This is a genomic window from Paenibacillus sp. FSL R5-0887, from assembly GCF_038002305.1.
GTDB classification, from domain to species: domain Bacteria; phylum Bacillota; class Bacilli; order Paenibacillales; family Paenibacillaceae; genus Paenibacillus_AQ; species Paenibacillus_AQ odorifer.
The window spans coordinates 1152326-1613698 of the sequence record NZ_JBBOCE010000002.1 but is presented as its reverse complement, the minus strand read 5'-3'; the positions used below and the strand labels follow the sequence as shown (position 1 = coordinate 1613698).

The following is a 461373-nucleotide window of genomic DNA, read 5'->3' as shown; positions in this document are numbered from 1 at the left end:
AATACGCGTTGTTCCTCGGCATCCAGCATCGGGAATTGTTGCGCATCCTTGGACATTGGAATTTCATCCGCGATCCAGTGATTAAGCAGCAGTACCTTATACAGCTTGTACATATGAGGCATGCGAATATCATTCCAGTTCAGAATACCTGAGCATTCACCGTCGATAATGCGTGTGGATTGGTTAGGTGCTTCAGTATTAAAAATCTTTTGTAATTGCATTTCTTATCCCTCCATTTTTTGCGTGGGTAATCTTTCTTGGTGTCTTGTTCATAGAAAGACGGTGATGGAGTAACGGAGAGGAAGTTTGGAGCTGTAGGAGCGTCAGCGTTCGCCCGAAAGCTTTCCGTAGGAAAGCTCGCATCGAAAGCATATGCTGTCATCGGATGTCATCCGCTAATAGCGGTAAAGATCAAGACCTCTGATGACAACAGCGGCCGGAAGCCCAAACATTCCTCGCAGTTACGAAATTCATCATCGTTTTTCTATTTAGGGCACTAAGATAATTAGCTAGCGCAAGATTCACACTCTTCTATAGTCAAAGCACGGCTACGCACATAATAAGTTGATTTCAAGCCGCCCTTCCAGGCATTCAGATGCAGTTCCAGGAACTCGGTAGCCTTGATGTCAGGACGGACATACAGGTTGAAGCTTTGGCCTTGATCGACGTGACGCTGGCGAGCAGAAGCCATGCGGATCGACCAGTTTTGGTCAATCGTAAATGCTGTCTTATAGTACCAGATCGTTTTGTCGGACAGATCCGGTGCTGGGTTAGCAATCTTATAAGTTGTTTTTTCTTCATAGGAAAGCAGTTCATACAGCGGATCAATGCTGGCGGTGGAGCCGGCAATAATCGATGTAGATCCATTCGGCGCAATGGCGAACATCCAAGCGTTACGTACGCCGTCCTTAGCTACTTCTTCTTGCAGCTCGCGCCATTGCTCAGTCGTTACATATTTACCTTCTTGCTCACCGCTAACATAACCGCGGGAAGTGAAGTATGCGCCAGTCTCCCAATCGGATCCAGCAAATTTCGGATAACGGCCTTTTTCACGGGCAAGCTCCATGCTCGAACGAACCAACAGGTAGTTGATATGTTCATATAAATGATTGTTATATTCTACGGCTTCCTCGGATTCCCAACGAATGCCCTTGAGTGCCAATAGGTGATGCAGGCCGAATGTGCCGAGACCTACTGCGCGGTACTGGCTGTTCGTGTATTGTGCCTGCAGAACTTCAATATTATTAATGTCGATTACGTTATCAAGCATACGAACTTGGATCGGAACAAGTCTTTCTAATACGCCAGCTGGAATCGCCCGTGCTAAGTGAATCGAATTCAGATTGCAGACTACGAAGTCGCCAGGGATTTTGGAAATAACGATCCGGGTCTGGCCATCTTTAGTTACTAATTCTTCTTGCTCAATAACTGTTGCAGACTGATTCTGCATAATTTCTGTACACAGGTTGGAGGAGAAAACCATACCTTGATGACGGTTTGGGTTAGTCCGGTTCACGGTATCGCGGTAGAACATGTACGGTGTACCTGTTTCTAGCTGTGATTTCATAATCCGTTTCATGATGTCGATCGCAGGAACAGTGATCCGGGATAATTCCAGGTTCGCTGTAGCTTCAGCATATTTTTCACGGAAAGTACCTTTGCCAAGCTCTTCATCGTAGAAATCTTCCAATCCTAGTGGACGGCCATTTTTATCTGTCCAGCCCATGACCTTTTTCACCTCATGAGGGCAGAAGAGGTTCCAATGGCTGCGCGATTCTACAGCTTCCATGAACAGGTCAGGCAGGGAGACGCCATGGAACACGTCATGTGCACGCATGCGCTCGTCACCGTTGTTCAGCTTAAGATCGAGGAAAGCGAGAATATCTTTATGGAATACATCAAGATAAACAGCTACAGCACCTTTACGTGTGCCCAACTGGTCTACACTGACTGCTGTATTGTTCAACTGGCGAATCCAAGGGATTACACCGGAGCTTGTGTTCTTGTGGCCACGGATATCCGAACCACGTGCCCGTACTTTTCCGAGGTAAACGCCGATGCCGCCGCCCATTTTGCTAAGACGTGCTACGTCTGTATTGGAGTCAAAGATACCCTCTAGGGAATCGTCTACAGTATCAATAAAACAGCTGGATAGTTGTCCAGCGACCTTTTTGCCGGCATTGGACATTGTAGGTGTAGCAGCAGTCATATAGATGTTGCTCATAGCCCAATAAGCTTCTTTTACAAGCTCAAGACGTTTTTCAGCTGGCTCACGGTGCATCAGGTACATAGCAATAATCATATAACGTTCTTGTGGAAGCTCCATTACACGGCCGTCAAAATCATGCGCCAAATAACGGTCGGATAGCGTAAGCAGACCGATATAGTCAAACAAAAGGTCGCGTGTATAATCGATACACCCGCCTAGTTCGATAATTTGTTCTTTGGTGTAATGACTTAGAAGTTCTTCGCGATAGATTCCTTTTTTCACGAGATCCGTAATTAGTGGATACAATTCACCGTAAGGCTCTTCTGGATAAGCTTTGTAGCGGCGATGAACGGCAGCTTTTTTATAAAGGGTAGTCAGAAGGGCGCGGGCAGCTGCGAACTTCCAGTTAGGCTCTTCTTTTGTTACAAGCTCTAGAGCGCTCATGGTGAAGGCGTTGCTGATTTCTTCTCCGCTTACCGAGTCACGACGCAGTTTGGAATTCACTCCACGCAGCAAAGTTTCTTTATTTAGTTGATCGAGACCTTCCAGAATACGGTCAGCGTAGACGGAGAGACGGTTCTCATCAAAAGCCAGTTGGCGATTATCCGGTTTTACTACGAATTGCGGCATGGTTAGTTCATCCCTTCTTATTTCAAATTAATTTTCAATATCAAAAATTGATATATTATAGCGCAGCAGGCTGCCACAGAAAGACCTCCGAGCCGTTCATGCTGGCCGGAATGTCGATAATGCGTTGGTTGGAGCTTCCCCGGTAGAGAAGCGTAGTATCTTTCAGTTCTTCTACAAATCTTCCATCTATTAACACCTGACACTGTTTAAGTAGATTCCACTCCGGCGTACCGGGAAGGGCTGTAAGTTCTTCGTACGTATAACCACTGTAAATCCAGATTGAGAACCCTGGCAGTACAGTGCGAAGCTCATGAATGAACCCCAGCAACTCTTCTGCTGAGAAAAAAGGATCGCCGCCTGCCAGTGTCAGACCATCCAGCAAAGGGTTAGCGGCGATTTCTGCAATGATTTCATGTTGTCGTTCTAAGGTGAAGACTTCTCCATATTTAAAGTTCCATGTCTCGGGATTAAAACATCCCGGGCAACGATGGCGGCAGCCGCTGAGAAAGAGGACGGCCCGCATGCCCTCTCCCTCGTTAATCGACTCCGGATAGTAACCGCAAATATTCATAGATGCTTAACGCGATCCCGAACTTCAGCTTGTTTGGCGGCATTAAAGCGGGTCTGATAGTCGCCGGTTAAATAACCTGTAACTCTGCGCAAACGGCGGATGTGCACATCATTCTCATTTGCGTTGCAGGAAGGACAGTTTGTCCCAATTACGCCTTCGTATCCACAGCTGGAGCAGCGGTCAATCGGATGGTTAATGCTGAAATAACTGACCTGTTGTTCGAGCGCATATTTAATGATTTTGATAAAAGCCGATGGGTTGTTGCGGGCATTGCCGTTTAATTCGACATAAGAAATAGCCCCGGCATTGCAGTATTCATGGAAAGGAGCTTCCAAGCTGATCTTCTGAGCAGCACCCAGATCGAAGTATACAGGGATGTGAAAAGAGTTCGTATAATATTCACGGTCGGTTACGCCCGGAATGGAACCCAGTACCTTGCGGTCAACTTTGGTGAATTTACCGGACAAACCTTCTGCTGGAGTAGCGAACAGGGTGATGTTAAGATCCAGTTCCTCACTTTTCCGATCGCAATAGTCCCGCATATGACGCACGATAGCCAGCGCCTTGGCATGAACTTCCATATCCTCGCCATGGTGTTTGCCGTACATAGCTTTCATACATTCCGCCATACCGATGAAGCCAAGAGACAGACTGCCATGCTTCAGCAGATCGCCTACAGTGTCATCGGGTGCAAGATGTTCGCCGCCTTCCCAAACGCCTTCTCGCATCATGAAATCGGAAGCTTTAGCTTTTTGTGCGGTTTGGATGTGGAAGCGATGGAGAAGTCCTTCCAGCGCAATATCCATATAATGATTTAGATCTTCATAGAAGCCAGCTTCGTCTGCGACGGTACGTCTGCCTGTTACTGTGCCGTGTGCCAGACCTAGCCGAACCAGATTTAGTGTATTAAAGGAAAGGTTGCCCTTCCCAGAGCAATGATTACGCCCAAAACGGTCACCGAGCACTCGGGTTCGGCAGCCCATTGTAGCGAACTCCGTATCAGGATCACTTGAATCATAATACTGCAAGTTGAGCGGAGCGTCCAGATTAGCGAAGTTTGGATATAGTCTGCGCGCAGAACATTCAGCTGCTTTTAGGAACAGTTCATAGTTAGGATCGCCTTGCTGTTGATTGATTCCTTGCTTGCATTTGAAGATTTGAATCGGGAACACTGGTGTTTCTCCGCTGCCAAGTCCGTTCATAGTTGCGGTTAGCAGAGAACTGATCACAAGCTGACCTTCTGGTGAAGTACAAGTACCGTAGTTGATGCTGGTAAACGGTATTTGTCCACCGGATCGGCTGGACATGGTATTCAGATTATGTACCATACTTTCAGCCGCTTGCAGGGTTTCGATTTCGGTTTCCTTTAGTGCAAAACGGAACGCTCTTGGATATGACTCCGCCAGATCGGTCCGGCTCATCGTAATCTCGCCCAAAGATTCGTCAGCTTGTCCTTCTTCAAAATAATCCAGACCCTTGCGGAACAGCTTGGCGAAGGATTTGGTTACATAAGGTGCCAGATCGTAATCGAGTTTATTGGCGGATACACCACCATATTGAGCATTTTGCTGGGATTGGAAAATAATCGCTACCAGAGACATAGCTGTCATTATTGAGTTCGGAGGACGAACGCTGCCGTTGCCGGTATTGAAACCTTCACGGAGAAGTTTATCAAACGGGATAAAAATACAGTTCGTCGTTCCAATCGCGTATTGATCCAGATCATGCACATAGACGACATTGTCATCAATAGCCTGCACTAGCTGTGGCGGCATCGTAAAATTGCGGGCGTACCATTTTGAATATTCACTGCCGAACTTGCTCATTTTACCGGAGAAACTCTCTCCATTCAAATTGGCATTCTCGCGCAATAGGTCCATATCCCGACTGTCGATAATATCCCGGCCTAAATCAATGAGCTCTTCTAAAAGAACTTCCCGTGCATTTTCTACTCCATTAAATTGTCTCTCCAACAACGTCATTGTACAGCTCTCCTCTCAGTATAAAAGAAAAACATCTATCATCAAATCCATATATCCATAAGAAGTTGGACTGCTATAAGCAGTCGTATATTTGTTCAGATTACATAAAAAAAAGCATCCCCTACCCGAGGATGGCAGAAAATGCCCGATGCGTTATGTAAATATCCACACGGATATTTGCAGAGGTCTCTACGTAGATGACCGCATGCGGACACCATCCCTGTTCCTCGCAGGCATCAATAGTTGGTGTCGTCGAAACAGGTAGGTCTCCTGGCTTCCGTGGGATCTCTCGGCGCCTTCCCAAGGGTGTTCCTAACCCTCAGTGGCATTTGCCGGGAGATGTGGATTCTCAAGCTTCCCAGAAGCTTAAGAAGGCCATCCGGTTACAGTGGCGGGACCGCAGCGGATTCTCACCGCGCTTCCCTATTAAGCTCTAAATCCGGTTAAGGATCAAAGCGCCTGTCTCCACTATATTTTGTTGTCGTTAGATAAAAATAACCCAAGATGTTGTGTTTGTAAACAGTTTTTTAGAAAACCCGCGCGGGGAGCGGGTTCTTCAAAAGTACTCCACAAATGATCCACAGGCTGTCCATAAGTAATCCACAATTGATCCACAGGGAGATGCGAAATGATTCATAAATTGTCCGAAAAGATGCCACAAAGAGTCCATAAATATAGTGCAGATGACCCTAGAATTTGCTCATGAGAAAATACTCTTAGCCCAAAGTCATATTTTGGAGTAATCAGAAGAAATAGAAGAGATAAGGGAGGATAATCTTGCTTAGTTTGTGACAGAGCGGTGGAATTGTTACAATGGAAGGAGACAGCTACTATAAAATTTCGAGGAGGTATTCTCATGCCTATCGCTGAAGTTACAGTTATTCCAATTGGAACAGGCAGTACCAGTCTTAGCAGCTATGTTGCGGATATGCAGCGGGTGCTGAAGACAGTAGAAGGGATTACTTATGAACTTACGTCTATGGGTACGATCATCGAAGGGCCTCTGCAACGCATTTTTGCCGCGGTAGAAGCTTTGCATGAGTCTCCTTTTGCCGCAGGTGCAGAACGTGTCTCTACTTCACTTAAAATAGACGACCGCCGCGATAAACCCTCTACTAGCCGTGGAAAGTTAGAGTCTGTGGAGCGTAAGCTACAGGTGGATTAGCAGTTTAGGAGGGCGGAAAACAGGGAGAAATAGGCTTGCGTTTCTGGCTGAAAGTTGTATAATATTTTTTGTTTGACAGAAAAACAGCGTTAAGCTGGTGTAGCTCAGGGGTAGAGCAACGCACTCGTAATGCGTAGGCCGGGGGTTCAATTCCCTTCACCCGCATATCTAAGAATGGCGCAATGGCGCGGTTTTCCGGGATTCCGGGACCGTGCCATTTTTCGTTAAATCCCCCTGACTTCTTCCATTCTTCTACCCTTTATCCGAGTAAAGTGGGTGTCTCGTCAATTTTCTCCACTTCTTTTCGGGTTCCTAGAATAGAATCTCCGATACATCGGGGCACCGCTTCCTGCAGATTGGGGAGAACATGTGAATAAGTATCCAGAGTGATATTTATTGATGAATGGCCTAATCTTTCCTGAAGTCGAATATGATGGACAGCCCCTGCTGTTCCCTGTTCTTCTGGAGAAACGTATCAAGGAAGATAAGACATTGCGCGAAATCGCTAATGAAAACGGTATGACTAGTGGTCACTGTCGAGCAGATGGAAGGTGTGGCGCAAGCTGACAGCAATCAGAATGAAGAATGGTGGAGGAGGAGCAGCATAAGCTGCTTTTCTCTTGCGGGGGCAGATCGGTTAGATGGTAATTACTATAAAAATAAAAAAGACACCACAAGGTGTCTTAGTACAGATACTTTTCGCTCGAATTTCACGAGCTCGTCAGTGAACTGAGTTCATAAGCAAGACTGGCTACGGCTAACAGATGAAGAGATAAAGTAATATCAATGTTAAAATGTGCTGTAATATTAATTTTCATAGATAACCACGCTCCTAAAGTATAAATACACATAAAGAAAACTTTATAAAGCGCTTGGCCTGCCATCATCAGTGCCAGGTAGCCATCCTGTACAGACGCCTTAGCGTTTCGACAATAACATTATACTTAATATTTTGTGTTTTGCCAAAAAAAGCCCCCCTATTCTTGGTTGGGGTGGCGGTTCTGTGTGGTTTCTCAGCGCTTTGGAATCATGATGGTCATTGAGGCTCCACGCACGCGGCTGCAGAATGATCAAATGGAAGTTACGTTTCGGTATTCATATCTGCTGCATGCTCTGAAATTGATTATCCAAAATAACGGGCAGCAAGTTCAGAAGGTTAACGGATTTTTTATTGATACAGGTTGAATTTAATGTTTGATACTGTTGTTATGCTAACGGGAAAGGATAGTTTAATAAAGGAGTTACTTAAGATTGGAATAATGAGCAATGTGACAATTATGTCATTCTGAATTGAATATTGTTAGGTTAATCGATGGGGAAGTTTACTTGTCTCCCTTATACTGGAAATTAAATGATTTTATTTCCGAAAGGGGACAATGCACTAATGACTGATGTAATTAAAGCAATAATACTTGGCATAATAGAGGGCTTAACTGAATTTTTACCAGTATCATCTACTGGACATCTTATTCTAGCAGGCGATTTGCTTAGCTTTGAGGGAGATGCTGCAATAACTTTTAAAATTGTTATTCAGTTGGGTGCAGTGATGGCAGTTTTAATTCTTTATTGGAAAAGGTATTTGGAGATTGGGGTTAATATGATTAGAATGGATTTTTCCAAAAGCAAAGGATTAAATGTCATTCATATGATTTTGGCTATGTTACCAGCATTAACCCTATATCTTCTCTTCAAGGACACAATAAAAAGCCAATTATTTGGCCCAACCCCTGTTTTGATAGGTCTAGTTGTTGGTGGCGTGTTGATGATCATTGCAGCGCGGAATAGGCGGACTGAAACCGCTGGTACTATCGATGGGATTAATTATAAACAGGCTTTCGGAATTGGTCTGTTTCAATGCTTGGCGTTATGGCCGGGATTTTCGAGATCAGGTTCGACGATTTCAGGTGGCCTGTTGCTTGGCACTAGCCAAAAAGCCGCTGCAGATTTTACATTCCTTATTTCCGTGCCTGTTATGTTTGGTGCAAGCTTGTTAGATTTGTACGATAGTCGTGATTTGCTGAGTTCTGACGATTTGCTTCTAATGTTAATTGGCTTTGCGACATCCTTTCTTGTGGCAATGATTGCAGTAGTGACGTTCATCAAACTGATTAAGAGACTTCGATTGGAGTGGTTTGCTCTATACCGGTTTGTTTTAGCAGCGCTCTTCTATTTAATTGTCATACATTAATTGGATTAGTCAATATGAACATCATGGGAAAGAAGCTTTTAAAAAGGCTATACATCATATCCTGCACAGATTAAACTAGAGGTTAAAACAAGGGGAAATCACCAAACAAGACAAAGCTCAAGTAGTCTATGAACTAAGGAATGAATTTTCGGTGTAAGCACTTCTACAGCTAGCCATTATCCCTCGTTTGTTTCTTCTACCATTAATATCACAAAGTAATTTTACAAGTGTTTGGGAATATGAAAATCCCCACCAGTTTAAGGTGGGTTTTTTGCTTACCAAGTATTATAGTTCGATTGATACTTAACTTGTTTATTCTCATAGCTCTCATTGGGGTAATCACGTCTGACAGACTGCAAGTAGCCTGAAATTGCAAATGCTGCAATAAGCCCTCCTATAACTCCTGTGATTAAGCCGAATGTTGAAAATCCGAATGTGGCAACTACTCCAATGGAAGACAATGCTACAAGCAATAGACTGAATATTTTCATCTTTATACACACCTCCATTTTGTATATGTAGTAATTTGGAAATTAAGATTGATACGTTACCTTGTTTGATCGGTTTCGATAAAAATAATAAAAATTCAGCAAATCTTTAGACGGGCTTCATACTTATTTAAGCTAAGAGGATTATAGTAATTACATAACCCCCTTATAATATAGATCTAGACCCTGCCGGAAGTTGGTGGGGTCACTTTTTTGCACAGAGTAATTTTATAAATATGGTTGCCCAATATAGAAGAGAAACAAGAAATATAAAATGTAGAGAATGGGTAGCTTTATTTTTAATTTCTTGCAGGAATTTTTGAATTTTTCTGAGGTCTTGGACAGATTCTTCATCACATATCCATAAATGAGGAATTGTCCAATAACAAAGAAAATGAGCTTAAGGGGAAAGTTGCCCATTTTTATCTCAGTGAAAATAATAGTGAATGTGACACTCACAAAGGTTAGTGATACAACTTTTAAAAACTGTTCATAACGATCTTGTGGTTCTTTGATAGGATCCTGCTGCCCCCATTTTCTCTCATCAATTTCTGTCATGGTAAACCTCCAATCTACTGAATGTTATTAGTATTTCACCAGATTGAGATGCTTTTTGAACAGGGAGAATTAATTGGGAAACCATTATGAGTATAGTTGTCTGTTGCATCTTGTTGAAGGCTTACTTGTTGTGGAGATAGTACACTTGAATTTGATTGATTTGCTGATGCGAAAGGAGCAATTGCGGTAGTCAATAAAGCGATTGATAAAACTACGATTAGTTTTTTCATACTTTGATAATCCTCACATATGAAGTGTTTACTTACATGGATAATAGTAAATTTAATGGTTAATGATGTATATGAGCTATAAGATCGATTTGAAAAATGAGATGTTTTGTAAGTTTTTATAAATAAACGTCGAATATTATAATAAGAGAGTTTTATTGGTGTAGATGACCTAGGACTAATTAATTGTGATGAATTTTAAAAATACGAAACCCGCCGATGCATGTCTCGCGGGTTTGTGCTGATCCTGTATCTTCAAGTAGATCCTTCGTGTTATTAGGTACATTGCCAACAACTGTAGGGACTTTATAAGCTCCTATAGTTGTTACATGGTAAGGTTTCAGTAATTCCAACAAAGAGTAAATTCCCAAATGCTTGGGATTATGCCCACTGGCTTCGGTAGGTGAGCTTTTTTTGTTTACAGAATGTTCCAGAATTATTATATTCAGATTATGTAAATGTTTCGTCCGGAAGAGATTATTCATAGTATATGTTCGGAAGGGTATTTCTGCTTCAGGAATTCCCGTAACAGAGATGTTGAGAGTATATAATGTTCCATATTATATACTCTGATTTCTCCTTAAATCTACACAAAGAAGCGCCATCCCTTTTGGAGACGCCGCTTCTTTATAGTAGATTCTATTCTTTTTGCTCAATTCTTGATTTTGGTGATCTTTTTGGCGGTAACTTGTGCAGGGAATGAATCATCACTTACTTCAAAAAACACTTTAATCTCATCTCCTTTTTTATATTTAGAAGGTGCAACTTTATTTACCCAAATGGCTTTAGAGTACTCATTAGATTCGAGAACCTCCTTGTATTCCTTGTTCAAGTCTTCTTCTTTTAATTCAGAAATTACTAAAATTCTTTTATTTTCTACATCTATTGTGTGTACAATTCCTTTCAAAACTTCATTATTCTTACTACAGGCGGTGACGAATAACAAAAAAACAAAAATAAGAGTCCATTTAATAGTAGTACGTGGTTTTTGAATCATGGACCTTCCCCTCCAGTGGTTACGACATTAGTTTAAAATCGGTTGCACAGGCATAGCATTTAGTACATTACCAATATAAGAATAAACAGCAGCCTTTCCATTATGACGACCTTTATTGATTCTGGGGAGTTACAGGTGAATGTCTGTAGTATTGATATTTTCATAAGAACTTTTGTTTGTATATAATAAAAATAAATGTTCTTATTTTAGAGGCGATCAATGATGGAAATGAGTATCGACCAAACGGTTGGGATTATTTATCAGGTCAAGGTGAGCAAGATTACACAACGCGAGATCGAGATCCGTGGCATCCGTGACAAATGTCCAACATAAACAAAGGGGATAAATATCATGCGGTGTATAACAATACGGCAGCCTTGGGCGACCTTAATTGCTCTTGGTGAAAAAGAGTTTGAAACTCGTTCATGGAGAACAGCCTACCGCGGCGAGTTAGGCATCCATGCCGGAGTGAGGATTGACAAAAAGATTTGTGAACAGGAACCGTACAAATCAGTATTGGCGAAACATGGCTATACAGCGAATAATTTGCCGACAGGAGCTATTATTGCTACAGGTCAGCTCGCGGGATGTTATGTGGTTACTCCAGAGGTGGATTTAAGGGAATGGATCAATGGGAATGAATATGATTTTGGCGACTATAGTGAAGGACGGTTTGCCTGGAAGCTTGAAGGGGTTCATCCATTAAGCCATCCAATTCCAGCTAAAGGTCGGCTAAGCTTGTGGGAGCACTCTAATCACTTCTGAACGGCGAACAATATTTTTAATGTAATTTTTATGTGCCTATCAGCTTTTTTTCAGGTTCGAGGTATATATTAGAGACACCAAACACCCCCCAGTGTTTTGTGGTATATCTCTCTCAGGTCTTGCCAACTCCCATGGTAAGGCCTATTTTTTTGTTCACTAATTGATCGGGGGGAGAGAGCGCAGCGGCTTCTATACAGCTTTACTTAATCTGGTACTGTTCTTCGTAACTCTTAAAAGATGAAATATCCAGCCCTAGGTATCTGCGCATATGGATGGCAGCCTGAGCCGCAACAATGTCATTCAACAGCAGCATTCGTTCATGATAGCCACGACATATATACTTGGCTTCAATTCCAGTATTAAGTCTGTTTTGCTCATACACCTTGATTCCCCGTCTTCTCATTTCTGCACGAACATCCCTTAGATCTGTTGTAGCTACTGCAGCAGCTGTTCCAAGCACCTCCAGATAAGGGGCGGGTGTTCGTAAGTGTGTAGATAAAATGGCGGAGTCCCGTTCGAAAGCTGATAAAATCATCGGAAGCAATAAATAAGATTTCACCAGCATGTTGTCCCTGCTTTCTGCTCTATGCATGAATCTCATCACCTCTAATAGGAACGTATATTCGTATTCTACCCCGATATTCCAAAAATAATCAATGGTATTTCTAAACAGCTTATCCAATGTGATTAAATTCACAACTTAATAACGAAGAATAAATTATATTAAAAATTGTAATAATAAAAATTAATGTATCGAACGCAAATAAAGGAGAATTATGATGGAAAAAGAGGGCAGCCTCCAGCGTGGATTGTTTTTTGGTTTAATTTTGAGTGTTCCCTTATGGATATCCATATTGGGCTATATACAGTTACTTTAAAATTTAATGAAAAACCTTATGCGAAGCGCCTTTAGGCGCTTTTTTTGTGTGGTACTAATGCGGGGAATTATCGAAAGGAATTGATTGACAATTGTGGGTGTCGGGAGCTAAACTGTTATTAATTCAAAAGTATTAAAAGTCATAGACTGTTATTGGATAGAATGCTTCAGCTACCAGTTCTGGACTTGCAGTGTAATACATATATATAGTCATGATAATAGCAAACCGTCTGAAAGGGCGGGACGCAAAGTCCAGGAGTCTAAAGTGTCTTAAAGGCACAATGACCGTCCGACTGCCATGAGAAGGGAATTTCACTTCTTTTTGGCGGTCTTTTTTGTTGTTAGGTCCTTTAGAGTTTCTGGTAATTATTCTGATTAATATAAATCATAGTTTTAGGAGGTGTGCCATTTGAAAAGAAGAATAAAACCGTTACTCTCGCTTGTATTAGCTGGGATTTTGACGGTAGGTAGTGGGCTTTCCTCATTAGGAGCTGGAGTTGCTGGAGCTAGTAGTTCTTCTACATTGGGAATTGCAGCGGTCTACAACGTGTTTATTCTAGGGGATATAACAACAGTTTCGGATACGGAAGGAAGGTTTGCTGCTGGAGGTAACGTTAACTTAACCAACTATAGTGTTGGAGATAGGTTGACCGCTGCAGAGGTTTCCCTGACTGACACACTTGTTGTTGGAGGGCATCTTACTTTCAACGGAGGTACTGTTTATGGGAATATCGTGCACGGGGGAGATTTTTCAGGGAATGTAACGCTCCTCAAGGGTGGTACAAAAAGACAGGGGAGTACGATTGACTTTTCAGCCGTAGGTCAGTCTTTGAAGGACAAATCAGCAGAACTTGCAGCATTGCCGGCGAATGGAACAACAGTGTACCAATATGGCAGCCTTACCCTGACAGGTACAGATCCTGCGGTCAATGTTTTTAATGTTTCAGGAGATAACGTCTCTAATACCTACGGAATTACAATAAATGTTCCTTCAGGATCTACTGCAATTATTAATATTGATGGTTCTAACGTAAAAATGAAAAACTTCGGATTTCTACCTAATAACGTGTTGAACAGCAAGAAAATTTTGCTTAACTTTAGCCAAGCTGCGTATCTTGATATGGCAGGCATAGGTGTAATGGGAAGCATACTTGCCCCCTATGCTCATGTTGATTTTATTAATGGTCAGATTAACGGTACTTTAGTGGCGGCTTCACTCAAAGGTACTGGTGGTGGTGAATTTCACCACTATCCATACGATGGTGATGAACCTGGACCAACACCAACGCCAACGCCAACGCCGACAGTGACGCCGACACCAACAGTGACACCAACGCCAACGCCGACAGTGACGCCGACACCAACAGTGACACCAACGCCAACGCCGACAGTGACACCAACGCCGACAGTGACACCAACGCCGACACCGACGCCAACACCATGTCCGACGCCGACAGTGACACCAACGCCGACGCCGACAGTGACACCAACACCAACGCCGACGCCGACGCCGACAGTGACGCCGACACCAACGCCGACAGTGACGCCAACACCGACACCAACGCCGACAGTGACGCCAACACCGACACCAACGCCGACAGTGACACCAACACCAACACCAACGCCGACGCCGACACCAATACCGACACCAACGCCGACAGTGACACCAACACCGACGCCAACGCCGACACCAACACCAACACCAACGCCGACGCCGACACCGACACCAACGTCGACGCCGACACCAACACCAACACCAACACCAACGCCGACGCCGACACCAATACCGACACCAACGCCGACAGTGACACCAACACCGACGCCAACGCCGACAGTGACACCAACGCCGACAGTGACGCCAACAGTGACACCAACGCCGACAGTGACACCAACACCGACGCCAACGCCGACACCGACACCAACACCAACACCAACGCCGACGCCGACACCAACGTCGACGCCGACACCAACGCCGACGCCGACGCCGACGCCGACACCAACGCCGACACCAACACCGACACCAACACCGACAGTGACACCAACGCCGACACCGACGCCGACGCCGACAGTGACACCAACGCCGACGCCGACAGTGACACCGACGCCAACACCGACGCCGACAGTGACGCCGACACCGACACCGACACCAACACCAACGCCAACGCCAACAGTGACGCCAACACCGACACCAACGCCGACAGTGACACCAACGCCGACACCAACACCGACGCCGACAGTGACGCCGACACCAACACCAACGCCGACGCCGACAGTGACACCAACGCCGACACCAACGCCGACAGTGACACCAACACCAACGCCGACACCAACACCAACGCCGACAGTGACGCCAACACCAACGCCGACGGTAACGCCTGAGGCAACACCGACACCGACGGTAACACCAGAGGCAACACCGACACCGACGGTAACGCCTGAGGCAACACCAACACCGACGGTAACGCCTGAAGCAACACCAACGTCGACACCAGAGACTTCGGTGTTCCCGACACCAACGCCATCATCCGTAATTGGCACTATAGTTCTTGCAGAAGATCCCGTGCCGCTTGGGCCTGTAGCTTCGCCGACACCAGCGCCAGTACCAACACCGTCGAATAGCACAGAAGTACTTGTTGATGATGATGAGATCCCATTAGGTCCGGTACCGGCAGTGACACCAACGCCAACACCAACACCTGATGAAATCATCGTAGTGGACGATACGATCCCATTAGGAAAGCCACCTGTGAAGGAATTGCCAAAAACGGGTGAATCAAGTCCTGCACCTTACTATGTAGCAGGTTTAGGTTTTGCACTTATCGGATTATTAATGAGAACCAAGTTCTCCAAAAAGAATAAATAATAAAGGTTAGATCAACATAGAGTCGCTTTCGGGAGTGTTCCGATGGCGGCTCTATTTGTATGTCATGATTGCGATAGTTTGGTGCATTCTAAGTAGATGGTATACTCTTGTTGGAAAAGAAATGAAGAGGGGATGGCGAAGGCGAATTGATATGGTTTATTATTAGCGCTGTAATCATCATAGGGATTCTAATCTATGTGGGATTTTTCTTCTATGGTATTGCTATTAAACGAGCGCCAAAGGTATTTCTAAGTAATAATCCTAATCTGAAGGCTGATCCTCCGGTTGCCGGAGCTTCTTGGGGGGAGGGGAAGGATTGGGTCTCTCGCCAGAGCTTCGAGAATATTGAGATCGTATCTGCAGATGGACTTAAACTAAGAGGTTACTTACTCCAATCTAATCGTGCTGCGGGACGCACAGCCATTCTAGCCCACGGTTATTCAGGTAAAGCAAAGGATATGGGGGCGTACGCCAAAATCTACTACGAGAACTTAGGCTTTAACATCCTAATTCCCGATGCAAGAGGGCATGGAGATAGCGCAGGGGATTACATTGGTTTTGGTTGGCCGGAACGAAAAGATTATTTGCAATGGATTGAATACATGATTAAAAAGACTGGTCCCAGTGCTCAAATTGTGCTTCACGGTGTCTCTATGGGTGGTGCTACAGTGCTAATGACCTCAGGGGAAGATCTTCCGCCGCAGGTAAAAGCTATTGTTGCGGACTGCGCTTATACCTCAGTAAAAGCACAATTATCTTACCAACTACGACGAATGTATCGCTTGCCAAGTTTCCCTTTCGTTCAAAGTGCAAGTCTAATCACCCGCTTGAAGGCGGGGTATGGCTTTGGTGAAGCCTCTGCATTAAAACAAGTGCGGAAAGCGAAGGCTCCGATTCTTTTTATTCATGGGGATGCGGATAACTTTGTACCTTTTGCTATGATGAATGAATTGTATGAGGCATGCCAGAGTCCAAAAGAGAGGCTCATAGTACCGCTAGCGGGGCATGGATTGTCTTATGATACGGATAAGGCGGGGTATATAGATGTAGTAACAGCTTTTGTAAGTCGATATGTAAAATAAGTCCTGAACGTAGACAGCGCCCGATATCCGCTAGGTAGCGGTTATCGGGCGCCTATATTTTTCCACACATGACGTAGTCCTTGAATAAGGATCGTACCGTCATGCTTTCTCGTTATATTCATCCCCCGCCGTTCGTGAGTAACGGGTGTCTTAATTCCTTGTTATTTCCAGCAGCCGTGTGGCGAGAATAATCCTTCCAATACGACAAAAGCCCTACCTCTCTTTTGCCCTTGCGGCTCCATTGACCGCGCCAGTGTGAATCGGAATGCTATATTTCGAATTTAATCTCATAAAAAGGAAGAGTACTGCAAGAAAACATAAAGCCTCTTTGTCCAAAATGCCGATGTGTATAATAGTCGGCCTGACATCTTCTTGGTGGGGATATTCAATATATCGAAAAACAAATACCATATAAATATAACACACTATTGTTTAAAAGGCAAATATAATAATGAATTCCAAGATAAGGTTTATTTGATTCTAGAGAGGAACAAACCTCGATAAGGGGCGCTTAGATTTTGAAAGTAACTTAAATTGGGTTAATTGTGAATTATTCCGGAAAAGCTAGTAAACCAGAGGAGATGGGCGATCTCGGTGCAAATGGGCTAAAATGTAAGTTGGATATTTTTGCAAACGCTACAAACTTCAACTGAAAATGCCAGAGACGAATGGGTTGTGTCTGCTGGGGTTATTTTGCGTGCCTATTTTGTGAACAGCTCTCTAAAACTGACAATAAACTCCAACATTGATTGAAGGATTGAGGGTAGACCGTTATAATTAATAAGTCTGGATTTTAATTAAAAAATAAGGGAGATTTTTATGAAACGCGCAGATGTGTGGCTGATTTCCATCGTATTGATTGCTGCGCTCGCTTTTCTCGTACCGAGATGGTTTTCGGACAATGATGACAAAGGTGGGGCCGGTAAAAATCTCATAGCCAATGTAACGGTGGACGGTGAGTTATTTAAAACGGTAAAGCTTACAAAAGAAGAACAAACCATTGAGGTCCGCACGGAACGCGGCTATAACATTTTGAAGGTGCATGATTACGGGATTGAAATGTACGATGCCGATTGCGCTGATAAAGTTTGCCTAGGTTTTGGTTTTATTACCCTGCCCAAACAGACGATTGTCTGTCTACCGCATAGAGTATTAGTCGAAATCACCAGTGCGTCGGGGGAGGATGATATAGATGCCTATGTCCAGTAGTGAATCTGCAACAGCTTTAAAAAGAACAGTGATTATTGCGATTTTCGCCGCAGTGGCAGTAGTGTTAAGTTTAATAGAGGCACAGATTCCGTTATCCGGGATGGGACTGGTGCCGGGTGCTAAGCTCGGACTGGCCAACATTATGATTTTGACTTGTATTTACTTTTTACGTGGACGGGATGCTTTGCTGCTTGTCATCCTCAAAACACTGCTTACTGCATTTCTGCTAGGTACCTTCTCAAGCTTGCTGTTTAGTTTATTTGGTTCACTTTTTAGCTTTGTTGTTATGTTTGTGCTGATGCTGATTAGTGGCAAAGGTAAGAGTATAAGCTTGATCGGAATTAGTATAGCTGGTGGGATTGCGCATAATATCGGTCAGCTGCTGGCAGCTTCTATGGTATTTGCATCACTTAGTATTTTTTATTATCTTCCCATGCTGCTGATCACTGGGGTAGTAACAGGAATTGCCGTGGGCTATGCAGTCCGTTATTTGGTGGCGTCATTGTCAAAAATATCGCTGTTTGAAGAATTTTTGGACTGATTAGTCACATCAGCGGAAGGATGACTAACATGAATGAATCATACGAAGGTCAAGACTTAGAGGGAGAGGGACAAGCAGTCATCTCTCTGGATGGGGTATCGTTTGGCTATGATCCCGAGCATCCGATTCTTCAAAATATAACGTTATCTATCTCTCAAGGACAATGGGTCAGCTTGGTTGGTCCTAATGGCTGCGGGAAGTCTACGTTGGTCAAGCTGCTCAATGCTCTGCTGCCTAAGGGGGCTGGTGAGATTGTGGTTAGTGGCATGCTGCTTAGTGAGGAAACGATCGGAAGCATTCGGCAATGTATCGGAATGGTGTTCCAAAATCCGGATAATCAGTTTATTGGAGCCACTGTAGAGGAAGATATCCTATTCGGCCTGGAAGGGCTTTGTTTGCCGTACGAAGAGATGGCTGAACGTTTGCACTCCTATACGACGAGACTAGGAATAAATCATCTGTTGTCCAAGCATCCGGGTGAGCTGTCGGGAGGTCAAAAGCAGCGTGTTGCTATCGCTTCCATTCTTGCTATGGAACCAGGCATCGTCATTTTTGACGAGGCCTCTTCTATGTTGGATGAAGGAAGCAGAAATGACCTTCTCGGTATTCTGCAGGATATGCGGGCAGAAGGGAAGTACACGATCCTCATGATTACGCATGATGCAGATGAGATTTTGGCATCGGATCGGGTGCTTGCGCTGCATGGAGGTGGTTTGGCTGCAGATGTTACACCGGCGGAGTTGTTCCGGAACGAGGAGCTTCTGGAAAAATGCCATCTGCGTGAACCTTATCCTTGGCGCCTTGCACGTGAGCTGCAGAACCAGGGTATTCATGTGGATGTTCCGACCAGTGAAAAGGAGCTTATAGACACGTTATGGCCATAGAATTACAGCAAGTAAGTTACACCTACGCTGACCGAAGCCTCTGGAAGCTGACGGCGCTCCGGGACATTAACCTCAGTGTACCCATTGGCTCGATGGTTGGTATTGCGGGGGCGACGGGCTCAGGTAAATCGACGCTGCTGCAATTGTTTAACGGGATACTGAAACCAACCGAGGGTACGGTAAAAGTGCTTGATGTAACTATTCAGGCTGGTGAGAAGTCACCTAAGCTAATGCCACTGCGCCGCCGAGTCGGATTGGTATTTCAATTTCCGGAGCAGCAGATGTTCGAAGATACGGTCGAGAAGGATCTCATTTTCGGTCCCCTTAACTTCGGTATGAGTCTCGAAGAGGCAAAGTCACGTGCACGTCAGGCCATGTCAGATATGGGGCTGGATCTCGCGTTGCTAGAGCGGAATCCTTTCCAATTGAGCGGTGGACAAATGCGTAAGGCGGCTATCGCTTCCGTGCTAGCTATGGACCCTGAGGTCATCGTTCTGGATGAGCCCACGGCAACGCTTGATCCCATTAGCCGTGCAGAGCTAATCAGCTTGCTGGAGAGATTATGTCGTGAGCAGGGCAGAACGATCATTATCGTCACGCATCGGATGGATGAGTTATTGCCCTATGCGGACAGCTGGGTTGTACTTAAAGAGGGCAGCACGGCGTTTCAGGGCAGTGTAAAGGCGCTTGCAGATGATCCTTCAATTCTGGAACAGTGTGGTTTGACGGTTCCACAGTCCCTTCGTTACTGGCGTGCAGTTGCTGATCATTTAGGTCTTGTGGATGAAGCCCCCCGCTTGACGGCTGAGAGTCTGGCAGAGCTTATAGCTTCGCTGCCAGCGGAATCAATAAGCACTGGTAAGCCCGATGGAAAGAGGGATGACCATGAATGAGAAACTGATCTTAGGTCGGAGTATTGAGACCGGTTCGTGGGTGCACAAGCTGGATGCTCGTGCCAAAATCACTGGCATGCTATTATACGTAGCTGTTATCCTGCTCTCACGTTCGTGGATGGCCATGGCTGTGCTGGCTATTTTTTCGATAGCCGTTATGGCTTCAACGAAGATTCCGCTTAAATACTTCCTGAAAGCAGCTAAGCCTTTACGTTATTTAATGTTGTTTATCTTTATTGTGCAGGTGGTGTCTGTAAAGACAGGGGAGGTAATGCTGACTCTTGGTTCCTGGTCTATCTATGAGGGAGGGCTAAGATTAGGGGCATTTTCGGTCATCCGCATGTTCTTTCTTATCACCTTTACAGCGCTTCTGACCTTCACAACAACGCCGGGGAAGCTGAATCAAGGGCTGGAGGGGATCTTGACACCCTTCAAAAAGCTTGGCTTATCCCCTGACCGTATCACGCTGATGATCAGCATTTCACTTCGTTTCATTCCTACGATTCTAGATGAATCGCAGATCATAATGAAAGCGCAGGCCTCAAGGGGAGCCGATCTGAAAGAGCTGCCTTTGAAGGAAAAGGGACGGATGTTAGTCTCCCTGCTGGTCCCGATTATCGCCAGTGCTTTTAGGCGTGCTCAGGATCTGGTGTATTCCATGGAGGCCCGCGGTTTTCGCATGGATGCTCCCCGCAGTCGGTATCACCGCCTAAGGTGGGGCAAATTCGATACTGTTTTTATTGGGATGTTTGTGGTCATGGGAATTGCAGTAGCTTTGTTATAATACTCATTCCCTATTAGTAGTATCAACTTGGGAGGGAACTTGAATGGCACGTTATTTTAACGGTAGAGAAGTCGAATTACTCGCACCCGCAGGAACGTTTGAGATTTTCAAGGAAGTGATCCAATCACGGTGTGATGCAGTTTATTTTGGTGGACCTGTATTGAATATGAGAATGATGCGTAAAGGTTATAACCTTACTCATGAAGAGATCGTAGAGGCACTTGATATCGCACACCGTCTAGACAAAAAAGTGTATATCACTGTGAATAATCTTTTTAGTGAGGAAGATGTGGAGGAAGCTAGAGAATACTTGCGTTTCCTTGATGGTGCTCGGCCAGATGCCTTGATTGTTCAGGATATGGCAGTGTTGGAGCTTATTCGGGAGATGGAGCTTAACCTTCCTATTCACTCTTCCGTAATGATGAATGTTCACAACCTGGAGATGATCTATGCGCTGCGTGATCTGGGTGTAACTCGTGTAGTTACCTCGCGGGAAATGGACCTGCAGACAGCTAAGCTGCTTGGTCAGCGGAGTGGTATGGAGCTGGAATATTTTATTCACGGGGATATGTGCTCTGTGCATGGTGCAAATTGTTACTTCAGTTCCCATGTTTTTGGCATGAGCAGCAACCGGGGAAAATGTATGAAGCCTTGCCGCTGGGATTATCGGGTTAAAAAAGACGGATATGTATATCCTGCTGAATATCCACTGGCTGTCAAAGATATGTTTATGTATGAGCATCTTCCGGAATTGATTGAATCAGGCATTACTTCCTTCAAAATAGAAGGCCGTATGCGTGATAAGGATTTTATGGTGATGCTGGCGAATAGCTACGGCGAAGCCATTGACCGATATATCGATGATCCGATTGGCTTTGATCGTACGGTTGATACTAAAGAGCTGTACAACAACCGCAAGCGTGACTTTTCGACAGCTTATGCTTTTGGTAAACCAGGGTTAGCTAACATTAACCGTCGTTATGAAGGTACGGGCAAATTCTATAGCACTGGAAAAGTATTTAGCACACCAACCGCAGAACGTGAGCTATCTGAAAAACGTGTAGAGGAATTGCGGGAACGTTTGGCGCAAGAAAAGAAACCAATGGCAACAAAAGCTAAGCTGGCTGTACGTGTGAATAATATGGAACAGGCGCGCGTAGTATTGGAGCTGGGTGTGGATAGTTTATACTTGCCGGGGGATGTATTTGAACCGGACAGACCTTTTACAAAATGTGATATTAAGGAACTTGGTGAACTAAAAGGCGATAGCAAAATCTATTTAGGGTTGCCACGCATGATGACCGAGCTGCATTTCGATCAATATGATCAATTGCTTGGTGGAGAACGCTTGCCGATCGACGGTCTAATCGTTACTAATTTGGGAGCGATTCGCAGATACAGTTCTACAGGTTATCCGTTAATTGGAGATGGTAGTTTAAATGTCTACAATCATCTTTCAGCCCAATTATATGCAAAATTAGGTTTAACTCAGCTTTCGGTTTCACCGGAAATGACGCTGGAGCACTTTGCTACCTTTGCCTCGCGTTGTGACACGCCTTTGGAAGTTGTTGTACATGGTACACCTGCACTAATGTATATGGAACATGACCTTTATGAGAATACTGAAGTAATGGAGCCTATCGCTGAAGAGGATAATCAATATGTGCACAATAATGTATTGGTTCTAAAAACAGACAAAGGTGAAAATCCGGTATATCGTGATCAGCACGGCCGTTGCCATCTTTTGTTCGCGAAAGAGCTCTGCTATTTACCGTTGCTTGGTGAGATGATTGATCTAGGCATATCTAGTTTCCGTATTGAAGGAGCGACATATAGCGCTAAGCAGTTGCGTGAAATTATAATTTCTTATCAACAAGCTATGAATCGTACTGAAGTAAAAGATGATATGCTAGGTGGTCTTGAGCCCATTTATGCGGGTTATACTCTAGGTTCGCTGCAATTTAACTAATTCTATTTTTTGGGGCAAAATACCGTCTGCTAGTAAGAAGAATGCACAGTACTCTATGAATAAGTTACTATTTTCACAAGAAGAGAGGGAATCAATCATGGAACAACAAGAATTCATCGGAAGAGAAGCCGTAGCGGCAAAGCGTAAGCAATATTTCTATCCGTGTACACAGCATTTTTACCGCGATGCGCCTCAGCTTGTGCGAGGTTCGATGCAGTTTGTGTATGATGAAAATGGCAAACAATATACAGATTTCTTCGCAGGTGTATCTGTAGTTGCCTGTGGGCACTGCAATCCAGCCATAACTGAACGTACGATTGAGCAACTGCAGCAGCTGCAGCATACGTCTACGATCTATTTAACTCAGCCAAATGTGGATTTGGCTGAACGTCTGGAAGAGGTTATGCCAGGCGGTCTACGCCGAACCTTTTTCGTGAACAGCGGCTCAGAGGCTAATGAAGGCGCACTGCTGCTTGCCCGGATGTATACAGGACGCAAAGGGTTCATTGCACTGGAAAGTGGTTTACACGGCCGTACCAATCTAACTATGAGTGTGACAGGTCTGCCGATGTGGCGTACCGATAAATACTTGGATCATGACGTTGAGTTTATTCCTCGCCCATATCATCCAGAACTATCTCTGGAGGAAGCCGCTGCACTATCCCTGGAATCTCTGGAGCGAGTGCTTGAGGAGAAGGGGAATACTATCGCCGCAATGATCGTAGAGCCAATCCAAGGCAATGGTGGTATGATTATGCCAACGCCAACCTATTTCAGTGAGGTCAAAATGTTGCTGGAGAGATACGGCGTACTTCTGATCGCTGATGAAATTCAAACTGGATTTGGTCGTACAGGCAAAATATTTGCTATGGAGCATTTTGACGTAGTGCCCGATATTATTAGTATGGCCAAGGCACTGGGGAATGGAATTCCGGTGGCAGCCTTTGCGACAACAGATGAGATTGCACTTGCGCTGAACCGTCCGTCGGCTTCAACCTTTGGAGGCAATCCGGTATCTGCTGCAACGGCGCTGGCTGTGCTTGATTATATTCGCGATGAACGGCTTCCTGAACGCTCAGTGCTGCTCGGAGAACGATTGAAAGCAGGGCTAAAGACCCTTCAAGACCGTTATCCTTCGCTTATTGTGGATGTACGGGGAATTGGGCTTATGTTGGGAGCGGAGCTTGCTGGTGAGGATGCAGAAGGCTCTGCGGCGCTTACAGATCAAGTACTGGAAGCGATGAAAGACAGAGGATACCTGATCGGCAAAAATGGCATAGGACGCAACGTACTGGCCTTTCAACCGCCGATGATTATTACGGAAGAGGATATCGACGGGCTGCTTAACAACCTGAATGAAGTCTTTGCGGAGCTTAATGACTAATATAATGAATTTCAAGTAGCGAAGAAAGAGGAAAACGAATGGCTATTCTAAACATTTTTAAAACTGCAGGCCTAAAGCTTAAAATGTTCAGTGAACTGGTGATGTTCTCTCATACGCTTTTTTCGCTGCCGTTTGCCATTATCTCGATGGTGTGGGCTGCTGGGGGCTGGCCATCAGGGCATGTGATGATCTGGGGTCTGATTGCATTGATCGGTGCCCGTAATGGCGCTAATGCATTCAATCGGCTGGCAGACCGTACGTTTGATGAACAGAATCCTCGTACGGCACATCGGCATTTGCCACAACGGTTATTGGCAGAAAAAGAAGTGGTTGTCTTTGTTATTGTCAATTATGCCATCTTTATTGTGGCTTCAGGCATGCTGAACTTGCTCTGCCTGCTCTTATCGCCGGTAGCAATCGTGTTAATATCGACTTATTCTTATACAAAACGTTTTACCTTTCTAAGCCATTTATATTTAGGCTTTGTTATTGCTTCCGCACCGATTGGTGCATGGTTTGCCGTAACCGGAAATATCGCATTTACCCCGTTTGTGATCGGGACGGTAGTTATGCTCTGGATTGCCGGATTTGATATTATCTACGGCACTCAGGACATTGAATTTGACCGGCGGCATGGGTTATGGTCTATTCCGAGCTTCTTTGGATTAGAGAATGCGCTGCGTATCGCCAAAGGTCTACATTTCATTATGATTATGCTGCTATTATTTCTATACGTATGGCAGGATCTCGGCTGGGTGTATCTGGTTGGGATTGGCATCGCTACATTGCTCCTGATGACCGAGCATAAGATTATAAAACCTTCGAATCGTAAGCTGATGAAGGTGGCTTCTTATAATCTAAATCAGGTAATCAGCATAGTGATATTATTGTGTACGCTGATTGATTTTTTCTATGTTAGTTAGGGAGCTGGCTTTGGTGAGCCGGCTGGCTGAGCATTGGCGCATTGCCCTCAAACTAACAACAAAAGACAATAGCCTACCCAAAAGGGGTAGGCAAGGGGATCGGAAAGCTGGCTACGCTAGCTTTCCTTTTTTGTGTTGACTCGGTTCCCCGCTCTGCAAGGGGGAAGCTACGAGTTGAATGCAAAGATTAGGGAAAACCTCCCTAATCTTATTGAGTTTTTTATCCTTTGACTCTGTTTTAGGGAATTTGTCCCTGAAATACAGCTGGTTACTTTTAAAAACATGCTAAAGTGGACTTTATTAGGGAGGAATTCCCTAATATCATGGTTTTCGAACGATTATTAGCTAATTTTAGGGAGGTTTTCCCTAATTATATCCGATGGAGTAGAATGACTAAATTAGCTCATGTGCGTAGCATGCGTTTGCGTGTTTAGCTTGTCCTGTTGAAGCGGAAAAATAGCAGTTGAATTGCGACAAGATCAATAAAATGATGTGTCTAAATCAAAAAAACGGATACCCCCAAGTGAATGGAGGTATCCGTTTTTATTTGTATTAGATCGTACGCTTTAGCGATCACGGTCCGCAAAATATTGCAGCAACGTTTCCAGATCAGCATGCGCAGGGTAGGAGGAGAGCTGCTGCACAATAGCTGCAGCTTTATCCAGATAGTTCTGGCTGACCCGTTCAGCGCGAGCGAGGGCATCGCTATTGTTAATTAGGGTGAGCACATGTGCTACTTCAGCGTCGGAAGAATCCGGGCCGATTGCACGGATCACAGGCGAGAGCTTAGGGTCCTGCAAGGCGTACAGCACTGGCAGGGTGACCTGACCATGTCGCAGGTCGCTACCGGCAGGTTTGCCTAGGACATCGGCGGACTGTGTGAAATCTAGCAAGTCATCTTGTATCTGAAAGGACATCCCTAAGGCTTCTCCAAAATTATAAAGGAGATTGGCAACTTCTTCGGTGCTTTCAGTGGACAGTGCACCAACCCGTAAGCAGGTTGCCATAAGAAGAGCGGTTTTGTTTAAGGATTTCTCCAAATACTGATCCATTGTAATTTCATAATCAAAAGCATGTTCCATTTGCTGATATTCACCCAGACACAGCTGAGCGGTGGCTACAGAGGATAAGTCATGAACGTATCTGTTTTTATCTCCTGTATATTTGCTCAACAGCTCGATGACCCGAGCGGACATGTAATTACCAACATGTACTGCTGACAATGTACCCGTCTTAATATGTAAGGCGGGTACGCCCCGCCGTAACTCTGAACGGTCAATGATATCATCATGAATTAATGAGGCGGCATGAATAAATTCAGCAGCAGCAGCTAATTGAAGCGCTCTGCGACCGGTATCCTTACGGCCAAACCGACTGCCAACAATGACCATGAGGGGACGAAGGCGTTTACCACCGGAATTTATAAGCTCTAGAACACTTTGCGCGAGCTGAGATTTCTTAGGTACATCTTTATCACGCGCTACAAGGTTTACGATTTCGCGGTTGATTTCATTTATGTCTATATTTAAGGCCTCATGCAGCTTCATTTATGGATCCCACCTGTCAAATGGCTTTACTTGTGCGACTACGCTGTCTGCACTCTTGAATCAAGAACTCTTCGATTCCAGTAGCTGGATCATGTTCCGCGAAGTCTCCATTTGACCGTCTAATCTGCATTTTTTTGATCGAAGGAGCTAGATAAGCAACTAAGTCGAGCTCACGGCATTTCACCGCAAACTGCAGGTAAAAGCTATACAAATAATCTCCATCCAAAATGTTGCGTGTAAGGTCGGGATGATGTGGGATACATTCCATATGGCGCTCTGCTGCCAAAGTGAGAATAGTGTAAATACCCAGCAAATTGACTTTGCGGCTGTATTCCAGATCATGGCGTTCCAGTACCGAGATTAGCTGTTCACATGCAGCCGGAGAGGGCTGAAGCTCAATTCCGGCAATAGGTGACATTTCAGTATGCAACAACCGGAGGGTATCTTCTATGAGTTGTTTGTTCACAAGATTCTCTCCTTCTTGTCGGTTTTGCCGGAAGAAACCATACCCCGATCATCCCTACAAAACCATTCATTCAAGAAAAAACCACCATTTCCTAGGATTAGGAAGGTTATTTTCTTCTTGTAAATAAGGAGAGTAATGTGTCCTAGGGACACATTACTCTGAAGTATATCCATATTTAACCCTAATAAAATACAATTTGTACATATGTTCTATATGATAAATTACACAAATTCAGGGTTTTATTATCAGTCGGTGTATAGATACCATCGTCTGACGAGCGGAATTCTCTTCCACTGTTTCTTAAGCCAAGGAAGTACATAGTAGTCTAGACCAAGTGTGCTTCCCGATCCGCCGATGCAGGCAATACCAGCAGCAACGTACCATAACATTTCTGTCGAGGCCATTTTGGTTGACCAAATCATGACCGACATGCCTACGGTCGCTATAGAAGCAAGTGCTGTGAAGAGACCAACGATGAGCATAATACCGAAGACGATTTCTGCACATACCATACCGATTTGGAACCATTTCGCGAGGAAAGTATAACTTCCGTCGTTGTTGTAGAACATCAAATCCATGAACCAGTTTGTAATGTTGTATACGAAGTTAGGTACAGGCAACGCTTCAACTGCTTCTTTTGCAGTGGATACTGCTGAAGCTGCAGATTGTGCATCTACGGTGTCTTTAACTGCATCTACTGCAACACTGGCTGCTGATGAAGCATCCGTTGCAAAAGGAGCAGCTGGAATCAAGAAAATCTTATCTGGATCTTTCCAAATCTTTTGGATCTTCTCAATACCTTCGTATAACCACATACCCCCAAGTAGAACACGAAGTGGAACGAGCCAGAAATTAGGTGAACGTTTGGAGAAGTGACCACCCAAGAAGCTCTTGCGGTTCTCAACATGGAAGAATTCATGCATCATATATGTCCATACTTTATTGAATCCGACAACCTGAGACAGGTAGAACATATTAATAAAGTGTTTGGATAGCATTGCCATGAATCCAGTAAGCATAAAGAACTTACCTGGCAGACCAACGTTAGCTACGCCGTAGCGGCTACCAATGGAGACCATTGTACCGTGGAAACCTGGTTTGTAAGCTTTTTTAGCAGTGTTCTGAATGTCGGCGGCAATGTTGCCAGCAACAATCGGAGCGGCTTGTTCAGCGTTCTCAACCATTTGTGGTACAGGACGAGTTTCACCTTCAGGAATGTAGAAAATGTTGTCCCCTACTACGTAGACGTTCTTATGATCTACACTTTCCAGGTTCTCATTCGTAACAATCCGTTTGCGGCCTTGTTGTTGAACTTCAAGTCCACCAACGATTTCGGAGCCTTCAACACCAGCAGTCCAAACAATTGTTTGGGAATCGACGACGTTTTTCTCACCAAGGGCAACACTACCATTGCCTACTTCGGTGATTTTAGCGCCAGTAACGATTTCCACGTTCAGCTTACGAAGGCGAGCTTCAGCTTTTTGAATCAGCTTATCTGGAAGGATAGGCAGAATCTTCGGAGCCATATCAGCCACAATCAGTCTTACTTCGGATGGGTCTATAAAGAACTCCTTGCATAATTCCTCGCGTTGTTCAGCCATTTCACCAACCAGCTCGACACCAGTAAAGCCGGCACCGATAATAACGAAGGTCAGCATAGCACGGCGTACAGCTGGATTTTTCTCCATAGCCGCTTTGGTATACATATCGCGGATTTGGCGTTTCAATGCTACCGCATCATCGTAAGACCAGAAGGAGAAGGTGTTTTCTTCTGCTCCTGGAATACCGAAGAAGGTTGGTTTGCTACCTGTGCCGATTACAAGGTAATCGTAAGCGTAGGTAGCTTTATCGGACTTAAGTTTTCTGCTTTTGAAATCGATATTGCTGATCTCATCAAGAACAACATCTACTTTAAGGCCCGCAAAAATTTTCTTAAGATCGATCTTGATTGAATCCTCTGGAGCACGGTTCGCGGCAACCTCATGCAGCTCAGTCAATAGAGTGTGATATGGATTCCGGTCGATCAGTGTAATTTCAACATCTTTGTTTTTCTTAAATTTCTTTGCCAGTTTCTTAGCCGTGAGTACGCCGCCGTAGCCGCCGCCCAAAATGACTATTTTCTTCAAGAGAAATTCACCTCATTCGTCTGATTAGCTGCAGAAGGTCCTGCGAAATTATTTCGCGCCTTCGAGTGCTTTTTCTGCAAGTGTAAAATATTCACCAACATGAATACTCACGCCGGAAATTGCATCAGTTTTGCCTTCAGCATCAAGCGTTGGAGCAGTACCTTTGTTTTCAAGGAAGTATTTTTCAGCCAAAGCGATTTCTTCATGCCATTCAGCAGAAGCGCCGCCAGCTTTCATACCATATTTACCATCAACGGAGAATTGCTTCTTGTCATCGCCAGCAGCATTCAAACCACTGAATTTAACAGCTACAACATTACCGTTAGCAACAGTCAGGTCAACAGTGGATTTCCAACCGGATTCAGCGTCCATTTCGCCTTCAGCATGGTAGCCTCCGTCTTTATATTGACCAGCTTCTACTGGACCAGCAGCAAGAGCAGCTTGAGCAGCTTTTACAAAGTCAGATACGTGTACGGATACACCAGAGATGGCATCAGTTTTCCCCTCAGCATCAAAAGTTATAGCTGCTGGATCTTGTTTTTCGATCAGGAATTCTTCAGCTTTAGCTGCTTGCTCGTGCCATTCAGAAGAAGCACCGCCAGCTTTCATGCCATATTTACCATCTTCAGAAACCTTTTTCTTCAGGTCGCCTGCAGTGTTAACGTTAAAGGCATCCCAGTCAGCTTTAGTGATCTTTCCACCTTCTACAGTTAAGAGTGCGAAATATTGCCAGCCAGTTTTAGCATCAACGTCAGCAGTACCGTAGTAAACTCCGTCTTTGTACTGTCCAGCTTCAGTTCCAGCGTTACCGGAATTTGTTGCAGGAGCAGTTGTTTCAGCTGGTGCGTTAGTAGGGGCTGCGGCGTTGTCTGTGTTGTTACCACAACCTGCGAGCAATCCAAGGATAAGTGCGCTCGACAAGATAACAGAAGCTTTTTTCATTTCAAATGACCTCCAAAAATATAGTTTAAAATATATATATTAAAATGTAAAACATTTTAATAGTCGAGCGAAGTGATAAAAATCACTTTATAAATGATATTTGTCACTTTAATCTCATACCTTATTACCCGTTTGTAACAGTATCATGACTTATATCGGCATACATTAGGAAAAAATTTAATGATGTTGTTTTATCTCCGATGGCATTCTAGCACATGGACTAGGAAAACATTTGTGAAATAAATCACTTAAAAAATTAAATATTTAATTTATATCTGGATTATATCAAATTTTAAAAGATTTGAATACATAAATTAAAAAATATATGTGACAGAATACGACTTAATTTGCTAATGCCATGAATGGCGGAAAGATTCATAGCGAATGGGGAAGGGTAAGTAAAGGTAACACGGGATAACGATCCTACCCTAATTAATTCAGCTAAGGAGATGAGCTTATAATGGACAACAATGTATTTAAAGGGAAATGGAAACAGCTCAAAGGCGAGGCCAAGAAGCAATGGGGCAAGCTTACAGATGATGATCTTGACGTAATTGATGGTGAAAAGGATAAATTAGTAGGTAAACTACAAGAACGTTATGGACACACGAAAGAAGACGCGGAAAAAGAGTACCAAACTTGGGGACGATCCTACCGCGATTAATTCGTTACTAATGACGTCTATAATAAAATTCCAGAAGAAGAGCGCAAATCGCATCTGATTTGCGCTCTTCTTCTGCGTCCGTGGGCGGTTAGTTATCGAATAGGGCTTTAGTATGGTAGTATTATGAGATGAAAGTTGTAATTTATTTGGCCAAGGTGGGAGTGAATCTATGGGTTATCTTAAAATATTTTTTGGAAACACCGCGATGCTAATAGCTGTAGCCTATTTGGCTAATCTTATATATAAAAGCACCATTTCAAATGCAAGTGTAAGAATAAAGAAAGTAAGCTGGGTATTACTAGCCATCTTTGCCGGGTGGATTAGTACTCTTTTTGGATATAGGCTGGATGAGCATGTGATTTTTGATTTGCGTTTTGTGCCACTTATTATTTCAACGCTGGCTTATCCGCATCCTTTCATTCTTGTTTTGATTGGTATAGGAACAGGTCTTACACGGTTAACTTTTGGAGTAAATGAGGCAGCAATGGCTGGTACAATTAATTTGTCCATTCTAGGATTTATTTGTGCTGCGCTTAGCTACTGGGTCAGACGATCTAGCTTATGCATAGTGAACAAAGGTTTGATCGTGATTCTAGTCGTAAATGTAATGAATGCAATCAACATTATGGTGTTTGGTGTGATTCCCGCCCCAGAGTACATAAGAGAGATTATGCCGATTACTTTCCCTGCGGGGTTGATTCTAAGTGTTCTATTCTCCTTAATTATTCGTGACTTTCAATTAGGACTCTTACGGAATGTGCAGATTCAGCGTGCTAATGAACAACTGTCCGCCCAGACGGAGGAGCTGCATAAGAATAAGATAGCGCTTGAAGAACGTGCCGATCAGTTAATGATGGCTTCGCAATTTAAATCCGAATTTCTGGCCAATATGTCTCATGAGCTTCGAACACCACTGAATAGCATCATTAATTTATCGCAATTAATTGAAGACAATGATAATTCTCTTACGGAAGCAGAAATGAGTGAGTATGCAGCCATTATTCGCCGTTCTGGTGAAGAATTATTGATGATAATTGGCGATATATTAGATCTGTCCAAAGTGGAAGCAGGTCGATTGGATATTATAAATGAAGATTTAAGTGTTATTGAGATCCCAGAGATCCTGGCTATGCAATTCGCTGTCACGGCTAAACAAAAGGAATTAGAATTTACTATTGCTATGGAAGAAAACATCCCGCAAATGATTCATTCCGATCCACAGCGGATTCAGCAGATCCTGCGTAATTTGCTCTCTAATGCTTTTAAATTTACAAAGTCTGGCCATGTCGCACTCCGTATTCGTCAAGAGGAACGTGGGGAAAGAGCTATTGTGAAGCATTGGATTGTATTTGAGGTAGAAGATAGTGGGATAGGTATTGCACCAGAGAAGCATGCCATGATCTTTGAAGCCTTCCAACAGGCGGATAGAACAATTAGTCGAAAATATGGCGGAACAGGATTAGGACTTTCTATTAGTAATGATTTGGCCAGACTGCTCGGAGGGTTCATTACTTTAGAAAGTGAGGAGGGTAAAGGGAGTCGTTTTTCGCTTTATTTACCCCTCGAATTCATAGAAGAGTAAGCTCCAATATTATTTGTTAATTTGGCGTATTGACAGTAGATTGATGCGGAGTAGAATGAAGCAAATGCCGCATCAAAGGAGTGTTACCCCTCTCTATGAACAACATGGAAACTAAGCACACAGTTACTAGTTCAAAGCGTGTCCGTAAAACCTCAGTACATCGCAGAAATTTGCGCATTGCTACCTGGGAAGGTGTGCCATCGACCATTTTCCAGGTCCTGCTGCAAGGGCAGTTTCTAACAGGATTCCTGCTATATTTAGGAGCCACTTCAAGTCAAATTGGATTTGTGCTAGCGCTTACCACTTTGGTTAATGTGATGCAGATCGGGGTAGCTTTTTTGATCCAGAAGCTGCCAAGCCGCAAATGGGCTATGGTTACTTTTATCGGCCTGCATAGGATACTTTGGAGTTCTACGGGGCTAATTCCGTTTATTTTTCCTAAAGAGTATTGGGTCATGGCTTTTATAGCCTTATATACTACTGCATTTATTGCTAATACGGCAGGTGGTGTGCTATGGAGCTCTGTGATCAGCGATCTTGTTCCGGCACGTGTGCGTGGACGCTATTTTGGGATTCGTAATACGTTCCTGAATGCACTCGGTAGTCTGGTAATGTATGGTGGGGGTATCGTTTTGGATCGTTATCCCGGGAGCCATGGCTTTTTGATTCTTTATATTGTTGTGTGGATCTTCGCGATCTCTAACGTCGTTGTATTCTTTTTTTATCCCGACGTGCCTTTCGAGAAATCGGAAGAACATAAATTTTTACCGATGTTTAAGAAACCGCTTAAAGATACTTTATTTATGAAGTCTACTTTGTTTCTGGCCGCCTGGTTGCTGCTGCAGAATTTAACTGTTCCGCTATACTCGTATGTCATGTTGCAGTTACTTCATATAAATTATGAAACGTTATCACTGCTTAATGTGTCCCAGACTCTTTTTATGATGGCTAGTTTCTACGTTTGGGGTAATCTAAATGCAAAATATAGCAATAAACGTCTGTTGTTCTTTACGTTGCCGATTATTGCCTTGTCCTCGTTGATGTGGGGACTCTTGTCTGTGTTGCCGATGCTGTTGGTGTTGTTTGCCGCTCATATTGTTTTTGGTGTAGGTGTAGGCGGTTTCAACCAGCTGGCCTTTAATTTTATTATTGGAGACACGCCGAAAAAAGAACGGCCTATGTATATGGCGACCTATGCGGCGCTTACGGGTTTATCATCCTTTTTTGGTCCGCTTATTGGGGGACAGCTGTATGAAAAAATTGCCCACTGGCCGCAATGGACCCAAGTATACGGTATGCAGTTGGTAGTGGGAACGCTTATGATCGCTCTTGCCTTCCTGCTGGGCCGTCGTATTCTAAAGGACGAATAGAAGTAAAGGGGACTATTCCATGTTAAGGATTGCGTTGGTATTAGGGGCTACTGGATTAGTAGGGAAAGCGGTTACGGAGGAATTGCTGAATCGTGAAGGATGGGGTGAGGTGAGAGTGCTTGTACGGACTCCATTAGCTTTAGAACATCCTAAGCTTAAGCAAATCGTTGTGGATTGGGAGAGCCTGGCGGAGTATAGCGATTCGTTCGAAGGCGTTCATTCCATCTTCTGTTGCCTCGGGACTACGATCAAGAAGGCAGGTTCACAAGAGCAGTTCGAACGTGTCGATCTGGATTATCCGCTTGCAGCTGCTGCTATTGCGAGAGATCACGGTGTTAAACAGTTCTTGGTTGTTTCATCCATGGGGGCAGATGCCAAATCGCGCAATTTCTACAGTCGGACTAAGGGGAGAGCAGAGGAAGCGTTAAGCAAAATCGGTTTTCAAGGGCTGCATTTGTTTCGGCCATCCTTGCTGCTGGGTCATCGTGAGGAATTCAGACTGGGAGAACGCGTCGCGGCTAGATTGATGAAAGCACTGGAGTTTGTGATGGTTGGCAAAGCGGCTAAATATCGTGCCATACCTGGTGTAACTGTGGCGAGAGCTATGGTTAACATTGCCTCTGCTGACACGCATGGTTTGCATATCTACACGAATGAAGTAATACATGTGATTGGAAAACGTTAAGTTTTTCGGGCTGCTAATAAATTTGCATTACGGTGAGAACAGGACTTACAATGGACAATAAATGATCAGCGTTTAATGGAGAGGGGTAACAAGATGAGTAAAAAACAAGTAGCTACTACAAAAGCACCAGGAGCCATTGGTCCTTATAGTCAAGCCATTACCACCGGTAGTTGGGTATACACTTCAGGACAACTGGGCCTTAATCCCGAGACAGGGAATTTGGCTGAAGGCGTTCAGGAACAAGCTCGTCAAGCACTTAGCAATGTACAAGCTATTCTTGAGGAAGCTGGTGCATCACTGGATCATGTAGTGAAGACCACCGTATTCCTAAAAGATATGAATGATTTTGCAGCAGTTAACGAGGTTTACAGCACTTTCTTTAAAGAACCTTATCCTGCCCGCAGTGCCATTGAGGTTGCTCGGCTGCCCAAAGACGGACTTGTTGAGATCGAAGCGGTAGCACGTAAGAAATAAATATGATTTCGCACTTCTAGATTATTCTACAAAAAAAGGCGGGTTAAGGAGGATCACCTTCTTAGCCTGCCTTTTTATATTATCAAGAGGACAATCAGTATCTGCTGTATCTTCTGCGGCGTGGTGTGAGCAATAGCCAAATGCTGTAGAGCAGCAGAAGACCTGCCGTTACTGTGCCCGTTACAAAGACTGCATTAGCTTCTCTATGTTCCAAGGCGATCGCGATGAAAGCCCATACGAAGACCAGAGGATAGATGCTGTCTCGGTTAGGGTAGCTGACTAACACCGCAAGCAGTGTCCCCACGCAGAGCATGATCACGGCCCAGGTTATCCCGCTAAGTCCAAACCCATCCCAATGATTTTTCTCCAGAACAACGCTAACATTCACGATAGTCGCCACAGAGATCCAGCCAAGGTATATACTAAAGGGTAGCTTGATCAGCCATTTCTCACCTGAAGTAGGATTTGCGATCTGGCGCGTTCGGCGATAGATAACAATGATGGAAATTAACATTAACACCATGGCAATCAAAGAAAGCTCGATGTATAGATACTGCCAGAGGAAAAGCCAGCTCATATTAAAAACACAGCTCAGGATAAACCAGAACGAAATAGCTCGTACAGAATCCCTAGAACTTGTATAGGAGCGGAATTGATAAATAACGAAACCGGCTAACAAGAGGTAGATCAGCGACCAAATGGAGAACGCGTAGCCAGCAGGAGTCATGTAAGTCTTATATTTGTCAGAGATTTCTCCTGTACTGTTTCCGCCCAAAGGCAAGGTTACCGCCAGCACATTTACGATAATTACACCCACAAAGAATACGAGGTTCCACCATTTATAAGGATTATAACGTCTCAAATAATTCACTCCCTAGCTTTTTTAATAGGGTGTTGCTTATTTAGAATATACCCCTTTTTGGCCTAATTAAGACTATAAAAAGAAAAGAAGTGACTAGTGAGTCATAACATTCTTGGATAGCAGGGCAGTAGTGCGGGGTATTTTAAATGAATCAAATTACTGGGTGTTTCTATATCCTTCAACTTTATTTCATAAAAATCTACAGAAAATATGCAGAAATGTTTTTAAATCAGCGCTTTTTCGTATAAGATGAAGAGATGAAGATTCAAGAAAATATAAGTTTTGTCCTAGTTCTTTATCCTTATATTTACCGCAGGACCGCATTCCCTCTCTAGAAGAGGAAGAAGCGACTTCTACTTGTATAGCTTCAAAATTTATTTCTCGCGGAAAAGGTTGCAGTTACCCTTCCTGATGGTATGGGGCTGGTTCTTTTTTTGCTTGCTTAAAAGACAGGAGATCACCGATGACTAAGCATCTGTATGCAATATGGTTAGGGGACGTTTTATTTTGCTTCTCTGGCGAAACTTCGGAGCCGAAGGTTGACGCTTGGACTCGCGTAGTGAAGCGGATGGAGCTACAGGGAGGAGTGCGTCCTTTTGCAACTGCTGCTCTGCGTCTGGCAGAAGTGAAATATCCGGCTCCCCCTGTAGAGGGGAAGCCAGCCCGGCGCGGATTGCCCGGACGAACGTTCGAAGGGCTCGCCTTGGTTCCTAGCGATGCATTTCAACTGCTTCTGGCATGGGATGAGACGTTATGCCGAGAACAGGGAGTGGAGCCAGGCGGCGAACTGCGTTACTGGGCAGCAGCGGCACGTTTTGCGCTGGAGCTGATGGGTACTGGCGGGATTACGCCGGGTGCCTTGCCACCACGCCCTGTGGGCTCACGTCGCCGTGGCGGCGAACAGGCGGCGACGGTCTGCTGGTCGCCAGCTTTCCGAAAGCAGGAGGACAAAGAGATCTTTCTGCAGCTGGCAGCATCCATGCCTGTTCTTGCACTAGGAACGCATATCGCAGAGGCAGGGGATTTATCCTCTCGTGATGAGGCTGGAGCATATGTGCTTTACTCCTTTATGCAGGCTGTAATGACTGCTGAAATAAAAAAAGTAATTGCGGGCATTGAAAGTGAGTTAACCCCTTATAAAGCGAATTATCGCCGGGGTTATTCCCCTTTAACTGAACTGTGGTGGAATAGCCTTCTCACGGGAAGCCGAGATATACCCGTGCAAGGAACTCCGGCAGAGGTGACAGACCTTTTGGTCACTGTGAACGAGACCGCTGGCAGCGATGTGCCACATTCAGAACCAGAGGAAGCACGGAGCGGGCAGCTGGGTCTTGGGTTACGGCTGGAGCCGCCAGAAGACAATAATGAAGTGTGGCGGTTAACCTTCTGGGCGGAGAACAAGGAAGAAGGGGAATTCTGGTTTCCCGCCAAATCGATCTGGAGCAGTAAGGAACGAGAGTTTACGTTATGGGGTAAACGCTATCGCAATATCCAGCAGCAGCTGCTTATAGCGCTGGGCCGGGCTGCGAAGATATCGCCGGATATTCAGCGCGCTCTTGCTAAGCCTGCGCCTACGGGGGCGGATTTGGAACCGGAGCGTCTTTATTTCTTTTTGAAGGAGACGGTGCAGCAGCTGCGCGATCGGGGAATAACGGTGCAGATGCCTTCGCGCTGGAGCCGTGAGGGACGCCGCCGCATTGGCATGAAGATGAAAATGCAGCCGGGCGTGAACGGGGGCGATAGTCCGGCGCCCGCAGCTCTGGGTATGGAAGAGCTGATCTCGTTCCGTATTGAGGCCTCGCTTGGAGATAGTACGATTAGTGAGGAAGAATTAAATGCATTAGTAGAGGCCGGTGTACCTTTTGTACGTTTCCGCGGGGAATGGATCGAGATAGATCCTAAAGAAATCCGCCAGGTTCTTAGATATATGAAACGCCATGAAAACGGAGAAATGACTGCCGCGGATTGGATGCGCCTAGAAGCCGAGGATGGTGAGGATCGGCTCTGGAAAGGAATGTCCGTCACTGGGATGGAGACATCCGGGCTGTTGGCATCACTTATGCGCGGAGATGTATTACGTAATCTTCCGGTGCGTCCCGTACCTGAAGGTCTGCATGGAACTTTAAGACCTTATCAGGAGCGGGGTTATCAATGGCTGGCCGAGCTCAGTGGTCTGGGTTTTGGGGTATGTCTCGCCGATGATATGGGTCTAGGTAAAACGGTGCAGGTTATCACCTGCCTGCTGGACCGGGCGTTAAGTGCTCCCCCTGAAGAGAAGCAGGAGCCGGTGCTGATTCTCTGCCCAACTTCGCTTCTTGGCAACTGGCAGCGGGAGCTGCAGCGCTTTGCTCCTTCGCTTAATGTACACATACATCATGGTGGACGCCGTGTTCGGGGAGATAGCTTCTTAGAACTGGCAACCAGTCATGATATCGTACTGACGACCTATCACTTGGCAGGGCGTGACAGCGAGGATTTAGCCAATGTCCAGTGGTCAACAGTAGTGCTGGATGAAGCTCAATATATTAAAAATCACCGGACGAAGCAGGCACAGAGTGTGATGAAATTATCGGCACCGCATCGCATAGCTATGACAGGTACTCCGGTAGAGAACAGACTTGGCGAGTTATGGTCTATTTTCCACTTTTTAAACCCGGGCTATTTAGGAACCTATCATTCCTTCCGGCAGCGTTATGTGTCTGGTGAAGGTGGGGAACGCCTGCGGGAGCTACATCGCTTGGTATCCCCCTTCCTGTTGCGGCGTCTGAAGAGTGACCCGGATATTTCTAAGGATTTACCGGAGAAGCTGGAGCTGAAGTCTTATTGCCCGCTGACCGAGACCCAAGCTGCCCTGTATCAGGGTGTCGTGGATGAAATGCTCGGTGTGATCGGGGAGAGCAGTGGTATGGCTCGCCGTGGACTGGTGTTATCCTCTCTGACGAAGCTGAAGCAGATTTGCGATCATCCTCAGCTATTCCGGAAAGAAGAAGGACGGAGTCCACGCAATGAACATTCCGGTAAAATGGAGGTTATGTTCGAGGTGCTGGACAGTGTCGCTGAAGTTGGCGAATCTGTGTTGATCTTTACGCAATACGTAGCGATGGGTGAGCTGCTGGTGAGCAAGCTTACTAAGCGTTATGGTACATCGCCGCTGTTCCTTCATGGGGGGATTCCAAAACGGGAGCGGGACGAGATGGTGCATGATTTTCAAGAGGGCAAGGGGCCAGCCTTCTTCGTGTTATCTCTTAAAGCGGGCGGAGTAGGTTTGAACCTAACCCGGGCCAATCATGTTATTCATTACGATCGCTGGTGGAATCCGGCAGTGGAGAATCAGGCGACAGACCGGGCTTTCCGAATTGGGCAGGATAAGAACGTACAAGTTCATAAGCTGATTTGCCAAGGAACGCTGGAGGAACGTATTGACGAATTAATTGAGCGGAAGAAAAGCCTTTCGGAGCAGGTTGTTGGTTCTGGTGAAACATGGTTGACCGAGATGTCTAATCATGAACTGAAGGAGCTTATTGAACTGCAGGATCAGGATTGGATGTAAAGAAAGACATGAGCAATACGGAGGGATCGAACAATGAGTGAACTGTTAGAGATGCGGCTGGAAGTTGTGCCTGGATTAGTAAAAGCAGCATGGACGGCTTCGCCCGGGAAAGTGACGGGAGGGTCGCGGGCAAAAGGTGAATGGAATGTCGGTACTTCTGCTGTTCCTCAGGGACAAAGAACGGAGCAACCTCTCTCTCTGAAGGTTCCAGTATGGCATGCTGCCCGTAGAAAAGAAATATTGCGGCGTCTGGCGCTAAGTCCGGATGAGGTATTTGCTTTGCTGCAAGGGAGATTGACGGGTGGGCTGGCGGAACTGGAGCTTCTGCCTACAGATACTGAGCTGGAGCAAGCCCTCTTTGAGGGGGAAGGGTTAGAGAACCAGGCGGAGACTCTGCAGCTTATAAAAGAACGACTTGCTGAAGAGCCGCTGCTGGCGCTTTCTCTGAGAGGATTTACTAAGGGAGAACTCCTGGATGGAATATTTGCCCTTTGGGCTGAAACTGATATAGCTGCCGATGATTCTGAGACAGAGGCAGCCCCAGCTAGTGAGCTTGCAACAGAATTAGCACGGCTAGAGCGCAAGGGCCCCGCAATTTCTTCTGGGGAATGGCTTGCAGAAGCGGCTGCTGAAGGTTCGCTTCACCAGCCGGGACCGCAGTTCCATGAGATTACGGCTAGGCCATTTCCCTCATCGCCGGTAGTAGCAGCGGTAACGGAAGACTGGGGAGCTTTGCTGCCTCAGACACCTAAGGCTCTAGAAGGCCTAACTTTGATTATGAATCGAGTAGCAGAAGCTGCTGCCCGTCGTGCAAGTAAGGCGTAGTTAAACAGCAGTGGAGTTTAGAGAAGCCGCTTCCTATCTGAGGAGGCGGCTTCTTCTTTGTGTAAAGCTTCTGTAACCTTTTACTATTAAACTCTGTCTATGATTATAGAATAGAAGGAAATGGAAAAAGGAGGGTTTCATTTGAGACTATATGCCGTTTTTGCCCCGATAATCATTGCTGGGTTATTTCTGCAATCCTACATGGTAAACGATAATCTTGGTTTAGATTCGAGTATGGGGACAAATACCGCTGAGCTGAAGACGAATATGAATTCTTTGCAGGGGTATCCTGCTAAATTTAGCATGAATGACATAAAGCATGGATGGGGAATAGACGAGACTGGATTATGGACTACGAACGATGGAGGAAGTAGTTGGTACCATCCGGACAGCAATATCGTTCCTATTCCACAAGAAACAGGCATCTTTGCCGCAGCAAGCTTTTTCCTGAATGCCACAAATGGCTGGATTATTAGTAGTCATGGTATGGGTCAACCTATTCAGATCTATCATACCTCTGATCAGGGCCAGACCTGGAAGGAGACAAAACTTCCCGTCACGGAGGATTGGGAGCAAGGATACAGTGGCGGATTTATTCATTTTATCGATGTGAATAACGGGTATGTGCTGCTGGATTCAGAACCTGGTCTCGGGATGATGGAGAAATCCTTGTATCGCACGGCTGATGGCGGGAACAGCTGGAAGCGAATCGGAAATCTAACGGGGAGTATTAAAGCCTATCCAACAGGGATAACCTTTCAGGATTCCCAGAATGGCTGGATCACCTCCAGCAACCATGGGCAAGAATACATTTTAACGTTCAGAACTACGGATGGCGGGAAGAGCTGGAAGCCGGAGCAATTAAAGAAGCCAGCTGCTCTGGCAGCCTTTACTTACAGTAATAGTTATCCGCCTAAATTCTCAGGCAAAGACAATATGAAAGGCATCCTGCCGCTGGAGATTGTTGACGATGGGATTCGAAGTATGGTGTTTTACACAAGTGATAACGGAGGCAGGACATGGAAGCTTGGCCCTCAATTGCTCGGTACTGAGGCAGCGAGAACAACATGGCTGAACGCTCGTGAAGGTTGGGCTTTGCAGGAGGGCGGCAAACTGGTGGCGACTGTCAACGGGGGTGTAAGCTGGAGGTTGATTGCGACATCACAGCTATTCGCGAAGGCAGAAAACATTCAGTTCGTTACGCCGGAAAACGGCTGGTTGGCGGGTCCAGGATTTCTACAGACCACTACAGATGGCGGCGTTACATGGAAGCCTTTGGTTAGTAAGCCTTGAGGCTGAATACAGCGGAACGCCGGGTCATGATTAGCCGTTGGTTGAGGCTTAGGGACTCAGGAGGCGTTATTCACACATTTATCGCCTATCCAGTATGTTTTCGGACTCCAGTGCAGCTATTTCATATAGTAGGGCGCAGATCGGGTGTTTTTTATGCCGTTAGCGACTTTGGGGTCCGTTAGTATGCAAAATGGAGGATTATTTTGCGAATAAGATCGGCTGTGTCCGATAGCACCTTGCTTCGGCGGCGAAGGGTAATGATCAAACGGCCTAATCGATTAAAAAGAAGGGGGTGTCCCAGCAGCCATTGTCATGGCTTATGAGACATCCCCTTAATTTTTGAGAAATGTAGAAATATGAAAGCTTAAACCTGCCCGCCGGCAGGGGATTCCCCTTCTGCAAGTTCCAGAATCTCGCGGCGTAGGCGCAGCATTTTTTGATCCAGTTCATCGGCGGCGCGTGCGGCATCCTTCAATTCTTCCGCAACATGCGAAGGAAGCTGCTTATCGAATTTATAATACAGAATATGTTCCATACTTGCCCAGAAGTCCATGGCTAGGGTTCGCAGCTGTATTTCGGCTTTGACCCAGCGTGTTCCTTCCAGCAGGACGAGCGGAATTGCGACGATAAGATGCAGGCTTTGATACCCATTCGGCTTGGGATGGGCTATATAATCTTTGATCTCCAATACGCGAATGTCTTCGCGTGTGCTGAGGTGATCAACCAGACGGTAAATATCTTTAACAAAAGCACATACAATCCGCATACCTGCAATATCGTGAATGTGCTGCTCCATATTTTCCAAGTTGAACTCGAAACCTTTGCGCTCCATCTTTTGAAGGATACTCTTGGGTTCTTTAATTCGGCATTTAACATGCTCGATGGGACTGAAGCCGTCACGGACCTGCCATTCCGTTTTGATCACATCGATTTTATTCTCAAGATCATTTAGTGCATGGCGATAGAGTGCTGGCAGAGACTTGAACTCATTGATAAGATTTGTGAAATCCTCGTTATCCTGCCAATGTTGCAGATCCTTAACGTGTACCTGCATCTGTTTTAGCGTAAGCTGTGTGCTGTCATGTTCTTCCACTGAAACTCTCCCAATTTCGTTATTTGTGATTAATTCTATTTTAACCGATGTAGAACCCCTGACGCAAAATAACGTCTGAAATCAGGGAAAATAAGAATTTATAGGAACATTCTCCGTTAAATCGCGTATTAAAGCACATTAATGAATCTGTTCGATACATTTGGTATGATAGAAACACGTATCGCTGGAGAGGGAGGAACTGTAATGAGTTTTATGAAACGAATCAAAGATAGTGCGAGCCGGGTTACCGAAAAAGCACAAAGCTCTGTTGAGATCGGCAAGCTGAACGGGCTTATTTCCGATATTGAACGTGAGATGGAAGTGGAATTCACGAAAATGGGCAGGCTTTTTTATGAAGGGTATCGCTCTAAGGATATGTCTGTAGCTGAAGGCAAAATGGTAGAACTGGCACGGACCTGTTCCAAGCTTCAGGAAAAAATTGAAGTCCAACGCGCAAGAATTGCTGAACTGAAAAATGAACGGTTATGTTCTTGTGGCAATGTTGTGGCGCTCGATGCAAACTTTTGTCCAAAGTGTGGAAGTAAGCTGGAGGAGCTAACCACATCAAGAAAGATTCCGTCACCGCCGGTATTCGTCAAAACTGTGGATGAGGACGAAGAGGATGAGGATCAATACTATGGTGCGGATGAGCTAACGGATGAAGAGAAGGAGATTGCAATGAAGCTCCATCCGCAAAGTGTGGTGTATTCTGAGATCCTGCCTTCAGAGGATGATGAGCTGCCATTGGAGGAATATGCGGCGAACGAACATGACATTGAACGGGATCGCAGACATGCTGATCAGCTGGAACGGGAAAGACAAAGACAGCTTGAGCTGGATCGTCGCATCCGCGATTGGAACGCGAATGAACATCAGGAGGAGTCCGCAGTCACCCAGGACAGTGGTGTTCGTGATATGATTAAGTGTCAAATCTGTCGGAATGAATTGCCCAAGGGCTCCTTATGGTGCCCGCGTTGTGGATCGGAGCAAATATAGTACAGATATCAGTCAGCTTAGGGCTTAGGGGGACAACAAGATGGAACAGCTGCTGCTGCATCTGCGCAATCTGGGCTTCACGGAGATGGAGTCCAAAATCATGGTCGAGCTTGCGACTAAAGGTCAGGCTTCTGGCTATGAGGTTGCCAAACAGCTCGGAGTTTCAAGATCAAATGTGTATGCGGCGCTTCAGCGCCTAACACAGCAGGGATATGTACGATGTGGTGAAGGAGAGCCTGCGCGGTATAGTGTTCTCAATCCGGAGGAGCTGGCGACGATGATCTCGGGAAGAGTTCAAGCTTCGCTGGCTTATATGGAAAGTGAGATGCCTCGCGGAGGGCCTGTTAGTCCTTCTTTTTATAATGTAGAGGGCGACCGCAATGTAATGGGGGCGCTGATTCGCCAGCTTAACATGGCAGAGCAGGAAATTGTAGTGGATATGTGGCGCGAGGAAGCGTCGCTTCTGCGGAGCGAACTTGAACAGGCCGAACTGCGTGGCGTTAGGCTTTTATGGGCTTTTGACGGTGGCAATGCTGCTGCTGCCTCTTACCCGGTATGGCCGTCATTCGGAAAAGATTCGCAGCGGGCGGATGGACGGAAGTTCTCATTTGTGATTGACCGGAGCTGGTGTATGCTGGGGATGCGTTATGATGATGGATCCGCGCAAGCAGTGGTAACAGAGCACCCGGTGTTAGTGGAGCTGCTGTTGAATCATTTTACACAGGAAATGGTCTTGTTCGAGCTGGAGCAGGATATGGGCGCAGAATTAGTAGAGCGTTATGGAGAACGTTACAGCAAAATTCATAGCAAATATGTTATGTATGATCAAGGCGATGATGGGGAAGAACAGGCGCAGTAGTTATTATCATAGGGAGGTGAGAAGCATGGAATGTATCGTTCATTTTGAAGTGGTGCACAGTGATGGTCCTAAGAAATTGCGTGGACTGTTGTTTCTGGATAAGGGAGCATCTCCTGGAGAAGCAGAATTAGTCGAAATGTTTAAGGATATGAATTTTAACGTGAGACTGGAAGACCGCGAAAAATTGATTTTTAAACCGGTAAATCCGGGAGATTTCTTGGAGATTCGAATTACGGGTTATGATAACGGTCAGGAAAAGAGCAAGGATGATCATAATTTAAAATCGATCGTTGGAAATTTATTGCCTCAGAAGCCGACAGGTCTGTAATGTGGGGAGAATGGATTCAGTGATGGGAGAAGGAGGAGCACTATGGAGCTGTTGAGACAAAAGGTGTTGAAAGAAGGTATTGTACTCGGGCAAGGAGTGCTCAAGGTGGATTCTTTTCTGAATCATCAGATGGACCCCTTCCTGATGCGTGAGGTTGGCCGTGAGTTTATCCGCCGGTTCGCTGGCGAAGAAATTACGAAGGTGCTGACTATAGAATCCTCGGGGATTGCTCCGGGGATTATGACAGCATTAGAGCTGGAGGTTCCGCTGATTTTTGCCCGTAAGCAGAAATCGCTGACGCTGACAGAAGACATTTACGTGGAGAAGGTCTACTCCTTCACGAAGAAAGAAACGAATGAAATTACCGTTTCGAAGAAATTCATTGCTCCCGGAGAACGGGTGCTGATTGTTGATGATTTCTTGGCGAATGGTGAAGCCGCCTTCGGACTTGCCCGTATTGTTGAGCAGGCGGGGGGAAGTGTGGTTGGAATTGGTATTGTGATCGAAAAAGCGTTCCAGCCAGGAAATCGGCTGCTGCAGGAAGCGGGATATCGCGTAGAGTCACTTGTGCGTATTGCTTCACTGGAGGACGGAAGAGTCACTTTCGTGGAAGACGAGGAAGAGCCTCTTGTTTGAGGCTTTTGGAATGCATTCTCAAACAAAAGCTATAGGATATACAAAACAGCAAGCGACTTGGTAATGAACCAGTCGCTTGCTGTTTTTTGTGTGTATGGTATGCACGGGTCAGGATTACCCGTTGCTGCCGCATGCCGCTGCAGTGTCGGCGGGCAGCTGTACGCTGTCCGCCGCCAGCGGCGATAGCACCCGCAGCGCCCCCGGCTCGCAGCGAACGGCCAGCGGCCCTTTGCCGAGGCTCTCGCCGTCGCCGATCGCAGGCCGGGCCTCGGCAAAGCCCACAGCTACGCTACGTCCGCGCAGCATAGACACGAAGGGCAACGCCACATGCTTGCCCTTCAGTACCGTGGGGAACAACCGCAGCAGCTGCCCGCGGCTGCACCCATGCACGACGCAGACGTCAAGCTGGCCGTCATCGGCCTTTGCCTGCGGGCAGATCAAAAGCCCGCCGCCGTAGCTGGGCAGGTTGCAGATCGAGACCAGCCATGCCTTCTCGAAGGCGTGCTCCGTACCGTCGCAGACTACGCTTACCCGGCAGGGCTTGAACGTCATCAGCGTATGCAATATGCCGATGATATACGCGAGCTGGCCTGCTCCAATGGTATTGCACAGCCGTTTGTAACGGCTGGCATTCACATTCTCGGCCACTTGAGCATCAAAGCCATTGGCAACGGCTGTTACGGTCAGTCCGTTTGCTCCTGAAAGCAGGTCTGCTTCGATATACCGCTCGCTAAGGGCGGCCTCCAGCGCGGCTTCTATTGAAAGTGGAATGCCAAACCCCCGGGCGGTGTCGTTGCCGGAGCCGGCAGGAATCACGCCCATGGGGATATCTTTGCCGCAAAGTGCACCCAAAATGCTATGGAGCGTGCCGTCACCACCGATTACAATCACGGCTTTCCAATCCTCGCGATGCTTTAGTGTATTTAAAACAAGGGCTTCTGCACCCTCTACGCTGTGCGTAAACAAGGACATGAAAGGCAGCGAACGCTCCTTCATGAGCGCCTCTACAGTATGCCAGGTCCGGCCGCCTGCTCCCCCGCCGGAACGCGGGTTTATGATAAATAGATACATATGATTTCCTCCAGCCTGTAGAATTCCATTGATGCCCTTTCTACATTGTAAGGAGTGGATGGGCAAAAGGGAATACTTTTCAGAGATCAGAGGGGCTACTTTTTGGGGGATTACAGATGGCGAATCTGACCTTCTGCGATATCACCTGCCCAAGGGAGTTTATACCACCTGCCACTTAAGGCATGGTAGATCATTAACAGCCACACCCCAAAGCTGCAAAGAGAGACGAGGGCACTCATCAAGGGACCGAGGAATGGGACCAATCCGGTTAGAACGTGGAGGATCATCAGCACCCCGAAGGTAATCAGTGATTGCAGCGAATGGAACAGCACAAAGCGGCTGCGTTTCTCCAATGCGAGAAAGACGACGCCGCCGAGAAAAGGGAAAAAGTAACACAACGCGCCCGCTATATTATCGGGCAATCCGGTGGATGATTTAAAAGGGGACAATGGGCTCACTCTCCTTCTGCTTGGAGAAGAAGGGGCTTGATTGTTCGAATCCTTCTTCCTTACAAGCCTATGACTTGTCAGGAAAAAGTATGTTTATCTCATTGAAGGGAGAACATACTTTTCAAGCAGCCTGCGAGGGTTCTTCCAGTTGTTTGTCTTGCTCTCTGCTGTAAAGACCACTACAGCATCCAGATTGGGAAAGAGCAGAATCTGCTGCCCGCCATGCCCGTGGGCGAGCTTGTAGGGCTGCCCGCTCATCGTACCGATCCAAAACTGATATCCGTAATCACCAAATGCTGGATATCCCTTAGCTTGAGCGGTAAGTGCATCCTGCAACCAATGTTCTGGGATGATTTGCTGCTCTGCAAACACTCCATTATTCAGCAGGCAGATTCCGAATTTAGCCATATCCCGAGACGTTAGGTGCAAACCGATATGACCCATGCTATGTCCCTCGGGGCTAGGTAACCAAGCGGTATTAGCCATTCGGAGTGGAGTGAATAAATGCTGTGCTGCATAGGAAAATGCATCAAGACCTGTAGATTCACTAATCATTATCGAGATTAGATGTGAGTCGATGCTTCGATATTGGAACTGGCCGATTTGTTCTGGAATAATGTTCAAGCTAAGGCCAAAGGAACCCCAGCAGCGGCTGCGATGGAGGTTCCGAACAAGCGGTTCACCAAGCTTCTTCCCTGTGATCCAGCTAAAACCGGAAGTCATGGTAAGAAGATGACGGAGTGTGATTTTTGAGAGATGTGGGGAGTGAAGGTATGGAATATGCTTGCGAAGGACCTCGGACACAGAAATATGGAGATCAGGCATCTCTCCACGGCCGATAGCGATTCCCGTAAGGACACTGACAAAACTTTTGGTGGCAGAACGGAGATCATTTAATGCTCCAGCATGATGGTCGTTATAATAACGTTCGAAGATAAGTTTTCCATGACGCACAATAAGCATGCTATGCATCTTGGGGTATTCTTTTAGGATAGCTTGATGGGCTTGTTCAAGACCCTCCCGGCGTGTATCGGTGTCTTCTGGCGCTGCGGTAGTCATTAGGGGAATTACAGGCTGGGCCATAAAGATCTCCTTCTCATTTGTTGATAAATACAATTTCGCTTGCTGTATAGGTTATTGTATTTTAACCAGTTTGGAGACATCTGACTTACGAAGACAGCTGTAAAAAATAATATTTTCCAAATAGTACATTTTACAAGGAAAGGTGGAAGTTAATCCGGAATATGATACAATATAACGATAAGGCCCGAAAGGAGTGATTCAGTAAGTGGCTCTTCGGGTAATAAAAGTGTCAAGGAGCTATCGTTCATCAGGCGTCCTTACTCTCAGCCCAAATCACGACGAACCTGCTTCACCGGCAAGGCGGTGTCTCAAAGGCTAGATTTAGCTTTAGATTCCACGTTTTGACGGATAGTGCAAGCCACGTATGTGTAATGGATACTTCACTTGCATTCGAGGTTACGGCGTACTTTTCATCATGCATTCTCTACAACGGAGCATTCATTTTCAATGTTTTGGGAGGGAACTGATCATGGCAAGTAAAGGTCATAACGAAGTCAAGGAAAGTCTACGGGAAATGACACGCATTTTCCGACCCAAAGATCCCAAGAAATTCGTAAAGGAGTACGTCCGAAAGTATCGGATTACAGGAGGCTATGAAGAAGAACTGACCATGGTCGTGGAACACGAGTTGGTACGGATGAATTCATCCGTCTCCTAGCTAACAGATACGTTTGTCACTTGCTTAACTTTAGACATCATTTTGAGTAATAACATCCACGAGGATTCTTATAAACCGTGCCCGAGCGACTTTTGTTGCTGGAATCGGTTTTTTTTGTATGTCCATTTACGAATAAGGAAAAGTCTTCGTCATAGAATAGTCAAATGAATTAATAGACACATTTTAAATTGAATGCGCTTTCTTTATTATTTTTTATTTGTTTGCGTTTTCATAAAATGCTATGAAATCCAGATGGGACAAGGGTTTATTGTGTCGAAAATTACAATGTGAACTAGTTGTGAACGATTGACAAAACTTTCCCTTAAACTTATATTAATAGTGATTGTTATAATTGACAGAAAAAAACAGGAATCTACGAAATCGGGAAAAGCGGGGTAGATCAATGATGAAAACGTGGCAGGCTGTAAAGCGACTCCTTCCCATGACCGCTATGTTTGGACTCTTTCTTGCCGGGTGCGGTCGTGAGGACTTGTCAGTACTCAGACCACAGGGACCTGCAGCAGACAGATCTTACGGATTAATGGAGCTGTCGATCAGCATTATGATCGTGGTGTTGCTGATTGTCTTTACGATTGCAGCTTATGTACTGATCCGCTTCCGCAGAAGACCGGGTCAGAATGAAATCCCTGAGCAGGTTGAGGGCAGTATGAAACTTGAGATTCTCTGGACAGTCATTCCGCTCATCCTTGTTGTAGTACTGGCCGTGCCAACGGTTAAAGCTGTGTTTGCCGCTGGAGATGATCATTCCAATGACAAGAATGCGATCAAGGTTAAAGTAACCGGCCACCAATACTGGTGGGAGTTTGAGTATACCGACTATAAGGTAACTACAGCGCAGGACCTGATTATTCCGGTGGGCAAAGATATCGCCTTTGAACTGGAAACTAAAGATGTGCTGCACTCCTTCTGGGTCCCTTCTCTTTCCGGTAAAATCGATACCAACCCAGCTGGAACGATTAACCGCTTTAGCTTTAGTGCGCCTAATGAAGGCGTTTACCGTGGGAAATGTGCGGAGCTATGTGGACCTTCTCATGGATTGATGGAATTTAAGGTGAAATCAGTTAGTGAACAAGAGTTTCAAAAGTGGATTGATTCTATGAAAGCACCTGTAGCTGTGCTGCCAGAGGATCCTGCTTTAGCTGAGAAGTTCAAAGCGGCATGTCTGACTTGCCACGCTGTAGGTGATCAAGGGATTAATAATGCGCCGAACTTGACCGGAATTGGTTCTCGGGAATCGATTGCTGGAATTCTTCTCAACGACGACACGAGGGAAGATGGTGCGCCGATTGAAGAGAATCTCAAAACCTGGCTGCACGACCCGCAATCCGTAAAACCAGGCAATCTGATGCCTAACCCCAAAGATCTGGGCCTGAGTGATGCTGAGATTGATGGCATTGCAGAGTATCTGGCCAACTATAAGCTGGACTAATGCCTTAGCCTAAAGGCGGGCGGAACTTTCGAAAAGGGGGGACGAACTTTGGCTCAAGCAGCGCATACCTTGAATTCATCCAAGCCTCTGGGGCACGGCCACAGTGTGAAGCGCCATACAGGACTTATGGATTGGCTAACAACCGTCGATCACAAAAAAATCGCGATTTTGTACCTATGGGCCGGAGGATTATTTTTTGGCATCGGGGGAATTGAAGCGCTTCTGATTCGTTGGCAGCTCATCAAGCCGATGAATAACTTTTTGGATGCACAAACGTTTAATGAACTCATAACCATGCATGGTACGACGATGATCTTCCTCGGCGTCATGCCAGTCATCTTCGCACTCATGAATGCCGTCATTCCGCTACAGATCGGTGCACGTGACGTAGCCTTTCCTTTTCTAAATGCACTTGGTTTCTGGACCTTCCTGTTCGGCGGGATTCTACTGAATCTTAGCTGGGTTATGGGTGGTGCTCCTGATGCCGGGTGGACCGCCTACACCCCACTATCTACGAGTACATACAGCACTACACACGGTGTAGACTTCTATACGATCGGCTTGCAAATTGCCGGATTAGGGACCCTCATCGGGGGGATTAACTTTCTAGCCACGATCATTACGATGCGTGCGCCGGGAATGACCTATATGCGGATGCCGATGTTCGCCTGGACCACATTTATCACTTCTGCCATTATTTTGTTTGCTTTTCCAGCAATAACAGTAGGGTTAGTACTGCTGACATTCGACCGGATTCTAGGAGCCAATTTCTTCGAAGTCGGAGCCGGAGGAAGTCCAGTGCTATGGCAGCATATCTTCTGGATATTTGGTCACCCGGAAGTGTATATTCTCATTCTGCCTGCCTTCGGGATTATTTCCGAGGTCATCCCAACCTTTTCGCGTAAAAGACTGTTCGGATATAGCTCCATGGTGTTTGCAACCATCTTGATCGCCTTCTTAGGTTTTATGGTTTGGGCTCACCACATGTTCACAACTGGACTTGGACCTGTAGCTAACGCGTTGTTCTCCGTATCAACGATGTTAATTGCGGTTCCGACCGGGATTAAAATTTTTAACTGGTTGTTCACGATGTGGGGCGGGCAAGTACGTTTCACAACCCCTAACCTGTTCGCTGTAGGATTTATTCCTACATTTACTATGGGGGGAGTAACTGGAGTGATGCTGGCGTCCGCACCTGCTGACTTTCAGTTCCATGATACGTATTTTGTTGTAGCGCATTTCCACTATGTTATTGTAGGTGGTTTGGTGCTTGGCCTGTTCGCAGGTCTGCACTACTGGTGGCCAAAAATGTTCGGAAGGATGCTGAGTGAGACGCTGGGCAAGTGGACTTTCTGGACGTTTATCATCGGATTCCATCTGACCTTCTTTGTACAGCATTTCCTTGGGCTTATGGGGATGCAGCGCCGCGTGTTCACTTATTTACCAAATCAGCAATTTGATTTGCTAAATCTAGTCAGTACCATTGGTGCAGGTCTTATGGGTGTCGGTATGATTATTTTCTTGGTGAACATCTTCCTGACTTCCAGAAAACCAGCGGATGCAGGCAATGATCCGTGGGAGGATGGACGTACATTGGAATGGACCATTCCTTCACCGCCGCCAGAATATAACTTCAAGCAAACACCTCTTATTCGGGGGATTGATGCCTTCTGGAAAGAAAAAGTAGCAGGGAATAAAGGCATGACACCAGCAGAGCCGGTGGGCTCAATTCATATGCCGTCAGCAACGATTTTACCGTTTACGATGTCTATCGGAATTTTTATCGCTGGGCTTGGCTTTATGTTTAGCCGTGATGAATTCGGCAATGCTTTTATGAGCTTCCTGTTTAATAATTATATCGTTACAGCCATCGGTCTTATTATTACATTTGGATCCATGCTGATGCGTTCACTGTATGATGATCACGGATGGCATATTGAACCTGAAGAGCTGGAAGGAAGTGAGCGGACATGACAACGGCACATGCAGAAGCTTCTAAGGATACCTTTCCGCACGAGCCGGAAAAAGCTACGCTCGAAGGACGCAACAAGGTTCTTGCCTTTTGGCTGTTTCTAGGCGGCGAAGCGGTATTGTTCGGCACGTTGTTCGCTACTTTCCTCGCACTGCGTAATCAGACGAATGAGGGGCCTTCGGCGAATGAACTGTTTCACCTGCCACTTGTAGCCGCTGCAACATTCATCCTGCTGGTAAGCAGTCTGACGAGTGTATTCGCTATTCAAGCGATGCACAGAAATCGGCCGGCACTGCTACGGAATTGGCTTTTAGTTACTGTAGGTTTAGGTTTAGGTTTCCTTGTTTTGGAGATCTATGAGTTTACTCAATATGTAAGACACGAAGAATTCGGAATGACCACAAGTGCATTCAGCTCGGCATTCTACACACTGGTAGGATTTCATGGTGCGCACGTAGCCTTCGGGATCGCTTGGATCTCCATCTTGATCGGGCAGCTCGCCCGCAAGGGGTTAACGGTTGTTACTGCACCAAAAGTGTATGTGTCAGCCATGTACTGGCATTTTATCGATGTAGTATGGGTCTTCATCTTTACGGTTGTATACCTACTCGGAAAGGTGGGCTAGGCACTATGACGACGGATCAGCATATGCCAGATAGCGGCGGGTATAAGCAACGTCATCGGCATGAAGGACCACAGAAACATATTGTTGTCTTTATTTTCTCCATTGTCTTAACATTGATTGCTTTCGCTGCTGTTGCGGCTGGGGGCGTAAATGCAACCTTTGCGATTATTTTGCTGCTGGTAATGGCTGTTCTTCAGGTTATTGTGCAGATGGGCTTCTGGATGCATCTAAAAGATAAAGGGCATCTTCTGCCGATTCTCTTCATGCTGGGCGGCTTCTTTATCGCTGGGACCTGTATTGTTATGTCGCTGTATTGGGTTTGGTGGAATTAACGGACGATAATGAAAGAGGTGGGCTGCGATGCCCCCTCTTTTTGATGTTTAGATATATGAATTCCTGCGCTAGGAGGTTGGGATTATGCTGGGATTAGAATACTTTAGTTTTGCTGAACTATGGAGTCCGCTTTTTCTAGCGGTAATGCTGCTGCTGACAGCAGGTTATTTTGTGTGGATTGGTCCGATTGCTGGGCGTTATGCCGATTCATTACCGGTGCCATTTTGGCGTAGAGCGTTATTTGTCTGTGGGATGCTTGCCCTTTACCTGGCACAAGGAGGACCCATTAGCCTTTTAGGGCATATGATGTTTTCCTTCCACATGGTCAGTATGGCCTTGTCTTATCTGGTAGCGGTGCCGCTGATTATGCTTGGAATTCCAGATTTTATCTGGCGCAGGATACTAAAGGTGAATCCGCTTCGGCGGTTATCTTTTTTAGCTCATCCGGTAGTAGCTGCACTATTGTTTAACGGACTTTTTTCCTTGTACCATATTCCTGTTATTCATGATTATGTGATGCTGCATTTTACTGTTCATCGTATTTATTACATTGTTTTGTTCCTGACCTCTGCTTTAATGTGGTGGACACTGATTAATCCGCTGCCGGAACATCGTATGGCGAGTGGGCTTGGGAAGATTGGATTTATTTTTCTGAACATGGTATTGCTGACACCGGCTTGCGGGCTGATTATATTTGCCGATCATCCGCTCTACGCCACTTACAGTGATCCAGAGACTTGGGCGCGTGCTATGGGCTATTGTATCTCGGGAGACCCCTCTGTTTTACTTCAGAATTTTGGAGGTCCTGCATTCTTTGAAGTGATGTCGCCGAAGGTAGATCAACAGGTGGGAGGCATCGCGATGAAGTTCATTCAGGAATTTATTTTTGCCTCTATGCTTGCTTATGTGTTCTATCATTGGTATAAAAAAGAGAACGGACAAGACGACGATGAATTGTCGACGCCATCCTCAACACTTCAGGAGAGCAACTTGAACCGTGCATAACTGGTAGACTGCCGAGGGGGAGAATCATGGATATTTTCACAGTGTTTCCGACTATTAGTACGTCATTCATCGTGATCAGCGCGGTGCTGGTGGCTATAGGTTGGTGGCTCATTATCAAGGGCAAACGCGAGGCGCATAAGAAAACGATGATTGCTGCCGCTATCGCTGCGCTGCTGTTTTTTATTGTTTACGTATCGAGAACGTTGTTTGTGGGGAATACCTCATGGGGCGGACCGGATGAACTGAAGACGATTTATCAAGTGTTTTTGATCTTCCATATCGTTCTGGCAACCGTAGCTGCGGTATTCGGACTTACTACGTTAACTCTTGGTTTCAAGGCGAAGTATTCCAAGCACCGTAAGTGGGGCAGAGTGACATCGATAATTTGGTTTATCACAGCGATTACAGGCGTTATGGTGTACGTGCTGTTGTATGTTTTGTATCCAGGTGGACATACCAAGCCGGTGTGGGAAGTTATTTTGGGAGCGTAAAATAAGTGCTTGAATAGAGCACAGAGTTTAGTGCGTTGAGCGAATGAACAGCACTAGAGTAGCAGAACCGTAAATAGTTATGAAATAAGCCTATATATCTGCATGTTCCTGAGTAGGGATTGCGGGTGATGGGCTTATTTTGGTTTGTAGAGCTTCGGGATCTGTCCCGAAACTGAACGAAGTTAGCTCGAAAAAGACGCAATTAGGGAAAACCTCCCTGATAATGCACGAAATTAGCTAAAAAAGGCCATAATTAGGGAAATCCTCCCTGAAAGTGAATGGATTTAGCTCAATAACGGAGTAATAGCTGAATTTTTGGGGAGGATTTCCCTAAAAACTAATAATCTAAGCTCGGTTGGGCAGATTTTAGGGAGTTTTTCCCTAATGTTAATCCGCCCGGCAGTCGCCCATATCCCATACTTGAAACTGCACTAGCAGCCGAAACGGTATCCCACACCCGAAACCTGAACCAGTCAGCAGCCGAATCAGCACCCCGCCCCCGATACCGCACCATCCGCCATACCCGCCTCCCTCAACACACATCACACCAACACGTTGCATAGAAGCAAGAGTGAGCTCTTACTACTTCATTTCCAGAATGAATTATCTAATAAACTCCATTATCCCAGTTACATTCGCCCCGTAGCATTCTGCCTCAATTCCCCTTCATTGTATTTAATCTCAATAAATAAGCGTTACCTAACGTTTGAGAGTGTCTTCATAAGCTTGAAGTATGAGGTTGCCCAAACCTCCTATTTCTTTTGAATAATTTCCAGTTACAGGATTGACAATGAAAAACCAAGGTCATATACTGTGTATATAGATATATACAGTAAGCACAGGGATATGAACACCTGCTTCTGCTAGACGCTGAAGACATTGTAAAGCGAGGTTAGCATTAATGAGAACATTAAAAGATTCATGGTTTATGTTGCGCTCTGATTTTCGCGGAGACAAATTAAAAATATTAGGGACCCTCGTGATAACAGTTGTTTTTATGAGTTATCTTGGTGGACTGACTAGCCTGATAGCAAATGATGTACTAGGTGAGCAGGATCGGACGATGCTAGCGGATTTCTTATTTCTCTCCTTTATCCCCTTATTGGGATTAACATTCTCTCGCCGCTCCATGAAATATTGGAGTGAAGACTCTTACACAAAAATGTTGGTTTACTTACGAACTTTACCGATCCCAGCTGCAGTAATATTATCGCGGAGGAAACTTCAGGGTGTGGGCTCCTTTACTCTAAATGGTACGTTATTCTTCGTTATTATTTACTTGTTAGGAGAGAATTTCCGGGCAGAGCTGACGGTTCCTTCGTACATAGCTTTTGCGATTACTTGGCTCGGCTTCGGATTCATGGTCTCAGGTCTATATATTTTTATTGAATATCTTTTTAGCGGCAAAGCTTATCTATGGCTAACATTGCTTATCGTAGTTTTATCGTGGGCAACATCGTTCTTAGTTACACTGGGCGGAGGCAGTTTGTTCTTATACAGTATCTCCTATTCGAAGGAGTGGGGGCTGTTATCTCCGATCATGTGGGGGTCACTTCTGCTGGGAACAATATCTGTGCAGTTATTCTCTAAATGGACTATACATCGGCTGAAAAGTCGCAATCTCATATAAAAAATCGGAAATGGCAAGGACTGCGCTCTAGCACGCTAGAGTGGAAGGCGAGGTGTAAATAATGTGGATACCGGTACAAATCAACGAAAATAGTGCAGAGCCCCTCTATCATCAAATAGAGACTCAGCTTAGATCATTAATCATTAGCGGAGTCATTACAGAAGGTACGCTGCTGCCCTCGATTCGTGAGTTCGCAGGAGATCTGAAATGCAGTGTAATTACCGTGCGGCGGGTATATCAGGATCTGGAGAACGAAGGTTTGCTGCGAACGCGACAAGGAACGGGTACCTTTGTATCCCATGTAGGTGACGGAGCCATGGAAGAATATAAACGTGAAACGGTTGGCAAAGCACTTGAGAGTGCAGTGGATATCGGCCGATCGGTACATTGCAGCAAGGATGAAATTGAACAGATTTTTATGGAGATTATAGAACGCAAGTATAGAGAAAAGGATTGAGAGGGGGCGCTTACTCATATGGTACAGATGGCTATAGAATTGCGGAATGTACTTAAACGGCGGCGAAACAAGACGATAGGGCCACTGACCCTGAATCTGCCTAAAGGATATATTACAGCTTTGGTAGGTCAGAATGGATCTGGCAAAAGTACGCTGCTGAATCTGCTGATGCAGCTGACTAATCCAGAGGAAGGCGAGATATATTGGTTCGAGAACAGGTATGATAGCGGGTTGTCTCTGGAGCTTCGTCAGACCATTGCCTATGTTCCTGAAACGTCAATTACTGAGGAGAACCACTGGAATGCAGAGGAGGCAGCTCGATTTCGGAAGTATTGGTATCCAAATTGGGACGATCAGTATTTTCACGAGCTGATGGATCGCTTTGAGGTTCCGTATCGTATGAGACTTTCGAAGATGTCTAAAGGGGAGCGCCGGAAATTCGAAATTGCTGTAGCACTTGCGGCACGGCCAAGTCTGCTGCTATTGGATGAACCTTCATCGGGTCTTGATCCTTTTGCCTGGAAGATTATGATCGAGACACTTCGTAAATATATGGATGAGCACAACGCAACGATTATCATCTCCACACACATTGTGGATGAGGTGCGACGGCTGGCGGATTATATCGTCCTTATGCATCGGGGAGAACTGCTGGGTATGGCTGAAAAAGACAGTCTGTTCGGTGCTTGGACCGAGGTTTGGGTGAATGCTGCGGATGAAGAGGAGCTTGCGGAGTTATCGGCTGAGTTGCCAGGAGGCTTGCACTTTACCATGGATACACCGGGTGTAGCTTCTTTTATCATAGAACAATTTTCTGAAAACGAGAAACGCATTCATGACTTGGGCGTAAAGGTTATCAAGAGCCGCAGTTTGGAGCTGGACGAAATATTAAGTTTATGGACACAGGGTCATCGTCCTATTCTAATTGACCACAAGAGAGGGGACTAGAGAAATGGAAGCCTTAAAGCTGGAAAGTGTAGTTAAGCAATATGGAGAAAAAACCGCAGTAAACGGAATTAACCTAACCGTAGGTAAAGGGGAAATTTACGGATTACTGGGGGCGAACGGCGCGGGGAAAACAACCACGATGCGTATGGTGCTCGGCCTAATCTACCCTGATGAGGGCAAGATTTTGTATAACGGAAAACCTTTCAACAGTGAACTGCAGCAACTTATGGGTTATCTGCCCGAAGAACGTGGACTATATCCTAAGGTGAAGATCAGCGATCAAATCGTTTACTTGGCCCGCCTGCGTGGGATGTCAGCTAGTGATGCAGATAAGAGCTTGCGCTATTGGCTGGATCGATTCGAGGTTCCGGATTATTACAATAAAAAAATAGAAGAGCTTTCCAAAGGAAATCAGCAAAAAATGGGCTTTATCGCCGCTGTCGTTCATAAGCCGCAGATTCTGATTCTAGATGAAGCTTTCAGCGGGCTGGATCCAGTAAACGTGGAGCTGCTGAAAGATACGGTCAAAGAATTACGTGATTCGGGAACAAGTATCCTCTTCTCTACGCACCGGATGGAGCATGTGGAAGAGCTATGCCGTAACATTACGATTCTCGATCGATCCAATACGGTCGTTCAAGGGGATATCCGCACGATCAAGAATGGCTACCCGCGGGAAGAAGTATTGCTGCGTACAGCTAATGAGGTAAAAGGTCTGGAGTCCATCGCAGGTGTTACAGCAGTTAAACGGCTGGAGCGTGGGTATCTGTTATCGATCAGTGAGATCGGTGCAGCACAGCGTATTTTACAGCAGGCGATAGCACAGGGTGAAGTGGAGCATTTTGAAATCAAGGAACCTACGTTAAACCAAATCTTTATCAGAGCGGTGGGTGAATCTAATGAATAAGATGGGGACAATTATCGGCTTTACCTTTAAAAATAAAGTTAGAACGAAATCATTTATGATTACTACTTTGATTCTAGTATTATTGCTCAGCATAGGGATGAATCTTCCCTATATCATCGATCAGTTTAAGGGTGATTCGGCCAAAAGTGAAGTTACTCAAATTGCTGTGATTGCTGAAGAGGGAAATCAGGTTGCAGAATTGTTGAAGGCTTATACTGCGCCAGAGGGCATGCCACAGGCTAAGATAGTACAATATGCTTCTGCGGAGGATGCCGAGTTAAAGAAAGCATTAGATGAAGAGACCGTAGAAGGTTATGTTACTTTTGCGGAACCTACTGGTGAAGGGCTTCCACCCGTTACTTATCATAGTAATGATGGGGAACTAAACGGAGATGTGCAAGTTTATCTCCAAAATGCACTTCAGCAAGCAAACACACAATTCATCGTTGGCGACAAGCTGACCTCTGAACAGATTGCTGCAATGTCAACGCCTGTGCAGATTACTACACAACAGCTTAACGCAGGCGGTGGCAGTGAAAGCTCTCAGGAGGACACTCCAGCCATTAACTACATTATCGTATATGCCATGCTTATGTTGTTCTTTATGTCCATTATGATGACAGGCAACATGATTGCCGCAGAGATAACTTCTGAGAAAAGCTCGCGGATTATGGAGATTCTGATTACAAGTGCCTCACCTTTAGCGCAAATGTTCGGTAAAGTTATCGGTGTTTTCCTAGTAGGAATATTGCAAATTGGGATCTTTGTCGCAGCGATCGTCGTCAATTTGACGCTCCCGCATAATGCGACTGTATTGGCTGATTTTGATCTCGATTTAGGCCAGCTCAATATTAACTTGCTGCTCTATGGATTTGTCTTGTACGTATTAGGTTACTTCCTCTATGCCTTGATGTATGCGGCTGTAGGTTCGATTGTCAGCCGTACGGAGGATCTCGGTCAGGCGGTAATGCCAATCATGATGTTAGGCTTCGTAGCGTTCTATGTTCCACTGTTCAGTATCTCCAATGCAGATACTCTAGTGGTTAAGATAGCGAGTTATGTGCCTTTCACCTCACCATTGACGATGCTGCTCCGAATTGGTGTCGGCGAGGTGGCGATCTGGCAAGTCATTGTATCGCTGCTGATCCTGCTTGTGACTACCTTCATCTTCGGATGGCTGGCAGCCAAGATCTATCGTACCGGCGTACTGATGTACGGCAAACGCCCAAGTATTAAAGAAATCAGAAAAGCAATGAAAGCTTACAAGATCTAAGAAGACCTCATATAACTTTTAAGGAGTGCTAATGATGTCTACAAGCGAACAATATACCATTATGCTTTTAATGAGTTCGGTATCGCTGGCTACGGTTAGTAGAATGCTTCCGGATGGCTCCACTTTTATGGATTTCGTTCAAGGCGTATTGACTGGTGTTGCTATAGTGGGGATGTTGGCAGGATTGTGGATGTACGGTAAGGCGCGTAAGAGTAAAGTGTAATAGTAGGAACTGAATTTTCGGGGGTATCCTAACAACCATTTATGGTTGTTGGGATATCCCCGTTTTTGAGTTGGCAATCTCTTTGTATACGAGCTGATATAGCTAACGGACCCAGCAGCACTTAAATGCAACAATCATCGAGATTTAGCAAGATATCGGACACTATAGTCGCTATTGGCATGAAAAATGGTGAATTAGTAGCTCTTTTAACCAAATAGTTGCACTGGAGTCCGATACTATGCTCAAAAGGCGATAAACGTGTAAGTAACGTCATCTGGGTCCGTAAGCCTTGGTGGAAGATGATTAGGGCTTGCTTTAAGACGATCCAAGACGTTCATCGCTCGGGATTTCTACTGGAGTCCGAACGCCGGCCATATTTGTGGAAAAGCTTCAATTAAAGGCTCCTGAGTCCGTTAGATGCTTCATGCGCTTAAAGATTGTCTGAATTCTAGTCAGTGACTAAATTATAGAAAGATTTGCGCTCGTTAGTATATCCGTTTGGGTGGTCATCTGCTCCCGTACAGCTCTAAGCTGTGTTTTCAGTGCGGGAACACTTTTTTGCAGAATAATGCTTATTTGAGAAAGAGGCAGCTTTAGACCGTACCACATGACCTTCACAAGCTGTTCCTCCCAAGGTAATGCCTTAGCCGATAGAAGCGAGCGCCGGGCAAAAGAATCAGCACACTGGCGAATACAAGTGCGGTAAGCGTGGATAGAGAATAACTGAGGATCGAAATCATCCTGACGATATATTTTATGAAGCTCTGTGAAGGTGCGGATAGTAATCTTGTCTGCCTCATTAGATTGTTCTAACAACATGGAACTAAGTACGTAGACTTCATTAGTATACTTTTGAACACACTCTGCAAATTTAGTACTGTAGGTGGACTCGGGAGGTAAGGGGTCAGGCATGGTGAACACGATCCTTTCAGATTGAGAGATTTGCTTGAATCTATAATATAGAAAAGTAAGAGATGGATTTATTGATGAGATCGGCGGTGTCTGGTTCCGGGCAACTGTGTTTCTGCTGGGAGGCACTGGATAAAGCTTTGGAAGGTTTGTAGTAGAGCCGTTCACTTCTGGAATTGCTCCCCCCTGCTGCAACACTGTACAGACGCCCTTGCTGAATATGCCCTGCCAAGGATTTACCCTGGAGCTTGGCCTTTAAATCCTGCAAAGCACCCTGAACTAGCTCAAGCTTAACCTGCTCCCAATCTGAACCTTCGCGACGGACCTTATCCAGCGCTTCCTCAAGACGGCAATGACAGATAGCCCGTAAAAAAGAACTCCATTTAATGAGATCGAAATTTTTGGTGTTGGCAGAGATCAGACAAGCCCCCCAACTGCAGCCTCCCTTACAGGTGAGCTTCAGAATACCATAACGGCAGCCTTCAGCCCCTTCCATTCCATAGTGAATAGGCTCGGGTTCATCCAATACAAATACTTCAATGCGGGATAGTCTGCGCTGGTCCATAGTAGGGTTCCTCCTTAGATTTCCAAAAGCTTTAAGTCTACATGATGAGTGACACTAGCCTTTTCTACACAAGCGAGCATTTCCATTTTATTCTCACAGACTGCGGTATGCTCTAGCCATAGTCGGAACTTCTCTTTTCGTATAACAGATAGATGTAAGGGAAAGGTGCTGCGGGATCTCAAGACATACCAACCGGCGCTTACATCTTTCCAAGGCTCCTTGAAGGCTGTAAACCACGGGAGCTTTTGGTGTGATGACCAATCCTGCTGCTGCTGTTGTTCTCGAATTTTTTTATATATCTCATATACAATCTTAGAGTCTAAACAGTCTTTACAAGAAGAAGGTGTGCTGAACTGGCGAAGGGCTTGGATCTGGTTCTGGCCAAATGCATAGCCTACAATGTACCTGTGATTATGTTCTTCGAACCACAAGGCCCCGAAACAAACGTAATTTAGACTTATCGGCTCAAGCAGCCCTTGATGTATCCCTAAATAATAGTGCTTCAAAACATTCACCCCATCCAGCGTGCTATCACCTAATAAGCTCAGGTAACGCAAAAACCGCAGCAAGAGGAGGACCTCTGCTGCGGTTTTGGATTACAGGCAGATATACCTGGGCCAAAGCGTGGCGGATCAAGGGTCTCTCTCTTTACGCTTACGAGGTTAGCTGTCGGATTCGGACGGTGAGAGTCGCCCTACCTATTGAGACTTATGCAGTCTCCTTTGGATTCACCCCAAGTAGGCCAGGTGGCCTGATGGTTCCCCCGTTCCCTGCAATGCAGGAACTCAGCGTTGATTGTTTTTCATGAATTGGATTCAACCCGAATCATACTCTTTTCAAGATTTTCTGTAAAAAACGGAAAATGTTCTTTTAGAGCAATTTTAACCATATCCTGCCGACTACGACTGAAAAACGAGGTAAATAGGTATTTATGGCGTGTTATCGCGCCTCTTTCTCGTTCAGCCTCAGCTTCTTGCGTTTCTACCTATAATGGGAATTTGCAGTATTTTCGCTCTAAAAAGGTGAATAAAATCACATGGGTTATAGATAGCGATTAAACGCTCCAAACTCGAGTAAACAAGAGATATAGAGAGATTAGATATCAAGTAAGCGCTATCTAATGGGAAAATAGTTTTTAATTTGCATTATTTTGGCATCATTCAGGTTTTACAAGTCTTCGTGCATAAGAGTATGATTACTCCTGTTTCAACGACAATCGAATATTTGATCCGCTTAATTTCCGATAAGGAAAGCGGGGGAACCAACAATCGGCAGCCGATGTGAGAGTCGGAAGCCGATTATGGGGTGAATCCTGTAGAGGGTGTGAGTGAGCTCGCATCTATACAGGTAGGGCGACTCTCACCGCCCGAATCCGACAGCTAACCTCGTAAGCGTATGGAGAGAGGATGAGTGCAATGTGACCGCTAGCGAGCCACAGAGGAGATCCTTTGTGGCTTTTTGCTGTGCTCTTAGAAGCAAAGCATTTATGGAGGCCTCCCCTAAGAGGTCGCTAAATTCATCATTAGCGGTATTTGTAAGGCAGCGTCTAATGACGTGACACAACCGAGCTTTAGGTTGTGCCCGAAAATGACGATAGGTCAACATCCTTTCGGAGATTTTCGTTGCCTCCTTGTTGTAAATGAGCAGGAGGAGAAAAAAAGATGACGGATCAGAATGAATATGTGCTTGTATGTGCGCCTACAAAGGCGGGAGAACATTTCATTAAACTTCTGAAGTTCAGGGGTATTAAGATGGCGGGATTAACCAACAATGTGGCTGAGAAAGCTTTACTTGAGGAGCTCGGGATTGAGCAGGTTATTCTTGTGGATACCCGCCATCAGAGCACTTGGTTTCGCCCATCGTTCCCGGTAGGCAGGGTATATCTGTTTGAGAGCAGCTTTCCGCTTTGCTGCCGCTATATTCAGATGTGCCGTACCTGGACGACACAGCCGATTTTTGTGATTACAAGTTCAATAAATCCTAGATTGGTCTATAAAAGACTTGGTGCGAGCTATGTAATCTATTCCCATAGTGGTGATGCTGATTTTCTAATCGATAGATCACCTCATCAAGGATAATGGAAGGAGTGCGGAAGATATGATGGATCTGTATATGGTGGCTTCGTTAGCTGTAATTTACGGGTTATTTTATGGCTTTATGCGCTGGTGCGCAGGTGTAGTTGAGGATACGGGGAGGGATAAGCTGTGATTCTAGTAATCGCTGTTACCCTACTGTTGTTTATATATCTGGTTTACGCGTTGATTCATCCTGAGAAATTTTAAGGAGGGGCATTCATGGGCATTTTGCAAATAGTCGTCGTAATTGTAATTCTCATCTTGCTGGTCAAGCCGATGGGAACTTATTTATATCATGTATTTTCTAACGAACCGAATCGTACGGATCGCTGGTTTGCAGGCACAGAGAAAGGTATTTATAAGCTGATCGGCCTGAAAAAACGGGACGGAATGTCCTGGAAGAAGTATGCACTCAGCTTTGTTTTAACTAATATCGTACTGGTTGCTTTCAGTTATATTTTTCTGAGATTACAGCGGGGATTGCCGCTGAACCCGAATGGAATTGCCGATATGGAACAGACGCTTTCATTCAATACGGTGATCAGCTTTATGACCAATACGAACCTGCAGCATTATAGCGGGGAGACGGGACTATCGTATTTTTCACAAATGGCAGTCATCACGATGATGATGTTCACGTCTGCAGCGAGCGGATTTTCTGTTGCGGTTGCTTTTGTCAGAGGGATTACAGGACAGAAATCAGTCGGGAACTTTTTCGAGGACTTCGTAAAAGCACATATTCGTGTATTCATTCCATTAGCTCTGCTAGTTTCATTGGTGCTGGTAGGATTGCATGTGCCACAAACGCTCAAGCCATCGCTTGAGGTCACTACACTTGAAGGCCAGACGCAACAAATCGCTATCGGTCCAGTCGCTTCTTTGGAATCAATTAAACACTTAGGTACGAATGGTGGCGGCTTCTTCGGAGCCAATTCAGCACATCCTTTTGAGAACCCTAATCCACTTACGAACGTTCTGGAGATTCTCTCTATGTGGATGCTGCCAGCCTCTTTGCCATATATGTACGGGTTGTTCGCTAAGAACAAACGTCAGGGCTGGGTGATTTTCACAGCAATGATGACCTTGTTCGTACTACTGCTAGGATTGAATTATTATGCGGAAACCAAAGGCAATCCAGCTATCAATGCGCTGGGGATTGAGTCTTCGCAAGGCAGCATGGAAGGTAAAGAGGTACGTTTTGGTATCCCGCAATCTTCGCTGTTCACTTCGGTAACAACGGCAGCTACGACAGGTAGTGTTAACAATATGCATGATACGCTGACACCGCTAGGTGGCATTACCCCTCTGGCCCTAATGATGCTCAACAACGTCTTTGGGGGAAAAGGTGTCGGACTAATCAATATGCTGATGTATGCCATCATGGGTGTCTTCTTATGTGGACTAATGGTTGGCAGAACACCAGAGTTTCTCGGGCGAAAGATAGAAGCCAAGGAGATGAAGCTAATTGCGATTGCTATCCTTGTGCATCCGTTCATTATCCTTGTACCAACAGCAGGTGCGTTCTTAACGGACTTGGGCAACGGTTCCATCACGAATCCCGGATTCCATGGACTTAGCCAAGTGTTATATGAATATGTCTCTTCTGCCGCGAACAATGGTTCAGGATTTGAAGGGCTTGCGGACAACACCACCTTTTGGAATGTTACAACCGGGATCGTAATGCTGCTTGGCCGTTATGTCTCTATAATCGCGATGCTGGCAGTTGCAGGCTCACTGATCCAGAAGAAGCCAGTTCCTGAGACGATTGGCACATTCCGCACAGACAATGGTCTGTTCACCGGAATTCTGATTGGTACCGTTGTAATTATCGGGGCTCTGACGTTTCTGCCGGTCATTGTGCTCGGCCCGATTGCAGAATATTTGACCTTACGGTAGGAAGAGGGAGAACAAGATGAGTACTGTAAAAAGAAAAAAGCTGCTGACGGGACCCATACTCCTAAGCGCTGTAAAGGATAGCTTTATTAAGCTTAACCCGGTGACGTTAATCAAAAATCCGGTCATGTTCGTAGTCGAAATCGGTACGATTATTGTATTGCTTATGGTACTGGCCCCCGGATATTTTAATGCAGAGAAATCGGTAGGCTTCAATATCACAGTGTTGTTCATTCTGCTATTCACAGTGCTGTTTGCCAACTTCGCTGAAGCGCTGGCTGAAGGCCGCGGGAAAGCCCAGGCGGATTCACTCAAGAAAACGAAACAGGATATCACAGCTAACAAACTCGTTGGAGGGTCTGTGAAGACCGTTTCTTCTTCCGAGCTTCGTAAAGGAGATATCGTCATCGTCAGTCAGGGAGAACTTATCCCTGGCGATGGTGAAGTAATTGAAGGGCTGGCCTCCGTAGATGAATCGGCAATTACAGGTGAATCTGCACCTGTTATTAAGGAAGCTGGCGGAGATTTCGGCTCAGTCACAGGCGGCACCCGGGTAGTCAGTGATGAGATTAAAGTCAAAATTACCAGTGATCCCGGTGAGTCATTCCTGGATCGGATGATCTCCCTCGTTGAAGGGGCGAAACGTCAAAAGACACCCAATGAAATTGCACTAAATACACTCTTGATCAGTCTGACGTTGATTTTCCTGATTGTAGTAGTGACCTTGCGGCCTATTGCGACTTATCTGGGCGTTGATCTAGATATTCCTGTTATGATCGCTTTGCTGGTCTGTCTGATCCCGACCACAATCGGGGGACTGCTCTCCGCTATCGGGATAGCAGGGATGGACCGCGTCACACAGTTTAATGTCCTTGCTATGTCAGGGAAGGCCGTTGAAGCTGCCGGCGACATTAATACAATGATTCTAGATAAGACCGGTACGATTACTTTCGGAAACCGGATGGCGAGTGATTTTGTGCCTGTTGGAGATGAAACGGAAGCTGAGCTTACGGCTTGGGCAGCTATTAGTTCGCTAAAGGATGAGACTCCGGAAGGACGTTCGGTTATTGAGCTGGCTAAGAAGCTGGAGCGCAGCTATGACAGCAAACTTGCTGAAGGCGGAGAGTTCGTAGAGTTTAAGGCTGAGACCCGGATGAGTGGTATAGATCTACTTGATGGACGATCTGTTCGTAAAGGGGCAGTCGATTCCGTGAAGAAATGGGTACAGTCGAAGGGCGGAGTCATTCCCGCGAACCTCGACAGTAATTCCGATGCTATCGCTCGGATGGGGGGGACCCCGCTTGCTGTTGCGGTAGACAACCGGATTTATGGACTTATTTACTTAAAGGATACGGTTAAGCCAGGGATGAAAGAGCGGTTTGATGAGCTGCGAAAAATGGGAATCAAGACTATCATGTGTACAGGGGACAATCCGCTGACCGCAGCTACTATTGCCCGTGAAGCAGGGGTAGATGATTTTATTGCAGAGAGTACACCTGAGGATAAAATAGCGGTTATCCGCCGTGAGCAGAACGAAGGCAAGCTGGTGGCAATGACTGGTGATGGTACGAATGACGCACCTGCCCTTGCCCAAGCTGATGTGGGCTTAGCGATGAACAGTGGGACTACAGCCGCTAAGGAAGCAGCAAACATGGTTGATCTGGACTCCGATCCCTCGAAGATCATTGAGGTTGTAGCTATTGGTAAACAGCTACTGATGACGCGGGGCGCGTTGACAACGTTCAGTATTGCGAATGATATCGCTAAATACTTCGCAATTATTCCGGCAATGTTCATGCTCGCCATTCCCGAAATGGAAGCCCTGAATGTCATGGGATTGGGTTCACCTAGCTCGGCAATTATATCTGCATTAATATTTAATGCGATTATTATTCCGCTGCTGATCCCATTGGCTATGAAAGGTGTCTCGTATAAAGCGATGAGTTCTACGAAGCTGCTGGGACGTAATATTTTTATCTATGGTTTAGGTGGAGTAGTCGTTCCTTTTGCGGGCATCAAGCTTATTGATTTGCTCGTAAGTGTATGGATATAACAACGGATTGACTAATCATTGAAAGGGTGAGAGCATCGTGAATAACAGAAAATCGAATGCGGACGCTGAAGAACAGTTGTCATCATCGAAGGGGGCTAATTTCTTTATTATATTACGGCTATGTCTAGTGTTTATTGTTCTTTGCGGAGTGATTTATCCTCTGACTACTACAGCGATTGCTCAAGTTCTGATGCCATCGCAAGCGAACGGCAGTCAGCTGAAGAATGACGCTGGAGTAGTTGTGGGCTCAGAACTCATCGGGCAAAGCTTTACGGACCCGGCATTATTCCATGGCCGTGTATCCAGCATTGATTATAAAGCGGAAGCCTCAGGCTCCAATAACTACGGCCCATCCAACCCGGATATGCTGCAGCGGACGAAGGATTCCATCACACAGTGGCAGCTTGATAATCCGGATGTGCCTGTAAACAAGCTGCCGGTTGATTTAGTAACCAACTCGGGTTCAGGTCTTGATCCGCATATCACTCCTGCGTCGGCAATTGTGCAGATTCCCCGGATCAGTAATTTGACTGGGATTCCAGCCGCGCAGCTGGAAGAGCTAGTGAATAAGCAGACCGAAGGTCGCGATCTAGGGCTGTTTGGTGAAAAGCGGGTAAATGTTCTGAAGCTGAACATGGAGCTGCAGAAATTAACGAACAAATAAATATAGCTAATATCCCTGCCCGATTGTTCAAACTGGGTCAGGGATATCTTGCTTTCTGGCATAGAAGAGTGAATGGGTGAACGGGTTATTAAGGAGTGGTCTTGATGGGAACATATCGGAGGAAGACGCCGGAGGAACTGCTGCTCTCTATTTATGAGCTGCATCGTGGACGTCTGAAGATCTATATAGGTCCGGTCAGTGGATCAGGCAAGACCTATCAGATGCTGCGTGAGGGTCAGGCGCTGAAAGCACAGGGCATCGATGTTGTAATCTGTGCGGTTTCAACCAACCAAAGTCCAGAAACAAGGGATCAGCTGGGTGACTTGGAACGGATTCCAAGTATTCATTGGTTTCAGAAGGAGATCGAGAAGAAGGATCTGGACGTGGAGGCCATTGTGGCGCGTAATCCAGAGGTTGTACTGACCGATGGATTGGCTCATCATAATCGCGAGGGTGCGGAGAGATCGACTAGGCTGGAGGATATCAAATATTTATTGGGCTGTGGAATTAGTGTCATCACAACTGTAAACGTATACGAGCTGGAAGGCGCAGCAGATCTTGCGCGGAAGTGGACGGGGATTGAGGTGGAATATTCCTTGCCTGCGGAAGTGCTCACCCTTGCAGATGATATCGTTCTAATTGATGTGACTCCGGAAAAGATACTTCAACGTTTGTCCGAAGGACATTTGGGCAAGAAGCAGCGGACTTCGCTTTTTAACAAAGGGAATCTAAGCAAGCTGCGGGAGCTGGCGCTGAGAATGGTTGCGGAGGATGTTAATGGTTCGCTGGAGAAGCATCGGGAGGAGCAAGGATTGCTGGGGGCTTCGGGGATTGCCGAAAAAGTGTTGGTGTCCGCACAGTATTATTGGAATGGCTCGATTCATATCCGCCGTGGGCAGCAAATCGCTAAACGGTTAAACGGAGATCTGGCGGTGGTATCCTTCTGGAAGCAGGGCCTGACGCCCTCTAAGGAAGCAGCAACCTTCAAGCGATCCCTATGGAAGCTGACTGAGAAGATTGGGGCCTCGATGGAGGAGATTTCTTTTCGCTCGAAGAGGGAGATTCCGGGACTTCTAGTGAAATACGCCATCCAGCATAATATTACCCGTATCGTTATGGGTCACTCTAAGCAAACGGCGTGGCAGGAGCTGTGGAAGGGTTCGATTGCTAACTCATTGTTAAAGCAAATCCGTGGAGTAGATGTGTTTTTCGTGGCTGATCGTGCTGAGCGTGAGGGAGAACGTGTTCTTCCTACCCGGCAGAGCCGAAATGAGCGGAAAGCTGATGCCTATCACAGATTAAGCACTCAGGAAGTAAAGGATAAAATCGATGCGATTCGTGGGGGCACATTTAAAGTGTACATTGGTGCTGCTCCCGGGGTGGGCAAGACTTATAAGATGCTGCGAGAAGGAAATGATCTCTTAAAGAGAGGGATCGATGTTGTTATTGGACTACTAGAAACGCATGGACGTAAAGAAACCCTTGAACAGATCGGTGATCTGGAGATCCTTCCGCGACTGAGCATTGACTATCGGGGGACTGTCCTTGAGGAAATGGATACGGCAGCTATTATTAAGCGTAATCCGGAGGTCGTACTGGTAGATGAACTGGCACATACCAATATGCCGGGCAGCAAGCATAAGAAGCGGTATATGGATGTTATGGAGTTATTGGATGCGGGGATCTCTGTAATCTCCACAGTGAATGTTCAGCATTTAGAAAGCTTGAATGATGCAGTAGAACAAATTACCGGAGTTAGAGTTAGAGAGACTTTCCCGGACAGCATTCTGCAACGGGCCGACGAAGTTGAACTTATCGATGTATCCCCCAAAACACTGCAAGAGCGGATGAAGGATGGAAAAATATATGCGATGACCAAAGTGGATCAGGCGCTGGGTGCTTTTTTCAAAATCGGCAATCTAATCGCCCTCCGTGAACTGGCGCTGCGGGAAATTGCTGATGATGTGGATGAACGTCTGGAGGCCTGGGAACGTGTCGGGTCGCTGCGGGGACCTTGGCGGCGGCAGGAAGTGATCTATGTGTGCATCACCTTAGGAGATCATGCGGAACGTCTGATTCGGCGCGGTTTTAGGATTGCCTATCGTCTAAAAGCTTGCTGGTATGTTACGTACGTACAGGAATATAAGCAGAGCGGGCCTTCTTACGATAAACGAATTAATGATTTGAAAGAATTGACGGAACGACTGGGTGGAACGTTTAAGATGATTCCTAACGTGCTCCCGGCACGAGTGTCTTCCTTGCTGCTTGAAAGGTCTCAAGCCTTACAGAGCACACAGATTATTATCGGCCAGTCCCAACGCTCATGGGTGCGCAAATGGCTACGCGGGGATGTCACTAAACAGATTTTGCGTTCGGCCAGAAATGTAGATGTACTGGTCGTGGCAAATCTTATGCGTGAGGAACCCTAAGCTTTAGAACAATGAAAAAAAGGGATTCCTTGCCGAGTGGCTGCTGGAATCCCCTTTTTTGTAAGCATATATCAAGTGCTAAATAATTAAACGAATGAATTACTGAGCAGCTTCGAGAAGTGCTTTCAGCTCGGGAAGATTGAATCCTTTGGTGGCGTGATCCCCTGCTACAGTAACAGGAACACCCATGAAACCAAGCTTTTCGACTTCCTCTTGATAGACGGTGCTAGTCATAACATCTCTTACTTCAAAAGGGATACCTTGCTCCGTAAGATATTGTTTGACCAGATTACAGTCGCTGCAGCCTGCTGTTGAATAAACAATCACTTGCTGGCTCATTGGTTCACAGCCTCTTTGATAGCATCTCTTGTGATCTTCCAGTGGGAAGTGTTCCAGCGGACCTCAGTATCCTCAAGCAGGAAGAGCTGTGGAGATTCATGCTTAATCCCGAAATCCTCGGCAATTTGATTGGAAACTGGACGATCCTCGATGACTAGAACTACTGCTGCTGCAGTATCCGCATCCTTTAGATAAGCCTGGAATTCTTCATTAGCTTTGGCGCTAATCGGGCAGGTAGTGCTGTGTTTGAACAGCAGCTTCTTGCCAGGTTTAGCCACATACTGCTCAAGATCTTCCAATGTATGAAGTTGTTGAATAGACATAGATATCACCCTCCTGGGATCGTTATTTTACTAACCATTGTGTTGTTAACAACCTGTAATCATGATTGTAACATATATTAAATTTAAAACAAAAAGGATTCTGGAGCAGCTAATCCAAGGATGACTAAACCCTCATTTTAGCGCGTTGAAAAAAAGGGGATGGCATGCTAAGGTGAAAGGAAGACAACTTGCTTCAATAATCCTTACTAGGTAGGAGTGTTGATAAGAATGAACAGAGTTGCATGTGTGACTGGAGCTGATCGGGGTCTCGGATTGTCTCTTGTGCACTCTCTTTTAGAGAAACAGTTCTCAGTATTTGCTGGACAATACATGAGAGATACAGATGAACTGAAAGCGCTTAAAGAGGAGTATCCGGAACAGCTGGAACTTATTCCACTCGATATTGGTAGTAAGGACAGTGTAAAGCAGGCAGCAAGGGCTATCGCCAGCAGAACGGGGCATGTTGATATTCTTATTAATAATGCCGGAATTATTCATTCCGCAGATGATGCTACGATGCTGGTGGATATGGATGATGAGGGCATGGCGGAGATTTATAATGTGAATACGCTAGGCGCGTTGAGAGTCAGCAATGCACTTATGGGACTTTTATTGCAAAGTAAGGATAAATTGATTGTTAATATTTCTTCGGAAGCGGGCAGCATTGGCAGAAATAAACGTATTAATATGTACGGCTACTGCATGTCTAAGGCGGCTCTCAATATGCAATCCTCCCTGATGCACAATCATCTAAAGACGCTTGGGGGTCAAGTGATGGTGTTTCACCCCGGCTGGATGAAGACTTATATGCATGGCGAAAAAAATGAGCAAGCGGATATTTCACCCGATGTGTCCGCAGACCAGATTATAAGTCAGGTTATGGAGTATAAAAAGCATCTAGGGGATGAGCCGGCCTATCTTGATGTGGATGGAAATACATGGCCTTGGTAGATGGGTTTCCGTAATCAAAAAAACTACACGAAGAAAGGCGATGATAGGATGTCTACACTAAAAGCACTGGCACTCGGAAGTTATTCGGAGGTTAAATATCACCCATTTGCGGGAGTAGACCGGGAGATTGAGCAGATCCTTGCCAATGACCTGCAGGTATTCTCCTCGGAGGATTATGGGCTGCTTAATAAAGAAACATTATCTGACTACAAGCTGGTGATCTCTTATACCGAATTCTCCGATGATAAAATACCGGCGGAACAAAGCAGCGCATTGCTCTCCTATGTGGCTAACGGTGGTGGATTACTAGTGGTACATAACGGAATCTCCTTACAGCGTAATCAGGAGCTAGGCGCTATGCTGGGAGCGCATTTCACTCATCATCCAGAATTCACTTCGCTCCAGATGTCTATACCGGCACGGGAGCATCCCATTATGCAGGGGATCGAAGAATTTGTGATCGATGATGAGCCTTATTATTTTGAGCAGCATCCCTATTTCGAAACAACTGTGCTTATGGAATATCCTCATGATGGGGCAATGAGGCAGGCGGCTTGGTGCCATGAATTTGGTCTAGGCCGGGTTGTTTATTTAATGCCTGGTCATCATTTGCCGTCATTTTCCGTAGAGCCCTTTCGCCAGATGATTCGTAGAGGTGGACTTTGGGCGGCGGGATTATTGTAGGATATAAGCGGATATACCTGTTGTAACATAAAACACGAGTCCAACTGCGGGTTAGCTGCGGTTGGATTTTTTTTGTTGACTCTAACATTGGTGTCAGGGTTTATACTGGTGTAGAACAATTCTCATGAACCCCGGGGAGAATGCTATGAAAATAGGTGAGCTTGCTAAACTGACGGGCGTAAGCGTCCGTTCACTTCGTTACTATGAGAGTCAAGGATTAATCTCGCCGATCCGTCAGGCCAACGGATATCGGGAGTATTCTTCACTTGCTGTAGAGACGGTAGAAACGATTAAACTATATTTGAACCTGGGTCTGTCGACAGAGCAGATCGCGGGCTTTCTACATTGTGTCTTGAAGAACAAAGAAGCTTTCTGCGCAGAAGTGATGCCACTATACCGCAGTAAATTGGAAGATATTGAACGTCAGCTTGTAGAGCTGAATCAGATCAAGAGGAATTTGGAAGAACGAATGGCATCTATTCTGCAGGAGCAGGATGAGAGCAAGCTGGGCACGTGTACACTGGAGAACTTGGAATAGTACTGTTGGTGTTGAAAAATATGAGGAGGAATGGCAAATGTCTATTATAAATGCCGATAGTGCGGATTGGGTGCGGTCAGAAATACGTGGTGGAGGAACGGTACTGGTGGATTATGGTGCGCCATGGTGCCCCCCTTGTAAGGTGCTGCTGCCTGTTCTGGAAGATCTTCACCAGGAATATGGAGACGATGTTTCTATTGTTAAGGTGAATTGTGATGAACTGCCGGATTTGGCTGGAGAAGCGGGTGTTATGGGGATGCCTACAGTCATTGTATATAAAGAGGGGCAGCCCGTGGAAAAGCTGGTCGGTCTGCGTCCGAAAGCAGCTTACCAAGGCATACTGAACAAGGTTCTTCAAGCATAAGGCAATAATTTAAAGATGAAATTAGGGAGACTCCATATTGTGGGGTCTTTTTTGCGTGCATGATTTACCCATCTTCGGTAAAAAATACGAACACAGTTATAAAGGAGGTGAAGAGAGTGTGGAATATTATTCTAGAGATAATTCCTAAATGGAGCGTGATTTTCCAAGCTATTATGATCTTTTTCGTTCCGTTTATTCTAATCCGGATGATGAGTTGGGCTAATGTAAAGGAAGATACGATAAGTACTAGAGCAACAAAAGCTGCCGGCAGCATAGGCGGGGGTATTCCTTACGGAGAAGCATCTCTAGGTTCTAGCAATACGAAAAAGGTTACTAAGGCGGACGATTCCGTTGGAATCAGTGAAGAATCTCCTACAGGAGCAAACTATAGCGGTCAATTTCGGGAGGATTTGCAAAGATTTAAAGAGATGAGCACAGATATGCATGATGTGAGTTTTCGGGAGTTGCGTATCGGAGGTATAAAGCTGCAAGCGGCCCTTATATTTGTAGATGGACTGACAGATAAAGATAAAATGGATCGGAATATTCTGAAGCCTTTAATGGATGCCTATAAGGTTTTTAAAGATCCCCATACGATACCGGAAGCAAAGGATCTAAAAGATATTCTCATTCATGAGATCGTGCTTATTTCGGAAGTTGAGTTTACGGATAATGTGAAGCTCTCCCTTCAAAAGGTATTGTTCGGCTCTGTAGTGCTGTTAGTAGAAGGGATACCGGAGGCTATTGTGCTCAGCACCCCGAAGGGGAACACAAGAGGGATAGAGGAGCCTGAATCAGAAGCTGTCTTGCGGGGATCTCGAAGCGGATTTAATGAGACGTTAAGTGATAACACGGCATTACTGCGCCGACATGGGCAAAGCACAGAGCTAGCCATGATTTCTTTTACTGTAGGAAAGAGGATGAAGAAGGATCTGGTTCTAACTTATATCAAAGATATCGCGAATGATGAACTTGTCGAAGAAGTCAAACGAAGAATTAGGACGATTGATATAGATGATGTGCAAGAATCTGGTTATGTGGAGCAATTAATCGAAGATAATAGCTTCACGCCATTCCAGCAGATTCAGAATACGGAAAGACCTGACCGCGTAATGGCGGCGTTATTGGAAGGGAGAGTAGCTATCCTGCTGGATGGCACACCCTTTGCCTTGATCATGCCCGTGTCCTTCGGGATGCTGTTGCAATCCCCAGAGGATTATTACGATCGGTGGATGGTGGGGTCGTTGGTGCGCTTACTGCGTTTTCTCGCCGCATTGATATCAATGTTTGCACCGGCACTATATATTTCCTTCCTCTCCTTTCAGCCGGGATTGATTCCGACAAAGTTGGCCATTTCAATCATCAGCTCCCGCCAAGGTGTACCTTTTTCGGTATTAATCGAAGCTTTGATCATGGAGACCTCAATCGAAATATTACGGGAGGCCGGACTCCGGCTGCCTAAACCTATCGGTCCTGCGATGGGGATTGTTGGCGGTCTAATCATCGGCCAAGCCGCGGTAGAAGCGGGAATTGTGAGTCCAATTCTAGTCATCGTTGTTTCAGTTACAGCAATCTCCTCCTTCACCATCCCTATGTATAGTGCGGGAATGACGCTGCGTATGCTCCGTTTTGTAGCTATGTTTTTTGCAGCAGTCTTTGGATTATATGGAGTTGTATTATTTTTTCTTTTCCTGAGTGCCCATTTAATCAAGCTAAAAAGCTTTGGCATACCCTATCTTGGCATGTTTATACCGTATAAGACTAAGGATTGGAAAGATTTTATATTCCGTATGCCACTGCAATTTCTAACAGGCCGTCCTACGCTGTTGAAGCCGAAGGACCCCCGACGCAAAGGGTGAGAGATCTAAGTAAAGGAGGAAGAGAATATGAGTGCCGAGGTGAAGGATCGAATTACTGCTGTTCAAGCGACAATCATACTAGCCAATTATACTATTGCGGCAGGGATAATTACACTTCCTCGGACGATTGTAGAGGCTAGTGAAACTCCAGACGTGTGGATCTCCGTTTTTTTAGGGGGAGTAATTACCTTTTTAACAGGTTTAATTATAGTGAAACTTAGTCAACGGTTTCCAGGTCAAACTATCTTTCAATTTAGCGGGAAAATCATTGGCAAGCCACTTGGATTGATGCTCTCTATATTAGTGATTGTTTATTTTCTGTGTATAGCCAGTTTTGAAGCACGTTCCGTACAGGAAGTGACCTCTTTTTTTCTGCTGGAGGGAACGCCTCCTTGGGCTATTGTTGCCATATTTATTTGGATAGCCTTCTATTTATGCAGAGGAGGACTTAATGCCATCACTAGCATGTGTAGGTTGATTGTTCCGATTACTTGGACAGTTTTTGTTGGAGTATGCTTGCTTAGTATTGAAGTTTTCGATATCGATAATTTGCGGCCTTTCCTTGGAGATGGTTTAGGACCGGTATGGAAGGGCATCAGGCCGACCATTCTGACTTTTACTGCTGGTGAAGCGATGCTGTTCGTTGTTGCTTTTATGGATAAGCCACAAAAAGCAGTAAAGGTAATTATTGCTGGATCATGTATATCAACGTTCTTTTATCTTTTAGCCGTTGTAATGACTATTGGTGCGTTTTCTATAGATGGAGTGGTCACAAGAACTTGGCCATTTCTTGATCTAGTGCGAAGTTTTGAGGTGAATTATCTTATTTTTGAGAGGTTTGAATCGCTGCTGCTGGTAATCTGGATTATGCAAATTTTCTGCACCTTCTGCATCACTATTTATGCTGCTGCTTTGGGAGTTTCTCAAATATTTCATAAACGATTTAATAGCTGCTTATTGGCTATACTTCCAGTAGCCTATGTAGTTTCCAGAATGCCACCAAATGTGAATGCTCTATTTGCATTAGGGACAGTCGTAGGTAATTGGATGATCGTTTTATTTGGATTAATTCCATTGCCGCTGTTGATCATCGCACATTTCCGGAGGGCGGCTTCATGAAAAAATGGAGAGTGTCGATTACATTTCTTATAGTATGTATTCTGTTGACCGGTTGCTGGAGCAGTACACCAGTTGAGGAGTTAAGTATGGAGATTGGCGTTGCCCTGGACAGTGCGGAGGAGACAGGGGATGAGGAGGCAACCCAGCAAGGAGGCGGGGGGAATCCTATGCCTGCCCAAATAATGAGTACCTACCAGTTTACGATTCCTCAAGGCTCAGGAGGGTCAGGTATGAAGTCTGGGGCTTCCCCATCCTCAACCAGAAATTACTATAACATGAGTGAAGTAAGTGATTCGATGTTTGAAGCATTACGGGCACTTTCACTGCGTACTAGACGTACTCCAATCGGACATCACCTTAAGGTCATTGTGATCGGTGAGAAGCTTGCACGCTCTACCAAGTTTTCTGAGTTAATTGATTTCTTTAGCAGGGATAACGATATCCGTCCTAGTGTTCTACTATATGTCAGCAAGGGAAAAGCCAAAGATGTATTGGAAAATGCGCTGCCGGGCCAAACCCCTTCATTTGTATTAGAGGGGATTTTTGTGAATAGAAGTCGGAGCACGAGGATATGGGAGCCGGTTTCAATAGCTAAAGTAGCGGGTCCTTTGCATGGTAAAAGAAGTTTCATGTTGCAGAATGTAATTTCTTTAGAAAAAGAGAAGGAGACAAAGCTGGATGGAGCAGGCGTAATTAAAGGGAAAACGGGAAAGCTCGTTGGTTTTTTAGATGCATCGGAGCTGGAAGGAATGGTCTGGCTGACTGGAAAGGGAGAGGGGGGTGCTCTCAAAGCATACGACCCGTCTAACAATAAGCTCATTACCTATGAAATCAAATCCCTGGGTAGCAAGTATAAGGCCAATGTGAAGGATGGGAAGATCTCCTTTCATGTGAAAATAGAATCTACGGGGAGATATGGTGAGGCTTTTGCCAAGAGTGCAAAAAAGTTACATGACGGAATTGTAAAGGAGGATAAAGCAGTGCTGGAGAAGCATGTCTTAGACATGCTTCAGGTCACTGTGAAAAAAATGCAGAAGGAGCTGCATACAGAGGTTGCAGGTTTCGGCAACGCTTTGCGTATTCAACATCCAGCCGTATGGCGGAGCGTAGAGGATAACTGGGATGAAACCTTTAGCGAGATTCCGATTACCTATGAAGTGAAACTGAATATTGAAGAGTATGGTGCATCAGATACAACGGCTGAATAGAAAGGACCATTTGCAATGTTGTATGGAGCTACTTCGTTTGTGTCTGGATAGGAATGACATCATTATGATGCAGTGCATCGAGCACTTCATCCTTTAATTGCGACGTGAAGGCATTCCATGCTTTTTTACCGATGTCCAGCTCTTCACGTCCAATAGCATTCAGTGTTTCCAGCCATAGACGTTTGTCGTTAATCAGCCCAAGTTGATCTTGAATCTCCTTATAGATCTCCTCATGCGCATGAAATTTCTGATTTAACGCAAAATCGGCCGCACTCGCGGTATAACGCAGTTCCTTAGCAGCGATTCTTAGCTGGTGCAAAGCGTCGAAGGCTTCTTTAGATTCGGCATTGTCTTCATGGAAAATAGCTTTACAGGTTTTTTTCTTCTGCTCATAAGCGATCTCAAGCTCACGCATAACAACGTTAACATTCTTTTTGGCGGCTAGGGCTTCAAGCTGCTCGCTTAGGAAGGTCTTCCACTTTTCCTCGAGGTCTTCATTGATTAGTTCAGGCAGCTCCTTAGCGAGCTTCTTGCGGTAAGTTTTGCGCTTGTCCTTTTGGTACGCAATCACTGCCTTTAACAGGTCTGCAGTTTTGGAATCTCCGTTCTCCTTCGCCTGCTTGCGCTTGTTCTTGAAAGATTCTATTAGAACATCTGCATCTCTCACTTTACCTAATCTCTTTTGCGCTTTTTTGAAAATAGGGTACAGGCCTGAAGTGTGCCGCGGATCAAGAATGGATAATAGATTTAGCAGCTTACGGCAGTTCACTCTTGCCTGGTGGATATCTTCATCAGTGAATTTATTTAATGCGTCATGGCTGTAATCCCAAAAGTTGATATAAAGATGGTTAAGGGCTTGTTCCCATTGCTTTGTTTTGGTTAGCTGTCGTTCTTTGGTCAGCTTGTCTCCTGTCATGCAGCATCACTCCTTAACGTTTGGGATAGCATGAATTTAGGGCTTCCCCTATTATGCTCTGGGGCAAGTCCATTTACTATAAGAATAGCGTTATCATAACCTCATTTCAATTCTCTGCTCACAGCATGGAGACAGATCGGTTACAATATTACTATCATTATTTATACGGATAGGCTTGGATCTTTAGCTGGTAGAGAATAGCAGGTCTCGTGGCTCATATTCGGGAAAGAGGGGCTTTGGTGGATACTCGTGAGTATGATTCAATATTTAGTAAACTTCCTTCAGAAATGGGGCTCTTTCAACATCTGAGTGCAAGGGATGAGAGCAAAGGTACAGAAGCAGGGAGCTTAGAGGATATGCTGGTCCCGTTCGCTTTTGAGGAAACCTTATGCCGGGATGTTGGAGCGGGACTTATACCTCCTAGCTTACATCTGTGGAGTCATTCTGGTGGTGTGGCACTTGGACTTCGGGACAGTAAGCTACCGTGTGCAGCTCAGGCGATGCTTACGCTTGAGGCGCAAGGGATTAGAACGGCGGTTAGGCATTCCGGCGGGGCTGCGGTGCCTCTGGATGCAGGGATCATTAATATTTCTCTAGTTCTGCCCAAAGGACGTGGAAAGCTGGACTTTCATGATGACTTTAGGCTCTTGGCTGCTTTGATCACGGAAGCGGTTGCTATAAGTCATCCACAGGTTGCGGCGCAAATTGAGGCTGGTGAGATTGTTGGTTCTTACTGCCCTGGTGATTTCGATCTGGCCATTGGTGGCCGGAAGTTTTGTGGTATTGCTCAGCGTAGGCAGAACAATGCTTATTTTGTACATGCATTTGTTGTAGTTTCTGGCTCGGGACAAGAACGCGGTGAACAAATCCGCGATTTCTATGCGCGAGCCTCCGGAGGAGACTCCTCATTAGCTTATCCACGGGTTCGTCCAGAGACGATTGCTGGACTTGGTGAACTAGGTGGACCTGAAGTGGCAACAGTGTTTGTGGAGGGAATTATTCAGGCTTTAATTCATCGGGGAGTGTCCCTTAGACCATCCGGCATTTTGCAGCAAGAGACAGGATACAGCTTGGACTATGATGATCCACGTGTGCTCGATGCAACGCGGGTGCTTCGCGAGCGGTATTCCTGAGATCTAAGCATGGGTTGGAGTCTGTTAAAAAAGGACGTAACGGAAAGCTGGCTAGAGCCAGCCTACGTAACGTCTTTTTTAATATTCAACAATCACGCTCTTTTAATTATACAACTCAGGACGTCTGTCCGAAAAAATCGGAATTTGTTTCCTAATCTCACGCACCTGATGTAAATCGATCTCTCCGGTTAGAATTTGTTCCTCTTCAGAAGCCTCACACACAATATCTCCCCAAGGATCAATAATCATTGAATGCCCAGCAAAGATATTGGCAGGATCGCTGCCTGCACGGTTGCAGGCTACAACATAACATTGATTCTCGATGGCCCGGCTGATCAATAGCGCCCGCCAGTGGGACACTCTGGACAGTGGCCATTCAGCACAGACGAACAGGATTTCCGCCCCTTGTGCAGTATGGGCGCGAACCCACTCCGGAAAACGAATATCATAACAGATTAGCCCTGCACATAACGTTTCGTCTAATATAAATAGTCCTTTGGCTTCTCCCGGCTGCAGATACAAATGTTCATCCATCAGCTGGAACAAATGCAGCTTGCTGTATTGTCCGACGAGCTCACCTGATCGATTAAATACATACATACGATTAGTTACACCAGTATCATTTCGGCTAGCGACAGAACCAGCGATGATATTGATGCTATATTGTTTAGCTAAGCTGGAGATGAATTCCTTGGTAATTTCTCCTTCCGGATCGCCAATATCTTCTAAGCGAGTTAGATCATAACCAGTGGTCCATAGCTCAGGGAGAATCAGACAATCGGGGGCAGCGACAGCGGCTTCATTTATTTTCTGGGCAACAGCAGCATAATTCATAGTGGGATTGCCAAATGCTATATCCAGCTGAATCAGGGATATTCTCATAGGTATCCTCCTCTTTTGTTCAAGCGTATAGCACCGGATGAGGATAAGCAATGTTGATTTTTTACAAATGATTTGATATATTAGTTGACGGGTCAATGATTATGCGTTAGTATAATTTCATACAAAACAATTGCATGCAATTAAATATAGAAAGGAGGTATATTTTGACGGAGTACTGTCCTGAGGAAGAACATATATTTGAACTGCTGCAGGCCTTAAACAAAGGAATCTCTCCAAAATTCGAACGTTGTGCAGGGATCAGTCCCACACGGCTTCGCCTCCTGCATGAACTGTTTCGGGTAGATGAAGTCAGCCAAATCAGTCTGCAAAAGGAAATGGATATTGATGCGGCAGCCGTCACACGTCATCTGAAGGGATTGGAAGAGAGTGGCATGATCGCTCGCCGCAATAACCCAGCCGATAACAGGGTCACATTGGTCTCATTAACCGATCAAGGTCGGGAAAGAATGGTTAAATATAGCGAAGAGAAAAGGCGGTTTATCGCTACTCTGCTAACAGGTTTTAACGATCAGGAGCGAGCAGTGCTCATTGATATGCTCAATCGTCTGCAATCTAATATCATTCTGTTGTAACTTACAAAACACACTCAAAGGAGAATTAATCATATGAACGCTACACAAACAAATGATTTTCAAGAAATTATTACAGGACGCCGCTCTATCCGCAAATATGATCCATCCGTTAAAATCAGCAAAGAAGAAATGACACAGATCCTTGCCGAAGCTACACTTGCTCCATCTTCAGTGAACATGCAGCCTTGGCGTTTTCTGGTCATTGAAAGTGACGAAGCTAAAGCTACCTTAGCGCCTCTCGCTCGTTTTAATAACGTACAAGTAGAGACTTCTGCGGCTATGATTGCCATCTTTGGTGATTTGAACAACTTCGATTACGCTGAAGAAATTTACGGTACGGCTGTTGAACGTGGACTTATGCCTGCTGAAGTAAAAGAAAATCAATTAACCAGATTATCCGCTCATTTCGCTAACCTGCCACGGGAAATTAACAGAGACACCGTGCTTATCGATGGCGCACTTGTTGCTATGCAGCTGATGCTGGTTGCTCGTGCACATGGTTACGATACAAACCCAATTGGTGGATTTGAAAAAGACCAAATCGCTGAAGCGTTTGGTATGGAAAAAGATCGTTATGTTCCTGTAATGCTGCTCTCCATTGGTAAAGCTGTTGATGCAGGTTACCCCTCTGTTCGTCTGCCTATCGATAAAGTTGCTGAGTGGAAATAATTATTAAAGTTAGTAAAACGCGCTACCATAAACACTAATCTTAGGAGGAATATACAATGATCATTATTCATGCTGTACTTAAAGTTAATCCAGAGCGTCGTGAACAGTTTTTGACGGAGTCTAAAGCATTACTGGCTGCTACTCATGCTGAAGAGGGTAACCTTTCTTATGAGCTATATGAGAATGCTGGAGAAGCCAACTCATTTATTATGATTGAGCAATGGCGTGATGCTGAAGCAGTATCCAGCCACAATACGAGCGCTCATTTCACTGCTTTCTCAGCTAAAGCTGGCGAATTCTTGGCTGCTCCTCTAGATGTTAAAGTATTTAGCGCAGAACAGGTAAAATAAGCTGTCTCCATTCTTAGCGAATTCTATTTAAACCTAAACAGGGATGATCCATAGCCATAAAGGCTGTGGGGCATCCCTATTTTGCATTTCACCCCGTTTATAAAAAGGAGATCTAGGGTATCTATCCTTACCTTGATTCAAAGGCATGCAATATAAACGATGGGGGACTTTACATATGAAGACACAGAGAAATATGATTGATTTCTTGAATTATTATCTATCCGGCGGATCGCTTGCCCGTATTATGGGTGTAGCAGGAGAAGAGGTGGAGCGTAAGCTTGAGGGGATAGACCTAGAGGCTGCCAGAGCCTATCGTCAGACGCTTGGCGGAGTCATTACGACAAGTCAGCAGCTATTCCAGCTTCCTGGATTTAGCCCAAGCTTACTGGAACAACTTACTGAAGTATTGGGCAGACTAGACTCAGGCAAGCTAAAGGTTCTGGCTCCGCAGACTACGTGGAATAATCAAGTAACACCTTACGTGAATGGTCCGGAGTGTCTAGGAATGATATTAGAGGAGATCAGAAAAGCGCAGCATTATATCCACCTGTCTGTCATGCTTTTTTTTAATGATCGCTCGGGCAATCTGGTTGCAGATGAACTGTTTTATGCTCTTAAGCGTGGCGTTAAGGTAAGGGTTATGGTCAATTACACATTGACGGCATTGGGGTACGGAAATAATCTGGAGTACGGCCAGTTCTCCAAGATTGCTGATCAGCTCGAGAATGCAGGCGCCAAGCTGTTGAATACCTTCAATTCGTATTATTCAGCTATTGAATGGCGGGTGAAACGAAAGGCGCTGGAGCAAGAGGGAGTGCCGGAAAGTATCCTGTTTCTGCAGGATAAAGTGCAAGAGGATGTTGAGGTCACAGGACTGAATGTCATCGATCATCGGAAGTTTATGGTCATAGATGGGGTAACCTCGATTATAGGCAGTGTAAATATTGGTGACCAATATACGTATGAGACCCCAGTGCAGGCATCCTCTGCAATGAGTATAGATGGACATCCACAGGGGATTCCTAGTAAAGAGGCTGAGTGGCATGATGGCTGCTTCCGGATTCGCGGCGCTGCAGCGCAGCCTTTGAATGCGATGTTCTATTCTCGCTGGCTGCTTCTAGGCGGAGATCATTTTGATGTGAATGATGTCTTTTATTATCCGGATGTGGATTATCATTTTGGTGAGGAAGAATGTACGCTGTTAGCAAGCTTTCCAGGTAACCCGGTTAACCTGATTCAACAATATTATCTGGATTTAATTACTTACGCGGCTGAAGAGACTATCATCGTGAATCCTTATTTGATTGATCAGGATTTTTGGGATCGGCTCGGGCTGCTTGGTCCAGAATGCTCGTGTAATTTGAACATTTGTAACCCGCTGGAGGTTAATGATCATCCTACAAATCGCGCGGCGGTAAGAGGCAATATGTATATGCCGTTTATTAACGGTGTTTCCTTCTATGACTACAGTGCCACCGGTCGATTTTCCCATTGGAAAATTACCTATGATCATAGATCACAAGCCGTTTTTCATGGTTCATATAATATCAACGAAAGAAGTGCCTGCCACGATTTTGAGCTGGGAATGCTGGTAAAAGGGGAGGCCTTTGCAGAGCAGATAAAGTCTATGATCGATTATGACCTGAGTGTCTCGCGGAAGATTACCAGTAAAAGTGAGTTCTTTAAGCATCCTTGGTTACACCCTAGTACTTATCTGAATAAGGCAACCCAGAATTATACTTGATAAATTGGGCTAATTCTCATGATATAATGATCGTTATAAATCATTAGGGTGGAGTATGGGCTATGCAAATCAAAATTACAAAAAGTGGTTTGAAAAAGGACGAGGTATTTTTTCTCACAGAATTTGGGGAGGGCCGGGGAATCTGGTGTGGTGCTCCTGTGAATCCAGGGGCAGAAATGGATGTGGAATTGGAGCTTTCGGAGCTGCTTATGAGGTGGGTGGATATCCATCCTGTGCCTGCAGGTGAGTTCAACATCAGGCTCGAACAGGATAGGGTTATTTTTACGGGCGTGTTGGAGAATATTGAAGAAGATGGCACAGGATTTTTACGAATAGGTGAAGGGTTAGTGATGTTCGAGTGTCTCGGTGAACCTATGGCACTGGGTGTGTTCGTAGAATTGCAGGTCCGTGATGTGCGAATCTATCCCTTCAGTATTTGACGCTTCTTAGGGACTAAGATAACATACAAAGATAACATTAGATTCAGAAAGTTAAGCATGAGGAGTAGAAAGCTATGAACACCGAAATTCAGCAATTTAAGACCGAATTCTTCAAGGCGCTGGCTCATCCGATGCGTATTCGTATTCTGGAGCTGCTTAGCGAAGGTGAGAAGAATGTGAATGAACTGCAGGCTATTCTCGGCTCGGAAGGTTCTGCTGTATCCCAGCAGCTAGCTGTTTTACGCGCCAAAAATGTAGTAACCAGTGTGAAAGAAGGCACCACAGTCATTTATGCCTTGCGTGATCCTCTGATCAAGGACCTTCTGGTCGTGGCCAAACAAATATTTGATAACCATCTCGTGAATACCATTTCATTGCTGGAAGGCATGCGCGGCGAGTGAAAATGGAATAGATTAACGTTATTTTGGCGTTGACAACAGTCGCGTCCTAGAGTAATGTTCTTCTTATATTCAAATAATCAGATATTTAAAGAAAAGAAGGTTTGAACATGACAGGGCGGGGTCGTTATAAAGGCTACAACATGAACGCTTTTCGCAAGGATTTGATATCAGGGACAATCGTCGGGGTTATTGCCATTCCTTTAGGGATGGCATTTGCTATTGCTTCTGGTGTAAAGCCGGAATATGGCATTTATACGACAATCGTTGCCGGCATATGTATTTCATTGTTCGGGGGATCGAAATTTCAGATTGGTGGACCGACAGGTGCATTTATTCCTATCTTGTTCGCCATTGGGATGCAGTATGGTTATGAGAACCTGCTGTTAGCGGGGATGATGGCGGGGGTTATTTTAGTCCTCATGGGATTGTTAAGGCTGGGTGTACTGATTAAATTTATTCCGAAGCCGGTCACGATTGGTTTCACAGCAGGAATAGCGGTTATTATCTTCACCGGACAGATTGCTAACTTCCTTGGGTTAAGGGATATTGAACGGCACGAGAGCTTTGTAGATAACATGAAAGAAATTGGACTTCATCTATCGACGATCAATGGATATAGTATCCTGACCGCCGCGATTTGTCTGGCCGTTGTTATCCTAGCGATTCGCTTTGCTCCGAAGGTGCCGGGTTCATTGGTCGGTCTTCTTTGTGCAACTGTCATAGCAGCGTTATTTTTTAGCGGTAAGGTGACTACGATTGGTTTGGCCTATGGGAATATCCCTAATACATTGCCAAGCTTCCGTTTTCCGACCATTACCTGGGAGCGGATTATACTGCTGATTCGTCCGGCCTTTATCATCGCGATGTTGGGTGCTATTGAATCCTTATTGTCAGCTGTCGTAGCTGATGGGATGACGGGCAGCCGCCATAACAGCAACCGTGAACTGATTGGTCAGGGAATCGCCAATATTGCAGCTCCATTGTTTGGAGGAATTCCAGCCACGGGTGCCATTGCCAGAACCGCCACAAATATCAAAAGCGGCGCAGTTTCTCCGATCTCAGGGATCGTTCATGGGGTAGTGGTATTCCTAATTCTTCTGTTGTTTGCACCCTATGCTTCTAGTATTCCGTTGGCAGCGATGGCTCCTATCTTGATGGTAGTAGCTTGGAATATGAGTGAGCGTAAACAATTTCTTCATTTGCTTAAAATCAAAACAGGTGATTCTTTGGTGTTATTCATCACCTTCTTGTTGACGATATTTGCAGATTTAACGCTGGCTGTAGAGGTGGGATTGATTCTTGCGGTGATTTTGTTTGTGAAACGGATGGGAGAGGTTCATCTGGTATCCAAAGTATTGCCTGATCCTAATTCCGTCAAGGTAGGAGCACATATGGTAACGGAGAGTCATGATTGTCCGCAGATTGGGATTTATACCGTGGAAGGGCCGCTGTTTTTTGGCGCTGCGTATAGATTTGATGACACCATGCCGGGTTATGGCTCCGATCAGCCGAAAATTATATTAATGCGGATGGGAAAAGTGCCATTCATGGATACTACGGGCGAATCCAATCTGGCGGAGCTGGTGCGGCATCTCCATGCTGTTGGAGGGAAACTGATGATCTCCGGTGTTCAGCCGCAGCCGCTTGAGCTACTTAAGAGAACCGGGCTATATGACAAAATAGGAGAGGCACAGTTCTATCATCATACCGGTGAAGCGATCAATGAAGCTCTTAGCAGTATTAATCACAATAAATGTATCGGATGCAGTCATGCGGCGTTTAGGGAGTGTACGGCATTATCCTGTCAGGAGGATGCAGGTGGACTACGAGGTCTGACAGGACGCAAGAAGCCAGCATTGCCTCTGAACTAATCAGCGGTACTTGAGCTTAATAAATAAAGTCGGCCTGGGCGCTATTCTTGCGTCTGGGCTTTTGTATTAAAATTGGACTTCGGAATTCTGAATTTGTACAATTAGGTATAAGTTTAATGTAATCAATATCGATAAGGAGAATATAAGCTCATGAAGGAATTGAATTATCCGAAGGTGTTTATGCTCTTGGCGGGATTGTCTGTCGCTACATTGGCGGTATATCGTGTAGTGTCACTTCAGACGGATTCGTTTTACGGTTTTTTAATTTGGAATTTGTTCTTAGCATGGATTCCGTTTTTATTCTCCATGGCTGCTTATGAGCTAGACAAAAGGAAGATAGGCGGTCTATTACTTCTTCCTTTGGGTGTCGCGTGGCTGCTGTTCTTTCCCAACGCGCCTTATCTCATGACTGACCTGGTGCATTTAACGGTAAGAAAAAGTAGATATATCGTGGAGGGAGCCATTCAGAATCGCTACTGGTATGACTTGGTCACTCTTTTATTGTTCACCTGGAGTGGATGGTTGACCGGTTTTTTCTCATTGTATCAGTTCCAGACGGTCATTTATCGTAAAAGCAACCTGCTGTGGTCATGGGTATTCGTGCTTGCGGCATGTATGCTCGGGGGATATGGTGTACTGCTTGGCCGAGTCTACAGACTCAATAGCTGGGACGTCCTGACGGACAGGCATCAGTTGTATCAACTTGTTCTGGATAGCCTGAATCTCCAGTCCGTATTTTTCAGCTTGTTCATTGCCTTTGTCCTGCTGGTCATTTACGCGACGATGTATTGTCTACTCAATGCTCTTGGCACCGGAGAAAGACGAAGAGTTACCAGAGGGTACTAATCGGTACACTCCGGCTCAAACTGGAATTGTTTCAGATCTACCACACCTTTTTCATTAAAACTAACTCCCTCTCCCTGTAGATAGAGCCTCTGGAGGGAGTTAGACTCATCCTCAGTTAGTGCGATCATTCCTTTAGCATTAATGACCCGATGCCAGGGCAGCTTATATTTTTTGCTCATGGAATGAAGGATGCGAACGACCTGCCTCGCTCCTCTTGGGCTGCCTGCCGCGCGGGCAACTCCTCCGTAAGTCATCACTTTACCTTCTGGTATAGACTGTATGATATGAATAACTCTCTCAGTAAATGGTGTCATAGCAAGCTCAAGCTCCTATATCTTATTTTTATCCAATGAACAACAGATAAATCAATTCTAAACGAAACGGGGGACGAACAGGAGGATTTTTTGAGAATAGCAAAAAAGGGGTTGCAAAGCAATAAATACGCGTGGTATATTTTAACTGTAAAAATAATCTAAACGTTTAACAACGTGATTAAAAGAGTTCCCATAATAAGATAGGAGAAGGTGTAATGAGGAAAACCAGCATTAAAGACATAGCCGCAAAGGCTAATGTTTCGATTGCTACAGTCTCCTATGTGCTTAATGGTACCCGCAATGTACGTTCCGATACAAGGGAACGAGTTGTTGCAGCCATTGAGGAGTTGAATTATAAGCCGAATGCTATTGCGAAGAGTCTCAAACTCAACCGTACGAATACAATAGGTGTTATTGCAGAAGATGTGACGGTATTTAACACCCCCGATATTATCGATGGAATTAATGATTTTGGAGATCGTAATGATTTGCATATTTTACTGGTGAATCTTCGTTTGGACAAGCGTATCGGCCGTAACTTCTCGAATACGGAAGACTATCGAAAGTATGCCGCTAATGCGGTTGCCGAACTGCTCAGTAATCAAGTGGATGGGATTATTTATATCGGTGTTCATCCCCGTGATTTAACGGGTTTAATCGATACGGAAGGTAAGCCTATTGTGTATACCTACTCTTACACACAGGACGATATCTCTATCCAGTATAATGATGAGCAAGCTGCTTACCAAGCCATGTCCTACTTGGTTAACCAAGGACATAGCAGAATTGCTGTAATCAGTGGTTTGATGGATTCAATCCCTTCCAGATTAAGACTGAACGGTTATTACAAGGCCGTTACTGAATATCAATTACCGTTCGATCCACTGTTAATTAAGATGGGAGACTGGGAGAGGGAATCAGGGTATCGTCTTACCTCCGAGTTGCTCGCTTTGCCGGAGCCTCCAACCGCGATTCTTTCCATGAATGATGTAATGGTTGTAGGTATTTTGCAGGCGGCAGAGGAAAAAGGGTTTAAAATACCGGATGATCTGTCGGTTGTCGGTTTTGATAATCGTGAATTCAGTGATTACTTACGCCCGCGTATAACAACAATGGGACTTCCGCTACATGAGATGGGCTATCAAGCTATTGAGGTTTTGTTCAATTTAATCAAGGGGACGAAGATGGATTCACTGACCATGCCGGAGTGCCGGTTGATCGAACGTGATTCTGTGGCTACGTTAAAAAATGCTGTGAGACAAAAATAAGTTTCACAGCTCCTTTTTCCTCATAAATCTAAACGTTTAACTTAAAATATTGAAGAGGTGCTAGGCAATGACGATTCTAGGCAACGAAAATTTCAGGATGGAGCTAAGCGACCGCGGAGCACTTCAGTCTCTGATATTACAGGGCGACCCTAGTGAAATGAATTGGGTAGTTGATCCGTCTTATTTGAAAGAGGCAGGTTATGCGGATACAGATAAGCTATTCGGAGAATGGACAATAGAGCTAGACGGGAATATCATAAAAAGCACTGATCTGTTGCCCAAAATCACACCAGAAGGAAAAAACCGTGTATTTGTGGATTTTGAAGGTGCGCCGATTGCAATCAGACTTACATATTCTTTGGAAGATGAGCGACTAAGATGGACTATTGAAGCTATGAACCGATCAACACAGTCTGTAAGAATTAATGGACTTCATGTGTGGTTTTCGCTCGCTTATGTCATGTACCGAGATGAAAATGTGCAGCGCAATATGAGTCAGTCCTGTGCAGTATTCCCCCATCTTGGTGGAGATTTCGCTAAAATTGCTGCCATTCGACGGAGCAACGAAGCACCACATCTGGGTGTTTATGGTGTTCAGGGCAGAACAGTAACCGTAGGTACTTATTGTAGTTATAAGAATCGTTTTCTTGAGCAGGTTTCCCCTTCTTTGGATGGTCTGCTGTATCATCGGCTATCGTTGGTGGAGGACGGATCATCTATGACCGAATCTGCAGCTGCCGACTGGATATATGGTGGCGCTTACAGTCCGCTGGATCTTGACGCTGGAGAAACCTCCAGCTGGGAATACATATTCCATCCCTGTCAGAATCGAGATGATTTCTATAGGCAGGGTATGGCCTATGGACATCCGCGCTGGAGCTATACGCCTGTATTAACCCGGGGAGGAAGGTTCGAAGCTGTTGTTGATCTGCCGCAGGGCCAGGCTCTACGTGAGCTGCGTTTGTATAGCACTTCAACGGCAACGGAGCTGATCCGCCAGGAGAATATTACGAACGAAGCTGTACGGTTGGAGTCAGGCAGCAGCTACACTATATCTTTACAGCGTTTGGAGCCGGGAGAACATAAGCTGGAGCTGGGGCTAGAAGATGGACGGACCGATATCCTGGTCTGGAATGTACTGGAGTCGATTGACCTGATTCTGGAAAAGAGAGCCGAGTGGTTGGTAAATAACAACTTTGGAGGGACAGGTGAGGCTGAGAGGCCATATGCCTTCCGTCCGCTATCGAATCAGGGAGAATCGCTGGGTAAGGTTGCTTTTCTTCTGATGAAGAATAGCATGGCCAAGGCTGTCCCCGAACAAGTAGCTAAGGCCGAGATTGCCGCAGTATTGGATGTGAAGGAGCATTGGTTTGAAGGCGGAGATTTCAATCATCCGCGTCCCTTGTATGGAGAATTCTACCGCATTTATGATCTGGATTATATTGGGCATGTCTTTTATCTATTGTCACGAATGGATGGTTCATTACTTAAAATTCATTCTCCTAGAGAATATCTACAATGGACTGCCGAAATCATGTGCCTTCGCCTAGACCCTGATCGGCATAGTGGGCAGCGTGAACAGGATGAGAGCCGTCTAAATGGTATATTTGTGCTCTATATTCTTGATTTATTAGAGGCACTGAAGCAGAGCGGTCTTTCAGAAGAGTATAAACGTCTACTTACCTTATGGGAGCAATTTGGCAGAAATCTGGAGACAGGGATACAGCAGTATGAGGGAGCTATAACGGAGCATTTTTACGATAATGCAGGATTTGGTCCTACCTGTGAAACATTGTGTCACCTTGGAAATAAAGAGGAGGCTCAGCGTTATGGGCAACTAATTCTGGCAAATATCGGATTCAGCAATGATTACAGAGTGCAGAATCCGGATCGCTGGTGGGAAGCTTTGTCGTATATGATTCATTCCCTTTGGGGTGGATTGGTAGCAGGTGCATCCCGGGTTGCCTATGAATTCCTTGAAGACCCTGAATATTTGGAAGCCGCTTACCGTTCTACGATGGCAGTATTCAATTGTTACGATTGGAATGTACGCTCTACTCCACGCCGTTTGTTGCCTGGAGAGGCAGCCTCTACATATAGTGTGGCAGCTCCTAACCTGAACATGCCAGAATTGTCGCGAAACCGTTTTGGGCAATCCGTATTTGTGGGGGCAAGTGATTCCTTGTTTGCTTCGCTGTTCTCGGGTGTGACAGGAGATGATTGGGATATGGGGGAGGAGCTAGTGGCCTATCTAATGGGCTTCGGGACAACCACATATTTGTACAGGGATCCACGCGGAAAGATGCGCTGTATTAACGGTTATATTGAAGAAGACTCGGAGGGCTGGATCGTAACAAGTTACGCTGCATATCCGTCAAGATATGTGCTGCTTGAGGATAAGCTCGAATATCGCACAACTGAGGGGATACTAGAGCCTCGCGTAAGACTGGCAGGCGGAGGAATATTCAGCCCTTGTCTGTAATCGCTAAGAATGACAAACCATGATGATTTTAGGCTAAAGCTTTAAATGCTTGGCTTGAAATAAATAGATATGAAAAAAAGGGAGGCAACAAACATGAAGTTTGGAAAACGTACTCTAGTTCTATCTTTAGCATCAATGATGGTTTTTTCCGCACTGGCAGGCTGTTCGGGCGATTCCAACAACGCGGCTCCAAAGGCATCTGAAGGGTCTGGAGCAGCCAACAAAGAAACTACGCCTGATAAAGATGTAACCTTGGAATTATTGTATTGGGGTGATGATGTACAGAAAAAGCTGGTAGAAGCGGCAGCAGAAAAATATACAGCCGACACCGGAGTGAAAATCAATGCACAAGTACTTCCAGCAGATGGCTCCTTTGATACATTTATTCAGACCCGGCTCGAATCCGGTGAACTTCCAGATATCAGTTATATGGGTGAAGGCGATATCCAAAAGTACAATGAAATGGGAATTATCGAAGATATCAGCGATTTATTAGCGGACGGAAGCATTCCTGAAAAACTATCAGCGATTACAATCCATTCACCTGAGCAAAAAGTGATTGGAGTCGGCCTATCCAACCAGTTGGAGCTGCTTTACTATAGCAAGTCCAAATTTGATGCAGCAGGTCTTGAATATCCACCCTCCAAAGTTGAAAATGCGTGGGATTGGGATACATTCGTGACAAACGCGAAAAAGCTAACGACAGATACTAAAGGAAAAACAGCGGCAGATGAAGGCTTTGATGCTGCTCTGACCGAGAACTACGGGCTTGGTATGACAGCGGGACGGGAGTTCCACCACTTCTGGGCAGCTTATGCCAACGGTGGCGGGATTGTTTCCCCGGATGGAAAGGAGTTTCAATGGGATTCTCCCAAAACGGTTGATGCCATCCAGAAGCTAGCTGACCTCGTTAACAAAGACAAGGTTGCATCCGCTTTCAATTACACTTGGAATTCTGGAATTGGTTCTGCGGTAGACGCTTTGAGTGGTGGTTATGCCATGGCAATCAGCGGATCTTGGGATCTAGCTAATATCAAAGGTAATGAAGATATCGGCGTTGGCGTTCTGCCTAAGATGGAAAAGGCAGTAACGATGAACTGTGGTGCTCCGCTTGTTGTGTACAATACATCGAAGCACATTGAGGAAGCCAAGAAATTCTATGCTTACATGGTCAACCCTGAGAACAGTCTGGAGCTGCTGAAGAGTGGTGCGTGGTTGCCGAACCAGGCAGATTGGTATACCGATCCTACCTTGGTTGAAAAGTGGACCTCCGATCTTCCTGAAAGCGCAAAAGAAACTATCCTTAGTTATTCCACAACGAAAGACGCTATCGCACAATGGCCTGCATATTACGTTCCTGCCTACCTCAAGATGAATACTGAATATGAGAAATCTATTGATCAGGCGTTGGCAGGTAAGAAAAGTGTTAAAGAAGTCTATGACGCGATCATGCCAGCGATCAAGCAGTTGTTCGAGAGCGGCAAGGTTTCCTAATTAGAGCTTATATTTGAAAAGAGGGCTATTGCTTATGAACCCAGAGAGCAAAACCGAAACGGCTGCGGTCTATGTTAAAAAGCATGCCAGAGGTGTCACCAAAGAGGCGGTGGCTGGATATTTGTTTGCAGCACCGGCCATTATTGGATTTTTGGTATTGACGCTTTATCCGATGTTGGCCAGTTTGTTTTACAGCTTTCATAAAATAACGATTATGAGCGGAAGCCAAGTTATGGAGTGGATTGGACTGGATAATTTCCGGTACATATTCACCAATACCAGCTCCGAATTCAAAAAATCCATAACGGTAACCTTGATTTATGCCTTCATTAACGTGGCGCTTGTAATCACCTTTTGTCTGATTGTTGCACTCTTATTGAACCGTAAATTTATCGGCAGAAACTTGATGCGGGCTATATTCTTTCTGCCGTCTGTAGTTCCGATGCTGGCGACAACAATTGTGTGGCAGATGCTTCTACAGAACCAAGCCAAGGGTGGATTGCTTAACTGGATTTTATTGCAGATAGGAATAGCCCCTGTTGATTTCCTGACAGATCCCATCCGTATTTTTGAGACATTGTTTATCATGAGCTTGTGGACCTGTGGTGGGACGATTGTTGTGTTCATCGCTACGCTGCAGGATGTTCCGGGAGAATTGCTGGAAGCTATCGAGATGGACGGGGGAAATGCTTGGCACAAGTTCCTCCAAGTAACCTATCCGACGATCAAGCCTGTCCTCTTTTTCCAATTGATTATGTGCATGATGACCTCTATCCAGATTTATACGCAAAGTGTGGTGTTGTCCAGAAATGGTGCACCCGATCGGATGACTTATTTTATCAACGTTATGATCTATGACCATTCATTTGTTCAGGTAGGGATGCGCGGTTTGGCGTCTGCTGAGGCATGGGTCGTCTTCCTAATCACTATGGCCATTACTGGTGTGCTGTTCTACTTCCAGGGCGCATTTAAAAGGGACGATTCGATGGGCAAAAGAAAGAAGGCGAGATAATGGCGGCTACCGCAATTATGAATTATACAAGTATCCAGAAAAAAAAGAAAAGAGCTAAAGCCATCAATACCGGGCTGATTCTGCTCTCCTGTATACTCGCAGTGGTGTTTGCTTTTCCGCTTTATTGGCTGCTGCGAGGTGCCTTCGTGAGCCATACAGAAATACTGGCGCGGCCGCCTGTGTTTTTCCCCGAGTCACTAAATGTCGATAATTTTCGGCTTGGATTGGAACGTATTCAGTTCCTGCGGCAGCTCTGGAATTCAGTTTCGATTGTAGTTCCTTATGTGATCGGGACGGTGCTGACGACAAGCTTTGCTGGGTATGCCTTTGCTAAGCTGAACTTTCCGCTGCGCGGGATGTGGTTCGTGCTGGTCATCAGTACGATGATGCTGCCTAGTGCCGTAACCCTGCTGCCACAATATTCTCTGTACACTTCTTTGGGACTAGCTGGCAAACCTGCTCTTATTATTCCGGCCTTTTTCTGTGCAGGCGGCAACGCGTATTTTGTCTTTTTGCTCCGGCAATTTTTCATGACGATTCCACTAGAACTCAGTGAAGCTGCCAAGATTGACGGTGCGGGTTATTTCCGTATCTACTCCCGCATCATGCTGCCGCTTATACGTCCCGCAATGATTGTTGTGGCGTTGTTCAGCTTTATCAACTGTTGGAATGAATTTTTCTACACCATGATTTATTTAAAGACTGAAGCAGATTATACGCTGCCTATGGGCTTGTATATTGTGAACGGGATGCGCATTCCGAACTATGAACAGGTCATGGCACTGGCGCTCGTCGTTACAGCTCCTTGTCTAGTATTTTTCTTGATCGGCAACAAATATTTTGTTGAGGGCATTACATTAACAGGAATCAAGGGATAAAAAGGAGGAATTCATCCAAATGTCAAGTCATAAATGGCCCAGAAGAGCTTCTGTAGCGGCATTATGCGCGGCTGTGGTATTAAATGCAGGGATTGTTCCCGTATCGGCTAACTACACGACTGATTTCTATCATGAAGGTGTAGGCACCGATTACGGGCAGGCGAAGTGGAAGGATAATTCTATTGTTAAGGAAGGCGTTAATTTCAGCGATGTCACCGTCGGAGAAATGATGCAGGCAATTGAAGCTTTTGATTTTGAGGCTTTTGCAAAAGATAATTCCGATTTGCCTTGGCTTGACGCCTTGCTAGTTAACGAAGGTGTCATTCCGGATGATGTCAACGACGAAGTTAGCGCCAATACTCTATTCAGCCGGGGAAGCGCTTTGTACATGAAGACTCAGGATAATACCAAGCTGGGTTTTGTGGGAACAGTGCATTACGCGGATACTTTGAACAAGGACACGATGTATAACATCACCCTTTCTACAGGAGACTTGGCAGAACAGAAAAATGTGCGGAAGAACTACCCGAGTCATGAGAATCAGACCTACACAAGCGGAGGCCTGGAGATTAACCAGCGGAAATTTATTTCCAGCTATAACAGTGCTGTAACGCTGCTTCAATTGAAGAATCCTACAGCCAGCGATATAACGTTGACGATGAAGGTTAAATCACCTTTCGTCTCAGCGGCTGAGGGTGATGAGCTGGTGGGTTACAGAGTGGCTGCTCCGCTAATGATAGGCAAAGCCGGGCAAAAGGTAGTTGAAGCAATGTCCTACGTGGATGTTCACCTGAGCGGAAACGGCATGAGTCCTTCCGGAAATGAACTGGTTAAAGAGATTACAGTGCCCGCCGGTGGCTCCGTTGACCAAAAGGTAGTCATGGGTTGGCTCGCGGATGAAATACCAGGCTCAAAGCTGCATTATGAGAGCTTTAAGGCTGCTGACAGCAATGATACAGCCTTCTCCGCACAGGTGCGGGAGTACAACGAGTGGTGGGCAGAGAACATTCCATATATCGATGTTCCCGATGAGAATGTGAAGAAGGTACTTTATTATCGTTGGTGGTGTAACCGCTTTAATTTGCTGGATGCCAACATTCCGGGCAATGACTGGCAGTTCCCGATGAACATGGAGGGCGTTCTCGGCTACAACAACGGGATTACGGTCAGTGTACCTTGGGCGATGCAGGATCTGAAATGGCTGCGTGATCCTTCCTACTTGTATGGAACCTGGCTGGCTCAAGGGGAATATTCCGAGAATAAGAACTATAAAAATAATCCCGGACGTCCTAACATCTGGACTTGGGATATGATGCAGAACACGTCGCAAGTAGGCTGGGATGCTTACAAGATTTACGGTGGTGGTCAGGAAATACTGAAGAAGTTCGCTGATTTTTCCGCCACTGATGTTACCGGCACACTTGAACATTTTAAAGGCACTAATCCAAATCTTGTTTATTATAACCATGGTCCGATTACAGGTAATGACGGAGATACCGTATCCATGCACTGGAATGGCAGTGGTAACTATGCCCGGCTGGATGGTTCTTCTACTACCTACGCCAATGCAGTGGCAACAGCGAAGATGTACGAGCAGCTTGGGGATACTGCGGGTGCAGCTAAAATGAACACTGTGGCGCAGAATATTAAGAATTCAATTCTGAATGAGATGTGGTACGACAAGGCTGACTTTGATGGTGACGGTGTGGCAGATACGAATGGTACAGGCAGCTTTTTGCACAAAAAAGTTGTGGGTGGTACCGATGTATTCAACCCTTGGCGGGATAATAACATGTTTGTCTTTAACTTTGGTGTAGTACCAACTGAAGGTGAAGAAGGATATGAGGCGAAATATTTATCCCAGTTGTCTGATTACGCAGATCCGAATTATTATCCGATCTTTCCCTTCTTTACAGCGGATCAGAACAGCATTATGAAGCGGGTGGAAGATTTCAAGAATGGCAAGACGGATGCCTTCGGTACAGACCAGTTCGCATGGTGTAACTTCGGCAACTATATTAATACCGTTCGTGCCTCTCTGCGCTATTATCCTATAGATAACATCAACAGTGACGTTTACAAAACACTGTTTGATTGGGGCGCTTGGTTGCATACAGTGGAGCCGGGCAATACGGACCACCTGGACTCTAATGAATTTTTCTGGCTGGAGGATTACTTCTTCGGCACGCCATGGACAAAAGACAATCCTCCTAACCCTAGTGGAGATATGGTACGGGCATGGATTCACCACGATACGCTTGGCATGATGAATTACACTGTGGTTGAAGATATGGCGGGTATTCAGCCACGGACAGATGACAAGATCGAGCTATGGCCGATTAATGTTGATTATGACTATTTTGCTGTAGATAACGTGCGTTATCATGATGCTAACTTATCTATCGTATGGCAGGATCCTGCTAAATACAGCGACAATCCTCATTATCAAGGTATTCCAGCAGGTTATTCGCTCTTCATTAATGATGAACTCGTAATGACAACTAACGAAATGTCCCATCTGATTTATGATACAGCTACTGGTAAGGTGGAAAAACCTTCAGGTGATGTAACTGGGGCTGTTGGCGATAACTCGAAGACACAGGTGTTATATGAAAAAGGCAGTGCTACGACACTTGCTGCGGCAGATCAAACATCCCTAGCCAGCAATGAGAAGACTGTCGATATGTTTAATAAAGCAGGCGTAGATATTGTTAATGACGGTACGAATCTGGCTGTTGCTTCAGGCACTACTGTTGAATCGACTTATATCAAGAGCGGTTCGAACATCCGCAACCTGGCGGACAATTCGACAATCGCATCGATTAATCATACGTCAAACACAGCTTTATTCGGAGGTTCGCCGAATTCCGTCGATACGGTTACGTTCAAATTTGATGGAGTCCAGGCTGTGGACAATGTAAAAGTCTATTTCTATAATGACCGGCTTCTGAACGGTTATGGTACACCACAGACATTCGGTGTCGAATATCAGGATGCTGATGGAAGCTGGAAACCAGTGGAGGGGCAATTCCGCTATCCGGAGTATATTGCTTCCAACTATAACAATGTAGAGTTCCAAAAGGTTAACACTGCAGCGATTCGCATTCATGTGACGCATTCGCTGGAACTTGCGACCGCCATAAAGGAGATTCAGATCTACAACAATAATCTGGAGGTTAAGGCGGCTGCCAATCAGGCACCAAAGGTTTATCTAGAAACACCATTGAAGGTTGAGCAAAATGCGCCTCTGACGATTATGCCGCAAATCGTTGATGATGGATTGCCAAGTGGCAAGCTGACTTATACCTGGGAGAAGATTTCAGGTGAAGGAGAAGTAGAGGAGAAAGGGCTTGATAAGGCCATGCTGCAAGCAACCTTTAAGGCGACTGGTGAATATGAATACCGCCTGACTGTCAGCGATGGGGAACTTGAAACTGTCGTGAAGGTTCCAGTCACCGTATTTGTAGCTACTGCAGAACTGACAGAGATGATCGCGAAGTTTGCGGATCGGGATTCCGGCAGACTTGTCCGGAACAAGGATGATTTTACTGCGGCAACATGGCAAGAGCTGCAAGCTGCACTGACTGCTGCCAAGGCATTACTGGCTCAGGGAGAATATACACTGGAAGAGATCAAAGTGGCAACGGATCAAATGCGGATGGCGGTGGATAACCTTAGATACAGAAATGCTGCCCTTTTGGCTACCCCTAGTGCCTCTTACACTTCGGCATGGGAGTCTGTGTATGGCATTAATGATGGTTATATCCCTTATACTTCAGCAAGTATTTACAATAGCGAAGCAGAAACTCAGTATGGGAACTGGGGCGGCCCCGGTGAAAGCCACTGGCTACAACTGACCTGGAAAGAGCCCGTAACTTTGTCAGGCAGCTCCGTGTACTTCTATGATGATGAAGGCGGTGTACAGGTACCGGGAGATTACAGCTTCGAATATTGGGATAAGGATGCCGGAAAATACGTACCGGTAACGGGCTTGAGCGAGAAAGGCAAAGCAAGAAATGCATTTAACGAGGTAACCTTTGACGAGGTGAAGACGGATAAACTCCGTTTGATTCTTAATAAGCAGTCCACTAGTATTTGGACAGGCGTTAAGGAATGGCGGGCAATTTCGTCTAAGCCAGAAGGAGAAGTTCCTGCTCCCGGCGACCATGGTGCGATTGTAAGCATTGAACAGATTGCGGTGAGTACGACAGTTAACGTCGTGCCTAATCTTCCAGCTAAGGTTACGGTAACTTACGCCGATAAAACGACAGGCTTGGCAAGTGTGGTATGGGAGGAAATTCCCCTTAACAAACTCACCATTGCTACAGACTTCACTATATTTGGTAAAGTGGCGGGCACCGATATTGCTGCCAACTGCCGCATCAGTGTGAGGTACGATAAATCTAAACTTAAAGCAGCCATTGATACAGCGGAAGATCCTTCGATAAATGAAGAGAATTATACCGGAACGCCTGAGCAATGGGAGGCACTACGCATTGCACTAGAGGCTGCTAAAGCCACTTATGCAAATGACGGTGCTACCGATGGTGATATTAATGTGGCATATTCCAATTTGAAAAATGCCTTTGAAGCCTTACAGCCTGTCGAAGCTCATGATGCAACGATCAGCGGAATCACAATTCCGGGCGGATCTATTGATCAGGTAGCCAAAGAAATTATTTTACCGGATACGACTACACTTGATGAGCTGAAGGAAGGACTTACTGTGCCGGTAGGGGTTACCTTCGCTGTGTATGAACCCGATAGCATTACTATTGCGGGAGAAATTCAAACGGGTTACAAGGTCATTGTGACGGCACTGGATAAAACAACGACCAGAACGTATACCTTAACATTAGTTTCTGTAAATCCACCTCTCATAACGGCAGCCTTGGAGGAGAAGCTTAGAGCAATAGAGGCTCTGGATAAGAGCCTTTATGTAGAGGAGAGCTGGAATACTCTTGAGAAAGAGGTAGCACGTGCAGTGATGTTGCTGGAGAGTGGAACTGCTACTCAGGCAGACATTGATGAGGCATTAAGTCAGCTTACTGCGGCGGTTGCGGGCCTGAAGTTGCTTTCAGAAGCTACGCCAACACCTACGCCAACATCAACACCTGCACCGACAACGACACCAACGCCAACGGCAACGCCGAAACCAACAGATGCACCGGGTACTTATGTGCCGGTAGCCACGGCAAAACCGTCGCCTAGCGCGTCTGCGACAGCTGCCCCTGCTGTAAGCAATGGTAAAATCGTTGTCCAGACGGTCATCGGAGCAGATGGAAATGCATTGGCTGAACTGGCTGCCGCAGATGTTGAAAAGGCAGCAAAGGATGCAAAGGATGGTATTCTGTCCATTGTCGTGAATCCTACCGGAAACGCGAAACAAATTGTAGTTGAGCTGCCACTGCAGTCACTGGCAGCAGCGGGGAATGTTAAATCCCTCAAGATTGATACAGGAACAGCAAGCATAATGCTGCCGGAAAATTTCCTGAAGACTTACAAAGATGCTAAGAACGGCAAACTTAAGCTTATTGTGGGCACTGGAGATATATCCGGATTGCCACTTTCGGTAAGCAGTCAGTTGAATGCAGGTACAATTAAAGACATCAGTCTTAGCGTAGATGGTGTGATTATTCCAGGCGATGTACTGAAGACATCGGGGATCAAGCTGGCACTTCCTTATACGCTGAAGTCTGGTGAGAAAGCACATAAAGTAGTGGTTTATTACTTGAACAGTAATCAGCAACTAGAGATCGTTAAGAACGGAAGATTTAATACAGGGACACAGATGCTTGAGTTAAATTTGCAACAGCTTGGCAGTTATGTAGTGGTTCACTCGAATGTTTCATTCAAAGATACCGCTACAGCTAATTGGGCGGTAAACAGTATTGAAGCACTCGCAGCACGAGGCGCAATCCAAGGGATGGATGCTGAACACTTTAATCCAAGTGGAAATGTGACCCGTGCAGAATTCATCAAAATATTGATGAACGCTTTTGATTTACTAGATGAGACGGCTGTAAGCACATTTACAGACGTTAAGGATGGGGCATGGTATGCCAGTCCGATTGCGAGCGCTCAAAAGCTCGGTATTGTTAAAGGCAAAGCGGATGGCAACTTTGGTGCAAGCGAGGAGATTACTCGTCAGGAAATGGCGGTCATGATTTATCGTTTGGCTCAGACGATTAATATCCCATTGACCGACGGAACAAAGGCTTCTGGTGAAGCATTCTCTGATGTGAACCAGTTGTCTGCGGATGCAGCCAAAGCTGTAGAAGCGATGCGTATTAGTGGAATTATTAACGGTATGACATCCAACCAATTTGGACCAAACGGCAAGGCTACAAGAGCGCAAGCAGCGACCGTGATCTTCCGCCTGTTTGAGCAGCTTCAATAATCATGCAGCAATACAAGATATAAAAAATCGTGCAGCAATACAAGATATAAAAAAGACGCAGGTGTCCCGTAGTCATGATCATGACTGCTGGGCACCTGTGTCTTTTTGCTGCTGACCGTATGCCCCGAACGCCAGCTTTATTAATTCAAAGCTGCTAGCTTAAAGGTGCCAGTGCCAAGCACCTAGATCAAAGTTGCTATCTCGGAGCTGCCAGTGCCAAGCACCTAGATCAAAGTTGCTATCTCGGAGCTGCCAGTGCCAAGCACCTAGATCAAAGTTGCTATCTCGGAGCTGCCAGTGCCAAGCACCTAGATCAAGTTGCTATCTCGGAGCTGCCAACCCCAAACCTAATCTCATGCTCGTATCCACCACGCTCTTAAAACAAACGTTGCTTCATGGTATGTAATTTGCACGCAAGAGATCGCTAACGGACCCAGTAGCCCCTAAACGCAGCATTTATCGACTTTTGGCGTGCTATCGGACCCCATAGTCACTATTGGCATGAAAAACGCCCGGTTTGAGCCGCTTTTGATGAGATAGCTGCACTGGAGTCCGAAACTGTGCCCAAAAGGCGATAAATGAGAAAATAACGCCTCCTGAGTCCGTATGCGCCTGATGATGTGTTGGGTGTTATTGTGCGAGGTCAGTAAGCCCCAAAGGATGAGTGTGATTCGGCGGCAACGGACCCAGTAGCCCCTAAACGTTGCATTTATCGACTTTTGGCGTGCTATCGGACCCCATAGTCGCTTTTGGTATAAAAAACGCCCGGTTTGAGCCGCTTTTGATGAGATAGCTGCACTGGAGTCCGAAACTGTGCGCAAAAGGCGATAAATGAGAAAATAACGCCTCCTGAGTCCGTATGCGCCTGATGATGTGTTGGGTGTTATCATGGCCGAGTCCGTAAGCGCCTGAGGATGCACTGGGTGTTATCGTGGCTGAGCCGAAAGTGCCTGAGGATGTATTCGATGTTATCGTGCCTAGGTGCGTAAGCCCCAAGGGATGAGTGTGATTCGGCGGTAACGGACCCAGTAGCCCCTAAACGTTGCATTTATCGACTTTTGGCGTGCTATCGGACCCCATAGTCGCTTTTGGTATAAAAAACGCCCGATTTGAGCTACTTTTGATGAAATAGCTGCACTGGAGTCCGAAACTGTGCCCAAAAGGCGATAAATGAGAAAATAACGCCTCCTGAGTCCGTATGCGCCTGATGATGTGTTGGGTGTTGTTGTGCGAGGTCAGTAAGCCCCAAAGGATGAGTGTGATTCGGCGGCAACGGACCCAGTAGCCCCTAAACGTTGCATTTATCGACTTTTGGCGTGCTATCGGACCCTATAGTCACTATTGGCATGAAAACCGCCCAATTTGAACCACTTTTGATGAAATAGCTGCGCTGGAGTCCGAAACTGTGCCCAAAAGGCGATAAATATGCCAATAACGTCTCCTGAGTCCGCAAGCGCCTGAGGATGCATTCGGTGTTATCGTCCTAGATCGCAAGCGCCTGAGGATGCATTCGGTGTTATCGTCCTAGATCCGCAAGCGCTTGAGGATGCATTCGGTGTTATCGTCCTAGATCCGCAAGCGCTTGAGGATGCATTCGGTGTTATCGCGGCCGAGTCCGAAAGCGCCTGATGTGTGTTGGGTGTTATTGTGTTAGGTCCGTAAGTCCCCAGAGATGAGTGGGATGCGGCGGTAAAGGACCCAGTAGCCCCTAAACGTTGCATTTATCGACTTTTGGCGTGCTATCGGACCCCATAGTCGCTATTGGCATGAAAAGCGCCCAATTTGGGCCACTTTGGATGAAATAGCTGCACTGGAGTCCGAAACTGTGCCCAAAAGGCGATAATTGAGCAAATAACGCCTTCTGAGTCCTTAAGCGCCTGAGGATGTACTCGTTGTTATCGCCCTAGATCCGTAAGCGCCTGAGGATGTATGCGGTGTTATCGTGGCTGAGTCCGAAAGCGCCTGATGATGTGTTGGGTGTTTTTGTGCTAGGTCAGTAAGCCCCAAGTGATGAGTGTGATTCAATGCTAACGGACTCAAGAGTCGTTATTTGCATGAGCTCAAGGGATGATTAGGTTTCGGAGACCGAAAAGAATCCAGTATATGGAGTATACCTGCTTCTTTCTTGTTGATCCCTTTTTAGCATAATTTTGGAGGATAAAAGGGGGAGATGCAGGGGATAATTTCTAGGAAACCTATTGTGACAGGAGTGACTACTGTGGAGAAACAATCAGCACAGGGGATCAGTAACAACTCTCAAAATAACGATAAGTCTGAGCAGACTCTAAGTACGTCACTGGATGATATGTTGAGTCTGTTTCGGCAAATCTTTAATAATGATGGAACGCTTAGGATAAGAGTGCTAAATAATATTCATAGTGACGGCATCTGCTGCGGATTAGTTTATGTTGACGGGATGGTTGACAGGGAAATGATTCAGTATGGGGTGATCAAGCCCCTAATGAAATTTGATTTTACGGAAATGGATAGTGGGAATAGAGCTGAACTGATGGAGAAAATCCGGACGATGGTTATTAATATTAGCGATGTAGTCTGCTCTACGAGTTTGGATGAGATGGTTAGCGCGGTCGTAGCTGGAAAAACATTATTTCTGATGGATGGTTTTGCGGGTGCGCTAAACATTAGCGCACAGGGGTGGGAAACGAAGGCTATCGCAGAGCCTGTGACGGAAAAAAGCGTCAAGGGTCCACGAGAAGGTTTTACAGAGTCACTGCTTGTAAACTTGACTCTCATTCGCCGAAGAGTGCAAAGTCCGGACTTAAAGTTGATTTATGGCCAGATCGGGGTCCGCTCCAAAACAGAAACTTGTATTTGTTATATTGAAGGTTTGGCCTCACCGGATGTTGTTAAAGAGCTGCAGAACCGAATTCAGCAGGTAGACATAGATGTTGTTTTGGATACATCTATTCTTTCGGAGCTTATTCGAGATGAACCTTTTTCACCCTTTGAAATGACGGGAAGCACAGAACGTCCTGATTCTGTAGTAAGCAAAATTATGGAGGGGAGAGTTGCCTTATTAATGGAAGGCAGCCCTTATGCAATGACAGTGCCCTATTTGTTTGTGGAGAATTTTCAGGCCAGTGCTGATTATTATATTAACTATTACTTTGGTTCGTTTAACCGAATGATAAGGGTGCTTGGAGCTTTTTTGTCTATTAGTATTCCTGCTTTGTACGTAGCTTTAGTTACCTATAGTCAGGAAATGATTCCTACCATGTTGTTACTTAGTATTTCAACGTCGAGAGTAGCCGTTCCTTTTCCGACTGTGGTCGAGGTTTTGTTCATGCTAACGATTTTTGAAATTCTGCGAGAGGCAGGAGAACGAATACCGACCTACATTGGTCAGGCGATTAGCATCGTAGGTGCGCTTGTGTTGGGTCAGGCGGCTGTGGAAGCAAGAATAGTTAGCGCACCTATGATTATTGTAGTGGGTTTAACAGGAATTATGGCTTTGCTTAACCCTACACTGACGGGTCCTCTAATCGTGGTAAGATCGCTTTTACTATTGGCTACCTTCTTTCTGGGGTTATACGGGTATTTCTTAGGTGTGATCGGTTTAGTTATTCATTTGATGAGTTTACGTTCCTTTGGAGTTCAATACATGCTTGGAGTAGGTTCTATTCGCCCGCAGGATATTAAGGATACAGCTATAAGGGCGCCGTGGTGGCACATGTATTTACGTCCGGCGATGATTGGAGCACGTAACCGAAAGAGAAAAGCGGCAAATAAAGTAAGGAATCGGTCATGAATAAAATTAAAAAAGGGTTGCTAGCTTGTATATCGCTATTACTTCTGGTCAGTATCTTGGGCTGTTGGGATTACGCCGAAATTGAAGATAGGGCGGTTGTAGCAGGCATTGGCATCGATAAAGATTCTGACGGAAAGCTGTTAGCAACGGTTGAAATCGTGGATACGAAAGAGGGGATGAAATCCAGTCAAGCGGGTTATAAGATGGTCAGTCTTTCAGGTAAAACGTTATTTGAAATTGTGCGAGGTATGATTTCAATTACGGGAAAAAAATTATTTTGGAGCCATTCCAAGGCGATCATTATTAGTGAGGAAGTAGCCAAGGAAGGGGTTGTAAAAGTGATTGATTGGTATAACAGAGATACAGAAACTCGATCAGATGTATACGTGTTTGTTTCTAAAGATAAGACGGCTCAGGAAGTAATTAATTTAAATAGCTCAACAGAAACTATTATGTCTTATGGTCTTGCTCAGCAGATGGCAATTGAACAAAATGTAAGTACGGCCCCGGTTGTGGAGATTTGGGACTTCATTGAAAAGCTGGAGACGCCCGGGGATTGTGCTATAGCTCCGCTTATTTATATTCACGAGAAAAATGGCCAGAAAAATCCGCGCGTCAGCGGTACAGCTATCTTCAGAATGGATAAAATGATAGGCAAGCTGAGTGGTGAAGAGACCAAATTCATGTTGTTTATTAAAGATAAGATAAAGGGTGGGGTGTTAACCGTGAATAACGAAAAGGGAGCCCCCGACTTCACACTTGAGATCTTTTCTAATAAAACAAAAGTAAAGCCTGTTTGGATAAACGGTAAACTCCAATTACAGGTAAATATGGTCACGCATACCGGGCTTGATGAGGTAATGACTACTGAAGGATTCACTAGTCTGAATAGTAAAAATGTTATAGAGAAGCGTGCCGCTAAGGAATTACAGGAGAATACTCTCTCTGTAATTAAAAAGGTGCAGCAGGAATATCATTCCGATATTTTTGGATTCGGAGAGATTATCTTTGAGAATATGCCTAAGACCTGGACCAAGCTCGATAAAGATTGGGAACGAGAATTCTCTAGTCTAGATGTGGTTGTAAATTCAACAGTTATTATTGAGAGCAGTGCTCAGAACTCAAGGTCTATACAGATCCATCAAGAATAGGTGATTAAATTGGCTGTTATCGTTGTGATGATATACTTTTTTGTTGTATTGATAGATCCTTACGGACTGTTAAAGCAAGGGATGAAACGGGATTTTTATGTGTGTACTACACTATGTCTGCTTTCTTTCTGTATAGCTTTTGCATTGGCCATGAAATGGCAGCTTCCTAGTCCTTCACCTTTAATTGTGAGTTGGATCAGCAAGTTATTCTAGTTACAAGCCCAAGAGGAGATTTAAGCATGAAAAAAGAGATCATACCCACAGGGCATTCTATAAGTATTGTTGTTCTATTTATTATTGGAACTTCACTATTCATGGGACTGCCGGGAAAATCGGGCAACAGTAGCTGGATTGCTCTACTTTTAGCCATATCATTAACGGTCCCCCTGCTGTTTATGTACGCCAGATTTCATGTGCTTTTTCCGGGTAAGAATCTATTTGATATATTGATCATCGTATTTGGATCTATCTTTGGGAGAGTAGTTTCCTGTCTATATATATGGTATGCACTGCATATGGGGGCACTTGTTCTACGGAATTTTGGGGAGTTTAGTAAAACGGTTGCCTTGACAGAGACGCCTATGATTGCACCTATGTTATGCGTGGGTCTGTTATGTATTTGGGTGGTTAAGGCAGGGATTGAGGTGATTGGGAGATGTGCTAAGCTATTTCTATTGCTTCTTTTAGCGGAGATACTGTTTATTGAAATCTTAGCCATTCCCAAGCTTAAGTATCACTATTTGAAGCCTTTTCTTGACAGTGGATGGTCACCGATATTTGCAGATACAATTGGATCATTTACTTTTCCTTTTGCTGAAATTGTTCTTTTTATGGGCGTATTTAGTCATTTGCCGGCAAAAGACTCAGCCAAAAAGATTCTGCTAAGCGGATTGCTGATTTCTGGTGTGGTGATTTTGCTCGTTTCTCTGCGGAATTTGCTGATTCTCAATCCTGATATTGTTCAAAGCTTATACTTCCCCTCGTATGTTGCGGTTAGTCGGATTAATATAGGGGATTTTTTGACCCGAATGGAGGCATCATCAGCACTTGGATTTGTAATCACGATATTCATAAAGGCCAGCTTATGTTTATATGTGGCTAGTGTTGGAGTCGCTAAGTTGTTCAAACTGAAGAGCTACCGATCCGTTGTGCTTCAGCTGGGATTGATTATGGTTTATTTCTCACAATTTATCTTTAAGGATATTATGGAGATGCAGCATTTTGCCTATACTATTTATCCAATATATGCGCTTCCTTTCCAGGTGATTATTCCGTTGATATTATGGATTTGCGCTGAAATTGTTGTGAGCCGAGGTAAAAATAAACAGATAGCGCCGCAGTCGCAGCAATAGCTCTAAATAGGAGGATACAGGTGTCTCGTGAGCCATAAAAGGTGGCTGTTGGGATGCTTGTGTCCTTTTTGTTATGAGTAATTAGGTGAAATCCCACATTCGGAATCTTAGCGGAGCGCATAGTTGTTATTGATTAGCGTCCTCTGAGTCCGTAAGTTTCAGGAGATGGCGATGATGCTATAATGATAGATACATAGAATAGAGGTTACTTTTTTTGAGAACAGGGGAGCTGATCCATCATTGAATACATATATTCTTATATATGATAGCTTTGTGCAGTTTGAGGTTACATTGGCAGCTTATTTTATGAAAACAAAGGGTGAGGTTTATACCTTAGGTTTGGAAGATAAGGCGTTAATCTCCTGCGAGGGTTTTTCTGTGAATCCATCCGTATTGGTTGAAAATGTGGACGTTAGCACCATAGATTTATTGATTATCCCTGGTGGGGAAACAGATAATTTAATAGGGCAGGAGGCTCTATTAGATTTAATCAGAAGCCTGAATCGAGCAGGCAAAGTCATCGCGGGCATTTGCGGTGGGGTATCCATTCTTAAGGCAGCCGGAGTACTGGATGGTAAGGTTTATGTGGACAATGAATCCGGCGTATCTAACGTCGTTGTCGATGGAACAATCATTACCGCTAAGCCGAATGGATATGTAGATTTTGCGCTTGAAATTGGGCGAGTAATGAGTATCTATAAAGATGAGGCAGATTTGCAAGAAACGATAGATTTCTTTAAATATTTTAAATCCGTTTAAGGAGCAGAAGAGGGGAAACATGTATGAACGTTAGCAATATCATTATGTCCTCTTATTGGGGTAGAGAGGTTAAACATAAGTATATCACCCAAGGTTCCAAAGCGCTGGCTGTTATTTTTCCGGGTAAAAATTATTCAGCTGATCGCTCTCTGCTGGATTATGCGGCTAAAGCTGCCCGGGAGCATAATTGTGATGTTCTGCTTTTAGAATATGGTTACCAGAGTGCTAGGGTGGATTTCAAGCGTGAAGAAATGAGTATTATCATTGAGGAATGTAAAGCCGTGATTGCTTCTCTGCCGGATTATAAGAGGTTTCTTTTTATAAGTAAAAGCATGGGAGCTGTTATTGCAGGTAGAATAGCTGAAGAGCTAGAAATACAGAAGAAGACGTCTCATCTATATATCACCCCGTTGCCTGAGGCGGTGCCGCTGATTCAGCGGAGTCGGGGGACTGTAATTTATGGAGGCAGTGACCCCTTATTTGGTGAAGAGCATTCGGGTGAAATTAGTGGGCTGAATCATTTGAAGGTGTATAGAATCGATGATGCCAATCATTCGCTGGAGGTAGGCAGTGTCAACGAGTCACTAGCAATACTGCTGGTCATCATTAATTTCTATCATGAATTTTTCCGGGATGCTTTAAATTAATAACTTTAGGAGATGATGAGTGTGATTTTGGAAGCTGCGATGCTGCAAGTGAAGCCTGGTTTGACTACTGAATTTGAGCAAAGCTTCAAGGAGGCATCAAGCTTAATCTCCTCGATAGAGGGTTATTTGGGCCATGAATTACAACATTGCTTGGAGGATGAACATAAGTATCTGTTGCTGGTGAAGTGGAGAACGCTTGAAGACCACACTGTTGGGTTTAGAGAATCCAGCCAATATCAGGAATGGAAAGCACTCCTTCACCATTACTACGACCCATTTCCGGTAGTTGAGCATTTTACCCGCATTAATCTGGACTAAATGGAGGATACCGAATGAAGGCCAAGCTTGTTGGGGAAGGCAGAACAGCGGAGATCTGGCAGCATGACGATCAGAGGATTCTTAAATTGTACCGGGAGGATATAGCAGAGCAACACGTCAGCCGGGAATATAAAATCAGCCAGTTTGTACATGCGCGGGGTGTTCGGACCCCCCAGCCTTTTGAGCTTATTTCTGAACAGAATCGACAAGGTATCGTTTTTCAACAAATTCAGGGTCCCTCTTTACTAAAGGTGATGGGTGAGAAGCCTTGGAAAGTTACCCAATATGCCAGGCTGATGGCGGGGCTTCATTGTGATTTACATAAGCTTGAAACTACAGAGGAAATCGGCCAGCAAAAGGATATGCTGAAAAGTCAGATCATGGTTGCCCCTATGCTGAGCGAAGAGGAAAAATCCGTCATTTTGAAGTATCTGGAGAAGCTGCCGGAGGGCACTCGTTTATGTCATGGGGATTTTCATCCCGACAATGTGCTTATGGATGAACAGCTCTGGGTGATCGACTGGATGACGGGTGTAGTGGGAGAACCTGCTGGAGATGCTGCGCGTTCCGTAGTGATGTTCAGTTTGGGAGCTATGCCTCCGGGAGCTTCGGCCTTCTCCAAATTAATGTTAGGTTTTATAAGAAAAAGATTAACTAAGGGATACATTCAAGAGTATCTCAGATTATCAGGACACACTTATGAGGACGTAGACCGCTGGATTTTGCCGATCGCTGCCGCACGTCTGGTGGAGGGGCTTTCGCCTCCAGAGAAGGAGCTGCTGGTAAATGAAGTTCGTAAACGTCTACACACCTTAGCCGCAGAGGTAAGCTGATCATGGCACAAAAACGGAGGCGTATTCTATGACTACCTATATAGCGCTGCTGCGTGGAATTAACGTCGGCGGGAACAAAATTATTAAAATGTTGGACCTGAAGGCGATGTTTCAGTCTCTTGGATTTGCAAATGTACGAACGTATATTCAGAGTGGAAATGTCGTTTTTGAGAGTGATGAAGGTTCGGTAAGCCTGCTTAGAGGAGTCATTGAACGTCAGATTCATGAGGTTTTTGGATTCGAGGTCTCTGTTATTATCCGTACTTTAGCAGAAATGGAGAATGTGATCGCTAACGATCCCTTTCAGCTGTCCGAGCCAGAGGAATTCAAAAGATGGTATGTTACTTTTTTACCAGCCGAGCCTTCAGGGGAAGCATTGGATAAACTGTGCACTTATGAGAATGGACCGGATAAAGTGCGTTTTGTCGGCAGAGAGATGTATATATTATATGAGGTCAGTGTGAGCCAATCATCGCTTTTTAAAGTCCCTTTTGACAAAATACTCGGGATGCCCATTACCGCACGCAACTGGAACACGGTGAATAAGCTTGTTGCCATAGGCAAGATGGAATAACATAGTTTGGATTGAACAGGGTACCGAAAGGCTCCACATTGTGGGGTCTTTTTTGCGTTCCGGCAGCCTCATTTATTCAGCAAACATTCAGCTTGCACTCATTGAGAGTTAAGGTATGGATGAAATAATACACCTACGGAAAGCTTGGGCCGGAGTTACAGAACTGCCGGCATATAGAATGATCAAGGGATAGGAGTGAAATGGAGATGAGTTTTGCTAGAAAAATAAGCTCGGATCTTATACTGTGGCTCATTTTAATACTCGCTGCTTTTTTGTACGGTTATGGAGTTTGGAATGACCACTATGTGAATACATACTACACCACTGCCGTGGGAAGTATGCTGCAAAACTTTCATAATTTCTTCTTCGCTTCACTCGACTCTGCAGGTTCAGTCACGGTGGATAAACCACCGGTCACCTTTTGGATTCAGACTCTTAGCGCACTCATTTTCGGGCTGCATGGCTGGAGTGTAATTTTACCTCAGGCGCTTGGGGGCGTGGGCTCCGTGTTGCTCGTATACCTTCTGGTAAAACCTACCTTTGGTAAAGCAGCAGCTCGTTTAGCAGCGCTGGCCATGGCAACAACTCCAGTAGCGGCGGCTGTTAGCCGGACGAATAACATTGATGCTTTGTTAGTATTCACGTTACTGTTGGCGGTTTGGTTTTTATTTAAAGGAACGAAGAGTAATAAGCTGGGCAGTCTCCTTGCCGCATTCGCTTTAATCGGTGTTGGGTTTAATGAGAAGATGTTGCAGGCTTATATGGTATTGCCGGCTTTTTATCTCTTTTATGTCTTGGCTGCGAAAGTGAACTGGAAGCGAAAAACCGGAGTATTAGCGGCCTCGACAGCTATATTACTCGTGGTCTCGTTATCCTGGGCAGTGATAGTGGATTCGATTCCCGCTAGTAAACGACCTTATATCGGCAGCAGCGGTACTAACTCCGTGCTCAATCTTGCCTTTGGTTATAATGGTGTCGCCCGATTGACGGGTGATCGGGGGACAGGTGGTGGCGGAGGTGGAATGCCTTCAATGAATGGTGGTGAGATGCCGAACATGAATGGCGAGATGCCAGCTATGAACGGTGAAAGACCCGCTATGAACGGGGCAGATGCTGAAAATGGTACGGATAGCGGACGTGGATCATTTTCGGGTCGGCAAGGTATGAATTCAACCTCAGACAGTCAAAATGGCGCCGATGATGGAGGTTCTCCAGGGCAACCACCCGGCGGTGGAACAGATAATCAAAACCGGCAATTTGGTGGTGAAGGTGGGGGTCAAGGACAACGCGGCGGCATGAATGGCGGCGGAGGTGGAATGTTCAATACTGGAACCGCAGGTCCACTGCGCCTGTTCCAATCAGAGCTGTCAGGTCAGGCAAGCTGGATGCTGCCTTTTGTATTGTTTGGTTGTATTGGATTATTCGCTAATCTGCGGAGAAGGAACTTTACGCAAGGGCATAAAGAAGCTCTATTCTGGTTAGCATGGCTGGTGCCGGTGATGGGATTCTTCAGTATTGCGGGATTCTTCCATCAATATTATCTGGTGATGATGGCTCCGCCGATAGCCGCGCTGGTCGGTGCAGGCTGGTCAAAGCTCTGGAGTCTGTATCGTGAGCACTCTGGTTGGCTGTCATGGCTATTGCCAGTTGCGACGCTGGTTACAGCAGTTTTTCAATGGTACATTATTCATCCTTATGACGATACGATTGGCAGGGGCTGGTCGATTGGCATTCTGGCTGCCGGTATAGTTGTTTCTTTGGTGCTGGTCGTTCTTAAAGGCAAGCAGAAGCCATTTGTTTTCTCGGCAAGTATTGTTGCTGTACTAGTATTGTTAATTGGCCCGCTCTACTGGGCAGCTACCCCAATTACTTATGGCCTGAACAGTCAAACCCCTGAAGCAGGACCAGGCAGCAGTGAGGGCAGAGGAGGAATGGGCGGCAATTCTAGCAACTTTGGACGTAATAGCGCCACAAGTGCGAATGAGAGTCTGTTGTCCTATCTGGAGGAAAATAATACCGGGGAGCCTTATCTGTTTGCCGTATTGGATTATGGCACAGCAGCTCCTTATATCGTCGATAAGGGGGCATCGGTTGTTATTCTGAACGGTTTTTCCAATTCGGACACAGTATATACCACAGATACCCTAAAGGCGTTAGTAAAGAGTGGAAAGGTGAAATACTTCCTGCTGAGCAGCGGCGGTATGGGTGGTGGACGTGGAGGGAATTCTACGCTCTCTACCTGGATTACCGACAATGGCACAGAGGTTCCAGCAGCGGATTGGGCAGGAAATGACGCTGGCAACAGCGGAACGTTATACAAAGTTACAGTTAACTAGTTCAGTGTTTTAGAGTACGAAGCGTGCTAATACATTTGCAGGCACGCTTCAGCATTTAAATTAAAGGAGGAGCTGCTCATGAGTATCAACGTGCGCTATTCCATTATTATACCGATGTTTAATGAAGAGGCAGTCATTCAGGAAACGTATCGCCGTATTAAAAAAGTGATGGCAATGACGGAGGAAGTGTATGAGCTGATCTTCGTGAATGACGGCAGCACCGACAACTGTGCCCAGATGATCGAGGAATATAGCTACTGGGATGAGAGTGTGAAGCTGATCGATTTGTCACGTAACTTTGGACATCAGATCGCTATTACTGCCGGAATGGACTATGCCCTTGGGGATGCAGTTGTCATTATTGATGCTGATTTGCAAGACCCGCCTGAGCTGATCTTGGACATGATTGCGGAATGGAAGAAGGGGTATGAAGTTGTATATGCTAAGCGGGTGAAGCGAAACGGTGAATCCCTATTCAAAAAGTGGACGGCCAGCCTCTTTTATAGAATTCTGCGTTATTCAACCGATATTTCTATCCCTGTGGATACGGGTGATTTTCGGCTTATAGATCGTAGGGTCTGCGAAGAGCTCAAACGTCTACCGGAGAAAAACCGTTTCGTGCGCGGACTGGTCAGCTGGGTTGGTTTCCGTCAGAAGGCGATTGAATATGAACGGGATGAACGTCTGGCGGGGGAAACTAAATATCCACTAAAACGTATGATCAAGCTCTCTTTGGACGGAATCACCTCCTTTTCCTATAAGCCGCTGAAGCTGGCAGGATATTTGGGCGCACTGCTGTCGGCTTCTGGTTTTCTGTACCTTATGTATGTTTTGTACCTGGTGATTTTTACAGACTCAGTTGTTAAGGGCTGGGCTTCGATGATTGGAATTACGCTGACCTTCAACGGATTTGTACTCATTATGCTAGGAATACTAGGTGAATATGTCGGCCGGATTTATGACGAAACTAAGGGACGTCCGCTTTATATTGTCCAAGAGTTCTATGAAGGTAAGGGGCAGCAAAAGAACATTCGTGAGCACCCTGTGACCCATCTCCGTAAATAAACTGCAAGGGAGGGATTCATGATGAAGATTAGAAAAGCTGTCATTCCCGCCGCGGGCTTAGGCACTCGTTTCCTGCCTGCCACTAAGGCTCAGCCAAAAGAAATGCTGCCCATTGTGGATAAACCAGCGATTCAATATATCGTAGAAGAAGCCGTCCGCTCTGGTATTGAAAGTATTATCATCGTGACCGGCCGCAATAAGAAGTCGATTGAAGATCATTTTGATAAATCGGTGGAGCTGGAGCAGACGCTTTTGGAAAAAGGGAAAGAGGATCTACTTCGTGAAGTCCAGCTAATCAGTGAGCTAGCGAGCATCCATTACATTAGGCAAAAAGAGCCGCTGGGACTAGGCCATGCCATCCTTTGTGCGGAACAATTTATCGGTGATGAACCTTTTGCTGTTTTGCTTGGTGACGATATTATGGTTTCGGAGGACCCGGCGCTGCTGCAGATGATGAGATTGTATGAGCAAGAGGAGCAGACTATCGTCGGTGTGCAGCAGGTGCCACGGCAGGAGGTTAACAAATATGGGATTATAGCTTCCAGCGGCTCACTAAATGGAGTTCATGAAGTAAAAGGATTGGTAGAGAAGCCCTCGCCTGAAACAGCACCTTCAGAATACGCCATTATGGGGCGATACATTTTGGAGCCTTCGATATTCTCAGTACTGGCTAACCTCGAACGTGGAGCGGGCGGTGAATATCAACTGACGGATGCTTTGCACGAGGTATGCCGGCAAGAAGGATTGCTGGCGCTGGATTTAATCGGCAAACGTTATGATATTGGTGATAAATTTGGTTACATTAAAGCCACGCTGGAGGTAGGTTTGATGCGGGAGGATTTGCGCCCATTATTGGTTCCGTATTTGCAGGAGCTGGCTGCTAGTCTTAAGGGAAGAGAAGAAGAAGTGGATTCCTTGCATTGGAGTATACACAGTTGAGGGAGAGAAACTGTTTCAAACGATCATAACATCGGCTTCGGTGGTGGGATGAGGTTTTGAAGCAGTTTTTTTGCGTGTGGTGTTCAAAGGACGGTGAGGGACGAGCAAATAAGTGTACTTTATACAATTAAAAGTATGGGGGACAGCTGCAAATCGATTTAGTTGCACTTGATACATCTATATCTTTACATTTTAGCTAGAATGCTCAGTTAGCCTGTTTTTAGTTGCATAAAATACACTTAAAACAGCCGTGTGGGTGTTATTGTATGAAATAGCTGCATCAAGTGCAGTTATTTTTAAATTTCGTAACTTGTTTCTCCTGGGTGACGAAAAAATCCGAAAGACCGATTCCTAAGAATCATCCTCCGGATTTATGTTTTGAGTATAGATTAAGCTTTCAGCACATCATGATCAACGTAACGCGCACCATTTAACTCGCTAATTACATTAATAGCTACCTTCGCACCATCGCCTGCGGTAATAATGGCATGTACACTTACTCCAGCAACAGTACCAGCAGCCCAAATACCTGCGATATTCGTTTTGCCTTCAGCATCAACGGCTACTACAGTTTTGATTCTTGGCTCTGTACCATCCTTAGTCTCCACACCAGCTTTGGCAGCTAGATCTGTAAGGGCGCCTGTGGCAAGAATGACATGTTTTGCTTCATAGATAATTCCATCTTCAGTTTCAATGACAAAACCATTGCCGCTGGAGGTGAGGTTGATAGCCTGTTCGGAAACCAGCTCAGCGCCAAATTTAACGGCTTGCTTATGCCCGGTTTCGACCAGCTCAGGACCACCTACTTCGGAAATTCCATAAAAGTTCTCAAACCAACCTCTGCGGGTCATGCCCTTATCGTTGTCGATCAGCAGCGTTTTTTTGCCCGCCTTGGCGGCGAACAGGGCTGCGCTTGCACCGGCAGGACCGGCGCCAATTACGGCGATTTCGTACATGTATTTACCTCCTAAAAGTTTTGTGGAGCGATGCTCCTTAGAATGGACTACATAGCAAAACTGGCAACGAAATCATACGCTTGGTTTTGTGAAGCAAAACTCACTTCGAAAGCATACGCTTAAGTTTTGTGGAGCGACGCTCCAGTTCCTCTTAATTATAACGGTTGTTACTCTTCCTTGGCTAATCCTTCCTCGCAAGGCAGACTAACCGTAAACGTTGTGCCCTCCCCAACGGTGCTATTTACACTAATCTTGCCGTGATGTGCCTCGACAATAGATTTTGTAATGGAGAGGCCTAACCCTGATCCGCCGTATTTACGTGTACGAGAGGAGTCACTGCGGTAGAATCGATCAAAGATATGTGGGATGTGCTCTCCGGGAATTCCGTAGCCATTATCCCGCACGCTTAATAGAGCCTGATTTCCTTCCGCTTGTAAAGAGAGATGAATGCTCCCTGTCGTGGCATTGGTATGCTGAACTGCATTGTGGAACAGATTCAGAATCACCTGCTTGAGCTTATAGGGATCATATTTACCACGGATGCCATAGGAGATATCAAAGGTAACTTTACGTTGATCTGCGAGCAAAAGCAGATGCGGCTTCATTTCGTGAATTACCTCGCTGAGAATCAGATCAGTCATCTGCAGTTGTGGAGCTCCATCCATTCGAGCGAGCAGTAGCAGATCCTCGACCAGCTTGTTGATCCGTTTCGATTCACCATGCATGCTTCGCAACGAGTTATATAACTGTTCTTTATTATCGGCGGCGCCCCGCAGCAAGACCTCAAGAAAACCGTGTATTGAGGTAAGCGGAGTTCTAAGCTCGTGGGAAGCATCGGCAGCGAACCTGCGCATCTGCTCCTTGGCCTCCCGTTCATTATGAAAGGATATTTCGAGACGTTCGAGCATACCATTGAATGAATGAGCAAGCTTGTCGATCTCGGCCTGTCCTTGGTCAACTGGAAACCGAATATCCAAATTACCGGCATTAATGATCTCAGCCGATTCTCCCATATTAGATAGAGGAACTAACGTCTTTCGCAGGGCCGGCAAGTATAGGAATAATCCAGTCAATAAAGCAATCACTGACAAACCTGCGTAGATCAGCAGCTGCTGCATTATCACATCCGTCAATGGCCCCGTGCTCACACTCATTTGCAGCAGCAATCTAGTATTTCCAGGCCTATAAAGATTCATGAATATGGCTAGATGTTCAGTGCCGTCTTCAGCTTGGATGAGCTTGTAATTTCCTGTTGCCCTATCCGTGGTGTGAATCAGCAGCGCATCGTATTGCTCATTGGTCAGCCTGGGTGCTGCTATATCTGAGAGGGTTAATTGCTGTAAATCCCTGAAGGTGCCATCCGAGCTGTACATGGCGAGAGTTGTATGGGCATCAAGCAAAAGCGGACGCCGGTTCTCGCCAGTTCGCAGCCCACTTGGCATTTTATTCATGTCTTCTCTTTCCAACGGGAAATTGCTGTTAAACTCGTTGTTTGTGTCATTTATACCTGTGCTGTCCTCGTCATAGGAATTAAAAAAGTTAAAGAACATCTCACGGGGGACAGAACGTATTTGCGCTTCCATAGACTCGGCTCTATTGCTGTATATAAAATCTCGCATAAGGATATATTGTAAGACTCCAATTAGCAGCAGCAATCCTGATAGAATAAGCAGCGATGTGGCAAGCAGCTGTTTACGCAGGGAACGTGGTGCAGGCAGTCTGCGAAGCCATCTGAAGATGGGAGTGCTCATAGATCCACCCGGTAGCCTGCACCCCGCAGGGTACGGATAATACGGTGCTCCTTATCTCCGAGCTTCTCACGAAGCGAACGGATATAGACCTCAACAATATTTTCCTCACCGCCAAAATCATAGCCCCACACTTTATCAAGAATCATAGGCTTGCTGAGTACAAGGCCGTGATTGATAACGAGATACTGTAATAACTCGTATTCCGTAGGGGAGAGTTCAAGTACTTCCTCCCTGAAGCGAATTTCCTTTCGCCGACTGTCAATTCGGAAAGGACCGCAGCGGACCTCACCTAGCAGCCCCGGAAACTGATTCCGCAGCCGCGCTTGGATCCGCGCTAGTAATTCATCAAAGCTGAAGGGCTTGACCATATAGTCGTCAGCACCAATAGATAGTCCTTTTACGCGATCATCCACTTCGTCTTTTGCAGTAAGCATGATGACAGCTACCTCTGTCTCTTCTGAGCGCAGATAGTGACATACCTCGAATCCATCCATACCCGGCATCATAACATCCAGGATAGCTACATGGGGCTTGAATTCAGCTGCAATCGAAATGGCGCTTAGCCCGTCCGACGCGGTTCGTACTTCAAAACCTTCGTTAAGGAGACCCAGCTCCAGGAACTGTAATATATGAGGCTCATCATCTACGAGCAGAAGTCGAACTCCTTGTACTGCTTTCATCATAGGTTCCTCCAAATCGGTGATAGATAGCTTCATTATGCCATATCCGGTTGAATGTTTGCTGAAGACCGAATGATTCTTTTTCTAGAATAAATGAGTGAATTTCTTTCACATGGCTTTAAATTGGTTAATCTAGTTATAAGGAATATTAACGTGTTTAATGACAAACAGGGTTAAAAATTCCGGATTTTCGGAATTGCGATAAAGGGTTTTGACGAAGAATATAGAACACTTTACAATAAGGATAATCTCCTGATTCAGGCTCCTGATTTTGGAGAATGCTCTCCCTATTTTAGGTTAGATCATCCGAACGTGTAAAATTTCCTTCCTCGTTTTTTCAACTTTGTCATCTTCCTATCAAGGCTCATTTCTTTCTGGTGTATTTCTTTTCTAATTCACTTCTTTTTGGAATTCTGTTCATTCATCCTAGGTTTGCTGAACTTTATATTACCCATAAGTCAAGGGAGGCTTTTCCATGAAGAAAAAAGAAATGGTAGCCATGCTATTGGCTGGAGGCCAAGGCAAAAGATTGAAAGGTTTAACCAAATCGCTTGCCAAGCCCGCTGTCTATTTTGGGGGCACTTATCGGATCATCGACTTTCCTTTAAGTAACTGCTCCAACTCGGGTATTGATACTGTCGGTGTATTGACACAGTATGAGCCACTTATACTACATTCTTACATCGGAGTAGGCAGTGATTGGGATTTGAACCGTAAGAATGGTGGAGTATTCGTATTGCCACCGCATGAACGTGAGAATGGAAGCAGCTGGTATCGGGGAACAGCCGATGCGATTTATCGAAATCTTAAATTTGTAGATCAGTTCGACCCTGAGCATGTTCTTATTCTATCCGGTGATCACATTTATAAAATGGATTATCATGCTATGCTGCAATACCACAAGGAGAGAAATGCAGATTGCACAATTTCTGTGATTGACGTTCCGCTGGAGGAAGCAAGTCGATTTGGAATCTTAAATACGGAGGACGATCTGAAAATTTACGAATTTGAAGAGAAGCCTGCACAGCCAAAAAGCACGCTAGCTTCTATGGGTGTGTACATCTTTAAATGGGAAATTCTCCGCAAGCATTTACTGGAGGACGGAGAGAATATAGGGTCATCTCACGATTTTGGTAAGGATATCATTCCTTTGATGCTGGAAGACGGGAACTCTTTATTTGCGTACCCTTTTGAAGGGTATTGGAGAGACGTTGGAACGGTAGCAAGCCTGTGGGAAGCGAATATGGATTTACTGAGCGATAATCCACCGCTTAATCTAAATGATCCCAACTGGCGCATATTTACACGTAATCCGAATCAACCTGCTCAATATGTCGCACCTGGGGCGAAAGTGTCAGGATGCATTATTAATGAAGGGTGCATTGTGCATGGTGAAGTGAAGCACTCGGTTCTTTTTTATGGCGTAGAGGTAGGTGAAGGCAGTGTGATTACGGACTCCGTAATTATGCCTAAGGTTAAGATTGGTAAGAACGTACGCATTCATAAAGCGATTATTAGTGAGAATACGGTAATCGACGATTATATGGAAATAGGCATCGAGCGGGAGAACGAGAACGAAATTCTGCTGATCGACAATAAAAGCAAGAAACGTAAATCAGCTGTGGCCAAAACCATATAATCAAGCTAAAACGCCTTCGGCGTCCTTCTAGGGACGGTAAGCGTTTATGCGAGATTTATAAGGATAAAGTATATAGTGAAACTTATACTTTCTTATAAATTATAAGAGGACGGTGGATTCCGATGAAGCAACTCATGGGTGTAATTAATCTGGATCATGAACTCGATAAACTAAATGAACTCACTTATTTCCGCTGTGGTGCAGCCGTACCTTTTGCCAGTCGTTATCGGTTGATAGATTTCGTGCTTTCCAATATGATGCGTGCGGATCTGGAGAGCGTGGGCCTGTTTGTTCGCCGTAAATACCGTTCTTTAATGGACCATTTGGGTGACGGGAAATCTTGGGATATGAATCGCAAGCATGGGGGACTATTTATTTTGCCTCCGGACTGGAATGATCCCACCGATACTTCTCTTGGCGACCTTCAGCATTATCATAATAATCTGGATCTTTTTAAACGGGGATCTGCAAAATATATTGTGTTTTCCGGCAGCCAGCATATTAATACTATCGATCTCCAGGACTTGTACAGCTACCATTTGGAGAAGGGTGCCGATGTTACAGTAGTATACAAAAAAATAGAGCAATTGCAGCCAGAGCATGAGTTATGCCAGCGTATTGAAGTGGACGAAGAGAATAATGTGACCAATATCCATCATGAGAAGGATCATCCCAATTTATATCTCGATATCTTCATTATGGAGAAAAAACTGTTCCTGGAGCAGGTGGAACATTGCATTGCACATGGGGAGAGTTACTTTTTCCGTGATGTCATTCAGAAAAACCGCCATAAATTCAAAATCGCTGCTTATGAGTATCATGGCTATCATGCCGTAATTAATTCATTGGAAAGCTATTATAAGAATAGTCTGGAGCTGCTTCAGCAGGAGAATTACTTTAGTCTGTTCAAAGAAAGTCCAGTGCAGACGAAGATTAAATATGAGGCTCCTACCCGATATTTAGAGAGCGCAAATGTCAGCAATTCACTGGTGGCTAACGGCTGCATTATAGCTGGAACGGTGGAGAACAGCGTGATCTTTCGTGGGGTTCAGGTACGTAAAGGAGCGAAGATCATCAACTCTGTAATTATGCAGAAGTGCATTATAGAGGAAGATGCTGTTATTGAGAATGTGATCATGGATAAGGACGTACATTTAAGTAAGAATCGAATTCTCGTCGGGGATAGTAAACGTCCATTTGTGATCGCCAAGAGCAGCAAAATATAAACCAACTGGATTAGATGAAACGAAACAGTATAACCTATCTGATCTACAGGCATAGTCTAATGCATCCCTAAAAAAAGCTTTTGTCAGGAGGAACCTGCTGTTGTTTAACGATAAAGAAACTTTCAAACAGGTGTTTCGCGAGACGCTCATCAGTAAATTGGGCAAACCTTTGGAGGAAGCCTCGAATGCTGATGTCTATAAAATATTAGGCAACATGATTCGCGAGAATGCCGGGAAAAATTGGGCGGATACCAATCAAAAGTACAAGACGGATAAGGATAAGCAGGTATACTATTTTTCTATGGAGTTTCTGATCGGAAGACTTCTGGGGAACAATCTGCTGAATATGGGCGTGCTGGAGGTCGTGCGTGAGGGATTGGCCGATCTTGGTTTCTCGCTGCAGGATATAGAGGAGGTAGAAGCCGACGCTGGGCTTGGCAATGGAGGACTTGGACGTCTAGCTGCTTGTTTCTTGGATTCACTGGCCTCCCTGCAATATGCGGGGCATGGTTGCGGCATACGTTATAAATACGGCCTGTTCGAGCAGAAAATCGTTGACGGGTATCAGGTGGAACTGCCCGATTACTGGCTGCAAAATGATAATGTATGGGAAGTGCGTCGTGAAGACAAGCAGGTAGAAGTAAGGTTCTGGGGTGTGATTGAGACTCGGGAGGAGAACGGGCGGCTTATCTTTGAGCATAGTCAATATGAGGCCGTTCGTGCAGTTCCGTATGATGTGCCTATCATTGGTGCAGATCGGCGGCATGTGAATACACTGCGCAACTGGAGCGCGGAGTCCATCACCCAGCCTACCAGAACCTTTGGCTCTTTTGCCGGATCAGACTATCATAAATTCCTGGAATATAAGCGTTCCGTAGAATCCATCTCGGAGTTCCTGTATCCGGATGACTCTCAATACGAAGGCAAGCTGTTGCGGTTGAAGCAGCAATACTTCCTCTGCAGCGCTGGCCTGCAAAGTATTCTGCGAACCTTTGGAAAGCTTGGACTCCCTATACAATCGCTGCCCGACAAGGTTGCGCTTCATATCAATGATACACATCCGACGCTTGTAATTCCTGAATTGCTGCGGATTCTGATGGATGTACATGGATTAGGATGGGATGAGGCGTGGAGTATTACAACTCGTATGGTGTCCTATACAAATCATACGATCTTGAGCGAAGCCCTGGAGAAATGGCCTATTCAAATGGTCAGGGACTTGCTTCCACGTATTTTTCTTATCATTGAAGAGATTAATGCCCGCTTCTGCGGCGAGCTGATGAGTCGTTATCCCGGCGATCAGGACCGGATTTCACAGATGGCAATTATTCATGACGATCAGGTTCGCATGGCTCATCTGGCGATTGTGGCGAGCCATAGTGTCAATGGGGTAGCAGCGCTGCATACAGAAATATTGATGAAACGCGAAATGCGGCTCTTTAATGAAATGTACCCGCACCGCTTCAATAATAAGACGAATGGGATTACTCACCGGCGTTGGCTGATGCATGCCAATCCGGATCTGGCTAACCTTATCAATCAATCGATAGGAACCCGCTGGATGAGCCATCCGCAAGAGATGATTGGCTTGATTAAATATTGTGAGGATGCTTCCTTTCAGGAACAAGTAGCCAGCATTAAACGGCGGAATAAGCTCAAGTTGGCTGAATACATTTACAGCAAGCATTCAGTACATGTAGACCCCGACTCTATCTTTGATGTTCAGGTGAAGCGCCTGCATGCTTATAAGCGGCAGCTGCTAAATATTTTGCATATTCTGCATATGTACAACCAAATCAAAGATAATCCTTCGATGGATATGGTACCGCGCACGTTTATATTCGGAGCAAAGGCGGCACCAAGCTATCATTTGGCGAAACGAATTATCAAGCTGATCAATACTGTGGCGGAGGCTGTCAACAAAGATCCGGATGTTAAAGGCAAGATCCGTATCTTTTTCCTTGAGAATTATTCGGTATCTTTGGCCGAGAAGATCATTCCTGCTGCGGATATTAGTGAACAGATTTCTACAGCGAGTAAAGAGGCTTCCGGTACGGGGAATATGAAGTTTATGATGAACGGTGCATTAACCGTAGGTACGATGGACGGCGCTAACGTGGAAATGCATGAGATGGTAGGGGACAACAATATGTTCCTGTTCGGTCTTCGTGCTGAGCAGGTAATGGATTATTATCAGCATGGCGGCTATCACGCACGTGATATCTACAATGGGGATAGCCGTGTGAAGGAAGTATTGGATCAGTTGGTTAATCCGGGACCTATATGCTGTCATGGTGCGGAGTTTGAGACCATTTTCCATTCTCTTTTGGATAATAACGATGAATTCTTTGTGCTTAAGGATTTCGCAAGTTATGTCGAGACTCATGTCGAGATTGACCGGGCATACCGCAACCGTCAGGAGTGGCTGAAAAAGTCTATTATAAATATTGGTCATTCCGGTAAATTCTCAAGTGATAACACGATTAGCCGCTACGCCGCGGAGATTTGGAATATCAGTCCGGTACGGCTATAGGCTCAACAAGAATAGGCTGTCTTATAAGTAGGAGATTCCTACAAATGAGACAGCCTATTTCTTATGCTCTATAGGGCAGAGCTGCTTTAGATAACTTCCGATACCAGGGCTGCGAACCGCTCCAGGAACCGGCGTTCCTCATCATCAAAACGATCTTTCAGCGGACTGTCGATATCGAGTACGCCAAGCAAACGATCATCCTTGATCAGCGGGACAACAATTTCGCTGTTTGAAGCGGCGTCACAGGCGATATGTCCCGGGAATGCATGCACATCTCCAACTACTAACGTGCGTCGTTCCGCAGCAGCCGTTCCGCAGACTCCACGAGACAACGGGATGCGGATGCAGGCAGGAAGACCTTGGAAAGGCCCGAGCACAAGCTCCTTGCCATCAAATAAATAAAAACCGGCCCAATTCGTATCCGGCATAGCGTGTTTAAGCAGTGCCGAAGCATTGGCCAGGTTGGCCGTTGCACTTGGTTCGTCCTTTACTAATGCTTCTAGTTGGATTAGAACCGCTTCAAACTGCTCGTTGCGTGTTCCATCGTAAGGCATAGCTTGAAACATGAAGCATCACCTTCCTGTACTTTAAATTCAAATATGAACTCATAACTGTAATTATCAACATAGTACAGCTAGACATGATACGTCAAGCGACAATACCAATCTGTAACAATATGGAATCTTCCATGAAGTCCATGAAATGCGGAACAGCCACAATAATGTTTCCGGGGATCGGTCAGAGGGTAATGCTAGTATAAATACCGAAGGCTATATAGCCGGAAGAGGTGGAATATGCGCGCTGATGTACAGAACTTGTTCATAGGAATTCATATGCTTTATTGTGCACGGGATAAAGATGTGACGATCTCAGAGATGCTGCTCGGACTTGAAGATCTGGGGTATCGTGTAGGAGAACGCGAAGTGAAACAGGAATTGGAAAAGCTGACACTGGACAACTTTCTGACTGCCCATACCGAAGGGTACAGTATTACGGGGACTGGAATTGAAGAGTTCAAGGATATTCGAGCCAAACTTCAGGTGTTATGCAGTGAAGTTATTCATGAAGCGGAATGAAATCATTGTAGTTAAGTTTAATAAAAAGACGTCTGCATTTAGGGAGTGTTTGCTCCCTGCTGCAGACGTCTTTTTACGTTAACGCGCAGAATTTGTTCTTTTCAATGTTAAAGAATTTAGAACTTTTATCTTAAGGATATACTCTTGAATGATGTATAATTGATAAGTTGAAGGGGGGCAGAGACTTGTATAACTGCAATGGAGTGATACCCACACTGGTCGGCAGTAGAGTGAAGCTGTGTGCTATGACTACTGAACATGCTTCAGCATTGTATCAGATCTGGTCTCATCCAGAGGTCACCCGCTGGCTGGGGGCTCCAGCATTATCCTCTATCGAAGAGACTGAGCAACTGATTGCATTTTTATCACAGATGGCTCAGGAAGAGGACAGCTTACGCTGGAGTATTGTAGGACCCGGAGGTGAAGTTATAGGGAGCTGCGGGTATAACTATTGGCAGTTACAGGGAGCTTACCGCGGGGAAATTGGCTGCGATCTGGCGCCTGCCTTTTGGGGGCTTGGATATATGAAAGAAGCGCTTGGTTTAGTGCTCAACTTCGGCTTCAATAGGATGGGGCTGAATCGGATAGAAGCGCTGTGTCATCCTGATAATAATCGTGCGGAGAGGCTGGTTCAAACGCTCGGCTTTCAGAAGGAAGGTATACTGCGTCAATATCGTCAGACCCCTTCCGGCTTTCAGGATGTGACTCTACATGCGCTTCTGCGTGGGGAATGGCAATGATTTGATTACATAAAGAGAGGGTTTGGAACATTGAAGTCAACAGGGGATTTAGAACGTAAATTAATACTGATAGGGGTGCTGCTAGCTACCTTTTTGGCTGCGATTGAAGGAACGGTAACAGGACCAGCGGGTCCAGCTATCGTAGGTGAATTTCAGGGAATGCAGTGGCTTAGCTGGATATTCACTTCTTATTTGCTGGCAATGGCTATTACTACTCCTATTTTCGGCAAAATCAGTGACCTCTTTGGACGCAAGCCGGTGTTCATGTGGGGGGCAGCTGTTTTTTTATTAGGCTCATTATTATGCGGTATTTCGCAAAGTATGGAACAGCTGATCCTGTTCCGGGCAATACAGGGGATTGGCGCGGGTGCGCTCATTCCAATGACCTTTACCATTATCGGGGATATTTACAGTATTGAAGAGAGAGCGAAGACACAAGGATTACTTAGCTCTGTATGGGGGATTTCCTCTTTGGTAGGCCCTCTTCTTGGAGGATATGTTGTAGATTACCTAAGCTGGCGCTGGGTATTTGTCTTTAATCTGCCGTTTGGTTTACTAGCAATGGTATTTATTGCCCGTTATTTGAAGGAAGAAAAGGTACGCCGGAAAGCACAAATTGATGTGGCAGGTGTGCTGCTGTTCGCTGCTGGTATGGGCGCATTACTCTTCGGTCTCTCCACAGGAGGACAGAATCTGGAGTGGACATCCCCACTGCTAATCGCAACTCTAAGTGTGGCTGTTATCCTGCTAGTCTTATTTTTCTTTGTGGAGCGTCGTGCTCCTGAACCTATGTTGCCGCTGGGTCTATTCTCGAACCGCAATATCGCAGTATCTACAGGCGCTAACCTGCTGGTAAGCACATTAATTATTGGGCTTTCTACGTATGTGCCATTATGGGTGCAGGGTGTATCCGGAAAAAGCGCCGCCATCTCAGGTTTGCTACTGGCGCCGATGTCGGTAGGCTGGATGTTTGGTTCGATCGCCGGAGGGCGGATGATTCTAAAAGCAGGTTCGCGTCGAACCGCAATGCTTGGATTGATTATGATCGCTGCCGGGGCTATTGGTCTGGCTTTCTTAACAGGAGAGTCTTCACAGCTGCTGCTCTTATGCTTGATGCTGGTCTGTGGAGTTGGCTTTGGGTATTCTTCTACAGTCTTTACGATTATCGCGCAGTCCTCTGTTGCGTATGAGCAACGGGGAGCATCTACAGCGCTTAATGCGTTCACGCGTTCTTTAGGACAGACTGTTGGGGTGGCTATTTTTGGTTCCTGGCTGAACTTGAATATTGATAAGCTGTTAAGAAAACAACCAGATTCAAACATCTCAGGAGATGATATTAATAAGCTGCTTGGATCGCATGCAGGAACCAACCTGTCTGGGGAAGTATCAAACAGTCTGCGTGATGCCCTTGAAGGTGGTCTTCATTCATTATTTATCGTAATGGCAGTTTTCGCTGTTTTGTCGCTGATAATTTCCTGGGGTTTGCGCAAGGGTGTACCTTCAGTAGAGGATGCTTCATCGTCCTTGAAAAAGGCATAACTTATTAGGTAGATAGCGTGTTAAAGTGGTTGAACCATACGAATTAACTCCATGGAGTGGCGCATGGAATGACGCAGGGACTGACACATGGAATAGCGGACGGAGAGACGCATGGAATGACGCACGGAATAGCGCATGGAGTGATACATGGACTAACGGACGGAGTAGCACATGGAATGACGGACGGAGTGACACATGGAATCACGCACGGAGTAGCACATGGAATCACGCACGGAGTGGCGTACGGAATGACACACGGAAAGACGCACAGAGTGACACACGGAATGACACACGGAGTGATGCATGGAATGACACATGGAATAACGGATGGGTGGCACGCCAGATTGATGCAACCTCTAGAGTAGAGCGTCGATGGAAGCAGTGGAAGCAATCGTTAGGCAAATTTAGTTGTATTTTGTACAACTATAATCCTGCCGTTAACTCTTCAATGGATATAGCTGTATTTAGTACATCTATTTTCTTGATTTACTTGCCTAGGGGTACTTTTTCTGGTTTTTAATTGTACAGAATACACTTAAAGTTAGAATAATCCGATTTGCATACGAAATAGCTGTATAGAATGCAGTTATTCCTTTAGCTACTGCTCAGGTTCCCATCAAGATCGGGCGCTGAAAATATAGCGGGTTATATCAAAAGTGGATTTTACTGAGAGTGGTAGTTACGGTCAGCTAGAAGGGACATCCAATCGGAAGTGTGTTCGCCAAGTCCAATCGGAAGTGTGCTACGCCAAATCCAGTCGGAAGCGTGCACGCAAGTCCTGCCGAATAAGGATGATGATGATCCGAGGTTTGCCAAAAGCGGACCTCAAGGTCCGTCTTCGGCATCGACTTACTGCCCTAACTGATCAGTTCCCAACTAATGTTCGGCTAACGGAGGCTGTAAAAAGGCACTCAAATTTTGCTCAGAGGGGTCATAAGGACTTATATCATCTGCTCAAGTAAGCCGGCGCAGATCAAAAAAACCAATAGGCGATTCTCAAATAAATCGGAGAATCGCCTATTGGTTTTCTTTTTACCATTAACAGAAATCAATAACAGCTTGTCTAAAACACATAAATAAGCGACTCTTACTTACGAGGAAGAGGGGATAGCTTCTCAGCTTGTAGACCCATCTTTTTGAGCAGAACAATCATTTGTTCCTTCTCATCATCATTCAGACCGCTGAAAGCAAGATGCAGGCGTTCTGAATATTTCGGATACATCTCATTCATGAGACGTTCACCTTCCGTAGTCAGCTCTGCAAAAATCACACGGCGGTCGCTCGGACAAGGCTTACGCTGCAAATAGCCGCGTTCCTCAAGCTTATCGATTACGTAAGTAACGTTGCCGCTTTGCAGCAGCAGCTTGGCGCCAATTTGTTGAATGGGTTGTGGTCCCTTATAGTACAACACTTCCATAACGGCAAAGGCAGTCGGATTAAAACCTTCAATTTTGCTGCCGGTAACAGCATGTTCATTAATGCTCTTAAAAGACTTGGCAAATACCCGGTACAAATGTAGTGTTAATTGCGTATCACGTTCGTAAGATTGTATCATGCTTCTCCACCCTCTATCGTTAATCATGTGTGAACTCATCGCACAGTTTGCAATCAATAGTCATTAGTGCACGGGTTACCTGTGCAACGAACCTTGAGATAACCTTAGAATACGTGAAAGAGCGAATGAAGAACATGTGATTTGTCACAATGAGCACACTTTTAATTATTAAAAATCAAACAATTTTTTAAATACGATAAAAACGAAGGTTTTTTTGATTTCAGTCTTTGAAAGGATAAGAATTTCAGCCTTAGGTTCAAGCGCTATTTACGCCTCCAGACGGATGATTGATGTTCTCCAATATTTTACTATTACTTCATCGAGAAATAGTAACGGGGAGTGAAGTAAGATGGAGGAACAGCTGGCTCATGATTCAAAAGAAGGAAAGCTGACGGCGAATAAGCCCTTTATGCTGCTTATTGCCGCACAGCTTGTATCGAATGTGGGAGACTGGTTGCATATCCTAGCGCTACTGACAATGGTAGGTTTTAAATGGAATGCGACACCGTGGGAAATTACGGCTATATCTTTATGTATGGCTGTGCCGTTGCTCTTAGGAGGGCCGTTTGCAGGTTATTTAAGTGATCGTTTTAACCGCAAGGCGCTGATGATTGGTTCGGATCTAGCTCGTGCCGGAATCGTTGTTTGTTTGGTATTTGCAGGTTCTCTCTGGCAGGTATATGTCCTGCTGGTGGCTAAAGGGATCATGGATGTACTCTTTTCACCAGCCAAAAGCGGAAAGCTCAAGGAGCTTGTCCCTGCGGCCCAGATGGATAAAGCCATGGCGCTTAGCTCATCTATCGAACAAATAACCAAAATTGTAGGTCCTGCTCTAGGTGGACTTCTGGTTGCCGCATTTGGTATTGCCGCTTGTTATGTGATTGACTCGGCTACCTTCATTTTATCGGCGGTCATCTTAATAGGACTGCCGCGTGCGGCTGCACTGAAGAAAGATGCAGCAGAGGATAGCACAGGGGAGAATGGTGCTCGGAAGTCTTTTCGCCAAGAAATGTCGGCGGGTCTGCAGGTGATCGTGGGAATGCCTGTAGTACTTTGCGGGATTGCTATGCTGGTGCTAGTGCTGCTAATGCTGCAAATTGGTGATTCGCAGATTGTAACGTTATTCCGGGAAATTCCGGGTGTGAACGGTGATCTGCTGGGTTGGTGTGTGGCAGCCAGTGGCCTTGGCACCTTACTGTCAGCCCTGCTTGTAAGCCGTATAGGCAGTGGTAAACATACGCTCGTCTTTATGGGATTGGGAGCTGTAATTATGGGGGTTGTTTTCTCAAGTGCAGGAATTGTAACTGACCACGGTCAGGCCGGATTATGGATGAACATCGCTTTATTTGGTTCTTTTATGTTTGCTGGTGTGGGAGCAGGCCTTGCGTTCATTCCCTTCAATTCTATGCTGCAACAGCGGACCCCTGCGGAATACACGGGCCGTGTATTTGGAACTATAGGCAGTCTAACAAGTGCGGCTGTTATCTTGGGACCTGTAGCCGGTGGGGCTTTAGTTACAGCGTCAGGACCTGTCCCGGCTTTCATTCTCTCTGGTTTGCTTACAGCCCTGCTCGGAGTGTTACTGTTAATGCTGCGTGGTAAAATCGAGCGTAGAGATGAAGCGGCAATTAAACGTGAAGAAGAAATTTCAGCAACAAATAACCTAGAGCTTCTGGGACAGACCTCTCTTTAATGGGAGGTTTCTTTTTTAAATAGGAGAGTAGTTCTCTGAGCTGTGAAAAAATCAGTTTGCTTCCTTGGAGAAAGTATATATAGTACGATTAGAGAAGCTATCTTTCTGGATTGGAATTTCGATAATAATATTCATTAGAAATATTTAGGAGTTGGCGAATATGGAGAATGTAGAAATAACAGGGGATACCGAGAGCGACGAAGAGATTGTACTCGATGTTGAGATCGATGAAGCAGGCTATGAAGCAGGTGCCCCGTGCATATTCGATATTTCATTTCAGGTGCGGCGTGGACAGCTGCTCGGACTGATCGGACCAAACGGTGCGGGAAAAAGTACTACAATCAAAACACTGCTCGGTTTGCTTAAGAATACCAAAGCTAAGGTCTCCTTTAATGGAGTTAATAAATCCTATGCTTATGTACCGGAGCAGCCGGTGTTTTATGAGGACCTGACCTTATGGGAGCACTTAGATTTGGCTGCTGCTGCTTATGGACTAAAATATGAGCAGTTTCAAGAAACGGCGGAGAGGTTACTGAAGCAGTTCGGCATGAATCATGTCCGTGATGATCTTCCAGCTGGTTTCTCTAAGGGTATGAAACAGAAAATGATGCTGATGCTTGGCTTTTTGGTGCAGCCGGATGTTTATATTGTGGACGAGCCTTTTATCGGCTTGGATCCTCGGGCCACTAAAGATTTCCTGCGACTGCTGGAAGCGGAGCGGCAGCGCGGAGCTGGTGTATTAATGTCTACGCATGTATTGGATACTGCTGAGAAAATTTGCGATGATTTTGTGCTGATCTCGGGTGGCAGGGTTGCCGCTGCTGGAACGCTCGAAGATATACGTGATTATGCTGGGTTGCCGGAGGCGTCGTTGTTTGATTGCTTCGACGAACTGACATGAGTAAGCAGAAGCAGCGAGGGTTTGCTTTTCCTACCTCCAAAAAGCTATTCTGGCGGCGATTATTTTCTCATTGGCGTGAGCAATCTGCTATTATCCGTACGGCTGCCGATTGGACTGTGCTGTTATATATACTGATTCCCGGGGGATTTCTGGGAGGACGGTTATATTACGGGTTCTGGAACGAGGCATTGCCAGCTTGGAGTGGAGATTTGCCGTTTATGCTCATTCCTTCATTATTAGTGCTCCTGCTCTGTAGAGGGGGACTGGTGCTATTATTGCAGGAAGGCGATCTATTATTTCTAAGACAACGGCAGCGATGGATAAATACGATTATGTTTCGCGGGTTGCTGTACAGCCTGATCGTAACATCGTTGAAGTTCTGTGTAGCTTTTGTGCTGTTATTACCTTTTCTGGTTCGGGGATATGGAATGCTGTCATCAGAGGTATGGGCGCTGTTCGCTCTGACTCTGGCATGTAGCTGGTGCATTAAATTACTGGGGCATATTGTAAAAGTACAAAAGCAAGGCTGGCGGCGCTGGCTGTGGCTGATTCTGGCCATCTCCGTTCCTTGTGGAATCTATTTCCGTGCAGCTGCGTTTTGGAACAACAGTCCAGTTTTTATGCTGCTGATCGCAGCACTCTTTGCAGTCGTAGCGGTAATCGCTCTTCAGCGGCGTATAGTGATGCGTGGGACATTCATGAACGATGTGCGTGAAGATTATAAGCAGCGGATGAAAATAGCGGCCCTATTACTCCGCGGTGTACTGGATAAGCCACGTCCGACCCGCCATAAGCCGTGGATTTTCCGGAAATCACAGCCTTTGCTAAAATCAAAAACTGCCGAGAGTCGTTTCTCTGCGGCAGCGATTAAGGCCCTTGTACGGAATCCTGCTCATTTAAAGCTCTACTTATCGTTTACTGCTGTGTCCCTTCTAGCGATATTTATCATTCCATCAGGGTTCAAATGGCTGGGCTTTATAGTTTTAGTTTCTCTCATGACCAATTGGCTGTTGTCGTTCTGGTCGTTATTCGTGGGAGATGATTACATCGGAATTCTGCCGTTTACAAAGGAACAAAAAGCCGAAGCGGGGCTGCGTGCGGTCCCTATCTTACTGCTTCCTTTTTCAATCATTTGTTCTGCGCTGATCTGTATTTCCTTATATGGATGGTTTGGGATTATCCTGTTCATCCCGCTAGGTTATATCGTTGCACTGTTTAGCTCTAGAATATTTGGAACATTTCGCTTAGCGAAATAAAGATATAAATAGAACGGAAGAGTGCCTCATAAGCCGTGAAAAGGCTGCTGGGGCACTCTTCTTTTTTTGTCTTGATTCGATCTATTGCACGCACGTACGTATGAGGTACCTAGCTAGCCTATCGGACACAGCTGCCCCTAAACATACTATTTTTCCACTTTTGGGATGCTAACGGACTCCATAGTTGCTATTGCCATGAAAAACACCCTATATGAGTCTCGTTATAATGAATAGCGTCGTTGGAGTCCGAAACACTGCCCATAAGGTGATAAATTCGCAAATAACGTCATCTGGGTCCGAAGCCGCAGTAGCTGATTAGGACAGACGCTCCACATAGCAGCTGAGGAACCCAAAACAGAGGAGCGATTCTCCAATTAATGAGAGAATCGCGCAGACCGCCATTTTCAAAGTAGTAAGCTGCTTGGAGGATATTCACGTTGCATTAGAGATTATCCCAGTCGAATGTCAGCAGCGTGCTTGCCTGCTGTATATCCTGTTGAGAAGGCCGCTGTTATATTGTAGCCTCCTGTATAGCCATGGATATCGAGTACCTCGCCGCAGAAGAATAACCCCGGCATAAGCTTCGATTCCATTCTTTTGGGATCGATCTCCTTCAGGTTTACCCCGCCGCCGGTAACAAAGGCCTCGGATAGGGAACGGGTGCCATGCACATAAACCGGCATGCGTTTTAAAATCCCAGCCAATAGAAGCAACCCATTCTTGGAGACATGATAGCCAGTTGTATCCCCATCTAAGTCAGCTTTAGTCAGCAAGAGGGGGATGAGACGTTCTGGCAACAGTCCTTTCAGCGAATTGCGGATCGCTTTCTTAGGTTCCTGATCCAGCTTATCCTGCAACATTGATTCTACTTCCTGTGTGTTCAGATCAGGGAAGAGATCAATGGACATCTCCACCGTATCTGTGCCGGATTTACGTTGGACTTGTCTCAGAAATTGGCTGCACCGCAGTGCAATGGGCCCTGATAATCCAAAATGGGTGAATATCATATCTCCTCGATGAGAGATGACCTTCTTTCCTTTAGGATTCCACACAGTGAGGGCTACATCACGTAGCGACAGGCCTTGCAGCTCGCCTGACTTAATCCATTCTTCCCGTGAAAGAATCGGCACCTCTGTCGGAAACAGCTCGGTGATCGTGTGCCCTGCGGCTTCTGCCCAAGGGTAACCATCTCCAGTGGAGCCGGTCTGTGGAACTGACTTGCCTCCGGTGGCGATGATAACAGCAGTGCAGGCGATCGTCTTGCCCGAGCTCAGCTGGACTCCCTTAACAGCCCCTTCGTTATAGATTATTCTTGAGACGGGACTGTCGGTCATAATCTGCACGCCTAGACTCCGTACTTTGCTAATTAAGGCAGATACGACACTAGAGGCCTTATCGGAAACGGGAAACATCCGCCCGTTATCTTCTTCTTTTAATGCAATGCCTAAACCTTCAAAAAAGGCGATGATATCCTGGTTATTAAAATGGTCGAAGGCACTATACAAAAAACGCCCGTTTCCTGGAATATGGGCGATTAGCTCGTCTCTTTCCTTGACGTTGGTAACATTGCAGCGTCCGCCACCAGATATTCCGAGCTTTCGGCCTAGTTTTGCTCCCTTGTCGATTAGCAGAACGGATGCCCCGTGTTCTGCAGCGGCCACGCTTGCCATTAGACCCGAAGGGCCGCCTCCAATGACGATCACATCGTAATTGCTCATGAAATTTTACTCCTTTACATGTTAAGACACGGAAGCGATTTCCGCGGGTATTCCTAACGGAATCATACCATTCTGATTCACATGTAACCAGTCTTGTCCAATCATTAGGTGATTATCGTTGTCAGGAGAGTAATCCTGTGCTTTAATCTAAGCATGTAGGGTAATTTGTCCATTTTGGGGTGTGATTGTAATTATTGGTGCGGTTAAGGATATCTTATTGCAAATATCGGCAGCATGCTCCTTTCTTTTTCTTTTTCAATGGTGGGTGGACCGTAGATTTGTGACTCGGAAAAAGGGGAAGCTCCCAAATGATCAGACCTTTTTAATTTTGGCGTGTACGTTTAGTCTTATCCTGTGCTCTCTTCTTTCGACAACTCTGTTTGGTGTAGCCTATTTGAATTTAGGATTAATCCCTGCGTATATTGGTATTTTATATGGAACTACCCGTTCGGGCATTTTGCTGTCCATTTTCTTGCTTATCTGCAATGTAATCATTGCGGAGCCTACAGGAATCAGTAACGTGATATTGAATTCAGGGGTTTTATTATATCCGCTACTGTTTGGACTGGCCAAACCTTTTAAGAAAGGTACAGTAGTTGAGAAGATCGGTATGTTATGGATGATTCTTTGTCCAAGCATGCTATTTATTGCGTTAGTCCCGATTATAGGCGGGGAAAATATATATGAATCAAATTCCGTGCAAGCATTTCTGATTACGGTATATCTGTTTTTCACCATCGCTTTAGGTGGTATTTTTGTATATTATGTTGAGATGGTTAGAAGTAGATTGCAGGATAAAGTACAGATGGAGAATATCAGTGAAAGTTTCCAGTGGGAGTCCGAGAAGCTGCAGCAGATTACCAATGTAGTTCCTCTAAGTATTATGTCTCTGGATGAACACGGAGTTGTAACTGATCTTAATGATTGTATGTTAGGAATGATGCGGGCTCATTATCCCAATTTGCGAAAAGAGGATATTATTGACGAACCGGTAAAAAAGTTTTTTCACAGCTCAGTGGATACACAGGCATATATGCGGGTAAGTGATAATATCCGCTCTAAACGGCGTTCCAGTGAAAAAATGATTCATGAGTCGCGCATCTATCAGATTTATTCAGCGCCGTTAATGCATAAGAGCTCAGGGGTAACAAGTGGTGCTGTAATTATTGTGCAGGATATGACCAATGAGGAAAAACTACGTGTAGAGCTGGATCATGTGGAACGTTTGAGCTTGGTCGGGCAGATGGCTGCTGGAATTACCCATGAGATTCGTAATCCTATGGCGGTAGTTCGGGGTTTTTTGCAGCTGATGAGAGAAAAGAGTGCTCAAGAATTGGATTCTTATTATCAGATTGTGATGGAAGAGCTGGACCGCGCTAATAGTATTATTAATGATTTTTTATCCTTGGCACAGAGCCGGGTTTCTGATAAAGAGAAGGTGCTGCTGCACCATATTATAGAAGAAGTTAGTCCATTGCTGTGGGCTGATGCTAATCTTCGCGGTCAAAGTGTGGAACTGAAGCTGAGCCCATCACTGCATGAATTGGAGCTAAATGTCCGGGAAATCAAGCAGCTTATTCTCAATTTAGGACGTAATGGTATGGAGGCTATGGGACCCAAGGGGGTGCTGACGCTGGAGACACGCAGTACTCATGATAAAGTGGAGTTGATTGTCACCGATAGCGGTGTTGGTATGTCAGAAAGTCAACGCGAGAAGCTGTTTTTACCCTTTTTTACGACGAAAATTCAGGGAACAGGTCTAGGCTTATCCTTGTGTCTTAGTATTGTGGAGCGGCATAACGGTAAAATAAATGTAGAGTCTGTAGAAGGAGAGGGCACGGTTTTTACGATCTCCTTCCCATTGGATAAGGAGGAACCCAGCGGGGTTCGCTCGTAGATTGAATCACCCTCTACAGCATCTCTTGCTTTCACAGAGTATGAATGTATAATAAAGTTAGTAAGTACTGCTGTAATATTATCTGACAAACAGTTGAAATGTGAAGGAGAGTGCAGAGAAATGTCCATGTCTTTTAATCAATATATGAGAGATTCAATTCAGCCTATGCGTGATGACCTGACAAGTATCGGGTTTCAGGAGCTTATGACTCCAGAAGAGGTGGAAGCAACTCTTCCAACCGCAAAAGGAACATCGCTTGTAGTCGTAAATTCGGTCTGTGGTTGTGCTGCTGGACAATGTCGTCCAGGTGTAGCTCAGGCTTTGCAAAATGAAATCACTCCGGATCACTTGTTCACAGTGTTTGCAGGTCAAGAGAAAGAAGCTACTGCTAAAGCACGTGAATATTTTGCTCCTTATCCGCCATCCTCACCTTCCATCGCACTGATGAAGGATGGAGAACTCGTTCACTTTATTGAACGTCATGGCGTAGAAGATCGTTCGGCTGCTGAAATTGCTGCTGAATTGAAAGAAGTCTTCAATCGTTTGTGCCAGTAAAAACAGTTATTCCATATAATCTCGCATCAGCCGGCAAATCGGCTGCATGCGGGATTTTTCAAAATATAAGAGCAATAATGGGATAGAATATGCTTAGAAGCATGAGCTTCGTTTGGGTGGATATTTTGATGGATATGGAACCATTTCTGATGGAACGAGGTGTGTTTGGTGAGTTTACAGAAAGAAATTATTGCGGATCTTGGCGTGAAGCCAACGATTGATGTAGAGGTTGAGGCACGAAAACGGGTTGATTTCTTAAAGTCGTACGTGCTGAACGCAGGGGCTAAAGGATTATTGATCGCCATTAGTGGTGGAGTGGACAGTGCGGTAGCCGCGGGTCTTTGTAAACAGGCTACGGACGAGCTGTCGGCAGAAAAAGGCACAGAGTATATGACACTTGGAGTATTCCAGCCTTATGGGGTTCAGGAAGATATTCAGCACAGCTATGATGTTGCCAAAGCTTTTAATCTGACTCATACTGTGGAGACCAACATTGAGGAAGCGGTAAATGAAATTGCCCTTGAAGTTGAGCATGGTCTGAAATCAATAGGCCAACACCGCCATATGACGCATCAAGGCAAAGGAAATGTTAAAGCCAGAACACGTATGGTTATGCAATATGCACTCGCTTTTGAGAACAATCTGATTGTAGTAGGAACGGATCATGCTTCTGAAGCGATTACCGGCTTCTACACGAAGTGGGGCGATGGCGCTGTAGATATTACACCACTATCCACACTTAATAAACGTCAGGTACGTCAATTGGCTGCACATATCGGTGTGCCTGCGGATATTGTCACAAAAGCACCTACGGCGGGCTTATGGCCGGGTCAGACGGATGAAACCGAGCTGGGCATTACTTATGACGATAACAGCGACTATCTGGAAGGTAAACAGGTTAACCCTGAAGTAGCTGAGAAGCTTGAGAACTATTACCGGAGAACGGCACATAAGCGTAATGTTATTCCGGGGATTTAGAATAGGTTGAACTAGAAATCGCCACGGGTCTGCGTAGCAGCAGAGCTCGTGGCGGTTTTTGTGAGTTGGATAGCTGGATAGACTAAGAAGAATAATTATTCTGTAAGCGTAAGTGTCTGATCGATAAAATTAGTTGTCGCAGCAATCGCGAACTCTAATTGCGGAGTCGTGCCAGCAAAAGGATGCACAGTGTTGAACGTATGATTACCCTCAGGAACCTGCACCCAGCTAATATCTGGCCGAAGTTTGATGAGATGCTCAGATCCTTGGCGGAGATGTACTCCATCTTGACTGCCTTGAATAAGGACAACTGGGAAGGACGCTTTCTGTATGCGTTCAAGGATGTTATAACGTTCTTTGTTGTTCTCCATGTCTTCTAAAATTACAGCATCCAGCGGCATTTGTTGGCCAGTACGTCCATTAAGGACATAGGTTCTTCCTGTTTCCTTCATCTGCTGCTTTTGTTCTTCCGTCAGCAAATCGAGTTTCGTAACCCCGTTCCAGGAGATTACTCCGCTGATCTCATTGGGATGATCAAGCGTGTAGACCAAACAAATTCCCCCTCCGAGACTGTGGCCGAGAAGGAATAACGGCAGGCTGCCGAATTTCGGGTGTTGACTAAGATAGGACAACAGGATTTCCATGTCCTTCAAGCTGCGGCGATAGGTGTTGCGGGCGAACTTCTCAAGTTCAGTGAAATGCAGCAGATCTTCCCCGATGCCAGCATGAGAGAAGTTAAAAGTAATTACTTCATGCTCTTGGCTGAGAGTTGTGGCTATGTAAGGAAACATTCCCCAATCTTTAAAACCTTTGTAGCCATGGGCTATAACTATAACGCTTTTGGCTTTGCCTTGGGCTGGGAAGTGTGAGCAGCGGAGAACAGCTCCGTCTCCGGCAGGTATTTCAAAATTACGATGATTCATAGGGTAATCCCCTCTCCATATATAAAAATGAAGTAAATCAGCTAGTCTATCGTGAAGTCGCTAAATAGTCTTATTAGACTTAGAGCGCATTTTCTTTTAAGATAGCAGAAAGAATCTTGCAGGACTATTACTTTTAATAATACTTCATATGATTGATCATACCATTATTGAAGCAAAATGGGATACACGTCCATAAGGAGCGTGAAGTGTTGATTTACGGAATCGGACATGATGTGTTAGAAATTGAACGAATCTCAGAGGTAATAAATAGAGGACTGGGTAAGAAATTTAACCAGCGGGTCTTAACAGAGCAAGAATATCAACTTGCTGAAGAGCGAAGCGGGAGGTTGGCTGAGTTCGTAGCCGGACGTTTTGCTGCCAAGGAAGCAGTTGTGAAGGCTTTAGGCTGTGGCATCGGCAATGTAGTTGGGTTTCAGGATATTGAGATATTGCCTGATGCTAAAGGAAAACCAGAGGTAACTTTATCGTGTGAGGCTTGGAGCAGACTAGATCTGCCAAATGGACAGAGGTACACCATTCATCTTACGATAACACATGGCCGTGATTTGGCTTCGGCTTTTGCTGTCGTGGAAGGGCCAGGTTCATAAATTGAACCCTGATTATAGAAGGGCAAGGAGCGTTATAATGACACAACAAGATCTACAAGTTCAAGACGAACAGGAGCTGCGGGAGGCTAAGCAATATTTCAGCTATCATTTGCTGGAGTGGTATCAAGGGCAGAAACGGGATTTGCCTTGGCGTCGGCACCGCAATCCTTATTATATTTGGATTTCTGAAATAATGCTGCAGCAGACAAGGGTGGATACGGTAATCCCGTATTTCAATCGGTTTATCGAAAGGTTTCCTACCGTGGAGTCGCTCGCCGATGCACCAGAAGAGGACGTACTTAAGTGCTGGGAAGGCTTAGGTTATTATTCTCGTGCTCGCAATATACAGCATGCGGCCAAACAGGTCAAAGAGCTGTATGGCGGGCAGGTGCCGAATGATCGCGAGGCTGTCTTCAGTTTAAAGGGAGTGGGACCTTATACGGCAGGGGCTATCCTTAGCATTGCGTTCAATCGGCCGGAGCCAGCGGTCGACGGCAATGTGATGCGGGTGTTGTCCCGATACTTCCTGATAGAGGATGATATCGCCAAGGGACCCACCCGCGTAAAGATGGAGCGCCTGGCAGCTGAACTGATCCCGGAGGGGGAAGCGGCATCTTTTAATCAGGCGCTGATGGAGCTCGGGGCGCTCGTATGCACTCCTAAATCACCGCGCTGTTTAACCTGCCCGGTGATGGAGCATTGCGCCGCGCGCCTGGCGGGCTGCGAGACCTCGCTGCCCGTCAAGACCAAGGCCAAGCCGCCGCGCCCTGAGGAACGGCTGGCGGCTTTGATTGAGGGCCGCGGTGCCCACGCGGGCCAAGTGCTCATCCGGCAGCGGCCACAAAGCGGGCTGTTAGCCCGCATGTGGGAGCTGCCGCACTGGCCGGCGCCGCCTGTGGAAGGCGGCGCCAAAGGCGCGCGGCTGCCGGAAGCGGCGGCGCTGGACCGGCTGCGCCGGTCACTGCGGGAGGCCGGGATCTCTGCCCGGCCTGAGAAGCACTGGATGGCTGCTGAGCATATCTTCAGCCATATCGTGTGGACGCTGCAGGTGTACCGCTGCAGCGAAGAGGACGCCCTTCCGCTGCCGATAGCGGCAGAAGGACGGGCAGTGTACAACGCGGAAGCGGACTTGTTCTCAGGAATCGACAGCAGCATGCCTATCGAGAGGTTTGAGGACGGGACCGCTAGTCCAGAGGACGGCGGAGCTGTGCGCTGGATCAGCCGCGAAGACATGGCTAACTATGCGTTCCCTAACGTTTTTTTGAAGCTACTGAACCTTTATTTTGATGAGCAGGAAGAGCGGGCGAAGCTAGAGAAGTAGAAGATTCGCCGTGTTGCGTTGCTAAAGTGCTAAATGTACAAAACCTGAGTTTGATGTATGCACCTAAGTAGGGTCGTATGCGCCTAAGTAGGGTCGTATACTTCAGTCTGTTCGTAGCAAATATTTGTTTATTTGGCTCAGATTAGTTCAGTCTTGTTCCAACTAAATTCTTCTGGTGTTCTATGGCTACGAGAGTGAATGAAATTTAATTAGGGAATTCTTCCCTAAAAATAGGTCGAATTGGCTTGTAATTGATCATTTTAGGGAAAACCTCCCTAATAATTGGGGAAATATCAGTTTTATGCCCAAAAAGGATGATTTTTAGGGAGTATTTCCCTAATTACTCGTGTTTATGGAGTATATCGCAGAATTTTAGGGAGTTATTCCCTAATCTATTGCTCAGCGACTCCAAACGCAGATTCTCGTAAGCCGAGTATAGATTTATTGCGATTTATTCCGATTTATTCTCAGCTATACCGATCTATTCTGATCTATACCGATCCAGCGCATCCATTTAAGCGACGCAAGCGGCGTGAAATGCGGTGTCTGGGAGGATCTCAATCAATCAGTCAGTCAATCAGTCAGTCAATCTCTGTCTTTATCTTTATCCCTCTATATCTCCAACCTAAACAAAGAAGGTATCCCTTAGCCTATTCGGCTCTGAGATACCTTCTTTTTTAGTTAAATGGCATAAGCCAAATGGAATTTCTTATTTTGCGCTTTCGTAACGTTTGCCAACTTCTTCCCAGTTTACTACGTTCCAGAACGCTTTGATGTAATCAGGGCGTTTGTTTTGGTAGTTCAGGTAGTAAGCGTGCTCCCATACATCCAGTCCGAGGATTGGAGTAGCGCCTTCGCTGATTGGGTTGTCTTGGTTAGGTGTGCTTGTTACTGCCAGTTTGCCATCTTTAACAACTAGCCAAGCCCAGCCGCTGCCGAAACGAGTAGTTGCTGCTGCTGCGAAATCTTCTTTGAATTTTTCGAATCCGCCCAGTTCTTTATCGATAGCTTCAGCCAATGCGCCAGTTGGTGCGCCGCCGCCGTTTGGTCCGATAACTTCCCAGAACAAAGTGTGGTTAGCGTGTCCGCCACCATTGTTGCGAACAGCAGTACGGATAGCTTCAGGTACAGCGTTCAGATCTGTAAGAAGCTCTTCAATGCTTTTGCTTTGCAATTCAGGTGCTTTTTCCAAAGCTGCATTCAGATTAGTTACATATGTGTTATGGTGTCTGTCATGGTGAATTTCCATCGTCAATGCGTCGATGTGTGGTTCGAGTGCGTTGTTCGGATAAGGAAGTGCCGGTAATTGAAATGCCATGGAAAAATCCCTCCTGAGTTATATTAGAATTTTGTTATAGATAAAGAATTCTGGCGAACTAACGTCAAAATCCTTTATTGTAAATATGTACTATAGGGTTTCGCCCAATAGGATACTTTAATTAAACCGTATCTAGACCAATAATGCAACACTAAACAAACATAAATGTTTATAAAGTATAATTGGAGAGGGAAAGGGTTTTACAATTGTATTTAGAATGTTAAAATAAATAGTCCCTAACCTATAGACATATATCCTTATTAATACCCTTTTAATGAAGAAATGAACCCCATCCGAAATGTAAACGCTTGATATTAAGCGCTTTCAAAAGAAAAATGATGATATCACGAGAAAAGTGTGCTTTAATAGATTTAAAAGCAGGTATTCCTCGATATTTGATGCTTTTTTTTATTTTCTCTATGTTAAGGGAACCCCTTCTTTTTGTTAAATTCATAAGCCATAGACAAGGGAGATTTTAAAGAATGCACGTTCGTTCCTTTCAATTAAGCGACGTTAGCCCTGTGACTGATTTGCTGCAAACCGCATTATCGGAAGAGTGTTTCGAGAACACTATCGAGCCTTTCTCCAGGCAGCTTTCTTGGGATTCAGATCTCATTGTAGTTGCGGAAGATGAAGAAGAAATTGTTGGAGCACTGATTGGTACAATTGAGAAAAACCACGGTTGTTATTTCCGGATTGCTGTACATCCTGATTATCGCCGCAGAGGAGTCGGCAGAAGTCTGGTATCAGCTATGGAATCCAGGTTTCAAGCTCGTAAAGTCAGTGGTATCTATGTAGCCGTCGATGAGCATAATTCTTTTGCTTTGCCATTGTATGAAGCTATGGGATATAGCGAGAATCAAATCTTCAAATCTGTCCGGAAGCTGAGCATTGTTGGGTAATTTTGATCACTCAGCTGCGAAAGCGGAAACATTTTCTAGAAAAAAGAACTATAGCTGACGATATAGTCTGTTTCATTCATACTCGAGCGTATTTTCCAGAAGTCCATTGCTAATGGCTGGGAGATATGCTTTTTTATTGTTATAATATCTGCAAGTATAGACTTCAATTATTGAGAACAGAGGTGACATATTGAATCAGGAGCCCCAAGTAGATTACACGAGAAATAGGAAACAAAGACATAGATCCTCCAGATCCAAGACTACCCTGGGCGGTCGTTTGGTCTCGGAAATGAAGGATTGGCTGCTTACAGCTGTGATTGTTTTTGCTGTGATGTCTGTTCTTAATGTTTTTGTGTTCAATATATCAACGGTTAAAGGTCAGTCTATGCAGCCAACGCTCTGGGAGGGTGAGAGGCTCTTCATTAATAAAATTTCATTGCTCTTCGTAAATCCAAAACATGGTGATGTTGTCATTCTTCATGATCCAAGTACCGGACCTAGTCATAAGGAGTATTTAGTGAAGCGAGTGATTGGCATACCTGGAGATATCATAGAGGTACGGAATCATCAGTTATACGTGAATGGAAAAATAGTGAATGAGCCCTATATCGATACTGAGATTGAAGATCCGGATTTTGCAGCGTTAACCGTGGAAAGTGGCAATTATTTTGTAATGGGCGATAACCGTCATGCTTCAGCCAGCAAGGACAGCCGTTACTTCGGCTCTATTTCACAGGATATGATTGTCGGCAGGGCTGATTATATATGGTGGCCTCTGTCAAAACTGAATAGATTATAAGAAAGTCAGCGAAGATATGAAAGGAGAAGGCGGAAATGACCAATACATTTCAGTCATCGTATGCTCCCCCGCCTTCCAAGTGGGCACAGCTTAAAGCAGAGATTCAGGAGGCTGCGACATCACTCGGTATTGATGATATCGGGTTTACAACAGCAGAACCTTTTTTATATTTAAAAAATATACTGCAAGACCACCGGGACAAAGGATATGAATCTGGCTTCGAGGAACCCGATCTGGATAAAAGGACAGTTCCAGCATTGTCTTCTGGAGACAAACCGTTATCTATTATTTCGATTGCAGTGGCTTACCCTTCTAAAATGGAGAACCCTCCTAAATCTGAGCCGGGTGCACGTAGAGGCATCCTCGCCCGGGCATCTTGGGGCAGGGATTATCACCATGTGCTGAGGGAAGCCTTAAGTAAGCTAGAGGAATTTATTCACGAGCGTGTACCAGAGGCTGTGCTGGAAAGTATGGTGGACACTGGTGTTCTAGTAGATAGAGCGGTAGCGGAAAGAGCGGGAATAGGCTTCAGCGGCAAAAACTGTTCTATCATCTCGCCCAAATGGGGATCTTGGATTTATCTTGGGGAAATGGTTACGAACATTCCTTTTGCTCCGGATGAACCTGTTGAAGAAGGCTGCGGGGACTGTACCAAGTGTATTGATGCTTGTCCGACCGGAGCGCTGGTGGGTCCGGGTCAGCTTAACGCACAGGCTTGTATTTCTTTTTTGACGCAGACTAAAGGGTTCCTCAGCGAGGAGTATATGACCAAGATCGGCAATCGTCTATACGGCTGTGATACTTGCCAGATTGTATGTCCCAAGAATAGAGGTAAGAACTGGAATCATCGCCCTCAGATGCAACCTGATCCTGAAATTGTGAAGCCGCTGCTGCTGCCGATCCTTGATCTTAGCAATCGTGAGTTCAAAGAGAAATTCGGCAATAGCTCAGCAGCCTGGAGAGGCAAAAAGCCGATGCAGCGAAATGCGATCATTGCCCTAGGCAATTTTAAGGAAGCCGGGGCTGTGCCAAAGCTATCAGAGATTGTTCTGAAAGAGCCGCGGCCAGAGATGCGGGGCACTGCTGCTTGGGCGCTTGGACGTATTGGCGGTGATGAGGCTCTAGCGGCTGTAGAAGCGGGTTTAGAGCGCGAGGAGGATAGCACGGTGAGGGAAATGCTAAGCCGGGCGCAGGATGTGCTCCTTACTGGGAAGAAGGCACGGGAGGACAGCGATATTAATGGAGGAAAAAGTTCATAGACAGGTTGCATATTGCCAATTGCTGTCCAGTTCCCGAAATGCTATGATAGATTCGCGTGCCATATGGCGATGCAGACAATAGAGTGTAGAGGTGGGCTTTAGATGAGTATCGCATTACCTATTATTACATTGGTCGTAGGTCTCATCGGTGGTTTTTTCATCGGTGTATATTATCTGCGCAAACAAATGACAAACATGCAGAATGATCCTGAAATGCTGCAAAAGGTTGCAAAGCAAATGGGTTATAACCTGAACGGGAAGCAAATGCAGCGTGCCCAGCAAATGATGAAGACTCAGGGACAGCCAGGTGCGCGCCCAGGAGCAGCTAAAGGGAATAAACGTAGAAGTAAGTAACCGGGTCCGGATAACATGTATACGGGTGCGGAAGGGGGAGACATCATGGGGAACATCAAGGAATATGTGAACGGTAAAGTTGCAGAGAACCGTGAGCAAATCGAGTATCACGTTGAGAAAATATTAGAATTAATCGGTGAAGATACCGGCCGCGAGGGACTGCTGGAAACACCGGCACGTGTTACGCGGATGTACGAGGAGATATTCGGCGGTTATTCGATAGATCCCCGCGAGGCGCTCGGCGTTACTTTTGATGAGTCTCATGAAGAGCTAGTGATTGTTAAGGATATCGTCTATTACAGCCAATGTGAACACCACATGGCTCCTTTCTTTGGTAAAGTGCATATAGGATACATTCCGAGCGGACGTATTGCTGGACTCAGCAAATTAGCTCGGCTTGTTGAAGCAGTAAGCCGGCGTCTACAGGTTCAAGAACGCATTACGGCGCAAATTGCTGATATTATGACGGAGGTGCTAGGCCCCCACGGTGTTATGGTTGTTGTGGAGGGAGAACATCTGTGTATGTGTGCACGCGGAGTGAAGAAGCCAGGCAGCAAAACGGTAACTATGGCTACTAGAGGGGTCTTCCGTGAGGATGCCGCCGCTCGTGCGGAGTTTCTAAGCTTGATTAAGGAATAAATATCGGGGTGCATACCTCGAAATTGGAAGGACCCATCGTTCACGTAATGTGAATGATGGGTCCTTTTTGGTCAGGGTGTGGGAATAAGAGTGATGTTCACTGTGAATTGAAATAATATCAAAAAGGCTTCCAGGCCAGTTTACTGGCAGCAGCATAACGTTCTGAGACGTAAGGCCAGTTAACGACCTTCCACCAATCCTCAATATAATCGGCCCGATTATTCTGATGTTTAAGGTAATAGGCATGCTCCCATACATCCAGAGCCAGTAACGGAACCACGTCCCATTGTGACAGGTTCTGATGTTTCTCCGCAGTCAAAATCTCCAGTCTATGACTGCGTGGACTCCAGACGAGAATAGCCCAGCCGCCACCTTCAACCTTATTCGCAGCTTCTGTGAACTGTTTCTTGAAGCTGTCATAGCTGCCAAAGCTTTGTTCAATGGCTTCCAGTAAGGCTCCAGTTGGACGCCCGCCACCTTGTGGAGACATTACGTTCCAGAAGATTGTATGGAGATAGTGGCCTGCCCCATTAAAGGCTAGCTCCCGCTCCCAATGCTTAACGAGATCGAAATCTCCTTTCTTGCGAGCCTCAGCTAGCTTGTTCTCCGCTTTATTTAGTCCATCTACATAACTTTGATGGTGTTTATCGTGATGAATCCGCATGGTTTTCTCATCGATGTATGGTTCCAGCGCATTATAAGCATAAGGCAATGGAGGCAGCGTATGTCCGCCAATTGGCACAGCACTCATTTCACGAATATCAAGGATAGTATCTGTAGAAGGAATAAGTCCCTCATTCCGAGTGACATTGTCCTCTTCTGTTCTTACGACATAGTCGGCTGCTGTATAATCTCTCATAATTTGCGTGAGCTGTCCGGGTGAGCTCAGAGTGTGCAGTACGGCAAGGAAATACTCTGATTCGCGAATAATATGCAGGATCACAGTGGTTGCAAGGGGGACGGCTTTGACGGCTGCGCTACTTTCCATAATGGCAAAAAGCTGCCGAACAAATTCTTGGGATTGGGTACAGGAGATATGCAGCAGCTTTTCTGTTTCCGCAGTGAGTTCAGCCTGACTTGGTGGAGAAGCAGAGAGGGCAGAATTCAATAACTGCTGAGCGGCCATCTCTGTGGCACCGAAGACCACTGCCCATTCATCCAGCAGTTTAACATAGGGTTCCTCCAGGTTAGGTACGATTGCTTTGATAACCTCGGTATGCTCTTTCTCTTGTGTTTTCCAGAATACGATTTCTTCTAAAATACGTACTGGCAGCATCGGCCCGTATACATATAACATTCCAAGAAAACCTCCCGTGATATGTCTTCATCAGTCCATTATATGTGTGCTCATGATAGCTTATGAAGAGCATAAGAACGCGATAATAATATCGTTGACAACCGTTTGATATGGTGAAATAATACAGGAAAATAAAGGCAATGATACCGAAAGGTACAACCTCGCGAAAAGGAGGGTGTACCTTTTTTTTGTCGTGTGGACCGATTAATGAAATCCTATGGGGTAGTAGAAAAACTTTGAGAAATGAGATGAGGGTATGAACAAGCTTGAGAAGAAGCAATTTTATAATCAGCTTTTAAAATTAGCGGTACCGATATCCCTCCAAAGTCTAGTCATGGCGGTGCTGTATTTAGTAGATCAATTGATGGTAGGGCAGCTTGGGGGTGTAGCGATCGCTTCGGTTGGGATGGCTAGTAAAATCTATAGCGTGATTTCAGTGGTACTGGCGGGTCTTGCAACGGGTCTTGCTATATACGCGGCTCAATATTGGGGGAGTAAAGACCGAAAGAGCATCACACCACTACTGGGATTAAGTCTTGGAATTGGCCTGATCTTGTCGGGTTCATTTACGATATTTGTTTTTTTCAACCCTCGGCTATGTCTGTCTATTTTTACAACGGATAAAGAAGTGTTGGAGAATGGGTACATTTTTCTGAAAATCGTTGCCCTCAGTTATATTCCAACGATGTTGACGATGCTCTATTCGGCGGTTCTACGAAGTTCAGGACATGTAAAGTATCCAATGATTGTTAGCATAGCTGCTGTAGGAATGAATATTATTTTAAACTATGCGCTTATTTTTGGGCATTGGGGATTTCCAGAGCTTGGACTTGCAGGTGCGGCATATGCAACGTTAATCTCACGTATAGTCGAAAGTGCTTTGATTGTCGGAGCCGTATATCGTGGAAAGCTGCCGGGTGCCGGAGGTATTAAGGAACTCAGTTCGTTTTCGAAAGCGCTGTGCATACCTTTTTTAAGAACGATAGCGCCTATTGTTTTAACGGAATTGGTTTGGGTCTTAGGGGAGGCTTGTTATTCCGTAATATATAGCCGTATGGGCACAGCAGAGATGACCGCTATGACAGTGACCTTTCCGCTGCAGGGGTTGACGATTGGGCTTCTGGCAGGGCTTTCTGGTGCAGCTGGCATTATGGTCGGACATAAGCTGGGAGAGAATAATAATGCAGGTGCTTTTCAGTATGCTCGTTTTTTTGTTCGAATAGGAGTAGGGATTTCATTGCTGCTTGGTGTGCTTATTGCTGTTCTTGCCCCGCTCTACGTCTCAGCCTTTAACTTAACATTGGAAGAACGCCGAATGGCCACTTCCGTTATCTGCTTTTTTGCTCTTTTTTTATGGATAAAGGTGGGCAATATGATGATTGCGGGAGGGATCCTGCAGAGTGGTGGCGATAGTAAATTCGTCTTTATTATGGAAGCCTCCACAACTTGGTTGCTTGGGGTGCCTCTAGGGCTACTGTTGTCATGGGGATGGAAACAGCCTCTTCCCTGGGTATACTTCTTTCTGTCCCTGGAAGAGGCTGTTCGATTGGTTATAGGTTACGTGCGTTTTCGCCGTGGTAAATGGTTGAAGCAACTGACCCATCAGGGGACAGAGGCGGATTGTAGTGCTTAACTAGTTACTTGCCATCGCCGGCTGGTTGCCATTGTAGGTTTTGGCTAGTTGAACATTTCCTAAGAAAGCAGAGACTCGCCGCAAATACTCACGCGGGTGCTCACGGAACAGCAATTCATGATGGCTGCCCTCTACGACCCAGGAATCTGAGAACGGATTGCTTTGGTTCGCGGCCAGCTTTTCGGCAATAGGATAAGGAGCTTTATCATCTTCGGTTCCATGCATGAGTAGAATAGGGAAAGGATAATCTTCGGATTTGACCTTCGCATAAGGAATTTGATTCAGCCCCGTACCGTTCAGAACTGGGAACAGCATTTCCATAATCGCCAGGGAAGGCTGGCGGGGCAGATCAATATTTTGCTTAATATTATGATACAGCGTATCTGGTTCTAACAAAAAGGTGCTGTCCAGAATCATCGCGTCAATGTCCTCTGATACTAATCCTGTTTGCAGTGCTGTGCCAGCTCCCATGGAGAAGCCCCATACCACTAACTCCTCAGCTCCACGTTCCTTAGCAAAATCAATAGCGCCTAGAAGCTGCTGGGACTCTTTTTTACCTCCGGTTGCAATATCCTTGTTGCCTTGGGCAGCAAAGCCGTAATCAAACATCACGACATTGAAATTAAGACTGTGTGCATAGTGAGCGAGATCGTACATAGGTACCCAAGATTCTTCCCGGTTGGCGCCATAGCCATGGCTGAACACGATAGTTTTGGTAGCCCCTTCGGAGGGAATATACCAGCCGCTCATCATCCGACTTCCATCTTTAGCTGGAAACGTCACATCCTCGTATGCGAGACCTTTGGCCTGCATGGGATTGGAATACAGAGGTGCGACCGTTGGATTAGATAATACCCAGGCGATATAGCCATGAAGTGAGACAAAGCAGAAGGCTAAGAAGAAAAAAATAGATAATAGCAGTGCAACGATAATATGCTTCACACGAATCATCCGCAGCGATAGCCGGGATGAACTGCCTTGTTTAGGTAGTTTAGGTCGACGGGAGACGGTTGTGCCGGTTTGGCGAGTTGCCAGATCCATATGGTCCCCTCCTAAGAATGATGTGAGTACTAGTGCCTAGAAGAATTTGTAAAAATGATTCTAAAGCATCAGTAGATAATTTAATATGTTAATCGTATGAAAAAGCCCTTACAAAGTCAATGAATTAGATGCTTTTGTAATGTAACTGTAAAGTGCGGCCCAACCTTTTCCGGCACATTTTTGGCACAACTCCGGCGGAGTGAATATACTGGACTTTCCATAGAGTTTTGCACTAAGATAGAGTTAGTTATAATGTAACCGAGTTTCATTTGATGAAACACGAGGGGGAGATTGTCATGGAGGACCGAAAGCTTACAGTGCGTGCGGTAGAACGTGCGCTTGATATATTGCTTTGTTTTACGCAGGACAGAGATTTAGGGTTGACGGAGATCGCTTCAAAGATTGATTTACATAAAAGTACCGTCCATCGGCTGCTGGCAACCTTGGAGGAAAAGGGCTTCCTCATTCGTAATCCGGCCACTGAGAAATACAGCTTGGGTATACGAATTTGGGAATTGTCTACGCATTTGCCTGCTTTTGATGAGTCGGCCGCGGTATTATTGCCGTCAATGGAACGGCTGCGGGATCGGCTAGGGGAGACCGTAAGTTTATACTTACGCGACGGCATAGAACGTGTGCGGATTCAGGCGGTTCAGAGCCAGCAGGCCATCCGGCGAGTGGCGCAGATCGGTGCGAGATTGCCTTTATCTGTGGGCGCATCAAGCAAAGTGCTGGCAGCCTATGCTCCTCCAGAGGTGCTGAAAGAATTGCTGGAGAGTTCGGGATGGCCGGACTACGTTGAGAAGGATGTCTATCAAGAGCAGCTTAATGACATTATCCGGCTCGGATATGCCACCAGTTTTGAGGAACGCGAGCCCGGCGCGGCCGCGGTGGCGGTGCCTGTTACGGGCCGCAGTGGAAATGTGATCGCGGCGTTATCACTGTCCGGCCCAGTTAGTCGCCTATCCCGAGATACGCTAGTGGAATATGCCGCGGTACTGAAGGAAGCGGCTAGTGAAATGGGCATGATGATTCCTTAATTGGCTGGCTGATAGATAACTGATGGGTAACTGAGGGTAATTGATGGCCTGATGGGTAACTGAGGGTAATTGATGGCCTGATGGGTAACTGAGGGTAATTGATGGCCTGATGGGTGACTGATGGATAATTGATGGGTGACTGACGGCTAACTGATGGGTAATCAACAGCTAACTGACGGCTGGCTAATGGCTCCCCCACCTTGCGTTGGTTTGGTGAGCTTCAGTGAATATACGTTCCTTTGGAAGCCTCAGTAACTCGTAATGCTGAGTCTGGAGTGTTAGAACCCATAGTCTAGATAGGCGGAAAGGCAGAGCGACAGAGAGAGGGGAGGCTAGAATCCACGAATGCACGAACCCAGGAACCTAGGAACGCAGAAACCCTCGAACTCATGAACCCACGAATGCAGAAACCACGAATGCAGAAACCCAGAAACCACGAATGCAGAAACCCAGGAACCCGCGAACGTGCAAACCCGCGAACCTAGGAACACACTAAGCCGCGAACCCACGAACCCACGAACCCACGTATCTCATAACTCGTACACAAGTAATCTCGGGTTGTTATATAGATGTCCCTGAGGCTTTCGGACTCAGAAGACGCTATTTGCGGATTTACAGCCATTTTGGCAGAGTTTCGGACCCCATTGCAGCTATTCAACCCAAACGAGCACCTTTAGCGTGTTTTTTATGCCAATAGCGACTATGGAGTCCGATAGCACGTCAAAAATTGGATAATCGAGCGTATAGGGTCATCTGGGTCCGATAGTGCCGAATTCTAAGCGTCCCCTGGGGCTTTCGGACTCAAAGGACGCTATTTGCGAATTTAAAGCCAGTTTGGCATAGCTTCGGACCCCATTGCAGCTATTCGACTAAAACGAGCACCTTTAGCGCGTTTTTCATGCCAATAGCGACTATGGAGTCCGATCGCGCGCCAAAAGTCGGATAATCGAGCGAATAGAGTCATCTGAGTCCGATAGCATGGAAACCTCGGCGTCCCCTGGGGCGTGCGGACTCAGGGGACGCTATTTGCGAATTTAAAGCCAGTTTGGCAGAGTTTCGGACCCCAATGCAGCTATTCGACCAAAACGGGAACCTTTAGTATGTTTTTCATGCCAATAGCGACTATGGAGTCCGATCCCACGCCAAAATTTGGATAATCGAGCGTATAGGGTCATCTGGGTCCGATAGCGGCGAATCCTAGTGTCCCCGGAGGTGTGCGGACTCAGAAGACGCTATTTGCGAATTTAAAGCCATTTTGGCGTAGTTTCGGACCCCAGTGCAGCTATTCGACCAAAATGAGCTCCTTTAGCGTGTTTTTTATGCCAATAGCGACTATGGAGTCCGATCGCAGGCCAAAAATCGGATAATCGAGCGAATAGAGTCATCTGAGTCCGATCGCACACTAAAAGTCGGATAATCGAGCGAATAGAGTTATCTGAGTCCGATCGCACACTAAAAGTCGGATAATCGAGCGAATAGAGTTATCTGAGTCCGATCGCGCGGAATCCTAAATGTTCCCTGAGCCTCACGCAGCAATGGTGAAGATCCCAAAGGCAACAGACAGTGGCACCCCACCCGCCACAAATTGGCTGCTGGAACGACTCCATAAAAAAGGGACTGCTCACAGCCACTCATGGCCGTGAAACAGTCCCTTTTTAAGTTACTTTAAATCTATTCTACCGACACCGCGGAAGAGTCTGTAGCATCTGCCAGCATCTGGCGAAGAACAGTCTGCAGGATACCGCCGTTGCGATAGTAATCAATATCGACTGTACTGTCGAGTCGTGCAATGACAGGGAAATCGAATTGTGTGCCGTCTTCACGGGTAGCCGTGACAGTTAGCTCTTGACTTGGTGCCACGTTGTTATCGAGACCAGTAATGTTGAAGGTCTCGCGTCCGGTCAGTCCCAAGCTGCTCCAGCCGTGGCCTTCTTGGAATTGAAGTGGGAGTACACCCATACCGACCAGATTGCTGCGGTGAATCCGCTCAAAGCTCTCAGCGATAACTGCTTTAACGCCAAGCAGAAGCGTACCCTTAGCCGCCCAGTCACGTGAGCTTCCTGTTCCATACTCCTTACCAGCGATGACGATCAGATTTTGTCCAGCATCCTGATAGAGCATGGAAGCATCATAGATGGACATAACCTCGTCGCTTGGCAAGAAGGTAGTAACGCCGCCTTCTGTACCAGGAGCTACTGCGTTACGAATCCGAATGTTAGCGAACGTACCGCGCATCATGACTTCGTGGTTTCCGCGGCGTGAGCCGTAGGAGTTGAAGTCTGCACGTTCTACACCATGATCGCGTAAATATTCGCCAGCAGGACCAGAGGTAGAGATATTACCCGCTGGTGAGATATGGTCGGTTGTCACGGAATCAGCAAGCAGCGCTAGAACGCGTGCATCTTTGATATCCTTAATGTCTCCCAGACCGTCTGCCAGATGTTCGAAGAATGGCGGATTCTGGATGTACGTGGAATTATCATCCCACTCATACAGCTCGCCTTGCGGAACAGGAATCGAATTCCAACGTTCGTTAGCGGTGAATACATTTTCGTATTTGCTACGGAACATCTCCGGACTAAGGGAGAGACCAATGGCTTCACGAATTTCAGCAGTGGTTGGCCAGATATCTTTCAGGAATACTGGCTCACCTTGCGGATCAAATCCAAGTGGCTCAGTTTGCAAATCGATATTTACTGTACCAGCCAGTGCGTAAGCAACTACGAGCGGCGGTGAAGCCAAGTAGTTTGCTTTTACCTGAGCATGTACGCGGCCTTCAAAGTTCCGGTTACCGGAGATGACTGCGGCTACGGTCATGTCATTGTCAGTAATGGCTTGACTAACTTCTTCAGGCAATGGACCGGAGTTACCGATACAAGTGGCACAGCCATAACCAGCCAAGTAGAAGCCCAATGCTTCGAGTGGTTTCAGCAAGTCTGCTTTTTGCAGGTATTCAGTAACCACCAAGGATCCTGGAGTCAAGCTGCTCTTAACGTAAGCTGGTTTGGTCAGACCACGTTCCACAGCTTTTTTCGCCAAAAGACCTGCTCCAAGCATAACGCTAGGGTTGGAAGTATTCGTACAGCTAGTAATAGCTGCGATTACGACTGCACCTGTGCTGAGCTTGCTAGTAGTATCGTTTTTGTGCTGTACTTCTACGACTTGAGCGATTTTCTCATCGCTGAGACCATAACCGCCTTTGTCTACAGGTGTACGGATAATGCCTTCGAAATTTTCCTTCATATGCGTAAGCTCGATCCGGTCTTGTGGACGTTTTGGTCCAGCCAAGCTAGGAACGACAGAAGCTAAGTCAAGCTCAATCACATCGCTGAACTCAGGGTCTGGCGTATCCGAGGTACGGAACATCCCTTGTGCTTTGTAATAAGATTCAACCAACGCCACCAGATCATCCGGACGGCCCGTACTGCGAAGATAAGCGAGTGTCTCGTCATCTACAGGGAAGAAACCGATAGTTGCTCCGTATTCTGGCGCCATGTTGGCAACAGTTGCCCGGTCAGCCAGACTGATGTTAGCAAGGCCAGGTCCGTAGAATTCGACGAATTTGCCGACTACACCCTTTTTACGCAACATTTCAGTTACTGTCAGTGCCAAATCCGTTGCTGTAGCTCCTTCGATAAGGCTGCCTGTAAGCTTGAAGCCCACTACATCAGGTGTAACAAAATAGAGCGGTTGTCCAAGCATTCCTGCTTCAGCCTCAATACCGCCTACACCCCAGCCCACAACACCCAGACCATTGATCATCGTGGTATGGGAATCCGTTCCTACAAGGGAATCTGGATAAACGACAGTTTCACCATCGATAGTTTTAGTAGTGGCAACGGAAGCTAAATACTCTAGATTTACCTGGTGCACGATACCTGTTGCTGGTGGAACTGCACGGAAGTTGTTAAAAGCTGTCTGTGCCCAACGAAGGAAACGGTAACGCTCCTCGTTGCGTTCGAACTCAACGTTCATATTGTATTCCAAGGCGTCTGCTGTACCGAAAGCATCAACCATGACAGAGTGGTCAATTACAAGGTCAACCGGGACAAGCGGATTGATCTGTTTAGGATCTCCTCCGGCTTTTTTTACAGTATCACGCATAGCTGCGAGATCCACGACTACCGGAACTCCGGTGAAATCCTGAAGCACGATACGAGCAGGGATAAATGGAATTTCTTTATTACGGTCAATGTCACCTGACCAATCGGCCAGTTGTTTCACATGTTCTTCAGTAATTGCCCGTCCGTCAAACTGACGTACAGCAGCCTCTAGTAGGACTTTGATCGAAAAAGGCAGGGAAGAAATAGAGCCCAATCCTTGTTCCTCAAGGGACTTCAGATCATAATAGCGATAAGATTTGCCGCCTGATTCCAGGGTCCGAGCCAATGAAAAATGATCCTTGCTTGGCATATATGCGCCTCCTTGTTTCGTCTAATGAAACCCAATTTCAAATTGCTTCTAGCTTAATTATAACGGTTACAAAGTGGGGAGTAAAGTTTTTTTTCCTACATCTAAAGCCCGAATTATGCCTGAGAAAATGCCAAGCTACCCTTCCATTGTTATATTGTATCGTTTCGGGATATTCTTTTTACCTCAAAAAGAGCCATTTAAAGGAGATAATACGAAAGAATTCACAGGAATCCTTGGTTTTACTTAATTATTAGGCGAAATACACACTGAATTTCTCTTCCTCAGTTATTAGGTGATAGGGTCCTCGTTGTCGATGTTGGATTGAGATGTCGGACTTGGGGTTAGAGTTTTTGCCTGAAACATCCTTAACTATTCAACCGATCTGTATAGCGGCCTGTTTCCTTTCATATACATAGAACAGCAGTTAAAAGGGAAAGAAGGGGCGCGAGTATAATGGAACAACAGTGGAAGCAAAGTCTTTATGTATATGTTGATCAAGTGAATAAGGCCAGGGTGGAGCCTAAGTCATCATCGCATACCGTTTCCGTATCCGTTAAAGATCCGCGTTTTCTGGTAGAACAAGGGGAGCGTTCAAGACGTCTTGCGGAGTGGTATAAAGAACGTGGGATAACTCCTTTGCGCGGAGAGACAGGGGTTAAGACTTTGCGGACCGTCCGGCAGACTCCGACCGAGGTAGTAGCAGAGGTTACACTGCATAGTGCGCTTTATTATGAAAAAGGCGGTGTTAACCACCGCGAGGATATTATCGAGCTGGAGCGGCTGACCTTTGTACGGGACGGTGGGGGCTGGGAGATTGCTGGTGTGGAACGAAGTGTCCCTGAAAGAAATACGGTTCATCGGGCAGAGGTAGAGCTATCGGGCAGACTATCCAAATGGGGAGAGGCTTTGCCGGCACCGCTGCCATCACAGCCCCTGCTAAACCGGAATGTCCTCGGAGAAATTGCAGGTTCAAGAGAGGTTCGTTATAACCGTGAAGAAGCTGTGGCGTATGCCGGCCGCTGGTGGAAAGACGGCAATCCGGAGTTCGAAACCTTCGAGGTGGATTGCACAAATTATGTCTCCCAATGTCTCTTTGCAGGGGGAGCACCTATCAACTATACTGGTAAAAGAGAAACGGGCTGGTGGTACAAAGGTTACCAAGGCAAACAAGAATGGTGGAGCTATAGCTGGGCTGTATCAGACAGTCTGCAACGCTATTTGAGCGGAAGTCGGAGCAGTGGCTTGCGTGCGAAAGTCATGGAGCGGCCGGAGCAATTGATGCTGGGCGATATCATTCAATATGACTGGGATGGCAACGGGCAGTATCAGCACAGCACAATCGTCACAGCTTTTGATGCAGGAGGCATGCCGCTTGTGAATGCACGTACCGTTAGCAGCCGTCATCGGTATTGGGATTATCGTGATTCCTACGCATGGACTGATCAAACGAAATACCGTTTTTTTCATATTAACGACTACTTATAGTACAGAAAGAGGTTAAGGGAATGGGGAACGCAAAACTAACCGTAGGGCTGGTGTACGGGGGCAAATCAGGAGAACATGAGGTATCGCTACAGACGGCTTTTGCCGTGATGAACTCATTTGATTATGATAAATATGAGATTATACCTTTTTACATTTCAAAACAGGGATTGTGGAAGGTTGGAGAGAAGTTATCAGCGCCTTACAGCCAAGTGGAGCAGCTCAAGCTTGCAGAAGCGACCGAAGATATGGGCACAGCCCTGAACGTGGTATTTAGTGGATTATCGGGTGCTGACCAAACAGTGGACGTAATGTTCCCGCTGTTGCACGGCACGTATGGTGAGGACGGAACGATTCAAGGGTTGTTCGAAATGGCGAATATTCCTTACATCGGTGCTGGTGTTCTTGCCTCTTCGGCAGGTATGGATAAGGTGGTCATGAAGAAGCTGTTCGCTGATGCCGGTCTGGATCAATGCGAGTTTTGTTATTTCAACATCAGCGCTTGGAAAAGAAAACGTCATGAGTTGATTGTTGGTGTAGAGGATAAACTGGGATATCCGGTATTCGTGAAGCCTGCCAATCTAGGCTCAAGTGTAGGTATTTCTAAGGCTGCCGATAAGGATAGTCTTGTAAAAGCCATTGATTTTGCTTTCCGCTATGATACCAAAGTTATTATTGAGGAGTTTGTGGATGCGCGTGAGGTAGAGGTTGGCGTGCTTGGAAATGATGAACCAGAAGCCTCTGTTCCGGGTGAAATCGTTTCTTCTGGTGAATATTATGATTACGCAGCCAAATATACGGACGGCAAATCGCAAATGATGATTCCTGCACCAGTGGATTCTGAAGTGGCCGATCGTTTGCGGGAGTCCGCGATAGTTGCTTTTCGAGCGATTGAGGGCAGTGGAATTACCCGGGCAGACTTCTTCTTGCGAAAATCGGATGGTAAAATTCTAATTAACGAAGTGAACACGATGCCTGGTTTCACTCCTTACAGCATGTATCCGCTATTGTGGCGTGAGACGGGTGTATCTTATAGAGCTCTGTTAGACCGAATGATTGAGTTAGCCTTGGAGCGCTATAATTTTAAACAAGGTCTTAAGTACGACAACGAGTAATAGAAGCTATAGCGGGAATATCCCGACTGGAAGGAGAGAAGAAACATGGGTTTTCAAACAGAATTCAACTCCGTCTGCAAATTCAAGAGTGAACAAGAGCTGTACGAGCTGCTGGAATATGGGCGCACCAAAATGGTGAAGCAAGGCTTTCGTGTGTATCCGACGGGTCAAAAGGTTATTGCTTACACCCCTGAGAATGTAGCTGTAGCCATTGTCAAAATTTCAGCCTCGATTGCAGAGATTAATTTTCAAGGGCATGAGGTTACCGCGGTCGAGATGGAGCTTGTGCGTAAGCTGAATGAAGAAGAGTCCAGAGTGCAGACGGCTTTGGCTGAGGAAATGTTTTTTGGAGCACAGGGATGATTGTCCGCTTCGGATATGTAGCGATGTCCACCGTTATCAAAGACTGCTCCCCATCCAAGACAATGACGATGGCCTCTTTTAAGAAGCTGGATGACCGTGAAGCGGCACTTCGGCGTTTGGAGAACATCGCTAGAATGAATCTGCATAATACGCTGCGGTTGATGAAGCATAATGTGGCTTCGGACATCATGGTGTACCGCCTCACTTCCAAAATCATTCCTCTGGCGACGCATCCGGATTTGCAGGACTGGAATCCGTTTGCGGCGCTCGCCGAGGAATTTGCGGAAGTGGGCCAATATGTGAAAAAGCACGGGCTGCGCGTTTCTTTTCATCCAGATCACTTTACAGTACTTAGTACACCCCGTCCGGAGGTGCTGATAAACTCCGTACGGGATTTGCAGTACCATGTGGACATGCTGGTTGCTATGGGGCTTCCTGCCATGGCGAAGAACAATATCCATATTGGCGGAGCTTATGGGGACAAGCCTGTAGCGGCGAAGCGATTCGAGGAGCATTTCCGCGCGCTGCCGGCAGCGCTGCAGGAGCGTATAACGCTGGAGAATGACGATAAGACATTTACAGCTCCGGAGACACTGGCAGTTAGTCAGAGCGTAGGATTACCGATGGTGCTGGATATTCACCACCAATGGGTGAATAATGAAGGAGAGCTCCCTTGGGAGCTGTGGCCTGACATTTTGCAGACATGGCGAAGCGAGCTAGCACAGAAGGACGTTCCTTCTGGAGAGCTTTTGCCGCCTAAGATTCATGTATCCAGTCCGCGCAGCCCGTCTGATCCGCGCAGCCATGCGGATGGCGTGGAACCTGCGCCTTTGCTGGCTTTTCTGAAACGTATTGCCGCAGATACGCCTGCTGTCGATGTTATGATTGAGGCGAAACTAAAAGATGGCGCGTTATTTGGATTGATGGAGGCTATGAAGGAGCTGGCTGAGGCTGGTAACGGAATTTCCTTATTAAATGGGGCAAGCGTGAATATTGAACCTTAAACAATGAAAATAAGGAGATAGGTCCCGAATACGGGTCCTATCATGACTTGATATGTAACTTGAAATAGGGTACGTTGAATGAAACTTTAATCGCTTATCGTCTTTATATGGACCTGGGGCATTTATGCTCGCAGGTGAGAATTGGGTCCTCTTTTGGCGGAACTTTGGGAACCTGGGGAACGTTTTGACGTATTGCACGGTATTGTGAATAGGATTGCTTTAGAATTAAAGCCATTGGCGATTATGTTCAAGAAAGTGGAGTGAAGATATGAGTCCTTTAAATCCAGAGGGTAAGAATGAACGTGAACCCTATGTAGTAACAAGCAAGGGACATACGGCGGTGGCCATTAATGCGGCTGCCAAAGCAGGAGAATGGATAAAGAGCAGACAGGGTCTCGTGAAGGAGCTGAATACAAAAACTTCAGCACAAGATCTGGTTACGGAAGTTGATAAAGGCGTTGAGCAAATGATCCGCAGGCTGATCCTGACACATTTTCCCGACCATGCCATTCTCGGGGAAGAGGGGGTTTCGCCGGGAGCAGCAGCGGCTACCGCTGCATTGGAAGAAGCTCGTGAGCATGAATATTTGTGGATTGTAGATCCTGTAGATGGTACGACTAATTTCGTACACGGATTTCCTTTTTACTGTGTCTCCATAGCATTGGTGATTCGCGGTGAACTAACTGTAGGCGTTATTTATGATCCGACTCGTGATGAAATGTTCGTCGCTGAAAAAGGAAAGGGAGCTTACATGCACGGTGTTCCTACCTCGGTCTCTACGGAGACTGATTTTGGGGACAGCCTGATTGCTATGGGCTTTCCGCCGGATCGTGAGTTTGCACAACCTGTGAATATGGCCGGACTGCAAAGTATTCTTCCGCAGATTCGTGGTATTCGTGCCGGAGGCGCGGCTGCTCTACATTTAGCTTATGTGGCGGCAGGCCGTGTAGATGGCTATTGGGAAGTGGGCTTAAGCCCTTGGGACTGTGCAGCAGGAGTACTGCTTGTACTTGAATCAGGAGGCAAGATTACGGATACCCTAGGACGTTCATATGATATTGGTACACGCCATGTAGTAGCAAGTAATGGCCACATTCACGAATATTTGGTTTCGTCACTGAAGAATGCTGAAGCAACAGGATATAAGCTTTAGGGAGGACGATACAGCATGAGTGAGAAGGATGATTTGGAACGCAAGCTGAGCGAAATGTTGGTAGATGGTGAGATGGAACAAGGCGATCGTACGGCTAAGGAAATCCGGGAAATCTCACCTAAATATGAAATTCGTATTCAGACTACGCTCGATCCTATTGTGGAAGAAACATTACGTTATCGTAAGATTGGATATGAGCTGGATGACCGTTATGATAAATATCTGGAGCGTGCAGGGCAGAAGTTAGAGTCAGATGAAGATTCAGACAATAATAGCCAGTGATTTGCGAGGGGCGGTTTCCTGAATATAGGAGGCCGCTCTTTTGCGTTGCTATCCTGGATGGTAGAATGGAATTAGAACAATTTGGGAGGGATACGATGCTAGGCAATTGGAAAAAAATTTGGGCAGCTGGCATAAGCAGCCTGCTTTTGTTATCTGCGCTGATTACCGTAGGAGCAGGCACGGCAAATGCGGCTGACACGACTGCGATACAAGACTCTGGGCAAGATGTCTTTCGCATCGTAGCTCTAGGTGATTCCATTACTGCTGGCTACGAGCCAGGAATGACGGACGTGAATACTAAGCCATACGGCTATGCGGAGAGATTGCTTGAGCAGGGCTGGTATCATGGCAGAAGTGCACTTACTAATTATGGTATTCTAGGGCTGACTACGGCCGGATTACGTAATTACACAGGAGCGATCAAGGATGGTTCAGTGATTACTGCTGAAGGAGTTCAGGCAGGTCTCCCAGATCCACGAATAGAGCAGTTCGTGAAGCTAACTCCGCAGATCGCAGCAGAGCTTAAGGAAGCTGATCTGATTACCATTACGATTGGCGGGAATGATGTAAGCAGTCTGTTCTTGCAGTTCAAGGAGCTGACGGATGCGGATTTCCAAACACAGCTGGACCAGCGGCTAGCGGATTATCAAACAAATGTGAAGGCATTGCTGGAGAATATTCGTGCGGTAAGTCCGCAAACGACGATTATACTGGCCGATCAATATCAGCCTGCCCCTAAGGTTGCGCTTGGTCAAATGTACAACAGATTAATGACGGCAGCGGGCAAATTTACGGAAGCAGCGGATAGTGTAGCTGCAAGCGTGAACCAAGAGGGAGCGAAGGTGCTTGTAGCTCATGTTGCGGCAAAGTTTGCCGGGGTAGAAGGCTCGCTGACACATATTATTGGAGCAGGGCAAACTGATTTTCACCCGACGCAGCTTGGATACGAGACTATTGCTAAGGTCTTTGCGGAGTTACAATGGGGAGAGTATCGCGTTCCTAGTGTAGCTACAATGGCTACTGCATCGGTACCGATGTCGATTGTAGTGAAGGGCGTGGAGTTGAATACACCCAATAAGCCTATCCTTAAAAATGGGCAGAACTTTTTGGCGCTAAAAGATATTCTAAATGCCGTGGGCGCAAGCGGGAAGTGGGATAACAAAACCTCCAGCGCTACCATCGTGTATGGTGGAAGAACCGTTGTGATCACCATTGGCTCGAAATTTATTAAGGTGAATGGAGAGAACGTGGCTATTGATACTCCAGCTTTTCTGCAAAAGGTAGGCAAGGAGGACAAAACCTACTTACCCCTTGCCGCTTTGGCGACAGGACTTGGATTCGATGTTAATTACAGCAGCAAACTGCGAACTGCTTTCATAAATCCATAAAGCTGCATACTATACATCATAAGAAATTAAATTAAGCCCGTAAGGAAAAGGTGGATGGAATATTGTCTAGTTCAAAATATAATGCTGAATATATCATCACCATGGATGATATAGTGCGGGAGGGTCATCCCGTACTTCGTACCGTAGCACAACCAGTAGAGCTTCCATTACAGGCGGAAGATCGTGAGGCTTTGCAATGTATGCTTCAATTTCTGAAGAACAGTCAGGACCCGGAGATTTCCGAAGAATATAAGCTGCGCTCTGGCGTAGGTCTGTCGGCGAATCAAATCGGACTGGAGAAGCGTATGTTCGCGATGTATCTTACAGACGAGAGAGGGCGGGCTGTAGAGCATGCTTGGGTTAACCCTAAGATCATAAGCCACTCCTTGTCTATGGTGTACTTACCAGAAAGCGAGGGCTGTCTGTCCGTTGATCGTCCCGTGCATGGCTTTGTACCTCGGTATGAAACCGTGAAGGTGAAGGGTTATGATCTGGAGGGCAAGGAGGTTGTCCTTAAATTTAAGGGCTACCAAGCTATCATCATCCAGCATGAAATAGACCATCTCGATGGGATTATGTTCTATGACCGAATTAACAAGGAGAACCCGTTTAAGCTGCCTCAGGGCGTGGAGATCCGGAACTTATATGAGTAGGAGAGTAACTCTGAATTAAAAAGCGGGCGACCTTACAGCGTAAAGCTGATGGTCGCTTTTTTTTACCTATCGGCAAGATTATGATATTTCAAATATTTTACAAATCAATCGGAAGGATGTACCCTTACAATTAATGGATTTAAATTAGTAATAAGAGGAGGGCGTTAAATGAACTGGAGCAGAATGCCAATTAGAGGATTCGCCAACGAATACAATGATGAGGTTAAAAAGATTGATGAGCAGATTTTGAGTCTGATTCAGGAACGTAAAGCTATAACAGGCAAGAAACGATTATCCCCTGATAGTAAGCTACTTGAGGAATGGGCAACTAGATTCGAGATGAATACTACTCAGATTGTGCAGCATTTGCACCTTATGAATGAAACTGTACCCAGAAGACAATATTGGGAAGAGCCTGGTTTATTGCTGGGAGTGCTTCCGATTGTGAAGCGGACGGTCGTTGAAGAATGTGAATATATACTTACGCATGCTATGCAGTATGAAGCCTTCAGCATAGTTACTGTGGAAATCAAATATTTAAAAGAAGCTGTAGGACATATCCATCTTCGAACGGCTTTAACGCTTGAAGTGGCGGGTGAGAATGAATATGAAGTGCAGCCGCATGGTGGTCATGGAGGTGGAGCGCATACACAAATGCAATTCTTGGTCGCCCCAACGCTGCCGGAGCATCTGGAGGGTGTAGAGTTTTCACTAGTACCTGGGAGCGAGCAAATGTTAAGACCGTTAATGACTGAGATTACGTTGGACAAGCAGGTGGATTTTACATGAGAGCAGTAGAATATTTGGACTTCCAAACGCTGTTAGCGGATGAAATCCGTAGATAAAGGTGGTCACTATCGCTCACACTCTTACAAAACGATTCTTTCTTTAACCCCTAGACTATATACGGTGTGTGTCTGCTTTTTGCGGTGTGAGCTACAGAGTTATTAGGGAAAACTCCCTGAAAATAACCTATATTCTCTGTAAATGAACAGAATTAGGGATTTCCTCCCTAAAAAATGGGGTAAGTTCTTTGTTTTCCGCTAAATCAGCTAAATTATAGGGAGGGTTTCCCTGATTATCTATTCAAGCTCCCTAACCCTTGTACTAAACTCCGGGAAGGTCTGGCGATACCTGTTACGTAGCCTAGAGAAATTGACGCTTGAGATCGGCTGGCTTAAGCTTGCCACAAGCTACAGAGGCAGACCGTGGATGAGTAAAAATGTAGAGCAGCGATCCTCCAATATAGGAGAATCGCTGCTCTTTTAACATTTGCGGTTTATGGGACTGGGACAGCTCCTTAATCTATGCAGCTGTTATTCAGCTTATAGAGCACTGCGTTTCATAATCCATTCTTATTTCTCAGTCGCCATAGCGCGGAAGGATTCTTCAGCTGCGATAAGTGTAGCATCAATATCTGCATCAGTATGTGCTGTGGTCAGGAACCAAGCTTCGTATTTCGAAGGGGCAAGGTTAATGCCACGGTTCAGCATATGCCGGAAGAAGCTGGCGAACAATTCGCCGTCTGTATCCTGAGCCTCGTCATAATTCGTAACCGGATGATTACAGAAATGAGTGGAGAACGAACCACGGATGCGGTTGATTGTCAGTGGAATGCCATGACGGTCTGCAGATGCTTTAAGTCCATCGGCGAGGCGGATTGCAAGCCGATCCATTTCTTCGTATACACCCTCTGCACTCAGAACCTCTAAACAAGCAATCCCTGCAGAGATAGACGCAGGATTGCCCGCCATTGTGCCGGCTTGATATGCCGGTCCAAGTGGAGCTACCTGTTCCATAACATGCTTGCGGCCGCCGTAAGCGCCGATAGGCAGGCCGCCACCGATGATTTTGCCAAGTGCAGTAAGGTCAGGAGTAATGTCCTCATGATTATCCAGCCCCGCATAGGTTTGTGTAGAACCATAATGGAAGCGGAAGGCAGTAATGACTTCGTCATAAATAACAAGGGAGCCATTATCGTGAGCCAGCTTGCAAAGTCCTTCGAGGAAACCAGGCTTAGGCATCACCATGCCGAAATTCCCCACAATCGGTTCAACCATAACAGCTGCGACATCTTCGCCCCATTTCTCCAGCGCCTCTTTCAGGCTGTCCAGATCATTAAAGGGAACGGTGATTACCTCCTGGGCGATACTGCTTGGAACACCGGCACTATCTGGAATGCCAAGTGTAGAAGGTCCGGATCCTGCTGCTACAAGCACCAGATCAGAGTGGCCGTGGTAACAGCCAGCGAATTTTACGATTTTGCTGCGTTTTGTATAGGCACGGGCTACACGGATCGTTGTCATAACCGCTTCGGTTCCAGAATTGACGAAACGTACTTTATCCATAGAAGGAATGGCTTCTTTTAGCATTTTAGCAAGTTTAATTTCGAGCTGGGTTGGGGTTCCGTAAAGAACACCATTTTCTGCTGCTGTCGTAATTGCTTTGGTAATATGAGGGTGGGCATGGCCGGTAATGATCGGTCCATAGGCTTGGAGATAATCGATATATTCATTGCCGTCTTCATCCCAGAAGTGAGATCCACTGGCGCGTTTCATAAATACAGGTGCTCCGCCGCCAACGGCTTTGAAGGAGCGGGAAGGGCTATTTACACCTCCAACGATATGCTGGAGGGCTTCGTGATAAAGTTGTTCAGATGTGGAGCGATTCATAATGTGATCATCCTTTCGATTGTTGGTGCTCAAGGGAACGGGCGAACAACGGTGTTTTCCGTTGTCCGCCCGTATTATACCAAGTCACTGCTTTGTGTACATGTGAACTTTGCTTGTCAGGCCCTTAATGGGTCCCGCCAGAACTGCTATTGGAGGTGTTCTCCGATGTAGGGGTTGGTGTTGGCTCAGGACCATTTATGGTATCCTGTATAAATTCTTTTAGCTTCTTTTCGCTACGAATTCCGATAACCTGTGATCCGTCACTTGTAGTCTCCTCAGTGAGCAGATCCATTGGGGGAATTTGCTCACTGCCACCCATACTGCTATTATACCCTACGCTTGCCAGCTTCCACATATCATTAACTGACATATTGGTTTCAATATAAGGCGTAACCTGCGACAGGATATTTGGCAGCTTGACAATGGAGGTGGTGCTGATCAGCTTATCAGCCACAGCCTTGAGAAAACCGCGTTGGCGCTCGGTTCGAGTGAAATCGGAGGTAGCGTCATGCCGAAAGCGAACATATTGTAACGCCATGTTGCCGTCAAGATGCTGATATCCTTTTTTTAGATCAATATCATATTCCGGACCGTCTGCAACGGTTTTGTAGACCATATCTTTTTCGACTTCATAATCCACACCCCCAACGGCATCAACCAGCTTGATGAATCCTTGGAAGTCCGTGTAGACATAATATTGAATTGGGATACCGAGCAGATCGCTGACGGTCTGCATCGCAGTATTAGGTCCATAAATAATCGCTGTATTAATACGTTTCTCGCCATGATCTGGAATCGGAACGTACGTATCTCTCAGTATTGAAAATACACTGATTTTCTTCTTCACAGGGTCAAGAGAAGCGACGAGCATTGTATCTGAACGGGGGATTTCCCCTTTCTTCACACCTCGGGCATCTACACCCATTAATAGGATATTAACAGGCTCTGTACCCTCCCACTTAGGAGGCTCAGGGGTATCGACATCAACGGTCTCTGCATTTTGAAAAGGTGAATCTTCAGTATTCGACATGCTACCAAGCTCATTGTAAATGGTTGTAATGTAGAAAATGGCCCCACCGATAATAAGGAGGAGTATAATGGCCAGCGTCCAAAGCAGCGGTTTCTTTTTTGACTTACCAGTCTTTGCGTGCCTTTTCTTTCTAGGTGGCATTTCTCGTTCTTCCTTTCGCATTCACGTTGACTACATTATAATTTCTTTTGGGGATACGTGCAATTTAGGAATAATTCCCCAATCTTAAGAAGGAGTGGATATATCTTGATCGAAGTAGCTATTGGACAAAAAGTACCCAATTTCACCCTTCCCTCTTCCAATGGGCATGAGGTTAGTTTGAGTGATTTCTTGGGCCGAAAGGTCATCTTATATTTTTACCCTAAAAATATGACACCAGCCTGCACGCAGGAGGCCTGCGAATTTCGTGATGCTTTTGATCAAATCACGGCGGTGGGTGCGGTTGTTCTGGGCATTAGTCCGGACTCTTTGGCATCACACGCTAAATTTACAGAGAAGCATAGTTTGCCCTTTCCACTGCTGTCTGATGAGGATCATAGGGTAAGTGAAATGTTCGGCGTATGGCAGCTCAAGAAACTTTACGGCAAAGAATTTATGGGAATTGTGCGATCTACTTTTCTGATTGATGAGCAGGGGATATTAGTGGAAGAATGGCGGAAGGTGCGGGTAAAAGGGCATGTCGCAAACACGATAGCAGGGATAAGCGAATCATAAATTTTACTAATTACTTTTTATAGATGTCTATTACATTTTTAACAGCTTATATAAGGTGTTGTCATGATATAGTTTCCTCATAATTGCTTCAAATTTGGAGCAAGAAGAGGTGGTGGAGTGATAATGCTGCATATTGGGCTTGATATCGGATCAACTACTGCTAAATTAGTTGTCATAGAGCGGGACATCATTGTTTATCAAGACTATGTAAGACATTATAGCGATATAAAAAAAGCGGCCCTCTCTCTTCTGTCTGATGTACGCGACAGATTCCCAGAGAGGGGAGCTAGGCTTACTGTAAGCGGTTCCTCGGGGTTGTCTTTATCCAAATTAGGTGGAGTTCCCTTTATTCAGGAGGTGATAGCCTGCACGAAGGCGATCAGTGCGCTGATTCCGGAATGTGACACGGCGATTGAACTGGGTGGAGAGGACGCTAAGATAATATATCTTCGGGGCGGCATTGAGCAGCGTATGAATACAGCCTGCGCGGGCGGAACGGGAGCGTTCATCGATCAGATGGCAGCGCTGCTGCAGACCGATCCGGCAGGCTTAAATGTTTTGGCGGAGAAGCATGAGCGAATCTATCCCATAGCTTCACGCTGTGGTGTATTTGCCAAAAGCGATGTACAGCCGCTGCTTAATGAAGGAGCACGCCGGGAGGATGTGGCGGCTTCGATCTTTCAGAGTATCGTTAATCAGACGATTAGCGGTCTTGCTTGTGGACGTCCGATTCGAGGACGGGTGGCTTTTCTTGGCGGCCCGCTGACCTTCCTGCCTGCCTTGCGGCAGCGTTTTGCGGAAACGCTGGAGCTGGCGGAGGAGGATATCCTGTTCCCGGAACGCTCACAGTATTTCGTGGCGATTGGAGCTGCGCTCTCCGAAGCTGATCCAGTCGTATTGCCACTTTCAAGCTGGATCACGCGAATTGCGGCGGTTGATTTTACTGCGGATCGAGCTGCGGATGCTGAATTGCCTCCGCTTTTTGAGAATGCCGCTGAGCTTGCAGAATTTCGGCTTCGTCACGGCAAAGCCTCTGCAGCGAGATCAGATTTAGCCTTATATCGTGGACCTTGTTATCTAGGAATTGATGCCGGCTCAACCACAACTAAACTCGTGTTAACCGGTTCGGCTGACGAAATTCTCTATACCTTTTATGGCAGCAACAAAGGCAACCCGCTGCATTCGGTCAGCGATGCACTGAAGGAGATCTACCGGGTTCTGCCTCAAGGCTGCCATATCGCAGGATCATATGTGACAGGGTACGGTGAGGGGTTAATCAAGGCCGCTCTGCGGACAGATGGCGGAGAAGTAGAGACTGTTGCACACTACAAGGCAGCTTCCAAGTTCATGCCAGAAGTAGATTTCATACTGGATATCGGTGGTCAGGATATGAAGTGCATCAAAATCCGTGGCGGTGCTATCGACAGCCTTATGCTCAATGAAGCTTGTTCAGCCGGTTGTGGCTCTTTTCTGGAGAGCTTTGCCTCTGCCCTCGGACTTGGGATCGAGGAATTTGCCAAAACTGCACTTGAAGCGACTCAGCCTGTTAATTTGGGCTCGCGCTGCACGGTGTTCATGAACTCTAAGGTCAAGCAGGTTCAGAAGGAGGGCGCATCATTAGCGGATTTATCGGCGGGTCTTGCCTACTCTGTGATCAAGAATGCTCTGCAAAAGGTAATTAAAATCCGCAATCCGGAGGACTTAGGGCGAAATATCATCGTTCAGGGCGGTACCTTCTATAATGAAGCTGTATTGCGCGCCTTTGAGTCCTTGACGGGGCGGACGGTGGTTAGACCGGATATAGCTGGCGTAATGGGAGCTTACGGCTGTGCACTGATTGCGCGTGAGCAAGCAGGGGTTAACGGATCCAGTACGCTGCTTGGACCAGAGGAGCTTGCCAGCTTTAAATATGAGGTCTCCTCAGGCCGCTGTGGCCGCTGTGGGAATAACTGTGCGCTGACGATCAGTCGTTTTCCGGATAAGAGCTTTTATGTGACCGGCAATCGCTGCGAACGCGGCGCAGGAGTCAAAAAAGAGAAAAATGTCCTGCCGAATCTGATGCAGTATAAATATGAACGGTTTTTTGAGTACGAGAGTTTACCGGAAACAGGGGCATGGCGGGGGATCGTCGGGATTCCCCGTACCATGAATATGTTTGAGAATTACCCGTTCTGGCACACTTTTTTCACCAAACTGGGCTATCGGGTGATTCTCTCCCCTAAATCAAGCAAGAAGCTTTTCGAAAGCGGAATGGATACGATTCCTTCAGAATCGATATGTTATCCTGCGAAGATGGCGCATGGACATGTGCAAAGCCTGATCAGTAAAGGTGTCGATTTTATTTTTTATCCAGCGGTGGTGTATGAGAAAAAAGAAGATGAAGCTGCGGATAATCACTTCAATTGTCCAGTGGTCGCCTCTTATCCCGAAGTCATTCGCAACAATATGGATGGGTTAAAGGACAATGGAATCAAGCTTGTCAGTCCATTCCTGACCTTCGATGATATTTCTGCGCTGACCAAAGGGCTGGTGAAGACATTTACCAGCATTCCGCGAGAAGAGATTGCGTCCGCGGTGCAAGCGGGACTTACAGAGGCTGATAACGCCAAAGGTGATGTGCGTACCAAAGGGGAAGAGACCCTTGTGTACCTAGCTGATACTGGAACCAAAGGAATCCTGCTCTGTGGACATCCTTATCATGCCGATCCTGAGATTAATCACGGGATAGCGGATATGATAACCGGGATGGGACTCGCCGTGCTGACAGAAGATTCTGTCTGCCATCTGGACCACAGCGAAGGGGATGTGGCTGTTGTTAATCAGTGGACCTACCATGCCCGGATGTACCGTGCAGCCCGCCTTGCTGCAGTCCGCTCGGATCTGGAGCTTGTTCAATTGACTTCCTTCGGCTGTGGGATCGATGCGATCACTTGTGATGCCGTACAGGATATTATGGAAAGACATAACAAGGTATATACATTGATCAAAATCGATGAGATCAGCAATCTTGGTGCAGCGCGCATTCGGCTTCGTTCATTGCTGGCGGCAATGCGTGAGCGTGAAAAAGGTAAGGTAGTGCCGCAAAAGCCGCCAAAAGTGCAGGCTAATGTGTTATTTACAAAGGAAATGAAAGAGACCTATACCATTCTTGCGCCACAGATGTCGCCTATTCATTTTGAATTGTTTGAGCAGGTGTTTCGCGATGCCGGATACCGCCTGAAGATACTTGAGACGACCGGACCCGAAGAGACAGAAGAAGGTCTGAGATACGTTAATAATGATGCGTGTTATCCGGCAATTGTGACGATTGGCCAGATTCTGTCGGCGCTGAAAAGTGGGGAATACGATCCGGATCGTACTGCTGTGATTATGTCACAGACGGGTGGCGGCTGCCGGGCTACGAATTATATTTCTTTGCTGCGCAAAGCCTTAAAGGATTCAGACCTTGAACAAATTCCGGTGATTTCACTCAATGCTTCAGGGATGGAAAATCAGCCGGGTTTCCGTATCAGTCTTAAGCTGGCGAATCGGTTGATAGCTGCCGCTTGTTACGGTGATCTTATGATGCGGATGTTAAATCACTTTAGGCCGCATGAGGTTGTTCCAGGAAGTGCTGAAATTCTATTCCGCAAAGGGATGGAGCGTTGCAAGGCAAGCTTATCCAACTTTTCATTCCGAGAATACAAACGCCTGATTCGTGAGATTGTTGCAGAGTTCTGCAAGCTGCCCGTTACAGGTGTTACTAAACCAAGAGTAGGCATTGTCGGTGAGATCCTGATCAAATTTCATCCGGATGCTAATAACCGCATTATAGAGATGATCGAGGCAGAGGGCGGGGAAGCGGTAATGCCGGATTTCCTGGATTTCATTTTCTATTGTGTATATAATCCGATCTACAAAGCTGAGCAATTCGGTAAAAGCAAACGGCTCGGCTATATCAATCCCATGCTGATCTCTTATCTGGAAATTTACCGTAAGCCGATTAAGGTTGCCCTTGAGGATGCGGGGCTGGCTAAAGGACGGGAGAATATTTATGGTCTTGCCGAGAAGGCCAGCCGACTGGTGTCCGTAGGGAATCAGATGGGTGAGGGCTGGTTTTTAACCGCAGAAATGATGGATTTGTTGGATAATGGTGTGAACAACATCGCCTGTATTCAACCGTTCGCGTGCCTGCCCAACCATATCACCGGGCGTGGGATGATTAAAGGTCTTAAGGAATTATATCCGGGTGCAAATATCGTGGCGATTGACTATGATGCTGGAGTTAGCGTAGTCAACCAAGCGAATCGGATCAAGCTTATGATGTCAATTGCCAGCAGCCAGGAAGAGACTAAGCCATCTAATTTAAAACTGCCGGATAAGCCTCAGCAGCAGACTTTACCTGAAAGTTCATACAGCTTAACCTGAGCATTGTTCAGACGAAAAAGCGGACCAAGGATCTACCTTGGTTCGCTTTTTTTATGCTTTGTGCACTTATGTATGATTTTCATGTTTTTCCTGCAATATAAAATTATCTTTCAGAAAGTTACAGCAAATTATTGACCGAAATTTAGTTAAGGTGTAAAATAGTACGCATGCGAACTATTAGATGATCTAACTAATTAAATCTTTGGAGGTGAAGATTTGGAAGATAAGGAGCAGCAATTAGATGATATTTTCTCCTCTTTTCGCCGGATTAGCCATGCATTCCAGCAGCTGCTGTGGAAGGATGCCGAAGAGCTGGCCATCACACCAACACAGTTGATGGTTCTCCGCAAAATATCCGCAAATCCCGATATTGGCATTACAGATCTTGCCGAGCTATTACATTTGGGGAACAGTGCAGCGAGCGGTGTAGTGGACCGGATGGTGAAAGCCGATTTGATCACAAGACAGCGCTCTGAGGTAGATCGGCGTATATACAACTTGGCGATTACTGAAAAGGGCAGAGAAATCAGGGAAAGAAGTAAGCAATCGCTCAGAAGACACTTACTTCCACTATCCAATATACCTGCCGAGGATGCAGGCGAATTACTTAGGATTCATACCGAAATCATTCAGATCTTAGAGCAGGGGAGAGACAAACAGAATTTATGAGTACAATTACAGGTAACGCTGCAGCGGCAACTAAGGGAATACGTAGAGGACCGATTATTGCAGCGCTCTTAATAGGTGCATTTGTCGCACTTTTGAACCAAACACTTCTTAATGTGGCATTGCCGAGCATAATGGATGATCTAAAAATCGCAACGAATACGGCACAGTGGCTAACAACGGGATTTATGCTCGTGAACGGTGTGCTGATACCGATTAGTGCGTTTCTGGTGGAAAAGTTTACGACCCGCCAGCTATTCATCACCGCGATGTCACTTTTTTCGTTAGGTACACTTGTCTGTGGAATCGGAACAGGCTTTGAAATGATCATGGTCGGCAGAGTCATTCAGGCGGTTGGCGCAGGGATTTTGATGCCGTTAATGAATATTGTGTTTCTTCGCATCTTCCCAATTGAAGAGCGGGGAAAAGCGATGGGGCTAATGGCGGTAGCCATGATTTTTGCTCCAGCTGTAGGTCCAACGTTGTCAGGGTGGGTAGTTCAGAACTATTCTTGGCGCGTATTGTTCTTTATCGTTCTTCCGCTGGCTATTCTTTCTACCTTGCTAGGTATGAAAACAATGCAAAATGTAGGGCAAACAACTTCTCCGAAGCTGGATAAAACGGGTGTTATCCTGTCTACCATTGGTTTTGGGGGATTGTTGTACGGCTTCAGTGATGCTGGAACCGATGGTTGGGGAAGTGCAACAGTCATTACCTGCCTCATTGTGGGTGTGATTGCACTGGCTTTATTCGTATGGAGAGAGCTTAAGGCTGAGACACCACTGCTTGAGTTCCGGATTTTCAGATACAATATGTATTCACTCACGACATTAATCAATATCATCATTACGATGGCTTTATATTCGGGTATGATTTTGCTGCCGATTTATTTGCAGACGATCCGTGGCTTTACGCCAATGGAGTCTGGTCTTATGCTGTTGCCGGGAGCCATTCTAATGGGAATTATGTCTCCAATCACGGGGATTATATTTGATAAAATCGGGGCAAGATGGCTGTCTGTGGTAGGCCTGATTATTACAGTAATTACGACCTGGCAATTCAGCCAGCTTACAGACAGTACGACGTATACGCATATGATTATTACTTACACGGTTCGGATGTTAGGCATGTCGATGTTATCGATGCCGATTGTAACGGCTGGACTTAACCAGCTTCCACAGCGTTTAAGCTCGCATGGTACAGCAATGTCGAATACGTTGCGGACGGTCGGAGGCGCGCTGGGAATGGCGTTGTTCGTCAGTCTAATGACCAATAAGACGAAGAGCACAATCACTGATACGCTTATGAGCGGAACGGTTTCGTTAAACGATAAAGCAGCGATGCTTAAGCTTACGCAAGAGGCTACAATTAGCGGGGTTACGCATGCCTTTAACATTGCTACCTGGATCACTGTAGTTGCTTTGGTATTGGCTTTCTTTATTAAAAAGACTTCACCGCAGCCAGACTTCCTGAAGACGGAAGAAGTGCAGCCACAGCAGGACAATCAATAAAAAACTGGGTTAACAAATAATGGAAAAAGGAGCGTCCTACGAACTGTTATGGTTCCGTAGGGCGCTTCTTTTGTTGTGATGCTATTAGTTAGCTGGAGACACAGCTGCAGGATCGCTCCAACGTTTCAGATGTGGCAGCTGCTCCGCGAGAAGTTTACGGGCAACATTCTCATCCATTCCTTCTTCGACCATATAGCCTGTACAAATGTCAGCCATTTCTTGCAACGTGATGTTAGGCTGTTTGAATGCGCCATTCTCATAGCAGTACACGCAGTAATCTTCGATCTTGTTGCCATTCTGGTCCGTTCCAAGCAATTCCGCCGTAGGCATTGGCATCCCACAGCTTTGACAAATTTTAAGATCTCCTTGCTCTACATGTTCATGTCCCATATTTAACACTCCTTTAAAGGTATGCAAGCTCTCGAGCGCCCGCTTTAAGTTCAGTATAGAACAATAAACCTGACGGCATTCCGTCAGGTTTATTGTTAGGTTGTATATTTTGCTGCTATGCCTGCTGCAAGCTGCCCCAGCTTTTGCCGAATATGCGGTGGCTCTAAGATTTCTACATGCATCCCGAAGCTTAGCAGGAAACCATACAGCCATCCATCCTCAGGATAGTTGATGGTAACCTTGTAACCTCCATTACCGTCGGGCAGTAGCTCGGTAGAATCAAACCGCTCTTCCGCTAGATGTTTGCTTTCAGCCTTAAACTGCAAAACGATGGGTGTTGCTGTTGTTACGGTTGATCTCTGATACTCGTTGCTCCAAGGCAGCTCGCTTGCATCCACATCTTTTGCAATAAAAACTTGGGTATTCTTAACGAGCTCTTTCATGCGCAACAGCTTAAATAGACGGAAATCCTGACGATTGAGACAAAATCCATATAAGTACCATGCTTGCCCCTTTAGCACTAAAGTATAGGGCTCTACCGAACGCTGGCTTGTCTGACCCGCAGCATCCACATAATCAAAGTTTACGGTCACGCTTTCCTCAAGTGCTTCTTTTAGAGTGGCAAGCTTTTCTTCCAGAATACGTTGAAGACCCCATGGGGAGAAGTCGATGATGAGCTGAGTCGTTTTGCTGCGGAAGGCGGCGGATTGGGAGGGCGGGATTACGCTGCTGATTTTTTCCATGAGCAGAGTATGTTCATTTCCTCCATAAGACGAGACGCTCTGCAGAGCCGTGAAAATATCCGCCAGCTCACGATCCGTCAAAACATTGCGGTCCAGCCGGTATCCTTCCATAAGCCCGATCCCACCGTTCGCTCCCTGATAGGTAACGATAGGAATTCCGGCCCCATTAATGCTTTCAATATCACGATAAATCGTGCGCACAGATACCTCGAACATATCGGCTAGCTCCTTCGCCTGAATTAGGCGGCGGTTCATTAGCAGGATAACGATAGAGAGCAATCGATCTATTTTCAAAAGACAATTCCTTCTTTCCCGGAGATTTCCGTGAAGTAATGCTGTATTTCATCTTAGCAAATCCTTGAAAATAAAGCATTGTCATAAATTAATGATTCGATTAATATCTAATTAGATATATGTATAAATAGATGAAATGAGGTTTATTTTATGAATAATCACTCAGCTGTTGCGATGTTTAGGAGTCATAAGGGATATTCACGATTGTTCACAGCCGGCTTGATCAATGGAATTGGTGATCGTTTTACTAGCGTTGCAGTACTGGCGCTGGTTCTGCAGTTGACGGGATCAGGTATGGCGGTAGGGATTTCGTTAGGTGTGAGACTGCTTCCTTATTTATTTCTGGCCCCGCTTGGAGGCATACTTAGCAACAAAATTCCACGCAAATATATCATGATAGCTACAGATATGCTGAGGGTCCCAGTAGCCTTAGCCTTTTTATGGGTGGATGGGGAGGAGAAGCTGTGGTTGTTATATATGGCAAGTTTTTTACTGGCAGCGGGCGAAGCCATTTACAGCCCTGTTCGTAAGTCCACTATCCCCTTGCTCGTCACCAAAGATTCTCTGCTGACCGTCAACGGACTAGAGCAGTTAATGAGCGGCTGCGTGCTGATCCTTGGAGCGTTCAGTGGAGGGGTGGTGTCGATGTGGTTTGGTCCGGAGGCAGCATTCATTATGAATGCAGTGTCTTTTTTAATCGCAGCGATGTTAATTTACGGTATCGATTTTCCACAACATTCGGAAATGGTGACGGTGGCTAAGAAGGCTACATATTTTCCTGAGGGGGACTTAGAAAAATCCGATAAAGAAGCACAATACGGTCGGCTGCGTGCTCTGGGAATGGTAATTGGCGGAAGCTTAACGTTGCAGGTCATTTTCGGTTATGAGCTGTTGGTGCCGTTGCTAAATGGTCTGGATAATGTACTGATCAGTGTCTATGCGATACAGGTATTTCACGCGGGGGATATTGGAGTGGGGCATTTTATGCGGCGCTTGGCATCGGTCTTAGCCTTAGTTTTTTTACCTCACGTTATTTAAAAAAGGGGCTGCTGATTGTAGCCATCGGAGGGCTTTTACTAGAAGGTGTATTACTGATGGGCATCAGTGTCAGCAATCATTTTGCGGCAGCATTTATGTTATACATCCTGCTGTCATTTGCCGGGGGGACGGGGAATGCCTGTCTGGATACGCTCGTTATGCAGGAAACCCCATCTGCTATGCAGCCCTTTGTGTTTGGACTCCTGTCTGCAGTAGGAAATACGCTGCTGGGATTATCTATGCTGTTCGCCGGGTGGCTATTAGAAGGGGTAGAACCAAGAATGGTAGGGTTTGCTGGGGGAGCGGGATTTGCCATAGTTGCGCTTTTACTCGCAGGATACGCGGGGGTACGCAGCAAGAAAAAACGTACTTAAAAAGGGCGGTGGCTTCACCGTCCCTTGGAAGTTTTTTTAACCTGAGTCTGTAGCTTAATGGCAGCTTTGCGCGGGAACAGGCGGATGCTTATCTTTTTGCGGTAGCGATACAGGATTACAAGGGCAGCTATAGCTACACCGCCAGAGATAATCCATAGTGCATATAACTCGAATAAATGGAAAATACCCATCCACTGCGGACCAAATACCCGTCCTATGCCAAGAAACAGCACTACCCAGAATAATGCTCCACTATAAGCGTAGAGGGCGAATTTACGGAAGGGCAGCGCAACTATACCAGCAAAATAGCCGGTAAAGTGACGAACGCCTGGAATAAAATATCCGATGGAAATAAGGATACTGCCGTATTTCTCGAACCATTTTTGCGTTTTATCCAGCTTGGCAGGGGAGAACAGCAACCACTTTCCGTATCGCTGGATGAAGGGCATTCCGGCTTTTAAGCCGACAAAATAGGTGAGGGTCATCCCGGCTGTGGTCCCAGCAAACGCCACTAGAATCAACGTTATGAAATCAAGTCTTCCCGTATAGGAAAGAAAACCTGCAAAAGCCATGGTAGTTTCTCCGGGAAACGGCAAGGCAACGAATTCGAGCAGCAATCCAAAAAACAATACGCTATATCCATATTTGCTGAATAATTCTTGTATAAAGTTCAGCATTTCCATAAGATTCTCACTCTCCAAGGGGCAGTTGCCTTATTCTATTTTGAAGCTTGTCTTCATACAATCTACCAAATGGCTTTTGAGCCAATAGAATGCTGGAGGTAGAGAAGATGAAAGGTAACAAAAACACTCACGGCCGCCGAAACTTGATAAGCGGATTGCTTGTTATGGTTGTAATCGTCATCGTAATGCTGGGATGGAACGCAGGGGAGAGTGTAGATTCTTGGATGAATCGTTCATTACATTCCGCAAGCGCGGAGTCTGTCTCTGTTAAGAATAATCTCCCGTTAGTGGCGATGCAAGAATTGCCTCCTAAAGCAGAGTCCATTGTGACTGCTTCTCCAGAAGTTAAATTGAATTCCAGTACGGCACAAGTATCCAAGGTGTCGACAACATATTCAGCAATTACGGCCGCAAAGAAAGCTTCAAAAACGGTCTATATTACATTTGACGACGGACCGAGTGACAATACCTTCAACGTTCTAAAAATTTTACAGCAGCAAGGTGTGAAGGCGACCTTTTTTGTCCTTGGTAATCAAGCGAAAAGCCATCCAGAGCTAATTAATGCCATATGGGAACAAGGACATGCTATTGGCAATCATACCTATAATCATAATTACCATGATTTATATAGTGGATTCACTGAATTTTGGAGCCAGATTAAAAAGACCGAAGAAATTGTTCGGGGCATTACAGGGGTTCGCCCACAACTTATCCGCGCCCCGGGCGGAACCTTTGATCACTTTGATAATACCTACTTCAATTTGTTGAAGCAAGCCGGTTATATCGTTACGGATTGGACGGTGGACAGCGGGGATTCTAAACGCAAAGGGGTACCGGCGTCAGAAATCTTAAAAGAGTCAACTGCAGATCTGAAGTCCTCTCGGGTTATTCTTCTGCTGCATGATGGCGGCGGCCATCAGGAGAGTGTTAAAGCACTGCCTGATATTATTGCGCGTTATAAGGCTGCTGGGTACAGCTTTGGCCTTTTAGATGAGACGGTGGAGCCTGTACAATTCAGAGTCTCCTCAAAAGCAAATAGCTTGGGCAGAGTGAAACCTTCGGAAGCTTGGATCACCTCGAATATCATACCGAATGCAGAGCTGTTTGCGCCCGGCAAACCTTTAGTGCTGGAGGTTGGAAAGCTGGAGACGAAGCTGGCGCCAGGTGAATATGCTCTGCAAAAAGGGAAATATATGGTGCCACTTCGCGCTGTGATCGAACGGCTGGGAGGGCAGATTAGTTGGGATGCGGGCAGTCGCAGTGGGAAGATTGCCTGGAACGGCAAAGATATCATCGCGGATGTGGCGAACAAGGAACTCCTGTTAAATCTTCCTGATCATGTTCAAAAGATAAACGGTGCCAGTGTGGAGATGATTGGCGGTTCTATCTGGGTATCGCTGCGTGAGCTGCTGGAGACAGCCGATCATCCTCCTTTAAATATAAGCGTGACGGAAGGTGAGCGCCGGGTAATAGCCTTCTGAGATTTAGCGCTCAGGCAGTTTTTTTAAAAGAAAAAAACAATGTCTGGGCACCCTTTTTCATGGGAAGAATAGATAGTAATAAGTTCCTCAGCTGGGAACAAGTCTAGACCCAAAGGAAGGGTGTTCGTTCCATTGTCCTCTTCAAAAAAAGTAGAACACAAATTAAATAACAAGACTGAAAGAGTTAGAAGCTATCCGCGTAGCCGTAGTGCGTTGGCTGAATGGCTGCGGATGCTGACTGTGGCTGGAATTATAGGTGTTTTATATGCATGGCGCGGAGGCGCATCACTCTTATTTCTGCTGATCGCTGTAGGCGTTATCATGGTTGGCGGACTGATTGTTCAACTTTCAGGTCCACGGGCGATAAAGATTGAACGGACAATCACTCCAGTAAGACCGATAGCTGGAAGTACACTGCTTGTGAAGGTGCGGGTGAATTTCTCTGCCCGGCTTCCACTGCCATGGCTGACTATCGCTGATTTTTGGGGGGACAGAGGACATCACAAGCTACTGTTTCCGGGATTCAGACGCTCTTTTGAATACACCTACCTTCTTGAGAACATGCCGCGGGGACATCATCATTTGCAGGGCTGTAGAGTAACCTGGGGAGATTTGCCCGGCTGGTTCACAGGCCGATCTGAGCCTGCTGAAGAGCATAGCGTTAAAGTGCTGCCAGCCCCCCTATATTATGGCGGAGCAGTCCCGGACAGCGGCTTTATTAGCGGTAATTCGCTCTATTCCAGAAGGGGAAGAAGCAGCAATGATGAGACCATGGAATCGCGGGAATATGAGCCCGGTGATCCGCTTAGCCGAATTCATTGGAAGAACAGCGCCCGGCTAGGAAATCTGCAGAGCAAAGTTCCAGAGCGTGAAAAGGCAAGAATGAGCTGTATCGTGTTGGCTAATGATCCCAAAAGCTATGAGATTCCAGCCAATGCACTTACACCTCGTGGCAGTCGGGAGGAGCAGCCTCCGGTATTTGAGAAGGCGGTGTCAACGGCGATGGGGCTGATGCTCTTTGCTGAGCAGTCAGGTGCTTATGTCCAGTTATTTAGCGGAGGCTGGCCGGAAGGAATGGCTAGGCATGAAGGACTGGGTAAAATCCCAGGGAGAGTGCTGGATATTCTAACTGATATTTCTCCGAATGGAACAAGAACCCTGTCCGAGCTGTTGGAGGATGCTTCTAGAGGCTGGATTCCGGGAATGACCGTTGCTATAGTGACCGGAAGATTAGAGGAACAATCCGCTAAGGTTATCGCTAAATTCTTAGTGCAAGGTGTAAAAGTTGAGCTCTATTATGCTTGGGATCAGCCAGCTCCGCTGCCTGCTGAGGTAATGCTGCAGGAGATCCGCCAGCCTGTGCGGGGAACGGTCGGGGATAGTCTGGGTCGTCTGGGAGCACGGATGTTTTGTCTGGATGATGCATTGCCAGCTTACAGGCTCAGGGAGGTAGAGTACCATGAATCATCCGGAAAACCAACGCTACGGTAAGCGGATACCGGGTGACACAAGCTTCGCTATGAATGAGCACAGTGGGAAGGAACCAAAGCAGCTCCATTTGGAAAAACTGGAGAACAGTCATGCCGGTAAACAGAGAAAGATACCTCTGTATTATCGCATGCTGTTCTCTTTGGCTATTTTGGGGCTGTTTTTAGAATGGCTGCTCCCTTTATATAGAACGACTTCATTGGAAGATACTGCTAGATTGCTGCAGATTCTGATGATTTCTGCTGCCGTGCTGTTGATGTGGGGAATCCTTCAGATTCCCGGGTGGCTATTGCTAAGTATCCAATGTTTGATGATCGGCACAGCTTGGCTATATCTATGCAGCGAGGGCGTAGGGACAGGATGGCTGGGCATTTATGCAGTAGAAATTCCAAATGATCTGATTTTGCTCTTTTCCGGGCATGTCTCTCAGCTAAGCGAGATCAGCAGACTTTTGATTTTGATTGTTGGCTGGGGGCTGCTGGTATCTTCGGTGCAGCAGCTTGCACTTTTCAGAGGAAGCACGCTGCTGTTTACGGCGGTGACCCTCATTTATCTATTAGTTCTGGATATTGGCTTTGGCGTTAATACGACAACGGATGTTGTAATATCAGTCGGGCTTATTGTATGGATGCAAGCAATGAGTGGTTTGCTCCGTCTGCGGGAACGGGTGGGCAGCATTCACCTGCCGTATGCCCGATGGGGAGTTTTGGCATTAGCGGCTGCTATATTCGTCATGATGACAGCATGGTTTGGTGGGCAGGTATATGAAGTACGACCGCCTAACCAAACTACACTCCAGTCAACCTTTGAAAAGCTGCAGGAATGGGCTTCGGGCCATATGCCGGAAGATAATGAGGCTATACCTGCAGGAACAACAGGGTATAGTACAAATGATGGAGAACTGGGTGCTCCATTATCACGCAATACCGAGCCAGTCTTCACAGCGTTGACCAGTCAGCGTACCTATTGGCGCGGGGAGAGCATTGCCTATTATGACGGTCGCCGTTGGATCAGAGGTGGTGAGGAGTTTACTCCGCTTAACTTGTCCAGCCTGCCTCAGATTCCGGCGACGGTAACCACTACTAATGGGGGGCGGACTTTGCAACAGCGGATACAATTTGCTATTCCCTCTTCCGGTGGAATTCCTGTATTCAATGCGGGTACCATAACGGATGTTGAGACAGTTCAACTATCCAATGGCAGCCAGCTTGGTTATGTTCTGGCGAATAAGGACAGGGATACCTTTCGTCTGCCAGATTCGGTGGGGTCAACTCGGATCACTGAGTATATAGTTGATTCTATACTTCCCGAGAGTAATCCAGTACTGCTGCGCGGTTTGGGTGACGCTGATCCACAAGAAATAAAGAATAAATACTTGCAGCTGCCTGATTTATTACCTGAGCGAGTGAAAGCTCTGGCAGAGAAGCTCACAGCTTCCTCGGGCAACCGATATGATTCCGCAACCGCCATTCGGGATTATTTGCAAAACGGGTATTCTTACACGCTGGATACCATGGTTCCGCCAGCTGGGGCTGATTTTGTGGATCATTTCCTGTTTGAGACCAAACAGGGTTACTGTGTGCATTTTGCCACAGCGATGACCGTATTGCTGCGAAGCACAGGTATTCCAGCGCGGTATGTTCAAGGCTACGGACCTGGAACCCAGCAGGAGGAAGCCATGCCGGCGAAGTATTTAGTCACCCAAGGGGATGCGCATGCTTGGGTAGAGGTTTATTTTGCCGGCGCAGGTTGGGTTCCTTTCGATCCGACGCCGGGTCCTGCGCTTGCGGCTGGTTTCCCTGCGCCGGCACGGCCTGCGGCCGCAGCGATCGCGCCGCAAGCAACGCGCAGCGCGGAACTGCCCGCCCTGCCGCTGGTCGGCGGGCCCTTTTCAGCGCCGCTCGCTGCCGCGGCGCTGCTTCCCGCCGCCGCTTGGCGCTGGCGGCGCAGCCTGGCTCTGCTGCTGGCCGCGCGTCGCGGCAGCAGCTTGAGCCGTGAGAGGCAGCTGCGCGCGGCCTCCCTGGCTTGGCACGGGCTGGCGGAGCGGTTTGGACCGCCGCCGCCCGGCGTTACTGGCAGGGAGTATGTGGACTCCCTGCGGATTTACGATGCCGGACTAGACGTAGCCGTCCGGCAGTTTGTCCGCCAGTGGGAGACCCTGGCGTACGCGCCAGCTTCGGCCTCCACAGCCGTGATCTCTGCCCGCGACAATCCCGTAGACTCCGCTCCCGCCCTTGGCGGCGAACCTGCGGCTTCTGATGCGGCCGCGTTTATTCGCGAATGTCTGCTCATTACCTTCCGTTTAACATAAACGGCTAATAACGCTTAGATCCGCTATCTAATTTATGCCATAGCAAGGAAGGTTCTGCATGAAGTTTTATCACTCTCTGATTATGAGAGGCGTGTCCTCCTTTCCTTGACGATGAGAATTAACCATGAGTATAATGAATCCAATAATCAAGGGAGGCACGTAATGAACAAGCCAAATGAAATTATCGTCGTTCTCGATTTTGGGGGACAATACAACCAACTTATCGCGCGCAGAATTCGGGACCTGGGAGTATACAGCGAACTTTTGCCGTACAATACGCCAGTTGACAAGATTAAAGCACTTTCGCCTAAAGGAATTGTCTTCTCCGGCGGACCTAGCAGTGTATACGCTGAAGATGCACCACACGTAGATCCGGCTATTTATGATCTAGGAGTGCCGATCTTCGGTATTTGTTATGGTATGCAGCTGATGGCTCATCAGCTTGATGGTAAAGTAGAACGTTCGGCTAAACGGGAATATGGTAAAGCTGATGTTGACTTTGCAGAAGGAACTGCTTTAGTTGCAGGATTGGAGAACCGCCAGACTGTATGGATGAGCCACGGTGACCATGTAGTTGAGCTTCCAACAGGCTTCAAGCTGGATGCAGGTACAGAAAGTGCTCCAATTGCAGCAATGAGCAACGCGGAGCGCAAACTGTTCGCTGTGCAATTCCACCCAGAAGTACGTCACTCCGTTCAAGGTAACGAGATGATCTCGAACTTCTTATACCAAGTTTGTGGTTGCGACGGCAAATGGACAATGGAATCGTTTATCGATGAAGCCGTTCAAGATATTCGCAATCAAGTCGGAGATAAAAAAGTACTCTGCGCTCTTAGTGGCGGAGTGGATTCTTCCGTTGTGGCTATGCTTATCCACCGTGCAATCGGAGATCAATTGACCTGTATGTTTATTGACCACGGCCTTCTGCGTAAAGGTGAAGCAGAAAGCGTTATGGAGACTTTCGTAGGCAAATTCGATATTCATGTAGTGAAAATCGATGCACGCGATCGCTTCATGAGCAAACTTGCAGGTGTTGAAGACCCTGAGCAAAAACGTAAAATCATTGGTAACGAGTTTATCTACTGCTTCGACGAAGAGTCAGCTAAGCTCGGAGATTTTTCATTCCTTGCACAAGGTACGCTTTATACGGATATCGTTGAGAGTGGAACAGCTACAGCGCAAACCATTAAATCCCACCACAATGTGGGCGGCCTGCCAGAAGATATGAAATTCAGCTTGATCGAGCCGCTAAACACCTTGTTTAAGGACGAAGTTCGTAAACTCGGTGAAGAGCTTGGCATGCCACGTGCGATCGTATGGCGTCAGCCTTTCCCAGGTCCAGGTCTTGCTATTCGTGTCTTGGGTGAAGTAACAGAGGACAAGCTTACCATCGTTCGTGATTCTGACTACATTCTGCAAGAAGAAATTGCTAAAGCGGGATTAGACCGTGAAATTTGGCAATACTTCACTGCCCTGCCTAACATGAAGAGTGTCGGAGTTATGGGTGATGCTCGTACGTATTCCTACACAGTAGGTGTTCGTGCAGTAACTTCCATCGATGGCATGACCGCTGACTGGGCACGTATCCCATGGGATGTTCTTGAGAAAATCTCTGTACGTATTGTCAACGAAGTTGAGAATGTAAACCGCGTAGTGTATGACATTACTTCGAAACCACCTGCAACGATTGAGTGGGAATAGCATATAGCAATAAGAAACCTGCAGCTCCTTATTTATTAAGGGACTGCAGGTTTTTTTATTAACCGTGAAGCTTGTGACGGACCCTATATAGCAACTTTAGAGAATGTGATAAACTGGGAAAAATAAACTTACAGGAGCCATTAGAATGGGATTCTCACTTATTGGAACACTAATAGCTATGGTTATTCTTGCCCCAAGTTTACTGATGATTAAGTTTCCGCCCGATCATGTTCCCAGCGGTTTAAAAGATGCCGGCATCTTTTACACTCTTTTGGAGAGAGTAGGGCAGTTGGGGTGTATAGCCATTCTTGCGATTTCAAAGGATGACTTTGAAAATGTAGAATTCGGGATCTGGGCTGCACTTATCTTTGTGTTTATCACGATTTATTACGGTTTATGGATTCGTTATATGGTTAAGGGACAGCAATTCAGATTATTATGGGCTCCATTATTGTTTCTTCCGATTCCCATGGCAGTTCTCCCTGTTTGTGCATTTGGATTTGCGGCTATATGGGGCAGATCTTTCTGGTTGGGTATTGCAGTGATTTGTTTAGCTATAGGGCATTTTGCTAATTCTTGGCATAGCTATCAGTATTCCAAAGGGCAATAAGCCAGGGAACATCGAAATTGTTTTATAGGGAAAAATACCCATTTGATAAGGCTTTTGATAGTTAATAAGCTGCATGATTTAAAGGATTTTGGGGTTGAAGTTAAAGATAAAAATGTATGAATTACGAACAATAGAAAAAAAAAAGTCGAAAATGTTCGCTTTTTTCATTGACAACTTATGTGATGTCCACCTAAAATGATAAAGCACAACAACATAATTCTTTCGTATATTTCCGGGAATAGGCCTGGAAGTTTCTACGAGGTCACCGTAATGACCTGGCTACGATTAAGAAGAGCTGAGCAACCCGTATTGTCCTGAATCTAGGGCTATAGTCATGGGTGCTACTCTTTTTTTCGAGCCGGTGTCGATCAGATACCGGCTTTTTGTTGCTGTCAGCCACAACATACCTTAGGGGGAGAACAATTTGAATCGGTTTTTCAAGTTGAAAGAGAACGGCACTACAGTACGTACAGAGATAATGGCCGGCTTGACTACGTTCATGGCTATGGCTTACATCCTGTCGGTTAATCCGAGCACATTAACAGCATTTGGCCGCATCGATATGGGCTGGTACTCTGTATTTCTAGCGACTGCGCTGGCAGCAGGTATTTTCACCATTGCAATGGGCGTGTTTATAAACTTTCCAGTAGCATTGGCACCAGGTATGGGACTTAATGCATACTTTGCTTCCGTAATTTTGTCTTCTGCAACCTCAGAACATCCATTCACTTGGCAAATGGGTCTGACCGCAGTATTTATTTCCGGTTTGATCTTCATCCTGCTTACGGTTACCCGAGTGCGGCAGATCTTACTGACAGCCATTCCTGACAGCTTGAAGCATGCCATTACGGTAGGTATCGGGATGTTCATTACAATCCTTGGGCTTAAGAACAGTGGTTTGATGACGATTGGTGTCGAAGCTGGTAAAGATATTTCCGCCAATACATTCACAGATGTCCTATCCTTTGAAACAATTATTCATATGGGTAGCCTAGAGAACACTGATGTACAATTGGTAATTATCGGATTGCTTCTTATTTCCATCCTGATGGTACTGCAAGTTAAAGGTGCGATTTTATTCGGTATCTTGGGTACAACCCTCGCGGGTATACTGATGGGTGTAGTTGATTTTGGCTCTTTGTCCAGTCCGACAACCCCTTGGGTGCCTGACCTGACGCAATTGAACTTTTTCGAATTTGACTGGGATGGTATCCTGCACACCGGTATTGTTTCAGCAATCGCAACATTCACTTTTGTAGAATTGTTCGATACATTTGGTACACTTGTAGGTACTGCTCAACGCGCTGGTATTATGGACAACCCTGAAGAAGGTAACAAACGTGTAGGTAATGCAATGTTTGTCGATGCCATTGCTGTTGCTGGTGGTGCGGCATTGGGTACTTCCACTACTACTGCTTTTGTAGAAAGCGCGGCAGGTGTTGCTGAAGGTGGACGTACAGGTCTTACAGCTGTAACAACGGGTGTGTGCTTCTTGCTTGCGTTGTTTCTTGCACCAATAGTAGCTCTGATCCCTGGATCTGCTACAGCCGCAGCATTGATTGTCGTAGGCGTGCTCATGGCACAATCGATTCGCGAAATTGATTTTCAAGATATGGTTGTTGCGATTCCAGCGTTCCTTACTCTAGTAATCATGCCTTTCACTTATAATATTGCTAATGGTATTTCCTTTGGTATCGTAACTTATGTAATCCTTGCTTGTGTAGCTAACCTTGCTGGCAAGAAAAAATACGATATTCACTGGATGATGTGGGTACTTGCTATTCTGATTATTCTCCGTTATGTATTTCTTGGTAGTGCGGGCTAACTCATATATAGCATACAGATGTGCATTCAACGGCTCCTTCATAACTGAGGGGGCCCTTTTTTTATATTTTTGTTGGCACTTAACCATTCAGGCTAGTCTATGTTTCTAGCTTTTCATCATCTATGATTTAGATTATATTGTTGAAGAGGTGATGTTCAGGACGAGGCAGCCTTGGCGTTAGAGTCCAATTTGTTCCCTCCTTGATCCTGATCTCTGTTTATTTTGTACTGAAAATACTTCAAACCCCTAGGTGTTCCTATGGTCTTACCATTTTGTTAGTTCTCTCGCTTTATGCTGATAGAATGGCCTGTTTTTTTGCTCCGGTATTTGCTTTAGCCACTGCGATTCTTCTATTCTATATAAGAGTCTATATAAGAGCCTTGAAGCTTAGGGCGATTCTATGGAATGGAATATTGTGGATGGAAGGGTCTGCGATCCAGATAAGGTTAACATACCCTATATTTATATGCTCTTTTATGAGAAAATCAATCCAAATGATTTCTTAGCAACGGTGAAATACACTAATTCGGGAGTTGTTTTTCAGAAGGGATATGCTTTTGGCTGGACTAAGATGAATATAGGACGAGGTGAGGTTGGGACGATGATCAAGAGTACACGTGCGGCCGTAATGACTGTATTGATGCTGTTATTGTTTGTGCTTCCTGTAACAAGCATTTATGCAGAGGGGAATCTATTGCAGAACCCTGGCTTTGAGGAGGGGGGAGATGATGCGCCTTCTAACTGGACTAAGGATATGTGGATTTCAGGAGATAATTCAGGCCTACTTTCAATCCAATCGGAGGAAGTTCATTCCGGCAGCAAGGCGGCAGTCATTGAGAATATCGAGCCCAATCATTCGAAATGGGTGCAGACGATTGAGGCTACGCCGAATAGTTATTATAAAATCTCTGGATGGATCAAAGTAGGAAGTACAGCAGGAGAGGGAATGGGCGCCAACATTCTTGCCGTTGGAGTAGGCGGGGGGTATCCCAGCGTAACTGATACGGCAGGTGAATGGCAGTATCTTGAATATATCGGCCAGACAGGACCGGAGCAGAAGTCATTTGGCATAGGCGCAAGTCTGGGCGGCTACTCTAGCTTGATTCAAGGTAAGGCTTATTTTGATGATTTTGCTGTAGAAAAATTAGACGCGGCTCCTGAAGGGGCTAACGTCATTTCGCTGGATAGTTCAGCGGTTAGTCCAGATGCCGGCGACAAGAAGGCAGACACTCCACATAAAGTATCTCCAACTAAGATGTTGCTGATCTCAGCGCTGTTTAGCGTGTTTTTTGCAGTGCTTTATACTAAGGCATTCCGTAGTGAGAAGCTTATGAAGCAGCCTGAGAATATTTATTCCAAATGGCTGAGCATTGCCATCGGAATTGCTTTTATCCTGAGAGTGTGGATTGGTCTTACCGCGCAAGGATATCAGAATGATATGAATACCTTTATTTCTTGGGGACAGCGTATGGTGGATTTAGGTCCAGGCAAATTTTATGAAGAAGGTTATTTTGCCGATTATCCTCCTGGCTATTTGTACATATTGTACGTGCTTAGCGCCATTCGTGGCGTTTTAGGATTCACTCAGGGCTCAGCTGGAGAGAATTTGCTCTTCAAGCTCCCTGCGATCCTTTCTGATTTGGTGCTCGGCTACTTCATTTATCAAATGTCACGCAAAAAACTCGGCACAGGAATAGCTTTCGGCTTAATGTTGTTGTTTCTGTTTAATCCAGCGGTACTTATTAATTCAGCGGCTTGGGGACAAGCAGATTCATTCTTTTTGATCTTCCTGCTGCTCAGTATCCATGGCGCTGCGAACAAAAAGTTTGTTCGCTCCGCAATTTTGTTTGCTTTAGCGACGCTAATTAAACCGCAAGCGTTGATATTCACGCCGGTATTATTGTTTGCTTTTTATCATCACCGCGCTTGGAAGCAGCTTGGATTCGGAGCTTTGTATGGATTAGGGATCTTCGGATTGCTTGCGGCACCGTTTTTCTGGAATAACGGAGGTCTGGTAGGGATTATTGATCTTTACAAGAGTACGTTATCTTCCTATCCGTATTCTTCAGTGAATGCATTTAATCTGTATGCACTGACTGATCCGATGTGGTCATCCCTTGATCTAACCTGGCTTGGCATTCCATACCGTGTATGGGGCTTCATATTTATTTTAGTGGCTGTAGCTGTTGCGGCATTTTATTCCTTTAAAAAGGATCGCTTGGACCTGACCAAATCCTATTTTATCGGGATGGTGCTTATAGTAGTGGTCTTTGTGCTTGGCACCAAAATGCATGAACGTTATATGTTCCCTGCTCTTATTCTTTGTTTGTTTACTTATATAGAAAGTCGGGACCGCCGCTTTTTATCGCTATTTCTCGGATTCAGCTTAACGCAATACATCAATGTGGCGTACACCTTATCCCACCTGAATGCAGATGTTAGCCCGGGTGCAGACGGAATCGTATTAGTGACTGCTATAGCTAATCTAGCATTACTGCTTTATATGCTGAATATCGGATACGATGTGTATGTCCGCAAGGGAATAAAACCTCTTCCAGCACCAATTACACCGGAAGAACAATATGAAGAAGATTTGAGAGTTGTCGGGCAAATTAAACCGCATCAGAAGGGAGGGCGATTTAACGATGAAGTTTAAGCGTATAGATTGGATATGCATAATAGCTATTACGGCCGTTTACGCAGCGCTTGCTTTATATAATCTTGGCTCTACTAAATCTCCAGAGACCTTATGGGAGCCTGCTGCCAGTGGTGAAAGCTTCTATGTAGATTTGGGGCAGAGTAAACCATTGGAACGGGTCAATATCTTTGGAGGCGTGGGCACGGGGAAGTTCAAGCTGGAATTCAGCGACAATCCTGAGGTCTGGAGCAGTCCGATGGATGTCAGTGAGGATGTCGGGAATGTCTTCATCTGGAAAAGCCAACCCCTGAACGTTACTGCGAGATATGTGAAGTTTACAGTTACCTCTCCAGGGTTCACTTTGAACGAAATGGCCTTTTATGAGCAGGGGGGAGAAAGAATCCCCCTTCCTATTGCCGGTGTGACACCGGATGCTAACGCAGTACCTAAAAGAGGAGCAGCGGCCAATCTTTTTGACGAGCAGTCGCTCATTCCGAAATATTCTAACTTTATGAATAGCACTTATTTTGACGAGATCTATCATGCGCGAACAGCTTATGAATATACACACGGGATAGTGCCTTACGAGAATACGCATCCACCGCTTGGCAAGCTTTTGATTGCCATAGGTATGGAGCTGTTCGGAGTCAATCCATTCGGCTGGCGTATTATCGGAACCTTGTTCGGAGTTGCCATGTTACCTCTTATATATGTAATGGCGCTGCGTTTGTTTAAGAAAAGCAAATACGCCGCCCTCGCGGCAGGATTGTTTGCACTGGATTTCATGCATTTCACACAGACAAGAATCTCCACGATTGACGTATACGGAGTATTCTTCATTATGTTGATGTTCTATTTTATGCAGCGGTATTACACAATGAATTTCTACAAGCAGCCTTTAAGAAAAACATTAATTCCGTTATTCTGGTCTGGCTTATTCTTCGGAATCGGCGTAGCTTCGAAATGGATTGTGCTCTATGGAGGAGCAGGGCTGGCCATTATGCTGGCTATCTCCCTTTTTGAACGCTACAGAGAATACCAAGCCTCCGGACGCCTGCTGGCAGAGGGGAAGATTAAAGACAAGGAATTGCTGGGCACCTGTCGTGAAGCAGTAGATTCTTTTTGGAAAAAGACTATTATTACGTTGGCTAGTTGTATCGGGTTCTTTGTAATTATTCCAGTAATTATTTATAGCTTATCTTTTGTGCCGGGGTTATCTGCATCAGCAGAGGGCTTCACTATAAAAGGTTTGATTGATTCCCAAAAGAATATGTACAACTACCACAGCCAGCTTGTAGCTACACATCCTTTTGCTTCCTCATGGTGGCAATGGCCGTTTATGAAGAGACCGGTCTGGTTCTTTAGCGGCGGTGAAGGTTTGCCGGAAGGTCAGGTCAGCAGTATAGTGACTATGGGGAATCCTCTTATCTGGTGGACGGGTATTTTTGCGATGCTGGCAACGCTGTGGATTACGCTGAAACGTAAAGATAAGAACCTCTACATGATCTGGATCGCCTTCTTCTCGCAATATGTTCCGTGGATGCTTGTCCCAAGAGAAACATTTATTTACCATTATTTTGCTATGGTACCATTTATGATTCTTGGTATTGTATATATAATGAAGTTGCTGGATAGTAAATTCCCTGAGGCCCGTTACGTACAGTATGTCTATGTAGCCGTTGCTTTGCTGCTCTTTATCGCTTTCTACCCGGTACTGTCAGGGATGCAGGTCAGTGGAGATTACGTGAAAGATATGCTGCGTTGGTTCCCTACTTGGGTTTTCTAGGATTTAATAAAAATCTATAAAATAAGTTTATGCATGCAGCGTTATTATGAAGTGTAGATGGATGTAACGCTCCAAAAAGCTTGTAGGAGGAATAAAGGTGAAAGCCAGATATAGTGTGATTGTACCCATGTTCAATGAGGAGCAAGTAATTAGCCATACTTATGAACGTTTGAAAAAAGTAATGGACGAGTGCGGCGATACTTATGAGCTGGTCTTCGTCAATGACGGCAGTCGTGATCGTTCCGCCCAGATGATTCGGGAGATCTGTGAACGAGACGAGCATGTCAAGCTGATTGACTTCTCGCGTAATTTCGGACATCAGGTAGCGATTACAGCTGGCATGGACTATGCCGAAGGTCAAGCGGTTGTTGTTATTGACGCTGATCTTCAGGATCCTCCGGAGGTCATTCTGCAAATGATCGAGAAGTGGAAAGAGGGCTACGACGTTGTATATGCGAAACGCCTGAAGCGCCACGGAGAAACGATGTTCAAAAAGGTCACCGCGAAGCTTTTTTACCGCCTGCTCAGCAGTATGACAAGTGTGGATATTCCTACGGATACAGGCGATTTCCGTCTTATTGACCGTAAGGTATGTGATGTCCTGCGGGGACTTAAAGAAAAGAACCGCTATGTCAGAGGTTTGGTGAGCTGGGTTGGCTTCAAGCAGACTATGGTGGAATATGAACGGGAAGAACGTTTTGCCGGAGAAACCAAATATCCGCTGAAGAAAATGATTCGTTTTGCGTTAGATGGCATCACCTCTTTTTCACATAAGCCGCTTAAGATTGCTACGTATATTGGATTCTTCCTTTCATTCTCTAGCTTTCTCTATTTATTTTTCGTCTTGTTTCAAAAGATATTTTTTACCTCCTGGACGGTTCCGGGCTGGGCTTCCATTGTAGGCGTTAATCTGCTCTTTAACGGTATCGTTCTGATGCTGTTGGGTGTGATTGGGGAGTATATCGGACGGATTTATGACGAGTCTAAAGATAGACCGCTATATATTGTTAGTGAGACTAAAGGCTACCAGAACGAAGAACAACTGGACCGCCGGAAGGACCACAATGATGTCAGATAAGAACTTGCGCGCTGCATTCATACAGTTCCTCAAATTTAATGCCGTAGGTTTGCTCAATACGCTTATTGATTTTGTGATTTTTACATTGTTGAATTCACTAGGGATGGTATACGCATTGGCGCAGGTGATCTCCTATAGTGCAGGCACGGCGAATAGCTTTATTTTGAATAAAAAAGTTACCTTTCGTGATCGCAACCGGGGGAATAAAGAAGGCTTCGACCGCGTGCAGCTGGTCAAGTTTATCGTGCTGAATCTGGTAGTGCTCGGAATATCACTGCTGCTAATGCATCTGTTGACAGACAAACTAGGTATTCAAGTCTTGATCTCGAAGGTGCTGGTTACCTTTATCACGGTGATCATCAATTTCTTTGGAAGTCGTAAATGGGTATTTTAAACATTAATTTCAGGCAGAAGGAGTTGCTATGCTTAAAGGCAAGTAGCTGTTTCTGCTTGATTTGTATATAACCATAGAAACAATATACGGAGGTGAATAACATTGCGTAAATTCTCCTATCTACTCATACTGGCTGGGATACTTATCATGTTATATCCGACAGCTAACGAATGGTACAACGACAGGCAGCAGGAGAAGTTATTAGAAACGGCTGAACTAAGCACTGCCGATAGTACTCCCCAGTCAGATCTGAGGAGCAGGTATGCTGAAGTTACTCAGCTGTTAGCAGAGGAATCGGTTCTGGATGCCCAGGCACAGCCCCAACCCCAAGAGACAGAAAAGCCTGAACCGGAGATTGAAGTCGGTGGCAAAGTAATCGCACTAATTGAAATCGATAAGATTGATTTGAAGCTGCCTGTATTAGAAGGGGCTACAAAAGCTAATATGAAACATGCTGCAGCCCATATGAAAGAAACGGCACCCCTTGGAGAGATCGGGAATGCTGCAATCGCGGCGCATCGGGCTCGAACTACGGGTCGTTTGTTTAACAGATTGAATGAGGTTGTTGTGGGGGATGTTATCACGGTAAAGACTAGTGATCAGGTGTTTAACTATGAGGTATACGATATTTCTGTTGTAGATCCGAGTGATGTCTCCGTTCTTGACGGGAATGACAAGGATAAGATTCTTACTCTGATTACATGTGATCCGCTAGTGAATCCAACGCATCGGCTGATTGTTCATGCCAAATTAACAAAATGAGAATAGTGAATGACAAGAAAACACAAATACCGGGAGATATTTATAAAATAATGGGTAATCTAGTAAATTAGGTCTTGTTCACAACTATAAATATGATAGTATTATACTATGAAAGCTAAACACGATAACGGCAAACCTTCCGAAAGGTAGGGACGCAAAGCTAAAGGGCCTTTTCCCGAAAGGATGGCAGCCAGCTACCGAATGAAGAGGCTTTTTTTGTTTGTTTCAAATGGATTCTATCAATTATATCTAGTAAAGCTAGAACAGATAGAGCTTATACGATAACGGCAAACCTATCGAAAGGTAGGGACGCAAAGCTAAAGGGCCTTCCCGAAAGGATGGCAGCCAGCTACCGAAAGGAGTTTTATCCGTGAAAAAGGTTTATTTTATGCTGGTGGCGTTGTTCGTCCTAATGACTTCAGTTCCGGTAAGTACAGCTCAAGCTGCAAGTGCAGATGCCAGCTGGTTGATTACATCCAAAGTGGCTCAAGGTGTTATTGGTATTAACTATGATATTCCGAAAGATAAAAGAATCAAACTCATGATCACCAAAGATAACAGCAGCTATACATATAACTTGTATGCTTCTGGACAAGCTGAGGACTTCCCTTTGCAACAAGGAAATGGGACTTATAAGGTTTCTGTTCTGGAGAATACAACCGGCAATAAATACAAAGCGTTATATTCCGAAGTAGTAGACGTAACCATGAGTGACTCGAATTCCGTATATTTGGGCTCCGTACAGAATGTGAAATGGAGTTCTTCTGATAAAGCGATTGTCAAAGCTAAACAATTAGTACAAGGCAAAACAACAGACGAAGAGAAAGTTAAAGCGATCTATAACTATGTAGTTGCGAATGTACAATATGATTACTCTCTTGCTAATAGTGTAACTACTGATTATATTCCAAGCATCGATAAGACATTGACTACTAAAAAAGGGATTTGCTATGATTACGCTTCTCTTTTTGCCGCAATGCTGCGGAGTGTAGATGTTCCTGCTAAGTTGGTAATGGGGAATACAAGCTACGTTACGCAATATCATGCCTGGAACGAAGTGTTGCTTAATGGGAAGTGGGTTACCATTGATACTACAGTGGATGCAGGACTTTCAAAGAGTGATAAGAAAACCGATTTAATTAAAGCCTCAAGCAAATATACTGCGGCAAAATACTATTAAGTTCGTCGCTAGAAATATAACCCTATTAAATAAACAACTAGCTTAATTATTAAGCTAGTTGTTTATTTTTATATTAGGGGTTGCTTTTCTATTAATAGTTGGGGTATTATAGGTAAGCGTTGTTAGACAGCGTACAGGCGATATAGACGAGGCTGATAAAAAGCTTCGAAAAATAAAGCTTGCATTTCTGAAAACAACATGATATATTATAAGAGTTGCTGCTGAGACATTAAACGGCGCCAACGAGAACTTGATCTTTGAAAACTGAACAACGAGTGAGTAGGAAATCACGCAAGTGAAATCCAAATTAGAGAATTAATTTTCTCGTCAGATGTTTCAAAATGAGCATATCGCTCTTTTCAATACTAATTGGAGAGTTTGATCCTGGCTCAGGACGAACGCTGGCGGCGTGCCTAATACATGCAAGTCGAGCGGAGTCATTTTGAAAGCTTGCTTTCAAAATGACTTAGCGGCGGACGGGTGAGTAACACGTAGGCAACCTGCCCTTCAGACTGGGATAACTACCGGAAACGGTAGCTAATACCGGATAATTTCTTTTTTCTCCTGAGAGAAGAATGAAAGACGGAGCAATCTGTCACTGAGGGATGGGCCTGCGGCGCATTGGCTAGTTGGTGGGGTAACGGCCCACCAAGGCGACGATGCGTAGCCGACCTGAGAGGGTGAACGGCCACACTGGGACTGAGACACGGCCCAGACTCCTACGGGAGGCAGCAGTAGGGAATCTTCCGCAATGGGCGAAAGCCTGACGGAGCAACGCCGCGTGAGTGATGAAGGTTTTCGGATCGTAAAGCTCTGTTGCCAGGGAAGAACGTCCGGTAGAGTAACTGCTATCGGAGTGACGGTACCTGAGAAGAAAGCCCCGGCTAACTACGTGCCAGCAGCCGCGGTAATACGTAGGGGGCAAGCGTTGTCCGGAATTATTGGGCGTAAAGCGCGCGCAGGCGGCTATTTAAGTCTGGTGTTTAAACCTTGGGCTCAACCTGAGGTCGCACTGGAAACTGGGTGGCTTGAGTACAGAAGAGGAAAGTGGAATTCCACGTGTAGCGGTGAAATGCGTAGATATGTGGAGGAACACCAGTGGCGAAGGCGACTTTCTGGGCTGTAACTGACGCTGAGGCGCGAAAGCGTGGGGAGCAAACAGGATTAGATACCCTGGTAGTCCACGCCGTAAACGATGAGTGCTAGGTGTTAGGGGTTTCGATACCCTTGGTGCCGAAGTTAACACAGTAAGCACTCCGCCTGGGGAGTACGGTCGCAAGACTGAAACTCAAAGGAATTGACGGGGACCCGCACAAGCAGTGGAGTATGTGGTTTAATTCGAAGCAACGCGAAGAACCTTACCAGGTCTTGACATCCCTCTGAATCCACTAGAGATAGTGGCGGCCTTCGGGACAGAGGAGACAGGTGGTGCATGGTTGTCGTCAGCTCGTGTCGTGAGATGTTGGGTTAAGTCCCGCAACGAGCGCAACCCTTAACTTTAGTTGCCAGCAGGTAATGCTGGGCACTCTAGAGTGACTGCCGGTGACAAACCGGAGGAAGGTGGGGATGACGTCAAATCATCATGCCCCTTATGACCTGGGCTACACACGTACTACAATGGCCGGTACAACGGGAAGCGAAGCCGCGAGGTGGAGCCAATCCCATCAAAGCCGGTCTCAGTTCGGATTGCAGGCTGCAACTCGCCTGCATGAAGTCGGAATTGCTAGTAATCGCGGATCAGCATGCCGCGGTGAATACGTTCCCGGGTCTTGTACACACCGCCCGTCACACCACGAGAGTTTACAACACCCGAAGTCGGTGGGGTAACCCGCAAGGGAGCCAGCCGCCGAAGGTGGGGTAGATGATTGGGGTGAAGTCGTAACAAGGTAGCCGTATCGGAAGGTGCGGCTGGATCACCTCCTTTCTATGGAGAATCGTTCTCTGCAATGAGAACATTCAAATCGGAAGCTAAGCTTCCAAAACTCAGGTTTAGGCCTGTTACTCACTCGTTGCTCAGTTTTGAGAGTTTAAGCTCTCAAGTAAGACTTGATCCTTGAAAACTGGATACCGAAACGAATTTGCGTTTTAGAACATCTTTTAGCAACTTGTGTAAACAAGTAAATGTTATTAGTGAGATGATTCCAAAGAGAATGTCATCGTATGATATTTTCCTGCGGAAAAATCAAGGTTAAGCTAATAAGAGCACACGGAGGATGCCTAGGCGCCAGGAGCCGAAGAAGGACGTGGCGAACAACGAAACTGCCTCGGGGAGCTGTAAGCAAGCTTTGATCCGGGGGTGTCCGAATGGGGAAACCCAGCTGTGGTAATTCGCAGTTACTCATTTCTGAATACATAGGAAATGTAGAGGCAGACCAGGGGAACTGAAACATCTAAGTACCCTGAGGAAGAGAAAACAATAGTGATTCCGTCAGTAGCGGCGAGCGAACGCGGAACAGCCTAAACCTAAGAGCTTGCTCTTAGGGGTTGTGGGACGTCTCACATGGAGTTACAAAGGAATATGGTAGGTGAAGAGGTCTGGAAAGGCCCGCGATAGAGGTAAAAGCCCTGTAACCTAAACTGTATTCTCTCCGAGACGGATCCCGAGTAGTGCGGGGCACGTGAAACCCCGTATGAATCCAGCAGGACCATCTGCTAAGGCTAAATACTACCTGGCGACCGATAGTGAAACAGTACCGTGAGGGAAAGGTGAAAAGCACCCCGGAAGGGGAGTGAAATAGAACCTGAAACCGTGTGCTTACAAAAAGTCAGAGCCCTATTAATGGGTGATGGCGTGCCTTTTGTAGAATGAACCGGCGAGTTACGTTTAACATGCAAGGTTAAGCCGAGAAGGTGGAGCCGCAGCGAAAGCGAGTCTGAATAGGGCGAATTAGTATGTGGACGTAGACCCGAAACCGTGTGATCTACCCCTGTCCAGGGTGAAGGTGCGGTAACACGCACTGGAGGCCCGAACCCACGTACGTTGAAAAGTGCGGGGATGAGGTGGGGGTAGCGGAGAAATTCCAATCGAACTCGGAGATAGCTGGTTCTCCCCGAAATAGCTTTAGGGCTAGCCTCGGTATAAGAGTAGTGGAGGTAGAGCACTGATTGGGTGCGGGGTCCGCAAGGATTACCAAGCTCAGTCAAACTCCGAATGCCATATACTTATTGCCGGGAGTCAGACAGTGAGTGCTAAGATCCATTGTCAAAAGGGAAACAGCCCAGACCATCAGCTAAGGTCCCCAAGTGTGTGTTAAGTGGGAAAGGATGTGGAGTTGCACAGACAACCAGGATGTTGGCTTAGAAGCACCACCATTGAAAGAGTGCGTAATAGCTCACTGGTCGAGTGACTCTGCGCCGAAAATGTAACGGGGCTAAACACACCACCGAAGCTATGGCTAGATACGTATGTATCTGGGGTAGGGGAGCGTTGTGTAGGGGTTGAAGGTGTACTGAAAAGAGCGCTGGACACTACACAAGTGAGAATGCCGGTATGAGTAACGAAAAGATCAGTGAGAATCTGATCCGCCGAAAGCCCAAGGTTTCCTGAGGAAGGCTCGTCCGCTCAGGGTAAGTCGGGACCTAAGGCGAGGCCGAAAGGCGTAGTCGAAGGACAACAGTTTGAAATTACTGTACCACCGTAATCCGCTATGAGCGATGGGGTGACGCAGGAGGGTAGTGACGCGGACTGATGGATGTCCGTCTAAGCAGTGAGGCTGATGTGTAGGCAAATCCGCACATCGTTAAGGCTGGGCTGTGATGGGGAGCGAAAATTATAGTAGCGAAGGTCATGATCTCACACTGCCAAGAAAAGCCTCTAGCCAGGAGAAGGTGCCCGTACCGCAAACCGACACAGGTAGGCGAGAAGAGAATTCTAAGGCGCGCGGAAGAACTCTCGTTAAGGAACTCGGCAAAATGACCCCGTAACTTCGGGAGAAGGGGTGCCCCGGTAGTGTGAATAGCACGAGGGGGCCGCAGTGAAAAGGCCCAAGCGACTGTTTAGCAAAAACACAGGTCTGTGCGAAGCCGCAAGGCGAAGTATACGGGCTGACGCCTGCCCGGTGCTGGAAGGTTAAGGGGAGTGGTTAGGGGTAACCCGAAGCTATGAACCGAAGCCCCAGTAAACGGCGGCCGTAACTATAACGGTCCTAAGGTAGCGAAATTCCTTGTCAGGTAAATTCTGACCCGCACGAATGGCGTAACGACTTGGGCGCTGTCTCAACGAGAGATCCGGTGAAATTTTAATACCTGTGAAGATGCAGGTTACCCGCGACAAGACGGAAAGACCCCATGGAGCTTTACTGCGCTTGATATTGAATTTGGGTACGATCTGTACAGGATAGGTGGGAGCCGTAGAAATCGGAGCGCAAGCTTCGGTGGAGGCGCCGTTGGGATACCACCCTGATCGTATCTAGGTTCTAACCTAGTACCCTTACCGGGTACGGGGACCGTGTCAGGCGGGCAGTTTGACTGGGGCGGTCGCCTCCTAAAGAGTAACGGAGGCGTTCCAAGGTTCCCTCAGAATGGTTGGAAATCATTCGCAGAGTGCAAAGGCATAAGGGAGCTTGACTGCGAGACCTACAAGTCGAGCAGGGACGAAAGTCGGACTTAGTGATCCGGTGGTACCGCATGGAAGGGCCATCGCTCAACGGATAAAAGCTACCCTGGGGATAACAGGCTTATCTCCCCCAAGAGTCCACATCGACGGGGAGGTTTGGCACCTCGATGTCGGCTCATCGCATCCTGGGGCTGAAGTAGGTCCCAAGGGTTGGGCTGTTCGCCCATTAAAGCGGTACGCGAGCTGGGTTCAGAACGTCGTGAGACAGTTCGGTCCCTATCTGTCGTGGGCGCAGGAAATTTGAGAGGAGCTGTCCTTAGTACGAGAGGACCGGGATGGACGTACCGCTGGTGCACCAGTTGTTCCGCCAGGAGCATGGCTGGGTAGCTACGTACGGACGGGATAAGCGCTGAAAGCATCTAAGCGTGAAGCCCCCTCAAGATGAGATTTCCCAATTAGTAAGACCCCTTGAAGACGACGAGGTAGATAGGTTGGAGGTGGAAGTGCAGCAATGCATGGAGCTGACCAATACTAATCGGTCGAGGGCTTATCCTATACGTAGAATGCAGATTCGTTTCGGATTCAGTTTTCAGGCATCAAGCCTGTAACACGCTTAGAAATTCATTCTCACTTCTGTGATGAACCGAATTTCACGCGGCGGCGTCTGTTTCATAGACGCATGTTTGGTGGCGATAGCGGAGGGGTTCCACGCGTACCCATCCCGAACACGACCGTTAAGCCCTCCAGCGCCGATGGTACTTGGACCGAAGGGTCCTGGGAGAGTAGGACGTTGCCAAGCACACGAAGCCATTGTTGATTTATCAACAATGGCTTTTTTGTTCCCTTTACCGCTTAATTTTAAAAATGTGGATAAGTTATGGGGAATTAACGAAATTATAAAAGTTACTAACATGTGGATGAAATAATAAAATATATTCAAAATGAAAGTAGTCCCCAATTTATGTGGATAGAGCAGTGGTATATGTGGATACTTCAAGTAAATGCAAGGATATTTTGCATGGCAGGAGGATAAACAATGGACAACAGTAGCAATCTTGTGTGGATAGAAGATTTTTCTGTACATGCGAGCGACACGGATTATCGTTCGCAGGGTAAGTTATCCTTTGTTCTGGATATCATGCAATGTGCGGCAGACTTCGCAGTGGGTAATTTGGGGATAAGTGTGGAAGAAATTCTGAATGCAGGAATGGGCTGGATGATGATTACGTTAGATCTTGATTTTAAGCGTATTCCCCGCCCGAATGATGTGCTTAGCGTACATACCTGGAGCAAAGGCACTAAAGGGGCACTGTGGCAACGGGATTATCGTATTTTCGATGCAGATCATATAGAAATCGCCACAGCACGATCCATATGGGCTTTAGTAGATATTGAGAAGAGAAAGATACTTAGACCGAATGCCCTTCCAGTTCAGGTTAAGCACTATAATGGCGATTCAGTAGGCGATATGCCTGTTAAGGTAACGATCCCTTCTGATATTACTATGGAAGAAGCTTATCGGTATCAGGTAAGATATAGTGGGCTGGATAGCAACGGACATTTGAATAATGCCCGATACGGGGATTTATGTTGTGATGCGCTCACTTTAGCGGAATGGGATAATGCAGAGTTCACACGCTTCCGGATTACTTATCTACAAGAAGCTAAGTTTGGGGATGAACTGACTATTTTACGTTCAGCTGTAACGGATGATGGTATATATGTACGCGGTCAGAATAGTGATACTGTGTATTTTGAAGCATGTATAGCGTTAAAAAGTGTCAAATAGTACGAATAAGTAAGTAATTTATAAATATGGAATATTATTATAAAAGCGATTTCTCCGAACATCAATCGGGGCAATCGCTTTTTTTATTGAAAACGGATGATGTTTCTAACATATTTGGAAAATTTTTTTGAGCCTGTCACAATTAAAGGGATCACATTCGTTATATAGTTGTAGTCAATAACAAGGAGGTGATTCTTTGGAACGTCGCAGCCCCGGGGTCCAAGTGAATCAAACAATAATTGAAGAGGCTATCGATCAGGTTCTTGCGGGTAACCGCGAAGCCTATAGAACTATAATACAAGCCTATGAAAGAAAGATTTATACGTATTGCTATTATATTTTGAGAAGTCATGAAGAAGCAGAGGATGCTGTGCAAGATATATTTGTAAAAGTGTATCAGGAACTCAGACGTTATGAGAAACGAGTCTCTTTTAGTGCATGGTTGTATAAAGTGGCCTATCATCATTGTCTGGATCAGGTTCGCAAACGCAAGCGAAGAAACCGTCTGTTGTCGCTATATAAAGAGCAGCAGCCCAAAGCCTATTATAATCCTAACGATGAGGAGCCATTGCAGAAGTTATTTATGGATGACCTGACAGCCGAAGAGAGCAATCTCCTGATTCTTAAGGTGGTTGAGCAGTACAGCTTTGAAGAAATGGGTCAGATTATGGATTGTAATTCAGCTACTTTACGCAAGAAATTTGAACGTCTACGCAAAAAGTTAGTCCGGCAAAGAATGAATGAAGGAGGCAGCCCTCATGGAGAAATGGCAAGATCGAACTGAAAGTCAGAAGATGGAGCACATTCGTCAAACATTCCAAAATCATGAAATGCCGGTAGACAGTTTCAGCGATTCAATTATGAAGCGAATAGGAGACGAGGGAATGGAAAAACGAGCGTCAAGAAAGAATGGAAATAAGTTTCTGAAAAAATCATTGGTGGCTGCCTCGGCAGCAGCAGTGTTGGGTGCGGGGATAATCGGTAGCGGATTTGTATCCCCGGTCATGGCTGAAACATTGAAGCAGATTCCTGTTGTAGGAAGTATTTTTAAGGGGATTGACGATAAAGGTCTAAATGCTGCTGAGGAAAAAGGATTATCTACTGCCCCTAACCAAAGCGTTACCCATGATGGAGTGACCTTAAAGGTTACCGATGCCTATTATGACGGCTCGCGGTTGGCTTTTGCGATTGAACGGGAAGGCATTGATAATGATAAGATGATGGCTGAGATGATTATTGAACCGATTGAGTTCGATCCATCGCTAACAGAACAACATGCGAAAGTGACAATGAACCAGTCCGAAAAAGGGTTGTTGGGTTCAGCAGAAGTGAAATTGCCGAATGGGAAAAAACTGGAGAGCCAAATGTCATCTTTTGGTGATGTTGAGGGAAAAAAGAATGCTATTTTATACGATTACAGAAATCTAAATAATATAGAGGCTTTGGGGGATGAATTTGAATTAAGCATCAGTGTGCCGGTTACACAAATTGCAGAGCCTTTTGTAATCAAGGTGCCGGTGAAAAAAGTAACGGAAGGAATTATCAAGCTTGATCTGAACCAAACAAAAGAGGCAGAAGAATTCAGTTATACGATTACCAAGCTGGAATTAACTCCAGCCACAAGCAGATTACAGCTCAGCGAAGAAGGTAAAGCGCCAACTGTGAAAGAAAAGGATGGATACACAACCTCTGAAATGTTCTATGAAATCGTTGATGAACTAGGTAATGCGTTCTCATCGGGTGGTTCATTTAACTTGCCAGCTATAGTCTATCCTTTGGTAGACAAAGATTTCATACCGTTCGCGCAAACACCAAAGACAATTACAGTTAAGCCGTTTACTTACTCCATTGATGAAAATCATAAAGCATTAAGGGATGAAGAAGGAAAACAAGTTAAACATTATTATCCGGAGCTTGAACAAACGATTCAGGTGGAGCAAAAGTAACTATTAATCCCATAAGCAAAAAAAGCCCGTGTCTGCATAGCAGATACGGGCTTTTTGTTAAAAAATGAGAATTTATAAGCTGCAAAACTATAATATCTTTATATTTCTAAGAGTAACGGTTGTAATCTATAAAAGACGACAACGTAGTCTCTTCTTGTAAAAATTCTAATGGAATGTAGATTTCACTCACCGAGTTTTCGTTATCTGGTCCAAGGTACAATTCACCATAATATTCCAATTCAAATGGAATGGACATCCTGTATTCTGTTTTCGGCAGCCAGATTCCGTAGATATATTTATAGGTAGAAGGGATATCACAAGAGCGGCCTTTATGGATGAATTTCAGATAACGTATGGGTGGTAAGATCTGAAGGGGGAAAGTCTGATTGTGGTCTGCTTTTATAGGACTAAGCTCGCAGGCACACATGATCGAAAACCCATTACTCTCATAGTCATCTGGCCAGAAGCCAAGCTGATAATATTTTTCAGGCTGTATTCTATTCGATATAGTGGCTACCTTATTGAAAAGCAAAGGCCAAGTATCAGAAATGACGGAGAAATCTAGGTCTACTTTAACTACGGGTCCTTGAAGTATAATTTCTCCGAAATCAACGAGCTGGGGGGAGAGATCACTATCAGAAAGGACTTGAAGTAGATCCTGTTCATATAGTCTAGGGAGCAAAGGGAGTTTCGTTTCAGTAAGTCTTTTTCGAACAAGAGAGGGAGTCGTGTGCAGCATTCTTTTGAAGGCACGGGTAAAGGTCTCATAGTTACTAAAGTTATAGTCTAATGAGATGTCCTGGAGTGAACGTTCTGGCATTCGATGAATGTCTAAGGCTGCTTCAGTGATTTTGCGTCTGGCTATATAGTCGCCGGGTGCTATCCCAGTGACTGCTTGAAATAGACGGGTGAAATGATAAAGGGAGTATCCCATTTCTTTGGAGAGGACAGCTACAGGAAGAAACGTGGTTAAGCGATCCTCAATGAGATCTAAGGCTTGAATGATTAGTTGGTGATTGTTCAAGAGATGTCCTCCCATAACAGTTAATAGAAATGGTGTCTAGCACGATTACTTCAATGATTTGCTGTCCAGTCGCCCCAAACAGCAGCCCAATCGGGAACTGTCACTTCCATTACGCGATCTGCACTAGGAAAATAGGCTTTGATGTCGAGAACCGGTGTGCCCGGATAGGCATCAAGCCCGGCCACCTCTACTATTCCAGAGTCTACATCGACAGACAGGATTGCTGCTACACTTAGCCCAATCGGATTAGGGCGAATAGGGGAACGGGAAGCGAATACTCCAGTTAAGGTCGCATCATAAGGAGGCTGAATCTGTGTAGTCTGCCGGAAATGATCCTCTGCAAACTCATGCAGCCACCAAAGCACTTGGCAATGACTAAACTGAGATAAACCTTTAAGCGCTGGTCTGAATTCCGGGTTGATTTCAAGCCGCAAATTATGTGCTGTACCTCTAACCGATCCTATAGATAATATATTATAGCTTTCTTGTTCATTCATTGACTATGACTCCTTTCGGGTATCAGATATGATCTAGTGTATAACAGAGGCATACGGTAAAGCCTGACGATATTTGCTAACATTCATTTAATGCTATAATGAAATTTGATGTGGAAAGGGGAGCATTATGAAGACATTAGTATTGGCGGAGAAGCCGTCTGTTGCACGCGAGATTGCACGGGTCATGGGATGTAATAATAAACAGAAGAGTTATATTGAAGGTCCAAAATATGTGGTTACCTGGGCGCTGGGTCATTTGGTCGGCCTGGCAGAACCAGAGGATTATAATAAAAAGTTTGCAACTTGGGCCTTGGAGGATCTGCCGATTTTGCCGGAGAAGACCAAGCTGAAGGTGCTGCGGGAGACCAACCAGCAATACAAAGCTGTCCAGCATCTAATGAAGCGTCAGGACATTGAGGAGCTTATTGTTGCTACAGATGCTGCCCGTGAAGGGGAGCTGCTGGCTCGTTGGATTATGAATATGGCAGGGTGGAAAAAGCCATTCCGGCGGTTATGGATATCCTCGCAGACTGATAAGGCAATTAAAGAGGGATTTGCAAAACTCCGTCCGGGCCGGGAATTTGATCGGTTGTATGAATCTGCACGTTGCCGCGCAGAGGCGGATTGGATGATTGGACTGAATGTCACAAGAGCTTTGACCTGTAAGTTCGGTTCGCCGCTCTCAGCAGGACGGGTACAAACGCCGACATTAGGGATGATCATAGATCGTGAACAGGAGATTACGGGTTTCCGTTCCGTCGATTTTGAGACGCTGACTGCTGATTTTGGGGATTTCCAAGCGGCATGGCGGGCCAGTAACGGTGATGGTCGAATATTCGAAAAGGATAAGACAGCCAGCTTAAAGGATAAGCTTACAGGACGCAGCGGCCGTATTATTAAGGTACAGAAGAGTGAGAAAAGTGAACCTCATCCACTGGCTTATGATCTGACTGAACTGCAGCGTGATGCGAACCGGAAGTTCGGCTTCTCCGCGAAGCAGACCTCCAGTGTGCTGCAGCGGTTATATGAGCAGCATAAACTTGTCACATACCCGCGTACGGATAGTCGTTACTTAACTTCAGATATGACGGGCACACTCAAGGAAAGACTGGATAGTGTTGCGGTCGGTCCATATGCAGCGTTAGCACGTCCATTGCTGCGCAAGCAGCTGCCGATTACGAAGCGAATCGTGGATGACAGTAAAGTCAGTGATCACCACGCTATTATTCCTACAGAACAGACCGTATTGTTAAATGGTCTGAGTACTGAAGAACGTAAGTTGTATGATCTGATTGTGCGGCGTTTTATAAGCTTGTTCTATCCGCCAGCTCGTTATGATGCGGTAGCTGTAACCGTCAATGTGGAAGGCGAAAGCTTCCATGTCAAAGGGACGACAGTAAAAGATGCCGGCTGGCGCGAAGTATACGGCGGAGATATGAGTAGTGATGACGAGGAGGAATCTGCGGACGAGCCGGCAGCGGGCAGTGTAAAGCTGCCTGAGCTGCGCGAAGGGGCTGCTGTCACGATTGGCCGCTGTATGGTGCGTGCTGGCCGAACACAGCCACCGAAGCGTTATAATGAAGCTTCGCTGTTGACGCAAATGGAGAAGCACGGCCTCGGAACCCCAGCTACACGCGCGGATATTATTGAGAAGCTGGTAAGCTCTGATACGATTGAGCGGCAAGGTAATCTCCTGCATCCGACAGGAAAAGGTAAGCAGTTAATCGAGCTGGTATCCACTCAGCTACGAACCCCGGATCTAACCGCACGTTGGGAAGCTGAGCTGGAGAAAATAGCGCGTGGTCAAGGCAAACCGGAGCTCTTTTTACAAGGTATCCGCAGTATGGCACAGGAATTGGTAACAGGTGTGAAAACTAGCGGAGCAGAATATAAGCCGCATAATGTCTCTAACAGCCACTGTCCGGAATGCGGTACAAGACTGCTCGAGAAGAAGAGCAAACGAGGGAAGCTGCTGGTGTGTCCTGCAGATAACTGTGGTTACACCCGTGCAGGTGAGAAAAGACTATCGAATCGCCGCTGCCCACAGTGCCATAAGAAAATGGAGCTTAAAGAGGGTAAAGCAGGCATGTTCGTACAATGTCTAGGCTGTGGAATCACAGAGACCTTAGATAAGGATCACAAGCATGTTAATAAACGTGAACAGCAAAAGCTGGTGCAGCAATACAGTAAGCAGGAAAGCATTGGTTCTAACCTTGGGGAACTGCTGAAAGCAGCGCTTGAAGGACAAAAGAAGGATAAGTAGTAGGAATCATCGGATGGTTAGCTTCAATTAAAACGAATGATTAGAATAATGATGGCTGCTGAGTGTGCTCAGTAGTCTTTTTTCTATCCTAGTAAGTTTATGTGGTCTACGGATAGGCTTTGAATTAGAATGGAAAGCAAATGAGTGGAGCAGGTGATTAGGTGGCAGCTGAGCAGCAGGCGGCGAATCCGTTGAAAGCGGCAGATCGCCCACAGGGGCAAGGAAGCAGCAGGTTTTTCTTTTTGGTTATTGTATTTATGTTTTGGTTCTCTTCTTATATTTATGTGCCGGTGCTTTCACCATATGTTGAGCATTTGGGAGCATCGTATTTTATGGTGGGCATGGTGCTTGGGATATATGGGTTAATGCAGATTCTATTCCGTATACCCATTGGCATCGGTTCAGATTATTTAAATAGGCGGCGGCCGTTTATCTATCTGGGATTAATTGCGAGTGGAGTCAGCTGTTTTCTTTTTATGTGGGGAGCACAGCCGGGTTGGGCGTTGGCAGCACGTGCGGTATCCGGGATAGCAGCATCGGCATGGGTTGTGTACTCTGTGATGTTTGCAGGTTATTTTCCAAAAGAGGAAGCTGGAAAAGCGATGGGCATGCTGCAATTCACTACAGTAATCGCCCAATTGACCAGCATGATGATCAGCGGCTATATGGTAGAGCATTGGGGCTGGAATGCCCCCTTCCTGATTGGTGGAATTGTAGCTATTGCGGCACTAATACTTGCGCTTCGGTTACCGGAACAAAAGCAGGAAAAACGGCAAAATGCCATACAGATCAAGGAACTGGCTGGTGTCGTAAAGGAACCTTTGCTGGTAAAAGTATCACTGTTGTCTGTGCTGGCACACTGTGTGCTATTTATAACAATGTTCGGATATACTCCGAACCAGGCGCTGAATATCGGAGCAAGCAAAGAAAGCTTGGGCTGGCTAACACTCGCTTTTATGATTCCGCATGCCATCGCAACGCTCTACGGCTCACGTCTGTTTGGAGGGCTGCTGGGTGATAGAGGGAAGCTTATGCTAGGCTTTGCGGGAAGCGCACTGTTTACGCTGCTCATTCCTTCTATGCCGACGTTAGCGGCGCTTTGTCTGACTCAGGTGGGGAATGGTTTTATGCAGGGACTTATTTTTCCGCTGCTGTTGAGTAAATCCGTATCAGAAATAGATCCTTTTAAACGGGCTACAGCTATGGGTTTCTATCAGGCCGTTTATGCGATAGGGATGTCAGCAGGGCCATTCGTAGCAGGTTGGATGAGCTCTGTATATGGCTTGACCGGAGGATTCTGGTTAGGTGGGATTGCGGCGGCGTTGGCTACAATTTTATCCTGGGTATGGATGAAGGATACGAAGCAGAAGCAGCTAAAAGCAACTTAACAGACTTGGCAGAGCGTGTAAGGATGATTGGTTTTTTGTGCAAAAGAGGAATATAATAGAGATAGGAAGCAAGGAGGAGGAGCCCGGGAGAATGGTCAAGGTTGTAATGTTGTGGTTTGTGGTAATTAATATAATCGGGTATGTAGTGATGTCCGAGGACAAGAACAAAGCCCGCAAAAGGCGAGAACGTGTACCTGAGAAAACACTTTTTCTGCTGGCAGCCATGGGCGGCGCACTAGGTGTGCTGATTGCCATGTACCGTAAGCGCCACAAGACGCGTCATACATCCTTCAGGATCGGAATTCCGCTTCTGCTGCTGCTGAATATCTTTTTGTACAGCTATTTTTTAAGATAATAGTCTTTAGGATTACAAACTAGAAAAAGAGGTGGCGTACATGTTATTCTCTAAAATTTTGCTAGCCTATGACGGTTCAAAGGCTTCTAATCAAGCATTGGAGCGCGCAATTGAACTCGCTAAAGTCACACCAGGTTCTATATTGCATGTCGTACACGCATTTGAATTCCCAAGATTTTTTATCGGAGAAGCTCTTGCACCACTACCAGCTTCAGTAAATAAAGAATATTATGATTTGGCAGTGCAGACAACCGAGGAAGTGAAGGGACGCCTTGAGGCTGAAGGCCTGAATGCTGAGGTTGAGCTTTTACAAGGATCTCCTGCGGAAGTGATTTTGAAATATGCTAAGGAAAATGCTATAGACATCATAGTTATCGGCAGCCGCGGGCTTGGCGGTATACGTGAATTTGTTCTGGGCAGTGTCAGCCATAATGTAGTACAAAGCGCTCGTATTCCAGTGCTGGTTGTAAAATAATATAGAGTTCAAAGGGACGCTGATAGCGTTCCTTTTTTTCAATTTAAGGCTGTACAGGTCTTAATCTGGAGCTTAAACACCATAGAGCGCTAGAGGTAGGAGCGTACGGAAAGAAGTACTTCTTCACAAAATATAAGGTTATTGAGAATTTAAATTCGCCCAAAAGCGAACATTTATTATGGTGATTTTACCAATGTTCGTGTTTGAGTTGACATCATGTGTAGGGGATTGTTAAACTGATGTCATGAAGAGCTCGTATAAAACCGGGAATATGGCCCGGAAGTTTCTACCCGGGAACCGTAAATTACCGGACTACGAGGAAATAGGATGCTAGAATGCGATAATGCAGTCCAGATAATGGAGTGATGCATTGTGCAGCTTTCCGCGCTTAATGCCAGTTTGGTGAGAGGCAAGCGGGAGTGTTTTTTCCTAATTCCTTTACTAGTCCGATCCTCCCGCAGCAAAATGCGTCTGGACATCGGGCTTTTTTAATATAAGGAATAAGTTACACATAATACATCAACCTTATATTATTAAGGAAAACGATAGTCATCCCTGAAGGACGAGAATGTAGTCTCTGCTTGTTCGGATTTACAAGATAAAGATATCTCATACTAGTGATTGGAAGGTAGGTCGAATCATGTCTGTGCAGGTAGCTGTCATCATGGGTAGTAAGTCGGATTGGGATACGATGGAGCACGCTTGTGGGGTGCTGGAAGAGCTGGGTTTGTCTTATGAGAAGAAGGTAGTATCCGCGCACCGTACACCGGACTTGATGTTCCGCTATGCGGAGGAAGCCGCTGGCCGCGGCATTCGCGTGATTATTGCAGGAGCAGGCGGCGCCGCGCATTTGCCGGGTATGGTGGCTGCAAAGACGATCCTGCCAGTGATTGGTGTGCCCGTGCAGTCGAAAGCACTTAATGGGCTGGATTCGCTGCTCTCCATCGTGCAGATGCCTGGAGGCATACCGGTAGCAACGGTAGCTATTGGTAAGGCAGGCGCTGTAAATGCAGGCCTGCTGGCCGCACAGATCATCGGAGCGTTCGACCCCGAAGTGCAGCAGCGTGTGCAGCTGCGTCGGGATGCGATCCGCGATGAAGTATTGGAAAGCAGCGACAGCTTATGAGGCCGGAGGAGCTGAAGCTGCAGGAGGCTGGCGGCGCAGCTTCGCCAGCCGCACAAGCGTCCGGTGCGGACACCGTCCGGACGCTGCTGCCCGGCTCGACCGTCGGCGTGCTCGGCGGCGGGCAGCTCGGGCGCATGATGGCGCTGGCCGGCAGCGCCATGGGGTACCGCTTCGTGGCGCTGGATCCTGCGCCGGATGCGCCTAGCGGTCAAGTTACGCCGCAGATTACGGCGGTGTATAACGACCGGGACGCGGCGCGGGAGCTGGCCCGCCGCGCGGACGTCATCACGTACGAGTTCGAGAACGTCGATGCGGGCGTAGCCGCGCTGCTGGCGGAGGAATCGTACGTGCCGCAGGGCAGCGCGCTGCTGTATACCACGCAGCATCGGCTGCGCGAAAAATCCGCCATCGAGGCGGCGGGCGTTCCGGTCGCCCCGTACCGGAAGGTGGACAGCCTTGCGGAGCTAAAACAGGCGGCGGCTGAACTTGGACTACCTTGTGTGCTCAAGACAGCCACAGGCGGTTATGACGGCAAGGGTCAAGCTGTGATTCGTCAGGAAGAAGAGCTGGAAGAAGCTTTCCGGCAGGTTGCACCCGGTGAGGTGATTCCGGAGCTGGTGCTTGAGAAGTTTGTAGCTTTTCAATGCGAAATATCCGTTGTTGCTGCACGTAGTGCATCTGGGGAGGTCAAAAGCTTCCCGCCTTCTGAGAACATTCATGTAAACAATATTTTGCATCTGTCCATTGTGCCTGCAAGAGTGTCAGCGGACATTCAGCGCAGAGCTTGCGAGCTGGCTGAGACTTTAATCGCAGGGCTGAATGCGGTTGGACTGCTTGCCGTGGAAATGTTCGTCACAGCGGACGGTGAATTGTTCGTCAATGAGCTGGCACCAAGACCGCATAATTCCGGCCATTACACCATGGATGCTTGCGTGACCTCACAGTTCGAGCAGCATGTCCGGGCGATTTGTAATCTGCCGCTGGGTGATACAACGCTTTTGACACCTGTAGTTATGGTAAATGTATTAGGTCAGCATTTGGATGGTGCGATTAAAGCGACCTGTACACATGAGGAAAAAGATAATAAGCTGGGTATTGTACCTAAGCTTCATATATATGGCAAGACTGAGAGTAAGACTGGTCGTAAGATGGGTCATATCAATCTGCTGTGCAAGGATACCGGAGACGGCTTATCCTGGGTGGAGCAATCTAAACTTTGGAGGAACTAAAGAATATGATCGAACGTTACAGCAGACCCGAGATGCGGGCCATTTGGACTGAGGAGAATAAATTCAAAGCGTGGCTGGAAGTGGAAATATGCGCTTGTGAAGCATGGGCGGAGCTGGGAGTAATCCCACACGAAGACGCTGCTAAGCTGCGTAAGGATGCTAAATTCGACATCGCACGTATTGATGAAATCGAACAGGAAACACGTCATGACGTAATCGCCTTTACACGTGCGGTTTCCGAAAGCCTTGGCGCAGAACGCAAATGGGTACACTACGGCCTTACTTCCACAGATGTGGTGGATACAGCACTGGGTTACTTGCTGCGTCAAGCGAATGAGATTCTAGAGAAGGATATTATTAACTTTATTGAGATCCTTAAAGATAAAGCTATTGCTTATAAAGATACACCGATGATGGGCCGTACACATGGGGTTCATGCTGAGCCAACTACTTTTGGTCTGAAAATGGCATTGTGGTACGAAGAAATGAAACGTAACCTGGAGCGTTTCCGCCATGCAGCGAACGGTGTGCAATTTGGCAAAATCTCCGGAGCCGTTGGTACGTATGCCAACATCGATCCATTCGTAGAAGAATTTGTCTGCCGTAAGCTGGGTACAAGCCCTGCACCGATCTCGACACAAACTCTACAGCGCGACCGTCACGCTGAATATATGGCAGCTCTTGCTCTGGTAGCAACCTCGCTAGACAAATTCGCTACCGAAATCCGCGCTCTGCAAAAGAGTGAGATTCGCGAAGTAGAAGAAGCTTTTGCCAAAGGTCAAAAGGGTTCATCTGCTATGCCGCATAAACGGAATCCTATTGGCTGCGAGAATATTTCCGGTCTGTCCCGCGTGATTCGCGGACATATGGTTACAGCTTACGAGAACGTGCCGCTCTGGCATGAACGCGATATCTCGCACTCTTCAGTGGAGCGTATCATCCTTCCGGATGCAACAATGCTATTGAACTACATGCTGAACCGTTTCGGAAACATCGTGAAGAACCTGACTGTATTCCCAGAGAATATGAAGCGTAACATGAACCGTACCTTCGGCGTTCCTTTCTCTGGCCGGATCTTAACCAAGCTGATTGATAAAGGCTTCAGCCGCGAGCAAGCGTACGATACCGTTCAACCACGTGCGATGCAAGCTTGGGAAGAGCAAAAGCAGTTCCGTGATATCGTGGAAGCTACACCTGAAATCACTAATGTCCTCACCCCAGAAGAGATTGAAGATGCATTTAACCCTTCTTGGCACCTTAAGCATGTGGATACCATCTTCCGCAAGCTAGAACTTATCTAAGAAAGATAAGTTAGTGGTGAACTAAGGAGCTAGGAATAGTACGAGCGGTTAAGGTTGTGCAGAATTGAAATGCAACTGGTCGATAAGGAACGGAGAGAAATTTTGGAACTGTAGAAGCGTTAGCGTTCGCCTTTATCCTCGGATTTCTACCACGGGCAGTGGTTCAAATCAGGAAATCTGAGGATAACAGCGATCGGAAGTCCAAACATTCCTCGGAGTTACGCCTTTGAGACTCTAAAAAAGATAAGTTAGTGGTGAACTAAGGAACGCTGTAATAAATGCAAAGCTGGATGGGGGAGCACTGTAGAGGAAGTTTGGAACTGTAGAAGCGTAGCGTTCGCCTTTATCCTCGGATTTCTACCGCGAGAAGCGGTTCAAATCAAGAAATCTGAGGATAACAGCGATCGGAAGTCCAAACATTCCTCGGAAGTGCTTCCTCCTAGACCAGCCCAACTTAGGAAGATCATTAGTTCAAGGGAGGAAAGGTCATGACATCATCGGCCGTATCCACAGCCGTGGAACTCATCAATGCGCCGCTGCTCTACAAAGGGAAGGTTCGTGAGCTATACGATTTAGGGGAAAATGTACTGATCGTAGTTACGGATCGGATATCTGCTTTTGACTATGTGCTGGACCCGGCGGTCCCTGAAAAGGGCAATGTGCTTAACCGTCTGAGTGCGTTCTGGTTCGGACAGACTAAAGAGCTGATGGAGAATCATGTCGTTCATATCGATGTGGATCTGCTCGGCGACGTAGTTAAGGACAAAGAGGCTCTCAGAAACCGTGTCATGGTGGTACGCAAAGCGGAGCGTATTGATATCGAATGCGTAGTGCGTGGATGCATCACTGGCGGCGGCTGGAGACAGTATCAAGAAACCGGCAAGGTAAATGGTATTGAACTTCCTGCTAACCTCCGCAAAAACGCGCTGCTGGCAGAACCGATTTTTACTCCTGCGGCTAAAAATGATGTAGGTCACGATGAGGATATTCCGTTTGAGAAAATGCAGGAATTAATCGGAGCTGATCTGGCGCTTGAGCTGCAGGAAAAGAGCTTAAAGCTGTTCGCTTTTGCTAGAGAGTATTGTGCTGAGCGTGGGATCATTCTTGCGGACTGCAAATTCGAATTCGGCTTGTTGGACGGTAAGGTGATTCTGATCGATGAGATTTTTACACCGGATGCTTCCCGCTTCTGGGCTAAGGATAAATACGCGCTTGATATTGAAATTGATAGTATGGATAAAGAGCCTGTTCGTACGTATCTATCTGCATCTTCCTGGGACAAGAATAGTAAACCTGATCCGCTCCCACTGGAAGTAGTAGAAGAAACTACACGGCGTTATCTGGACATTTATCATCGTCTTACTGGCAAGTCTTTATAGTTCAACATAGTGTGTGCACTCATGGGAATAAATTCAGTATATATTTTTGAAGCTAAATGTACTCATTGTAGAATTTCAGTTTCAGAGGGTATGCTCATTAAAATTTAGGAGGAACTACAAGCATATGTTAAAAGCGACGGTATATGTCACCATAAAGAAAAGCGTTCTTGATCCACAAGGGGTAGCAGTACAAGGAGCACTTCATTCGGTAGGCTTCCAAGAAGTTGAAAGCTTGCGTATCGGGAAATATATGGAGCTGACTTTGGATACGGATAACCGTGCTGAAGCGGAAGTGCGTCTCAAGGAAATGTGCGAAAAGCTACTTGCCAACACGGTGATCGAGGATTACCGCTACGAATTGGAGGACTAAACGACATGAAATTTGCTGTACTTGTCTTCCCAGGCTCCAACTGTGATATTGATTGCTACAAGGCGGTAGAGGACAGTCTCGGCGAACCAGTCGATTATGTGTGGCATACAGCGACGGATTTGTCGGCGTATGATTGCATTTTGGTTCCAGGCGGATTCTCATATGGTGATTACCTGCGCTGTGGCGCGATTTCGAGATTTGCTCCTGTTATGGCGGAAGTTGCTAAAGCAGCAGAGCAAGGGAAATACGTGCTAGGCATTTGCAATGGGTTCCAAATTCTTACTGAGGCTGGTTTGCTGCCAGGTGCGCTTCGCCGCAACATGTCGATGAAGTTCCGCTGTCACGATACAGTGCTTAAGGTTGTTAATAATGAAACCCCATTTACTATTGACTATGCTAAAGATGAAGAAATCATCATCCCAATCGCACACGGTGAAGGAAACTACTACTGTGATGACGAGACTTTGGCAGAGCTGAAAGCTAACAATCAGATCGTGTTTACCTATAGCGATAATCCTAACGGCTCCGTAGCCGATATTGCGGGTGTTAGTAACGTACAAGGGAATGTGGTTGGCATGATGCCTCACCCTGAGCGCGCGGCTAATAGTTTACTTGGTTCAGAAGACGGCAAAAGAATGTTTACATCCATACTGAAGACTTGGAGGGATCGTCATGACGCAGCAAGTATCCGTTAAGGAACCGACCGCAGAACAGATTGCGGAGCAGAAAATTTACAGCCAGTTCGGTGTGTCGGACAGCGAATATGAGCTGATCAAGTCTTTTATGGGACGTTTGCCGAACTACACTGAAATCGGCGTATTCAGCGTAATGTGGTCCGAGCACTGTGCCTATAAGAACTCCAAACCCCTCCTGAAACGTTTCCCAATTTCCGGACCACGTGTCCTGATGGGACCTGGCGAGGGTGCAGGGATTGTAGATATCGGTGACAACCAAGCGGTTGTTTTCAAAATCGAAAGTCATAACCACCCTTCAGCGGTAGAACCTTTCCAAGGTGCGGCAACGGGTGTCGGCGGGATTATTCGTGATATTTTCTCCATGGGCTCCAGACCTATCGCAATCCTCAATTCACTACGTTTCGGGAAGCTGGAAAGTGATCGAGTGAAGTATTTGTTCGAACATGTAGTGTCTGGTATTGCTGGTTATGGTAACTGTATCGGGATTCCAACGGTTGGCGGCGAAATCATGTTTGATGATAGCTATGACGGCAATCCGCTAGTTAACGCAATGTGTGTGGGTCTGATCGATCATGACAAAATCCAACGTGGTGTAGCTAAGGGTGTAGGCAACCCTGTCTTCTATGTAGGCCCTCCTACAGGACGTGATGGAATTCATGGTGCTACTTTTGCATCGGTAGAGCTTAGTGAGGAATCAGAAGCTAAACGTACCGCAGTACAAGTCGGCGATCCATTTATGGAAAAGCTCGTTATGGAATCTTGTCTAGAACTGATCGACAGCGGCATCGTTATCGGGATTCAGGATATGGGTGCAGCTGGCCTTACATGCTCTAGTGCGGAGATGGCAAGTAAAGCAGGCAACGGTCTGGAGCTGTATCTTGATCAGGTGCCACAACGTGAAGAGGGCATGACGCCTTACGAAATGATGCTTTCAGAATCACAAGAACGGATGTTGTTCGTCGTTGAGCCGAAGGATGAGGCCCAGGCACAAGAGATTTTTGACCGCTGGGGTGTTATCTGCTGTAAAGTCGGTAAAGTTACGGATGATGGCCGCTTGAAATTGTATCATCACGGCGAGGTTGTTGGTGACATGCCAGTAACGGCGCTCGTGGATGAGTGTCCAGTATATAACAAACCTTCTGAGGTTCCTGCTTATTATATTGCGAATGAAAAGGTAGATACCCTTCGTTATGAGGAAGTTACGGATCTGGGCGGTGCATTGCGTACAGTACTTGGATCACCAACCGTAGCAAGTAAAGCATGGGTATACAATCAATACGATTACATGGTGCGGACGAGCACAGCTGTACGTCCTGGATCTGACGCGGCTGTAGTTACCATTCATGGTACTCGTAAAGGACTTGCGATGACTACAGACTGTAATGGCCGTTATGTTCATCTTGATCCTGAAGTGGGCGGACGTATTGCAGTCAGCGAAGCGGCACGTAACATCGTTTGTTCCGGTGCTGAACCGCTGGCCATCACGGATAATCTGAACTTCGGAAATCCTGAGAAGCCTGATGTGTTCTGGCAAATGGAGCGTGCGGTTGATGGTATGGCTGAAGCATGTCGTGTGCTGGATACTCCGGTTATCGGTGGTAATGTCAGTCTTTATAACGAAAATACTACGGGTTCCATCTATCCAACGCCGGTTGTCGGCATGGTTGGTTTAGTAGCGGACACGGATCATATTACGACTCAAGGGTTCAAGCAAGAAGGAGATTCTATTCTTCTGCTGGGAGTGACCAAGGCTGAGCTGGGCGGCAGTGAATTCCAATATGCTGTTCATGGTGTGACCGAGGGTCGTCCTCCGGCTTTGGATTTGGCTACTGAGAAAAAACTGCTGAACGCAGTCCTTACCTCAATTCGTGGCGGTCTGGTTCGTTCCGCACATGACTTGTCCGAAGGTGGACTTGCCGTAGCGCTTGCAGAGAGCTGTATCAGCGGCGGAATCGGAGCGAACGTTGAGCTTTCAGCTAACGCTCTTAGATCTGATGTAGCATTGTTCAGCGAAAGCCAATCACGCATTGTGCTGACAGCAGCTCCTGAACGTGCGGAAGAGCTGAAAGCAGCGATTGCAGCCAGCGGTGTTCCAGTGGAGATCATCGGAACTGTAGGTGGAGACAGACTGCGCGTAAATCTGGACGGTGTGTCCGCACTAGATGAAGCTGTAGCAGAATTGAAATTCGTTTGGGAGGATGCTATTCCATGTCTTATGAAATAAAGACCGGGAAAGAGCAGGAGACTCCTATCCTGTGGACTGGTGACTTTTACAATGAAGGAACGGGCTCGGGAGATATTTTTGACACATTAAAAGAAGAATGCGGCGTTTTCGGGGTCTTCGGACACCCGGAAGCGGCGTCCATGTCTTATTACGGCTTACACGCCTTACAACACCGTGGAGAAGAAAGTGCGGGAATCTGCGTAGCAGACGGTCGCGATTTCAACTATCACCGCGGGATGGGGTTAGTAAAAGAAGTATTCGACAAGGACAAAATTGCCTCATTGGTTGGAGACATGTCCATTGGGCATGTACGTTATTCCACTAGTGGAGACAGCCGTTTAACCAATGCGCAGCCGCTGGTATTTAAATATCGTGACGGCGATTTGGCAATTGCTACGAACGGCAACATAGTAAATGAACCGTTGATCCGCAAACAGCTGGAGCAAAGCGGATCGATCTTTCAAACTACGAGTGATACAGAAGTGCTGGCGCATCTGATTGCCCGTTCGCCAAAGGATTTTGTTGAAGCGGCAAAAGATGCGCTGCAGCAGCTCGTTGGCGGGTTTGCTTTTCTGCTTATGACAAATGATAAGTTAATTGTCGCTTCAGATTCCCATGGCTTGCGTCCGCTAGTGATGGGACGGATTGGTGAAGCTTATATTTTTGCTTCCGAGTCCTGCGCATTAGAGGTCATTGGGGCACAGCTGGTTCGAGATATTGAGCCGGGCGAACTGCTTGTCCTCGACAAAAACGGCCTCTTAGAGGACCGTTTTACCGAACCCAAACGTAAAGCGCTGTGCGCGATGGAGTATATTTACTTCTCACGCCCAGACAGTGATATGAACGGCTCTAACCTGCACTCCGCCCGTAAGCGGATGGGTAGCCGCATGGCACTGGAAGCTTTTGTCGATGCTGATCTCGTAACCGGTGTGCCGGATTCCAGTATTTCAGCAGCCATCGGGTATGCCGAGCAAACGGGAATTCCTTATGAGCTTGGGCTCATTAAGAATAAGTACACTGGACGGACCTTCATCCAGCCGAGCCAAGAACTGCGTGAGCAAGGTGTGAAGATGAAGCTGAGCGCCGTGCGCAGCGTAGTTGATGGCAAACGTGTCGTTATGATCGATGATTCTATCGTTCGTGGCACGACCTCACGCCGAATCGTCAATCTGCTTAGGGAAGCGGGAGCTGTTGAAGTGCATGTGCGGATTACTTCGCCACCGTTCAAGAATCCTTGCTTCTACGGCATTGATACACCAGACCGCCGCGACCTCATCGCGTCCTACAAGACCATTGAGGAAATGTGCGAAGAGATCAACGCCGATTCCTTGGCATTTTTGTCGCCGGAAGGCTTAATCTCTTCCATTGGTGGACACAACAAAGACGACTACAAAGGCGGACTTTGCCTTTCTTGCTTTGATAATGATTACCCGACGCAGGTGGATTTTGGCGGGGCAGAGAAAGATGGCTGCTCGTGTTGACATCCCCCTAAGTCCCCCTTTCAAAGGGGGATTCCGAAGGGCTCTGCCCTCCGGCCACCCGAAAGCTCGGCGGTAGGAATTGGGTTATAACTTGCTAAGAAGACTTGGGTACGAGTGCTCGCTTTGTCCCTGTGTGCTGCGCACGGACGGGACACGCTTTACGGCGCTCCGCCCCCCCGCTGCATCCGCCGCCGGTACTGGCTTGCCAAGCTTCCCTCTGTTTGCTTCGCAAATACGAGGGCCGCTTGTCTCGCTTAAGAAGGTGCATGGCGCAGCTCATGCACCGAGGTCTTGAGGTCCGTGTGCAAGGCGCGCACTGCGGCTTGCAGTAGGGACAAACCGGTGGTTGGAGGGAGTTATGGAGAGGAAGTTTGGAACTGTAGAAGCGTAGCGTTCGCCTTTATGGTTGGATTTCTACCGCGAAGAGCGGTTCGAATCAGGAATCCAACCATAACAGCGATCGGAAGTCCAAACATTCCTCGCAGTAACTCCCCTACAATCACCCAAAAGCCGAATGCGCCCAAACGCGCTCTAAACTATTAAAAGATGAGGTGTCCAATAGTGTCGGAAGCTTATAAAAACGCCGGAGTGGATATTGCGGCTGGTAATGAAGCGGTAGAACGCATGAAAAAGCACGTAAAACGTACTTACCGTCCAGAAGTAATGACGGATCTTGGTGGGTTCGGAGCGCTGTTTGGCCTCAATAAAGATAAATATGAAGAGCCAGTGCTTGTATCGGGAACCGATGGTGTAGGCACAAAGCTCAAAATCGCGTTCGCGGCAGATCGCCATGACACGATTGGCATCGACGCTGTAGCTATGTGCGTGAACGACATTGTAGTGCAAGGCGCAGAGCCACTCTTTTTCCTCGACTATCTGGCTTGCGACAAAGTGGTGCCGGAGAAAATCGAGGCTATCGTAGCTGGAATCGCTGAAGGCTGTCACCAAGCGGGTTGTGCACTGATTGGCGGCGAAACGGCTGAGATGCCGGGTATGTATTCAGCAGGTGAATATGATATCGCTGGATTCACAGTGGGCGTAGCTGACAAAGCGAAGCTGGTAACAGGCGCTAACATCGCTGCTGGCGACACAGTGATTGGTCTGGCTTCCAGTGGTGTGCACAGCAATGGCTTCTCGCTGGTGCGTAAGCTTTTGCTTGAGCAAGAGGGTTATGGTCTGAATGACGTGCTTCCTGAGCTTGGCGCTCCGCTGGCGGATGTACTCCTTGCACCAACTAAGATTTATGTGAAGCCTTTGCTGGCACTGCTGGAGCAGCTTCCGGTAAAAGGTATGGCTCACATTACGGGTGGCGGATTTATCGAGAATATCCCACGCGTATTGCCTGATAATGTAGATGTGGAGATCAATTACGGATCGTGGCCGATTCTGCCAATCTTCGGATTGATGCAGGACAAAGGAAATGTAAGCAACCGTGATATGTTCACTACTTTTAATATGGGAGTTGGTCTTGTTCTCGTAGTTAGCGCTGCTGATGGAGAACGCGCTCTTGAACTGCTTAAAGCTAGCGGAGAAGAGGCGTATATCATTGGGAAAGTAACGGAAGGGGAACGCAAAGTAACCTTTACTGGAGCTGAAGTGTGATGCAATCAAGTCGAATCGCTGTTTTTGCTTCGGGGCAGGGCAGCAATTTTGCAGCACTGATCGAGGCACAGAAAGCAGGTTTGCTTGGAGACGGCAGGATTGAATTGCTTGTCTCGGACAAGCCGGAAGCGCCTGTAGCACAACGTGCGGAGGATGCGGGAATTCCCGCCCTCTTGCTGCGGCCAAAAGACTTCGCCAGCCGTGAGCTCTACGAAGCAGAGATTGTAGCAGAGCTTCAGCGGCGGGAAATCGGGCTGGTTGTGTTGGCAGGGTATATGCGCCTCATTACACCAGTGCTTTTAACGCCGTATGCGGGTCGGATTATTAACATTCACCCATCGCTGCTGCCTGCTTTTGCCGGAAAGGATGCGATCGGCCAAGCGCTGGATTATGGCGTGAAGCTGACGGGAGTCACTGTGCATTTTGTCGATGGAGGTATGGATACCGGGCCGGTTATTGCTCAGCGTAGCGTAGTTGTGTTGGATAACGACACGGCGGATTCATTGGCGGAACGGATTCATAAGGTTGAATATGAGTTGTATCCTGAAGTGGTGGGCGCTTTTGCCAGCGGGAAAGTGGAACTAAGTGGAAGAAAGACGATTATCCGCGAAAAGTAAGCCACACTGTAGACATTCGAAGTTTTGGATCGACATTTGGTGACAGGCGGAGAGATTTCAGGGTATTTCTCGGGAAATATTGCATAAGCGGCATTATGTGTCGTGTAGTAGGTAATAGAGTCAGATTCTTTCTTATAGTAATTTCCCAAGCTTTTAGATGTCATCACATTAAATCGCACGTACAACCCGAAGGAGGACTATTCAAAGTGAGTATCAAAAGAGCGCTAGTTAGCGTATCGGATAAACAAGGTATCGTGGATTTTTGCCGCGAGTTGTCTGCATTAGGCGTAGAGATTATTTCCACAGGTGGAACAAGCACGCTTTTGGCTAAGGAAGGTGTTCCAGTCATCGGTATTTCCGATGTTACAGGATTCCCGGAAATCATGGATGGACGTGTCAAAACCTTGCACCCGGCTGTACACAGCGGATTGCTAGCGGTTCGTGACAATGAGGAACACACGCGTCAAATGAAAGAGCTTGGTCTGGACTACATTGATCTGGTAGTAGTAAATCTGTATCCGTTCGCGGAAACCATTGCTAAACCGGATGTATCGTATGAAGAAGCCATCGAGAATATCGATATCGGCGGACCGACGATGCTGCGTTCTGCGGCGAAGAACCATGCTTTTGTAAGTGTAGTGGTAGATGCTAACGACTATGCTACAGTGCTTGAAGAGGTTCGCGCAGGTGGAGATACAACGCTGGAAACACGCAAACGTCTTGCGGCAAAAGTGTTCCGTCATACGGCGGCTTACGATGCCTTAATTTCCGATTATTTGGCTAATGTTACTGGCGAACCGCTTCCTGAGCGCTACACCGTGACTTATGAGAAAATTCAGGATCTGCGCTATGGCGAGAATCCGCATCAAAAAGCGGCTTTCTATCGCAAGCCTTTGGCTGCGGGGGATACTCTTACAGCAGCTGAGCAATTGCACGGCAAAGAATTATCCTACAACAATATCAACGATGCTAACGCAGCGCTGCAAATCGTGAAAGAATTTGAAGAACCTGCTGTCGTAGCCATTAAACATATGAATCCTTGTGGTGTAGGTGTCGGTGAAAGTGTATACGAAGCTTATCAAAAAGCTTACAACGCAGACCCAACCTCTATCTTTGGCGGAATTGTAGCCGCTAACCGGATTATCGATGCAGACACTGCTAATCTGCTGAAAGAGATTTTCCTCGAAATCGTATTGGCGCCAGGGTTTACGGATGAAGCACTGGAAATCCTTACGAAGAAAAAGAACCTGCGTTTGCTCAAAATCGGCAATCTTAGCACGGCTAGCGCGCGTAAGAGCAGCTTCGTAGTTACCTCTATTGATGGAGGAATGGTTGTACAGGAGAGCGATGTGCATTCTGTGAACCCGGATGATCTGCAAGTTGTTACGGACCGTAAGCCAACCGAAGAAGAATTGAAACAGCTGTTGTTCGGCTGGAAGGTAGTTAAGCATGTGAAATCTAATGCGATTGTATTAGCGGCGGATGATATGACAGTTGGCGTAGGTGCAGGGCAAATGAACCGCGTTGGCGCGGCAAAAATTGCGATTGAACAAGCTGGCGAGAAGTCCAAAGGATCAGTCCTTGCCTCTGACGCCTTCTTCCCAATGGGAGATACACTTGAAATGGCAGCCAAAGCAGGCATTACCGCAGTTATTCAGCCAGGCGGCTCCATTAAAGACGAAGAATCGATCAAGGTCGCGAATGAGTATGGAATTGCTATGGTCTTCACAGGCGTCCGTCATTTCAAACACTAGAACGCTGGGAGGATTTTATTCTAATGGATATTTTAGTGGTTGGCGGCGGCGGCCGGGAGCATGCGATTATTTGGAGCCTGTCCCAAAGCCCCAAGGTTGGTAAAATCTATTGCGCACCCGGCAACGCCGGAATCGCGCAGCTAGCAGAATGTGTGCCTATCGGTGTGTTCGAGTTCGATCGTCTGACGGCTTTTGCCAAAGAGAAGGAAGTTGGCCTTGTCGTAATCGGACCGGATGATCCGTTAGCAGGGGGCATTGTGGATGCTTTTGAAGCACAGGCTATTCCTGTGTTTGGTCCACGTAAGAATGCAGCTGAGATCGAAGGCAGCAAAACCTTTATGAAGGATCTTTTGCACAAATATAATATTCCGACAGCAGCCTATGAAAAATTTGATGGCTATGAAGCTGCACTGGCTTACTTACGCGAGCAACCGCTGCCGATCGTAATCAAGGCAGATGGGCTTGCCGCAGGAAAAGGCGTGACCGTTGCCTATTCACGGGAAGAGGCAGAGCAGGCACTAGCTGATATTATGGTAACCAAAGTGTTTGGTGAGGCTGGCGCTCAGGTTGTCATTGAAGAGTTCCTAGCGGGTCAGGAAATGTCGATTTTGGCTTTTGTTGATGGAGAGACAGTTCGTCCGATGGCTGCCGCTCAGGATCATAAGCCCGCTTACGATGGAGATAAAGGCCCTAATACCGGTGGAATGGGTACCTATTCGCCTCTGCCGCATATCAACGAGGCGATTATCCAAGAAGCGATTGAGACCATCATTAAGCCAACAGCCAAGGCTATGGTAGCTGAAGGCCGTTCTTTCAGCGGCGTTTTGTTCGCAGGGCTGATGATTTCTCCAGAAGGTAAACCAAAGACCATCGAATTTAATGCCCGGTTTGGGGATCCGGAGACACAGGTCGTGCTGCCTAGATTGAAGAGCGACTTGTTAGAAATCTTTTTGGCAGTAACCGAGGGCAGACTTGCGGATATCGACATTGAATGGAGCGACGAAGCAGCGGTGTGCGTGGTTCTCGCTTCTGGAGGATATCCAGGCTCTTATCCTAAGGGAGTGCCGATCGAAGGGCTTGAGGACAGCCAAGGAGGGCTGATCTTCCATGCCGGTACAGCACGGGGGGCAGATGGCAGCTGGGTAACGAACGGCGGACGGGTCTTAGGCGTGGTAGGCCTGGGTGCTACGATTGCCGAAGCTCGTTCAGCAGCCTATGCTAGGGCTGAAGGAATCTCTTTTTCCGGGAAACAGAATCGCAGCGACATCGCTATGAAGGCTCTGGTATAAGGATAAAGCACTGTATCTAGCAATTTTTTGCGCTTTAAGTCCTAAAAAAGGACTGACAAGTGATAGAAGAAGTGCTATAATACTACACGTACGGGGGAAAATGTGCGGATATATACAGATAAGGGCCTTTCCGATCATGGGAAGGCCCTTTTAAATCGGAGTCCTTCAGACTTTGTGCAGTAACCTTATAAAGGATGCCTCGTGCCTGAAAATGTTGATACTTATAGTGCATACTAGCGATACGCTTATGGCGAATGGCTACTCACAGATTTAAGGGGGAATTCGTTTTGAGTAAGATTGGAAGAAATGATATGTGTCCTTGCGGAAGCGGGAAAAAATATAAGAAATGCTGCCTAGGGAAAGAAACTTCTGCAGTGGAATCCATCATGCGACTGGTAACAACGGAAGAATCCGCTGCTACTGTGGCTGTGGCCGAGAAACCAGAAGCGGCAGCAATTCCTGAAGCTAAGCTTACCCTAACTACGCTCAAAAAAAAGGTGTCACGTGATCTGAAATGGGAGCATCCGGCGCATGAACAATTGGCTCTGCATCTTATTGAGACCATGAGAGACAGCTATGACCGGGAGCTAATCTGGGAAGGTCTGGTTCTATGGAATGGTTATTCCCGTCACATCAAGCCTGCAGTGAAGAAAATGGGCTCCTTCTGTGCAGCTATCGAGTTTATCTTGTCTGAGGAATATGGATTCCTTCAAACTCAAGCTGATCTAGCGATCAAACATGAGGTTACTGCACCTACCATCTCCAGAAAAGTTAAAGAGATGCTTAATTATATCGAACAGTATGGCATGGGCGGGGCAGAGGAAGAATTACTTTTGCTCAACGCTTCAGGCACTCCGAAGGATCAGGAACAGGCTTTGCTGCAAAAAGCAATGGAAACTAAAGCATCCAATCGCCGGATCCAGCTAGCAGAAGCGGCATTGGAAGTTTATCCGGACAGTCCGGATGCCTATCTCATTTTGGCAGAGGAAGCTGAGAATGAAGCAGATGCCCGTGCTTATCTGAAAGCAGGGATGGAAGCGGGTGCGCGTGAGCTTGGAGAAGCCTTTTTCACTGAGAACAAAGGACATTTCTGGGGTCTTTACGAGACACGTTCGTACATTCGAATCTGCAAAAGCTACGCTGACTCCTGCTGGTTTAGCGGAAATGCAGAAGAAGCACAAAAGACGCTGGAGCACATTCTAGAATTGAACCCAGAAGATAACACAGGTGCACGTTACCTTCTAACGGCAACGTACCTTTACACTAATAAGCTTAAGAAGACTGAGAAGGTACTGGAGAAGTTCGGCAAGGATGCAGCAGCAACAGTAGCATATGACCGAATGGTTTTAGAATATAAGAAGAACGGGATCACTTCCCAGCTCAAAATGCTCTACCGCGTGGCGAAGAATGTGAACAAGCATGTGCCGGATTATCTGTTAGGTATCAAAAGATTGCCGCATAACCTGCCTGATTTTGTAGGCGTGGGTGACGCTAACGAGGCTATCGAATATGTTATTGTACATTCACGTTTGTGGACAAGCTTACCAGACCTGGTGAAGTGGATGCTGAAGCAACAGGACTAGTAGGTTTCATAGCGTAGGGATAGCAAATATTAGTAAGAGACTATAGGGTTCCTTTAGTCTCTTTTTCTTTATCACTGATTAGGATGCTTGAAAAAATGTCCTCGGGAGAGTATGTTACAAGAAGTAGAATAACAGATAGATAGTGAGGCGAGAGGGTTATGAGAGAAGAGGAAGACCGAATCGTAGGAATGGAAGATATTGTGCGGGCTCATCACGTACTGCGTGAAGTCATAATCCGGACACCCCTACAACGTGATGCTGTGCTGTCAGCCAAGTATGATTGTGATGTGTATTTGAAGCGCGAGGATTTGCAGATTGTACGTTCTTTCAAAATCCGCGGAGCTTATAATATGATTCGTAGTTTGTCAGCAGAAGATAGAGCAAAAGGGATTGTCTGTGCGAGTGCGGGCAACCATGCACAAGGCGTAGCCTATTCCTGTAAGGCGCTTGGAATTAAAGGCAAGGTCTACATGCCAAGCACTACGCCTAACCAGAAGGTTAAGCAGGTGCGGCGGTTTGGCGGTGAGTTTGTTGAGGTCATTCTGAAGGGAGATACCTTTGATGACGCTTATGATGAAGCACTGCAAGCTTGTATAGATCATGGGATGACGTTGATCCATCCCTTTGATGAGCCACGAATCATTGCGGGCAACGGCACCATTGCAATGGAAGTGATGGAGAGTCTGGACAACCCTGCAGACTTTATGTTCGTAACCATTGGTGGAGGCGGTCTGGCAGCGGGTATAGCCACCTATGTGAAGACAGTTAGTCCTTCTACCAAGTTGATTGGTGTGGAGCCACTCGGAGCAGCTTCTATGACGGAAGCGATTAAGCTTGGAGAAGTGGTGACTCTAAAGGAAATTAATAAGTTCGTGGACGGAGCGGCTGTAAAACGTGTTGGCGGATTGACGTACGATATTTGTTCCCGTCATCTGGATGACATCGTGATGGTGCCTGAAGGTAAAGCTTGTACCACGATTCTGGAACTATATAACGAGAATGCCATAGTGGTTGAGCCAGCAGGTTCGCTGCCTATCGCAGCGCTTGATCAATATCGTGATCAAATCCGCGGCAAAACAGTTGTCTGTATCATAAGCGGCGGCAACAACGATATTGACCGGATGCAGGAGATCAAAGAGCGTTCATTGATTTACGAAGGCTTAAAACACTATTTCATGGTGAACTTCCCGCAACGTGCAGGTGCGCTGCGTGAGTTCTTGGGCGAAATCCTTGGACCTCACGATGATATTACCCGTTTCGAGTATATCAAGAAGCATGATAAAGAAAATGGTCCCGCGCTTGTGGGCATTGAATTATTGTCAACGGATGCCTACGAACCTCTCATCGAACGGATGCAGCAGAAGGGCGTCGATTATGTAGAGATCAATAAGGATTCTAATCTCTTTAACATCCTTATTTAAGGCTCGCATCCACTTCATAATCACGTTAATGAACATAAACAAGCCCGTCCCTATTCATTTCAGGGACGGGCTTTTGTGGTTTCTTTATTAGAGAGGTAACGAAGTCTTACGATATTGCTCGACCTCATCGGTCAATTTATAGCTATTATCTTTCATTAATTTCATGAAGCTATCCAGCTTTTGTAGAAATGGGCTGTTGTCATTATTTTTGGTCAGAATACTGGAGTAAGCCTTTTGCGCCTCCAAATCCATTTCCAGATTGTCATAATGGAAGAGAGGAGTGTTATTCTGGCCGTAAAACGTATTATTCACATACATAGTATACAAGGCTTTTACAGCAGAAATTCGGTTTGATTTCGGATGATTTTGAATGAATTGCTCTTGAGATAAAGCTCTGGCTGCTACCTCAGTCCAGGCGATAACTAGCCCGTTGTCCTTGGAAGAGGGCAGGTCCGATTCGGTGGCCATAATGGTAATATAAGCGCTGATATCATTGGTGACGTATAGCTTGTACTTGCGGTAAGCCCCATAATCGATCACCGGGAAAAAAGTACCCTCAGCTGTCTCCAGCTTATATCCGCTTTCGCTGGCACTTTTCAGCAGTGTACGCAGCTGGAGATCATCAGTAATAGCAGCAAGAGAAGACATGCTGGCGCCTGCTTTATAAATGGCGGTGAGCTTCCGCTGGACAGCATTGGTACTGAATTTACTTTCCCAGGCTTGCAGCGCAGCTTTATGCAGATTCTCAAGCTTCAGCGTCATCATTGTTGCACGATACGAACCTACCGCATACATATTGGAGTTCAAATATTTTATGGCTTCGGGTAACTTGTCAGAGGTAGATAACAGCGGTAATGCAGCTTTATAGACAGCCTCTGCATGATTATTGCTAGCTGCTTGGGTTATTGCCTTAGCGCCTTCCCCAGGAGGGCTGGTAGCACCTTCGGCGTGAATAGCACTGGGCACTATGCCTAGCCCTAAGGCTATAGCTAGAACGGAGTAGAGAATATAATGCTTCTTAATCATGGAAGTTTCCCCCTATCTATCGGATGGAATAAAGTTTTCAGCCTAGGTATTTATTTTTTGAAAAATATAAATTTCAGTCCCAACCCCCCAATGATGCACAGAATTAAGCTTACCCACGGGGATATTGTAATGACCGGAAATAACCGATCGAGGAACATACCGATAAATACAGCAGCTACTGCGATGCCAATATAGATGCCAAGGCTTTTTATATCAAAAGGTTTGGCACTGGGGGCATCGCTTTCCGACAAGGAAGACATCCATTTCATAATGAGTTCAATCAAGATAATGGAGCCTACTCCCACAGCGAGCAGGGTGAAAAGGCTGATCTGTCCGAACATTCCAGGTGAATCGTCAGTCCATTGGAAGAAGAGTCCACCAATTGCCAATATCCCAAAAAGACAGGTCAGAGCTGCGCAGGGAATCATCAAGTAATAGTTCCATTTACTGCGCACCGGGCGCCCGGGAACACTGTCTATGATTTCTTTAAAATAATCGTGCGGATTCTCGCCGAATACTTGCTTGGCATTTTTCCCTTTACGTTGTTCCTTCAACAGCAGCTTGGCCGCATCCAGCAAAAGTTCTTCTCCGCGCAGGGGTTCAATTCGACTGGCCCGCACCGCAAGAATCATATCTTCTAAATAGGAGCGATTGAAGGGCGTCAACTGCTCACGTAGGGCGTTATTTTCCTTAATCATATCTTTCACTTTCATAATTTGGATGTAAACCTCCAGTGTTGTTAATCGGTATAGTCTTTAACCTAGAGTATACGTTTGCATGACAGGTCTACGCAAGGACAACCATTTCTATGGCGATATGCATAATCCTTTTAGAAGAGTGAACACTGATAATGTTGTTGCTTGATCAATATAGCATTGGGAAAGGTTGGGAGCTTTATGGAACATGAGAATAAGAAAGAACAGGGAAGATCCATGGGCAACGGTTTCGAGCCTACGCCCAATAATTCAATGGGGGATTGGGGCGGCTCCGATGGATTCAGCATGTGGGATTCCGCAGAAGATGCTCCCGAGGGCTTGCTTAAGGATTGGGAAGGCAGCCATGAAACCCATGAGATGTTTAACGACAGCTACGATTGATTAACAACCCTGGTCATTCATCTCGAAAAAACAACAGAGCAGCGATCCTCCGATACTGGGATCGCTGCTCTGTTGTTTTTTGGTGGGGTTCTGAAACCCCGGGAACCCCAGAACCCCGGGAACCCCGGAACCCCGGAACCCCGGAACCCCGGAACCCCGGAACCCCGGAACCCCGGAACCCCGGAACCCCCGGGAACTCCAGAGCTCCCAGACCCCCGGTTGTCGTAGTATCCACGATCTTTCGGACTCAGATGACGTTATTAGCCAAATTATCGCCTTTTCAGCACAGTTTCGGACCCCTGTGACGCTATTGCTCGAAAAGTAGCTCTTATTTGCTGTTTTATAGGGTGATAGCGACTATGGGGTCCGATAGAATTCAAAAAGTGTGCTAAATCTGCGAATAGGGTCTTCTGAGTCCTATAGAGCTGCTGAATCCGATGGATTCAGCAGCGGGATTTCCGCGGAAGATACCCCCGAGGGCCTGCTTAAGGATTGGCAAGGCAGCCATGAAACCCATGAAACCCATGAAACCCATGAGATGTTTAACGACAGCTACGATTGATTAACAACCCTGGTCATTCATCTCGAAAAAACAATAGAGCAGCGATCCTCCGATACTGGGATCGCTGCTCTGTTGTTTTTTGGTGGGGTTCTGAAACCCCGGGAACCCCGGGAACCCCGGGAACCCCGGGAACCCCGGGAACCCCGGAACCCCGGAACCCCGGAACCCCGGGAACTCCAGAGCTCCCAGACCCCCGGTTGTCGTAGTATCCACCATCTTTCGGACTCAGATGACGTTATTAGCCAAATTATCGCCTTTTCAGCACAGTTTCGGACCCCTGTGACGCTATTGCTCGAAAAGTAGCTCTTATTTGCTGTTTTACAGGGTGATAGCGACTATGGGGTCCGATAGAATTCAAAAAGTGTGCTAAATCTGCGAATAGGGTCTTCTGAGTCCGATGAAGCTACTGAGTCCGCTGGAGCTACTGAGTCCGCTGGAGCTACTGAGTCCGCTGGAGCTACTGAGTCCGCTGGAGCTACTGAGTCCGCTAGAGCTACTGAGTCCGCTGGAGCTACTGAGTCCGATGAAGCTACTGAGTCCGAAGGAACTGCTGAGTCCGATGAAGCTACTGAGTCCGCTGGAGCTACTGAGTCCGCTGGAGCTACTGAATCCGAAGGAGCTACTGAGTCCGCTGGAGCTACTGAGTCCGCTGTAGTTTCTGAGTCCGAAGTAGCCGCTGAGTCCGATGAAGCTACTGAACTCGAGGGAGCAGCTGAGTCCGAAGGAGCTACTGAATCCGATAGAGCTGCTGAATCCCGGATTGGCGGTTTCAATCCACTCGACGTGGGAGCCCCAGAGTCATGTTCATATCTTACGGGACACCCTGTTTGTCGCGCAGACTCTAATGCCCAAATACTCCGTGCGTTTATTAAGAATTGTCCCCTTGCTGTTGACAATATGAACGAAATCTTTATAATTAGATTATAATTCATACTAAGTTAATCGGAATTCTAATAAATTAAAATAAATTAAATTATAAATATAATTATAGGAGGATGCGGCAATGGAACGGAATATTGTAATCCGGCATAACGGAGAAGAATTGACGGCGAGCATACATTACCCGAACAAAGAGAAGGGAACCTCTTCGCGTTGCAAGGATAGACTGCCATTAGCCGTGATCTGCCACGGATTTGTGGGGAATCGTATTGGCGTAGACCGGATTTTTGTGAAGGCTGCTCGTGAGCTGGCACAAGAGGGATATATGGTTATTCGTTTTGATTATGTGGGCTGCGGCGAGAGCAGCGGGAATTATGGCGGCGAAGATATGGAATCGATGATCGCTCAGACTAGAGCGGTGCTTGATTACGGAATTAGCTCTGCTGATGTGGACCCACAGCGCGTGACGCTGATTGGCCATAGCCTCGGTGGCGCGGTGGCGCTGCTGACAAGTATTCGCGATCGCCGCGTGAAGAATCTCGTGTTATGGGCCTCTGTTGGTTATCCTTTCAATGATATTGTGAAAATTGTAGGGCGGGAGGCGTATGATCGTGCTGTGAAGAATGGATCAGCCGATTATGTGGGCTACTCGTTTACGCCGGTATATTTTAATTCTTTGGCGGCTTTTCAGCCCTTCCAAGAAGCGAGCAAATTTAGCGGAGATGTACTCGTCATTCATGGCACCTCTGATGATGTCATTCCGGTGGATTACGCTTTTCTTTACCAGAAGCTGTTCTGGACACGTCCCGAAGGACGTTGCGATAAAGAGATCATTTTTCAAGGGGATCACACCTTTTCTTCTGGACCGGCGCAGCAGCAGCTGCTTAAGCGGACTATAGAATGGATGAACGAACAAGAGCATCTGCAGACAGAGTGGCAGAATTGGATGATTTAGGAGAAGGTTTTTATTCGCATTAACTTGCAATAAGCGGTAAAATAAAGATGCACACCATATACTGGGTTATGGAGGTTGGCATCCTATGAAATTACCGTCATTTTTTATTGCGCACGGTTCTCCGCTCCTCGCACTGGAGGATAACGAGTATACCCGTTTTCTGGAGCGGCTTGGTCAAGAACTTGAAGCGCCACGCGGTATAGTAGTTTTCTCAGCGCATTGGGATAGCCCTGAACAGCTACTTACCGTTGATGAACTGCACGAGACACAGCATGACTTCTACGGATTCCCTGAAGAAGTTTACACGCTGACCTATCCGGCCCCGGGCGATCCGGCCCTAACAAGACGGATTTCTGAGCTCTTCAAGGATAACAATCTATCACATCAGCCCGTTCTGGGGCGAGGACTCGATCATGGAGTCTGGGTGATACTGAAAAAAATGTTCCCGAACGCCGACATTCCGGTAGTTGCTTTATCCGTCGATTCCCTGCGCTCTCCCAAGGAGCAGTACAATATCGGGCGGATGTTAGCACCGCTTCGTGACGAAGGCATACTGCTGATTGGAAGCGGTGGACTTGTTCACAACTTGCGGATGCTAAGTGAAAGTGAGCAGCCTGAGGATTGGGCACTTGAATTCGATGCCTGGATTGCCAAGGGACTAGAAGCCTGGGATTTGCCTTCACTTTTTGCGTATGAGAAAAAAGCTCCACATGTACGCGATGCGGTTCCTTCTTATGGAAGAGAGCATTTTGCACCTCTCTTTTACGCGATGGGAACAGCGGATGGCAGCAGGAAGGCAGAGCGGATTTTTCAGGCTTATCAGTATGGGACATTAAGTCTTAATTGCTGGAAGCTAGACTAACTGAATGAATAAGAGACCCGCAGGGTGCAGCCCCAATGGCTGTACCCTTTTTTTAATATAAGAATTTATCTATTCCATGATATAAAATTTCCTTATGCTCGCTATGAAAAAAGGGAGAAGGTGATCAAGACAAATGGGACTGACTGTGATTAAATGGAAGGAATCAGTGAGTTTCATAAAACGTTTAGGAGGAACTACAAGCTTATGAAAGTAAATTGCTCTTCTTCCCGTCTGTTATCTGCCATTGTATTGACCACCCTATTGCTCTCCGCTTGCGGAACACAGAGTGCAAATAATGAGATCACCCCGACACAGCAGCCTACCGCAGAGCCCACGCCTATCGAAACGATTCAACCCTCACCTACCATTGATCCCGCTGCTGAGCTCGTATCCGGATTAACAGGTCTTCCAGTTTCTGAAGACAGTCTTCCACGTCCCTTGGCCGTAATGATAAATAATGCTCCTGCCGCCCGGCCGCAATCGGGGGTTAGTGAAGCAGATATTTTGTATGAGATTCTTGCCGAAGGTGGCATCACACGTTTGATTGGTATTTTTCAGAGCCATACAGGTGTGGTGAAAATCGGACCGATTCGCAGCATCCGCCCCTATCTGCTGGATATTGGCGAGAGCTACGGTGGTGTGACGGTGCATGCCGGAGGGAGTCCGGCGGCTTATGCCATTTTGCAAAAAGAGAAAAAAGAAGATATGGACGAGATCGGCCGTGCCGGAGCTTATTTTTGGCGGGATAAAGCGCGAAAAGCACCACATAACCTGTACAGCAACGCAGCCAAACTGCGGGAAGGTGCCGAGAAGCTTGGGTTTGCGCAAAGTGTGAAGGTACCCGGGTATCTTTTTAACAATCCAGATTACATACCGGCGGACGGAGAGAAAGCCGCTGAATTTAGCATAAACTATCTGCTCAAAAGTTATAAAGTTGACTATAAATATGATCCTAAACGTCAGACCTATCAGCGTTATGTGAATGACAAACCTCATTTGGATCTAAATAACGATAATCCGGTGGAAGCGGCCAATGTGATGGTTATAGGAGCCGATCACAAAGTGCTTGATGATGTCGGAAGACTTCAGATTGATGTGGAGCTTGGCGGGGAAGCGTTGCTTTTTCAGCGGGGACAGGTCACCAAGGGCAGATGGTCGCGTGAACCAGGGGATGTGATCCGCTTTGTGAGGGATGGAAAAGAAGAGCTGATGTATCCAGGAATTACCCATATTTTGGTGGTCCCTAATGCGCCTTCATTTAGCAGCCATGTGGTATATGGCGGGGCGGATGGTACAACATAAGAAAGTCGGAATATCCAGTGTTATACAGATTTGTGTTCGGAATAATGGGTATGTGTTAATAGAGTGTAAAAAAGTTCATTTCTATAGCTTCTATACCTTGTACGGATATGATAAGATAACAAGGGTTGTCATTCATTTTCATGCTTTTTACATATGAGTGGCTCTGTATTCACGGTAATTTTATGTAAAGGGGTTTAAAACAATGAAGTTGAGAAAAAAGGACATATTCTTTGAGACGCTGGAAAATATGGCCGATACTATTGTCCAAGCTGCAGATTATTTTGCTCAGAATATCACTGATCTCCGGAATAATGTCGATAATTTCGCTGCAGAGATGAAAAAGTACGAATCCCAATGTGATACTTACACGCACACCGTCATCAAAGAATTGAACAAGACGTTTATTACGCCGCTTGAACGTGACGACATTATGGACTTGATCACAAGCATGGATGATGTCATCGATGGTCTGGAGGCATCCGCCTCACGTTTCTATATGTACAACCTTCTTGACCCGGATGAATACATTGTGCAATTCGCCGAAATTCTTCGCCAGTGTGCTTATGAAATCCAAAAAGCGGTTCATTTGCTCTCCCAGAAGAAATTGTTGGCGATCCGTGAATATACAATCCGTCTGAATGACCTTGAGAATCAAGGGGACGAAGTGCTGCGTATTTGTACTAAGGTCCTGTTCGAAACTGTAAAAGACCCGATTGAGCTGATTAAACGCAAGGAACTGTATGAGCGGCTCGAGACCACTACAGACAAATGTGAAGATGTAGCCAACATGTTGGAATCGATCATCATGCGCAACTCATAAGGGGTACTAGAATATGGAAACATCTATATGGATTCTTGGAATTGTTATATTTCTCGCGCTTGCGTTTGACTTTATCAATGGATTCCATGATACGGCCAACGCAATTGCTACCTCTGTCTCAACACGTGCCTTAAAACCGCGAACAGCAATTATTATGGCAGCACTGATGAACTTTGTTGGGGCCTTGATGTTTACAGGTGTGGCCAAAAAAATCGGCGGAAGTATCACCGACCCGACCTTGCTTGAAAATGGGTTGGATATCATAATAGCCACGCTGATTGCTTCGATTATTTGGAATTTGATTACTTGGTGGCTCGGAATTCCATCCTCATCGTCTCATGCACTGATCGGCGCTTTAGCGGGTGCAGTATACGTGGGGGCAGGCTCAGCACACATCAATTGGGGCGGGTTTGTGGAAATTGTCGAAGGACTGATTTTCTCCCCAATCATTGCGTTTGTTATTGGTTATATTATCATGACCATCCTGAAATGGATCTTTGCTAAGCGTAGTCCACATACGGTCAACAAGGGCTTCCGCTCTATGCAGGTCCTTACGGCAGCGTTACAGTCGTTCACACATGGTACGAATGATGCGCAAAAAGCGATGGGGATCATTACTTTTGCACTCGTTACCTCAGGACGTCAAGAAACTATGGATGTTATCCCTTTGTGGGTTAAGATAGCTGCAGCTACGGCTATGGCGCTCGGTACCTCCATCGGTGGTTGGAAGATTATTAAGACTATGGGTACGAAGATTTTCAAAATCGAACCTATTAACGGTTTCGCGGCTGATATTTCCGCGGCATCTGTTATTTTCTCAGCAACGCTGCTGCATTTGCCAGTAAGCTCAACGCATGCGATCACATCAGCGATCCTTGGGGTAGGCTCTGCCAAACGTTTCTCTGCAGTGAAATGGGGAGTAGCCGGACGTATTGTGGTCACTTGGTTCATCACGATTCCAATCAGTGCGGTATTAGCAGGTCTGATTTTCAAAATCATTTTTTAAACACCCTTTAATAAAGATGTCAGTTAGCCATTGGGCTGCGGACATCTTTTTTTGTTGTTTGGACATGAGGATAATGAAGAATATACGGTATAAATCCCGTAGAAATGACGAAGTTTGGCGCTGGAGGGGGAATGTACGGTATAAATCCCGTAGAAATGACGGAGTTTGGCGTTGGAGGGGGAATGTACGGTACAAATCCCGTAGAAATGACGAAGTTTGGCTATGGATGGGGATTGTGCGGTATATATCCCGTAGAAATGACGAAGTTTGGCGTTGGAGGGGGAATGTACGGTATAAATCCCGTAGAAATGACGGAGTTTGGCGTTGGAGGGGGAACGTACGGTATATATCCCGTAGAAATGACGAAGTTTGGCGTCGGAGGGGGAATGTACGGTATAAATCCCGCTGAATTTACCAAATTCGGGGTGGTGACAAAAAGAAGAGCATAAATGCCCTAGAATTAGGGACACTTCGTCGAAGAAGCAGAAATAAAGGCATAAATGCCTTAGAATGGGTGAACTAGCGTCGAAGAAGCAGAAATAAAGGCATAAATGCCTTAGAATTAGTGGAATAGCGTCGAAGAAGCAAAAAGAAAGGCATAAATGCCTTAGAATGATGGAACCTGACTTGTATGAGGTTGGACCAGCCCAACTTAACACATTTCAAGGGAACCCAGCGCGCCTAAATCCAGTTCATCGTAACGTAACCTAGCACAATTTAAATCAGCCCAGTCCAACTTACCTCATTTCAGCAGAATCCAGCGCACCGAAGTCCAGCCCTGCACAAAGTAACCTAGCCCAAATTAACTAAGCCCAGTCCAAGTTACCTTATTTCAGCAGAATCCAGCGCACCGAAGTCCAGCCCTGCACAAAGTAACCTAGCCCAAAATAACTCAGCCCAGTCCAACTTACCTCATTTCAACGGAATCCAGCGCACCTTAATCCAGTCCATCGTAACGTAACCTGGCACAAAATAACTCAGCCCAGTCCGACGTAACACATTCCAACGGAATCCACCGCAACACAGTCCAATCTTGCGCAAAGTAACTAGTCCAACCCAACCCAACCCAACCCAACCCAACCCAACCCAACCCAACCCAACCCAACCCAACCCAACCCAACCCAACCCAACCCAACCCAACCCAACCCAACCCAACCCAACCCAACCCTTACCTTTCTCCATGCTTTTCTGCCGTCGAAGAATATCGCCTTATTTCCATTATCCTTTCTGCCCGGAACTTTACAGGTAAGATGCAAGAATTGCATCCCAATCCCACAAATCACTACCAGCCCAAAGTAAAACATATGTTACTTACGTTAAATGAACGCGAGGAGATGGACTCAACCTTTTGCGAATTCAAGTTCAGCTTGCTTACGATCGAAGGGTTGTTTACCATCCCTAATGAGCACTTTTTCACCAACTAATTAGTAAAAATAGCGATAGTAATTCACAGCTATGAATTCATCTCACTCATAAACCCGATACCGACAGCGGAGAATAAGGATAGCTCGCCCCCCGCACAACCAACCTTACACAAATGAATCGAGCATTAACGAACGACGAAGCACCAAATGTTTCTTAGTCTAGCTTGAGCGGTGCTGCTGGTTATGTTTTTTGCTTTTTGGAAGACTTGTCTTCTTGCTGTACAATAGAGGCGTGGAAGAAGATGAAGCGGAGGAACATTTATGATACGTACACTTGTTGTCACACATAAAGGTGAGGTGCTGACAGAGATCCCTCTGCAAAATATCCGGCTGGAGGATTATGCTTGGATATGGGCAGATTTTGCTACGCCTACGCCAGAAGAAACGCTTTTGCTGGATCAATATTTTCATTTTCACCCCTTGGCGATAGAGGACTGTATGCATGTATTGCAGCGGCCGAAGCTGGATCATTATGAGAATGTGCAGTTTTTTGTGCTGCATGCGCTGAATGAGCGGACGTTGGATGCTGAGGAGGTTGACCTATTTTTAAGCGCGAACTTTCTTGTCTCCTATCACCATCAGGAAAAAGCAGAGATGAATGAAGCGTGGGAACAGGTGAAGAGCGAAATACATAGTCGAAAAGGTTGGTCGGGTGGGCCGATGGCAGCTGCATATACGGTAATGGACAAGTTGGTGGATAAATATTTTCCATGTCTCTACAGTTTAGAGGACGAGCTTGCGGATCTGGAGAGCAGCGGTAGCAGTGAGTCGGTGGAGGAATTGATGAGCCAGGTGTTTGGCGTGCGCGGAAGACTCCTCAAAATGCGGCGGACGATTGTGCCAATGCGCGATTTGATGTACCGGATCGTGAATTCACAGCATGTCCAGAGCAACGGCGAGGAACGGATTTATTTTGGCGACATTTATGACCATCTGCTAAAACTCTCCGATATGATTGAGGCTGATCGGGAAATGACAGCGGATTTGCGTGACAGCTATATTTCACTCAATTCCAACCGGATGAATTCGATTATGAAAACACTAACGGTAATCACCACCGTATTCATGCCGCTGACGCTTATCGCCGGGATCTACGGGATGAACTTTGTGAAGATGCCTGAACTAGAGTGGAAGTATGGTTATTTTGGTGTGTTGCTGTTTATGCTGGTAGTTGGTTTTGGGATGTTCCGATGGTTTCGACGGAGTGGCTGGTTTAAGTAAAAATAGAGCAGAAGCGCTAACAGCAAATCTCTTTCCTGCGAGAATTGCTGTTTTTCTGATACATAGCTAGAAAACGTCACCGCTATTTGCGGCGACGTTTTCCGGTGGAAGAAGTAGAGCGCCGGCGAGTAGTTGTAGTAGATTTGCGACGGGGTGAGGTGGAGCGCTTTTTTTTGCGGCGATTAGGACTGTACAGGGCAGCATCCTCTTCGGCGGCTAGTGCGCCTGCTGCGCCTTTGTTTTTACCGAAGCTACCCATGAACAGCTTAACCATTGGAGCCATCTGCTGGAAGCCGGACATCACCTTTTGTACTTTACCCATAGAGTTTACGATCCCGTCAATGCCGCCCATACGATCGATGATACCTTTGATTTGCTCCATATTCCCACCAATTCCGCCACCGCCGCCTAAGCCGCTGAGCAGTCCGGCAAGCCCGCCGCTTGCCTTTGTTGCAGCTTCGGCTGCAGGGAGCGCTAGCGCAGTTTCGGTGGCAGCTTCTGCTCCTAAAGCAGGAAGGATTCCGGTCTCACCTGGGAGAGCTGAGGGCGCATATGAACTGAGGCCGGGGTAGGCAGAGGCATTATACGAATCGCTCAGTGAACGCTGATTCCGGCGGGAATGATTATAGTAATGATCAGGCATAATATCACATTCCTTTGTTAGTGGTCTGCTATACTGTATGTCATGGGCGAACATACGGTATAGACGAATGCCCGGGTAATAGGGATAGGAGCGGAAAAGGGCGTATGCCTATAAACAGGTTAAAGTAGTGAAGAAACCGTGTACGAGCTTGATTTTCGGCGCTTTTGTAGTACTATAGTGTAGGCGATAATTCTTATATAGAGAAAAATACTTGTATTGGGGTACATAAATGGTGTGCGCGTGGGGTGGACGTTTGTCCATCATTTTCGTTCTTTACAGCGTGAAATCGTTAATGCTTGAAAAATGCGCTCCAGTGCAATATAGTAAAGGCAGGATAGTGACATTAGGTTGATGTTTCCGGAGCTAGTTTTGTACGGAGCTTAATCAGAGAAACTAATGCTGATAGAACTTTTAGGGGATGAAAAATTGATGCAACTTAAGAAGTTAAATGACAAAAGTATAGACCAATTATTTGAAGCCATTTTAACATTAAAGAATATGGAAGAATGTTATGTTTTCTTTGATGATTTGTGCACCGTGAACGAGATTCAATCGCTGTCGCAACGACTGGAAGTAGCACGTATGCTCGGCAAAGGCTCGACCTACAATCAGATCGAAGCAGAGACAGGAGCAAGTACAGCTACTATTTCCCGTGTAAAACGTTGCCTGAACTACGGAAATGATGGTTATAAATTAACGCTGGAACGTTTGGGACGCTAATTTATGGTACCGGGCGTACTTATTATCAGTCACGGCTCCCGCGACGAGGTTTGGGTGTCGATTGTGGAAGAGGCCGTAAGCGAATTATCGCTAGATGAAGAGATGCCAGTGGTGGTCTCTTTTTTAGAGCTGGTAGAGGGCCGTCTGATTCAAGATGGAATAAATGAACTGGAACATGCAGGGGTCACAGATATAATTGTGATCCCATTGTTCGTTTCCTCGGGAAGCACACATGTCGATGAAATAGAATATGCACTAGGGGCTAAACCTGAGCCTGAACGTGAGACCGACTTAGAGCCGTTCCACGTGAAGGCTAAGGTTCACTATGGTTATCCTGTCGACGATGACCCGGACATCGCTGTGATGATCTGGGACAAGCTCCGTAAGCTGTCTACGGAACCTGAACGTGAGACGATTCTGTTGGTAGGTCACGGCAGCATCTATGATGGCTTCCGCCAGCGTTGGCAGCAGGGCATCTCTTCACTGGCAGGACGTGTACGTGAGGTGAGCGGCGTAGCAGCTGCCGATTACGGTCTGCTGAATCCGGACAGTGTAAGAAGTAAAGTGGAGTATTGGCAGGAGCAGGGTCACGAGGTTTTGGTGGCGCCGCTTTTTTTGAGTGAAGGTTATTTCACTAAACATGTGGTTCCGAACAGACTTAAAGGGTTAACCTATAAGTATTCTGGCCAGACGCTTTTGCCGCACCCGCTTCTTCCGCATTGGATTGAGAGACAGGTAGAGACACTCCTCGAACAGATTCGAAAAAAGAGTTAAAAAGCTTCCTTTTTAGCCCACTTAATCATGAAAAATAGTGCCCATTTCCGTGGATAATACGGGATTTGCTGCATAGACATATATATAGTTGTTTTTGCCTAATAAGGTGTCGTGAATTGTTGTATAATGGAATATTTACGATAAATGTCCTCTGACATTGATTGTAGTGGTCCGAATTAGGTATAATCAATTAGGTTATTCTATTATAAAAAAACAGGTGGCGTTCCGGTAATGAAAACTGCGAGATTGATTTATAATCCCACTTCTGGACGGGAAGAAATGAAGAAGCGGCTCGCCGACATTTTGGACCGGCTGGATACGGGTGGCATTGAAGCCTCCTGCCATGCAACGACCGGAGAAGGCGATGCTATGTTAGCTGCTGCGGATGCAGTAGAGCGCGGTTATGATCTAATCATAGCAGCCGGTGGGGATGGCACTTTAAATGAGGTTATCAATGGTATGGCGGAGAAACCTAATCTCCCCCCGCTTGGCGTATTGCCACTTGGGACTACCAATGATTTTGCACGTGCGATGGGGATCCCGAAGAATTGGGAAGATTCCGTTGATTTGATCCTTCGTCAAGAGTCGCGTCCGATTGATATCGGTAAAGCCAATGATCGTTATTTCATTAATATAGCAGGCGGTGGCAGTCTAACCGAACTGACCTATGAAGTTCCAAGTAAGCTGAAGACCATGATAGGGCAGCTTGCGTACTATTTAAAAGGTATTGAAAAAATGGTCAGCCTATCTCCTCAGGAACTAATCATTCGTGCCAATGGGCAGGAGGTTATTCATGATGAGTTCATGCTGTTCCTGATTGCAAATACGAATTCTGTTGGCGGCTTTGAAAAGCTTGCTCCCGGCGCTCGAATCGATGACGGTCTGTTAGATGTTATTGCGGTTAAAAAATGCAACCTGGCAGAGTTTGTCCGTTTGGTTAGATTGGCCCTTCGTGGCGAGCATTTGCAGGATAAAAAGGTTGTGTATTTCCGTACGGATGCAATGGATGTAATCTCTCCAGGGCATGTCCAATTGAACTTGGATGGAGAACTTGGCGGAGAGCTGCCGGGTCGTTTTCGGATTTTACCGCAGCATCTGCGGATTTTTGCTCAGAATAATTAGGGTTGATTGAAAGTAAGAGTGTGGGATTATACAGCGATGATAATGAAAGAAGTGAACTATAAATAATGAGTAAACACCGCAGTGGACGCAGCACCAGCCGCCCAGCCGGCAAGGCGCCTGTCGCCGGACTGCCTGTGAATAAAAATGATGAGGTTATGCTCGATATTATCGGCATGACCCATGAAGGTGAAGGGGTAGGCCGCGTAGAAGGCTTTACCCTTTTTGTGCAGGGAGCCCTTCCCGGAGAGAAAGTCCGGGCAAGGGTGCTCAAGACCAAAAAGCAGTATGGCTACGCCAAACTGCTGAATATAGTAGAAGCGAGCAGCGCCCGCATCGCGGCGCCTTGCGAGATCTATGACCAATGCGGCGGCTGCCAACTGCAGCATATGGACTACACTGCTCAGCTGGCGTGGAAACGGCAGCTGGTGGTGGACAACCTGGAGCGGATTGGGAAGCTTCGGGTGAGTGGTGGCGGGGATAGCGGAAAGAGCAAAGAGAATGAAGCTGTTGAGAGTCAGATAGATAGTGCTAACGATGGTGGCATCGTGGATGGTACGACTGATGGCGCTGGAGTAGCTCAGACAGATGGCATTCTTGTTCGCCCTACACTCGGCATGGACGAACCTTGGCGTTACCGCAACAAGGCTCAGGTACCAATTGGTGTAACCGAAGGCGGTCTTGTAGGAGGCTTCTATGCACGGGGAAGTCACCGCATCATCGATATGGAAACCTGCTTGATCCAGCATGAGGATAATGATGACGTTGTGCGCAAGGTGAAAGACATCGGCAGAGAACTTGGCATCTCTGCTTATAGTGAAGAAACCGGTCGCGGCCTGCTGCGCCATGTCGTCGTGAAGAAAGCTTTCCGTACCGGTGAAATGATGGTTGTCCTCGTAACCAACGGCCGCGACATCCCACACCTGGACGCCTGGCTCGGCAGCATCCGCGAACAGCTGCCGGATGTAGTCAGCATCTGCCAGAACGTCAACACTCAGCGTACGAATGTCATCTTCGGTGGCGAAACCCGCGTCCTGTGGGGCAGAGACGTTATCTATGATTACATCGGCGATGTACAGTTCGCTATCTCAGCGCGTTCGTTCTATCAAGTGAACCCGGCACAGACTGAGGTGCTGTACGGTAAAACCGTTGAATATGCCGGACTGACTGGCAACGAAACGGTTATCGATGCCTATTGCGGCATCGGTACGATCTCCCTCTTCCTGGCGCAGCATGCGGCTAAGGTATACGGTGTCGAGATTGTACCGGAAGCTATTGAGGATGCCCGGGCGAATGCGAAGTTAAATGAGATGAAGAATGTAGTGTTCGAGGTTGGTGCCTCTGAGGATGTAATCCCTAACTGGAAAGAGCAGGGGATTACGGCAGATGTTATCGTTGTCGATCCACCGCGTAAGGGCTGCGATCCGCGGTTGTTAGAGACGATTTTGGCGATGAAGCCGGAACGCGTGGTGTATGTGTCTTGTAATCCATCGACACTGGCAAGAGACTTGCGGGTGCTCGAAGATGGAGGGTACAAGACAGTGGAGGTAACTCCGGTGGACATGTTCCCGCATACGGTGCATGTGGAGTCGGTGGCTTTGTTGGTGAGGGATGTAACAGAAGAATGTAAATGAAAACAAGGCGAAGTCGAGAGCGCAGCTGCAGCAAGAGTATGCAATGACCAGTCATATTCGCCCGGAAACTTCGGACACTGAAGTATTACGAAACGCCGAGCAGAGGATAATATCATAAAATATATTTGTAAAAATTTTGGCGAGTAACATAGAACGTCTATTTTTTGTGGACGAGCACGGGGAATTAAATTTTATCAGGGATTTCCCTGAATATTAATATCCGATTATATATTGGATTCATTGGTTGGCTATATGCTTTTCCATTATATCTGGCCATTAATTAGAAGCGTTCGCCAACCACATATCTGCATAATAAAGCTCTTACGAAGTAGGTCTATGCCTATTATCCGTGAGGGCTCTTTCTCATTTATTAATGATCCTGCAAAAAGTCAGCCCCATATGGAACCTTCGAGGGTACCATATGGGGCTCTTTTTGTTTCCGCAAATTGCGGAAGCATGGCGCAGGGACAAGTTCCTGCGCTTTTTCACATTCAGTTAAAGGAGAGAAATGCAATGAAAGCAAAAACAGAGTGGAATAATATTCCTTTTTTGGAACGATAAAAGAGCAGCGAGTTAGACGAGCGTAGCCCCTAGGCTCCGCTATAAAAAAATCGTGAAGATCTTCGTGGTCACACTTTTGATCACAGTGCTTATTTTTTTCATGCTGATGACACGAATACATAGCAAACCGCCCTGTTCGCAATGTTGCGAACAGGGCGGTTTGCTATGTCATAGAGGGCAGCTTGAAAGTTAGAGTCAACCTGCACTTTACGAACTATCTTGCACGTTTTTAAGGCTAACTTATTAATAGAGTAGCTACACAAAAAATAAGATTACTCTGCTACAACTTGTTTGCCTGCAATCCGGCCGAATGTGAAGATATCAGCGATGGCATTACCGCCAAGACGGTTTGTACCATGAATGACCCCTGTTACTTCACCTGCAGCGAACAACCCAGGGATGACTTCGCCTTTTTCATTCAATACGCGAGTCTTCTCGTCGATCACCAAGCCGCCCATTGTATGGTGAACGGAGGGTACAGCTTTTTCGATGTAGTAAGGGCCTTTTTCAAGAGATTTCAATCCACCGCGATGTTTGAAATCAAGGTCTTTACCTGTTTTCGCATAATCATTTACTTTATTAATCGTTTCTTTCAAAGTGTTCACGTCAATTTTAAAGAAATCAGCCGCCTCTTCAATCGTATCGGCTTTAAAGAGCAAGCCTTGTTTAACGAGTTGATCGTATTCGTCTTGATGAACTTCGATCGTTTTACCAATATCCTCAATGCCTTGATTCCATAATTGATACGTATATCCACCCGTTTGGGCAAGAATTGCTTTAGAAATAACGTCACGACGTTCTAATTCCTCAACGAAGCGCTTGCCTTCTTGGTTAATCAGGATCGCACCATCGAAGCGGGAGTCTGCAACCAGGGAAATAACACCTGTCTCAGGATTACAGATTGGATACGTTTGAATACTCTCCATGTTTGTCAGTTTGGCGCCAATCGTTTCTGCCATAACGATACCGTCACCTGTAGATCCTGGTGTATCGGTAGTCATATATTTTTCATCCATTGTAGGGTTATACTTCTTACGCATCTCTACATTGGATCCAAAACCACCGGTAGCGATGATGACGCCTTTGTTCGCATGGAATGTGATCTTGTCGCCAGTACCCGAAGTCGCAGTTACACCTGTTACTTTGCCGCTTTCGTCCTTCAGCAAGGTTTCGGCTTTCATATTCGTTTTGATCGTGATTTGATCAGCGTCTGTTTTGGCTTTTAACTTAGTAATCAATTCAACACCTGTATGACCTACAGGAATCAACGCACGTTTTCTGGAATGGCCACCAAATTGGAACAGATGATCAGGTAAGAACTCTACCTTGATATCATCGCGCAGCCATTCGGCAGATGCTAGAGCATTGTCGGCAAGAATACGAACCATCTTTGGATCCCCGAGGTTGTCTCCGCCTTTCATCGTATCATTATAGAACAAGTCAGCCGTGTCATCTGTGATGCCAAGAGCACGTTCAACCCAGTTGTCAGGCGCATTCATCTCACCACCGGAAATCAATGTGTTGCCGCCAACAGCTGGCATTTTCTCGAGCAGAACTACATTAGCTCCAGCGCTCTTCGCTTCGATAGCCGCACTAAAGCCAGCACCCCCGGCACCGATGACGACAACATCATAGGTTTGCTCGACTTCTTCTTTGTCTTTGCTTCCACTGACTGCAGCGCCAGCGACAAGGGTAAGTCCAGACTTCGTAATTGCATCTTGAATGGCTTCGAGATATCCTTTGCTTGTAACTGTAGATCCGCTAATGGCATCAACTTTTGCGCTGTTAGTTGCCATGACATCTTGCTTGAGCTGCGTATAAACAGGTTCTGCAAGTACTTCATTTTCCTTATGCTCTGTCACTTTAATGTCAGTGATCTTGTTATCTAATAAGGAGACTTGTACTTTAATATCGCCATGTTTACCTTGCCCAACTCCTTCAAAGACTTGAACTCCGTTTGCATCTGCAGCGGGTTCTGCATCTTTACTGCCGCAAGCAGCAAGCGTGAACATAAGACTGAGGACTAGTAGAATAGATAACAGCTTTTTCGTGTGAGTTCGCATAATATCTCCTTCATTCTGTTGTGAATTGGTTACATACACTAGGGAGAGGAAGATTTGCTAGGCAAATCCTTTATCTCTAGCCTAGACATGAATGTTATTTCATGTGAAAATATGCACAAGACCTATTATAGATTTAGTACAGCATTATGTATTTGCACAGATTAGTGTTTTTTTGTCTTTTTCGGGCATGTAAGAAACGGATATTGTGAAGGGCTATGATTACAATGAAATCAATTCACTTAAAAATTACGTTAATCGCAGGAGGCTGCTTCTTGCTGCTGTTCGTTGCATTGCTTGTAACAATATATTTGGAGATGAACCATACGGTTGTCCCTTTGAATAAGAACTTAACGCAGCAAGTGGTTACTGCACGCAGCGACCAGATTGATTATTGGTTTAATCAGCGCATTGGAGAGATAGACATGCTTGCTTCTCTAGCTTCGGACCATCAGTGGACACGAGATGAATTGCTGCAAGAGTTCGATAAGTTCGAGGCGAAGAAGAAAGTAGAGTACGAATCCATACGCGTGGTGGATATTCACGGAAATTCCTGGTCAGCAAGGGACAAGCCTTTTTCGATACTAAACCGACCCTACTATCGAAAACTGCTGAATTCAGATTCCAATTATGTGGTAAGCAATCCGATCGTATCCAAAGCGAATGCAGCCGAAATCGTCGTCATTCTTTATCGCGTGAATCCATCGGTGAATGATGAGGTAGCTTATATTGCCGCAGCCGTCTCCGTCAAGAAGATGAGGGAGATTGCTCAAGATGTAATGCTATATGACCAGTCAGGCCAGCTTATCGTCGATTGCAGAGAGCTGGGTGAAGAAGATGGAGCGGAGGATACAGCAGATAAGAAGAACATGAGTGTATTTGAGGCTCCAATTCAAAATGTGGAAGGCTGGAAGTTAGTACTCAAAGTACCGAATTCAAGTCTATCGTTAGCGGTGATCAAAACCCAGCGGACTGCATTGCTGGTAGGCGTTCTTATCGGTAGTGCGTTTATCGTCTTTCTGGTGCTGCTTGCTTCTTCCATTATTCGTCCAATTCAGTCGCTTCGCCAGGTAATGGAAAATGTGCAGAACGGCAACCAAACCATACGAGCAGATGTTACGCGCTCGGATGAGATCGGCGATCTTGGACGAAGCTTCAATGACATGCTTGTTCAATTATACGCTGTGGAGCAGGACCGAAAGGAGATGGAACTCAGACTGATTCATGAGCAGATCAAGCCGCACTTTTTATACAACACATTGGATACGATCCAGTGGATGGCAACGGAACATGGAGCAGACAATGTGGTGGAGATGGTGGAAGCGCTTAGCGCGTATTTCCGATTAGGGCTTGGCACAGGCAGTCCCTACATTCTGCTTGATCAGGAGTTGTACCATGTCGAGAGTTATCTTCATATTCAAGGTGTGCGATATGAGGAGATTCTGGACTACGAGCTTCGATATGATGAAAAGCTTGCTCAGTGCCAAGTTGTTCGCTTCATACTGCAGCCTTTGGTGGAAAATGCGATTTATCACGGGATTAAGCCACTTGGGGATCAAAAGTGCAAAATTTCGATTACAGCATATAAACAGGCCGATTATTTGGTCATTAAGGTTGAAAATAATGGGGTTATGATTCCGGAAGAGAAGCTTGAGCAGATAAATCAAGCCCTTCTTGATGATACATATGATCGTTCTGCCACAGGCTTTGGGCTATACAGTGTAAACCATCGCATTCGACTAGCTTACGGAGTGCCATATGGCCTTGCAGTGAAGAGCGAAGATGGCATTACCGTTATGGTCATTCGAATACCTTTGGACGGGGAGTGGAATGAAGATGTGGAAGATTGTCATCGTCGATGATGAAACGATCATTCGCAAAGGCTTGCGACAATACATTGAGGAGAGTCCGTATCTTTTTGAGGTTGCAGGAGAAGCGAAAAGTGCAAACGAAGCATTGAATATGGTGGAGGAAGCCCTACCACATGTATGTCTTGTGGACATCAACATGCCGAATATGAATGGGCTCGATCTGATGAATATATTGCGCGAACGCTGCCCGTCGGTTCTGGTTGTCATCATCAGCGGGTACGATAACTTTGAATATGCGCGTCAAGCCGTGCAACTGCAAGCATTCGATTATGTATTGAAACCTGTGCCGAAGAGTGATCTGAACAAGCTGCTTCATCGGATCGATGAGCATCTTCAGGTAAAATATCCTTTGCATTCACATGAAGGCAGGGTGGATAAGAAGCGGGAGCTTCCCGGGTATACAGGGGATGGAACAGTGCTTATCCAAAAAGTGACCGAGTATATTGACAGTCATTATCAGGATCCGGAGCTGTCTATTACTCGAGTAGCAGCACTATTTCATATCAACCAAACCTATCTTAGCAAGCGTATGAAGCAAGAAATCGGTGCTTCATTCCTTGACTATGTCACTGAGCTTCGGATATCGAAGGCGAAGGAGATTCTGGATGACGTAATGCCGAATATCAAAATCGGGGATCTGGCCGTGAAGGTAGGGTATAAGAGCCAGTACTATTTTAGTCGTGTGTTCAAAAATAGAGTCGGCTCAAGCCCCTTAGAGTACAAAAAGCATCCGTTCGGTTATGGATAGGAGGGCCATTCTCGTCCCTCTGCAGCACGCCATAGATGCTATGCTCGGTTCAGATTTTCAAATTCTTAACAACCATGAAGAAATTGAAGCGGTTAGAAAAGTTAGTAAGGGATCATCCCGGAGGATCGGCTAATAGTCATTGCAAGAAGCAGAAAAATATCAGAACTTGCAAAGGAACTTTTGTCAGCTCAGGCATTATTAAGTAAATCGAACTTTATTGTTATAGCTACTAAGTATTTATCTATTTCCATAGAGGAGAGCTTAGAAAGCGACGATATCTTATTGAATATTCTAGCCTTATTGGACCGACGAGTTGGGAAAAAGCGGATTTTAAACATGAGCGAGAAGATGAGTTAAAGCATCCAATTGTGCAATATTTTTATGAACTAAGGCGTCAAGAGCAGATAAACTGTCTGGAAGTGTCTTAGGGCTCCTCATATAAGTTTGTTCACATTGTCCACCCACGCATGTGGAGAGTGTCGCTCTACTGGTAAGGAAGGATACAGTGCTATGAAATCCTTATATTTATTGGACTTTACGGACAAGTATGAGAAAAAATGTTGTTAAAGAGATGGCATCATTGCCGTCTCTTTTTTGTTTCACTTTTTTAGTATTGCACTGACTCTGGTTACCGCTACCGAATCCTATGATCACAAGCATGAACGACTGCACGAAAATTAACGTTGATACTTATGTTTAAGCCCTCTCTACTCTGCTGGGTGACGGGAATCATAGACGTACTTACGTGAGGTTGCTACGATGTTCCATGGAAATTAAGTGAAAGTGATCACAAGAAATTACAGAAGGAGTTATTTATCGTGAAAAGAATCGTAACCCTAAGCACCCGCAAACTGATGGATACCGCAAAACACGGCGGATGCGGCGCATGCCAGACCTCTTGCCAGTCCGCTTGTAAAACTTCCTGCGGCGTTGCAAACCAGAAGTGTGAAAATGCAATGAACAGATAGGATTCGGAATTTTACCGCCCATTGCTCTGCTGATGGGCGGCTATTTTTAAGAAATGAATGCTTCCTCTAAAGGATGGCAAAGCCGTTTCTACTTGTGTGCAAAAGGAGCTTGATTAGTAAGTATGATTCATCAATATAAACTAAACGGATACAATATCGTGCTCGATACCTATAGTGGCTCGGTGCATGTTGTTGATGACCTAGCATATGAAATTATAGCGGATTATGAGAAAACTTCTGTCGACCAAATCGTGACAATGATGTTAGAGAAATATAAGCATGATTCCAGCATTTCTGAGAGTGACATTCGAGAAACCATCGTGGATATCGAGGAGCTTATAAATGATGGTCAGCTTTTTACAAAAGATGAGTATGAGAACCTCTCGCTTGATTTAAAAAAACGGAAAACTTATGTTAAGGCACTCTGCCTCAATGTTGCGCATACCTGTAATCTATCATGTGACTATTGCTTCGCTAGCCAAGGGAAATACAACGGAGATCGAGCAATCATGAGCTATGAGGTTGGACAAAAAGCTATCGATTACCTGCTTGAAAATTCGGGTCATCATCGCAACCTGGACATCGACTTTTTCGGCGGGGAACCGCTTTTGGCCTGGAAAGTAGTTAAACAGATCGTAGCTTATGCAAGAAGCAAAGAACAAGAATACAAAAAGAAGTTCCGCTTCACCTTCACGACGAACGGGATGCTGCTGAACGATGAGGTCACCGAGTTTTTAAATCAGGAAATGTACAATGTCGTATTAAGCCTGGATGGAAGAAAAGAGGTTCATGACCGACTTCGCCAAACGGTTAACGGAAAAGGCAGCTATGATCATATTCTTCCGAAGTTCCAGGAATTCGTTCGTAAGCGCGGAGACCAAGAGTACTATGTACGAGGAACCTATACCCGTAACAATGTTGATTTCACCAATGATATATTTCATATCGCAGATCTTGGTTTTGACAAAATCTCAATGGAACCGGTCATCTGTGATCCAAGGGAGCCCTATGCACTTACCGAGGAGGACCTGCCGGAGATATACAACCAGTACGAAATTCTCGCGAAGGAAATGATCGGTCGCGGTGAACAAGGCAAGGGGTTTACCTTTTATCACTACATGCTTGACCTTTCGGAAGGACCTTGCATCCAGAAGAGAATTACTGGCTGTGGTTCAGGGACGGAATATCTTGCTGTCACCCCCTGGGGAGAGCTTTTTCCTTGCCACCAGTTCGTAGGGGATGAAGAGTACAGCATGGGAAACCTCTGGGATGGTATCACAAAGTCTGAGCTGCAATGTCAATTCCAAGAGAGCAACTGCTACTCGAAGCCGGAATGCAAGGACTGCTGGGCGAAGCTCTACTGCAGCGGCGGTTGTCCTGCCAATGCACTGCACGCGACGGGTTCCCTGGTCGGAACCTATGACTTCAGCTGTGACGTCTTCCGCAAAAGAGTCGAATGTTCCATGATGGTAAAGGTGGATGAATCTATTAGAGCGATGGAAGAGCAACCTAACTAATTAACGTAACGGCTTGATAAACTGTAACCGAGAAATAGACACTTTTAAATGGAGTGCTCTTTCTCGGTTTTTTTATTAACTGAAAGCAGATATTACTCTAAAAGAGTTCGCGGCAATTATCGTATGCGGTTTGGGACCGGATCTTGGAAAAGTAAAGATAATTTTATTGATTTGACTGAGAGTAGCGAGATTATAGGGGATTTAGGTAGGATAAGATTCTCAGATAGAGAATACATAAAACTCTGTAATTAAGGAGGGGGAAAAGAGCTAGACTGCAATTATTCTAAGCCCTTCTTTACATTAGAAGGGGACATCTTATAAGATTTGTTCACACTGAGTATTCCGACACATGTGGAGTCGGTGGATATGTTGAAGATAGAAACAAATAGTGACATTCAAGAGAGCTAACTATTTTGGATAAGATTAATAGGTTTGTATAAGAATACTTGAGACTTAATATAGGTGCTTTTCTTTTGTATGCTACTGAGCCATTATCATAAAATACCTCTATATCAGAGCAAATCTGAAAGAGTAAAGAATTAACGTAGTAGACCTGTAAGGTAGCGGGCAATCTTAAATATATGAATGTATTCTTGTGATAAATAATGATATATTAATATAATTGATCCAAGTGTAAATTAATATATTGGTTAATAATATTAGAAACGTACTACTGAAATTAAGTAACGCAATCAATGATTATATAAAAAAATGATTCTGATAATAATTAAATTTATACCAAAAAAAGTTCTGGTAATTATTTTTCTATAGCATGTTCTATTGAGATGTTGTAATCTAATAATTTGTGTCTTAGTACTTGTAAATATTATCAAGAGGTGTTAAGCTGCTAATATAAGGAACGAATGTTCGTGAGCAAGGGGCGATTAAATAATGTGTAATAAAAAGCTTTTAGCGGTCGATTTATTTTCCGGTGCTGGGGGATTAAGTTTAGGATTTTTGCAAACTGGTCAGGTAGAAATTGCAGCTGCTGTAGAAAATAATAAATTTGCTCAAAAAACCTATAAAAGAAACCATGAGAAAAAAAATTCTTGTCATAATATTAAATATTATGATGATATTAGAAGATTGGACTTTAAGGAGCAGATTATAAATGAGTATCAGAAAATAGATCTTGTTTTTGGGGGGCCACCGTGTCAGGGGTTTTCTAATGCTAACAGGCAAAAGACTGAGCTTATCTCCACTAATAATCAGCTGGTCAAAGAATATGTAAGAGCAATTCAGGAATTAGAACCAAATGCTTTTGTAATGGAAAATGTCAAAGCGATGAAATCTTCCAAACATAAATTCTTTTATTCGTCTAAAGATCACCAAGAAGTTGTAGAAGAGCTAGAAATAAAACTTTTGCCAGAAAAAATATTGTTGGGAAAAACAACTAAACTAACAGAGGATTTGATTCGTTTTCTTAAGAATTCCTTCCATTATGAAAGACTTTCCTCATATACAATAAATGATAAAAATTTATTTTCTAAAATAAGTCATATTGGTAGAAAAGAGAAAGAGGCTCATTTATACCTTGCAAAAGCTGAGGGGAAATTAAAGAATTACTATCCTACTTGGATGGAACAACATGAGGTCTATTGGAGTGAGAGTTATCAAAAACAGTGGATGATACTTGGAGATCTTTTACAAATAAAAGATCATAGTGATGCATCAAAAGATTTTCTTTTCAAAAACTTGAATGAAGTTATAGAGGTTCAAAAGATTTTAATGAGAATGAATGAAATCACAGCAAATAATATTGAAATAAGTGACATTGTACATGATCAAAAGAATGTATATATACAAGTGAAGACTTACGGAGTTTTAGATTACCTAACTTCAAAATTTAATAGCCTTGGATATACCATTAATGAGGAGCATATCTTAAACGCTGCACATTTTGGTGCCCCTCAGCTTCGAGAACGTCTCATTATTATTGGGGTAAAGAAAGAATTTATGGAGGACAAAACTGTAGAATTACCAAAACCTATTTTTAATGACCCTGGTCAGTTTTATACTGTAAAACATGCTATTGAGGATCTTGAAAACATTGAACCCTTTAAAACAATGGTTGATGATCGGCCTATTGTAAAGTCATCGTCTAAATATAAAAATCCTCTAGCTCAATATCTTTGTGGAAATATTGAAGAAATTGAGAATCATGTTATGACAGAAACAAGATCAACTGCATTAGAGAGATTTAAAGTTTTAGAACCAGGTCAAAACTTTCATCATCTTGATGAGTCTTATAAACAAACTTATTCAGATCCCAGGAGAACTCAAAATACTGTTTATTTGAGGCTTAATTATAATACTCCATCAGGAACTGTATTAAATGTTAGAAAGTCTATGTGGATTCATCCCCTTAAAAATAGAGCAATAAGTATTAGAGAGGCTGCGCGGCTTCAAACATTCCCTGATGACTTTGTATTTGAAGGTACTAAAGATTCACAATATCAGCAGATTGGTAATGCTGTACCTCCAATTTTAGGCAGGGCGGTGGCTGAACAAGTAGTGAATTATCTAGGGAAGCCTGTGAGAGAAAAATTGGAAGATGTAATAATGTCACATGAATCAGTTACAATATTTTAAGTTATTAGTCTCTGCTCATTTTGAGTTGGAGACTTTTTTGTTGTTAGAAATGGATAATTATTCTTTTTGAAGGTTATAGATCCCTTGTGTCGAATAATGCAGTATATAATAGATTGGGAAGGTTCGCTACAAATTTCAACAATTTTCTCAATCTAACAAAGTAGTTCTCTTAGGCAATTGCTTATTGTAGTTATAAATATCCTGAAAATGGGGGGTAACCATATGAATATAATTGTAACTCAGCCATCTGCTACACCTGTTATCCAAGCGCTCCGTTCATTAGGATATAATGCTGGAACTGCAATAGCAGATTTGGTAGATAATAGCATTGACGCAAAGGCAAGTAAGATTGTATTAGAATTTAAGTGTTTAAGAAACGATGGGGCAATAATTATTTCAGATAACGGTTCTGGCATGGATGAAGAAATGCTCCAAATGGCTATGAATATAGGCTCGAAAGATCCACGTGAAAGTAGACAACCCAATGAACTTGGAAGATTTGGTATGGGACTCAAGACTGCCTCATTTTCTCTGGGTAAACGGTTAAGTGTACTTACCAAATACAACGGGGATTATGCACAACGGTGTTGGGATCTTGATCATGTGTCCCAATGTAATGAATGGCAGCTATTCACGAAGATCCCAGATGAAATTAGGGAGTTAATGATTGATATTGAAGGAGATAGTGGCACTGTTATTTGTATAGATAAGCTGGATCGTTTCATGGGAGCGGGGACTGAAAATGCAATACATACACAAAGTTTTTTTAACAAAGTTCGGCGGATACATAATCACTTAGAGTTTGTTTTTCACTCAATCATTGAACATAATAATGTTCAGATTATCTTAAACGAAAACGTTCTTGATCCTTGGGATCCTTTTATGACTAAACATTCTTCTACTTTAGAAGGTGAAACTCAGGTTTTGAACATCAATGGAAACAGAATAAGAGCTAAATACTATGTACTACCTCATGCCTCATTTTTAAATGAACAAGAATATAAAAGAGCTGGGGGCAATAGAGGATGGCGAGATCATCAAGGTTTTTATATTTATCGTGAAAACAGACTGCTGCATTACGGAGATTGGTTGGGAATGTTGCAAAAGGATACTTCATCCCAGCTGGCAAGAATTCGTATAGACTTACCAAATACGGCAGATGATGATTGGCAGGTAGATATAAAAAAGTCAGCTGTGATTCCACCGGACAACGCAAAAATAAGACTTGAATCAATAGCGAAATTTGTTCGTAAAATTTCCCGAGATATCTTTTATTTTAGGACTCAAAGTTCCCATTCTAACCAAACTTTTAAAGGGAGTCTCAATACATGGGAGTTATCGGGTAGTGACGAAGGGCTTCGATTTATTGTAAACAGAAATCATCCTATGTTATCAGAAATTCAGAACAGAATAGATGACGAAACCTCAAAACTGCTTAATATGTATTTGAAATTTGTCCAGTTGGGATCACCTAGTAATATTATTGACTCGCCAAAAGTGGCGGAGGAAATCATTCAAATGGTCACCGACGCTATGAAAGATTTAGTTGTCCAATTCTCTTCTACTTTAATTAAGCTCCATGTTGTTCAAAATCAACAACAGCTATTAGATGCACTTATTACTCAACCAGCATTTGATGGTCTAAATCGCATAACGTTGAAATCAATTGTGGAAGAGGCGAGTGTCAGTTATGAATGAGGCAAGAGGCCTTTTTGAGCAAACATTTGCAACTAATTATATGAATTTAAGATCAGTCTTTCCTAGCCAAGAAAAAGCAGCTGAACAAGCAGTGGATTTAGCAAAGCTCGTAATACAGGGGCTAAAAGTAGAGGCGAGTCTGATCGAACAGTGGTCTTTAGAAATGTATATGAAATATAATGTTAACTTTGACATTATAAAGACTCCTGTATTACGTCTAGAAGGAGTGAGTGGCTGGTACAGTTCCAAATTACTTTTGGGAGCATTTTTTTGGACACGTTACAGAGATTATCTATTAAGAGTTAAGCATTGGGACCAAGAGGCTGTTGACTCTATCGATGATTCAACAAATGAAATCATGCGGTCTTTGGGTAACCCAAATGAAAACCATTCTTTTGACAAACGGGGTCTTGTATTAGGGTACGTTCAGTCCGGAAAGACTGCTAATTTTACAGGACTCATTAATAAAGCTTTCGATGTTGGATATAAATTAGTGATTGTACTTTCAGGTGTCCATAATGATCTAAGAGCACAGACTCAGCTTAGGTTGGATGAAGAAGTGATAGGTAGCAGAGTCGATAGAGAGGGCAAACCGGTTGGAGTAGCCCAAATCCATGCTAATACACCTAATCATATTATTTCAACATGGACTACAGTTGAACGTGATATTTCATCTGAACCGAGTGGTATTTTTAACTTAAATCAAAGAACTCTTATGGTTGTGAAAAAAAATAGTATTGTCCTAGAATCACTGAAAAATCAACTTGAGTATCAAAAGAGCTTATTTAAATTAGATATTCCTGTTTTAATAGTTGATGATGAAGCAGATCAGGCATCTGTTGACACCTCTAAACAGGATGAAGATCCAAAGACGATTAATAAGTTAATCCGCCAAATTTTAGAAGTTTTTAATAGAAGGTGTTATGTAGGCTACACAGCAACCCCGTTTGCTAATCTATTAATAAGTGCTGAAGCTAAAACAGAAGAGGAAGGTAAGGATTTATATCCTAAAGATTTTCTTGTCGGTCTCCTCAAGCCTAAAGAGTATTGTGGTCCTGAAGAATTCTTTAATGTTGAAGAAGAGTCGGACGATCCACGTCCAAGTTTGATTCGTCCTTTGAGGGATCCAGATATAGAAGTCTTTACTGGAATTAAAACAAAAGGGGATGCCGGTAAATTTGAAGAGGTTCCTCCGCAAATGGAAGAGTCCATCTTGAGATTTCTTTTAACTATTGCTGTAAGAAATCTTCGAGGCCAGAGGAACAAGCATAACTCGATGCTCATTCATACCTCTCGTTTTAAAGATGTTCAGTCAAGTGTAAAAGACGGTGTGGATAAAGTATTTAAGGAAATTACAAAACAGATCCACTATAACAAAAATAGTGAAATTGTTGAAGCAATTAAATGGATTTATGAGGAAGATGTTATTCCGACAAGCAGGGAATGGCCTGGTTATATTCAGGAATTTAGCTGGGAAGAGGTTTATCAGGAGCTGAGAGAGAGCTCAAAAAAGGTTCGTGTTTTTGAAATTAATGGAAATAGCAAAGATGCGTTAGACTACCATCAATACAAAGAGGATGGTTTAAACGTAATTGCAGTGGGTGGAGATAAGCTGTCACGGGGACTCACACTCGAGGGACTTAGTATAACTTACTATTTTAGAAATACGTTGATGTATGACACTTTAATGCAGATGGGGCGTTGGTTTGGATATCGGAAAGGTTATATGGACTTGTGCAGAATATACACAACCGCAGAAATTGCTTCGAATTTTGAACACCTAGCTATTGCAATGATTGAACTACGAAAAGAATTTGACAGGTTGGCACTAGCAAATAAGACTCCATTGGAATACGCAGTAAAAATGTTAAGTCATCCAACTATGACCTTAACGAGTCCATTAAAAATGAAAAATGCTGCAATAACAAATATAATTTATCGACTAACCCTGCAGCAAACTCGTATCTATGAAAATAAGGAAACTTTTTTTTCTCACAACATGAAAGTGACTGAGAACTTTATTAGTGAACTCTCTTCAAAATTTACGAAAACGCATATTGGATCAGGTAAAACTGGTTATTATATGGTTCCGGAAGTGGAAGTAAATACTGTGTTGAATTTTCTATCGGAATACAAGACGAGTCAAGGCGCTGATAAGGTTGACAGCGGAAAAATTGTGAATTATATCCGTCGAGTTAATGAAAATGGAGAGCTTTTACATTGGACAGTAGCAGTGGTTGAAGGTGAACCAAGGGATAAAAGTGGTCTTGAAAAATTCCCAGTACAATTTGGGAAATTTAAGATTGATTCTGCAGTGGTACGTGGGGTTAAGGCAGAAGAGTATAACAACCAAGGGCATGCTAAAATTGATATACGCGCTATAGTTGCTTCGCGGCAGGAATTCATAGATCTCGATCAAGCCGCGATAAAGAATATGAAGGACAAACAAGATATTCGAAAGCTGAGGCCAAAAGAAAAAGGCATGCTTCTAATCTACCCGCTTCATCCTAAAGTAAAAGTATTCGAATCCCTTAGTTTTACCTTTAGCGAGAAAATGGTCCCAATTGGTATTGCGATCTCATTCCCGGACTCATTGATAGATGATTCTAAAATTTATGAAGTGAACAAAACAATAAAATAAGTATTCTAATAGAGTGAGGAATATATGTTGAATCTTAAATTAGAATTCGAGCAAATGATTAAAGAATTAAATAGCCAGTCTCAGCAAGAAGTTTATAAACTGAGGGTTCTTACGGCGGAAAGTCCCATTCTTTTTGCAGGAATAGATACTGTGAATATGAATAGGCAGTTGTATATCGATTTGGGATTTGAACCTTGGGAACCGGACCAGCTTAAGGCACTTCCAAAGTGGCGAGGTTTATCTATCAAAATTGAGTATTATGAAAAACTGGCATTATTAAAAGGGCATTATTATCTGGTTTTACGACAAGAGTCAGAACATGGTACAGATATTTTTGAGGTTGTACTGCAGAATGTTGTGGATCATTTGATAGCCAGGGAACAGAGTGAATCGGTATTTACAGTAGTATACAAGGTACTTGACAGATGGCGCGTGTTTTTTCAAAAAGGTGGTTACCGTAAACTAACTGAGGAACAGCAGCGGGGACTTTTCGGCGAATTGTGGTATATACAAGACTGGCTTAATCGTTTTCCCACGGCTCCCCCACTTATTATAGAACAGTGGGAAGGACCAACCAGTGGGCGAATTGATTTTAAGCAATCTAATCGCGGCGTAGAGATTAAGACGGCAATAAATAAGTTAACCAAAACAATTAAAATTTCAAATGAAAATCAGTTAAGGCTTACAAATGCAGTATCGAGTATTTATCTCTATGTATGCTTTATAGAACCAAGTAAGACTCATGGTGTTTCTTTACAAGCACTTGTAAACGAGGTTCGAAACCATATTGCAAGTCGCTCTGACCGAATGCTATTAAAGTTTAATGATCTGTTAGAGGATTTAAGATTTAAAGAAGAAGATTATACGGATGATTTCTTTTTTGTAGATAAAGTAGAGGTATACGAAGCCGCGACGAACTTCCCAAGGATTTTGCAGGAGGATTTGCCAAAAGGGATTTCTCATGTTAGTTACAGCATAGATCTTACACATTGTATGGAATTCGAAAGAGAAGTTGATGAGGTATTTGATTTGTAATGGGGGATCATTTAAATGTTAGAGAATAGACAGAAAAGTGAATTCCTGAAGGAATTTCTTGAAGAAGTAGAAGAAAAAGCGGCAAAAACAGGGGTATATCGAGTCCCTTTTCTTGAAAAGATGCTTCAGTATATGGAAAGGGATGATGATCCCGATATATTAATTCCTCCATATATAGATACCTCCAAAAAAATCGCTGTGAATGCTTACACATATGACGAAAGTCAGCACGTTCTTGATCTATATGTAGCTGATTATAACTTTGAACAAAATGAACAGGATTTACTTTCAATAAATATGACGATGCTGACGGAATTAGCCAATCAAGCTAAACGCTTTATTACGAACGCTAAAACATTAGCTCACACTATTGATCAATCTCTGCAAGCTAGAGAATTGGCTGTATTGATATCAGAAAATATTAATGCTATCGATGAAGTGAATATATTTGTACTGACCAATATGTTCTATAATGCCAATAAACCAATTGAGCTGTCGATCCCTGGAATAGAAACGGTAAATGTTCAGGTGTGGGACATAGATCGCATACTTCAAATCATTTTAGCTGAACAAGGAGTCCAAACGATCCATATTGATTTTGAGCAGGACTTGGGACAGTCGTTTGAGATGATGTTTGTCCCCGGGTCTCAATATGAAGGCGAACAGAATTATTTTACATGTTATGTAGGATTTATACCTGCAGGCTTACTGGCAAAAGCTTACGACCAATGGGGGTCCAAACTCGTTGAGCGAAATGTACGATCTTTTCTGCAGGCTAAAGGTGGAACTAATAAGGGGATACTGAAAACTCTAAAGGACCCGAAAGAACGGCGCATGTTTGTCAGTTATAATAATGGAATCTCTAGTGTGGCTCGATCAGGTGACATCGAGAGAATAAATGGAGATATTAACCTTTATCGTATCAAAGGGTTGACTGGATGGCAAATTGTGAATGGTGGACAGACGACAGCATCCATTCACCAGGCCTATAAGAGTGATGTAGATTTAACGGATGTGTATGTTCAGGCTAAATTGACTATTCTGCATGTTGAAGCAAACCAAGAAAAAGATCAGCAGCTCCTTGAAGATGAAATGGTATCAAGTATTTCGGAGTATGCCAATACTCAGAATAAAATTAACAAGTCTGACTTGTTGGCCAATTCAAGATTTATGTCCGAACTAGAAAAATTGTCAAGAAATACCTGGATTCCTTCAAATGATGGGAGAAAATCAGAGAGTAAGTGGTATTTTGAACGTGCGAGAGGTCAATATGCAGTAGATTTAAATAGACGAAAACGTGGTAAGGAACAGAATGAATTTAAAAAGCATTACCCCAGTGAAAAGGCTATTATTAAAGTTGACTTAGCCAAATATTTCATGTCATGTGAAGGTTTTCCTCACGTTTCAAGTAAAGGTGGAGAAGAAGCCTTTAAACGGTTTATGGAGCAAAACAAACAGTATTGGAAATACGATAAGGATGATAATGATGAAGTCATTCCACTGAGTGAAGTCACCCTTGAAGTCTATCAACAACTAATAGCAAGGACGATTATTAATTTCCATGTGACTAATATTGTGGAATCCATGAGACTGCAGGGGTATAGAGCAAATGTAATATATTATACAGTGGCTATGCTTCATCATATATATGGAAACAAAATAGACTTAATTGATGTATGGAATCGTCAAGCATTATCTGATAAATGGGATGAAGCGATAATGATTATTGCTAACAAGGCATTATACTTCCTTCGTGACTCTGCGGGCGATAGAAACGTAACCCAATGGGCTAAACAGGAAGCATGCTGGGTGCAGTTCAAGGATGGATATACGAAGCAGCTGAGTAATATCATCTGATTCTGATTAGAAGGGCTTACTGCTTTATTAATTAAAACACTCAACTATCTTTCTAATGGTAGGGTATTGAGTGTTTTCTTATTTGATAAGTGAGCTGCATACGATTTGATTTATTGGTTGAATATTATGTATGCCGGCTAAATGGGTAAGAATATAAGATATAGAAAACATTAAATAGGTGATGGGATGAGTAAAGATTCTTTCTTTTGGGCAGAACTGCTGACATGGTATACCGAATATGGGCGTCATCAATTTCCTTGGCGCAATACAAAAGACCCGTATCATGTGTTGATAGCCGAGTTTCTGCTACAGCAGACCCATGTACGTAAAGTCGAAGAAGTATATGAGCAGCTGTTGCTTAATTACCCCAATATAAGCGAATTAGCGAAGGCGAGTATTTTATCATTGGAAGCAATCATAGCCCCTATTGGACTAAAGTACCGTGCATCAAGATTAATAAAAACAGCTGAGATTATCTGCAACCATCATGATGGTAAGGTTCCGAATGATTATAATAAGTTAAGACAGCTTCCTGGAATTGGCGATTATATTGCAAATGCCGTACTTTGCTATGCTTTTGACCAGCCGGTTGTTCCAATTGATACTAATGTTATTCGGCTATTTACAAGGTATTTCGGTTATACATCAAAGAATCCTAGACCTCGAATGGACAAAGAGTTAGCATCTAATATTAGGGCTCACTTTGAGGGAATGGAAACAACCAGGGCGGCTAATTTAGCAGTGCTCGACCTTGCAGGCCTAGTATGCAACGCTAAAAATCCACACTCAACAGACTGCCCATTATCAAGGTACTGTATTGATTTTCTTTCGCGGGCACCTGATTCTCACTAAGCCGTCGCGTGATCGAGAAAAGTCATTGTTACCCGTCTATGCTTTAAAGCAATTTTCTCTATGCCACAACAAGTATTTTTTATGAGCCTCATCTAAATGAATCCATGAATTTTCAGTTAATCCTAACTTGTTTTTTGTTTTCGGTGTTAGGAAACTTGAAATGATGACATTCCCCTCATCAGTAAAGGTTATAAGTCCTTGATCAAATAATTTATCATGATTTGGACATAACAATAATCCATTAAATTTATTGAGTCTTTCAAAATCAGAGCTATACTTCCACGGTTTAATATGGCTAGCAATTAACAGTGATGGTTCATCCATTCCACAGATAGCACATTTAGCGGAGTCCTCTAACAATTTCTTTTTAAATATTGCCTGACCTCGTCTTTGGACTACTTCAGCTACAAAATTCGTGTTAATTTCCTCGTTTTTTATCAATCTTTTCAATTGTTCTAATGGGTGCAAAGAACTATCTTTTAATGAATAGGGTTCAACTATGAAAACCCCATCATCCCGCTCTGATGTAATAATACCAAGGCCGAGCATACGATTATGGCCTTTTTTTATTTTGTGTAGTATGCCAATGGGAATATTATGATTGAGATTATAGCGTGCAGCTGCAATATCACTTTTTTTGCTAGGATCGTTTTCTTTGTCAGGCGGAGCCATCTCGATATGTAAAAACTCGGTTTCGCTTTCATCGTTCCAAATTATTTGTTTACCGTAGTTTTTGCTAGATTCTGTGGCTTGATAGGATAAGATATATGGCTTACCAGCTGGTTTATAGAATCCTCTTACCAAGTTATGAAGGATATGTGTTTCAGGAACATGTTGATCTGGTGGTAGCCGTTCTTCAGAATTAGCACCTTTTATACCTGCTTTACCAACTATCAAATTCCCCTTGAGAAATTCAAACTTTTTTAATATACCCTCATGAGTTACTTCCAATATATCCACCATCCACATAATATTTGTAAAAAATTCCATGCTAAAAGGGATAAAAGCTAAGAATAAATCGTATTATGACGATATATATAGTACTATAGTCATGTACGATTGTATACAAAATATGTATGATTAGTTGAGGAAATACTTTGCTATCCAGTTCAATATAAGTGCAATCCTCCACTTTAATAATATATATTTTTAATAGGACTTTTACTGATATGTTATCCCTAAATGAAAGAGGACTATTCATGTTTATACCGACTACACTGAAGGATGCACCTGGTTTAGATGCAGAGCTTTCTGTATGGAATGCGATTTCTCAGGCTTTTGATCAGCAAACGACCTTGGCTATTCATCAGTTTCCAATGTTCTTTTCAAATGGAGCTGGGCGACGAGAGATTGATATTTTAATTATCAATGAGCTCTTGGGCGTTTGTGTTATAGAAGTTAAAGGAATCAAGATTGACCAAATTACGTCGATTCAGGGGCATCAATGGTCGTATACCAATTTCTATGAGGCACAAGGAAATCCATATAAACAAGCAGAAAATCAGCTGCATATGTTATGTAATCATTTAGAGAAGGATCCACTTCTCTATCGCCGTTTAAGTAAGCGTGTATTTGTTGCCCTTCCTTATATATCCGAAAAGCAGTGGCAGGAACGCGGATTCCATAAGCAAATCAATGTGCCTCTCCCTCTATTTAAAGAGGACTTAACAGATTTGAGCCAATTATTACGGAAACTCCAAAATTTTGCTTTGTCAGAGGCTAAAGGGAAACTAAAAAATCTTGAACTAATGAAGGTTTCGGAAGAACTTGGTATTCAAACAACGAAGGCACAGAAAGTTGTACTGGGATCACGTTCGTCTTTCTCTCATCTATATATCGTGCAGACGACTCAGAATTTTGAAGGGTACAAGAACGATATTTCCAACGCTTTACGTAATGGTACAAAAGTTTATTTGTTGACCTACAATAATTTAGATCTGTCCGACATTGCTGACTATGAAAAGCATAAAAAAGAGTTTCATTTTGATGTTTATAAATCTGAGAGTTCTACTAAGAATCCTATTCTTTCAAACTGCTTCGTTGACGGTGAACATGTTACAAAGGACCTGCTCGAACAGCTGGCTGAACATTTCCCCAGCTTCAATGGTGGACAGTACAAAGCAATTCATCAGCCCATTGGCGAAAATCAAATCATTACGGCCGGAGCAGGTACCGGAAAAACACATGTAATGATTGACCGTATCTTATTTTTATTGATGAATGGTGATATTCCGTTAAAGCTCGTTACGATGATTACTTTTACCAATGCCTCTACAAATGAAATGAAAAAGCGTTTGGAGAATAAATTTATTACTCTATACAACCTTACCGGGCAAACGCGTTTCTTACAGTTCGCTGAGGATGTAAAGGATATGCAAATCAGTACCATTCACTCATTTGCACGTTTTATTTTAAAGCAGCTCGCTCATGAGATGGGCTATGGCCAAAACGTTCAACTCGGAAGCTATAAATTTGAGAAGAAAAGAATTATCCATGAATTGATGGATCAGTATTTTTCCACACGACCTATTGAAGAGTTTTTGAAAATAAAAGTGATGGATTATGAGTTTATTGATCTTGTATACGACATGTGGGAAGAGATGGAGAAGAAGGGTTTGACGGCCGACGAAATAAAGAAGATTGATTGGGGCGATGCGTCAGCCGAAGAGTCCGCACTTATCCAAGAAGTGCTCAAATATATTTTCAGCCAATGTGAGACGCGTTTAGATGAATTAAAGCGAGCGGACAACAAAATCACGATGGGTGATTTAATCCGAAAGCTTAAGCTGCTTACAAACAGCAGGGATATAATGAAGCAACTGTCGAAGGATCATTTTATATTCGTTGATGAGTTTCAGGATAGTGATTCTGTGCAAATTGAACTATTAGCCAGCTTACAAACCTATCTGCAGTATCGGTTGTTTGTAGTAGGGGATGTGAAGCAGGCCATCTATCGATTTCGCGGCGCTGATTACAAGTCATTCCTGGAACTGCAGAATGCAACTACGGGTGCTACATACGAAAAGACCGAATTACAGCTTAACTATCGGAGCTCGGCTTCTCTTTTAGATAAAATGCATCAATTGTTTGAACGCTGGCATAAGGAAGGCTGGCTGACCTACGAAATAACAGATCGGTTACAAAGTAATAAACCGGCGCAGTTTCCGAATAATGATTGGCATGTGTCAAAAGATTATAAGAACGATTTTGAAAAAGCTTTAGCGACGCTGCCGGATAAAAAGGATAAAATTGCTTTTATCGTCCGAACTAATCGTCAAGCCAAGAAAATTAAAGAATACTGTGTATCCAAAAACATTCCGACATCTGAAAATTTAGATGGTACGTTCTTTATTAGTCCGCCTGTACTCCACTTAAAGGCTTTGCTTGATGGTTTATTGTATTCGCATGAGCCGAAGTTTTTATTAAACGCTCTGCAAACGCCCTATTTTGGATATGCTGTGCCGCATCACGTGGTTATACCTTTTGGCGGCCATAAGGAGAGTATTACGTCATTTATTCATGATCGTACCGAGAATGAGTTTAAACAGTATGTGCTGCTATTACGTACGCTGTCGCCAATGACGGTCATTCAAAAAATTATATATGACAAAAAGCTGTTTGCGCGTTTACCTCAGTATTTAGAGCAGCAGCTGTTTCATGCAAACAAAGAGACTGCTCCTTCAAAGGAAGAGATTGAGCTTGCTGTACTGCGGTATACAAAAAATTTGCAGCATCTAATGGTATTAATAGAGAGGAATTTTTCATCTCAACATGTCACACTTCAAATCTTGCGTGATTGGCTGGAGCTTCAAATTAAAACGAACCGCACTGAAAATGAGCCGCTACTGGAGCAGGACAAAGCCCAGGTAGAAATAACAACAGTCCACCGTTCAAAAGGACTTGAATATCATACAGTGTTCTTGCCCATTACCGATACCCCGTTTAATGCGGTTGAGCAGCAGTACTTCTTGGAGGAAGCTTCTGAGCAAACTGAAAAAAGAGCACAGCGAAGATTTGGTTGGAAGATTACCTGGGATAAAAAGCAGCCTGATAAACCACATATCAATAGTCATTTCGAGGATTTAAAAGAGTACGAAGACAAAGAGCAACTTAAGGAAGAAACGCGATTACTATATGTTGCACTCACAAGAGCAATGCAGCGTGTGTACATTACGATGCCAATTCGTAAGAAGTTCTCTAATGAAAGTTGGGCTTATATCTTAAAGAGCGGTGGATTGGAGGCGTTCCAATGAATGTAAAAGTGCATACTTACTCACAGCCTAAGGAATGGGCACAGCATCCACAGTATGCATCCTTTCCAGATGCCATTCATATTTGTGCTACAAATAATCAGAGGAAAGGAATAAAAGCTTGCTACGGTCACGATTTAAAGCATATATATTCCTTCCGTGAATTTATAAAAAGTTTGTATCCCAATTGGTATAGTGGCGAAACAAAATTCCAGCAGTATTTACGCTTATCGGGAATTATTGCTAATTTAACGGATGTCCAGTTGGAGTTAAAACAGGCGTTTCGCTTAAATGCAATGGATATCTTGGATAGCATTCGTTTTTTTGTGGAAGCGAATATCAAGCCTCCAGCATTACAGGATGGTTGGCTAAAAACAGAAAAAGAGCGTGTGTTTAAGAAGGTTTGGGACAGCTTCATCAAAGAAGATGCACCAAGTCAAGGACATTATCAAACATTAGACCGGCCTATATTAATAACTTCTATACAAAAAGCCATCAGCAGGTTGTGTAAAGAGCCTGATATCCAAATCAATGGCGATATTCATATTGTGCTGCACGGTTTTTACTTTGTCACACCGGAACAGCAGATTATATTAGAAAATTTGCGTAAGACGCAGATTCGGATTACCTTTTTCCATTACTTTGATGGCCGCTATACCAATACCTTTAATTTTATAAAGGCGTTTGTAACAGATCGTTTCGGCTGGCCGTCTCCTGAAGAGTGGATATACGACTCTGCAACTCCGGAAGATACAACGAAAAGTGCACGGACGTTTCTATCAGCGTATGAAAACAAGCCGAATAAGCCGGAGGAATTGGCAGAGGCTATCACGGGTTACGCATCTTTTTTTGATTTTTTACATGATGTAATTTTGCCGAACTTCCCAATTGATAGTGAACAGGATAATAAGGCCGTTGCTCCTAATATTATATCGCCGAATGCAAAGCAACTCAATGAACTGCTCCTATCTTATTACCCTGAGTTAAATCCAAAAAAGCGAAATTTTTTATCCTATCCGATTGGTCGTTTTTTAGTGAGCCTGCATCAAATTTATAATAATGGGCAACTGGATTTAACAGATGAAATTTTGACGGATCTGTTTTCATCGGGCTGGTTAACCGGCAAATCTTTAAGTAATAATGCTCAAGATTACACATATGATCTGCAGCAGCTGTTCCCTTATTTGGAAGGCTGCACAGAGATAAAAAGCTGGATCTCTCGGTTAGAACAGCTCATTGAACAGGGTATGATCATTGAAAAGGCATTCCCGATAGGCGAGGAAAATCGCATTCTCCGCAGTATGCGCAGTCCTTTTGCGAAAATTAGCCATTTTGCCGTGCCGCATGACCGTGTGAAGCAGGTGAAGATGTTTATTGAAAGTATTCAGACGATGACTAAGGCTTTATTTGACCAGTCTGAATCGAAGAATACTATCGATGTTCATTTCAAGCGTTTAAAGGACATTTTAAAAACACATGGCCAAGGAGTTTCCCTTATTGCAGATGAAAATGAAAAGTTATTAATCCAAGAGCTTGGGCAGAAGCTTGATCACATTCAGGATGATTCGGAGTTTTTATATGATGATATCCAAACAGCGCTGCATTTTTATTTGAGCGGTAAGCTTGATGATGAGGATGAAAACTATATTAGTGGATTTATAGAAATTGACGGAGAAATGTTTAAGCCTCAAGATCATGCCATCTACCTGACAGGACTTGATGAGAATTCATTACCTCTTGGGGGACAAAGCATCCCTTGGCCGCTACAACCTGAAACCTTTGAGCTGTTAAGTGAACAGCATACTGCTCTTGAGCTGCTTACCATTCGCAGTCGTGCGAATAAGTCTATTTCACGTTATTTATTTTTCATTGCGCTGAATCTATCACCACAGCAGTTAAAATTATCGTGGATTAAAAATATATTGGATCAGGATGAACTGCAGCCAGCACTGTATATAAAACAGCTTGGTTTGCAAGCGGTCAGTTTTACGGTAGCATCAGCAGATACTGGATCTCCCTTACCGCTTTATGATTTTTCTCAAGAATCGATCCATCCGAATGAGATAGCAGCTGCTTGGGAAACATTGGGTTTCCAAGATTTCCTTGCTGAGTATAAGTCATGCCCAAAACGCTTTTATTACAGCTACATTACAGATGAATATCCAACGTTTTCAAATGATTTCATACACCAATTTATGTTCTCAGAAATTGTCCGTGTTGTAAGAAGAGGGGCCAATGTTGATTTTGGAACTGTTCTACAAGAAGTGAGTCCATTATTTCCACAGTGGCTTGATTTTAAAAAGCAGTTCTCAGTGAAAAAAGTATTTCAGTACAGGCTAGGTAGGCCAGGGGAAAAGACAGTAGTATCTGAAACTTATTCATACACGGAAACTCGTAAAAATTTCCAATTCCCTGGATTTAAAAAAGAAGATAGAGATGAATTATTTGATGAGACGAAGGCTTCCCTTGAAAGTATAGTCGGCGAAATTGAGGCTGCAGAAAATCAGATGCTGCCTGCAAAACCTGGATATGGCTGCCGCTTCTGCCCGCATATCGACTACTGCAGCGACGCCGTGTTCCCAATAGATTTGCGTAAGGAGAATAAATAACAATGAATTTATCTTTTTGGAAGCAGGTAAGTACAAGCTGGCAGTCTGTACAGACGGAAGCAGTTGAGGCTGCCGTTAATATAGAGCTTCTTCGTAATGTCTTGCGGAAAGATATTGCCAGCAGTAAGGGAGCCGACTCAATGATTGAGCCATCTTTAGAACTTACAAATGACGACGATTTTTGGGGGGGGGCTTTAGGTGAAGAGAGATATTACGTATTCTGCACAGCAGAAGGAAATTATAAATTACTCAGGTGATCAATTATTGATTCGTGGTATTGCTGGCAGCGGAAAAACGTTAATACTGCTTGAAAAAGCACGTGATGTTGCAGCGAAGCATCCTGACGAAACCGTAGCCGTATTTTCATATGGAAGTGCGTTAACTGCCTCTGTTATTAGGCAGCTGGAGAAATACAAATTACCGAATTTGACAGTTTCAACTTTTCATTTGTGGGCAATGAAAAACTATTTTAAAACGTTTAAAAAAAAGTTCTATTTAGAGAATTTTACACGCCAAATGCTGCTCGAGGCAATTGAGGGGGTAAAGCAGGAATATCCTAAACATCGTTTTGTGAATAACAAAGATTTAATTACTTTTATAGAAGAGGAAATAGGCTGGATTAAAGGCTCGGATCTATGTGAATTTAACATGTATGATAAAGCCCCTCGCAAAGGCCGAGGTGGGAAGGTTCGCCTTTCTGTAGAAGATCGTAAAGTGATGTATAAAATTTACGAGGCCTACCAAAAGCAGCTGGATTACCGCATAGATTATCATGATTTTGGCCTTCAAATGTCACGACAATTGGGGAAAATCCAGGAGGAGTCAAAGTTTGACCATGTATTTATTGATGAGGCACAAGATTTTACAAAGGTCAATATGCAGGTGCTGTGTCACATTGCACGTAAGTCCTGTGTAGTCGGTGCAGATCAAGGACAAAAAATATTTACGACTTCTTTTACATGGGAAGGCGTTGGATTAAATATTAAAGGTGGTCGTACAAAGGTACTGCGCAATTCATATCGCTCAACCAAGGAAATTATGGAGCTTGCTTACAGCATCCAGGAAAAGGACGAAATTTCTAAAGATGAGGAATTTACTCGTCCAGACCTACCAACAAAAAAAGGTCCTAAGCCAAAAGTGTTTTATACAAAAGGGATTGAAGAACAAAAGAAAGCACTATTAGAGGCAATTGAGCTAATTCAAAAAGAAGATCCTGAAGCTACTATTGGTATATTATCGCGCAATAAAAAACATATGAAGCGTGTAGTGGATTTACTAGATGGGGTAAAAAAGAAATATCATTTCATCAAATCACCATTCAAAAAAACTGATCCAGATCTAATTGGTACCCACCATGATCCTGGTATCAAGCTGACCTCATTTCATACAGCCAAAGGATTAGAATTTAAATATGTATTTATTACGGATTTAGTCGATCCACCCACAGAAGAGAGATTAGGAGAAGACTTCGATTGGAATATTGAACGTCGCTTATTATATGTCGCTATGTCGCGAGCCATGCAAGTTTTAAACCTTTTCACTTACGGGGATCGTCACTTTTTATTAGATGAACTTGGTAAAGCGTACTATCAGAAAATAGTTATTTAACAATCTAAAAAGCCGCTCAAGAGCCGTATTTCTTCAAAGATATTTTGGTAAGGATACAAATTGTTTTTGTATGAATTTAGAGAAGGAGGACCGTAAAAGAATAGAGACGACCAGTTTCTGCAAAGGGCAATCACTGATCGTCTTTTAATCTGAATCTATGGAATGAATTCCGTGCGATAGGTTGGTATAACCTTGTGTTAGCAGTTATGCTACCTTTAGATCTCTGTTTTTGAAGAACCACGTATGATTAATTTTTACGAACTCCTGAAAATATCTTATAGCTGCTACCATTAAATTTTTTGCCATCGCTATTAATGGTTAAATGATGAGCAAAATAATAGGTTGTCCCAATTGCAGTATCATCAGATATTTTTCTGCAAGCTACACCAGTGGAGAACATTGCTTTTAGCCATGTTTTGGTATAGTTATAATGAGCTGTTTGAAAAGGGGGGCTCGTAAGACGATTCGTCTATCAGCAGGTGCCGCCGAAAACGAATATAGCCTTACGACTTGGATTGCAGGATTTGGTCAATGAGAGCGACAACTGTCAAATCGATTACGATTTGAATTTGGTGCACAGTGAACCGTCCATAAATGAAATCGACAGCTTCGGGAGGAACAATTGGGGGGAAGTGTTGAAGTTATACAATTTTTAGAACGCCGGCTTTGCTACACAGTTCGATTATTTGTCGCCAATCAAAACCTATATGCCGTCAGGAGATAAGCCAGTGAAATTTCCAGAAGTTTCGAGAACGAAATAAAAATGAACGGGTGTTTGGAGGATGAATCATGAGGGTTAAAATATTTCTTATCGTGACTATATTGTCTGCCTGTTTGGTTGGATGTAGTAATGTATCGGTATTAAAAAATCAAGATTATGGAATTGCAAAGAATATCGCTACGGTTGAACCATCAATGGATGCTGGAAAAGAAGATAATCTTATTCCAAGTAATACATCTGAACCTTTTGTAGGAAGTAAGGATCTGGATAGTGAAACTGAGAAGTTCTTCTATGGAACTTGGAAAGTTGAAACCTTTTAGGATTTGCGAATTCCTATAATGATGCTTCTGAATATCCAACAGGGCAAAACGTTATTGGTAATGAACTTATAATTAATAAAGATTCCTTTTCATCAAAAGGGTTTGAACACTATCCTGTTTATCAATATGAGCTAGAAGCTCCACTCTATAACATTACAGAAGTACATTATAATAATGACTCTTTTTATAGAGTTTATAAAATGGATATGCCGAGTTTAAGGATGAATGATGAAGTAAAAGTATTAAGTATCTCCGACTCTTCTACAGGACTTGCTATACCCGTAAGTTTTTTGGATGTGAATAATGACAGACTTATCTTGATATTAGAGGCAACACAATTTGAACTGAAAAGAGTTACTGAGTAAAGGTTATGCCAATTGGTTAACGGTGAACGGCCCTTGACAGAACCATTCAGCATTGTTTCACCTGAGGCGTTAAGTCGAAGAGAGGATGTACTGATGATAAGTTTTTAATAAATTGAACCATGGTTTTCTGATAATTAAGAAGGACCATGGCGTGCAATTTGAATGGGTGGATTAATGATCGATGAAAGGCGAATTGTAGAAGAGACACGAAAATACCTGTTTGTCGGTTCGAGTATAGACGGAATTCAATTCGGGCTTTCTGCCGCGACAACAAAAATTCACTTTACTCATTATGATAGGAATAGCGATGAAATAGGCAATAAAAGATGTAACTAGAGAAGAGAGAGATAAGGTTATTGCAGACTCCTAAGAGCCTGCATCGGGACGGCATGATAATAATCTTGCTCTTAGCTTTGGATCGGTAGCATAAATATAGAGTCCATGGATGCCACGTTTCATTAAAACATTGAGCGAATTCAATATGATCTCTTCTTTAATCTGTTTTATTTTCTCATTGGAGAAATCAGTTCGTGAGGTAAAGGCACCTACGTCCTTGTACTTAGTGACGTAAATTAGAATTTGATCTGTTTTCTCATCGTATCCAATGGATGGGCCAAGGATTACACCAACATAATTCAAGTCAAAACCCTGGATCGTATAAATAGAACCTACTTCTTGAATAGTATGAACTTCTTCGGCCCAAGTAGTATTGTTTCTCGTTATATTCCACGGCATTTTCAGACCATCAGCTTCTACGTAGTATATCTCCCCATCCTTTTTATGTTCATAATCAAAGGTAGATACCATTCTGGATAAACCAAATTCCTGATTCTTGTCTTCAATCGCTTTCTTCAATTGATGTATGTCACTGAAGATTTGTAGATCATATGCATTATTGCTTACTGTAGGAATCTTGACAAGCTTCTTAGAAAGAAAACTGTCGATCCAATTTATGATTTCTGGACCTGCATCCATTCGAAATTGGTCGGTTAACAGGAATTTTTTGGTGTGATATTTCTCTGTTATTTCATTTAGCATTTGTTTATTCCAATAACTTTTAATCTTGAGAACCTGCCTCGGATCAAAGATTACAATAGTTACAGCACTTCTTTTAATGATCTCCTCCAATTGATTCGCATACCGGAAGTTGTTATAAGAGTCTTCTTTAGTTAAGAGTAAGTGTGCTTCATCTACTAATACAATATTAGCTGGTTTGGTATTTGGATCAACTGTTTTGTTTATGAAAGATGTTGGTTTCAAAAAGTTTTTCTTTTTCAAATTAGGGAGACTCTTAGCTATACTTTGATAGGTTTTTAACATTTCGCTATGATTTACCAATAAGTAATTATTTGTACCATTCAAATTGGAGCTATCATCGTTAGCATAATCTTGAATAGTGTTAAATAGAGAACTTAATAATACACTTTTGCCTGTGCCTGCGTTGCCTTCAATTAATAGTACGTGAGGAGTAGTTTTTTTAGCGTGCTTTTTGCAAAACTCGATAACCGAATTTTTTACTTCTAGTTGCTGTTCCGAGAGCTCTCTATACGGAGAAAGCTTATACGTATCCTTATTTCTTAAGTTCTCAAGTGTTTGCTCTACAATATGTTCTTGCTTCAACCTTTTCCATATTTGCATGAATATTTCTTGGTTGTAATATTCCTTTTGGTAATAATTGTGCATCTGGGTTTTTACTGTTTGGCTTACATTTTGGAGTTTAAATTGATTTTCAGCAATAAAATAATTAATTAGATTGGTCTCGATGTTATAAGTGGCAGATTGATGAAACCTCTCGTCCCCAATAATTATTGTTTGATTATGCATTTTGCGTTGTGGATTTTTAAGGTGCTCATTTAGTCGTCTCTTCACGTGAACAGTTTGTCCAATATAAGCTTGGGACAACTTTTGATTATAAAGAATATAGATGACTGGATGATTGATTAAATAATCTGCTTGAATGTGATCAGAATCCCACTTATTAAAGCCTATTTTCTCAAAAACAAGTTCACTCGCCATTTTAGTCTCCTGCATGATTGGATTTTCATAGAGATTGAATACAAAGCTTTGCTGTTCCAATATTTGCAATCAACTCCAAAATACTTAAGTCATTTTTAGACTAATGACTTTTACAGAAAAGAATGTTTATGTATGAAGGGAAAATAACAAAGATAACCTAAAAGAGCTAGTGCACTATTTTAAGACCCCGCTTACCTCTTTTACAATCCTCATCATAGCCTCAATTTGCTTAATACTTAAGCCGCTCACAGCAACCATATACTCATCAACTGCCGCTCGTTGAGCAGCTTCAACCTCATTTTGTTTATCGTAATTCTGAAAAAATTCACTTGGCTGAACCTTTAAGGCTACCACAATTTTCTCAAGTGAATCTATAGAGAAGTTTCGTTCCCCTCGTTCTACTGACCCTATATAAGCATCATCCAGATTTGATAACTCCGCAAGTTTTTGTTGGGTTAAGCCCTTTGATTTCCGAATATCCCTTACTCTATCTCCAACCAAGTTGCGTAACTTTGTCATTATTATTCACCTCTCCTAAAGGGTAGGAGAGTAAAGGTATAAATAGCAGGGATTCATAGGCGGTAAAATTTATTGAAAAAACTTCTTATGAGTAGTATATTTTATTTATTCTACTACTTGCATATGAATCGAGAAAGAAGCTTTTTCTGGAAAAACCCTTTATAAGGAGGTTATACCTATGCACCTCTCAATTCTTAAGTCCTTCAACCCAGATTTTCTTGTCGAAATGCTGGAAACTGCGCAGTACTTCGAACAGTGGAACAAGTTGCTATACACTGCAGATATTTTGCATAGCTATGCCCAGCGTATTTATGAAGAGCGGTTGTACTGTAAAGTGATGGGGGTGACGATCCCCTCAGTTAAGATGCAACGCCCTCTTGTTTATTATTTTGGTTTCAGTCAACAGATGCGGGGAGTTGCATATCAGCATCTGGGGGATTACGAGCAGGCCAGGGATAGTATTTATAGATATGTAGAACTTGGGTGGTTAGAGGACTTAGGAACGGAGGGGCAAGAAATTGCTTGTGAATTTCGATATTTGGCAAAAGTGAATTTATATGCTGTAGAGATTTTATCTGGAAAAATAGAACTCTTGGATGAGTATGTTCGCTTTCTTCATACCTATCCAAAGGGATTGCTTGATGGGCTGGTTGTAATTATGAAAACTGCAATTTGTTATGGATTGAACGTGGATGAGCAGTTGAACCACTTAACTGATGATATAAGTGAAATCAAATCAGTACAGGATAATACCACGCAGTTGAAGTACAGAAGGTTTTGTTATCTAGTGAATTTATATAATATGCGGAAGGTCTAATATAGTTGTCTACCTTATTTAGTTTGACTATTCCTGGTCTCCATAATATTCTTAATTAAGAAGCGTATAACAAGGCCAAAGCGTGGCCATGAGTGACCATTCAGAGGCGAATCCTAGGTAAGGGAGAATTGCCTCTTTTGCGTTCTTTACTTATTTATCATGACAGGAGCACACAGATGAGAGAAGAGCTTTTAAAACAAATCTTGGCCTTTCGAGACAATAGGAACTGGGAACAGTTCCATAATCCGAAGGATTTGGCGATTTCGTTGAGTATTGAAGCGTCTGAATTGCTAGAAATCTTTCAATGGAAGTCTTCCGAGGAAGCAGTTCAGTCCAAAAAGGAACAGATCGCCGATGAAATTGCAGATGTACTAGTGTACGCAGTGTACTTAGCGCAGTCGTTAGAGCTAGACCTTGAAGACATAATACTCGCTAAGCTGAAGAAGAATGAAGCCAAGTATCCAATTGAAAAGGCGTTTGGGAAGAAAGAAAAATATACTGATTTATAGGGGAGCATGCATGATCATTTGCAGCAGCTGTGCACTAGCTTTGCGGGAGAAAGTCGATAGCAACCAGCTAACAGTGGAAATTGAGAATGCATTTATCAAATGGGGATGCTGCTCAGTGCCGGGGAAGAAAAGCCTGAAATCGAGAGTATCTGGAAGACTAAGCCTTTTGTCATCCTGGCGGGGATATCGGGAACAGGGAAGACTCGGTTGGTGAAGCTGTTTGCAGAAGCTCTTGGTGCAACGGGGACTAACGGACAGTTTACCTTGATCCCAGTGCGGCCGGATTGGAGTGATCCTGCGGATCTGCTGGGGTACAAGGATCTTTCGGGCAGGTTCAAACCGGGTCCGCTTACGGAAGTATTAGTAGAGGCGCGGAAGCAGGAGAATGGACATAAACCATATTTTATCTGTTTGGATGAGATGAATCTGGCGCGGGTAGAGCATTATTTCAGTGATCTGCTAAGTGTGCTGGAAACACAGGACTGGCAGGAGGGTAAGATCCAGACACAGGATCTCATATCTTCTACCATGCTGGATACGCCTGAGGATCAAGGGAAGTTTGGCAGCCTCGGTATCCCGGAGAATGTGTTCTTAATCGGGACTGTGAATATGGACGAAACGACACATCCTTTTAGCAAAAAGGTACTGGACCGAGCCAACACACTGGAGTTCAATTACATCAATTTGCAGCAGTACCCGGACATGAGTGAGCAGGAAGAGACGGACCCCGCTGATCTTGCCGAACTGAATCATCTTTTTCTGCGCTCCGATTATTTGCAGCTAGTGGATGCTTATGATGCCAATAAAGAGCTAGTTGTCCGGACGACAGAGAGATTGGTTAAGATCAATGCTCTGCTTGAGGATGTCCATGCTCATGTAGGTTTCCGGGTACGCGATGCGATTTGCTTCTATATGATCTATAACGAACGGTATAAGCTGATGAGTGAAGAAGAAGCTTTTGACTGGCAACTGCTGCAAAAGATACTGCCGCGCATTCAAGGGAGCCATTCATCGGTTCGCCGGGTATTATTGAACTTGATGAAAGAGGCTCTGGGTACCAGATCTGGTGTTACAGTAGACTTCCCAGCTTTCATGGATGATGCTATTCCACTGTATATGAGATGGGCTGCTGGACAAACTCCCCCTACAGCCAAACATCCACAAAGTGCGCGTAAATTGGCTTTTATGCTTAGGAGGCTGGAGGAAGATGGATTCACCTCATACTGGCTCTCTTAATCAGGCGATAGAATTGCTCCGTGTAGAAACGGAGCTTTTTACGCTTTTTCTTCAAGGAAGGCCATATCATCCTACTGTGGAGACCTTGCAGCTTCATCGTTCTTCTAGTCAGGAGTGGGTAAATGCTCAGTTTGGGATTACATGCTCCGAACGGCTTGGTAATGTTCAGATTAAAGTGTTTTCTCCTGAAGCTCACGGGATGGTGGGCTGGCAGCCGGGGGAGTCTGTTTTTCCTTGTTTTTATGAGACACAGTCGTATGAGCTGGTGATCCAGAGGAAGACCGCTGCTAACCTCTCTTTTTATCATGACAATGTGCTGCTTCGGCAGGCAATTAAGCCCCTAGGTGAGTCTATTCTTGCGGGTGTGCTGAACTTTGGGAATGAGGTCGGTTTGACGGAATGGGAGATCCGCAGTTCGGGACAGGCTTTGCTGCGGGTAGAGATGGAGATCTTCCCCTCTAAAATGGATTACAAGCTGGATTACCAGAATATTTTAAATGAAGTGAATGAGCAGATTTATAACTTGGCTTTTGATTTTTTGCGCAAAACCTACCAACTAACAGGCTTGCGGGAGACGCAGCATCAGAGCCTGACGGAGTTTTTCACCATACTTCAGCATGTGTTTAGACAGCTCTTGGATGCCGTTGAGCGGATTAACAAGAATCCCAATTACGCTCTGCTTCAGGACCGCCGACTAATGGATGCTAATCGGGTCAAAAAGGCAGGAAGAGAGAACATCCGCGAGCTCGCGAAGCATCCCGAACGATTAAGAGAAGACATGAACCATGGATTCTTGACCATCGGCAGCCGAAATTACACAGCCACACATTTAATGGAGACACGAAGACGCCTCGCCTATGATACTAATGAGAATAGGTTCATCCGCTGGATGCTGGAACGCATTCATGGAAAGCTGAAAGAGCTCAAGGGTCGCTGGAAGATTAAAAACCGAACCCCAGATCCATTACTTATAAAAAGGTTAGACAACATGCTCACTCAACTAGAGCGGGTGCTCAAGATGGATTTTTTGCGTGAGGTTGGAGTACTGAGGCAGATGTCCGTTACACTGGTGCTGCAGATGGCCCCTGGATACCGCGAGGTCTATCGCTGTTATCTATTGCTGCTCAAAGGCTTGTCGATCCAAGGTGATCTGCTGCGCCTGTCTATGAAGGATGTCGCGTAGCTCTATGAATACTGGTGCTTCCTCAAGTTGAATCAGCTTCTGGGTCAGAAGTATAAGCTGGTGAAGCAGGATATTATTAAGGTGAATCGGAATGGTATTTTTGTTACACTTGACCGCTCGCAGAGTGCTAAGATGGTGTACGAGAATCCAGTTAACGGAGAGCAGTTCATCCTGTATTATAATGCGATTCCTAGCTCGGATAAGGCACCGACGCTCAATCAGCGTCCGGATAATGTGCTGACACTGAAGAAGAAGGATGCTGGCAAAATCAAAGAGTATAAGTATGTTTTTGATGCGAAATACCGATTAAATCCGGCTTATGAAGGGACTTCCTATCACCGCACTTATAGGCAGCCTGGTCCTGAAGAGGATGACATCAACACCATGCACCGTTATCGGGATGCCATTGTGTATCAGGAGAAGGGATCGGAAGAATATGAGCGAAGCATGTTTGGCGCCTATGTTTTATTCCCCTACCCGGATGAGGAGCGGTATAAGACCCACCGATTCTACAAAAGCATCGAGCTATTGAATATTGGCGCTTTGCCATTCCTACCGAATTCTACAAGCCTAGTGGAGCGATTCTTGGATGAGATTATTCAGGATAGTCCGGAAAAAGCTTATGAACGCTCGACTCGTCCACGCGGCACGAAAGAATACTATACCAACCAACTCGCGGGCAAAAATGTGCTTGTTGGTTCTGTCCGGGGACCCGAACAAGTGGAGGTGGCGCTGCGGAAAGCTTTTTATCATATGCCGTTAAGGAATCTTGCAAACCAGAAGATCCTAACGCAAATTGAATACGTAGCGATGTGCCAATCCCGCAAAAAGTTCATTGATCCTGCAAAAACGGGGATTCACTGGGTAGGGAAAGTAGCGGATTGGAAGGTGCTGCGGCGTAATGAGATTAAAGAGGTTCCTTGTCGCCCGGGTACTGAAGAAGATCTGTATGTACGATTTACGGTCGAGGAATGGAAAGCAATTACGTCTCCTATCATGCTAGGTGGTCAAAGAATACAAACGGTGCTCTATACGAGTAAATATATTCTGGATCGTGCCTTGGAAATCGCGGAGCTTCGCTTAGAAACGGAGGGAGATCTTCGTGAATGGCGTGAGAAACGCCGAAGGGGTAGAGTGAAGGTGAAGTTGGATCATGACCAGTATGTGGACTTGGGAAAGGTTGTTGAAGTTCGGAATATTTAAGGTTAGTGAACATGAAGTAAGGTTTGTTTAGTTAATTCCATAATTATGAATTTATTGTTGACAACCCCAGCGGATTAAAATATAGTAATCCCATCAGATTAATACAAATTATTGATGTTTAAATTTTAGTGATCGTGAGTACGAAACGGAATATGCTGACTGGTTCAACCAGAGGCTCAGGGGACAAACGCTAGTCGTTGTCATCTGAGCCTTTTTGGCGAACAATCACTTTCCCGTAATAATAACTAAAAGAGGTGAAGTCAATGGCTGCTGCTGAGAAAATCAGATTTGAGAGTGTCACCAAAACGTTCAGTGTCCGAGATTCTAAGCAAAAGGAGGGAACGCAGCAATTCACGGCGGTAAAAGAGTTGGACTTTTCCGTAAGAAAAGGTGAATTCATAACGATAGTGGGGCCAAGCGGGTGCGGTAAGTCAACTTTGCTTGATTTGATTAGTGGTTTATCATCCCCCACACAGGGTCGCATTTTAATAGATGGTCACACAATAACAGGTCCAGGGCTTGATCGAGGTATTGTGTTTCAGCAGTATGCTTTATTTCCGTGGAAGACCGCGCGTGGCAATATTGAATTTGGGTTAGAAGCAAAGGGGATTCCGAAGCATGAACGTAGCGAACAGGTTGGGCATTTTCTTTCGTTAGTTGGGCTTAGTGATTTCGGAGACCGTTATCCACATGAGCTTTCCGGGGGGATGAAGCAGCGTGTAGCCATTGCCAGAAGTCTTGCCTTTAACCCAGATGTCTTGTTAATGGATGAGCCTTTTGCCGCACTGGACGCCCAAACACGTGAATCCCTGCAAAGTGAGCTTTTACGGATTTGGCAGAAGACCCAAAAAACCATCATATTTATTACGCATGGCATTGATGAGGCCGTTTATCTTGGGGAGCGGGTAGTCGTACTGACACCAGGGCCCGGGACGGTGAGGAAGATTGTAGATATTCCGCTTCAATCACGATTGGAAGATGCGGATATTCGCTCACATCCTGATTTTGTGAAGGCTCGACATGAGGTATGGGGTTATTTGCATGAACCTGAATACAAAGGTGCATATATTTAATCTATAAAGGGGGGATTCCCATCGAATCCGTTAAGTCTGTTCATTCAACGTTACAGCTAAAGAAACGAAATCCTATTTCTTTTTCCGGCGTGCTTAAAGTGTTTAAACAGTCTATTGTTTTAGTCTTATTGTTCTTACTATGGGAAATCGCACCACGGGCGGGCTTAGTTGACGCAGCATTTTTCCCACCTATTTCTGAGGTAATCACCGCCTTATGGAATTTGATTGTCTCAGGTGAGCTATTCACTCATTTCTTAGCGAGTATCATTCGCTCGTTCAGTGGATTTGCATTAGCGTTAGTGATTGCGATCCCGTTAGGATTACTGATTGGCTGGTATCCATTGGCCCGAGAGCTGTTAAATCCAGTGTTGGAATTGTTCCGAAATACGGCTGCGCTCGCTTTACTTCCGGTATTTATGCTGCTGTTAGGGATTGGTGAAACCTCTAAGATTACAATCGTCTTATTTGCTTGCACATGGCCTATTCTTCTAAATACGATTGCTGCTGTAGGTAACGTTGATCCCTTGCTTATAAAAGCGGCCAAATCCATGAATATTAAGTCGTTTAAGTTATTTCTAAAGGTGATTTTGCCGGCATCCGTGCCAACTATTTTTACAGGGATTCGAATGGCAGGAACAGGGGCGATATTAGTGTTGATTGCTGCAGAAATGGTAGGGGCAAAAGAAGGCTTAGGCTATTTAATCACTTATTCTCAATATAACTTTCAGATCCCTCAAATGTACGCCGGTATATTAACCATTGCTTTGTTGGGTTTGCTAATCAACCAAGGCTTGACCATGCTCGAGCGTAAATTTTCTAAATGGAAGCAACCGGTGAATGAATAGAAGGATGATTTTGAATGATATTTTTTTGGAATAATACCAACTAAACAAATTGAATTAATTGTACTTAAAACAATCTAAAAAGGAAGAGTGGCGGAGGGAAGTTTGGAACTGTAGCTCAGAAAAATACAATTCATTTGGAAAAGGAGAAGCGAGATGAACAAAACAGTAGCACTGCTTATACTTGTAGGCTTGGTTAGTGGTATTTTATCTGGCTGCTCAGAGGGGAAGTCCTCCGCCAAAAGTGGAGAAGATCAGATCCTGCAATATCAGTCTGCACCTGGAAGTGTGTCTTTCCCAGAGCTGGCCGACGATTTAGGTTACCTAGGAGATTTGAAGTTAGAGTCTATAGGTGATAGCGTGGGTGGTCCGGAAAGTATTCAATTAACCGCGACGAAACAAATTGACTTTGGTGCAGCATTCAATGGAGCCATTATTAAATCCTACGCCAAGAATGTAAAAATAAAGTCCGTCATTGGCTCCTACGGCAGTGATAAAAATACGTATGTAGGTGCATATGCCCTCGAGGGGGGAGCTATAAAGTCGGCTAAAGATTTTATTGGTAAAAAAGTAGGGGTGAATATTCTCGGTGCCCATTCGGAATTCGTCATTAAAGATTATTTACGCCAAGGCAACTTGACCGAAAAGGAAATTGAACAAGTAACCTTAGTGACAGTTCCAAGTTCTAGTGCAGAACAGATTCTGCGAAATCATCAGATCGATGTGGTTATGTTAAGCGGGATTGCCCGGGATCGGGCTTTAACAACAGGTGGGGTCGCAGAAATTTTTAAGGATATTGATGTGTTTGGCACAGAGTTTACTGCGGGTGATTATTTCTTTACAGATCAGTATATCAAGGAGAATCCGAATACCGTCAGGCAATTTGTAGATGGAGTGGCTAAGGCGATTGAATGGGCACGAACCACACCTAGGGAGGAAGTCATTAAGCGATTTGAGGAAATTATTAATAAGCGTGAACGAAAGGAAACCACGGATAATCTTAAGTTTTGGAAGAGTACAGGCATATCTGAAGAGGGCGGCGTCATTACACCATCGGAATACGATGTTTGGATTGATTGGCTTGTGGCAAATGGGGAGCTAAAGGAAGGCCAAGTGAAGCCGGAAGAGTTATATACGAACGAATTTAATCCATTTGCTAAATAATTTTTTATATGAGTTGAATCTACAACAATCTAAAAAGGAAGAGTGGCGGAGGGGAAGTTTGGAACTGTAGGAGCGTGAGCGTCCGCCTTTGTGTACGGATTTCCTTAATAGAAAATCAAACAATAGGAGTGGTTAACATGACAAAAAAACAAATGAAATTAGGGGCATTCATTAATCTACCCGGTCATCATGTAGCAAGCTGGCGTCATCCTTCTTCAGGGGCAAGTCGGGCATTTGATTTGGAGTATTTAACGGAGATTGCACAAACGGCTGAGCGTGGCAAGTTCGATATGATATTTTTTGCAGATGTATTAGGTCAAAAGCTGTCCGGAAATGCACAATCATCATTAAAGCTAGATCCCGTTATTATTATCTCCGCACTTGCAGCAGTGACTAAGAATATCGGGCTAACGGCCACGTTGACTACTACCTATAACGATCCATACCATGTAGCGCGTAAATTCGCAGCGATTGATCATTTGTCCAAGGGGCGTGCCGCCTGGAATGTAGTAACATCAGCCAATGAGGGTGAAGCTCTCCTGTTTGGTAAGGATAAACATTTGCAGCATGCGTCCCGCTATGAACGTGCTGAGGAATTTGTGGAGGTTGTCAAACAACTCTGGTTGTCTATTGAGTCTGAGGCGCTGGTCATCGACAAGGAGCAAGGTCGGTATTTAGATGTAGAAAAGGTACATCCTGTTGATCATCAGGGAGCTTGGTTTAAGGTACAGGGTTCACTGGATTCATCAACCACACCACAAGGGTATCCTGTGATTGTTCAAGCCGGATCATCGGAATCTGGAAAAGAGTTAGCTGCGAAGACCGCAGAGGTTATTTTTACAGCATGGCAGACGCTTGAAGAAGCGCAAACCTTTTATCGTGATGTGAAAGGGCGGTTGGCTAAATATGGACGTAAACCGGAGGACTTGAAGATCATGCCGGGTGTGTTTATTACTGTAGCGAAAACAGAGGAAGAAGCTTTGTTGAAGCAGCAGCAATTAAACAGCTATATTTTACCTGAAGTAGGATTATCGTATTTGTCGTCTTTCACTAACATTGATCTGTCAGGGTATGATGTCGAAGAACCACTTCCGGAATTCAGTTCAATTGAAGATGACACCAATCCGCGGATCCGCTACAACATTATTCGTGATATCGCCAAACGTGAGAATCTGCAATCTATTCGTGCAATCTATGAGCGTATCGCTGGAGCACGCGGACACCGGGAAATCGTTGGAACCCCTGAACAAATCGTAGATCAATTAGAAGAATGGTTCTTAAACGATGGTGCAGATGGATTTAATGTGATGCCTCCCCATTTCCCGGAGGGCTTTAACGATATTGTTGAATTAGTGATTCCTGAATTACAGCGTAGAGGCTTATTCCGTACTGAATATGAGAGTTATACGCTTCGAGGAAATTTAGGGCTATCTGTACCTGTTGTAACAACACTTGAAAAAGCACTAACCGGTGCGAGTACAGGAGGGAATGTGTAATGAGCAAAGCAGTCATTATTAATGGAGGAAATACTAGAAAATCTCGATTAACAGCTATTCATCAGCAGGTTGAAAGATTTCTAACGCAAGAGGGGATTTGGCATCATTCGATCTATGTACATGAGTTACCAGCGGACGATTTGCTTACGGCCAATTTCGCCAGTGAGGAGATTCTGCGGGCCAATGCGCTAGTGGAAGAAGCGGATATTGTCGCCGTATTAACGCCTATCTATAAAGCCTCCTATACGGGAATCTTGAAGACCTATTTAGATCTCCTTCCGCAAAAAGCGCTGGTTGGTAAGCGAATTGTACCTATTGCTATTGGGGGTTCGTTAGGCCATCTTCTAGCGATTGAATATGCATTAAAACCCGTCTTATCTGTACTGGGTGCTACTGAGATTTTAAATACGGTTTATTTCTTGGATCGGCAAATTGAACGCTTAGAAGCTGATGGGTATCGTATTGATGAGGAAGCGGAGCAGAGGCTAACCGTGGAATTACTAAAGCTTGTACCTGCAAAAATAACTAATTAGACTAGGGAGAACAGGAAGTTAGGGGTTAACATTAACGCAGCCTTTCGGGGTTGCGTTTTTTGTGTTGTGATTGTTAATCTCATGAACCAACGTTGAAAAAGGTCCCCAGTCTCCATTTGGTGAACTATAAGTTGTATGATGGTTTCTTGCCATCCCACGATTATATCAAAAGATTTGTTAATGGTTTAGGCGTTTCTCCGTATTAACATATGTAAGTTTCTTCACAACAAATTGCGCAATTTGTTTAGCTTTTCGATGAAGGTGAGTGGAAGGAGGGTGGAGATGGAGGTTATCCAGGGTAAAGTGGAGCGTTACATGAATACCGAAAGATCACGTGAAGCTATCATGTCCAAAGAGGAATTTACCCGGATGTATGATACGTACTACCAACGTGTTTACAAATATATCTGTTATCGAATTAATAACCACCATGCGGCAGAGGACATATGCAGTCAGGTTTTTGAGACCGTGATGTGTAAGTATTATAGTTTTTCACAAGAAAAATCGAATTTTGAGGTGTGGCTGTTTGCCATTGTAAGAAACGCTGTAACGGATTATTTTCGGGCGCAGAAGAAAAGAAGCTATACCTCACTGGATTCGTTGCTGGAGCTTATATTTCCCAAGCCGTCTCCTGAGGAGCTGGCGATCCGTGAGGATAATAATCAGGCACTGTTCAAGGCGCTCTCCAAGCTGCGTGAGAAGGAACGCAATATCATTGCAATGAAATATGGGGCTGGGCTGAAAAATTCCGAAATTGCACAGATCATGGGAGTTAGTGAGTCCAATATCGGTGTCGTAGTATATAGAAGCTTGAAAAAACTGCATATTTCCTTAAAGGCAGGAGGGTTCAAAAATGAATAAGAAAGATGATCTCACCAAATTCAGCAAAACCATAGAACTGCTTGAGAATGCCGAACAGGGCAGCACTACCGCCAAAGAAAGAATCTATAACCGCTTGATATACAAATTGGACCATGGGGCACTTAACCCCCAATCAGAGATAAAGGACGGGATAACGATGAAAAAAAGCAGCTGGAGAAATGCAATAGTGATTGGCAGTGCAGTAATTTGTCTGGGTGGAGCATTCTCTGCAACCTCCTACGCACAGGATATGTTCCAGTCGATCATGGCAAAGTTTGAAGTGGGAAATCTCGAAATCACACAATACGATAAGGAAATCCCATCGGCTGCACAGTCAATGACTCCATCTGAAGATGCCCAAGGCGGGGAGAATGCGGTCATTGAATTGCCGGTTGCAGCTAAGTTGAATCTGGATGAAGCACGTGCAGCACTTGGCATGAACTTCCCGGCACCCGATTGGATGGGAGATTATGAGTTTGTGAATTGTGTTCTTCAGGGGACCAGCATGGTTGAAGTGCAGTATAATTCTGGAGAGAATGCTGTGAATTTTCTAATCTCCAAGGGCGGGGACAATGGGATCAGCACTACGGAAGAAGTGAAGACAGAAGTAATCAACGGGACTAAGGTTTATTATGCAAATGGAATTGTGATATGGGAACAGGATGGCTATACAGTAGAGTTGTATTCCCAAGTAGACTTTGACCAAGCTACACTAGGGAAAATCATTGATAGCTTTAACATTGGTGCGCCTGTTCAGACTTTAGAGCAAGGTCAAGTGAAGGAGAACTTGCAAAAGAATGGAGCAGCGGTTGCAGCTCCGGCTCCGGCTGTAGATTCAAAATAAAAGACTTACTCTGGGCAGCAGCAGCAGCTTATAGTTACAGACAGAAGACGCGAGGGGATTAGTCCCCTGAGCGTCTTCTTTTTTGAGCACACTTTTATAGAACGTTCCCAACCATTGCCACCCCCCAAAAACAAAAGTATAATTGATAATGATTATCAATTAATGAATGAATAAAGAGTTAAGTGTATTTATATAAGCAGTAAAGAGGTGACAGCATGCAAAAACAATCGCAAAAGACGGATTTAAGCGAGGTTAGAAAATATATAGAAGAGAATTTCACGAAGCACCTGTCTTTAGCACATTTAGCTAATCTTTCTGGACTTAGCTCCAGTTATTTTTCCTCGGCGTTTAAACAGGAATATATACAAAGTCCAATGGAGTTCGTTACCCAGCTGCGGATTCAAAAGGCTAAACAATTATTGCAAAAGGAAGATGTTCGCTTAAAGTTTATAGCAGAGGCGGTTGGATATAGTGATGAGTTTTATTTTAGCCGAGTGTTCAAAAAGGTTGAAGGGATCTCGCCAACGATGTATTCCAGCCAGCAAAAATCTCATATCGGTGTTGTAACTGGGAATATGATGGGGTATCTACACGCGGCAGGGATCATCCCGTTTGCTGCACCTTTAAGTGCAAAGTGGACACCGTACTACTATAATTTGTGGGCGCAAGAAATCGAGCATAAGGTAACCTTGACGCAAAACAAAAATTATTGCAGCCCCAATGAGCTATTGCATTTGCCAATTGATCTTCTAATTTCTCCCAAAGATTTGTCGTCAGAGCTGGTAAAACGGATAGAGGATCATTTTCCAATCTATTGGCTGAATGATAAGCAAGATTGTTTAGTAGCCTTAACTGAACTTGCTGCCCGACTAAATAAACAAGAAGAAGCGAAACAGTGGATCACGCAATATAGGGCAAGATTGGAAGACGTTCGTCGCGGATTAGGCTGGAACTCTACACCACCTAAAGTTCTAGTTATACGTATCTATCAGCAGCAAATCTTTGCTTATTGTAATACAGGCATTCAGCATCTTTTATTTCAGGATTTGGGAGCGGAATCTAGTTATGAGCAGCCCGGTCTATATAATGCAGAGATTACTTTTGAAGAGTTAAGTAGATTGAAGGTGGATAAGCTGTTTACGATTATTTGCCCCGATGATGAGTCACGAGCAACTTGGCATCATTTGCAGAGAGATGTTGGGTTTAGACAGTTAGAGGCTATCGAACAGGGACAAATCTATGTTATTCACTCCGATCCTTGGTTTGAATACTCTCCTGTGGCTTTAAAACGAATGCTAGAGGAAGTTGCAGTAATGATGATACCTTGAAAATGTACATGTCTAATCATAAGATGTTACATGGTCAATGCGTCCTATCTCTTATACACTCAATACTGAGAATGATTATTATTGAGAATATAGGAAAGAGGGAAGGTCTATCATGAAGGGGTTTAATACAAAAACAATAAGTTATGTTGTAATGGTTGGTTTATTATCCATTCTACTAACAGCTTGCGGTGGCAATTATACAGCTAATCAGCAAGCAACAGATACTCCAGTAACAACCAGTGAAACGAGTGCAACTGCAACGGATGAACCCGCTGTACAAGAAACGGAAGTAGCGGCTAGAGAAGCGTTTGTAGTAACTGATCAAGTAGGCAATACAGTAAAAATTCCGGGGACTGTACAAAAGGTGTATGCCCCTGGTCTAGAGGATTACTTAGTTACCCTTGGTGTAACCCCAGTAGCCCAATGGTCCACGGGTGAAAGACCGCAGCAGTATCTACAGGATACGTTAAGTGGTGTAAAAGAAATCAGCTTCGCTAATGGTGTTCCCTCTCCAGAATCTGTAGTAGATTTGGAGCCGGAATTAATTATATTCCCCACTGCTTTTTATGCACAAAATGGTGTTTATGAAAACTACTCGCAAATTGCTCCAACTTACGTGTTTAAGAATGCACTCGGCAATGTAGTGGAGGCCACAGAAACGATTGCGAAATTGCTAGGTTTAGAGGATAAGGCAACAGAAGCTATTGCTGCTTACAATACAAAGCTAGAAGCAACTAGAGCACAGTTAGCCAGCGTTTCTGCCGGTAAAAAAGCAATTTATATTAATGCGAATGCCCGTGCGATCTTTTTAGTGGGTAACTTCCATTACGGGGGTTATGTGCTGAGTGAGCTAGGCTTTGCTCAAAGTGCTCTTGTAGAAGGAGAAATGTCCGCTGATATTTCGCTGGAAATGTTGTCTGATTTAGACGCTGATTATATCTTTATTAACGATAATGATGGTCTGGGAGATGCTTTCCTGGCAGACATTAAAGCTAGTCCTTTATGGAAGGCGCTGCCTGCAGTTCAAGCAGGTAAAGTGTTCGAGGTGGATGGCGATCACTGGAGATCCAGTGGATTAATTGCTTATCAAAAAACGATGGACGATATTGTAGCGTTCCTGCTGCCATGATTATCAAACCGTACGTAAAACCAAACTATGAAACGATGTTGATCACGAGTAAAGCTAATCATAAGGACTATGAAATTTTTATTGCCAAACCTTTGGATGAGCCTGCAAAAGATGGCTACGGTGTCATTTATGTTCTTGACGGTAATGGACTTTTTGAAACCGCAGCAGAAATCACCCGATTGCTGACGCGTAAGCCTAAAGGCTATCCACCCGCGATTGTTGTTGGCATTGGTTATCCTGGGGGTGAGGCGTTTGATACCGTGCGTCGAACCTATGATTTAACCATGCCAGCCGAGCTCGCGAATTTACCGAAACGTCCCAACGGGGAGCCTTGGCCTGAATTTGGCGGGGCAGATGAGCTGCTAGCTTTTTTTGAAAAAGAGTTAATGCCAGCCATTGCCCAGCGGTTCGTTATCAATAAGCAGAAGCAAGCATTGTTTGGTCATTCCTTTGGCGGATTATTTGTTCTGCATGCGTTGTTTACACAACCCACCTTGTTCTCACATTATATTGCAAGTAGTGCTTCCATCTGGTGGAATGATTACGCACTTTTAAAGGAATATGAGAGTTTTAAAGCTGATTTACACAGCAATACACTAAGTCAGTTACCTAAAACGCTTATGATTGCCGGTGGAGAAGAGCTGGATTATATGCTCAAGGATAGCTTGGATTTATGTAACAGCATGATGTCCTTACACCTTCCAAGCTTTGAAGTAAGCTGGGCATTGCTTGAGCAAGAGGAGCATGTGAGCGTAATCTCGGGTGCGATTAGTCGGGCTGTCAAATTTTTGCTTACCACATCCTCTGACTTAAGTTAGATAGAAATCATATTCGTTTGCATCTGAGCTGGCCCTTGGCTGGCTCTTTTTGTAAAGTGAAGGGAAAGGGTTGGAAACATTGGCCGCAAATGTTCAGAAATCATCACTAGCAGGAGAAAAAAAGTTTTCCTTTTTATTATTGCTAATCCTCATGCTCCTCCTATTAATAGGCGTATTAGTGCTTGCTATGGCCCTTGGCGCGAAAAAAATACCCTTCGCAGATGTATTCATGTCGATCATCGCTTTTGATGATAAGGCGTCTACCCATCAGGTGATCCAGTCGATTCGTTTACCCCGGGTACTTGCCGCTATGGCAACAGGCGCTGGATTTGCAGTAAGTGGAGCGATTATTCAAGGGATTAGTCGCAATCCTTTAGCCGATTCGGGGATTCTTGGATTAAATGCTGGGGCAGGGGTCACGTTAGTTATTGCTATGGTTTTCCTGCCGACGATTTCATTCACAGGTACACTTTGGCTCTGTATTCTAGGTGCGGGATTGGGAGCGGGTTTAGTCTTTAGTGTGGGTTTATTAAGTAAACGAGGCATGACGCCTATTCGGCTTGTATTGGCGGGTGCTGCCATCTCTGCTATGCTAACTGCCCTAAGTGAAGGAATAAGTATCTTTTTTTCAGTGGCTCAGCAGGTGGCTTTTTGGTATGGAGGAGGTTTAAGTGGCATTAGCATGGCTCATCTACAGCAAATGTTGCCTTGGATGCTTCTTGCGCTATTACTTTCCATCGTAATTTCAAAGTCGATTACTATACTTTCTGTAGGGGATGAGACAGCGGAAGGGTTAGGCGTTAATATAAAACTTATCAAAAATCTTTCGCTTTTAGCCGCATTTATGTTAGCTGGGATTTCATGTGCTTTAGCCGGATCTGTAAGCTTTGTGGGCTTAATTGCTCCGCATTTGGTACGTTACATAGTGGGTGTGGATTATCGTTATATTATTCCATTATCCGCAATTCTGGGAGCCATCCTTGTTGTGCTTGCTGATTTAGTGGCACGTATCGTAAATACCCCTTATGAAATCCCTGTAGGTGCTGTAATTGCGGTTATTGGTGTTCCGTTCTTTCTATATTTGGCTCGTAAAGAAAGGCGGGAGCTATAGTGAAGCCAAGATGGAAGTTTATAATTATAGCAATCATTTTACTGCTAGGATTTATATATAGTGTATCTACTGGTCAAAGCAGCTTAAGCTTACAAGAGTTATGGCAAACCGTATTGGGAAATGGAACACCGAGGCAGGAGCTTGTACTTTTTCAGTTCCGTATTCCACGTATGATCTTGGGTTTTCTAGTAGGTGGCGCGTTGGCAATAGCAGGAATGCTGCTGCAAGCCATAAGCCGAAATGCTTTAGCAGACCCGGGCATATTGGGGATAAATGCTGGTGCCGGATTATCCATGATGTTATTTTTGCTGTTACAAAATAGCTCAACCGGCTTACATACGTATGTTCAGCCACTGTATGCTTTATTGGGCGGATTTATCGTTGTCGCTCTATTATTTATGCTTTCCTATGATCGCAATCAAGGCATTATTCCCATTCGATTAATTTATACTGGTATTGCTGTTGCGGCTGCGATTAGTGCATTTATGATTGTGTTAACCTTCGTACTAGATCCTTCGCAATATCAGATGATTAAGGTGTGGCTGGCAGGGAACATAGGGAATAGTAATTGGAGTCACGTGTATGCTATGCTGCCTTGGTTACTTCTTATTGTGCCTTTATTAATTCGGAATCATCTTATATTGGATGTACTAAGGCTTAACGATCCTGTAGTCATTAGTTTAGGGGTATCTCTAAATAAGTATCGTGTTTGGTTTTTAGTGTGTAGTGTCTTATTGGCAGCACCAGCGGTTGCTGTCAGTGGGAGCATTGGATTTGTAGGACTAGTAGTTCCACATTTAGTTAGACGACTCTTTCGTGGCCATAAAATAATGATTCCCGCGTGTTTATTAATCGGTGGCGGATTAGTTGTTATTGCAGATGCGCTTGGTAAAATGGTAGTAGCCAATACTGAAATACCAGCAGGAGTAATCGTGGCTTTAATCGGTGCTCCATACTTTTTATATTTATTGATTAAAAGTGAATAACTGAAAAAAGCTATTGTGTGATTGGTGCTGGAAATAAAAAAAGAATGCCTTGATTATGCTATAATCCAAGGCATTCTTTTTTATATCGTTTTCGTTTTCAGCTTTTCTAAAAGAACTTTCCACCAGTGTATAGATTGCTCAAGTTGAGAAGCGTAGTAGCTTTCCATGAAATCTACACTTTCACGAGTGGAGCTATCTACATCTATTTGCTGGTAGATTTGATTTAATTGATCTTTTTTTATAAGTGACTGTTCAATTTTCTTCTCGATAATCGGGATCACTTTATCAGTCTCTACAAAACGAAGATTCACAAGAGCGACAATCATATCTGAAATAGATTCTGCATCTTCTATTACCTTATAAATTTTGAGCGGGAGCTGCTTGCGCCCTTTATCGGTAATGGAAAACACCTGTTTGTCTGGACGATGTTCTTCTTTGATAATCTCTACCTGTTCAACTAAGCCCTGTTTCGTAAGAGATTCAAAGTGATAATATAGTTTGCTTTCAGATAGATTGAGCAATTTATCAAAAGGAATAGGGGTGGATAGTTCTTTTTTTAATTTATAAGGATAATTATTTTCATCCATTAACTTACTTAAGATATAAATTTGAATTGACATCACAGAACCCACTCCTAATTGTTGGCTAAACTCTATCTTACCAAACCTAGGCGGTTATTTCAGCTGTATTTTTAACTTCAACGGGCAGTATAGTTTCTTTAGTCACAGGTACAGGTTTATGAACAAACCGGACGATTACAATGTTAATCATCATAGCCCCGGCAAATACGCCTGCTAATCCCCATAAGAAGGGGGCTGGACTAATGGAACCAAACATTTGTGCCAAATAAGCTTGCACAGAATAATACATCGGGGTGATGCGGCCGAACCAATCGTATGGTGTATACATCATATCACGAGGCATGGTAGCACCATTGGCGATGGTTTGCATGAGCAGGATTGGAATATTTAAGACCATACCGCCTTCGCCAACTAGGAAGACCATAATCGCACACACGTTAAATGCAGCCATATACATTAGAATTTGTTGAGCAGCAACTGGTAACAGTAAGGATAGGTCTACATCTGCAACAGAGAAGGCAATGGTTAAAGCAACGACTGTTGATAATACAGCGATTAATAAAGCTGTGAATTGAACGAACATAAACAGTTTTGTCTTGCTTGCTTTCCCGCGGTTTGCTTTAAAAGAAGCAACTAATTGCATGGAGGCAATCATTGCCCCAACATAACCAGCCATAGTTAAGAACATAGGTAACATGTTGTTGTGCATGCCGTCCGGAACATCATTGATGACAACATAATTCCCGACATAACTATTTTCAATTTGTGTAGCCATTGCGGTGGCTTGTTCTTCTGGTACGTTAAAGTTCATTAACACACCTTTTGCGGTTTGCTCTGAGAAGTTCGCGCTTAATTGTTTGTTAATTTCTCCTACAACGGAAGACATGGCTGAAGATACCATGGTGGCAGAAGCTTCGTTGACTGTGAAATCAATACTTGCGGATACCTTACCGCTTTGAACGTTGGCTGAAAATTCTTCTGGAATATGGACAACTAGAGCTAACTTATTATGTTCTAATTCATCCATCGCTTTTTTATTCGATACATCGGTTTTTATCGTTTTGAATGGTAAACTCTCCGAGAACTGACTCGAAATCTGAGCCCCATATTGACCTGCATCATCATTGACAATAGCAATTTTTAAATCATCCATGTTCCCTGGAAGTGCTGTATACCCTGGTAAGAAAATACCCAGCATCGCAATGGCATAGAACACACCCATAAAAATAGAACCAATGGCCCCTTTGGACTTCAAAAACTGTGAAAACTTCAACTGTATTCCTTCTTTCTTCTGAATAACACTTTTATTTTAGTACTCCAATTAAAGTACTTTTAACTGAGTGAAATTTATAGTACGATAATTCATTATAAATGTCAAATTTAAGATACAATGGGTAAGTAGTGAATGATTAAAAAAATGAATAACTGAAGGGACTTCGAATATGAACAAGGTTATTGTAATTGGTGCAGGCATATTAGGGGCTTCAGCAGCTTATCAGCTAAGTAAGTTAGGTGCTGAGGTCATCATTATAGATCGTAAGGATGTTGGACAAGCAACGGATGCAGCAGCAGGGATTATTTGTCCATGGTTGTCTCAACGCAGAAACAAAGCATGGTATCGTCTTGCTAAAGCGGGAGCAAGCTTTTATCCGGCACTTATTCAAGAGTTGGAAGAGGCTGGAGAAACCGAGACTGGATACGCAAAAGTTGGAGCGATATGTATCCATGAGGATTTGAAAAAGTTACTCGCGATGAAAGAAAGAGCGGAGCTGCGCAGAGAGGACGCCCCTGAAATAGGGGAACTTACGATGCTGACGGATCTTGAAGCGCAAGAGAAGTTTCCCTTATTGTCGGAAGGTTATCATGCGCTTCATGTATCCGGTGCAGCAAGAGTGAACGGACGTGAATTACGTGATGCTTTGCTAAGGGCTGCTCAGCGTAATGGTGCGCAAATGATTGAGGGAGATGCTATTTTAGAACATGATGAACATGAAATTAAAGGGGTTAGTGTAGGAGAACAGACATTCACAGCGGATGAAGTGATTGTGTGCGCAGGGGCTTGGTCTAACGCTTTGCTTCATCCGCTTGGGATCATGCTTCAGGTGCGTTATCAAAAAGCTCAAATTATGCATTTGAAGCTTGCTCAACAAGCGAGTACAGAGCAATGGCCTGTGGTAATGCCGCCTACAGATCAATATATACTCGCATTTGCGGATCAAAATATCGTGGTAGGTGCTACTCACGAAAATGATGTCGTAGGTTATGATACTGCTGTAACCGCAGGAGGGATGCAAGAAATATTAAATAAAGGTCTGCAAACGGCTTCCGGTCTTGCGGATTGTAGCCTAAATGAGATAAGAGTAGGGTTCCGTCCATTTACAGCAGATTTTCTTCCCGTGTTGGGCAGGGTTCAAGGATGGAATAAACTAATTGTTGCTAATGGACTAGGGTCATCCGGATTAACGATGGGGCCCTTTCTTGGTGAACAGCTAGCCAAGCTGACCATGAATCAACAGGTAGATATTCAGCTTGAAGACTATGCATTAGAGCAAGCGATAAATGAGTAGTAAAAAAGGAGGTCAGCGATTCGATCCGCTAAAGTGCCACCATACGTATTCCTTAAAACGACAGAGATGTCGTTTTTTTTAACTAAACATTTATTCCTGCTTATTGTAAGACGCTCTTAATAAAGCTACTTCTCTGTAAACTCGTTGTCCTTCTGCTTGGCATTAGTCAACTTTAGATGCCTCTTCGAGAGAATGAATGAGAAATCTATGATCTATCGGTGAAGACATAACAATCAGGATCGTATAGGTTCCATACTTATCACATTGATTGCCAAACTCTTCAAGAGCATGTGTAGATTCGGTAACTACTTTTAATAAATAGCTGTGTTCTCCACTTATACGGTGGCACTCGGCAACTTGGGGAGAGGCATGGACAAAGTCAAGAAATGCCAGGCAGTCTCTAGTCCGAAACAACATATAGGCTGCCGTATTTTTCCCGATTTTTTCAGGGGAGATGATGGTGCGATATTCCTCAATGATTCCTTTCTCTTCCATTCTTCTAACTCGTTCCGTAACCGCAGGTTGAGACAGACCTACGGATTTCCCCAGTTCTGTCATTGAAATCCTCGCTTGATTTTGAAGATAGAAGAGAATTTGTTTGTCTACATGATCCACTTTGGATGGCCTCCTTTATATTTAAGGTAATTCATTAAAACTCCTTTAATTACTTTGTTAAATCATCATAATTGATTGATTATAATATGTAAAATGAATAATTTACATTATATAATATGACTCTCACCAAAATGATGATCTACACTTGGAAAGTTAGAGAGGATGGCTACCATTGAGAAAATTTGATTTAAATAAAGTAGGTACAGAAGATTTACAGGCACGTATTGATGAGTCTGGAGGAAACTCCCAATGAGACTCTCCCACTCCCGCAAAAATATAATCACATTAGCTGCTATATGTTTGTCCGCATTGATGTTTGGCCTCGAAATTTCCAGTGTGCCTGTGATACTGCCTACCCTGGAAAAGGTATTGCACGGTAGCCTCAAGGATATGCAATGGATTATGAACGCCTACACCATTGCCTGTGCGACAGTTCTGATGGCTGTTGGAACGCTGGCTGACCGGTATGGAAGGAGGCGTATTTTTATTATCAGCCTTATCTTGTTCGGTATTACATCTTTGATTTGTGGCTTGGCGCAAAGCACATCGGTTCTGATCGCCAGCCGGTTCCTTCAAGGCGTGGGTGCTGGCGCGATGCAGATTTGCCAGATAGCCATTCTTTCACATCGGTTTCAGAAAGGAGAAGAACGCAGCAAAGCCTTTAGCACATGGGGGATCGTGTTTGGTATCGGTCTCGGTTTTGGACCTATCATTGGCGGTATGATCGTGGCTGTATTGAACTGGCATTGGGTTTTTCTGGTCCATGTCCCGCTGACCCTTTTTACTTTGATCCTTGTCTTCAGCGGCGTGGAGGAGTCCAGCGATCCACAGGCAAAAAAGCTGGACATTATCGGCATCGTCACGCTTTCGTTGACGGTTTTTGGCCTGGTCTATTTTATCACACAAGGGTCGGAACTTGGTTTTAGAGGTACAGCATCCCTCAGCATCCTTGTTGCAGTGGCAATAAGTTTCATAGTATTTCTATTTGCGGAGAAGCACAGTGCTCATCCAATGTTCGACTTTTCCGTATTCAAGGTACGTAATTTTTCTGGTGCTCTCCTTGGCTCCGTCGGGATGAATTTCAGTTTTTGGCCATTCATGATCTATCTTCCAATTTATTTCCAGAGCGGGCTTGATTACGACATCGTAAGTGCCGGGTTGTCTGTTCTGGCTTATGCACTGCCCACCCTGGTAATTCCGCCTCTGGCAGAGCGATTTTCGCTCCGCTACCAACCGCGCATAGTTATCCCATTGGGTCTATTCGTTATCGGCTTGGGCTTCATTTTGATGAAGTATGGCAGCAGCGGTGATCACGCCAGCTGGTTGACTATGCTCCCCGGCTCTCTGTTGGCTGGTATTGGGCTGGGATTAACCAACACGCCTGTCACCAACACGACTACCGGCTCGGTACCTAGTACTCGTGCAGGTATGGCTTCCGGCATAGACATGAGTGCCAGATTAATCAGTCTAGCCATCAACATTGCCGTAATGGGCTTCATTTTACAGGAAGGCATCTTTTCTTATTTGAAGAAAGCTTTTCCTGAGACTGTCGATGTTTTACAATTGCGATCTTTGGCCGAAAAAACAGCTGCCGGAAACACTTCGTCTCTCAATCAGGGTTTTCCAGAACTATCTTCACTGGATGCATCCGGAGCTATCGTCCATGCCTCGCTTGTACACGGCTTTGGTTTGGTGATGCTCTATGGCGGTATTGGTGTCTGGGTGTTGGCCGCGATCAGTTTTATAATTTTTGGACCCAAGAGAGCATTGTTGCAAAAGTAGAGAGTGAAGACTATCGCGCCCACAAGCGATTCGTGAGTCTCAACTGATTAAGCCGCCTAGTATTATCACGTAAAGTCGTTGTATTATTGCTTTGGAACAAAACTGAAATGAAGTAACGTTAAAAACCCCTTCTAGCGAAGCTTTTTTTTATCCTTTATACTGAAAAGACCAATTAATCTTCCTAGGAGTTGTCTAACGAATCATGATAAAGAAAGAAGTCGCGCATATACGCAAGCAATTTAAGCTGGATCACGATTTAATGAGTATTTACGATATTCTCAACGTGTATATTATGAAGGAAAGCAACGAAATCTATCATTGGGAGCGCCAGCCGTTTGGAATGGTGGACAGAGAGAAGCAGGAGCTGTATATGGGCAATTTCAAAAAACTCCTGACCGGTGAACTGGATCAGAAATTGTTCGAGTTGAAGTTTCAAGCGGAAGCGGAGGAGCCGGCGCAGGTGATGCTTCATCAAGCTTTGGTGACAGGGGATCCGGATGAATGGCAGGATCTGATGCTGCTGTTGGTGGACAGAATGATGGCGGATACTCATTATGAACGGGATACGGTGATCACTTTCGTTCGCGGACAATATTTCCGCCCGACTAAAGATAGAAACGATGAAGCCGAGGAAAGTGAGAAAAACGAACTATTCGCGCATCCTTTTATCCTATGCAGCGTGAATTCCACGGAGAAACAACGGAAAGCTCTCTTGTTTGATTACGTGGAGCGGGAGTTCAAGTACAATGTCATTGTAGATCCGATCGTCAAGTTAAGTACGCCGGAGCAAGGTTTCTTTTACCCAAGCGTGACGGACAATTATTCCGATGTGAACCGCATTCTGTATTGTACGGGGAAATCGAACTTTCCAGATCCGCATTTTGTCGGAGAGGTCTTGAATGCCGAAAGATCCAATACGGCTCTGGAAGAGAGAGCTATATTCGAAGACATCGTGAAGGAAGTGGCGGGCGAACAGCTTGATGCAACCACTCTCGCACAGGTGTACGAGGAGATCCATCAGGTCATCGAAACCAACGACGATAAGGAAGAACCTCCAAAGCTCGATTATAGAGATCTGGAACGTGTACTCACGGTAAGTGGCGTAGAGAACGTGACAATGGAAAAAGTGGAACGGGCGTTTGAAACGATCGTTGACGATAAGCATTATGAGATGAAGGCGAGCAGCGTAATGCCGAAATTCACTACCAAATCGATTAAGATCGATACAAAGGTAGCTACGATTTCGGTCAGCCCGCAGGATTTAAAATATGTGAAGCAAGTGAATTATCATGGGAGACGCTGCATTTTGATTGAGGTTGACGAAGATGCCGTGATCGAAGGCTTCACCCTTACTACAGAGAATCTTTAGACTGCTTCAACAATGCTATGGGCTATCCTTGAAGTCTTTGAACAAGACTAAGGATAGCCCAATTTGTTTTGTGTCAAATACGGTGATTAAAGATATATTCGATATATTCTTTTGCGCTAGTATAAATTTCTTCATCGCTGGCTTGAAATGAAGCTCCAAAAACAGCAAAGTACGGTAGGGCTTCTGCGCCTACATGTTTGGCACTGGCTTTAAAGGGTGCGATCACTTCGTCTACGGTAAAAGAAACAGAGCCCGCTGGCTGATAATTTTCTTTTTTATCACCGATGGACAGGGCCAGCCCTAACTTTTTCCCGTTAAGCTTGTTCCCGTTTGATCCATAAGCCCATCCGTAAGCCAACACATCGTCAAACCATTTTTTTAATAGCGGCGGATAACTGTACCAATACAACGGGAATTGAAAGATCACATGGTCATATGTTTCCATTAGATTCTGCTCTCTAGGAACATTAATATTCCAGTCAGGGTACTCCTTATAAATCTCATGAAGGGTAATATCGTTGGGATATAATAGCAGTTCTTCTTTCCAGCACTGGTTGACCCTCGAATTCTCAAGGTTCGGATGCGCCAAAATCACTAGTGTTTTCATGATGAATCTCCATTCTCAGGCCTATATTATTTATGAATATTATTATTATCTTGCAGGTTGTAAAAAAAGAAAATACACACAATAAAGTAAGATGGTTACTTCGAGGTGTGTACTGGACTCCGAAAAAAATATATGCAACAATGAAGTTTTGAGTAAGCTTAATTTGATCAGCATGAACGAGGTGTTATTCTATGAAACAATATCATTTAGGGATAGAGGCAACACTAGAAATCATCGGCGGAAAGTGGAAAGCTTTGATCATTTGCTTTTTGATGTCCGGTACCAAAAGAACAAGTGAATTACAGCGTAATATTCAAGGCATCTCACAAAAGGTTCTGATCCAGCAGCTTCGTGAACTTGAGAGGGATGGGCTTGTCAAAAGATTCGTGTACCAGCAGATGCCGCCAAAAGTTGAATACAGCCTCACGGAATATGGCGTTACAGCCAATAAGATCGTGGATGTTATGTGTTCTTGGGGGAAAGAAAATATAAAAATAAGACAAGGACGAGGAGAAGAGATCGTCTTGTTGGAGGATACATGTCCTGGAGCAAATTAAAGCAACAACTGGAGAGTTTTCTATGTCCCGCGTTATCCGGCAAGGTTGAATATCGCGCAAGCAGCTACCGTTATTTACCTGATAAATCAGGGAGCTGTTATATTTCGGTAGATAAAAAGAACGTACTCAATATGAATGATAGAACTAGCTCAATCAGATGGTATCAGACGGAGCAGGAGATTAAGAATGATTCAGAACTCCAAATTCCAATCCACCCTGAAGACATCGAAGCGGTTAGAAAAGATAGTAAAGGGATCATCCCGGAGGATCGTCTAATAGTCATTGCAAGAAGCAGAAAGATATCAGAAGTTGCAAAGGAGCTTTTGTCAGCACAGACGTCATTAAGTAAATCGAATTTTATCGTTATAGCTAATAAGTTTTTATCTACTTCTATAGAGGAAAGTATAGAGAGCGATGATATCTTATTGAATATTCTGGCTTTAGTGGACAGACGGGTTGGGAAAAAGCGGATTTTAAACATGAGCGAGAAGATGCAGTTAAAGCATCCGATTGTGCAATATTTTTATGAACTACGTCGTAGTACATTGTGAATATAACTAAACTCTCCCTTGCCCAATGGGACCTGCTTCATCCATTATAAATAGGTAATCATCTCCTCCATAGAGCGTATTTTTACCTGTATCCATAAAGGAGAGAAAATAGGATGGAACTCAAAAAAATAAATGACTCTATTTATTATTTGGAAAGTGTCCGAGAAACAGACAGACCTGTTTTGGGATATGTTGTAGGTGACAGCTTTTCAATTATGATTGATTGTGGTAATTCAAAATCGCATTTAGATGCCTTTATAAAGTGTTTAGATGATAACAATCTGCCACGTCCCAAATATGCTTTGATCACGCACTGGCATTGGGATCATACCTTTGGTATGCATGCTTTTGACGGGGAAACTATAGTCTCTTCAGCAACGAATGAGGCACTAAAGCGCCTGAAAGAATGGGAATGGGATGAAGAAGCTGTGGTAAAACGCTTAGAGACCAAAGAAGAAATAGCATTCGCCTATAACTGTATGAAAAAAGAATATGATACGTTTGATAAGATTAAGGTTAGCACAGGAAATATTATGTTCGAGAATGCTTTAACGCTGGATTTAGGGGGCACCACTTGCCAGATTATAAAGGTAGGAGGGCCACATGAAGACGATTCTTGTGTTGTATATATAAAAGAAGCGGGAGTATTATTCGCAGGCGATGCACATAGCGGGGATTATTATCATGGAGAAGGTAAAATTGATCCGATAAAAATGAAAGAATATATTGAGCTTTTATCGACTCTTTCATTTACTACGTATATCCCGGGGCACGACGCCCCTATGAGCAAGGAACAAATCATTCCCTTGTTAAATAGATTTTGTGAGGTAAAGTAAAGGCTAGCCTTACCACATAACAGCTTATTTTATTTGGCGACTTGTTAGGTATGAATTCGGTAGTGTACCGGAGGCATGCCTTTTTGTTGTGCCTGATGGGGCAGTTCATAGAGGGGGCTTATTTGCGTTTATTGGGAAGCAGCGTTACGATTAACCATAAGCAGCCTTGCTTCAGACCCCTTCCGAGCTATTAGAAATCTTAGACGAATTATACATCGATGGCTGGGGACTTGTACAGAAAGGGAAACAGAAATGGATAAGAAAATAAGCGTAGAGAATCTAAAACTGACACCACAAAATGATACTTATTATATTGCTTGGAGTATCGGAGTCGATAAGAAGTATAAAAAGCATATGAAAAAAGAAATAAAGAGCCAACTCACAGACGTTCTAGGATCCATGACTCAAAATAATGCTGTGGAGGATATTTCAGTTTACAGTCATAACAAAACAGCCGAAAAACATGGAGAATTCATTATATGGGATTATCTTATCCTAATGCAGATCAAGGAAAAAGAAGATGCCGAAATCATTTTACCTAACTTAAAAAATGTGAATATACCTTTCGTGCTCGAAACAATCCGTATGGAGTTACTTGTAACCACACCAAACAGCACGTACCCTACACCAGGGGAAGGCGCGCGAAAACGGCATGTAAAGCCATTTTATGCAATTGAATATGTCGATGTTCAGCCTAATCATTTAGATGAATTCCGAGACATAATGATTAACAATAACGGACCGGCAATGAAGTACATAATGGAGGAAGCGAGATGGTGTCATAATTTTTATGCATTAGAAACGCTGACTGTCTTCTATCATAATTCAAGTTATCCTACTTGGAATCAGATTCATGTCATAGGTTTGTATTTGGAATCAATTTTTCTATATAAAAAAGATTTCTCAAAAGGGCTGGCACTGACCCACAGCATTTCATTTGAAGAAAACTTTGCGCAGTTAAAGAAGATAAGAACCATGTTATATAAAACAATCGGGAGAAAGATGATCTAGAATAGATCAATGGATCAATGGATCATACCCACCCCGTAAACTCCAATATAGACGCTTTAGCGGATTGTGCTTCGGATTGTGCGCCTTTACGCCATTGTTTAGGTGACTCACCCATAAGCTTGGAGAAACATCGGTTGAAGCTGGATATGGACTGAAAACCGACTTGCTCAGAGATGGAGAGAATGGAATCATCCGTACTTTTTAACTGCTTACAGGCCTCTTCAATACGGGTACTGTTTAGGAAGTCGAGAGGTGCGGACCCCATAATCTCATGGAATTTCCTGCGGAAATGAGTGGTACTTAGGTGGCACAGATCAGCTAAAAAATCGATGGTAATCGGCATCATGTAGTTTTTAGTGATGTATTCCAGAACGGGTGAGATGACAAAATCGCCCTTCAGGCTATGCTCTGTTTCTTGATCAACCAAGGGTTCATTCCGGGAATGAATTCTAAGGAGCTCTATATAAAGCGATAACAATAAGCCGTAGGCACTTTCTTGATAGTAAGGATTTTTTTGTTTCAATTCCTCCACGACCGATGTCGCAAGGGTATAAACCTTGGGATGTTCCTCTTTGTTCAAAATACAGTTCATTCCCTTTATTGCCCACAGATTCGGCTCAAAGTTGCTGTAAGCGCTCTTGAAGGATTGCTGAAAAAGATCCTCAGGCGAAAAAAAGATATAAGACCACAGACTGGCTTCATTCGGCGAACTATAAGTTGTATGAGGGAGATACCTAGGGATGAAGGTCACATCTCCGGCTTTAAAAGGCACAGATTCTCCTTTGATCTCCATGATGCCGCTATCCGAATGGCAAATGCCAATCTCCAAATGATTATGGAAATGCAGATGTTCACTTTTAATATCAGAAATCTTCCAACGTTCACCGCTTAACAGCAAGATAGGAAAGTTTATCGGTAAGCTGTAGTGGCGGTATTCAATGATGGGTTTCTTTTTTCTGGGCATATTCTCAATACTCCCATTCTTATTACGTAGGTTGAGTAGATTATAGGTTAACGTTATATCAAATTCAACTATATAAAGAGAACTTGATATTATACAATTTGAGGAAAAGTGGCGGAGGAGAATCTTGGAACTTTAGGGGCGTAGCGTCCACCTTTGTCTCCGGATTTCAACCGCTAATAGCGTTACAAATCAAGAAATTCTTACGACAACAGCGGCCGGAAGTCCAAATATTCTCTGTAGTCACGGCTAATTCCAAGATATAGCGAACAAAAGTTAATGGTTGAAATTGCACAGTTTAGTTATGAATATGCTTAGAATCAGACCATTTTACTACTTACAATAGAGTTAGTAAAGCGTTTACAATATGGACGGACAGCTCTCAAGCGCCTTTGGGGGCGTGTGCGAAAGAGAGGAGAAACAAGATGCTTCAATTAACTTATGACAGAGAAGAGATTTTAAGGGTCATCGACAAAGTGGTCAGAAAAACAATGGCGATGGATTTAACATGGGACTGGCCTTGTGGTGTGGCTTATTATGGGGTAACCAGAGCTTATGAAACTACAGGAAATAAAGAGTATTTGGATATGCTTGTCCAGTGGGCAGATGAATATATCGAGCTGGGTCTGCCGGATTGGACGGTAAATACCTGTGCCATGGGCCATATGCTGATCACTTTGTATGAGGAAACAGGCAATCAGAAATATTGGGATATTGTGATGAGCAAAGTAGATTATCTGCAGAACAATGCGCTTAGATTCGGAGATCATGTGTTGCAGCATACCGTCTCTATTTCTAATGATTTTCCAGAACAGGCATGGGCGGATACCTTGTTTATGGCGGCATTTTTCCTGCTCCGTGTAGGAAGCAAATTAAAGGATCAGGAAATGATTCAAGATGCCTTGAATCAATATTATTGGCATATCAAATACCTGCAAGATCCTAGCAGCGGGTTTTGGTACCATGGCTACAATAATGTGAAGCAGGATCACATGTCTGGACTATTCTGGGGCAGAGCGAATGCTTGGGGCGCATACACCATGTCGCAAGTTAAAAAGCTTTTGAAAGAATGGTATCTGTATCCGCAGTGTATGGACGTGGAGTGTTCGCTGCGCGATCAGTTGGCCGCACTCAAGCTGGTGCAAACGGAGAACGGTCTGTGGCGGACAGTACTCGATGACGAGGAGTCTTATGAAGAAGTATCCGCGTCTTGCGGCATTGCGGCTGCTATGATCAATAACGGCAATCCGCTGCATACCAAATATGTGCAAAAAGCCCTGAAAGGTATTTTGAACAATATCAGCGAAGATGGACGGGTACTGAGTGTCTCTGGCGGAACAGCGGTTATGAAGGATCGGGAAGGATACCGCAATATTCCAAAAGACTGGATTCAAGGCTGGGGGCAAGGCTTAGCATTAGCTTTTCTATCCGATATGCTTAAATAGGAGGGATCCAAGTTGTCCAAACAAACAACGGGGGCCTTTACACTGCCGGGAGAATCCGGTTATGAGGCATTGACCCTGGAATTAGCTGAACGTTGGGGTGCCGATGTCATCCGTGACAGTGACGGCACACAGTTGTCCGATGAGATTATCAACGCAGGATACGGCATTTATTCTACAATCTGCATCATCAGAGATCATAACGAATGGGCGTCCCAGAATTCAGACAAGCTGCAGCAGAGCTTTTTAATAACAAATCCGAAGGTAGCGGTACAAGATTATTTATCCATCTATCTGATGGAGGATTTTTTTGCTGAACAATTCCGAGTGAATGATTCCAAAGAGGCGTTTAAGTACTGGCAGGTTTTTGACCGAACGACGGGCGAAGAGGTTCCAAGAGAACTGTGGAATTATGAGCGGGAATCGGGAAATGTAGTCATTACTGGAATAACGCCTTGGCATAAATACACAGTCAGCTTCATGGTCTACCGGATTTGGGAAGAGATCTCCATGTACAATCACACCACGAATCACTGGGAAAAAGAGCATCTGATGCAGATTGATCCCATCTATGTAGAAACGCAAAAATATTTACTCCATTGGATTGAAGATTGGTGTCGTAAGCATAAGGAAACAACAGTGGTTCGGTTCACCTCCCTCTTTTATAATTTCGCCTGGATCTGGGGCAGTGATGAGCGCAATCGCCATTTGTTCTCGGACTGGGGTTCATATGATTTTACGGTAAGCTCAAGGGCGCTTGATCTGTTTGCCAAGAAATATGGGTATTCGCTCACGGCCGAGGATTTTGTGAATGGTGGGAAATATCGGGTCAGTCATATCCCGGCGCAGCAGCGGAAGCTGGACTATATGGCATTTATCAATGATTTTGTCATCGAATTTGGTAAGCAATTAATTGATATTGTGCATAAGCACGATAAGCTGGCGTATGTCTTCTATGATGATAGTTGGGTTGGCATGGAGCCTTACAATGACCGTTTTGAGGAGTTTGGTTTTGACGGGATGATTAAATGTGTGTTCTCAGGGTATGAGGCAAGGCTTTGCTCTGGTGTAAAAGTAGATACCCATGAGATTCGGCTGCATCCCTATTTATTTCCGGTTGGATTGGGAGGGCTTCCTACGTTTATGGAGGGAGGTAACCCTACGCTCGATGCCAAAAAGTATTGGATTAATATCCGGCGCGCCTTGCTCAGAGAGCCTATAGATCGGATTGGACTGGGCGGATATTTGCATCTTGTAGAGCCTTATCCGGATTTTTGTGATTATATCGAAAAGATCGCGGATGAATTCAGAGAAATTAAAGAGCTGCATCATAAAGGCAAACCGTATCACATTAAGACGAAGGTAGCCATTTTGCACGCTTGGGGCAAATTGAGATCGTGGACCTTGTCCGGACATTTCCATGAAACGTATATGCATGATTTGATTCATATCAATGAGGCTTTGTCCGGGTTGCCGGTTGAGGTGCAGTTCATTGATTTTGAAGATATCCGTAAGGGAGTATTACAAGAGTGTGATGTAGTGATCAATGCCGGCTCGGCAGGTTCAGCATGGAGTGGTGGAGAATATTGGAGTGACCATAAGTGCGTGGACTTACTGACAGAATGGGTTTATGAGGGCGGTACTTTTATAGGTATCAATCAGCCTTCGGCGCTTGATGGTTATGACAGCTTTTTCAGAATGGCACATGTGCTTGGTCTGGATGAGGATACAGGCTCCAAGGTAGCTCATGGAAGATGGACATTTGAGGCTAGAGATGAGCAAGGTTTAGTGCCTGAAGGAGCCAGCATAACACCTAAAAATAACATCTATCTTACGGATGGCTCAGCGGCGGTATTGTGTGAAAAGAGTGGGATGATAACATTGTCCACCCATGCCTTTGGTAAAGGAATGGGGATCTACCTGCCTTCTTTCACCTTAAGCTTTGAAAATACAAGATTGCTGTTAAATGTGATTCGTTATGCCGGGAATGAGTTAAAGGAAACAAAGTATATTACGGATAATTTATATACAGAGTGTGCTTATTATCCAGAAAGTAAAATACTCGTCGTGATTAACAATAGCGACCAGCTTCAAAAAACTACGATTGATACGGAATATGGACAACAAACGTTGGAATTAGATCCGTTTGATACTATTATCCGAACTATTGGCGATTAATCCCATTAAAAAAGCTCAAGCCAGCGGCTAACTTGCCGATGCTTGAGCTTTTTGCTGTGAGGCCTATAGTATCTGTTATCTACTTATTTTGCTTTTATGAATTCAGCAGATTTGATCCCAGCTTGACGACCAAAAATAATGATTTCTGCAACAGAGTTGCCGCCAATCCGGTTTTGTCCGTGTAAGCCTCCTGTAACTTCGCCTGCCGCAAACAGACCAGGGATAGCTTCACCATCTTTATTTAGAACCTCTGTGTTCGTATTGATCTTCACGCCACCCATGGTGTAGTGAATCCCAGGAGCAATTTTAATAGCGTAGAAAGGACCAGTGGACAGGTCATTGTCCATTCCTGTAGTTCTGCCAAATTCGGCATCCTTTTTATTCTTAACGGCGCTGTTCCAAGTATCAAGCGTTGTTGCCAGCTTATCCTCTGGAACACCGATTTCTTTGGCCAAAGCTTCGATGGAATCCGCCTGAATCACGAAGCCCATTTTGTCATATTGTTCAATAGCCTTCACACGGGATTTAACACCGGAATCAAAGACCAGCGTAGCTGCTTTTTCAGGTAGTGTATTGATGGAAGCTGTTACTTTATCACGGGTATCCAATTCGTTGGTGAACCGTGTACCTTCACTGGAAACAAGGATAGCGCCTTCCCCACGAACAGCTTCGCCGATGAGGTAGGATTTTTCTTGCTGCACAGTCGGGTGAACTTGGATTTGATCCATATCGACGGTTGTGCCGCCGAGTTTCTCAATCATCTTGATGCCGTCTCCGGTACTGCCGATTTGGTTAGTAGTAACGTAGCCTTCCAAGTCAGGTCTTACTTCGGAGATCAAATCCATATTGGCACCGAATCCGCCAGTGGTTACAACGACAGCATCTGCCGTAATTGTTTTTTCCTCTGTTTGGTTAAAGAGGACCTTGACGCCATTTACCTTGCCATCTTTTTCAGTGATTTCTTTGACATCAGCATTCACGAAAAGTGGGATTTCTTTCTCTTGTACGTTTTTTACTAAACCTTTGACAAGGTATTGACCCACAGCAGAGCCATCTTCAGGACGGTGTGTACGTTTTTCGTTCATGCCGCCTGTAATGGTGATATTGTTCAAGCGGATTCCGATGGAATCCAGCCAATCGATCGCACTCGCGGAATTATCAACGAAGAAACGCAGCATTTCTTTGTCGTTAGTGTCATGGCCACCTTTTAATGACTCTTCATAAAATAAATCATTGCTGTCTTCAATGTTTTGTTCTTTTTGGAATTTCGTTTCAGAAGCGTTCATCCCCGAAGAGGATTTGGTTGTGTTCCCGCCGGCAACCGGCATTTTTTCCAAAATAACAGGGTTCATGCCTTTCTCTTTGGCCTCAAGCGCCGCGGACATTCCCGCACCACCCGCACCGACAATGATGATATCATATTTATCTTTTAATTGATCGAATGGTGTGTAGCTTGCTTCAGATGCCCCGGAGACGGCTTCAACTTCTTTTTTCTCGTTGTTATTACTCTTGCTCTCGTTTACCTTGTCGTTTCCATTACCGCAACCTGCGGTAACGAGCATGACAGAGAGGACGAGACTCAGAGCACCAGCTGCTTTCTTTTTCATTGTTAACCCTCCACTTTTATATTTCTCTATTAAGATGTACCAAAAGAACCCGACAAAAAAGAAAGGAAGTATCAGAGGGAGTTGGAAGTGGAGAAGCGCGCGCGTCGCTGTTATTCTCCTAACTTCAAATCTTCTACGGTTACGTCCACAGTTTCCATCGTTATTCTCTTTAGTTCATCTTCTTATTAAGTATACCATCAATCATGACTATTAGTGAAAGTTTTCACAAATTATACAAGTCGTCTATTCTAACATAGGGTAACGAAATATTGAGCGGATTAGGCGGAAAATGGACCATAAACCATATAACTAGAAGATTTGGCGTGAGATTTTCTCACTGTAGAAGTGGTAACTGTCACGGATTAGTAAAGCGGTTTTTGTTCTTCTGGATTTTTAAATGGTAAAATGAGAGTATTGCCTACTAGTCAATCTGGAAAGACTAACATGAGACATAGAAACAAATTCTAATTAATAGGTGAGAATATGGAATTTAATAATGTAATAAAAGAAAAAGTAAAAGAAGATAACTATAAAGTGTTTGCTTTACTAAGCCGCTATTTGAATAATACCCCCGACTTTATTAACAAAGAAGAAATTGAAGAAATCGTAAACTGTGGTGTATCCTATGAATACGCTTTTGGTTTAATGCTGGCTGCTGCTTTTGGGATGGATACGGTTGATAATGTTGATGATAAGGAATTGTTCAACCAATATTTTAGTAATATGCTTCATAAGCTTGATGCAAATGAATATTATGACAATCCATATTATAAAAATATCAAGATACCAACTATAAAGATTAATAATAGTGAATTAAAATATGAAAAATATAAACCCTTTGAAGGTTTTGTTTGCAATGATATCATCCGGACAGAAGAGGGAAGACAAATTCCTCAGGTTGGTTTTTTTCAAACTGAATTCATGTTCCCGGCTGTCTTGGAGAATGACAGAATCTGGATGACGATCACGCCAAATGAAATAGAAACAATGAAAGAAGCTGTTGATAAAGCGTTTGGGAATGTTCTTACGTTTGGGCTTGGACTTGGCTATTATGCTTATATGGTTTCTGAAAAAGTTAATGTTGAAAGCATAATGGTTGTTGAAAAAAATCAAGATGTCATTGATTTATTTAATAAATATGTACTGCCACAATTCAGTAATGCTCACAAGATCAGGCTTATCCAAGCAGATGCTTTCGAATATGCAGAACAACATATGTCTAAGGAAAAATATGATTTTGTATTTACGGATTTATGGCATGATGTTTCTGATGGAATGGACATGTATTTAAAAATGAAAAAGTTTGAAAAGAAAAGCCCGGATACTGTATTTATGTACTGGATAGAACAATCTATTTTATGTTATTTGTAATTTTGAGTTGCGTTAATCTGTTGTAGCTGACTCCGAAAGGAAGAACCCATTTTTGAAAACTCCTATATCTATCATAAATTGGCTAGAGCACAACGAAATCATAAACGACTTATTAAATCAGGAAGACAGCTTAACTGCGCATACAATGGATCAAGGATTTGAAGCTGAGGTCATGAGGATTAATTCTGATCAAGAGAGCTATGTACTGAAAACATGGAATAAGGAATCCAGACCGGATGTCCAGTTTCAATATCGTTTATTGGATGTTCTATCCGAACGAGGAGTAGCCGTCTCTAAACCAGTGGGCTGGGGAATCAATCCGGAGGGACATAAGGTGTTGTTAACAAGTTTTGACGGAACCCCTATTCATAAAATGAATACCAGGAAAATGAAGGAACTCGCAAGCCTATTAGCAAAAATACATAAGATTCGCGTTGAAGAGATTGGAAATATACAACTGCCAAAATACGATTTCATCGGCTACTTTTTCCCTGAAGCCAAAGAACAATCTGATATTTATAATGTGTTGACTGCTCTTGTTGAGCAAACTCCAATGAAGCAAGACTGTATCATTCATGGGGATTTTCATATCGGAAATATAGTGGAGGATAAAGAGCGATATACCATAATCGATTGGACGAACGGCCAGTTGGGAGACTCTAGATATGATTTTGCCTGGTCACTTATTCTGCTGAAAATATATATCTCCGAGCGTTATGCTGATGTGTTCCGATCTGCTTATCTTTTGGGAAATGATATAGATCAGGAAGAACTTGAAATCTTTGAAGCCTGGGCATGTCTACGGTGGATTTTGCTGAATAGAAGAGGTAGCACACCGAAAGGGCCTAATACAACGAAGAGAGTGAAAGGCTTAATCGCTAATAATCGGTTTTTAAAAAAGATGGATAGTAAATTGTTCTGATGTACGCAAGGATGGATGGATTTTCTGGGAGATTGGAAATGTAATGTAACACCGTACATTATTACGTTATTAAATTATTTGTGGTATATTAAAGGTAGAAAAGACGTAAAATGCAAAGAGAGCCGTGCTGTAACACGACTCCCAAGGCAATAGCCGCTTTTAATGGCGGTAGGCTTCAGCAAATAGGACACGACAGATAGACCGCATGCCTTTGTGAGTGGGCGGTCTATTTGCGTTTATTGGACAGCAGCGCTACGATAAGCGAACCAAAGGTTAGCATAAGCATCATTGCTTCAAACACTGTCACAAGGCATCCCTCCCTTCGGTGAGAGGTAGCCGACCGACCCTTTAAGCCTATTCTATTTGCTCCACCAGTATAGCATAATCGTTTGAAAGAGAATTAAGACTCTTGTCATAATACTCCCTAGGATTGGAGTAGTTTTCCATTTCCTCTCTTTGTCTCCGCAACTCTCTCCATTTTGAAACTTCCGTATCACATTTGCGATTTTTTGATTCCCAATTGTAGGACGTACCTCTCTTTCTAAATCTCTTCTTTGCGAATTCCCAAACATCCGATTTTCATTGGATTTTCAGTTTGGGTGTTTATAATGCTTTTTATGAATCGGGGCAGCGGATTGTAAAGGGCTTTCGATTGCGCAAAGGAGGTTTTCCATGATAAGAGGAATTCAAAAAACATTGTATCTCATACTTGCATTCTTTATCGGTCTTTTTATCGCATCCTCCTTTTTTATTAGGGCGAAATATAATTATTTCGTATATGGGGACACGCCAATTTTGGAGAGACAACAGCTGGGTCTTTTTATTCTAGTGATCGCAGTGGTGCTGGCATTAAGCGTTATTTTGTATAAAATGTGCCTGAAGCTTAATAAGTACAGTTGGAAAATAGTCATTCCAGCCACACTGCTGTTTTCTTTTGCAATCCAGATGGTGATTATCTTTCTGTTTCCACGCTTGCCGACGGATGATTCACAGACAGTCCTTTCATTGGCACTCGACATGCTGTACAGGAATGATTATTCGTCGTTTGACACGAACGGCTATCTGCATATGTTTCCGTTTAATTTTTCGATCGTTTTATATTTAAAGACGTTGTTGTTGATCTTTCCGGATAATTATCTGGTAATCAAAATATTTAATATTCTGTTTACACTCTTAACCTCATTAATGATTTACATGCTGTATAAAGAGCTCAATTATAAGTCCAAGGATAAGGATTATGGCATCCTCGTGTTTGCTGCAACCTATATCCCTTCATTGTTTATGAGTAATTTTATCTATAACGATGTGATCGCTACCGCCTTTCTGACAAGTGCTTTATATTTTGCCATAAGATTTATTAAAAGAAGGTCCATTAAGGATATTCTCTTCGCAGCTCTCTTACTGGCAATAGGTAACTATTTCCGCAGTATCGGTGTTATTTTTCTGATTACCGTGGTGGCGGGTCTTTTATTTAACATACGTTCTATCGGGGTGAAAAAGGTTTTTAGCGCTTTGGTTATCACGGCCATATTGTTTAATGTTCCCGGCTGGACGCAAAATGCTGTGCTGCAGGCGACGAATGTTGTAGATGAACCGATGAACGAAAATTCCGCACCTATCTACATGTGGCTGAATATGGGGATCAATCTGGAGACGTTTGGGTTCTGGGACAACCGGGAGAGCTACGCTATCTATCAGCAGGATGCAAATTATAATAAGGCAGAAAGTACGGAGTTATTTAAAGAAGAAATCAGTAATAAACTCTCCGAGGCGGGCCTAAGTGACTTAGTGAAGATGTATTATAAAAAAATCGTTTGGACCTGGACGGAAGGAACCTACCAGATGGAACGATATGGGCTCGGAAATGACGGATCATCCAGTAACGGGGGAAGAATGGGCTTTGTCATGGACCGTTATAGCTACACTAATGCTGCTACGGATTTGTTTAAGGCAGACTCCAATTATAGAAGTGGAATGTTGTGGCTGCTGTATGTTCTGAATTTTCTGATGTATGTATTTATACTCGTTCGCTTAATGGGTGGAATAAGAGCCAAAAGATTTGAAGAGACCTCTTTGATTCTTGTGGTGCTGGGCTTTATCGGATTCTATCTTTTATGGGAGATCAAGTCCCGGTATATTTACCCGGTGTATCCGCTGCTGATCGTATTATCCTACATGGGTTTTAAGGACGTATACGATTATATGTTAAAAAGATGTTTTCCACGTTAACTATGTTCGCTCGGAAAGAGGGGATTCAAAGATGCGGACCAAGCGGTATTTCGCTTTGCTCATAGCAGTGCTAAGTTGTTCCATGGTGCTCGTCTCCTGCGATGCTATTACCGCACAGAAGATAACGAGTACTGACTCCGGGTCAAGAGCGAACGGGGGACAGGGCTTCACCGGCGGGCGGGGGAAAGATGGGGGCGGATCTCCCAACATGAATGGTGGGACAAGGAGAAACGGCAACCCAGGTACAGATGGCGGTGGCGCACAAGGTGGGCGGCAGTGAACAAATTTCATGAACTTGCCCCAAGCCTACGAAGATTAAGTGTGATAGGATAAGGTTACATTTAAATTCCCCGCGGGGGTAAGAAAAGGGAGCACCATGAGAATCATTATATCGCCTGCCAAGAAGATGAAGATGGATACGGATTTCTTGGATTGCCGCCAGATGCCGCAATTCATAAGCGAGTCGCAGACTCTTCTGGCCTTATTACAAAAGTTGAATTATGAAGAAGCCAAATCGTTATGGAAATGCAATGATGCCATCGCCACGCTGAATGTGGAGCGGATTCGGGATATGGATGTAACACGGGATCTTACACCGGCTATCTTTTCTTATGAGGGTATCCAGTACCAGTACATGGCACCAGGGGTACTTCAAATGGAGGAGCTGGAATATCTTCAGCAGCATTTACGGATATTATCCGGATTCTATGGAATCGTCCGGCCATTTGACGGCGTTGTGCCGTACAGGCTGGAGATGCAGGCAAAGCTTAGCGGACCTGGTTTCAAGTCTATCTACGAGTTCTGGAACAGGAAGCTGGCAGATCAGCTGTTTTCGGAGACTGACATCATTCTGAATCTGGCCTCTAAGGAATACAGCAAGTGCATCTCCCCTTACATTGGCGGGAATGTTCGAATGGTTAGTTGTGTATTCGGGCAGGAGATCGGCGGTAAGGTAGTAGAGAGAGCGACCCTGGTCAAGATGGCCAGAGGTGAAATGGTACGCTTCATGGCTGAGCGGCAAATCAGCTGTGTGGAGGATATCAAAGGCTTCGACGGATTTGATTTCAGCTTTGTTGATGAGCTGTCGGATGAGCGTACGTATGTGTTTATTCAGAAAAAGAATGACTAGAGCAAGCAGTACATGATGGGTAATTCTGAAGGGGGTTGAATAACCAGCTTCAGGGTTACCTTTATTTTTTGATCAACGAAACCAGATGCTGAATTCTAGTTTTTTTAAAGGGGATAGATTAGGGTATAGAGAATAAAGTTCGGGTGGAATAAGAACAGGTTAACGAGGAGGACTTATGATTTTCAAAAGAGATCCATTGGATAAACAGAGCTTACTTAAAGAATTGGATTCGCTAGGTTATTCCGACAGAATCAAGAAAGTAGCAATCCTAGGCCGTGATCATCTCGGATCTGTCCAGTACTCCCAATTACTAGCCTCTTTGCTGGAGGATGGTGTTTATGAAGCACGACTTGCCTTAATCGGCGCCACTGCAACACAAGATGATGCTATTATTCTATCAGCACTGCGGCATCCCAAGGCAAGTATCAGAAATATGGCTGCGGGTCTTTTGGCAAAGGTGGCTTCGGATGCTGATATTGAACGTGAGCTCCCCCATTTATCCCATGATTGCCGCCGCAAGCTGCTGCATAGTATTTCACAGATTAACCGTCAGGAATTAGCAGAACGCTTATTGCCTGTAGTGTATGCCCGATGGGGAGCGGAGGAAGCCGCGATTATATTGCAGGCCTGTTATTCGGCTACGGTAAGTAAATGGCTTGCTGATATCGGGTATGCTATAAAAGACTGGAAGAAATTATCCAGCCGGCATCTTAACGTAGTAGCAGAATACTTTGCAACAACACTGGAAAGCACACCACTTAGGGAAAAAGGCTATGTCTGGTGGAGATTCTCATCAGCTCTGGAGATCCTATGCAATCTGCAGGCAGATTTGGTGCTGGAGTGTGCGCTGAACCATGGACCTATGGGCATCATACATCCTGCGTTAAAAGAACAGCTTGGCACGCTTGTACGCCAAAATCCTAATAAGGTATATCAGCTGTTAACACGAACGGAGTCGCGGAGCGATCTGATTTCTTATGGTGTTCCTGAAGCTGTTCTTAAAAGGAAAAAATATTTATCCATGGATCAATGGATGGAGATAGCGAAACTACTCGCAGATCACCCTATGCACATAGCAAAGCTGCTTCAGAATATTGCACCCTCTAACCGCAAGGTCATTTTCGATGCTGTGTATGAAGAAGATAAACGCAATGAACGCATTTTTCCGGAAAGATTACTATATGTATTACCACATGTCTTGCGTGACAAGGAAGCCACCCGGATGCTTGGCCTTCGTGAAATCAATGATGACCGGGAGAGAACAGTCAGATTTACTGCTTGCCGTTCTATTCTTCATTCAAGAGCGGGACTTGAACAAGCAACACAGGTATCCAGTGCAGACGAACGTGCCACGGCGCTTATGCAGCTGATCAGAAGTACCGTTCTGTCGAGACAGGGCATGAATGAAACTTTGGTGTACCTGGGCCGGATTAAAAATGATCAGGATCCTGTCCGGGGCGCTGTGTTTAAAGAGCTATCGGAAAGTCCTGCGTCTGTGTTCACGGATGCCCATGTACAAGAGCTTACTTTGCTTGTTGATAGTGTTATAGAGGCCAGAGATACTTCATATGGTACAAAATTTTCCGTTCAACAACTGGCGTTTGCTATTCTCCGGCATAACGCATTACATCCTCACGGTGAGCTGTTTAAGTTTTCTTTAAATACGATTCAGAAATTGGCCAAGCAGAATGGGCAGCTTTCCCTTCCATCCTTGGAGAAGAATTTACCCCGGGGAGTAGAAGAGATTATCTTCGACGAAATTTATACATTAGCTGTACAGGCCAACAAAAGAGAAGATTACAATCTGGTGTTAAGCCTAGCTAGCTCTTTCGGTAAAAGAGGTTACGGCATCATAAAACTTCAGAATCTGTTAAAGGAAGCAACGAAGGCAAAGGCGGATTCTACAGCCATACAAGCGGCCAGATACTGGCTTGCGCCTCGTACAACGCGTGATGCCAGAGTTAAGGAATTATTAGTTTTAGATAAATCGTATATTACGATCCATGAAGTGTTCCAGCATCTGCATCTGAAGCGTCAGGAATGGCTCGATCCTTTTATTTCAGGAGCTGTCATTAAGGGCAAGTTCCTATCAGGCAAAACTATCTATCTTGTGCCGGCCGCGGATGGATTCTACAGATGGCTGCCACGTCAGCAACAAGCTTTAAGTGCCTTATTAGAAAAAATTGCATACGATGCCAAACGTAATCTTTGGGAGCGTGCAAGCGTTATTAAGATCATGGCAAGCATGCCTGATCTCGGTTCGGATAGGTTACTTGGGCTTATGCAGGATAAGGAAGTAACTGTAGTAGAAGCTGCACTTCATGCCTTTTCGCTTATGGAAGAACCGGAGAAGGCACTTCCCGTTCTGCTGGAGAATCTGGATGGGGACCGGGCCCGTGTAGCCATGTACTCGATACCCAGATGCATCCGCAGGGTGAATCCGGTGTTACTGGTTACCATGCTGAAAGAGCTTCTGAATCGGGATAAGCTGAAGATCACTGTCAGAAAAGAAGCCATCCGCTTACTGGGCGCTTATAGAAGCGATGACAGCCTTCCGCTATTGATGAATGAGTTCGAGAAACCCAATGCACACAAGGATGTAATCATAGCCATAGGGCATGCTGCCAAACAGCTTTTAGATGATGAACGCGCTTGGGATATGTTAAGTACAATGGCTTCTTCATCAGAAAGTGACATCGCAGGAAGTTTATTATCTCAACAGCCTAATGCTCTTCCGCTAGACTTTAGACCACGTTATCTAGGATTAATCCTTGAAATTGCAAGGCACCAAGATGCGTATATTGGCAGATATGCTTTCATTTCTATGATGCGGTGGACAAATGGAAATGAAGGGATTGTTGCAGCTGCCACCGCTCAGTCTATTACGGATTTGGAAGACAGCATTAGATGGGAAACTGCTATGAACACGCTGGTAGAAACCTGTCGCGATGGTAAGATCAATGAGGTTGTAGTTGGTGTATGTCAGAGACTGGTTAGTGCAGCGATAAGGGATGAATGGAACGCCACTGCCAAAAGAGATTTGCCTCATCGGCAACGTCTACTGAAATTAGTCAACCAGCTGATAGCGTTGCCAAAAATCACCCGGATGCACCTTATCCCTTTGTATACGGATCTGATTGACTGTCTGGCATCTGATGAGACCTTACAGCAAGCTGTGATGAAATTATATATAGCAGCAATAGATTGGAATAATGTGAAGGAATCCGTCAATTATCTCAATCGGATGGTTACCACTATTTCAAATCAACCCCAGCTATTAAGCGATGTTTATAAGCAGGTCGCGTATAATTTAGAAGAGAGCACGGGATACTGGAGTCCGGAAACTTTATTGGAAATTGTAGATGTTCTAGGGTCTGAGAGTCGTTACGAATCTCAGTATATTGGACTTTCGTTGCTTGAAGTTGCCGGAAGTGCTCTATTGTGGAGTCCAGAGCCTGCAGAGCGTCTGCGGTTGTACAGAGATCACACGAACCTTGCGGTTCGCTCACTTGCGCTAAATATTTGGACGGCGATAGATTAGTTTTTGATATTTTTTGAAAATATAAAGCATCAAAAAGGCTCAGGCTGCAAATCGGCCTGAGCTCTTTTGGTGTTTATTCAATTAAGCTTCCATCTTCTGTGCTGTGTAGAGGCGGTAATAAAGGCCCCGTTGTGCGATAAGCTCATCATGTGAGCCGCTTTCCGCGATGCCTTTGTTAGATACGTACATAATACGATCGCAGTTTTTTACGGTGGAGAGGCGATGCGCGATAATGAACGAGGTGCGTCCCTTAAGCAGTTCATTCAGCCCTTTTTGCAATAAGCGCTCAGTCTTCGCATCAATGGAAGAAGTGGCTTCATCCAAGATGAGAATGCGCGGATCTGCTAAAAGTGTTCTTGCGAACGAAATGAGCTGCCGCTGTCCTTGAGACAGCTTGGAGCCACGTTCATTGACCTCTGTCATGTAGCCTTGATCGAATTCACGGATGAATTCGTCGGCGCAAACGGCCTTTGCAGCGGCGATTACTTCTTCTTCGGTCGCATCCAGTCGGCCGTACCGAATATTGTCCAGAATGGTACCGGAGAAGATGAAGCTATCCTGTAACATAATCCCCATCTGACTGCGAAGAGATTTTAACGTCACCTGCGAGATATCCTGGCCGTCGATCAGAATCTGACCACTGGAAATGTTATAAAAGCGTGAGATCAGATTGACGACGGTTGTTTTGCCCGCACCTGTGGGTCCTACCAGCGCGATGCTTTCTCCCGCTTTGACCTTGAAGGAGATATTCTCCAGAATATTAAGCCCCGGGTCATAGGCGAAAGTTACATCGTCGAAGGTGACATGGCCCTGTACAGATGGCAGTGTTTTGGCATCCGGGATATCACTGACGGTAACCGGTTCATCCAGCGTTTCGAAGATACGCTCAAGATAGGCAACGGCGTTGATGAAGTTATTGTACAGGTTCGAAAGATTCAGAATCGGCTGCCAGAAGCGGGCAGCGTAGCTGCTCATCGCCAGAATGACACCGAGGGTCATGTCTTGAGGACTCAGTGTTAGTAGGCCTACAAGGAAAATTAATGATGTAACGATCGTAGACAAGTTGTCTACAGAGAACGGAATAAGTAAGTTGTAACGTTGAGCCTTCATCCATTCTTTACGGAAATTACCCGCGAGACGTGTGAAGATTCCTTCGTTACGTTGTTCCCGGGAGAACATTTGTGTCACACCAATACCGCTAATGCTCTCTTGCAGATAGGCGTTCAGGTTGGAGCTTTTGTTGGACACTGCTTGCCATGCCCGGCGTTGCCGGGTTTTGATCAGCAGCATGATGCCAAGGAAGACTGGCAGTCCGGCAAGGATGACAAATGAGAGTCGTACATCGACAGCGAACATGAAGGCTGCGATAAAGAGCAAATTCACGATTTCTAGAATAAAGTTGATAATCCCGTTGGACAACACATCTGAAACGGCGTTGACGTAGTTTACGACCCGGATAAGGATCTTGCCCTGTGGACGGTCGTCATAATATTTGAAAGGCAATTCTTGCAGATGCTTAAACAAATCCGTTCGGATGTCAAAAATAATATCCTGCCCAACACTCGTCATGATGCGCGAGCGTATCGTAGCCAGATAAACGCTGACCACGATGGTCACAAGCATCAGTGCAGCCCAACCCAGCAGTGCAAGCTTCTCTTTTGCCGGAATGGTCACGTCGATGACATGTTGCATGATCAGCGGAGCCGACAGTGAAATGGCTGCTGAAAGTGCACTGAGCACGAACGCAACAATCATTGGGGTTTTCTTTCGTTTGATATATACCATCGCACGCCGGAAGTGTTTTATATTAAACGGCGATTCAAGATTTTCATCGACGTCAAATTTATTCCTTGCCACTTGCGGTCACCTGCCTTCCAATACCCTCGTTCTGCAGTTTAAACACTTCGTAATAGTAACCACGTTTCGCTAGCAGTTCAGTGTGTGTCCCTTCCTCAACTAGCTTCCCGCCATCCAGAATGAGAATACGGTCGGCTTGCGAGGTAGTAGATACACGCTGCGCAATAATAATTTTCGTACAAGGATAGTCCAGTTCACGTAGACTTTTTTGGATATGCTCCTCCGTCTCAAGGTCGACCGCAGAGGTCGTATCATCGAGAATCAGAATAGGACGGTGTACCGCCAAAGCACGCGCTAAGGCAATACGCTGCTTTTGCCCCCCCGACAGTCCGACTCCGCGTTCCCCGACAACGGTATCATAACCTTCAGGCATTTTGGTAATGAAGTCGTGTGCGGCTGCGAGCTCTGCATAACCCATTGCATCTTCTTCCGGAAGATCAGGATCGCCATAGGCGATGTTTCCATCAATGGTATCAGAGAACAAGAGTACATCTTGGGTCGCCATGCCGATATTTCCACGAAGTTCATCAAGCTCCAGCTGCCGAACATCAACACCGTCTACGAGTACGCGCCCTTCAGCTACATCGTAGAAGCGAGGGATGAGGTTGATGATTGTTGTTTTGCCTGATCCTGTCGCGCCCATGATTGCTACAGTTTCACCGGGTTCAACGGTAAAGCTAATATCGTCCAGTACGATAGCGCTATCATATTTGAAGCGGACATGATCGAATTCAATACGGCCTTCATAACGGCGTTTGTCAGTGATAGTATGCTCGTTAACAATATTTGGCCGGGCATAATAGATATCTACGATTTTGGACAAGCTCGCAAAAAAGCGCTGAATGTCGTTGATAATGATACCGATGTTGCGCATAGGGTTGGATATAGCCCAAATAAGTGAAGAGAAGGCCATAAACTCACCGAAGGTGATCCGGCCGTTCATAAGGAACAAACCACCAACCAACATAAGGATTACGTTGAAGCCCTGAGCGAAGGATTCCAGATAAGGAAAATAATCAAGCCATACAAGGGCAGCCTTTTTGTTCGCTGTAGAATAGTTGACATTCTTCTCTGTGAATTTTTCGACCTCGAATTCCTCACGGGCAAAAGCCTTGACCACACGGTTGCCTGAGATATTCTCCTGTGTAGTCGTGTTAAGCTGGGACAGCCGTTCACGCAAGTCAATATACATAGGACGGACGCGTTTAGCGAATATGTAAGCCACGATAAAAATGGGCGGTGACAGGATAAGCATCCACAGCGTCAGTTCCGCATCTATGGTGAAAAAATAGATAACGGCGGCAAGGAAGATCGTTAGCGATTCAATGATCGTCTTAAAAATCCAGGCCATAGAGTGACGGACCATGTCCAGATCGCCTGTCATCTTGGTCATGAGATCGCCGGTACGATTATGATCGTAGTATTTTCTGTCCTGTCCCTGAATTTTGTTGTACAAATAAATGCGGACATGGTACATCATATTTTGCGAGGATATCTCGTACTGCATGGTCGTGAAATATGCGAGACCTGTGCGCAGTAGAGAAAATCCGATCATGCCCAGACAGAGCATAATCAATAATTGCCGTTCTTGTGTAAGATTCTGCAGGGCGTTGTCACCAGCTATAAACGTATCGACAATGCGCTGACTGATGTACGGATTCACGATTGTAAGACTTGAGCCCACCACCGAAAGGCAGAGTGCCAGAATATATCGCGTCCGGTTTCCCTCTAGGTTCTGCCATAGCCATTTCAGTTCGAACATCTGATCACCTGTTTCTGATTGTTCTTGTTCTTTCACTCTTGCCTGAAAAGAGTAAATAAAACAAAGTGATTATAACATTATCAAATGACTAAGTATCGTTTACGGTAAAATTTCCTTGTTACATTATTGTTACAAAAAAATGAACTTATTAATGATGTGAATTTTACCTTGTGTAATGAGGGTTTGCCATTCGGGCTTGGGCGTTCTAATTATGATAAACTGAGACAATGTAGAGTAATTAGACTTAGTTCGGATAGGGACAGGAGGAAGAGGAATGAGTTTTGTTGCTGTAAAAGGGGAGTACAAGCGTTACAAGATGGGCGAGAATGTAATTGTCGCGAATGACGGGATTGATTTTGAGATAAAAAAAGGTGAATTTGCCGTGATCGTCGGCCCAAGTGGTGCGGGTAAATCTACGGTGCTTAATATTCTGGGTGGCATGGATTCCGCCGATGAAGGTCAGGTCATTGTGGATGGCATTGATATCGCCAAGTTTAGTGCCAAGGAGCTGACAGGCTACCGCCGAAATGACGTAGGTTTTGTATTTCAGTTCTATAATCTAGTACCTAATCTGACCACACTGGAAAATGTTGAGCTTGCTTCGCAGATTTCCCCGCGTGCACTAGATGCACGTAAGGTGCTGGAGGATGTGGGTCTGGGCGCGCGGTTAGATAATTTCCCTGCTCAGTTGTCCGGTGGTGAGCAACAACGTGTCGCTATCGCCAGAGCGTTGGCTAAACAGCCGAAGCTGCTGCTCTGCGACGAGCCGACAGGGGCGCTTGATTATAACACCGGCAAGCAGGTGCTGAAGCTGCTGCAGGATACTTGTCGTAACACCGGGACAACGGTCATCGTAATTACACATAATCTGGCGATCGCTCCGATGGCTGACAGGGTTATAGAGATTAACAACGCTAAGGTACGGAAGATGGTGATCAATCCTTCGCCGGTATCCGTTGACGATATTGAATGGTAAGGAGAAGGCATCTATGAAAAAGCGAGCATTGTGGAAAGATATTTTTCGTGAAATTGGGCATACCAAAGCCCGGTTTATTTCGATTTTTGCAATTATTATGTTAGGCGTCAGCTTTTTTGCCGGAATCAAGGCTACTGGGCCAGATATGTTGAATACAGCTGGAACCTTTTACAAAGAGCAGCGCTTGATGGATCTGAAGGTGCAGACTAACTACGGCCTGACCGAAGACAACATCGGGTTACTCAGAAATGTACAGGGGATCGATGAGATTCAGCCGAGCTATAGTGCAGATGTATTCATAGGTGATAATGCCTTAATACTTAAAGTCAATTCTTACAACACGGATAAACCACTTAATCAATACCGTATTATTGAAGGCCATCTACCGGAGCATTCCGGTGAAATCGTGCTGGACGATAAGCTAGCGGAAGAATATGCGTTGGGTGACAAGGTATCTTTTAGTGGAAACGGTACGGATGCGGAGCTGTCGAACAGCTTCGAAAGACTGGAGTATACTGTAGTTGGCTTTGTTAGAAGTCCACAGTTTATTGAGCAAAGTACCCGGGGCACCAGTGGGATCGGCAAAGGTACGGCGGATGCGTTCGCCGCGATCCCGGAGTCAGATTTCAAGCTTCCGGTGTATACGGAAGCCTATCTGTCCTTTAAGGATACAGCCGGAGTGAAGGCTTATTCGCCGGAGTATGAAGATCTGATCGAACAGCATACCCATGCTGTAGAGCAGGCGATGTCCGGCGTGCCGGAAGCACGGCTTGCTGAACTGCGTGCGGAAGGCGAGAAAGAGCTTTCTGGTGGCCGCGCAAAGGTGGCCGCCGCCGAGCAGCAGCTTGCGGATTTGCAGCGCCAGCCGGAGGAAGTGCAGCAGGAACAGGCTGCAAGTATAAAGGCAATTGCTGCCGGACTTGCTTCTGCCAAGGAGGAATTGGCGGCAGGGGAGCAAAAGCTTGCAGAGCTGGAGCAGCTTAAGGTCTACGTTACTGACCGAAGCGCTAATCCGGGATATGCCGAATATAAAGATAACGCTGATCGGTTGTCGGCGATTGCCAGTGCGTTTCCTGTGTTCTTTTTCCTGATTGCTGCGCTGGTCAGCTTGACGACCATGACACGGATGGTTGAGGAGCATCGCCTGCAGATCGGGACACTGAAAGCACTTGGTTATGGCAACCGCGACATTATGGCCAAATTTCTGGTCTATGGTACGCTTGCCAGTCTGGCGGCTTCAATTGCGGGTCTTGCGGTTGGTTTTACCCTGTTTCCGGGTATTATCTACGATGCGTATAGTGCAATCTATAATTTACCGGATATCACGAAGAACTTCTATCTTTCGTATTCGATCATATCCGTTATCGTAGCGTTAATATGTACTACGTTGACGGCGTGGATTGCTTCACGGGTAGAACTGCGCAGCAATGCTTCCGTATTGATGCGTCCGAAGGCACCAAAGAGTGGCCAGCGTATTTTACTGGAGCGGATCACTTTTATATGGAAGAGATTGAGCTTTGTCCAAAAGGTTACCGCACGGAATCTATTCCGCTATAAGCAGCGGATGTTCATGACTGTATTCGGCGTGGCTGGCTGTACAGCGCTGATCCTGACGGGATTTGGTCTCAAGGATTCAATTGGCAGCATCGCCGGGTCGCAGTTCGGCACGATTATGAAATATGATGCACTTGTGGCGCTGCATGAAGATGTGTCTGCCGATGTGCTAAAAGCCTACGACCAACTAATCACTGGTGAATCTGCAGTAACTGGGACGCTGAGTGTGGCGCAAGAACGGATGACCGCACATGCTAGTGGTGTAAATGACCAAGAGGTTCATCTGTTCGTTCCTACCTCCGTTAACTCTTTATCCGATTTCGTGGAGTTGCGTGATCGAAAAAGTGGAGAAGGACGGATGCTTACGGATGATGGGGCTATTATCTCAGAGAAGCTAGCTAAGCTGTATGGGCTGGAGTCTGGCGATAAATTGACCGTGGTGGACAAAGATAATGAAACATTCGAGATTGAGGTCGCGGCGATTACAGAGAATTATGTAATGCACTATGTTTATATGACACCGGCGTATTATGCTTCTGTGTTCGGAGAAAAACCAGTATTCAACACAGAACTTCTGAACTACACCGCACATGATAAAACATGGGAAGACAAATTTGGTGAGAAGCTGACGGCTAATGAGGGCGTCGCTGCCATCAGCTTTTCCAGCAGTGTAGGTTCCGCCTTCGATGAGACTATGAAGAGTATGGACGTTGTAACTTTGGTGCTCATTGTTTCAGCGGCGGCGTTGGCTTTTGTCGTCCTCTACAATTTGACCAATATCAATGTGTCCGAGCGGATCCGGGAGCTGTCAACCATTAAGGTATTGGGCTTCTACGACAAGGAAGTAACCATGTATATTTACCGCGAGAATATGCTGCTTAGCCTACTCGGTATTGTGGCTGGATCGGGTCTCGGCATAGTGCTGCATAGCTTCGTCCTGAAGACGGCCGAGCTGGATGCGACGATGTTCGCTCCGATCATCAAGTGGCCAAGTTATATTTATGCGGCGCTCCTAACCCTATTGTTCTCCGGTATAGTCATGGCGTTCATGCATATTAAGCTCAAACGAATCCATATGATAGAGGCTTTGAAGTCGGTGGAATAGCATCTAAAAATGCCAGAGCTGCGGCTCTTTCTATGAAATAGCTTCACTGGAGTCCGAAACTATGCCTCAAAGGCGATAAATGAGCAAATAGCGTCCTCTGAGTCCGTAAGGAACAGGGGATAGTTAGGACCCGACGCTATCGTTCGTTATCGATGCCATCCGATGATTTCTGACGATATTGTTTGTTATCTGAATCTATGCCCGACGCTATCGGACCCAGATGACCTTAAACGACGGATTATCCGCCATTTGGAATGTTATCGGACTCCATAGCAGCTATTGGCATAAAAAACGCCAGAAATGAGGCTCTTTCTATAGAATAGCGACACTGGAGGCCGAAACTATGCCTCAAAGGCGATAAATGAGCAAATAGCGTCATCTGAGTCCGAAAGCAACAGGGGATGGTTAGGACCTGACGCTATCGGACCAGCTATTGGCATAAAAAACGCCAGAAATGATGCTTTTTCTATAGAATAGCGACAATGGAGTCCGAAACTATGCCTCAAAGGCAATAAATATGCAAATAGTGTCATCTGAGTCCGAAAGCAACAGGGGATGGTTAAGACCCGAAGCTATCAGATGCCATCCGATGATTCCTGACGATATTGGATGCTATCTGAAACTATGCCTGACGCATCGGACCCAGATGACCTTAAACGCCGGATTATCCCCCATTTGGGATGTTATCGGACTTCATAGCAGCTATTGGCATAAAAAACGCCAGAAATGAGGCTCTTTCTATAGAATAGCGACACTGGAGTCCGAAACTATGCCTCAAAGGCGATAAATGAGCAAATAGCGTCATCTGGGTCCGGAAGCAACAGAGAGCTTTGATTTGGCGATGTGCATGAGGGTATATGCGTAGATTTAGAAGTAGTTGCAGAAGTAGAAGTAGAAGTAGATGTAAAGGTAGAAGCAGAAGTAGTTGCAGAAGCAGAAGTAGAAGTAGAAGTAGAAGTAGAAGTAGAAGTAGAAGTAGAAGTAGAAGTAGAAGCAGAAGCAGAAGTAGCAGTAGCAGTAGCAGAAGCAGTAGAAGTAGAAGTAGCTGTAGCAGTAGAAGTAAATGTAGATGAAGAAGTAGAAGTAGATGCAGATGTAGATGTAGATGCAGAAGTAGATACAGCTGAGCCGAATACTCGGAGCCGCTTCGCCTATCTCCGCCTCTTCTTATAACTCCTCCTATCCGCTCCTAGCTTCGCCAACCTAAACTGCAGACAACTAAACAACAGAGCAGCGTTCTCAAACGAGAGAATCGCTGCTCTGTTGTCTTTTTACAATATTAAAATGCATCGAACTGTCTCCTGCATAGGAAAAGGCTACTTAAGCGACATGTGCAGGATAGGAAAAGGATTACCTTGTTCGTCGAGTGCTGAACGCTCAAAAACCTGAAATCCCATATGCTCATAGAAACCTAAAGCTTGGGGATTTTGCTCATTCACATCCACGAGGTGTACGGAGAGTTTCTGCATGACATAAGCTACTAGCGCTTTTCCAACCCCTTTTCCCATTGCAGCAGGTTCTACGAACAGCATTTCAATCTTATTATTCTGAACCCCTATGAAGCCAAGCAACTGATCCTCATCATCTGTGAAAGCAAACAAATCGCTTATGCCCTCAAGCGCCTGCGTGACCAGCGGCCGCAAAGCATCGATCTCCTGCTCGGATAGAAAAAGATGAGTATGCCGCACGGATGATTCCCAAATGTTCAGTAGACGGTTTAACAATTCTTCATTTCTAGTTGTGAAGATTTTTATTGAGTCCATATCTTTCCCTCACGATTCAATCTAATTCGAAGAAGAAGCTGCAGCCGCAGCTGATGCAGCCGCTGCCCCGGCAAGAGCAGCCTGTTGCGCAATTACAATATTGGTAATGTTGGTAGAAAGCATCGTAGTTAATACGCCGTTTTGCACATCCTCCACAGATCTGAAGGCTACCAGTGCAGAAGACAAGAGCAGTAATTCCTGCTTGCCAATAGACCAGTTTCCGAAGCCCTTTTTTGTACGCAAAAATTCGTAAGTCTCCGAGACATCAGTAACGATGTCCTCCTTGTTGCAAGGGAGCAGGGATAACACACCCAGTGAGGAGAGGGTATATTCCTTGTCTAGCCGGATACCCTGTGCACGAAATGCCTCTCTTAATGCCAATACACGGTCCGCTGCTTGAGGGGCTTCTTCCCCAAGAACCAATACCTGGGTCAGGGCTTGCACACTGTTGCCTGACATAAACTCGGGCTTAAGCGTTACATAGAGCTGCTCCATGCGGTCCACGCCACTCTCAACATCGATATCGGAAAGACCAAGCATCGCGGAGAAGATATAATCGTCCTGTCCGGTAAGGAAACGATGTTTTGCCTTCATACTATCGTAAAATAGCTTTGCCCGTTCTACCGTACGCTGATATTGATCCGATGTTTCATTAGCAGCGATTTGATAGGCAGCAACGACGAGATAATCAGAGGCTCTGAATTTGGCTTCCTTCATTAAATCATACACGGCAAGTGTGTTTGCAAGCAGAGTTTCCTTCTCGTCAGAAAGAGAGAGCAGGGCAGCAATGCTGATCACCGAAGTCCCTCTAAATTGAGAGAAAATCCCGGTACTCTCCTTAATTAGCTCATAGCTGGCACGGATGGCTTCGTCATCTGCAACTTTGTCTTCTACAGCATACAATAGTGCCGCTAACCGATTAACCATTGCATTTTGCCATGGAAAAGATTTTTTGATCCTCTGAGCGTTGTCTGCGAACAATTCAGGCCTAGCTGGATATTGCTCCTTCATTGGATACACCTCTTATCTCTACTTTTAATTCATAACATTACGAAAATCCTGTGTTGTAGATTCATTTTACTATAAAAAATAAATCGGATGCCCACGAAAGCGGCTTACTAATAGGCTAGAGGTTGTTCAGGTGACCCCATGATTGAGTTTACTATGAGGATGTTATAATAATTATAAGATGGATCGACAGAGGTTTAAATGACAACAAAGGAGAAGAGCGACGATGACTGAGAGAATACCTGAAATCGTATTGAACGATGGAGTGAAGGTGCCTGCGATTGGTTTTGGTACCTACGCGTTAAACGGAACTGAGGGAGCACAAAACATCACTAAGGCGATTGATGTTGGCTATCGTCTGATCGACACTGCGTTTAATTATGAGAACGAAGGTGCTGTAGGCCAGGCTGTTCGGCAAAGTTCTGTGCCTAGGGAAGAGCTACTCATTACTTCCAAACTGCCAGGACGCCATCACTCTTATAAAGAAGCGTTGTCTACTATACAGGAGTCTTTATTCAGAGCCGGATTGGATTACTATGATTTCTATCTCATCCACTGGCCTAACCCTAGAGTGAATTTATATGTTGAGGCCTGGCAGGCGATGATCGAGGCACGTAAGCAAGGTTTGATTCGCTCCATCGGTGTATGTAACTTTTTGCCGGAGCATATTGAACGTTTGATACAAGAAACTGGTGTAGCGCCGAGTATGAATCAGATTGAGCTGCATCCTCATTTTAATCAGGAAGAACAGCGTGCATGGAACAAAGAGCATGGGATAGTGATTGAATCGTGGAGTCCATTGGGACGGGCTAGCAGTGTACTGGAAAATGAGGAAATAGCGGAAATAGGCAAGGTTCATAATAAATCGATATCGCAAGTTATCTTACGTTGGCATATACAGCTTGGGGCTATTCCCATTCCAAAGGCTTCTTCTCTAGAGCATCAGCGTGATAATCTGAATATTTTTGATTTTGAATTATCGGAAGCTGAGATGACCGTTATTTCCGGATTAACCTCGCCAACAGGTCGCATAGCTGATCAAGATCCTGCATCGTATGAAGAATTTTAATAAATTTAACTACAACACGCCATTTATTGGCGTGTTTTTTTATATTAGGCTCTTACTAGCGCTTTGGCATACTGTTTGCCAGACGAGAGTAGGTTGTCACTTAGTTCAGGATCTTTAACCGTCCGTGCAAGAACAAGGGAGCCAACCATAGTACTGAACAGTGCACTACCTTTGGACGCGTCAATTCCCGCCAGATTAGAGATAAAAGCAATCATCCGCTCCAGTTCCTGCGTGAATACCTGCCGAACTTCTTCTGAGGAACGGGATATTTCGCTAGAAAGGGCAGGAATAATGCAGCCCATCTCCATTTTGTCGCGGTGATACGGACTTAAATAATAATCAATGACAGCATCGATTTTGGGGTTCTGCTCTTCCTGGTCAGCGACCTTCTGCAGAAGTGCGATGGTATCGCTGATGGCATACCGGCAGGCTTCCGCTACAAGCTGTTCTTTGTTGTCAAAATGGGAATAAAACCCCCCATGAGTTAATCCGGCCCCCTTCATAATGAACGGAACGCTTACATCGTGAATACCGTTGGTGCGAAAAGCCTGAGCAGCACTTTCAACGATTTTATTTCGAACTTTTATTTTATGACCTTTGGGATACGGCATTGTAATCACTCCACAGCTTCATAGTTCTACTTTTAAAATATTATAGGCGTCATAATAAAGCCTGTCAATTTAGCGATTCTGAGAAAGTTAGCTTGTGAAAGGCGAGGCAAGGTTATTGACTGTTTTAAAATATGATGGTAATAATATATTACGATCATCATATTTTAAAAAGTTCAACAGGAGGTATCAGGAGATGAGTAAGCTTGAAGCCGTAGAAACATTGGTCATTGGATCAGGTCCGGGAGGTTATGTGGCGGCGCTGCGATCTGCACAGCTTGGGATGAAGACAGCGATTGTTGAACGCAACCAGCTTGGCGGAGTCTGCACGCATGTTGGATGTATCCCATCCAAAGCATTAATTGCTGAATCCCATCGCTATGATTTGCTCAGTCCTTTCAATTTTGCAGATGCGTCAGCATCTTTTAAAAATGCTCAGGATTTTAAACAAGGAGTTGTGAATAAGCAGGCAGGTGGAGTCAGTTATTTATTAAAGACTGCTGGGGTGAGCATTTTCGAAGGAGAGGCTAGCTTGGTGGATGAACATACAGCTATCATCAGTCAGTCTGGACAGGAGCAAACCTTATCCTTTAAAAACGCTATCCTGGCTACAGGATCTCGTCCGATTGAGCTGCCAGCCTTTCCTGTTGGCGGACGTATTTTGTCTTCCACAGAAGCGCTGTCGCTCCCTGAGATTCCAACTAGCCTAGTAGTTATAGGTGGGGGCTATATTGGTGTCGAGCTGGGGCAGATGTATGCCAAATTCGGAACAAAGGTAACGATTCTGGAAGGGGGAGAACAAGTGCTGCCTGGATTTGAGGCGGAGCTTGTGAGCCCTGTTGGAAAGCAGCTGAAAGCCAATGGCATGAAGATTATTACCGGAGCGACAGCTGTGAACGTAGTAGAGAGTGCAGATACCATTACACTGCATTATTTAAAAAATCAGGAACAGCAGCATGTTACAGCGGAATATGTGTTAGTTACTGTGGGCAGAAAACCAAATACAGACGGCAATTTAGGACTAGATCGCATAGGCTTGCCAGTGACGAGTAGGGGATTGATTGCGACGGACGAACAGTGCAGAACAGCTATCCCACATATTTTTGCAATTGGAGATATTACGGCAGGCCCGACTCTCGCTCACAAGGCATCCTACGAAGCAAAGATTGCGGCAGAGGCCATTGCAGGTCTCTCCTCCGAAGTTGATTATCGAGCCATCCCGCTCGTTGTTTTTTCGCACCCAGAGCTGGCCAGTGTCGGCTTAAGTGAAACAGAAGCAAAGGCAAAAGGCATTTCGCTGGTTATTGGCAAATCCTCCTTTGGGATTAACGGGAGAGCCTTGGCCTTGAGGGAGACGGAAGGTTTCGTCAAGCTTGTAGCGGACCTAAATTCAGGAGTCGTAGTGGGTGCACAAATCGTTGGAGTAGAGGCATCCACACTCGTGTCGGAGCTTGCTCTTGCTATTGAGATGGGAGCCACTGTGGAGGACTTGGCGATGACCATTCACCCTCATCCCACATTGGGAGAAGTAATTATGGAGGCTGCTGAAAATGCAGTTAAAAAAATGGTGATGAAAGAGAGTGGAAAATGAAGATAAAAGCAGGGCTATATATAGGAATTGCGATTGTGCTGATTGTTGGAGGGGCGCTTCTTGCTGTAAAAGGAAAGGATGCAGTCAGTCAGGCTGAGAGCAGGAAACAAGGGATTCTGGATGCGGAGCAGAAGACAATATTTTATCAGAATAGTCCAGGGTCAATTGTCGAGGTCGGTGTGGCTGCAGGTGATTCTATAAAACAGGGAGAGGTGCTGTTTAAGGTTAAATCTGCTGAAGGAGAAACGGATATAGTTGCGCCGGAGGACGGATCAGTCAACAAGATTATTGTAAAGCCGGGGGATCTAGTCCAGCTAGGAATGCCAATGGCGGTTTTGCAAAAAAACAGCTTTTATACAGATCTCTACATACAAGAAAGTGAAATCCAAAAGCTAGAGGTGAATCAAAGTATTGGCGTTCATTTTCCATATTTGGAGCACCCAACGGAGGTGACAGGTGTAATTACATCTATCGCAGCCGCGCCTCAATTTGCGAGCTTACGTATGTCACGTGAAAAAGGGCAAGCCGATTTAAGCATGTTTCTTGTCCGTGTAACTATGGATGGGAATGCTGATTTGCTTCCGGGGATGACAGCGGAGGTGAAGCTCGATGAAGTCACTGATTGACGAATGGAAGTACGTGGTGGGCAGTAAGTATTTACGCCTGATTTTTATAGGTCCGCTTATTGCGGCCCTATTTTTTGGCTTAATGTTCTCGAAGAACCAAATCAGCGAATCGCATGTTGTTGTCATTGATGAGGATCACAGTTCGTATTCACGACAGCTGATCTCAAAGATAAATGCCTCTCCATATATGAACGTAACAAATGTGTACTCCAGCCGCCTGAACCCAGAGACGTTACTAGCAAATGAGCAGGCTGTAGCGGTCATCATGCTTCCCAAAGAGTTGGGGCAACATCAGCAGCAGGGGATATCAACGAATATTGGCATCTTAATGGATAATACAATGCCATCAGGGTTAACCAGCATCCGGACTGCGATTCAGGAAGTCATCCAGACGGAAAATGTGACTCTTTCTATGACCCGGTTCCTCCAAAAGGGGATGGATGCCGAAACCTCTAAAGGGCTTGCTTCTCCGTTATCTCTCCAGCAGCGGATGTTGTTTAACCCGACCACAAGTTATGTGGGTTTTATGGTCATTGGATTTGTGAATATTGTGGTGCTGATGATTACAACAAGCGCAGCGGGTTCAATTGTCCCTCGGTTGCGGCAGGAGGGGAAACTCTTTGCAAACGGGAAGTCTCCTTGGCAGATTTGGGTTCGCAGTGTACCTTACGCTGTTTTGACCACTATTTCGCTGCTCCTATGTTATGGCTTATTAAAGCAGGTGGGGGGAATGCGCTTTGAAGCAGCGCCTTATCTGTTTATTATTCCACTGTTTGTATATGCCTTTGCCTTGTCGCTTATGGGTCTGTTGATTGGTTATACTGCCAAAGACGTATCCAAAGTTAATTTACGAACCAATTTCGTGTTGTATCCGTCGTTTCTTGCTACTGGAATCCAGCTGAGTCCACTTGCCTTTCCAGAGTTTTTTCAAATTTCCGCATGGGTATTACCTATGAACTGGCTTAATCGCCTCATACGTGGAATGGCTTTTCGGGATGGGGCGCTAACAGCCTACAGTCAGGAGCTGGGGGCGCTGCTGATGATTATCGGCGTTGTATCCTTATTCATTGGATTGCTGGTGCTTAGGGAGATGAAGAAACCAGAGATTCAGTTCTCAGAATCAGTCAGCGCTTGAGTAATTTGATCTAGTCTAGTTTAGTCCAGTCGTGCAAACCGTTGTTCTGTTTTATCAAGATGCTTCACCCGCTCTTCTAAGCTGCGATCTGACATCCCGGCATAATTATACCAACGGAGGTTCTTCCGTATTCCCATTTTGCGGAAGGTGCCTCTAAATAGAATTTTGGTGATGGGGTTGCCAAAAATCCAACGATAAAAGAAGTCGGGCGTGTTCATTACGGTCAGCAGGGACACTCCTTTAATATTCGGGAGTAAGCATTTGAAGGGCCGCCCAGGTTTAGTTTCTTCGTAGACAATGCCTTTTGCGAATACCTTATCAAGGAAACCTTTGGTAAGAGCGGGCATGGCTTCCCACCATATAGGGAAAATGAAGACAATATGATCCGCTGCTATAAGACGCTGCTGATAATTGGCGACTAGCGGGTCGGGGGTTCTCTTTTGCCGCCAAGCAGTGAGTTCTTCGTGCGACATGACTGGATCAAATCCATCGGCATGCAGATCGATAAGATCAATCGTATGGCCTTTGGTGGTGAGACCTCGCATTACGGAGGCTAATAAGGCTGCGGAATAGCTTCGCTGATGGGGGACATTCTCGGACGCTGTTGCTCCGTATGGATGATCAAAAATAATTAAGACATTCATATAAATACCTTCTTTTCGTATTATTGTTTCCTTGAAATAAAATATTAACTATGGAAACAATAATACGTTTTAAGTTTCCTTGTTGTCAATATTATTTCTAGGAAACTTTATTTATGATCTGTGTCTTGTTAAAATGAGCATAAGATGAATTTACGAGGAGACTTAACAGTGACGCATTCTTTCGAGAACTTACCTAATAAGGATATTCTGATAAAAAAACTGATAGAGATGATTCCCCAACTACAAAAGCGATTTCAATCGGAGGATGATGAAGAGAAGGAATGGTTGATTCAGAACTGCAGTAACCCCCTTATCATTGATTTCCTCCAAGACTCCACAGTCATGATGCTGCATGTAATAGATGCGATTGGACAGCTTGAGCCGGTGAATGGCACTACCATTTCGAAGCAATTCGGAATTCCGAAAGGCAGCGTGTCCAAAATCACTAGAAAATTAGTGCAGCAGCAAATTATTCGCACGGAGTATCTTCCCGATAATAAAAAAGAAGTGCTGTTTCTTACAACACCTCTGGGTAAAGAAATATTCGTTTTGCACCATGCTCTACATCATCAGATGAATAAAGGGATAAACCGGTTTCTACAGAGATATAACACAGATGAATTGTTATTTCTGATCCAAGCGTTCAGGGATACTTTAGAAGCATCATGGGTTCATTCGGAATCGGTTGCTGAAGAAGAACTATTAAACACTGGAGAATCTCTTGAGGCAATGAAAAACGATGAAATGAGTCAAATCGTAGACATGCTTAACCAACTGGATACGCGTAACCTCAAAAAGGCTAAGGCAGTTCTCCAAGCTATGTTTTTCACCCCTTTTGATTAGCTTTATATTTTTTGATAATGGCTTATTTTCTTTTCACCCTTCCACAATTGCTCTAAAAGCATGGCCAGTATAGTGCCGACAAGCAGACCATTACTGCAAATATATCGAAGTGTGGAAGGAAGACTCTGAAATACCGCTGGAGGCAAAAACATAAGTCCGATGCTCACCAACAACGTTATTCCTAGTATCGTTAATCGGCGATGATCAAGCTGTTCCCGCAACAAGGATTGGAATGCAATCCCTACGATTTGTACAAAAGTAGCTAGAAGTGCTGCACTGGCTACTGGCGCTGGAAGTAACGCTAGCACATTGACAACGGACGGCATAAGCGCGATAACGGTTAGTAACAGACAGGCCATAAGAAATGGCCGAATTCGCTTTTGCCCCGTTAATTTCATAAAGCCCGCCGAGGCTGGCAATGGAACAACGCCTATCGTTGAGAATAGGGCGGCTAGTATATGAGAGATCCCTCCCGTCCAAATCCCTCGACTTAATGCTGTTTTTTCATCTTTCGGTACAACCAGAACTACTTGTTTTACAGCGGAAATAGAAGAAATTGTATTGGATACTAACAAAAACGTAAACAACAGTGAGGTAATCACGATCCCTAGATCGAATTGAGGTACTCCCCAAGCAAAAATTTGAGGGAACTTCAAGACGGGAGTTGAAGCTGTAAATGTTAGCCTCACTTTCCCCAATGCTGCAAATAGTCCCGAACCCAAGCCGATTCCAATCAGTACGGCGTAACTACTAATCCATCCTCTTCCTTTAATAGAGAGAAAAATAACAAGTCCAAAAATAAAAAAGGATATGAGTGCTGCCATAACATCTGGTTCGGCGCTTGTTCCCTGTAATCCAAGCATGCCCTTGACTAATACACCGCTTAATTGCAAGGAGAGAATGAACAAAAATGAACCTGAAACTAAGGGTGTAAATAAAAATTGAAGCCTATAAACTAGCCCTGTAGTTCCTAATACGAAGAGAAGAAGACCGGCTACGATTAATCCTCCTTCTAGAATTTGTAATGTATGCATCTGATCTTGCCCTTGAATGAAGGCTAAGTTGCCTAATATGACAAAGATACTTACCCATGATCCCGCAGGTCCATCTGCAATAGGGTATTTATGTCCGAAGCACCCCTGAATAAACGAACTGATTCCTACAACGAAAAACGTCCGCTGCATTAAGGTTGAAATTTGTTCAAACGACAATTGAAAAATACCTCCAATGACAATGGGCAGAGCCACTGCATTGGCTAGCAAAAAAATAAACCATTGTACAGTACTGAGACTATTAGTAACGCGTTTATTCTCCATATCAACTCACCTTTACTATTGTTAACTTTACAATCTATACGGAAAATGAAAGCCACCTTTCGATTTGAAATCGTTAAAAGGTGGCTTGCTTATTAATCTATTACCATTTGCGATATGGCAAAAACTTTCCGTTCATCGTCAGAATGATGCGGTCACCGTTCGGATCTTCTTGCTTTTGTACGTCGAATTGGAAATCGATTGCGCTCATGATACCTTCGCCAAGCTTCTCTAAAACAAGTTCTCTAATCGTTGGACCGTATACAAGCAGCATTTCGTATAGGCGATACAATCCTGGATCTGTAGGCGGCATATCGATGACATCACCACGGTGTGGGATTTGTGCGAGCGCTTGAACCACTTGTTCGTCGAGTTCAAGCAATTCCCCCATTTTATCTGCTTCATTACGTGTCATTGTTGCTTGACCCAACAGTGCAGTTACAACCCAGCTCTCTGAATGCTCGCTTACCTTTGCGATTTCGCCCCAAGTTAATCCTTTTGCAAATTTAGCGTCCAATATCTGTTGTGTCGCTTCTTTTCTATTCATATTTCATTGCTCCCTTTAGTTTAGTATAATGAGTATCGCTTAGTGCTTGTCGTGGCCTGTTACTTGTTCATATCCATTTACAATCAGATCGAGTTTACCAGTGTCTGGTGCAATCACCAGACCATGAACAGCTACCTCTTTCGGAATGAGCGGATGATTACGCACCAGATCTATGTTTCCTCTAATCGAATCTACGACATTCGTAAAGCCGAACAACCATTTATGAAGATCGATACCTGCATATTCAAGTGAAGAAAGAATTTCTGGTGTCGCGACTCCGCGATCCATTATTTTTTGAAGTGTTCCTTCAGGGTTGCTTTGACTCATGCCACAATTGTGGTGACCGATGATATAAATTTCTTCCGCATTCAGTTCGTAGACAGCCGTTACGATACTGCGCATGATGCTTCCAAATGCATGGGTAATCGTTCCACCTGCTGTTTTGATGACTTTGGCATCCCCATTGTGTATGTTTAGGGCTTTAGGCAGCAGCTCAATCAGTCGAGCATCCATGCATGTTACGACAATCATGCGTTTTTTAGGGAATTTCGTTCCCTCATAAGGTAGATACTCCTTGTCTTCTACGAACTGATCGTTATACTCCAAAATTTCTTGTAATAGCATTCTTGGGCCTCCTTTGAAGTGTTTTAGTTATCACTGTTTCAATGGCTACTAACTAGTGAATCAGGATATAACTAAGTATAGATATTCATGCTTAAATGCTGAATAAGTTGGCGAAACGCTATATGTCCATTTGCTTTCATGACGAAAGGATTGATTTTTATTTTTGATCATATCGATTTTGCGATACTAGCATTACTAAGAGAAAACTCCAGAATTCAGTGGAAGGACATTGGCCAAAAGATACATATGACCGGCCAAGCGGTCGGAAATCGCATTAGGCGTTTAGAAGATTTGGGGGTTATCGAGCAATATACGATCGTTACTAATAAAGCAAAGCTAGGTCTGTCTATCACAGCCTTTATTACATTTTTTGTGGAATCAGCCAATCATCCTTTATTTCAGAAGTTCGTGATGGCAGAGGATGCTATTACCGAAGTGCATCGAATTAGCGGAGAAGGATGTTATGTATTAACCGGACATTTTGCTTCTAATGAGGAGCTTGAGGCATTTCTGGCTCAACTTTTGAATCATGGGAATTATCGAGTGAGTCTATCCATCGGAAAAATAAAATCTTAATCCATACAAAAAAGAGGGGCGTAGACCCCTCTTTTTTTCCAATTTATAATTTTTGATAATGATGTAAGAGATTCTCTATTCTATTCTGAATCATTTGTTTTAAGGCTTCAGGTTTCACGGATGTAACAGCATGACCATATCGCATAAAATAATTAGCCAAGAAATCCTCTTCACCTGGATTATAGAATCCCTTAATGACTGTTTTCGGACCCACCTCTATTTCCATAGAAGGATAATGTTCTTTATAAAAAATATCCTTTGCTTGTTCCGCAATCCCAACTTCAAAGTCAATACTTTTCGCAGACTGATAGATTTCTAATGAACGACTAAGAAGTTCTTCTATAGAATAACGAGTTTTGTTTTCCTTTTCTTCAATGAAGGTTATTCGATCACATCTAAAAACTCTATATGTATTCGTCGTAAGCTCTATTCCAGTGGCATACCATTGACCAAACTTAGCGGAAATCCTAAAGAATTGAACAGGGTAGCTTTTTGTTTGGTTTTCTTTTGTATATTCAATGTTACAGGCACTCTCATTTAGAATACTTGCTAGGATTTTATCTAAAAAACGGCTGACATGCTTATGCTGATACATTTCGAATTGCAGGACCTTTTTCATTTTGTGAATCTGGTTGATTTGTGTACTCGATAGACAGTGCTCAAACTTTTCGTTTAGCTTGTTAACACTTAAATGAAAGGGTGTAGATTGATAAGATTCTAATGTCAGCATGGCAAAATACAGCGCATAGACTTCATCTATCGTGAAAATAATAGGGGATAACAATCTGTTTTTTAAAAGTCCATAACGTCCGTGTCTTCCATGTTCCGCGAAAATAGGCATACCTAATTGTTCTAATGAACTAATATCGCGTAGAGCTGTACTTTTTGAAATAGTGTATTTATCCATGAGATCACTTAAATTAAAGAATTCTCGATTGTTTAAGTACCTCATCATGTCATTTAACCGTTCTGATTTTTTCATATATAAAACTCCTTATAAAGGTGTCATGTTTTGATGCCTTTATATAGGATAATAAGTTTAAGGCCAGATATCAAATATATAAAAAGGAGAGATTTATACTATGAGTACAACCCTAGAAGTAGCTATTTTTTTATCGATGAATGGAAGAGCTAAGGAAGCTATAGAATTTTACAAGAAGCATTTTGATGCAGATGAATTGTTACGTGTTACCTATCAACAACTAGCAGAGCGTGACAGCTCCATACAGCTTACGGATGAAAATAAGGATTATATTACTCACTCTGTCCTGTTAATCGGAAAAACAAAAATAATGATAGCAGAAGATACAATGAATACGAATGAGAAATATACAGTGGGCAATAACACTTCATTATGTATTCAAAGTGCTGACTTAGAGGGGATTGAAGGTTTTTATAAAAGCTTAATCACAGACGAGCGCGTGAAAATTATTGCTCCGTTATCTAGCAATGTGTTTAGTAAAGCCTACGGTATCATTGAAGATCCCTTTGGTATTCAAATCCAACTCATGTTTGATGAAAGATTACATTAAAAAAGCTTCCTGCTTCTAAAACAAACTTAGTTTAATATTCAGCCGACTTAATTTCAGGTGTATTGTCCTGAGTTTGGCCGGCTTTTTTTGAGAGTGCTATCTGAGGAATATAAATTATTTCAATTCCCCGGTGTCCTTCATATATTGATAATGCTGAGTGAGCTGCTGAAGGGTCGTTTCTTCATTAAAACTGAAATCATTCGATAAAAAGTAAGCGCGTGAGAGATCCTTTTGATTTTCAAACTGGTAAGGCAGTTCATCAATGCGCCTTCCTCCCACGCGGCTGATCTCTGGGAATTCAGCAATCGCTTGAGACATTGCATAAATCTTTTGGGAGAACTCTGGGATTGAATTTGGTGGAATTGAAATCACATAATCGGTGGTTCTCAGGAACTCGAGAAAGCTAGTTTGGGTGAAATCTGTTTTCTGATAAGCTTCCCAAATAGCATCGGTATTCACGGGTTTACCCAGAGTCCTTTGATAGACATCTGCATATTTTTTAATCCAGAGGACTTCCTCGTAATTCTTAGAAACGTTATATTTATCAGTTTTGTGAAGAGGATACTGGATAATGTACTGTTGGTAGTTAAATTTGATGTCTGGATTGAGCTTAGGGTAGAGCTCCAAAATGTCGGATCCATCGTCATTTTTTCCTATGACTCTTGAATATTCAAAATCAATAAAATAGTATGCCTTCATATATGCTAGAGCATTCTTCACATATTTATCTCCTGACTTGTGACTCCCCGAGAAGCACCCTGTCAACAGAATACAGCAAATGATCATCAGAATGGAGATTTTATAAGAGCCTCTCATCACTCATTCCCTTCTTTCATCTGTTCATAACTGCTAACAAATTGCCTATAGATTTCATAAGAGTCGTATGGTTCAGCAGAAGCGAAATTGTGGCGGATCAATTGCAGCTTTGTACTGCCTTCAAATCTGTATGGAAGTGCTATGGTGGAACCGAGCTGATTGACTAAATTCGGAGAAGGTGGTCTGTGCGGATAGAATCCCTTTATAATCTCATAAAAGTCCTTGGATAACGGAATGAAATCTTTTTCGGTAACTCCATCGATGATATATGGTGCGGTTCCATCCCTCTCGTATGTAGATTTGTAAATCTCCCCATACTTCAGCGTTTCACTGAAATAGTCAGAAGGGAACTTGAAATTTAAATGTCTGGCGTACAATGAAGGGGCATAAGCAAAGAAAAGACCGTCTAGATAACTTTCCTGATGTTGTTCCGAACGAAAAATTGAATAGTATGATTTCGCATAAATGGAACTGGCAAAAAATTTAATGTTCGGATCATTAATGGGAGATAAGATTAGTTTCTCATAACCGTCTTTGTTGGTTACGCCCGTCCGTTCTACTACTTTGAATTGTAGGTTGTATCTTGGGGAGAGTGTGTTCAGAATATCTTTTTCGTATCGATTGCCAGACTTTGGACCTGGTCCACAAGCTGTCAACAGTAGGATTAAGGCTAGAATGATCAGTAAGTAACCATAATTTGTTCTACTCATATACGCCTCCAGTATTTTGAATTTATGTCCATTATATACCATACCCCGTTTTCATAATTAAGTTAAACGCGATTACCGATAAGATTAATAGATGGATACTGTGATTACCAAAAGCATGCCATTGTAATTATGTTTAAATGGAGGAAAGACGGATGAAGAGGATTTTTAGTGTTTTGCTAATTGTATTACTGGTTATACCAGCGCTCGGCACTACAACCTTTGCGAGCAATACGGTGAAGGCTAAGGTAACCGAGAGCAGTACATATTTTGATGGAGAACAGCGGAACCTGAATGGGTTCAACATATCGAATAACAATTATTTCAGACTACGCGATTTGGCAGAGTATTTCTCGGGAACGAGCAGCCAGTTTGATATCACTTGGAATAAAGCGAACAATGCGATTGAGATCATAACTGGACAAGCTTATACGCCCGAAAAGAAAACAACAAGTAACTATTATAGCCGCCATAAAAATTATGCTGCTACGCTTTCAAGCTCTAAGGTGCTAGTCAACGGACAGTTACAGTCTATTACAGCGTACAATATTGATGATAACAATTATTTTCAGTTGAGAGATTTGGCGGGCAAAATCCCGTTCGATATTGAATTTGACGTTCAGTCTGATCGCATATCGTTATTCTCCAAAATCCCAGATCATGCTTACCGGGTAAAGACGGCGGCTGTAGCTGAGAGTAATGCGGAATCTTCTTATTTTCCTAGATGGAAAAGTACGGCCTCTTCTTATCTTGTGAATAATAAGGATGGGACTGTAAGTGTTATTGAGGCGAACAAAGAGTTTACGATTGAAACGTACAATGAGAAGTACGAACTAACAGGCAATAAGAGCATTCCTTTTGAGCTTCCGGTGTTTGGTGGATTCTTTAGTGGGGAGAAGTATAACTATATTGCTTTTGGCCAAGAGAACCGCGAAGAGAATGATAGCAAGGAAGTCATTCGTATTGTCCGTTATGATAAAAGCTTCAATAGAGTAGACAGTGTCTCCATAAAGGGTGGGGAGAGCTATACCGTTAGCCCTTTTGATTCAGGCTCCGGCAGGATGGCTGAAGCTGGAGATACGCTTGTATTTCACACTTCACGTACACGATACACGACAGAAGATAAATTAAATCATCAATCCCAGCTTACCATTATTGTAAATACTAAAACCATGACCGTGACCAATGATCTGGGAAGATTCCAGAAGAATCATGTCAGTCACTCTTTTGACCAATATGTATTGTTTGATGGTACTGCGCATGTTCTAGTTGATCATGGCGACGCTTATCCCCGTTCGATTGTTCTGAATAAAGGAGACGGAGCCAGTTATAACGAAGTGGATTTATTTAATATTCCCGGCAAAATCGGAGCGAACGCGACGGGTGTTTCTATAGGCGGATTTGAGATGTCCCCGGCGAACTATATAGTCGCTATGAATTCGGTAGATCATTCCCTAGTCAAAGAGTATACATCTTTTGAGATGGTGGGTTTAGAAACGGACCAAAGGGATGTCATACTTAGTGTGTTGCCCAAGTCCAACCTGAGCAGTACTTCGGTGAATCACATTACCTTGGCTAAATATGTAGGCACGAACCTGATCGCATCCATCCCTAAACTAGTAAAAATCACAGACGATAAAATGATGGTGCTGTGGCAGGAGTTTGATAAAGAGAATCATCCGGGTGATCTGAAATATGTTCTTATAGATGGAGCGGGAAAAGCTACTAGCGACATCCAAACGATCAAGCATTTTGCCTTATCAGAGTGCAGTCCTATTATTAGTGGAGACAAAATCATTTGGTATACGAACAATAAAGGATCCAGAGTGTTCTATTCGATCCCGTTAAATTAACGGATTCAATTAACAACAAAGTGGGTAAATTAGACTATAAGCTATAAATAGGACCTTCTAAATAGAAGGTCTATTTTTTCACGCAAAAATTACATCATCCCATGGAGGTCGCTATGCATCGCGTAAATCTAAACCAGGAACAATTCAACCAACAGGTGATTAATCACGCCTCCTTTGGGATCGCCCTTTTATCGCCAAATGGTTTGATTCTGACCGTAAACCCGGCCTTTGAGCAGACTTTTGGTTATTCCACTGAAGAGTTTGAGGGTATGCGGTTAGAAGACCTTTCTCACCCCGAGGATTTCGGCAACCTTCATGATTTAAAAGCAGTTTTGGGTGAGGAAACAGAAGTGCAGATGGAAAAGCAGTTTATCACAAAAAATGGAGATTATATTTGGGGACAGCTCACGCTCCACCTATTCAGCGACGAGTCGAACCAGCCAGCATACTTCATTTGCCAAATCGTTAACATTACAAAGCAAAAGGAATCCGAGCAACGCCTTCAGGAGTCTGTTGAACGGTATACGTCGCTTAAAAAATATAACCATGACGCCGTCATTTCTTTTGACCTTGACGGTCGAATCATTAACACCAATAGTATGGCGGAAAAGATAACGGGCTATGCCATCGAGTCCGAGTTGATCGGGATGAAGCTTGCGAGTCTGATTGGAGAAGAGAATGTCCAGCGCATTCTGGAAAGAGCCCTTTACGATAATACAGTTGAGCAGTATATCAATAAGCTTGTCACTAAGGACAGCGAAGTCGTTGAAGTGCTCACCAGTATTGCACCTATTTATGTGAACAATCATAATATCGGATTTTATCTTATATGCAAGGACATTTCCGAGCAAAGGCAATTGTCGCTAGCTAAGGAAGCCGCAGAGTCCACGAATAGAGCTAAAAGTGAGTTCCTGGCTATGATGAGTCATGAAATTCGCACTCCCATGAACGGGGTGATAGGCATGACTGATATTCTGCTTGAAACAGAGCTTAATGAAGAACAACGTGAATATGTAGAAATCATTCGCAAAAGCGGAGGAATCCTGCTCAATATAATCAATGATATTCTTGATCTTTCAAAAATTGAGGCAGGCCGCAGCGAGCTACAAGAGGATACATTCGATCTGCGAACTTGCCTCAAGGACAGCTTTTCTGTTATTGCAATAAAAGCTGAACAAAAACATCTGGAGCTCACCAGCATCATAAATCATGATGTTCCTGACTTTATTTACGGTGACGAGGAACGCTTGAAGCAGGTGTTCTTGAACCTGCTAGGGAATGCTGTGAAATTCACACCCGCGGGCAGCATATCGGTAAAAGTGAGGCTTGTAAAGGATGATCCCTTCCTGCTGGCCTTTACGGTAACCGATACTGGCATTGGAATTGATCCTGATCGACTTACTGATATTTTTGAACCGTTTGAGCAGGTGGATAGCTTTATGATGCGGAGACATGAAGGCACGGGTCTTGGCCTTGCCATCAGCCGCAGAATTGTCGAAATGATGGGTGGTGAGATCTATGCGGAGAGTGACGGCAAGAGCGGTACGTCGGTTACCTTCACAATCAGGCCCAAGAAATCAGTGGTAATTCCTAGCCAAGAGGCTAACATTAACAAGCTTCATACCGCACGTGAGGCAAGAATTTTACTTGCTGAAGACAACTCTATCAATGCGCTAGTGCTGACCAAAATACTCGAAAAAATGGGTCACAGTGTTATCGCCGTCACAAACGGCATAGATGCGGTTGAAGCAGCACGGAAAGAACCCTTTGATCTTATTTTATTGGATCTTCACATGCCCATTATGAACGGTATAGAGGCTATGAAGATGTTAAGAGATGAGCATCAAGAGAAATGTCCGCCCATCATCGCGGTCACGGCTAATGCTTTGAAGGGTGACCGTGAAAACTGTCTAGCTGCCGGGATGGACGAGTATATCAGCAAGCCTGTAAAGCGTGAAGTCATCGTAAAGATGTTAGATCAGTTTGTGATCTAATATAAACAGCATAACCACTCAGTGATATTATCCCCTTCAGGTGAACAGTAAAAAGCCAGTCCATTACTGTTACACTTGGAGGGGATCGCTCTATCCATTGAATTACATAGCATTGCACGTTATACTTTGATGAGAAATACGGACCCGCTTATCATATAACAGATCCGTCCTTCTATAAGGTATGGATCTTATTTTTTGTATGTATATATTCAGTCAGAGACGGAGGCGCAACATTGCAGCTAATCAATCAATCAGAAGTACAAGATAGGATCGACCTGCTTAAAGATCAGGATCTATATATCCATCTTGAGATGACAACGGGAGCCTACGCTGCCCATTTAGATAGTTCGAAGCATCCAGCCGCTACTTTTATTACCAATGCTGTTATTCGATATTCCCATGGTTCGATTTCCGGCAACGGTCCTTATCGGGTCGGCTTAAAAATGTCGCAGGGCTGGGTTTACTCGGAAGGGCTAACTCACTATGAAGAGAGTGAGACAGGCAGATTGATTATGGCTGGACATGATGCTCAAGGCAAACTGATCGTATCGTTACAATTAAGCCGAGAGCCGTTCTAATGGAAGAGGAGATGAAGAGTTCTGTGGAAAAACATATTCTTGTTATTTTGCCACATCCGGATGATGAGGCCTTCGGTATATCAGGTACCCTTGCCAAACATATACAAAATGGGACCCAAGTTACCTACGCATGCCTAACGCTTGGAGAAATGGGCCGCAATATGGGCATCCCGCCCTTCGCAAATCGGGTAACCCTCCCGGTAATACGTAAGAAGGAGCTGGAGGAATCCTGCGAGGCTATTGGCATACAGGATTTAAGAATGCTTGGTTTTCACGACAAGACGATAGAATTCGAAGATCAAGTCTTGCTCGATGGGCAGATTGATGCGCTCTTGAAAGAGCTTAAACCTTCGTTGATCATCACTTTCTATCCAGGGTACAGCGTTCATCCTGATCACGATGCTACTGGAGCCGCAGTGATCCGAACCGTTGCAAGACTTCCAAAGGAAGAAAGACCTCCTGTTCACTGTATAGCTTTTGCTAATAATATTGTAGAGATTGGGGAGCCAAAGGTTATCAATGATGTGAGAGATTTCCTCAAGCACAAGATGGCGTCCATTCAGGCGCATCGTTCCCAATTCCAAGCTGCTGAGCTGTTGGGCAGCAAACCTTTAAATGATAAAGAGATCCAAGCTCGTTTTGGAACAGAACATTTCTGGATTTATCCGTTTGAATGATAATGATCTGCTAACTCATATTTACTATACAAAAGCTAAGTCCGGGCATATACGCTCGGACTTTTTTTGCTCATATTCTACAAAAAATTCATTATTATGACGTTTTTTCTCGCTTACAATCGAATTATGATAGAGACCTTAGGTCTTTACTCCCTTTTTCAATATACATAACAAAGATCGGTGTTTTTTATTCACATTTATGGTAAGGATTGGTAGGTTGGTCGACCAAACTAAATGCTTTTAAAAAGAGTAGAGGAGAGTTACATTGAAAAAGAGAATAATTTCAATTATGGTTGTTGCTATGCTTATTTTCATTCCAATAAATGCTGATGCAATGAACGTCAATCAAAATGAGACAGACTTTAAGGCTATTGTTGCTGGTATATCAGTTAATGAAACAGCGATCATGAGCATTGATGAGGTTCCTGAAATAACAATTAACTGGTTGCGTGAGCAAGGTGCAGCTGTCAATGAGGATAGTGCTATACAGTTTGTACCTGCTACTCAAAACATTGCAACAATGCGGAGTGGTGAAATAAATGGCGAAGCCATTCGTATTTGGAATGAATTGGATGACGGCGATATAAGTGTCAATACGATATTACCAATCTCACAAGCTAACATAATAAATAAGATAATTGAGGCCGGCAAGCCAACAGGAACACCGGGAACAGTCGGTTACGGATTGAGTTCTGTTAGTATATTTACTGCACATGCAGATGCGTATAACAACGTTACTTATATTCGCCCCTTGCGGCAAGAGGTTACGGCTTATGCAAACAACGGGTTCAATATTAATAATTTTACAGCTACCTGGGTTACTTTGGGTACTCTGCTGACCTATCCAGGATATACCGCTGCATCTGAAGCGAATGATTTTCCATTCAGGCATGAAATAGTTACAAGTGTCAGTTCACCAGTTATGGGTACAAAATATACAGGGTATAATGCATTAGGTAGTAATAGGGTATTTCTTGTAGGAGGGGGGCTCGCTTGGGCTTGCGGAGTGGTTTATGATATAAATGTAAACGGTAACATTCAACATTTTGAAGTTACCGGTATCTTGTAAAACATTTTGAAGATATTGTTTCTAAAAAGGTATAGTTAATAAGTGTTTTTCCTGAGATTTGTCATCTATTGATTTCGTCAGGTAAGGAGGTGTATCCGTTTGAGAAAATCATACTTCATTCTCATTTGTGGAATAGTCGTTCTTTCGCTGTTATCTACTGCATGCAGCAAGGATAAACCTAAGTATGCTGAGCTTTTCACACATGTGGAGAAGCATAGGGCTGTGTTCATGCAGCCGCGCGAAGAAGGGCTTGCTGCTTTAAAAATTACGGATGCCGTGGGTGAATACGATACAACTTTGGGTACAATCCTGCAAGATGATATCCTAACCGTCAATCAAATGGAGTTTATACAACAGGTTGTGGTAGATGTTAATACTAATAAAATCATAGGTTACCGGATAGGAACCGTTTTCCCTAGATCGGAAAGTGGCTTTCGATATGCAAGAGAACTGGTGCGTGCTTTTCTGGATCATTACGAACCTGTGGAAGATGAAGAGACTGACAAAGTCGAGAAATCAGTCCAAACGATTGACAGGATGACTCTTCCGTTAAAGCCACTGGTAGGAAGTATTGAAGAATCATGGTCATACGGCAAGGGTGAGAATAAAATGCTCATCACCTACAAGATGACGAACAGTCTGGAAAGTGATGATGAATTGCCGCTGAATTTTTATTTCAGCCATGAAGAGAAGTAGGGATGACAACAGAACAGCTTGGAACCCATTTTTTACAGGGTTCAGGCTGTTTTTTTATTTGTGTGAATTGATGGCCCTTGTGGCTTTGTTATTTCAAAGACAATATATGATTTACAAAAAAATTTCCAGAGACTATTATATTTCTATGCGTAATATTTTCCTTTTTTAACTAGATTATTGTAAGAATTTATCTTTGGAGGTTCAAATGAAAAAGCACGACAAAATCATTTCCTTCATCTTCATGTTCATTATGATGGTGACGGCTATTTTCTGGGTGAACTCAACCACTAGTTGGACTATGATGGGTACCCTTGCTTCCGTGGCCTGTTTCGTACTTTTTGTATTATTGGGACTCCGCACTATACCTGTTTTAACAGATTTTGTTCTGACAAATCCAGCACCTGAAGTAACTCTGGAAAATAAAACACGGGACAGAAAGCAGGCTTGGCTACATATTATCGGCTGGATAGTGGCTAGTCGGGTCTTGCTTATGTTTATCGGTTATATATTTTTGATCATACAGAATGGCTATTCCGGTGGTTTGTTTAACAAAATAGCTGAGACCTGGCATATATCGGGGATCGACGCTTCACATTATTTGGGCATCGCGGAGAATTGGTATGTGACGGAGGGAGATCCGAAATACCATATTGTGTTTTTCCCTTTTTTTCCAAATCTAATTAAAGTAGTTCAGGTATTCGTAGGGAATTATCTCGTCGCTGGATTTATCGTTTCTAATATTTGCTCGCTTGTTGCTGCCTTGGTCGCCTATGAGCTTGCCGCACTAGACATGCATCGAAAGAGTGCTATGCGAGTAGTAAAGTATATTTTTATATTTCCGGCTGCGTTCTTTTTCTTTATTCCTATGACCGAGTCTCTATTTCTGGCCTTATCGCTGTTGTGTTTATATTTTGTGAGAAAAAAAGAATGGCTCATCGGATGTTTATGCGGTGCACTTGCAGCGTATACGCGTTCTCCAGGGGTGCTGTTGATTGTACCGGTTGCGATTGAATTTGCACGGGAACTTATCGGGAATTATAAATTACTAGATAAAAAAGCGTTTATACATAAACTGACCACCGCCGTTGGCTGTCTTGCTATCATATCGATGGGTTTGCTGGCTTATCTTTATATCAACTACTATGTTACGGGAAATGCTTTTCAGTTCAGTATTTACCAGAGGGAGCATTGGTCACAGAAGTTCTATCTCTTTTTCGATACCGTAAGATATCAGATGGAATATGCGGTGGGCACCTTTAAAAGTGGAGATAGCCGTTCTTTTCTCGGCATGTGGCTGCCTAATTTAATCGCTATATTCTCAGCACTAATTATCATGTTTATGGGAGCAAGAAAACTACGGCCATCCTACACTGCTTATTTTATCGTGTATTTTGCTTTCGTAGTGGGAGCTACCTGGCTGCTGTCAGCCCCGCGTTATTTGCTTGTTGCCTTTCCGCTAGCTTTTGCTGCCGTTGCGCTCACTAATGAAAAGCCGAAGGATGTTGCACTCACTGTTATATCTGTTGTGGGTAGTATACTGTACTTGGCAATGTTTGTAGCGGGATATCCGGTGTATTGAGGAATCGTGTTAAAATAGGAGAACGCCTAGGTGCGTTCTTCTTTTTTATTGCGAATAATCTTATAGAAACGATGGTGGGTATGAAGATTGATTACGACAATCAGGTGATCGAGTTTAATGTTCAATATGGAAACGGGAAAAAAATCTCCATTCATATAGATTCGTCAGGGCGCATAACACTCAAGGTACCTAAGAAAACATCTGAAGAGACGATTAAAAGTGTGGTTGAGCGTAATGGAAAAATGATTGTGGAGAAGCTGCAAAGTCTCGAAGCGGCTCGTGAAACACCAAAGATGATCAGAGCGTACGAAGATGAAGGAAAGTTCTTGTATCTAGGCAAATATTACTCTCTGCATGAGCTTATAGAGACAGCGGAGCTAAGTGAAGAACAACTTCAGTTAAAGCTGAAAAAGTTCTATTCCTCTAGCTGCAAGAAGCTTATAGGAGAGCGGATCACTAGGTACCAGACGCAGCTTAGAGTAAAACCTAAGAGTATCGAGATTGTAGAGTCCAGGACCAAATGGGGAAGCTGCAGCTCCGATAAAAAGCTAACCTTTAACTATCGTCTGGCCATGGCTCCCGTGGAGGTTATCGATTATGTGATCATTCATGAGTTATGTCATTTGCTGCATATGAACCATGATCGCTCCTTTTGGCGACGGGTTGGAAGCCTAATGCCGGATTATAAGGAGAAGGAAGAATATTTAGCAAGATATGGACGGGCTATGACGTTATGAAAAAAAGGGTATTCCAGTGCAACTAGAGTAATGGTTGCCGGGAATACCCTTCGTTATTTTAACCCCTTTGCAGCAATCGATAGAGGTTAAGTGCCAGTTGAATCTCGAATAACTCATCTGAGTTTTTCAGATCTATATTTAGCAAATCTTTGATTTTATCAATCCGGTAAATAAAGGTGTTGCGGTGAATAAACATCGCTTTGGCGGCTTCGGTTACATTCTGATTGTACATAAAATAGTACTCCAAGGTAGACATGAATCTCGTGTTCATCGTCTGGTCATGTTCATGGATGCCTCCCAGAACTTTGTTAAAGAATGTCTCCATTTCCGTAGGCTTAATATTGGAATCCAAAAAATGATAGACAGAATAATCCTCGAAGTGAGCAATGCTCCGGCTGTCTTTATTAAACCGCTGCATGAGCCGCATAGCTTCCTGGGCCTCGAAGAAGCTTCGATGGAGCGAAGCAAGTGTCTTATACTGACTGCCAATGCCGATGAGAAAATGATTTTTAGTCATTTCCTGAGCCAGCAACTGCAGCACCTCTTGAGCAAAGGCTTTCGTATCGCTTACGGAAATTGGCGGTTTATTTTCATTTTTTCCGATCAAGATGATGATTTGCTGATTGCGATAGTAACAGATTAGCTCTCCACCTGCATTACTGGACAAGCCATAGATCAAATTGACACATTTTTTGACCATATGCTCCATTTCGTATTTTCTATAAACCATGTCCGTGTAGTTTTCCAGCTGTGTAGCTTCAATATGGATAACTGTACAGTAATACGCATAGTTAACTTTAAGCCCATGCATAGCAGATAGGGAATGCAGTGTTTCTGTTGAAGTAATATTGCCAGCTAATAAGTCGTCGAAGAAGTCCTGCCTAATTTTATGCTTTACCTCTTCGATTTCCTTGGCTTTGATCCGGTCCAGTGCAAGCATCGTGGATACATGCTCTAACGCGGTGTAGTCAAATTCAACCAGCTTGCGTACCGTTTGCAGAACGACGATATACGCGTAAGCGTTACTGGATACAGAAACCGGCATAATGCAGCACTTGTACGGCTGTCCCTGAGAATAGTAGGTGCGTTTGATAGATTTTTTGATTTCAGTAATATACTTTGGGAAAGCTACCGTGAACTCTGGTGGAAAAACAGGCCTGTTCTTCACCAGTGGCAGGAATTCCTGAAGTGGAGATGGGTTATCCTTATGATCTGTATAGCAGAGTAGGTTCCAGTCTCTATCTAATATAAGAACAGGGTTATGGATCGTGTCGGACAATTCCGCCGATATTTGCTCAATACCGCCTCCTTCGAGTGCGATTTTGAACAGCGCATTATGAAGGTCGAGCGAGCGTCGGTTCACTGCATCGTAATCCGCGTTGGTCTTTTCGTTAATGATCGCAATGACTCTGGACAAGGTGTATTCAAAAGGGAGCTCCAGTAGCGGGAGTCCATGCTTATCAGCAAGCTCGATCATATTCTGCGGGATAGCATCGAAATATCGCTTCATTTTGATGCAGAGTCCTGCACAGTTATTCTCCACCAGCTCATGAATGAATTTGTTCTGCAGCTCCGTGCTGTCTTTGAAGATATATCCGGTGGATAAAAGCAGCTCGTTCGAGGTCAGCCAGTCAAATACGTCCGGATTCTCGATGATATTAACTACGGAGATTTGATTGTTTAGACCAGAATGCCCCGCAACGATCTTTATGCCTTCGATGGATTTGATTTGTAAGATATCTTTTATCGTTAGCATCAATTCACACCCCTTATCTTCACCCATTGTGCAATGTGCATAGTGATTACTTGTTGTTTTTAGTGTTCTTGTATGATGACCCCCAGTGTGCGGAGGACTACAATAAGGGTGTCAGGTAACGTTTATCCGTTAAACTGTGATATATTTCACAAAAATATCCTTTTTCACACAGAAAGCAGCTCAATCTTCATCATTCTTGGAATTTTATGAACTGAGTGTAACATCTTCTATCATTCATCATCAACCGTTAAGGTTTTTTTATGAGAACGCTTTCTATATAGGATAACCTGACAGTAAGTGACCAAACCATTATCTACTTCCTTCTCAAGGGGGCGATCAAACGGAGCATTCTCAGAGCAAGTGTACCTCTTATTTAAAAGCTGGGATATCCAGTGATAGCGCGTTCTTTCATCGGATTCGAGAATCAAGATTTTTCGGAAATGTACACAGCATATTTGAGCGGACGATAAATGTAAGGTGCAAGGCAACTGATGAATTATATACCATTGCGAGCAGTAGGGTAGATAATGCGCCTAATACTTTGATCACAGAGGTTAGTAGTTTTTCGGATCTTGGACTGGTTGTGGGAGATGAAGTTTTTGCGGAGAATGATCAATTATATATTGGCACTAAGCTTTCAATATCGATCAAGGAACTGACAGTTTGGCAGAGCTCTTTATCTATTTTTCCAATAGAACTAAAGACGCTAAGAGATAATTTGGCTGCGGCAAGGGCTTATATCAATAGCTATGGAAAACCAGGCGGTATAAAGCAGTTTGCGGGTTCTAGCAGCTTTGAGAGAGAAACGATGCGGCTGCTGGAAGAGCAATCTTCAGGTCTTCTGAATGCCTTGGCGAATGACAGCATGGAAGAGGCTACTCATTATGCAATTCGACTAATGGGATTAGGCCCAGGGCTGACTCCGTCGGGAGATGATTTTTTAGTTGGATTGTTTGCTGTGATCCATCTGCCTCGGAGTCCTATTAGTAAATATCAGCCGTGGTGCAGGGAAGTCGTGAACGAAGCAGCTGAATTAACGAATCAAATAAGCTATATGGCTCTGAAAAAAGCGGCTTGGGGTCAGGTGAGAGAGTCAATGGGTCAGTTGCTGCATTCGCTCATGTATGAGAGTAAGGAAAATATGCTTCTTGGCTTATCGGCAGTGCTGGATATAGGTTCTTCTTCCGGAACAGATATTGCCTTGGGGATCATTAGCGGTTTGGATCTTAATCTAGAACAACGTTGGAGGTAAGATATGTCGACTAAAATAGTAATTAAAAGAAACACATACTTTGATTCCGTCTCGCTCATGTCGTTGTCGACCAAAGCGAATCAAATAGAGGGTGTCGAACAAGCTTTTATCGCAATGGCTACTCAAATGAATAAAGAGGTATTAGCGAATGTAGGGCTGATAACCCCTGAGCTAGAGGAAGCTAAGAATAGTGACCTGATGATCGTAATCAAAGCAGCATCCCCTGAGCTGGCTGAAGTTGCCTTTGAAGCAATCGAAGAGCTGTTTATTAAAAAAGACAGTGCAGTTGGCGGTACAGCGCTTAAATATCCAACAATTGAGTCGGCAGTGAAGAATATGACAGCAGCTAATCTTGCAGTGATTTCAGTCAACGGAGCGTTTGCAGCCAGAGAAGCAAGAAAAGCGCTGGAGAATAATCTCCATGTCATGATGTTCAGTGACAACGTAAGCGTAGAAGACGAAATTGAATTAAAAAAAATAGCACATGAGCGTGGATTGCTGATGATGGGGCCGGATTGCGGAACCGCGATCATTGGAAATATGGCCTTATGTTTTGCTAATAAGGTTCGTAAAGGCAATATCGGCATCGTGGGTGCATCCGGCACAGGAAGTCAGGAAATCAGCGTGCGGATTCACGATTTTGGCGGAGGCATCTCACAGTTGATTGGCACAGGCGGCAGAGACCTAAGTGAACGTGTCGGCGGAGTAATGATGCTTGATGCGATGAAAGCGCTTAACAAAGACGAAGCCACTAAGGTCATTGTGTTGATTTCCAAGCCACCCGCCAAAAGTGTGGAACAAAAAGTGCTGAATGAAATCAAAAATATGCATAAGCCTGTCGTGGTCTGCTTTATCGGAGGAACGGAGGAAGCTGTTCTGGAAGCAGGTGGACATTTTGCTAAAACAACCAAAGAGGCCGCGCTAAAGGCGGTAATTCTATCCGGCATTGATGAGAGTCAAATTGACAAGCATCCGCTAAACCTTCCGCTGATTGAGGAGATTAAGGTCAAGCTGAAGCCAGAACAGAAGTATATTCGCGGGTTATTCTGCGGCGGTACTTTATGTGATGAAGCGATGTATCTAGCGATGGAGAAATACGACGATGTCTATAGCAACATTCCAAAAGATCCGGAATATCAGCTGGGTGATATCCATATCAGCCAAGGACATACGTTTATTGATTTTGGGGATGATGGGTTCACTAACGGCAAACCACATCCGATGATTGATCCTTCTTCACGGATTGCCAGATTCAAGCAGGAAGCAAAGGACCCGGCGGTGGGCGTGATCATTATGGATTTTGTATTAGGCTATGGATCGCATGAGGATCCAGTAGGTGTTATGGTGCCTGCAATTATTGAGGCTAAGCAAGCAGCGGAACAAGAAGGCAGACATTTGGAGATTGTCGGCTATGTACTTGGAACCGATCTGGATACACCTTCCGTCCAAGAACAGCTTGATAAGTTGGTATCCGCGGGCGTTACCTATGCAAGCAGTAATACGAATGCAGGACTTCTTGCCAGAGGTTTTGTAGAGAAGGGAGTATAACATGAGTAGAATCAATGAGTTATTTAAGAGTGAACTTCACGTTATCAATGTCGGCCTAGAAATGTTCAAGGATGATATCCTGAAGCAAAAAGGCAACGTAACCCATCTGGAATGGAAGCCACCTGGTGGAGGTAAGCCCGAATTAATTGCCGCACTGGATGCGTTAGAGCAAGAGGGGATTGCTGCAAAGATTGAGGCTGCCAATAAGCTGGCTGTAGAGCGAATCGTGAATTCACAACCGGTATTGGTTGGTTTTGATCAAGCGATCAACGTCGTACCAGGGATGACTAAGACTACGATATTACATGCAGGACCTCCGATTACCTGGGATAAGATGAGTGGTCCCATGAAAGGTGCAGTTACCGGCGCTTTGGTCTTTGAGGGCTTGGCGAAGGATCTGGATGAAGCTGCCGAACTAGCGGCATCAGGTGAGATTACGTTCTCCCCTTGTCACGAGCATAATTGTGTGGGTTCCATGGCAGGGGTAACCTCAGCCTCTATGTTCATGCACATTGTAGAGAATAAAACGTATGGCAACATCGCTTATACGAACCTTAGTGAGCAACTGTCGAAAATCTTGCGGATGGGTGCAAACGATGAAACGGTCGTTGTCCGTTTGATCTGGATGAGGGATGTGCTTGGACCGATGCTGCGTGAGGCGATGAAGTTCTCTGAGAACGGCATTGATCTGCGGCTCATGTTATCACAGGCGCTCCATATGGGAGATGAATGCCATAACCGCAACAACGCTGGAACGACTCTTTTGATTCAGGCATTAACGCCGCTTATCCTTAGAACGGATTTTACCAATGAGCAGAAAATCGAAGTGTTCGATTTTGTGGCAATGAGTGATTATTTCTCCGGACCAACCTGGATGGCTCTTTGTAAATGTGCGCTTGATGCTGCCCATGGCATCGAGCATAGCACCATCGTAACAACGATGGCTCGCAATGGCGTGGAATTCGGTATTCGTGTCAGTGGAATGCCAGGCAATACCTGGTTTACCGGCCCTGCGCAAAAGGTTGTCGGACCGATGTTTGCAGGGTATAAGCCGGAAGATTCGGGACTCGATATCGGTGACAGTGCGATTACCGAAACGTATGGTATAGGTGGCTTCGCCATGGCAACCGCGCCGGCGATTGTAGCATTAGTTGGGGGAACCGTAGATGATGCCATGAACTATTCTGTGAAAATGAAGGAAATTACTACGACGGAGAATCCAAATGTGACGATTCCTTTGTTGAACTTCCGCGGAATTCCTACTGGAATCGATATTCGTAAAGTGGGTCAAACCAGCATTATGCCAGTGATCAACACGGCTATTGCCCATAAGGATCCAGGCATCGGAATGATTGGAGCCGGAATCACTCATCCTCCAATCGAGTGTTTCGAGCAAGCCATTCTCGCTTTTAGCCAGAGCATGCATTCATAGAACCACCCGCCCTTCAGGCCTATTCAAGGGCCTGAGGGCTTCATAAGCCATTGGTATGTAAGCGCTAACGATCTAGGGGGGGATTTATTATGGATCAAGTATTTATGAAGATGTTCTGGAAAAAGGGAGATTGGGCCGCGTTTTTCGGGCTGCTTGCTAACAATTTAACCAATCTGCTTACGATGATTTCATTGTTAATTTTTGTAGTAGGATTTCCGGAAGGTATGGTTTACGGCAGAGTCGTTCCTGCGTTTGGACTCGCGATTTTTATCGCAAGTATTGCTTATGGCTGGTTTGGATATCAGCTAGCCAAAAAAACAGGCCGAACGGATATAACCGCATTACCTTCAGGACCTAGTGCTCCATCGATTTTTACGGTAACTTTTCTAGTGTTAATTCCCGTATTTAGAGAAACCAATGATGCATCATTTGCGCTGCAAATTGGTCTCGTATGGTGTCTGTTCGAAGCTTTGATCCTTATTGTCGGCTCATTTCTGGGAGATGTGCTGCGTAAGGTTATTCCAAGAACTGTGCTTTTATCTTGTTTATCTGGACTTGGATTGTTATTGCTGGCCATGAACCCGATGCTGCAATCCTTCGAAACACCAGTGGTTGCTTTTGTTGTACTTGTGATCATCTTTATTAACTGGTTTGGCAAATCGCCGATATTCAAAAAAATTCCTACAGGATTCCTGCTGCTGATTGCTGGAACCGCGCTGGCTTGGATATTCGGTTTGCAAAATCCAGAAGCGATCACAACGGCTCTTTCAACACTTGGGTTTAATCCACCTGAGGTGCATATTACCAGCTTAATTCAAGGGATTCCGCATGCCTTGCCATACCTGGCTTCTGCAATTCCATTGGGACTGGCGAATTATATTTTTGACCTTGAAAATATTGAGAGCGCACATGCTGCGGGAGATCCTTATAACACTCGTAACGTTATGCTAACGAACGGGGTTGCTTCAAGTATTGGTGCTTTTACAGGTAATCCGTTCCCGGTAACTGTGTACATTGGTCATGCAGGCTGGAAATCTATTGGGGCTGGACTTGGTTATACCATAGCTTCTGGTTTCTCCATGTTAATTATTTGTCTCTTTGGCATAGGGGCACTGCTGTTGTCTATCATACCTGTTGTGGCGATTGTTCCGATTCTGGTCTATGTCGGGGTCGTTACGGCGAATCAGGTGGTTCGAGAGACACCTAAAAATGAAGTGCCCGTTATCTTTATCACCTTGTTCCCATGGATTGCTAACTGGGCTTTAACGCTTGCGAACAACATTTTTAATGCGGCTGAAACTTCGGCTTCTAAGGTGGGGATTGATCTCTTATTAAGTAAAGGGGTTTATTACAACGGGCTGATGCATTTAGGAAATGGTGCACCGCTTAGCAGCTTGATTTGGGGCTCCATCACTATTTTCTCTATCCTGAATAAACCACTGCGGGCTGCTGTCTTTGCTGTAATCGCGTCTGGCCTATCTTTATTTGGGATCATTCACGCGCCGACTGTTGGATTTGCTCAAGCTTCACTTATGCCGTTCGTATACGCCTATTTGATGGTTGCAGGATTATTTGTTTATAAGCATTTTTCAGACCTTCGTGACCCAGCGAACAAGCTGCAATCCGAATAAATAATTGATAAAAAGAAATAGGAGAGCTAGAGCCATGACTAATCAAACTCTGTCAGAAGATTTAATTCAAGCAGCGGATCGCGGGGATTTAGCTGCCGTAGAACAGCTTTTAGCTCGTGGTGCCGATGTTCATCATAAGGATGCCAGTGGTCGTACTGCGCTGATGGCGGCAACGCAAAAAAATCATATTCCTCTCGCTCAAAAGCTGATTGAAGCAGGCAGTGACGTGAATGCAAGAGATATCACTATGTTATCACCCTACCTGTGTGCCGGTGCCAATGGATTTCATGAGATTCTGTCTTTAACTCTTGCCGCAGGTGCGGATACAACCAGTGTAAATCGTTTTGGGGGAACTACACTGCTCCCCTCCAGCGAGAAGGGGTATCTAAGAACTGTTCAGAAATGCCTGGAAGCAGGTGTTGCAGTTAACCATATGAACAATCTGGGATGGTCTGCCTTGTTGGAGGCAGTAATTCTCGGGAATGGTGGCCGTTTATACTCTGATATTATTCAGTTGTTGGTGGATGCTGGAGCGGATGTTCAATTGCCGGATCGTGACGGCAAATCATCGTTGCAGCATGCAGAAGAGCTGGGTCAGGAGAGGGTCATCCGTATTCTCAATAAAGAAAAGCTAACGATTCATCCAAGTATTCAAAGCGCTCAAGAGCTAGCTCGGGCAGAGGATTTCCGGAAAGCAAGTTTGGTTATGGAACATGCAATGCAAGAGGACAGTAATAATTCAGACTTCTATTACTATAAAGGATACTTCTTAGGGGAACTCGGGAGATATGAGGAAGCTTTGGCAGCCTATCAACAGGCACTTACTATCGAACCGGATGACCTTGATTTCTATTTCTATACCGCAAATGCCTACCGAATGATGAAGCGATCCGAGCAAGCGTTAGCAGAGTATGACAAAGTGATAGAACGCGATCCTGGCGAAAGCTTCTTCCGCTATCATAAATCCAATTATTTAAGAGAGTTGGGCAGGCATGAGGAAGCGGTTAAAGTTATGGATCAGCTTCTGGAACAGCAGCCTGAACGGTATGATTTCTCGTTTCATAAGGCGAACAGCTTGAGATCACTTGGCCGGCATCAAGAGGCAGTTGAGGCGATTGAGAACGCAATTGCTAACGATCCGAGCAATCCTTTATATCATCATCATAAGGCACAGTCACTTGGTTTACTTGGTGATCATGAAACGGCGATTCAAGAAATAGATATTGCTATCAGCTATAATCCTGCCAATCCGGATTTTCACTCCGCGAAGGAACAATTTCAGCTGGCCCTTAAACGCTAATAAATGAGGATCAACTGATCCGTCAGGAGGAATGGAATGAGTAAATTTATAGTTGTAGCCATTGGCGGTAATTCATTGGTGAAAGACAATGGCCGCGATTCTATAGAGGATCAATCTGAAGCAGTACGTGAAATTGCTGTCAATATCGCTGATCTGGTGCAAGCAGGCAACGATGTGGTGGTTACTCACGGCAACGGTCCACAGGTTGGATTCGAGCTGAGACGAAGCGAGGTGGCTTCGGAAGTCACTGGAATGGATGTTACTCCGCTGGTCAATTGCGTGGCGGGCACGCAAGGGGGCATAGGCTATTTAATTCAGCAGGCCTTAACAAATGAATTCATTCATCGCAGATTAGACAAAAAGGTTGCCACAGTCATTACTCAGGTCGAGGTTAGCAAAAATGATCCGAATTTTCAGTCTCCCTCGAAACCAGTGGGCTCCTTCTTCACGCTTGAGCAAGCAGAGGAGATGAAGCGTGCCAAGCCAGATTGGGTCATCATTGAGGATTCAGGACGAGGTTACCGCCGTGTTGTTCCATCGCCTAAGCCGATTGATATCGTTGAAAAAGACGTCATTAAATCACTCATTGAGACGGGTTATGTGGTAATCGCTGTTGGCGGAGGCGGGATTCCTGTGATCAAAACCGAAAATAATACCTACGAAGGTATCGATGCAGTCATTGACAAAGACTTTGCTACAAGTCTGCTGGCCGAACAGATCGATGCAGAATCTCTTATCATTACAACAGGAGTTCCTCAGGTATGTGTGAATTTCGGTACGCCTGAGCAGAAGGCTCTTGAAGAAGTTACAGCGGCAGAAATGTTGGTATATGCGGAGCAGGGTCATTTTCCTGCTGGCAGTATGCAGCCTAAAATTGAAGCAAGTCTTGGCTTTTTGAAAAAAGAGGGACGCAGAGTTATCATTACCAATCCGGAAAATATGAAAGCTGCGATGAGCCAACAGGCTGGCACACATATTGTAAATTAATAGGATCTAATTTATCTCATCATTTCATGGAGACCGCCACTGATCTAAATCAGGGCGGTTTTTTGACATATTCATGAATTGTTATCTAACTGTTGCTTTCAGATGGCCATATTCTGGTGAATAAAAGGAAGATAAGAGGTAAAACTATGTCCACTATAGAGAAAAAAATACATTAAAATGCGGGGGTAAAAGATGATATCGAATAAAGGAACAACACAACGTTTTACCAGGGCTACAATTCTTTGTTGTATTTGTGCATGTACGGTATTGCTAAGTGGATGCACTAAAGCAGCGGATGAGACTCAAGTGCCTACTCCAACAGCTCAAGTAGAAACCGCAGCACCTTCTGCAGAAGCTACTACACCTGTACCTACGAATAACGCAACAGAACAACCTCTAACATCTGCGTCACCCGGCTCAAATACTGGGAAACTTCCAGAGGGGGTTAGCGTTCAGAGAGTTATCAAGGAGGTTTCGTTAAAAGATAACTATCATAAAAAGGTTGAGCTGCTAACTGACGGAGGCAAGCGGGTCACCATTACAGATCCGAATCAAAAGATTGTTTTGCAGCAGATTGAATATGACGGAAGGATCACTGCGGTTAAGGGTAAACAGGTTACCGTTCAAGTGGAGGGCGGTAAAGAGCAAACCTTAACGATTCCTGATCATATAGTCATTGAAGATGAAGACAAGCTCGGATTGAATAATGGCGTTGAAATCGAGTGGACGGTAAATGCAGATGGACAAATCGAAAGTGTGGAATTGGACGATTAAAAATTTACCGAGGTGAGCTGGATGAAATTTCTAATCGTACTTGGTAGTATTCTTGTTCCCATTGTTATGCTGATGTTACAGGGGAAATCGATAAAGTGGCGTATGGTTTTTAATGTTGTTTCGGTCTTAAGTGCGATTATCTTTGGAAATATTTCCGCCTTGGCGATTTACGAGATATTAAGAGATCGCGCTGTGTTTATGACCTCGATCCATGCGATATTTTTGAATCCAATGTTTCTTATTACCGGAGCCTATCTTGGCGTATATTTAATTTATCGATTGATGATAATTTCGTATGATGAGGTTTATATGTGATAGGTAGAATACAAATAGGGATGTTCCCTGAAGGGACACCCCTATTTGTGTTGTTAACAGGACCGATGCTTAAGAGGACTTTCCTACAACGTTTGTTCCGCTCTTCGTGATCTTGTAGGTGATAATATCCCCATTCCAGAAGTGGAACTTCAGGATAACCTCGCCGTCTTTAACATCTTTAAAGAACGCGGGAAGCAGCTTGATTTCTTTAGTGTTATAAGAAGGTGAGAAGGTATTGCCGAATTCCTTAAATGGAGTCCAGTCCTGCGGACCTGCATTGCCACCAGCGGTATACACAGCTTCCATTGTGGCAAGCTGGTTACCATTAAAGGTGGTCGGAATGGCAAAGGATTCAGTCGTGCCTTTTGCATCGCTTAATTTAGCTGTGTCATACACAATGACCTTAAGTCTCCACGCAACACCCTTGTTGAATTTCAGAGTCAGCACGGCATTTTCACCGTATTTTTGGGAAGCTGTGAGCTTTTTGAGTTGGCTGGCTTTGAGGGTAAGCTCCTCACCATTTAAGGTGTAATCTTTACCTTTGGTCAGATACTTTCCGTTGGCACTAATGGTGGTTAGCTTATTGCCGTTCAGGTTTAGCTTAACCTTGGTATCTTTGATTTGTGCACCTTTTTTTAGGTAGACCAAATCGCTTTCGGTGCTGGAGGAACGCTCCTTCAGACCAGACATTAATACATTGTGGAGTTCAGGATCAGACCACTTATAAGTTTTACGGTTGAAATGCTGCCCGTTATCCCAGAGCATGGAAGTCATTTTCTTTTCTTTCAAATAATAAGTCAGATACTCAAAGAATTTAAGCTTCTCGCCCTGTTCAATCACACCCGTGTCTTTATCGAAACCTAATAAACCAAATTCGCCGACGATGACAGGGATGCCTTTAGCTACAAATGTATTGTAAACGTTATCAAAAGTTTGAGTGATATCGTTTTTTGTATCTTTTTCAAACGTGGTGTAGCCGGCAATGTTCACACTAAAAGGCCAGAAGCCATAGAAGTGAACGGTCGCAATAATATTTGGATCGTTCAGAGCCGTAATCGTCTTATAGAGATGATCCATTCTTGTTTGCGTAGGTGAAGACTCTAATGAAGGTAATACAAGTGGGCGGAGGTCGTTTTTCCCACCGGATTTCCGCACGATTTGATAGAAAGAGTTATTAAGTTCAGTAAGCATTTGCTCCATTTTTGCTTCGTCTGTGCTTCCACCATCGGTGAACCGAGGCTCATTTATGCTCTCGAACATCAGCTTATCGGATTTGTCCTTGAAGCGATCGGCAATTTGAGTCCAGGCTGCATCATAACGCGCCAGCGTTTCATCGTGTTTTTCTTCCATATGGCTTACCCATAGCCAGGAATCATGATGGACATTAATCATGACATAAAGCTTGGCGTCCAGTGCCCAGCCGACAACTTCTTCCACACGGTCGAGGTAGGCCTTTTCTAGGGTATAGTCTGGTGCCGCACCCATGTGAGTATCCCAGGTCACAGGAATCCGAATGCTTTTATAGCCTTGAGCGGCGATCTTTTTAATAAGATCTTGGGTCACACGTGGATTGCCCCAGGAGGTTTCATCCTCACCTGTAGCATCTAAAGTATTGCCAAGGTTCCATCCGGGCTGCATTTCGTCTACATAGGATTGGATCTTACTCTTTGGCGCTGCCTTAGCTTGTTGCTCGTCCTTAGTTGCAGCTGCGGCCATGGATGAGAACAGAGAGAGCAGAAGAGCGGTGACAAGTGTCAATGATAAGAAGGATTTCTGGATTCGCGTAGTCATTGAATTCTCCTTTGTGAGATAAATTTAGGATGCTTGGACCTGGCTTTGACGCTGTACTCGGTGGTTAGATGAACACAAACACCTCCAGTTTTATTTTGTAAACGCTTTCTGAATATACCCTAACATAGAATACACTTAGCGAGTACCTTACTAATTTGTGGTAAATTCATATAAGAATTAGTGATTTAAATTAATTTACCCCACAGTTGGATAAAGAAATTATTTGAATAACCCTACTCGTAGAAATTGGTTATTCAATAGGATTATCTCTAGCTGCCCGTTATACAAAAAAGAAATATAACATGACAAAAGCATATATATTAGATATGATGAAGCATGAAAATTTAAAATTAGAAATAGGTGCCAACTATGAATGTTGCGGAAGTACAATCATAGATTGGTTAAATGGAAAGCGGGTGTGAATCCCGCGCGGTCCCGCCGCTGTGAAAGAGGAGTCCTTGCAAAATGCCACTGGGAAACTGGGAAGGCAGCAAGGGTGATGATACTTGAGCCAGAATATCTGCCTTTTTCTGTTACACCATCAAACTCTACGATCGATAGAGAGGTGCTTGAATAGTGTTTGCCAGCTATTATTGTGGTTCACTATCTTAACCTCTTGACGTTTATGTTGAGTGGTTTTTTTGTGGTTATGAGAAAGTTTATTCTGTTTTTTATCATAGGTATGAAGGGAAGGGTTATGGAAAAATGAAGAAAAATAAGTTTTTAGCGTGGTTACTTATTGTAGCTGTATTTATTACGACATTCTCTACAAGTGTAATCCCGGCTCAAGCAGATGGAGCAAGCTCTACCCTTAAAGGGTATGTATCTGTATCCGTGGAGAAATTCACCTTAGGCCAAGGGTATATTAAGGAACCTATTAAAGTTCCGATTTATGAAGGCGATAATGGCGCATCTTTAATAACACGTGCGCTAGGTGATGGGAATTATAGATATTTAGGAAATATAGATAGTGGTTTTTATTTATCAGAAGTTAAAGATAGTGGCAGAAGCGAAGTCAATATTCCACAATATATTTTAGATATGATTTCAGCCGATGGGAATACAGTCGGCACTAAAGCAGACTCAGAGTGGTTAAGTCAGTTTGACTACACCTCCATGTCGGGTTGGATGTATGCAGTAAATAATGTGTTTCCTCCGTTTGGGATGACCGATTATAAGCCTCAAGACGGTGACATCATTCGAACTCAGTTCACCACTTATGGCTATGGTTCTGATCTTGGCGGCTGGGGGGAAATCCCAGTTCAACTTGCCAATAAGGATGCTTTAACTGCGGAAATCGCCGAGATTAACAGTGCCCCTAATAAAGAAACTATTTTGGACAGACCAGTAGTGCAATCGGCAGTTTATGAAGCCTATTCCGTGCTCGAAAACATGGCAAGCTCTCAAATAAGTGTAGATCATGCGCTTGTCGGTCTTAATAATGCATTAGACATAGAACCCCCTGTTATTACAGTAAGTGGCATACAAGATAAACAGGAAGTATCCAATAAAGAAATAAGCTTCAAAGTAGCTGTCACAGACAATGTATATAGTGACATTACTCCAGAAGTGAAGCTGAATGGAGTTACTTTATCACCTGCAAATGGGGAGTACAAAGCTACTCTGAATTCAGGCAGTAATGCAATTACTGTAACGGCTCTTGACGGAGCTGGAAACAAAACAAATGTAACTTATCAGGTTACTTACAAACTGGAAACTACAGTTGCCGTCAAACAACAGTTAGATAAAAACCTTGCTTATATTTTAAATACTGTAAAGAATCCAACGTTTGGAACAGGCAGCGGAGAATGGTCGATCCTTTCTCTGGCACGGGCGAACTATACAGTACCTAACGGTTATTACGATCTTTATTACAACAATGTAGCTACGAAAATAGCATCAACCATTAAAGAGGATGGAAAACTCGACGCCAATAAAAGCACAGAGAATTCCAGAGCAATATTAGGACTTACCTCTATCGGAAAAGATATCACAAATGTTGCGGGATATGATCTGAGAAAAGCACTCGCTGATTATCAATATATCCAAAAGCAAGGCAATAATGGTCCGATTTTTGCTCTGATCGCGTTAGATAGCCATAACTATGAGATTCCTGTAGTTGATGGAGTTACAGAACAGACCACAAGAGAAAAACTAGTTCAGTATATTTTAGATAAAGAGGTTAAAAAAGGTACAGCAGAAGCTGGCGGCTGGGCATTAGGCGTAACCAAAGCCGATGTCGATATGACTGCGATGGCGATGCAAGCTCTTGCACCTTATTATGCAACCCGTGATGATGTAAAAGCTGCCGTGGATCGGGCCATCCAATGGCTGTCCGATAACCAAAACAATCAAGGCGGATTTACAAGCTGGGGAAGCACTAGCAGCGAGAGTATCTCGCAGGTAATTGTAGCCTTAACTGGTGTAGGCGTAGATCCGCACACGGACGCTAGATTTGTTAAAAGTGGAAATTCGCTTATTGATGCATTACTTAGCTTTGCTGCACCTGAGGGTGGATTTAAGCATATCCTCACAGGCAAAGTAGACAATATGGCAACGGACCAAGGTACGTATGCTCTTGTGTCCTATGATCGTCTGATCAACCATAGCAACCGTCTCTTTGATATGAATGATGTGCAACTGGAACAACCAGAAGAACCGGGGCCTGGGCAACCAGAGGGTCCGAAAGAACTTCCGTTACCTTCTGGGGAGAACCCGAAAGTTGAAATCCCAAATGACGCTAATGATTATATCGTTCCGATCAGCACTGGAGATAGCAACAAAGAAATCACAGTAGCTATTTCGGAAGAAAATCAATCGAAGGTTAGTGTCAATTTACCAAGTAACAGCGACCTTCCTCAGATAGAGGCCATAAAAGGTAACGTATCTGTAGTCATTCCTAAGGGTGCAAAAGTTACAAGTGGGGATGCCTCTGCGATTGAACTGATTTCAGCTTTAACCGGTGCAGAATCTGCACTAAAAGATAGTGTGAATCAGATTATTCCTGGGGACAAGAAGCTTGATAACATTCTTCAAGCATTTTCCATGGGTGGTAGTGCAAGAGTAGAATTTAGTCAATTTATTACGTTAACCTTTAAGGACCTTAAAGGAAAAGAAGCTGCTTATATTCAAAATGGCACCCCTCATGCCATTCAAAAATTTGCAAGTGATGACTTAGGTTTTGCAAGCGGTAAGTCTGAGTATGCCTATGATAGTGGAAATGACTTAATTGTAAAAACCAATCACTTCACTGACTACATTGCGTATGCTTCCAGTGCAGTACAAACACCTGGTGGCGACGGTGGTAACGGTAATGGTAGCGGAAATGGTGAAGGAAATGGTGGCAACAATGGTGGCGGAACCACTCCATCGAAACCATATGTAATCCTGTCCGTGGATAAGCTTACGATTAATAAGGGATATGTTGTTCCATCTGTACAGGTAGAGCTCCAATCTGGTGACACAGTGTGGTCTGTACTAAAAAGAGTGCTGGATAGCCGCGGTATCGACTATAGAGATTCCTGGAACAGTGACTTTGGAAGTGTATATGTTGAATCCATAGCTGGTGATGGGGAATTTGACCATGGCAGCGGCAGTGGATGGATGTATAATGTGAATGGGAAATATCCTAATTATGGAGCATCTTCATATGACCTAAGTTCCGGGGACAGAATTCAGTGGCGTTATACTACGAATTTGGGTGTGGATCTAAATGCACCGATACCAACTATGAGCCCAACCCCAACCCCAACGCCTAAGCCTGGTGCTACTCCTGCTCCTGCTCCTGGTGGGGGAACTAATCCGGAAGCCGGCGTTGATCCAAATGTGAGTCCATCTCCAACAGTGACTCCTAAGGATCCTAACCAGACAAATGATATTAAACAACTGTATACAGATGCTGATAAGATCTCTTCCTGGGCTTATTCAGCGATTGAAACAGCTACAGTAAAAGGATATATCCAAGGTAATAATGGTCAGGTGAATCCGAAAGCTTATATCACAAGAGCGGAGTTCACTAAGATTCTTGTTTCTGCATTAGAACTTGATATTAAGAGTGATAAAGGTATTACCTATAAGGATGTCGCTCTAGGTGATTGGTTCTATCCATATGTGAATGCTGCGCATAAGGCAGGTCTAATCACAGGCTTTAATAATGAATTTAAGCCAAATGACAAGATTACTCGTGAGCAGATGGCAGCAATTATCGTCAGAGCATTGGCCATCCCGGCGACGAAGCCAGGAACAGCGATTAAAGATATCAACACCGTATCGGCATGGGCCAAAGCAGATGTAGAGACCGTTGTTGCGACTGGTTTGATGTTAGGTGATGATAATCAATTTAAACCTAAAGAGCTTGTAACTAGAGAAATGGCGGCTGTTGTAGCTACTAGAACCCATGATTATAAGAGTGGGAACAAAGTGGTTAGTCCGACTATTCAGAATAAAGCAGTTAGTTCTTATATTCAGAACACAGCTGCCTTTTTGCAAAAAACAGTAACAAACCCGGTTATCTCCTCGGTTGGCGGGGACTGGACAGTGTTCGGGCTGGCTCGTTCAGGCGTGAAGGTTCCAGATAGTTATTACACTAAGTACTACGCGAATGTAGAAGCAACTCTTAAAGAAAAAGCTGGGAAGCTGCATAGCGTAAAATATACGGAATATGATAGAGTTATTTTGGCATTAACTTCAATCAACAAAAATATTGATAAAGTGGCGGGTTATAACCTACTGGAACCGCTCGCGGATTTTGATACTGTAATTAAGCAAGGTATTAACGGACCTGTGTTTGCTCTCATTGCACTGGACAGTAATCATTACGACATTCCAGTGGTTAAGGATGTAAAGACGCAGACGACTAGAGAGAGGCTCATTGATTATATTTTGGGCAGAGAGATCAGCGGTGGTGGATGGGCACTAGGCAGTAATGCTACAGCGGCTGATCCAGATATCACGGGGATGGTCATTCAAGGCTTAACGCCTTATTACAAAACCAACGCCAAAGTAACAGCTGCTGTGGACCGGGGGATTGCTTGGTTATCCAAAACACAGACAGCAGACGGTGGTTTTGCAAGCTGGGAATCTACAAATTCCGAAAGCATCGCTCAGGTGATTGTAGCTTTAACTGGCCTTGGTATTGACCCGCATAAGGATTCCAAATTTATTAAAAATGGACATTCCGCAGTAGACGCATTGCTTAGTTTTGCTGCACCTGAAGGTGGTTTTTATCACGTGAAGCAGGGTGGAGTAGGCAATGGAGGCGCGCAACCAGGAGAAGTAGATCTTATGGCTACGGATCAGGCGATGTATGCACTGGTTTCCTATGATCGGCTCGTTAATGGCCAGACCCGTCTTTATGATATGACAGACGTCAAATAGAATTATATTTAGAGAGATAAGCAAGGGTAGCGTGTATACCCTTGCTTATTATTTAAGGTGGGACTAGAGAAATGAACAAGAAGAAATGGTTAACCGCGATACTAATCATAGGTGTATTGGCTATCGCCTTCTTTTGGGGCGGGGATTACCAGAAGAGCCCAAACAAGGTCGCAAATAGTAGCGTTGAGACACAGGTTATAGAGCCAGAGAACACTGCTTCCGCAACAAATGATGATGTTGAACCCACTGAGGCAATCGCTACCGAGACAACAGAGATAACACCGTCAGCTACGCCAAGTGAAACAGCTAAGCCCATTGAAACCCTAAAACCAAATGAATCGGCAACACCAACGGAAGCTGTAACACCAACAGGAACTGCAGCACCAACAGAAGTTGTAACACCGGTCGCAACAACAAAACCTGCTGCAACGAAGCAACCGACCGCAACGCCGAAAGCGGCTAAAACGTCCGTGCCGGAAACGAAAGCGACGGCAAAACCCGTAACAAAACCTGATTCAAAAGTAGCGACAACAGAAACCAAGCAGGAACCGAAAAAGGATAAATTTCTTACCGATCCAGTGCCGAGCGGGAAACCTAAACCAGTGGAATGGCAAGATGCAACGGTAGATAAGAAGAAGCAATTAACGGCTACCTTGTCCGTCTCAGCGGCAACAATTTTAGATAACATGGATATTTTTAATCAGGATAAGCTTGAAGTATTGCCGGCAGATGGTATCATTTATAAAGCGCAGAAGGTAACTTTTTATGAAGGTGAGTCTGTGTTTGATGTTTTACTAAGAGAAATGAAAAAGAATAAAATCCATATGGAATTTAGCATGACGCCGATCTATAACAGTAATTATATTGAAGGCATAAATAATCTGTATGAATTCGACGCTGGAGAGCTCAGTGGATGGATGTACAAAGTAAATGGCTGGTTCCCTAACTACGGCAGTAGCCGTTATGTTCTCAAAGATGGCGATGTCATTGATTGGGTATACACTTGTGATCTAGGTCGAGATGTGGGTGGTTATGTAGCCACAGGAGGAGCTCAGAAATAATGAAGGATAGCTTTTCTACCTTTCATCCGTTTGTGAATTTTCTATATTTTGTTGTTGTATTGCTGTTTAGCATGGTGTTCATGCATCCTATATTTCAAGTGATTGCCCTTATTAGTGCTGTAGCCTACTCAATTATGTTAAAAGGAAAAAAGGGCATCCGATTTAATCTGCTTTACATGATTCCTTTTCTGCTGTTTATGGCAGTGATGAATCCTGTTTTTAATCATCAAGGGGTAACGATCTTGTTCTATTTAAACAACGGGAACCCTATTACGAAGGAATCGATTCTTTATGGCGTGGCAGCGGCGTGTATGTTTGTGACGGTAATTATTTGGTTCTCCTGTTATAACGTCGTGATGACCTCGGATAAGTTTATTTATATATTCGGAAAAATACTGCCGGCACTGTCGTTGATTTTTTCGATGGTGCTTCGTTTTGTTCCTAGATATTTAGCGCAAATCAAGGTGATTTCTAATGCTCAAAAATGTATAGGTCGGGATGTCTCACAGGGAAATCTCCTCGCGCGTGCGCGGAATGGGATTACGATCCTCTCCATTATGACCACCTGGGCTTTGGAAAATGCGATTGAGACAGCGGATTCCATGAGATCGAGAGGGTATGGATTGCCGGGCCGTACAAGCTTTTCTATCTTTCGGTTAGATGCCCGAGACAAAGTAGCCCTCTTGATCATGACAGGCTTAATTGCGCTGGTAGCCGTAGGGGCAGTGATGGGTGAGAACACCATGAGATTCTATCCGTCGATTAAAGCGAGCGCAATTACGCCTTTTAGTATTCTTATATATATCGCTTATTTTGCGTTATGTATGATCCCAGTGCTCATCAATATGGTGGAGGCAATGAAATGGAAATCTATCGAATCGAAGAACTAAGCTTTACTTTTCCTGAACAAGAGCAAGTGGCTCTTTCGAATATTAATCTTACGATTGAAAGTGGAGACTTCATTACTATTTGTGGAAAGTCAGGCTGTGGCAAAAGCACTCTGCTTAGACAACTGAAAACAATTCTAACCCCACATGGCAGTCGCCAAGGGGCAATTTATTATAAGGGTCAACCTGTAGAGGAGATCGATCAAAGAACGCAGGCAGCGGAAATTGGTTATGTACTCCAAAGTCCGGACAATCAAATAGTGACAGATAAAGTATGGCATGAGCTTGCCTTTGGGCTGGAGAGCTTGGGGTATGATCATTCTACGATTCGTCTGCGTGTGGCGGAAATGGCCAGTTTTTTTGGGATCCAGACCTGGTTTCATAAAAGTGTGACTGAGTTATCAGGCGGCCAGAAGCAGCTGCTTAACTTAGCCTCCATAATGGCTATGCATCCCTCGGTTCTAATCCTCGATGAGCCTACCTCCCAGCTAGATCCTATTGCGGCTTCCGATTTTCTGGAGACGGTCAAAAAAATAAATCGTGAGCTGGGAACAACCGTGATCATGACCGAGCATCGTCTAGAGGATGTTCTTCCGCTTACAGATCGGTTGATTGTGCTGAATGAGGGAGTTGTGATCGCCGATGATACCCCGCAAAAGGTGGGCGAGGCTTTAAGTAAGCTGAACCATCCGATGTTTCTGTCCATGCCCTCACCGATGCAGATTGTTGCAGGAGTAGATCATGACTTAGCGTGGCCTGTGACTGTGAAGGAAGGGCGCCAATGGTTGGATGCTTTTCTAAAGGGTAAGACTCCTGCAACGATGGCAGAAACTCAGCCTAGCACGAAAGAGGCCGGCCCTGTAGTCATAAAGTTTAAGGACGTATGGTTTAAATATGATAAAAATGGACCGGATATCATTAAAGATTTGTCGTTTGAAGTGAAGCAAGGGCAATTTTATTGTATTGTTGGCGGGAATGGAACAGGGAAGACATCGACGCTGTCGCTGATGAGCGGGATCCTTCAGCCCTACAGAGGGAAGGTTCTTATCGGCGGGAGCAACCCTGCGAAGATGAATGCCAAAGCGTTGTTTACTAACAATCTGGGCATCCTCCCGCAAAATCCGCAAACCTTATTTGTGAAAAAAACAGTCGAGCTAGATTTATATGAAATGTTATCCCAGCTCTCTTTGACGAAGGAAGAAAAAACCGCCAGAGTTGAAGCTGTGGTAAAGTTCGCAGAACTGGAACATCTCCTCTCCATGCATCCGTATGATCTCAGCGGGGGAGAACAACAGCGTGCAGCGTTGGCGAAGGTGCTTTTGTTAGAACCAAAGATTCTGCTGTTGGATGAACCGACCAAAGGACTGGATGGACCCTTCAAAGAGAAGCTAGCCGTATTCCTGCAAAAGCTCAATGCCGAAGGCGTTACTATTGTAATGGTCTCGCATGATGTTGAATTTTGTGCCAAATACGCTGAGGTCTGCGCCATGTTTTTTGATGGAAGTATCATCACTACGAATGAAGCACAGAAGTTTTTTGCGGGAAACAGCTTCTATACAACGGCCGCCAACCGTATGGCGCGTCATGTATGGAATGAGGGAGTAACGATAGAGGGTGTGATTGATTTATGTCAAAGAAGCAGATAACGGATCGTCGTTTGAGTCGTCGAACTTTATTAGCGGCACTACTAATCCTCATAGTCATTCCAGCTACGATTTTATTAGGCATCTTTGTGCTAAATGATCGGAAGTATTATTTTATCAGTCTATTAATTGTTATCTATACGATGATTCCTTTTGCGATGGTATTCGAGAACCGGAAGCCGCAGGCGAGGGAGCTGATCGTTATAGCGGTGTTAGCAGCCATTGCCGTGGCGGGACGCGCAGCCTTTTTTATGTTGCCGCAGTTTAAGCCAGTGGTTGCTATTGTCATCATCGCAGGGGTAAGCTTGGGTGCGGAGGCAGGGTTTCTGGTTGGCGCTGTTGCAGGCTTTGTCTCGAATTTCTTCTTTGGGCAGGGGCCTTGGACGCCTTGGCAAATGTTTTGTTTTGGCATCATTGGCTTCCTGGCGGGCATTTTCTTCAAGAAGGGTCTGCTTAAAAAGAATAAGCTGTCGCTGTGTATATTCGGAGGCTTAGCGACGTTTTTCGTATACGGAGGCATTATCAATATAGGCTCGCTGATGATGTTCACTTCAGAGTTCTCATGGCCGGCTTTAATGACCACTTATATTTCAGGTTTTTGGTTTGATATGGTGCATGCGATCTCGACGGTGGTGTTTTTGTTTTTTATTGCTAATCCTATGATTGAGAAGTTGGATCGGATAAAAACGAAATATGGGTTGATTGAGCCTTAGGTTCTTGGTGTTAGCTTTTGGACGCTGTGCGCTTTTTACGCTGGCGGACGCTCCGCTTTTCCACAATCAGTCCGTTCTCTCCGCTGCTATCAGCGCGAATTCCAAAACACCAACACACAAACACAAATACAAACTAAAGGCTCAACGCCTCCCGCTTCGGTTTTTACCGGAAGGGGGAGGGGAACTAGTGGCTACGAATCAAGCCACTGTGACAAACCATTCAAAAGAGAATATACCTAGTAGCGATGTTCCTAGGTGAAAACTTATAAAAACAGGCGATGTTCCGGTATCCGGTATCGCCTGTTTTTTTGATTCACTTAATGTTCAGCAACAACTTTGTGCGGGGGAACCCCGGCATCGGGCTGCCGATGAGTGGCTTCAAGTGTGGAGAGGTCACCGTCCAGTGTTTTGAGTCCGGGAAGCAGCAAGGCTGCGCTGGCGCAGAGCATTGGAAGCAAGCCGGCGATGACAAAAAGCGCAGGCACACCATAGAGTTCAGCAATCGCGGCGCCGGCAAAAGCACCAAAAGGCTGTAAACCGCCACCGATTAAAAAACGGATGGAGTTGACTCTTCCTTGCAGATTGCTCGGAACCAGACGTCCATGGAGTGAAGAGCTTAAGGAGCCGAAGAAGGGACCTATCGTTCCGGTGGCGAATACGGCGGCGAGAGCAAAAGAAAAACTAGGAAATAACCCCCATAATGTTGTAACTAAACCGATGGTCCCCAGACTTCCGAGCATGACAAACCGCCTCTTTTTAATTTCCCCTATCATGGAAATGACGCTTAGCCCGACTAAGGTTCCAAGTGCGAAAACTGTACTAAGTGTGCCCATCGTCGCCGCATCACGGTGGAGCACTTCGCGTACAAAAGGAACCATCATGGTCCAGACGGCAATGGAGCTTAGATTACTAATAGAGGCCATCATCATTATCGTAAGCATGGCGGGGAACTGTTTATAGAAGGTAAAGCCCTCAGCAATTTCGCGAACGTAGACGGTAATGGAGAAACGGCCTGGAGCTGGAGAGGGCTTGGGTAGCTTCTGCAGGCACAGCAAGGTAGTGATGGCCGCAACGTAACATAACATGTTGATGCTAAGGGCTGGCAGCGCTCCACTGGCAGCGGTCAACGCCCCAGCCAGGGCGGGGCCCAGCAAGACTGCTGCACTTTTGCTGCCATCGATGATAGCAAAAGCCCGCACCAGCTTCCGGCTATCGGCAACGCCGGGGATAACAGCCATGGCTGTTGGCATGAACAGGGCGGCGCAGGCCCCGCTGAGACCAGCGGCGACAAACAGATGCCACAGCTGCAGTTGGCCAGCCAGACCCATGCCAAGTGGCAATGCTATAGCCAGCAGGCGAATGGCTGCCAAGCAGGCCATAAAGCGTACCCGGTGGAGTCGGTCGGACAGCGGCGAGCCCAGCAAGCGCAGCAGCAGCTCAGGTATGCCGGAGCTGAGCGCGAGTGCTCCCATCGCTAGTTTGGAACCCGTCAGCTCATAGACGAGCCATTCCATAGCCAACAAGCCAAAAGCATCCCCAAAAGCACTTAAAGTTATGGTTGAGAGTAAACCATAATAGCTGCGTTTTATCATAGCCTGTTTGCTCCTTTCTTATATTTCTCGCATATACACTTACCGTCCTTATAAGGACGCTTAAGGCGTTTATGCTTGACTCTCTAGATATGACCCAATCTGCTGCGGTAGCCCATTTAAGGCTTCCAATCGCAGGCTGTACGATGTGCTTTTAACGTTGGTATGGACAATGACCAGTCCTGCTGCGCGCAGCGCGATCAGATGGTAGTGGATTGTACTTTTAGAAAGTCCGACTTCCCGCACGATTTCCGTGAAATTCAACTGCTTGCCTGTAAGCAGACGAAGGATATACAGCCGCGTCTCATCCGAGAGTGCCCGGGTAAGGCGAAGTAGTGCTGGAGCAGGCCGGCCAGCTTCCGGAGGGAGAACATCACAAGAGTAGCTAGTGAACACGAATTCATCAAACATAGAGGTGGTGACCAGTGGGCGGGCATGATATTGCGGAATGATAATGACCTGCTTCAGACGTTCGGTTGGATAGAGACGCATTCCGTCGGTTGCTGCTTCAAAGACTTCCATATCATTGTTCCCATTCAGTATCGTTCGTCTTGACTCGGCTTCCTGTTCAAGCCCTTTGAGGATATTAGGGTCGATTCCATTGAAGTAACCCGCGTTCCATTCGCGCAGGATGTCAGAGGCAGTGTCCCTTAGCTCGGAAAGATTAGAGGGGACCGATTGGCCGAAACGTCCAGATATTTCATACAGTTCACCCGAAGTTAACCCATCAAACCAATCCAGAAAGCTGCTAACCGAACGTTCTACTGGACAGCACCAAATGTAGGGAGCCAAACTGAAATCATCAAGTTTCTTAACGACCTCTTGCATTTTACGAAGCAACATCGGTGCAAATCTTGCTTGTACTTCACGTACCCAGAGCTTACCGGAATCCATAGCAGTATGGTTCTGCTTGCTTAGAAAAGCAGTCATACTGTTCACACATTCATACATGGGGGCAAAATCGACTTCTACTTTATATTCCATGAGCTTCTCCATCCTTTGAGTAAGTTACTGAAACATTTATTAGTTCTATAATTATAGAACTTTTTATTGGTTTTATTGTAAACGAACTATATTCCATTTTCAATAGCTTTTCGACTGAAAACAAAAGAAATTTTAATTACGAAAAAAAGACAGTTCCGGTAGGCACATTTTGTGCACTAGGAACTGTCTTTTGACGTCTACACAATTTATATACTTTTTAGGAGTTCTGAGTAGATTGCTCAAATATAATCAATTGATTATATAAGTGTTTGGTTATATAATAAATCTGAAACTCAGATGAAGAAGGTGTTTTTAGATTTGAAGGAATTTCAGGGCATGAATGATTTGACTCAGGGTCCTATTATGCCTACCTTAATGAAATTAACGCTTCCCATTATTGCGACGAATTTCATCTCCACAACCTATGGCCTCGTCGATATGATTTGGGTTGGAAGATTGGGAAGTGGTCCTGTTGCCGCGATTGGCACGGCGAGTTTTTTCATTAATCTAGCGATTGCATTGTCGACTATGATTACGATCGGTACAGGGATTAAGGTTGCGTTTTGTATGGGATCTGGCCAGATAGAGAAGGCTAAATCATATATTAAGAACGGGTTTATGATGTCTATTTTATTAGGACTTCTCTATATGAGCTTAGTTCTGTTGACCAACAATCAGTTGATTGGTTTTTTTGATCTTGGAAGTGATGAAGTTGAACGGATGGCACGACAATTTTTAGTGATTTCGATCTTCGGGACGGTATTTTCCATCGTAAATACTTTGTTTGCCACACTCTTAAACTCGATGGGAAATAGTAAACAACCGTTTCAGATCTACTCCGTTGGTCTTATGGTTAATATCGTCCTTGATCCATTTTTAATTTTTGGCTGGGGCAGTTTTGAAGGTTGGGGAGTAGCGGGGGCAGCCACGGCAACATTGACAGCGAACATCTTAGTTACGGCTCTTTTTATCATAAAGACAAGAAAGTCAGAAATCATTTCGAACACATCAGCATGGGACAGTCGTCAAATGAAAGAAGTAATTCGTATGGGACTTCCGATCACAATCCAACGGGTCACCTTTACGCTCATATCGATCGTCATTGCTAAGATCATTGTACGTTTTGGGGCGGATGCGATTGCGGTGCAAAAAGTAGGGATTCAAATTGAATCTATTTCTTATATGACTATTGGAGGACTACAGGGAGCTATTGCTGCCTTTTTTGGACAAAATTATGGAGCACGCCGATTGGACCGTATAGGGCAGGGATATCGTAAGGCTTTGATCTTAACCTCCATCTTTGGCGTGATCATATCGCTTATATTTATTGCGTTCCCGCAGCAGCTATTTTCCTTGTTTTTATCAGATCAGACAAGCCTGGAATTAGGCACTGATTATATGCGCATCATTGGCTACTCACAATTATTTATGTGTATGGAATTGATGACAGTAGGTGCTTTTAACGGCATTGGCCAAACTCATATCCCGCCGATCTTCAGTATTACATTTACTGCACTGCGAATTCCACTAGCCTTGATTTTATCCGAACCTTTTGGCTTGAATGGGGTGTGGATGTCGATTGCTCTAAGCAGTGTGTTTAAAGGGGTTATTCTTGTGTTCTGGTTTAATAGATCTTTATTCAAAATGAACAAACAGCAGATAAACTACTAAGCAAAGGATGATCGTTGAAATGGCTTTATTAAATCGTAAACTCATACAGCTTCTGAGGGATAACCATTTGAATAAGGAGCTTTTTCACGGCGAATTTGGATTGGAAAAAGAAAATGTCAGAGTGGATCCAGAGGGAAGGCTTGCGCTGACACCACATCCTAAAGCTTTTGGCAACAAAATGGAGAACCCGTATATTCAAACCGATTTCTCAGAGAGTCAAATTGAAATGGTCACCCCTTCTTTTGATTCTATTGATGAGACTTATAACTTTCTGGAGGCGCTGCAGGATATTGTGTCGCTTGAGCTCAAGGAAGAATATCTGTGGCCAAGTAGTAATCCTCCAAGGCTACCGAATGATCAGGACATCCCCATTGCCAAGATGGGTAATCCGATTGAGGATGAATACAGACATCAGCTAGCAGACAAATACGGTCGCAAAAGACAATTGCTGAGCGGAATCCATTACAATTTCTCTTTTGATGAACAATTTCTGAGACAGCTTCATGACATAACAGATCCACAGGTGAGCTTTAAAGAATTCAAAGACGCTACCTACTTAAAAATAGCCCGTAACCTATTGCGGTACCGTTGGCTTCTTATCTATTTAACAGGCGCCAGCCCTGTTTTTGATAAGACTTATATGGAACAATGTGTAGCTCGCGGGGAAACAGATGACGACAAAAGCTTTTATTATCAGAATATGAATTCACTGCGGAATAGCGAATGTGGGTATCGAAATGAAAAACCTCTTTATGTATCTTTTGCTTCGTTAAAGGATTATGTTCATGATTTACAAGCTTTGATCGAATCGGAAGAATTATTAAGTGTAAAAGAGTTTTATAGTCCGGTTAGAGTGAAGACAGCAAGAGGCAAACACCCTTTAGAGGAACTGATGCAAGATGGGATAGCTTATTTGGAGCTTCGGTTTATTGATCTGAATCCACTCTACAAAATAGGAATCGGCAAAGAAACGATGATTTTCATTCATCTTTTTATCCTGTATATGCTGCTGAAGGAGGACGAACCGTTCGGAGTAGAGGATCAGAAGATGGCGAATCTTAATCATGATCAACTAATCATGGAAGGAATAAAGGGATGTTTGCATGATTACGGGGATTCATGTACAACGATGGAGCAGCAGGCATTAACTTGTATTCATGAGATGCAGAATATGATCCAACTGTTGAACCCGGAGAATGAAGTGTTTTTGAACGTATTGCATGGAGCTAAGAATAAAATTGTAGAGCCAGACCGGAGTTTTGCAGCTATTGTGAAGTCGGAAGTTCAACAATCCTCTTTTGTACAATACCATCTGAATAAAGCTAAACAATATGCTAAGGAAAGTCTTGCGAATGGATACCGTTTTGTGGGATATGAGGATCTGGAGCTATCTACACAGCTTCTTTTGAAGGCAGCGGTTAAACGTGGCATTAAGTTTCAATTGATCGATCGGGAAGAGAACTTTGTAGTTCTTACGCAAGGTGATCATAAAGAATATATTAAGCAAGCTACGAAGACCTCCCTTGATTCTTATAGTACGGTATTAATCATGGAGAATAAGATCGTTACGAAAGAAGTTCTTAAACAGCAAGGCATTCGTGTTCCCGCAGGAGAAGCTTTTCGAAATCTGGAAGAGGCAATGAATGCGCATGGCACTTACCGTAACAAGGCTATTGTGATTAAGCCCAAATCAACCAATTTTGGACTCGGCATTACTATTTTTACAGACGACTTCTCTAAAGAAGATTATCAAAAAGCCTTCGAAATCGCCTTCGAGTTTGATCGAACAGTGCTACTAGAGGAATTCATGACGGGTAAAGAATATCGTTTTCTTGTCATGGGTGATGAAGTAGTCGGAGTATTGCACAGGGTTCCTGCAAATGTGATTGGAGATGGTGTACATACGATTGAACAACTAGTGCACGAGAAGAATAAGGATCCGTTAAGAGGCCGTGGGTACAAGACACCACTTGAGAAAATTCAGATCGGTGAAGCAGAAGCGATGTTCTTGAACAACCACGCTCAGGCTTGGAGTGATATTCCTCCATTAAACGAAGTCATCTATCTTCGGGAGAACTCTAATATTAGCACGGGTGGTGACAGCCTGGATTTTACAGATGAGATCCCAGATAGTTATAAGGCTCTGGCGATTCAAGCGGCTAAAGCTGCGGGCGCCACTTTTTGTGGAGTGGATATGATGATTGATGACATCAAGGAAGAAGCCAATGATACGAACTATAGCGTTATTGAGATTAACTTTAATCCAGCGATTCATATTCATTGTTATCCTTATAAAGGGAAGAACCGAAAGGCGGATGAACGGATTCTGAATCTATTATTTGGGGAATAAACAGAAGCTCAACCAGTACCTTTGGTTGAGCTTCTGTTTTTAAAGGGGCAATTCGCTCCCTCACCCACTACATGTTCATGTTAGGAGTTACCCGCAGCTGCAACGCCACTAAAGTTTCTGGCTTGGACATTATTAAAGGGATCTGTTGCAGCTGCATTTGTGAAGATCTCTGCTGTGTACTGAATTTGACCTGTTGCGACAGCCGCTGGTGGTGGAATATCTACTGCTGTAAAACCGAAAGCTTCATTTTCTCTGCTGATCGCAACCCCAAATGTCGTGGTGAAAATGATCGTTCCGTTTCTGCGAACATTAACGGTATTGGTATTGAAAAGAGGATTGTTTTCTACTTTTAGAAATCCGGTCAAAAGTACGCGGACATTGCCTTGATTCTCAGCCGACACGCCTGCGGTCTGAATACCAATATCCCCAAAAACAAGGGGAGTCGCCGCTAGTGGAATAACTGCTGGTGTAGCATCCGAAGCAGCTTGGTTGGATAGTCTTAAATCTACAAACTGAATGGTCATCTTATATTCACCTCCTAGAAATAGAATATGATAGAAGGAGAGTTAACTCTTGGATTTGCTATATAATTCATCAGCTACCTACTTGCATGGCTTGATGATCAAGTGTTAAATGAAAGAAGGGTTAGAAGTTTAAGGAAAGGCGGGAGCTATTATCAAATATAGGAATAAGTCTAAAAGGATATTATTGATTTCATTGATGCTGTTGGCAGTAGTTATCATTGGTGCGGTGGTGCTTGGGGAACGCGGAGGAATAATGAGTAAATCCGAGAGCTCTTTCAAAAGTCCTGCTGAACCGTCGCCCCTTATCATTACACATGAGAATAGTACAGATGCTATAGATAATTATGTCATTCTAAAGACGAGCTGGAATGGAGCGGAATATGATCGGGCTTCCTTTTACTATACGGCTTGGCATAGTGAACCTACGCTTCTAACGGGGCTGCATCGTTTGAAACCAGGGGAGAAACTGCAGGTCGACTTTGGAGATTACGCACCGAGTGAAGTCACAGTAAAGATGGCCTATCTAACTGAGAGCTTTGATGAATCGCAGCTTCCAATTGTAGAAGTTCCTGTAACACTCGTCGAAGGGAAATATGAATTTGTGAACCCTCCAGCATCCACCAGTGATATTCCCACTTCGGGTCGCGTCTTTAGTGTTATAGCTAGATGGGGTGAGAACATCTGCGAATATGTCTTCGCATCAGATGGCAAGTTTGATAACTATGAATATGATTTGTGAGGTTAGTCGAAGATAAGAGATGTTCTAAAGCCGGTCCGGTTTTAGAATATCTCTTTTTTGTCTCGATTTTAGACAAATCTAACGATGTGTCTATTTTTTAGACAATGTACCGTTATTGTCTAGTTGGGGAGGACTGTTAACCTGATTAACCATTTAGGGCTAAGTTTAATTAGATCGAGAGACGGATGAGAGAATACCCGTTTTTAATATTATGAAAACAACTTTAAGACGAGGGAGGAGTGAGCGTCATAGGTACAGAAACGGAAGAACTGAATTATGATGACATTCAAGGAATCGTCTTACAAGAACGGCCTACCCCCTACGTAGGAACCTATGTATTGCTGTCTATCGATCATCAACAGGACGGGAAAGTGATGCTGAAGCGGCTTCTCGACGAAGTGACGTCGGCCGGACAGTGGAATAATCCTCACGAAGGTGCTTGGGTCAACGTTGGTTTTACCTATCAAGGACTCCAGAAGCTGGGGATTCCCAAGGAGTCACTCAACAGCTTCGACCTGGAGTTCCGGGAGGGCATGGCTGCCCGGGCAGCTAAGCTAGGGGATGTAAACGAAAGCAGCCCGGAGCACTGGGAAGACCCGCTGGGTACTGACAAAGTCGATGTGGCGCTTGCTCTGTTCGCGCCCACCAAAGAAGCGCTGCTTCAAGCAGAAGAAGCAGCCCATCGAATCCACTGCGAACTGAATGGTGTATCCGTCGTTTACCAGCTGGATGTCGGAATGAATCCTGACGGACGTACTCATCTGGGCTTCATGGATGGAATCAGCAATCCGAGAATCGAAGGAAACCATATACCCAATGCGGTGGGGCAGGAAGCGGAGATTAAAGCCGGTGAATTCCTGTTCGGGCATTTAAATGAATCCGGCACTATAACACAGGGACCACAGCCGGCAGAACTTGGCCACAATGGAAGTTACCTCAGTTTCCGTAAATTGCATATGAGGGTCGCGACTTTCCGTCGTTATTTGCGGGAGCATGCGGATAACCGGGAAGAGGAAGAACTTTTGGCCGCTAAAATGGTAGGAAGATGGCCGAGCGGAGCCCCTTTAAGTCTGGCTCCTGAAGCAGATGATCCGGCACTGGGCGAAGATGTCAGCCGACGGAACGCATTTACGTATGGGGATGATCATAAAGGGTTGAAATGTCCGGTAAGCTCGCATATCCGTCGTGCATTTCCCCGAGACAGCTTGCAGGATTCGGTTGTTAATGTGAACATTCACCGGTTGCTCCGGCGGTCAACGATGTATGGCCCTATACTGCCAAAAGGTGTAATGGAGGATGATGGTCAGGATAGAGGCCTTATTTTTGCAGGTATATGCAGCTCATTGTCCCGCCAATTCGAGTTTATCAAGAGCGATTGGTTAAATGGAGGCAATTTCGCGGGCATGTCAACCGAGAAAGACCCTATTACCGGTAAGAATGAGGGGGAAGGGATGTTTACCATTCCGGACAAACCTATTCGCCACCGGATGAAAGAAATTCCAAGTTTTTCAATCACCAAAGGCGGGGAGTATTTCTTTGTTCCCAGCATGACTGCATTGCGGTGGATGGCAGAGTTGGATCAACATACATCTAAGGAGGAATAAACATGTTAGAAGCACAAGATCAGACTAATCCAATTACAAGCGCTGGACGTGCCGGCCTGCGGGAAGGTGAAATATCTGAGCTTACCATCATTGCGCCGCTTAAAGAAGGTGGGGCGGATCGTCTCCGTGAGAAGCTGAAAAAAAGTGCATCGAGACAAGCCGAAACGATGGCGAAGATCGCGACCGTTCACGACATGCGCTTCGTAATCTTTGATAACGACACGCGGCTGTTGTTCGCGACGGCTTATGATGGAGATTGGGATAGTTATATCGATGATTTTGGAACTGAAATTCCAGAGTTGTTGAATAACATGTTTAATGAAGTGAAGGATTTTCCGGGAATTGAATCTTCGGAAGCGAAAGACTTCATCGCCAACCATCAGATCACTGCATCCGGCTGGTACAGTGCTTATCCCGATGCCACGGTCAGAGATATTTGGCGCGGACAGCGAATTACGAAGGCCTGGAATGACCTGCTCGACGCATCACAAAGCTAAAAAACTAGAAAAGGGGGCCTTGTCCCCTTTTCCTTCCTGATAAATTACAAAGAGGTGAACGAAAATGAACAATAATAAATCAGTGTCGTCTGAACTCGCAGAAGAAGCGGTAAACTCCATTGAGGAGGTAGCAGGCAAATATCCGGGTTATCGACGCGCGCACGCCAAAGGTGTTGTCTACCAGGCGGTGTTCACCCCTAACGGCCAAGCGGGTCCTTTGACAACAGCGCCACATTTGCAAAATCATGAGGTGCAAGCTCTTGTACGCTTCTCCAATAGCTCGACTAATCCGTCCATCCCTGATGTTTTTTCGCCTGCAAAAGGAATGGCGGTTCAGTTTGTATTGCCTGATGGGGGCGTGACAAGTTTGGTGACAATTACATTGCCGATCTTTTTTGCCAAAACACCGCAATCCTTTATTAATATCTTACGTACAATTAAAGAAAATTCGTTTGAGGGAGCGACCATTGCAGACAAATTCAAAGCCGTCATGGAGAAGTATTCGGAAAGCCGGGCTGGGCTTCAAGCCGTGAAAATGCTGCAACCGCCACTCAGTTTTGCAACCAACCTTTATCATTCCATTCATGCCTATTACTTCACCAATGCTGCTGGCGAGCGGCGGGCTATTAAATATGAGTGGGAACCGGAAGCGGGTCTGCACTTTCTGGCCCAGGAAGAGGTGGAGAATCGATCTCCCGATTATTTGGAGGATGAACTAATCGAGAGACTGTCCAAAGGTCCTGTGGCGTTTCAATTGACAGTAATCCTCGGACAGGAGGGAGATCCTACGGATGACCCGACGTCTGCTTGGCCTGAAGACCGGGAACGGATTGTTGTCGGCCATTTGTCGATCACCGGCGTGGCAGACGAGAAGGCTCAAGAGTACGTCTTTGATCCGACAGTTGTACCTGCCGGCATTGAATGCTCTGAAGATCCTATTCTGAACTTTCGTCATGATGCCTATGCGGAGTCACATTCCCGTCGAAGTACTAATCAGTAAGCATTTATTTTATATTCTATGAATATGATCGGGCTGTCCTAGAATGTCTGCCGACATCCTTAGGGCAGTCCTTTTAGGTATGTCTTGTGACACTCTTGTAACAGAGATTGGCTACGATAGGTTACGAGGTGAGAGAATGAAGAAGTTTAAAGGATTTATCGTATTGATTTTGTTGGCAGTCGTAGGATGCAGTGCAGCAACACCACAAGCAAATCTTGAACCGGAGAAGGAGGTAAAGAAAGAGGTCAATGAGAAGATCGCTTTCTGGGATCAACAGCGTAAAGGAACAAATTTCATGAATTCCAAATCTATACCCGAAAATTATGATGCAGCGAAAGAAAATAATATAGAGTTCATTCGACTTGCGCCAGATAAATGGGCAAAAGATAGTGATTTCCTGTTTAACGATCAACCGGATGCCAATCCAGATAAAGACTTTTTAATAGGGAATGCAGATAAATATGAGGGGCTTGTTGAGGATGATTTTACAGCGTTAAAAGCAGACTTGGATGCAGCCGAGGCGCGGGGTTCAAAAGTAGTGCTGACAGTCCTTAGTCTGCCCGGAGATCGGTGGCGGCAGTTTAATGATTATACAAATGATGATCGAATCTGGAAGGATTTCAGTTATCATGAACAAGCGGCAACGTTTTGGAAGGATCTTGCGGAAAGATTAAAGGATCATCCTGCGGTGGTCGGCTATAATCTTATTAATGAGCCACATCCTGAACAAGCTACTGGATTTAATGATTTCTGGACAGAGGATTACAACGAATGGTATAGCTCAGTGGAGAATACTCCGGCGGATTTGAATCTTTTATATGAGACTATTGTGACAGCGATTCGAACCGTAGATACGGAAACCCCTATTATCGTCAATTCTGGTCTGTATGCTACACCATGGGCCTTTAAATATTTGAAACCCATCGATGATGCGAATGTATTATATGCTTTTCATATGTACGAACCCTACGAACTCACCAGCCAAAATAAGAAAAAAGGCTTAACCTATGAATATCCTGGAACAGTTAAAGTAGGTGAGGAGAAGACGGAAAAAGCATTCAATAAGAAAGCCTTAAAGGATTTTCTAGAACCTATCGCACAGTGGGCAGAAAAAAATAACATCCCTGCTAATCGTATTGTCGCTGAAGAATTTGGCACGAACCGGCTTGTAAAAGGTGCAGATCAATACTTGGCTGATTTAATCTCGATTTTTGCTGATTACGGCTGGCACTGGGCGTTTTATGCGTTCCGGGAGGATACTTGGGATGGCATGGATTATGAAATTGGCACTGAGCCACCAACCTGGGAGTATTGGGAAGCGATAGAGAAGGGTGAACAGCCTGATCGAAAGACGGTCGATAACCCGATATGGAACGTACTGACGAAGGGATTAGGGGTAGAGAAGTTGCAATAACGTAGCATGAAAATATATGAAAAGGTGAAACCTGTAAAGGATTTCGCCTTTTTCTTCTGATAATTATAGGAAGGAGAATCTACTTTGAATATTTTAATTGCGGATGATGAGAAACACATGACCACTATATTGAAGACTTATTTTGAAAAAGAAGGCTATAACGTTTGGACAGCAGCGGATGGTGAAGAGGCGCTTGAGCTCTTTTTTTCGAATAGGATCGATCTGGTGGTGCTGGATTGGATGATGCCTAAGCGAAGCGGGCTTGAGGTTTGTAATGAAATCAAGAAGGTTAGTTTGGCCAAAGTTGTAATGCTGACCGCAAGGTCTTCCCATGATGATGAATTCAGTGCCTTGGATATAGGAGCAGATGAATATATAAGAAAACCATTCGACCCAAGGATTCTGATGCTTAGAATTAAAAAAATGCTAGGCACTGAAAAAGTGGCTGCGATTAGGGATTTAGAAATCGATTTTGAGCGGAAGAAAGTGTACAAGAATGGGGCCGAACTGGCGTTATATAAAAAAGAATTTGAATTGCTAACCTTCCTGTATGAGCATAAAGGACGTATTTTATCCAGAGATGCCTTATTGTCTGCGGTTTGGGGAATGGATTATCTGGGCGAAGAAAGAACGGTAGATACGCATATTAAGAGGCTGCGCGATAAAATTGGGGCTGACCACGTGATCACGCATAGGGGAATGGGGTACAGCTTCCATGATAAAAATTCATAAAATAAGTACGAAGTTATTGATCATGGTGAGCATTATTTTGCTGATTGTTTTTGGTACGTCTTATTTCCTGCACAACTATTTCTCAGCAGATTATTACCTATACAAAATGAAAACCAAGATCAACACCATTTATGACGAAGTAAAGGATCTCCGTTTGGATCAACTCATGGAAAATGAAAGCAGGATCGAGAACAATAATAACGTAACGATTGTTAGGGTTGAAAACAGTGGAAGTACAGCAGAAATTAACGAAAATATTCAATTTGCGTTGTTTAAAGATAAGGTGGCACTTAATAAATTTTGGATCACAGATGAGGTATTACAAAAAGTAAAACAAGGCAACACGGTTAATCTTTTATTTAATCAGGGCAAATTGAAATCGAGTCTGTTAACGAAAATATACGAGCAGGATAGCAGTCTAATCCTCATAGGAACTGTGGTTGTGCACAATACAGATGCCTTGACCCTCGTAAATCAATTCAGCTTTTACTCCATTCTACTGGGGATTATTATCAGTTTGCTGTTAGTGGCTTATTTTTCAAAAAAGATCATTACACCGTTAGAACAATTACAGGATGTCGCGAAGGATATATCCAATCTCGATTTTAAACAAGTGACGATTCAAACGGGGGATGAAATCGAAGAGCTCTCGAAAAGCATCAATCAGATGAGTCAGCGTCTAAAGAGCACCCATGCCAAATTAGAGGAGAAAAATCAAAGTTTAAATACCCTTATCTCAAGCATTTCGCATGAAGTGAAAACACCATTATCCTTAATCCAAGCCTATACGATTGGCATTCAGGACGGTCTGGATGATGGCACGTATACGGATATCATTTTGGAGCAAGTGAAGTATACGTCGGATATGGTGGATTATTTAATTAAATTGTCCAAGATCCAGAAGTCAGAAGTGCATAAAGAGCCTTTTGATCTTAAAGAGCTTCTGCTAAAAGTGATCTCACATTATAATATTACGTTAAAAAATAAAAACATAACCTTAATGAGCGACTTTCATTCGCTTGAATCCTCTATCGTTGAAGAAGATATCAGCCAAATCGAGATAGTATTCAACAACTTAATTAGTAATGCCATTAAATATGGTGAAGAGGATTTTTTTGAAATAAAACTACGGAGTGACACTACGCGTACATTAAAATTTACGATCTCCAATAAAACCACTCGCCTGAAAACGGAGCATTTAGCGTATATCTGGGACCCATTCTATGTAATTGAAGAGTCTCGAAATAAAGAAATCTCCGGTACTGGACTTGGTCTGTCCATCGTCGCGGAGATTCTTGGCAAAAATGATCTGAAATACGAGTCCAAATTAGAGGACTCATATATTAGTTTTAGTATTTGGTTTGAAGTTAAGGAGGGAATTTTGGAACTGTAGGAGCGTTAGCGTTCGCCTGAAAGCTTTCCGAAGGAAAGCTCGCATCGGAAACATAAGCTGTCTCCGGAGGTTATCCGCTGATAGCGGTAAAATCAAAAACATCTGGAGACAACTGCGACCGAAAGTCCAACATTCCCGCAGTTACGCACAACACCTTTTCCCTGAGTGCCTTTAATTTAACTTCAATAGCGCCGCATTATCAATAAAAGTAGCCGTATTAAAAAGCAGCAAGACATCCTTGATATCATTTTGAGCCATATAATCACTGATGTTTCCATTATAATAACGGATATCGATCACATGGATTTCAGGCACATGCTGAGTTAGGAAAGGAATAACGCTATGTGCATAAGAGTCCTTGATGACGAGCAGTTTTTTCTGTTTGACCGTTGTTGGATCAAGCTGGCTGGTGATTTTCATGAGCGCATGTACGCCCCCTAAGAAATAAGAGTACTTATCCTTTTTCTCCAGATAACTTAGGTCATACATACTTGTTAAAGTCTCACCGGTATCTTGAATGTACATTTGGGTGGATACCTCATGATTAGGTTTGTACATTTGAATGGAATCAGGTGTGACCCCGATAAATTGCCCCCGGGTATGATAGCTTCCGAGAAATGAATTACTCACAGTCTGAATCTGGTATTCGCTCTGGGACAGAGGCTGCCAGCCCATGCTTTGAGCATAGGCTACATAAGCTAAGTAGGCACCGTAGGTTGTCCAGTGATGGTCGGTTCGATAGTAAATGGGCTCTGCGGCATGTGGGCTAAGAACATCAAATCCATTTATAAAAGTTAGGCTATCTCCTACATCCTTAGCTATTGTTTGATTCACCTCAGCTTGCGAGTAGACAGGAGCTAACCAGGGTAGACGTTCCTTGTACAAGCCAACCGATGTCGGTGCCAATAAGAAAGTGGTGTTTGCATCGGGATTGTTATCGGCAAAGCGTTTCACAGCTGCTGCATATTGCTGAACTTTAGTGTAATCAGGTGCTGCGAATTTTTCGAAAAGATAGCCGTCTTTTCCTTTATAGATTCCGTTATTCTCTTGCTGTAGCCTCATCTGTTCCACCGCCGATTTCACCCATACCCATTTGGCCCGAAATGGAAAATGATCAGTTACAAAGCTTTCGGCCTCTTCCGCATAGGTGTGGGATAATAAATTGTCCCATGTCAGATGGGGGGCCTTTTGCAAATACCGGTTCTCAAGCTCAGAGAAACGCTGAACAGGCAGTAAGAAAAAGAGGATAGCGACCAGAAATAACGTTGCAACAAATCCCCCAGCCAGGATTCGATCCGTCTTCTGCTTCATAAATAATCACCCCCTAATGGTTAGAACCGGAAATATAAAAATGGATTAAAGGTTGCATCTACTAAGTAGGCAACAGATAGGAACAATAACACGCCATACCAAACAAGAGCAGGAACCGATCTAGAATCTATCCGCTTGGAGAGCTTCACAGGTGTAGAGGCAAAGGTTAACACCACGAGTAGAATCGCGTTCGTGTAAGTGAAGTATAAAGTGGTATTATTCCATAACGGCTGTCCATTAAAGCCAAGCATCGCTTGTAAGTAGCCAATGACCAGAGGAAGTTCTTCAAAAGCGAATAAGACCCATCCGATGAGTATAAGTACTACAGCATATAAATGTCTTGTCCAACGGGGGAGGCGGCTTAATAGCTTTAATCCCCACCATTTTTCAAAGATAAGAATGACCCCGAAGTATAATCCCCAGAGCAGAAAATTCCAGCTGGCCCCGTGCCAGATTCCCGTGAGCAGCCACACGATGAGAATGTTGCGCACTTGAACGCTTAACCCCCGGCGGTTGCCTCCAAGCGGGATATAGACGTAGTCACGAAACCAACTGCTAAGGGAAATATGCCATCTCCGCCAGAAGTCAGTAATACTCTGAGAGATATAAGGTTTGTTGAAGTTCTCGTTAAAGCGGAAGCCGAACATGAGACCGAGACCAATAGCCATATCCGAATACCCGCTGAAGTCAAAATAGATCTGAAAAGCAAACGCAATAATCCCAAGCCAAGCGGTAAAAGCAGGCAGGGAATCTAGGTTGGAGCTGGATATGGTGTGCCAGAGCAGACCGATGTTGTTGGCGAGCAGTACTTTTTTGGCTAATCCGATTATGAATCTCCGTACACCTTCTGCGAACATGGAGATATCGACCGTACGTTCACGTAGTTGCCCGGCAATGGTGTTATATTGAACAATCGGACCTGCTACTAACTGTGGAAACAGGGCTACGAATGTACCGAAATCAATCCAATTGCGTTGTGCTTTCGTAGTTCCTCTATAGACGTCAATAATGTAGGACATGGATTGAAAAGTATAAAATGAAATCCCAATAGGTAAAGGTAAATCCGTTAAAGGAATATGTGTACCGAGGAGTCCATTTATATTTTGGATGAGAAAATCTGCGTATTTAAAATACGACAATAAGCCTAGATTAATAATGACGGAACTAACCACAATCCACTTGCGCTGCACCGCAGTCAGCTTTGGTCTGCTGAGAAGTAGACCAAAGCTGTAATCTGTAATGGTGGACAGCAACATGATTACAATGTAGACAGGTTCGCCCCAAGCATAAAAAAACAGGCTGCTTAAAAACAATATGAGGTTTTTGATTCGCCAGGACGAAACATAATAGAGCGCTAGGACAGCCGGCAGGAATAGGAATAGGAAAAGTAGGCTGCTGAATACCATGGTTATTTATTTTTCTGTGAAGTAAGTATCGAAGTCTGCTACGAGTTTATCTTGATCCGCAGGATCAGCAATAACGAACAGGAAATAGTTACCCTTTTTAATAAGTTTATAGTTCTTGGCATTTTCGTATTGATCAGGCAGATAGGTTTCGAATTGTTTTTGAACATCTGTTGCACGCGCTTTGATGGCATCCTCAACAGTGGTCATATCTTTTACATCTTTAACTTTCAGAACCGCAATTTCGTTAGTCTTCACATTCATCATAGGCATTCTAATGCTATAATCTTCAAGCAATTCTGGGTTCAGATGATATAGCTGTTCAACTGTAGCCGCATCAAGCTCCATTAAAGATGGCTGCTCTACTTTGCTCAGCATTTGATCGACCATTTCTTTTGCAGTTAGATTCGTTTCAATGGCAGCCCCATTGTTACTGTTGTTGCTGGAACAGGCGCCAAGCACCACACTTAGTACAATGGTTAACGCTAGCATGAAGGTATGCTTTTTCAACTTAGGTCACTCTCCTTGATGTATTGTCTGAATTTCTCTAGTTACTAACGTATATAGTCGATAGAATGTTGCGCTGGGGACTTACTCCGGATACTTTACCCATATTTTTGCGGAAATATGATATTCACATGAATTCATGCAAAGATCTTCCTCTCTTAGCTTGCGCAATGGTTGGTTATACTGTTACTGTAAGATAGATAGTTTTTAATAGAAGGGGATTGAACGGAATGATCGAAGAACTGAACAATGAACTACCGGAGAATTATGAGGAATTAAAGAAAGCTGCCAACCGCTCTGCGGATTGGAGAGCGCGTCTAGAAGCAGTTGAAGAGCTGGGACAGACCAACCACAAACAAATTATCGATATCCTGACGCGTTTAATGGAGAGCGATCCTGTATATACAGTTCAAGAAGCTGCTTACCTTAAGCTGAAGGCTTTTGGTGAAGACGTTAAGGTGCCATCGAAGAACAAGCCTGAACTAGTTAAAGGCGTATCCAAGATCCTGCTGAGAATTAAAAAGAGCCTGCCAAGAGATCATTCTTACGAGGACTTCAAAGAGAAGCTGAAGAAGATGAGAGTTGACGTGTACGACGCTTATGAAGGTGAAAAAGGCGCTGACTTCGATACGTGGCTGATGAAGATGTGGACTTCCGCAAATAAGTAAAGGATGACAATATGCACACCAATAAATTGACAGAACAATTTCAAGAATACCTTAAGCTGTCCGCAGAATTACGCCCTGATTATATTGCCAGCTTGGGCAAGGGTGGTAACGAAGCAAAGATTACGGCTGTTTTGCCGGAGACTCCTGAACTGCTGAAAGCTATTTATAGCACTGTCTCAGGGACAAGCAGTGAGGAAGAGGAACCAAGCCTTATCGAATTTATTCCAGGGTACCGCCTGATTCATATGGATGAATATGAAGAGGAGATGAAGGTATTAGCTGGGATATTGGAGGAAAAAGGTCAACATCCTGATGGAGTTATCTTGCCTATCTTAACGAACTATGGCAGTGATTTCATTTGTTATTATAAGTCTGCTGAGGGTGTGGAACAGGTATGTGACCTGCTCCATGATTTCGGCGATTTAATTGTGATGTATGATTCGCCCGATAAATTCCTGGAGACCTTATGCGAGTTCTACAAGCAGGAGGTTTATTTCCTGGATGAAGAGGGCTACCTCGATTGCGATTTAGTATTAGAAGGCGAAGTTGGCGCGGCGTTGAACCCGGATGCGAAATATTGGTCCGAGTAACGGCCTGATGCCAAATAAACAAGAGCAGCAGTCCATTATGGATTGCTGCTCTTGTTTATTTTTTAATAAGGTGAATTTTATATGGCTATGTTTATTCCTGCGCAGCTTGGTTCTCCTGCTCACGAAGCTCTACTCGCCGTATTTTACCGGAGGTCGTCTTCGGAAGATCCTGAATAAACTCGATTTTGCGCGGATATTTATAAGGGGCTGTCCACTCTTTAACATGGGATTGCAGCTCTTTTACAAGCTCTGGTGAACCAACAATCTCATCCTTAAGCACGATAAATGCTTTAACAATGTGCCCACGGATTTCGTCTGGACTGGCAACGACCGCACATTCCTTAACGCAGGTATGCTTCATCAATGCTTCTTCTACCTCGAAAGGACCGATAGTATAACCTGAGCTAATGATGATGTCATCCCCACGACCCTCGAACCAGAAATAACCATCTTCATCCTTCTTTGCCCGGTCGCCGGTTATGAAGAATTCGCCGTGTGTGGAGCTTTCTTTTCTACCGGGATCTTTGTAATAAGTGTGGAACAGGGCTGGCATACTCAAATGTACGGCAATATCACCAACCACTCCAGCAGGCAGTGGCTTGCCGTCTTCGTCCACAACCTCGACTAAGCCGGGTGCGATTGATTTACCCATAGAACCAATGCGTATTGGAGTATCTTTGAGTGTTCCGATAATCAGTGTGCTCTCCGTCTGGCCGTACCCATCACGGATTGTGATATCGAATTCACGCTGAAAGGTGTTAATGACCTCTTGATTTAATGGCTCTCCGGCAGATACTGCACATCGCAGGGTAGACAAGTCGTAACGACCTAAGTCTTCTGTTTTAGCCATTAGACGATATTCCGTTGGGGTGCAGCATAATACTTGAATTTTGTGATCCTGCAATAGCTGCAAATATTTTTTGGGATGAAAGGATCCACTATATACAAAACCTGTAGCTCCGTTGCCAAGAACGGTTAAGAAGGGACTCCAGATCCACTTTTGCCAGCCGGGAGCTGCTGTTGCCCAGACGGTGTCAGATCCTTGAATATCCAGCCATTGAGGTGAGGTGATCCGCAAGTGAGCATAACCCCAGCCGTGACTATGAACGACCGCTTTAGGGTTGCCAGTGGTACCTGAGGTGTAGGCGAGAATAGCCATATCATCCCGGCGGCTTGCGACTGCTGTGAAGGTCTCTGGTTGTCCAACCATCAGACTTTCTAGATCCAGCCAGCCTTCACCGAGTTCGTCTGAGCTGCCAGATACGGAAAGACGGTAATCGAGAGCAGGAAGATCCTCTGAGATTTTATTCACTTCCCCGGTTACTTCGGACCAAGCAATAACGGCTCTGGCTTCAGAATGGCGCAGGCGGTAGGATAAATCTTTGGCACGCAGCATTTCTGAGGATGGAATGATGGCAAGTCCTTGTTTCAGACAAGCTAAATAGATGACATAAGCGATGATGCGGCGTGGAACCATAACAAGAATACGATCCCCTTGTTGCAGCCCAAGCTTCGCAAGTCCTCCGGCCAGCCGGTTAGCTTGTTTGCGTAATTCACCGTAAGTAATTTCCTCATAATCTCCTTGCTCATTTAACCACTTAAGCGCAATCTTCTCAGGAGCATGGCTTTCCATTTCCGAAGTGAGATTGTAGAACTCAGGTGCGATCCATTGCTGATTATCCAATATGAACCTCTCCTATATCAAACAAGATGTGTATAACTGTTCTATTTAGTATATCACGTTATCCTAGTACCAGGTACTAGTACCTTGAGTTCTTAATGAATTTCGGGTTAAGATAATATGTGTAAGGTAAACTTATAATAGACCACAAATCCAGAAAGTGAGAACTTATGTTATGAATCACACAACTTTTGATGAAATATTCGCTATTATGGAAGCCTCATTTCCTACTTCTGAGATCAGAACCTTTGAGGGACAACAGGAGTTATTGGACGTTCCAGATTATCGTCTCATTACCGAGATGAATTCTGAGGGTAAAATTGTTGCTTTTATGGCCTGCTGGGAGTTTCCCGGCTTTCGTTTTGTAGAACATATAGCAGTCGACCCGAGCATCAGAGGTGGAGGAATTGGCAAAAAGCTGATGACTGAATACATCAGTCTATCTAACAAGCCTGTCCTTTTGGAAGTTGAGCGGCCACTGGGTGAAATGGAGCAGCGGAGAATCGGCTTTTATGAGCGGCTGGGCTTTCATTTGAACCCTTACGATTATGTGCAGCCTCCTTTGCGTGAAGGAAATGAAGATTTACCACTCTTAATTATGACTTACCCTAACCCTGTTGATGAAGAAGAATTCCAACTTTATAGAGAAATTTTATATTCAGAAGTGTATAAGGTTACAACTCCGTATCAAGGTTAAAGCCCTCAGCAATCCGTTAAATCCTTATGGGATAAGCGGGTTGCTGTTTTTTTTATACAAACCAGGGCTCCAGATGAATAGTTTCTTTACAAATTGGGTACAAGTTAAATACAACTTAGAGACATATTCCTTTAAAACTTGAGCTAAAGTAAAAACCGAGATTGATCTTCTAAGGAGGCATAACATATGAAAAGTAAAAAGTTCATTATAGCAACGATGGTATTTGGGATGGCAATTACAGGTTCGGCTGGTGTGTACGCAGGAACTAAGCTGCAAAAAATCACAGCATACCTCAATCACAGCATTGGATTTAAAGTGAATGGTGCAGCTTATACGCCTGTTGATAATAAAGGTAACACATTAGCTCCGATTACTTATAACAATACAACCTATCTTCCTGTACGTGCCTTGGCTGATGTCTTGAAGGTGCCAGTGACTTTTGATGCGGCAGCGAATCAGGTCATTCTGGGTACTGGAACTGTGGTGCCGGATAAAGATACATTAACACCAGTACAGTACAGCAACGCTCAAAAAGAACAAATTTCTAAAGCTTTTGCAAATTTCGATGGGTTTAAAACGGTTTATGCACCAGCACACATGGTGAGTGGAGATGCTTTTCAAAAAGCAGCTAGCTCTGAAGATGGAGTGTACTTTTTGTTCGACCATATGAGGGTGAACGTTTCTCCACGTGACTACTCCTATGATTACAAAGGCGATACCGTAAAGCTTTCCAATGGTACAGAAGCTAAGTGGTACAGCCCTACCAGCGATTCATTGTTTTTGACCTATAAACTGGATGATCGTTTTGTGACGATTAGTTCTCCAGACAAGGCTTTGAGCAAGGCACAAATAGAGAAGGTAGCCGTGAATGTGGTGAAATGGAGTAAATAACTCCTTTAAAAGCAAAGCTCAATATACAAAAAGTAAAGCAGCAAGTCACTCCGATCCGGGAGGGCTTGCTGCTTTTTTTGTTTTCGTGTAGGCGTGTTCTATTTACTGTGCTGTTTATTAGGCAGCTTTTGGCTTGGTGTTCCTTTACCGTGATTCTGTTTGTTCTTTTCTGCTTTCTTCTGGGTGTCGTGTACTTTGTCTACAAAAGCTTGAGTATCGTCCATGTTTGTCCTCCTTGATCATAACCTTGCCGTTACTGTAACCACTTTTGCCTGATTAAATACACAAGCCGTTTTTACAAACTAGTGGATCAATCCGTACATTGTGAAAATATTTAGTAGTTACTATGAATGGATGCAAGCATTTCATAATAACAGTAAGGGAGACTGATTATGAACAGGTTATTAAAACAAGCAGTATCCATGACACTAGCCTTCGTTATGGTACTGGGACTTACATTTACAGGAATGCCAGCTTTTGCAGAAGACAGCAATGAGGATGCTGGATTACTGCAATTACAAACGCTAGAGCCAATTACACTACTGGCGGGCAATTCTACATGGAAATATCTAGATAACGGAACGGATCAAGGTTCGGTATGGCGGTCTGTTTACGATGATTCTACATGGGCATCAGGCCAAGCGCCGCTTGGTTATAAAGATTCTGGGGCCGGAGTCAGCAGCAAGCAATTTGGTGCTCTGAATACAAATATAAGCTACGGCACGGATAAAAAGAAGAAATATCGTACTTCCTATTTCCGGACAAATGTAACTGTGAATAAGGAAGAAATTACGAAATCGGATAAAGTATTAGGTAATTTTGCATTTGATGACGGAGTAGTGCTGTATCTGAATGGTGCAGAAATCTACCGCGAGGCTATGCCAGCTGGTGAAATCGACTATCAGACACTTAGTACAACTAATGGCAGTGATCCAAATGAGTATACAAAGGTTGACCTAACGGAAATCGTAAAAGCCAATCTGAAGGATGGAAGTAATGAGCTTTCAGCTGAAGTTCACCAGACGGGCGACACTAGCTCTGACCTTTATTGGGATATGAGCCTGATTGCTTATCCTGTAGTGGAGACAGTAGAACCTGGAGTTGGGAAGCCTGATTCTATCGCAATTACTTTTAATGGCAACCCGCAGACTAGTATGGGATTCAACTGGTATGCACCTGAAAGTGTGACTGGCACCAAACTGGAAGTAGTAGAAGCTTCTAAATTGGAGAATGGCCAGTTTCCTGCGGCAGGCGCTCAATCTTATGAAGGGACATCCGTTACAACTAGTGTGTATATGACAAAAGCGGATAAATCAGCTAAAAAACCAGTTGTGCTAACCAGCCATAAGGTAATAGCGGATCATCTGCAGCCGGGAACGGAATATGCTTACCGTGCTGGGGATGGACAAGCTGATAACTGGAGCGACGTAGGAACTTTTAAGACAGAAGGCTCCAGTAATCAGGCTTATAAATTCTTATATACAACGGATTCCCAAGGAACAACTGAAGAAGATTTTGATATCTGGAATCATACCCTTCAAGAAGGATTAGCTAAATTCCCGGAAAGTGAGTTTATCCTGAATTCTGGTGATTTGGTGGATAACGGTGATATTGAGGAGCAATGGGGATGGTTTTTCAATAAGCCTAAGGATATTTTAGCGAATATTCCGTTGGTTCCTTTGGTAGGCAACCATGAAAGTAAAAATTATAGCAATTATAGCTCTCATTTTAATTTGCCGAACGTATCGAATACAGGTGCGAAACCTGATGGTTCTGTATATTCTTTTGACTACGGTTCAGCACACTTTATGGTAATTAATACAGAATATTATGGTGCAAGCTCAAATCTTGAGAATAACGAAATTTACAATAAACAAGTGGAGTGGCTTCGTAGCGAAGCGGCAAAAAGCAATCAGAAATGGAAGGTTGTGCTTCTGCATAAATCTCCTTATTCCGTTGCCAATCACACCAATGATACAGATGTACTCTTTTACAGAGCGCAATTAACGAAGGTGTTTGATGAGCTTGGCATTGACATGGTAATTGGCGGGCATGACCACACCTTTGCTAGAAGCTATCAAATGTACAACAACAAGCCATTGACGGATATTGTTCCGGACTCAAACGGAGTAGTAACTGATCCTAAAGGTACTTTATATCTGATTACAAATGCAGCGGGCAATAAGAAATACAACGTAGCTTCAGGAACATTCCCTTTTGCAGCTAAATACGGACAGCCTGGTAAGGAAATGTTCACGGGGATGACGGTAACGAATGATGAGCTTTCTTACGAAGCCTACACCACAACAACTGGTGGTTCTACAGACTTGTATGATAACTACAGCATTCATAAATCGGAAGTAGCAGTTAAACCTGTGCAAAATGCAAAGGCTACTGCAGCAGATGGTGGTAAAATAACGTTGACTTGGGATGCGCCAGCTTCCGGTGCACCAGTGTCTGGATATCGTATTTATGAGCAAAATGATCTGGTATCGGCAAATTGGACGGTCAGTGTTCCTAATGAAGAAGGTAAAGCTTCTTATACTTACACTGTAGAAAATACTAATCCAAACCAAACCTATCAATTTGTTATCAAAGCTGTAAGTGACAGAACAAATTCAGAAGCTGCTATCGCTTCAACGGATTCGATTAAAAAAGTTACAGTTACCTTTAATGGCGACCCAGTGAGTGCAAAAGGTTTCACTTGGTACACAGCGTTGAAGTCTACTGGAAACGATCTGCAGGTTGTAGAAAATACGGGCGTTACTCCAGACTTTGCTAAGGCTTCTGAGTTTACAGGACGTTCGGCGGTTTCCAGAAATTCAAAGGACGAATTAGTTCATAAAGCGGAAGCTTCGGGCCTGAAAGCTGATACAAAATACTACTTCCGTGTAGGTGATAAAGCACTAGGCCTGTGGAGTACAGTGGGAACTTTTGAAACTGCCGCTAAGACAGGAGCATTTACTTTCATCGATTTGGCTGATACACAGGCTAAGACCGAAGATGAAGCGATTCTTTCCGGTGAAACGATGGCAAAAGCACTTACGACGTTCCCGAATGCTGAGTTTGTGGCGATTAACGGAGATATCGTGGATACCGGAACTAATGAATCACAATGGAATTGGCTGCTTGGTCATTCGCAAGATACCCTGCTTAACACGACCATCGTGCCTGTTGCGGGGAATCATGAGGATAAGGCAAATGCCTTCTATGAGCACTACAATATTAAGGAAGCACCGGGCTCTGCAACAGAAACTGGAGCATATTATTCCTATGACTACAGCAATGCTCACTTTGTAGTCCTGAATACAAATGAGAATTCCGATGAATTTGCTAACTTCAGCCAAGCGCAGTTGGATTGGATGAAGGCTGACGTAAAAGCAGCGAAAGCTGCTGGTGCGAAATGGATTATCGTAGCTATGCATAAAGGTCCATACACAACCTCTAACCATGCTACTGACAAAGACATTATGGGTACAAATGGAGAAAGAGCGAAGGTTGCTCCAATGATGGCTGAACTGGGCATTGACTTAGTTCTTCAAGGCCACGACCATATTTATGCCCGGACCAAGCCAATTAAAGCTGATGGAACTGCGGCAGACACAGTGAAGATCAAAGAAAGCTTCAATGGTCAAACTGTAGAGTACACAGTAAATCCAGATGGAACGATCTATCTGATCCCAGCTACAGCGGGAGCGAAGGTTTACTACAAGAACATGAAACCAGAATTGGGAGATGCGTATTATAATCTCTTTGAAGTAGCAAATGAGAATACAGCAGCTAAATACGGACCGGACCCAAGTGATGCTACGCGTCCAAAACGCGGTCAAGTTCAGACCTTTGTAGGTATTACTGTAGATGCTGGCAAATTAACAGCTGTATCTTATGAGATCGATCAGAATATTAATGATGCTAAACCATATGTTCTGGAAGAGTTCGGTATTATTAAGGAGTCAGATCCTGAAGTAAACCCAACACCAGAACCTACAACAACGCCGACAACGGAACCGACGACAGCACCAACAACGGAACCGACAACAGCGCCAACGACAGCACCAACAACAGGATCATCAACAGGACCAGTGACAACAACAAAACCAACAGCAACACCAACGCCAACAGTAGCACCAACAGCTACACCAGCACCAACAACGGTGCCTACACCAACTGCAACACCAGTAGTCAAACCATCATTGACGGATACTGGCAGCCATTGGGCAGCAGCGGCTATTGAGAAAGCAGTAGCAGGGGGCTTCGTTAGCGGTTATCCGGATAATACTTTCCGTCCTAATCAGAAAGTAAATCGGGTTGAATTTATCACTATGCTGGCTCGTGCCCTGCAATTGCCGGACAGTGGTAGCACTTCAAGCTTTAAGGATTCAGCGAAGATTCCGGCATGGGCTAAGTCCTTTGTGGCTCAGGCAGTAGCTTTGCAAATTATCAGCGGCTATGACGATGGTACCTTCCGTCCTACGCAGGAGCTTACTCGTACTGAATTGGCAGTTATGGTTGTTAGGGCTCTGGGCATTACAGTAGATCCAAAAGCGACCTTAACCTTCAATGATGCTAAGGATGTACCCGCATGGGCAGTGCCATATATTGCGGCAGCAGTAGAAGCGGGCATTGTGAATGGCATAGGACAAAATCGTTTCGCACCTAACCAGGTAGCGTCCCGGGCCGAAGCAGTAACAATCATTCTGAACCTGCTGGAGAAGCAAGGAAAGTAACTAAATCGGATGGTTTGAAAAAAGATTGCCTCAAGGTCATCGTTGATGACGGAGAGGCAATCTTTTTTTCGTAGCTGGGTAGTGTGAGGGAGGCGGCGATACGGTGGTGTGGCGTAAAAGAGAGGCAAAAGTGCCTCTGATTTGAGCGAATACGGCGGATTGGCGTGAAAGAGAGGCAAAAGTGCCTTTGAAATGAGCGAATGCGGTGGATTGGCGTGAAAGAGAGGCAGAAGTGCCCTTGAATGAGCGAATGCGGCGGATTGGCGTGAAAGAGAGGCAAAAGTGCCTTTGATCTGAGTGAATACGGCGGATTGACGTGAAAGAGAGGCAAAAGTGCCTTTGATTTGAGCGAATACGGCGGAGTTGCAGTAAAGAGAGGCAAAAGTGCCTCAGAAATGAGCGAATGCGGTGGATTGGCATGAAAGAGAGGCAAAAGTGTCTTTGAAATGAGTGAATGCGGCGGAGTGGCGGAGATAAGAGGCAAAAGAGACCACGCTCCTTCATCCTCTTTATATTTTCAACCAACATATGTTTAACGACCCACTCATTGCCAGTATATCGAGCCCTGATAGCACGATAATCTTTAATTTATCCAGCATATCTTTAATTTTGCGGCTATTTGTAAGGAAAGATCTGGGTTAGATTAGGGTGGACTAATCAAAGTAAGGCAGGAGGGTTGCCGACAAAATTGAATGCGCTTGCACGATCGGGGTTGAATACAGAATGTGCTTGCACGAATGTGGTTGGATACAGAATCTGTAGGCAGAAGAGAGTAGAAGTAGAAGAAGAAGAAGAAGTAGAAGTAGAAGAGGGTAGGAGCAGCAGAGGGACGGGACAACAGAAGTAATCTACTTGCTGTTCGGCGACATAGTGAGACACATTACGCTTCATGGATGAGAGTAACCGAAACAACTACAGGACGAGGAGAGTGGAAAATGAACCTTCACACCGGTAAAAAGGCGCGTCGTAAGCTGACATCAGCTGTTCTGGCGGCAGCTTTGCTAGTTTCAGGACTTCCCCTAACGGCTTACGCCGGCGATACGTGGCCTTTTACAGGAGACAGTGCGCCGGGTGCCAATCAGCCTAATGTACATGGATATACGAGCAGCCATATTGCGAACTGGAGTCCGGCAACCGATCCGGATGCAGAGCTGTTGAGATCGCGGGTGCCGCTGCAGAAGCGGAATGCCCCATTTGCTGCAACCCAAGCTAACCCAGCGCTTAGCGCAGATACACAGATGATCAACGTTGCTGGCGACTACGGGAATGCTTTTATTGAGAACGCGCCGTATACGAACAAGTTTGCGCAGTATCATTTTAACTTTTGGCAATATATCGATTACTACTCCTACTGGCATGGTACAGCGACTGCGTATACCCCGCCGGAATATTATGATGAATTGGCCCAGAAGGACTGGCAGCAAAAATGGTTCGAATTCGGCATGCTGAACATCCCGAACCCTACCTACACCGATGCAGCGCATAAAAACGGCGTGTTGTCATTGGCGGGGATCTTTTTTTCCAATAATGACCGTGGACAGCAGACGTACAAACAAATGATAGTTAAAGATGAGAATGGTAATTTTCCGGTGGCGGATAAACTGATCGAGATGGCCGGGTATTTCGGGTTTGACGGTTATTTTGTAAATCAGGAAGAGATGAATCCGAATGTAGCGACCCAGGATATCCCCGATTACATCGCGTTTATGAAGGTGCTGCAAGAGGGCGGCCTGTATGTACAGTGGTACGACTCGCTGAACACCAATACCGGTGCTAATACGTTCGCCCGGACGATTAATGATACCAATATCTCCTTTTTAGTGGATAAAAGCACCAAGGAACCCGTCTCCAATTCGTTTTTCTTCGACTACGGGGCTGGCAATACACAGATTACCAACGCGGCTAATTACTTAAGCAATCTGAATGCCAGTCTGGGAACAAGCTACAACTTGTTTGAAGTTGGTTTTGCAGGGCTGGAAGCAGGTCGTGACCGGTTCAAGTCCGTTAACGGAACAGCGTTGATGAACAAGCTGGATAGCAATGGCTTGCCGCGGCTCAGCTTGGCTACACTCGGTGCGGACTTTGTTCATGCCGGTCTGGATGAGGACATGAACCTGTCTTACCCGGTCTCGCACAGATCCGAAAATGACTACCAATGGATGACAAAACTGCGTGAGCAGCTATGGTGGTCAGGCCCGAACGTGGACCCTAAGAATACGGTCAAATCGGCAACCAATACCGTTGCCGATGTTTATGCCGACAACCGTTACTGGCCGGGAATCTCGTCCGTCATTGCGGAGCGTTCGGTGATTAAGGACAAGAACTTTTACACCAATTTTAACACTGGACAGGGCTTGTCCTATTCCGTGAACGGTGAAGTATCGAACCCGGATGAGTGGTCTAATATGAGCCTGCAGGATATCCCAGTGACTTGGCAGTGGTGGCAGGATACTGCTGGCAATAAGCTTACTGTAGATTTTGATTATGGACCGGAGTACAACCTTGCGAGTACAAACCGTTACAACTATGAGCAGATCGGTGCGTATAACGGTGGCAGTTCACTGGTGGTGAACGGCAATCTGAATGCGAAGAACTTCTTGCGTCTGTACAAAACAGAGCTGGAGGTCAATGGCAACTCCAAGCTGTCGATCAGCTTCAACAAGCCATCTGCCACAGATGCTTCGGCGATGGCAGTAGGACTCATCCTGGCTGATGATCCGAATACCGTCGTAGAGGTCGCTGTTCCAAACAGTGGTCAGCACTCGGACGGTTGGTTGACAAAGGAGCTGGACCTGAGTGCATACGCAGGTCATAATATTGCAGCCCTTGGACTGGTCTTCGATCCCGGGCAAGGAACAGCGTCCACCTACCAGATGAACGTCGGACAGCTGCGCGTTTATGGCGGGTCTGCCGTAAAGCCCGCAGCTCCTGCGGAATTAGCAGTTGCGGAAGCTTTTACAGATACAGGTGAGATGGTTGTGAAGTGGAAGCTAGATCCCGATTACACTAAGATCAAGCAATATAATGTGTACGTGAATGATGTATTTATGGGCGGCAAATACGATGAGGTGTTCTACCTGAAGCATCTCCCGGTGAAATCCGGAACCCTTAAAGTGGTTGCAGTGGGTGCGGATGGAGTGGAGGGTGAAGCGGCAACGCTGGCTTTTGATCTGGATGCGGCGGTTTCCGGAGTGAAGGTGGATTCAAGCGCGGACGGGGAGTTGACTGTGAACTGGACGAACTCCGCCCAAGCTTCCGGTGACATTACCGTTCGAGTGCAGTCTTTGAATTGGATTACGACATCCGAACCGGTGTCACAGCAAGTGGTTGTCCCGGCAGGTGCAAGCACTGCGCTGTTCACAGGGATGCCGGTAAACGGCGATGATTACATTGTCACCGTTACCGCAGGCAACACCGATCCAGTCTCGGTCAGCGGCCAGTTCATCGACACGGTCGCGGAACCTTACGCGGAAGAGTGGTCCTGGACGGACGGTAAGCTGAATCTGCCGATGCCGAATACTAGAGACTGGCGGTATATGTATGTGTATGAGGATGGGAATGCGAAATCTTTTGCCACAACGTATAGCTCTGGCAATAAGCCGATGATTATCCGTGGACGGACAACTAAGGCGAGCTTAAGCTTCACCTCGTCGGCAAAAGTTGTGCATGTGGTGATGGAGGATTATGCAGGCAACCGCTCCAAACCTGTCTATCTGAAAGGAAGCTATCCCGTTCTCTTTGATGCTAATGGGGGTGAACCAGCAAATACTGTGGCCGAGGCTGTGTATGGCACTTTGCTGATGGAGCCTACAGGCATTGCCAGAGAGGGTTATGACCTGGAAGGCTGGTATGTTGGAGAAGGAGAAGGTGCGCGAAGATGGAATTTTACCGAAGATCTAATAACCGGTGAACTGAACTTGCAGGCGAAGTGGGCCTTGCAAGCTCCAAAGGTGCAGATCGTAGGGGAAGGTTCCTTCCGTGAAAATACGTCCGCGACACTAACGGCAGTTGCCACTGGCGCAGGGCAGCTGACTTATGCCTGGTATGCGGACACAGGCAGCGGTTATGGAGATGCGTTGGGAGTGTCCGCCTCCTATACTATCCCTGCTTTGACTACCGGGATGGATGGCAATAAGTACAAGGTCATCGTCACCAATGAATCTGGTGACAGCAGTGAAGCAGAGTACACAATTAACTTAACTCCGGCTGAAGCACCATGGGAAGCGCCTGATTTCATAACCGATCTTCCGTCTGCACTTGATGTCATTACTGGTGAAGAAGTGAAGCTGTTCGTACAGATCCGCGGGGATGTGGAATCGGTTCGCTGGGAGACGAAGGCAGCAACCGCAGAGGAATGGACTGTGGCGGAGAGCGTGACTTCGGCGGTATACGCATTTACTGCTTCTGAAACAGACAGCGGTACGCAGTTCCGTGTGGTTCTGACTGGAAAAGAGGGAACGGAGCCTTCAACAAGAACCGGTAATGAACTTACGGTGACAGTACATCCGGCACCCGATGCGCCAATTATCACCTCTAATAGTGTAGATAAGAATCCGGCAGTTGTAGGTGATAAGGTGTCTTTTGCCGTAGTAGCTTCTGCAGTTTATGGCGAGTTAAGCTACCAATGGTTGAAAGATGGGCAGGCCATTGAAGGTGCTGTGGAGCGTGATTATACCATTGCTTCTGCAAAAGAAACGGACAGCGGCGAGTACACGGCCGTAGTCACTAACACCAAAATACTGAATGGCCACCCTTACACGGCTGTTCAAAAGAGCGGAATTATTAATTTCAAGGTCCACAATACTCCTGTATCTACACCGCAGCCGACATCGGCTCCAGGGACAGGTACGGGAACTGGTGGGACGACTCCGGCAGCGACAGCAACGCCGCTTCCAAGTCCTACTAGCACAACTTTGACAGTTCCAGCAAGTGCACTCAGTACATCTACTGAGAACGGCAAAGTGACGGTAAATGTGCCGGCAGGCGTTACAGCTATCGAGCTGCCTGTGAATGCAGGTGAATTGCTCGGGATCCATCAACTTGAATTGGCTGCCTCGGGAACCACACTTGGTATTGCGCCGGAATTGCTGGTGCAATTGAAGGCTCTGCTTAATGAAGCCCAAGCTTCAGGCGGCAAGATTCTGGTGAAGCTCAGCCCGGAGACTTTGAACATGAGCACACTGAAAGTAGAGCGTGGGGTGGTCTTGCGGGGTACAGGTATGACGTTTGATCTGAGCATCATCGCGGGGAATGGCACATCTAGCCGTCTTCCAAGCTTCAGCAAACCAGTAACCTTACAATGGAATGCAACAAATACGGATTATAATACTAATTTGCTTGGTTTATATGCTATTGCTGAAGGAGGTTCGCTTACCTATCTCGGCGGAGTGTACGCGAATGGCTTCCTGCAAGGGGAGTTTAGCGGAACAGGCAGGCTGGCTGTGCTGGAGTACAATAAATCCTTCGCTGATGTTCCGTCTACTCACTGGGCTGCGGACACTATCCGCCAGCTGGCGGCTAAACATCTGGTACAAGGCACTTCCGAAAATGGATTTGAACCCGCCCGCAGGATTACAAGAGCGGAATTTGTGAAGCTGCTGGCTGGCGTGCTGGGACTGCAAGATCAGGCGGAATTGAAATTTAGTGATGTGCCTTCTGGTGTCTGGTATGAGCAGGACCTGGCGCGTCTGGTCCGGGCAGGTATTGTAGGTGGACGCACTGCTGAGCACTTCGATCCGAGTGCGAACATCAGCCGCCAGGAGATTGTCACTATGCTAATGCGTGCCTATGTACTGGAGCATGGATCGCTTCAGTCATCAGCCCCGGCAACATTCACCGATTCCGGTGAGGTAGCAGCCTGGGCGGCAGACAGCGTGAATGCTGCGTCATCAATGGGTCTGGTGAATGGCCGCACGGACGGGAATTTTGTTCCCGGTGGCTTGGCGACCCGTGCCGAGGCTGCGCAGTTCATCTTGAATTACATCCGGTAGATTATATAGCCCCACCACGGTCTGCCCAAGGAGCCCTTTGCTCCATGGGCAGACTGTCTTTGCTTGGCGGAGGATTGCAAGCTTTTACCAGCCACAGGCAGGAAGCACCTCATGCTATACTTTATTCATAATGACAAGCAGCGAAGCTTAGTCTTCCCCCTGCTGTAGGAGGTTGCTGATGTTTCCGGGGAAATTGTACAGAAAGTATCTGAAGAATAATCTGTTTATGAAAATCATCCTGCTCTTCTCAGTCATTGCCGTGGTCACCATTATCACCTTCTCCTACCTGATGTTCTTGCTCATGTCTCAGGCTGTAGTGCAGCGGCAGATGGAGATTCAGAAACGTACCGTGGAGAGCATCAACAGCTATATTGAGCAGAAATATGACTCTGTACAGTCTATGATGCGGGACGTGTACCGGGACACGGAGCTGACTGCTAATACGTCGTATTTGCTGGAGCATCCGTATGAAGATTACGTGAGGTACCGGCTGGACCGCTATTTCAACGAAAGTAATGCTACGACGGATACCGTGCAGTTTTTTCGCAATCAAGTTGAAGATGATCCTGATATCCGCAGTTTAATGCTCTACAGTGCAGCTGAGCAGCAGTTGTATGTCTATAACGACCAAGGCAAATTTCAGATTATTTCCACTAATGCAGCCCACTCTTTTGTACCGGATGCGCTGTATCTGGAGGAGGAAGGCAGTGTCACCGCCCCAAACACTTGGGTCAGTCAGGCGATCTCATCTCCGGAGGGGCCGATGTTTACGGTTCGTACCCCGGTCAATAACAAGATATCACTGCGCAACATTGGTCAGCTTCTAGTCTATTTTGATGCCAGCGAGGTCTGGGGGAGTATGGGCAATTATAAGGATGACTTCAAGGGAAAGATTCTGGTGCTGGCAGCGGATGGGGATGTGTTATTTGATACCTCGGGCACCTATTATGGAAAGCGCTATCCTTATCCCGAGCAGATGAATTCTGCCTATACAGATGGTGAAGAAGTCGGCGGGATGATCATTACTAAGCAGACTCACACCCAAGGCGGATTTACTGTGTTGAGTGCTGTACCTAAGCAGGAATTAGCCGCCACTTATAGGGGATTGCGGAACATGATCTTCATCATCTGCTTGATCTGCCTGTTGTTTGCGATTATTACACCCACTTTATTTATCAATAATTTTGCCAGACGGACTCATAAAATTATCAAGTTCACCCGCAAAGTGAAAAACGGTGACCTGGATGCCCGGATTACCGATGTCAGAGAAGACGAGCTGGGGCAGATCTCCAAGAGCTTCAACGATATGCTGGATGAGCTGAATCTTCATATAGACCGTGTGTTCAAGGCTGAAATCAAGCAAAAACATACCGAAATCGCCGCGCTTGAAGCCAGGGTAAACCCACATTTTCTCTACAATACCTTGGAGGTGATCCGAATGAGGGCAATCTCTCAAGGAGCTTCAGATGTCGGGGAGATGATCTACAGCTTGTCGGTGTTGTTCAAAAGCTATGTTCACCAGAAACCCAAGCATACGATGAAGGATGAACTAGAGGCCTGCCGTTTATATCTGGAGCTGTTCCGCATCCGTTATAAGGATAAATTCTCTTATACAATGGAATGCGGGAAAGAGCTTACCGGAAGAGTTGTACTCAAAATGTCGCTGCAGCCCATCATTGAAAACTACATTCTACATGGGATGCGCGTGGACAAGAATGATAATCACATCAGTGTGGCTGTGGCCAAGGACGGCAAATATTTGCGTGCGGTAGTTACAGACAATGGGCGGGGGATTGCTCCGGACAGATTGGTCCAGCTCAAAGAAGGTCTTTTGCAGCCAGATGAACAATCGGAATCATTTGGTCTGCGCAGTATTCATGAGCGTTTGAAGCTGCTTTATGGCAGTGAGTATGGCATTGAATTACAAAGCGAAGCGGGTACCGGCACAACCGTGACTGTGTATTTTCCCGATCTGGGAGAGGATGATCCAAACCATGTATAAAATTTTCATTGTGGACGACGAGCCTTTTATTATCGAAGGATTATATGACATTGTGGATTGGGCAGCACTGGGGATGGAGATTGTCGGCCACGCCGAGAACGGCCAGGAAGCGCTGGAGTCGTTGCGGTTTGTCCCAGCAGATATTCTGATTACGGATATTTCCATGCCGCTGATGAACGGGCTGGATTTGATCCGGGCTGTGCGGGAGATCCAGCCGGAGATCAAAGTTGTTATCCTCAGCGGCTTTGATGAGTTCGGTTATCTTAAGGAAGGAATGGCGCTCGGCATTGAAAATTATCTGCTCAAGCCTATTAATTTGCAAGAGTTCCGGGCAACATTAGTGACTGCCGCCGAGAAGCTGGGTGTCTCCCGTCAAGAGAGTCAATTCAATGCGCATAGTATTTCCATTCTGCGCGATAATGTGATGTACCGTTGGCTGCGGTGCCAGATTGGTCCGAAGGAATTCAGCGAACGGACTGATTTTCTGGGACTTAGACTAGATAAGCCGCTGGTGCAGGTAGCCCTGCTTCGCCCTGAACAGGACGCTGCCGAGCTATTTCAGGCGGTGGAAGAGGTTGTAGGCGGTAACCCGTCTTTGATTGCATTCCGGGATATGGATGGAGATACCGTGCTGCTGCATCTGCTTAGTGAGTATCAGCAGGGTAAAGAAGCGGTGGAAAGGCTTCATGCGCAGCTGCTGTTATCCCTAACTGGCGGTCCGCCAATGCGTCTGTCCGTAGGAACGGTGGAGGAGATGGAGGAGGCGGCGGCTCAGAGTTACGCCCATGCAAAGATGACTCAGGAATATTTCATGCTGTTTCCAGAGCGGAATTTGCTGCATTATGAGGAAGTTCAGGACAGGCATGAGGTTGCCGTCCAAGGTATGCCGCTGAATTGGGAAGATGATCTCAAGCTGATTATGGCGAAGGATAAGGAAGCGCTGCTGGTGCGGATCCAGGATCATTTTGAGCAGCTGCGGCGGATGGAGGGGATTACACCTGTGCTGCTGCAAGGCATTGCCATGGAATGGTTGATCCGCTTCAAGATGCAGCTGCAGGAGATTCGTCATGTGGAAGAACCGGAGCTTTTCGCAGACGGTTTTGGTCTCATTCGCTCTACAGTTTCCATAAATGAACTGACTCAGATTATTCAGGAAGCCGCTAGCATTACGGTAGACGCCTTAGTTCGGGACGTAAAGAGTCCAGTCGTGCAGCAGGTGCTGAATTATATCCATGAGTCCTACAATGAAGATGTGTCACTGAAGACCCTCGGTGCCCAATACCATATTCACCCGGTGTATTTGGGACAGCTGTTCCATAAAGAGGTGAATGAGTCATTCACCGAATATATCAATAAATACCGGATTGAGAAGGCGAAGGAGCTGCTGCGGAATACCTCACTTAAAGTTCATGAAATCGCTCTCAAAGTAGGCTATTGGGAGACCGGCTATTTTTACAAACAATTTAAGAAGCATGTCGGTATATCTCCTACGGAGTACAAAGGGCTTGTCTAGCGGACCCCCGCTGCAAGCTTTTTCTTTATTTTCTACATGATTTATTTAGTTTATCTTCTGTTTGAAAATGCTTTCATAAATTACAGTAAAGATAGTCCTTGAAGGAGAAAGCTGCTGGTTTAATTCCGGATTAGGCCAGCGATCTTGAGGTAAACAAAGGGGAGGTTATACAGGAATGGGCAACAACAAAAGAAAGAGGTTTTCCCTGTTACTGACATCACTTATGGCATTCTCGCTTGCGCTCAGCGCATGTGGCGGCGATTCAAACAACGCGGCAACTAACAGTTCAGGAGCGGGCGGCGACGGTGCATCATCCGAGAAACCAGTCGAACTGATCTGGTACACGATCGGCGGACCGCAGAAGGATCTGGACCGTGTCGTGGAAGAAGTCAATAAGTACACTAAAGAGAAGATAAATGTCACCCTGAAGATGAATATGATTGATTTTGGTGATTATACACAAAAAATGCAGGTCAAAGTAGCCGCTGGCGAACCCATGGACATTCTCTTTACGTGCTCCTGGGCGTTCGATTATGTGCAAAATGCCCGCAAAGGCGCTTTTATGGAATTGGACAGCCTGCTTAATGAATATGGAAAAGGCATCGTAGACACGATTGATCCGGCGTTCCTGGAAGGCTCCAAGGTAGATGGACATAATTATGCCGTACCTGCCAACAAAGAGCTTCCGGCGCAAGAAGTTTGGCGCTTTAATAAAGAGCTGCTCGACAAATATAACCTCGACATTTCCGGGGTGAACACAATGGAAAGCATTGAACCACTGCTGAAGACGATCAAAGAGAATGAACCGGGCATCACGCCTTACGCTATGGTGAAGGATTTCATGCCAGTACTGCCGTTCGATTACATCATTGAAAAGATGCCAATGGCTGTTTATATGGACACAAAGGATTACAAGATCGTGAACATTCTGGAAACACCTGAACTCAAAAGCACTCTTGAAACCGTTCGCAAATATTACAAGGCAGGTTATATCTCGCCGGAAGTAGCAACTACAACTTCGGTGGATGATCTCTATAAATCTTCGAACTGGTTCATGGATCGTGCGGCTACCCAGCCGATGGCGGACAATCTGTGGTCGGCAAGCTACGGCTATCCTGTAGTTTCCACGCCAGCTGGCAAACCTTACATTTACAACTGGTCCGTTATGGGTTCGATGCAAGCCATCTCGGCTAACTCCGCATATCCGGAGAAAGCGATGGAGTTCCTGAACCTGCTCAACACCGATCCGGTGCTGCGCAACATGATTGACTCCGGAATCGAAGGCGTGCACTACGAGAAGACTGGTGAGAATTCCATGAAGAACCTGGATGAATCCAAGAACTATGACATGCCAACCTTCTCGCTGGGCAATATCATGATCAACTATTTGAACGAGGGTGACCCTGAGAACAAATGGGAAGAGTTCAAAAAGTTTAATGAATCCGGTGTGAATGCACCGCTGCTTGGTTTTAACTTCGACACTTCCAAGGTGACCACTGAAATCGCTGCGGTTCAGAACGTAAAAGAAGAATACTGGTCACCACTGATGACTGGAACCGTTGATCCTGACGAGTATCTACCGAAAGCTATTGAGAAATTCAAGGCAGCTGGTTTGGACAAAATTATCGCTGAAGCGCAATCGCAAATTGATGCCTGGAAAGCGTCCAACAACAAGTAAAACATCAACGTAAGAGAAGATCGGGGCAGGGGCGTGGCCTCTGGACCCGGTCTTTTTTTGAAATATAAGGACATACAGGAGGGATCTAAGTGTGAAGACAATCAGCGGATTTATAAAAAATATTATGAATAACAAGATTATGCTGCTCATGGTTCTACCAGGTGCGCTTTGGTTTCTCTTTTTCTCTTACCTGCCGATGATAGGGACGATTATTGCATTCAAAGAATACCGCTTTAGCCGCGACGGCTTCTGGGCGAGTATTATCAACAGCAAATGGGTGGGGCTAGACAACTTCAAGTTTTTGTTTACCACCAATGACGCGTACATCATTACCCGCAACACCTTGCTCTACAATGGAGCGTTTATCCTGCTTGGCTTGATCTTGTCGGTTCTGATGGCGATTGTGCTGTCCGAGATTGTGAACAAGAAGCTGGCCAAAGTGTATCAGACCGGCATGTTCCTGCCCTACTTCCTGTCATGGGTCGTTGTCGGCTATTTTGCATTTAGTTTTCTGAGCTCCGAACGCGGGATGCTGAACCAGATCATGGGCTTTTTTGGCGCAGAGTCAATTCAGTGGTATTCGGAAAAAGCCTATTGGCCGTTCATCCTGATCTTAGTCTATCTGTGGAAAGCGGTTGGTTACAACAGCGTAGTTTATCTCGCAGCTATTATGGGGATCGACAAGTCGCTGTATGAAGCGGCGATGATCGACGGAGCTAGTAAGTTCCAACAGATTCGCAATATTACACTGCCGTTGCTGAGTCCAATTATCACGATCATGACCCTGCTGGCCATCGGTAAAATCTTCTACGCCGACTTCGGTCTCTTTTACCAGGTGCCTCGTAATTCCGGTACGCTCTACAGTGTCACGAATGTTATTGATACCTATGTCTATCAAGGCCTCAAAACAACGGGTGAGATTGGTATGAGCACTGCCGCAGGTCTGTATCAATCGGTTGTCGGCTTTACGCTAGTGATGACCTCTAACTATATTGTCCGCAAATACAACAAGGATAGCGCTTTGTTCTAGAACCTCATGAAAGGAGTGGGCCATATGTCTTCCATTACTAAGACTAAAAAAGAACGTGATTTCCACCATCTCTCGACGCCCTGGAATATCACTTTTAATCTGATAGCCGGCATCTTTGCGTTTCTGTGCGTGTTTCCGTTTCTGTTCGTCGTGATCATCTCCTTCACCGATGAGGTGGCGCTGGCGCGGGATGGCTATAAGCTGATTCCGGCAAAATGGAGTCTCGGCGCATACCGTTATGTGTTTGAATCCGGAGATATGCTGCTGCGTTCTTATGGTGTGACGATTTTTGTAACGGTGATAGGGACGATTATCAGCCTTTTGTTTATCGCTTTTTATGCGTATGCCATTTCCCGGAAAAGCTTCCGTTACCGCAATTTTTTCTCGTTCTTCGCGTTTTTTACCATGCTGTTCAACGGTGGACTTGTGCCGACTTATATTATCGTTACGCAGTTTCTAAGCCTGAAGGATACGATCTGGGCGCTGATTTTGCCGCTGGCGGTGAATGCTTTTTACATTATGATTCTGCGCACCTTCTACAGCACGAGTGTGCCTGATGCCATTATCGAATCCGGCAAAATCGACGGGGCGGGCGAGTTCCGTATCTTCCTGAAATTGGTGTTGCCTTTATCACTGCCCGGTCTGGCTACGATTGCTTTGTTCAGCACCCTCGGCTATTGGAATGACTGGTTCAATGCGCTGCTGTACATCGACAACCCGAATTTAGTCCCGCTGCAATCGATGCTGATGCGGATCGAGACCAGTATGCAGTTTATTTTGCAGAACTCCCAGAACAGTTCGCTCAGTCTGGAAGCTCTTCGCTCCATGCCGCAGGATACATCGCGGATGGCGATGGTCGTGCTGGCGACAGGACCGATTATTTTTGCCTATCCGTTCTTCCAGCGTTATTTCATTCAAGGTCTTACCGTAGGGGCTGTTAAGGAATGAGTTATACAAACCCGAATTTACCTGCTGAAGAACGGGCGGAGCATCTGCTCGGACTGATGACTTTGGAAGAGAAGGCCGGTCAGCTGATTCAGCCTTTTGGCTGGCAGGCCTATGAACATAGAGACGGTAAGATGACCTTGACAGAAAGCTTCAAGGAGAAGGTTGCCGGGGGCGGCGTTGGTTCGCTTTACGGGATGTTGCGCGCTGACCCGTGGACCGGTGTGACGCTGGCTACTGGCCTGTCTCCGCGTGAAGGTGCGGAAGCGGTGAATACGCTCCAGCGGTATGTGCTGGAGCATTCGCGGCTGGGCATTCCGGTATTGATCGGCGAGGAATGCTCGCATGGCCACATGGCGATCGGGGCCACCGTATTCCCGGTGCCCCTGTCGCTCGGCAGCTCCTGGAATGTGGAGCTGTATCGTGAGGTCTGCCGCGCCGTAGCGCTGGAGACACGCAGTCAGGGCGGCGCGGTTACGTATTCGCCGGTGCTGGATGTGGTGCGCGATCCCCGCTGGGGCCGCACCGAGGAGTGCTTCGGCGAGGACGCTTACCTGATCAGCGAGATGGCGGTTGCGGCTGTTGAAGGTCTGCAGGGGGAATCCTTGCAGAGCGGCGGCAGCGTGGGGGCTACGCTGAAGCATTTTGTGGGATACGGCAGCTCAGAAGGCGGCCGGAATGCCGGGCCTGTGCACATGGGCTGGCGTGAACTGCTGGAAGTGGATCTGCTGCCCTTCAAAAAAGCGGTCGAAGCGGGTGCAGTCTCCATTATGCCTGCTTATAACGAAATAGACGGCGTGCCTTGCACGACAAATACAGAGCTACTAGAGGATATACTCCGCGAAGCATGGGGGTTTGAGGGTCTAATCATTACCGACTGCGGAGCTATAGAGATGCTGGCCTCTGGCCATGATGTGGCTGAAGATGGCATGGATGCAGCAGTGCAGTCACTGGAAGCCGGCATCGACATGGAGATGTCCGGGGAAATGTACGGCAAATACCTGGTGGATGCCGTTCGTGAAGGCAAGCTGGACCCGGCACTGCTGGATCGGGCGGTCCGCCGTGTGTTGACGCTCAAGTTCAGGCTGGGCCTGTTCGAGCAGCCATTCGCTGATCCCGATGCGGCTGAACGCGTCATCGGCAGCAAAGCGCATCAAGAGCTGGCCCGGCAAGTGGCGGGCGAGAGCATCATCCTGCTGAAAAATGAAGCAGGTGTGCTGCCATTGTCCAAGACCGCCGGCACGATCGCCGTCATTGGCCCTAACGCCGATGCCGGGTATAACCAGCTCGGCGATTATACCTCACCGCAGCCTCCGGCTAAGGTAGCGACCGTGCTCAGCGGCATCCGCAGCAAGCTGGCTGCAGAGCCGGAGCGGGTGCTCTATGCACCGGGCTGCCGGATCAAAGGCGATTCGCGCGAAGGTTTTGAAGCCGCGCTCGCTTGTGCAGAGCAGGCTGATACCGTTGTTATGGTCGTCGGCGGCTCCAGTGCACGCGATTTCGGGGAAGGCAGTATCGATCTCAAGACAGGCGCGTCCAAGGTGACGGAGAATGCCTGGAATGATATGGACTGCGGCGAAGGCATTGACCGGGTGTCATTGACCCTGTCGGGAGTGCAGCTGGAACTGATCCAGCAGGTTCATCAGCTCGGCAAACCTGTGATCGTTGTTTATATTAACGGCCGTCCGGTGAGTGAGCCTTGGATTGACGAGCATGTACATGCCATTCTGGAAGCCTGGTATCCAGGCCAAGAAGGCGGGCACGCTGTTGCGGATATCCTGTTCGGCGATGTGAACCCGTCCGGGAAGCTGACTGTATCCGTGCCGAAGCATGTGGGCCAGCTCCCGGTCTATTACAACGGTAAACGTTCCCGTGGCAAAAGATATCTGGAGGCCGATTCCCAGCCTCAATATCCGTTCGGCTTCGGGCTTAGCTACACTGAATTTACGTACTCCGGGTTGAAGGTGGAGCCGGAAGTAATTGCGGCTGGGGAGACGGCTACAGTTTCCGTGGACGTTCAGAATACAGGAGACCGTGAGGGCGCAGAGGTGGTGCAACTGTATATTTCCGATGTCGCCAGTAAGGTCACCCGTCCTGCCAGGGAATTGAAGGCTTTTGACAAAATCAAGTTGGCTCCGGGTGAGAAGCAAACCGTGTTGTTCACGGTAGGGTCGGAGCAATTGCAATATATCGGACCGGATTTAAGACCTGTTGTAGAGCCAGGAGCGTTTAAAGTGCTGGTGGGTAAGCATGTAAATGATACACTGAGCACCGATTTGACGGTGAGGGGGTAAAGACATGGAACGCATTAAACGCTTCATCCGCGAGCTCTCCGAGCAGCAATGGCTAGAGGTGCAGGAATTGCGCGATTGGGAGATTCTGTCCTCGGTGTATCAATTGCCGGGACAGTATGACAAGCTGCAGCCTTATAAGGACGGCAGCAATTATGATCTGTTCCCGAGTGTGCAAGGAACGACCTATTTCTTCCGCCGTACTTTGGAGATTCCGGCTAACTGGCTGCCGGGCCACATCGGGCTGATTTTTGCTTCAGGTGGGGAAGGGCTGCTGCGGGTGAACGGTGAATCGCGGCAAGGACTTGACCGCAATCATACCTTTGTTACCCTGACAGGTGATCCATCTGGCCGTCCGTTGGACCTGGAAATCGAACTCTTCGATCCGGTCCCCGAGCCGGTGGACCCATTAAATCAACAGGCGGTGATCCAGCCGCCGATTCGGATGATCCACAGCCAGCTGGTGCTGGTGAATAGACCTGTGCAGAGTCTAATGTACACGGCAGTAGTGATTCGCGATTCGGCAATTCTGCTGCCTGAGCAGGACCAGCGCCGTAAGCGGATGCTGGAAGCTTTGTATGTGGCAATGGATCAATTCGTTGGCCTTACCACGCAGGAGATCCGCGAGGGTGGTGAGATTTCGCGAATCGAGCAGAAGCTGCGGGGCAGAGTCGGGGAGATCGGCAGTCATGCCGAAGGAACAATCCACATGGTGGGCCAGTCCCATATCGATATTGCCTGGCTGTGGCCTGCGCGCGAGACCGTGCGCAAGACGAGTCGGACGTTCTCGACGGTGAATGCCCTGATGGACGAATATCCTGACTATCAATATGCGCAGAGCCAGCCGCTGCTGTTCGAATATTTGAAAGACAATGACCCGGTACTCTATGAGAAGGTCAAGGCACGCATCCGTGAAGGACGCTGGGAACTGGTCGGTGGGATGTGGATCGAACCGGATCTGAACATTCCGAGCGGAGAATCGTTGATGCGGCAAATGCTATATGGTCAACGCTTTTATCTCGAAGAGTTCGGGCGCACCTCGCAGATTGAGTGGCTGCCGGATACCTTCGGCTACTGCGCTTCTCTGCCGCAGATTCTGCAGCATGGTGGCATCAAATATTTTATGACCACCAAGCTGGGCTGGAATGACACAAATGTCTTCCCTTACGATCTGTTCCATTGGGTCGGCATTGACGGCACGCCGATGTTGTCTTACCTGAATCATGGGGTCAATGAGAATACGCTGCCCAAAGATGTGCATGAACACTATCAGTCCTTCCGCGAAAAAGATAAACATAATGAGCAGATGCTGCTCTATGGGCATGGTGACGGCGGCGGCGGGGTCACCCGCGAGATGCTGGAATATATCCAGCGTGCCGAGCTAATGGTCGGCCAGCCGGAGAGTAAATACAGTAATGCCGCGGATTTCTTCGCAGGCATTACACGCTGTCAGCCGCAGCTGCCGCAGTGGCGGGGCGATCTGTATCTGGAGCTGCACCGCGGCACCTACACTACGCACGGCCGCAACAAGCGGAACAACCGCAAGGCGGAAGTGTTGTACCGTGAAGCGGAGCTGTGGCAGACATTAGCTTCGCCGCAGCTGGACACGGAGCAACATGCCGTAGTTGCCGGGCAGCTGCATCAGGGCTGGAAGCTGATTTTGTTGAACCAGTTCCATGATATTATTCCGGGCTCGGCGATTACCGAAGCTTACGAGACCTCGGAGAAGGAATACGCAGAGGTGTTTGAGCTTGGCCGTGTTGCGCTTCAGCCGGGGCTTGCGGCATTGGCCGGGAACATTAACACGTCAGGCGAGGGTACACCTTACATTGTTTTTAATGGTTTGGGTTGGACGCGGGATGCCGTGGTCGAACTTGCTCTCAGCGAAGAAGTAGCCGCCAGCGGAAACTTTGCGGTGTATGGCGAGGATAACGTACTGCTGGAAGCAGATGTCCTGACGGAGGAGACAGCAGTTTCTGGTGTCTCGGTTCTCGTTCCGGAGATTCCAGCCTTTGGTTACAAAACGATCTGGATTCGTGATCTGTCTCAGAACACATCCGTTGAAAATAATGCAGAATCTGCCGCTGCTGAACATAATCAAACAGCTATAGGAGTTGTTCCCTTCGGCGACCGTTGGGAGACGGACTATTATCGTATTACCTTTAACGAGCGGGGAGAAATCACCAGTCTTTTTGATAAAAAAGGAAACCGGGAGATCGTAAAATCCGGTGAGCCGGCGAACCGCTTCCACTTTTTCCACGACCGTCCGACGCTTTGGGATGCCTGGGACATTGACAACCGTTATGAAGCCCAACCCGCCGGGGAGGCTGAACTTATAGAAAAGGGAGTGATCCGCACTGGTGCGGTGCAGGATATTTTGCGCTTCCGCTGGAAGCTGGGCCAATCCGAGATTACTCAGGATATGATTCTACATCACCATAATCCCCGGATTGATTTCCAGACGCATGTAAGCTGGAACGAAGCCCATAAGCTGCTTAAGGTAGGGTTTTCGATTGATGTTGTCGCGGATAAGGCGACTTACGAGATTCCATTTGGTGCGCTGGAACGTCCGACCCACCGCAACACCAGCTGGGAGCAGGCGCAGTATGAGGTTTGCGGGCACCGTTTTGCCGATGTATCCGAACGTGGATATGGCGTCAGTCTGCTGAATGATTGTAAATACGGCTATGACATCCAAGGCAGTACCATTCGCTTGTCGCTCCTGCGCGCGCCGAAATGGCCGGATGTTACTGCGGATCTCGGCGAGCACGACTTCACCTATTCGCTATATCCGCACCGTGGGGATTGGCGGGAGGCTCATACTGTTCGCCGTGCAGCAGAGCTAAATCATGAGCTGTATACTTTTGCCCCTTCATCAACACAGGGGCAGCTGCTGCCAACAGGCTCATTTATCGGATTCTCCGGTGAGCACGTGGTGCTGGATACGATTAAGCCATCCGAGGACGGGCAGGGGACTGTTCTCCGTTTCTACGAATCCTCGGGAGGCCGCGAGCGGGTTCAGCTCAAATGGCAGTATCCAGTTCAGAGCGTCTACCTGTCCAATGCTCTGGAAGAGCAGCTGGAACTGATCGAACATACGGCTGGCGGTGAATTGGAACTTCACTTTGCCCCTTACGAGATCAAAACAATCTACATCAGAAATTAAATAATCACATCACAGATGCAAAGGAGCATATCTCACTTGGAACAATTCCGATTACCCAAAATAGCAATGCCCCAGCTGCCGCTGCCGCAGGCTGTACAAGAAGTACTTGCCGAAGCAGAGGAGAAGCTGGCACATCGCCCGAAGCTGTTGCAGCTGTTCAAGAACTGTTTTCCGAATACGCTGGAGACGACGACTAAACTGCTGGATGACGGAACCACCTTTGTGATTACCGGCGATATTCCGGCCTCCTGGCTGCGTGATTCAGTGGAGCAGGTAATTCAATACGTGCCTCTGGCCAAAAACGATCCCGATCTCCAGCGCATTATCGGCGGTCTTATCAAACGCCATATTCAGTATATTCATATCGATCCTTACGCCAATGCATTTAATGAGTCGGCCAATGACTGGCACTGGAACACTACGGATGTGACCGAGATGTCGCCATGGGTGTGGGAGCGTAAATTTGAGATTGATTCGTTATGTTTTGTTGTGCGCCTCGCTTATACCTACTGGAAAGAGACGGGCCTGACTGATTTCTTCGACGCTGGGTTCAAGTCGGCCATGCGCCAGATTTTCGATTTGTTCAAAAGAGAGCAGCGGCATTTCGAGCAGTCTCCGTACCGGTTCAGCCGCAATAACGGCATTCCGGAAGATTCTCTGCGCAATAGCGGTCTCGGCATGCCGGTGAACTATACCGGAATGATCTGGTCGGGCTTCCGGTCCAGCGATGATGCCTGTGATTTCCACTACAACATTCCTGGCAATATGTTCGCTGTTGTCGCGCTGCGCCAGATGCAGGAATTCGCGGAGTGGGTCTTCCGCGATCTAGACTTCCTGGCTGAACTTAAAGAGCTGGAATTTGAAGTGGATCATGGCATCAAGCTCTATGGCATTTATCGCCATCCGGAGTTTGGTCCGATTTATGCTTATGAGACCGACGGCTTCGGCAATTACTGCCTAATGGACGATGCGGGAACGCCCGGACTGATCTCCATTCCGTATCTGGGTTACGCTTCGGCGGATGATCCCATCTACCAGAACACCAGACGTTTCGCATTGAGCAAAGAAAATCCGTTCTATTATGAAGGCACAGCTGCCAAAGGGATCGGCAGCCCGCACACTCCGGAGAACTATATCTGGCATATGGCGTTGTCCATGCAGGGCATTACGGCTCAGACTGCCGAAGAGAAGCTGGAACTGATTGCGATGTTGGAAAGTACGGATGCCGGAACCGGATATATGCATGAAGGCTTCCATGTGGATGATCCTAGTGTATTTACCCGCAGCTGGTTTGCATGGTCGAACAGCTTGTTCTCGCAGCTTGTCTATCGGGCGATGAAGGAAGGTATTCTGTGAGCGGGGGCCGTATCATCCTGTTCGCGGACCCGTCTTTTCCCGGGTATACCGCAGCGGGCGGACTGACAGCGGAACAGGCACAGTCTATAGGAATACATCATACTGACCCTCCTGTTCATGCAGCACAGCTGGCCGAAACGCTGGACAGCGCCAAGGCCGGGGACTGCTTCGTTAGCTTCCATGCTCCGTACTTCCCGAAGGAGGCTTGGCCTTCCATCGTCGCCTATTTGAGCAGAGGCGGCAGCTTGATCAGCATTGGCGGTGCCCCGTTTAAGCATCCAGTCCGCCTAGTCGCTGAAGAGTGGCGGGTCGAAGCTGAGCAGACTGCCTATCACCGCCAGCTGCATATCCATGAAGCGCTGCGTGTGAGCAGCGCAGATCGCATACAGCAGCATGTCGCGCTTAGAGACATTCCGCTCTTCGTAGGCGATGAGCAGCTGCTGGCCCTGTCGGATACCTGGAACCTGGTACCGCATGTCACTAAAAGCAGTGACCTGCCGGAGCAGATGGGTTCCAGTGGACCCATGGACACGCGGATCTACCCGCTGCTTAAGGGCATTACCGCCGCCGGGCGGGAAGTTTCAGCTCCAGCTGTGCTGTGGGAGCATATCGGCGGGCCTTTTGCCGGTGGCCGCTGGATCTTCATCGGCCAACCGCTTACGCCTGATTTCTGGAATCAAGGCGGAACGGAAGCATTAACCCGCTGGGCAACTTTTGCCGCTCGGGGAGTAACAGAGCTGTGGCTGAAGCCTAACTATGCTTCTTATGAAGAAGGCGAGCGGCCGCTGCTGTTTTTGCAGGGTCAGCGGCTAAGCCGTAGCCAATCGTCACCGACATCAGCGCAGTGGACCCTGAACATCACTCTGAGCAAAGACGGGGAGTCTATCCCATGTTTCACTCACGAGTGCAAGCTTGAGGTCAGTCGCGAGCTGAACTTCCTACGTGTACCGCTTGCTATAGAAATTCAACCTGGCCTGTATCATCTTTCTTGCCATGCTGTATCGGAAGAAGGCGAAGTGCGGATGTTGCGTCAAGGCTTTTGGGGATATGACGTGGGCCTGTTATCGCAGGGGGAACCGATTAAGGCTGGAAGAGATTATTTTATCAAAGACGGTCAGCCTTTACCTGTTGTCGGCATGACTTATATGACCTCTGACGTAGCGCGGAAGTTTCTATTCCTGCCAAATGCTGATGTGTGGGATCGGGATATGGCACAGATGCGGAAGGCAGGCATCAACTGGATTCGTACCGGCATCTGGACAGCCTACCGTAATATTATGCAGGTAGACGGTCATGCCTCGGAAGAAGTGCTGCGGGCGATTGATGCTTTTCTACTGGCTGCGAAGCGGCATGAGCTGCAGGTAACCTTTACGTTCTTCTCCTTTACACCGGAGACTTGGGAAGGGACGAATCCTTATCTCGATCCGCGCAGTGTAGAAGCGCAAAAACGGTTCATCCGCTCGATCGTTGCACGGCATCGCACGACAACCCATGTCGATTGGGATTTGATCAATGAACCGTCAATGTTCGATCCGCCGCGGATTTTCTCGGACGGACCGAGCTCGGCGCGAGATAAATATGAACACGCTGCTTTCTCTGCTTGGCTGGAAGAACGCCATGGTGATATAACTTTGCTGCAAGAGCGCTGGAATATGACGCCGCTGGAATTGCCGGATTTTGCGGCTGCACAACCTCCTGAGCGAGAAGAGATTAACTTTAGTGTGCAGGATATTCATTCCGGAAAGCGCGGCACACGTTGGCTCGACTACTGCCTGTTCTCCATGGACATGCACAACGTATGGGCAAGGGAGCTTAGCGGGACTATCAAGGAACTCTGCCCAGATCATTTAGTGACCGTAGGGCAGGATGAGGCTTTAGGTGCCCAACGGCCATCGCCGTTCTTTTATGAGCGCGATGTCGATTACACCACTGTTCACAGCTGGTGGTTGAATGACAATCTGCTCTGGGATGGAATTTTTGCCAAAACCCATCATAAACCGAACCTCATTCAGGAGACCGGCATCATGTACGTAGAGACGCCAGACGGACGGGCTAAACGCAGTGAGGAAGAATTGCGGGCCATGCTGGAGCGCAAATATGCCTATGCGTTTGCTTCTGGAGGTGCCGGGGCTGTGCAATGGATCTGGAACACGAACTTTTATATGGATAATGCCAATGAATCACAGATCGGTGCGCTGCGGGCCGATGGGACTGAGAAGCCGGAAGCGGATGTGTCTTATGATTTTGGGCGGTTCATCGGCGAAGCCGGGGGATTATTTGACGGGCGGAAGCTGGAAGAGATTGCCGTGGTTTTCCCTTACTCTAATGACTTCTCTAACCGGAAGCTCGCCTATGATGCGACTACCCGCCTGACACGGATCTTATCTTATCAGCTTCATTTGCCTTTCCGCGCCGTATCGGAATACGATCTGGCTCCGCTGGAGGCAGAGCCGGCTAAGTTGATTCTCCTGCCGAGTGTGCACAATCTGGATAATGACGCCCTTCAGCAATTGCTCGACATAGTGGAGCGTACAGGTGCCGTTCTGCTCATTACTGGAGCATTGGGGGTAGATGCGTATTGGCAGCCTTCGGATCGTATGGACGCAATAGTAGGAGCCCGTAAACTTGGCAACATGCACCGTGAGGAGCAGCTTCTATTGAACGGACGCAAGTTTGCGGTGTCCTATGGACAGAAGCGAATCGCGGAGCTAGTCAAAGAAATGCCAGCAAATGCAGATGTTGATTCGTCTAGCTCAGGTGGTGTGGGTGATTACCTCATCGAACGCCAGCTTGGCACAGGTCGCCTGATCTGGTGCCCGCTACCTTTAGAACTGAATGACCGCGACGAGCCGATCGCCGCGCTCTACCAATATGCTGCACAAGCCGCAGGTATCGAAACCGAGCTGGAATGGATCAGCGGTGGAGACCTGCCAGGTGTGTACGGGCGAAAGCTTGCTTTTGCAGAAGGTTGTTCATTGTATATCTTCGTATCTGAATACGCCTGGGATGCCGGACTTGAAATAAAAGATCCTGCAACTGGAGCTCACTACTCATTTTTACTGGAGAAAGAACGTTCGGTGTTGTTTGCAGCTGATTCAGCGGGCAAGCTGGTAGCTGTCTACAGACCTGAAGAGGTTAACATTACGCTTAATAAATGCTGAAGAACTGAGGTGTACGCACAGATGACCCACACAACAACCAAAACAGCCCATATCGTGTCCCATACTCACTGGGACCGTGAATGGTATTTGCCCTATGAGAAACACCACGTCCGTCTGGTTCAGCTGGTGGATGCACTGCTTGCCAAGCTGGACGGAGATTCCGCCTTCCGCAGTTTTTACCTCGATGGGCAAACCATTATTCTGGAGGATTATCTTCAGGTTCGGCCAGAGAACAAAGAGAAGCTGGAGAAGTATATCCGGGATGGGCGAATCTTGATTGGACCTTGGTACATTTTGCAGGATGCATTCCTGACGAGCGGCGAGGCAAATGTGCGGAATATGCAGATCGGCCATCAGGATGCCGAGAAATACGGTGAGCCTTCCAAAATCGGTTATTTTCCTGATACCTTTGGATTGGTCGGACAGACTCCGCAGCTGATGTTGCAGTCAGGGATTACGAATGCTTTTTTTGGACGCGGGGTGAAGCCTACGGGATTTAACAACACTGTATCGGATGCAGGTTATGAGTCCTCTTTCTCCGAGCTGATCTGGGAAGGGCCGGATGGATCCAAAATTCTCGGTATCCTATTTGCCAACTGGTATTCTAACGGCAATGAAGTTCCTGTTGAGGAAGGTGCGGCTCGGGAATTCTGGGACCGTAAGCTTGCGGATGCAGAGAAGTATGCTTCAACGGGGGAGTTATTGTTCATGAACGGGTGCGACCACCAGCCTCTGCAATTGGATTTGCCGGAAGCTATCCGCACCGCCGAAAAGCTATACCCTGAAGTGAAGTTCGTGCATTCAAATTTCCCGGACTATCTGCAAGCCTTGGATCAGCAATTATCCTCGGGTCAGCGGGAGCTCTCCACCGTTACAGGGGAACTGCGCAGCCAGCGTACAGACGGATGGGGCACCTTAGTGAACACAGCCTCAGCCCGGGTTTATTTGAAGCAGATGAACCAGCTGGGCCAGACTCTTTTGGAAAAAGTAGCCGAGCCGCTGGCCTCCATCGCCCGCCTGTCCGGACAGGACTACCCGCACCATCTATTCACCTATGCCTGGAAGACGCTGATGCAGAACCATCCGCATGACAGTATCTGTGGTTGTAGTGTGGATGAAGTGCATCGTGAGATGGTAACTCGTTTTGATAAAAGCCGGCATGTTGCTGAGAGCATCATAGATGACAGTGCTAAGTTTATCGCAGATCAAGTGGGGACTTCTGGCTTTTCCGCATATGGGGAAGATGCAGTTCCTTTTGTAGTGATGAATACCACGGGGTGGAAGCGTACGGGAACGGTAACTATAGAGCTGGATGCTGAACGGTTATATCTGCGCGAGGGTTATCCTTTGGATGAGACCGCCCGCAGAATGCTGGCTGTTGATTTGTCCGGCAGGATTCTCGTCGATCACACAGGGGAGGAATTAGCGTCTACAGTGGAAGATCTGGGTTTAAGCTTTGGTTATGATCTGCCTGATGACCAATTCCGTCAGCCGTATATGTGCCGCAAAGTGAGACTTACTTTTGAAGCACGCAATGTGCCTGCACTTGGGCTTTGTACTTACGCTTGGGTACAATCAACTACGGAATCCGCTCAGGGAAGCTCTTTAATAGAAGGAGAGCGCAGCTTGGAGAATGCATCTCTCAAGGTAGTTGTTGCTGAGGATGGTTCATTTACGTTATTGGATAAGCATAGCGGTACCACTTATCGTGAGTTGGGGATTTACGAGAATACCGGAGACGTAGGCAATGAATACATGTACAAACAGCCAGAAGGTGAACAAGCGCTGACGACCAAAGGCCAGCCTGCAGTTATTAAGGTGATTGAAGACTCTCCCTTCCGTGCGGCCATTGAGATCCGAATAGACTGGGAGATTCCGGCTTCGGCGGATGACACCTTGGAGGCGGAACAGCGTGCACTTGTGTATTATCCTGAGCGTAAAGCGCAGCGGAGTGTAAATACGGTGGTTTTGAAGCTTCGTACCGTCGTATCGCTGGAGCGGGAAGGCAAAGGTGTGCATATTGAATCCACAATTAATAACCAAGCCAAGGATCACCGGATACGAATGCTGTTCCCGACCGATCTGTCTACCGATGTGCATCGTGTGGATTCTATGTTTGAAGTGGCTACACGGGACAATAATCCGGCACCAGAATGGGCAAATCCGAGCAACACTCAACATCAGCAATCCTTTGTCGATGTCAGCAATGGCAATGTAGGACTTACGGTAGCCAACCAGGGATTGAACGAATATGAGGTTCTGCGGGATGGACGCAATACTATTGCCGTCACCTTGCTACGCAGCGTAGGGGAATTGGGGGATTGGGGCTGGTTCCCAACTCCGGAAGCTCAGTGCCTGGGCGAATACACAGCACAACTGGAGCTGATTCCTCATTCTGGTGAGGGAAGTGAACAACGGGCATTTACAGAGGCCTATCAATTCCAGACTCCTTGGACGGTATGTCAGACCGGCCTGCATAGCGGGAAGTTGAACTCTGGATATACCCCATTGGTTTGGGAGGGAGACAACATGGCCTTCTCATCCATGAAAATGAACGGAGCTTCCGGCGACTTGTTTTTGCGTTGGTACAATATGTCCGCTCAGCAGACAGAGTTGCAACTGAAAGTGAACAGTCCTCAAGAGTATTTATTTAAAAGCAATATCTTAGAGCAGCCTAACCCTGCTTTACAAGGAGCAACGTCTTCGGTTCACCACTTAGAGGTCGGACCATCTGAGATTGTAACTGTAGGTGCGAAATTAAGCTTCTAAGTAAAAAGATGTCCCGGGGCTTCCCTGCCGGGGCATCTTTTGATTTACTTTCTTCTATAAGACTTGTGCCAATCTTGAATGGCCTCTTGGCGGGAGGGGAATCTCATCTGGATCCAATTGTTTGTTTCCCATTCATGAATCGCCTGCTGTTTAGTTTGGTAAAAGCTGTAGTCGCAAATGTTCCAGCTGTTATACAGTTTCTGATACCATTTCCCTTTAGGGATGTCGCCAGGGTAACGGCGGACGGCTTTATTGGCTTGTTTTTTAGCCCATGATGAACCATCTTTCTGTTGGTCGCTGCACACGGGTTGCTTTTTCACACTTCTGCTCATTGATTCTCCAACCTCCTTTTAGAGGGAAGCTAGAGATCATGCAAGGTCTTTATATGAATCACCTCTTTGCCAAAAAATAATGGAATTGATACCTATGTATGAAGGGGCTCTGATGTTAAATAGATAGACGCGGAAAAGGGGAATACGGTTGCGATACAATTGCGGAGAAGTATGTGTTTAGTTTTTTTAAAATAAAGCTTGCAATGCATCTCCATACATGATATATTCTAAGTCCGGCCAAGAAGTACACATGCCGAGCTCGAAAAAGAAGTTAAAAAAAGAGCTTGACATTAAATAGCCGAACATGATATAGTATAAGAGTTGCTGCTGAGACATTAAACGGCGCCAACGAGAACTTGATCTTTGAAAACTGAACAACGAGTGAGTGGGAAATCACGTAAGTGAAATCCAAATTAGAGAATTAATTTTCTCGTCAGATGTTTCAAAATGAGCATATCGCTCTTTTCAATACTAATTGGAGAGTTTGATCCTGGCTCAGGACGAACGCTGGCGGCGTGCCTAATACATGCAAGTCGAGCGGAGTTATTTTGAAAGCTTGCTTTCAAAATAACTTAGCGGCGGACGGGTGAGTAACACGTAGGCAACCTGCCCTTCAGACTGGGATAACTACCGGAAACGGTAGCTAATACCGGATAATTTCTTTTTTCTCCTGAGAGAAGAATGAAAGACGGAGCAATCTGTCACTGAGGGATGGGCCTGCGGCGCATTAGCTAGTTGGTGGGGTAACGGCCCACCAAGGCGACGATGCGTAGCCGACCTGAGAGGGTGAACGGCCACACTGGGACTGAGACACGGCCCAGACTCCTACGGGAGGCAGCAGTAGGGAATCTTCCGCAATGGGCGAAAGCCTGACGGAGCAACGCCGCGTGAGTGATGAAGGTTTTCGGATCGTAAAGCTCTGTTGCCAGGGAAGAACGTCCGGTAGAGTAACTGCTATCGGAGTGACGGTACCTGAGAAGAAAGCCCCGGCTAACTACGTGCCAGCAGCCGCGGTAATACGTAGGGGGCAAGCGTTGTCCGGAATTATTGGGCGTAAAGCGCGCGCAGGCGGCTATTTAAGTCTGGTGTTTAAACCTTGGGCTCAACCTGAGGTCGCACTGGAAACTGGGTGGCTTGAGTACAGAAGAGGAAAGTGGAATTCCACGTGTAGCGGTGAAATGCGTAGATATGTGGAGGAACACCAGTGGCGAAGGCGACTTTCTGGGCTGTAACTGACGCTGAGGCGCGAAAGCGTGGGGAGCAAACAGGATTAGATACCCTGGTAGTCCACGCCGTAAACGATGAGTGCTAGGTGTTAGGGGTTTCGATACCCTTGGTGCCGAAGTTAACACAGTAAGCACTCCGCCTGGGGAGTACGGTCGCAAGACTGAAACTCAAAGGAATTGACGGGGACCCGCACAAGCAGTGGAGTATGTGGTTTAATTCGAAGCAACGCGAAGAACCTTACCAGGTCTTGACATCCCTCTGAATCTGCTAGAGATAGCAGCGGCCTTCGGGACAGAGGAGACAGGTGGTGCATGGTTGTCGTCAGCTCGTGTCGTGAGATGTTGGGTTAAGTCCCGCAACGAGCGCAACCCTTAACTTTAGTTGCCAGCAGGTAATGCTGGGCACTCTAGAGTGACTGCCGGTGACAAACCGGAGGAAGGTGGGGATGACGTCAAATCATCATGCCCCTTATGACCTGGGCTACACACGTACTACAATGGCCGGTACAACGGGAAGCGAAGCCGCGAGGTGGAGCCAATCCCATCAAAGCCGGTCTCAGTTCGGATTGCAGGCTGCAACTCGCCTGCATGAAGTCGGAATTGCTAGTAATCGCGGATCAGCATGCCGCGGTGAATACGTTCCCGGGTCTTGTACACACCGCCCGTCACACCACGAGAGTTTACAACACCCGAAGTCGGTGGGGTAACCCGCAAGGGAGCCAGCCGCCGAAGGTGGGGTAGATGATTGGGGTGAAGTCGTAACAAGGTAGCCGTATCGGAAGGTGCGGCTGGATCACCTCCTTTCTATGGAGAATCGTTCTCTGCAATGAGAACATTCAAATCGGAAGCTCAGCTTCCAAAACTCAGGTTTAGGCCTGTTACTCACTCGTTGCTCAGTTTTGAGAGTTTAAGCTCTCAAGTAAGACTTGATCCTTGAAAACTGGATACCGAAACGAATTTGCGTTTTAGAACATCTTTTAGCAACTTGTGTAAACAAGTAAATGTTATTAGTGAGATTTTTCTTCGGAAGAATCAAGGTTAAGCTAATAAGAGCACACGGAGGATGCCTAGGCGCCAGGAGCCGACGAAGGACGTGGCGAACAACGAAACTGCCTCGGGGAGCTGTAAGCAAGCTTTGATCCGGGGGTGTCCGAATGGGGAAACCCAGCTGTGGTAATTCGCAGTTACTCATTTCTGAATACATAGGAAATGTAGAGGCAGACCAGGGGAACTGAAACATCTAAGTACCCTGAGGAAGAGAAAACAATAGTGATTCCGTCAGTAGCGGCGAGCGAACGCGGAACAGCCTAAACCTAAGAGCTTGCTCTTAGGGGTTGTGGGACGTCTCACATGGAGTTACAAAGGAATATGGTAGGTGAAGAGGTCTGGAAAGGCCCGCGATAGAGGTAAAAGCCCTGTAACCTAAACTGTGTTCTCTCCGAGACGGATCCCGAGTAGTGCGGGGCACGTGAAACCCCGTATGAATCCAGCAGGACCATCTGCTAAGGCTAAATACTACCTGGCGACCGATAGTGAAACAGTACCGTGAGGGAAAGGTGAAAAGCACCCCGGAAGGGGAGTGAAATAGAACCTGAAACCGTGTGCTTACAAAAAGTCAGAGCCCTATTAATGGGTGATGGCGTGCCTTTTGTAGAATGAACCGGCGAGTTACGTTTAACATGCAAGGTTAAGCCGAGAAGGTGGAGCCGCAGCGAAAGCGAGTCTGAATAGGGCGAATTAGTATGTGGACGTAGACCCGAAACCGTGTGATCTACCCCTGTCCAGGGTGAAGGTGCGGTAACACGCACTGGAGGCCCGAACCCACGTACGTTGAAAAGTGCGGGGATGAGGTGGGGGTAGCGGAGAAATTCCAATCGAACTCGGAGATAGCTGGTTCTCCCCGAAATAGCTTTAGGGCTAGCCTCGGTATAAGAGTAGTGGAGGTAGAGCACTGATTGGGTGCGGGGTCCGCAAGGATTACCAAGCTCAGTCAAACTCCGAATGCCATATACTTATTGCCGGGAGTCAGACAGTGAGTGCTAAGATCCATTGTCAAAAGGGAAACAGCCCAGACCATCAGCTAAGGTCCCCAAGTGTGTGTTAAGTGGGAAAGGATGTGGAGTTGCACAGACAACCAGGATGTTGGCTTAGAAGCAGCCACCATTGAAAGAGTGCGTAATAGCTCACTGGTCGAGTGACTCTGCGCCGAAAATGTAACGGGGCTAAACACACCACCGAAGCTATGGCTAGATACGTATGTATCTGGGGTAGGGGAGCGTTGTGTAGGGGTTGAAGGTGTACTGAAAAGAGCGCTGGACACTACACAAGTGAGAATGCCGGTATGAGTAACGAAAAGATCAGTGAGAATCTGATCCGCCGAAAGCCCAAGGTTTCCTGAGGAAGGCTCGTCCGCTCAGGGTAAGTCGGGACCTAAGGCGAGGCCGAAAGGCGTAGTCGAAGGACAACAGTTTGAAATTACTGTACCACCGTAATCCGCTATGAGCGATGGGGTGACGCAGGAGGGTAGTGACGCGGACTGATGGATGTCCGTCTAAGCAGTGAGGCTGATGTGTAGGCAAATCCGCACATCATTAAGGCTGGGCTGTGATGGGGAGCGAAAATTATAGTAGCGAAGGTCATGATCTCACACTGCCAAGAAAAGCCTCTAGCCAGGAGAAGGTGCCCGTACCGCAAACCGACACAGGTAGGCGAGAAGAGAATTCTAAGGCGCGCGGAAGAACTCTCGTTAAGGAACTCGGCAAAATGACCCCGTAACTTCGGGAGAAGGGGTGCCCCGGTAGTGTGAATAGCACGAGGGGGCCGCAGTGAAAAGGCCCAAGCGACTGTTTAGCAAAAACACAGGTCTGTGCGAAGCCGCAAGGCGAAGTATACGGGCTGACGCCTGCCCGGTGCTGGAAGGTTAAGGGGAGTGGTTAGGGGTAACCCGAAGCTATGAACCGAAGCCCCAGTAAACGGCGGCCGTAACTATAACGGTCCTAAGGTAGCGAAATTCCTTGTCAGGTAAATTCTGACCCGCACGAATGGCGTAACGACTTGGGCGCTGTCTCAACGAGAGATCCGGTGAAATTTTAATACCTGTGAAGATGCAGGTTACCCGCGACAAGACGGAAAGACCCCATGGAGCTTTACTGCAGCTTGATATTGAATTTGGGTACGATCTGTACAGGATAGGTGGGAGCCGTAGAAATCGGAGCGCAAGCTTCGGTGGAGGCGCCGTTGGGATACCACCCTGATCGTATCTAGGTTCTAACCTAGTACCCTTACCGGGTACGGGGACCGTGTCAGGCGGGCAGTTTGACTGGGGCGGTCGCCTCCTAAAGAGTAACGGAGGCGTTCCAAGGTTCCCTCAGAATGGTTGGAAATCATTCGCAGAGTGCAAAGGCATAAGGGAGCTTGACTGCGAGACCTACAAGTCGAGCAGGGACGAAAGTCGGACTTAGTGATCCGGTGGTACCGCATGGAAGGGCCATCGCTCAACGGATAAAAGCTACCCTGGGGATAACAGGCTTATCTCCCCCAAGAGTCCACATCGACGGGGAGGTTTGGCACCTCGATGTCGGCTCATCGCATCCTGGGGCTGAAGTAGGTCCCAAGGGTTGGGCTGTTCGCCCATTAAAGCGGTACGCGAGCTGGGTTCAGAACGTCGTGAGACAGTTCGGTCCCTATCTGTCGTGGGCGCAGGAAATTTGAGAGGAGCTGTCCTTAGTACGAGAGGACCGGGATGGACGTACCGCTGGTGCACCAGTTGTTCCGCCAGGAGCATGGCTGGGTAGCTACGTACGGACGGGATAAGCGCTGAAAGCATCTAAGCGTGAAGCCCCCCTCAAGATGAGATTTCCCAATTAGTAAGACCCCTTGAAGACGACGAGGTAGATAGGTTGGAGGTGGAAGTGCAGCAATGCATGGAGCTGACCAATACTAATCGGTCGAGGGCTTATCCTAAAAATACCCCAAAAAGTGAAGAAGAAGCTGCGAAGCTAATTCCGAATACTTTCCGGGGGCCCCGAAGAGATGACGGGCGACGCAAATTCAATTCGGATTCAGTTTTCAGGCGATTAAGCCTGAGCATTTACGCTGTAAATGCCCGTTTGGTGGCGATAGCGGAGGGGTTCCACACGTACCCATCCCGAACACGACCGTTAAGCCCTCCAGCGCCGATGGTACTTGGACCGAAGGGTCCTGGGAGAGTAGGACGCCGCCAAGCGGACAACCACATTACCCGTGGTATTTTTTTTGCCCTTAATATTAATATGTCTTAGAAGGGCCTTTAGCTCAGCTGGTTAGAGCGCACCCCTGATAAGGGTGAGGTCGGTGGTTCGAGTCCACTAAGGCCCACCATATTCCCTGATAGCTCAGTTGGTAGAGCACTCGACTGTTAATCGAGTTGTCACAGGTTCGAGTCCTGTTCGGGGAGCCATTTATGGAGAGGTGTCCGAGTTTGGCCGAAGGAGCACGATTGGAAATCGTGTAGGCGCCACAAGCGTCTCGAGGGTTCGAATCCCTCTCTCTCCGCCATAAAAATTATTAGCATGGCCCGTTGGTCAAGGGGTTAAGACACCTCCCTTTCACGGAGGTAACATGGGTTCGAATCCCATACGGGTCATATCATGGAGGCTTAGCTCAGCTGGGAGAGCATCTGCCTTACAAGCAGAGGGTCGGGGGTTCGATCCCCTCAGCCTCCACCATATTATTTTCACTGACGCGGGGTGGAGCAGCCCGGTAGCTCGTCGGGCTCATAACCCGAAGGTCGCAGGTTCAAGTCCTGCCCCCGCAACCAATTTACTCTTATACATTATGTTTAGGGATAAGCTGGTATGGTGAAAATGAATAGTATATACTTATTAATGACGCGGGGTGGAGCAGCCCGGTAGCTCGTCGGGCTCATAACCCGAAGGCCGCAGGTTCAAATCCTGCCCCCGCAACCAATTTACACTTATGCATTATGTCTATGGAACCGTGGTGTAGTTGGCCTAACATGCCTGCCTGTCACGCAGGAGATCGCGGGTTCGAATCCCGTCGGTTCCGCCATTTAGTTAATTATTATTGGGGATTAGCCAAGCGGTAAGGCAACGGACTTTGACTCCGTCATGCATAGGTTCAAATCCTATATCCCCAGCCATTTATGAGAGCCATTAGCTCAGTTGGTAGAGCACCTGACTTTTAATCAGGGTGTCGAAGGTTCGAGTCCTTCATGGCTCACCATTTTTTTTTAAGTGTGCGCGTGTGGCGGAATTGGCAGACGCACCAGACTTAGGATCTGGCGTTTCACGACGTGGGGGTTCGAGTCCCTTCACGCGCACCATGTTTTTGCGGACGTGGCTCAGCGGTAGAGCATCGCCTTGCCAAGGCGAGGGTCGCGGGTTCGATTCCCGTCGTCCGCTCCATATAGATTTTGCGCCCTTAGCTCAGCTGGATAGAGCGTTTGACTACGAATCAAAAGGCCGGGAGTTCGAATCTCTCAGGGCGCGCCATTTTTATTACTAAGCAGTTATAGTATTGTTAACGGGATGTAGCTCAGCTTGGTAGAGCACCTGGTTTGGGACCAGGGGGTCGCATGTTCAAATCGTGTCATCCCGATTTTATACCTTTGCGGGTGTAGTTCAATGGTAGAACTTCAGCCTTCCAAGCTGATAGCGTGGGTTCGATTCCCATCACCCGCTTATAAAGAGAAACACCTGCCGGTATTAGGCGGGTGTTTTTTTGTATAGTTAAGCACGTATGGATACAATAGGAACTAGAGATTTTATTTGAGGAGGGGCCAATGTTTGAATTTGAAGCAAGGTTAGTCAGACCAGATACGAATGGGAGTTGGACATATCTTACGGTTCCTTTTGACGCTGAACAAATATATGAAACTAAATCAAGGATACAAGTTAAAGGAAGCCTGAATGACATTCCCTATAGAGGAACACTCATGCCGCATGGTAATGGGAAACATTTTATGGTCGTGAAAAAAGAACTGCGAGACTTAGCCCATGCTCAACCTGGAGATATAGTTCGGGTGACAATGGAACAAGATCATCAATTGCGAGAGATAGAAGCTCCAGAAGATTTTCTGGACGCACTAAGCAGCAATGAGCAGGCAGAGGTATATTATAACAGCTTGGCTTATTCCTATCGGAAGGAATATGTGAGCTGGATCGAAGGGGCGAAAAGACCGGAAACCAGAGCAGCAAGGATCCAGAAGTCAGTTAATAAGCTGGAAGAAGGTTTGAGGCTTAAATAATAGAACAGCGTCCTCCTCCTTAATATCTGGAAAGGGACGCTGCTGTAGTGGCTATATAAGGGATCGTCCTTATATAAGAACGCCTACTTCACCATTATTCACGAACTTAATGCTTTCGATCTTCACCTCTAGTTGACCTGAAGGAATCGCTAGCTGACAAGTACTGCCGAGCTCAGCCAGCAGCAGCTGCATGCCTATAGGTGACAACATAGAAATCTTGTTATCGTTAGGTTCTGCTTGGTTAGGAAATACGATGGTATAGATATCTGTAGTATTATCGTCCAAGTAACGAAGCTGCAGCTGACTTCCGATAAAGACCTGTGAATTTAAATCTTCACCATTGAACTCAGTTAGTAATTGTTCCAGCTCGGAGCAATAACGGGATAACAGCGTTTCAGCGTTGCTTCTATCCTTGCTCCGTACCGGAAAGTATTGATTTAGAAATGCGATTTTTTCCTCATCAAAATAGATAAGCTGCTGAAGCAGCTGTGTCCGTGAGCCTTCATAGATAAGACTATGGTTCATAGTAGATTTCACCCCCTCTAAGTAGCACATTCCTTGTAAACCTGTTATGGTGTGTTGCCATCTTAAAATCCCTCCTATACAAATAGAGGTCCCCCAATGGAGACCTTCTGATCAGTATACCAGCTTCTATTTGTAAATCCAATCCATTTTAAAAGGGGAATTAAAACCTTCTAAATATTGTAATGAAAACCTTTGACTATTACATACTTGGGTGCTATGATAGGCTGATGCATAGGCATTTCGTAGAAAACTGCGAAATGCCTATACTGTATTTTGAAGATATTTTTACATTAATTGTTACCTGGGGAGTGATACGCCATGTACATTTCGTTGAGTTCACATATAGATTCCAGAACTATAAAATAACTACTTAATTTATTAAAGGAGGAGATCAGGATGATTCAAGTTAAAGAGTTTGTAGATGCTGATAATTCTTATGCAGAGAATAAAGCTAATGAGTTCCTGGCAGGACTACGGGAGGAACAGATTGTGAATATCTGTTACGGTTCGGTAGTTAAATCATCACGTGATGGGGCAGAGCACCAAAGAACCACTATACTGGTCGTGTATAAGACAAATGAAAGGCAATAACTGGAACACGTTTTTTTCATGTCTATCCATTGTCTCCACGCTGGGCGTTGTGATTGTCATCATTTATTATGTTTTCAGCTAATTAGCAAAAAGAGGACCTTTCCCATCTACGGGCAAAGGTCCTCTTTAGTTTATAAGTGCATTTACAATCTTACATTCCGTCTGGTACAGATAAACCCAAACCGGATGCGATACGCTGTCCCAAGTCTGGATCAGCTTTAAAGAAATGTTCAATCTGGAGACGTTTGATATCGTTACTTTCAACAGGAGTCATAGCGCCAACGATATTTTGAACTAGACGGGAACGTTCTTCTTCAGACATTAGACGGTACAAGTCACCTGGTTGTGTATAGTGATCGTCACTATTGTAGGAGACACTATCCGCATAACCAGAGACTTCGAACGGCGATGTTTTATGCTGCGGTGATTCTTTAGGTCCTCCTAAGCTGTTAGGCTCGTAATAGGCACCGGAACCGCCATTGTTGCCCAAGGCCATGCCACCATCACGTTGATAGTTCTTCACTTCTACTTTTGGACGGTTGATAGGTAAACTGTTATGGTTGGGACCAACCCGGTGACGGTGTGCATCACCATAAGCGAACAGACGGCCTTGTAGCAATTTATCAGGCGAAGCTTCAATACCAGGAACGAAAGAGCCGGGGGAGAATGTAACTTGTTCTACTTCAGCAAAGTAGTTCTCCGGATTGCGATCCAATACCATACGTCCAACCTCGATTAACGGATAATCTTTTTGCGACCAGACCTTTGTTACATCAAATGGATCAAAACGGTAAGTCTTCGCATCCTCGATTGGCATAATTTGCACGTAGAGCTTCCAAGCAGGGAAATCTCCTTTATCAATAGCATTAAACAAGTCCTCTGTATGATAATCCGGGTTTTCCCCAGCGATTTTGGCAGCAAGGTCTGCATCTAGATTCTTAATGCCTTGTTCTGTTTTGAAATGGTATTTCACCCAGACTGCATTGCCCTCGGCATTTACCCACTTGAAGGTATGGCTACCGAACCCATGCATATGTCTCAGCGTAGCTGGAATTCCGCGATCCGACATCAAAATCGTTACCTGATGCAGAGATTCAGGCGATAAAGACCAGAAGTCCCATACAGCATTCGGGTTCTTCAGATGTGTCTGTGGATCACGTTTCTGTGTATGAATAAAGTCCGGGAATTTAATCGCATCACGAACGAAGAATACAGGCGTATTGTTACCTACGAGATCATAGTTTCCTTCTTCAGTATAGAACTTCACGGCAAATCCACGAGGGTCGCGTACGGTATCAGCAGAACCTAATTCACCAGCTACAGTAGAAAAACGAATGAACAACGGTGTACGTTTGCCTACTTCAGACAAAAAGTTAGCTTTTGTGTATTGGGTTAGATCTTTTGTAACTTCAAAATACCCGTGAGCGCCTGCACCTTTAGCATGAACGACACGTTCAGGAACACGTTCTCTGTTAAAGTGGGCTAATTTCTCAAGCAAATGGACATCTTGCAGTAAAGTGGGACCGCGGTCACCGGCTGTCATTGAATTCTGATTGTCGCCTACTGGAGCACCCCAGCTGGTTGTAAGATTATTATTATTGGAGCTCATTAATAGAATCACCTCATGAGATTTGATTTTAGATTTAGTATAAGTTCTATATTAATGTTTTTTAGAGAAATTGCAACACTTTTTAAATAATTGACTCATTACAATATGTGGTAATGGTCAATACATCGTTGGCACATTCAGATATATATGATAGACAAAGTGATTAATTGCTTAGCAGAATTAAAAAAGAAACAGCGCATCCCTACCATCACTGAAGGGGTGCGCTGCATTTTTTGATATAGAAGATATTCGGTTCTTGTACTTAGGCTTTAATGTACATTCTGTTGTAATATTCATCTAACATTCTTTTGGTGGCAAACTCCGTACGGGTGGTTTCGATACTCTTTTTCATCATTTGTACCCACTGTTCACGATTCTCGTAAAAGGTTGGGAGCACACGTTTCAATAAGGTGTTGTACAGTGCATCACTATCATGCTTATCCAGAACCTCAAAGTCTGTAGTTTCGAAGCCGTCTCCAATCTGCCAGCCATTCTCGCCATCGATGCAGGCTTCCGGCCACCAGCCATCCAGAATAGAACAGTTTAATACACCGTTCATAGCTGCTTTCATCCCGGAGGTGCCGCTGGCTTCCAATGGTCTGCGTGGATTGTTGAGCCAAATATCAGCACCGCGCGTCAGCTGGGCACCAATCGTCATATCGTAATTCTCGAGGAACACAACACTCTTTGGATACTTTTTCATCATCGCTACTAGGTTACTGACGATTTTTTTACCGTTATCATCGAGTGGGTGCGCTTTGCCGGAGAATACAATTTGTATCTTTCCAGACTCCAGATAAGGTTCGATAATTTCTGGCTGCGAGAAGATCAGGTCGCTTCGTTTATATGGAGCTGCTCTGCGTGAGAAGCCGATGAGTAAATTGTCAGCATTTAAGCTAATGCCGGAACGTTCTTTGATGAACTGGATCAGTTCGCCCTTGATCTCTTTATGCACTGCCCATAAGTCTCCATCCTGTTCGTAGGCTTGCGTCATTCTATCATCTACCCAGGTAGGAGTATGGATGGCATTAGTAATGCCTATAATTTCCGATCTTCCGGCTACTTCCTTCCACATTTTATTAGCCGTATCGGCGTGTAGCTGGGCTACTGCGTTGGAAATACGTGATAGTCTTAGACCTGCAACCGTCATATTAAATGGCTCGCCGCCGATCCGCTCCATCTGGTCACGGGTTAAGCCGTTGAACGCACTCATATACTCAAGTCGGTCGAGAGGATGGGTTTCGTTGCCTTCTTTGATTGGTGTGTGGGTAGTGAATACGACTTCTTCGCGAGTGGCTTTCCACGCTTCTTCGAAGGTATGGCCTCCGGACATTTTTTCACGGATTAGTTCGATAGCCGCTAGAGCCGCATGACCCTCATTGAAGTGATAGACATCAATAGGGATTTGCAACGCACGCATAGCTTTGACTCCACCAATCCCAAGCACGATCTCTTGTGCGATCCGTTCTTCGCCGAACCAGCCGTACAATTGGCCTGTGATCCAGGCATCATTATTCTCGGGAATATCCGTATCCAGTAAATACAATGTGCTGTTGCCAAAATAATCAGTTTTCCATACTTTGCATACCACATCGGTTTTTCGGACTTTAACAGTTACCTTAACCCCTGTATCTTCAAGAAACTCATAAACATAATTGTGATAGGAGTCGTACGGATTGCCATTGGCATCAATCTTTTGGTCCGTGTAACCTTGTTTCCACTTCAGCCCAATAGGGATAATAGGGGCGTTGATATCTTTTGCACCCTTGATGTAGTCTCCGGCAAGAATGCCCAGACCTCCGGCATACATTTTGAAATCGGAATGCAGCCCGTACTCCATACTAAAATAAGCGACTGACGGTAATTTTTGTTCGTTCACTTGATAAGCCTCCTAATCACGGATTAGATTAAATTGCAGTGAAGCTGCGGGCATTATCTTAGGTGCAAACGTTTGCTCAAAATAGTGCAGGCAATCATTGTGGAAGCGATTGCACCACTATTCTAGCACACTCGATGAATAAAAGCATAACGTCAATTTGGTGAAAACAACCATTTTGAATCCAATTGAGCGGAATTGATTGATAAAGTGGACAGAAGCCCCTAAGATAAAGAGATTGAAGAAATAATTAATGGTGGTGTCTAAGTTGGATATAGTTGTGATTGGAAGCTTGAATATGGATATGGTGGTACGTACAAACCGGTCACCGGATGCAGGAGAAACCCTGATTGGACAAGCCTTTGCTCTATCTCCTGGCGGAAAAGGGGCAAATCAGGCCGTTGCCGCAGCACGTCTGGGTGCAGAGGTTAGTATGATCGGAAGAGTTGGAAAAGATACCTTTGGTAGCGAAATGCTGGAGATTATCAGGAATGAAGGCATTCATATAGAGCATATTTCTGTAAGTGAACATGAGGCAACAGGAGTCGCCTCAATCGTTATTGAAGAAGATGGAGAAAATCGGATTATCGTGGTACCTGGAGCGAATATTGAGCTTACGGTAGAGGATATTCAGGCATTGGAGGCTGTGATTAGCCAGGCTAAGATCATTGTGCTGCAGCTTGAAATGGATCTGGCGATGAGTGAGCAGGCGATTGCGATTGCCCATCGTAAGGGGATTCCGGTCATCCTTAATCCTGCACCAGCTAGAGTGCTAAAGGATGAGATGCTGGCTCAGGTATCTTACCTGACACCTAATGAGACGGAAGCCGGGATTTTGTCCGGAATGACTGTGGATAGCGCAGAGACTGCTGAGCAGGCAGCCCGTATTTTGCTGCAAAAAGGAGTACAGAACGTAATTGTAACCTTGGGTTCAAAAGGTGCCCTGATTGTGAATGCTGAAGGTGCCAAGGCTGTTCCAGGCTTCCCGGTAAAGGCGGTAGATACAGTTGCTGCCGGTGACTCATTTAATGGCGCATTAGCCCAGCAGCTGGTCTTAGGGAAGACCTTGGAGGAAGCCGTGAGCTTCGCTAATGCTGTAGGTGCATTGGCTGTAGGGAAAGAAGGGGCGATCCCTTCATTGCCGCAGTTGTCCAAGGTCGAGCAGTTTCTAAAACGTAAATCGCTGTAGAATAGACAGTACAGGATATTCAAGATCTATACTAGATGAGATAGGATAAGGAGCTTAAATAATGAGCAGAACAGTAACCGTTAAAAATGTGATCATCGGCGAAGGAATCCCTAAGATATGTGTTCCGCTAATTGGAGCGACCTTGTCTGAGCTGAAGCAGGAAGCGGAAGCGCTGAAAGTACTGCAACCTGATTTGGTGGAGTGGCGGACGGATTTTTTTGCTGAAGTGGAAGACGTTGCAGCTGTAAAGAACGCACTAAGCGAAATCTGTTCTGTGATTTCAGATCTGCCGCTGATTTTTACTTTTCGGAGTGCAAAAGAAGGCGGAGAGAAGCAAGTCAGCACGGAATATTACACAGCACTGAATAAAGCTGCTGCCGAGAGCGGTCTAGTAGATATAATAGATGTTGAACTATTTAATGATGAGCAGGATGTAAAGCTACTGGTCGAAGCTGCTCATGCTCATAACGTGTCTGTCATTATTTCAAATCATGATTTTCAGGGTACACCTCCTAAAGAGGAGATCATCTCACGGTTATGCAAGGCGCAGGAGCTTGGCGGGGATTTGCCCAAAATTGCCGTTATGCCCCAAGATGCAGGCGATGTGTTAACTTTGCTGGAAGCTACACATATCATGAAGGAAAAATATGCAGACCGTCCGATTATAACGATGTCTATGGCGGGAGCCGGGGTGATCAGCCGTTTGGCAGGTGAAGTTTTTGGTTCAGCGCTTACCTTCGGAGCTGCACATAAACCTTCTGCACCTGGCCAGGTAGCTGTCGCTGAGCTTCGGAATACATTGTCGCTGCTGCACCGCAGTCTGTGATTTCTGCTGATTGCTATTGCCTCAAAAAAAAGGCATCCGGAGTATCCGGATGCCTTTTTCTATTTTAAAATATTGTTCGTGCGCTTACGCATTTTTTCCCGTATATACATGTACGGCATCTCTTAGAAACGCAGCGAGTCCAGGGCGGCGTTTGTCATAGTATTCGGTAAAACGTTCATCATCAACATACAATTGTGCAACACCAGCATGAGCTTCTTTGGAATAGGAATTCCAGTAGAAGGAGAGCCACTCACGATGTAGGTCTGCACTTTTTTGCGCTAATACACTGGCAGGGTCTCCATGCTCCATTGCTTGCAAGAGTGTTTCGAACATCTCTTCCTCAAGCTGTTGTATAGCGGCATATTGTTCTTCTGTCATTCCTTTAAGCTTTTGGTTGGATTGATTAATGGTGTCATCTCCGTATTTCTCCCTTATTTCTTGGCCATATTTCTTTTCGTTGTCATCTACCAGCTTTTGTTTAAAGCCTTCGAATTTTTCAGTATCACTCATGGTATTTCTCCCTTCTTTTTGAGCCAGCGTCTTTTCGACGTTAGCGATTAATAGATCTAATTGATGTCTCTTTTCAAGCAGCTTGTCATGATGCTCCCGTAGCGCTTTGGCTCCGTCGAATGACGGTTCAGTCATAATAGCTTTGATACGTTCCAGACTTAAGCCAAGCTCCCGATAAAATAAAATTTGCTGTAGTAGATCTACTTCGGTACGGCCATAGATACGATACCCCGAAGAGTTGATTCTCGCCGGCTTAAGAATGCCAAACTCATCGTAGTAGCGCAGGGTCCGTGTGCTGATTCCAGCTAACTCTGCGAGCTTCTGCACTGTGTATTCCGTAGTATCACCTCCTACAAATCAAATGTACACCTTTACGTAACGTGAAGGTCAAATGGTTTTTTTAGCATATCCAAAACAACGGCAGCTACCCTCTGAATGATCATGGGGAAGTCTGCCGCTGCTATGAATAAGTCTATAATGTTAAGCTTTGCTGCTTGAATTTATTTATGGCCCATCTGTGCTGTGAAATAATTGTGCAATTCCTCCAGCTTACGAGGGTCCGCAAGGGTTGCTTTGTCTGAGAAGTAGTGTTCAACGACAAGGTCCCAGGTAGGTACAATTTTTTGTGAGGTCATAGCCTTTATGGCTACCTTAACTGTTTTGCGTTCTTTGGCATTGGAGAAGGTATCTACGTAATGCTGTGAACGCTCAAAATCCAGATCCTTAAACACGGCGCGGAAGATCTCTGACGTCATCCGTGCATCATCCAGCGCCCGGTGTGCAGATCCAGTAGGCTCAAGCTCAAACAATGCCATCGCGCTTTCCACGCTGACATCATTGCTAAGACCACGCGCACGAAGAACTCCTTTGAGCAAATCGAAATACGTAGCGGACATCCAGTAGGATTCGTCCATCTTGTGCATGCGCACATCCTGAATGATTCGCTTCATGTCTTCGCCACCCCAGGTAAGCAGCAGAACTCCGTCTGTACTTAGATCAAGCCACTCTCTAAAAGCAGTGATGACTTTGGGGAAGCGGGCGGCAATATCGATTTCCTCTTGAGGGATACCCGTTTTTTTCTTAATAAAGGAATTTAGGGTGGAGAAATATATAGGTTTGATCAAGGAAGAAAATTCATCCTTATACTGCAGTGAAGAGTCTAACCGGACGGCTCCAATCTCAATGACCTCCATAGGGTGCTCGCTGGCAAACTTACGGCCGTTGAATTCGATGTCCAGAATAATATAATCCACAGGTACTTGCCTCCGTTTCCATGACTGACGCTGTAGTGCTTAATACGTCGACTTCTCTATTTTAACAAAAAAAGTGATGTAATGGGGAATATGGAGACAAGCTAATATTTGCACAAAAAAATGAACCAGCGTAACATCTGCGCACTGGTTCATTTAATCACTATTAAAATTTAATCCTATAAAAGATTAATGTCCTGAATCAGCAGCAGGTTCAGGCATATGAATCGGCTGTTCATTTATAACGGATCCGTCATCAAGACGAAGCCAGGTATTGAAGTCTTGAGTGCCTTTGACCAGTTCGATGACGCGTGCTCCCCGCATAAAGCCTTCTTTTCCATAAGTATTGTAGCCGGTAGCACGGCCATAAGAAAGACGTATGCCATACAGGCTGCCGCTAAAATCGTTGATATGGTCATGTCCGCAGAAGGTGCCAAGCACATCACCCATTTCCAGCAAAGCCGAGAATAAGCCCGAGTTCACCTCAGGTGAGCATACACGCTCAAACTTATGCCCATGACAGACTTGTGTAGACCAGACATCCCGATATTCGGGAATTGGAATATGGAAGAAAGCCAAGGCAGGCAGCCTGTTCTCAGCAGTCTTCGGATTCAGCCGCGCAGATTCAGCCGTCAGCCAGTTGATCTGATTCCGCCCAACCCAATTGTAGCCCGGGATATCCTCATATTCGGAGTAGCCGCCAGAGTCCAGAAAATACAAAATAGCAGCCGAGTCGTCCTCCTGATCTTTAATTTCAAGAGTGTAATTGCCCGAGCCTTCCAGCTCTTCTGGACCGGCTTCGGTCAGGCAGTGGGGATGTTCCAGGGCAATTTGCATCAGTTCACTCTTTGAAATCAGAGTTTCTGTGTCATGGTTGCCAAATACAAAGGTCCAAGGGATGCCGGATCTCTCCACGGCAGCGACAGCCTCACGAAAAGCTTGTGCGGGGTGCTCGCATGCCTTGTTTCCCGGTGATACAGGACCCGTGTAAATAAGATCTCCCGTGAAAACCACAAGATCAGGTTGTTCCGCATCCAGAATGCGTTCCATCAGTGCCTCGGTAAGCTGATCCTCAGCTCTTCCATCCATCCAGTGCAGATCGGTAAATTGTACGATTTTAAAAGTGCCATCTTGCTGAAATGATAAACTGTGTCTCATTAGAATAATCTCCCTTACTATCGAATATTGAATAGCAAGCTGTGGAGGCGCCAACCCCTCATTGCGCCAAGAGGGCAATAAGGGCTGACGTCGTTAGAAGCATAGCTATACGCAGGTCAGCCGATCCAGATCCGCTGAGTGCAATGATCTCCAGAGTTTCTACCGATCATAATATCATATTCCCCAGGCTCGAAGACCAACTGATCGTCTTTTCCGTAGAACATTAACATTTCTCTGGTGATTTCGAAGGAAACCACCTGTTTCTCATGCGGTGCGAGTGTAATCTGCTGGAAGCCTTTCAGTTCCTTGACCGGGCGCACGACACTTGCGCTGACGTCGTGGATGTAGAGCTGAACGGTTTCCTTGCCGGCGATGTCCGAAGTATTCTCTACTTCAATGGAGGCAACCACCCGATCCGCAGCTTCAACATTGAAGCTGTTGTAAGCAAACCTGGAATAGCTCAGGCCATAACCAAAACAGAACAGCGGGTCATTCGGGCAGTCCAGATAACGGGTCACGTAACGCACATTAGGATACATAGGATCATAAGGACGTCCCGTTTGATAAGCATTGTAATAGACAGGAATTTGCCCAACCGAGTAGGGGAAGCTCATCGATAAACGTCCGGAAGGATTATAATCTCCGAACAGCACATCGGCCAGCGAATTTCCTGACTCTGTACCCAGAAACCAAGCCTGCAGCAGAGCGTCGCTGGCATCAAGAACGGGTTTCAGCTCCAGTGGTCTGCCGCTGAATACAATGGTGACGACCTTTTTGCCGGTAGCCTTCAGACGCCAGATCAGCTTCTCCTGATTGGCTGATAGGCGGAGATTGGATTTGCTTCCGCCTTCCCCGGTATCCTGCTGGTTCTCACCGACAGCGGCGAGAATTACATCACAATCCTTCAGCGCCTGGTAGGCGTCTTCAATTTCATCCTCCACATCAAAAACACCCTCAAGCATGCTTCCCAGCTCACCAGTCATGGCCGTAAAAATATTTTCGGCAGATGTTTTTTGCGAAAGGCCGGTGTAGAGTGATACAGCCGGATCTTTTTCTGTCCCGGCCCAACCGCCCAGCACATGAATGGAGGTGGCGAAAGGACCAGCCAGACCAATCTTCATGCCACGTTTAAGGGGCAAAGCATCATTGTCGTTTTTGAGCAGTACAACTGAGCTAGCTCCAAGCTCCCGTGCGGCCTGCAGATGCTCCGCGCTAGGTTTCGGAGCCTCATCCACCAGCGGATCTGCATCCTTGAATGGATTATCGAACAAGCCAAGCGCGTCCTTGAGCTCAAGCACCCGGATGACGGCTTCATCGATCAAGGCGATATCAAGCTTTCCTTCCTCGACCAGAGCAGCGCCGTGGTTTAGATAGTGAGTGGACATCATCTCAATATCCAGCCCAGCAGCCAGACTTTTCTCGGCTGCCTCACGGCCATCTATCGCGGCGCCATGGGGAATCAGCTCATTAACGGAATTGAAATCGGCGATGGTAACGCCGTTGAAGCCCCATTCTTCCCGTAAAATCCCGCGAAGAAGTTCGGAATTACCACTTGCCGGGATACGGTCAATGGTATTAAATGCGGCCATCACCATGGCCACACCAGCATCTACGGCAGCCTTATAGGCTGGCAGGTAGAACTCACGCAATACGCCGGAAGACATATCCACCGTGTTGTATTCCCGTCCGCCTTCGGGAGCACCGTAACCAGCGAAGTGCTTCACACAGGCGGCGATGCGTCCTTTTTCTTTTAGGTCCTTGCCCTGATAACCCCGCACCATACTTTCGGTGACACGGGCATTCAGATAGGGATCCTCACCAGATGTCTCCATGACACGTCCCCAGCGCGGGTCGCGTACGAGATCAGTCATGGGCGAGAAGGTGACGTGAATGCCGGCAGCCGCACTCTCCTTGGCGGCGATTTCAGCAAACCTTTCACAGGCTTCAAGGTCAAAGCTGCTGCCCATGGCCAGCGGAATCGGGAGGATGGTCCGGTAGCCGTGAATGACATCCGCCATGAAGAGCAGAGGAATCTTTTGTCGGCTGGTTTGCAAATGTCGGGTCTGTTGCTCGATTACATTCCGGGCTCCAATACCGTTCAGAACACTTCCGATGCTCTCCATTACCTGCGGCTTAATATTCAGTTCCTTAAATGGACCAGTTAAATCCACGGTATCGTCCAAACCCCAATAGTGAGGACCTAGCTGGGTTAATTGGGCCAGCTTTTCGTCCAGGGTCATATCGTTCACAAGATCTTGGATAAACGTTTTAGTCATGGTTAACTCCTTCCTCGTGAGCGCATTGAAAGTTAGTTTGTTAAATAGATGTGTAGTTCCCCGCCGGGCAGCGTAAGCATGATTTTATTAGCAAAACTTACGTTAGATAGGCGATAAGGATGGGAGTGAACCGTTTACTCTCCTGGCACACAGCTCCGAGATGCGGAATGGGCCTGAGCTATAATCAGGTTCATTTGTTGTGAAAATCATAGCATTTCTCTCTTCGGATACAGGGATGAGGCATAAATTAAATCAGAAGAGGATTGCATCATTAAGATGTTACATATGGAGACTGACATGTCTATGAAAGAAAAGTGTAAAAACGTTTCCACAAACGATACACCTCGATATTAGTCTGAACACCAAAAAAAGTCAATCGCCTTTGGAAAAACAGCTAATTTATATTTTTTTACGTGAAATATGTAACTTTAGTACTTGTAATTCAAAAATAAAATGAATTGACAGCGCATACATTTTGGGAGTATGCTTCTCACACAGAGAGTTTTACAGAAACACTGGAAACGTTTCTACAACACTCGATACACTTTTTTATGAAGGTTGGGCAAACTGTTTTTATTCTGGCTGCTGGACAAGAAAGGAAGGTAATTTATGCATGTGACTGAATGCATCTTTCAAATTGGAGGTGGGCACTTTGGCGAGACTGAAGCTTGTGGGTGGAAACATTGTTCGGGAAGTCATTAAGAACAAAGTTCTTTTTCTAATGTTGCTGCCTGTAATCGTATATTTCGTTATCTTTCACTATGCTGTAATGCCTGGAGCTTACGTCGCATTTGTAGATTACAAGCTCAATAAGGGGATTTTTGGAAGTAACTTTATCGGCCTTAAGAACTTTGAGTTTCTGGTTCAAAATGGGGATCTATGGAATATTACCAAGAATACGCTGCTCTATAATATCGTCTTTCTGGCTTTAGGTAATATCATTCAAATAGTATTTGCCATTATGTTGTCTGAGATCTCAGGCAAGTGGTTCAAAAAAATATCACAATCCGTTATCCTGTTACCGAATTTCATCTCCATGGTTATCGTCGGTGTGTTTGCCTACAATATATTCAATTTCAATTCCGGGTTTATCAATACGATGTTAACTGGAATGGGGCTAGACCGTTACGAGTTCTATTCCGATCCGGGCATCTGGAAATATATTATTGTGGCTTTCAAGATCTGGGCGGGTACCGGATATGGAATGATTGTTTATCTGGCAACGATCACAGGGATTAATCATGATCTGTACGAGGCTGCTTATATGGATGGAGCGACTACCTGGCAGCGAATCCGTTATATGACCTTGCCGATTCTGAAGCCAACCTTTATTCTGCTTCTACTGTTCGGTATGGGTGGAATTCTCAAGGGATCCTTTGACCTTTTCTATAATCTGATCGGTACGAACTCTGTACTGTATCCGCAGACAGATATCATCGATACCTATGTCTTCCGTTCACTGGTGGGACAATTCAACTTCTCTATGGGTGCCGCAGTGGGCTTCTACCAATCCTTATTCGGTCTGATCCTGGTGCTTGTAGTTAACTTTATTGTACGCAAGGTAGAACCGGACAGCGCTTTGTTCTAAGACTAGACACGAAACAGGGGTGATAAATATGGAAAAGAGTACAATCAAACAGGATTCCGGAAGCATTCTCATAAAAGCAGTCAGTTATATCTGTATCGCTATCTTTGCGCTATTCTGTTTATTTCCCTTCGCGTTGATGATCTCCTCATCGTTCATGAACGAGCAGGAAATTGTTCGTGAAGGCTACAAGCTGCTGCCGAAGGCATTTTCCTTTAAGGCTTACGAGATGCTATTCAACAACTCTACTCAGCTGGTGAATGCTTATCAGGTAACTATCTTCATCACCGTAGTGGGTACGGTACTCGGACTGTTTATGATGTCGATGGCCGGATTCGTGCTCAACCGTAAGGATTTCAAGTACCGCAACTTCTTTTCCTTCTTGATTTACTTTACAACACTATTCAGTGGCGGCTTGATTCCGACATACATCCTGATGGTTAAGCACCTGCATATGAAGGACAGCTTATTCGCCATGATTCTTCCGGGTGTAGTTGGTGCATGGTCCATCTTCCTGATGCGTAATTTCATGAAGGCGATTCCGGATTCCTTATATGAATCCGCTACCATTGACGGTGCTGGTGACTTTCGCATCTATTGGCGGATATTTATTCCGCTGGCGGTTCCATCCTTGGCTACTATTGGACTTTTCTCAGCACTAGGCTTTTGGAATGAGTGGTATAACGGGATGTTGTATATTGACAGTCCGACGAAATATCCGCTCCAATACTTTTTGCAGCGAATGGTCAATCAGACGAACTTAGGAGCGCTAATCAACTCGGGAGCGGTCATCAATACTGCTGATCTTCCGACGCAATCCATCAAGATGGCTACAGCTGTGCTGGCCACTGGACCGATTATTCTCCTGTATCCATTTGTACAGCGTTATTTCGTAACAGGCCTCACCATCGGGGCTGTAAAGGGTTAATGGACGCAATCTTCTTTTCGAAGAGCGTTTATTATAAATGAAAGTTTCATAAATAGAAGAGAAAAGGGAGGCTTACCTAAATGAAAGGTAAAAAGATCGCGTCTTCTTTAATTGCTGTCCTCATGCTTACTGGAGCACTGACAGCCTGCACATCCAAGAACAACAATGAGCCGAGTAATGATCCGGCAGCCACGAAAGCTCCAGAGGCTTCAGCCAATGCAGGCGGAGTGGATACTTCCAAGGAAGCTAAGCTGGTGTACTACCTGTGGGGCAGCGAAGGAGTTAAAAATAAAGAAATCCTCGCTGAGATTAACAAGAAGCTCAAGGCTGATCTAAACGCTACGATTGAAGTGAAGTATATTGACTGGCCGGATATCGCTACTAAGTACCCGCTGCTATTTGCTTCAGGCGAAGAATTTGATATGTCGCATGCATCTCCCGGAGCTCCAGTGTCTTATTTCACATTGGCTAGTGAAGGCGCTCTAGTGGACCTTACAGATATGCTGGATAAAGTTGCTCCTAAGCTAAAAGCGGAAATCCCGGAAAGTGTGTGGGAGAATACAAAATACAAAGGCAAAATTTATGGTGTACCAAGTCTTTATAGCGAATACACACCTGCCGGTTATGCCTATCGTTCTGACTTGCTGAAGAAATATGGAATGGACAAAATCACTTCCATTGATGATATGGTTAAATACATGGATAATGTGGTTGCTAATGAGTCCTTCCCACCAATTAACGGCAAGGCAGAAGATGCAGCCAATATGTTCAGAATGCTCGTAGATACTACAGGGATGTGGCTTAACGCTCCTGGTATATCTTTGAATGAGCTGAATCTTGTGACCAAAAGTCCAGAGGACTACAAGACCGTCTTCCATCCAGCCTTCACTCAGGAATTTGAAGATTGGGCTGTGAAGATGCGTGAATGGGCGGATAAGGGTTACTGGAGTAAAGATGTGCTGTCTGCGACCCTAGGCAGCAAGGATAACTTCAGAGCAGCTAACTCCGCAGGTTATTTGACTCATGCTCAGGACTGGATCGGCCAATACGGTGCGGATTTGAAGGCGCAACCGGAATCAGATCCTTACTTCTTTACTTTTGCGGAAGCTAATAAGAAGATCAAACGTAAGATGGGCGTTGACAACTCGACTGTAATCAGCACGAACTCAGCTAATCCAGAGCGCGCTCTGATGGTGATCGAGAAGTTCATGACCGATGAAAGCTACTACAACCTCATCCAAAACGGTATTGAAGGCAAACAATATGTGATGGAAAATGGTGTTAAAAAGCAGCCTGCAGGCTTCAACGATAAAACGGACGGCGGAGGTTTCGCTGCTTGGTCACTTCGTAATGACAAATTCGTAGTTCCTACGGATACAGAAAACCCAATCCGTAACTCCTTATTCGCAGAATGGGATAAAGTGGCTATCGATGATCCTTACAATGGCTTCAGCTTTGATCCAACCAATGTTACAACTGAAATTGCTTCGATTTCCAACGTGAATTCACAGCTTGGTATTCAATTGATGCTTGGTAAAACAAGCAAAGATCCAAAAGCAGCTGTTGCAGAGTACCGCGATCAGCTGAAAAAAGCAGGAGTTGACAAGGTCATTGCCGAAGTAGAGAAGCAATTGGCTGCGTTTGTTCCTGTCAACTAAAGAAAGTTAAGGGGTGTAAGGGAGCTATAATTCGATATAGCTCCTTTACCCATAAATGGGGGAGTAAAGTGGATGTAAATATCAAGGATATCGCGCGGATTTCCGGTGTGGGCATCTCGACGGTCTCCAGGGTAATCAATAACAAGGGACCGGTGAGCAAGTCTACACGTGAGAAAGTGATGAGTGTGGTTAAGGAATACAATTATATTCCCAATTCCAACGCGCGGAATTTGAAAACTACACAATCTAAGAACATTGCACTTATGGTCAAGGGGATTACCAATCCTTTTTTCTCTAATATGATCAGAGAAATTGAACGGCAGGTCAATCTGCGGGGCTACCCGTTTCTTATCCAGCAAGTAGAGGATGGGACCGATGAAATCAATGCTGCAATTCAACTGGTGAAGGAGAAGAATCTGTGTGGGATTATCTTCATGGGTGGAACCTATGATCATTCTGAAGAGAAGTTCAAACAGCTGACGGTTCCGTTTGTGCTGACAACGATCACCTCAACGCAGGAGGTGAACCCGCTTATTTTTTCCAGCGTTATTATCAATGAAACGAAGGAAGCCTATAAGGCTACCAATTATTTGATCTCATTAGGTCATACGAATATCGGCTTTTTAGCCAAGTCTCCATTATTGGATGAAACCACGGGCAACCGGCGGTATTTAGGCTACAAAAAAGCACTCGAAGAGCAGGGTCTGCCCTATGATTCAGGGTTGGTTGAGGATTGTGAATACAGTCCCAGCTCGGGATTTAATGCTGCGCGAAGACTGCTCAACAAGAACAAGGGAATTACAGCTATATTTGCCGCTTCCGACACGATTGCCATCGGTGCTGCCAAAGCGGTGCTTACCGCGGGGTTATCTATCCCTGATGACATTTCGATCATTGGCTTTGACGGGATCGAGATGGCTGAATATTATCATCCTTCTCTTGATACAATCAGCCAGCCGGGTACGGAAATGGCCTTATCCAGTGTAGGTGTTCTGTTCGACCTCATTTCCGGACGGTCAAACCATCAGCATATTGTCTATGATGCGGTATTGCTCAAGCGTGGTTCCTGCAAGATGATTAAACCTCGTTAAGATCACACTATAAACCTTTATTGGAGTGGAACCCAAATGCAAGATACACTGAGAATAGGTACGATTGTTCGTGGTGGAGAAGCCGTTAAGGTCATTCCACAAATTGTGGGGCATGGATTTGAATCATTTAATCTGAATTTTTGGCAGACCACCGGCGAAACCGATTTGATAGAAACGGCTGCACGACTGAGGGAGTTAGCTGCTGAACATGATTTTGTCATCTCTTCTGTGGGCATCTATGGCAATCCGCTGAATGGCAGCGGCGACAATGCCGACACATTGGCCAGCTGGGAGCGGCTGATTGATCATGCACATTTATTTGGCACAGATATTATAGGCGGCTTCACTGGCCGATTGCCAGGTTTGTCCATTGATGAGTCCATCCCGAAGTTTACAGAGGTGTTCGGAGAACTGGCGAAGAGAGCGGCAGATCGTGGCCTGCGGATTGCTTTTGAGAACTGCGCTATGGGCGGAAATTGGAAGAGCGGAGAGTGGAACATCGCTCACAATCCTTCGGCCTGGGAGAAGATGTTCAATGCCGTTCCGGCGGATAATCTGGGATTGGAATGGGAGCCTTGCCACCAGATGATCGCATTGATTGATCCGCTTCCGCAGCTGCGCAAATGGATGGATAAAGTATTCCATGTGCATGGCAAGGATGCGACCATCGCTTGGGACATCGTCAAGGAATACGGTATTCATGGCCCCAAACCTTATGTATGGGACCGGACCCCTGGCTTCGGGGATACCAATTGGGTAGATGTAATCACCATCCTGCGCCAAGCGGGTTATAAAGGTACGATTGATATCGAAGGCTGGCATGATCCAGTGTATCGTGATGAGCTGGAAATGACCGGCCAGGTGCATGCATTGAATTACTTGAAATATTGCCGTGGTGGCAGCTTTGTGCCTAATCCGGTTTAAATGGTGCCGTATGAAAACAACCCAAAAATGACCTCGAAATCCACAGTGAAGTGGAGGATGAGGTCATTTTTTATAGTTAATCCTGATTTAATCCTGAATCAGATATCCTTGTCCCAGCTGTATTTCTTTGAAGCCAGCCAAATGGCGGGCTTGAAAGCGGATAGGGGTGCTGCCGCCAACCATAATGATATTTTGGATATCGGCGGCCCCTTCTGAAGGCAGGGAAAAGGCTCTGATATAGGCGTACTCTTCGGCTAGCGTCGTATAAATCGCGTTGATCAGCGGGTCATTTTCACCTTTTCCCATTAGATTCATGAGAATATATCCGCTTGTGTTCAACTTCGAACGGGTAATACTGAAAAATTCACGGGAGATCAAATGCCTTGGTGTACCAGCGGCAGTAAAGGCATCCAAAATGATGTAATCATATACCTGCGGGTCTTCGCCTTCAAGGATCTGACGTCCGTCACCGATCACTACGTTATCTTGACTATATCCAAAGCAGCGGCGGCTTAATTCGACTACTTGTTTGTCTAGCTCGGCTACTTTAAATCTTTTGTCCGGAAAATGTCCGGCAATTGTTCCAATTCCATGCCCAATAAGAAAAACATCCTCAAAAGAAGGGAGGTTGAACTCCATGAAGTGAATGATGGCCCGCGGATATTCAAAGAGAACTCGTTGCGGGTCATTAAGATCCATCGCACCTTGAGTGGCATGATTCGAGAACTGCATAACACGGAAGGAGCCTTTTTCACCATATAGTTCTGTTGTGTCGTAGACGGTTATTTCATGATTTTCGCTATTTCTTTGAAGCTCTGAATGCAAGTGATCGATCTCCTTATACAATACTAATTCGTTTATATTCATTGGGTGTAACCCCGACAACACGTTTAAAAAGCTTGTTGAAGTAGGCAGGATCGCCATATCCAACCTCTGCCCCAATCTCGTGAACCTTCAGGTCCGGAGCATTCTTGAGTAGATGTTTGGCTTTGCGCAGCCGAATTTCCGTGATGTAGTCCGTCAGTGTAAGTCCGGTCTCTTGCTTGAACAGCTTGCTTAAATAGCTTGGAGTCAAAAAAACCATATTCGCCAAAGTGTTCAGATCCGCATGCTGATTATAGTTAGCGGATATCCAGCGTTTTATGGTTTCTATGGCTGTGCCGGACATCTCCAGACGATGGGTTCTGATTTCGGTCAGAATGTTTGTGAAATGAGCGGTAAACATCTCCTCAATGTCGCAAAAGCTCATACTGGACGCGATTCTGTCGTCCAACCTGAGGTCGGGAGCACTTTTATTGCGGGCCTCGAATTCTTGCAGTTCCTTTTGTGCAGTTTCTTCAACCCAGCGACAGATCCGGAGAATTTGGTCAGGACCGGCTTGTTGTGCTTTCAGCACTGAGAACAGGTCATGAATCCATTCTAAGACGCCTGTCACATTCAGAATCTGCAGGTTATGGATCAGCGGTTCTCTAATTGTATTAAAGTGATCCAGGAGGTTCATCTCCGGCTGTTGAATATTCTGAATATTCGCGTAATGTACAGGCTCCGGATTATATATGCCCATGTTGCAGGCTTGTTTAGCATCTAGGTATGCCTGTCTAAGCTTGGATACCTCATTATAACAACCGCTGGTACCTACATGTAGGATCTTTCCGTGTGCAGATATCCGCATAATGTCACCGATATCTTTTAAATCGTTGTCTGACAGCGGCTCAGCAGAATATACAATCCAGACGTAGAGTCCTTTTTGAATCTCCAAGCTGTCGAAGCTCAACGCCTTCTCTTGCCGCAGACTGTCTGCGCAGGAGCAGACGGTTTCTCTGGCGCTCCCTTTGAGGACAAAGACCGAGAAATAAGGCTGGGGCAAGGTAAGGCTGGATAATAGGAGAGGGGAAGAGGGCTCTTCGATATGTAAGACTGTCAATAAAAGCCCGGAACGGTGGCGTTCTTCCTTGTCGCGCGCGAGCTGCCGTTCTTTGTCTAGCCGATAAAGCAGCTCGAACAGCTGCTCTTTATTAATTGGTTTTAATAAATAGTCTACAGCTGAGCTGCGGATGGCTTCTCGGGCATAATTAAATTCAACAAATCCACTCATTAGAATAGAGTAGATCTGCGGATGGGTGGCTTTTAACTGTTTAATCAGCTCCAAGCCATTGATTTGCGGCATACGAATATCTGTAATCACAACATCAAGTTGAAGTGTGCTTAACTTATCTAATAGATGTTTTCCGTCGGAGTAGGTGCCGATGACCAGAAATTCGGCGCTTTCTTTACTGATCATTCGGGCCAGTCCTTCGCGGATTAAGATCTCATCATCCACAATCGCAATACGCAGCAATCTGAGCAGCCCCTCTCCTAAATAAATTCATCTTCACTGAATTTAGCGTTAATATCCGCAATGCGCAGGGTAACACGAGTGCCGATTCCAAGCTCACTCTCAACAAGCAGACCAAACGAACTGCCGTAATGCAGGCGAATTCTTTCATTTACATTTCGTAGTCCAATCCCGAACCTTTCATTGTCCGTTCCAGTCTGCAGACTATTGTTTAAGGAACGAAGGGTGGCTTCATCCATACCGATCCCATCATCTTCTACACAGAATACGGCATCTCCATGCTCGCTCCATGCGGTGATGCTCAAGGTGCCCGGTCCTACCTTTTGATCCAAACCGTGAAAGACAGCATTTTCTACGATCGGTTGAAAGACAAGCTTAATAACAGGAAGATGAAGGAATTCGTCCGGCACGTCGATGTTAAGTCTGAACTTGTCTGGGAATCGGATTTCCAGCAGCTGATAATAATTTCTCACATGATCCAGCTCTTGTCTAATTGTAACAGCCTCTTCGTTTCGGACAATGCTGTAACGCATTTGAAGCCCAAGTAAATAGGTTAGCTTCGCCACACGTGGATCATCATTGCTCTCTGCAAGCATGCGGATGGATTCCAGCGTATTATAAATAAAATGGGGATTAATCTGGTTTTGAAGCGCCCGCATATCAGCCTTTTGCTTCCGTTTCTCCGTGATAGACACTTCTTGTAACAGATCTTTGATCCTTATGATCATCCGATTAAAATGACTGCCCAGCATCCCAATCTCATCATTATATTTGGAATGCTGCCAGACATCCAGATTACCATGCTGCACCCGTTTCATTAAGCGGACCAAGGATTTAAGGGGTTTGGTCAGGGCATGGGAAATTATAGTCGCAACAAAAAGTGCAAAAGCAATGATAATCAGTGTGGTCAAGATAAGCGTATTACGATTCTTTTGTACAGGGGACAGGATACGTGTTAAAGGAATCGTAACCATAGTGGTCCACCCGGTCTGTTTCGAGACGGTATACACTGCAAGATAAGACTGGCCATTCAAGTCTATTTGAAAATGATCCTGCTGCTGATTTACTTGCTGCAGCAACAGCTTTGTATTCAGAGTTTGTGTATCGGCAGCCAGATTCGGAACCGCGGAATCTTCACTGGCATAAATCAGATCTCCATTGTTATCTACAATGAACGTGTTTCCTTGCGTAACTGCATTTACGGGATCGATAATGCCCTTAAACAGATTGATGTCTACATCGAAAACGAGAATTCCTATATTCTGCAATGTGCTTACAGAGTTAATCGTACGCAGAACACTAAAGACCTCTTTATGGACATTCGAGTTGGTGCGGATCGTATGTCTGCCCTGAATGACAGGCGCTGCTCCGGCATCTTCACTCATGGTTCTCCATTTGGCTAATCGTTCCTCTGGATACAGTTCATTAATTCCAGCGTCTTTATCATAAAAGACAGAACCGTACTGATCCACCAAATACACGGCAATGATCTCTTCCTTAGTATGATTCAAATAGCTAAGGAACATCGCCATGCCCGTATTTTTTTCCCAGTCGGTATTTTGCTGTGTCAGGTAGACTTGCACATCGGTGTTATACAGCGGCAGGGCTGTATATCTTTTGAGGTCGGCAATATATCGGTCGATGGTATCTGAAGCATTCGATGTCATTTGACCCGCACCGTCAGTCGCATTCACAAGAACCGAGTTGAACATGGAGCGGGACGATAGATAACTTACATAAGTGATCGGCAGAGAGATCAGAAAGACAAAGATAACAATCAGCTTGCGCTCCATCGGTAGATTGGCAAGGAACAACCACATTTTGCGTAAAGTTAACCGGATGTATGATAGCATTTGCGTTGTTCCTTTCCTGTAATAAGCTACCTACCTTATTTGACCGCTCCACTGGTTACGCCTTCAAAGATGTAACGCTGCAGGAAGAAATATAAAATTACTGTTGGCAGCAGGATAAGCAGAATAGCCGCACAGATTAAATTCCATTCCCCCGAATTGACCCCTTGAAAACGCATTAGGATCGTCGTAACTACACCAAGGCTTTGTTTCGGCATGTAGAGGTATGGGATGTACATGTCATTGTAAATGCTAATGGTTTTCAGAATAATCAAAGTAGCCGTAGCTGGGGTAAGTAAAGGGAAAATAATCGACCGATAGATTCTGAACAGAGAGGCACCTTCTACCATCGCACTTTCATCGAGATCCACGGGAATATTACGGATAAATTGCAGATATAAAATAATTTGAATTACATCCGCTCCAATATAAAGCACGATCGGGGCGCCAAGTGTATTGTAAAGCCCCATGCTTTTGATGATACCAAAAGTCGCCACTTGTGTCGTGATACTAGGAATAATGGTGGCTACAAGATATGCACCGAAGACAACGGGTTTCAATTTGAAAGAGAAGCGTCCCAATACAAATGCTACCATAGTGCCGAACAGAATGTTCAGAATTAAAGTAATAGCTATAATGATTAACACATTACCAAATCCGTTAAGTAGACCCCCACGCTGGAAGACGGCAGTGAAATTATCGAAATTCAAAAAGCTTTTTGGCAGTGCCATGGAGCTGCTGCTGTTAAATTCGTCAGTGGATTTAAAGGCATTGACGATGACCACATACGGAGGAAAGAGTACAACAAATACGCCGATAAGCAGCGAGAAGTATTTAATAACATCTGTGAAGCGAAATTTGGAGTATGTCATATCTATTTGTCCCCTCCCCGGCTTAGAACTAGTTGCTGTACCAACAGTACGATGACGACAAAGAAAAGCAAGATAATACTCATGGCAGAAGCGAGGCCATAATTATTGTAAGCAAATGCTGTATCTACAACTTTTTGTACGTATGTTTCGCTGGCGCCTGCGGGGCCGCCCTTGGTCAACACGAAGGGGAGATCAAATACTTCCAGTGCCCCTGTGACGGTAAGAAATAAGTTAAGCTGGATGACTGGCTTCATATTCGGTAAAGTAATTCTCCAAAGTGTTTGAAAAGGTCCGGCACCATCGATCTTTGAGGCCTCATAGATATCGTTTGGAATGGCCTGCAAGGAGGCGATGTAAATTACCATGTTATAACCCATGAAACGCCAAAATCCTGTGGACGCCAGAGAATAGTTAACCAGTCCTTCTGTTCCAAGCCAACTGGTCTGTCCTAGTCCGGTAAGACCGATGCTATTCAGGAACATATTCAGAGAGCCATTGGTGGTGTCAAAGACATAACCAAACATAAAGGCGACGGCGACACCGTTCATAATGTAAGGGAGGAACAATAAGATTCGAAATGCATTTTTTCCTTTCAACTTACTATTGAGCACAATCGCAAAATAAATAGCGACGATATTCTGGAGAATTCCCATCGCGAAATAAGCAAAGTTATGGGTAAATACCTTGAAAATATCGGGGTTGGAGAAGACTTCGCGGTAATTATCGAGACCGACCCAAGGCTTCTCAGGGCTATAGCCATCCCAATTCGTAAAGCTGTAATAAATCAGCTTGAGTGCCGGATAATACGTGAATGTTGCGAGCAGCAACAAAGGAATCGTGAGGAAGGATACAATGATAATCGTCTTCTGTTTGTTATAGGAAAGTGTTCCGAACATCGCTAGCCCTTCTTTCATAAAAACGTGGTATGGAAAGGCAAAATGGATTATCCGTAAAAGCAATAATCCATTTTGCTCCGTAGTGTACTTCGAATCAAAAGCTCAAATTAATAACCGAGGTCCTTCTTGGCTTTAGCCCAAGCTTTATTCCACTTGTCTAATACGGTTTGTGGATCTTTGGCAAGTACAAATTCCTGTACAACAGCAGGGAGATCCAGCTGTGCCTTGTTGCCGATCTCTGTAACCTTTGCATCGTCAACAGTTCCTTCTACCAGTTCTACTCCGGTAGCTTGGAATTCTTTCAGCTGAGTCAGATTGGATTCCTTGCCTTTTAATGGAGAGATAAAGCCGGCGAAATCCTCATAACCTGAATCTTCAATCATCCATTTTACGAAGGCTTTAGCTGCCTCTAAATTTTTGCTGTTTTTGGCAACGGCATAGAAGAAGTCAGGGCTAAGGGTAGCAGATGGTTTACCCGAATTGTCATAAGGGAATGGGAAGAAGCCAACATTGTCTGAAGAAGCGCCTGCTCCGATAACTTGGTTAATAACCCAGTTGCCAAGATAGTACATAGCGAATTTGCCGGAAGCGATGTCCTTTTTCGATTGCTCCCAGTTGGTGGAGTTGATGTCTTTTTCCAGATAGCCTTTTTCATTGAGCTCTCTAAGTAGGCTGAAGGCTTTGCCATAACCGTTGTCCATAGTGAATGGTGTTTCAGAGTTCAGCTTAGCATTTGGAAAATCAGGATTGCCTTCAATTAAGCGTGGTGTGTCATAAGCCCAAGTACCAAGTGGCCATTTGTCTTTAAAGTTAGAGGACATTGGAATAACACCTTTTGCTTTCAGCTTCTCGCAGGCAGCCAGGAATTCATCCCAAGTCTTAGGCGTTTCGGTGATGCCGGCATCAGTGAATGCTGTTTTGTTATAAACAATACCGGAAGTAGAGTTCCCTGTAGTAATTCCGTAAAGCTTACCATCAAAGGATTTGAAGTCTTTAAAGGTGATCTGATCGTTCAAGCCGAGATCATCCAGTGAAGCAAAATATTTCGGCAGGTCGGAGTTAGGGATGGAAGGAATAAACATAACGTCTGGAAGCTCGCCGCTGGCCATTCTGACTTTAGCCTGTTGGTTATAGTCGGTTTGGGAAGCTTCGAATTCGACTTTAATGTTCGGGTATTTTTCATTAAAGCGCTTTAAATATTCGTCATATTCTTTGCCGATCATATCTGTTCTGTTAGTTAGGAAGGTGATTTTGCCGCTGATATCAGCTCCTGCTGCAGGTTCGGCAGTTGCATTCGTGTCACCGCCGGTATTCTCTGCGTTAGTTGCTGCGGGCTTTTCAGTTGCGGCAGCACCGTTATTCGTGGTGTTGTCATTATTCGAACCACAGCCAGCAAGTGTTGAAGATAAGACCATAATCATAACAAAGGATAACGAAAATAACTTATTTCTCATAGCTTAATCCCCTTTTCGTTTTTATTGTTAGCGTTTACATGAACATTATAGCTTTATCGAAGCCGTTAATAAATGTATTGTATTATTATTTATTGTCTTTATTTGTTTTGTTTCTGCGTTTATAATTAGCATGTACCTAACAATCAGATAACAAAATACAAAGAATATCAAAAGGGTTCAATGAATTAATTGAAGTCTTATGCTATTTTTGAGAAGTCTATGCTTACAAAACTTTAGGCATCTGCTTCCGAAGCGAGTTTTGCGCGAAGTCATTCAGAGAAGTCTATGCTTACAAAACTTTTAGGAGGTATTATGAAACATTTGCATATGAATCTTGCGAAGTGGGAATTTAGAGGCTGTGGTGATGAGGAGTGGCTTCCGGCGACTGTGCCAGGTACAGTCCATACGGATTTACTAAAGAACGGGAAGATTTCAGACCCCTTTTATGGAACAAATGAACATGATCTACAGTGGATCGATAAGAAGGACTGGGAATATCAAACCTCGTTGCAGTTGGGGGAAGAGTGGCAGGAGCTTGCTTGTACGGAGCTAGTTTTTGAGGGACTGGATACTTATGCAGATGTGTACGTGAATAATGTACATGTGCTCGCTGCTGATAATATGTTTCTGGCATGGAAAGTGGATGTCAAAGATCAGTTAAAGACTGGAGAAAATAATATACGGGTGAAGTTCCGCTCTGTGGTTAAGGAAGATTTACCGAAATTAGCGAAGCTGGGTTACGCGCTGCCTGCCTCGAATGATCAATCCGAGCTTGGGGGATTAGATGAACAACGGATTAGTATTTTTGCGCGCAAAGCACCTTATCATTACGGCTGGGATTGGGGCCCGCGTTTCTTGACCAGTGGAATATGGCGTGCGGCAGCTCTGGTGGGACGTGACACCGTTCAAATTACAGACCTCTATATCCGTCAAAATGTGATTGCTAAGGAAGAAGCTCGCCTGACCGCAATTGTAGAAGTGGATGCTCCTGCTGCTTGGCGGGGAATGCTGCGAATAAGTGCCGATGGTTTGGAGTGGATGCAAGCGGTTACTTTAGAAGAAGGCAAGCAGCAATTAGAGATGAATATTGTTATATCCGAGCCACAGCTCTGGTGGTGCAGAGGGCTCGGAGAGCCTCATTTATATACATTCCAGGCAGAATTGATACAAGATGCGGAAGTAGAGGTTAGCAAAAGTGTAAAAACCGGACTCCGCAGTATTGAATTGATTCGGGAGCGTGATGCCAAAGGAGCTTCGTTTTCTTTTGCGCTGAATGGAGTTTCCGTCTTCGCCAAAGGTGCCAATCATATTCCAAATGACAGCTTCACCACAGAAGTAACCGAGGAGCGGTATCGGCATGAAATTGCCACGGCAGTAGAATCGAATATGAATATGCTGCGCGTTTGGGGCGGCGGTATATATGAAGAAGATATTTTTTATCAGCTCTGTGATGAATACGGACTGCTGGTCTGGCAGGACTTTATGTTCGCTTGCAGTATGTATCCCGGAGACGAGGCGTTCCTTGAAAATGTGAAAAAAGAAGCCGAATATAACGTCAAAAGATTGCGCAATCATCCCTGCATCGCCTTATGGTGTGGCAACAACGAGATTGATTCGGCCTGGTCACAGTTCGAGGAAAATATGGGCTGGGGCTGGAAAGAAAAACTCGGGGCTGAGCAAAGAGCGACAATGTGGGCCGATTATATTAAAATCTTCCACCGTATTCTGCCGGAGGCTGTAGCCGCGTTCCATCCGGGAGTGGACTACTGGCCGTCTTCGCCGTTGCGGGAGCTGACTGGCGATATTAATCAGCATGCGACGCGGATTGTGGGCGAAGGGGATGTGCATTACTGGGGCGTGTGGCACGGAATCGAGCCTTTTGAGAACTATAATACAAAGGTTGGCCGCTTCATGAGTGAATATGGCTTCCAGTCGTTCCCGGAACTAAAAACGGTAATGAGCTATGCGGAAGAGCAGGATTTGGAGCTTACCTCAGAGGTGATGCTGGCGCATCAGAAGAATGGTCGCGGTAATCTGCTGATCAAAGAATATATGGATATGTATCTGCCGCAGCCAAAGGACTTCAAAGCCTTTTTATATATGAGTCAAATCCTGCAGGCCGAAGCGATCCGAATCGCGATTGAAAGCCACAGAAGAAATAAACCTTATTGTATGGGCACTTTATACTGGCAGATGAATGATTGCTGGCCGGTGGCTTCTTGGGCGGGCATGGATTATAACGGGCGCTGGAAAGCCCTGCAATATACCGTGCGTTCAAGCTTCAAAGATGTTCTGTTGTCTATCGACGGTACAGACCGTGAGAAGGTAGACATTCATGTCGTATCTGATTTAAGAACAGCAGTGAGCGCTGAGTTGGTGCTTACTTTGTATCAGTTTAACGGTTCGGTGCTGCGAGAGTGGGCACATCCCGTTGAGCTGGGAGCTGATTCTGCTGCTATCGTATTCTCGTCTCCTGTGGCAGACCTGCTAGAAGGTCAAGGGGGGGGTGATGTATTGCTTGGAATTGGCTTGCAGGCGGATGGCCAGGTGATAGATCACAAGCTGCATTATTTTACTCCGGAAAAAGAAATTCCGTTGCAGCGCTCAGTAATTACCGTGCTGGAAACTCCAGAGAGCGGTGGATTAAGCTTCACCGTGACCAGTGATGTATTGGCTAGAGGTGTATACCTGACTTCGGAAGAGGAAGGAATATTCTCTGACAATTATTTTGACCTTCTCCCAGGTCAGACCAAGACGATAGAGTTCTCACAACGCGGGAACGATGGAAGAGACTGGATTCCTGCCGCACCTAAGGGGCTAAAGGTTCAATCGATGGTTGATTTTGTGAGCGAAGATTTGCTGTAAATCCTAAGGAGAGAAGGACTGGCACATGGGGATTTTAGTTCAGGAAGATAAGGGATTATTCCATTTACAGAGCGCAGGGATGAGTTATATTCTTCAGCTTGTTAATGATTATCCGGCACATGTGTATTGGGGCAAGAAGCTGCGTAGTGGCAGCAATTTGGAAGGGCTGTTGAATCTGGGAGGAAATACGGGTCTCGACCGGCTCCCGCAGGAATATCCCCAATACGGCACGGGAGATTTCAGAACACCTGCTTATCAAGTTCGGCTCGAAGACGGCACTCGTATTACAGAGCTGAAATACAGCGGGTACCGGGTAGTTGAGGGTAAACCCTCACTGCCGGGTCTGCCATCTGTATATGTTGAGTCTGCGCAAGAAGCACAGACGTTGGAGCTTACACTTAAGGATGATTACGCCAAGCTGAGTGTTATTTTGCGCTATACGGTTTTTGAACATACCAACGTAATCACCCGCTCTGTGGAGTTCACCAATGCGGGGGAAACACAGCTGCGATTGCAGCGTGCACTGAGTGCTAGTGTCGATTTCTCGTCTGGCGATATGGATATGATCTATTTGGCAGGAGCTTGGTCAAGGGAAGGTAATCTGACCCGTAGACGTCTGGTGCAAGGGGGTACGACCATTGGGAGCCGCAGAGGGATGAGCAGCCACCAGTTAAATCCATTTGCAGCGCTGGTGAAACCTGAAACGGATGAAAATCATGGAGAGGCCTACGGCTTCAGTCTTGTATATAGTGGAGGCTTTGAAGCTGAGGCAGAGGTCGATTCCTTCGGGATGACCCGGTTTACGATGGGGCTGAATTCATTTGATTTCTCCTGGCTGCTGGAGCCGGGCGAACAATTCCAGACCCCAGAAGTAGTGATGGTGTATTCTTCCGAGGGGATCGGGGAAATGTCGAGAACCTATCATCGCCTGTACCGGACCCGTTTATGCAGAGGGTTATATAGAGATAAGGAACGGCCCATTCTGGTCAAC

369 protein-coding genes, 16 tRNA genes, 6 rRNA genes, 4 pseudogenes and 9 riboswitches (2 of these 404 only partly in view) are annotated in these 461373 nt (G+C 45.2%); of the genes and pseudogenes, 300 read left to right on the top strand and 95 right to left on the bottom strand.

Going from position 1 to position 461373, the window contains the following annotated elements:
• The 4 genes from MKY14_RS25050 to MKY14_RS25035 all read right to left on the bottom strand — a co-directional run.
• Window positions 1-221, bottom strand: partial view of a ribonucleotide-diphosphate reductase subunit beta gene (locus tag MKY14_RS25050; RefSeq protein ID WP_036682584.1) — the 5' end (the start) only. It extends 811 nt beyond the left edge of the window; only the first 221 of its 1032 coding nucleotides appear in the window; its start codon is at window positions 219-221; the stop codon falls past the left edge of the window.
• Window positions 222-505: 284 nt separating this feature from the next.
• Window positions 506-2839 (bottom strand): ribonucleoside-diphosphate reductase subunit alpha, encoded by a 2334-nt coding sequence (locus MKY14_RS25045; protein WP_312150788.1) that lies wholly within the window; start codon window positions 2837-2839, stop codon window positions 506-508.
• A gap of 55 nt (window positions 2840-2894) precedes the next feature.
• Entirely contained in the window at window positions 2895-3410 is a 516-nt protein-coding gene (gene nrdG, locus MKY14_RS25040) for an anaerobic ribonucleoside-triphosphate reductase activating protein (protein WP_076124537.1), read from the bottom strand.
• Window positions 3407-5392: an anaerobic ribonucleoside triphosphate reductase gene (locus MKY14_RS25035; RefSeq protein ID WP_076124534.1), complete on the bottom strand. Its 1986-nt coding sequence runs from the start codon at window positions 5390-5392 to the stop codon at window positions 3407-3409. The genes nrdG and MKY14_RS25035 overlap by 4 nt, the downstream gene beginning before the upstream one ends.
• 243 nt (window positions 5393-5635) lie before the next feature.
• A riboswitch (cobalamin riboswitch) is annotated at window positions 5636-5870 on the bottom strand.
• A 378-nt stretch (window positions 5871-6248) separates the two neighbouring features.
• Here MKY14_RS25035 and MKY14_RS25030 point away from each other — a divergent pair.
• The 5 genes from MKY14_RS25030 (at window position 6249) to MKY14_RS25010 (ending at window position 8745) form a co-directional block, all read left to right on the top strand.
• Window positions 6249-6557: an MTH1187 family thiamine-binding protein gene (locus MKY14_RS25030; protein ID WP_036682575.1), complete on the top strand. Its 309-nt coding sequence runs from the start codon at window positions 6249-6251 to the stop codon at window positions 6555-6557.
• A gap of 93 nt (window positions 6558-6650) precedes the next feature.
• A tRNA-Thr gene (locus MKY14_RS25025) sits at window positions 6651-6722 on the top strand.
• A 234-nt stretch (window positions 6723-6956) separates the two neighbouring features.
• Window positions 6957-7124 (top strand): hypothetical protein, encoded by a 168-nt coding sequence (locus MKY14_RS25020; protein ID WP_340977587.1) that lies wholly within the window; start codon window positions 6957-6959, stop codon window positions 7122-7124.
• A 438-nt stretch (window positions 7125-7562) separates the two neighbouring features.
• Window positions 7563-7742 (top strand): hypothetical protein, encoded by a 180-nt coding sequence (locus MKY14_RS25015; RefSeq protein ID WP_076124531.1) that lies wholly within the window; start codon window positions 7563-7565, stop codon window positions 7740-7742.
• A gap of 199 nt (window positions 7743-7941) precedes the next feature.
• The gene (locus tag MKY14_RS25010; protein WP_340977585.1) at window positions 7942-8745 is read left to right on the top strand and encodes an undecaprenyl-diphosphate phosphatase; all 804 of its coding nucleotides are present in this window, start codon (window positions 7942-7944) and stop codon (window positions 8743-8745) included.
• Window positions 8746-9020: 275 nt separating this feature from the next.
• Here the strand turns inward: MKY14_RS25010 and MKY14_RS25005 are convergent, their stop codons facing one another.
• From MKY14_RS25005 to MKY14_RS24995, 3 genes are all read right to left on the bottom strand, one after another.
• Entirely contained in the window at window positions 9021-9236 is a 216-nt protein-coding gene (locus MKY14_RS25005) for a hypothetical protein (protein WP_340977583.1), read from the bottom strand.
• 225 nt (window positions 9237-9461) lie between these two features.
• Window positions 9462-9791 carry a hypothetical protein gene (locus tag MKY14_RS25000; protein ID WP_076124526.1) on the bottom strand — a complete coding sequence of 110 codons (330 nt, stop codon included), beginning with the start codon at window positions 9789-9791 and terminating at the stop codon, window positions 9462-9464.
• Between the two features lie 879 nt (window positions 9792-10670).
• Window positions 10671-11015, bottom strand: coding sequence for a DUF3221 domain-containing protein (locus MKY14_RS24995; protein ID WP_340977581.1), 345 nt, complete (start codon window positions 11013-11015; stop codon window positions 10671-10673).
• Between the two features lie 351 nt (window positions 11016-11366).
• On the opposite strand from MKY14_RS24995, the gene MKY14_RS24990 reads away from it, so the two are divergent.
• The gene (locus MKY14_RS24990; protein WP_339246134.1) at window positions 11367-11780 is read left to right on the top strand and encodes an ASCH domain-containing protein; all 414 of its coding nucleotides are present in this window, start codon (window positions 11367-11369) and stop codon (window positions 11778-11780) included.
• Window positions 11781-11979: 199 nt separating this feature from the next.
• Here MKY14_RS24990 and MKY14_RS24985 read toward each other — a convergent pair whose 3' ends face one another.
• Window positions 11980-12372 (bottom strand): hypothetical protein, encoded by a 393-nt coding sequence (locus MKY14_RS24985; protein WP_051491249.1) that lies wholly within the window; start codon window positions 12370-12372, stop codon window positions 11980-11982.
• Between the two features lie 495 nt (window positions 12373-12867).
• A riboswitch (cyclic di-GMP riboswitch) is annotated at window positions 12868-12958 on the top strand.
• Window positions 12959-13066: 108 nt separating this feature from the next.
• On the opposite strand from MKY14_RS24985, the gene MKY14_RS24980 reads away from it, so the two are divergent.
• The 10 genes from MKY14_RS24980 (at window position 13067) to MKY14_RS24935 (ending at window position 25189) form a co-directional block, all read left to right on the top strand.
• Entirely contained in the window at window positions 13067-15520 is a 2454-nt protein-coding gene (locus MKY14_RS24980) for a choice-of-anchor A family protein (protein WP_340977579.1), read from the top strand.
• Window positions 15521-15666: 146 nt separating this feature from the next.
• Window positions 15667-16602, top strand: coding sequence for an alpha/beta hydrolase (locus MKY14_RS24975; protein WP_305953692.1), 936 nt, complete (start codon window positions 15667-15669; stop codon window positions 16600-16602).
• Window positions 16603-17421: 819 nt separating this feature from the next.
• Window positions 17422-17811: a NusG domain II-containing protein gene (locus MKY14_RS24970; RefSeq protein ID WP_036681022.1), complete on the top strand. Its 390-nt coding sequence runs from the start codon at window positions 17422-17424 to the stop codon at window positions 17809-17811.
• Complete coding sequence (locus MKY14_RS24965) at window positions 17795-18352, top strand: Gx transporter family protein (RefSeq protein ID WP_076124520.1); 558 nt, start codon at window positions 17795-17797, stop codon at window positions 18350-18352. The genes MKY14_RS24970 and MKY14_RS24965 overlap by 17 nt, the downstream gene beginning before the upstream one ends.
• Before the next feature lie 29 nt (window positions 18353-18381).
• A complete protein-coding gene (locus MKY14_RS24960) occupies window positions 18382-19236 on the top strand; it encodes an ATP-binding cassette domain-containing protein (protein ID WP_076141845.1) in 855 nt (284 codons plus the stop codon).
• Window positions 19227-20129, top strand: coding sequence for an energy-coupling factor transporter ATPase (locus MKY14_RS24955; protein ID WP_076124517.1), 903 nt, complete (start codon window positions 19227-19229; stop codon window positions 20127-20129). The genes MKY14_RS24960 and MKY14_RS24955 overlap by 10 nt, the downstream gene beginning before the upstream one ends.
• On the top strand, window positions 20122-20913 hold the full coding sequence (locus MKY14_RS24950; RefSeq protein ID WP_076138201.1) for an energy-coupling factor transporter transmembrane component T family protein: 792 nt from the start codon (window positions 20122-20124) through the stop codon (window positions 20911-20913). The genes MKY14_RS24955 and MKY14_RS24950 overlap by 8 nt, the downstream gene beginning before the upstream one ends.
• 43 nt (window positions 20914-20956) lie before the next feature.
• Complete coding sequence (locus tag MKY14_RS24945) at window positions 20957-22882, top strand: peptidase U32 family protein (protein ID WP_340977576.1); 1926 nt, start codon at window positions 20957-20959, stop codon at window positions 22880-22882.
• A 97-nt stretch (window positions 22883-22979) separates the two neighbouring features.
• Entirely contained in the window at window positions 22980-24266 is a 1287-nt protein-coding gene (locus tag MKY14_RS24940; protein ID WP_076185193.1) for an aspartate aminotransferase family protein, read from the top strand.
• Window positions 24267-24304: 38 nt separating this feature from the next.
• Window positions 24305-25189 (top strand): UbiA-like polyprenyltransferase, encoded by an 885-nt coding sequence (locus tag MKY14_RS24935; RefSeq protein ID WP_076179740.1) that lies wholly within the window; start codon window positions 24305-24307, stop codon window positions 25187-25189.
• A 566-nt stretch (window positions 25190-25755) separates the two neighbouring features.
• Here the strand turns inward: MKY14_RS24935 and MKY14_RS24930 are convergent.
• The 4 genes from MKY14_RS24930 to MKY14_RS24915 all read right to left on the bottom strand — a co-directional run bounded on the left by MKY14_RS24930 (window position 25756) and on the right by MKY14_RS24915 (window position 30270).
• Window positions 25756-26736, bottom strand: a complete 981-nt coding sequence (locus MKY14_RS24930; protein WP_036682537.1) for a polyprenyl synthetase family protein — start codon at window positions 26734-26736, stop codon at window positions 25756-25758.
• Between the two features lie 16 nt (window positions 26737-26752).
• Window positions 26753-27202 (bottom strand): hypothetical protein, encoded by a 450-nt coding sequence (locus MKY14_RS24925; protein ID WP_076124508.1) that lies wholly within the window; start codon window positions 27200-27202, stop codon window positions 26753-26755.
• Window positions 27203-27447: 245 nt separating this feature from the next.
• Window positions 27448-29328, bottom strand: a complete 1881-nt coding sequence (locus MKY14_RS24920) for an FAD-dependent oxidoreductase (protein WP_076124507.1) — start codon at window positions 29326-29328, stop codon at window positions 27448-27450.
• A gap of 48 nt (window positions 29329-29376) precedes the next feature.
• Window positions 29377-30270, bottom strand: coding sequence for an FMN-binding protein (locus MKY14_RS24915; protein WP_076124505.1), 894 nt, complete (start codon window positions 30268-30270; stop codon window positions 29377-29379).
• A gap of 460 nt (window positions 30271-30730) precedes the next feature.
• Between MKY14_RS24915 and MKY14_RS24910 the strand changes: the two genes are divergently transcribed.
• The 5 genes from MKY14_RS24910 (at window position 30731) to MKY14_RS24890 (ending at window position 35045) form a co-directional block, all read left to right on the top strand.
• Complete coding sequence (locus MKY14_RS24910) at window positions 30731-30934, top strand: CsbD family protein (RefSeq protein ID WP_036682530.1); 204 nt, start codon at window positions 30731-30733, stop codon at window positions 30932-30934.
• 169 nt (window positions 30935-31103) lie between these two features.
• Window positions 31104-32516: an ATP-binding protein gene (locus MKY14_RS24905; RefSeq protein ID WP_076124504.1), complete on the top strand. Its 1413-nt coding sequence runs from the start codon at window positions 31104-31106 to the stop codon at window positions 32514-32516.
• Window positions 32517-32611: 95 nt separating this feature from the next.
• A complete protein-coding gene (locus MKY14_RS24900) occupies window positions 32612-33886 on the top strand; it encodes an MFS transporter (protein ID WP_051491245.1) in 1275 nt (424 codons plus the stop codon).
• 19 nt (window positions 33887-33905) lie between these two features.
• On the top strand, window positions 33906-34571 hold the full coding sequence (locus MKY14_RS24895) for an oxidoreductase (RefSeq protein WP_076124502.1): 666 nt from the start codon (window positions 33906-33908) through the stop codon (window positions 34569-34571).
• Window positions 34572-34664: 93 nt separating this feature from the next.
• On the top strand, window positions 34665-35045 hold the full coding sequence (locus MKY14_RS24890) for a RidA family protein (RefSeq protein ID WP_036682524.1): 381 nt from the start codon (window positions 34665-34667) through the stop codon (window positions 35043-35045).
• A 94-nt stretch (window positions 35046-35139) separates the two neighbouring features.
• Here MKY14_RS24890 and MKY14_RS24885 read toward each other — a convergent pair whose 3' ends face one another.
• Window positions 35140-35907 carry a TspO/MBR family protein gene (locus MKY14_RS24885; protein ID WP_076124500.1) on the bottom strand — a complete coding sequence of 256 codons (768 nt, stop codon included), beginning with the start codon at window positions 35905-35907 and terminating at the stop codon, window positions 35140-35142.
• Window positions 35908-36370: 463 nt separating this feature from the next.
• Between MKY14_RS24885 and MKY14_RS24880 the strand changes: the two genes are divergently transcribed.
• The 3 genes from MKY14_RS24880 (at window position 36371) to MKY14_RS24870 (ending at window position 41575) form a co-directional block, all read left to right on the top strand.
• The gene (locus tag MKY14_RS24880) at window positions 36371-39457 is read left to right on the top strand and encodes a DEAD/DEAH box helicase (RefSeq protein WP_340916316.1); all 3087 of its coding nucleotides are present in this window, start codon (window positions 36371-36373) and stop codon (window positions 39455-39457) included.
• Window positions 39458-39490: 33 nt separating this feature from the next.
• Window positions 39491-40282 (top strand): hypothetical protein, encoded by a 792-nt coding sequence (locus tag MKY14_RS24875; RefSeq protein WP_076124497.1) that lies wholly within the window; start codon window positions 39491-39493, stop codon window positions 40280-40282.
• Window positions 40283-40423: 141 nt separating this feature from the next.
• Window positions 40424-41575 carry a WD40/YVTN/BNR-like repeat-containing protein gene (locus MKY14_RS24870; protein ID WP_340033903.1) on the top strand — a complete coding sequence of 384 codons (1152 nt, stop codon included), beginning with the start codon at window positions 40424-40426 and terminating at the stop codon, window positions 41573-41575.
• 364 nt (window positions 41576-41939) lie between these two features.
• On the opposite strand, the gene MKY14_RS24865 is transcribed toward MKY14_RS24870, so the two are convergent.
• The gene (locus MKY14_RS24865) at window positions 41940-42629 is read right to left on the bottom strand and encodes a GTP pyrophosphokinase (RefSeq protein WP_051491247.1); all 690 of its coding nucleotides are present in this window, start codon (window positions 42627-42629) and stop codon (window positions 41940-41942) included.
• 243 nt (window positions 42630-42872) lie between these two features.
• Between MKY14_RS24865 and MKY14_RS24860 the strand changes: the two genes are divergently transcribed.
• The 4 genes from MKY14_RS24860 to MKY14_RS24845 are packed head-to-tail and all read left to right on the top strand — an operon-like array spanning window position 42873 to window position 45487.
• Window positions 42873-43664 (top strand): zinc ribbon domain-containing protein, encoded by a 792-nt coding sequence (locus MKY14_RS24860; protein ID WP_076193702.1) that lies wholly within the window; start codon window positions 42873-42875, stop codon window positions 43662-43664.
• A 40-nt stretch (window positions 43665-43704) separates the two neighbouring features.
• The gene (locus tag MKY14_RS24855; RefSeq protein WP_036682516.1) at window positions 43705-44523 is read left to right on the top strand and encodes a TrmB family transcriptional regulator; all 819 of its coding nucleotides are present in this window, start codon (window positions 43705-43707) and stop codon (window positions 44521-44523) included.
• A gap of 25 nt (window positions 44524-44548) precedes the next feature.
• The gene (locus MKY14_RS24850) at window positions 44549-44851 is read left to right on the top strand and encodes a hypothetical protein (protein WP_036682514.1); all 303 of its coding nucleotides are present in this window, start codon (window positions 44549-44551) and stop codon (window positions 44849-44851) included.
• A 42-nt stretch (window positions 44852-44893) separates the two neighbouring features.
• Window positions 44894-45487 carry a xanthine phosphoribosyltransferase gene (locus MKY14_RS24845; protein WP_076101352.1) on the top strand — a complete coding sequence of 198 codons (594 nt, stop codon included), beginning with the start codon at window positions 44894-44896 and terminating at the stop codon, window positions 45485-45487.
• 114 nt (window positions 45488-45601) lie between these two features.
• Here MKY14_RS24845 and MKY14_RS24840 read toward each other — a convergent pair whose 3' ends face one another.
• From MKY14_RS24840 to MKY14_RS24830, 3 genes are all read right to left on the bottom strand, one after another.
• Window positions 45602-46558 (bottom strand): diacylglycerol/lipid kinase family protein, encoded by a 957-nt coding sequence (locus MKY14_RS24840; protein ID WP_340977571.1) that lies wholly within the window; start codon window positions 46556-46558, stop codon window positions 45602-45604.
• A gap of 110 nt (window positions 46559-46668) precedes the next feature.
• Window positions 46669-47007: a DUF4870 domain-containing protein gene (locus tag MKY14_RS24835; RefSeq protein ID WP_340978062.1), complete on the bottom strand. Its 339-nt coding sequence runs from the start codon at window positions 47005-47007 to the stop codon at window positions 46669-46671.
• A 93-nt stretch (window positions 47008-47100) separates the two neighbouring features.
• Complete coding sequence (locus MKY14_RS24830) at window positions 47101-48090, bottom strand: serine hydrolase domain-containing protein (protein ID WP_340977569.1); 990 nt, start codon at window positions 48088-48090, stop codon at window positions 47101-47103.
• 469 nt (window positions 48091-48559) lie between these two features.
• Between MKY14_RS24830 and MKY14_RS24825 the strand changes: the two genes are divergently transcribed.
• The 7 genes from MKY14_RS24825 to MKY14_RS24795 all read left to right on the top strand — a co-directional run bounded on the left by MKY14_RS24825 (window position 48560) and on the right by MKY14_RS24795 (window position 54624).
• The gene (locus tag MKY14_RS24825; protein WP_019913840.1) at window positions 48560-48748 is read left to right on the top strand and encodes a hypothetical protein; all 189 of its coding nucleotides are present in this window, start codon (window positions 48560-48562) and stop codon (window positions 48746-48748) included.
• Between the two features lie 403 nt (window positions 48749-49151).
• Complete coding sequence (coxB, locus tag MKY14_RS24820; protein WP_076124488.1) at window positions 49152-50198, top strand: cytochrome c oxidase subunit II; 1047 nt, start codon at window positions 49152-49154, stop codon at window positions 50196-50198.
• Window positions 50199-50324: 126 nt separating this feature from the next.
• The gene (gene ctaD, locus MKY14_RS24815; protein ID WP_076124740.1) at window positions 50325-52172 is read left to right on the top strand and encodes a cytochrome c oxidase subunit I; all 1848 of its coding nucleotides are present in this window, start codon (window positions 50325-50327) and stop codon (window positions 52170-52172) included.
• Window positions 52169-52795, top strand: coding sequence for a cytochrome (ubi)quinol oxidase subunit III (locus tag MKY14_RS24810; protein WP_038568531.1), 627 nt, complete (start codon window positions 52169-52171; stop codon window positions 52793-52795). Before ctaD ends, MKY14_RS24810 begins: the two co-directional genes overlap by 4 nt.
• Window positions 52796-52800: 5 nt before the next feature.
• Window positions 52801-53127: a cytochrome C oxidase subunit IV family protein gene (locus MKY14_RS24805; RefSeq protein ID WP_036682505.1), complete on the top strand. Its 327-nt coding sequence runs from the start codon at window positions 52801-52803 to the stop codon at window positions 53125-53127.
• An 85-nt stretch (window positions 53128-53212) separates the two neighbouring features.
• A complete protein-coding gene (gene ctaG, locus MKY14_RS24800; RefSeq protein ID WP_076124487.1) occupies window positions 53213-54133 on the top strand; it encodes a cytochrome c oxidase assembly factor CtaG in 921 nt (306 codons plus the stop codon).
• Between the two features lie 26 nt (window positions 54134-54159).
• Window positions 54160-54624 carry a DUF420 domain-containing protein gene (locus MKY14_RS24795; RefSeq protein ID WP_076124485.1) on the top strand — a complete coding sequence of 155 codons (465 nt, stop codon included), beginning with the start codon at window positions 54160-54162 and terminating at the stop codon, window positions 54622-54624.
• A gap of 387 nt (window positions 54625-55011) precedes the next feature.
• Here the strand turns inward: MKY14_RS24795 and MKY14_RS24790 are convergent, their stop codons facing one another.
• On the bottom strand, window positions 55012-55185 hold the full coding sequence (locus MKY14_RS24790; RefSeq protein ID WP_179088739.1) for a hypothetical protein: 174 nt from the start codon (window positions 55183-55185) through the stop codon (window positions 55012-55014).
• A gap of 340 nt (window positions 55186-55525) precedes the next feature.
• On the opposite strand from MKY14_RS24790, the gene MKY14_RS24785 reads away from it, so the two are divergent.
• From MKY14_RS24785 to MKY14_RS24760, 6 genes are all read left to right on the top strand, one after another.
• Window positions 55526-56254, top strand: a complete 729-nt coding sequence (locus MKY14_RS24785; protein WP_340011859.1) for a hypothetical protein — start codon at window positions 55526-55528, stop codon at window positions 56252-56254.
• Between the two features lie 61 nt (window positions 56255-56315).
• Entirely contained in the window at window positions 56316-56711 is a 396-nt protein-coding gene (locus MKY14_RS24780) for a GntR family transcriptional regulator (protein ID WP_076185182.1), read from the top strand.
• 18 nt (window positions 56712-56729) lie between these two features.
• The gene (locus tag MKY14_RS24775) at window positions 56730-57659 is read left to right on the top strand and encodes an ABC transporter ATP-binding protein (protein ID WP_340011860.1); all 930 of its coding nucleotides are present in this window, start codon (window positions 56730-56732) and stop codon (window positions 57657-57659) included.
• 4 nt (window positions 57660-57663) lie between these two features.
• Window positions 57664-58566 carry an ABC transporter ATP-binding protein gene (locus MKY14_RS24770; protein ID WP_036676693.1) on the top strand — a complete coding sequence of 301 codons (903 nt, stop codon included), beginning with the start codon at window positions 57664-57666 and terminating at the stop codon, window positions 58564-58566.
• On the top strand, window positions 58559-59839 hold the full coding sequence (locus MKY14_RS24765) for an ABC transporter permease (protein WP_076124479.1): 1281 nt from the start codon (window positions 58559-58561) through the stop codon (window positions 59837-59839). The genes MKY14_RS24770 and MKY14_RS24765 overlap by 8 nt, the downstream gene beginning before the upstream one ends.
• A gap of 31 nt (window positions 59840-59870) precedes the next feature.
• Window positions 59871-60062: a hypothetical protein gene (locus MKY14_RS24760; RefSeq protein WP_143762355.1), complete on the top strand. Its 192-nt coding sequence runs from the start codon at window positions 59871-59873 to the stop codon at window positions 60060-60062.
• A 459-nt stretch (window positions 60063-60521) separates the two neighbouring features.
• Here the strand turns inward: MKY14_RS24760 and MKY14_RS24755 are convergent, their stop codons facing one another.
• Genes MKY14_RS24755 through MKY14_RS24745 form a run of 3 tightly spaced genes read right to left on the bottom strand, consistent with a single transcriptional unit; the run spans window position 60522 to window position 62105 of the window.
• Window positions 60522-60974: a hypothetical protein gene (locus MKY14_RS24755; RefSeq protein ID WP_076185178.1), complete on the bottom strand. Its 453-nt coding sequence runs from the start codon at window positions 60972-60974 to the stop codon at window positions 60522-60524.
• Between the two features lie 40 nt (window positions 60975-61014).
• Window positions 61015-61536, bottom strand: a complete 522-nt coding sequence (locus MKY14_RS24750; RefSeq protein ID WP_076185177.1) for a hypothetical protein — start codon at window positions 61534-61536, stop codon at window positions 61015-61017.
• Window positions 61537-61550: 14 nt separating this feature from the next.
• Window positions 61551-62105: a hypothetical protein gene (locus MKY14_RS24745; RefSeq protein WP_076124474.1), complete on the bottom strand. Its 555-nt coding sequence runs from the start codon at window positions 62103-62105 to the stop codon at window positions 61551-61553.
• Between the two features lie 68 nt (window positions 62106-62173).
• Window positions 62174-62337: riboswitch (cyclic di-AMP (ydaO/yuaA leader) on the bottom strand.
• Between the two features lie 419 nt (window positions 62338-62756).
• A riboswitch (cyclic di-AMP (ydaO/yuaA leader) is annotated at window positions 62757-62946 on the top strand.
• Window positions 62947-63197: 251 nt separating this feature from the next.
• Between MKY14_RS24745 and MKY14_RS24740 the strand changes: the two genes are divergently transcribed.
• From MKY14_RS24740 to MKY14_RS24720, 6 genes are all read left to right on the top strand, one after another.
• Window positions 63198-63614 (top strand): hypothetical protein, encoded by a 417-nt coding sequence (locus MKY14_RS24740; protein ID WP_076124472.1) that lies wholly within the window; start codon window positions 63198-63200, stop codon window positions 63612-63614.
• 126 nt (window positions 63615-63740) lie between these two features.
• On the top strand, window positions 63741-63818 hold the full coding sequence (gene kdpF, locus MKY14_RS30885) for a K(+)-transporting ATPase subunit F (protein ID WP_076101420.1): 78 nt from the start codon (window positions 63741-63743) through the stop codon (window positions 63816-63818).
• A gap of 12 nt (window positions 63819-63830) precedes the next feature.
• A complete protein-coding gene (gene kdpA, locus MKY14_RS24735; RefSeq protein ID WP_076141854.1) occupies window positions 63831-65507 on the top strand; it encodes a potassium-transporting ATPase subunit KdpA in 1677 nt (558 codons plus the stop codon).
• Window positions 65508-65523: 16 nt separating this feature from the next.
• A complete protein-coding gene (gene kdpB, locus MKY14_RS24730) occupies window positions 65524-67557 on the top strand; it encodes a potassium-transporting ATPase subunit KdpB (protein WP_076124469.1) in 2034 nt (677 codons plus the stop codon).
• Between the two features lie 37 nt (window positions 67558-67594).
• Complete coding sequence (gene kdpC / locus MKY14_RS24725; protein WP_081383332.1) at window positions 67595-68221, top strand: potassium-transporting ATPase subunit KdpC; 627 nt, start codon at window positions 67595-67597, stop codon at window positions 68219-68221.
• 104 nt (window positions 68222-68325) lie between these two features.
• Complete coding sequence (locus MKY14_RS24720) at window positions 68326-70650, top strand: histidine kinase (RefSeq protein WP_076185175.1); 2325 nt, start codon at window positions 68326-68328, stop codon at window positions 70648-70650.
• Window positions 70651-70749: 99 nt separating this feature from the next.
• Here MKY14_RS24720 and MKY14_RS24715 read toward each other — a convergent pair whose 3' ends face one another.
• Complete coding sequence (locus MKY14_RS24715) at window positions 70750-70989, bottom strand: glutaredoxin family protein (RefSeq protein ID WP_076124465.1); 240 nt, start codon at window positions 70987-70989, stop codon at window positions 70750-70752.
• Window positions 70986-71312 (bottom strand): bacillithiol system redox-active protein YtxJ, encoded by a 327-nt coding sequence (ytxJ, locus tag MKY14_RS24710; RefSeq protein ID WP_076302354.1) that lies wholly within the window; start codon window positions 71310-71312, stop codon window positions 70986-70988. The genes MKY14_RS24715 and ytxJ overlap by 4 nt, the downstream gene beginning before the upstream one ends.
• Before the next feature lie 228 nt (window positions 71313-71540).
• Here ytxJ and MKY14_RS24705 point away from each other — a divergent pair, with 228 nt between their 5' ends.
• The 7 genes from MKY14_RS24705 (at window position 71541) to MKY14_RS24675 (ending at window position 78035) form a co-directional block, all read left to right on the top strand.
• Complete coding sequence (locus MKY14_RS24705) at window positions 71541-72263, top strand: SDR family NAD(P)-dependent oxidoreductase (protein WP_076124464.1); 723 nt, start codon at window positions 71541-71543, stop codon at window positions 72261-72263.
• A gap of 48 nt (window positions 72264-72311) precedes the next feature.
• Window positions 72312-72947, top strand: coding sequence for a ThuA domain-containing protein (locus MKY14_RS24700; RefSeq protein WP_076302355.1), 636 nt, complete (start codon window positions 72312-72314; stop codon window positions 72945-72947).
• Window positions 72948-73092: 145 nt separating this feature from the next.
• Window positions 73093-73485 (top strand): MerR family transcriptional regulator, encoded by a 393-nt coding sequence (locus MKY14_RS24695; RefSeq protein WP_076276046.1) that lies wholly within the window; start codon window positions 73093-73095, stop codon window positions 73483-73485.
• Between the two features lie 37 nt (window positions 73486-73522).
• Window positions 73523-73849, top strand: a complete 327-nt coding sequence (locus MKY14_RS24690) for a thioredoxin family protein (RefSeq protein ID WP_076124458.1) — start codon at window positions 73523-73525, stop codon at window positions 73847-73849.
• A gap of 116 nt (window positions 73850-73965) precedes the next feature.
• Window positions 73966-75708, top strand: coding sequence for a spore germination protein (locus tag MKY14_RS24685; protein WP_076185169.1), 1743 nt, complete (start codon window positions 73966-73968; stop codon window positions 75706-75708).
• Between the two features lie 27 nt (window positions 75709-75735).
• Window positions 75736-76827: a GerAB/ArcD/ProY family transporter gene (locus MKY14_RS24680; protein WP_076302356.1), complete on the top strand. Its 1092-nt coding sequence runs from the start codon at window positions 75736-75738 to the stop codon at window positions 76825-76827.
• Window positions 76824-78035, top strand: coding sequence for a Ger(x)C family spore germination protein (locus MKY14_RS24675; RefSeq protein ID WP_076302357.1), 1212 nt, complete (start codon window positions 76824-76826; stop codon window positions 78033-78035). The genes MKY14_RS24680 and MKY14_RS24675 overlap by 4 nt, the downstream gene beginning before the upstream one ends.
• A 28-nt stretch (window positions 78036-78063) precedes the next feature.
• On the opposite strand, the gene MKY14_RS24670 is transcribed toward MKY14_RS24675, so the two are convergent.
• Entirely contained in the window at window positions 78064-78951 is an 888-nt protein-coding gene (locus MKY14_RS24670) for a CHAD domain-containing protein (protein ID WP_076302358.1), read from the bottom strand.
• A gap of 239 nt (window positions 78952-79190) precedes the next feature.
• On the opposite strand from MKY14_RS24670, the gene MKY14_RS24665 reads away from it, so the two are divergent.
• A complete protein-coding gene (locus tag MKY14_RS24665) occupies window positions 79191-80084 on the top strand; it encodes a lipoate--protein ligase family protein (RefSeq protein WP_076302359.1) in 894 nt (297 codons plus the stop codon).
• A 102-nt stretch (window positions 80085-80186) separates the two neighbouring features.
• Here the strand turns inward: MKY14_RS24665 and MKY14_RS24660 are convergent, their stop codons facing one another.
• Window positions 80187-81062 carry a carbon-nitrogen family hydrolase gene (locus tag MKY14_RS24660; RefSeq protein ID WP_370510691.1) on the bottom strand — a complete coding sequence of 292 codons (876 nt, stop codon included), beginning with the start codon at window positions 81060-81062 and terminating at the stop codon, window positions 80187-80189.
• Window positions 81063-81130: 68 nt separating this feature from the next.
• Here MKY14_RS24660 and MKY14_RS24655 point away from each other — a divergent pair, with 68 nt between their 5' ends.
• The 8 genes from MKY14_RS24655 (at window position 81131) to MKY14_RS24620 (ending at window position 87880) form a co-directional block, all read left to right on the top strand.
• Window positions 81131-81559, top strand: a complete 429-nt coding sequence (locus MKY14_RS24655; protein WP_076304354.1) for a MarR family winged helix-turn-helix transcriptional regulator — start codon at window positions 81131-81133, stop codon at window positions 81557-81559.
• Between the two features lie 33 nt (window positions 81560-81592).
• On the top strand, window positions 81593-82228 hold the full coding sequence (locus MKY14_RS24650) for a nitroreductase family protein (RefSeq protein ID WP_076223389.1): 636 nt from the start codon (window positions 81593-81595) through the stop codon (window positions 82226-82228).
• A 56-nt stretch (window positions 82229-82284) separates the two neighbouring features.
• A complete protein-coding gene (locus MKY14_RS24645; protein ID WP_036676736.1) occupies window positions 82285-82578 on the top strand; it encodes a putative quinol monooxygenase in 294 nt (97 codons plus the stop codon).
• Between the two features lie 175 nt (window positions 82579-82753).
• Window positions 82754-84322 carry a phospholipase D-like domain-containing protein gene (locus MKY14_RS24640; protein ID WP_339281626.1) on the top strand — a complete coding sequence of 523 codons (1569 nt, stop codon included), beginning with the start codon at window positions 82754-82756 and terminating at the stop codon, window positions 84320-84322.
• A gap of 62 nt (window positions 84323-84384) precedes the next feature.
• Window positions 84385-84762, top strand: coding sequence for a hypothetical protein (locus MKY14_RS24635; protein WP_076279647.1), 378 nt, complete (start codon window positions 84385-84387; stop codon window positions 84760-84762).
• Window positions 84763-84836: 74 nt separating this feature from the next.
• Complete coding sequence (locus MKY14_RS24630; protein WP_036676741.1) at window positions 84837-85163, top strand: ArsR/SmtB family transcription factor; 327 nt, start codon at window positions 84837-84839, stop codon at window positions 85161-85163.
• Window positions 85164-85270: 107 nt separating this feature from the next.
• Entirely contained in the window at window positions 85271-87034 is a 1764-nt protein-coding gene (locus tag MKY14_RS24625; protein ID WP_076279648.1) for a SulP family inorganic anion transporter, read from the top strand.
• A gap of 150 nt (window positions 87035-87184) precedes the next feature.
• Complete coding sequence (locus tag MKY14_RS24620) at window positions 87185-87880, top strand: DUF1361 domain-containing protein (protein ID WP_038568569.1); 696 nt, start codon at window positions 87185-87187, stop codon at window positions 87878-87880.
• Here the strand turns inward: MKY14_RS24620 and MKY14_RS24615 are convergent.
• Window positions 87877-88194: an MGMT family protein gene (locus tag MKY14_RS24615; protein ID WP_036676747.1), complete on the bottom strand. Its 318-nt coding sequence runs from the start codon at window positions 88192-88194 to the stop codon at window positions 87877-87879. The genes MKY14_RS24620 and MKY14_RS24615 overlap by 4 nt on opposite strands.
• A gap of 215 nt (window positions 88195-88409) precedes the next feature.
• Between MKY14_RS24615 and MKY14_RS24610 the strand changes: the two genes are divergently transcribed.
• The 17 genes from MKY14_RS24610 to galU all read left to right on the top strand — a co-directional run bounded on the left by MKY14_RS24610 (window position 88410) and on the right by galU (window position 115471).
• Window positions 88410-89462: a LacI family DNA-binding transcriptional regulator gene (locus MKY14_RS24610; protein ID WP_076193723.1), complete on the top strand. Its 1053-nt coding sequence runs from the start codon at window positions 88410-88412 to the stop codon at window positions 89460-89462.
• Between the two features lie 67 nt (window positions 89463-89529).
• A complete protein-coding gene (locus tag MKY14_RS24605) occupies window positions 89530-91944 on the top strand; it encodes a hypothetical protein (protein ID WP_248549073.1) in 2415 nt (804 codons plus the stop codon).
• Between the two features lie 93 nt (window positions 91945-92037).
• The gene (locus MKY14_RS24600; protein WP_340977555.1) at window positions 92038-93438 is read left to right on the top strand and encodes an extracellular solute-binding protein; all 1401 of its coding nucleotides are present in this window, start codon (window positions 92038-92040) and stop codon (window positions 93436-93438) included.
• A gap of 34 nt (window positions 93439-93472) precedes the next feature.
• Window positions 93473-94450, top strand: coding sequence for a carbohydrate ABC transporter permease (locus MKY14_RS24595; RefSeq protein WP_340977552.1), 978 nt, complete (start codon window positions 93473-93475; stop codon window positions 94448-94450).
• Window positions 94450-95328 carry a carbohydrate ABC transporter permease gene (locus MKY14_RS24590; protein WP_081386388.1) on the top strand — a complete coding sequence of 293 codons (879 nt, stop codon included), beginning with the start codon at window positions 94450-94452 and terminating at the stop codon, window positions 95326-95328. The genes MKY14_RS24595 and MKY14_RS24590 overlap by 1 nt, the downstream gene beginning before the upstream one ends.
• A 19-nt stretch (window positions 95329-95347) precedes the next feature.
• Window positions 95348-101728, top strand: coding sequence for an S-layer homology domain-containing protein (locus MKY14_RS24585; RefSeq protein WP_340977551.1), 6381 nt, complete (start codon window positions 95348-95350; stop codon window positions 101726-101728).
• Window positions 101729-103946: 2218 nt separating this feature from the next.
• A complete protein-coding gene (locus MKY14_RS24580) occupies window positions 103947-105497 on the top strand; it encodes a spore germination protein (RefSeq protein WP_340977549.1) in 1551 nt (516 codons plus the stop codon).
• Window positions 105494-106648 (top strand): Ger(x)C family spore germination protein, encoded by a 1155-nt coding sequence (locus MKY14_RS24575; protein ID WP_076186255.1) that lies wholly within the window; start codon window positions 105494-105496, stop codon window positions 106646-106648. Before MKY14_RS24580 ends, MKY14_RS24575 begins: the two co-directional genes overlap by 4 nt.
• Window positions 106649-106887: 239 nt before the next feature.
• Window positions 106888-108000, top strand: a complete 1113-nt coding sequence (locus MKY14_RS24570; RefSeq protein WP_076186259.1) for a GerAB/ArcD/ProY family transporter — start codon at window positions 106888-106890, stop codon at window positions 107998-108000.
• A gap of 240 nt (window positions 108001-108240) precedes the next feature.
• Complete coding sequence (locus MKY14_RS24565) at window positions 108241-108759, top strand: DJ-1/PfpI family protein (protein ID WP_076303403.1); 519 nt, start codon at window positions 108241-108243, stop codon at window positions 108757-108759.
• 23 nt (window positions 108760-108782) lie between these two features.
• Window positions 108783-109406 carry a hypothetical protein gene (locus MKY14_RS24560; protein WP_076138393.1) on the top strand — a complete coding sequence of 208 codons (624 nt, stop codon included), beginning with the start codon at window positions 108783-108785 and terminating at the stop codon, window positions 109404-109406.
• Window positions 109407-109427: 21 nt separating this feature from the next.
• A complete protein-coding gene (locus MKY14_RS24555) occupies window positions 109428-109724 on the top strand; it encodes an antibiotic biosynthesis monooxygenase family protein (RefSeq protein ID WP_076303402.1) in 297 nt (98 codons plus the stop codon).
• 14 nt (window positions 109725-109738) lie between these two features.
• Window positions 109739-110557: a phosphotransferase family protein gene (locus MKY14_RS24550; RefSeq protein WP_248549070.1), complete on the top strand. Its 819-nt coding sequence runs from the start codon at window positions 109739-109741 to the stop codon at window positions 110555-110557.
• Between the two features lie 28 nt (window positions 110558-110585).
• Complete coding sequence (locus tag MKY14_RS24545; protein ID WP_076186269.1) at window positions 110586-111131, top strand: DUF1697 domain-containing protein; 546 nt, start codon at window positions 110586-110588, stop codon at window positions 111129-111131.
• A 206-nt stretch (window positions 111132-111337) separates the two neighbouring features.
• Window positions 111338-113467 carry a glycosyltransferase family 39 protein gene (locus MKY14_RS24540; protein WP_248549069.1) on the top strand — a complete coding sequence of 710 codons (2130 nt, stop codon included), beginning with the start codon at window positions 111338-111340 and terminating at the stop codon, window positions 113465-113467.
• A 78-nt stretch (window positions 113468-113545) separates the two neighbouring features.
• Entirely contained in the window at window positions 113546-114532 is a 987-nt protein-coding gene (locus MKY14_RS24535; RefSeq protein WP_076138397.1) for a glycosyltransferase family 2 protein, read from the top strand.
• 18 nt (window positions 114533-114550) lie between these two features.
• Entirely contained in the window at window positions 114551-115471 is a 921-nt protein-coding gene (gene galU / locus MKY14_RS24530; RefSeq protein WP_179089473.1) for a UTP--glucose-1-phosphate uridylyltransferase GalU, read from the top strand.
• 389 nt (window positions 115472-115860) lie between these two features.
• Here galU and MKY14_RS24525 read toward each other — a convergent pair whose 3' ends face one another.
• From MKY14_RS24525 to MKY14_RS24515, 3 genes are all read right to left on the bottom strand, one after another.
• Window positions 115861-116427, bottom strand: a complete 567-nt coding sequence (locus MKY14_RS24525; RefSeq protein WP_036676776.1) for an FAD-dependent oxidoreductase — start codon at window positions 116425-116427, stop codon at window positions 115861-115863.
• Window positions 116428-116594: 167 nt separating this feature from the next.
• The gene (locus MKY14_RS24520) at window positions 116595-118178 is read right to left on the bottom strand and encodes a sensor histidine kinase (RefSeq protein WP_076186276.1); all 1584 of its coding nucleotides are present in this window, start codon (window positions 118176-118178) and stop codon (window positions 116595-116597) included.
• Complete coding sequence (locus tag MKY14_RS24515; protein ID WP_038568592.1) at window positions 118175-118858, bottom strand: response regulator transcription factor; 684 nt, start codon at window positions 118856-118858, stop codon at window positions 118175-118177. The genes MKY14_RS24520 and MKY14_RS24515 overlap by 4 nt, the downstream gene beginning before the upstream one ends.
• Before the next feature lie 475 nt (window positions 118859-119333).
• Here MKY14_RS24515 and MKY14_RS24510 point away from each other — a divergent pair, with 475 nt between their 5' ends.
• From MKY14_RS24510 to MKY14_RS24500, 3 genes are all read left to right on the top strand, one after another.
• Complete coding sequence (locus MKY14_RS24510; RefSeq protein ID WP_076278140.1) at window positions 119334-120497, top strand: glucose-1-phosphate adenylyltransferase; 1164 nt, start codon at window positions 119334-119336, stop codon at window positions 120495-120497.
• Window positions 120498-120619: 122 nt separating this feature from the next.
• Window positions 120620-121723 carry a glucose-1-phosphate adenylyltransferase subunit GlgD gene (gene glgD / locus MKY14_RS24505; RefSeq protein WP_036676786.1) on the top strand — a complete coding sequence of 368 codons (1104 nt, stop codon included), beginning with the start codon at window positions 120620-120622 and terminating at the stop codon, window positions 121721-121723.
• A gap of 100 nt (window positions 121724-121823) precedes the next feature.
• On the top strand, window positions 121824-124256 hold the full coding sequence (locus MKY14_RS24500; RefSeq protein ID WP_036676789.1) for a glycogen/starch/alpha-glucan phosphorylase: 2433 nt from the start codon (window positions 121824-121826) through the stop codon (window positions 124254-124256).
• A gap of 86 nt (window positions 124257-124342) precedes the next feature.
• Here MKY14_RS24500 and MKY14_RS24495 read toward each other — a convergent pair whose 3' ends face one another.
• Window positions 124343-124822: a GAF domain-containing protein gene (locus MKY14_RS24495; RefSeq protein WP_036676791.1), complete on the bottom strand. Its 480-nt coding sequence runs from the start codon at window positions 124820-124822 to the stop codon at window positions 124343-124345.
• Window positions 124823-125050: 228 nt separating this feature from the next.
• Between MKY14_RS24495 and MKY14_RS24490 the strand changes: the two genes are divergently transcribed.
• From MKY14_RS24490 to MKY14_RS24475, 4 genes are all read left to right on the top strand, one after another.
• Window positions 125051-125332, top strand: a complete 282-nt coding sequence (locus MKY14_RS24490) for a hypothetical protein (RefSeq protein ID WP_036676794.1) — start codon at window positions 125051-125053, stop codon at window positions 125330-125332.
• 185 nt (window positions 125333-125517) lie between these two features.
• Window positions 125518-126072, top strand: a complete 555-nt coding sequence (locus MKY14_RS24485; protein WP_248549067.1) for a GNAT family N-acetyltransferase — start codon at window positions 125518-125520, stop codon at window positions 126070-126072.
• A 30-nt stretch (window positions 126073-126102) separates the two neighbouring features.
• Entirely contained in the window at window positions 126103-127611 is a 1509-nt protein-coding gene (locus MKY14_RS24480) for an MDR family MFS transporter (protein ID WP_076124409.1), read from the top strand.
• A 68-nt stretch (window positions 127612-127679) separates the two neighbouring features.
• Window positions 127680-127976, top strand: coding sequence for a hypothetical protein (locus MKY14_RS24475; protein WP_340977546.1), 297 nt, complete (start codon window positions 127680-127682; stop codon window positions 127974-127976).
• A gap of 722 nt (window positions 127977-128698) precedes the next feature.
• On the opposite strand, the gene MKY14_RS24470 is transcribed toward MKY14_RS24475, so the two are convergent.
• Window positions 128699-129166, bottom strand: a complete 468-nt coding sequence (locus MKY14_RS24470; protein ID WP_036676802.1) for a MarR family winged helix-turn-helix transcriptional regulator — start codon at window positions 129164-129166, stop codon at window positions 128699-128701.
• Between the two features lie 349 nt (window positions 129167-129515).
• On the opposite strand from MKY14_RS24470, the gene MKY14_RS24465 reads away from it, so the two are divergent.
• The 3 genes from MKY14_RS24465 to MKY14_RS24455 all read left to right on the top strand — a co-directional run bounded on the left by MKY14_RS24465 (window position 129516) and on the right by MKY14_RS24455 (window position 133016).
• Entirely contained in the window at window positions 129516-130859 is a 1344-nt protein-coding gene (locus MKY14_RS24465; protein ID WP_340977545.1) for an MFS transporter, read from the top strand.
• A gap of 160 nt (window positions 130860-131019) precedes the next feature.
• Complete coding sequence (locus MKY14_RS24460; RefSeq protein WP_036676805.1) at window positions 131020-131760, top strand: ABC transporter ATP-binding protein; 741 nt, start codon at window positions 131020-131022, stop codon at window positions 131758-131760.
• The gene (locus MKY14_RS24455; protein ID WP_175618991.1) at window positions 131739-133016 is read left to right on the top strand and encodes an ABC transporter permease; all 1278 of its coding nucleotides are present in this window, start codon (window positions 131739-131741) and stop codon (window positions 133014-133016) included. Before MKY14_RS24460 ends, MKY14_RS24455 begins: the two co-directional genes overlap by 22 nt.
• Before the next feature lie 449 nt (window positions 133017-133465).
• On the opposite strand, the gene MKY14_RS24450 is transcribed toward MKY14_RS24455, so the two are convergent.
• A complete protein-coding gene (locus MKY14_RS24450; protein ID WP_340393286.1) occupies window positions 133466-134734 on the bottom strand; it encodes a BaiN/RdsA family NAD(P)/FAD-dependent oxidoreductase in 1269 nt (422 codons plus the stop codon).
• Window positions 134735-135128: 394 nt separating this feature from the next.
• On the opposite strand from MKY14_RS24450, the gene MKY14_RS24445 reads away from it, so the two are divergent.
• From MKY14_RS24445 to nadE, 3 genes are all read left to right on the top strand, one after another.
• Complete coding sequence (locus MKY14_RS24445) at window positions 135129-136631, top strand: two-component system sensor histidine kinase NtrB (protein WP_340393287.1); 1503 nt, start codon at window positions 135129-135131, stop codon at window positions 136629-136631.
• Between the two features lie 120 nt (window positions 136632-136751).
• Window positions 136752-137186 (top strand): BrxA/BrxB family bacilliredoxin, encoded by a 435-nt coding sequence (locus tag MKY14_RS24440; protein ID WP_036676813.1) that lies wholly within the window; start codon window positions 136752-136754, stop codon window positions 137184-137186.
• Between the two features lie 168 nt (window positions 137187-137354).
• Entirely contained in the window at window positions 137355-138164 is an 810-nt protein-coding gene (gene nadE, locus MKY14_RS24435) for an ammonia-dependent NAD(+) synthetase (protein WP_076124401.1), read from the top strand.
• A gap of 95 nt (window positions 138165-138259) precedes the next feature.
• On the opposite strand, the gene MKY14_RS24430 is transcribed toward nadE, so the two are convergent.
• Window positions 138260-139087: an alpha/beta hydrolase gene (locus tag MKY14_RS24430; protein WP_076124399.1), complete on the bottom strand. Its 828-nt coding sequence runs from the start codon at window positions 139085-139087 to the stop codon at window positions 138260-138262.
• Window positions 139088-139296: 209 nt separating this feature from the next.
• On the opposite strand from MKY14_RS24430, the gene acpS reads away from it, so the two are divergent.
• The gene (acpS, locus tag MKY14_RS24425) at window positions 139297-139695 is read left to right on the top strand and encodes a holo-ACP synthase (protein WP_076124398.1); all 399 of its coding nucleotides are present in this window, start codon (window positions 139297-139299) and stop codon (window positions 139693-139695) included.
• A gap of 37 nt (window positions 139696-139732) precedes the next feature.
• Window positions 139733-141016: an A/G-specific adenine glycosylase gene (gene mutY, locus MKY14_RS24420; RefSeq protein WP_339189413.1), complete on the top strand. Its 1284-nt coding sequence runs from the start codon at window positions 139733-139735 to the stop codon at window positions 141014-141016.
• A gap of 709 nt (window positions 141017-141725) precedes the next feature.
• Here the strand turns inward: mutY and MKY14_RS24415 are convergent.
• Window positions 141726-142334, bottom strand: coding sequence for a superoxide dismutase (locus MKY14_RS24415; RefSeq protein ID WP_036676820.1), 609 nt, complete (start codon window positions 142332-142334; stop codon window positions 141726-141728).
• A 482-nt stretch (window positions 142335-142816) separates the two neighbouring features.
• Between MKY14_RS24415 and MKY14_RS24410 the strand changes: the two genes are divergently transcribed.
• The 5 genes and pseudogenes from MKY14_RS24410 to folE all read left to right on the top strand — a co-directional run bounded on the left by MKY14_RS24410 (window position 142817) and on the right by folE (window position 146287).
• Window positions 142817-143236, top strand: coding sequence for a GNAT family N-acetyltransferase (locus MKY14_RS24410; RefSeq protein WP_036676822.1), 420 nt, complete (start codon window positions 142817-142819; stop codon window positions 143234-143236).
• Between the two features lie 190 nt (window positions 143237-143426).
• On the top strand, window positions 143427-144035 hold the full coding sequence (gene lepB, locus MKY14_RS24405; protein ID WP_076101394.1) for a signal peptidase I: 609 nt from the start codon (window positions 143427-143429) through the stop codon (window positions 144033-144035).
• Window positions 144036-144070: 35 nt separating this feature from the next.
• A pseudogene (queG, locus tag MKY14_RS24400) lies at window positions 144071-145267 on the top strand (tRNA epoxyqueuosine(34) reductase QueG); the annotation flags it as partial.
• Between the two features lie 129 nt (window positions 145268-145396).
• On the top strand, window positions 145397-145648 hold the full coding sequence (locus MKY14_RS24395) for a YneF family protein (protein WP_036676828.1): 252 nt from the start codon (window positions 145397-145399) through the stop codon (window positions 145646-145648).
• Between the two features lie 45 nt (window positions 145649-145693).
• Entirely contained in the window at window positions 145694-146287 is a 594-nt protein-coding gene (gene folE, locus MKY14_RS24390; RefSeq protein ID WP_036676830.1) for a GTP cyclohydrolase I FolE, read from the top strand.
• A 118-nt stretch (window positions 146288-146405) separates the two neighbouring features.
• On the opposite strand, the gene MKY14_RS24385 is transcribed toward folE, so the two are convergent.
• Window positions 146406-147584, bottom strand: coding sequence for a Fe-Mn family superoxide dismutase (locus MKY14_RS24385; RefSeq protein WP_076138416.1), 1179 nt, complete (start codon window positions 147582-147584; stop codon window positions 146406-146408).
• A gap of 256 nt (window positions 147585-147840) precedes the next feature.
• Here MKY14_RS24385 and MKY14_RS24380 point away from each other — a divergent pair, with 256 nt between their 5' ends.
• On the top strand, window positions 147841-149217 hold the full coding sequence (locus MKY14_RS24380) for an MATE family efflux transporter (RefSeq protein ID WP_248549062.1): 1377 nt from the start codon (window positions 147841-147843) through the stop codon (window positions 149215-149217).
• On the opposite strand, the gene MKY14_RS24375 is transcribed toward MKY14_RS24380, so the two are convergent.
• A complete protein-coding gene (locus tag MKY14_RS24375; RefSeq protein ID WP_139329954.1) occupies window positions 149218-150258 on the bottom strand; it encodes an alpha/beta hydrolase in 1041 nt (346 codons plus the stop codon).
• A gap of 296 nt (window positions 150259-150554) precedes the next feature.
• On the opposite strand from MKY14_RS24375, the gene MKY14_RS24370 reads away from it, so the two are divergent.
• Window positions 150555-151298, top strand: coding sequence for an IclR family transcriptional regulator (locus MKY14_RS24370; RefSeq protein ID WP_036676839.1), 744 nt, complete (start codon window positions 150555-150557; stop codon window positions 151296-151298).
• Window positions 151299-152969: 1671 nt separating this feature from the next.
• Here the strand turns inward: MKY14_RS24370 and acnA are convergent.
• Complete coding sequence (gene acnA / locus MKY14_RS24365; protein ID WP_038568617.1) at window positions 152970-155711, bottom strand: aconitate hydratase AcnA; 2742 nt, start codon at window positions 155709-155711, stop codon at window positions 152970-152972.
• Window positions 155712-156164: 453 nt separating this feature from the next.
• On the opposite strand from acnA, the gene MKY14_RS24360 reads away from it, so the two are divergent.
• The 9 genes from MKY14_RS24360 (at window position 156165) to MKY14_RS24320 (ending at window position 163940) form a co-directional block, all read left to right on the top strand.
• Window positions 156165-157196: an amidase domain-containing protein gene (locus tag MKY14_RS24360; RefSeq protein ID WP_445669880.1), complete on the top strand. Its 1032-nt coding sequence runs from the start codon at window positions 156165-156167 to the stop codon at window positions 157194-157196.
• Window positions 157197-157216: 20 nt separating this feature from the next.
• On the top strand, window positions 157217-158308 hold the full coding sequence (locus MKY14_RS24355; RefSeq protein WP_076130522.1) for a D-alanine--D-alanine ligase: 1092 nt from the start codon (window positions 157217-157219) through the stop codon (window positions 158306-158308).
• A gap of 45 nt (window positions 158309-158353) precedes the next feature.
• The gene (locus MKY14_RS24350; RefSeq protein ID WP_036679853.1) at window positions 158354-158671 is read left to right on the top strand and encodes a hypothetical protein; all 318 of its coding nucleotides are present in this window, start codon (window positions 158354-158356) and stop codon (window positions 158669-158671) included.
• Window positions 158668-159675, top strand: a complete 1008-nt coding sequence (gene uvsE, locus MKY14_RS24345; RefSeq protein WP_036679855.1) for a UV DNA damage repair endonuclease UvsE — start codon at window positions 158668-158670, stop codon at window positions 159673-159675. The genes MKY14_RS24350 and uvsE overlap by 4 nt, the downstream gene beginning before the upstream one ends.
• Before the next feature lie 268 nt (window positions 159676-159943).
• Window positions 159944-160828 carry an inositol monophosphatase family protein gene (locus MKY14_RS24340; RefSeq protein WP_036679857.1) on the top strand — a complete coding sequence of 295 codons (885 nt, stop codon included), beginning with the start codon at window positions 159944-159946 and terminating at the stop codon, window positions 160826-160828.
• Window positions 160829-160843: 15 nt separating this feature from the next.
• Window positions 160844-161110 (top strand): hypothetical protein, encoded by a 267-nt coding sequence (locus tag MKY14_RS24335; protein ID WP_076130524.1) that lies wholly within the window; start codon window positions 160844-160846, stop codon window positions 161108-161110.
• 95 nt (window positions 161111-161205) lie between these two features.
• On the top strand, window positions 161206-162498 hold the full coding sequence (locus MKY14_RS24330) for a stalk domain-containing protein (RefSeq protein WP_340977543.1): 1293 nt from the start codon (window positions 161206-161208) through the stop codon (window positions 162496-162498).
• Between the two features lie 101 nt (window positions 162499-162599).
• Window positions 162600-163151 carry a peptide deformylase gene (gene def, locus MKY14_RS24325; protein ID WP_036679906.1) on the top strand — a complete coding sequence of 184 codons (552 nt, stop codon included), beginning with the start codon at window positions 162600-162602 and terminating at the stop codon, window positions 163149-163151.
• A 168-nt stretch (window positions 163152-163319) separates the two neighbouring features.
• The gene (locus MKY14_RS24320; RefSeq protein WP_076220196.1) at window positions 163320-163940 is read left to right on the top strand and encodes a hypothetical protein; all 621 of its coding nucleotides are present in this window, start codon (window positions 163320-163322) and stop codon (window positions 163938-163940) included.
• Window positions 163941-164506: 566 nt separating this feature from the next.
• Here the strand turns inward: MKY14_RS24320 and MKY14_RS24315 are convergent.
• A complete protein-coding gene (locus tag MKY14_RS24315) occupies window positions 164507-165823 on the bottom strand; it encodes a glutamate-1-semialdehyde 2,1-aminomutase (protein ID WP_076277875.1) in 1317 nt (438 codons plus the stop codon).
• A gap of 124 nt (window positions 165824-165947) precedes the next feature.
• Entirely contained in the window at window positions 165948-166994 is a 1047-nt protein-coding gene (locus MKY14_RS24310; protein WP_076307387.1) for an LCP family protein, read from the bottom strand.
• Between the two features lie 105 nt (window positions 166995-167099).
• On the opposite strand from MKY14_RS24310, the gene bcp reads away from it, so the two are divergent.
• From bcp to MKY14_RS24290, 4 genes are all read left to right on the top strand, one after another.
• On the top strand, window positions 167100-167567 hold the full coding sequence (gene bcp / locus MKY14_RS24305; protein ID WP_076130528.1) for a thioredoxin-dependent thiol peroxidase: 468 nt from the start codon (window positions 167100-167102) through the stop codon (window positions 167565-167567).
• Between the two features lie 123 nt (window positions 167568-167690).
• Window positions 167691-171974, top strand: coding sequence for an acyl-CoA dehydratase activase-related protein (locus MKY14_RS24300; RefSeq protein ID WP_340978059.1), 4284 nt, complete (start codon window positions 167691-167693; stop codon window positions 171972-171974).
• Window positions 171975-172190: 216 nt separating this feature from the next.
• Window positions 172191-172643: a MarR family winged helix-turn-helix transcriptional regulator gene (locus MKY14_RS24295; protein WP_340977540.1), complete on the top strand. Its 453-nt coding sequence runs from the start codon at window positions 172191-172193 to the stop codon at window positions 172641-172643.
• Window positions 172640-174151: a DHA2 family efflux MFS transporter permease subunit gene (locus MKY14_RS24290; protein WP_076106051.1), complete on the top strand. Its 1512-nt coding sequence runs from the start codon at window positions 172640-172642 to the stop codon at window positions 174149-174151. The genes MKY14_RS24295 and MKY14_RS24290 overlap by 4 nt, the downstream gene beginning before the upstream one ends.
• An 84-nt stretch (window positions 174152-174235) precedes the next feature.
• Here the strand turns inward: MKY14_RS24290 and MKY14_RS24285 are convergent, their stop codons facing one another.
• Window positions 174236-174541: a zinc ribbon domain-containing protein gene (locus MKY14_RS24285; protein WP_052096752.1), complete on the bottom strand. Its 306-nt coding sequence runs from the start codon at window positions 174539-174541 to the stop codon at window positions 174236-174238.
• A gap of 95 nt (window positions 174542-174636) precedes the next feature.
• A complete protein-coding gene (locus MKY14_RS24280) occupies window positions 174637-175578 on the bottom strand; it encodes a helix-turn-helix transcriptional regulator (protein WP_076130530.1) in 942 nt (313 codons plus the stop codon).
• 150 nt (window positions 175579-175728) lie between these two features.
• On the opposite strand from MKY14_RS24280, the gene MKY14_RS24275 reads away from it, so the two are divergent.
• Window positions 175729-176616 (top strand): MFS transporter, encoded by an 888-nt coding sequence (locus MKY14_RS24275; RefSeq protein ID WP_340977539.1) that lies wholly within the window; start codon window positions 175729-175731, stop codon window positions 176614-176616.
• 56 nt (window positions 176617-176672) lie between these two features.
• Window positions 176673-176990 (top strand): hypothetical protein, encoded by a 318-nt coding sequence (locus MKY14_RS24270; protein WP_340977538.1) that lies wholly within the window; start codon window positions 176673-176675, stop codon window positions 176988-176990.
• Window positions 176991-177004: 14 nt separating this feature from the next.
• Here MKY14_RS24270 and MKY14_RS24265 read toward each other — a convergent pair whose 3' ends face one another.
• A complete protein-coding gene (locus MKY14_RS24265) occupies window positions 177005-177673 on the bottom strand; it encodes a DedA family protein (RefSeq protein WP_076106058.1) in 669 nt (222 codons plus the stop codon).
• Between the two features lie 107 nt (window positions 177674-177780).
• Here MKY14_RS24265 and MKY14_RS24260 point away from each other — a divergent pair, with 107 nt between their 5' ends.
• The 18 genes from MKY14_RS24260 (at window position 177781) to MKY14_RS24175 (ending at window position 203217) form a co-directional block, all read left to right on the top strand.
• On the top strand, window positions 177781-179154 hold the full coding sequence (locus tag MKY14_RS24260; protein WP_340916374.1) for a polysaccharide deacetylase: 1374 nt from the start codon (window positions 177781-177783) through the stop codon (window positions 179152-179154).
• Between the two features lie 132 nt (window positions 179155-179286).
• Window positions 179287-180645 (top strand): DUF58 domain-containing protein, encoded by a 1359-nt coding sequence (locus MKY14_RS24255; RefSeq protein ID WP_076186321.1) that lies wholly within the window; start codon window positions 179287-179289, stop codon window positions 180643-180645.
• The gene (locus MKY14_RS24250) at window positions 180614-182953 is read left to right on the top strand and encodes a transglutaminase family protein (protein ID WP_340977537.1); all 2340 of its coding nucleotides are present in this window, start codon (window positions 180614-180616) and stop codon (window positions 182951-182953) included. Before MKY14_RS24255 ends, MKY14_RS24250 begins: the two co-directional genes overlap by 32 nt.
• A gap of 162 nt (window positions 182954-183115) precedes the next feature.
• On the top strand, window positions 183116-184654 hold the full coding sequence (gene guaA / locus MKY14_RS24245) for a glutamine-hydrolyzing GMP synthase (RefSeq protein ID WP_036679874.1): 1539 nt from the start codon (window positions 183116-183118) through the stop codon (window positions 184652-184654).
• 145 nt (window positions 184655-184799) lie between these two features.
• Window positions 184800-185264 (top strand): hypothetical protein, encoded by a 465-nt coding sequence (locus MKY14_RS24240; protein ID WP_076130535.1) that lies wholly within the window; start codon window positions 184800-184802, stop codon window positions 185262-185264.
• A 202-nt stretch (window positions 185265-185466) separates the two neighbouring features.
• Window positions 185467-185566: riboswitch (purine riboswitch) on the top strand.
• 122 nt (window positions 185567-185688) lie between these two features.
• Entirely contained in the window at window positions 185689-187089 is a 1401-nt protein-coding gene (locus MKY14_RS24235) for an NCS2 family permease (protein ID WP_036679893.1), read from the top strand.
• Window positions 187090-187489: 400 nt separating this feature from the next.
• Entirely contained in the window at window positions 187490-189745 is a 2256-nt protein-coding gene (locus tag MKY14_RS24230; RefSeq protein ID WP_340977535.1) for a glycosyltransferase 87 family protein, read from the top strand.
• Window positions 189735-191513 carry a phospholipid carrier-dependent glycosyltransferase gene (locus MKY14_RS24225; protein ID WP_076307381.1) on the top strand — a complete coding sequence of 593 codons (1779 nt, stop codon included), beginning with the start codon at window positions 189735-189737 and terminating at the stop codon, window positions 191511-191513. The genes MKY14_RS24230 and MKY14_RS24225 overlap by 11 nt, the downstream gene beginning before the upstream one ends.
• 97 nt (window positions 191514-191610) lie before the next feature.
• The gene (locus MKY14_RS24220) at window positions 191611-192591 is read left to right on the top strand and encodes a glycosyltransferase family 2 protein (protein ID WP_038568643.1); all 981 of its coding nucleotides are present in this window, start codon (window positions 191611-191613) and stop codon (window positions 192589-192591) included.
• Window positions 192578-192985 carry a GtrA family protein gene (locus MKY14_RS24215; protein WP_076130538.1) on the top strand — a complete coding sequence of 136 codons (408 nt, stop codon included), beginning with the start codon at window positions 192578-192580 and terminating at the stop codon, window positions 192983-192985. Before MKY14_RS24220 ends, MKY14_RS24215 begins: the two co-directional genes overlap by 14 nt.
• A gap of 102 nt (window positions 192986-193087) precedes the next feature.
• Window positions 193088-193747 (top strand): class D sortase, encoded by a 660-nt coding sequence (locus MKY14_RS24210; protein ID WP_280753245.1) that lies wholly within the window; start codon window positions 193088-193090, stop codon window positions 193745-193747.
• Between the two features lie 119 nt (window positions 193748-193866).
• Window positions 193867-193949, top strand: a riboswitch (cyclic di-GMP riboswitch).
• Window positions 193950-194023: 74 nt separating this feature from the next.
• Window positions 194024-194104: riboswitch (cyclic di-GMP riboswitch) on the top strand.
• Between the two features lie 13 nt (window positions 194105-194117).
• Window positions 194118-194927 (top strand): transglutaminase-like domain-containing protein, encoded by an 810-nt coding sequence (locus tag MKY14_RS24205; RefSeq protein ID WP_081387329.1) that lies wholly within the window; start codon window positions 194118-194120, stop codon window positions 194925-194927.
• Window positions 194928-195293: 366 nt separating this feature from the next.
• A 16S ribosomal RNA gene (locus MKY14_RS24200) occupies window positions 195294-196851 on the top strand.
• Window positions 196852-197113: 262 nt separating this feature from the next.
• Window positions 197114-200037, top strand: a 23S ribosomal RNA gene (locus tag MKY14_RS24195).
• Between the two features lie 127 nt (window positions 200038-200164).
• Window positions 200165-200281: ribosomal RNA gene (gene rrf, locus MKY14_RS24190) — 5S ribosomal RNA — on the top strand.
• The 16S, 23S and 5S rRNA genes sit together here, the layout of an rRNA operon.
• Before the next feature lie 237 nt (window positions 200282-200518).
• A complete protein-coding gene (locus MKY14_RS24185) occupies window positions 200519-201271 on the top strand; it encodes an acyl-[acyl-carrier-protein] thioesterase (protein WP_340977532.1) in 753 nt (250 codons plus the stop codon).
• A gap of 196 nt (window positions 201272-201467) precedes the next feature.
• Window positions 201468-202055, top strand: a complete 588-nt coding sequence (locus tag MKY14_RS24180; RefSeq protein WP_076128449.1) for an RNA polymerase sigma factor — start codon at window positions 201468-201470, stop codon at window positions 202053-202055.
• On the top strand, window positions 202030-203217 hold the full coding sequence (locus MKY14_RS24175; protein ID WP_076128451.1) for a DUF4179 domain-containing protein: 1188 nt from the start codon (window positions 202030-202032) through the stop codon (window positions 203215-203217). Before MKY14_RS24180 ends, MKY14_RS24175 begins: the two co-directional genes overlap by 26 nt.
• A 106-nt stretch (window positions 203218-203323) precedes the next feature.
• Here MKY14_RS24175 and MKY14_RS24170 read toward each other — a convergent pair whose 3' ends face one another.
• Window positions 203324-204241 carry an AraC family transcriptional regulator gene (locus MKY14_RS24170; RefSeq protein WP_076148047.1) on the bottom strand — a complete coding sequence of 306 codons (918 nt, stop codon included), beginning with the start codon at window positions 204239-204241 and terminating at the stop codon, window positions 203324-203326.
• A 50-nt stretch (window positions 204242-204291) separates the two neighbouring features.
• Window positions 204292-204738, bottom strand: coding sequence for a tRNA (N6-threonylcarbamoyladenosine(37)-N6)-methyltransferase TrmO (gene tsaA, locus MKY14_RS24165; protein ID WP_076148050.1), 447 nt, complete (start codon window positions 204736-204738; stop codon window positions 204292-204294).
• Between the two features lie 127 nt (window positions 204739-204865).
• On the opposite strand from tsaA, the gene MKY14_RS24160 reads away from it, so the two are divergent.
• The 18 genes from MKY14_RS24160 to ilvA all read left to right on the top strand — a co-directional run bounded on the left by MKY14_RS24160 (window position 204866) and on the right by ilvA (window position 227290).
• Entirely contained in the window at window positions 204866-207001 is a 2136-nt protein-coding gene (locus tag MKY14_RS24160) for a DNA topoisomerase III (RefSeq protein ID WP_076148053.1), read from the top strand.
• Window positions 207002-207162: 161 nt separating this feature from the next.
• Window positions 207163-208389, top strand: a complete 1227-nt coding sequence (locus tag MKY14_RS24155; protein WP_256719542.1) for an MFS transporter — start codon at window positions 207163-207165, stop codon at window positions 208387-208389.
• A 91-nt stretch (window positions 208390-208480) separates the two neighbouring features.
• Entirely contained in the window at window positions 208481-208744 is a 264-nt protein-coding gene (locus MKY14_RS24150) for a DUF1294 domain-containing protein (RefSeq protein ID WP_036680925.1), read from the top strand.
• 40 nt (window positions 208745-208784) lie between these two features.
• Complete coding sequence (locus MKY14_RS24145; protein ID WP_036680923.1) at window positions 208785-209219, top strand: universal stress protein; 435 nt, start codon at window positions 208785-208787, stop codon at window positions 209217-209219.
• A gap of 233 nt (window positions 209220-209452) precedes the next feature.
• Window positions 209453-209554, top strand: a riboswitch (purine riboswitch).
• 305 nt (window positions 209555-209859) lie between these two features.
• The gene (gene purE, locus MKY14_RS24140) at window positions 209860-210345 is read left to right on the top strand and encodes a 5-(carboxyamino)imidazole ribonucleotide mutase (protein WP_036680920.1); all 486 of its coding nucleotides are present in this window, start codon (window positions 209860-209862) and stop codon (window positions 210343-210345) included.
• Window positions 210342-211574, top strand: a complete 1233-nt coding sequence (purK, locus tag MKY14_RS24135; RefSeq protein WP_340977531.1) for a 5-(carboxyamino)imidazole ribonucleotide synthase — start codon at window positions 210342-210344, stop codon at window positions 211572-211574. Before purE ends, purK begins: the two co-directional genes overlap by 4 nt.
• Before the next feature lie 5 nt (window positions 211575-211579).
• Window positions 211580-212875, top strand: a complete 1296-nt coding sequence (gene purB / locus MKY14_RS24130; RefSeq protein ID WP_036680917.1) for an adenylosuccinate lyase — start codon at window positions 211580-211582, stop codon at window positions 212873-212875.
• 488 nt (window positions 212876-213363) lie between these two features.
• Window positions 213364-214254: a phosphoribosylaminoimidazolesuccinocarboxamide synthase gene (locus MKY14_RS24125; protein WP_076279486.1), complete on the top strand. Its 891-nt coding sequence runs from the start codon at window positions 213364-213366 to the stop codon at window positions 214252-214254.
• 124 nt (window positions 214255-214378) lie between these two features.
• On the top strand, window positions 214379-214624 hold the full coding sequence (purS, locus tag MKY14_RS24120) for a phosphoribosylformylglycinamidine synthase subunit PurS (RefSeq protein WP_036680912.1): 246 nt from the start codon (window positions 214379-214381) through the stop codon (window positions 214622-214624).
• A gap of 5 nt (window positions 214625-214629) precedes the next feature.
• Window positions 214630-215319, top strand: coding sequence for a phosphoribosylformylglycinamidine synthase subunit PurQ (gene purQ / locus MKY14_RS24115; protein ID WP_036680909.1), 690 nt, complete (start codon window positions 214630-214632; stop codon window positions 215317-215319).
• The gene (gene purL, locus MKY14_RS24110) at window positions 215297-217543 is read left to right on the top strand and encodes a phosphoribosylformylglycinamidine synthase subunit PurL (RefSeq protein WP_076282750.1); all 2247 of its coding nucleotides are present in this window, start codon (window positions 215297-215299) and stop codon (window positions 217541-217543) included. Before purQ ends, purL begins: the two co-directional genes overlap by 23 nt.
• Window positions 217528-219024: an amidophosphoribosyltransferase gene (purF, locus tag MKY14_RS24105; protein WP_036680905.1), complete on the top strand. Its 1497-nt coding sequence runs from the start codon at window positions 217528-217530 to the stop codon at window positions 219022-219024. Before purL ends, purF begins: the two co-directional genes overlap by 16 nt.
• A gap of 561 nt (window positions 219025-219585) precedes the next feature.
• Window positions 219586-220626, top strand: a complete 1041-nt coding sequence (gene purM / locus MKY14_RS24100; RefSeq protein WP_339281647.1) for a phosphoribosylformylglycinamidine cyclo-ligase — start codon at window positions 219586-219588, stop codon at window positions 220624-220626.
• On the top strand, window positions 220626-221243 hold the full coding sequence (gene purN, locus MKY14_RS24095) for a phosphoribosylglycinamide formyltransferase (RefSeq protein WP_076128467.1): 618 nt from the start codon (window positions 220626-220628) through the stop codon (window positions 221241-221243). Before purM ends, purN begins: the two co-directional genes overlap by 1 nt.
• Before the next feature lie 206 nt (window positions 221244-221449).
• Window positions 221450-222997: a bifunctional phosphoribosylaminoimidazolecarboxamide formyltransferase/IMP cyclohydrolase gene (purH, locus tag MKY14_RS24090; protein WP_076279485.1), complete on the top strand. Its 1548-nt coding sequence runs from the start codon at window positions 221450-221452 to the stop codon at window positions 222995-222997.
• Window positions 222998-223020: 23 nt separating this feature from the next.
• Window positions 223021-224286: a phosphoribosylamine--glycine ligase gene (gene purD / locus MKY14_RS24085; protein WP_340397708.1), complete on the top strand. Its 1266-nt coding sequence runs from the start codon at window positions 223021-223023 to the stop codon at window positions 224284-224286.
• A 287-nt stretch (window positions 224287-224573) separates the two neighbouring features.
• Window positions 224574-225869, top strand: a complete 1296-nt coding sequence (locus MKY14_RS24080; protein ID WP_076279484.1) for an SEC-C metal-binding domain-containing protein — start codon at window positions 224574-224576, stop codon at window positions 225867-225869.
• Window positions 225870-226027: 158 nt separating this feature from the next.
• Entirely contained in the window at window positions 226028-227290 is a 1263-nt protein-coding gene (gene ilvA, locus MKY14_RS24075) for a threonine ammonia-lyase IlvA (RefSeq protein WP_076104158.1), read from the top strand.
• Between the two features lie 87 nt (window positions 227291-227377).
• Here ilvA and MKY14_RS24070 read toward each other — a convergent pair whose 3' ends face one another.
• On the bottom strand, window positions 227378-228316 hold the full coding sequence (locus MKY14_RS24070) for a hypothetical protein (protein WP_340397710.1): 939 nt from the start codon (window positions 228314-228316) through the stop codon (window positions 227378-227380).
• Window positions 228317-228366: 50 nt separating this feature from the next.
• On the bottom strand, window positions 228367-229029 hold the full coding sequence (locus MKY14_RS24065; RefSeq protein ID WP_076187230.1) for a DUF1129 family protein: 663 nt from the start codon (window positions 229027-229029) through the stop codon (window positions 228367-228369).
• Window positions 229030-229212: 183 nt separating this feature from the next.
• Here MKY14_RS24065 and MKY14_RS24060 point away from each other — a divergent pair, with 183 nt between their 5' ends.
• The 8 genes from MKY14_RS24060 to MKY14_RS24025 all read left to right on the top strand — a co-directional run bounded on the left by MKY14_RS24060 (window position 229213) and on the right by MKY14_RS24025 (window position 236248).
• On the top strand, window positions 229213-229413 hold the full coding sequence (locus MKY14_RS24060; protein WP_036680885.1) for a hypothetical protein: 201 nt from the start codon (window positions 229213-229215) through the stop codon (window positions 229411-229413).
• 959 nt (window positions 229414-230372) lie between these two features.
• A complete protein-coding gene (locus MKY14_RS24055; protein WP_340977530.1) occupies window positions 230373-230630 on the top strand; it encodes a hypothetical protein in 258 nt (85 codons plus the stop codon).
• A 348-nt stretch (window positions 230631-230978) separates the two neighbouring features.
• Window positions 230979-231809, top strand: coding sequence for an alpha/beta hydrolase family protein (locus MKY14_RS24050; RefSeq protein ID WP_076195105.1), 831 nt, complete (start codon window positions 230979-230981; stop codon window positions 231807-231809).
• Between the two features lie 85 nt (window positions 231810-231894).
• Complete coding sequence (locus tag MKY14_RS24045; RefSeq protein ID WP_038568677.1) at window positions 231895-232671, top strand: DODA-type extradiol aromatic ring-opening family dioxygenase; 777 nt, start codon at window positions 231895-231897, stop codon at window positions 232669-232671.
• A gap of 204 nt (window positions 232672-232875) precedes the next feature.
• Window positions 232876-233973: a DUF3048 domain-containing protein gene (locus MKY14_RS24040; RefSeq protein WP_076104156.1), complete on the top strand. Its 1098-nt coding sequence runs from the start codon at window positions 232876-232878 to the stop codon at window positions 233971-233973.
• Between the two features lie 202 nt (window positions 233974-234175).
• Window positions 234176-234793: a DUF47 domain-containing protein gene (locus tag MKY14_RS24035; protein ID WP_036686871.1), complete on the top strand. Its 618-nt coding sequence runs from the start codon at window positions 234176-234178 to the stop codon at window positions 234791-234793.
• Between the two features lie 13 nt (window positions 234794-234806).
• On the top strand, window positions 234807-235799 hold the full coding sequence (locus MKY14_RS24030; RefSeq protein WP_036686873.1) for an inorganic phosphate transporter: 993 nt from the start codon (window positions 234807-234809) through the stop codon (window positions 235797-235799).
• A 131-nt stretch (window positions 235800-235930) separates the two neighbouring features.
• Window positions 235931-236248, top strand: a complete 318-nt coding sequence (locus tag MKY14_RS24025; protein ID WP_340977529.1) for a hypothetical protein — start codon at window positions 235931-235933, stop codon at window positions 236246-236248.
• Between the two features lie 463 nt (window positions 236249-236711).
• Here the strand turns inward: MKY14_RS24025 and MKY14_RS24020 are convergent, their stop codons facing one another.
• Window positions 236712-236981, bottom strand: coding sequence for a hypothetical protein (locus MKY14_RS24020; RefSeq protein ID WP_340977528.1), 270 nt, complete (start codon window positions 236979-236981; stop codon window positions 236712-236714).
• Between the two features lie 503 nt (window positions 236982-237484).
• Here MKY14_RS24020 and corA point away from each other — a divergent pair.
• Window positions 237485-238444, top strand: coding sequence for a magnesium/cobalt transporter CorA (gene corA / locus MKY14_RS24015; RefSeq protein ID WP_076136897.1), 960 nt, complete (start codon window positions 237485-237487; stop codon window positions 238442-238444).
• A gap of 82 nt (window positions 238445-238526) precedes the next feature.
• Here corA and MKY14_RS24010 read toward each other — a convergent pair whose 3' ends face one another.
• Complete coding sequence (locus MKY14_RS24010; RefSeq protein WP_038568686.1) at window positions 238527-239087, bottom strand: hypothetical protein; 561 nt, start codon at window positions 239085-239087, stop codon at window positions 238527-238529.
• 429 nt (window positions 239088-239516) lie between these two features.
• Between MKY14_RS24010 and MKY14_RS24005 the strand changes: the two genes are divergently transcribed.
• From MKY14_RS24005 to rlmD, 4 genes are all read left to right on the top strand, one after another.
• Complete coding sequence (locus MKY14_RS24005; RefSeq protein WP_019913624.1) at window positions 239517-239807, top strand: YerC/YecD family TrpR-related protein; 291 nt, start codon at window positions 239517-239519, stop codon at window positions 239805-239807.
• Between the two features lie 3 nt (window positions 239808-239810).
• The gene (locus tag MKY14_RS24000; protein WP_340977526.1) at window positions 239811-240581 is read left to right on the top strand and encodes a sirohydrochlorin chelatase; all 771 of its coding nucleotides are present in this window, start codon (window positions 239811-239813) and stop codon (window positions 240579-240581) included.
• A gap of 231 nt (window positions 240582-240812) precedes the next feature.
• The gene (locus tag MKY14_RS23995; protein ID WP_036680719.1) at window positions 240813-241703 is read left to right on the top strand and encodes a diacylglycerol kinase; all 891 of its coding nucleotides are present in this window, start codon (window positions 240813-240815) and stop codon (window positions 241701-241703) included.
• A 65-nt stretch (window positions 241704-241768) separates the two neighbouring features.
• Entirely contained in the window at window positions 241769-243334 is a 1566-nt protein-coding gene (gene rlmD / locus MKY14_RS23990) for a 23S rRNA (uracil(1939)-C(5))-methyltransferase RlmD (RefSeq protein WP_340977525.1), read from the top strand.
• Between the two features lie 833 nt (window positions 243335-244167).
• On the opposite strand, the gene MKY14_RS23985 is transcribed toward rlmD, so the two are convergent.
• A complete protein-coding gene (locus tag MKY14_RS23985; protein WP_340977524.1) occupies window positions 244168-245958 on the bottom strand; it encodes a flavocytochrome c in 1791 nt (596 codons plus the stop codon).
• A gap of 272 nt (window positions 245959-246230) precedes the next feature.
• On the opposite strand from MKY14_RS23985, the gene MKY14_RS23980 reads away from it, so the two are divergent.
• From MKY14_RS23980 to MKY14_RS23930, 11 genes and pseudogenes are all read left to right on the top strand, one after another.
• Complete coding sequence (locus tag MKY14_RS23980; protein ID WP_076128489.1) at window positions 246231-247817, top strand: histidine kinase; 1587 nt, start codon at window positions 246231-246233, stop codon at window positions 247815-247817.
• Window positions 247792-248574 carry a response regulator transcription factor gene (locus tag MKY14_RS23975; protein ID WP_340977523.1) on the top strand — a complete coding sequence of 261 codons (783 nt, stop codon included), beginning with the start codon at window positions 247792-247794 and terminating at the stop codon, window positions 248572-248574. The genes MKY14_RS23980 and MKY14_RS23975 overlap by 26 nt, the downstream gene beginning before the upstream one ends.
• A gap of 67 nt (window positions 248575-248641) precedes the next feature.
• Window positions 248642-249002 (top strand): annotated as a pseudogene (locus MKY14_RS23970) (SF0329 family protein); the annotation flags it as partial.
• A 390-nt stretch (window positions 249003-249392) separates the two neighbouring features.
• On the top strand, window positions 249393-249542 hold the full coding sequence (gene scfA, locus MKY14_RS23965; protein WP_076098734.1) for a six-cysteine ranthipeptide SCIFF: 150 nt from the start codon (window positions 249393-249395) through the stop codon (window positions 249540-249542).
• A 122-nt stretch (window positions 249543-249664) separates the two neighbouring features.
• Window positions 249665-251059 (top strand): thioether cross-link-forming SCIFF peptide maturase, encoded by a 1395-nt coding sequence (gene scfB / locus MKY14_RS23960; protein ID WP_340977521.1) that lies wholly within the window; start codon window positions 249665-249667, stop codon window positions 251057-251059.
• Window positions 251060-251950: 891 nt separating this feature from the next.
• Window positions 251951-253651, top strand: a complete 1701-nt coding sequence (locus MKY14_RS23955) for a DNA cytosine methyltransferase (RefSeq protein WP_340977519.1) — start codon at window positions 251951-251953, stop codon at window positions 253649-253651.
• 222 nt (window positions 253652-253873) lie between these two features.
• A complete protein-coding gene (locus MKY14_RS23950; RefSeq protein WP_280753620.1) occupies window positions 253874-255349 on the top strand; it encodes an ATP-binding protein in 1476 nt (491 codons plus the stop codon).
• A complete protein-coding gene (locus MKY14_RS23945; RefSeq protein ID WP_280753621.1) occupies window positions 255342-257990 on the top strand; it encodes a Z1 domain-containing protein in 2649 nt (882 codons plus the stop codon). Before MKY14_RS23950 ends, MKY14_RS23945 begins: the two co-directional genes overlap by 8 nt.
• Window positions 257991-258014: 24 nt before the next feature.
• Window positions 258015-259025, top strand: coding sequence for a PD-(D/E)XK motif protein (locus MKY14_RS23940; protein WP_280753622.1), 1011 nt, complete (start codon window positions 258015-258017; stop codon window positions 259023-259025).
• Window positions 259026-259040: 15 nt separating this feature from the next.
• Complete coding sequence (locus tag MKY14_RS23935) at window positions 259041-260882, top strand: AIPR family protein (RefSeq protein WP_280753623.1); 1842 nt, start codon at window positions 259041-259043, stop codon at window positions 260880-260882.
• A gap of 186 nt (window positions 260883-261068) precedes the next feature.
• Window positions 261069-261734 carry a hypothetical protein gene (locus MKY14_RS23930; protein WP_280753624.1) on the top strand — a complete coding sequence of 222 codons (666 nt, stop codon included), beginning with the start codon at window positions 261069-261071 and terminating at the stop codon, window positions 261732-261734.
• A 36-nt stretch (window positions 261735-261770) separates the two neighbouring features.
• Here the strand turns inward: MKY14_RS23930 and MKY14_RS23925 are convergent, their stop codons facing one another.
• Window positions 261771-262685 carry an HNH endonuclease gene (locus MKY14_RS23925; RefSeq protein WP_280753625.1) on the bottom strand — a complete coding sequence of 305 codons (915 nt, stop codon included), beginning with the start codon at window positions 262683-262685 and terminating at the stop codon, window positions 261771-261773.
• A gap of 218 nt (window positions 262686-262903) precedes the next feature.
• Here MKY14_RS23925 and MKY14_RS23920 point away from each other — a divergent pair, with 218 nt between their 5' ends.
• The 5 genes from MKY14_RS23920 (at window position 262904) to MKY14_RS23900 (ending at window position 271242) form a co-directional block, all read left to right on the top strand.
• The gene (locus tag MKY14_RS23920) at window positions 262904-265987 is read left to right on the top strand and encodes a UvrD-helicase domain-containing protein (protein WP_340977517.1); all 3084 of its coding nucleotides are present in this window, start codon (window positions 262904-262906) and stop codon (window positions 265985-265987) included.
• Complete coding sequence (locus tag MKY14_RS23915; RefSeq protein WP_340977515.1) at window positions 265984-268593, top strand: hypothetical protein; 2610 nt, start codon at window positions 265984-265986, stop codon at window positions 268591-268593. Before MKY14_RS23920 ends, MKY14_RS23915 begins: the two co-directional genes overlap by 4 nt.
• A 2-nt stretch (window positions 268594-268595) precedes the next feature.
• Window positions 268596-268850 (top strand): hypothetical protein, encoded by a 255-nt coding sequence (locus MKY14_RS23910; protein ID WP_340977514.1) that lies wholly within the window; start codon window positions 268596-268598, stop codon window positions 268848-268850.
• Window positions 268792-270201, top strand: coding sequence for a 3'-5' exonuclease (locus MKY14_RS23905; protein WP_280753629.1), 1410 nt, complete (start codon window positions 268792-268794; stop codon window positions 270199-270201). The genes MKY14_RS23910 and MKY14_RS23905 overlap by 59 nt, the downstream gene beginning before the upstream one ends.
• 789 nt (window positions 270202-270990) lie before the next feature.
• Window positions 270991-271242, top strand: a complete 252-nt coding sequence (locus tag MKY14_RS23900) for a hypothetical protein (RefSeq protein WP_280753630.1) — start codon at window positions 270991-270993, stop codon at window positions 271240-271242.
• A gap of 731 nt (window positions 271243-271973) precedes the next feature.
• On the opposite strand, the gene MKY14_RS23895 is transcribed toward MKY14_RS23900, so the two are convergent.
• Window positions 271974-273623, bottom strand: a complete 1650-nt coding sequence (locus MKY14_RS23895; RefSeq protein WP_280753670.1) for a DUF2075 domain-containing protein — start codon at window positions 273621-273623, stop codon at window positions 271974-271976.
• A gap of 174 nt (window positions 273624-273797) precedes the next feature.
• The gene (locus MKY14_RS23890) at window positions 273798-274142 is read right to left on the bottom strand and encodes a helix-turn-helix domain-containing protein (RefSeq protein WP_280753631.1); all 345 of its coding nucleotides are present in this window, start codon (window positions 274140-274142) and stop codon (window positions 273798-273800) included.
• A 178-nt stretch (window positions 274143-274320) separates the two neighbouring features.
• Between MKY14_RS23890 and MKY14_RS23885 the strand changes: the two genes are divergently transcribed.
• The 17 genes and pseudogenes from MKY14_RS23885 (at window position 274321) to MKY14_RS23805 (ending at window position 291275) form a co-directional block, all read left to right on the top strand.
• Window positions 274321-274959, top strand: a complete 639-nt coding sequence (locus tag MKY14_RS23885; RefSeq protein ID WP_340977512.1) for a DNA-binding protein — start codon at window positions 274321-274323, stop codon at window positions 274957-274959.
• Window positions 274960-275135: 176 nt separating this feature from the next.
• Window positions 275136-275468, top strand: coding sequence for a nucleotide pyrophosphohydrolase (locus MKY14_RS23880; RefSeq protein WP_076128503.1), 333 nt, complete (start codon window positions 275136-275138; stop codon window positions 275466-275468).
• Window positions 275469-275621: 153 nt separating this feature from the next.
• Window positions 275622-276704: pseudogene (locus MKY14_RS23875) on the top strand (McrB family protein); the annotation flags it as partial.
• The gene (locus MKY14_RS23870) at window positions 276676-277887 is read left to right on the top strand and encodes a DUF2357 domain-containing protein (protein ID WP_340977511.1); all 1212 of its coding nucleotides are present in this window, start codon (window positions 276676-276678) and stop codon (window positions 277885-277887) included. The pseudogene MKY14_RS23875 and the gene MKY14_RS23870, both read left to right, overlap by 29 nt.
• Window positions 277888-277899: 12 nt before the next feature.
• Window positions 277900-279090, top strand: a pseudogene (locus MKY14_RS23865) (nuclease domain-containing protein); the annotation flags it as partial.
• Window positions 279091-279353: 263 nt separating this feature from the next.
• Window positions 279354-280163: an ABC transporter ATP-binding protein gene (locus MKY14_RS23860; RefSeq protein WP_248549468.1), complete on the top strand. Its 810-nt coding sequence runs from the start codon at window positions 279354-279356 to the stop codon at window positions 280161-280163.
• Between the two features lie 74 nt (window positions 280164-280237).
• On the top strand, window positions 280238-281008 hold the full coding sequence (locus tag MKY14_RS23855) for an ABC transporter permease (RefSeq protein WP_340978057.1): 771 nt from the start codon (window positions 280238-280240) through the stop codon (window positions 281006-281008).
• 153 nt (window positions 281009-281161) lie between these two features.
• Window positions 281162-282169 (top strand): ABC transporter substrate-binding protein, encoded by a 1008-nt coding sequence (locus tag MKY14_RS23850; RefSeq protein WP_340977509.1) that lies wholly within the window; start codon window positions 281162-281164, stop codon window positions 282167-282169.
• A gap of 137 nt (window positions 282170-282306) precedes the next feature.
• Window positions 282307-283665: an LLM class flavin-dependent oxidoreductase gene (locus MKY14_RS23845; RefSeq protein WP_340977508.1), complete on the top strand. Its 1359-nt coding sequence runs from the start codon at window positions 282307-282309 to the stop codon at window positions 283663-283665.
• Window positions 283665-284198, top strand: coding sequence for an NADPH-dependent FMN reductase (ssuE, locus tag MKY14_RS23840; protein WP_340977507.1), 534 nt, complete (start codon window positions 283665-283667; stop codon window positions 284196-284198). Before MKY14_RS23845 ends, ssuE begins: the two co-directional genes overlap by 1 nt.
• A 282-nt stretch (window positions 284199-284480) precedes the next feature.
• On the top strand, window positions 284481-285059 hold the full coding sequence (locus tag MKY14_RS23835) for a sigma-70 family RNA polymerase sigma factor (RefSeq protein ID WP_081383426.1): 579 nt from the start codon (window positions 284481-284483) through the stop codon (window positions 285057-285059).
• Window positions 285052-285903: a hypothetical protein gene (locus MKY14_RS23830; RefSeq protein WP_340977506.1), complete on the top strand. Its 852-nt coding sequence runs from the start codon at window positions 285052-285054 to the stop codon at window positions 285901-285903. Before MKY14_RS23835 ends, MKY14_RS23830 begins: the two co-directional genes overlap by 8 nt.
• A 215-nt stretch (window positions 285904-286118) precedes the next feature.
• Complete coding sequence (locus MKY14_RS23825; protein WP_340977504.1) at window positions 286119-287231, top strand: helix-turn-helix domain-containing protein; 1113 nt, start codon at window positions 286119-286121, stop codon at window positions 287229-287231.
• A 112-nt stretch (window positions 287232-287343) separates the two neighbouring features.
• Window positions 287344-288360, top strand: coding sequence for an ABC transporter substrate-binding protein (locus tag MKY14_RS23820; RefSeq protein ID WP_340977503.1), 1017 nt, complete (start codon window positions 287344-287346; stop codon window positions 288358-288360).
• Window positions 288357-289178, top strand: a complete 822-nt coding sequence (locus MKY14_RS23815; protein ID WP_340977502.1) for an alpha/beta hydrolase — start codon at window positions 288357-288359, stop codon at window positions 289176-289178. Before MKY14_RS23820 ends, MKY14_RS23815 begins: the two co-directional genes overlap by 4 nt.
• Window positions 289179-289248: 70 nt before the next feature.
• Window positions 289249-290289, top strand: a complete 1041-nt coding sequence (locus MKY14_RS23810) for a FecCD family ABC transporter permease (protein WP_340977500.1) — start codon at window positions 289249-289251, stop codon at window positions 290287-290289.
• Entirely contained in the window at window positions 290289-291275 is a 987-nt protein-coding gene (locus MKY14_RS23805) for a FecCD family ABC transporter permease (RefSeq protein WP_340977498.1), read from the top strand. Before MKY14_RS23810 ends, MKY14_RS23805 begins: the two co-directional genes overlap by 1 nt.
• An 80-nt stretch (window positions 291276-291355) precedes the next feature.
• On the opposite strand, the gene MKY14_RS23800 is transcribed toward MKY14_RS23805, so the two are convergent.
• Both MKY14_RS23800 and MKY14_RS23795 read right to left on the bottom strand, forming a co-directional pair.
• Window positions 291356-291895 carry a PadR family transcriptional regulator gene (locus tag MKY14_RS23800; protein ID WP_076128531.1) on the bottom strand — a complete coding sequence of 180 codons (540 nt, stop codon included), beginning with the start codon at window positions 291893-291895 and terminating at the stop codon, window positions 291356-291358.
• Window positions 291896-291941: 46 nt separating this feature from the next.
• Window positions 291942-293129: a YhgE/Pip domain-containing protein gene (locus MKY14_RS23795; RefSeq protein ID WP_076185138.1), complete on the bottom strand. Its 1188-nt coding sequence runs from the start codon at window positions 293127-293129 to the stop codon at window positions 291942-291944.
• 169 nt (window positions 293130-293298) lie between these two features.
• On the opposite strand from MKY14_RS23795, the gene MKY14_RS23790 reads away from it, so the two are divergent.
• Window positions 293299-294423: an NAD(P)/FAD-dependent oxidoreductase gene (locus tag MKY14_RS23790; RefSeq protein WP_340977496.1), complete on the top strand. Its 1125-nt coding sequence runs from the start codon at window positions 293299-293301 to the stop codon at window positions 294421-294423.
• Between the two features lie 162 nt (window positions 294424-294585).
• Here the strand turns inward: MKY14_RS23790 and MKY14_RS23785 are convergent, their stop codons facing one another.
• Entirely contained in the window at window positions 294586-295038 is a 453-nt protein-coding gene (locus MKY14_RS23785) for an Lrp/AsnC family transcriptional regulator (RefSeq protein ID WP_076128537.1), read from the bottom strand.
• A 249-nt stretch (window positions 295039-295287) separates the two neighbouring features.
• Between MKY14_RS23785 and MKY14_RS23780 the strand changes: the two genes are divergently transcribed.
• A complete protein-coding gene (locus tag MKY14_RS23780; RefSeq protein WP_339171340.1) occupies window positions 295288-296820 on the top strand; it encodes an MFS transporter in 1533 nt (510 codons plus the stop codon).
• A gap of 202 nt (window positions 296821-297022) precedes the next feature.
• Window positions 297023-298189: a DUF4317 domain-containing protein gene (locus tag MKY14_RS23775; RefSeq protein WP_076128541.1), complete on the top strand. Its 1167-nt coding sequence runs from the start codon at window positions 297023-297025 to the stop codon at window positions 298187-298189.
• A gap of 73 nt (window positions 298190-298262) precedes the next feature.
• Here MKY14_RS23775 and MKY14_RS23770 read toward each other — a convergent pair whose 3' ends face one another.
• A complete protein-coding gene (locus MKY14_RS23770) occupies window positions 298263-298796 on the bottom strand; it encodes an NAD(P)H-dependent oxidoreductase (RefSeq protein ID WP_076219487.1) in 534 nt (177 codons plus the stop codon).
• 191 nt (window positions 298797-298987) lie between these two features.
• On the opposite strand from MKY14_RS23770, the gene MKY14_RS23765 reads away from it, so the two are divergent.
• The 4 genes from MKY14_RS23765 to MKY14_RS23750 all read left to right on the top strand — a co-directional run bounded on the left by MKY14_RS23765 (window position 298988) and on the right by MKY14_RS23750 (window position 301751).
• Complete coding sequence (locus MKY14_RS23765) at window positions 298988-299353, top strand: winged helix-turn-helix transcriptional regulator (RefSeq protein ID WP_076219486.1); 366 nt, start codon at window positions 298988-298990, stop codon at window positions 299351-299353.
• On the top strand, window positions 299335-299904 hold the full coding sequence (locus tag MKY14_RS23760) for an SF0329 family protein (protein ID WP_076279454.1): 570 nt from the start codon (window positions 299335-299337) through the stop codon (window positions 299902-299904). Before MKY14_RS23765 ends, MKY14_RS23760 begins: the two co-directional genes overlap by 19 nt.
• 113 nt (window positions 299905-300017) lie before the next feature.
• The gene (locus MKY14_RS23755) at window positions 300018-300740 is read left to right on the top strand and encodes an MBL fold metallo-hydrolase (protein WP_076302895.1); all 723 of its coding nucleotides are present in this window, start codon (window positions 300018-300020) and stop codon (window positions 300738-300740) included.
• A gap of 252 nt (window positions 300741-300992) precedes the next feature.
• Window positions 300993-301751, top strand: coding sequence for a hypothetical protein (locus MKY14_RS23750; protein WP_076104110.1), 759 nt, complete (start codon window positions 300993-300995; stop codon window positions 301749-301751).
• A gap of 22 nt (window positions 301752-301773) precedes the next feature.
• Here MKY14_RS23750 and MKY14_RS23745 read toward each other — a convergent pair whose 3' ends face one another.
• On the bottom strand, window positions 301774-302715 hold the full coding sequence (locus MKY14_RS23745; protein WP_326047287.1) for an AraC family transcriptional regulator: 942 nt from the start codon (window positions 302713-302715) through the stop codon (window positions 301774-301776).
• A 422-nt stretch (window positions 302716-303137) separates the two neighbouring features.
• On the opposite strand from MKY14_RS23745, the gene MKY14_RS23740 reads away from it, so the two are divergent.
• Together MKY14_RS23740 and gnpA are read left to right on the top strand one after the other, a co-directional pair.
• Window positions 303138-304157 (top strand): glycoside hydrolase family 88/105 protein, encoded by a 1020-nt coding sequence (locus tag MKY14_RS23740; protein ID WP_339812171.1) that lies wholly within the window; start codon window positions 303138-303140, stop codon window positions 304155-304157.
• A 12-nt stretch (window positions 304158-304169) separates the two neighbouring features.
• Window positions 304170-306332: a 1,3-beta-galactosyl-N-acetylhexosamine phosphorylase gene (gnpA, locus tag MKY14_RS23735; protein WP_340977492.1), complete on the top strand. Its 2163-nt coding sequence runs from the start codon at window positions 304170-304172 to the stop codon at window positions 306330-306332.
• A gap of 83 nt (window positions 306333-306415) precedes the next feature.
• Here the strand turns inward: gnpA and MKY14_RS23730 are convergent, their stop codons facing one another.
• Window positions 306416-307939 (bottom strand): flavocytochrome c, encoded by a 1524-nt coding sequence (locus MKY14_RS23730; protein ID WP_036684833.1) that lies wholly within the window; start codon window positions 307937-307939, stop codon window positions 306416-306418.
• 483 nt (window positions 307940-308422) lie between these two features.
• Between MKY14_RS23730 and MKY14_RS23725 the strand changes: the two genes are divergently transcribed.
• Both MKY14_RS23725 and MKY14_RS23720 read left to right on the top strand, forming a co-directional pair.
• Window positions 308423-309310 (top strand): spermine/spermidine synthase domain-containing protein, encoded by an 888-nt coding sequence (locus MKY14_RS23725; protein ID WP_340977491.1) that lies wholly within the window; start codon window positions 308423-308425, stop codon window positions 309308-309310.
• 52 nt (window positions 309311-309362) lie between these two features.
• Window positions 309363-310232 (top strand): aminoglycoside phosphotransferase family protein, encoded by an 870-nt coding sequence (locus MKY14_RS23720; protein ID WP_340977490.1) that lies wholly within the window; start codon window positions 309363-309365, stop codon window positions 310230-310232.
• A gap of 226 nt (window positions 310233-310458) precedes the next feature.
• Here the strand turns inward: MKY14_RS23720 and MKY14_RS30880 are convergent, their stop codons facing one another.
• The gene (locus MKY14_RS30880) at window positions 310459-310533 is read right to left on the bottom strand and encodes a putative holin-like toxin (RefSeq protein WP_367946837.1); all 75 of its coding nucleotides are present in this window, start codon (window positions 310531-310533) and stop codon (window positions 310459-310461) included.
• Between the two features lie 371 nt (window positions 310534-310904).
• On the opposite strand from MKY14_RS30880, the gene MKY14_RS23715 reads away from it, so the two are divergent.
• The 4 genes from MKY14_RS23715 (at window position 310905) to MKY14_RS23700 (ending at window position 317131) form a co-directional block, all read left to right on the top strand.
• On the top strand, window positions 310905-312461 hold the full coding sequence (locus MKY14_RS23715; protein WP_340977489.1) for a glycosyltransferase family 39 protein: 1557 nt from the start codon (window positions 310905-310907) through the stop codon (window positions 312459-312461).
• Window positions 312462-312492: 31 nt separating this feature from the next.
• Window positions 312493-312741, top strand: coding sequence for a hypothetical protein (locus MKY14_RS23710; RefSeq protein WP_076190102.1), 249 nt, complete (start codon window positions 312493-312495; stop codon window positions 312739-312741).
• A 96-nt stretch (window positions 312742-312837) separates the two neighbouring features.
• Window positions 312838-313590 carry a peroxide stress protein YaaA gene (yaaA, locus tag MKY14_RS23705; RefSeq protein ID WP_076128568.1) on the top strand — a complete coding sequence of 251 codons (753 nt, stop codon included), beginning with the start codon at window positions 312838-312840 and terminating at the stop codon, window positions 313588-313590.
• Between the two features lie 175 nt (window positions 313591-313765).
• Window positions 313766-317131, top strand: coding sequence for a HEAT repeat domain-containing protein (locus tag MKY14_RS23700; RefSeq protein ID WP_340977488.1), 3366 nt, complete (start codon window positions 313766-313768; stop codon window positions 317129-317131).
• A gap of 81 nt (window positions 317132-317212) precedes the next feature.
• On the opposite strand, the gene MKY14_RS23695 is transcribed toward MKY14_RS23700, so the two are convergent.
• Window positions 317213-318988 (bottom strand): ABC transporter ATP-binding protein, encoded by a 1776-nt coding sequence (locus tag MKY14_RS23695; RefSeq protein ID WP_036684845.1) that lies wholly within the window; start codon window positions 318986-318988, stop codon window positions 317213-317215.
• Window positions 318975-320750: an ABC transporter ATP-binding protein gene (locus MKY14_RS23690; RefSeq protein ID WP_340977486.1), complete on the bottom strand. Its 1776-nt coding sequence runs from the start codon at window positions 320748-320750 to the stop codon at window positions 318975-318977. Before MKY14_RS23690 ends, MKY14_RS23695 begins: the two co-directional genes overlap by 14 nt.
• Window positions 320751-321024: 274 nt before the next feature.
• Between MKY14_RS23690 and MKY14_RS23685 the strand changes: the two genes are divergently transcribed.
• The 3 genes from MKY14_RS23685 to MKY14_RS23675 all read left to right on the top strand — a co-directional run bounded on the left by MKY14_RS23685 (window position 321025) and on the right by MKY14_RS23675 (window position 325558).
• The gene (locus tag MKY14_RS23685) at window positions 321025-321726 is read left to right on the top strand and encodes an ABC transporter ATP-binding protein (RefSeq protein ID WP_036684849.1); all 702 of its coding nucleotides are present in this window, start codon (window positions 321025-321027) and stop codon (window positions 321724-321726) included.
• Between the two features lie 13 nt (window positions 321727-321739).
• Window positions 321740-324385, top strand: a complete 2646-nt coding sequence (locus MKY14_RS23680; protein WP_340977484.1) for an FtsX-like permease family protein — start codon at window positions 321740-321742, stop codon at window positions 324383-324385.
• Between the two features lie 843 nt (window positions 324386-325228).
• Complete coding sequence (locus tag MKY14_RS23675) at window positions 325229-325558, top strand: hypothetical protein (RefSeq protein WP_339823985.1); 330 nt, start codon at window positions 325229-325231, stop codon at window positions 325556-325558.
• A gap of 143 nt (window positions 325559-325701) precedes the next feature.
• Here the strand turns inward: MKY14_RS23675 and MKY14_RS23670 are convergent, their stop codons facing one another.
• Window positions 325702-326148: a GNAT family N-acetyltransferase gene (locus MKY14_RS23670; RefSeq protein ID WP_340977482.1), complete on the bottom strand. Its 447-nt coding sequence runs from the start codon at window positions 326146-326148 to the stop codon at window positions 325702-325704.
• A gap of 21 nt (window positions 326149-326169) precedes the next feature.
• On the bottom strand, window positions 326170-327159 hold the full coding sequence (locus tag MKY14_RS23665; RefSeq protein ID WP_340977480.1) for a DUF4003 family protein: 990 nt from the start codon (window positions 327157-327159) through the stop codon (window positions 326170-326172).
• 223 nt (window positions 327160-327382) lie between these two features.
• On the opposite strand from MKY14_RS23665, the gene MKY14_RS23660 reads away from it, so the two are divergent.
• Window positions 327383-328225 carry an aldo/keto reductase gene (locus MKY14_RS23660; protein ID WP_248549431.1) on the top strand — a complete coding sequence of 281 codons (843 nt, stop codon included), beginning with the start codon at window positions 327383-327385 and terminating at the stop codon, window positions 328223-328225.
• A 44-nt stretch (window positions 328226-328269) separates the two neighbouring features.
• Here the strand turns inward: MKY14_RS23660 and MKY14_RS23655 are convergent, their stop codons facing one another.
• Window positions 328270-328836, bottom strand: a complete 567-nt coding sequence (locus MKY14_RS23655; RefSeq protein ID WP_340977479.1) for a TetR/AcrR family transcriptional regulator — start codon at window positions 328834-328836, stop codon at window positions 328270-328272.
• Window positions 328837-329029: 193 nt separating this feature from the next.
• On the opposite strand from MKY14_RS23655, the gene lpdA reads away from it, so the two are divergent.
• The 3 genes from lpdA to MKY14_RS23640 are packed head-to-tail and all read left to right on the top strand — an operon-like array spanning window position 329030 to window position 332185.
• Window positions 329030-330424, top strand: a complete 1395-nt coding sequence (gene lpdA, locus MKY14_RS23650) for a dihydrolipoyl dehydrogenase (protein ID WP_340977478.1) — start codon at window positions 329030-329032, stop codon at window positions 330422-330424.
• Complete coding sequence (locus MKY14_RS23645; RefSeq protein ID WP_340977475.1) at window positions 330421-331050, top strand: HlyD family efflux transporter periplasmic adaptor subunit; 630 nt, start codon at window positions 330421-330423, stop codon at window positions 331048-331050. The genes lpdA and MKY14_RS23645 overlap by 4 nt, the downstream gene beginning before the upstream one ends.
• Entirely contained in the window at window positions 331034-332185 is a 1152-nt protein-coding gene (locus tag MKY14_RS23640) for an ABC transporter permease (protein ID WP_340977474.1), read from the top strand. The genes MKY14_RS23645 and MKY14_RS23640 overlap by 17 nt, the downstream gene beginning before the upstream one ends.
• 20 nt (window positions 332186-332205) lie before the next feature.
• Here the strand turns inward: MKY14_RS23640 and MKY14_RS23635 are convergent, their stop codons facing one another.
• Complete coding sequence (locus MKY14_RS23635; protein WP_280753659.1) at window positions 332206-332829, bottom strand: NAD(P)H-dependent oxidoreductase; 624 nt, start codon at window positions 332827-332829, stop codon at window positions 332206-332208.
• Between the two features lie 168 nt (window positions 332830-332997).
• Between MKY14_RS23635 and MKY14_RS23630 the strand changes: the two genes are divergently transcribed.
• On the top strand, window positions 332998-333672 hold the full coding sequence (locus tag MKY14_RS23630; RefSeq protein WP_340977472.1) for a winged helix DNA-binding protein: 675 nt from the start codon (window positions 332998-333000) through the stop codon (window positions 333670-333672).
• 2 nt (window positions 333673-333674) lie between these two features.
• Here MKY14_RS23630 and MKY14_RS23625 read toward each other — a convergent pair whose 3' ends face one another.
• The 3 genes from MKY14_RS23625 to MKY14_RS23615 form a co-directional block, all read right to left on the bottom strand.
• Entirely contained in the window at window positions 333675-334988 is a 1314-nt protein-coding gene (locus MKY14_RS23625; protein ID WP_076302908.1) for a purine/pyrimidine permease, read from the bottom strand.
• Window positions 334989-335088: 100 nt separating this feature from the next.
• Window positions 335089-335532, bottom strand: a complete 444-nt coding sequence (gene cynS / locus MKY14_RS23620) for a cyanase (protein WP_076302909.1) — start codon at window positions 335530-335532, stop codon at window positions 335089-335091.
• 39 nt (window positions 335533-335571) lie between these two features.
• The gene (locus MKY14_RS23615; protein ID WP_076185111.1) at window positions 335572-336156 is read right to left on the bottom strand and encodes a beta-class carbonic anhydrase; all 585 of its coding nucleotides are present in this window, start codon (window positions 336154-336156) and stop codon (window positions 335572-335574) included.
• A gap of 138 nt (window positions 336157-336294) precedes the next feature.
• Here MKY14_RS23615 and MKY14_RS23610 point away from each other — a divergent pair, with 138 nt between their 5' ends.
• Window positions 336295-336732 carry an Lrp/AsnC family transcriptional regulator gene (locus tag MKY14_RS23610; RefSeq protein WP_076185110.1) on the top strand — a complete coding sequence of 146 codons (438 nt, stop codon included), beginning with the start codon at window positions 336295-336297 and terminating at the stop codon, window positions 336730-336732.
• 43 nt (window positions 336733-336775) lie between these two features.
• Here MKY14_RS23610 and MKY14_RS23605 read toward each other — a convergent pair whose 3' ends face one another.
• The gene (locus MKY14_RS23605; RefSeq protein ID WP_340977470.1) at window positions 336776-337714 is read right to left on the bottom strand and encodes a helix-turn-helix transcriptional regulator; all 939 of its coding nucleotides are present in this window, start codon (window positions 337712-337714) and stop codon (window positions 336776-336778) included.
• Window positions 337715-337814: 100 nt separating this feature from the next.
• Here MKY14_RS23605 and MKY14_RS23600 point away from each other — a divergent pair, with 100 nt between their 5' ends.
• Window positions 337815-338264 (top strand): VOC family protein, encoded by a 450-nt coding sequence (locus MKY14_RS23600; protein ID WP_076185108.1) that lies wholly within the window; start codon window positions 337815-337817, stop codon window positions 338262-338264.
• A gap of 114 nt (window positions 338265-338378) precedes the next feature.
• Here MKY14_RS23600 and MKY14_RS23595 read toward each other — a convergent pair whose 3' ends face one another.
• Both MKY14_RS23595 and MKY14_RS23590 read right to left on the bottom strand, forming a co-directional pair.
• The gene (locus MKY14_RS23595; protein ID WP_340977469.1) at window positions 338379-338984 is read right to left on the bottom strand and encodes a hypothetical protein; all 606 of its coding nucleotides are present in this window, start codon (window positions 338982-338984) and stop codon (window positions 338379-338381) included.
• Between the two features lie 95 nt (window positions 338985-339079).
• Complete coding sequence (locus tag MKY14_RS23590; protein ID WP_076185106.1) at window positions 339080-339790, bottom strand: hypothetical protein; 711 nt, start codon at window positions 339788-339790, stop codon at window positions 339080-339082.
• A 152-nt stretch (window positions 339791-339942) separates the two neighbouring features.
• Here MKY14_RS23590 and MKY14_RS23585 point away from each other — a divergent pair, with 152 nt between their 5' ends.
• The 8 genes from MKY14_RS23585 (at window position 339943) to MKY14_RS23550 (ending at window position 348970) form a co-directional block, all read left to right on the top strand.
• The gene (locus MKY14_RS23585) at window positions 339943-341640 is read left to right on the top strand and encodes a hypothetical protein (protein ID WP_340977468.1); all 1698 of its coding nucleotides are present in this window, start codon (window positions 339943-339945) and stop codon (window positions 341638-341640) included.
• Between the two features lie 113 nt (window positions 341641-341753).
• Complete coding sequence (locus tag MKY14_RS23580) at window positions 341754-343634, top strand: PAS domain S-box protein (protein WP_312148542.1); 1881 nt, start codon at window positions 341754-341756, stop codon at window positions 343632-343634.
• 233 nt (window positions 343635-343867) lie between these two features.
• The gene (locus tag MKY14_RS23575) at window positions 343868-344212 is read left to right on the top strand and encodes a YojF family protein (RefSeq protein ID WP_076128602.1); all 345 of its coding nucleotides are present in this window, start codon (window positions 343868-343870) and stop codon (window positions 344210-344212) included.
• A gap of 23 nt (window positions 344213-344235) precedes the next feature.
• On the top strand, window positions 344236-344889 hold the full coding sequence (bshB2, locus tag MKY14_RS23570; RefSeq protein WP_340977466.1) for a bacillithiol biosynthesis deacetylase BshB2: 654 nt from the start codon (window positions 344236-344238) through the stop codon (window positions 344887-344889).
• 265 nt (window positions 344890-345154) lie between these two features.
• Window positions 345155-345958 carry a hypothetical protein gene (locus tag MKY14_RS23565; protein ID WP_076128604.1) on the top strand — a complete coding sequence of 268 codons (804 nt, stop codon included), beginning with the start codon at window positions 345155-345157 and terminating at the stop codon, window positions 345956-345958.
• A 99-nt stretch (window positions 345959-346057) separates the two neighbouring features.
• Window positions 346058-346654 (top strand): hypothetical protein, encoded by a 597-nt coding sequence (locus MKY14_RS23560; protein WP_340977463.1) that lies wholly within the window; start codon window positions 346058-346060, stop codon window positions 346652-346654.
• Between the two features lie 205 nt (window positions 346655-346859).
• Entirely contained in the window at window positions 346860-348233 is a 1374-nt protein-coding gene (locus MKY14_RS23555) for a hypothetical protein (protein WP_340977460.1), read from the top strand.
• An 80-nt stretch (window positions 348234-348313) separates the two neighbouring features.
• Window positions 348314-348970 carry a M48 family metallopeptidase gene (locus MKY14_RS23550; protein ID WP_340978056.1) on the top strand — a complete coding sequence of 219 codons (657 nt, stop codon included), beginning with the start codon at window positions 348314-348316 and terminating at the stop codon, window positions 348968-348970.
• Between the two features lie 58 nt (window positions 348971-349028).
• Here the strand turns inward: MKY14_RS23550 and MKY14_RS23545 are convergent, their stop codons facing one another.
• Window positions 349029-350726 (bottom strand): PucR family transcriptional regulator, encoded by a 1698-nt coding sequence (locus MKY14_RS23545; RefSeq protein WP_076305179.1) that lies wholly within the window; start codon window positions 350724-350726, stop codon window positions 349029-349031.
• A gap of 541 nt (window positions 350727-351267) precedes the next feature.
• Here MKY14_RS23545 and MKY14_RS23540 point away from each other — a divergent pair.
• The 8 genes from MKY14_RS23540 (at window position 351268) to MKY14_RS23505 (ending at window position 359965) form a co-directional block, all read left to right on the top strand.
• Window positions 351268-351978 (top strand): DUF2877 domain-containing protein, encoded by a 711-nt coding sequence (locus tag MKY14_RS23540; RefSeq protein ID WP_340977459.1) that lies wholly within the window; start codon window positions 351268-351270, stop codon window positions 351976-351978.
• Window positions 351979-351981: 3 nt separating this feature from the next.
• Window positions 351982-353526, top strand: coding sequence for an acyl-CoA synthetase FdrA (gene fdrA, locus MKY14_RS23535; RefSeq protein ID WP_340977458.1), 1545 nt, complete (start codon window positions 351982-351984; stop codon window positions 353524-353526).
• Window position 353527: 1 nt separating this feature from the next.
• Entirely contained in the window at window positions 353528-354958 is a 1431-nt protein-coding gene (locus tag MKY14_RS23530) for a YlbE family protein (protein WP_340977456.1), read from the top strand.
• Window positions 354959-355047: 89 nt separating this feature from the next.
• Window positions 355048-356589, top strand: coding sequence for a hypothetical protein (locus MKY14_RS23525; protein WP_036684876.1), 1542 nt, complete (start codon window positions 355048-355050; stop codon window positions 356587-356589).
• A 34-nt stretch (window positions 356590-356623) separates the two neighbouring features.
• Window positions 356624-357889, top strand: coding sequence for a tetratricopeptide repeat protein (locus tag MKY14_RS23520; RefSeq protein WP_340977454.1), 1266 nt, complete (start codon window positions 356624-356626; stop codon window positions 357887-357889).
• A 36-nt stretch (window positions 357890-357925) separates the two neighbouring features.
• Window positions 357926-358876, top strand: coding sequence for a carbamate kinase (gene arcC, locus MKY14_RS23515; protein WP_076128616.1), 951 nt, complete (start codon window positions 357926-357928; stop codon window positions 358874-358876).
• 192 nt (window positions 358877-359068) lie between these two features.
• Complete coding sequence (locus MKY14_RS23510) at window positions 359069-359650, top strand: hypothetical protein (RefSeq protein ID WP_076128618.1); 582 nt, start codon at window positions 359069-359071, stop codon at window positions 359648-359650.
• Between the two features lie 21 nt (window positions 359651-359671).
• Window positions 359672-359965, top strand: a complete 294-nt coding sequence (locus MKY14_RS23505) for a transposase (RefSeq protein ID WP_076128620.1) — start codon at window positions 359672-359674, stop codon at window positions 359963-359965.
• A 69-nt stretch (window positions 359966-360034) separates the two neighbouring features.
• Here MKY14_RS23505 and MKY14_RS23500 read toward each other — a convergent pair whose 3' ends face one another.
• Window positions 360035-361756 carry a cellulase family glycosylhydrolase gene (locus MKY14_RS23500; RefSeq protein WP_076185095.1) on the bottom strand — a complete coding sequence of 574 codons (1722 nt, stop codon included), beginning with the start codon at window positions 361754-361756 and terminating at the stop codon, window positions 360035-360037.
• Window positions 361757-362097: 341 nt separating this feature from the next.
• Window positions 362098-362298, top strand: a riboswitch (cobalamin riboswitch).
• 163 nt (window positions 362299-362461) lie between these two features.
• On the opposite strand from MKY14_RS23500, the gene MKY14_RS23495 reads away from it, so the two are divergent.
• From MKY14_RS23495 to MKY14_RS23475, 5 genes are all read left to right on the top strand, one after another.
• Window positions 362462-367132 carry an S-layer homology domain-containing protein gene (locus MKY14_RS23495; RefSeq protein ID WP_340977452.1) on the top strand — a complete coding sequence of 1557 codons (4671 nt, stop codon included), beginning with the start codon at window positions 362462-362464 and terminating at the stop codon, window positions 367130-367132.
• Between the two features lie 71 nt (window positions 367133-367203).
• Complete coding sequence (locus MKY14_RS23490; protein WP_076190128.1) at window positions 367204-368193, top strand: DUF4430 domain-containing protein; 990 nt, start codon at window positions 367204-367206, stop codon at window positions 368191-368193.
• Entirely contained in the window at window positions 368193-369083 is an 891-nt protein-coding gene (locus tag MKY14_RS23485) for an energy-coupling factor transporter transmembrane component T (RefSeq protein ID WP_076130087.1), read from the top strand. The genes MKY14_RS23490 and MKY14_RS23485 overlap by 1 nt, the downstream gene beginning before the upstream one ends.
• Entirely contained in the window at window positions 369056-370726 is a 1671-nt protein-coding gene (locus MKY14_RS23480) for an ABC transporter ATP-binding protein (RefSeq protein ID WP_340977451.1), read from the top strand. The genes MKY14_RS23485 and MKY14_RS23480 overlap by 28 nt, the downstream gene beginning before the upstream one ends.
• A complete protein-coding gene (locus tag MKY14_RS23475) occupies window positions 370708-371436 on the top strand; it encodes an ECF transporter S component (RefSeq protein WP_036684891.1) in 729 nt (242 codons plus the stop codon). Before MKY14_RS23480 ends, MKY14_RS23475 begins: the two co-directional genes overlap by 19 nt.
• Before the next feature lie 317 nt (window positions 371437-371753).
• Here the strand turns inward: MKY14_RS23475 and MKY14_RS23470 are convergent, their stop codons facing one another.
• Entirely contained in the window at window positions 371754-373028 is a 1275-nt protein-coding gene (locus MKY14_RS23470; RefSeq protein ID WP_340977449.1) for an MFS transporter, read from the bottom strand.
• A 69-nt stretch (window positions 373029-373097) separates the two neighbouring features.
• Complete coding sequence (locus tag MKY14_RS23465; protein WP_076306717.1) at window positions 373098-374009, bottom strand: ArsR/SmtB family transcription factor; 912 nt, start codon at window positions 374007-374009, stop codon at window positions 373098-373100.
• 318 nt (window positions 374010-374327) lie between these two features.
• Between MKY14_RS23465 and MKY14_RS23460 the strand changes: the two genes are divergently transcribed.
• Both MKY14_RS23460 and gshAB read left to right on the top strand, forming a co-directional pair.
• Window positions 374328-375680: an MATE family efflux transporter gene (locus tag MKY14_RS23460; RefSeq protein WP_339246476.1), complete on the top strand. Its 1353-nt coding sequence runs from the start codon at window positions 374328-374330 to the stop codon at window positions 375678-375680.
• A 19-nt stretch (window positions 375681-375699) separates the two neighbouring features.
• Window positions 375700-378030, top strand: a complete 2331-nt coding sequence (gene gshAB, locus MKY14_RS23455; RefSeq protein ID WP_076306719.1) for a bifunctional glutamate--cysteine ligase GshA/glutathione synthetase GshB — start codon at window positions 375700-375702, stop codon at window positions 378028-378030.
• An 80-nt stretch (window positions 378031-378110) separates the two neighbouring features.
• Here the strand turns inward: gshAB and MKY14_RS23450 are convergent, their stop codons facing one another.
• The gene (locus MKY14_RS23450; protein ID WP_036684901.1) at window positions 378111-378554 is read right to left on the bottom strand and encodes a hypothetical protein; all 444 of its coding nucleotides are present in this window, start codon (window positions 378552-378554) and stop codon (window positions 378111-378113) included.
• Between the two features lie 184 nt (window positions 378555-378738).
• Between MKY14_RS23450 and MKY14_RS23445 the strand changes: the two genes are divergently transcribed.
• The 7 genes from MKY14_RS23445 (at window position 378739) to MKY14_RS23415 (ending at window position 385933) form a co-directional block, all read left to right on the top strand.
• Window positions 378739-379293, top strand: a complete 555-nt coding sequence (locus tag MKY14_RS23445) for a hypothetical protein (protein WP_340977445.1) — start codon at window positions 378739-378741, stop codon at window positions 379291-379293.
• Between the two features lie 239 nt (window positions 379294-379532).
• Window positions 379533-380897, top strand: a complete 1365-nt coding sequence (locus tag MKY14_RS23440; RefSeq protein ID WP_339246483.1) for a Dyp-type peroxidase — start codon at window positions 379533-379535, stop codon at window positions 380895-380897.
• Window positions 380898-380899: 2 nt separating this feature from the next.
• Complete coding sequence (locus tag MKY14_RS23435; protein ID WP_143762704.1) at window positions 380900-381394, top strand: hypothetical protein; 495 nt, start codon at window positions 380900-380902, stop codon at window positions 381392-381394.
• A gap of 64 nt (window positions 381395-381458) precedes the next feature.
• Window positions 381459-382394, top strand: a complete 936-nt coding sequence (locus MKY14_RS23430; protein ID WP_076305192.1) for a catalase family peroxidase — start codon at window positions 381459-381461, stop codon at window positions 382392-382394.
• Window positions 382395-382530: 136 nt separating this feature from the next.
• Window positions 382531-383808 carry a glycoside hydrolase family 5 protein gene (locus tag MKY14_RS23425; RefSeq protein WP_340977443.1) on the top strand — a complete coding sequence of 426 codons (1278 nt, stop codon included), beginning with the start codon at window positions 382531-382533 and terminating at the stop codon, window positions 383806-383808.
• Between the two features lie 84 nt (window positions 383809-383892).
• Window positions 383893-384540, top strand: a complete 648-nt coding sequence (locus MKY14_RS23420) for a response regulator transcription factor (protein WP_036684906.1) — start codon at window positions 383893-383895, stop codon at window positions 384538-384540.
• A complete protein-coding gene (locus MKY14_RS23415) occupies window positions 384524-385933 on the top strand; it encodes a HAMP domain-containing sensor histidine kinase (protein ID WP_340977442.1) in 1410 nt (469 codons plus the stop codon). Before MKY14_RS23420 ends, MKY14_RS23415 begins: the two co-directional genes overlap by 17 nt.
• 171 nt (window positions 385934-386104) lie before the next feature.
• Here the strand turns inward: MKY14_RS23415 and MKY14_RS23410 are convergent, their stop codons facing one another.
• Genes MKY14_RS23410 through MKY14_RS23400 form a run of 3 tightly spaced genes read right to left on the bottom strand, consistent with a single transcriptional unit; the run spans window position 386105 to window position 389157 of the window.
• Window positions 386105-387244 carry a DHHW family protein gene (locus MKY14_RS23410; RefSeq protein ID WP_340977439.1) on the bottom strand — a complete coding sequence of 380 codons (1140 nt, stop codon included), beginning with the start codon at window positions 387242-387244 and terminating at the stop codon, window positions 386105-386107.
• Between the two features lie 20 nt (window positions 387245-387264).
• The gene (locus MKY14_RS23405) at window positions 387265-388650 is read right to left on the bottom strand and encodes an MBOAT family O-acyltransferase (RefSeq protein ID WP_340977436.1); all 1386 of its coding nucleotides are present in this window, start codon (window positions 388648-388650) and stop codon (window positions 387265-387267) included.
• A gap of 6 nt (window positions 388651-388656) precedes the next feature.
• Window positions 388657-389157, bottom strand: coding sequence for a DUF4358 domain-containing protein (locus MKY14_RS23400; protein ID WP_036684911.1), 501 nt, complete (start codon window positions 389155-389157; stop codon window positions 388657-388659).
• Window positions 389158-389384: 227 nt separating this feature from the next.
• Between MKY14_RS23400 and MKY14_RS23395 the strand changes: the two genes are divergently transcribed.
• Together MKY14_RS23395 and MKY14_RS23390 are read left to right on the top strand one after the other, a co-directional pair.
• Complete coding sequence (locus MKY14_RS23395) at window positions 389385-389822, top strand: HEAT repeat domain-containing protein (protein WP_036684913.1); 438 nt, start codon at window positions 389385-389387, stop codon at window positions 389820-389822.
• Window positions 389823-389833: 11 nt separating this feature from the next.
• A complete protein-coding gene (locus MKY14_RS23390) occupies window positions 389834-390412 on the top strand; it encodes an SMI1/KNR4 family protein (protein ID WP_076190140.1) in 579 nt (192 codons plus the stop codon).
• Between the two features lie 91 nt (window positions 390413-390503).
• Here the strand turns inward: MKY14_RS23390 and MKY14_RS23385 are convergent, their stop codons facing one another.
• Complete coding sequence (locus MKY14_RS23385; RefSeq protein WP_340034580.1) at window positions 390504-392099, bottom strand: acyl-CoA synthetase; 1596 nt, start codon at window positions 392097-392099, stop codon at window positions 390504-390506.
• A gap of 169 nt (window positions 392100-392268) precedes the next feature.
• Between MKY14_RS23385 and MKY14_RS23380 the strand changes: the two genes are divergently transcribed.
• Both MKY14_RS23380 and MKY14_RS23375 read left to right on the top strand, forming a co-directional pair.
• Complete coding sequence (locus tag MKY14_RS23380; RefSeq protein WP_036684918.1) at window positions 392269-392790, top strand: GNAT family N-acetyltransferase; 522 nt, start codon at window positions 392269-392271, stop codon at window positions 392788-392790.
• A 186-nt stretch (window positions 392791-392976) separates the two neighbouring features.
• A complete protein-coding gene (locus tag MKY14_RS23375) occupies window positions 392977-393681 on the top strand; it encodes a hypothetical protein (protein ID WP_340977435.1) in 705 nt (234 codons plus the stop codon).
• Window positions 393682-393779: 98 nt separating this feature from the next.
• Here MKY14_RS23375 and MKY14_RS23370 read toward each other — a convergent pair whose 3' ends face one another.
• Entirely contained in the window at window positions 393780-393905 is a 126-nt protein-coding gene (locus tag MKY14_RS23370) for a DUF4023 domain-containing protein (RefSeq protein WP_051491363.1), read from the bottom strand.
• Window positions 393906-394073: 168 nt separating this feature from the next.
• Here MKY14_RS23370 and MKY14_RS23365 point away from each other — a divergent pair, with 168 nt between their 5' ends.
• From MKY14_RS23365 to MKY14_RS23305, 13 genes are all read left to right on the top strand, one after another.
• A complete protein-coding gene (locus tag MKY14_RS23365; RefSeq protein ID WP_340977433.1) occupies window positions 394074-398408 on the top strand; it encodes an S-layer homology domain-containing protein in 4335 nt (1444 codons plus the stop codon).
• A gap of 676 nt (window positions 398409-399084) precedes the next feature.
• The gene (locus MKY14_RS23360) at window positions 399085-399255 is read left to right on the top strand and encodes a hypothetical protein (protein WP_340977432.1); all 171 of its coding nucleotides are present in this window, start codon (window positions 399085-399087) and stop codon (window positions 399253-399255) included.
• An 88-nt stretch (window positions 399256-399343) separates the two neighbouring features.
• Window positions 399344-404398, top strand: a complete 5055-nt coding sequence (locus MKY14_RS23355) for an endo-beta-N-acetylglucosaminidase (protein WP_340977430.1) — start codon at window positions 399344-399346, stop codon at window positions 404396-404398.
• Window positions 404399-404576: 178 nt separating this feature from the next.
• Window positions 404577-406400 (top strand): cache domain-containing sensor histidine kinase, encoded by a 1824-nt coding sequence (locus MKY14_RS23350; RefSeq protein WP_036684922.1) that lies wholly within the window; start codon window positions 404577-404579, stop codon window positions 406398-406400.
• Complete coding sequence (locus tag MKY14_RS23345) at window positions 406393-407913, top strand: response regulator transcription factor (protein ID WP_340977427.1); 1521 nt, start codon at window positions 406393-406395, stop codon at window positions 407911-407913. Before MKY14_RS23350 ends, MKY14_RS23345 begins: the two co-directional genes overlap by 8 nt.
• A gap of 175 nt (window positions 407914-408088) precedes the next feature.
• On the top strand, window positions 408089-409591 hold the full coding sequence (locus MKY14_RS23340) for an ABC transporter substrate-binding protein (RefSeq protein WP_076130103.1): 1503 nt from the start codon (window positions 408089-408091) through the stop codon (window positions 409589-409591).
• 124 nt (window positions 409592-409715) lie between these two features.
• Complete coding sequence (locus MKY14_RS23335; protein WP_282579979.1) at window positions 409716-410621, top strand: ABC transporter permease; 906 nt, start codon at window positions 409716-409718, stop codon at window positions 410619-410621.
• Between the two features lie 24 nt (window positions 410622-410645).
• Window positions 410646-411569, top strand: a complete 924-nt coding sequence (locus MKY14_RS23330) for a carbohydrate ABC transporter permease (protein ID WP_036684927.1) — start codon at window positions 410646-410648, stop codon at window positions 411567-411569.
• Window positions 411566-413860 carry a glycoside hydrolase family 3 N-terminal domain-containing protein gene (locus MKY14_RS23325; RefSeq protein WP_076130104.1) on the top strand — a complete coding sequence of 765 codons (2295 nt, stop codon included), beginning with the start codon at window positions 411566-411568 and terminating at the stop codon, window positions 413858-413860. Before MKY14_RS23330 ends, MKY14_RS23325 begins: the two co-directional genes overlap by 4 nt.
• 4 nt (window positions 413861-413864) lie before the next feature.
• Entirely contained in the window at window positions 413865-417023 is a 3159-nt protein-coding gene (locus MKY14_RS23320; RefSeq protein WP_340977424.1) for an alpha-mannosidase, read from the top strand.
• 36 nt (window positions 417024-417059) lie between these two features.
• Window positions 417060-418379: a glycoside hydrolase family 125 protein gene (locus MKY14_RS23315; protein ID WP_076098666.1), complete on the top strand. Its 1320-nt coding sequence runs from the start codon at window positions 417060-417062 to the stop codon at window positions 418377-418379.
• Window positions 418376-421540 (top strand): beta-galactosidase, encoded by a 3165-nt coding sequence (locus tag MKY14_RS23310; RefSeq protein WP_445669879.1) that lies wholly within the window; start codon window positions 418376-418378, stop codon window positions 421538-421540. The genes MKY14_RS23315 and MKY14_RS23310 overlap by 4 nt, the downstream gene beginning before the upstream one ends.
• A gap of 21 nt (window positions 421541-421561) precedes the next feature.
• Window positions 421562-424309 carry an alpha-mannosidase gene (locus tag MKY14_RS23305; RefSeq protein WP_340977421.1) on the top strand — a complete coding sequence of 916 codons (2748 nt, stop codon included), beginning with the start codon at window positions 421562-421564 and terminating at the stop codon, window positions 424307-424309.
• A gap of 44 nt (window positions 424310-424353) precedes the next feature.
• On the opposite strand, the gene MKY14_RS23300 is transcribed toward MKY14_RS23305, so the two are convergent.
• A complete protein-coding gene (locus tag MKY14_RS23300) occupies window positions 424354-424641 on the bottom strand; it encodes a hypothetical protein (RefSeq protein ID WP_076302934.1) in 288 nt (95 codons plus the stop codon).
• Between the two features lie 472 nt (window positions 424642-425113).
• On the opposite strand from MKY14_RS23300, the gene MKY14_RS23295 reads away from it, so the two are divergent.
• From MKY14_RS23295 to MKY14_RS23205, 19 genes are all read left to right on the top strand, one after another.
• Window positions 425114-426671 (top strand): 16S ribosomal RNA (locus MKY14_RS23295).
• 232 nt (window positions 426672-426903) lie between these two features.
• Window positions 426904-429830, top strand: a 23S ribosomal RNA gene (locus MKY14_RS23290).
• A 145-nt stretch (window positions 429831-429975) separates the two neighbouring features.
• A 5S ribosomal RNA gene (gene rrf / locus MKY14_RS23285) occupies window positions 429976-430092 on the top strand.
• Between the two features lie 57 nt (window positions 430093-430149).
• Window positions 430150-430226 (top strand) — tRNA-Ile (locus tag MKY14_RS23280).
• Between the two features lie 3 nt (window positions 430227-430229).
• Window positions 430230-430305, top strand: a tRNA-Asn gene (locus MKY14_RS23275).
• A gap of 5 nt (window positions 430306-430310) precedes the next feature.
• Window positions 430311-430403 (top strand) — tRNA-Ser (locus tag MKY14_RS23270).
• A 16-nt stretch (window positions 430404-430419) separates the two neighbouring features.
• A tRNA-Glu gene (locus tag MKY14_RS23265) sits at window positions 430420-430491 on the top strand.
• Window positions 430492-430497: 6 nt separating this feature from the next.
• A tRNA-Val gene (locus MKY14_RS23260) sits at window positions 430498-430573 on the top strand.
• Window positions 430574-430588: 15 nt separating this feature from the next.
• Window positions 430589-430665: transfer RNA gene (locus MKY14_RS23255), tRNA-Met, on the top strand.
• Between the two features lie 71 nt (window positions 430666-430736).
• Window positions 430737-430813, top strand: a tRNA-Met gene (locus MKY14_RS23250).
• Between the two features lie 25 nt (window positions 430814-430838).
• Window positions 430839-430916 (top strand) — tRNA-Asp (locus tag MKY14_RS23245).
• 16 nt (window positions 430917-430932) lie between these two features.
• Window positions 430933-431007: transfer RNA gene (locus tag MKY14_RS23240), tRNA-Gln, on the top strand.
• Between the two features lie 7 nt (window positions 431008-431014).
• Window positions 431015-431090 (top strand) — tRNA-Lys (locus tag MKY14_RS23235).
• A gap of 15 nt (window positions 431091-431105) precedes the next feature.
• Window positions 431106-431190, top strand: a tRNA-Leu gene (locus MKY14_RS23230).
• Window positions 431191-431197: 7 nt separating this feature from the next.
• Window positions 431198-431272: transfer RNA gene (locus tag MKY14_RS23225), tRNA-Gly, on the top strand.
• 10 nt (window positions 431273-431282) lie between these two features.
• A tRNA-Arg gene (locus MKY14_RS23220) sits at window positions 431283-431359 on the top strand.
• Window positions 431360-431391: 32 nt separating this feature from the next.
• Window positions 431392-431465, top strand: a tRNA-Pro gene (locus MKY14_RS23215).
• Window positions 431466-431477: 12 nt separating this feature from the next.
• Window positions 431478-431548: transfer RNA gene (locus MKY14_RS23210), tRNA-Gly, on the top strand.
• A 101-nt stretch (window positions 431549-431649) separates the two neighbouring features.
• Window positions 431650-432114 carry a YdeI/OmpD-associated family protein gene (locus MKY14_RS23205; RefSeq protein ID WP_076279888.1) on the top strand — a complete coding sequence of 155 codons (465 nt, stop codon included), beginning with the start codon at window positions 431650-431652 and terminating at the stop codon, window positions 432112-432114.
• Between the two features lie 69 nt (window positions 432115-432183).
• On the opposite strand, the gene MKY14_RS23200 is transcribed toward MKY14_RS23205, so the two are convergent.
• Window positions 432184-432639, bottom strand: a complete 456-nt coding sequence (locus MKY14_RS23200; protein WP_036686880.1) for a GreA/GreB family elongation factor — start codon at window positions 432637-432639, stop codon at window positions 432184-432186.
• A gap of 396 nt (window positions 432640-433035) precedes the next feature.
• Here MKY14_RS23200 and MKY14_RS23195 point away from each other — a divergent pair, with 396 nt between their 5' ends.
• On the top strand, window positions 433036-433230 hold the full coding sequence (locus MKY14_RS23195; protein WP_036686883.1) for a sporulation protein Cse60: 195 nt from the start codon (window positions 433036-433038) through the stop codon (window positions 433228-433230).
• A gap of 151 nt (window positions 433231-433381) precedes the next feature.
• On the opposite strand, the gene katA is transcribed toward MKY14_RS23195, so the two are convergent.
• Together katA and glgP are read right to left on the bottom strand one after the other, a co-directional pair.
• Window positions 433382-434839: a catalase KatA gene (katA, locus tag MKY14_RS23190; protein ID WP_076279887.1), complete on the bottom strand. Its 1458-nt coding sequence runs from the start codon at window positions 434837-434839 to the stop codon at window positions 433382-433384.
• 262 nt (window positions 434840-435101) lie between these two features.
• Entirely contained in the window at window positions 435102-436718 is a 1617-nt protein-coding gene (gene glgP / locus MKY14_RS23185; protein WP_076219778.1) for an alpha-glucan family phosphorylase, read from the bottom strand.
• Window positions 436719-436974: 256 nt separating this feature from the next.
• Between glgP and rbsK the strand changes: the two genes are divergently transcribed.
• Together rbsK and aroD are read left to right on the top strand one after the other, a co-directional pair.
• The gene (gene rbsK, locus MKY14_RS23180; protein ID WP_340978053.1) at window positions 436975-437904 is read left to right on the top strand and encodes a ribokinase; all 930 of its coding nucleotides are present in this window, start codon (window positions 436975-436977) and stop codon (window positions 437902-437904) included.
• A gap of 61 nt (window positions 437905-437965) precedes the next feature.
• On the top strand, window positions 437966-438730 hold the full coding sequence (aroD, locus tag MKY14_RS23175; RefSeq protein ID WP_340977420.1) for a type I 3-dehydroquinate dehydratase: 765 nt from the start codon (window positions 437966-437968) through the stop codon (window positions 438728-438730).
• Window positions 438731-438814: 84 nt separating this feature from the next.
• On the opposite strand, the gene MKY14_RS23170 is transcribed toward aroD, so the two are convergent.
• The 4 genes from MKY14_RS23170 to bglX form a co-directional block, all read right to left on the bottom strand.
• On the bottom strand, window positions 438815-439567 hold the full coding sequence (locus MKY14_RS23170) for a MerR family transcriptional regulator (RefSeq protein WP_340977419.1): 753 nt from the start codon (window positions 439565-439567) through the stop codon (window positions 438815-438817).
• 173 nt (window positions 439568-439740) lie between these two features.
• The gene (locus tag MKY14_RS23165; RefSeq protein ID WP_036686897.1) at window positions 439741-440493 is read right to left on the bottom strand and encodes a 3'-5' exonuclease; all 753 of its coding nucleotides are present in this window, start codon (window positions 440491-440493) and stop codon (window positions 439741-439743) included.
• A 186-nt stretch (window positions 440494-440679) separates the two neighbouring features.
• On the bottom strand, window positions 440680-441648 hold the full coding sequence (locus tag MKY14_RS23160; protein WP_340977417.1) for a metallophosphoesterase family protein: 969 nt from the start codon (window positions 441646-441648) through the stop codon (window positions 440680-440682).
• Between the two features lie 116 nt (window positions 441649-441764).
• Complete coding sequence (gene bglX / locus MKY14_RS23155; protein WP_340978051.1) at window positions 441765-443888, bottom strand: beta-glucosidase BglX; 2124 nt, start codon at window positions 443886-443888, stop codon at window positions 441765-441767.
• A gap of 679 nt (window positions 443889-444567) precedes the next feature.
• Between bglX and MKY14_RS23150 the strand changes: the two genes are divergently transcribed.
• From MKY14_RS23150 to MKY14_RS23130, 5 genes are all read left to right on the top strand, one after another.
• On the top strand, window positions 444568-445512 hold the full coding sequence (locus tag MKY14_RS23150; RefSeq protein ID WP_305953532.1) for an ABC transporter permease: 945 nt from the start codon (window positions 444568-444570) through the stop codon (window positions 445510-445512).
• A gap of 28 nt (window positions 445513-445540) precedes the next feature.
• Window positions 445541-446437, top strand: coding sequence for a carbohydrate ABC transporter permease (locus MKY14_RS23145; RefSeq protein WP_076105429.1), 897 nt, complete (start codon window positions 445541-445543; stop codon window positions 446435-446437).
• An 80-nt stretch (window positions 446438-446517) separates the two neighbouring features.
• Window positions 446518-448095 carry a DUF3502 domain-containing protein gene (locus tag MKY14_RS23140; RefSeq protein WP_076105428.1) on the top strand — a complete coding sequence of 526 codons (1578 nt, stop codon included), beginning with the start codon at window positions 446518-446520 and terminating at the stop codon, window positions 448093-448095.
• Between the two features lie 68 nt (window positions 448096-448163).
• On the top strand, window positions 448164-449186 hold the full coding sequence (locus MKY14_RS23135; RefSeq protein WP_036686912.1) for a LacI family DNA-binding transcriptional regulator: 1023 nt from the start codon (window positions 448164-448166) through the stop codon (window positions 449184-449186).
• Between the two features lie 36 nt (window positions 449187-449222).
• On the top strand, window positions 449223-450110 hold the full coding sequence (locus MKY14_RS23130) for a sugar phosphate isomerase/epimerase family protein (RefSeq protein ID WP_076130667.1): 888 nt from the start codon (window positions 449223-449225) through the stop codon (window positions 450108-450110).
• Between the two features lie 87 nt (window positions 450111-450197).
• Here MKY14_RS23130 and MKY14_RS23125 read toward each other — a convergent pair whose 3' ends face one another.
• The 6 genes from MKY14_RS23125 to MKY14_RS23100 all read right to left on the bottom strand — a co-directional run bounded on the left by MKY14_RS23125 (window position 450198) and on the right by MKY14_RS23100 (window position 457517).
• Window positions 450198-450977 carry a spermidine synthase gene (locus tag MKY14_RS23125; protein ID WP_081393730.1) on the bottom strand — a complete coding sequence of 260 codons (780 nt, stop codon included), beginning with the start codon at window positions 450975-450977 and terminating at the stop codon, window positions 450198-450200.
• Entirely contained in the window at window positions 450949-452448 is a 1500-nt protein-coding gene (locus tag MKY14_RS23120) for a response regulator transcription factor (RefSeq protein WP_076130666.1), read from the bottom strand. The genes MKY14_RS23125 and MKY14_RS23120 overlap by 29 nt, the downstream gene beginning before the upstream one ends.
• 17 nt (window positions 452449-452465) lie before the next feature.
• Window positions 452466-454298, bottom strand: a complete 1833-nt coding sequence (locus tag MKY14_RS23115; RefSeq protein ID WP_076130665.1) for a cache domain-containing sensor histidine kinase — start codon at window positions 454296-454298, stop codon at window positions 452466-452468.
• 35 nt (window positions 454299-454333) lie between these two features.
• Window positions 454334-455167, bottom strand: a complete 834-nt coding sequence (locus MKY14_RS23110; RefSeq protein ID WP_076130664.1) for a carbohydrate ABC transporter permease — start codon at window positions 455165-455167, stop codon at window positions 454334-454336.
• A 2-nt stretch (window positions 455168-455169) separates the two neighbouring features.
• Entirely contained in the window at window positions 455170-456063 is an 894-nt protein-coding gene (locus MKY14_RS23105; RefSeq protein WP_076105422.1) for a carbohydrate ABC transporter permease, read from the bottom strand.
• 107 nt (window positions 456064-456170) lie between these two features.
• Window positions 456171-457517 (bottom strand): ABC transporter substrate-binding protein, encoded by a 1347-nt coding sequence (locus MKY14_RS23100; RefSeq protein WP_076130663.1) that lies wholly within the window; start codon window positions 457515-457517, stop codon window positions 456171-456173.
• A 312-nt stretch (window positions 457518-457829) separates the two neighbouring features.
• Here MKY14_RS23100 and MKY14_RS23095 point away from each other — a divergent pair, with 312 nt between their 5' ends.
• Window positions 457830-460382 (top strand): beta-mannosidase, encoded by a 2553-nt coding sequence (locus MKY14_RS23095; protein WP_076130662.1) that lies wholly within the window; start codon window positions 457830-457832, stop codon window positions 460380-460382.
• A 25-nt stretch (window positions 460383-460407) separates the two neighbouring features.
• Window positions 460408-461373, top strand: partial view of an alpha-galactosidase gene (locus tag MKY14_RS23090; RefSeq protein WP_076130661.1) — the start only. It continues 1188 nt past the right edge of the window; the window shows 966 of its 2154 coding nt (coding positions 1-966); it begins with the start codon at window positions 460408-460410; its stop codon lies beyond the right edge, outside the window.

Excerpts from the sequence above, each read along its gene's own strand:
- MKY14_RS25045 (WP_312150788.1), bottom strand. The coding sequence starts at position 2,839 with ATGCCGCAATTCGTAGTAAAACCGGATAATCGCCAACTGGCTTTTGAT.
- nrdG (WP_076124537.1), bottom strand. The coding sequence starts at position 3,410 with ATGAATATTTGCGGTTACTATCCGGAGTCGATTAACGAGGGAGAGGGC.
- MKY14_RS25035 (WP_076124534.1), bottom strand. The coding sequence starts at position 5,392 with ATGACGTTGTTGGAGAGACAATTTAATGGAGTAGAAAATGCACGGGAA.
- MKY14_RS25030 (WP_036682575.1), top strand. The coding sequence starts at position 6,249 with ATGCCTATCGCTGAAGTTACAGTTATTCCAATTGGAACAGGCAGTACC.
- MKY14_RS25020 (WP_340977587.1), top strand. The coding sequence starts at position 6,957 with ATGAATGGCCTAATCTTTCCTGAAGTCGAATATGATGGACAGCCCCTG.
- MKY14_RS25010 (WP_340977585.1), top strand. The coding sequence starts at position 7,942 with ATGACTGATGTAATTAAAGCAATAATACTTGGCATAATAGAGGGCTTA.
- MKY14_RS25005 (WP_340977583.1), bottom strand. The coding sequence starts at position 9,236 with ATGAAAATATTCAGTCTATTGCTTGTAGCATTGTCTTCCATTGGAGTA.
- MKY14_RS25000 (WP_076124526.1), bottom strand. The coding sequence starts at position 9,791 with ATGACAGAAATTGATGAGAGAAAATGGGGGCAGCAGGATCCTATCAAA.
- MKY14_RS24995 (WP_340977581.1), bottom strand. The coding sequence starts at position 11,015 with ATGATTCAAAAACCACGTACTACTATTAAATGGACTCTTATTTTTGTT.
- MKY14_RS24990 (WP_339246134.1), top strand. The coding sequence starts at position 11,367 with ATGCGGTGTATAACAATACGGCAGCCTTGGGCGACCTTAATTGCTCTT.
- MKY14_RS24985 (WP_051491249.1), bottom strand. The coding sequence starts at position 12,372 with ATGCATAGAGCAGAAAGCAGGGACAACATGCTGGTGAAATCTTATTTA.
- MKY14_RS24970 (WP_036681022.1), top strand. The coding sequence starts at position 17,422 with ATGAAACGCGCAGATGTGTGGCTGATTTCCATCGTATTGATTGCTGCG.
- MKY14_RS24965 (WP_076124520.1), top strand. The coding sequence starts at position 17,795 with ATGCCTATGTCCAGTAGTGAATCTGCAACAGCTTTAAAAAGAACAGTG.
- MKY14_RS24960 (WP_076141845.1), top strand. The coding sequence starts at position 18,382 with ATGAATGAATCATACGAAGGTCAAGACTTAGAGGGAGAGGGACAAGCA.
- MKY14_RS24955 (WP_076124517.1), top strand. The coding sequence starts at position 19,227 with ATGGCCATAGAATTACAGCAAGTAAGTTACACCTACGCTGACCGAAGC.
- MKY14_RS24950 (WP_076138201.1), top strand. The coding sequence starts at position 20,122 with ATGAATGAGAAACTGATCTTAGGTCGGAGTATTGAGACCGGTTCGTGG.
- MKY14_RS24945 (WP_340977576.1), top strand. The coding sequence starts at position 20,957 with ATGGCACGTTATTTTAACGGTAGAGAAGTCGAATTACTCGCACCCGCA.
- MKY14_RS24940 (WP_076185193.1), top strand. The coding sequence starts at position 22,980 with ATGGAACAACAAGAATTCATCGGAAGAGAAGCCGTAGCGGCAAAGCGT.
- MKY14_RS24935 (WP_076179740.1), top strand. The coding sequence starts at position 24,305 with ATGGCTATTCTAAACATTTTTAAAACTGCAGGCCTAAAGCTTAAAATG.
- MKY14_RS24930 (WP_036682537.1), bottom strand. The coding sequence starts at position 26,736 with ATGAAGCTGCATGAGGCCTTAAATATAGACATAAATGAAATCAACCGC.
- MKY14_RS24915 (WP_076124505.1), bottom strand. The coding sequence starts at position 30,270 with ATGAAAAAAGCTTCTGTTATCTTGTCGAGCGCACTTATCCTTGGATTG.
- MKY14_RS24910 (WP_036682530.1), top strand. The coding sequence starts at position 30,731 with ATGGACAACAATGTATTTAAAGGGAAATGGAAACAGCTCAAAGGCGAG.
- MKY14_RS24905 (WP_076124504.1), top strand. The coding sequence starts at position 31,104 with ATGGGTTATCTTAAAATATTTTTTGGAAACACCGCGATGCTAATAGCT.
- MKY14_RS24900 (WP_051491245.1), top strand. The coding sequence starts at position 32,612 with ATGAACAACATGGAAACTAAGCACACAGTTACTAGTTCAAAGCGTGTC.
- MKY14_RS24895 (WP_076124502.1), top strand. The coding sequence starts at position 33,906 with ATGTTAAGGATTGCGTTGGTATTAGGGGCTACTGGATTAGTAGGGAAA.
- MKY14_RS24890 (WP_036682524.1), top strand. The coding sequence starts at position 34,665 with ATGAGTAAAAAACAAGTAGCTACTACAAAAGCACCAGGAGCCATTGGT.
- MKY14_RS24880 (WP_340916316.1), top strand. The coding sequence starts at position 36,371 with ATGACTAAGCATCTGTATGCAATATGGTTAGGGGACGTTTTATTTTGC.
- MKY14_RS24875 (WP_076124497.1), top strand. The coding sequence starts at position 39,491 with ATGAGTGAACTGTTAGAGATGCGGCTGGAAGTTGTGCCTGGATTAGTA.
- MKY14_RS24865 (WP_051491247.1), bottom strand. The coding sequence starts at position 42,629 with ATGCAGGTACACGTTAAGGATCTGCAACATTGGCAGGATAACGAGGAT.
- MKY14_RS24860 (WP_076193702.1), top strand. The coding sequence starts at position 42,873 with ATGAGTTTTATGAAACGAATCAAAGATAGTGCGAGCCGGGTTACCGAA.
- MKY14_RS24855 (WP_036682516.1), top strand. The coding sequence starts at position 43,705 with ATGGAACAGCTGCTGCTGCATCTGCGCAATCTGGGCTTCACGGAGATG.
- MKY14_RS24850 (WP_036682514.1), top strand. The coding sequence starts at position 44,549 with ATGGAATGTATCGTTCATTTTGAAGTGGTGCACAGTGATGGTCCTAAG.
- MKY14_RS24845 (WP_076101352.1), top strand. The coding sequence starts at position 44,894 with ATGGAGCTGTTGAGACAAAAGGTGTTGAAAGAAGGTATTGTACTCGGG.
- MKY14_RS24840 (WP_340977571.1), bottom strand. The coding sequence starts at position 46,558 with ATGTATCTATTTATCATAAACCCGCGTTCCGGCGGGGGAGCAGGCGGC.
- MKY14_RS24830 (WP_340977569.1), bottom strand. The coding sequence starts at position 48,090 with ATGGCCCAGCCTGTAATTCCCCTAATGACTACCGCAGCGCCAGAAGAC.
- MKY14_RS24825 (WP_019913840.1), top strand. The coding sequence starts at position 48,560 with ATGGCAAGTAAAGGTCATAACGAAGTCAAGGAAAGTCTACGGGAAATG.
- coxB (WP_076124488.1), top strand. The coding sequence starts at position 49,152 with ATGATGAAAACGTGGCAGGCTGTAAAGCGACTCCTTCCCATGACCGCT.
- ctaD (WP_076124740.1), top strand. The coding sequence starts at position 50,325 with ATGGATTGGCTAACAACCGTCGATCACAAAAAAATCGCGATTTTGTAC.
- MKY14_RS24810 (WP_038568531.1), top strand. The coding sequence starts at position 52,169 with ATGACAACGGCACATGCAGAAGCTTCTAAGGATACCTTTCCGCACGAG.
- MKY14_RS24805 (WP_036682505.1), top strand. The coding sequence starts at position 52,801 with ATGACGACGGATCAGCATATGCCAGATAGCGGCGGGTATAAGCAACGT.
- ctaG (WP_076124487.1), top strand. The coding sequence starts at position 53,213 with ATGCTGGGATTAGAATACTTTAGTTTTGCTGAACTATGGAGTCCGCTT.
- MKY14_RS24795 (WP_076124485.1), top strand. The coding sequence starts at position 54,160 with ATGGATATTTTCACAGTGTTTCCGACTATTAGTACGTCATTCATCGTG.
- MKY14_RS24790 (WP_179088739.1), bottom strand. The coding sequence starts at position 55,185 with ATGCAACGTGTTGGTGTGATGTGTGTTGAGGGAGGCGGGTATGGCGGA.
- MKY14_RS24785 (WP_340011859.1), top strand. The coding sequence starts at position 55,526 with ATGAGAACATTAAAAGATTCATGGTTTATGTTGCGCTCTGATTTTCGC.
- MKY14_RS24780 (WP_076185182.1), top strand. The coding sequence starts at position 56,316 with ATGTGGATACCGGTACAAATCAACGAAAATAGTGCAGAGCCCCTCTAT.
- MKY14_RS24775 (WP_340011860.1), top strand. The coding sequence starts at position 56,730 with ATGGTACAGATGGCTATAGAATTGCGGAATGTACTTAAACGGCGGCGA.
- MKY14_RS24770 (WP_036676693.1), top strand. The coding sequence starts at position 57,664 with ATGGAAGCCTTAAAGCTGGAAAGTGTAGTTAAGCAATATGGAGAAAAA.
- MKY14_RS24765 (WP_076124479.1), top strand. The coding sequence starts at position 58,559 with ATGAATAAGATGGGGACAATTATCGGCTTTACCTTTAAAAATAAAGTT.
- MKY14_RS24760 (WP_143762355.1), top strand. The coding sequence starts at position 59,871 with ATGATGTCTACAAGCGAACAATATACCATTATGCTTTTAATGAGTTCG.
- MKY14_RS24755 (WP_076185178.1), bottom strand. The coding sequence starts at position 60,974 with ATGCCTGACCCCTTACCTCCCGAGTCCACCTACAGTACTAAATTTGCA.
- MKY14_RS24750 (WP_076185177.1), bottom strand. The coding sequence starts at position 61,536 with ATGGACCAGCGCAGACTATCCCGCATTGAAGTATTTGTATTGGATGAA.
- MKY14_RS24740 (WP_076124472.1), top strand. The coding sequence starts at position 63,198 with ATGACGGATCAGAATGAATATGTGCTTGTATGTGCGCCTACAAAGGCG.
- kdpA (WP_076141854.1), top strand. The coding sequence starts at position 63,831 with ATGGGCATTTTGCAAATAGTCGTCGTAATTGTAATTCTCATCTTGCTG.
- kdpB (WP_076124469.1), top strand. The coding sequence starts at position 65,524 with ATGAGTACTGTAAAAAGAAAAAAGCTGCTGACGGGACCCATACTCCTA.
- MKY14_RS24720 (WP_076185175.1), top strand. The coding sequence starts at position 68,326 with ATGGGAACATATCGGAGGAAGACGCCGGAGGAACTGCTGCTCTCTATT.
- MKY14_RS24715 (WP_076124465.1), bottom strand. The coding sequence starts at position 70,989 with ATGAGCCAGCAAGTGATTGTTTATTCAACAGCAGGCTGCAGCGACTGT.
- ytxJ (WP_076302354.1), bottom strand. The coding sequence starts at position 71,312 with ATGTCTATTCAACAACTTCATACATTGGAAGATCTTGAGCAGTATGTG.
- MKY14_RS24705 (WP_076124464.1), top strand. The coding sequence starts at position 71,541 with ATGAACAGAGTTGCATGTGTGACTGGAGCTGATCGGGGTCTCGGATTG.
- MKY14_RS24700 (WP_076302355.1), top strand. The coding sequence starts at position 72,312 with ATGTCTACACTAAAAGCACTGGCACTCGGAAGTTATTCGGAGGTTAAA.
- MKY14_RS24695 (WP_076276046.1), top strand. The coding sequence starts at position 73,093 with ATGAAAATAGGTGAGCTTGCTAAACTGACGGGCGTAAGCGTCCGTTCA.
- MKY14_RS24690 (WP_076124458.1), top strand. The coding sequence starts at position 73,523 with ATGTCTATTATAAATGCCGATAGTGCGGATTGGGTGCGGTCAGAAATA.
- MKY14_RS24680 (WP_076302356.1), top strand. The coding sequence starts at position 75,736 with ATGAGTGCCGAGGTGAAGGATCGAATTACTGCTGTTCAAGCGACAATC.
- MKY14_RS24675 (WP_076302357.1), top strand. The coding sequence starts at position 76,824 with ATGAAAAAATGGAGAGTGTCGATTACATTTCTTATAGTATGTATTCTG.
- MKY14_RS24670 (WP_076302358.1), bottom strand. The coding sequence starts at position 78,951 with ATGACAGGAGACAAGCTGACCAAAGAACGACAGCTAACCAAAACAAAG.
- MKY14_RS24650 (WP_076223389.1), top strand. The coding sequence starts at position 81,593 with ATGAACGCTACACAAACAAATGATTTTCAAGAAATTATTACAGGACGC.
- MKY14_RS24645 (WP_036676736.1), top strand. The coding sequence starts at position 82,285 with ATGATCATTATTCATGCTGTACTTAAAGTTAATCCAGAGCGTCGTGAA.
- MKY14_RS24640 (WP_339281626.1), top strand. The coding sequence starts at position 82,754 with ATGAAGACACAGAGAAATATGATTGATTTCTTGAATTATTATCTATCC.
- MKY14_RS24635 (WP_076279647.1), top strand. The coding sequence starts at position 84,385 with ATGCAAATCAAAATTACAAAAAGTGGTTTGAAAAAGGACGAGGTATTT.
- MKY14_RS24630 (WP_036676741.1), top strand. The coding sequence starts at position 84,837 with ATGAACACCGAAATTCAGCAATTTAAGACCGAATTCTTCAAGGCGCTG.
- MKY14_RS24625 (WP_076279648.1), top strand. The coding sequence starts at position 85,271 with ATGACAGGGCGGGGTCGTTATAAAGGCTACAACATGAACGCTTTTCGC.
- MKY14_RS24620 (WP_038568569.1), top strand. The coding sequence starts at position 87,185 with ATGAAGGAATTGAATTATCCGAAGGTGTTTATGCTCTTGGCGGGATTG.
- MKY14_RS24615 (WP_036676747.1), bottom strand. The coding sequence starts at position 88,194 with ATGACACCATTTACTGAGAGAGTTATTCATATCATACAGTCTATACCA.
- MKY14_RS24610 (WP_076193723.1), top strand. The coding sequence starts at position 88,410 with ATGAGGAAAACCAGCATTAAAGACATAGCCGCAAAGGCTAATGTTTCG.
- MKY14_RS24605 (WP_248549073.1), top strand. The coding sequence starts at position 89,530 with ATGACGATTCTAGGCAACGAAAATTTCAGGATGGAGCTAAGCGACCGC.
- MKY14_RS24600 (WP_340977555.1), top strand. The coding sequence starts at position 92,038 with ATGAAGTTTGGAAAACGTACTCTAGTTCTATCTTTAGCATCAATGATG.
- MKY14_RS24595 (WP_340977552.1), top strand. The coding sequence starts at position 93,473 with ATGAACCCAGAGAGCAAAACCGAAACGGCTGCGGTCTATGTTAAAAAG.
- MKY14_RS24590 (WP_081386388.1), top strand. The coding sequence starts at position 94,450 with ATGGCGGCTACCGCAATTATGAATTATACAAGTATCCAGAAAAAAAAG.
- MKY14_RS24585 (WP_340977551.1), top strand. The coding sequence starts at position 95,348 with ATGTCAAGTCATAAATGGCCCAGAAGAGCTTCTGTAGCGGCATTATGC.
- MKY14_RS24575 (WP_076186255.1), top strand. The coding sequence starts at position 105,494 with ATGAATAAAATTAAAAAAGGGTTGCTAGCTTGTATATCGCTATTACTT.
- MKY14_RS24570 (WP_076186259.1), top strand. The coding sequence starts at position 106,888 with ATGAAAAAAGAGATCATACCCACAGGGCATTCTATAAGTATTGTTGTT.
- MKY14_RS24560 (WP_076138393.1), top strand. The coding sequence starts at position 108,783 with ATGAACGTTAGCAATATCATTATGTCCTCTTATTGGGGTAGAGAGGTT.
- MKY14_RS24550 (WP_248549070.1), top strand. The coding sequence starts at position 109,739 with ATGAAGGCCAAGCTTGTTGGGGAAGGCAGAACAGCGGAGATCTGGCAG.
- MKY14_RS24545 (WP_076186269.1), top strand. The coding sequence starts at position 110,586 with ATGACTACCTATATAGCGCTGCTGCGTGGAATTAACGTCGGCGGGAAC.
- MKY14_RS24540 (WP_248549069.1), top strand. The coding sequence starts at position 111,338 with ATGAGTTTTGCTAGAAAAATAAGCTCGGATCTTATACTGTGGCTCATT.
- MKY14_RS24535 (WP_076138397.1), top strand. The coding sequence starts at position 113,546 with ATGAGTATCAACGTGCGCTATTCCATTATTATACCGATGTTTAATGAA.
- galU (WP_179089473.1), top strand. The coding sequence starts at position 114,551 with ATGATGAAGATTAGAAAAGCTGTCATTCCCGCCGCGGGCTTAGGCACT.
- MKY14_RS24525 (WP_036676776.1), bottom strand. The coding sequence starts at position 116,427 with ATGTACGAAATCGCCGTAATTGGCGCCGGTCCTGCCGGTGCAAGCGCA.
- MKY14_RS24520 (WP_076186276.1), bottom strand. The coding sequence starts at position 118,178 with ATGAGCACTCCCATCTTCAGATGGCTTCGCAGACTGCCTGCACCACGT.
- MKY14_RS24515 (WP_038568592.1), bottom strand. The coding sequence starts at position 118,858 with ATGAAAGCAGTACAAGGAGTTCGACTTCTGCTCGTAGATGATGAGCCT.
- MKY14_RS24510 (WP_076278140.1), top strand. The coding sequence starts at position 119,334 with ATGAAGAAAAAAGAAATGGTAGCCATGCTATTGGCTGGAGGCCAAGGC.
- glgD (WP_036676786.1), top strand. The coding sequence starts at position 120,620 with ATGAAGCAACTCATGGGTGTAATTAATCTGGATCATGAACTCGATAAA.
- MKY14_RS24495 (WP_036676791.1), bottom strand. The coding sequence starts at position 124,822 with ATGTTTCAAGCTATGCCTTACGATGGAACACGCAACGAGCAGTTTGAA.
- MKY14_RS24490 (WP_036676794.1), top strand. The coding sequence starts at position 125,051 with ATGCGCGCTGATGTACAGAACTTGTTCATAGGAATTCATATGCTTTAT.
- MKY14_RS24475 (WP_340977546.1), top strand. The coding sequence starts at position 127,680 with ATGACGCAGGGACTGACACATGGAATAGCGGACGGAGAGACGCATGGA.
- MKY14_RS24470 (WP_036676802.1), bottom strand. The coding sequence starts at position 129,166 with ATGATACAATCTTACGAACGTGATACGCAATTAACACTACATTTGTAC.
- MKY14_RS24465 (WP_340977545.1), top strand. The coding sequence starts at position 129,516 with ATGGAGGAACAGCTGGCTCATGATTCAAAAGAAGGAAAGCTGACGGCG.
- MKY14_RS24460 (WP_036676805.1), top strand. The coding sequence starts at position 131,020 with ATGGAGAATGTAGAAATAACAGGGGATACCGAGAGCGACGAAGAGATT.
- MKY14_RS24450 (WP_340393286.1), bottom strand. The coding sequence starts at position 134,734 with ATGAGCAATTACGATGTGATCGTCATTGGAGGCGGCCCTTCGGGTCTA.
- MKY14_RS24440 (WP_036676813.1), top strand. The coding sequence starts at position 136,752 with ATGTCCATGTCTTTTAATCAATATATGAGAGATTCAATTCAGCCTATG.
- MKY14_RS24430 (WP_076124399.1), bottom strand. The coding sequence starts at position 139,087 with ATGAATCATCGTAATTTTGAAATACCTGCCGGAGACGGAGCTGTTCTC.
- mutY (WP_339189413.1), top strand. The coding sequence starts at position 139,733 with ATGACACAACAAGATCTACAAGTTCAAGACGAACAGGAGCTGCGGGAG.
- MKY14_RS24415 (WP_036676820.1), bottom strand. The coding sequence starts at position 142,334 with ATGGCATTTCAATTACCGGCACTTCCTTATCCGAACAACGCACTCGAA.
- MKY14_RS24410 (WP_036676822.1), top strand. The coding sequence starts at position 142,817 with ATGCACGTTCGTTCCTTTCAATTAAGCGACGTTAGCCCTGTGACTGAT.
- MKY14_RS24395 (WP_036676828.1), top strand. The coding sequence starts at position 145,397 with ATGAGTATCGCATTACCTATTATTACATTGGTCGTAGGTCTCATCGGT.
- folE (WP_036676830.1), top strand. The coding sequence starts at position 145,694 with ATGGGGAACATCAAGGAATATGTGAACGGTAAAGTTGCAGAGAACCGT.
- MKY14_RS24385 (WP_076138416.1), bottom strand. The coding sequence starts at position 147,584 with ATGTTATATGTATACGGGCCGATGCTGCCAGTACGTATTTTAGAAGAA.
- MKY14_RS24380 (WP_248549062.1), top strand. The coding sequence starts at position 147,841 with ATGAACAAGCTTGAGAAGAAGCAATTTTATAATCAGCTTTTAAAATTA.
- MKY14_RS24375 (WP_139329954.1), bottom strand. The coding sequence starts at position 150,258 with ATGGATCTGGCAACTCGCCAAACCGGCACAACCGTCTCCCGTCGACCT.
- MKY14_RS24370 (WP_036676839.1), top strand. The coding sequence starts at position 150,555 with ATGGAGGACCGAAAGCTTACAGTGCGTGCGGTAGAACGTGCGCTTGAT.
- acnA (WP_038568617.1), bottom strand. The coding sequence starts at position 155,711 with ATGCCAAGCAAGGATCATTTTTCATTGGCTCGGACCCTGGAATCAGGC.
- MKY14_RS24360 (WP_445669880.1), top strand. The coding sequence starts at position 156,165 with ATGGAACAACAGTGGAAGCAAAGTCTTTATGTATATGTTGATCAAGTG.
- MKY14_RS24355 (WP_076130522.1), top strand. The coding sequence starts at position 157,217 with ATGGGGAACGCAAAACTAACCGTAGGGCTGGTGTACGGGGGCAAATCA.
- MKY14_RS24350 (WP_036679853.1), top strand. The coding sequence starts at position 158,354 with ATGGGTTTTCAAACAGAATTCAACTCCGTCTGCAAATTCAAGAGTGAA.
- uvsE (WP_036679855.1), top strand. The coding sequence starts at position 158,668 with ATGATTGTCCGCTTCGGATATGTAGCGATGTCCACCGTTATCAAAGAC.
- MKY14_RS24340 (WP_036679857.1), top strand. The coding sequence starts at position 159,944 with ATGAGTCCTTTAAATCCAGAGGGTAAGAATGAACGTGAACCCTATGTA.
- MKY14_RS24335 (WP_076130524.1), top strand. The coding sequence starts at position 160,844 with ATGAGTGAGAAGGATGATTTGGAACGCAAGCTGAGCGAAATGTTGGTA.
- MKY14_RS24330 (WP_340977543.1), top strand. The coding sequence starts at position 161,206 with ATGCTAGGCAATTGGAAAAAAATTTGGGCAGCTGGCATAAGCAGCCTG.
- def (WP_036679906.1), top strand. The coding sequence starts at position 162,600 with ATGGATGATATAGTGCGGGAGGGTCATCCCGTACTTCGTACCGTAGCA.
- MKY14_RS24320 (WP_076220196.1), top strand. The coding sequence starts at position 163,320 with ATGAACTGGAGCAGAATGCCAATTAGAGGATTCGCCAACGAATACAAT.
- MKY14_RS24315 (WP_076277875.1), bottom strand. The coding sequence starts at position 165,823 with ATGAATCGCTCCACATCTGAACAACTTTATCACGAAGCCCTCCAGCAT.
- MKY14_RS24310 (WP_076307387.1), bottom strand. The coding sequence starts at position 166,994 with ATGCCACCTAGAAAGAAAAGGCACGCAAAGACTGGTAAGTCAAAAAAG.
- MKY14_RS24300 (WP_340978059.1), top strand. The coding sequence starts at position 167,691 with ATGCTGCATATTGGGCTTGATATCGGATCAACTACTGCTAAATTAGTT.
- MKY14_RS24290 (WP_076106051.1), top strand. The coding sequence starts at position 172,640 with ATGAGTACAATTACAGGTAACGCTGCAGCGGCAACTAAGGGAATACGT.
- MKY14_RS24285 (WP_052096752.1), bottom strand. The coding sequence starts at position 174,541 with ATGGGACATGAACATGTAGAGCAAGGAGATCTTAAAATTTGTCAAAGC.
- MKY14_RS24275 (WP_340977539.1), top strand. The coding sequence starts at position 175,729 with ATGAATAATCACTCAGCTGTTGCGATGTTTAGGAGTCATAAGGGATAT.
- MKY14_RS24270 (WP_340977538.1), top strand. The coding sequence starts at position 176,673 with ATGGGCATCAGTGTCAGCAATCATTTTGCGGCAGCATTTATGTTATAC.
- MKY14_RS24265 (WP_076106058.1), bottom strand. The coding sequence starts at position 177,673 with ATGGAAATGCTGAACTTTATACAAGAATTATTCAGCAAATATGGATAT.
- MKY14_RS24260 (WP_340916374.1), top strand. The coding sequence starts at position 177,781 with ATGAAAGGTAACAAAAACACTCACGGCCGCCGAAACTTGATAAGCGGA.
- MKY14_RS24250 (WP_340977537.1), top strand. The coding sequence starts at position 180,614 with ATGAATCATCCGGAAAACCAACGCTACGGTAAGCGGATACCGGGTGAC.
- guaA (WP_036679874.1), top strand. The coding sequence starts at position 183,116 with ATGAACAAGCCAAATGAAATTATCGTCGTTCTCGATTTTGGGGGACAA.
- MKY14_RS24240 (WP_076130535.1), top strand. The coding sequence starts at position 184,800 with ATGGGATTCTCACTTATTGGAACACTAATAGCTATGGTTATTCTTGCC.
- MKY14_RS24230 (WP_340977535.1), top strand. The coding sequence starts at position 187,490 with ATGGAATGGAATATTGTGGATGGAAGGGTCTGCGATCCAGATAAGGTT.
- MKY14_RS24225 (WP_076307381.1), top strand. The coding sequence starts at position 189,735 with ATGAAGTTTAAGCGTATAGATTGGATATGCATAATAGCTATTACGGCC.
- MKY14_RS24215 (WP_076130538.1), top strand. The coding sequence starts at position 192,578 with ATGATGTCAGATAAGAACTTGCGCGCTGCATTCATACAGTTCCTCAAA.
- MKY14_RS24185 (WP_340977532.1), top strand. The coding sequence starts at position 200,519 with ATGGACAACAGTAGCAATCTTGTGTGGATAGAAGATTTTTCTGTACAT.
- MKY14_RS24175 (WP_076128451.1), top strand. The coding sequence starts at position 202,030 with ATGGAGAAATGGCAAGATCGAACTGAAAGTCAGAAGATGGAGCACATT.
- tsaA (WP_076148050.1), bottom strand. The coding sequence starts at position 204,738 with ATGAATGAACAAGAAAGCTATAATATATTATCTATAGGATCGGTTAGA.
- MKY14_RS24160 (WP_076148053.1), top strand. The coding sequence starts at position 204,866 with ATGAAGACATTAGTATTGGCGGAGAAGCCGTCTGTTGCACGCGAGATT.
- MKY14_RS24150 (WP_036680925.1), top strand. The coding sequence starts at position 208,481 with ATGGTCAAGGTTGTAATGTTGTGGTTTGTGGTAATTAATATAATCGGG.
- MKY14_RS24145 (WP_036680923.1), top strand. The coding sequence starts at position 208,785 with ATGTTATTCTCTAAAATTTTGCTAGCCTATGACGGTTCAAAGGCTTCT.
- purE (WP_036680920.1), top strand. The coding sequence starts at position 209,860 with ATGTCTGTGCAGGTAGCTGTCATCATGGGTAGTAAGTCGGATTGGGAT.
- purK (WP_340977531.1), top strand. The coding sequence starts at position 210,342 with ATGAGGCCGGAGGAGCTGAAGCTGCAGGAGGCTGGCGGCGCAGCTTCG.
- purB (WP_036680917.1), top strand. The coding sequence starts at position 211,580 with ATGATCGAACGTTACAGCAGACCCGAGATGCGGGCCATTTGGACTGAG.
- MKY14_RS24125 (WP_076279486.1), top strand. The coding sequence starts at position 213,364 with ATGACATCATCGGCCGTATCCACAGCCGTGGAACTCATCAATGCGCCG.
- purS (WP_036680912.1), top strand. The coding sequence starts at position 214,379 with ATGTTAAAAGCGACGGTATATGTCACCATAAAGAAAAGCGTTCTTGAT.
- purQ (WP_036680909.1), top strand. The coding sequence starts at position 214,630 with ATGAAATTTGCTGTACTTGTCTTCCCAGGCTCCAACTGTGATATTGAT.
- purL (WP_076282750.1), top strand. The coding sequence starts at position 215,297 with ATGACGCAGCAAGTATCCGTTAAGGAACCGACCGCAGAACAGATTGCG.
- purF (WP_036680905.1), top strand. The coding sequence starts at position 217,528 with ATGTCTTATGAAATAAAGACCGGGAAAGAGCAGGAGACTCCTATCCTG.
- purN (WP_076128467.1), top strand. The coding sequence starts at position 220,626 with ATGCAATCAAGTCGAATCGCTGTTTTTGCTTCGGGGCAGGGCAGCAAT.
- purD (WP_340397708.1), top strand. The coding sequence starts at position 223,021 with ATGGATATTTTAGTGGTTGGCGGCGGCGGCCGGGAGCATGCGATTATT.
- ilvA (WP_076104158.1), top strand. The coding sequence starts at position 226,028 with ATGAGAGAAGAGGAAGACCGAATCGTAGGAATGGAAGATATTGTGCGG.
- MKY14_RS24070 (WP_340397710.1), bottom strand. The coding sequence starts at position 228,316 with ATGATTAAGAAGCATTATATTCTCTACTCCGTTCTAGCTATAGCCTTA.
- MKY14_RS24065 (WP_076187230.1), bottom strand. The coding sequence starts at position 229,029 with ATGAAAGTGAAAGATATGATTAAGGAAAATAACGCCCTACGTGAGCAG.
- MKY14_RS24060 (WP_036680885.1), top strand. The coding sequence starts at position 229,213 with ATGGAACATGAGAATAAGAAAGAACAGGGAAGATCCATGGGCAACGGT.
- MKY14_RS24055 (WP_340977530.1), top strand. The coding sequence starts at position 230,373 with ATGAAGCTACTGAGTCCGCTGGAGCTACTGAGTCCGCTGGAGCTACTG.
- MKY14_RS24050 (WP_076195105.1), top strand. The coding sequence starts at position 230,979 with ATGGAACGGAATATTGTAATCCGGCATAACGGAGAAGAATTGACGGCG.
- MKY14_RS24045 (WP_038568677.1), top strand. The coding sequence starts at position 231,895 with ATGAAATTACCGTCATTTTTTATTGCGCACGGTTCTCCGCTCCTCGCA.
- MKY14_RS24040 (WP_076104156.1), top strand. The coding sequence starts at position 232,876 with ATGAAAGTAAATTGCTCTTCTTCCCGTCTGTTATCTGCCATTGTATTG.
- MKY14_RS24035 (WP_036686871.1), top strand. The coding sequence starts at position 234,176 with ATGAAGTTGAGAAAAAAGGACATATTCTTTGAGACGCTGGAAAATATG.
- MKY14_RS24030 (WP_036686873.1), top strand. The coding sequence starts at position 234,807 with ATGGAAACATCTATATGGATTCTTGGAATTGTTATATTTCTCGCGCTT.
- MKY14_RS24025 (WP_340977529.1), top strand. The coding sequence starts at position 235,931 with ATGTACGGTATAAATCCCGTAGAAATGACGGAGTTTGGCGTTGGAGGG.
- MKY14_RS24020 (WP_340977528.1), bottom strand. The coding sequence starts at position 236,981 with ATGGAGAAAGGTAAGGGTTGGGTTGGGTTGGGTTGGGTTGGGTTGGGT.
- corA (WP_076136897.1), top strand. The coding sequence starts at position 237,485 with ATGATACGTACACTTGTTGTCACACATAAAGGTGAGGTGCTGACAGAG.
- MKY14_RS24010 (WP_038568686.1), bottom strand. The coding sequence starts at position 239,087 with ATGCCTGATCATTACTATAATCATTCCCGCCGGAATCAGCGTTCACTG.
- MKY14_RS24005 (WP_019913624.1), top strand. The coding sequence starts at position 239,517 with ATGCAACTTAAGAAGTTAAATGACAAAAGTATAGACCAATTATTTGAA.
- MKY14_RS24000 (WP_340977526.1), top strand. The coding sequence starts at position 239,811 with ATGGTACCGGGCGTACTTATTATCAGTCACGGCTCCCGCGACGAGGTT.
- MKY14_RS23995 (WP_036680719.1), top strand. The coding sequence starts at position 240,813 with ATGAAAACTGCGAGATTGATTTATAATCCCACTTCTGGACGGGAAGAA.
- rlmD (WP_340977525.1), top strand. The coding sequence starts at position 241,769 with ATGAGTAAACACCGCAGTGGACGCAGCACCAGCCGCCCAGCCGGCAAG.
- MKY14_RS23985 (WP_340977524.1), bottom strand. The coding sequence starts at position 245,958 with ATGCGAACTCACACGAAAAAGCTGTTATCTATTCTACTAGTCCTCAGT.
- MKY14_RS23975 (WP_340977523.1), top strand. The coding sequence starts at position 247,792 with ATGTGGAAGATTGTCATCGTCGATGATGAAACGATCATTCGCAAAGGC.
- scfB (WP_340977521.1), top strand. The coding sequence starts at position 249,665 with ATGATTCATCAATATAAACTAAACGGATACAATATCGTGCTCGATACC.
- MKY14_RS23955 (WP_340977519.1), top strand. The coding sequence starts at position 251,951 with ATGTGTAATAAAAAGCTTTTAGCGGTCGATTTATTTTCCGGTGCTGGG.
- MKY14_RS23950 (WP_280753620.1), top strand. The coding sequence starts at position 253,874 with ATGAATATAATTGTAACTCAGCCATCTGCTACACCTGTTATCCAAGCG.
- MKY14_RS23945 (WP_280753621.1), top strand. The coding sequence starts at position 255,342 with ATGAATGAGGCAAGAGGCCTTTTTGAGCAAACATTTGCAACTAATTAT.
- MKY14_RS23940 (WP_280753622.1), top strand. The coding sequence starts at position 258,015 with ATGTTGAATCTTAAATTAGAATTCGAGCAAATGATTAAAGAATTAAAT.
- MKY14_RS23935 (WP_280753623.1), top strand. The coding sequence starts at position 259,041 with ATGTTAGAGAATAGACAGAAAAGTGAATTCCTGAAGGAATTTCTTGAA.
- MKY14_RS23930 (WP_280753624.1), top strand. The coding sequence starts at position 261,069 with ATGAGTAAAGATTCTTTCTTTTGGGCAGAACTGCTGACATGGTATACC.
- MKY14_RS23920 (WP_340977517.1), top strand. The coding sequence starts at position 262,904 with ATGTTATCCCTAAATGAAAGAGGACTATTCATGTTTATACCGACTACA.
- MKY14_RS23915 (WP_340977515.1), top strand. The coding sequence starts at position 265,984 with ATGAATGTAAAAGTGCATACTTACTCACAGCCTAAGGAATGGGCACAG.
- MKY14_RS23910 (WP_340977514.1), top strand. The coding sequence starts at position 268,596 with ATGAATTTATCTTTTTGGAAGCAGGTAAGTACAAGCTGGCAGTCTGTA.
- MKY14_RS23900 (WP_280753630.1), top strand. The coding sequence starts at position 270,991 with ATGAGGGTTAAAATATTTCTTATCGTGACTATATTGTCTGCCTGTTTG.
- MKY14_RS23895 (WP_280753670.1), bottom strand. The coding sequence starts at position 273,623 with ATGGCGAGTGAACTTGTTTTTGAGAAAATAGGCTTTAATAAGTGGGAT.
- MKY14_RS23890 (WP_280753631.1), bottom strand. The coding sequence starts at position 274,142 with ATGACAAAGTTACGCAACTTGGTTGGAGATAGAGTAAGGGATATTCGG.
- MKY14_RS23885 (WP_340977512.1), top strand. The coding sequence starts at position 274,321 with ATGCACCTCTCAATTCTTAAGTCCTTCAACCCAGATTTTCTTGTCGAA.
- MKY14_RS23880 (WP_076128503.1), top strand. The coding sequence starts at position 275,136 with ATGAGAGAAGAGCTTTTAAAACAAATCTTGGCCTTTCGAGACAATAGG.
- MKY14_RS23870 (WP_340977511.1), top strand. The coding sequence starts at position 276,676 with ATGGATTCACCTCATACTGGCTCTCTTAATCAGGCGATAGAATTGCTC.
- MKY14_RS23860 (WP_248549468.1), top strand. The coding sequence starts at position 279,354 with ATGGCTGCTGCTGAGAAAATCAGATTTGAGAGTGTCACCAAAACGTTC.
- MKY14_RS23850 (WP_340977509.1), top strand. The coding sequence starts at position 281,162 with ATGAACAAAACAGTAGCACTGCTTATACTTGTAGGCTTGGTTAGTGGT.
- MKY14_RS23845 (WP_340977508.1), top strand. The coding sequence starts at position 282,307 with ATGACAAAAAAACAAATGAAATTAGGGGCATTCATTAATCTACCCGGT.
- ssuE (WP_340977507.1), top strand. The coding sequence starts at position 283,665 with ATGAGCAAAGCAGTCATTATTAATGGAGGAAATACTAGAAAATCTCGA.
- MKY14_RS23835 (WP_081383426.1), top strand. The coding sequence starts at position 284,481 with ATGGAGGTTATCCAGGGTAAAGTGGAGCGTTACATGAATACCGAAAGA.
- MKY14_RS23830 (WP_340977506.1), top strand. The coding sequence starts at position 285,052 with ATGAATAAGAAAGATGATCTCACCAAATTCAGCAAAACCATAGAACTG.
- MKY14_RS23825 (WP_340977504.1), top strand. The coding sequence starts at position 286,119 with ATGCAAAAACAATCGCAAAAGACGGATTTAAGCGAGGTTAGAAAATAT.
- MKY14_RS23820 (WP_340977503.1), top strand. The coding sequence starts at position 287,344 with ATGAAGGGGTTTAATACAAAAACAATAAGTTATGTTGTAATGGTTGGT.
- MKY14_RS23815 (WP_340977502.1), top strand. The coding sequence starts at position 288,357 with ATGATTATCAAACCGTACGTAAAACCAAACTATGAAACGATGTTGATC.
- MKY14_RS23800 (WP_076128531.1), bottom strand. The coding sequence starts at position 291,895 with ATGTCAATTCAAATTTATATCTTAAGTAAGTTAATGGATGAAAATAAT.
- MKY14_RS23790 (WP_340977496.1), top strand. The coding sequence starts at position 293,299 with ATGAACAAGGTTATTGTAATTGGTGCAGGCATATTAGGGGCTTCAGCA.
- MKY14_RS23780 (WP_339171340.1), top strand. The coding sequence starts at position 295,288 with ATGAGACTCTCCCACTCCCGCAAAAATATAATCACATTAGCTGCTATA.
- MKY14_RS23775 (WP_076128541.1), top strand. The coding sequence starts at position 297,023 with ATGATAAAGAAAGAAGTCGCGCATATACGCAAGCAATTTAAGCTGGAT.
- MKY14_RS23770 (WP_076219487.1), bottom strand. The coding sequence starts at position 298,796 with ATGAAAACACTAGTGATTTTGGCGCATCCGAACCTTGAGAATTCGAGG.
- MKY14_RS23765 (WP_076219486.1), top strand. The coding sequence starts at position 298,988 with ATGAAACAATATCATTTAGGGATAGAGGCAACACTAGAAATCATCGGC.
- MKY14_RS23760 (WP_076279454.1), top strand. The coding sequence starts at position 299,335 with ATGTCCTGGAGCAAATTAAAGCAACAACTGGAGAGTTTTCTATGTCCC.
- MKY14_RS23755 (WP_076302895.1), top strand. The coding sequence starts at position 300,018 with ATGGAACTCAAAAAAATAAATGACTCTATTTATTATTTGGAAAGTGTC.
- MKY14_RS23750 (WP_076104110.1), top strand. The coding sequence starts at position 300,993 with ATGGATAAGAAAATAAGCGTAGAGAATCTAAAACTGACACCACAAAAT.
- MKY14_RS23745 (WP_326047287.1), bottom strand. The coding sequence starts at position 302,715 with ATGCCCAGAAAAAAGAAACCCATCATTGAATACCGCCACTACAGCTTA.
- MKY14_RS23740 (WP_339812171.1), top strand. The coding sequence starts at position 303,138 with ATGCTTCAATTAACTTATGACAGAGAAGAGATTTTAAGGGTCATCGAC.
- MKY14_RS23730 (WP_036684833.1), bottom strand. The coding sequence starts at position 307,939 with ATGAAAAAGAAAGCAGCTGGTGCTCTGAGTCTCGTCCTCTCTGTCATG.
- MKY14_RS23725 (WP_340977491.1), top strand. The coding sequence starts at position 308,423 with ATGGAATTTAATAATGTAATAAAAGAAAAAGTAAAAGAAGATAACTAT.
- MKY14_RS23715 (WP_340977489.1), top strand. The coding sequence starts at position 310,905 with ATGATAAGAGGAATTCAAAAAACATTGTATCTCATACTTGCATTCTTT.
- MKY14_RS23710 (WP_076190102.1), top strand. The coding sequence starts at position 312,493 with ATGCGGACCAAGCGGTATTTCGCTTTGCTCATAGCAGTGCTAAGTTGT.
- yaaA (WP_076128568.1), top strand. The coding sequence starts at position 312,838 with ATGAGAATCATTATATCGCCTGCCAAGAAGATGAAGATGGATACGGAT.
- MKY14_RS23700 (WP_340977488.1), top strand. The coding sequence starts at position 313,766 with ATGATTTTCAAAAGAGATCCATTGGATAAACAGAGCTTACTTAAAGAA.
- MKY14_RS23690 (WP_340977486.1), bottom strand. The coding sequence starts at position 320,750 with ATGTTCGAACTGAAATGGCTATGGCAGAACCTAGAGGGAAACCGGACG.
- MKY14_RS23685 (WP_036684849.1), top strand. The coding sequence starts at position 321,025 with ATGAGTTTTGTTGCTGTAAAAGGGGAGTACAAGCGTTACAAGATGGGC.
- MKY14_RS23680 (WP_340977484.1), top strand. The coding sequence starts at position 321,740 with ATGAAAAAGCGAGCATTGTGGAAAGATATTTTTCGTGAAATTGGGCAT.
- MKY14_RS23670 (WP_340977482.1), bottom strand. The coding sequence starts at position 326,148 with ATGGACTCAATAAAAATCTTCACAACTAGAAATGAAGAATTGTTAAAC.
- MKY14_RS23665 (WP_340977480.1), bottom strand. The coding sequence starts at position 327,159 with ATGAAGGAGCAATATCCAGCTAGGCCTGAATTGTTCGCAGACAACGCT.
- MKY14_RS23660 (WP_248549431.1), top strand. The coding sequence starts at position 327,383 with ATGACTGAGAGAATACCTGAAATCGTATTGAACGATGGAGTGAAGGTG.
- MKY14_RS23655 (WP_340977479.1), bottom strand. The coding sequence starts at position 328,836 with ATGCCGTATCCCAAAGGTCATAAAATAAAAGTTCGAAATAAAATCGTT.
- lpdA (WP_340977478.1), top strand. The coding sequence starts at position 329,030 with ATGAGTAAGCTTGAAGCCGTAGAAACATTGGTCATTGGATCAGGTCCG.
- MKY14_RS23645 (WP_340977475.1), top strand. The coding sequence starts at position 330,421 with ATGAAGATAAAAGCAGGGCTATATATAGGAATTGCGATTGTGCTGATT.
- MKY14_RS23640 (WP_340977474.1), top strand. The coding sequence starts at position 331,034 with ATGAAGTCACTGATTGACGAATGGAAGTACGTGGTGGGCAGTAAGTAT.
- MKY14_RS23635 (WP_280753659.1), bottom strand. The coding sequence starts at position 332,829 with ATGAATGTCTTAATTATTTTTGATCATCCATACGGAGCAACAGCGTCC.
- MKY14_RS23625 (WP_076302908.1), bottom strand. The coding sequence starts at position 334,988 with ATGGAGAATAAACGCGTTACTAATAGTCTCAGTACTGTACAATGGTTT.
- cynS (WP_076302909.1), bottom strand. The coding sequence starts at position 335,532 with ATGAATAGAAAAGAAGCGACACAACAGATATTGGACGCTAAATTTGCA.
- MKY14_RS23615 (WP_076185111.1), bottom strand. The coding sequence starts at position 336,156 with ATGCTATTACAAGAAATTTTGGAGTATAACGATCAGTTCGTAGAAGAC.
- MKY14_RS23610 (WP_076185110.1), top strand. The coding sequence starts at position 336,295 with ATGACGAAAGGATTGATTTTTATTTTTGATCATATCGATTTTGCGATA.
- MKY14_RS23605 (WP_340977470.1), bottom strand. The coding sequence starts at position 337,714 with ATGAAAAAATCAGAACGGTTAAATGACATGATGAGGTACTTAAACAAT.
- MKY14_RS23600 (WP_076185108.1), top strand. The coding sequence starts at position 337,815 with ATGAGTACAACCCTAGAAGTAGCTATTTTTTTATCGATGAATGGAAGA.
- MKY14_RS23590 (WP_076185106.1), bottom strand. The coding sequence starts at position 339,790 with ATGAGTAGAACAAATTATGGTTACTTACTGATCATTCTAGCCTTAATC.
- MKY14_RS23585 (WP_340977468.1), top strand. The coding sequence starts at position 339,943 with ATGAAGAGGATTTTTAGTGTTTTGCTAATTGTATTACTGGTTATACCA.
- MKY14_RS23580 (WP_312148542.1), top strand. The coding sequence starts at position 341,754 with ATGCATCGCGTAAATCTAAACCAGGAACAATTCAACCAACAGGTGATT.
- MKY14_RS23555 (WP_340977460.1), top strand. The coding sequence starts at position 346,860 with ATGAAAAAGCACGACAAAATCATTTCCTTCATCTTCATGTTCATTATG.
- MKY14_RS23550 (WP_340978056.1), top strand. The coding sequence starts at position 348,314 with ATGAAGATTGATTACGACAATCAGGTGATCGAGTTTAATGTTCAATAT.
- MKY14_RS23545 (WP_076305179.1), bottom strand. The coding sequence starts at position 350,726 with ATGCTAACGATAAAAGATATCTTACAAATCAAATCCATCGAAGGCATA.
- fdrA (WP_340977458.1), top strand. The coding sequence starts at position 351,982 with ATGTCGACTAAAATAGTAATTAAAAGAAACACATACTTTGATTCCGTC.
- MKY14_RS23530 (WP_340977456.1), top strand. The coding sequence starts at position 353,528 with ATGAGTAGAATCAATGAGTTATTTAAGAGTGAACTTCACGTTATCAAT.
- MKY14_RS23525 (WP_036684876.1), top strand. The coding sequence starts at position 355,048 with ATGGATCAAGTATTTATGAAGATGTTCTGGAAAAAGGGAGATTGGGCC.
- MKY14_RS23520 (WP_340977454.1), top strand. The coding sequence starts at position 356,624 with ATGACTAATCAAACTCTGTCAGAAGATTTAATTCAAGCAGCGGATCGC.
- arcC (WP_076128616.1), top strand. The coding sequence starts at position 357,926 with ATGAGTAAATTTATAGTTGTAGCCATTGGCGGTAATTCATTGGTGAAA.
- MKY14_RS23510 (WP_076128618.1), top strand. The coding sequence starts at position 359,069 with ATGATATCGAATAAAGGAACAACACAACGTTTTACCAGGGCTACAATT.
- MKY14_RS23505 (WP_076128620.1), top strand. The coding sequence starts at position 359,672 with ATGAAATTTCTAATCGTACTTGGTAGTATTCTTGTTCCCATTGTTATG.
- MKY14_RS23500 (WP_076185095.1), bottom strand. The coding sequence starts at position 361,756 with ATGACTACGCGAATCCAGAAATCCTTCTTATCATTGACACTTGTCACC.
- MKY14_RS23495 (WP_340977452.1), top strand. The coding sequence starts at position 362,462 with ATGAAGAAAAATAAGTTTTTAGCGTGGTTACTTATTGTAGCTGTATTT.
- MKY14_RS23490 (WP_076190128.1), top strand. The coding sequence starts at position 367,204 with ATGAACAAGAAGAAATGGTTAACCGCGATACTAATCATAGGTGTATTG.
- MKY14_RS23485 (WP_076130087.1), top strand. The coding sequence starts at position 368,193 with ATGAAGGATAGCTTTTCTACCTTTCATCCGTTTGTGAATTTTCTATAT.
- MKY14_RS23480 (WP_340977451.1), top strand. The coding sequence starts at position 369,056 with ATGGAAATCTATCGAATCGAAGAACTAAGCTTTACTTTTCCTGAACAA.
- MKY14_RS23475 (WP_036684891.1), top strand. The coding sequence starts at position 370,708 with ATGTCAAAGAAGCAGATAACGGATCGTCGTTTGAGTCGTCGAACTTTA.
- MKY14_RS23470 (WP_340977449.1), bottom strand. The coding sequence starts at position 373,028 with ATGATAAAACGCAGCTATTATGGTTTACTCTCAACCATAACTTTAAGT.
- MKY14_RS23465 (WP_076306717.1), bottom strand. The coding sequence starts at position 374,009 with ATGGAATATAAAGTAGAAGTCGATTTTGCCCCCATGTATGAATGTGTG.
- gshAB (WP_076306719.1), top strand. The coding sequence starts at position 375,700 with ATGGCTTTATTAAATCGTAAACTCATACAGCTTCTGAGGGATAACCAT.
- MKY14_RS23450 (WP_036684901.1), bottom strand. The coding sequence starts at position 378,554 with ATGACCATTCAGTTTGTAGATTTAAGACTATCCAACCAAGCTGCTTCG.
- MKY14_RS23435 (WP_143762704.1), top strand. The coding sequence starts at position 380,900 with ATGTTAGAAGCACAAGATCAGACTAATCCAATTACAAGCGCTGGACGT.
- MKY14_RS23430 (WP_076305192.1), top strand. The coding sequence starts at position 381,459 with ATGAACAATAATAAATCAGTGTCGTCTGAACTCGCAGAAGAAGCGGTA.
- MKY14_RS23425 (WP_340977443.1), top strand. The coding sequence starts at position 382,531 with ATGAAGAAGTTTAAAGGATTTATCGTATTGATTTTGTTGGCAGTCGTA.
- MKY14_RS23415 (WP_340977442.1), top strand. The coding sequence starts at position 384,524 with ATGATAAAAATTCATAAAATAAGTACGAAGTTATTGATCATGGTGAGC.
- MKY14_RS23410 (WP_340977439.1), bottom strand. The coding sequence starts at position 387,244 with ATGAAGCAGAAGACGGATCGAATCCTGGCTGGGGGATTTGTTGCAACG.
- MKY14_RS23405 (WP_340977436.1), bottom strand. The coding sequence starts at position 388,650 with ATGGTATTCAGCAGCCTACTTTTCCTATTCCTATTCCTGCCGGCTGTC.
- MKY14_RS23395 (WP_036684913.1), top strand. The coding sequence starts at position 389,385 with ATGATCGAAGAACTGAACAATGAACTACCGGAGAATTATGAGGAATTA.
- MKY14_RS23390 (WP_076190140.1), top strand. The coding sequence starts at position 389,834 with ATGCACACCAATAAATTGACAGAACAATTTCAAGAATACCTTAAGCTG.
- MKY14_RS23380 (WP_036684918.1), top strand. The coding sequence starts at position 392,269 with ATGAATCACACAACTTTTGATGAAATATTCGCTATTATGGAAGCCTCA.
- MKY14_RS23375 (WP_340977435.1), top strand. The coding sequence starts at position 392,977 with ATGAAAAGTAAAAAGTTCATTATAGCAACGATGGTATTTGGGATGGCA.
- MKY14_RS23370 (WP_051491363.1), bottom strand. The coding sequence starts at position 393,905 with ATGGACGATACTCAAGCTTTTGTAGACAAAGTACACGACACCCAGAAG.
- MKY14_RS23365 (WP_340977433.1), top strand. The coding sequence starts at position 394,074 with ATGAACAGGTTATTAAAACAAGCAGTATCCATGACACTAGCCTTCGTT.
- MKY14_RS23355 (WP_340977430.1), top strand. The coding sequence starts at position 399,344 with ATGAACCTTCACACCGGTAAAAAGGCGCGTCGTAAGCTGACATCAGCT.
- MKY14_RS23350 (WP_036684922.1), top strand. The coding sequence starts at position 404,577 with ATGTTTCCGGGGAAATTGTACAGAAAGTATCTGAAGAATAATCTGTTT.
- MKY14_RS23345 (WP_340977427.1), top strand. The coding sequence starts at position 406,393 with ATGTATAAAATTTTCATTGTGGACGACGAGCCTTTTATTATCGAAGGA.
- MKY14_RS23340 (WP_076130103.1), top strand. The coding sequence starts at position 408,089 with ATGGGCAACAACAAAAGAAAGAGGTTTTCCCTGTTACTGACATCACTT.
- MKY14_RS23335 (WP_282579979.1), top strand. The coding sequence starts at position 409,716 with ATGAATAACAAGATTATGCTGCTCATGGTTCTACCAGGTGCGCTTTGG.
- MKY14_RS23330 (WP_036684927.1), top strand. The coding sequence starts at position 410,646 with ATGTCTTCCATTACTAAGACTAAAAAAGAACGTGATTTCCACCATCTC.
- MKY14_RS23325 (WP_076130104.1), top strand. The coding sequence starts at position 411,566 with ATGAGTTATACAAACCCGAATTTACCTGCTGAAGAACGGGCGGAGCAT.
- MKY14_RS23320 (WP_340977424.1), top strand. The coding sequence starts at position 413,865 with ATGGAACGCATTAAACGCTTCATCCGCGAGCTCTCCGAGCAGCAATGG.
- MKY14_RS23305 (WP_340977421.1), top strand. The coding sequence starts at position 421,562 with ATGACCCACACAACAACCAAAACAGCCCATATCGTGTCCCATACTCAC.
- MKY14_RS23300 (WP_076302934.1), bottom strand. The coding sequence starts at position 424,641 with ATGAGCAGAAGTGTGAAAAAGCAACCCGTGTGCAGCGACCAACAGAAA.
- MKY14_RS23205 (WP_076279888.1), top strand. The coding sequence starts at position 431,650 with ATGTTTGAATTTGAAGCAAGGTTAGTCAGACCAGATACGAATGGGAGT.
- MKY14_RS23200 (WP_036686880.1), bottom strand. The coding sequence starts at position 432,639 with ATGAACCATAGTCTTATCTATGAAGGCTCACGGACACAGCTGCTTCAG.
- MKY14_RS23195 (WP_036686883.1), top strand. The coding sequence starts at position 433,036 with ATGATTCAAGTTAAAGAGTTTGTAGATGCTGATAATTCTTATGCAGAG.
- katA (WP_076279887.1), bottom strand. The coding sequence starts at position 434,839 with ATGAGCTCCAATAATAATAATCTTACAACCAGCTGGGGTGCTCCAGTA.
- aroD (WP_340977420.1), top strand. The coding sequence starts at position 437,966 with ATGAGCAGAACAGTAACCGTTAAAAATGTGATCATCGGCGAAGGAATC.
- MKY14_RS23160 (WP_340977417.1), bottom strand. The coding sequence starts at position 441,648 with ATGAGACACAGTTTATCATTTCAGCAAGATGGCACTTTTAAAATCGTA.
- bglX (WP_340978051.1), bottom strand. The coding sequence starts at position 443,888 with ATGACCCTGGACGAAAAGCTGGCCCAATTAACCCAGCTAGGTCCTCAC.
- MKY14_RS23145 (WP_076105429.1), top strand. The coding sequence starts at position 445,541 with ATGGAAAAGAGTACAATCAAACAGGATTCCGGAAGCATTCTCATAAAA.
- MKY14_RS23140 (WP_076105428.1), top strand. The coding sequence starts at position 446,518 with ATGAAAGGTAAAAAGATCGCGTCTTCTTTAATTGCTGTCCTCATGCTT.
- MKY14_RS23130 (WP_076130667.1), top strand. The coding sequence starts at position 449,223 with ATGCAAGATACACTGAGAATAGGTACGATTGTTCGTGGTGGAGAAGCC.
- MKY14_RS23125 (WP_081393730.1), bottom strand. The coding sequence starts at position 450,977 with ATGAATATAAACGAATTAGTATTGTATAAGGAGATCGATCACTTGCAT.
- MKY14_RS23115 (WP_076130665.1), bottom strand. The coding sequence starts at position 454,298 with ATGCTATCATACATCCGGTTAACTTTACGCAAAATGTGGTTGTTCCTT.
- MKY14_RS23110 (WP_076130664.1), bottom strand. The coding sequence starts at position 455,167 with ATGACATACTCCAAATTTCGCTTCACAGATGTTATTAAATACTTCTCG.
- MKY14_RS23105 (WP_076105422.1), bottom strand. The coding sequence starts at position 456,063 with ATGTTCGGAACACTTTCCTATAACAAACAGAAGACGATTATCATTGTA.
- MKY14_RS23100 (WP_076130663.1), bottom strand. The coding sequence starts at position 457,517 with ATGAGAAATAAGTTATTTTCGTTATCCTTTGTTATGATTATGGTCTTA.
- MKY14_RS23095 (WP_076130662.1), top strand. The coding sequence starts at position 457,830 with ATGAAACATTTGCATATGAATCTTGCGAAGTGGGAATTTAGAGGCTGT.